Below are 460,440 nucleotides of genomic sequence, written 5' to 3'. Positions count from 1 at the left end.
ACGGCAAGGACGTCAGGAACGTCGTCATCAGCGACTGGACCGGTGTCCTCGACGTCTCGCAGGTCGCGGTCAAGTGACGGACACCCTCGCCACCCCGCAGCCGGAGGCGGCCGCCCCCGTCTCCGGCGCCCGGCAGGTGTGGCGGCGGCTGCGTACGCGCAAGAGCGCGCTCGCGGCCGCCGCCGTGCTGGGCCTGCTCGTCCTCCTCGCTCTCGGCGCACCGCTGCTGGCCGCGCTGGAGGGCCAGGACCCCGTCACCTACCACGACGCCCTCGTCGACTCCGCCCGCGGCGGCGTGCCGCTCGGCTCCTTCGGCGGCGCCGGTGCCGAGCACTGGCTGGGCGTCGAACCGGGCACCGGACGCGACCTGTTCGCCCGGATCCTCTACGGCGCCCGCGTCTCGCTGTTCGTCGCCCTCGGCGCCACCGTCGTCCAGGTGCTGATCGGCGTCGCCGTCGGCCTGGCCGCCGCCCTCGGCAACCGGCTGCTCGACAGCGTGCTCAGCCACCTCACCGACGTGATGGTCGCCATGCCCTCCCTGGTGTTCACCATCGCCCTGTTCGCCGTCGTGCCGTCCGACTTCCCGCGGCCGGTCCTGCTGATCGTCGTCATCGGACTGCTCAACTGGGGCTCCACCGCACGGCTGGTGCGCGCCCAGACGCTCGGACTGAAAAAACTTGACTACGTCACCGCGGCGCGGCTGACCGGCGGTTCGCCCTGGCGTGTCGCCCGGCGCGAACTGCTGCCCGCTCTCGCCGCACCCGTCATCACCTACGCGGCCATCCTGCTGCCGGCCAACGTCGTCATCGAAGCGGGCCTGTCCTTCCTGGGCGTCGGCATCAAGCCCCCCACACCATCCTGGGGACAGATGCTGTCCAGCGCCACCATGTGGTTCCGCGCCGACCCGATGTACGTCCTGCTGCCCTCGCTGCTGCTGTTCGTCACCGTGCTCGCCTTCACCGTGCTCGGCGACGGCGTACGGGCCGCACTGGACCCGCGCGAGGCCTCGCGGCTGCGCGTCGGGCGTGCCGGCCGGCGGAAGTCCGCGGACACGTCCCCCGAAGGAGGCGCCGCGTGAACGGCCTCGCCGGCTACTTCCTGCGCCGCGCGCTCGGCGCGCTCGCCGTCGTCCTCGTGCTCTCCCTCGTCGTCTACGCGACGTTCTACATCGCCCCCGGCGACCCCGCGCGCCTGGCCTGCGGCCCCCGCTGCAACCCCGAGCAACTCCGCCAGGTCCGTGAACAGCTGAGCCTCGACGACCCCTTCTACCTCCAGTACTGGCACTTCCTGCAGGGGCTCGTCGCCGGGCACGACTACTCCACCGGCACCGGCGTGCTGCACTGCACGGCGCCCTGCTTCGGGCAGTCGTACCAGAGCAACCAGCTGGTGACCGACCTGCTCGCCGAACGGCTGCCCGTCACCGCCTCCCTCGCCCTCGGCGCGATGGTGCTGTGGCTGCTGCTCGGCATCGGCACCGGCCTGCTCTCCGCGCTGCGCCGCGGCGGGGCGACCGAACGCGTGCTGACCTGGCTGACGCTCGCGGGCACGGCAACACCCGTGTTCATCACGGGACTCGGACTGCTGATGTTGTTCTGCGTCTACCTCGAGTGGCTGCCGTTCCCCACCTACGTGCCGCTCGGCGACGACCCGGAGCAGTGGGCCTGGAACCTGGTGCTGCCCTGGGCCGCGCTCGCCCTGCTGGAGTCCGCCAAATACGCCCGGCTCACGCGCAGTTCGATGCTGGAGACCCTCGCCGAGGACCACGTCCGCACCTTCCGCGCCTACGGACTGACCGAGCGGGCCGTCGTCGGACGGCACGCCCTGCGCGGCGCCCTGCCGCCCGTCATCGCGCTGACCGCCGTCGACCTCGGCTCGATGTTCGGCAACGCGGTGCTCACCGAGTCGCTCTTCGGCCTCCCCGGGCTCGGACAGCTCCTCGTCCACGCCACGCAGACCATCGACATTCCCGTCGTCGTCGCCGTGGTGATGGTCACCGGCACCGCCGTGGTGCTCGCCAACATCGTGGCCGACGTGCTCTACGCCGTCGCCGACCGAAGGGTGGCCCTGCGATGACGCCACTGGTCTCCGTGACGGACCTCTCCGTCACCTTCCCCACCGGGGGCGCCGCCGTCCGGGCCGTGGACGGGCTCTCCTTCGCGCTCGCGCCCGGCGGCGCGCTCGGCATCGTCGGCGAGTCCGGCTCCGGCAAGAGCACCGCCGCCTACGCCCTGCTGGGCCTGCACCGCGGCACCGGGGCGCAGGTCACCGGGTCCGTGCAGGTCGCCGGCCACGACGTGCAGGCCGCGGACGAGGCCGGACTGCGCCGCATCCGCGGCGGCGCCGCCGCCATGGTCTTCCAGGACCCGCTGTCCTCGCTCGACCCCTACCAGGCCGTCGGCGACCAGATCGCCGAGGTGTACCGGGCCCACCGGCCCGGGGCCTCGCGCCGCGCCGCCCGCGAGCGCGCCGCCGAGGTGCTCGACCGGGTCGGCATCCCGGACGCGGCCCGCCGCGCCCGCTCCCGACCGCACGAGTTCAGCGGCGGCATGCGCCAGCGCGCCCTCATCGCCATGGCCCTCGCCTGCGAGCCCCGGCTGCTCGTCGCCGACGAGCCCACCACCGCCCTGGACGTCACCGTCCAGGCCCAGGTCCTCGGCCTGCTGGGCGAGTTGCGGGCCGAGACCGGCATGGGCCTGATCCTGGTCACCCACGACCTGGGCGTGGCCGCAGGCAGCGTCGACGACCTGCTCGTGATGAAGGACGGGCGGGCCGTCGAGCACGGACCGGTGCGCGACGTGCTGGAGACACCGCGCGAACCGTATACGCGCGCCCTGTTGGCGGCCGTCCCGCGGGTGCAGCATTCTCGCGGGGGACAACCCCCGGACCCCCGGCCGGAAACGCGGGCCGACGCGGTTGCCCCGACTGGCGCTGCGCGGGCAACATCGGTAAACGTCCGCCGATCGGTGGAACCGGTTCCGGCCACCGACGACTCCGTCCTCCTCGAAGCCACCGGCCTGCGCCGGGAGTTCGGGCGCGGTCGGCACGCCGTGACCGCCGTCGACGACGCCACGCTGACCGTGCGGGCCGGCGAGACGGTCGGCGTCGTCGGCGAGTCCGGCAGCGGCAAGACCACGCTCGGGCGGATGCTGGTGCGCCTGCTGGAGCCCACCGGCGGCGAACTGCGCTACCGGGGCCGCGCCATCGGCGGCCTCAAGGAGCGCGAACTGCGCCCCTTCCGCAGCGAACTGCAGATGGTCTTCCAGGACCCGGTCTCCTCGCTCAACCCCCGCCGCAGCATCGGCGAGTCCATCGCCGACCCGCTCCGCGCCGCCGGGAAGCTCGACGACACCTCCATCGTGGCGCGCGTCCGCGAACTCCTCGAGCGCGTCGGGCTCGACCCGGACGCCTACCACCGCTATCCGCACGAGTTCAGCGGCGGACAGCGGCAGCGCGTGGGCATCGCCCGGGCCCTCGCCCCCGAGCCGAAGCTGATCGTCTGCGACGAACCCGTCTCCGCGCTCGACGTGACGACACAGGCTCAGGTCGTGCGCCTGCTGGGCGAGTTGCAGCGCGACCTCGGTCTGGCACTGGTCTTCATCGCGCACGACCTCGCCGTGGTCCGTCAGGTCAGCGACCGGCTGGTCGTGATGCAGGGCGGCCGGATCGTCGAGGAGGGCCCGGCCGACGCCGTCTACGAGCACCCCCGGCACGCCTACACCCGAGGTCTGCTGGCCGCCGTGCCCCGGCTCGGCACCGAGGACGGGACGGCTCTGCAGGGCGCACCCGCATAGCGCGCCATAACGTCCCGTCTGCCCGAAAGTCACTCCCGTTCACCCCTTCCGGTGGCGCGACGGACAACCGTCCATCGCGCCACCGTGCAGCCCGCATAGCGTGCTCCCGCTGCCGTTCGGCGGTGGCTTCCGACAGGGCCACGAAGGAGAGGCGGGGGTGCGCACGTGCGTGTGGGACTGCTTTCCGAGGGCGGGTATCCGTATGCCGCGGGCGACGGCGGGGAGTGGTGCGACCGGCTGGTCCGGGGACTCGGCCAGCACGACTTCGAGCTCTACGCACTGAGCCGCAGCGCCCGTCAGGAGGACAGCGGTTGGCACGCGCTGCCGGGCAACGTCCGGCGGGTCAGAGCGGCACCCCTGTGGGGCGGCCCCGCGCCGGGGTGCGCCGGGCGCGCCTACGGCGCGTACGGCCGCGAGCAGCGGCGGCGCTTCGGCGCCCACTTCGGCGACCTGGCGGCGGCGATCACCCTGCCGGGCGACCAGGCGTACCGTTTCGCCGATGGCCTGGGCGGCCTCGCCGACCTCGCCCGCGACGAGGGCGGGCTCGCCGCCGCCCTCCGCTCCGAACAGGCCCTGCGAGCCCTGGAGAACGCCTGCCGCGCGCCCGGCGCACAACCCGCCGCCTACGGGGCCCGCGTCACCGACCTGCTCGCCGTCTCCGGCCTCCTGGAGCGCGCCCTCAGACCGCTCTCCCTCGACTGGTACGGCACCGCCGACGGCGACCGCGGCCTGTCCGGCGTCGACCTCTGCCACGCCACCTCCGCCGGGCCCGCCGCCCTCCCGGGCCTGCTGGCCAAACGCTTCTTCGGCACCCCCCTGCTCGTCACCGAGTACGAGGTCGGCCTCCGCGAGTACTACCTCGACGGCCCCGCCGGCCCCTCCCCGTCCGTCCGCACCCTGCTGGCCTCCTTCCACCGGCTGCTCGCCGCCCACGTCTACGACCGGGCCGCGCTCGTCACCTCCGGCGACGGACAGGCCCGCCGCTGGCAGGAGCGCTGCGGCGCCGACCGGACCCGGCTGCGCACGGTCTACCCCGGCATGGACGCGAGCCTCTACGAGGAGGTCGGCGAGGGCGCACCCGACCCCGGCGGCGACACCCCCGCCCTGGTCTGGGTCGGCGGCCCGCCCGAACCCCGCCTGTGGGAGGCTCTCGCCGCCCTGCGCGAGGCCGAACCGGGCGTCCGGCTGCACGTCGTCGGCGACCCGGCGGAGGACGCACCGGCCGCCGAGGGCGTCACCCACGGCAGGAACGGCGGCCCCGACGTCTTCGCGACGGCCGCCGTGGTGCTCCTGGCCGGCACGGCCGACGGCTTCCCCGCCGCCCTCGCGGAGGCCATGTTCTGCGGCCGCGCCACCGTCTCCCCGGACACCGGCGCCGTCCGCGAAGTCATCGGCGGCACCGGCCTGGTCGTCCCCCCGCGCGACCCCGGCGCCCTCGCCGAGGCCTGCCTCGCCCTGCTGCACGACCCCGCGCGCCGGGCCCGGCTGGGCGCCGCCGCCCGCGCCCGGGCGCTGGAACTCTTCACCGACGAACAGAACGTCGCCGCCTTCGGCGCCCTCTACCTCGAAGTCCTCTCCCGCACCCCGGTCCAGCACCCCGCCGCGGACCCGTCGGTCCCCTTCGCCCACGCCGCCGGCGATCAGCCGCCGCTCACCCGCTCCCCCCGCTCCGCCTCGCCCACCTGGGCGGGCCGCTCATGACCACCTCGCTCCGCGACGGGAGCGCTCCCACCCCCGTCGGCATAGCCGACGCACCGGCCGACCCGGTGAAGACGCTCCTCCAGCGGCACCGCGCCCTGTGCGCCGGTGCCGTCGACCCCTGGGAGATCGCCGCGGGCCTGGAGGTGCGCGGCATCGGCGACCGCGAGGCAGCCGAGTACCGGCACCGCGACGTCTTCTCCCTGGCGGAGGAGCTCCACGCGCGCGTGGAGCACGGCGAACAGCCGGGCCCGGACGCCCCGGACGCGGAACCACCGGCCGCACGGGAACACCCGCGCGGCCGGTGCGCGGCCCTGCGCCGCGGCCGGGGCGCAGGCGTCACCCCGGCCTCGCTGTGGCTGCTCGCCTCCGGGCTCGCCGGCGACCGCGCGCTCACCGTGCTGCTGCACGGCGGACGCGGCACCGCCGTGCACGCCCTGCTCGCCGCTGCCGCACCCGCCGGGCTCGCCCTCGCGTGCGCCGTCGTGCCCGCGGCCTGCTGCGCCCACTGGTTCGCCGGCCGGGCCCGCCGGGCCGTGCGGACCAGCCGCAGCCTGAAGGAGTTCGGCGCCCGCGTACGGCCCGCACTGCTGACGGCCGTCGTGCTCCACCTCGGCACGCTGCTGCTCTTCCTGTGGTCGGCCCGCTCGGCCCTGCCCGACGGGACCGCGGGGCCGGCCGTCCCCGCACCCGTCCCCGCCTACACCCTCGTCGCCGCCCTCGGCGGGCTGCTCTTCCTCGCCCGCCTGCTCGCCTCGTACGGGCAGACCCGGGCGGCCCTCCACGCCACCCTCGCAGCCGGTGCGGCCCAGGCCGTACCGCTGTGCGCACTCCTCGCCGCGCGCCTGCCGGGCTGTGACGCCCTCGGATGGCCGGTGCGCTGGGCGGCCGGCGCTTGCACGCCCGTCGCCATACCGCTCGTCGCGTGCGTCCTGCCGGCCCTCGCCCTGCTGGTCCACGCCGTCCCCGCCCTGTCCCGGGCCTCCGTCCACTCAGAGGAGCAAGGAACATGACCGTCCACCCCCACCGCAGCGCGCGAGAGCGAGGGCAACACCGATGAGGGTCCTGTTGCTCGGTGCCAACGGCTACCTCGGCCGTTTCGTGGCCGACCGGCTGCTCGCCGACCCCGCCGTCCAGCTCACCGCACTCGGCCGCGGCGACGACGCGGACGTCCGCTTCGACCTGGCCAGCGGCAGCCCCGGAGCGCTCACCCGCTTCCTCAACGCCGTGCATCCCGGCGTCGTCATCAACTGCGCCGGCGCCACCCGCGGCGGGGCCCGCGAACTGGCCCGCCACAACACCGTCGCCGTCGCCACCGTCTGCGAGTCGCTGCGCCGCAGCGGGTGCGGCGCCCGCCTGGTCCAGCTGGGCTGCTCCTCCGAGTACGGGCCCTCCCAGCCCGGCTCCTCCACCGCGGAGGACGCCGTCCCGCGCCCGGGCGGCCCGTACGGCGTCAGCAAGCTCGCCGCCACCGAACTGGTGCTGGGCTCCGGCCTGGACGCCATCGTGCTCCGGGTCTTCTCGCCGGTCGGCCCCGGCACCCCGGCCGGCTCCCCGCTGGGCCGGCTCGCCGAGGCCATGCGGCGCGCCATGCAGAACGGGGACAACGAGCTCAAGCTCACCGGCCTGGGCGTGCAGCGGGACTTCGTCGATGTGCGCGACATCGCCCGCGCCGTGCACGCCGCCTCCCTGTCCGCCGCCCAGGGCGCCGTCAACATCGGTACCGGCCGCGCGGTGCGGCTGCGGGACGCGGCCACCCTGCTGGCCCGGGTGGCGGGCTTCGGCGGCGCCCTGCACGAACTGGACGACCCGCACCTGGGCAGCCCGCCCGCCTACCCCTACCCGGACGGCTGCGGCGCCTGGCAGCAGGCCGACGTGCGCACCGCCCGCGACCGGCTGGGCTGGCGCCCCCGGATCGGCCTGGAGGAGTCGCTGGCCGACATCTGGATGGAGGCCGCGTGTCGCATCTGACCTCCGGGCACCGCCGTTTCCTGGCCACCGGCAAGGCCCCGCTGCGGCTGGGCGTCCCCGGCTTCGCGCACCCGCTGGTCGCGCCCGCCGAGTGGGGCGGCCTGCAGCGCGCCGGCCTGCCGCTGGACTGGGTGGTGCTCGGGGGCGCGGGCGGCGGCCCCGGCAGCCGACCGGACCCGTGCTGGCGCGCGGCGGCGGCCCCGCTGCGGGAGGCGGGCGTGCGGCTCCTCGGCCACCTGGATCTGGCCTCCGGCACGCGTCCCCTCGGTGAACTCCTGTCGGACGCACAGCGCTTCCTCAACTGGTACAAGGTCGACGGATTCGCGCTGGGCCGCTGCCCGGCCGACGCGGCGGGCCTGAAGGAGACCCGCCGCGCCGCCGGCGCCCTGCGCACGCTGCGCGACGGCACCCACCTCGTCCTGCTCCAGGGCACCCACCCCTGTCCCGGATACGTCTCCCTCGCCGACCAGTTGGTGACCTTCGCGGGCTCCTGGTCCGGCTACCGCTGGTCGCAGGTCGCCGAGTGGACCGCCGACCATCCGCCCGAGCGCTTCTGCCACCTCGTGTACGGGGTGCCCCGGTCGCACCTGGACGAGGCGATGCGGATAGCCCGTTGGCAGGGCGCGGGCACGGTCTTCTTCACGGACCGCACGAACCACGCGAGCCGGACGGGCCGGGCCCACCGGGCGGGCCGCTCGGGGCGGGCGGCCCCGCTGACCTTCGTGCGCGTGGACCCCTGGGAGTCCCTGCCCGGCTACTGGGACGAGTTCGTCTCGCGCATCGGACCTGGTGTCTCGGAATGAGACCGGGCGTGGCAGTGTTACGGGAACGTACGCCCCGCGTCCGCGGGGACGTAGCCGCATGTCCGACCGACCTACGGAGTTCCCGTGTCGCTGCCACCTTTGGTTGAGCCGGCTGCCGAGCTCAGCGTTGACGAGGTTCGCAGGTATTCGCGTCACCTGATCATCCCGGATGTGGGGATGGCGGGGCAGAAGCGCTTGAAGAATGCCAAGGTGCTGTGCGTGGGGGCGGGCGGTCTCGGCTCGCCCGCGCTGATGTACCTGGCGGCGGCGGGCGTGGGCACGCTGGGCATCGTGGAGTTCGACGAGGTCGACGAGTCGAACCTGCAGCGCCAGATCATCCACTCCCAGTCCGACATCGGCCGCCCCAAGGCCGTCTCCGCACGCGAGAGCGTGCTGGGCATCAACCCGTATGTGAACGTGGTGCTCCATGAAGGCCGCCTGGAGGCGGACAACGTCATGGACATCTTCTCCCAGTACGACCTGATCGTGGACGGCACGGACAACTTCGCCACCCGCTACCTGGTCAACGACGCGTGCGTGCTGCTGGGCAAGCCGTACGTGTGGGGTTCGATCTACCGCTTCGACGGCCAGGCCTCGGTGTTCTGGTCCGAGCACGGCCCCTGCTACCGCTGCCTCTACCCCGAGCCCCCGCCGCCCGGCATGGTCCCCTCCTGCGCCGAGGGCGGCGTGCTCGGCGTGCTGTGCGCCTCGATCGGCTCGATCCAGGTCAACGAGGCCATCAAGCTGCTCGCCGGGATCGGCGATCCGCTGGTCGGCCGCCTGATGATCTACGACGCACTGGAGATGACCTACCGGCAGGTCAAGGTCCGCAAGGACCCCGACTGCGCGGTCTGCGGCCCCAACGCGACCGTCAGGGAACTGATCGACTACGAGGCGTTCTGCGGCGTCGTCTCCGAGGAGGCCCAGGAGGCCGCTGCGGGTTCGACGATCACGCCGAAGCAGCTCAAGGAGTGGATCGACGACGGCGAGAACATCGACATCATCGACGTCCGCGAGCCGAACGAGTACGAGATCGTCTCCATCCCCGGTGCGCGCCTCGTCCCGAAGAACGAGTTCCTGATGGGCACCGCCCTCCAGGACCTGCCGCAGGACAAGCGGATCGTCCTGCACTGCAAGACGGGTGTCCGCTCCGCGGAAGTCCTGGCGGTCCTGAAGTCCGCCGGGTTCGCCGACGCGGTCCACGTGGGCGGCGGCGTCATCGGCTGGGTCAACCAGATCGAACCGGAGAAGCCGGTGTATTAGGCCGCGGTGTGTCAACTGCGGGCTCGTCGTGGTTGCTCGCGCAGTTCCCCGCGCCCCTTCGGGGCGCGATCACCCAGGTGCCCCGTAAGGGGCACGGGGAACTGCGCGACAAGCCACCGACTACCCGCACGTCACCCCCTGCCCCGGCACCGTCCCCTCCAGCAGATACGCGTCAACCAGCCGCGTCATGCACGGGTCCCCCGTGTTGTACGCCCCGTGACCCTCGCCCCGGTACGTCACCTCGACGCCCACCCCGGAGCCGAGCGCCGAGGCCATCCGTCCCGCACCGGCGTACGGGGTCGCCGGGTCCCCGGTGTTGCCGATCACCACGATCGGCGCCGCGCCCTTCGCGCCGACCTCCGGCGCCTTCGTCTTCCCCTTCACCGGCCACCCGGTGCACGAGATCAGCGACCATGCCGCCGACTCCCCGAACACCGGTGAGGCAGCCCGGAATTCGGCCAGGTGCGCCTTCACGTCGTCGACCGTGTAGCGCTGCTCCTCGTCCGCGCAGGACACGGCCCGGTTGGCCGGCTGGAGGTTGGAGTAGTGGCCGTCGGGCGAGCGGCCGTTGATCGAGTCGAAGAGCAGCAGCAGGGTGTTGCCGGTGCCCTTCTGCAGGGCCTCCTCCAGACCGGCCGTGAGGTATTTCCACGTGTCCTTGGTGTAGAGCGCGGCGGCGATGCCGTTGACCGCCTCGTCCTGGGTGAGCCTGCGCCCCTGCGCCGTCGGCAGCGGCTGCGTGTCGAGCCGCTTGAGCAGCGCGGTGATGTCGTCCATGCCGGGGCAGGGCGACGACCGGGAGGAGCAGTCCTTCTCGTAGTCGTCTAGGGCGAGTTGGAACCCCTTGGACTGGGCGAGGTTGCCCTGCAGGGGGTCCTGCGTGGGGTCGACGACCGCGTCCAGCACCGCGCGTCCGACGTTCTGCGGATACAAGTGGGCGTAGACCCCGCCGAGTTCGGTGCCGTAGGAGATGCCGAAGTAGTGCAGCTTGTCGTCGCCCACGGAGGCCCGGATCCGGTCCATGTCCCGGGCGGCGCTGACGGTGTCCACGTACGGCAGGACCTTGCCGGAGTTCTTGGCGCACGCGTCGATGTAGGCCTTGTTCGCCGCCAGGTACGTGCGGACCGCGGCATCGTCCCCCGGCGTCGCGTCGATCTCGTTGGCCGCGTCCGTCTCCTTGTCGCTCTGGCACCGCACGCCCGCGCTCTCGCCGACGCCGCGCGGGTCGAAGCTCACCAGGTCGTAGCGCTGCCGGAGTTTGGCGTAGCTGTCGGCGAGGCTCGGCAGCGTCGCGACCCCCGAGCCGCCCGGGCCGCCGAAGTTGAACACCAGAGAGCCGATGCGGTGCTTGGCGTCCAGTGCCCTGGCCCGGATCAGGGCGAGGTCGATCCGCTCCCCGTCCGGCTTCGCATAGTCCAGCGGTACGGGCAGCTTTGCGCACTCCCACCCCTTGCCGGGCGCCCTGCCGCCGCCCTGGGCAGCCGTGGGGGCGTCGCAGGCCGTCCAGCGCAGGGCGGCGCCGCCCGCGGACGACTGCTTGGCGTCGGCGCCGGACCCGGCATCGCCGCTGCTCCCGCCGCACGCGGTGGCGGTGGCGGTCAGGACGAGCGCGAGGGCGGCGGAGGCGAGGGCGGTGGCCCTGGGCCGTGCGGTACTCATTTCACCGACTCTACGGAGGAATCGCCCGCCCCGGACTCGGGGTACAGGCGCGCGCGGGGGAGCGCGGCGGGGCACAGGGCGTGTCCGATGGGTCAGCGCGGGCCCCGCGACGCTCCCCCAGCTACCTCCCCCAGCACCGGACGCCGCGGGGCCCGCACTGACCCATCGGACACGCCCTGGTCCGCTCCCGCCGTCACTCCACGTGCCCGGTACGGCCCGTGTGCAGCGACGCGCACCCGATGCGCCGGCCCACCGCATCGACGAAGTCCGGGAACACCGCGCGCGCGTCGTCGAGGCGGGTGCGCGAACGGCCGGGACCGGTCCGCATGGTGAAGACCGTCGGACGGCCCGCGCAGTCCGCCTGTACCAGCGCGCCGGACGCCTCGATCCGGCCGTGCGCACGCCACCCCGGCGCGGGCGGGCCGTCCCCGGCGAGGCCGTCGAAGAGGGCGACGACCCGCGGCCGGGCGATCATGGCGAAGCGTGCCGCCCACCGGTCGTCGGCGGCGACCGCACACGTCTGGAAGTCGTCCCCGACGCTGCCCACCGTGTCCGTCAGCCGGACGGAGTCCGCAGCCGCCACCGTCAGCCCCGGTATCGCGCACTGCTCCGCCGGGCCGCCGGCCGACACCCGCACCCAGCTGGGCGGCGCGTGCTGCGGCTGCACGACCGGCATCGGGGCGCAACGCGACGCCCTCACCGCCCTGTTGGCCGCGTCCACCAGCAGGCTGCCCGTGCGGGCGGGGGAGGAGTCGTCCGGGAAGCCGGGACGGTCGGCGCCGCCCGGCCCGGCCGCGTCCGCCCCGTCTGTTCCGTCCGTCCTGCCCGACCCGTCCGCCCCGTTCGCGTCGCGGAACGAGCTCGTCACCGTCACGACCGACGGGCGGCCGTCCACGTCGCACGACGGGGGCAGCACCAGCGTGCCGGAGCCGGCGGCCACGAAGCCGGGCAGGCCGTCCGGAAGCGCACTGTCCCCTCCCACCAGCAGCCCCGAGAGCCAGGCGCGGCGGGCCTCCGCCTCCCGCGGGCCCGTCCCGTACCGCACGTCGAGCCGCTGCCGGTACGCCCCGGCGCCCCGGCCGCCGCGCCAGCTCAGCGTGCACGTGCCGTACGGGCGCCCGGGGGCGGGGGCGCTCTCCTGCGCCGAGCGGTCGTGGTCGCCGCTGCGGAACGGGCCGCCGTCCTCCGGCCAGGTGCCCCAGCAGTACGAGGACCTCGCCGGCGGTCCGAACTCCGCCTGCCAGAACGCCATCAGGGCGGCCAGCAGGGCCGCGATGGCCAGGGCGCCGGTGAACACCCGGGCCCTGCGGCCGGGGCCGCCGGTGCGCCCGGCGGTGGTCCGTAACGTACTGCTGTCGTTCGACACTTCGATCCCCCCGCCCCGTGCTCGGTCCGCAACGCGCCGTCCGCGTACGGAACTTCTGTGCGGGCGATCGTAGTGCGGGCCACTGACATTCGAGCCGGTGCAGTTCGTATTACCGGTGTGATCTGCTATGGGTGCTATGAACACACCTTGTTGGGCTCCGGGACCTTACCGTCCAGGAGATACGCGTCTGCCGCACCTTTGACGCAGGGGTTGCCGCTGTCGTACGCGCCGTGCCCCTGCCCCCGGTATGTCATCTCGATTCCGACGCCCTCGCCCAGCTCCCGCGCCATCGTGCGCGCTCCCTCATAAGGGGTCGCCGGGTCACCGGTGTTGCCGACCACGAGCATGGGTGCGGCACCCTTGGCGCTCACGTCCGGCGTCTGCCACTCGCCCTTGACGGGCCAGCCGGTGCACTGCAGGAGGCTCCACGCCATGAAGTCCCCGAAGACCGACGACGCCCTGCGGAACTCCGCCACCCTCGGCTCGATGTCCTCCGCCGTGTAGCGCTGGGCGAAGTCCGCGCAGGTGACCGCGTTGAGGGAGGCCTGGAGCGAGCTGTAATGGCCGTCCTGGCCACGGCCGTTCATGGAGTCCGCGAGGGAGAGCAGGATCCTTCCGTCGCCGTTCTCGGCGTCCTCGACGCCCTCGGTGAGGTACTCCCAGAAGTCCTTGGAGTACAGGGCCTGGGCGATGCCGCTCGTCGCCAGCGACCGCGTCAGCTCGCGGCCGCCGGCTCCGCCGGTGCCGCCCGTGGGGGAGCCGGTGCCGGTGCCGCCCGCTGCCGGGATCGGCTGCTTGCCGAGCCGGTCGAGGAGGTCGGTGATCGAGCGTTCCGTCGGGCAGTTGTCGGAGGTCTGCGGGCACGCCGTCATGTAGTTGCCGAGGGCCAGCTGGAAGCCGCGGGCCTGGGCGAGGGCGCTCTGTACCGGGTCGCTCGACGGGTCGACCACCGCGTCGAGGAGCGCCCGTCCGACGTTCTTGGGGTACAAGTGGGCGTAGACGCCGCCCAGTTCGGTCCCGTAGGAGACGCCGAAGTAGTGCAGTTTGTCGTCGCCGAGCGCCTGCCGCATCAGGTCCATGTCGCGGGCGGCGTTCGTCGTCCCGACGTACGGGAGGACCTTTCCGGAGTGCTGACGGCAGGCGGCCGCGTAGGCCTCGACGCGGCCGACGAGGGCCGTCTGTTCGGCCTTGGTCGCCGGTGCGGAGTCCGCCGCGTAGTACGCGTCCAGCTCCTTGTCGTCCAGGCAGCGGACGCCGGTGCTGCGGCCTACCCCGCGGGGGTCGAAGCTCACCAGGTCGTAACGGGTGCGCAGATTCCGGTAGTCCTCCGCGAACGCGGGGAGGGTGGTGACGCCCGAGCCGCCCGGGCCGCCGAAGTTGAAGACGAGCGAACCGATGCGGTGCGCGGGGTCGGTGGCCTTCGCCCGGATCATGGCGATGCCGATCTTCTCGCCGTCGGGGTGCGCGTAGTCCAGGGGCGCGCGCAGGGTTGCGCACTCCCAGTCGCGGCCCGGGGTCCTGGCCGCCCCGCCGTTGTCCTCGGCGGCGCTCGGGGGCGGGCACGTCTTCCAGTCCAACTTGGGGTCCTGGGCGCTGCGGGTGCCGCCCGCGGGGCCGGGGGCCGAGGCGGCCGCCTGGGGGCGGCCTGTGTGGGTGCAGCCTGTTGCGGCTGCCGTCGTGATCGTCAGCAGGGCGGCCGAGAGCAGGGCGCCGGTTCGTATGGATTGTGCGGGTCCTGTGGCCTTCGCGGCTCTCGTGGCTCTCGGCACGGCGGTGCCTCCCGGGGCTGACGTCGACGGACTGCCATCGTCTGCGGGGTGCCGCCGGGGCGCGCGTGGTGCGGGGCGTACGGGTTACAGGGGGACTGCGGTTACAGGGGGACGAACGTGGCTTCTGTGGCCTTGATGCTCGTCCAGACCGGGGTGCCCTCGGCCAGGGCGAGGTCCGCCGCGGCCGACGGGGTGATCTCGGCGACGGTCTCCGGGGCTCCGTCCGTGCCCTCGACCAGGACGCGGAGGCGGCCGCCCTGGGCCGTGATCTCGCGGACCTTGCCCTGCCAGATGTTGCGGGGGCTGCCGGTGGGGCGGGTGGTGTGCAGGGACACCGCTTCGGGGGGGACGACCGCGAGGCCGGGGGTCGCGGGCGGTGCGGCTTCGGCCGTCGTGAGGCGTGCGCCGTCCTCCAGGAGCACGGTGCCCTCCGGAGTGGTGCTGCCGGGCCAGGCGTTGCGGCCCAGCATGCGGGCCACCCAGGGGGAGCGGGGGCGGCGGGTGAGGTCGGTGGGAGTGGCGTACTGGACGGTGAGGCCGTTCTCCAGGACGAGGACGTGGCTCGCGAGCGACACGGCTTCCACCGGGTCGTGGGTGACGAGGAGGCACACGCCCGGGAAGTCCGCGAGGTGGGTGCGCAGGGTGTGGCGCACGTGGGTGCGGGTCGACTGGTCGAGGGCGGCGAGGGGTTCGTCCAGGAGGAGCAGGTGGGGGCGCGCGGCCAGGGCGCGGGCCAGGGCCACGCGCTGGGCCTGGCCGCCGCTGAGCCGGCCGGGGCGGTGGTGGGCCAGGGCGCCGACGCCGAGGCGGTCCAGCCATTGCCGGGCCTCGCGGTGGGCCTCGGCACGGGGGGTGCCCTGGGCGCGGAGGCCGTATGCGGTGTTGGCGAGGGCGTTCAGGTGGGGGAAGAGGGCGCCGTCCTGGGGGACCCAGGCGATGCGGCGGTGGTGCGGGGGCACCGCGGACACGTCCACGGTGCCCAGGGTCAGGGTGGGGGCCGTTGCCCGGGTCGTCAGGCCGAGGAGGGCGCGGAGCAGCGTTGTCTTGCCTGCGCCGTTCGGGCCTACTACCGCGATCGTTGTGCCCGCGGGGGCGTTGAGCGTTGCTTCTACCGCGCCGGTCACCGTGGTGCGCAGCGGGTGCGGGGTGGGGGCGGGGCCGGGGGGCCGGGGAGGGCCCTCCGGGGCTGCTGTATTTGCGGCCGTTGCCGTTCCGCGTGTTGTGTACCCCGTACTTGGCCGCAAATACGGCTTTACGCCCCTTGCCGGGCCCTCCCCGGCCCCCCGGCCCCGCCCGGCCTTCGTCGGCGTCTGCGGGTTCAGCCAGCTGCCGCGGAGGCTGATGAGGATTGCCGTTGCTATCGCAAGCAGGAGGAGAGATACGGCTGTTGCGCCCTCCGGGTCGTCCTGGAGGAGTAGGTAGACCTGGAGGGGGAGGGTTTGCGTTGTTCCGGGGAGGTTGCCCGCGAAGGTGATCGTGGCGCCGAACTCGCCCAGGGCTCGGGCCCAGGAGAGGGCCGCTCCTGCGATCAGGCCCGGGAGGACCATGGGGAGCGTGATCGTGCGGAAGACGCGAAGTGGCGCTGCTCCCAGGGACGTTGCCGTTTCCTCGTAGCGGGGGTGCAGGCCGGCGAGGGCTCCTTCGAGGCTGATGACGAGGAAGGGCATGGCCACGAAGGCCGAGGCCAGGACTGCGCCTGCGGTGGAGAAGGGGAGAGTGATGCCGTAATGCGCCAGTGCCGGGCCCAGGATGCCGTGGCGGCCGTAGGCCTGGAGGAGCGTTACGCCTGCCACGGTCGGGGGCAGCACCATCGGGAGCATGACCAGGCAGCGCACCAGTGACTTGCCCGGGAACTCCGTGCGGGCCAGCAGCCAGGCCAGCGGGACGCCCAGGAGCAGGGCGATCAGCAGGGCCCAGCCCGAGACGAGGAGGGAGAGGGTGAGGGCCTGGGTCACTTCGTGAGAGGCGAGGCGGGAGGGGAGCGTGTTCCAGGGGGCGTGGGCGATGACGCCCGCCAGGGGGAGGAGGAGAAACGTCACCGCGAGTGCGGCCGGTATGCCCAGGGGGAGGGGGATTCTCTTCTTCACGGCTTCTGGAAGCCCGCGGATGCGAGCAGTTTCTGAGCCTCGGCAGAGCTCAGCCACTTGACGAAGTCTGCTGCGGCTTCGGTGTGCTTGGAGCTCTTGAGCGTTGCCGCCGGGTAACTGGCCACCGCGTTCTGGGCGTCGGGGATCGCGACGGTGCCCACCTTGCCCTTGGCCGCGGTCGCGTCGGTCACGTACACGATGCCGGCGTCCGCCTCGCCGAGGGAGACCTTGCTGAGCACGGCCCGGACGCTGGGCTCCTGGGAGACCGGCTTCACGGAGAGGTGCTGCTGGTCCAGGATCTTCTTGCTGTAGCGGCCCGCGGGGACCTCGGGTGCTGCCAGGACGACCTTGAGGCCGGTTTGCGAGAGGTCCGTGAGGCCTTGGACGTGCCGGGGGTTGTGCGGGGCCGTGGCGATGGTGAGGCGGTTCTTCGCGATGACCGCGGGGGTTCCGGCCTGCGCCTTGAGGTCGTCCATCGTCTTGGTGTCGGCGGTCACCAGGGCGTCGGCCGGTGCGCCCTGGCGGACCTGGGCGGCCAGTTCCTGGGAGCCGGCGAAGGAGAACTTCACCTCGGTGTCCGGGTGCTCCTTCTCGTACGCGGCCCCTGCCTGCTTGAAGACGTCGGTGAGGGAGGCTGCCGCGAGGACGGTGATGGTGCTCGTGCTTTTGCCGCCGGTGCTGCTGCAGGCTGCCAGGGGGAGGGCGAGGGCTGCTGCGAGGGCGGTGCGGGTGAGCGTGCGGTTCATGGTGTCCCCCCGGTCAGGCGCGGTCGATGTGCACGTTGGTGGCTTTGACGCGGGCGACGGCCTCCATGCCGACGGCCAGGCCCAGTTCCTCCACGGCCTCGCGGGTGAGGAGGGAGACCAGGCGGTGCGGGCCGGCCTGGATCTCCACCTGGGCGGCGACGTCGCCGAGCTTGACGGCGGTGATGATGCCGGGGAAGGCGTTGCGCGCGGTGGTGTACGGCGCCTCGTCCTCGCTGTTCGCCTCGGAGGCGAGGGAGACCGAGTAGGCCGCCAACTGCTCACCCTCGATGAGTCTTTTGCCCGACTCATCACGCTGTGTCGGTATGCGTCCCGCGTCGGCCCAGCGCCGCACCGTGTCCGGGCTGACGCCGAGCAGCCGAGCCGCCTGGCCGATGGTGTACGTGCGCATATGCGGCACGGTATGGCGATGAGGCTCGCATATGCAAGGTGGATCCCCGCCCCGAAGGGGCGCGGGGAACTGCGCGACCAGCCACAGCCGACCCGCACCCGACCCGTACCCGAACCGAGCCGGAGGCTAAATGGCACCCTTCCGCGTCAGCTGGTTGAAGCACAGCCACCCCGGCAGCACCGGCAGCCAGAACGTCATCAGGCGGAACAGCAGGACGGCCGGCGCGGCCGTCTCCGCGGGCAGCCCGGCCAGGGTCAGCGCACCGATGAGGACACCTTCCACCGCGCCCACGCCGCCCGGCGTCGGCGCCGCCGACCCCAGCGCGTTGCCCGCGAGGAAGACCACGGCCACGCTCGCGTAGCTCATGTCCCCGCCGAACGCCCGGATCGAGGTGTCCAGGCACAGCACGAACGTGGCCGTCAGCAGCAGCATGCCGCCGATGCCGTTGAGCAGCTTCCGCGGCCGCTGCAGCAGGTCGAGCATGCGCGGCACCACGCCCGCGAAGAGCGAGCGCACGCGCGTGGAGACGAACTTCCGCAGGAACGGGATGGCCGTCACGACCAGGACCAGTACCGCTGCCGTGAGCAGGCCGCCGATGACTGTGCGGGACGGGGGGAGCGGCGACGAGGTGTTCTCGGTGCCGGTGATGTAGCCGAACGTCAGCAGCAGGATGATGTGGCTCGCCAGACCGAACAGCTGCGACGCTCCCACGCTCGCCACGGCGAGCCCCGGCCGCAGCCCCGCGCGCTGCAGGAAGCGCGTGTTCAGGGCGACACCGCCCACTGCGGCGGGGGCGACCAGTTTGACGAACGAGCCGGCGACCTGGGCGACGACCGTGCGGCCGAAGGGCACCTTCTCCGGAACGAAGCCCAGCAGGCTCATCGCGGCCGCGAAGTAGCTCAGGGCGGAGAAGGCCGCGGCGGCCAGCACCCAGTACCAGTTGGCGTGTGCGACCAGGTCGCCAAGTTTGACGTGTGCGAGCTGCGAGAGCAGGAAGTACGCGGCGAAGGCACCCGCGATGGAGCTGATGAGGGTGCGCGGCTTGATGCGCTCCAGGCGCACCGGCTCTATCGGCGCCTGCGGGCGGATCAGCAGGACCTGCCGGCGGATCTGCGCGAGCAGGTCCTCCTCGCGGGCCTCCTCGGCCGCCACGTCGAGCGCCTGCTTCTCCGCCTTCTTCTCCGCCTTGAGCGCCTTGCGCTCGTTGACGTCCGTGCCCTTCTCCGCGCGTTCGCGTGCTCGGTGCTCCTTCTCGATGCGCGAGGCCTCCAGCACCGCGTCCCGCTCGCGCTGTGCGCGCTCGCGGGCGAGCTGGCGGAGGGTGGCCCGGCTGGAGCGGGTGAGGGCGATCGGCTGGAGCAGAGGGAGGCTGTCGGCGACCGCGTCGGGGCCCAGCACGGCCACGGCCGAGGCCACGGCCCGTTCGGCACCGACCCGCAGGCCGAGCGTGGTGAGCAGCTGGGCGATGTCCATCCGCAGGACCAAGTCGCCCGCGGCGATCTCGCCGCCGCGCAGATCGGTCAGGACGACATTGCCGGAACGATCCACCAGCAGGGCGTCGCCGTCGAGGCGCCGGTGGGCGATGCGCCGCGACTGCAGGGCCTGCACCTGCTGCCACGCGCCTGCCGTCAGCTCGTCGGTGATCTCCTCGTCCGGGATGGCGTCCAGGGTGCGGCCGCCGATGTGCTCGTAGACGAGCATCACGGCGTCCGGGCCGAGCTCGGAGGTGGCGATCAGCCGGGGCGCGTTGGCGCCCGCGGCGATGGCCGCGTAGGCCAGCAGGGCCTCCTGCTCCAGGGCCTGGCGCAGCGACTGCAGGCTGCGACGCTGCGTGATGCCGCGCAGGGCGAGGCGCTGCCAGACGCGGTAGAAGAAGCCCTGCGCCTGCTGTTCGCGGTCGACGACGGTGACGTCGAGCGGTGGGCCGTCCTCCAGGGTGACGATGTAGCGGCGGCCCCGGTCGTGGTGCTCGGTGTCCTCCGGGTCCTCGGTGCGCAGGGCGGTGACGGGGTTGAAGCCCACGCGCCGCAGCCCGGCGAGCAGATGCTGACCGGTCGGTCTCACGTTCGGCGAGCCGACCGCGTAGAGCGTGCCGTAGGCCACGGTCCAGCCGATCAGCACCGTGGTGACGATGGAGAACGGTGTGGTGTAGCCGTTCACCAGCACGGCGAAGGCGTCCAGCAGCAGCACCGCCCACATGGCCACCCGCCAGCGCGGGCGGCGGGACATGCCGACGGCCGTCATGTAGGCGATGACGGGCGCCAGGTAGCCGTGCACCGGGTCGGTGGCGCCGCCGGTCGGCGAGGTCTGGGTGAGCGCCCCGCGGATCGAGGCGGGCGCGCCCTGGGCGACCCACAGGTCGGTGGCCAGCGAGACGCCGTGCGCGAGGACGGCGGCCAGCACGCCGTCGGCGATGCGCAGCCCGTCCCGTTTGATCAGCCGCTCGATGGCGAACGCGACGGGCACGATGAAGATGGCGATGTTGGCCGCGAGCCCCGCGAAGTTCGCCAGCAGCTGGGGGGCCCGGCCGGTGCTCTCGCCGATGTCCCGCTCCAGCCCGGCGGTGGTGAAGTGGGCGAAGACGGCCAGGGCGAGCACGAGCGCGATGCCGAGGATGCCCAGGAAGAGCCGGACCAGGTCGGCGGGGCGGTGGACGCGGGCGGGGAGCAGGGGCTCGTCGCCGGAGACCTTGTCGATGTGGACCTCGCCGCCTTCGTACGTGTACGAGCCGCCGTCCCCGGAAGGGGGCAGCGCGCCGGGGGCGCGGGCCTCGTCGCGAGGCTGCGCGCCCTGTTGCTCGTCCTTGTCTTCTTCTTGGTCTCGTATCACCAGTCACCGCCCGGAAGATGGTGGCACGGCCCGGCCGGGCAACAGGGCATCAGGGTGCATTTCGCGGGCGCGGACTCCGGATCGTACGCCCTGCGCTGCGGTACTGCACTCTGAGTGATCGTCCGCCCGGGGCGTTGTCGGCGGGGTGCGGCAGGATGGGCCGCGTGAGCGAGCTTCCGGAGACCCTGCCCGAGTATGCCGAGCGGGTGCTGGCCGTGGCCGAGCTGATTCCGCCCGGCCGGGTGATGACGTACGGGGACGTCGCCGAGTGGCTCGGCGAGGGCGGGCCGCGCCAGGTCGGGCGGGTCATGGCGCTCTACGGGGGCGCGGTGCCGTGGTGGCGGGTCGTCCGCGCCGACGGGGTGCTGCTGCCCGGCCACGAGCTGCGCGCCCTCGCCCACTACCGCGCCGAGGGCACCCCGCTGCGCGAGGCGGGCCGGCAGGCCGAGGGACACGTGCCGCGCCTGGCGATGGCCCGGGCGCGCTGGGACGGCGATGTGACTCCGCACACGTGAGCCGGGCCGCGCGGCGGGGCCGCGCGCACCGTCCGCGGGCCCGTGGTCCCGGGGCAGCACCCGAACGGATGAGGCCGCGACGGGCGTGCGGAGGCTCCCCGGACGCCCTGCGCCCCGGCGGCCTCCTGGCGTAGCGTCGAGGACCGCGTCGCACCCACCCCCGCAACACCACCAGGACCGGCACCCCACGTGAGTCTCTCCCCGCCTTCCCGCTCACCGCATGCCCACCAGGCACGGCAGCCCGCCCAGGGCGCCTACCGTCTGGTGCGCACCCGGCCGGGACCCGTGGTTCCTCCTGAGCTGGACGCACGGCAGCGCGCCGTGGTTGACCACCGGGACGGCCCGCTGCTGGTGCTCGCCGGGCCGGGCACGGGGAAGACCACCACGCTCGTCGAGGCCGTGGCCGAGCGCGTGCGGCGCGGCACCGACCCGGAGCGGGTGCTCGTCCTGACCTTCGGCCGCAAGGCGGCCGTCGAACTGCGCGACCGGATGGCGGCCCGCATGGGCGCCGCCGCGGCCCCGCAGGCGACCACCTTCCACTCGTACTGCTACGCCCTCGTCCGCGCCCACCAGGACGCGGACCTCTTCGCCGACCCGCTGCGGCTGCTGTCCGGCCCCGAGCAGGACGTCGTCGTGCGCGAACTGCTCGCCGGCCAGGCCGAACTGGAGCGCGCGGGCCGCGCCGCCGTGCGCTGGCCCGACGAACTGCGCGCCTGCCTGACCACCCGCGGCTTCGCCGACGAGGTGCGCGCCGTCCTCGCCCGCAGCCGCGAACTCGGCCTGGGACCCGGCACGCTCGGCGCCTTCGCCGCCCGCACCGGGCGCCCCGACTGGCGGGCCGCCGCCTCCTTCATGGCCGAGTACCTGGACGTCCTCGACGCCTACGGGGTGCTCGACTACGCCGAACTCGTCCACCGCGCCGTGCTGCTCGCCGAGCGCCCGGAGACGGCCGCGGAGCTCGCCGGCCGCTACGACGCGGTCTTCGTCGACGAGTACCAGGACACGGACGCCTCCCAGGTGCGCCTGCTGCGCGCCCTCGCCGGCGGCGGACGGACACTCATGGCCTTCGGCGACCCCGACCAGTCGATCTACGCCTTCCGCGGCGCCGACGTCGGCGGCATCCTCGACTTCCCCCGCACCTTCGCCCGCCCCGACGGCACCCGCGCCCCCGTCGAGGTCCTGACCGTCTCCCGCCGCTCCGGCGCGAACCTGCTCGCGGCCACCCGGCAGCTCACCCGCCGCATGCCGCTCACCCGCCTGCCCGCCGACGCCGTCCGCGCCCACCGCGAGCTCACCGCCGTCCGCCCCGGCGGCCGGGTGGAGGCATACACCTACCCGACCCAGGGCGCCGAGACCGACAACATCGCCGACATCCTGCGCCGCGCCCACCTCGAGGACGACGTTCCCTGGCAGGACATGGCCGTCCTGGTCCGGGCCGGCTCCCGCTCCCTGCCGTCCCTGCGCCGCGCCCTCACCTCCGCGGGCGTACCGGTCGAGGTCGACGGCGACGACCTGCCCCTGCGGCACGAACCGGCCGTCGCCCCCCTGCTGACCGCCCTGCGCACCGTCGCTGAATCCGTCCTCCCCACGGAGGAGGACACCCCCTGGCTCGACGCCGAGACCGCCCTCGCCCTCCTCGCCTCCCCCCTCGGCGGCATGGACGCCGCCGACCTGCGCCGGCTCGGCCGCGCCCTGCGCGACGAGGAACGGGCCGCCGGCCGGACCGTCCCCCGCCCCTCCGACGAACTCGTCGCCGAGGCCCTCGCCGCACCGGAACGCCTCGCCGCCCACGACCCCTCCTACGCCCGCGGCGCCCAGCGCCTGGCCGCCCTCCTGCAGAGCGCCCGCGCCCTGCTCGCCGACGGCGCCACCGCCGAGGACGCCCTGTGGGCCCTGTGGAACGGCACCCCCTGGCCCCAGCGCCTCGAACGCGCCGCCCACCGCGGCGGCGCCGCCGGCCGCAACGCCGACCGCGATCTCGACGCGGTCTGCGCCCTGTTCGAGACCGCCGCCCGCGCCGAGGCCCGCACCGGCGGCCGCGGCGCCCTCAACCTCCTCGACGAGCTCGACGCCCAGGACATCGCCGCCGACACCCTCACCCGCCGCCCCGCCCGCCCCGACGCCGTGCGCCTGATGACCGCGCACCGCTCCAAGGGCCTGGAGTGGCGCCTCGTCGTCGTCGCCGGAGTCCAGGAAGGCCTCTGGCCCGACCTGCGCCGCCGCGGCTCGCTCCTGGAGGCCGACCGCATCGGCCGCGACGGCCTCGCCGAACCGCTCACCCCCGGCGCCCTGCTGGCCGAGGAGCGCCGCCTGTTCTACGTGGCCGCCACCCGCGCCCGCGACCGCCTGGTCGTCACCGCCGTCAAGGCCGCCGCCGAGGACGGCGACCAGCCCTCCCGCTTCCTCACCGAACTCGGCACCACCCCCGTCGACGTCACCCAGCGGCCCCGCCGCCCCCTCGCCGTCGCCGCCCTCGTCGCCGAACTGCGCGCCACCACCGTCGACCCCGCCGCATCCGCCGCCCTGCGCGCCGCCGCCGCCGAACGGCTCGCACGGCTCGCCGCCCTGCGCGACGAGGAGGGCAAGCCGCTGGTCCCCGCAGCCCACCCCTACCGCTGGTGGGGCCTGGCCGAGGCCACCCACAGCGAGGTGCCGCTGCGCGACCCGGAGCGCCCCGTCGCCCTCTCCGGCTCCGCACTCGGACAACTGGAGGGCACCTGCTCGCTCCAGTGGTTCCTGGGCCGCGAGGTCAAGGCGGACGCCCCCGCCACCGCCGCCCAGGGCTTCGGCAACGTCGTGCACGTCCTCGCCGACGAGGTCGCCTCCGGCCGCACCCCCGCCGACCTCGCCGTCCTGATGGAACGCCTGGAGTCCGTCTGGGACGCGCTCGCCTTCGACGCCCCCTGGAAGTCGCTGCAGGAGAAGGAGAACGCCCGCGCCGCCCTCGAACGCTTCCTGCGCTGGCACGTCCTGGAACGCGGCGGCCGCGGCGCCGTCGCCACCGAGCACCCCTTCGACGTCATACTCAAGGCCGACGACCACCTCGTGCGCATCCGCGGCTCCATGGACCGCGTCGAGCGCGACGGCCAGGGCCGCGCGTACGTCGTCGACTTCAAGACCGGCAAGGGCACGGTCTCCGCGGGCGACGTCGAGCGCCACCCGCAGCTCGCCGTCTACCAGCTGGCCGTCGAACAGGGCGCCGTGGACGAGCTGTTCGACGGCGCGCGGCCGGAGCCGGGCGGCGCCGAGCTCGTCCAGCTGCGCCAGGGCGCGGCGAAGAAGGACGGCGGCGACGCCCTGCCCAAGGTGCAGGCCCAGGAGCCGCTGGGGGAGGGGCAGTGGATCGGAGACCTGCTGGCCGCGGCCGCCCGCCGCGTCCTCGAGGAACGGTTCTCCCCGCGCCCCGGCCAGCACTGCACCCACTGCACCTTCCGCGCCTCGTGCACGGCACGCCCGGAGGGCCGCCATGTCGTGGAGTGAGCAGGAAACGCCTGGTCAGCGCCCGTTGTCAGTGGCCGCCCTTAGCGTTTCCGGTGTGACCCCGCGCCTGACCGACCCCGAGCAGCTCAAGGAGCTCCTCGGCATCCCCTTCACCCCGGAGCAGACGGCCTGCATCACCGCGCCGCCCGCCCCGCAGGTCATCGTGGCCGGAGCCGGATCCGGCAAGACCACGGTGATGGCCGCGCGCGTGGTCTGGCTCGTCGGCACGGGCCAGGTCGCCCCCGAGCGGGTCCTCGGCCTGACCTTCACCAACAAGGCGGCCGGGGAGCTCGCCGAGCGCGTCCGCAAGGCCCTCGCGCAGGCCGGTATCACCGATGCGTACGACGACGACCCCGACCGGGCCGCGGGCGAGCCGCAGATCTCCACCTACCACGCCTTCGCCGGCCGGCTGCTGAAGGAACACGGCCTGCGCATCGGCCTGGAGCCCTCCGCCCGCCTCCTCGCCGACGCCACGCGGTACCAGCTCGCCGCCCGCGTCCTGCACTCCTCCCCGGGCCCCCACCCCGCGCTCACCCGCTCCTTCGGCGACCTCGTCTCCGACCTGCTGGCCCTCGACGCCGAGCTCAGCGAGCACCTCGTGCCTCCCGCCCGCCTGCACGCCCACGACACCGAGCTGCTCGCCGCCCTGGAAGGCGCCCGGCTCACCAACGCCGACCTGCGCAAGGTCCCCGAGGCCGCCCGCGCCCGCCGCGAACTCCTCGGCCTCGTCCGGACGTACAGAGAGGAGAAGCGCCGCCGCGACCTGCTCGACTTCGGCGACCAGATCGCCCTCTCCGCCGAACTCGCCCTCGGCAGGCCCGAAGTGGGCCGCATCCTGCGCGAGGAGTTCGCCGTCGTCCTCCTCGACGAGTACCAGGACACCTCCGTCGCCCAACGGAAGCTGCTCGCCGGGCTGTTCGGCGGCGGCACCGGACACCCCGTCACCGCCGTCGGCGACCCCTGCCAGGCCATCTACGGCTGGCGCGGCGCCTCCGTCGCCAACCTCGACGACTTCCCGCGCCACTTCCCGCACGCCGACGGCAGCCCCGCCCGGCGCCACGCGCTCGGCGAGAACCGCCGCAGCGGCGGCCGCCTGCTCCGCCTCGCCAACCACCTCGCCGCCGAACTCCGCACCCGGCACGAGGGCGTCGAGGCCCTGCGCCCCGCCCCCGGCGCCGAGCACGACGGCGTCGTCCGCTGCGCCCTGCTGCCCACCCACGCCGAGGAGCTGGACTGGCTCGCCGACTCCCTCGCCCACCTCGTGCGCACCGGCACCCCGCCCGGCGAGATCGCCGTGCTCTGCCGCACCGCCTCGGACTTCGCCCGCATCCAGGGCGCGCTCGTCGCGCGGGACGTGCCCGTCGAGGTCGTCGGCCTGTCCGGCCTGCTGCACCTGCCGGAGATCGCCGACCTCGTCGCCGTCTGCGAGGTCCTCCAGGACCCCACGGCCAACGCCTCCCTCGTCCGCCTGCTCACCGGCCCGCGCTGGCGCATCGGCCCCCGCGACCTGGCCCTCCTCGGCCGCCGCGCCCGCACCCTGGTGCCCTACGGGGCCGCGGGGGCCGACCCCGGGCGGCGCCTCGCCGAGGCCGTCGAAGGAGTGGACCCGGCCGAGACGATCTCGCTGGCCGACGCCCTCGACACCTTCCTCACCACCGACGCCACCGACGACGGCCTCCCCTTCTCGCCCGAGGCCCGCATCCGCTTCGCCCGCCTCGCCGCCGAACTTCGCGACCTGCGGCGCTCGTTGGCCGACCCGCTGATGGACGTCCTCCACCGCATCCTGGCCACCACGGGCCTGGAGGTCGAGCTCTCCGCCTCCCCCCACGCGCTGGCCGCCCGCCGCCGCGAGACGCTCACCCAGTTCCTCGACATCGCCGCGAACTTCGCCGCCCTGGACGGCGGGACGACCCTGCTCGCCTTCCTCGGCTTCCTGCGCACCGCCATGCAGTACGAGAAGGGCCTGGACAGCTCGCTCCCCGGCGGCGAGAACACCGTCAAGATCCTCACCGCGCACAAGTCCAAGGGCCTGGAGTGGGACGTCGTGGCCGTCCCCGGCCTCGTCGCCAAGCAGTTCCCCAGCGAACAGGCCCGCGAGTCCTGGACCGCCCAGCCCCGGGTGCTGCCGCACGCCCTGCGCGGCGACGCGGACACCCTGCCCGGCGTGGACTCCTGGGACAGCAAGGGCCTGGCCTCCTTCAAGGCCGCCATGAAGGAGCACCAGCGCATCGAGGAACTCCGCCTGGGCTACGTCACCTTCACCCGCCCCCGCTCCCTCCTGCTCGCCTCGGGCCACTGGTGGGGCCCGGACCAGAAGCGCCCGCGGGGCCCGTCCGCGTTCCTGGAGGCCCTGCGCGCCCACTGCGAGGAGGGCCACGGCGAGATCGAGGCCTGGGCGGACGCCCCCGAGGAGGGCGCGGAGAACCCGGCCCTGCAGGCGGCCGCGGCCGACCAGCTCTGGCCGCTCCCGCTGGACCCCGCCTCCCTGGCCCGCCGCCGGGCCGCGGCGGACGCGGTCACGGCCCACTTGGCGCGCCTGGAGGCCGAGCCGCAGCATCCCGAAGCCCTGCCCGCAGCCCTGCCCGCTTACGACCCGGACTGGCCCCCTCCGCCCGAGGACGACGAGGAACCGGCGGACGACGCCCCCCTCGGCGAGGACGAGGACTGGGACTGGGACTCCCTGCCCACCACCCGCCCCCGGGTACCGGCCCCCCGCCCCGCCCCCGCGGCAGAGCAGCTCCTCCCCGAGGAGGCGCGCACCGTCACCTCCTGGGACCGCGACCTCGACGCGCTCGCCGGCGAGCTCCGCCGCGCCCGCGCCACGGTCCGTGACGTCGCCCTGCCCGCGAGCCTCACCGCCACCCAGCTGATGCAGCTCGCCGCGGACCCGGACGCCTTCGCCCGCGACCTGGCGCGCCCCATGCCGCGCGCCCCGCAGCCCGCCGCCCGCCGCGGCACCCGCTTCCACGCCTGGGTGGAGTCCCGCTTCGACGCCGTCCCCCTGCCCCTCCCCCTCCACGACCCGGACGACCTGCCGGGCGAGGAGGACGGCACGGAGATCGCCGACGAGCGCGACCTGGCCGCGCTCAAGGAGGCCTTCGAGCGCACCCCCTACGCCCGCCGCGTCCCGCACCGCGTCGAGGTGCCCTTCCAGCTCACCCTCGCCGGCCGGCCGGTCCGCGGCAGGATCGACGCCGTCTACCGCGCCCCGGACGGCGAGGGCTACGAGATCGTCGACTGGAAGACCGCCCGCGACCGAACCCTCGCCGATCCCCTCCAGCTCGCGATCTACCGCCTGGCCTGGGCGGAACGCTGCGGCCTGCCCCTGTCCGCCGTCACCGCGGCCTTCGTCCACGTCCGCGACGGCGAGACCGTGCACCCCACGGACCTGCCGGACCGGGCGGCGCTGGAGCGCATCCTCCTCGGCGGGGAACCGGAGGCGGAACCGGGGGAGGGATCATGACGGAACCCGGTCCCGGTCACACCCCGTATCCGGCTAGGCTCGAGGCCATGAGCAACACCCCGGACAGCGCCGTCCGCACCTGGATCGAAGGCCACCGCGCCGCGTTCCTCGGCGACCTCGTCGAGTGGCTGCGCATCCCCTCCGTGTCGGCGGACCCCGGCCGCGCGTCCGACGTGCGCCGCAGCGCCGAATGGCTGCAGGCGAAGCTCAAGGAGACCGGCTTCCCGACCGCCGAGGTCTGGGAGACGGACGGCGCCCCGGCGGTCTTCGCCGAGTGGCCCTCCGGGGAGGCGGACGCACCGACCGTCCTGGTCTACGGCCACCACGACGTCCAGCCCGCCGCCCGCGAGGACGGCTGGCACACCGAGCCGTTCGAGCCGGTCGTGAAGGACGGCCGGCTGTACGCGCGCGGCGCGGCCGACGACAAGGGCCAGGTCTTCTTCCACACCCTGGGCGTCCGGGCCCACCTCGCGGCCACCGGCCGCACCGCCCCGGCGGTCAACCTCAAGCTGCTGATCGAAGGCGAGGAGGAGTCCGGTTCGCCGCACTTCCCCGGCCTCGTGCGCGCCCACGCCGACCGCCTCGCCTGCGACGCCGTGATCGTCTCCGACACCGGCATGTGGTCCGAGGACACCCCGACCGTGTGCACGGGCATGCGCGGGCTCACCGACTGCCAGATCGACCTGTACGGCCCCGACCAGGACATCCACTCCGGCTCGTTCGGCGGCGCCGTCCCCAACCCGGCCATGGAGGCCGCCCGCCTGGCCGCCGCGCTGCACGACGAGCAGCACCGCGTGACGATCCCCGGCTTCTACGACGGCATCGCCGAACTCACCGACGCCGAGCGCGAACTCTTCGCGGAACTGCCCTTCGACGAGCAGCAGTGGCTGCGCACGGCCCACTCGCACGGCACCCTCGGCGAGGCGGGCTACAGCACCCTCGAGCGCATCTGGGCCCGGCCCACCGCCGAGGTCAACGGCATCGGCGGCGGCTACCAGGGCCCCGGCGGCAAGACGATCGTCCCCTCCTCCGCCCAGCTGAAGCTCTCCTTCCGGCTCGTCGCCGGGCAGGACGTGGAGCTCATCGAGCGGTCCCTGGGCGCCTGGGTGGCGGACCGGCTGCCCGAGGGCGTCCGGCACGAGGTGACCTTCTGGGGCGCGACCCGCCCCTGCCTGACGCCCCTGGACCACCCGGCGCTGCAGGCCGTCGTCCGGGCCATGGGCAAGGCCTTCGGGCAGAAGATCCGTTACACGCGGGAGGGCGGCTCGGGCCCCGCCGCCGATCTGCAGGACGTGCTCGGCGCGCCCGTGCTGTTCCTCGGCATCTCCGTGCCGTCGGACGGCTGGCACGCGCCGAACGAGAAGGTCGAGCTGGATCTCCTCATGAAGGGCGTCGAGACCGCCGCCCACCTGTGGGGCGAGCTCGCCGCGACCGGGCGCACCGGCCGGGCCTGACCGGCGGATCCGGAACCGCGCCCATGACGCACCATCATCACCATTCGCAGGGGGAGTTGGAAGCAGCCGTGACCACCTGGACCGACCTCGCAGCAACCCGGCCCATCACGCTCAGCGACACGAGCGGCATCGACCGCGCCGCGCACCACCGCCTGGACGAGGCGTGGCTGTCCGCGGCGTGGAGCCACCCGTCGACGCGGGTCTTCGTGGTCTCCGGCGGGCAGGCACTGATCGACGACACCCCCGACGGCCGCACCGAGCTGGTGATGACGCCCGCCTTCGAGGCGCCCGTCACCGAGACGCACCGCTACTTCCTGGGAGAGGACGCCGACGGCGTCGCCTACTTCGCCCTGCAGAAGGACGCGCTGCCGGGCCGGATGGACCAGTCGGCTCGGCCCGCCGGGCTGCGCGAGGCGGGACTGCTGCTCTCGCCGCGCGACGCGGGCCTGATGGTGCACGCGGTGGCCCTGGAGAACTGGCAGCGGCTGCACCGCTTCTGCTCCCGCTGCGGCGAGCGCACGGTGATCGCGGCCGCCGGCCACATCCGCCGCTGCCCGGCCTGCGGCGCCGAGCACTACCCGCGGACCGACCCGGCCGTGATCATGCTGGTGACGGACGAGAAGGACCGGGCCCTGCTGGGCCGGCAGATGCACTGGCCGGAGGGCCGCTTCTCGACGCTCGCGGGCTTCGTCGAGCCGGGCGAGTCCATCGAGCAGGCCGTGCGCCGCGAGGTCGCCGAGGAGGCCGGCGTCGTGGTCGGCGACGTGGAGTACGTCGCCAGCCAGCCCTGGCCGTTCCCGTCCAGCCTGATGCTGGGCTTCATGGCCCGCGCCACGTCGTCGGACATCCAGGTGGACGGCGAGGAGATCCACGAGGCGCGCTGGTTCTCGCGGGACGAACTGCGGGCCGCGTTCGCCTCGGGCGAGGTCCTGCCGCCCACCGGCATCTCCATCGCGGCCCGGCTCATCGAACTCTGGTTCGGCGAGCCGCTGCCGGCGAGCTGAATACCGGGGCGAAGCCCTGACCACCGTGCCCGTGCCGGGCCCCCGCCCACGGCGGGACGGCCCGGCACCCGGCCGACCGCTTCGACCTTCTCCGGCCCGATTGCCCGGATCAGGCGCCCAGGGTCTGCTTGACCTGGGCCAGAGAGGGGTTGGTGAGCGTCGTGCCGTTCGGGAAGAGCACGGTCGGGACGGTCTGGTTGCCCCCGTTGGCCTTCTCCACGAAGGCGGCCGCCTCGGGGTCGAGCTCGATGTTCACCTCGGTGTACGCGATTCCCTCGCGGTCCATCTGGCTCTTCAGACGGCGGCAGTAACCGCACCAGGTGGTGCTGTACATCGTCACGGCGGACATCGGGGCTCCTTAGGGGTGGGTGATGCTCCGCGGGTAGAACGTGCGTCCGCCGCGTGACATTCCCGCCGGGGCCACTCCCGTGAACTCCCGCATTAATACGACCGCACGGCCCCGGCTGTGGACAACGTTCCCGGTCGCCTCCGGGGACCTGGCAGCATGGCGGGGTGACAGCAGCAACGCACTCCTCCCTCTTCCCCCAGGTGCCGGCCTCCGCCGACGCAGTGCTCGACGGGCTCGACCCGGAGCAGCGCGAGGTGGCCATGGCCCTGAACGGGCCGGTGTGCGTCCTGGCCGGAGCCGGCACGGGCAAGACCCGGGCGATCACCCACCGCATCGCCTACGGCGTCCGCTCCGGAGTCCTCCAGCCCGCCAGTGTGCTCGCCGTCACCTTCACCAACCGCGCCGCGGGGGAGATGCGCGGCCGGCTGCGCCAGCTCGGCGCGGGCGGCGTCCAGGCCCGCACCTTCCACTCGGCGGCCCTGCGCCAGCTGCAGTACTTCTGGCCGAAGGCCGTCGGCGGCGAACTGCCGCGCCTCGTCGAGCGCAAGATCCAGGTCGTCGCCGAAGCAGCCGCCCGCTGCCGCATCCGCCTCGACCGCAACGAGCTGCGCGACGTGACGGCGGAGATCGAATGGGCGAAGGTCACCCAGACCGTCCCCGAGGACTACCCGGCCGCCGCCGCCAAGGCCGGCCGCGAGGTCCCGCGCGACCCGGCCGAGACCGCCCGCGTCTACGGGATGTACGAACAGCTCAAGCGCGACCGCGGAGTGATCGACTTCGAGGACGTCCTGCTCCTCACCGTCGGCGTCCTCCAGGACCGCCACGACATCGCCGAAACTGTCCGCCGCCAGTACCAGCACTTCGTCGTCGACGAGTACCAGGACGTCAGCCCCCTCCAGCAGCGGCTCCTGGAGCTGTGGCTGGGCGACCGCGACAACCTCTGCGTCGTCGGCGACGCCAGCCAGACCATCTACTCCTTCACCGGCGCCACCCCCGACCACCTGCTCGACTTCCGCACCCGCCACCCGCAGGCGACCGTCATCAGACTCGTCCGGGACTACCGCTCCACCCCTCAGGTGGTCCACCTGGCCAACGGCCTGCTCTCCCAGGCCCGCGGCAGGGCCGCCGAGCACCGGCTGGAGCTGATCTCCCAGCGCCCGCCCGGTCCCGAGCCGCGCTACGCCGAGTTCGCCGACGAGCCCGCCGAGGCCGAGGGCACCGCCCGGCGCATCCGCGAGCTCCTCGACTCCGGCGTGTCCGCGAGCGAGATCGCCGTCCTCTACCGGATCAACGCCCAGTCCGAGGTCTACGAGCAGGCCCTCGCCGACGCCGGGGTGCCCTACCAGCTGCGCGGCGCCGAGCGGTTCTTCGAGCGCCCCGAGGTCCGCGAGGCCGGGCTGCTGCTGCGCGGCGCCGCCCGTGCCGGCAGCCACGCCGACCCCCAGCTCGCCGACGCCGACGACCTCCCCTCCCAGGTGCGCGCCGTGCTGGGCACCCGCGGCTGGTCGCCCGAACCGCCCGCCGGATCCGGCGCCGTGCGCGACCGCTGGGAGTCCCTGGCCGCCCTGGTACGGCTCGCCGAGGACTTCGCCCGGGCCCGGCCGCAGGCCACCCTCGCCGATCTCGTCGCCGAACTGGACGAGCGGGCGAGTGCCCAGCACGCACCCACCGTCGAGGGTGTGACGCTCGCCTCACTCCACGCCGCCAAGGGCCTCGAATGGGACGCCGTCTTCCTGGCCGGCCTCACCGAGGGCATGCTGCCCATCACCTACGCCAAGACCGACGAGCAGATCGAGGAGGAGCGCCGCCTGCTCTACGTCGGCGTCACCCGGGCCCGGCTGCACCTCACCCTGTCGTGGGCGCTCTCCCGGACCCCCGGCGGCCGCCCCTCGCGCCGCCCCAGCCGCTTCCTCAACGGGCTGCGGCCGGGCTCCGCCGCGCCCCGCCCGGGCTCGGCGGCCGCGGCCGTCCAGGGTGGCATCGAGCGCGGCGACCGGCGCAGACGCCGTGGGCCCGCGCGCTGCAGGGTCTGCGGCCGCACGCTGACGGATGCGGGCGAGATCAAGCTGATGCGCTGCGAGGACTGCCCCTCGGAGCTGGACGAGGCGCTCTACGAGCGGCTGCGCGACTGGCGGGCCGAGCAGGCCCGGCAGCTGGGCCAGCCCGCCTTCTGCGTCTTCACCGACAAGACCCTGCTCGCGATCGCCGAGGCCGTTCCGGGAACCGAAGCGGAGCTCGCGGGCATCTCAGGTGTCGGAGGGCGCAAGCTGGACAGGTTCGGCGCCGAGGTACTGGCCCTGTGCGCGGGGGCGGAACCGACGTCGCAGAACTCCCCGGAAAAATAGTTTGCGCGCGCGGAGGGCATACCCATAGCCTTCCGAGCAGGGAAACAGCGGTTCTTCCGAGAGCTGCTGTGTCCGTGCTGTACTTGCAGGACCGAAACCGAAGAGCAGGACCGGTAACCACCGGTCCCCCGAGACGCCGAGAGGAGGCGGAGACAATGATCAGCTTTATCGCAGGCAACAAAATGACCGATCGCCAGATCGGCTCCGCCAGCATGCTCGGCTCCGCCGCCGGTTGCTTCCGGGGCACCGGTGTGTCCGCCGACGTCCCGGTGTTCTTCGAAGAGCGACCGACCCAGGCGTCTGCGGTAGCGGCAGCAGCGGTGGCACAGGCGAAGCCCTATGCCCTCGCGGCGGCGGCCAATGGCGCCGGATCCCTGCACCTGCAGCACCAGAACGACTCGATGTGGGCCTTCCGTGGGCTCGAACCCTGGAGAGATCCAGCCTGATCGGCGAGATCAGGTCGGCACCTTCCAGGGCCGCGGAACCCACACCGGGATCCGCGGCCCTTTTGTTTGCCCCCCGAACCTGGGGAACCAGCCCGGCCACCAGCCGGAACAACAGACGAGGACACACGACACCGTGCACATCTCCACGCACACCCCGTCAGCCACCGACTTGATCCCCCCGCCTGTGCCCACGGAGGACACCTTGACCCCCCTCACCACCCTGACCGAGCTCGACGACGCGATCGAGAACCTCGGCGGCTCGGTTCCCTGCCGCAGCTATGACCCCGAGGTCTTCTTCGCCGAGTCCCCGGCCGACGTGGAGTACGCCAAGTCGCTCTGCCAGACCTGCCCGCTCCGCGAGGCCTGCCTGGCCGGCGCCCAGGACCGCCGTGAGCCCTGGGGCGTCTGGGGCGGCGAGCTCTTCGTCCAGGGCGTGGTCGTCGCCCGCAAGCGGCCCCGTGGCCGTCCGCGCAAGAACCCGGTCGCCGCATGAACGCCGCCGGCACCATCGACCGCCCCACGACGCACGACCCCAAGAAGCAGGATCCGACGATGCAGCGCCCGTCCCCCGAGCCATTCGGCTCCGAAGCCCCCGTCCGTGACACCTCCGGTGTGCTGAAGTCGCGCCAGAACAGGAACCTCGAAATGCAACTCATCCCAGAAGCCCTGGCCCGGGCCCATATGCAGGACCGCCTGCAAGAGGCCGAGTCCGAACGCAGGGCCATCCGGCTGGTCGCCGCCCGGCGGATGCAGCGCCGCGCCGAGCGCGCCTCGCTGCGCGCCCGCCGAGCTCTGGCCATGGCCGTGATGCACTGAGACGACTCACGGGGCCGGTCCATCGGGACGCTGCTGGCTAATTCGGCCCCTGCTTTGCCCCGTCGAGCATCAGCTCGACGGGGCAAAGTCGCGCGAAGTGGCTGGTGCGGGTGCGGGCTCGTGGTGTGCCGGTGAGATGGGCGTCGATGCGGGTGAGGTTGAGGGCTGCTGCGGTGAACTGGTGCTGGAGACTGGTCTTCGCCAAACCCCGGTAACGGGATCTGCGCAGGCCGCAGCGCCCGACGGCCTGCGAGATGGTGCCCTCGACACCGGCGCGGATCTTGTAGCGCTCTTTCCAGGCGTCGGTCTGCTGCTCGGCGCGGATGCTGCGGATGGCGTCGTGTTCGGCCCGGTGCTGCCGCAGCATGATCTCCCGACCGCGGCTGGAGGCCGACTTGATGCATGAACGCCGGTCGGGGCAGGGGCCGCAGCGGCTGTCGGGAAACCGCACACGGATCACCGGCAGGCCCTTTGAATCGGTGCGGGGATACCACTGCGTGGCGGTGGCCCCGCTGGGGCAGGTGGCCTGCCTGCGTTCCCAGTCGATGGTGAACGCGTCCAGCCCGAAGGCGCCGTTGGCCTGGGCCGAGGTGTTGCCGGTCAGCGGCCCGTGCAGTTCGACGCCGTGATCGTTGCGGGCGGCGAGGACGCGGGCGGCGGTGGGATAGCCGGCGTCCACCCAGTGCTCGCTGGGCAGGCAATTTCTGGCCGCGAGGGACGTGTGGATCTCGTCGTTCATCATGCTGTCCGCGACCGTGGCCACGGTGGTCGCCACGTTGGTGACCAGGTTCGGCACGTCCTCACCACAGGTCTCGGTGAGATGGACTTTGTACCCGTCCCACTTGGTGTCCCGCTTGACACCGACCCGAGCGTCCAGGTCATAGGGGGTGACCAGGCGCATCGCGCCCGGCGGCCGGTCTTTTGGGTCCCTGCACCTCACCTCCCCCTCCACCACCGAGAACTCCTGCACCCACACTCGGCGCAGGGCCTCTACTTCCTGAAGCTCGTGCAGTCCCGCCGGGGCATCGGCGGCGCGGACCGCCTGGAGCAGGTGCATGCCGTCCCGGCCGATTCGGGCTCCCACTTCGTCTCGCTTCGCGCTGGCTTTGGGAAACCGGGAGTCCTCGGCCCGCGTGGCGTAGTGGCGGAACCAGTCCGGCCCCGCGACCTGCACCAGCCAGTCGCCAGCGGTCTGCGCAAGAGCGTTCAGCGCCGCCCGCAACGTCTCCGCCACCAGTTCCAGCCGACGCAGGTCACGTGCCGACGACAGCACGTGCGAGGAGTCCGTCCGGGCCCGGCCCGCGCTCTTGAGCAGCCCCTTCTCCCGGGCCGCGGCCAGCACACCATCCAGCACCCGACGCCCGCCGTCCGAGGCGGCCAGCCGGTCCCGGAACTCCGACAGCACCGAGAAATCGAAGCCTGGATCGTCGAGTTGAAGCCCGAGCGCGTACTTGTAGTCGATCCGCGCCCGAACCGCCTCCGCGGCCTGGCGGTCGGTCAGCCCCTCAACGAACTGCAGCACCGACACCAGAGCCAGCCTGGCGGGAGACCAGGCAGGCCGGCCACGCACAGCAAACAGATCCGCGAAGTCCTCGTCACGGAACAGCACCCCGAGCTCGTCCCGCACCCGGATTGCCAGGCTCCCCTTCGGGAACGCGGCGCGAGCCACCCGCACCGTCTCTGCCGGAATCTCCCCCGGACCCTTCGGCTGCATCGACATCGACACCCACCCCCCCGTGCGCAAAAACGTCGGTCCCCACGACCACAACCGGGTTATGAGGACCGACGTCACGCGAGAGACCGAATAGACCAACAGCGTCCATCGGGACCGGCCCCGTTGTGCGCTTCCGGACCGGGCGCGGGGATATCGTCTGGGAGGTGGACCAGAAGACGCATGAACCAGTGCAGTTGGATCCTGAGGCCACCGAGACCGCCGCGCCCCTCACGTGCGCTCGCTGTGGCACCGCCGCCGACGGTACGCCGCCGACCTGGACCTGCTCCGTCGAGAACGGCACCCGCCGCTACTTCTGCGACGCCTGTGCCCGCGCCAACATCAGATCCATCGAAGGGCGCTTGGACTCGTCCTGGTGGTGAGGGGAGCGGGGGTTGGTGTTGACGTCCCTCCCGGGGGGCCTCCCCCCCCCGCCCCACCCCTCCCCCCCCTGAAACCGTCAGGCCGGTGTTTCCTCGCTGCGGGTGTCCATGGCGAAGCCGGGGACCCACGCCTCCATTTCGTCGCGCAGGCGTACCGTGGCGCCCAGTTGGCACAGCACCCCGATGGTGCTCATCGTCACCCGGTGTATCAGCAGGTAGGCCGGAGGCAGGTTGAGCTGCCGGGCCAGCTGGTACGCGGGGGAGCGCGGGTCGGCTATGCGGGTTGCCTGGGAGCGCAGCCAGTCGCGGGTGAAGGTGAACGCATCCACCTGCGCGGGCTCGATGATCGGGACCAGGTAGTCGAGGATCGCGGCCGGATCCAGCTCGATCTCAGGCTTGACGAAACCCTCGTCCTGCAGCAGTTCGTGGACCGCTTCCGCATCGCCGTCCAGGGCCAGCCGCAGGGCCGTGCCTATCTCGACCGGGAGCCCCTGCGGAAGCCGGTCGACGGTGCCGAAGTCCAGCACGCCCAGCCGCCACTTCTCCGGCGGACCGTCCGGCGCGTCCCCCGTCAGCAGCCGGAAATTCCCCGGGTGCGGATCGGCGTGCAGCAGGCCCGTGCGGGCTGCACCGGAGAAGAGGAACCGGGCCAGCAACTGCCCTGCACGGTCCCGCTGCTCCTGGGTGCCGTTCGCTATCACCTCCGACAGTGGCACCCCCTCCAGCCATTCCGTCACCAGCACTTGGTCGGAGTGATGGACCACATCGGGCACCACCACATCGCCGTCGCCGGAGAACTCCCGGGCATGGGCTCTCTGCGCCCGTGCCTCCAACTCGTAGTCCAGCTCCTCCGCGACCCGGTCGCGCAGCTCCGTGATCAGAGGCTTGATGTCCATGCCGGGAATCAGCGGCCCCAGCAGCCGGGCAAAACGGCCCAGTTGCGTCAAGTCCGACAGGAGTGCATCACCCGCACCGGGATATTGCACCTTGACCGCGACCTCGCGGCCGTCGTGCCAGACCGCGCGGTGCACCTGTCCGATCGACGCCGCTGCCGCCGGCCGGTCCTCGAACTCCTCGAAGAGATCCCGCCAGTCCTCCCCGAGCCGCTCCGCCAGGGCCGCGTGCACCGATGCCGTCGGCATGGGCGGGGCGGCCTCCTGGAGCTTGGTCAACGCGGCCCGGTAGGGGCCGGCTATCTGCTCCGGAAGCGCCGACTCGAACACGGACAGCGCCTGACCGAGCTTCATGGCCCCGCCCTTGAGCTGCCCCAAGGTGGCGAAGAGCTGCTCGGCCGTCCGCTGCTGGAGCTCCGCGGCGATCATCTCCGCAGGCCGCCCTCCGATGCGTTTGCCAAGCCCGAGCGCAGTGCGCCCCGCGAACCCCAAGGGCAGCGCGGCCAACTTGGCGGTCCGAGTGACCGCCTTGCGGGGTAGATCAGACATGCGCCCCTCCAACTCGCTGAACAGCCACGCCGCGGACGGCGGTTACCGGGTCATTGTCCCGTGCGGCATCCCCGCGGCCGGAGCGTCCCCCGGACCGGGGGAACCCGCTGCGCCGCACGGACACCGCGGATGCGGCTCCACAGGCCGCGGTGACCAGGCGGGACCCGGCAGTGCCAGATCCAGCCGGACCCCCGCGCCCGCGGCGGACCCACCGTCGAGAAAGGCCAGCGCCCGCACCACGGTCAGCCCCGCCACGACCGTGGCCAGTGCCATGTCGCAAGACGGTACCCCCGGCCCCCGGCCCGACCTCCACTGGGCGAGCATCCGCGGCCATGCAGGGTCCCGCTCGGCCCGGCCGAGCTCGATGCAGGCGGCGCAGGCCGTCGCGCCCGGCAGCACCAGCGGGCCCACCACTCCCGTGGCCTCCAGAACTCCCGCGTACATATGGGGAGTACCGGACGAGAGGAACTCCTCGGCCGCTGCCGGATCCGGTGCGTAGGCCGCGAGGCCGTCGCGCGGGGCGAACACCACCAGTGCCAGAGGCGGCTCGGCGGCCCGGTCCCCGTCGCCCCCGGCGCGGGACCGGGGGCGGGGCAGGGGCGCGGCCCGGCGGACCGCCCGGCGGGCGGCGGAGTCCCGCCGCTCGCCCGTCCGCTCCGGGTCCACCCCGCCGGGCGCCACGTCCCAGGGCTCGACGCAGCCGCCGTCCATCACGTCCACCTGCCCGACCCCCGAGGCCGAGAGCAGGGCCGCGACGGCTGCGCCCACCCGGCCGGCCCCGCGCACCTGCACCCGCATCGTCTGCCGGGCGGCCATCAGCCGCATCGCCGCGCCGGGTTCGTGGTGGAGGACGGAGAGCGAGGCCAGGTCGGGGCGGAGCCGCTGCAGGGCGTCGACGTCGCTCCGCTCGCGCAGGGCGGCCGCGCCGGCCCCGCCGCCGCGCGGATCGTCGAGCAGGCCGGCTGTGCCGAGCCGCTCCACCAGGCCGTCGGCCTTGCCCTCCGGCAGTCCCATGCCCCGGGCCTCCTCGCGGAGCAGGGGCAGGCCGCGGGTCCCGTCGAGCAGGCCGAGGAAGCAGCTTGTCGCGGTGTCGACCGGGCCGACGAGGACGGCGTGTGCCGGGCCCACGCCGAACTGCACGTGGGCCCGGTCGCGCCAGGCCCGCCGCAGTGCAGGCTTGATCATCGGGTGCGCGGAGCCGGGACGGGCCCGGACGGTGGGCGTCGGGTGTGCGGACATGGTTCCCCCTCGGTTTCGCCGGGCCGGGCCGATCCGGTCGGCGACGGGATCAGCATGCCCGTCCTGGCGAGGGGGTGCGCGGAGTTGTCCACAGGGCAGGGATGATTGTCATACAAGCCGTGCGCTACGGGTGTGTTTCGCCGACAACCGGGCCGCGGGCAGGACTTCGTGCGCCGGCAACGGGTAACGTCGGGGCGTGCCCGTCGACCCCCTGCACAGTGCCGCAAGACCACCGCGCAGCGCCCCGAGCCCGCACTCCAGAGGGCCCGAGAACCACGCGGTCGAGGTCCGGCGGAGCGCTCGTCGCCGCAGAACGGTCTCCGCGTACCGCGAGGGCGACCGGACGGTGGTGCTGATCCCGGCGCGGATGTCGGACGCGGAGGAGCAGCGCTGGGTCACCGTCATGCTCGACAAGCTCGCGGCGCAGGAGAGCAGGAGGATGCTCGGCGACGCCGAGCTCGCCGAGCGCGCCGGGCGGCTGTCCGAGCAGTACCTGGACGGCCGGGCGCGCCCCGACTCGGTCCGCTGGGTCACCAACCAGAACACCCGCTGGGGATCCTGCACCCCGGCCGAGGGCAGCATCCGGCTCTCGCACCGGCTCCAGGGGATGCCCGAGTACGTGGTGGACTACGTGCTCCTGCACGAGCTGGCGCATCTGCTCGTCCCCGGGCACGGGCCGGCCTTCTGGCGGCTCCTGGAGGCGTATCCGCGCACCGAGCGGGCCCGCGGATACCTCGAAGGCGTGGTCGCCGCCGAGCGGTTGCCGCATCTCCCGGCGGCCCGCAGCGAGTGAGGCTGCGGGTAGCCTGGCGCACATGTCCCGGGAATTCCAGCGCGGCCACAGGGCCAGGATCAGTGACCTGACGGCGGGGACCGAACTGTACGTGGGGGTGCAGGCGGGCGGTCCCGGAGTGGCCTTCGACATCAGCTGCTTCGGTCTGGACGCCGGCGAACGGCTCTCCGACGACCGGTACTTCGTCTTCTACAACCAGCCCGCCTCGCCCGAGGGGGCCATCCGCCAACTCGGGCCGCAGGCCGGTGACACGGAGTCGTTCCACGTCTCCCTCGACCGCATCCCGGCACACATCCACAAGCTCGCCTTCACCGCGACCGTGGACGGCGAGGGACTGATGTCGCAGACCGGGCCCGGCTGCATCCGTCTCGCCGCGGGAGGGGTGGAGATCGCCCGGTACTCCTTCACCGGCGCAGAGTTCAGCACCGAGCGGGCCGTGATGCTCGCCGACGTCTACCGCAAGGACGGGTGGCGGTTCGCCGCCGTCGGCCAGGGCTTCGACGGCGGGCTGGAAGCGCTGCTGACGAACTTCGGTGGCGAGGTCATCGAGGAGCAGGAACAGGAGCAGGAGCCGCAGCCCGCGCCGGAGGCGGCGCCTCCGGCGCAGGCGGTTCCGGAGCCGGTCCCGGACCAGGGCTCCGGGCTGCACTACGCGCCCACCCTCGCCGCGCCCATCGCCCCGCCCGGCTACTTCTCCGGCGAGACCACCGGCACCGCGCCGTCCGGCCCGTACGGCGGTGGGTCCCACGGCGGAGGGTCGTACGGGGGCATCGTGCCGCCGCCCGGTCCGCCCCCGCCGCCCGGAGTGCCGGGCCGGCGCGGCCCGTTCGGCCGCTGACCATGCTGTAAGGGGCGCCCACCCTCGGTGGACGCCCCTTACGCATCGGCTGTTCCCTACAGGCGCGCGAGCGTCCGCTCCAGCAGCCGGACCACGGATGCGTCCGCGACCCCGCCCACCTCGTCGTAGGCGAACCAGCGCAGGTCCAACGACTCGTCGCTGATCGTCGCCGCCGCGTCCTGAGGCGCCAGGGCCGCGTACTGCACGTCCAGGTGCCAGTTGCACGGCGCCGGGATGGGGTGGCGGTCCAGGCGCACCGGGCCGCCCGGCAGCAGCGTCAGGCCCGCGATGCCGGACTCCTCGGTGGCCTCCCGCAGGGCGGCCGCCTCCAGCGTCGTGTCACCGGGCTCGCAGTGACCGCCCATCTGCAGCCACATCTGCAGCTTGCGGTGCAGAGTGAGCAGCACCCGGCTGCGCTCCGGATCGATCACCAGCGCGCTGGCCGTGACGTGGCCCGCCTGGCAGGGCTTCCACATGCCGTCCGCATGGGCCGCCAGGTGGTCCAGGTAGAGGCCGCGCAGATCCGGCTGGTCCGCGTACTCCTTCAGCACGCGGACCGCGTTCTCGTGCAGGCTCACTTGTCGCTGCCGCCCTTGCCGTCCTCGCCGTTCTCCTTGTCCTTGCCGGAGGCGTCACCGGCATCGCCCGTGCCGCCGGCCTTGCCGCCGCCCGCGGCCTCGCCGAGCATCTTGTCGAGCTCGGAGAAGTCCAGGTGCTCGCGGTGGACGAAGCCGTCCGGGTCGTCCAGGTCGGCCGCCGTCGGCAGCATGTCCGGGTGCTCCCAGAGGGCGTCGCGGCCGTCCGCGCCGCGGGCGTCCGTCAGGGAGGCCCACAGCCGGGAGGCGTCCCGCAGCCTGCGGGGGCGCAGCTCCAGGCCGATCAGCGTGGCGAAGGTCTGCTCGGCGGGGCCGCCGGTGGCACGGCGCCTGCGCAGCGTCTCGCGCAGCGCGTCGGCGGACGGCAGGTGCGGTGCGGCCGCGGCGTGGACGACGGCGTCGACCCAGCCCTCGACGAGCGCCAGAGCGGTCTCCAGACGGGCCAGGGCCGCCTTCTGCTCCGGGCTGTCCTCCGGCTGGAACATGCCCTGCTGCAGCGCGTCCTGGAGCTGCTCGGGGTGCGTGGGGTCGAGCTGGCCGACCACGTCCTCCAGCTTCGCGGTGTCGACCTTGATGCCCCGCGCATAGCCCTCGACGGCGCCGAACAGGTGCGAGCGCAGCCACGGCACGTGGGCGAAGAGCCGCTGGTGGGCGGCCTCGCGCAGGGCCAGGTACAGGCGCACCTGGTCCTGCGGGACGCCGAGTCCGGAGCCGAACGCGGCGATGTTCACCGGCAGCAGCGCGGCCTTGCCCGCCGGGCCGAGCGGCAGGCCGATGTCGGTGGAGCCGACCACCTCGCCCGCCAGGACGCCCACGGCCTGGCCGATCTGAGTGCCGAACATGGCCCCGCCCATGCTGCGCATCATGCCGAGCAGCGGGCCCGCCATGGCCTGCATCTCCTCGGGCAGCACGTCGCCCATGGCCGCGCCGACCCGCTCGGCGACCGGGTCGACCAGGTCCTTCCACACCGGGAGGGTCGCCTCGACCCACTCGGCGCGGCTCCACGCCACGGCGGTGCCGGAGCCCGAGGGCAGCGACGTCACGCCGTCGAGCCACAGGTCGGCCAGCCGCACGGCCTCCTCGACCTCGGCCCGCTCGCCGGCCGAGACGCTGGCGTCCTTGGTGCCGTCGGCGGTGCCCTGGGCGACGGTGCGGCGGGCGATGTCCTTGGCCATGTCCCAGTTCACCGGGCCGCCCTCGTAGGAGAGCATCTGGCCGAGCTGCTGGAAGGCGGCGCCCAGGTCGTTCGGGTTCATCGAACCGAACATCGCGGCGAACGGGTTGTCCCCGCCGCCCGCGGGCCCGCCGAAGCCGAAGGGATTCGCGGGTCCCTGTCCGCCACCCTGGCCACCGCCCTTCTTCTTGCCGTTGTCGCCGTCCTCCGGCTCCTCCGGCGGAAGACCGAATCCGAATGGGGTGTCACTCACGGGTTTCCTCGGCTCGTAGGGCCACCGGCTCCGTACCGGCGGCGAATGCCCTTCAACACCACCCAGCGTAGACACCCTGCCGGTATCGGGGCTTGGTGCTCCGCCGACCCGGGGCCTGCGGCAGGATGGACGTCACCTGGTCCGTACGCGTCATGACACTCGTGATGGCGCTTACGTACCGAAGACAACCGCTGGAGACGCCCGGTGAGTTCCCCCGACCGAGAAGTTCGCGCAGCGCGAAACGGTTCCGCGCGCGACAGTACGACCCCGCACGGCCGCCGACCCGTGGTCGCGGTCACCGGTGCCGCGCGCGGTGTCGGTGCGCTGCTGACGCGGCGGCTGGCCGCGTCCGAGCACATCAAGCACGTGGTGGCCATCGACGAGCGGCGCGGTGACGTCACCGAGGCGCAGTGGCACGTGCTCGACGTCCGCGACCCGGCCATCGCCGAGAAGCTGCGCGGCGCCGACGTCGTGGTCCACCTCGCGCTCGACCTGGACCTGGAGACCGACGCCGCGGCCCGGACCGCCTACAACGTGCGCGGTACCCAGACGGTGCTCACCGCGGCGGCCGCCGCAGGTGTGCACCGTGTGGTGCTGTGCACGTCGGCCATGGTCTACGGGGCGCACCCGGACAACGACGTTCCGCTCGCCGAGGACGCGGAGCTGCGGGCCACCGCCGAGGCCACCGGGGTGGGCGACCTGCTGGAGATAGAGCGGCTCGCGAAACGGGCCCCCCGGGCGCACCCGGGCCTGAACGTCACCGTGCTGCGGCCGGCCGTCCTGGTCGGCGGCGGCACCGACACCGCCCTGACCCGCTACTTCGAGTCGCCCCGGCTCCTGGTGGTCGCCGGATCCCGGCCGACCTGGCAGTTCTGCCACGTGGAGGACCTGGTGAGCGCGCTGGAGTTCGCGGCCCTGGAGAAGGCCGAGGGGGAGCTGGCGGTCGGCTGCGACGGCTGGCTGGAGCAGGAGGAGGTCGAGGAGCTCACCGGCATCCGGCGCATGGAGCTGCCCTCGGCCGTCGCCCTGGGCGCCGCCTCCCGGCTGCACCGCCTGGGCCTGACCCCGTCCCCGGCCGGTGACCTCGAGTACACGATGCACCCGTGGGTGGTCAGCGGGCACCGGCTGCACGATGCGGGCTGGCGGCCGCGCTGGACCAACGAGGAGGTCCTGGCGGAGCTGTTGGAGGAGGCCGCGGGAAGGCACACGGTCGTCGGCCGCCGGCTGGGACGCAAGGACGCCACGGCCGCGGGCGCCGCGGGCGCCACGGTCGCCCTGCTGGGCACCGCGGCCCTGGTCCGGCGGGCCCGCAAGGCGCGCCGCCGGATGTAGCCGCGCACGCCGGGCCGGCGGCCGGACCCGGTGGATCGTACGGATGAGCGGTTGAACGCCCGGTCGAACGGTCATTGGTGGCCGGCCGCCCGTGTGCGGCACGATGGAGCGTATGGCTCCGACCCACGATCACCCCGGCGAGCTCGCCGCCGACGGTCCCGTGCGCCTGCTGGCGGTGCGGGACACCCCGTTGTCCCTGGACGAGGTCTTCGCAGCGGTCGGTGACGACGCCGCGGGCGGCACCGCGCTGTTCGTGGGCACCGTGCGCGACCACGACGGCGGCGCGGACGTCACCGGGCTCGGCTACTCCGCGCACCCCTCGGCCGGGGACGAGCTGCGCCGGGTCGCGGAGAAGGTCGCGGCGGACTTCCCGGTCCGGGCCCTGGCGGCCGTGCACCGCGTGGGGGACCTGTCCGTGGGCGACCTGGCCGTGGTGGTGGCGGTCTCCTGCCCGCACCGGGCGGAGGCCTTCGCGGCGTGCCGGCGGCTCATCGACGACCTCAAGCGCGAGGTGCCGATCTGGAAGCACCAGACGTTCGCGGACGGAACCGAGGAGTGGGTCGGCGCGTCGTAGAGATGCGGTGGTCGGCCGCGTCCTGCGCGGTGTCCGAATCGGGTCACATACGGGCCGCTCCCGGTTGCGTAACCGGCCCCCTGACGTAAGCGTTGAGACCGAAGACGACTAATCTGCTCATCGGTTCAGCTCGTCCTTGCTCGACGGTGTTCGTCATCGAGTCATGCGATTGTGTAAGGAGTCGGAGGCCGGAATGGCGGCGCTCGCGTGGTTGCTGATTCCCGTTGCCGCGGCTGTCGTCGCCGCCCTGTGGGGAAGCTGGGCGGCCCGGAACCGCAAGACCGGCGATGTCTCGGAACTGGCGGGTTATGCGCGATTCCGTGAGGCGATGGAGCGGTCGGAGTCCGGCTCCGGACCGTCGGCCTGAGGAGCAGGGGAGCGGGCTCACGCGCTGCTCACCCCCGGACGGACCGCCCCGGGAGTGGACTGTCGGACCCGTCCCGTACTGTCGTTCCATGCCCCGCCGCACTGCGACGATGCTCGCCTCCCTCCTGTCGCTGATCGCATTGCTCTGCGTCGGCGTCCTGATCCCCGTGCCCTACGCGGAGATGTCCCCGGGGCCCACGGTGAACACGCTGGGCGAGCATGGCGGCGAGCCGGTGCTGCAGATCTCCGGGCACAAGACGTACCCGACCACCGGCCACCTCAACATGACCACGGTCCGGGTGACGGGCTCGCAGTACCGGATGAATCTGGTCGAAGCCCTCTACGGCTGGCTCACCCACGACAACCTCGTCGTCCCGCACAGCACGCTCTACCCGGACGACAAATCCCCGGACGAGCTCAACCAGGAGACGGCGGAGGAGTTCAGCCAGTCCCAGGAGAGCGCCAAGGTGGCCGCGCTCAAGCAGCTGGGCATCCCGGTCGGCACCCGCGTGATCGTCTCGTCCGTGGTCAAGGGCAGCCCCGCCGAAGGGCAGTTGCACGCGGGGGACGTGATCAAGGCGGTCGACGGCCAGGAGGTCAAGGAGCCGGGCGACGTCGCCGCGCTGGTCACCAAGCACCAGCCCGGTCAGAAGGTGAGCTTCCTGGTCGTCCCCGCCAAGGAGGCGGCCGCGGCGGAGAAGGAGAAGCGCCAGCCGAAGGTGGAGGACACCGTCTCCCTCGTCACCACCAAGGCGCCCGACGACGCCAAGCGCGCCATCGTGGGCATCCAGGCCGGGACGGACCACACCTTCCCGTTCAGCATCAACATCAAGCTGGCGGACGTCGGCGGGCCGAGCGCCGGCCTGATGTTCGCGCTCGGCATAGTCGACAAGCTCACCCCCGACGACCTGACCGGCGGGAAGTTCGTCGCGGGGACGGGCACGATCGACGACAACGGCAAGGTCGGGCCGATCGGCGGCATCGAGATGAAGACGGTCGGCGCGCGCTCCAAGGGCGCCCGGTACTTCCTGACGCCCAGCGACAACTGTGCGGCTGCCGCCAAGGACACCCCGTCGGGTCTCACGCTGGTCAAGGTCGACACCATAGGCGACGCCCTCAAGTCCTTGGAGAAGATCCGTAAGGGGGACTCGGCCGGCCTCCCGAGCTGCACGGCCGGGTAGTCGGTTCGCCGGCGAGCCGTCCGTGGTTGCTCGCGCAGTTCCCCGCGCCCCTTACGGGGGGGCGGGGCGCGGTACTGCTCCGTAAGGCCTTATTCCGCGAACGTCGCCGCCAGGGCCTCCGCCAGGCCCGGGACCAGGTCGGCGCCGGTGAGGACCTCCTTGGGGGAGTCCTTCTCGCGCAGCCGCAGGGCCGTCTCCCGGGCGCCGTCGCGCAGCACGGCCACGGTCATCCGGACCTCCTGGCGGTCGGGGTGCCTGGCCACCCAGGCGGCGAGCTGCTTCTCGCTCATCCCGTGCGGCACGGAGCCCTCGGCGGACGGCGGGAGCATCTGCCGCTCCACGGTCAGGGCACAGCCCGCCACCGCGTCCGGCCAGGCGATCGTGCCGAGGAACTTGTCGAGCGGGGTGCCCGGGGGCACCTCGTCCTGCTCGATGGGGGTGTAGGAGGTGTTGTCGCCGGTGGGCTCGTCGAGGCCGAGCTGGGCGGCCAGGGCGGGCTCCTGGGAGCGCAGCTTCGCGTTGTCGACGAGGGCGAAGAGCCGGGCGGGCTGGTCCCAGCCGAGCGTGGCGGCGTATTCGTCGATCTCGAGGACGGCGCGGGTCAGCGGGCTCGCGGCCATGGGAGCACTGGGGTCGGGGAGGCTCGAGGAGCCGGTGTTGCTGGACATGCTCAATATCGTGCACCGAGAAGGGCCGAAATCGGGAACCGAGTAAAGCCTCGGTAAGTTGCCACACTGGGTCCTACTATCGCCTGGGCCTGATCGACAGCTCCATCGACAGCGAACTTCGAGGTGCGCACCTTGGCTTTCCAGATGCCGGACCGCGGCGGAGGCCCCACGGGGCCACGGATCAGAGTCGGACGGCCGTCGCGACGGCTGCGGACCCTGCTGACGACCCTGGGTGTGCTGGCGGTGCTGGCCATGCTCTTCGTCATGTTCGCAGGGTTCTGGACCGACTGGCTCTGGTACCGCTCCGTGGACTATTCCTCGGTCTTCACCACCACCCTCGGCACCAAGATCGGCCTGTTCGCCGTCTTCGGCGTGCTGATGGCCCTCGCGGTGGGGGTCAACATCTGGCTGGCGCACCGGCTGCGGCCGCCGCTGAGTGCGATGTCGATGGAGCAGCAGAGCCTCGACCGCTACCGGATGAGCATCGCCCCGTACAAGCGGTGGGCCCTGCTGGCGGTCTCCGCGCTCGTCGGCCTGGTGGCCGGGGCGTCCGCCGCCGGGCAGTGGCGCACGTGGCTGCAGTGGGTGAACGCGGTGCCGTTCGGGCAGAAGGACCCGCAGTTCCACAAGGACATCGCGTTCTACACCTTCGACCTGCCCTGGTACCGCTTCCTGCTGAGCTTCGGCTTTGCCGCGACGGTGCTCTCGCTGATCGCCGCCGCGCTGGTGCACTACCTCTACGGCGGGCTGCGGCTGACCAGCCCCGGCGGGCGGGCCACGGCCGCCGCCACGGGCCATCTGTCCGTGCTGCTCGGCTTCTTCGTGATGCTCAAGGCCGTCGCCTACTGGCTGGACCGGTACGGGCTGGCGGTGAAGTCCAGCGGGCTGAAGTCGACCGAGGGCTGGACGGGTCTGCGGTATGTGGACGCCAACGCCTATCTGCCGGCCAAGACGATCCTGTTCATCATCGCGCTGATCTGTGCGGTGCTGTTCTTCGCGACGCTCTGGCGGCGCACCTGGCAGCTGCCGGTGATCGGCTTCGGCCTGATGGTGCTCTCGGCGGTGCTGATCGGCGGGCTCTACCCGGCGATCGTGCAGAAGTTCCAGGTCCAGCCGAACGAGCAGGCCAAGGAAGCCCCGTACATCAAGAAGAACATCACCGCGACGCGTGAGGCCTACGGCATCGACGACGCGCAGGTGAAGGACTATCCGGGCAGCAGCGATCTGAACGGCAAGGACAAGCAGAAGCTGCGCGCGGACGCGGATTCCACGGCCAGCCTCCGGCTGCTCGACCCGAACATCGTCTCGCCCACCTTCCAGCAGCTCCAGCAGGTGCGCGGGTACTACCAGTTCCCGTCCACCCTGGACGTCGACCGCTACAAGGTCGACGGCAAGGAGCAGGACACGGTCATCGGTCTGCGCGAGCTGAACATCAACGGGATTCCCGAGCGCAACTGGATCAACGACCACTTCAAGTACACCCACGGATACGGCGCCATCACGGCCAAGGGCACCAATACCGTCGACGGCGGAGCCCCGGACTTCACCGAGAAGAACCTGCCGACGGACGGCAAGCTCGGCCCGTACGAGCAGCGCGTGTACTACGGCGAGAAGACGACGCAGTACTCGATCGTCGGCGGCCCGCAGAAGGAGCTGGACTACTCCGGCGACCAGGGCGAGAAGAGCTACAGCTACGAGGGCAAGAGCGGTGTGAGCCTCTCGAACCCGGTCAACCGCGCCGCCTATGCGGTGGCGTTCGGCGAGCCGCAGATCCTCTACTCCGGTGCCATCGGCGACGGCTCGCGCATTCTCTACAACCGCACGCCCAAGGAGCGCGTGGAGGCCGTCGCCCCCTGGCTGACCATCGACGGCGACGCCTATCCGGCCGTGGTCGACGGCCGCATCCAGTGGATCGTCGACGCCTACACCACGACCAACGGCTATCCCTACGCGTCCCGTACGACCCTCGGTGACACGACCGCGGACTCGCTGACCAACGGGCAGCGCGCGGTGGTCGCCCAGCAGAACCAGGTCAACTACATCCGCAATTCCGTCAAGGCCACGGTCGACGCCTACGACGGCACGGTGAAGCTGTACCAGTGGGACACCGAGGACCCGGTGCTCAAGACCTGGATGAAGGCGTTCCCGGGCACGGTGAAGGCGAAGAGCCAGATCTCCTCCGGGCTGCTGGACCATCTCCGTTACCCGCAGGACCTGTTCAAGGTGCAGCGTGAACTGCTCACCCGCTACCACGTCACCAACCCGGGCACGTTCTACACCGGCAGTGAGCGCTGGCAGGTGCCGGACGACCCGACGAACAAGTCGGGCAACGCGGTTCCGCCGTATTACCTGAGCATGAAGATGCCGGACCAGAAGGCGCAGACCTTCTCGCTCACCACGACGTTCACGCCCAAGAGCCGGGAGAACCTCGGTGCGTTCATGGCGGTGGACGCGAACGCCACGAGCCCGGACTACGGGAAGATCCGGCTCCTCAAGCTGCCGTCGGAGACCACGGTCTCCGGTCCGCAGCAGGTGCAGAGCAAGTTCAACGGCGACCCGGAGATCGCGAACAAGATCAATATCCTGAAGCGGGGCGACTCCGAGATCGAGTACGGCAATCTGCTGACCGTCCCGCTCGACGACGGGCTGCTCTACGTCGAGCCGGTGTACGTCCGCGGTGCCGGCACCAACTACCCGCTGCTGAAGAAGGTTCTGGTCACCTACGGCGACAAGACCGCCTTCGAGGACAACCTCACGCAGGCGCTCGACGTGGTGTTCGGGGTGAAGAGTCCCGAGCCCGGCACCAAGCCGCCGGCCGAGGGCACCACCAAGCCGCCCGCCTCCCAGAACGCCGACGTCCAGCAGGCCCTGAAGGACGCTCAGGACGCCTTCGAGGCGGGCCAGAAGGCGCTCGACGCCAAGGACTGGGCGGCGTACGGCAAGGCCCAGCAGTCCCTGAAGGACGCCCTCGACCGCGCCGCCAAGGCCGAAGCCGCGGTGGCCGGGAACGGGGGCAAGCCGGGCAGCCAGTAAGGGACCGCCCCGCGTCGTGGTAAGGTTCACCTACAACGACGCGGGGTGGAGCAGCTCGGTAGCTCGCTGGGCTCATAACCCAGAGGTCGCAGGTTCAAATCCTGTCCCCGCTACTCACAGGACAAGGCCCGGAGTTCTCGGACTCCGGGCCTTGTCGCGTCTGCGGGCCGTCTGTACGACCGTTGGACTGCCGTGCGCTCGTGCGGGGGTCGGACCGGACAGCAGTCCAGACCCGGCGCGGGCCGGTCTGTGCGGGTTGTGTGCGGGGGTTTTGATTAGAGTTTGGAGCACCGCCGTGTCGGGAAGTCGGGAAGTCGACAAAACGCTGAAGTGACCTCACTGGCTGCGGTATTCCAGGTGTACGCAGGTTGCGGGAGTGCGACGATGGGACTTATGGGGGACAGGGCGAGGCTGTTGGAGACCCGTCGGCTTGTGGCAGCTCCCGGCGACGGGAGCGATCAGGACGGCCGTGACACGTCCGCGTACGGCCCGGGGGCGGACGGCCCCGCAGGCGGCACCCGGGCCTCGGCCTTCGCCCCGTCGTCCGCAGGGGACGGGGGCGACCTCGAGCTGGAGACCGCCCGCCGCCGCGCCGCCGAGTCCGGCGACCCCGCGTCCCTGAGCATGCTCGGCGCCCTGCTGCTGCGCCGCGGAGACCTCGACGGGGCCGAGCGCCACCTGCGCGCCGCCACCGCCGAGGGCGACCGCTCCGCCGCCAACAACCTGGGCGTCCTGCTGCACCAGCGCGGCTACGCCGACGAGGCCGCCGGCTGGTGGCGCGTCGCCGCCGTCGCCGGCTCCTCCGCCGCCGCGCACGCCCTCGGCCGCTACCACCGCGAGCGCGGCGACGAGCCGGCCGCCGAGTACTGGCTGCGCCAGTCCGCCGAGTCCGGCCACGCCCTGGGCGCGTACGCCCTGGCCGACCTCCTGGAGCACCGCAGCGACGTGGGCGCCGAGCGCTGGTTCCGCTCCGCCGCCGAGCGCGGGCACCGCGAGGCCGCGTACCGCCTGGCGCGGATACTCGACGGCCGGGCGCCGGGCGCCGGGGCACAGGCCCCCGGCGGGCTCGGCGCGCTCGCCGGCGGGCTCGGCCCCGCCATCCCCCGGCAGGTGAGCGCGGGCGGCGGGGACACCTCCGTGCGCGACCTGCGCGCCCACGCGGCCAAGGGCCCGCGCACCGACGGCCCGGCCGGCGAGGCCGAGCAGTGGTACCGGCAGGCCGCCGCCCGTGGCCACCGTCGCGCCGCCCTGCACCTCGGCACCCTGCTGGAGGCGCGCGGCGAGACCCAGGAGGCCGCCCGCTGGTACCTGACCTCCGCCAAGGACGGGGAGCCGCGCGCCGCCTGCGCCCTGGGCTTCCTGCTGCGCGACGCCGGGGACCTGGACAGCGCGGCCGTCTGGTGGCGCCGCGCCGCCCAGGAGGGCGACGGCAACGCGGCCAACGCGCTGGGCGCCCTGCACGCCGACCGCGGCGAGGCCCAGCAGGCCGAGCGCTGGTACCGCGCCGCACTGGACGCGGGCGACGTCAACGGCGCGTACAACCTCGGCCTGCTCTGCGCCGAGCAGGGCCGCACCGCGCAGGCCGAGCAGTGGTACCGCCGCGCCGCCTACGCCGGGCACCGCGAGGCCGCCAACGCCCTGGCCGTGCTGCTGCTCCAGGGCGGCGACCCGGCCGGCGCCGAGCCGTGGTTCTCCAAGGCCGCCGAGGCCGGCAGCGTGGACGCCGCGTTCAACCTGGGCATCCTCTACGCCGGGCGCGACGAGGAGCAGCTGGCCCGCCAGTGGTACGAGCGCGCCGCCGCCGCCGGGCACACCGAGGCGGCCCTCCAGGTCGCCATGGCCCTGCTGCGGGACGGCGGCGCCGAGGACGGGGAGGCCGAGCGGCACCTGCGCATCGCCGTGCGCGGCGGCAGCGCGGAGGCGGCCTTCCGGCTGGGGGCCCTGCTCGACCGCGACGACGACACCCGTGCGCAGAGCGAGGAGTGGTACGAGGTGGCCGCCCGGCAGGGGCACCGCCGTGCCCAGGTGCGGCTCGGCATGCTCGTCGCCGAGCGCGGGGACGTGGTCGAGGCGGCGCACTGGTACCGCGAGGCGGCCGAGGCGGGCAGCCGCAACGGCGCCTTCAACCTCGGGCTGCTGCTGGCCCGCGAGGGCAGCGAGCCGGAGGCCGCCATGTGGTGGGCCCGGGCCGCCGAGGCCGGGCACGGGCGCGCCGCGCTGCGGCTCGCCCTGCTGGCGGCCCGCCGGGGCGACCTGGCCGAGGGGCAGATGTGGTGCGCCCACGCGGTCGAGCTGGGCCCGGCGGAGGTCTCCGAGCGGGCGGCGCGGCTGCGGGACGCGTTGCAGCAGGAGCTCACGGCGTGAGGGAAGCCGTTTGCTTCTTCTGTCACGCGCGGGTTAAGGTTGGTTCACCGACGCGGGGTGGAGCAGCTCGGTAGCTCGCTGGGCTCATAACCCAGAGGTCGCAGGTTCAAATCCTGTCCCCGCTACTGCTCACGAAAGGCCCGGATCCACTGGATCCGGGCCTTTCGTCATGCCGTGCCGGTGCAGCCGGGGCAGATGCCGCGGTACGTCACCTCGACCGCCGAGACCGTGAAGCCGAAGCGCTCGTCGGCCGGCAGGCCCGCCAGCAGGTCGCCGGCCGGGTGGACGTCGCGGATCGTGCCGCAGCGGGAGCACACCAGGTGCTGGTGCGCGTGGTGGGCGTTGGGGTCGTAGCGCTTGGCGCGGCCGTCCGTGCTCACCTCGAGGACCTCGCCGAGGGAGACCAGCTCCCCGAGCGTGTTGTACACCGTCGCGCGCGAGATCTCCGGCAGCAGTTCGGCGGCCTTGGCGTGGACCTCGTCCGCCGTGTAGTGGACGTGGTCCCCGTCGAGTACTTCCGCGACGACGCGTCGCTGCGCGGTCAGCCGCCAGCCGCGTCCCCGGAGCCGTTCCAGCAGGTCACTCATGCCATTCACCTATCAGTCAGATAGGACCAGCGTAGCAGTGGCCCTTGTCCACCCATGGATCCGGTCTTCAGATCGTTCTCATCTTGACTTGGACTAAGTCCAATGTAGGATCGTTTTCGAGACGAGGCCAGACGGCCGCGAGGCAGTCGAGACGACGGAGGCATACGTGACGCTGAACGGCGAGGCGGCAACGACCACGGGCCCGCTGACCACGGAGTCCGGAGCTCCGGTCGCGGACAACCAGAACAGCGAGACCGCGGGCGTCGGCGGCCCCGTCCTGGTGCAGGACCAGCTGCTGCTGGAGAAGCTCGCGCACTTCAACCGAGAGCGCATCCCGGAGCGTGTCGTGCACGCCCGCGGCGCCGGCGCGTACGGCACGTTCACGGTGACCGCGGACGTCACCCGGTACACCAGGGCGAAGTTCCTGTCCGAGGTCGGCAAGCAGACGGAGACGTTCCTGCGCTTCTCCACCGTCGCGGGCAACCTCGGCGCGGCGGACGCGGTGCGCGACCCCCGCGGCTTCGCGCTCAAGTTCTACACCGAGGAGGGCAATTACGACCTCGTCGGCAACAACACCCCGGTGTTCTTCATCAAGGACGCCATCAAGTTCCCGGACTTCATCCACACCCAGAAGCGCGACCCCTACACCGGCTCCCAGGAGGCGGACAACGTCTGGGACTTCTGGGGCCTGTCGCCCGAGTCCACCCACCAGGTGACCTGGCTCTTCGGCGACCGCGGCATCCCGGCCTCGTACCGCCACATGAACGGCTACGGCTCGCACACGTACCAGTGGAACAACGAGGCGGGCGAGGTCTTCTGGGTCAAGTACCACTTCAAGACCGACCAGGGCGTCAAGAGCCTCGCCCAGGACGAGGCCAACAGGCTCGCCGGCGAGGACCCCGACAGCCACCAGCGCGACCTGCGCGAGGCCATCGAGCGCGGCGACTTCCCGAGCTGGACCGTGCAGGTGCAGATCATGCCCGCGGAGGAGGCGGCGAGCTACCGCTTCAACCCGTTCGACCTCACCAAGGTGTGGCCGCACGAGGACTACCCGCCGATCGAGATCGGCAGGCTGGAGCTCAACCGCAACCCCGACAACATCTTCGCCGAGGTCGAGCAGTCGATCTTCTCCCCGGCGCACTTCGTCCCGGGCATCGGCCCGTCGCCGGACAAGATGCTCCAGGGCCGGCTCTTCGCCTACGGCGACGCCCACCGCTACCGCGTCGGCATCAACGCCGACCACCTGCCGGTCAACCGCCCGCACGCCACCGTCGCGCGGACCAACAGCCGTGACGGCCACGCCTACGACGGCCGTCACGGCCGGGCGAAGAACTACGAGCCGAACAGCTTCGGCGGCCCCGTCCAGACGGACCGGCCGCTGTGGCAGCCGGCCGCCGTCACCGGGCCGACCGGCACCCACCCCGCCGCCGTGCACGCCGAGGACAACGACTTCGTCCAGGCGGGCAACCTCTACCGGCTGATGTCCGAGCCGGAGAAGGAGCGGCTGATCGCCAACCTCGCCGGCTTCATCGCCAAGGTGTCGCGCGACGAGATCGCCGAGCGGGCGATCGGCAACTTCCGCCAGGCGGACCCCGACTACGGCAAGCGACTGGAAGCCGCTGTCCAGGCCCTGAGGGGCTGACGGACGCTTGCCGTACCCACCGAAGAGGCCGGACGCCACGGGGCTCCGGCCTCTTCGGCCATTTCTCAGCGCGCCGCCAGCGCGCCCGCGGGCGTCCGCTGCGGCACCCAGCAGCGCAGGATGTCGCGCACCGACACCACCCCCGCGGCCTCGTGGCGGTCGAGGACGATCAGGTGCCGGAAGCCGCCGTGCGCCATGGCGGCGGCGGCCTCCTCCAGGGTCCACCCGGGGGCCGCGAAGACGACGTCGGTCGTCGTGTGGCCCTGGACCGTCTCGCGGTCCGGGTCCAGCCCGGCGCCCACCGCGTTGAGGACGTCGCGTTCGGTGAGGATGCCGAGGCCGCCGGCATCGGGGTCGAGCACGACGGCTGCACCGACCTTGCGCGCGGACATCAGCCGCGCTGCCTGCCGGAGGGTATGTGCGGGACCGATGGTGAGGATCACCGTGCTCATGGCGTCGCGGACGAGCATGGCCTTCAGCCACCTCCTTGGCGGACCGTGAAACCCGGACGGGGATTCACAAGTTCACAAGCGTCGGAGTGTCATCTTCACACGCCGTCAGGAGGTGGACAAGAGGTGTCCCGTGGAGGAAACAGGGGGTTTACGACCCGAGGTAGCGCAGCAGTTCGTCGTGCAGCAGGCCGTTCGATGCGGCGGCGTTGCCGCTGTGCGGCCCCGGCACCCCGTCCAGACCGGTGAACCGGCCGCCCGCCTCCTCGACGATGACGACGTTCGCCGCCATGTCCCACAGCGACAGCTCCGGCTCCGCACAGATGTCCACCGAGCCCTCGGCGACCATCATGTACGGCCAGAAGTCGCCGTAGCCGCGCGTGCGCCAGCAGTTCCGGGTGAGGTCCAGGAAGTCCGGCAGCTTGCCGCGCTCCTCCCAGCCCGACAGCGACGAGTACGCGAACGACGCGTCCTGGATCCGCCCCACCCGCGAGACCTGCAGCCGCGTCGCCGAGGACAGGCTGCGTCCGGTGTACGCGCCGGAGCCCTGCACCGCCCACCAGCGGCGGCCCAGCGCCGGGGCCGAGACGACGCCCACCACCGGGTGGTAGCCGCCCGGGCCGTGCACCATGAGCGAGATGAGCGTGGCCCACACCGGCACCCCGCGCACGTAGTTCTTGGTGCCGTCGATCGGGTCGATCACCCAGCGGCGCGGACCGGCGCCCTCGCTGCCGTACTCCTCGCCCAGCACCGCATCGCGCGGCCGGGCCCGCTGCAACTGGCCGCGGATCAGTTCCTCGGCGGCCTTGTCCGCCTCGCTCACCGGAGTCATGTCCGGTTTGGTCTCGACCTTGAGGTCCAGGGCCTTGAACCGGTCCATGGTCGCCGCATCGGCGGCGTCCGCCAGTACATGGGCCAGACGCAGATCATCGTGGTAGTCGGACATGGCAGCACACTACCTGCGGCCCCGCCCCGGGCACGTGCGGCCCGCCCGTGGTCTTGACACCGTCTGGCTGCACGTCAATTCTGTGGCCACGACCGTCGTGCGGCCGAAAGGCCCAGGAGGCGACGATGCCCGCGGCACGAGAACTCTTGCTGGATGCGGCCTTCACGGCGCTCGGAGCCCGGCCCTGGCACGGGGTCCGGATGGTCGACGTCGCGGCCGCGGCCGGGGTCTCCCGGCAGACCCTGTACAACGAATTCGGCAGCAAGGACGGCCTGGCGCGCGCCCTGGTGCGCCGCGAGGCCGACTCCTTCCTCGCCGGGGTGGAACGTTCCCTCGCCGACACCGCCCGCGGCGGCGCCGACGCGGGCGACTGCTGCGCCGCCCTCGCCCTGTGGACGCTGCGGGCCGCGCGGGCCAACCCCCTGGTGCGGGCCGCGCTCACCGGCTGCCGCGGCGAGCGGCTGCCGGCCGCCGCCGCGCCGGCCGTCCCCGCCCCGCGCCCGGCGCCCGGGCAGGGCGGCACACCGGCGCGCGGGGCGCCCACCCCGGGCGCACTGGCCGAGCGGATGCGCGACAGCGCGGTCGGGGCGGTCAGCACGGGACGCGACGCGGACCGCGAAGGCACCCGGCGGGCCTGCGAGGCGGCGGTCCGGCTCACCCTGTCCTACGTGATCGCCCCGGCGGCCTCGGACGAGGAGGCGGCCGCAAACGTCGCCTGCCTGGTCCGCACCCTGCGGGGCGACGCCGTGCTCTGATGCGGAGTCAGGGGTACGGAGTCAGTGCGCCGAACCGGACAGCTGCAGCCCGATCACCCCGAGAATCACCAGGGAGATCGAGACGAGCTTGAGCGTGGAGACCAGGTCGCCCAGGAAGACCATGCCGTAAATGGCCGTGCCGGCCGCGCCGATGCCCGTCCACACGGCGTACGCCGGACCGACGTCGAGCTTCTTCAGCGCAAGGGTCAGCAGGCCGAAGCTGCCGAGCGCGAAGCACGCGAAGGCGATCGTGGGCCACAGGCGGGTGAAGCCGTGCGAGAGCTTCAGACAGACGGCGAAACCGGTCTCCAGCAGACCTGCGACGACCACCAGCAGCCACGCCATCGGATTGCCTCCCGTGTCCGTGACCGCCGTGCGCATCACGAGCCTCAGTGCCCCTGATGCCCTTGCCGCGGGCGGTCACTCGCAAACGTAGGCGATCAGTCGCCTTCGCGCCGCTCCCGGGTCGCGAGCAGCCGGCGCAGGGAGTAGAGCCGCTGCGGATCGGCGTGACCGTCCGTCACCCACTGGTCCAGCGCGCAGTCCTGCTCGTCGTGGCTGCACGCGCGCGGGCACTCCTCGGTGCCCGGCTCCAGGTCGGCGAAGGCGTGGATGACCCGCGACGGGTCGATGTGGGCCAGCCCGAAGGACCGCACGCCCGGGGTGTCGATCACCCAGCCCGGCATGTCCGGCAACGGCAGGGCCAGCGCCGACGTGGTGGTGTGCCGGCCGCGGCCGGTGACCGCGTTGACGTGCCCGGTGGCCCGCTGGCGGTCCGGGACGAGGTGGTTGACCAGGGTCGTCTTGCCCACGCCGGAGTGCCCCACGAACGCGGTGATCCGGCCCTCCAGGCGCTCCCGCACCCGGGCGGCCGCCTCCCCGTCGGCCAGCTCCTCGCGGTTGGTGACCACGTACGGCACGCCCAGCGCCCCGTACGACTCCAGCAGCTTCTCGGCCGGGGCCAGGTCCGACTTCGTCAGCACGAGCAGCGGCTCCAGCCCCGCGTCGTACGCGGCGACCAGACAGCGGTCGATCAGCCGAGGGCGCGGCTCGGGGTCGGCGAGGGCGGTGACGATCGCCAGCTGGTCGGCGTTGGCGACGACCACGCGCTCGTACGGATCGTCGTCGTCGGCCGTGCGGCGCAGCACGGAGCTGCGCTCCTCGACCCGGACGATGCGCGCCAGGGTGTCCTTGGCGCCGCTGAGGTCGCCCACGACGGCGACGCGGTCGCCCACGACCACGCCCTTGCGGCCCAGCTCGCGCGCCTTCATCGCCACGATGGTGCGGTCCTCGACGAGGACGGTCAGCCGGCCGCGGTCGACGGTCAGGACGAAACCCTCGGCCGCGTCCTCGTGTTTGGGGCGGATACTGGTGCGAGGGCGGTTGCCCTTGCGGTTGGGGCGGACGCGGACGTCGTCCTCGTCGGTGTGCTTGCCGTAGCGGCGCATGGGACGTACCGGCTTTCTCAGGCTCTCGACACCGTCGTCGCCCCCGCGGCGGACCCGAGCATGCCGGCCCAGAGCGCCGGGAAGTCGGGGAGGGTCTTGGCGGTGGTCGCGACGTTCTCCACCTGGACCCCGGACACGGCCAGGCCGATGACGGCGCCCGCGGTGGCCAGCCGGTGGTCCTCGTAGGTGTGGAAGACGCCGCCGTGCAGCGGACGCGGCCGGATGACCAGCCCGTCCTCGGTCTCGGCGACGTCGCCGCCGAGCTCGTTGATCTCCTTGGCGAGCGCCGCGAGCCGGTCGGTCTCGTGCAGCCGCAGGTGTGCGATGCCGCGCAGCACCGACTCGGAGTCGGCCAGCGCCGCCACCGCGGCGATCACCGGGGTGAGCTCGCCGACCTCGTGCAGGTCGGCGTCGATGCCCGTGATCCGGCCCGTGCCGGTGAACGTCAGGCCCGCCTCGGTCAGTTCGCAGGAACCGCCCATGGCGGTGAAGATCTCGCGCAGCGCGTCGCCCGGCTGGGTGGTGCGCTCCGGCCAGTCGGGGATCGTGACCCGGCCGCCGGTGACGAGGGCCGCGGCCAGGAACGGCGCCGCGTTGGACAGGTCGGGCTCGACGACCAGGTCGCGGCCGAGCAGGGCGCTGGGGGAGACCCGCCAGACGTCCGGCTCGCCGCCCGACTCGGGGGTGTCGACCTGGGCGCCGGCTGCGCGCAGCATGTCCACGGTCATCCGGATGTGCGGCAGCGAGGGCAGCGCGGAGCCGACGTGGCGGACCTCGACGCCCTGGTTGAAGCGCGGTCCGGACAGCAGCAGGGCGCTGACGAACTGCGAGGACGAGGACGCGTCGATCTGCACCGGGCCGCCGTCGAGGGCGCCCGCGCCGTGGACGGTCAGGGGGAGCGCGCCGCGGTCGTTGTCGTCGATGCGCGCGCCGAGGGCGCGCAGGGCGTCGATCACGCCGTGCAGGGGGCGCTCGTAGCTGCGCGGGTCGCCGTCGAAGCGCACCGGGCCGTCGGCCAGCGCGGCCACCGGCGGCAGGAAGCGCATGACCGTGCCGGCGTTGCCGACGTCGACCGTCGCCGGGCCGTGCAGCCGGGCGGGGATGACGCGCCAGGCCTCGCCGGTGCCGTCGGGGCCCACGCCCTCCTCGATGCCGACGCCCATGGCGCGCAGCGCCTCGGCCATCAGCAGGGTGTCCCGGGAGCGCAGCGGTCGGCGCAGCCAGCCCGGCTCGGCGGCCAGGGCGGCCAGGACGAGGCCACGGTTGGTGACCGACTTCGATCCTGGCACGGTGACCGTCGCGTCGACGGCTCGCGTGGCGAGCGGTGCGGGCCAGAGGTCGGTGTGCGCGGGGCTCTCGGTCATGCCCCTTACCTTAGTGGCTTGCTCACAGTCACACTCCGGGCAGTCAAACGGTCACGCTCCGAACGGTCAGACGGTCACACCCCCAGCAGCCAGCGCGCGCCCGCCGCGAGCGAACACAGGGTGACGACGTGGAAGAGCAGCAGCCAGGCTGCCGCCGGGATGTTCGTCAGCCGCGCCAGCTGGTCCGCGTCGGAGTCCGCCGCGCCTCCGCGGCGCCGCTTGCGCTGCAGCTCGAACGGCGGGCGGACGCCGCCCAGCAGCAGGAACCACACCACCCCGTATGCGAACGCGGCCTGCACCTGCGTCCCGGCCAGCCAGGACACCAGGACGAAGGCGGCGCCCGCGAGGACCACCGTCAGCATTCCGTAGGCGTTGCGGATCATCACCAGCATCGCGGCGAGCAGCACGGCCGCGCCCCACAGCAGGGCGGTGATGTGTCCGGCGGCCAGCAGCCCGGCACCGGCCAGGCCGAGCAGGGAGGGCGCGGTGTAGCCGGCGGCGGCGGTCAGGATCATGCCGAGGCCGGTCGGCCGGCCGCGCGAGACGGTCAGCCCGGAGGTGTCGGAGTGCAGCCGGATGCCGTCCAGCCGGCGCCCGCTGAGCAGGGCGACGAGCGCGTGGCCGCCCTCGTGCGCAATGGTCACGGCGTTGCGGGTGATGCGCCAGACGTTCCAGGGGACGACCGCGCCGAGGGCCACCGCGGCGGTGACGATCACCAGCCACAGCTCGGGGGCGGGCTGGCTGCCGACGACGCGGTCCCAGAGCTCGGTGGCGGTGGTGCTGTCCATCGGTGATCCGCTCCTTGCGTCTACGTGGCACTGTGGCACTCATGTGCGGTCGATATGCGGCGAGCCGGAGGCCGGAGGACCTGGTCGGGCTCTTCGGGGTGGAGAAGTGGGAACCGGAGGAGACGCTGGCTCCGGACTGGAACGTGGCGCCGACGAAGAGCGTCCATGCGGTGCTCGAGCGTCCTCTTAAAGACGCAGCGGACCGGCGTCCGGTTCGTCAGCTGCGCGTTCTGCGCTGGGGGCTGGTCCCGTCGTGGGCCAAGTCGCCGGAGGGCGCGGCGCGGATGATCAACGCCCGGGCGGAGACGGTGCACGAGAAGCCGTCCTTCCGGAGGGCGTTCGAGTCCCGGCGCTGCCTGCTCCCGGCGGACGGCTACTACGAGTGGGTCACGGGCGCGCAGGAGCGCGAACTGGAGGAACAGGGCCGCAGAAAGCGGACCCGGAAACAGCCGTACTTCGTCACTCCCGCCGACGGTTCGGTGATGGCGATGGCCGGGGTGTACGAATTCTGGCGCGACCCGACGCTGCCGCCTGACCACCCGCAGGCGTGGTGGGCCACCTGCTCGGTGATCACCACCGAGGCGGAGCCGGAGCCGTTCGCCCACGCCGTGCCGTCCGCGGAGGCCGGCGAGCCCGGACCCCGCTCGCTCGCCGAGATCCACCCGCGGATGCCGCTGGTGCTGCCCCCGGACCGGTGGGCGGCCTGGCTGGACCCCACGTGCACCGATCCCGCGGAGCTGCGGCACCTGCTGGCCCCGCCCCCGTCCGGGTCGGTCCGGGCGTATCCGGTGGCCACGGCGGTCAGCGACGTCCGCAACAACGGCCCCGAACTGCTGAAGGAGCTGCCGGCGCCGGAGGAGACGACGCTTTTCTAGTTTCTAGCGTGCCGAAGTCCGCTGTCAGTGGGTGGCGGCAGGATGGGGACGTGACCAACGCATCACAGACCCACGTCGAGTCCGTGCAGACCCCCGGCGGCGAGGCCCGGATCCACTGGCACCCCGCGGCGGGGAGGCCCCGCCTGGTGCTGGCCCTCGGGCACGGCGCGGGCGGCGGCGTCGAGGCGCGCGACCTGACGGCCCTGGCCGCCGCCCTGCCCCGCAGCGGTGTCACCGTGGCCCTCGTCGAGCAGCCCTGGCGCGTGGCCGGCCGGAAGGTCGCGCCCGCGCCCAAGGCGCTCGACGAGGCGTGGCGCGCCCTGTGGCCCGCGCTCGCCGCCCCCGGTGTGCCGGTGGTGGCCGGCGGCCGCAGCGCGGGTGCGCGCGTCGCCTGCCGCACGGCGCAGGAGCTCGGCGCCGCGGCCGTCCTCGCGCTGAGCTTCCCGCTGCACCCGCCGGGAAAGCCGGAGAAGTCCCGCGCGGACGAACTGACGGGGGCGGGCCTGCCCGTGCTCGTCGTGCAGGGCGCGCGTGACCCGTTCGGCCGTCCCGAGGAGTTCCCGTCCGGCAGCGCACCGGTCGCGGTGCCCTTCGGGGACCACGGCTTCGCGGTGCCGAAGAAGGCGGACGTCACCCAGGAGGACGCGCTCGCGGTGATCACCGGTGCGGTGGCGGACTGGCTCACGGGACTTCGGCCCCGGTGATGTCCCGGTGAATCTCCCGGTGAACGCCCCGGCGGCGCGGGAATGCGCCGCGCGGCGCGGCTGTTAACCGGACGTAGCAAAGCAACGCACCGGCACGACGTATGGAATGGGAGCTCCCCGCATGGGTTCGATCGCTTGCCCGTCCCGCCCGCAGACGGCCGACCTCGGATGGGCGGTCATGAGCGCGGGCCTGCCGGCCGCGGCCGGAGCGGCGGGTGGACCGGATCGTCGTCTATTCTCCGAAACGAGCGGGTCCCTCTCCGGTCCCGCAGCGCTGCTGGAGGAGGTGGGTCCGGTCGCCGGTACCGACGCGGGGGAGCCCGTGGAGCGCACCGCGGGTGCGGGCACGGAGAGCGCCGCCGAGCGCAGTGCCCGGTTCGAGCGGGATGCGCTCACATTCCTGGACCAGATGTATTCGGCCGCACTGCGCATGACGCGCAATCCCGCGGACGCCGAGGACCTGGTGCAGGAGACGTACGCCAAGGCCTACGCGTCCTTCCACCAGTTCCGTGACGGGACGAACCTCAAGGCGTGGCTCTACCGCATTCTGACCAACACCTTCATCAACTCGTACCGCAAGAAGCAGCGCGAGCCGCTGCGCAGCGCGTCCGAGGAGATCGAGGACTGGCAGCTGGCACGCGCCGAGTCGCACATGTCGACCGGGCTGCGCTCCGCCGAGTCCCAGGCGCTCGACCATCTTCCCGACTCCGATGTCAAGGAGGCCCTCCAGGCCATTCCCGAGGAATTCCGCATAGCGGTCTACCTCGCGGACGTCGAGGGCTTTGCCTACAAGGAGATCGCGGACATCATGGGTACCCCCATCGGCACGGTGATGTCCCGGCTGCACCGCGGCCGCCGTCAGCTGCGCGGGCTGCTGGAGGACTACGCCCGTGAGCGCGGTCTGGTCCCCGCGGGGGCCGGCAACGTGCCGAACGGTTCCGACGAGTCGCACAATCGGAAAGGCTCGGACTCATGAGCTGCGGAGACCCGCACGAGACGGACTGCTCTGAAGTCCTCGACCATCTCTACGAGTTCCTCGACCACGAGATGCCCGAGGGCAAGTGCGCCGAGTTCGAGGTGCATATCGACGAATGCTCGCCCTGCCTGGAGAAGTACGGCCTGGAGCAGGCGGTGAAGAAGCTCGTCAAGCGCTGCTGCGGCCATGACGACGTGCCCGCCGACCTGCGGTCGAAGGTGATGGGCCGGATCGACATGATCCGGGCCGGCCAGGCCGTGCCCGAGCAGGACGTGGTGGCCGAGGCCAAGGCGGCCGAGGCCCAGGCGCGCAGCGTCGCCCAGGACCGGTAGCCGGCCGCCCCCTGGCCGGACGCCGCAGGGCGGGCTCCGAGGACGGGTGCGCCCGGAGTGGCTCCGGACCGGTTCCGGGGTGATCCAAACCGTCGGACCGGGGAACGTCACCCGAACGGACGGTCCAATACCCGGATCCCGTTTGCCCGGCCCGCCGGACGCCTATTCTCCCCAACCTGACGTCATGTCCGGGACGGTACGGGGAGGGGTGCGCCATGGGGGCACTTCCAGCGGCCGCGCGCGGCTACATCGCCTGCGTGGTGCTGGCCGCCGCGGTGTGCGCCCTGCCCGCCGTGCACCCCGGATCGGGCATCCCCTGGGGTGCGGTGCTGCTCCTCGCGGCCGTGTGCGCGGTGTGCGAGCGGGTGCCGCGCTGTGCGCCCGTCCTTCCCGTGCTGCTCGCCGGGGCCTTCCTGCTGCCGCCCGCCGCCGCGGGGCTGGTCGCGGTGCCCGGTGCGCTTGCCGGGCGGGGGGAGCCACGGCCGGTGTGGGTGCGGCGGCTGTGGCATGCGGGGCAGTACGTGCTGGCGGGGGGCCTGGCCGCGGAGGTCTTCGCGCATGTGCCCGGCGGTTCCGCTTTTCCTTATGCACTGGTGCCCGCCTTGACGGCGGGTGTCGTCTTCGCCCTGGTCATGGCCGCCCTCGACGGCGGCGCCCTGGTCACCGCCGAGGGGCGCTCGCCGCGCTCGGCCTGGCGGGGCCGGCTGCCCGGGGTACTGGTGCCCCCGCTGGTCCACGGCCCGGCCGGCCTGATGATGGCCGTCCTGTGGCAGAGCGTCTACGGCCCCGTCGCGGCGCTGCTGGTGCTGCTGCCGCTGTCCATCTCCTCCTGGGTCCTGGACCGCTGCCGCCGTGAACGGGCCGCCCACCAGGCCACGGTGCGGGCCCTGGTGCAGGCCGTCGACCTCAAGGACCGCTACACGCGCGGCCACAGCGAGCGCGTGGGCCGCGCGTCGGTGCTGATCGCCCGCGAGCTGGGCATGAGCGGGGAGCGCCTGGAGGCGCTGCGCTTCGCCGGCATCCTGCACGACGTGGGCAAACTCGGCGTGCCCACCCGGGTGTTGCGCAAGGACGGGCCGCTCACGCCCGAGGAGCGGCGGGTGATCGAGCTGCACCCCGAGTACGGGCACGAGATGGTCCGCGGCATCGGCTTCCTCGACGAGGCGCGGGCGGCGATCCTCCACCACCACGAGCGCCTCGACGGAAGCGGCTACCCCTATGGCCTGACGGGTCGTCAAATTCCGGAGTTCGCACGGGTGGTGGCGGTCGCCGACGCCTTCGACGCGATGACCTCCACCCGCAGCTACCGGCGCGCCCGCCCGGTCCCCGCGGCCCTGGAGGAGCTGGACCGCTGCGCCGGAACCCAGTTCGACCCGCGCATGGTCGAGGCGCTCTCCACGGCTCTGACCCACCACCGCTGGCACCCGGCGCCGCCCCCGCCGGAACTCGCCGCCCAGGCCAGCCGAAACGTCCCTTCTGATCACCCTGGTCACCCTTCCGCCGCCGGGCCGGCCCACCACCCGGGGGGCCCCGGATGACGGGCCGGACACCGGGAGCGGCTCCGCCGCCGGGCGAGGCGGGCGGAACGGCGTGCGGGGCTCGCCCGCGCCCCGGAGCGGCCGCCACGGCGGCCGACGGGCCCGCCCCGGACGAGGCCGCGCTCCCCGCGGGCGCCCAGGTGCGCGAGCGGGTGCCCGCGCCGGGTGCCCGCGCCCGTTCCGGTTCCGCCGCCGCGGTGGCCGGCCGCGGCCGGCCACCGGCCTCCGAGGACCTTGCCGGAGGCGCCGGGGGAGGACTCGGTCAGGCCGGTCCGGGCGCCGACGAAGCGCCCGCCCCGGCAGCGGCCTCCGGGGCCGGCCGGGCCGCCGCCGCCCGGGTACTGCCGACGGGCGGCCACGCCCCCCGCCCCGCTTCCGGTTACGGCGATGCACCGGCCCCCGCACAGGCCCCGCCGGGGCCGGGGAACCGCGGAGTGCTCGCCCCGCTCCCGGCGGTCGGACGCCCGCGCCGGGCCCCCGAGGACACCCCGGTCCCGTCCGGGGAGCCGGGGCGCGGGGCCTGCGAGGCGCCGGATCCCGCAGCGCGCATTCCGGGCGGCCCGGTTCCGTCCGGGGAGGCGGGCTCCGCCCCCCGTATCCAGGACGCTCCGGCCCCGCCCCGGGAGCCGACCCCCGCCCCCCGCATCCCGCACGGCCCCGTCCCGTCCGACGAGCCGGAGCGCGCCCTCGGCGACGCGCCCGCCCCCCGCATCCCGCACGCCCCGGCCCCGTCCCCCCTGGGGTCCGGGGTCCGGCCCCGGCGGCGTTGGGTCGTGCGCGGGGTGCACGCCGCCGCCGGGACCGCGGCGCTGGCCGCGCTGCTGTGGACCGCCTGGCGCGGCGTCGCGCAGCCCGGCGTCGCCCTGGCCTACGGGGTCCTCATCGCGCTCGGCGAGGCCGCCCGGCGGCGGCCGCGCAGCGGCGGGGTGCGGGAGACGGCGCCCGTGGGCGCCGCCGCGACCCTCGCCTACGCGCTGCTCGGCGAGGTCGGCGGGCGGCCGGCCTCGCACGGGGTGCCGCAGGTCGTGGCCGTGGTGCTCGGCGCCACCCTCGCCGGGGCCGTCGGCCGCCCGCCCGCCGTCGACCGGCTCGCCCGCCGCGTCCTGAACGCCGGGTTCGCCGCCACCTGCTTCCAGCCCCTGCAGCACGCGGGCACGCCCGCCCCCGGCCCGTACTACGCGCTGTTCCTGCTGCTCCTGCTCGTCCTCACCGCCCTGTGCGACGCCGTGCTCGCCGCCGCCCTCACCCGGGCCCGCACCGGGAGCCCGTACGGGCCGCTGCTGCGCGAGGAACTGCGCACCCTGCCCGGCATCGGCTCGGCGATCTGCGCGACCGGCGTCGTGATGGCCCTCGCGGTGGCCGTCGCCGGACTGTGGGCGCTGCCGGTCTTCTGCCTCCCGCTGCTGGTCACCCAGCTGTCGATCCACCGCTACGAGGCCGTGCGCGCCACCCGGCGGCAGACCATCGCCTCGCTGGCCCGGGCGACCGAGATCGCCGGCTACACCCCGGCCGGCCACGCCCGCCGCGTCGCCGCGCTCGGCCTGGCCGTGGGCCGGGAGCTCGGCCTGTCCGACGCGGACCTCACGGTCGTGGAGTACGCGGCGCTGATGCACGACATCGGCCAGCTGTCGCTCGTCGACCCGGTGCCCGCGGGCGCGACCGAGCCGCTGCCCCCGGAGGAGCGCCGCCGTATCGCGCTGCTGGGCGCGGCCGTGGTCCGCAAGACCGGCGTCCCGGCCGATGTCGCCCTGGCGGTGGAACAGCAGGCCGATCCGTACCGCGAGCAGCCGCTCACCGCCCGCGTCGTGCGGACCGTCAACGCCTACGACGACCTCGTCGCCGACCCGGCGTGCGGCCCGCTGCGCGCCCTGGAGCGGCTGCGGCTGGCCACGGCGCACGACCACGAGCCCCGGGTGGTGGAGGCGCTCGCGAGGGTGCTCGCGCGCGGCGGCCCCGCACCACCGGGGCCGTGAAAGTGCGGGCAAACCCGGAGTAGTCCGCTGAACCCACGGGTAATGAGCGGGCGTCCGGAAGGACATGGTTGGATGCGAAGAAGACGAAGAGAATGGCGAGACAGCGGAATCGGGGGGTGTCGTGCGCGCCGTCGTCGGCAAGAAGGAGGCCTGGAGGGCGGCAGCGCTCCCCGCAGCGAACACGGTGCGGCAGGCGTCCGTCGGTGAGGACGGCGGCCGGCACCGGGACCATCCGGCGTGGTTGCACGCAGAAACCGGCAGGCGGGAATCGTGAGGATCTTCGGCAGGGTGCGGCACCGGCCTTCCGCCTCGTGGCGGCAGGCGACGGACCGTGCCTTCACACTCATCGGCGACGGCCGGTACGAGGACGCGGGCGCCCTGCTGACGCGCGCGGCCGACATGGAGCCCTGGCTGTCCGAGTCGTGGTTCAACCTCGCGCTGCTGCACAAGTTCCGTCACGACTGGGAGCAGGCGCGCGCGGCGGGCCTGCGCGCCGTGGCCCTGCTGGACCGCGAGGCGGGCGCTCCCGACTGGTGGAACGTGGGCATCGCGGCCACCGCCCTGCAGGACTGGCCGCTGGCCCGCCGCGCCTGGCAGGCCTACGGGCTGAGAGTGCCCTCCGAGGGCGGCCCGGCCGGTGAGCCGGTCGGCATGGAGCTGGGCAGCGCGGCCGTGCGGCTCTCCCCGGAGGGCGAGGCGGAGGTCGTGTGGGGCCGTCGGCTCGACCCGGCGCGCATGGAGGTGCTCTCCATCCCGCTGCCTTCCTCGGGCCGCCGCTGGGGCGAGGTCGTGCTGCACGACGGCGTCCCGCACGGGGAGCGGGTCACCGCCGCCGGGCCCTCGTACCCGGTCTTCGACGAGATCGAGCTGTGGGCCCCGTCCCCGGTGCCGACCTGGGTGGTGCTCCTGGAGGCCGCCACCGAGGCCGACCGGGACGCCCTGGAGCGGCTCGCCGCCGACGCCGGCTTCGCCGCCGAGGACTGGTCCTCGTCCGTGCGCCTGCTGTGCCGTACGTGCTCGGAGAGCCGGATGCCCAGCGACGAGGGCGACGGCGAGCACCTGGACCCGCACGACCACAGCGAGCCCGGCCACCCCGGCCCGCTCGGCCACCGCACGGCCGGCTCCGGCTCGCTGTGGGTGCCGGAGCGCGAGTGCGGCATCGCGGCGCCCGCGGGCCTGGTGCGGGGCCTGCTGGACGGCTGGGTCGCCGACAGCCCGGACACCCGGGAATGGCGGGATCTCGAAGAGGTCTGCTGAGCGGTGGCCGAGGCTCCCCGTACCCTGTATGAGCCCTGTGGATTCCGGGCACGATATTGCTTTCGGGTTGTGAGAGAGGCATACGGCGGACATGGCGCAGCAAGATACTGAGCAGTCGGTGAACGGCGAGTTCATCGTGGACACCGAGGACTGCGAGGAGCGCGAGCTCGCCCATCGCGAGCGCGGCACCTCCCGCCCGATCACCGTCGTCGGCAACCCGGTCCTGCACCGCGAGTTGCAGAACGTGACCGAGTTCGACGACAAGCTCGCCGAACTCATCGACGACATGTTCGCGAGCCAGCGCACCGCCGAGGGCGTCGGCCTCGCCGCCAACCAGATCGGCGTCGACCTCAAGGTCTTCGTCTACGACTGCATGGACGACGAGGGCGTCCGGCACGTCGGCCACGTCTGCAACCCCGTCCTCGAGGACCTGCCGGCCGAGCGCCGCGTCCTCGACGACTCCAACGAGGGCTGCCTGTCCGTCCCGACGGCCTACGCCGCCCTGGCCCGCCCCGACTACGCGGTCGTCAGCGGCCAGGACATGAAGGGCAACCCGATCCGCGTCGAGGGCACCGGCTACTTCGCCCGCTGCCTCCAGCACGAGACGGACCACCTGTACGGGCGCCTGTACATCGACCGCCTGTCGAAGCGGGAGCGGCGCGACGCGCTGCGGCAGATGGAGGAGGGCACGCCGCGGTACCCGGTCGTCGCGAACGACTAGTCGTCGTAACAGAAGGCCCGTACGGAGGGATTCCGTACGGGCCTTCGTTCGTCTGCAGGGTGCTTTAGAACTCGTCGTCGAAGGAGACCGTGCCCTCGACCGCCACCTGGTACGCGGAGGCGCGGCGCTCGAAGAAGTTGGTCAGCTCCTGGACGTTCTGCAGCTCCATGAAGGAGAACGGGTTCTGCGAGCCGTAGACCGCCGGGAAGCCGAGGCGCTGCAGGCGCTGGTCGGCGACGCACTGGAGGTACTCGCGCATCGACTCGGTGTTCATGCCCGGCAGGCCCTCGCCGCACAGGTCCCGGCCGAACTGCAGCTCGGCCTCGACGGCCTCCTTGAGCATGTCGGTGACCTGCTGCTGGAGTTCGTCGTCGAAGAGGTCGGGCTCCTCCTGGCGCACGGTGTCGACGACCTCGAACGCGAAGTTCATGTGCATCGTCTCGTCGCGGAACACCCAGTTGGTGCCGGTCGCCAGGCCGTGCAGCAGGCCGCGGCTGCGGAACCAGTAGACGTACGCGAACGCGCCGTAGAAGAACAGGCCCTCGATGCACGCGGCGAAGCAGATCAGGTTGAGCAGGAAGCGGCGGCGGTCGGCCTTCGTCTCCAGCTTCTCGATCTTCTCGACCGAGTCCATCCACTTGAAGCAGAACTGTGCCTTCTCGCGGATGGACGGGATGTTCTCCACCGCGGCGAACGCGGCAGTGCGGTCCTCCGGGTCGGGCAGGTAGGTGTCGAGCAGCGTCAAGTAGAACTGGACGTGCACGGCTTCCTCGAAGAGCTGCCGCGACAGGTAGAGCCGCGCCTCCGGGGAGTTGATGTGCTTGTACAGCGTCAGCACGAGGTTGTTCGCGACGATCGAGTCACCGGTCGCGAAAAATGCGACCAGGCGGCCGATCATGTGCTGCTCGCCCGGCGAGAGCTTGGCGAGGTCGGCGACGTCGGAGTGGAGATCGACCTCCTCGACGGTCCAGGTGTTCTTGATCGCGTCGCGGTAGCGGTCGTAGAAGTCCGGGTACCGCATGGGACGCAGGGTCAGCTCGAAGCCCGGGTCGAGCAGGTTCTTGGAACGTTCGGCGGACATTACTGGCAGGCCTCGCAGGACTCGGGGTTTTCGAGGGAGCAGGCGATGGCGTCCGCGTCGGGCGCGGCCTGCTGCACCGGAATGGTGGCGGCGGCGGCCGAATTGCCGGACGCCGCGCGGGCGATGCGGGTCGCGGGGCGCGAACGCAGGTAGTACGTCGTCTTGATGCCCTGCTTCCAGGCGTACGCGTACATCGAGCTGAGCTTGCCGATGGTGGGCGAGGCCATGAAGAGGTTCAGCGACTGGCTCTGGTCCAGGTACGGCGTGCGGGCCGCGGCCATGTCGATCAGGGAGCGCTGCGGGATCTCCCAGGCGGTGCGGTACAGGTCGCGCACCTCCTGCGGGATCCACTTCAGGTCCTGGATCGAGCCGTTGGCGTCGGTCATCGCGTCGCGCGTGGTGGCGTCCCACACGCCGAGCTGCTTCAGGTCCTCCACCAGGTAGGTGTTGACCTGGAGGAACTCACCGCTGAGGGTCTCGCGCTTGAAGAGGTTGGAGACCTGCGGCTCGATGCACTCGTACACGCCGGCGATCGAGGCGATCGTGGCGGTCGGGGCGATGGCGAGCAGCAGCGAGTTGCGCATGCCGGTCTTCGCGATCCGGGCGCGCAGGGCGTCCCAGCGCTCCGGCCAGGTGGCCGTGGCGTCCGCGTAGTGGTCGGGGTGCAGCACGCCGCGGGCGGTGCGGGTGGCCTCCCAGGCCGGGTGCGGGCCGTGCCGCTCGGCGAGGTCGGCCGAGGACTCGTACGCCGCCAGCATGATCCGCTCGGAGATCCGGGTGGACAGCGCCTTCGCCTCGGGCGAGTCGAAGGCCAGCCGCAGCCGGAAGAAGACGTCCTGCAGGCCCATCAGGCCCAGACCGACCGGCCGCCAGCGGGAGTTGGAGGAGCCCGCCTGTTCGGTCGGGTAGAAGTTGATGTCCACGACGCGGTCGAGGAAGGTGACGGCCGTGCGGACCGTGCGGTCCAGCTTCTCCCAGTCCATCTCGCCGTCGGCACCCAGGTGCGCGGCGAGGTTGACCGAACCGAGGTTGCAGACGGCCGTCTCGCCGTCGTTGGTGACCTCGAGGATCTCGGTGCAGAGGTTGGAGGAGTGGACGACCGCGCCCGGCTCGGCGGTCTGGTTGGCGGTGCGGTTGGAGGCGTCCTTGAACGTCATCCAGCCGTTGCCGGTCTGCGCGAGGGTGCGCATCATGCGGGCGTAGAGGACGCGGGCCGGGATCTGCTTGACGGCCTTGCCCTGGGCCTCGTACGCACGGTACGCGGCGTCGAACTCGTCGCCCCACAGGTCGACCAGGTCGGGGGTGTCCGCCGGGGAGAACAGCGACCAGTCGGCGTCCGCCTCGACGCGGCGCATGAACTCGTCCGGAATCCAGTGCGCGATGTTGAGGTTGTGGGTGCGGCGGGCCTCTTCGCCCGTGTTGTCGCGGAGCTCCAGGAACTCCTCGATGTCCGCGTGCCAGGTCTCCAGGTAGACGCAGGCCGCGCCCTTGCGCCGGCCGCCCTGGTTGACCGCGGCGACGGAGGCGTCGAGGGTGCGCAGGAACGGCACGATGCCGTTGGAGTGCCCGTTGGTGCCGCGGATCAGAGAACCGCGGGAGCGGATGCGGGAGTAGGAGAGCCCGATGCCGCCCGCGTGCTTCGACAGCCGCGCGACCTGGTGGTAGCGGTCGTAGATCGAGTCCAGCTCGTCCAGCGGCGAGTCCAGCAGGTAGCAGGACGACATCTGCGGGTGGCGCGTGCCGGAGTTGAAGAGCGTGGGGGAGGACGGCAGGTACGAGAGCGTGCTGGTGAGCCGGTAGAGCTCGGCGACGTCCTCCAGGGCCCGGACGGAGTGGTCCTCGGCCAGGCCGCAGGCGACGCGCAGCAGGAAGTGCTGCGGGGTCTCGATCACGTTGCGGGTGATCGGGTGCCGGAGCAGGTAGCGGCTGTGGAGCGTCCGCAGGCCGAAGTACCCGAACCGGTCGTCGGCGCCGTCGGCGAGGGCGCCGTCCACGAGCGCGTCGAGCCGCGCGGCGTGCTCGGCGACGAACGCGGCGGTGCCGTCGGCGATCAGGCCCTCACGGTGCCCGACGGCGACGGAGGCGGAGAAGGAGACCGCGCCCTGCCCGGCCGCCTCCTCCCGGATGGCGAGCGTGAGCAGCCGCGCCGCGAGCCGCGAGTACTCCGGCTCCTCGGCGATCAGCCCGGCGGCGGCCTCGGTGGCCAGGGACCGCAGCTCGGCCTCGTCCGACCCGGGGTGCCGGCCGCGCAGCGCGGCGGCGGCGACCTTGCCGGGGTCGGTGGCGGGCAGATCGGCGGTGAGATCGGTCAGGGTGCGCAGCAGCGCGGTCCCGGGGCCGCCGGTCTCCTCCGCAGTGGCTGCTGAGACCGGATCGGCGGGCGCGATGGTCACGTGTGGCTCTCCCTCGCTCGGCTGGTCGGCTGGGGCCGCTCGGGAGGCACTCGACGGAACGCGTACCGGCACACTTCTTCGGGGCATGCCGGACAGCGCCCATCGGCCCAACCCGCGGGGCCCGGACGTGTTCGTCACCCATGCCAAGCCCTGGGGCGGCTCGGACGTGGGCGCGCTGGCGGCAGGTCCTCGGACTTGTGGAGCGCATATGCGCATACATTCACCGTTGCGGGACAGTTCCGGATTTCCACCGGATTCCCCTGCGGCGACAGCGAGGACGAGCATACATCTAGTGCCGGGGGTCGGGAGCGCCCCCACATGTTGTGTCGGGGCGTCGTCGGATGGTTGCGGAATGTGCTAACGGGTGGGGGTGTGCGGGGGGTTGGGGGGTGGGCCGCGGGGGCGCGGTGAGGGGGCTTCAGGGGCTCTTCACGGGCCTGGAAACCGCCCCGGGCGGGGGTTGGCTGCCCTAGGATCGAACGGCTCGGACAGCCACGTCGGGCCCGGCGGACGGCCGGGCCGACCGCCCGTCAGGAGAAGCGGCATGAGCGCACAGCAGACCCCCGTGATCACCACGACCTTCCGCGGCGAGACGGTCACGGTCCGGGCCACCATCCGTGACGTACGCGACTTCCTGCCCGAGCATCGGAGAGAGGCCTTCACCGAGGCCGTGGAGACGACGCCCGTCGCCGACCTCATGACTCTCTTCATGGACTGGGTGTGGGAGGCGACCGGCGACGATCCGCGCGTCGCCGAGGCCTGTGCCCGGGCCCGTGCGGGTGACCGCTCCGCCGCGATCGACCACGAGGCCTACCTCGACAGCCGCAGCGACAGCCACGGTGTCCAGGGGGCAGCGTGAGCAGGCGTTTCGCTCTGCTCTACAGCGACGATGTCTCCCGCACCCTCGACAACCCTCCTGAAGAACAATGCGGACGCCTTCCAGCGGATCGCGGCCGCACTGCGGACGTTCGCCGACAATCCGTATGTACCGGGAGCGCCTCGCGTCAACGAGGACGGGTTGGCTGAACTCCGGCAACCAGGGCTGTTCAGGGCGGCCTGCCATGTGGCTGGAACACCGGAGCGAGGCGGCGTGGTGACCACGGTGCGGCTCTTGGCCCTGGCCTGACCTCTGCACCGCTGCGGGCGGACGGGAGAGGTCCGGACAGTCAGCCGTCGTGGCCGAGGTCGCGATCGTCCTGCTTCCGCTTCGCGGCCTGCGCGTAGAGCAGGGCATCGATCACTTTGCGGGCCGTGGCCAGGGGAACGGTCCCCAGGTACACGTGCGGCTCGCCGGACAGGGAGGCGCGCCCGGCCAGTTGGGGCCAGGAATCCGGGTCGCCGATCCTGATGCCCATGTGCGCCAGCACGCGCCCGAGCATGAAGGCGACGTCGTCGGCACGGCGTTTGCCCGCCATGAAGGCGTCGGCTTGGCGTGCGGCTGATTCGGTTTCCGGGGTCATGGGCACATCGTGAATGCCGCGACCGAAGTGGTTCTAGACGGTTTCCTGCTCGCGCAAAAAGTTGTCCCGGATACGTGCGATGAGGGTCCGTGCATCGTCGCCCGAAACGGCGACCTCTCCGAAGCCGGTGAACTTCCTTACATAGAGCTCGATGTCTCTGGGGTCGGTGACGACCAGTTCTGCGTGAACAGTCTCGACGGTCACCAGTCGCTCGTCCTTGATGGAGAAGGAGTGTGCCGGGAAGTCGTTCTGCTCTGCCGAAAGCGGCACGACGCGAATGTCGGAATTCGGCAGACGGGATACCGAAATAAGTCGGTCCAGCTGGCCCACCATGACCAATGGTGCAACGATTCGCCAGCGCAGCACGGGCTCGGTGATGATGAACCGGAACGACTTGGACGTGTCATAAAGGACGCTCTGGCGTGCCAGACGTGCTCCGACAACCTGAGCCAACTGCTCCTCAGTCAACTCCTTCCGGGCCCAGACGGCCCGCACATATTCAGGTGTCTGGAGCAGGCCCGGGACCAACGAAGGCTGAAACAGCCGCAAGAGCGTCGTCTTCGACTCGAGTGCCTGGACCTGTTGCTGTTTGCGGTGGTACCCCAGCCGGCGATAGAGCCGCCAGGCCGTCGCTTCGGTGGCGGCGGCCCGTGCCGCCGCCATGTACTCGGCCTTGACTTCTTCGGAAACACCTATGGCGGTGAGGATCTGCGCCACATCGACCACACTGGGCGCAACATTGCCTGTCTCGATCTTGCTCAGCTTGGACCTGGACATGACTGCGCCGCGGGCGACGGTCTTGGCCTCCAGACCGGAGGCCTGCCGGAGCGCCCGCAGCGCGGCTCCCAGGTCGGCTCGGTTCACTCGCCGTGCTTCGCCCACCATTCAGGGAACGGCTCGGCGTGGGCGAGTGCTGTATCCCGGTACGTCGTGAACTCGGACAGCCGGTCGGATCCGACGAACTCGGATCCGAGGAACTTTCCCGCCCCGTCGTAGCTCATGGCACTCACGACGCGGTTGTCGAACATCCAGAAGTCAGGGGCCTGCGGGAGCGGATTCTCCTGCTCGGTGGTGTCGAGGATGTAAAATTCTTCACCGGCCGTCATGTTGCGCTGATATCCCCAGCCGAGCTCGAAGCGCAGGTAGTCGGTGAGGGGCCGGGAAACGATGTGCACCCGGTACATGCGCTTGCCGGCCCGGGTCGCGTTTCCGATCGTCGTCACCCAGTCCGCCGACTTGAACCACTGCGGCTGTTCCTCTCCCGCCAGGAAGGCCTGGTACGCCTCCACGCTTCCCGACTTGCTGTAGTCGTCCAGTGTCTCCAGCCGGAATGCTTCCTGTTCGAACTCCGAGAACCACTCGCCCAGAGTCCTGGATGAGGTTGTCACGAACGGCCTTTCGGATCAGTTCGACGGGGATCTCGACCATGGCCTCGTGTTCGGGGATCTGCAGTCCGTGGTCGGTGATCAGCCCGCCCTGGAAGGCCAGCGTCCCCTGCTCGGTACGGTAGATGGCCGGACACTCGCCCTCATCGCAATCGCCTACAAGCCGCGTCAGTACCACGCTGCCCCCTCGTCGGGTCGATGTCGTCTCCGATCGTCCCGAGCGTGGTGGGCGTGGGGCAAGGGGTCCTTGTTTCCGTTACTGGAAACTGCGGAGATTGCTCCCGAGAGCCGATGACTCGGCTGTGGTAGCTGATCGCCGTCGCCGTCGGCTGGACGTTGCGGACGTCGGGACTCAACTGCGGCTCATCCACCAGCGGATCATGTCGGTGTCTGCTTGATCGCGTTGTCCCGGCGTTGTCAGACCCTCCCCATACGCTCGACCACAGTCGGTGACGGAGCCGGTGACGGAGGAGGGCGAGGCCGCCATGACGCACGAGGACGCGACGATGACCCGCATCGAGGCCGCGGTGACGCTGCACCGCGAGGGCGACGCGGAAGGCGCCCGGATGCGCCTCGGCGAGATCTGGCAGGACATCGGCCCGGACGGGGACGCCTTCCACCGGTGCGTCCTCGCCCACTACATGGCCGACGTCCAGCCGGACCCCGAGGACGAACTGGCCTGGGACCTGCGCGCCCTGGAGGCCGCAGAGTCGCTGACCGACGACCGCGTCCAGGAGCACCACGCCTCGCTCGCGGTCCGCGGCTTCTACCCCTCCCTGCACCTCAACCTGGCGGAGAGCTACCGCAGGACGGGGAACGCACCGCTGGCCCGGGAGCACCTGTCCCGGGCCAGGGAGCACGCGGACGCCCTCGGCGACGACGCCTACGGCGACGGCATACGTGCGGCCCTCGACCGGCTGGAGCTCCGGCTGGCGGGGACGGGCGGAACCCCGCCCGTGGGCCCCGCGACCGCAGGCGCACAATGACGCCATGTTGATCAAGGCCCGTAGGGCCGATGTGTCCCGCGAGGACCGCCGGTCGGCGATCGCCATCGCACTGGGCGGCCTCGTTCTCGCCGTCGCCGCAGGCATCCTGCTCCTCGTCACCGTCCCCGGCCTCCACGCCGAGGAACGCGACTTCAAGGAGGCCTCCCCTTGCCCGGCCACCGCCCCGTCACCGGACTGCGAACGGCCCGTCGGGGCCACGGTGACGGGCAGCGAGACGGACGACCACCGCAAGACACCGCGGTACTGGCTCGACCTCGCCGAGCGCGACGGGACGCCCCACCACGTCAGGATGAACGAGAAGGGCTACCCGGTTTTCGCCTCGGTCGGGAAGGGCGATCCGGTGACCCTGTGGTACTGGCGCGGTCACATCCGCTTCATCGACTTCCACGGCCTGCGGCAGTCCACCCACGAGGACCCGACGGGGGACTTCCGGCTCCCGACTGCCATCGGCATGGGCCTTTCGGCCTTGGCCCTGAACTTCTTCTGGTGCGCCTACTGGCTGGCCCGCCGTTCGGGCTCCTCGCGGTTGAGGGCACCGTGGCAGCTCATGGTCCCGACCATGGCGACCGTCTGCCTCGCGACCGTAGGGGGCATCTGCGGTTACTTGGGAGACGGGATGGGAGAGGCCCTGCGGTACGGCGCTGCCGGAGCTGCGCCCGTCCCGGCCGTGACGGTCGCCGTGGCCGTCTGGAACGTCCGCCAGGACCGGCGGCGGGAGACCGACACGATCGAGGTCACTCCGGTCGTTCCCGACAAGGAGGAGATCTGCCAGGGCCTGATAATCGGCGATGTCCCCTACAGCGTGGACGGATTCGGCATCCTCGTGGCCGGCCCCGGCCTGCTCGCGGCAACCCCCGACCCCACCGGCCACTTCGCCCGCAAGGTCGTACCGCGCACGCTCGTCGTGGAGCGCGTCCGCCCGCCGTACTGGACGGACCCCGGCCCGGATCTCACCAACTTCCTGATAGCGGAGTGCCGGGACGGTGGGACGCCCGTGCTCATCGCATCTCCGGAGGTGCACATGCCGTGGGTGCTGGGCGCGTTGGGGGCCGCGGAGCCGGAGCCTGTCACGGCCGAGAGCGCGCGGCCCGCAGACGGACGAACGTGACGGCGGCGTGCACGGCGAGGGCGGCCGGCACGGCGAGGAGGAGGCTCCATGGCGTGATGCCCAGCGCGGCGAGGAGGCAGAGGTACGGAACGGTCAGCAGGGTGGGGACCGTGGAGAGCAGGGCGATGCGGGTGCGGGTGGGGCGGTTCATGACCGGGCCCCCTTCTCGGTCTTCTCGGTGCTGCCTCGGGCGAGGTCCAAGTAGTCGGCGAGCGCGCGCCATTCGTCCGCGGAGGCGGCGGCAGCCGGATCACCCGACATGGCCGCCGGGTCCTCGTACCAGGCCGCCCGCACCCCGGTGCCGATCCCCGCGTCACCGCCGCTGAACAGGGTGCTCAACTCGTCCATGCGGGCCACCAGTTGCCGGACCCTACGGTCGGTGGGCGGTGTCCCGTCGACGCGGAGCCGCTCCGCCCGCCGGTACAGCTCGGGCCATTCGATCTCCAGGAGGTAGTGCATCGCGGGCCCGAGGGCCGCGGCCCGTGACTCCAGCACCTGCATCTGCTCGTCGTCCAGGTGCCGGCGCAGCGTGCGCTCGCCCTCGGGCCCCGTGCCGCCGATCGCCCGCAGCGCGTCCCACAGCATGCCGGTGCTCGGTGCCTGCCCGGTGTCGAGCGCGTCGCCGAGCTGCGCGAGCCGCTGCTGCAGCGAACCGAGCGCGGCAAGCGATGCCTCGACCGCCGCCAGGTGATCCCGTACGAGCCGCGCGGGGTCGACCCCGGTGTCGAGGCAGACGGCAATGCTCTCCAGGCTCAGCCCCAGCCTGCGCAGGGCCAGCACCTGGTACAGCCGGACGAGATCGTCCTCGGTGTACTCCCGGTGCCCGCCGGCGGTGCGCCGCGAGGGGCTGAGCAGTCCGATGCCGTCCCAGTGGTGCAACGTACGCACGGTGAGCCCGCTGGCCTCGGCGAGCGGGCCCACTTTCCAAGTCGTGGTCATGGGGCAACCATGTAGCCTCACACGACGTGAGGTTCAAGTCGCGGACCGGGTTGCTGGCGCGCATCTTCACGCCACACGGAATGGCGTGAAGATGCGCGCCGGCGGAGCGGTCTCAATGCCCGCCCGGGGCCGCTCCCGCCGTGGCCGGCGGCAGGTCCGGGCTGACGCCCGGGTCACCGGCATCGGCGGTGTAGTCCGACGCCGACGTCTGGTCGACACCGTCCGGTGCCCCGACCGCCTTGAGGACGAAGGTCAGGACGACGACCACGAGCACGTTCAGGACGAACGCCGTCAGGCCGATGTAGCCCTTCTCCCCGATGAACGGAATCAGGTTCGTATTGCCGAAGTGGTCCTGCGTGGCGCTCGGCGTCTCGTACGCCCGCCACGTCCCGTACCCCATCCCGACGGCCCATCCCGCGAGCAGCGCCCAGCGGTGCGGCCACCGGGTGAAAAGTCCGCCGACGAGAGCCGGCACCGTCTGGAGAATCCAGATCCCGCCCAGCAATTGGAAGTTGATGGCGACCGTCTTGTCCATGGTGAGGACGAAGACCAGGGCCCCCACCTTCACCAGCAGCGAGGCGAGCTTGGAGACCTTGGCCTCGTGCGCGGGCGAGGAGTCCGGCCGGATGAAGTCCTTGTAGATGTTGCGCGTGAAGAGATTCGCGGCTGCGATCGACATGATGGCGGCGGGGACCAGGGCCCCGATCCCGATGGCCGCGAAGGCGACCCCCGTGAACCAGTCCGGGAACATGTCCGCGAAGAGCTGCGGAATCGCCAACTGCCCGTTCTTCACCTTGATTCCGGCGGCGACGGCCATGAACCCCAGCATGGCCAGCAGCCCGAGCATCAGTGAATACAGCGGCAGAATGGTGGTGTTGCGCCGGATGACGTTGCGGTTCTTGCTGGAGAGCACGGCCGTCACCGAATGCGGGTACAGGAACAGCGCCATCGCCGAACCGAGCGCGAGCGTCGCGTACGCCCACTGCGCCTGCGGCCCCGTGACGAGCGATCCCCGCGGCTGGCCGGTGGCGGGGTTCGTGACGGCAAAGGCGTGGCCGGACTTGCTGAAGATCTCGCCGAAGCCGCCGAGCTTGATGGGGATGTAGATGATGGCGACGGCGATGACGATGTAGATCAGGGTGTCCTTGACGAACGCGATGAGGGCGGGTGCCCGCAGCCCGGAGGAGTACGTGTACGCCGCCAGGACGCCGAAGGCGATGAGCAGCGGAAGATCCTTGACGAACCAGTTCGCGTTCGCCCCGCCGCCCACGCCCATGACGTCCAGGACGGCCTGAATACCGACCAGTTGGAGCGCGATGTACGGCATGGTCGCGAGAATTCCGGTCAGCGCAAGGGCGAGCGAGAGCCCCTTGGAGCCGAACCGCCCGCGGACGAAGTCCGAGGACGTCACGTACCCGTGCTTGTGCGCGACGGACCAGAGGCGGGGGAGGAAGGTGAAGACGAGCGGATAGCAGAGGATCGTGTACGGCACGGCGAAGAATCCGGCCGCCCCGCCCGCGTAGATCGCCGCCGGGACGGCGACGAAGGTGTACGCGGTGTAGAGATCGCCGCCGAGCAGGAACCAGGTGATCCAGGTGCCGAACGACCGCCCGCCGAGCCCCCATTCGTCGAGGTTGTTCGCGTTCTCGGCCTGCCGCCATTTCGCGGCCAGGAATCCCATGACCGTGACGGCGAGGAAGAAGATGATGAAGACGGTGAGGGCGACGCCGTTCACGCCGTGGGCGCCGTCCGCGAGGATGGTGCGCGTCACTTCCGCTCACCCCCTCGGCGCGCCCGCTCGTGGCGCCGGACGAGGACGTAGGCGACGACCGTGAGCACGGTCGAGAGGACCACCCACAGCATCTGGTACCAGTAGAAGAACGGTATGCCGATGAGGGTCGGAGTCAGCCGGGAGTACGAGTCGACCCAGAGCATCGCCCCGAAGGGGATGGCCAGACATACGCCGGCCACGACGAGCGGCACGGTGACGACGGGGCGGCTGTGCCCCCTGTTGTTCTCGGGTGGTTCTGGTGGTGCCGACATGCGGTGACTCCGTCCGTCCCCTGTGCGAGTGATCACTTACGTGATGCGCACGAAATCTAGGCGAGGGGCGGGGCGACGTCACCCCCTGTCCGGATTTCGGTATGGCAACGTCACCCTGGGCTGAGCGCCAGCGCCTCGCGGACGGCAGCCATGCCGCGGTGGGTTGCGGCGATGGAGGCGGAGGTGTCGTACGGGGCCGCAGCACGGCGGCAGTCCCGGCACCGCTCCTCGTCGACGACGGGCCGGAACACCCGCCCGCAGGGCCCGCTGCAGGAGCGCAGCGGCTTCGGGGCCGCCTTGGGTTCCGGCGCGGGCTCCGGCATCTTCCGCACGAGTCGGTCGCGCGTGATCCCGGCGGGGGAGCGAACAGGTTCGGGGAGCCCGGAGGTCAGCGCGTCGCGGAGGTCGGCGAGGGTGGCGCCGCGGAGCAGCCATTCGCCTGCCAGCGGGGCGAGTTGGCGCAACTCGCGCCCGCTGAGGCGGAGCCGCCGTTCACCGCGGGCGACGGCGGCGAGGGCCTGGGCACCGCGGTCGGCGAGCGGGTGGTGGGGAGGGTGGGAGGTGTTCTCCTCGGTGTTTTCAGGGGAACGACCGACGGCCCGAGGGGTCGGCTCACCGACGGCCGGTTCCGGGGCGGTCGGTTGGGGCGACGGATCCGGAACGCGGCCGTCCCGTACGGCGATTGCGTCGGCGGCCGTCAACGGCACGTTGGAGATCACCTGCGGCCGCGACCACCGCCCGGATCTGTCCTGGCACCGCCACTCGTGCAAGTACCCCTCGGCGAGCAACTCGCCCTTCGCGCGGTTGAACGCGGCCTTCTTGATCCCGGCGCGTTGCGCGGACTCGTAGAGCGGCTCGCTCGCGGTGGCGGGCAGCGACAGCTGCCAGAGCAACAGCCGGACGGCGTCGGAGGAGAGGCGGGGATGGCGGATGATCTCGTTGGGAACCTGTGAGAAGAAGCGCGCTGGGGGGATAGCATGCCGGTGCATCTGCGGGGAGTCCTTCTCTCCTCGTGAGTGAAGACCCCCTGTGCCGGTTGCCGCCAGCGCGGGGGGTCGCTTGTTGCGGCCACCGTAGAGGAGTGCGGTGCAACCAGACGGACTTCACGGCAAGTTGCATGATCTGTAGCTGCTATCGCCTGTGTAACGGCCTCTCTGTCCATGAAGTTGCGCGAGGTTGCACAGTTTTGTTGTCGGCAGTGCCGGGATCTGATGCTGAATGCGACTCCCTGCACATCTGCTTGACAGTCACCTCAGCTCCGCGTGATGGTCATGCGACGGCGTGCAAACCACAAGGTGAAGGTGATCGCGATGGGCCTGAAGTTCCTCGGCATCTACCCCAACACGCCAGACGACGGTTCGCCGACCATCTGGCAGGACGAGGAAACCGGGGACCTGGTGATCCAGTCCTGGAAGGCCGACGAAGAAACTGTCCGTCAGGCGCAGGAAGTAGGTTCGATCCCTGGCCACTCGACAGATGTACCCGACCACGAGACAGTGATCCGTCTCCCTGCGAACATGCTCCAGTTCATCCCTCACCTGAACAGCGAGGTGCACGGTGGCAACGGCGGTACGTGAGTCCCTGGCCAAGGCCCGGCGCTCGGCGGTGCATCTGGAAATGCGTGACAGCTACATGCGTGACGACCCTGAGTTCATCCGCTGGCAGCAGGGCCACCGCGAAGATCCCGCCGACCGGGCGTCGTGGTGGCGGTCCTGGCTGGACGTGGTCGCCGAGACGACTGCCCGAGGGGTTTCCATGCGGCGCGCGAGGGTGGTCTCGGAACCGCTCAGTGACTATGTGCGGTACGAGCACGACGGGACGTTCACGAACATCGCGGCCGGCGAGGAGGTGCGCTGGCTGCCGCGACCCAAGGCCCGTGACCTGTTGCTGCCCGCGCTGGACTTCTGGTGCATCGACAACCAGACCTTGATCCTTCACCACTTCAGCGGTGACGGGCAGTGGACCGGCCCTGGGATGGAGGTATGCACTGATGTGGCCCTGGTCAAGTTGTATAGCGGGGCATTCGAATCGGTATGGGAACGAGCGATCCCACACACGGAGTACAGGCCTGCCTGAAGCCGCGCACCATGGCTGCATCATCAGCATCTTCGAGCGTCCAGCAAGCCCGACAGAGCCTCGCCAATCGCCTTGGCGAGATCCGCCGCGATGCCGGGCTGACCGGCCGCGACCTGGCCGCTGCGTGTGGCTGGCACCCATCGAAGTCGTCCCGCATCGAAAACGCCCGAACGTCGCCGTCCGCCGATGACATCCGGGCATGGTGCCGCATCTGCGGCGCGGAGGCCCAGGTCGATGACCTGCTCGCATCCCTCCGCGCCGTGGAGGGCATGTTCGTGGAATGGCGGCGCATGGAGCGCTCCGGGCTTCGGCAGGCGCAGGAGGCCCGGTGGCCTCTCTACGAACGCACGCACCGCTTCCGTTCGTATTCGTCCTGGCTCGTGCCCGGTCTGATTCAGACCCGTGCCTACACGTCTGCCGTACTGCACTCGATCCGAGAGCGCCGAGGCTTGATGGACGATGTCCAGGGGGCAGTGGAAGAGCGCATGGAGCGCCAGAGGGTGCTGTACGACGGGCATCGCCGGTTCGCTTTCCTCGTTGAGGAATCCGTCTTGCGCACTGGACTCGGCGGCACAGAGGTTATGGCTGGCCAGCTGGGCCATCTGCTCACGGTGGGCTCACTTCCCAACGTGAGCATGGGTGTTGTGCCGATGAGCCCCGACCGTGCTCGCTGGCCGGCGGAGGGCTTCTGGATCTACGACGCAGCACAGGTCAACGTCGAGCTGATATCCGGCTATTTGACGATCACGCAACCCAGCGAAGTGTCCATGTACGCCGAGACTTTCGCTGAGCTCGCTGCGTTGGCTGTGTACGGGGCGAGGGCACGGTCGCTGATTACGGCGGCCGTTGACGCTCTGGCGTGGGGACGTCGGTGACGCTGAACCGGTCATGACATTGGGCTCATCCACTCTGGCGAGCCAGCCCCGCAGAACTCATTCCATGTGAGGCAGTAAGCCCGGGACTCCGGTCTGGCATGGGCCCACACCAGCTGCAGATCGAAGCCTTGTCCCAGGAGTCCAACACGGCTCATCGGACTCACCCGATGGCTCCGCTTCAGGTTGGTCCTCCGGGGCGCAAGCCCAGAACTCGAACAAGGCTCGATCTGCAGTGGCGAAGGCGCTGCAGATACCGATCAGCTGGCCCCATCACCAGTGATGGCCGGCGCGCGCATGCCGGAAGCTGGGCTGTGGGCGCGGGGATACCCCTGGTCCACAGCCCAGCAGCCTGGCCCTTGAGTGAACATCCAGGGCTCATTGTTTCAGTCCTGGACAGTCCCGGTCGCGACGTCAGTGCTCAGGATTGTTTCGCTCGTTCTGCTGGCGCTTCATGTATTTCAGTGTCACCCATGCGAGCACGAGGGATGCGCTGCCGATACCCAAACCAACCATCCGGATGGTCAGGCCATTGTTGGTGATGGCGCCGACAAAACCCGCAACTGTTCCAAGGCATCCAAGAAAAAGGGAGCGCCAGCCAAGGAGCATTTCGCCAAGCATTTCGCCGAGCCCGAAAATTGACCCCTTTGCGAAGCCCCCGCCTTTCAGCGAGTTCAGCCAGTTCTCCTTGTTCGCCATTTATTTCAACCTCATGTGATGGGAGCGACGGGACGTTGCCCGAGAGGGCCAGGTGTTATATATCGTACCGGACCGCCTTCGGGCAGGAGATAGTCGATCACCGTCGCGCCGAGCGCTACCGGCCACCCGAACAGCCTGGTACCGCCTCTGCCGATGACGCCTACTGCCCCACCCATCGCTACGGCAGAGCCGCTCCAATAACCTCCGAGCTGCCCTGCGAAGAACGGGCCGATGAATCCCTTGAAAGCCTCTTTGGACTCGTCGGTACGGCCCAGCACAAAGAGTGCAGAACCATCGAAGGCCCCTCGCAGGCTGAAGAATCCGACTACGTTACGCACTCCGTCGGGGACTCCGGCGTTGCTGTGCTTCTCGAAGACGACGTCATCGTTCTTGGGGTCGTCCTGCGGGCGGTAGTTGATGTTCAGGTTCGCCTGTGCTGTGTCCTTGGCTTTTTTCGCTTCCGCCTGCTGCTCCTGGCGGCGCTTTTCGACAACGCTGGCGTATGCGTCACGCGCGGCCTGGCCGGCCTCGGCGGCTTCCTTGCCCGCGTCCAGGGCGGCCTGCCGAGCCACGCGGGCGGATGAGGCCGCATTGCTGGCCGAAATGCTGGCCTGGGCAGCGGAAGCCGTGGCCTGACTGGCTGAATAGTTCGCGGCCCGGCTGGCCTTGCGGGCGGTAGCAGCGGCGGACTTGGCCTGCTCGGCCGAGGTTGCCGCAGCTGCCGCGGATTTGTCGGCGGCCTGCGAACTCTCGCGTGCCCGTGCCGCGTGGTCACTCGCTTCCTGTGCGGCTTGCTTTGCTTGCTTGGCGTAGCCGTTTGCCTCGTCAGCCTTTCCCCTGGCGTGGGCTGCCGCCTCGGCTGCGGTGTTGGCGTCCTCGTAGGCGGTCGCTGTGGCCTTGGCGGCAATGCTGATCTGTGCACGTACAGCTGCGACGTGGGCGTCGGTGTCCTGATCGGCCTGTGCGGCCTTGAACTGGATACGCGTCACGAAGACGCCCACCATCCAGCGGGGGCCGGCCAGGGCTATGCGGGCTGCCGACTTCACGTTCGGGCCGCCCTTCTCCATGATTCGCAGAGCCTCGACCCGGTCGTCGTCGGCCTGCGCCTTCGGGTAGCTGCTGAGGAGGAAGGCGCTGAGAGCCTTGGCCGAGCCGTCGTTCATAGCTGCGTTGCCCGCTGCAGTCACGGCCTTGCCCGCGTCTTCCATCGCCCGCAGAGTCTGGATGCGGAACTCGTCACGCTGGCTCTCCACCACTCCGTCCGTCAGGAACGCCTCGACCGCCGCAGGGCCTTGAGCGAGTGCAGCTTCGGCGCCGGAAGCCGTCTTCGACGTACCGATGCGGGCCAGGTGAAGAGTGGTCTCGCGATCGTCTTCCTGCTGTGCGGTCACGCGATCCGTCGTGAGCCAAGCGAGCATGTCGGCGTCGGTGCCGGAAAGGGCCTGGCCGGCAGCCCCGCTGGTCCAGCCGCCGTCGCTGCTGAGGAGGTTGACCGCAGCCTTGCGGGCAAGGGCGGCCGCTGCCGCGGGGGCCTGCTTGACCTTGTCCGCTCCCTCGGCGAGAAGTCTCTTGGTCTCCTCGTCCATGCGGGCAGCCTGCGTCCGCGCGTACGTATTGGTGGCCTTTGCCTCGTTTTCGAGAGACTTCAGGAATTCGGCGTCCGCGATCGCCTTCGCCTCCCCCTGCTCGAGCAGGGACTTCTCAGCCTCGCGGGCCGTCTTCTCGGCCTGTTGGGCCTGAGCAGTTGCGGACGCGGCCTGTTCTGCTGCTTGGAGTGCGGCGTTGGCGTGTGCGGTGGCCTTCTTCGCCTCGGCATCGGCCTCACCGGCATGCCGAGCGGCGTCCTCCGCCGCGTCCGCAGCGGCGTCGGCGTGGCGGGCCGAAGATTCGGCGGCCTGGCGTGCTTCCCGGGCCGCCGCAGCAGCCTGGTTGGCCAGGCTCTGGGAGCGACGAGATGCATTGGTGGCCTGCGTTGCCGCTGAGCGGGCCTGGGCTGCGGCCCGTCGCGCACGTGCGGCCTCGCTGGCGGCGACCCCGGACTGCTCGCCTGCGACGGCTGCGGCCTCGGCCGCGGCAGCCGCATTCTGCCCGGCGCGGGCAGCGGCGGAGGCGGAGCTCCCGGCAGCGGCACTGGCGTCAGCGGCATGGGAGGCGGCCTGAGCTGCGGTACGGGCGCCGGCAGCGGCATCGCGGGCTGCCTGAGCCGCCTTTCGCGCATTCGCGGCCTGATTACGGTCACTGATGGCGGCATTCGCCGAGTGGTACGCCCTGGCGGCCGCCTGCCCCGCCACAGTGGCGGCGTGCGCAGCGTTGGCGGCAGCCTGTGCTGCGGTGCGCGATGCGGCCACCGCAGCGTTCGACGCTTCGATCGCGGTACGAGCAGCCGCGGCCGCGCCTTCGGCGGCCTGGGCAGCACGGGTGGCGGCACGCCCGGCCTTGTCCGCATCCCCCTTCGCAGCCCGGCTCTCTTCCGCAGCCTTCTCGGCAGCTTCCTTGGCCAAGGCTGCGGCCTCGTCGGCACGGGCAGCTGCCGCCTTGGCCTCCTCGGTCTCGGCCTTGGCACGCTTGCCTGCCGCTGTGGCCGCATCCGCGAGTTGGGTAACTGTCATCAGTTCCTGGTCACGGGCACGAGCCAGGTGCTGCCCGGTCTCCAGGAACTGGACTCTGTCCTGCGGGGTTCCGCTCATCGCCCGTGCGCCGGCCTGCTCCATGGCCTGACCGCCGGAGTTCATCAGGGCCAGCACCCGGACCCGGTTGTCCTCGTCCTCGGCCTTGGACCAGCCCTTGTCGAGAAACTCATCCAGTGCCTTGGCCGACCCGTTGTTGAGGGCCTTTTGGCCCTCTCGGTTCACGGCCTTGCCGCCATCGTTCATTGCCCTCAGCACGGCGACGCGTCGGTCATCCTGCAAGGGCTTCTCGAACCCGGACTTCAGGAAGTCGAGAACATCTTGGTCGCTTCCGGACAGTGCCTTCTGGCCTGCTTCACTCACCCCCTTACCTGCGGTAGGGAGCATCTTGAGGATCGCGATGCGCGCATCGTCGACGGTGGCGCGATGAAGTCCCCGTGCCAGAAAGTCCTGCAGATCCGCATCGGTTCCGGTCAGGGCTTTGGCGGCGGCACGCCTCACTCCCGCGTCGCCACTCATCCAGGCGTCAACAGCTTGGGCCCGGGCGTTGGCTGGCAGCGTGCCATGCTCCGGAGGGGCTGCCTCCGCGACAGCAGTGCCAAAAAGAACTATGGAGACCGTCAGTGCGCCAAGGGCGGTGAACCTCTGCCCTCGCCAACGGGACCGACCGCCTGTCAATTCTGTCCGTTCCATGTCAAGTATTCACACTGGCTTCTCGGTATCAATGATCGTTTTCCTGGGCGCACTTGACGCCGGATTTGAGGATCACACATAGCCTCGATGGATTAAAGTCAAGGTAAAGGGTGAGTAATGTCACGGTGCGTCTGGGTGGTCCCTCTGGTCGACTCCGAACTGCCCTCGTAGAGGGTGAAGTTGAACCTGGAGCTTCATCTCTGAGTGCAGCGCGATGTAGGTGCAGGGGTTCGTGTGTGGCTTCGGTCACGCCTTGCAGATTGTCGATCCGGCATGCCTGGTGATAGCTGTTTAACCCTGTCGGTTCGGGGGTGTGCCCCCAACGCGTCACTCTGGCGGACTGGTTCCGCATCTCTACTTGTCTGCCTCTGTCGATGAACTGTGGTAGACGAGCCGTATCTCAGTGAAAGATCTACAGATGAAGACCCCTTCACGCTCGCTGGCCCTGGTTCTGGCGGGCGGCACCCTGCTGTTGGCCGGAGTAGCCCACGCTGCCGGTACTGGCGCGTCGGCAGCGCCAGTGGCGACGGCAGTGCCGACGTCCAGCAAGTCCGGCCAAATGCCTTCGGCTGTCGAAGATTTCTCCTATCCCAACGCGGCAAAGATCCTCGCGGAGAAGGGCCTGAAACTTAAGCGTGGAGACGGCAACATCACGCTGGCTGAGTGCGACAGCTCCCCCGATCTGTTGAAATTCATCGCTCGTGATCGGGATGATTTCTGCTTCCGTGTCAAGGGCAACAAGGGTTACCTCAGCCTCGAAGTTCCGGCTGTCACAGGAGTGCAGACCAAGGAGCGCACTGCACGCGTCGAGATGACTGTCGAGGACAAGACCAAGTCCTATGACATCGGCAAGAACAAGTGGCAGGGCGTCGGTGAGACCACGGACCCGGCAGGGCGTGAGCACGTACTCGTGGAGATCGTCACAGGGAAGTAGATCGCGCCCCATTTCGACAGTCGCCGCCCCGCCCGGCGTCGAGAGACTGCTTGCGGAACGCTCGGGAAACTCGGATGAACACCAATCAAGGAATACATATGCCTGTAAAGCGTCCACGCGCCGTGTGGATCGCAGGGCTCCTCGCAGTGGCTGTCGGAGCCGGTCTGCTCACCGCCGCGCCAGCGAGTGCCGTCGTGGGTGACATAGCCAAGGACGGCGCGTACGCCTTCACCGCGAAGCTCGACATAGGCAACGGCGAGCGCAGCTGCGCCGCAGCCCTTGTCGAGAAGCAGTGGCTCGTCACCGCAGCCAGTTGCTTCGCCGACGGCTCCGCTCAGGGCGGCCAGATCGCCGCTGGTGCACCCAAGCTCAAGACGACGGCGACCATTGGCCGCACGGATATGTCCGGGCAAACCGGTCAGGTCCAGAGCGTCGTCGAGCTAGTCCCCCGCGAGGACCGTGACCTGGTGATGGCCAAGCTGGCCAAGCCCGTCACCGGCATCGCCCCCGTCGAGGTCGGCGCCAAGGCACCGGCCCAGGGCGAGGAGCTGCGGGTTGCCGGTTACGGCCGGACCAAGGACGAGTGGGTTCCCGACCGGCTCCACACCTCGCAGTTCACCGTCGGTTCGGTCAAGAACACCGCCGTCGAGCTCGCGGGCAAGACGGCCGACGCCGCCGTCTGCAAGGGCGACACCGGTGGCCCCGCCATCCGTGAGACGAACGGCAAGGCCGAGCTCGCCGCCGTCAACAGCATCTCCTGGCAAGGCGGTTGCTTCGGCAACGAGGACGAGACCCGCAAGGGCGCCGTCGATACCCGTGTCGACGACATCGCCGGGTGGATCCAGTCCGTCTCCTCCCGCACCCTCCTCCCGCGCTCGCAGTGGAAGTACGCCACGTACACCGCCTCCGGCTACTTCACCGGCGGCTCCAATGACGGCAAGCGCCGCATGGACCTCTTCGTCGTCTGGAAGGACGGCGAGGCCAGCCTCTTCCAGGGTGCCGACCACGACGATCCGAAGCAGCCCTTCTCGGCCGAGTACCAGATCGAGAAGCCCGGCAGCTACTGGACGCGCGCACGCGCCGTCACCGGTGGCAAGTTCACCGAGGACGGTTCCGACGGCATCACCGTCCGTTGGGAGAACGGCAAGGTGTCGACGTTCATGCACGTCGACCGGAACGGTGTCCACGACGAGAAGACGCTCCGCCCCGGCGGTGGCGACAACCCGTTCTGGAAGAACGCCCGGCTCATCACGGCCGGCCGCTACACCGAGAACTCCCTGCGCGACGACCTGCTCGTCCTCTGGGAGGACGGGTCGACCTCGATGTACTCCGACATCGGGACCAAGGGACTCAGCGGCTGGACGCAGCTGACCAAGGCCGACAACGGCTGGAAGAACGCCGCGCAGATCAGTGCCGGTGAGTTCACCGGCAAGAAGACCGCCGACCTCCTCATCCGGTGGAACGACGGTCAGGCGCAGGTCTTCCCCGGCGTCGACACCGCCGGTTACCACGGCAGCCGGGTCACCATCCGGCCCGTCGGGTCCGCGTGGAAGAACTCGCAGACGTTGACGGTGGGTTCGTTCACCGCTGCCGCCAACCGGCCGAACGACATCCTCATGGGATGGAACGACGGCAACCTCAGCTACTACCCGGGCGTCGACACCGCCGGCACCCACGGTGAGGTTCAGCTCGTCGGCTGAGCCCCCCAGCACATCACGTGGGCCGCTCGCTCCGGCGGCGGCCCACCCCCCCACCCCCCAAGGAAACGCACATGTTCGGCCGCGCCTCGCGCTCCCGCTCCCTCCTGGCCGCAGGGTTTCTCTCCACCGTCGTCGGTGCCACCGCACTGACCGTCGCCCCCGCGCACGCCGTCGTCGGTGACGCCGCCAAGGACGGGGAGTTCGCCGCCACCGTCAAGCTCGACATCGGCGAGGGCAAGCGCGGCTGCTCCGGCACGCTCGTCGACGAGCAGTGGGTGCTCACCGCCGGCAGTTGCTTCGCCGACGACCCCCAGGCCGTCACGGCCGGTGCGCCGCAGCTCAAGACCACCGCCACCGTCGGGCGTGCCGACCTTGCCACCGAGGCCGGGCAGGTTCGTGACGTGGTCGAGCTGATCCCGCGCGCCGACCGTGACCTCGTCATGGCCAAGCTCGCCGCCCCCGTCACCGGCGTTGCGCCCGCCAAGCTCGCCACCAGCGCCCCCGGCAAGGGGGACGCGCTGAGCATCGCCGGGTACGGGCGCACCAAGGACGAGTGGGTGCCCGACCGCGTGCACTCCGGTGCCTTCGGCGTCGACGCCGTGAAGGGTGCCACCCTCGATGTGACCGGCAAGCAGGGTGCCGTCTGCAAGGGCGACACCGGTGGTCCCGCGCTCCGTACCAAGGACGGCCGGCAGGAGCTCGCCGGCGTCAGCAGCACCTCCTGGCAGGGCGGGTGCTTCGGCAGCGACGACTCCGAGACCCGCAAGGGCGCCGTCGAGAGCCGCGTCGACGACGTCAACCACTGGATCCAGCAGGTTCGTTCGCTGCCCAAGCGCTCCATGACCGCCACCGGTGACTTCGACGGCGACGGCAAGACCGACCTCGCGAGGCTCGTCGACTACGGGCCGTCCAAGGACGGGCGCAACCAGGCCGCGCTCTGGGTCTACACCGCCGACGGCAAGGGCGGCTTCAACGAGCCGCGCACCGTGTGGGAGTCCGGCGCCAAGGACAGCTGGAACTGGGAGGCGAGCAAGCTCGTCGCCGGTGATTTCAACGGTGACGGCAAGGCGGACCTCGGCGTCCTCTACCGCTACGGCAAGACGTCCGACGGCCGGAACGAAACCGGTCTGTGGACCTTCACGAGCGAGGGTGCCGACGGCTTCGAGGCCCCGCGGAAGGTCTGGGAGAGCGGCAAGGACAGCTGGAACTGGGACGCCAGCAAGATTGTCGCCGGTGACTTCAACGGCGACGGCAAGTCCGATCTCGCCGTGCTCTACAACTACGGCAAGACCTCCGACGGGCGCAACGAGTCCGCCCTCATGACCTTCACCAGCAACGGCGACGGCTTCGACGCTCCCCGCAAGGTGTGGGAGAGCGGCAAGGGCAGCTGGAACTGGAACACCAGCAAGCTCGCCGCCGGTGACTTCAACGGTGACGGGAAGACCGACTTGGCCGTTCTTTACGGCTACGGCAAGACTGCCGACGGGCGTAACGAGTCCGCCCTGTGGTTCACCGCGAACAACTCCAACGGCTTCAACGAGCCGCGCAAGGTGTGGGAGAGCGGGAAGGACAGCTGGAACTGGGACGCGAGCAAGATTGTCGCCGGTGACTTCAACGGCGACGGGAAGACCGACCTGGCCGTCCTGTACGGCTACGACAAGACCTCCGACGGTCGTAACCGCACTGCCCTTTGGGTCTTCGACGGCAGCAAGAACGGCTTCGACGCACCCCGCAAGGTGTGGGAGTCCGGTGCCAAGGACAGCTGGAACTGGAACGTCAGCGAGCCGGCCGCCGGTGACTTCGACGGTGACGGCAAGACCGACATCAGCGTGACGTACGACTACGGGCAGGGTGCCGACGGCCGCGTCGGGACCGGTCTGTGGACCGTCACCAGCAAGGGCGCCGACGGTTTCGAGGCCCCCCGCAAGGTCTGGAACAACAGCCTGTAGCCGTGCCCGCGCCCCTCACGGGGCGCGGTTCCCCTTCGTCGAGGAACCCCATGAAGTTCGTCACCCCCCGCACCCGCCGCGGCCTTTGTGGGGTCGCCCTCGCCGCCTCGCTCTCCACGGCCGCGGCCGCCGGGCCGCTCACCGCGAGCGCCGACCCCGCTGCCCCCGGGCAGGACAGCCCGCAGGCCGCGCCGTCGCGCGGTGTGCCCAACCTCGCCCTCCCCGACCTCCGGAAGCCCGGTGTGCAGCCGGGGCCCTCCGCCGCCGGGGACGCCGGGATTCCCGCGACCGCCCTGGACGCGTACAAGAAGGCCGCGGAGGCGCTCGCGGGCAGTCAGCCCGGGTGCCGCATTCCCTGGGAACTGGTCGCCGGGATCGGGCGGGTCGAGTCCGTGCACGCCTCGGGGTACGGGCTGCGCGAGGACGGGTCCACCGAGACGCCCATCCGCGGGCCCCGGCTCGACGGGAAGCAGTTCGCGCTCATCCGGGACACCGACGGCGGGCGCTGGGACGGGGACACCGAGTACGACCGGGCCGTCGGGCCCACCCAGTTCATCCCCTCCACATGGGCCGCCTGGGGTGCCGACGGCAACGGCGACGGGGTCAAGGACCCCAACAACATCTACGACGCCGCCCTCGGCACCGCCCGTTACCTCTGCGCCGGCGACCGGGATCTCGACAATCCCGCCGACCTCGACCGGGCCATCCTCAGCTACAACAACTCGCGGGAATACGTCAACGCTGTGATGGAATGGATGCGGACGTACCAGGGCGGCAACGCCACCGCCATTCCCAACGACACTCCGGCCACCCCGCATCGGCCCGACCCGGCGGTTCCGAGGGTCACGGCCGTCTCCGTCAAGTCCGGGGCCGGAAGCACCGTTTCGCGGCCTGTCACTCCCGTTCCCACTCCCCAGCCCAAGCCCGACCCCAAGCCGGACCCCACACCCGTCCCCAAGCCCACCCCCGACCTCACCCCCACCCGGCTCGACGTCCTCGGGTCCGACCGGATCGGTGCCGAGACCGGGCAGGTGCTCCGGGACCGGTTCCGCGTCCGGTCCGGCAACCGCAGCGGCCAGGCCGTTCCCCGGCAGGACGTCACCTTCGAGATCGTGGGGGACGACACCGACGCCCGGTTCCCCGGCGGTGGCAAGAGCGTCACCGTCGCCACCGACGGTCAGGGCATCGCCGTCGCCCCGCCCCTCCACACCGGGGACCGGCCCGGCACCTTCACCGTCCGGGCCCGGGCCGCAGGGCGGGACGCCGGGTTCCAGGTGATGCTCCGGCTCCCGGCCACCGCCACGGCCGACCTTCTCCGGGTGGCCGGCGAGCGGCCCCTGAGCACCGTCGCCGGTACCGAATTCCCCGGTCCCGTACGCATCGAGGCCACCCGCCACGGGCAGCCCGCCCTCGGGACGCGGATCACCGCGACCCTGGACGGCAGCAGTGATGAGGCGCCGTACTTCACGGACGCGGACGGTGCCCCCGTCCGCACCCTCGTCCTCCCCGCCCCCGGCTCCGACGGCCTCGTCACGCTGCCCGTCCTCCACGCCGGCCGGAACCCCGGCACCTACGTCCTGCGCCTCACCACGCCCGAAGGCGTCACGCTGGACGTGCCGTTGACGGTCATGACCCCTGAGTCATGACCGTCACAGCTTCGAGCCGCCCGTGGCGTCGATCCGCTGCCCGGTGATCCAGCGGCCCGCGTCCGACGCGAGGAACGCGATCACGTCGGCGATGTCCTGCGGCACGCCCATCCGCCGGAACACCGAGAAGGCCGCCAACTGCTCCCGCGCCTCGGGGGACTGGCGCATCGCCGCGTTCATGTCCGTCTCGACGAAGCCGGGCGCCACGCAGTTGACCGTGATGCCCCGGCTGCCGAGCTGCTGGGCCAGGGCCAGGGTCATGACGTCGACGGCGCCCTTGGTCATTCCGTAGACGATGGCGTCGGGGAAGGCGTGGCGCGTCACCGCCGAGGTGAGGTTGATGATGCGGCCGTTGTCGCGCATGCGCTCCAGGCCCTGCCGGATGACGAACAGCGGGGCCTTGGCGTTGACGGCGAAGAGGTCGTCGAAGTGCTCCGGCGTGACGTCGGTGATCCCCCGCATCGTGCCGTCGGCCGCGTTGTTGACGAGGATGTCGAGGCCGGGTTCGGCGCCGAGCTCCTTCAGGCCCGCGTCGAAGGCGACGTACAGCTCCGTCACCGCGTCGGGTTCGCCGAGGTGCGCACGGACCGGGAACGCCCGGCCGCCCTCCGCCTCGATCGCGGCGACGGTCTCTCTCGCTGCCGCCTCGTTGCTGCCGTAGTGGACGGCCACGAGCGCGCCCTGGCGGGCGAGTTCCTCGGCCGTGCCGCGGCCGATGCCGCGGCTGGATCCGGTGACGAGCGCGGTCTTGCCTTGCAGTGCACCCATGAGTGATGCATTCCCCCGTGATTGATGTGTGTGCGTGCGTGCTGATGCGGCCGGTTCGGTCCGTCAGACGGTCTCGGCGGCCCCGTCGATCTCGTCGATCTCGGCGATCCCGGCGGTCTCTTCCGCCTCGCGTCCGCTCTCCTCGACCAGCCGCGCACCCCGCTCCGGCGAGGTGTCCAGCCGGCCCAGGACACCCGGCGCCGCGATGCCCGGCAGGATGAGCTCGTAGAGCAGGGCCGTCCGCCGCTCCAGGTCCGCCATGCCGTCCGCCGCCTCCGAGAAGAGCTGCGTGCCGGTGAACGCGCCCACCATCGTCTGGGCGGTCAGGACCGGGTCGACGTGCGGCAGGACTTCGCCCTGTTCCTTGGCCGCGGCCAGCACGGCCGCGGTGTGCTCGACCCATACGGGCCACGGCAGGCCGAAGAACCGCTGCGCGCTCTGGTCCGCGGCGATGCGGGCCGCGCCGCGCAGGAGCGGTTCGCGGGGCAGTCGGTGGGCGAGGATCAGGCCCGTGTCCACGAAGGACTGGAGCTTGATCAGCTGCTCCGGCGGCGGTTCGGTCACCGCGTGCTCGAGGACGTCGCGGGCCAGGTCCTCCTTGGACGGGAAGTGGAAGTAGAGCGCGCCCTTGGTGACCCCGGCCCGGTCGAGGATCTCGGTGATGGTCGCGGCCTCGTAGCCGCGGTCGGCGAAGACCTCCGCCGCCGCTTCGAGCACCGCCTGCCGGGTACGGAGCGCACGTTCCTGCCGTGCCATGCGGGCCTCCTGGTGTGACGGTGGCCCACGGTGGCCCTCGGTGCGACCGTGCGAAAAAACCGGTCGGTCCGTATCTTACGAGCCCCGCCCCGGTCTTCGTCTCCGGGCTCTCCGCGGAGCGGCTCCGGGGGCGGTTCGCCGGGTACCGTTCCGCGCACCAGGCGGAACACCGACGGTTGTGGAGAATCAGGCATGGCTGCTGCGCGAGGGCGCCGGGACAACGAGGTCGAACTCTGGCGGCAGTTGGTGGTGCTCACCAACCGCATCGGCAACACCCTGGACAGGCGGCTGCAGCGCGGCCACGGCGTCGGCGTCGCCGAGTACACCGCCTTGACGGTGATGCGGGACGCGGAGAAGACCGGCGGCGTGCGGATGCAGGACCTCGCCGATGCGGTGGGGCTGAGCCAGCCGACCGTGAGCAGGCTCGTCACGCGGCTGGAGAACGGCGGGCTGGCCACGCGGTCCATCAGCGACGAGGGCCGGCGGGTCATGTACGCGCGGATTACCCCGCAGGGCAAGGCCGTTGTGGCCGAGGCGGCCGGGACCTTCCAGAAGGAGATCACCACGGCGCTGGACGTGGCGGCCTTCGACGAGCGGACGGCCGCGCTGGTGGCGCGGCTGCGGCACGACCCGGGGGCGGCCGCGGGGGAGTGAGGCCGGGGGCGCGGGGAGGTGTGTTGGCGGAGGTGTGAACCCCGCCCGATACGGGCGGGGTTCACACCCGGGCGACGTCAGCCGCGCGAGGCGGAGCGGCGGCGCGCGGCGACCACCATGCCGGTGCCCGCCACGAGGGCGGCGGCGCTGCCGCCGATCAGCCACGGCGTCTCGTTGCCGGCACCGGTGGCGGCCAGCTGGGTGGTGTCACCGCTGCCGGAGGCGGTGTTGTCGCCGCCGGTCGCGGGGGCGGGGCTGGGGCTCGCGGAGGCGCTGGCGCTTGCGCTCGGGCTTGCGCTGGGCGCGGGGCTGTCGGAGGGGCTCGGCTTGGCCGAGGAGGGCGACACCGTGGGCTCGTTGGACTTGTCGCCGCCGTGGGTGTTCGGCTCGGGCGAGGGGGATGCGGGCTGGGCCTCCACGGCGATGTGGGGGAGCTTCGTATTCGTCACGCCGGAGGCCTCCACCATCACGTTGGCCTCGGGGTGCGCCGGGAAGGCGGCGTCCAGACGGATACGCAGCTTGATGGTGCGCTTCTCACCCTTCTCGAGCTTCCCGTCCTTCACCTCGCCGAACACGGAGCCGTAGGCGGAGGGCTTGTAGACCGAGCGCCACTTCGTGTCCGCGCCCTGGTATTCGAGTTCTGACTTGTCCGCCTTTGAGTGGTCCTTGTTGTCGAAAACATCGTTGAGGACGAACGAGAGCGAGAACTCCTCGACGGCCTTGCCCTTGGTGTTGTCGATGATGAAGGAGAACTCCGTCCAGTCCTTGGCCCCGGCGACAAGCTTCTTGGGGAGGTCCGGGAAGGTCAGGACGGCCTTGGCCTCCTGCTCCGTCTGTGCGGCCGGGCCACCCGCCTGCTGCCCGGTGGCCGTCTGGGCCGACGGCTGCACGGTGTTGCCGTCGTCGGCGAGGGCCGGCGTGGCGAGGAAGACGGCAGGGGCGAGGGAGACGGCGGCCGCGACCGTCGCTATTCGGGACAGCTTCATGCGAGCAACCTCTGTGTGTGACGAGACGGGACACTTGGTACGGGGGTGATGGTAATGGCCGTATAAACGCCCCGTTGCGCAGATCGCACTTACCGGCCGCCGCCGCCCGTCCCGCGGACCGTGCGGGCGTACCACCCCGGCCCGACGCCCACGATCCGCTTGAAGTTCCTTGCCAGGTGCGACTGGTCGCAGAAGCCCGTGCTCGCGGCCACCGCGGGCGCGGGCCGGCCCTCCAGCAGGAGGCGCCGGGCTCGGTCCACGCGACAGGCGGTCAGGTACTGGTGGGGGGCGATGCCGAACTCGCGGCTGAACGCCCGGACGAGATGGGTGGGATGGGCGTGCAGCAGGCCCGCCGCCTCCTGGAGGGGCAGACCCTCGGGGACGCGCTCGTCCAGGAGGTCGCGCAGCCGGTGGGCGAGGCCGCTCTGGTCCGGGCGGGGCGGGGCCGGGGGGACGCGGCGGCCCAGGTGCCGCAGGAGGCGCTCGCAGATGAGGGCGAGGCGGGACTCCGCCTCCAGGTCCTCGCCGGGTTCGGCGAGCACGGTGTGCAGTTGGTGGATGCGCCGCCGTAACAGCGGGTCGTCCAGGGCGGGTCCGTCCACGGCCCGGCCGATGTGCTCCACGCCCAGCACGTCCGCGTCCAGGTACAGCACCCGCTTGCGGAACCCGTGCGGGGTCGCCGGGCAGCCGTTGTGCGGCACGTGCGGGGGGAGCAGGGTGACCAAGTCGCTCAGGGCGCCGTGCTCGTGGCGGTCCAGGTCGTAACGGACCATGCCGTCGTCGACGATCAGCAGCGTCCACGTGTCGTGCGCGTGCATGGGGTAGACGTGGTCGGTGAAGTGGGCGTGGAGGACTTCGGCGACCCCGGCCACGGCCGGCCGCCACGCCGTGAGGTCGGGGCGGGCAACCATGCAAAGATCGTACAAGACCGGGGTCGTTGTACCAGGTCACAATCCGGTGCATGGAAACCGAGAACGCGCCCGTCCGCTTCGACACCAAGATCGCCGTCCTGCTGCGCGACGACCTGCACACCTGGCAGCGCCTGAACGTCACGGCCTTCCTGGTCAGCGGTATCGGCACCGCGCTCCCCGAAGTGATCGGCGAGCCCTACGGGGACGCCGACGGTACGGAGTACCTGTCGATGTTCCGGCAGCCCGTGCTCGTCTTCGAAGGCTCGAAGGAGCTCCTGACGACGGCGCACGGCCGGGCCCTGGGCCGCGGGATCCCGCTCTCCGTCTTCACCTCGGACCTGTTCACGACCAACAACGACCGCGACAACCGCGCCGCGGTGCGCGCCGTGGGCAAGGACCAGCTCGACCTGGTCGGCATCGCCCTCTACGGGCCGCGCAACGGCGTGGACAAGGTGCTCAAGGGCGCCACGATGCACCCCTGATCCGAGCCCCTGAACCGCCCCGACGGACCGTCAGACTGGAGCGAGCAGCGTGTCCGAGACGACCGCGCAACGACGCGACCCTGTCGATGCCCACCTCTACCTGCTGGCCACGATGGCGTTCTTCGGCAGCGCCTTCACCAGTTCCAAGGTGGTCGTGGGGCAGGTCCCGCACCAGGTGGCGGCGGCGCTGCGGTTCGGCGGCGGGGCCGTGATCCTGCTGCTGATCCTGGCCGTGGCCGGACGCAGATCCGGTGCCTTCGTGTGGCGGGAGGCCGTACGGGCCGGACTCGTCGGGCTGTTGGGTGTCTTCGCCTACAACCTCTTCTTCTTCTGGGGCCTGTCGCTCGCGCCGTCCGTCGACGGCAGCATCATCGTCCCGGTGCTCAGCCCGGTCCTCACCACGACCGCGCTGCTCGTGATGGGCAAGGAGACCGCGTCCGTCCCGCGCATCGCCGGGCTCGTGCTCGGCGTGGCCGGAGCCGTCGTCTTCTTCCTCGGCATCGGCGACGCGGCCGGGGGCGTGAGCGGGGAGCGGCTGACGGGAGACCTCGTCTACCTGCTGGGCGCGGCCGCCTGGGCGGCCTACAGCATCACCTCGAAGCGGGTGCTGGCCGGTATCGAGCCGCTGCGGGCCACCACCTACGGCACGGTCGCCGGCGCGTTCGGACTGGTGCTGCTGGCCCTGCCCAGCGTGCCCGACACCCACTGGAGCAGCCTCCCGGCGAGCACCTGGGCCAACGTCGCCTACCTGGCCGTCGGCCCGACCGCCATCGCCTACCTCTGCTTCTACCGGGGCCTGCGCAGCGTCAGCCCCTCGACGGCCACGGTGATGATGTTCGCGGTCCCGGTCTTCGGGGTGACCAGCTCGGTGCTCTTCCTGGGCGAGTCGTTCACGGCGACCCAGGTGGCGGGCGGTGTCGTGATGCTGGCAGGCGCCCTGCTGGCCGTGACCCAGGGACGGTTCGCGCGTGCCGGACGGAAGGCGGCGCCCGCGCCGCAGGCCTCCCCGTCGGCCGTGGCTCCGGAAGGCGCACGGGCGAACTGAACGGTCCGGACGTCCCCGGTGCGCCCTCAGCGGCCGCTCACGGCACCGGGGTCGTCCGGATCCGGGCCACGGGCGACCCGCGCGTGCCGGACCAGCACCTCGACGAACCCGGCGACCACCGGACCGGGAGCGGCGGAGGTGTACGCGAACAGGGGCTGCCGGACCGGTGGGTCCGGCAGCACGGTGTGTCCCGTGAAGTGCGGTGGGAGGAGATAGGCCGGGACGAGCGCGGGGCCCAGCCCCGATGCGGCCAGCCAGGGCGTGGCCGCGCTCTGTTCGGTCTGCACGGCGCTCTTCGGAGTGAAACCGGCCGCCGCACAGGCGTCGTCGAGGACGGCGCTCAGGGTGCTGCCCGGCGCCAGGCGCACCCAGGCCCGGTCGGCGAGTTCGGCGAGGGGCAGGACCCCGGCAGGGTGTGCCGCGGCCGTGTCGCCGGGCGGCAGCACCACCACGAACTCCGCCACGCCGATCAGGCGCCGGGCCCCGTGCCAGCCGTCCAGCACGGGGCCGATCGCGATGTCGGCGCGGCCCTCGCCGAGTGCGGCCGCGAGGTCCTCGGCACGGCGGTGTTCCGTCAGCCGCACTTCCATCGCCGGATGGCTCTCGTGCCAGGCGCGCAGCACGGGCGGCAGCAGCCCGAGGCTGACCGAGTCCAGTGCGGCCAGCTGCAGTTCGCTCCCGAGCCCGCTCACGGCCCTGGCGGCCGCCGGACGGATCCGGTCCGCTTCGGCCACCGCGGCGCGCACGTGGGGCTGTATCGCCTGCCCCAGGGCCGTCAGCCGCAACGGCCGGGCCTCCCGCTCCACCAGCGACCCCCCGCAGAACCGCTCCAGGGCCTGTAACTGGCGTGACAGGGCCGGTTGCGAGATGTGCAGGCGCTGTGCGGCCCGCGTGAAGGAGCCTTCCTCCACGATGGCGAGCATGTACTGGAGCTGGCGCAGGGTCACCATGATCAGAAGTTATACGACCATGCCGACTAGGACTTGGACTGGAAGCCGCGGGTCCGGCAGGGTCGTGCTGTCGGCGACGAGGGCCGTCCTCACCAGGGCGGCGGAATCGGCGCGGAGGCCCACCGGCTGCCTCGCGGGCTGACGTTCAGCACTGCACGTCTTCAGCACTGCACGTCCTCAGCACTGCAGGTCTTGAGCACTGCACGTCTTCGCGCCCTGCAGCATCTGCACCTCTGCATCTGCACCTCTGCATCTGCACCTCTGCAACCGCACTGCCGTTCCGCGTACTCGTACCGCCGCCTTTCCGGTTCCGTTTCCCCTGCCCGGACCGTGCTCCGCGCACCGGCACCGGCGGCGACGGCGAGCGCTTCGCCCCCTCATCGGCTCGAATCCCCGCTGTCCGGCCGCCCGTTGTGGTCCGGTGTCCGGACCGTCCCTCGCACAGCATTCGAAGGTTGGCGTGCCTATGTCTGTTGCCGAATTCCGGGTCCTCGGACCGCTCTCCTTGTCGATAGCCGGGCAGTCGGTCCCGCTGCACGGCGCCAAACAACAAGTCATCCTCGGCACACTGCTGTTGTGCCACGGCCGGCGGGTCTCCCTGGCCCGGCTCGCGGACACCGTCTGGGAGCACCATCCGCCGGTCACCGCCCGCAAACAGATCCGCAATGCCGTCTCCGGACTCCGGGGCGTGCTGCAGGCGGCCGGAGCCGCCGTCAGCCACGAGGCCGACGGCTACCGGCTCGACATCGGCGACGCCGCCCTCGACGCCCGGACGTTCCAGGAGCACTGCGCCCGGGCACGCTTCTGCCTGGAGCAGGGCCAGGACGACGACGCCGGGACGGAGTTGCGCGCGGCGCTGTCCCTGTGGCGGGGGCCCGTGCTGTCCGGGCTCGACCGGTCCGGGCTGCGGGCGCAGACCGCCGTCCTGGAGGAGCAGCGGCTGGCCGTCCTGGAGGAGTGGGCGGAGCTGGAGCTGGCCCGGGGCCGGCACGCCGCCCTGATCGGCGAGCTGTCCGCCGTGGTGGCCGAACACCCGCTCCGGGAACGGCTGGTGGCGCAGTTCGTCCTGGCCCTCTTCCACTCCGGGGACCGGGCCCGCGCCTTCGCCGTCCACGAGCGCACCCGCCGGAAGCTCGCGGACACCCTCGGCCTCGACCCCGGCCCCGAGCTCCAGGACGCCCACCAGCGCATGCTGGCCGACGACGCGGGCGCCCCCGGCCCGGCCCCCGCGCCGGTCCCGGAGCGCACCGCCGTCCCGCGGGCGCAGCTGCCCGGCAACCTGCCCGCCGACCTGCGGCACTTCACCGGCCGGGCCGCCGTCCGCCGCCGGCTGCTCGATCTCGCCTGCCGGGACGACGGCCCGGGGGCGGTGCGCACCGCCCTGATCGAGGGCATGGCCGGGGTGGGCAAGACCGCCCTCGCCGTGCACGTCGCCCACCGGCTCACGCCCCGCTACCCCGACGGCGCCCTCTTCCTCGACCTGTGCGGGCACAGCACCGCGGCGGCACCCCTGTCCCCGGCCGCGGCGCTGGTGCAACTGCTGCGCGCGGCAGGCGTGGAGACGGGCGGGCCCGGCGCGGTGGAGGGCCTCTCGGTCGCGGAGCTGTCGGGCCTGTGGCGTTCCTGGCTCGCCGGGCGCAGCGTGCTGCTGGTCCTGGACGACGCGGCCGGCACCGACCAGATCCGCCCGCTGCTGGCGGACGGCGCCGGCTGTCTGACCCTCGTCACCAGCCGCCGCAGCCTGACCGGGCTGTCCGCGGCCCGCCCGCACTTCCTGGATCCCTTCTCGCGCGAGGAGGCCCGCGAGCTCTTCCGGCGCCTGGCCGACGACGGCTCCGGGCGGCCCACCGGACGGCAGGAGGCGCGGCCGGACGAGGTGGACGGCCTGCTCGGGCACTGTGACGACCACCCGCTCGCCATCGCGGCCGCGGCGGCCAAGCTGCGCCACCGGCCCGCCTGGAGCGTGGGTTACCTCGCCGCCCGTCTCGCCGACCCGGACCGGCGTCTGGCCGAACTCCGCACCGAGGACGGCGGCCTGCTGAACCGCATCGACCTCTCCTGCTCCGGCCTCCATCCCGACCAGCAACGGCTGTTGAGACTGCTCGGCCTGATGGTCACCCCGGTGGTGAACGCCCACAGTGCCGCGGCGCTGTGCGGCCTTCCGGTGCAGCGCACCGAGGAACTGCTGGAAGGGCTGGTGGACGAGCACCTGCTGCAGCAGCCCGAGGCCGGCCACTACCGGGTGCCCGGCCTCGTGCAGGCCTATTGCCGTCAGCTGTCGCGCCGGCTGGACACCCCAGAGGACCGCGAGTCCGCATTCAAGGGGCTGCACGACTTTTACCTGGAACGCCAGTTGATCCTCTCCTACGCGGGCGACCCCTGCCCTCTTCAGCCTTCTTGGGACTCCATATGACCGGGCACCTCCAGACGGACTTCTTCCTCGCCCTGGCCCTCGCCCTCACCGCCGCCCGGCTCTGCGGCGCGGCGGCCCGGCGGATCGGACAGCCTCCCGTGGTCGGCGAGATATTCGCCGGCATCCTCCTCAGCCCCACCGTGCTGACCGCGCCGGTGAGCCACACCCTCATCCCGGGCGGCGTGCGGCCGCTCCTCGAAGGGCTGGCCAGCATCGGCCTCGCCATTTTCATGTTCACGGTCGGGTACGAACTCGACCTCGCCCTGTTGCGGGGCCGCAGGCGGGCCGCGCTGACCCTGGCGGCGGGGTCGTTCGTCGTCCCGCTGGCGGCCGGAGTGCTGCTGGCCGTGCCGCTGGCCCGTACGTACGCGCCGGGGAACCGCACGGGCTTCGTGCTGTTCCTCGGGGTGGCCATGTCGGTCACGGCGTTCCCCGTGCTGGCCCGCATCCTGACCGACCGCGGCCTCAACACCAGGCCGCTCGGCGGGATCACGCTCGCCGCGGCAGCGGTGGGCGACGTGGCGGCGTGGCTGTGCCTGGCGGCCGTCGTGGCGTTCTGCGGTGCGGCGGGGCAGTGGCACGTGATGTTCCTGCCCCTCTACGCGGCGGTCCTGTGGTGCGCCGTGCGCCCGCTGTTCCGGCGGCTGTCGGCGCGCACGGCGCTCGGCGGCGAACTGCCCGCCGGGCTCCTCCCGGCGCTCACCGTGGCGCTGGCGGCGTCGTGCGCGGCCACCGAGTGGATGGGCGTGCACTTCATCTTCGGCGCCTTCGCCCTCGGCGCGGTCCTGCCGAAGACGGGCCCGCAGCAGCTGCGCACCCGGCTCGTCGAGCAACTGGAGCACGCCGGCTCGCACTTCCTCCTGCCGCTGTACTTCATCGTGGCCGGGACCAAGGTGGACCTTTCGGGGACCGGCCCCGGGCTGCTCGGCACGCTGCTGGCGGTGGTGGCGGTCGCGGTGGCCTCCAAGGCGGCGGGCGCCTACGCCGGGGCACGGGTGTCGGGCACGGGACACCGGACGGCGCTGCCCATCGCCGTGCTGATGAACACCCGTGGGCTGACGGAGATCGTCATCGTCACCGTCGGACTCCAGATGCACCTCATCGACGAGCGGTTCTACTCGATCATGATGATCACGGCCGTGGTCACCACGGCCATGACCGGCCCGCTGCTCAACCTGGTGCGCGACGGCGCCGGGGGCGGCCCGGGAACCGCCGCGACCGGGGCACCGGCCGCTCCCCGGCCGGCCGAGGCCGTTTCGAGGACGCGCCGGGGCTGAGCCGGGGACGGGCCGGGGACGGCCGGGACGGGCCGGGGAGACGGCGGGGACGGATCGGGGACGGCCCTTCCTACGGTCGTCGTGTCACTCACCGACCACCTGACACACCCGCCGACGGGCATCCCGCCCGACGCTCAGGGAGGCAGGAATGCCCCAGATCCCTCCGTCCCCGCCCGCCCCCCGGCTCCGCCGCCCGGCCGGCCCGTCCCGGGCCGACCAGCCGTGGTGGAACACCCAGCGGGCGTCCGCGATGCCCGTCCACCGCTACGTCCGCACCGGATCCCGGCTGCCGGAGCCGCCGGCCGAACGCGCCTGGCCCGGCCGGCGGCTCGACCGCGCGCCCCTGTGGGCCTCGGTCGACCTGCGGGACGGCAACCAGGCGCTGGCCAGCCCCATGGACATCGCGCGCAAGAGCCGGATGTTCGACCTCCTGGTGGGGATGGGCTTCAAGGAGATCGAGGTCGGCTACCCCTCGGCCAGCGACGCCGACTTCGCCTTCGTCCGCCGGCTGATCACCCGGGACCTGGTCCCCGACGACGTCACCATCTCCGTCTTCACGCCCGCCCGGCCCGAGTTGATCGACCGGACCTTCGAGGCGGTCGCCGGGTCCGACCGGGCCATGGTGCACCTGTGCCACGCCACGGCCTGCCTGTGGCGCGAGGTCGTCTTCGCCATGACCCCGGCCGAGGTGCGGCGGATGGCGGTCTCCTCCGCCCGGCACGTGGCCCGGCGCGCCGACGCGGCCAAGGGCTCGCGGCTGCGCTTCGAGTACTCGCCGGAGACGTTCAACGTCACGGAACCGGAGTTCGCCCTCGAACTCTCCCAGGCCGTGGCGTCCGTCTGGGACGCGTCCCCCGACCGGCCCGTCACCCTCAACCTGCCGACCACCGTCGAGACGGACACCCCGGACGTCTTCGCCGACCAGGTCGAGTGGATGCACCGCAACCTGGACGACCGGGAGTCCTTCATCCTCTCGGTGCACCCGCACAACGACCGCGGCACCGCCGTCGCCTCCGGCGAACTGGCCCTGATGGCCGGTGCCGACCGGGTCGAGGGCACGCTGTTCGGCAACGGCGAACGGACCGGCAACGTCTGCCTGGCGACCATGGCGCTGAACCTCTTCAGCCAGGGCGTCGACCCCCAGCTCGACTTCTCCGACATCGACGGCATCCGTGCCACCGTCGAGCACTGCAACCAGATCCCCGTGCACACGCGCCACCCCTACGCCGGCGACCTGGTCTACACCGCCTTCTCCGGAACCCACCAGGACGCCATCGCCAAGGGCCTGGCCGCCGTCGGGGCCCGGGCCGCGGCCGCCGGCGTCCCCGCGCGGGACACCCACTGGGAGGTCCCCTACCTGCCCATCGACCCCCAGGACGTGGGGCGCAGCTACGAGTCCGTGGTGCGGGTCAACAGCCAGTCCGGCAAGGGCGGCATCGCCCACATCCTCAAGCACGGGTACGGCCTGGACATCCCGCGCGGGCTGCGCGTGGAGCTGGCGCGCACCGTGCAGAAGGTCGCCGACGCCGAGGGGATCGAGCTGACCTCGCGCGACCTGTGGGCCGTCCTCAAGCGCGAGTACCTCGAACCGCGGTCGCTGGGACTGCTGTTGAAGGAGTTCCGCACGAAGGTGCGCGGCGGGACGACGCTGGTGCGGGCCTCCGTCGTGGAGGCCGACGGCCGCGAGACGTCCGTCGAGGGCACCGGCGCGCACGCGGCGGAGGCCTTCGCCACCGCCGTGGCCCGGCTCGGCCTCGACGTCGCCCTCGTCACCGTGACGCACCACCCCCTCGCCGACAGCCACGGCGAACGCACCGTCGCCTACGCGGAGATGAACGTCGGAGGGGTGACCGTCCACGGCGTCGGGCTCGACCCGGACCCCGATGCGGCCCTGGTGAACTCCGTGCTCTCGGCCGTCAACCGGGTGCTGGACCCGTCGTAGCGGACGGCGGGGAACGGCGAGGGGAACACGGACATGGACAGCACGTTCATCGAGACGCCCAAGAGCGTGGAACGCGACTGCTTCGTCTACACGGCGCGCAGCGCGCTCGACCTCGACGGCGTCGCACGGATCCGGGCGGCCGAGCCGTACGACCTGTTCGGGATGGCCACGGCCGGCCCCGGCGACGACCGCGACGACGTCTTCGCGCCGCACACCGTGCACATGCTGACGATGGTCGACGGCCACGTGGTCGCCGCCGCCGAGCTGGTGGTCGGCTCCCCGCTCGGGCTGCCCGCCGACGCGGGCAGCGCGCTGGGCGGCGCCCTGCACAGGAACCGGCGCACCGCCCAGTTCCGGCGCCCCGTCGTGCCGGCCGCCGTCCGCCGGCGCACCTGGCCCGAGCTGCCGTTCGGCGTCGTCGGCGGCATGGTGAAGGCCTGCCTGCAGTGGAGCGTCGTCAACGACATCGGCCACGTCGTGGCGGACGTCGCCGACCGCAGGGCCGCCGCCGCGCTCGGGAGCCTCGGCTTCGAGGAGCCCGCCGGGGCCGGGCCGCTGCTGCTGCGGGTGAGCGGGCTGGTCTCGCGCTCCTTCCGGTCCGTCCGGCCCTTCTACCGCTACCTGCTGGCGTTCGACGAAAGCGTTCTTGTCGAGACCTTCCGCCCGACCCTGGCCCCGCCCCTGCCACCGCCGGTGCGGGTGCCGGAGAGGACCCCCTGAATGACTCTGAAGGGCCTGCGCGCGCCGCTGCCCGACGACACCGCCGTCCACCGCGTCGTCGAGGCCCACGCCCGCAGAAATCCGCTCGGCACCGCCCTCACCTGCGGCGACGAGCAGCTCACCTACGCCGAACTCAATGCGCGGGCCAACCGGTTCGCCCACCACCTGCTCGGTCTCGGTGTCGGCCGCGGCACGGTCGTCGGCGTCTGCCTGGACCGCACGCCGGAGCTGATGGTCGCCATCCTGGGCATCCTCAAGTCCGGTGCCGCCTACTCCCCGCTGGACCCCACCTACCCCCGCGAGCGGCTGGAGCTGATGCTCGCGAACCTGGGCCGGCTCGAACTCACCGTGGTCTCACCGGCCACCCGTGACCTCATCGGGCACGACCACACCAAGGTGCTCGACATCGAGGAGCTCGCACCCCGCCTCGACGCCCGGCCCGCCGGGAACCCGGACACCGACGTGACGGGCGACGACCTCTGCTACGTGGTCTTCACCTCGGGATCCACCGGCACCCCCAAGGCCGTCGCGGTCCGCCACGAGGGCTGGTACAACCTGCTCAACTGGCTGGCCCTGGAGTACGGGCTGGACGAGCGGTCGAGCGGCCTGAGCGTCAGCTCGTTCGGCTTCGACATCAGCCAACGCGGCCTGATGGCCCCGCTGTTCACGGGCGCCCCGCTGCACCTGCTGCCCAGCCGCAGCTTCGACGTGGGCATGGCCCACCGGATCATCGGCAGACGCGGAGTGCGCACGCTCCACTGCGCCCCCAGCACGCTCTACCTGCTGATCGAACGGGACCTGGCCGAGTCTCCCCGCGGCGGCCCGCTGACCGGCGTCGACCACGTCTTCATCGGCGGCGAGCCGCTGTCGGTGCCCCGCGTCGAGGAGTGGGCGACCCTGGAGGGCAACACCTGCACCCTCCTGCACCAGTACGGCGTGGCCGAGTGCACCGACGTGGCCTCCTCGTACGCCCTCCACGACTACCCCCGCCACCGCACGGGCTCCGCCCCGGTCGGCCGCCCGGTGTACAACACCGAGATCCGCCTCATGGACGAGACCGACGACGGCCTCGTCGAGGTGCCGGACGGAGAGACCGGCGAGATCTGCATCTCCGGAACCAGCGTCGGCGAGGGCTACCTCAACGCCTCGCCCGCCGACGCGGAACGCTTCACGACGTTCGGCACGGGCGGCGCGCAGGTGCGGCTCTACCGGACCGGCGACCGCGGATACGCCGACCCCGACGGCAACCTCGTCGTCGTCGGGCGGGTCGACGCCCAGGTGAAGATCCGCGGCATGCGCATGGACCTGGGAGACGTCGAACACGGCGTGCGCGCGAACGCCGCGGTGGAGGACGCCGTCGTCCTCGCCCTGCCCGGGAACGACGGCGAGGCCCGGCTGGTGGCCTTCGTCGTCCCGGCCGCCGCGCCGCTCGACACCAGGGCCCTGCGCGCCGGACTGCTGGCGGCACTGCCGCGGAACATGGTCCCGGAGCGGTTCGTCGAGCTGTCCGCCCTCCCCCTGAACCCCAACGGAAAGACCGACCGCAAGGCACTCGCCGCCTCGGTCCGGTGACCCGACCGCCCCTTCCCGCAGAGGAGTTGACCCCGCGTGACCACAGCCCAGCGCCCCGAGCCGGCCGCACAGATCTCCGGCAACGCCGTGGTGCCCGACGACATCAAGGCCGACATCGAGCAGTTCGGCCGGGACGGCTTCATCGGCCCGATCAAGCTCTACGAGCCCGAGGAGGCGGCCGAGCTGATCCGCGAGATACGGATCAACAACCACGTCACCGACCGTGCGCTGTACAAGAACAGCGTCAACTACGACCGCCACTACGACATCCCGCAGCTGACCCGGCACGTCACCCACCCGACCATCGTCAAGTACCTCAACGCGATCCTCGGCCCGGACGTCCTGCTGTGGCGCACCGAGTGGTTCCCGAAGTTCCCCGGGGCCAAGGCCACCGAGTGGCACCAGGTCCGCGACTACAGCTACGCGAACGGCAAACCGCAGCTGCTGCCCACGGAGTCGGACTGGAACGCCTACATCGACATCACCGTGTGGACCACCTTCACACCGGCCACCAGGGACCGGGCCTGCATGAAGTTCGTGCGCGGCTCGCAGCGCGAGTGGATCTTCGACGAGCACAAGGCGACGCAGAGCGGCCGCAGCGACGACTACGACGTCGCCCACGCCGACACCGGCTTCTTCGGCTACAACTTCTCGGACTTCGCGGTCGACCCCGACTGGGAGCCGCGGCCCGAGGACGTCGTGGAGCTGGAGATGAAGCCGGGCGAGGCGGTCATCTTCACGGCCTCGTGCGTGCACGGCTCCACGCCCAACCTCACCGAGCGCGAGACGCGGTTCGCCATCGCCGGGCGCTATGTGCCGACGCACGTCCGCGTCTACCCCGGCCAGGACTCCTTCACCGCGCACGGCGCCACCTTCGACCTGTCGGAGTACGGCAGCGTGCTCGTCTCCGGCGAGAACACCTTCGACCACAACCGGATCCGTACGGAGAACAACCACGGCGAGAAGTTCGCCGTCCGCACGGCCCGCTGACCCCCGACCCCGCACTGCGCAGAGAGGACCGCAAGGTGATCGCCGAGACGATCCACGGCATCTGGAGCCGTGAGCTGAAGCTGGAGAGCTTCTCGAACGACGACGACTTCTTCGAACTGGGCGGCCATTCGCTGATCATGACCAGGATCCAGCAGGCCATCGCCGCCGAGCTGGGCACCGAGGTCCCGATGGACGAGCTGTTCCGCAGGTCGACGGTCGCGGGCATCGCGGCCCACATCGAGGCGCTCCAGCAGGTCGCCTGAACCTCCGCGGGCCCTGTCACGGGGCAGGGCCCGCCCTCACCGGGGAACGGAAACGCAACCGATGCAGCTCTCCAGTTGGGGCACCACCATGTCCCGCCTGTCCGGCATCCGCAGCATCATGGACGACATCGCCGCCACGGCCGGCCGGCAGTCGGACGGCGCGTGGTGCAACCTCAGCCCGGGCAACCCGGCGCACATCCCGGAGGTCGTCGACACCTGGCGCCGCCTGGCCGGCGAGGCCCTGCGCGAGGACTTCTTCGCGGCCGGCGGCCAGTACGGCCCGTCGCGCGGCACGAACGCGCTCGTCGACGCCGTCGTCCGGTACTTCGACGCCGCCTACGGCTGGGGGATCGGCCCCGAGAACGTCGTCGTCGGCCCCGGCAGCCAACTGCTCGCCTACATGGCCGTCAACGCCTTCACCGGACCCACGGCCGGGGGCGAGCGCGAGCTGGTCCTGCCCTGCGTGCCGGACTACACCGGTTACCAGGGCCTGAGCATGGCCGAGGGCGGCACCGCCGGCGTCGAACCCGTGGTGGTGCACGAGGACGAACGGCGCTTCCGGTACGCCGTCGACCTGGACGCCGTGCGCCGCCGGACGTCCATGGGCGCGATGCTCGTCTCCAGTCCGGGCAACCCGACGGGCCGCTGCCTCGACGCGGCGGAACTGGACGGGCTGATCGCCATTGCCGAGGAGCGCGGCGTCCCGCTGATCGTCGACCACGCCTACGGACAGCCCTTCCCCCGCGTCGTCGACGCGCCGCTGGCACCGGTGTTCCACCCCCACGTCGTCAACTGCTTCACCTTCTCCAAGGCCGGACTGCCCGGCGAGCGCCTCGGCTTCGCCATCGGTCCGGCCGAAGTGATCGACGTCCTGGTGTCGTTCACGGCCAACGCGGCGCTGCACGCGCCGCAGCTCGTCCAGACGGCCGCCGCACGGGCCCTCGACAGCGGCGACATCGACGTCCTGGCGGCGAAGACCATCAACCCCTACTACCGGGCCAAGCGCCTTACGGCGGAAGAGCTGTTGCACGACCGCCTGCCGGAGTCGGTGGACTGGCGGCTGCACTCCAGCGACGGCGGCATGTTCTGCTGGCTGTGGATCGACCACCCCTGGTTCGACGACCTCGACGCCTACCGCGAACTCAAGAACCGGCAGGTCTTCGTCGTGCCCGGGCGGCACTTCTTCGTGCCGCCGCTCGACACGCCCTTCCTCGCCGGGCACGGCAGGCGCTGCATCCGGCTGAGCCTGAGCGGCGAGGAGGACGTCATCGCCCGCGGGATCACGTGCCTGGGCGATGTGCTGACGGAACAACAGCGGAACGCGGCCTGAGGACGTGAGGATCCGAGGAGAGGAGCATCCCATGCGATCGGGAACGTGGCTGCGGCGTCATGCCGCCGAGGGCGGGCAGACCGTCGCCCGGCTCGTGTGCTTCCCGCACGCCGGCGGCACGGCCGCCGCCTTCCAGGGCTGGCCCGCCCGGCTGCCCGCGGGCGTCGAGACCCTCGTGGTGCAGTACCCCGGCCGGCAGGACCGGATCAGCGAGCCCTGCATCGAGGACATGACGGAGATGGCCGACCGCGTCACCGCGGTGCTCCGCGACTGCTGCGACGTGCCGTTGGCCTTCTTCGGCCACAGCATGGGCTCGGGCCTCGCCTACGAGGTGGCCAGACGGCTGGAACGGGACCACGGGACCGTCGTCTCACGCCTCTTCGTCTCGTCCCGGACCGCCCCCCACCACGTGCACGGGGAGAAACGGCACCTGCTCTCCGACGAGGACCTCGTCGCCTCGATGCGCGCCCTGGGCGGCCCGGACGCCGAGGTCTACGACCACCCGCAGCTGCTGCCGCTCATCCTCCCGCCGCTCCGCGCGGACCTGCGCCTGCTGGACGCCTACCGGCCCGAACGGGCCGCGCTGCCCCGGATCCAGGCCCCCGTCACCGCCTGCGGGGGCGACAGCGACCACACCTGCCCCACGGCCGACCTGGCCCTGTGGGAGGAACTGACCACGGCGGGGGCCGAGGTTCGCATCCATCCCGGCGGGCATCACTTCCTGCGTACGCACGAGGCGGATGTGACGGACATGGTGTCCAAGCATCTGCTGACCCTGGTACAGACCCGAGGAGACACCACCGATGGCCCGTCCTGACACCCCGGTCAACCTGGCGGAGAAGCTCGAAAAGCTGGAGAAGCTCGACGCCTACTGGACTCCGAAGACCGTCATGGAGGTGAACGGGCTCGAGCTGAAAGTCTCCAGGTTCAAGGGCGAGTTCGTCTGGCACAGCCACGCGGAGGGCGACGAGCTCTTCCTGGTGCTCCGCGGCACGCTCACGATAGAACTGCGCGACCGGGACGCCGTGCGGCTGGGCCCGGGCGAGATGTTCGTGGTGCCCAAGGGCGTCGAGCACCGGCCGGTGACCCCCGAGGGCTGCGACGTCGTCCTCCTGGACCCGGAGGGGGCGCTGAACACGGGCGATGCGGGGGGTGCGCTGACGCGCGACGCGGAGTGGCTCTGACAGGTGTTTCGGGGCGCCCCGTCAGGGGCGCGGGGCTTGTCACATCATGCGGCTCCGCCGCGTGGGCGCGACCAGCCACCGTCGGCCCGCAGCCGACGCACCACCGGGGGACCCCCTTCGTCTGCGGGAGCATCGTGGCTGGTCGCGCAGTTCCCCGCGCCCCTTCGGGGCGCTACCCCGCAGGCCGCTGCAGCCGTGCCACGCTGTGTTGTCCCGGGGGCAACCCCCGGACCCCCGGCCCGTCCTGGTGCGGCCCGCGCTACCCCGTAGGCCGCTGCAGCCGTGCCACGCTGTGTTGTCCCGGGGGCAACCCCCGGACCCCCGGCCCGTCCTGGTGCGGCCCGTCCTACCCCGTAGGCCGCTGCAACCGTGCCACGCTGTGTTGTCCCGGGGGCAACCCCCGGACCCCCGGCCCGTCCTGGTGCGGCCCGTCCTACCCCGTAGGCCGCTGCAGCCGTGCCACGCTGTGTTGTCCCGGGGGCAACCCCCGGACCCCCGGCCCGTCCTGGTGCGGCCCGTCCTACCCCGTAGGCCGCTGCAACCGTGCCACGAACTTGTAGCGGTCCCCCCGGTACACCGACCGCACCCACTCCACCGGCCGGCCCTCCGCGTCGAGGGAGTGCCGGGAGAGCATCAGCATCGGCAGGCCCACGTCCGTGCCCAGCAGGCCCGCCTCGCGGGGGGTTGCCAGGGACGTCTCGATGGTCTCCTCCGCCTCCGCCAGGTGCACGTCGTAGACCTCCGCCAGGGCGGTGTAGAGCGACGTGTACTTCACCAGGCTCCGGCGCAGCGCCGGGAACCGCTTCGCCGAGAGGTGGGTCGTCTCGATGGCCATCGGCTCGCCGCTCGCCAGCCGCAGGCGTTCGATGCGCAGGACGCGGCCGCCCGGCACGATGTCCAGCAGCCCCGCCAGCCGGTCGTCGGCGGTGACGTAGCCGATGTCGAGGAGCTGCGAGGTGGGCTCCAGGCCCTGGGCCCGCATGTCCTCCGTGTAGGAGGTCAGTTGCAGCGCCTGCGAGACCTTGGGCTTCGCGACGAATGTCCCCTTGCCCTGGATGCGCTCCAGTCGTCCCTCGACGACCAGTTCCTGCAGGGCCTGCCGCACGGTGGTGCGGGAGGTGTCGAACTCGGCGGCGAGGGTGCGCTCCGGGGGCACGGGAGTGCCCGGGGGCAGGGTTTCGGTCATCTCCAGCAAGTGACGTTTGAGGCGGTAGTACTTGGGAACGCGGGCCGTCCGCGCACTGCTCGCGGCACTGCCGCTCTCCGCCGTACCACCCTCGGTTGCCATGGCGTGCCTTCCCGAGTCCGTTCCTGCTGCCGTCACCGGCTCCTCCGTTTATCGCGGTCACATGGTGGCACGGGCTGAGCCCGAGGGGCCCGTTGACGGCCGGGCCGGCCTCAGGTGTCGGTCCGGTAACGGAGCCGACAGCGACTCTTATACACCCTTGACACCCCAAAAGGTCTAGGCCAAGCTGCGGGCACTGGTCTAAACCATTAAAGACCACATTCGGTCCCTGAGGAGAGTGCCGTGAGGCGAGGGCTCATAGCGGCGACGGGTGTCGCGGCAATGTTGGTGAGTGTTGCTGCCTGTGGGTCCAGCGACAGTGACAAGGATTCGGGTGGAAACGGTTCCCAGGCCAAGAGCCTGACCGTGTGGTTCATGGATGGCTCGAATCCGCCGGGCTGGACCAAGTCCGTACAGGCCGAATTCGAACAGAAGACGGGCGCCAAGCTGGACATACAGGTCCAGAAGTGGAACGGCATCCAGCAGAAGCTCACCACCGCCCTGTCCGAGTCCGCCCCGCCGGACGTCGTCGAAGTGGGCAACACCCAGACCTCCTTCTACGCCCAGACGGGCGGCATCGCGGACCTCGGCGACCTGAAGAAGGAGATCGGCGCCGACTGGACGGACTCCCTCAACAAACCGTCCGTCTTCGAGGGCAAGCAGTACGCCGCGCCCTGGTACGCCGCCAGCCGCGTCGTCATCTACAACAAGAAGATCTGGGCCGACGCCGGCATCACGGACACGCCGAAGACCCGCGCCGAATTCTTCAAGGACCTCGACGCCATTCAGAAGAAGGGCGACGCCGAGCCGCTCTATCTGCCCGGCCAGAACTGGTACTTCTTCGACGGCCTGACCATCGGCACCGGCGCGGACCTGGTGAAGAAGGACGGCAGCAAGTACGTCTCCAACCTCGGCGACCCCAAGGTCGCCAAGGCCATGGACATCTACAAGCAGTACCAGGCCTTCAGCAAGGCGCCCAAGGACAAGGACGAGGCCAACCCGCAGCAGGCCGACGTCTTCGCCAAGGGGAAGACCGGCGCCTTCATCGGCATGGGCTGGGAGGCGGCCACCGCCATCAAGGCCAACCCGGAGATCGAGAAGGAGATCGGCTACTTCACCATTCCCGGTGAGACGGCCGACAAGCCCGAGGGCGTCTTCCTCGGCGGCTCCAACCTCGCCGTCGCCGAGGGCAGCAAGAAGAAGGAACTCGCCAAGGAATTCCTGAAGATCGCGCTGTCCGACAAGAACGAGGCCGCGCTGTCCAAGGAGGTCGGCTCGATCCCCAACAAGGACTCCCTGCTCTCCAGCGTGAAGGGCAACCTGGCCGCCGAGGCCGCGGCGCCCGCCGCCAAGGGCGGCGGCACCACTCCGCTGATTCCCGAATGGGCCGCGGTGGAGAACGCGCCGAACCCGGTCAAGGCCTATATGACGGCCGTCCTCGAAGGAAAGTCCGCGGACGAGGCCGCCAAGCAGGTCGAGGGCGACATGAACAAGCGCCTCAGCCAGAAGCAGTGATCCGGCAGAAGCAGTGATCCGGCGGGGTTGCGCGGCACCGTCCGCCGCGCAACCCCCGCACCACGCACCACAGTTCTACAGGGGAGAAGGCGGACGACGATGTCAGCTCAGACCGACGAGGCGGCGGCCGGGACCGCCCCCCGGAACAGCAAAGGCGGCGCCCCGCCGCCCGGCACATCGCCCCGGAGAACCGCAACGGCCGTTCCCTACCTGCTGATTCTCCCCGCAGCCGCCGTCATCGTCCTGCTGCTCGGCTGGACCCTGGTGAAGAACGGCATCCTGTCGTTCCAGAACCTCAACCCGCGCCAGCTGATCCGGCACGTCACGGAGTGGAACGGCGGCGAGAACTACACCAAGACGCTGGGCAGTTCCGAGTTCTGGCACGTCACCGGCCGGTCCGTCGCCTTCACCGCGGCCAACGTCGCCCTCATCATGCTGCTCGGCTGCCTCGTCGGGCTGCTGCTCGCCCGCCTCGGCAAGAGGATGCGGCTGCTGCTCTCGCTCGGCCTCGTCCTCGCCTGGGCCATGCCGGTCGTCGCCGCCACCACCGTCTTCCAGTGGCTCTTCGACCAGCGCTTCGGCGTCGTCAACTACGTGCTGGACCAGCTCGGCTGGCACTCCATGCACGGCTACAACTGGACGAGCGGGCAGCTCTCCACCTTCTTCGTGATCACCGTCCTGATCGTCTGGCAGTCCATCCCCTTCGTGGCGATCAACCTCTACGCGGCGACGACCACGATCCCCAAGGAGCTCTACGAGGCCGCCTCGCTGGACGGCGCGGGCACCTGGACGACGTTCACCTCGGTGACCTTCCCCTTCCTCAAGCCCTTCTTCCTCGCGACGACCTTCCTCGAAGTCATCTGGGTCTTCAAGGCGTTCACCCAGGTCTTCGCGATCAACGAGGGCGGCCCCGACCGGCTCACCGAGACCCTGCCGGTCTACGCCTTCGTCGAGGGCATGGGCAACCAGCACTTCGGCATGGGCGCCGCGATCTCCATCCTCACCATCGTCATCCTGCTCGCCCTGACCGCGTACTACCTGCGCATCGTGCTCAAGCAAGAGGAGGACGAACTGTGAGGCGCTCACTGCTCGGCCGCGTGTGGCCCGGGGCGACGGCGGCCGTCCTCTTCGTCGTCTTCGCGTTCCCCGTCTACTGGATGTTCGCCACGGCCTTCAAGGCCAACCAGGACATCGTCAGCGACACCCCCGTCTGGTTCCCGAAGGCCCCCACGCTCGACCACTTCACCAAGGCCGTGCACGCCGACGGCTTCTGGACGTTCGTCGGCAACTCCTTCACCGTCACCCTGATCGCCGTCGGGCTCTCGCTCGTCATCGCGCTGCTGGCGTCCTTCGCCGTCGCGCGCATGCGCTTCAAGGGGCGCAAGAGCTTCATCCTGGTGATGATGATGGCCCAGATGGCCCCCTGGGAGGTCATGGTCATCGCCTACTACATGATCGTGCGCGACGCGGAGATGCTGAACAGCCTGGTGCCGCTCACCGCCATCTACACGGTCATGGTGCTGCCCTTCACCGTCCTGACGCTGCGCGGCTATGTCGCCGCCGTGCCCAAGGAGCTGGAGGAGTCCGCCATGGTGGACGGCTGCACGCGCACGCAGGCGTTCGTGCGGGTGATCTTCCCGCTGCTGGCCCCCGGCCTGATGGCCACCTCGCTCTTCGGCTTCATCACCGTCTGGAACGAGTTCCCCATGGTCCTGATCCTCAACAAGGACCCCGGCTCCCAGACCCTGCCGCTCTGGCTCACCGGCTTCCGCAGCACCTTCGGCGACGACTGGGGCGCCACCATGGCCGCCTCCTCGCTCTTCGCCGTCCCCATCCTCGTCCTGTTCGTCATCCTCCAGCGCAAGGCGGTCGGAGGCCTCACCTCCGGCGCAGTGAAGGGTTAGCACTGCATCCATGGACACGCTCACGCGCGACGCCCTCACCGTCCTCCAGCCCGGCTTCACGGGCACCACCGCCCCCGGCTGGCTGCTGCGCCGGCTCGGCGAAGGCCTCGCCTCCGTCGGACTGTTCGGGCGCAACATCACCTCACCGGAACAACTCGCGAAGCTCACCGCACAGTTGCGGGCCGAGTGCGAGGACGTCCTCGTCGCCATCGACGAGGAGGGCGGCGACGTCACCCGCCTGGAGGTCCGCACCGGCTCCTCCTTCCCCGGCAACCTCGCCCTCGGCGCCGTCGACGACACCGGGCTCACCCGGGCCGTCGCCCGCGAACTCGGCCGCCGGCTCGCCGCCTGCGGCGTCAACCTCAACTGGGCGCCCTCCGCGGACGTCAACTCCGACCCCGACAACCCGGTCATCGGCGTACGGTCCTTCGGCGCCGACCCGCAGCTGGTCGCCCGGCACACCGCGGCCTACGTCGAGGGCCTGCAGTCCGCCGGGGTCGCCGCGTGCACCAAGCACTTCCCCGGACACGGCGACACCGCCGTCGACTCCCACCACGACATGCCCCGCATCGACGCGGACCTCGGCACGCTCCACGCCCGCGAACTCGTCCCGTTCCGGGCCGCCGTGGCCGCCGGCACCAAGGCGGTCATGAGCGCGCACATCCTGCTGCCCGCCCTCGACCCGCGCCTGCCGGCCACGCTCAGCCCGGCCGCACTGCACGGCCTGCTGCGGGCGCCCGTCGCCGACGGGGGGCTCGGCTTCGACGGCCTTGTCGTCACCGACGGCATGGAGATGCGGGCCGTTGCCGGCACGTACGGCATCGAGCGGGGCAGCGTGATGGCCATCGCCGCCGGCGCCGACGCGATCTGCGTCGGGGGCGGGCTGGCCGACGAGGACACCGTGCTGCGGCTGCGCGACGCGCTCGTCGACGCGGTGCGGGGCGGGGAGCTGGCGGAGGAACGGCTCGCCGATGCGGCGGCACGGGTGCGGGCGCTGGCAGCACCGGCACCGCTCGGGGAGGCCGTCGCCCCCGCACCGGAAGTGGGCCTCGAAGCCGCCCGCCGGGCGCTGCGGATCACGGCTGCGCCGGGGTGGAAGCCGCTCGACAGTGCCGCGTACGTCGCGGCGTTCGCGCCGGTGGCGAACATCGCGGTGGGCGACGAGACGCCGTGGGGCGTGGGTGCCGAACTGGCCCGGCTGCTGCCGGGTACGACGACGGACACGTACGGCCCCGGGGCGGCCGCGGCCGCGGTTCTGGCGGCTGCCGGGAACCGCCGCGTGGTGGCCGTCGTCCGGGACGCGCACCGCCACCCGTGGATGGCGGCTGCGCTGCGCGCCCTGCTGACGGCCCGCCCGGACACGGCGGTGGTCGAAATGGGCCTCAACCAGGCGCCTCCGGCGGGGGCTGTGCATGTGGCCACCCATGGCGCGGCCCGCGTGTGCGGGACGGCTGCCGCGGAGGCGTTGGTGCGGGGCGCGGCCTGACGGCCCCGTAAGGGGCGCGGGGCTCCGTTTGATATGCGGCTCCGCCGCGTGGGCGCGACCAGGCGCCCCGAAGGGGCGCGGGGAACTGCGCGACCAGCCCCCACCGGCCCGCAGTCGGCGCACCACCCCAGGGGTCCGGGGCGAAGCCCCGGGGGCATCGACTGCGGGCGCGTCGTGGCTGAGCGCGCAGTTCCCCGCGCCCCTTACGGGGCGCCGTGGCTGATCGCGAGTAACAGCCCCGCACCCCTGGCAGGGGCGCTAAAGCCCCTGCCAGGTCGGCTTGTTGGTGTACGTGTGGCGGAAGTAGTCCGCCAGCTTCAGCTTGGACGCCGCGGCCTCGTCCACGACGACCGTCGCGTGCGGGTGCAGCTGCAGCGCCGACGCCGGGACCACGGCCGCGACCGGGCCCTCGACGGTCTGGGCGACGGCGTCCGCCTTGCCCTCGCCCGTGGCGAGCAGGACCAGGTGGCGGGCCTCCAGGATGGTGCCGATGCCCTGGGTGATGACGTGGTGCGGCACCTGGTCGATGTCGCCGTCGAAGAAGCGCGCGTTGTCGATGCGCGTCTGCTCCGTCAGCGTCTTGATGCGGGTGCGCGAAGCGAGCGAGGAGCACGGCTCGTTGAAGCCGATGTGGCCGTCGGTGCCGATGCCGAGCAGCTGCAGGTCCACGCCGCCCGCCCCGGACAGCGCGCGGTCGTACGCCTCGCAGGCGGCCTGGACGTCCTCGGCGGTGCCGTCGGGGCCCATGAACGAGGCCTCGGTCAGGCCGAGCGGCTCGACGACCTGGCGCAGCACGGTGGAGCGGTAGGACTCGGGGTGGTCGGCCGGCAGCCCGACGTATTCGTCGAGCTGGCAGATGCGGGCGCGCGAGGCGTCCACGGCACCGGCACGGACCTTGGCCGCCAGCGCCTCGTAGATCGGCAGCGGCGTCGAGCCGGTGGCCACGCCGAGCAGGGCGTCGGGCTTGCGGCGCAGCAGGGCGGCCATGGCCTCGGCGATGATCTCGCCGCCTGCCTGGGCGTCCGGGACGATGACAACTTCCACGCTGGGCCTGCCGATCTGAAGAGGGTGGTATAGACCAATTCTCAATGTAGCAGAACGGACATGAGCCGCCTGGTGGCCGCGGCGCCCGGCCGGGACCCTCGACCCGGCCGGCGCCGCAGCCTGTCGCTCCGCCCCCTGTGCGGGAGGGGCGGGCTTTACCTTTTCATTGTGGACTAGACCATTCGACGGTGTCCATGACCGGCGGACGACTTCTCCGCGAACTTCCGGCGGTCTGCGCCCGGCCTGCGCACGGCGGACGCCCGGGTAGGCTCGAGCCGTGCCGTCCATGAACGATCTCGTACGCCAGCACACCGCGCTCGACGACTCGGACCTCGAGTGGCTCCACCTGCTGGTCTCGGAGTGGCAGCTGCTCTCCGACCTGTCCTTCGCGGATCTCGTCCTGTGGATTCCCACCCTGGACGGCACCCGCTACGTGTCCGTGGCCCAGATGCGGCCCAACACCGGACCGACCTCCTACCAGAACGACATGGTCGGCCACCTGGTGCCGCGCGGCCGCCGGCCGATGCTGGACGCCGCCCTCGACGAGGGCCGCATCGTCCGCGAGGGCGACCCGGAGTGGCGCGAGGAGGTGCCGGTCCGGGTGGAGTCCATCCCGGTCCGCCGCGAGGGGCGGGTCCTCGGCGTGATCGCCCGGAACACCAACCTGCTGACCGTGCGCACCCCCAGTCGGCTGGAGCTCACCTACCTCCAGAGCGCCTCCGACCTCGCCCAGATGATCGCGAACGGCACCTTCCCCTTCCCGGGGCAGCAGGTCGACATGGATGCCTCGCCGCGCGCCGGCGACGGGCTGATCAGGCTCGACGCCGAGGGCATCGTCCAGTACGCCAGCCCCAACGCGCTGTCCGCCTATCATCACCTCGGCCTGGCCGCCGACCTCGTCGGGCATCATCTGGGCGAGACCACCGCTCAGTTGGCACCCTCGCGCACCCCGGTCGACGAGGGCCTGGCCAAGCTCGCCAGCGGCTGGGCGCCGCGCGAGTTCGAGGTCGAGGCCAACGACGGGGTGATCCACCTGCGGGCCATCCCCCTCAAGCCCAAGGGCACGCACATCGGTTCGCTCGTGCTGCTGCGCGACATCACCGAACTGCGTCGGCGCGAGCGCGAGTTGATCACCAAGGACGCCACCATCCGGGAGATCCACCACCGGGTGAAGAACAACCTCCAGACCGTGGCGGCGCTGTTGCGGCTGCAGGCCCGCCGGATCTCCTCGGCGGAGGGCCGCGAGGCGCTGGAGGAGGCCGTCCGCCGTGTCGGTTCGATTGCGATCGTGCACGAGACGCTGTCGCAGAACCTTGACGAGCGCGTGGAGTTCGACGAGATCGCGGACCGGGTCCTGGCCATGGTCGCGGAGATCTCCCCGGGCCGCGTCCGCACCCGGCGCACCGGCCGTTTCGGTGTGCTCGACGCCGAGGTCGCCACTCCGCTGTCGATGGTGCTGACCGAACTGCTGCAGAACGCCCTGGAACACGGCTTCGGTCCGGGCGAGTCGGGAACCGTCGAGGTCACCGCGGTGCGCGGCGGCACCCGCAGCGACTCCCGGCTGCTGATCTCGGTGCAGGACGACGGGCGCGGGCTGCCCGAGGGCTTCGACCCGCAGCAGGCCGGCAACCTGGGCCTGCAGATCGTACGCACCCTGGTCGAGGGGGAGTTGGGCGGAACGTTCGACATGCTGCCCGCTTCCGGGCAGGGAACGCGCGTCACCCTCGACATCCCGGTGCGGGCCGAGAAGCCCTGATCCTGCGATCCTGCGCACAGCACTGAGCCCCGGACCTGAAGTTCAGGTCCGGGGCTCAAAGCTTCACTGTGCTGGTGCACTCCCGGATGCCAGGGGAGCTCCGGGGGTACTGCGCGCTGCGGCTCGGGGGCCGAGGGCCGTCGTGAGACGGCAGGGGGTCAGGCGGTCGCGTTGCGCGCCCGGTTGCGGGCAGCGCGGCGCTTCATCGCGCGACGCTCGTCCTCGCTGAGGCCACCCCAGACGCCGGAGTCCTGGCCGGACTCGAGCGCCCACTGCAGGCACTGCTCCATGACGGGGCAGCGGCGGCAGACGGCCTTGGCTTCCTCGATCTGCAGCAGCGCAGGACCGGTGTTGCCGATGGGGAAGAACAGCTCGGGGTCTTCCTCGCGGCAAACGGCGTTGTGACGCCAGTCCATGGCTGCTCCATCTCCTCGTGTTACGGCTACGTGGCTTGTGAATGTGAACGCTTTCACGAATCCCCCCGCAAGGGAAGGGCCGACTGCCAGTCACAAGACTGGTGTGGTCCAGGAGGTAAAGGAGGGGGTTCGGGCTCTCAGAGGAAGCCTTGATGGAGGGCTGTCCCGATCGCCATGAAGAGACTCGCAAACCTCGGCGACGGATACAACCCCTTCCGGAAAGTTTTTTTTGATTCCTCGGTGTCGGCTAGGTCACAGCCGTACTTCCAGGGGGTGCAGCCCAGTCTAAACGTTCGAGTGGAAGGACTTTAGGTCCTGGCACTCACACAATCACACGCAGTGCACGGCGAACGCCTGTGAACGTCACGCTGGTGCGCAGTCCGAGGTGGTCGCCGTCCATCTGGAACGGGAGGGGAACCTGCGAATGCAAGGTGAACGAGTCCTGGTCATGCAGTGACACAGCGTGTTTGCCGCGCGGCCCGCGCTCGGGGGTGGACGTGAGCAGCTGGGTGCCGTGGCGGCCGGCCGTCAGCGTGCTCAGCTTGGTGAATCCGAGCACGTCAAGGGCGGTGTCGAAGGACGCGTCCGGCAGCGCGTAGACCGGGCGGTTGCCCAGATAGGTCCACGGGGCCGTGTTGCAGATTATCGACATGACGAGATTGCGGAGTGGCTCCTCGCCCGGCCGTTCGAGGGTGATCGTGCCGTGCCGCCGGTGGTGTTCGCCGAAGAACTGACGGGCCACCTGTCGCACGTACAGGGAGTGGGTCGAACGCTTGCCGCGCTCGCGCTGCTGCTCCACCCGGCCCACGACCCCCGCGTCGAAGCCGAAGCCCGCGCAGAAGGTGAACCAGCGCTCCGGGACCCCCTCGTCCTCGGTGCCCGGAGTGCCCGCCGCCAGGCCGAGGCCGACCGTGCGCTCACGGCCCTCGCGCAGTGCGTCCAGCAGGGCGCCCGTCGCCTCCACGACGTCGTTGGGCAGGCCCAGGGCGCGGGCGAAGACATTGGTGGACCCGCCGGGCACCACCGCCAGCCGGGGCAGCTGCTCGGGGGCGGGGCCCGCGTGCAGCAGGCCGTTGACCACCTCGTTGACCGTGCCGTCGCCGCCGAGCGCGACCACCAGCTCCGTGTTCCCGCTCTCGACCGCGGCCCGCGCGAGGTCGCGGGCGTGCCCGCGGTACTCGGTGGTGGCGACCTCCAGCTTGAGATCGCTGGCCAGGGCGTGCGCCAGGACATCACGGGTACGGGCACTGGTGGTGGTGGCCGAAGGGTTGACCACGAGAAGCGCACGCATGCGCGCCAGCCTACCTACCTGCCGGTACATGAACGGTCCCAGGTCGGCCTTTTACGAGCAGGCCTACAGCTACCCTGCTGGGGTGAGCAGCAAGCAGTCCGCCCCGAAATCCGCCCGTACGACCCAGGCGGGGAACACGCCTGCGGCCCCCGCCGGGCCCCGGCCGCGCCGGCTGACGGCGGCCGCCGTACTGTCCGGCGCCGAGGGTGCCGTGCTCGTCGCCGGCGGGGTCTACCTGCTGGTCATGGGCCTGCTGGGACGGCCGGACAGCCCCCGCCAGGCGGAGATGGGCGGGCTGACCGTGCTCGCCCTCGCCGCGCTGCCGCTGATCGCGGCGCGCGGGCTGTGGCTGCGGCGGCGCTGGAGCCGGGGGCCGTCGCTGGCGACGCAGATCATGGCGCTGCCGGTCGCCTGGACGCTTGCCAGCGCGGGCGGGGCGTTGATCGCGGCCGGGGTCGCGGTTGCGGTTGTCGCCGTGACGACGTTGGTGTTGCTGGTCAACCCGACCGCCACCGAAGCATTGGGCATCGGGCCTCGGGACGCTTAGGGCGTGTCCGGCGCGCCCCGTAAGGGGCGCGGGGAACTGCGCGACCAGCCACGATGCACCCGCAGATGACCTGCTGCCCGGGGCGGTGCGTCGGCTGCGGGCCGGTGGGGGTTGCTCGCGCAGTTCCCCGCGCCCCTTACGGGGCGCGGCCGACGGGGGCGCGACGGGCGCTGGTCATTCCTCGATCAGCAAGCGATCCCTCAGCTGGGCCAGGGTGCGGGCCAGCAGGCGGGAGACGTGCATCTGGGAGATGCCGACCTCCTGGGCGATCTGGGACTGGGTCATGTTGCCGAAGAAGCGCAGCAGCAGGATCTTCTTCTCCCGCGGCGGCAGGTCCTCCAGCAGCGGCTTGAGGGACTCCCGGTACTCGACGCCCTCCAGCGCCTCGTCCTCCGCGCCGAGGGTGTCCGCCACGGCCGGGGACTCGTCGTCCGTGTCCGGCACGTCCAGCGAGAGCGTGCTGTAGGCGTTGGCGGACTCCAGGCCCTCCAGCACCTCCTCCTCGGAGATGCTCAGGTGCTGGGCCAGCTCGTGCACCGTGGGCGCGCGGCCGTGCCGCTGGGAGAGCTCGGCGGTGGCCGTGGTCAGGGCCAGCCGCAGCTCCTGGAGCCGGCGCGGTACGCGTACCGCCCAGCCCTTGTCGCGGAAGTGCCGCTTGATCTCGCCGACGACCGTGGGCGTCGCGTACGTGGAGAACTCCACCCCGCGCTCCGGGTCGAACCGGTCCACGGACTTGATCAGACCGATCGTGGCGACCTGGGTGAGGTCGTCCAGCGGCTCGCCGCGATTGCGGAACCGCCGGGCCAGGTGCTCCACCAGGGGCAGGTGCATCCGCACCAGGTGATTGCGCAGCTCGGCCCGCTCCGGCGAGCCCTCGGGCAGCGCGCGCAGCTCGACGAACAGGGCCCGGGCACCGCTGCGATCGTGTGGATCGCCGTGCTGCTGCTGGTGCTGGACATGATCCATGTGGTCCGCCCGCTCTGACGGGTCGCCCGCCTGGACCGGCAGCGGCCGGGCAGGCTGCTGCGGGATGGCCGGGGTACGCACTCCCCGCGGTGACGCAGTACTCACGGAGCCCCCTCTTCCGTCACGGCTGCCCGGGGCCGGCGCCGCGCTTCTTGTGCAGGCTGATGCTGACCGTGCGGTCCTCCGCGACGGTGGAGTCGACCTCGCCGGCCAGGGCGGAGAGCACCGTCCAGGCGAAGGTGTCGCGCTCGGGCGCGCGGCCGTCGGTGGTGGGTGCCGAGACGGTCACCCGGAGCGCGTCCCCGACGAGGCGGAAGACGCAGCTGAGGACGGAGCCCGGAACGGCCTGCTGGAGCAGGATCGCGCAGGCCTCGTCGACGGCGATGCGCAAGTCCTCGATCTCGTCGAGGGTGAAGTCCAGACGGGCCGCGAGGCCGGCTGTCGCCGTCCGCAGCACCGACAGGTAGGCACCCGCAGCGGGCAGCCGGACTTCCACGAAGTCCTGGGTCGTCCCAGGCTCGCCTGCGATGGGGGACACCCTCACCTCCAAGGTGGCACAAGCTTCTTGAGCTGTAACGGGGCCCGGTCCCGAGCGGCCCCCGGCCGGTGGAGGACGGGGGAGAAACGGGCCGGTGCGGCACATGGTCCGGCTGAGACGCTATCGCGATCTGCGGTTCCGCGCCGCAGCCCCGCGACTGTCACTCATGGTAAGCCCACGAGTACGCACAGTGGCTAGGGCCGTGCGGTCTCAAATCGAAAGAGAAATCGCCCTGTTGGGATTTTCGTCACTCTGCGCGAGTGCCGCAAGAGTCCGGAGCGGCTCTCCCGACATCCGGTGCACCGTCCACTCGCTCATGGGCTCGGCGCCGAGGGACTTGTAGAAGGCGATCGAGGGCTCGTTCCAGTCCAGCACTGACCATTCGAAACGCTCGTAGCCGCGGTCCGTGCAGATCTTCGCGAGAGCCGCGAGGAGCGCCCTGCCGTGGCCCGCGCGGCGCGCGTGCGGCCGGACGTAGAGATCCTCGAGGTAGACACCGTGTGTGCCCGTCCAGGTGGAGAAGTTGCGGAACCAGAGGGCGAAGCCGACCGTTTCGCGCTCCGCGCGGCCGTCCTCGGGCGTCGATTCGTCACTCTCCGCTATCAGGGCGAAGGCCGCCGGATGGTCCCCGAAGAGCGCCTCGTGCAGCTGCTCCTCGGTCGCCTTCGCGGCCTCCAGCGCCCGTTCGTACGCGGCGAGTTCGCGGATCATCGCGTGGACGGCGGGCACGTCGCCGGGCGTCGCGGGTCGGATCATGTGTGCATGCTAGCGGGCCACGCCGACAGGGCCCCGGAAACCGGCGCCCCCGCCGGGGGCACGCGCGGGGGCGTGCGTGCGGCGCCCGATCCGGTGCGGGCGCTCAGACGAGGTGCCGGTCCACGAAGCACCAGCGCCAGCTCTGTCCCGGTTCGTGACTGCGCATCACCGCGTGGCCGGTCTCCTCGAAGTGCCCGGTGGCGTGCCGGTACGGCGAGGAGTCGCAGCAGCCGACATGGCCGCACACCAGGCACATTCGCAGCTGTACGGGGTGGCTGCCGACTCTCTCGCACTCCGGGCAGGTGGCACTCGCCGGCTCCGGCTCGGGGCGCGGCAGCGCATTGACATGCGTGCACTCGATCATGATTGCCAGGGTAGTTCGCACGCTCGCAGACTCCGAGGGATGACCGGACACATGAATGTCATGCCGCTGCTGTTGCTGGTCGCCGGCAGCACCGCCGTCGCGGGCGCCGCCCGCCGCACCCCCGTGCCCGCGCCCCTGCTGCTCGTCGCCGCCGGGCTGGTGGCCTCGTACGTGCCCGGCGTGCCGGACTACACGCTCGACCCGGACATCGTGCTGCCCCTGGTGCTGCCGCCGCTGCTGCACACCGCCGCGCTCGACAGCTCGTACCTCGACCTGCGGGCCAACTGGCGGCCGGTCGCCCTGCTCTCGGTCGGGTACGTGCTCTTCGCGACGCTCGTCGTCGGGTACGTGGCGTTCCTCGTCGTGCCCGGGCTGCCCGCCGCGGCGGCGCTCGTGCTGGCCGCCGTCGTCGCCCCGCCGGACGCGGTGGCCGCAACGGCCATCGCACGCCGCCTGGGGCTGCCGTCGCGGCTCACGACGATCCTGCAGGGCGAGTCGCTGGTCAACGACGCGACGGCCATCACCGCCTACCGCGTGGCCCTCGCCGCCGCGGTCGGCGCGGGCGCCACCTGGGCCGAGGGCGCCCGGGAGTTCGCGGTCGCCTCGGTCGGAGGCATCGGCGTCGGCCTCGTCCTCATGGTGCCGCTGCACTGGCTGCGCAAGCGGCTGCGCGAGCCGCTGCTGCAGAACACCCTCTCGCTCCTCATCCCGTTCGTCGCCTACGGCGCCGCCGAGGAGGTCGGGGCGTCCGGCGTGCTCGCCGTGGTCGTCGTCGGCCTGTACCTCGGACACCGGTCCTGGCAGGTCGACTTCGCGACCCGGCTGCAGGAGGAGGCCGTGTGGCGGATGGTCGCCTTCGTCCTGGAGTCGGCCGTCTTCGCCCTCATCGGGCTCCAACTCCCCGTCGTGCTGCGGGGGCTGGGGACGTACGGGCCGGGGCCTGCGGCCTGGTACGCGGTGGTGGTGTTCGCGGTCGTGCTCGCGACGCGCTTCGTGTGGGTCTACCCCGCGGCCTTCATCCCGCGCGCGCTGTTCCCGCGGATCCGCGAGCGCGAGCCCGACACCGACGTCCGCGGGGTGTTCGTCATCGGCTGGGCCGGCATGCGCGGCGTCGTGTCCCTGGCCATCGCCTTCTCGATCCCCGTCGCCACGCACGGCGGGGCGCCGTTCCCGGCGCGGAATCTGATCCAGTTCCTGGCGTTCACGACGGTGATCGGCACCCTGGTGGTGCAGGGCCTGTCCCTGCCGCCGCTGATCCGCCGGCTGCGGCTGCGGCGCCCCGAGGCGGAGGCGCTGACGCTGGTCGAGGCCCAGGCGCAGAGCGAGGCGTCCGCGGCGGCGGAGCGGCGGCTGGCGGAACTCCTCGCGGACGACCGCAACGCCCTGCCGTCACCGCTGGCGGACCGCCTGCGCGCGGTCCTGGAACGCCGTCGCAACGCGGTGTGGGAGCGGTTGGGCGTCGTCGACGAACGGACGGGCGAGACGGCGGACGACGCGTACCGCCGCCTGACCCGCGAGGTCATCGGCGCGGAACGGGAGGTGTTCGTGCGGTTGCGGGACGAGCGGCGGATCGACGACGAGATGCTGCGGGTGCTGCTGCGCAGGCTGGATCTGGAGGAGGCGGCTGCCTACCGGGAGGACTGAGTGCGGTAGCGCCCCGTAAGGGGCGCGGGGAACTGCGCGACCAGCCACGATGCACCCGCAGATGACCTGCCGCCCGAGGCGGTGCGTCAACTGCAGGCCGTCTTCGGCTGGTCGCGCAGTTCCCCGCGCCCCTGACGGGGCGCCCGTTACGGGGCCCCCGTGATGACAGCAGCCACCGTGCTTCCGGGCGTGAACGCCCCCTCCTCCGCCAAGGCCGTCAGGCCGAACAGCATCTTCGCCACGTACACCCGCTCCACCGGCACCCCGTGCCGCCCCGCGAAGTCCTCCGCGAACTCCTCCAGCTCGGCAGAGCTCTTCGCGTAGCCGCCGAAGTGGAAGCGCTCGTCCAACTGCCAGTCACCGCGCCGCCCCCCGAACGCCTCCCGCTGGAGGCGTTCCACCTCCGGGCCGAGGAAACCGCCCTTCAGCACCGGGAACCCGACGGCCCGCTGACCGCCGGCCAGACCGGCCGCCAGTCCGGCGAGCGTGCCGCCGGTCCCGCACGCCACTCCCACCACATCCGCCACCCCGTGCAACTCCCGCCCCAGTGCGGTGCAGCCCTGAGCGGCGGCCGCGTTGCTGCCGCCCTCCGGGACGACGAACGCCCCTTCGGGGACCAGCCGTGCCAGCACCTCCGGCTCGGCCTTGCGTCGGTACGTTCCCCGGTCGACGAACCGCAACTCCATCCCGTCCGCCGCGCACTGCGCGAGCGACGGGTTGAGCGGCCGGTCCGCCAGTTCCTCGCCCCGTACGACGCCCACCGTGGCGAAGCCGAGCAGCCGCCCGGCGGCGGCCGTCGCCCGCAGGTGGTTGGAGTAGGCGCCGCCGAAGGTGAGCAGGGTGCGCCGCCCGGCCGCCGCGGCGGCGTCGAGATTCGGCTCCAGCTTGCGCCACTTGTTGCCCGGAAGGTCCGGGTGTATCAGATCGTCCCGTTTGAGCAGCAGACGCAGCCCGCGCCGGGCGAACCGCTCGTCGGTCACCTCGGCGAGCGGCGACGGCAGCAGGGGCCGGAGGGCGGCGAGCCCGGCCGCGCCGGGGGGATTGTCGCTGGTCACGTCACCCATTTTGTACGCTGGCCCGGCCAGCAAGGAGAGACAGGAAGCGCACCACGTGGACTACCAGGCCGTACTCGAAGAGGTGGCCGCCTTCGCACGGCCGCTGGTCGGCCGGGGGCAGGTCGCCGACTACATCCCGGCGCTCGCCGAGGTGGACATCAACCACTTCGGCATGGCCGTCGCCGACGTCGACGGCGGCGTGTACGGCGTGGGGGACTGGGAACGGCCGTTCTCCGTCCAGTCCATCTCCAAGGCGTTCGGCCTCGCGCTGGTGCTCGCCGAGGGCGGCGAGAAGATCTGGGAGCGCGTCGGCACCGAGCCGTCCGGCAACCCGTTCAACTCCCTGGTGCAGCTGGAGTACGAGAACGGGATCCCGCGCAACCCGTTCATCAACGCCGGCGCGCTCGTCGTCACCGACCGGCTGCAGACGCTGACCGGCGACGCGAGCACCACGATGCTGGAGTTCCTGCGCGCCGAGAGCGGCAACCCGGACGTCTCCTTCGACCCGACGGTGGCCAAGTCCGAGACCGAGCACGGCGACCGCAACGCGGCGCTGGCCCACTTCATGGCCAGCTACGGCAACCTCGACAACCCCGTGCCGACGGTCCTGGAGCACTACTTCTGGCAGTGCTCGATCCGGATGAGCTGCGGCGACCTGGCCCGCGCGGGCAGCTTCCTGGCCCGGCACGGCCTGCGCGCCGACGGCTCGCGGCTGCTGCCGCGCCGCGAGGCGAAGCAGATCAACGCCGTGATGCTGACGTGCGGCACGTACGACGCCGCAGGCGACTTCGCCTACCGGGTGGGCCTGCCCGGCAAGAGCGGCGTGGGCGGGGGCATCGTGGCGGTGATACCGGGCCGCTGCACGCTGTGCGTGTGGAGCCCGGGCCTGGACGCCCGGGGCAACTCGGTGGCGGGCGTGGCGGCCTTGGACCACTTCACGACACTGACCGGATGGTCGGTGTTCTAGGTTCCAGGTGATACCGCGCCCCGTTAAGGGGCGCGGGGAACTATGCGACCAGCCACAGACGGTCCGCAGCCATGGGTGGCGCCCCCGCCGGGGTTCCCGCATGGTGGGTTCATGGAGCACGAACTCCGAGCCGAGTACGTGGACGGCCGCGCCGCAGCGGACCCGCTGGCCGAGGTCAAGGTCTGGCACGTGGTGCGGCAGGAGGAGTCGACCGCGATGTGCGGCCGCGAGCTGGAGGCGGCCGCCGAAGTCCGCTCCGCCGACGACTGGGGGTCGCCGAACGTCCCCATCTGTCACTCGTGCGGCGCGCTCTACCTGCGGGAACAGCCGTAGGCGGCTACGGCTACGGGCACCGCACGACCATCCCCGCGTACGACAGGTTCCCGCCGAACCCGAACAGCAGGACCGGGGCACCGGGCTCCACCCGGCCGGAGGCCACCAGTTTCGACAGGGCGAGCGGGATGCTCGCCGCCGACGTGTTGCCGGACTCCGTCACGTCCGTGGCGACGACGGCGTTCACCGCGCCGATCCGGCGGGCCACCGGCTCGATGATGCGCAGGTTCGCCTGGTGCAGGACCACCGCCGCCAGGTCCTCCGGCCGCACCCCGGCCCGTTCGCACGCGCTGCGGGCGATCGGCGGGAGCGTCGTGGTGGCCCAGCGGTAGACGGACTGGCCCTCCTGGGCGAAGCGGGACGGGGCGCCCTCGATGCGCACCGCGTGGCCCATCTCGGGGACCGAGCCCCACACCACCGGCCCGATGCCGGGTTCGGGGGAGGCGGTGACCACGGCGGCCCCGGCGCCGTCGCCGACCAGGACGCACGTGGTGCGGTCCGTCCAGTCGGTCACGTCGCTGAACTTCTCCACGCCCACGACCAGCGCGTTCGTCGCCGCTCCGGCGCGGATCGCGTGGTCGGCCTGGGCGAGGGCGTGCGTGAAGCCGGCGCAGACGACGTTGACGTCCAGCACCGCGGGGGCGGTGAGGCCCAGTGCGGCGGCGACCCGCGCCGCCGTGTTGGGGCTGCGGTCGACGGCGGTGCACGTGGCGACGAGGACGAGGTCGACGTCCTCCGCCGCGAGCCCGCTGTTGGCGAGGGCCTTGGCGGCGGCCTGCGCGGCCATCGAGGCGACCGACTCGTCGGGCGCGGCGATGCGGCGCGTCTGGATGCCCACCCGGGAACTGATCCACTCGTCGCTGGTGTCGACCATGGCGGCCAGCTCGTCGTTGGTGAGCACCCGGGACGGCTGGTAGTGGCCCATGGCCAGTACACGAGACCCGGACATGGCGGTTCCTCCTGCGCGCGCGAGTGATGCGGGTGACCAGTCTCGACGCTTTCCGTCCGGTTCCCGGTGCGTGATCCGCCAATGTTGCGCGGGAACTACTGTCGTGATCCGATCATCGGCCGGTCATCGGCGCTGCTGCCCCGGCTGTGTCCGGGCATGCGAAAAAGCCCGTGGTGCGCAGCCTCCCGGCGCGGGCCGGGTGGTGCACCCGGCCTCCAGGAGGCTCACCACGGGCCGATGTCCCCGAGGGGTCGGCTCACCGAGCGCTGTCGGCGGTGCTTCCGTTGGGGGAGGAGGGGGTGGAGGGGTGCACGATGCCGGTCACCGGGGCTGCGGCGGTGTCGCTCGCGGCGCCCGTGTTCGCGGGTGCGGTGCCGCCCTCGTCCTTCATCGCCTTGGCCTCGCTCTTGAGGATGCGCATGGACTTGCCCAGCGCACGGGCGGTGTCGGGCAGCTTCTTCGACCCGAACAGGACGACAACCACGAGCACGACCACCAGGAGGTGCCAGGGTTCAAGGGCGTTGCGCAGCATGGCCGCCCACCTCTCTTTCCGCTTGCTCCGGCTCGGATGCCATAACAGCTTTCCCCACCATACTTGCTAGATTGCGCAAATGGACAACCAAAGCCCATGGCCAATCGTCTAACCGGGCGTGAACAAACGGGCGGCGCTGGAGCGGAACGAGGCGCGCATATGAGTGGCAAGCGGGGCAAGCGCCCCGAGGGGACGTCCCCGGGGAAGCCCGCGAAGCGCGGAAAAAAGATGCGGGGGGTCACCGTTGTCGCCGTGGCCTTCCTGGTGCTGCTGACCGCCGGTGCGGGCTGGCTGTACCTGAAGTTCAACGGCAACATCAACACCTTCGGCGCCGACGGCCTCTCCAAGAACCGCCCCCCGGCCAATGCCGCCGGGCAGAACGTCCTGGTGATCGGTTCGGACTCGCGCGCGGGCGGCAACGCCAAGCTGGGCGGCGGCACGGGCGACGTGGGCCGCTCGGACACCGCGTTCATCCTGCACGTCTACGGTGACGGGAAGCACGCGATCGGCATCTCCATACCCAGGGACACCCTCGTCGACGTCCCGCCGTGCAAGCTCCCGAGCGGCAGCTGGACGTCCGGGGAGCACCACGTGATGTTCAACTCGGCCTTCTCCGTGGGCGACACCGCCAAGGGCAACCCCGCCTGCACCCAGAACACCGTCGAGCAGCTGACCGGGCTGCGCGTGGACCACACCGTCGTGGTCGACTTCTCGGGCTTCTCCTCGATGACCTCCGCCGTGGGCGGCGTCGAGGTCTGCGTCCCCAAGGACCTCTACGAGGGCGACCTCAACCCCAACCTCGGCTCGCGCGGCGACCTGATCTTCCCCAAGGGGCCGCAGAAGGTCTCCGGGCAGAAGGCGCTGGACTACGTCCGCGTGCGCCACGGCATAGGCGACGGCTCCGACATCGGGCGCATCCAGCGCCAGCAGGCCTTCGTCTCCTCCATGATCAAGAAGGTCAAGTCGCAGGGCCTGAACCCCACCACCCTGCTGCCCCTGGCCGACGCCGCCACCAAGTCGATGACCGTCGACCCCGGGCTCGGCAGCGCCGACAAGATGATCTCCTTCGCGATGGCGATGAAGAACATCGACCTGCACAACATCAAGTTCGTCACCATGCCCTGGCAGTACGACGGCGCCCGCGTCGACGTGAAGCAGCCCGACGCGAACGCCCTGTGGGCCTCCCTCAGGGCCGACCGGACCATCGACGGCAAGAACGCCGCCGGCAAGGACGGCCACGGGTCCGAGCCCTCGCCCTCGGCATCCTCCTCGGAGGCCGTCAACGGGGCCGGCGTCAAGGTCTCCATAGCCAACGGCACCACGGTCGCCGGCCTCGGCGCCCGCGCCACCGGACTGCTCCAGGAGCACGGTTACACCGTCACCGGCACCGCGAACTCCCGGCTGCGCGGCGAGGCCACCACCGTGATCGAGTTCGGACCCGGCGAGGCGGACCACGCCAGGACCCTCGCGAAGCTCTTCCCCGGCTCGTACGTCCGGGGCGCCTCCGCGAGCGGGATCTCGGTCACCCTCGGCAAGGACTACGCGGACGCCCCCGCGGACGGCTCGGGCCCGAGCCCGTCGGCCTCGGCCTCCACTCCGGACGCGGTGTCCTCGGAGGTCGCGGACAAGGCCCGCTCCGCCGACGACGACCCCTGCGCCAACCTCTCCTACGGGGGGTGAGGAACCTCGTGACCGTTCGGCCCGTTTTGTAGGTGAGCGAAGAGTAAAGCCATGACCCTCATGAGCCCTTCCTGGAGGAGCAACGCCATGTCCGCCACTCCCCGGGTGCTGGCAAGGCCGCTGGCGGCCCTGGCCATCGCCCTGCTCGCGTTGGCAGGCGCGGCGTCGTACGCTCCTGCCGCCCACGCCGACACCGGCACGGACACCGGCCTGAAGGCCGTGGCCGAAGGGCTGAAGAAGAGCCCGGTCTACGTCGACCCGAGGGCGAGCTCGCAGCTCTCCGACGCCGATGCCAAGGACCTCGCGAAGAAGATCGAGGACGCGGGCAAGCCGGTGTTCGTCGCGGTGCTGCCCAACGCGCCCGAGTTCCCCGAGCAGACGATCCGCGCCAACCTGCGCAGCCTCGTCGGCATCAGCGGCGTCTACGCCGTCCACCTCGGCGGCAAGTTCAACGCCGCCGCGGACCGCAAGGTGATGTCGCCCGACTCCGTCCGCAACCTGGTCAGCGCCGTCAAGGCCGAGGGCGGCGACGCCAGGACCGTGGTCAACAACTTCGTCGACCAGGCCGACAAGCAGGCCAAGGGCCACGCCCCCGACTCCTGGGGCGGTGGCAGCGGCGACGCCGCCACCACCGGGCTGCTGGTGATCGGCGGCGTCGTGGTGGCCGGCGGCGCCGGCGGCTACGCGCTCTACCGGCGCAACAAGAAGCGGCGCGAGGAGCGCGAGCGCGCCGAGCTGCAGGCGCTGCGCGTCGTCGTCGACGAGGACATCACCGCCTTCGGCGAGGAGCTCGACCGGCTGGACTTCAAGCCGTCCGAGCCCGGCGCCACCGACGAGATGCGCCACGACTACGAGCAGGCCCTCGACGCCTACGAGGAGGCCAAGACCCGGATCGCCGCGGCCACCAGGCCGCAGGAGGTCACCGGCGTCACGGACTCCCTCGACAAGGGCCGCTTCGCCCTGGCCACCCTCGCCGCCCGCCGCACCGGGGCCCCGCTGCCCGAGCGCCGGATGCCCTGCTTCTTCGACCCGCGGCACGGGCCGTCCGTCCAGGACGTGGCCTGGGCCCCGCCGGGCGGCGCGATGCGCACCGTGCCCGCCTGCGCGGCGGACGCGGCCCGGCTGGCCGACGGACAGGAGCCGATGTCCCGCACCGTCCAGACCGAGCACGGCCCCCAGCCGTACTGGAACGCCGGACCGGCGTACGGGCCCTGGGCCGGCGGCTACTTCGGCGGCGGCATGCTGCCGGGGCTGCTCGCGGGCACGCTGCTGGGCAGCATGCTGAGCGGCCCGTCCGCCTGGGCGGCGGAGCCGTCCTTCGACCCCGGCGTCGACGGCGGGGACTTCTCCGGCTCGGACTTCAACTCCAGCGACTTCGGCGGAGGCGGCTGGGGCGACGGCGGCGGCGACTTCGGAGGCGGGGGCGACTTCGGGGGCGGCGACTGGTAGTCCCTTCGAACGCCGGACGGGCCGACGCTCTTGCGTCGGCCCGTCCGGCGTTCTCGGTGACGGCCGGTCGGCTGCGCTCCGAAGGGGCGCGGGGAACTGCGCGATCAGCCACGACGCACCCGCAGTCGAGGTTCTCGGGGCTTTGCCCCGGACCCCTGGGGTGGTGCGTCGGCTGCGAGCCGTCGGTGGCTTGTCGCGCAGTTCCCCGCGCCCCTTACGGGGCGCTCGGCTGGTCGCGCCCACGCGGCGGAGCCGCATATCAAAAGGAGCCCCGCGCCCCTTCGGAGCGCACCCCTCAGCGATCGAACCGCGCCCGCGCCGCCGCGAGGCCAACCGCGTAGAGCGCCAGCACCACCGCCAGCAGCGCGTAGTACATCGCGGGCAGCACCGCCATCCCCAGCAGCGGCCCCACCGGGGACAGCGGCAGCAGCAGGCCCACCACCGCCAGGCCGGCCGTTGCCCACCGGATCGGGCCGGGCGTGCCGCCCTCCGCCAGCTGCCGCCCGGACCGCAGGAGCAGCATCACCATCGCCTGCGTCAGCAGGTTCTCCGTGAACCACCCGGCGTGGAACGCCTCCTGGCCGTCCTCGCCCAGCGAGTGCACGGCCAGCAGCAGCACCCCGAAGGTGGCCAGGTCGGCGGCCGCGTTCAGCAGGCCGAAGCCCGTGACGAAGCGCAGCAGCGCGCGCGGGCGCAGCACCACGGGACGGTTGTGGGCGCCGGGGTCGGGGCGGTCGAAGGCGAGGGCCAGCTGGGCCGCGTCGAAGCACAGGTTCTGCACGAGCACCTGCGCCGGGAGCATCGGCAGGAACGGCAGCATCAGCCCGGCCACCAGCATCGCGATGACGTTGCCGACGTTCGACGACAGGGTGATCCGCAGATAGGCGGCGATGTTGGAGGTGCTGCGCCGCCCGGCGACGATGGCCCGGTCCAGGGCGGTGAGGTCCTTCGAGGCGAGCACGACGTCGGCCGCCTCGCGCGCCACGTCGACCCCGTCGCGCGGGCAGATCCCCACGTCGGCGGCGTGCAGCGCGGCCAGGTCGTTGACTCCGTCGCCCAGGAACCCGACGGTGTGCCCGCCTGCGCGCAGCGCCTGGACGACCCGGGCCTTGTGCTCGGGGGTGCAGCGTGCGAAGACGGTCGTCCCGGCGGCGAGTTCCGTCAGCTCCGCCTCGTCGGCGAGGGCGTCGATGCGGTCGGCGGTGACGGGCACGCCGGGGTCGCCGCCCAGTTCTCGGCAGACCCGGGCGGCGGTGCCCGGGTGGTCGCCAGTGAGGAGCTTGACGGCGACGCCGCCGCGCGCGAGCTCGGCGATGGCCTCGGCGGCGGTGGGGGCGAGGGCGTCGCGCAGCCCGACGAAGCCCGTGAACGTCAGGCCGTGCTCGTCGGCGTGGGTGTACGGGCCGGGGCGGGCGGGGCGTTCGGCGACGGCGACGGCCAGCACCCGCAGCCCGTCGGCGGCCAGGGCGGCGGCGCGGGCGGCCAGCCGTTCCCGCTCCGCGTCGTCGAGGGTGCAGCGGTCCAGGACGTCCTCGGGGGCGCCCTTGACCACCAGGGTGTGGGCGCTCGCGAGGGCGAACCGGGAGTCGCCGGGCAGCCCGACGACGGCGGTGGAGACGCGGCGGCCCGGCCCGCAGGGCAGCGAGGCGACGCCGTCGTAGTCGTCGAACGCCCCCGCGCACGCCGCGCCCGCCTCCTCGTCGGCGTCCAGGAGCGCCTCGTCCAGGGCGTCGGGGACGGGCACCTCGGCCAGGTGCAGGGTCCACAGGGCGTTGACCGCGGCCCAGCGCAGCACGGCCGGGTCGGGCTCGCCGTCGGCGTCCACGGAGCACTCGACGACCGGGCGGTCCTGGGTGAGGGTGCCGGTCTTGTCCACGCACAGCACGTCGACCGCGCCGAGGTCGTGCAGGGCCGGCAGCCGCCTGACGATCACCTCGCTGTCCCGCGCGAGCAGCGCCGCGCCGCGCGCCAGCGCGGACGTGACGATGACGGGCAGCATCTCGGGCGTGAGCCCGACCGCCACCGCGACGGCGAACGGCAGCGTCTCCAGCCCGCGCCCGCGCAGCAGCGCGCTCGCGATCAGCACGAGCGGGGCGGTGAGCAGCATGAACCGGATGAGGGTCCAGGCGATCCCGTTCACGGACCGGTCGAAGGGCCCGCGGGGGGTGTGCGTCCGCCACGACGGGCCGGCCAGGGCGCCGGAGAGCAGGGTGTCGCGGCCGGTGGCGACGACGACGCCGCTGGCGCTGCCGGAGACGACGCTGCTGCCCTGGAAGCACAGGTGCCGGCGGTCGTCCGGGGCGCCCGCGTTCCCCGGGGCGCTCTTGTCGACCGGCGTCGACTCGCCGGTCAGGGCGGCCTCGTGGACGGTCAGGCCCGTCGTGCGCAGCAGCCGCAGGTCGGCCGGGACCAGGTCGCCGGGGGAGAGGAGCACCAGGTCGCCCGGGACCAGCTGGTCGACCGGGACCTCGCGGGCCGCCGGGGGCGAGGTCTCCGTCGTCCGGCGGCGGACGGTGGCCGTGGTGGCGACGAGCTCGCGCAGGCCGGCCGCCGAGCGGTCGGCGCGGTGCTCGCCCATCGTGCGCAGCACGCAGCTGACCGCCACCAGCACGACGATGACGCAGGCCGTGGCCCAGCTCGACAGGACGGCCGAGACCAGGCCGAGGCAGACGAGGACGGCGGTGAAGGGATCGCGCAGGCTGTGCGCGAAGCGCAGCGGCAGGGGCTCCGGGCGGCGGCCGGGGAAGACGTTCTCCCCGTGCTGAAGGAGCCGTTCCTCCGCCTCCGCCTCGACCAGCCCGCGCGGCCCGCTCTCCAGCGCGCGCAGGACCTCCAGGTTCGTACCACCGCCCCCCGCGGCCGTACGCGGAGCCTCAGGCGCCCAGGCCACGAAGGCGTCCGGACAGAGAGGTGGCGCCGGTCTCCGGCTCGCGGGAGGCCAGTTGCTTCAGCATGAGCCGGACCATGGCCACGACATGGGGGTCGTCCACCAGGTAGACCACCCGGCGTCCCTCGCGCCGGGACCGCACCAGGCCGCCCAGCTTGAGCTTGGCCAGGTGCTGGCTGATCGCGGGCAGTGCGCCGCCGACCCGCTCGGCCAGTCCGCTGACGTCGCTCTCGCCCTGGGCCAGGGCCCAGACCAGGTGCAGCCGGGCGGAGGAGGCGAGCAGCCCGAAGGCGGCGGCGGCCTCGGCCAGCAGGTCCGCCGGGGGATCGGCCGGCGGATCGGCGGGGTCGGCGGGGTCGAACGGACCGTAGGGGTCGCCGAAGGACCCTTCGATGCTTTCGAAGTTCCCGACGCCTGCCGTCACAGTCCCTCTCCCGTCCCCGCGCTCGGGCGCCGGTCGTGCGCCCGGGAAGTCACCAGTCTAGGCAACCGGGAGAAGTCGGGCGGGCTGCGGCACCGGGGCGGGTCACGGGCGGGGCGCGGGGAAGTCGGTGGGGAAGCCGGGCGGGGGCCCGGTCGGGAAGTCGGTGGGGAAGTCGGTGGGGAAGCCGGGCGGCGGGCCGGAGGGGAGCGGGGCGGGCTGCGGCGCCCGGCCCTTGTCGTCGGACTCGGCCATCTCGTGGCCGATGGTGAAGAAGAGCGTCGCGATCGTGACGGACAGCAGGGCGAAGAAGCAGAGGAACCCGATCCGCACGCGGGCCCGGGCCCTGGTCCCGGGGTCACCGGGCGGGAGGGCCGTGGCCTGGTCGGGCCGCCCGGGCGGATGCCGGACGACGACCGTGTCGCCCTCGAAGACCGTTGCCGGCCCCGCCTCCTCGAAGCGCCGTCGCTGCCCGTCCCCGTCGGTGAACTCGTAGACGTGCTTGTGGTGGCTGCTCGACGAGACGGGCCGGTTGCCGCGCATCGTCGTGGTGTTGACGATGTACGACCGCACGCAGCGGGCCTCGATCCCGATGCCGCTGTTCCAGGCGGCGCGGAGGCGGCGTTGCTTCCGGATCACCCCGGCGATGCCGGCGACCGAGCCGGCCGCCATGAGGCCGGGTATGGCGGGGAAAAGGAACTCGAACGCGGCGAACATGTATCCCTCGGGAGCTGCCGGACAAGTAATGATCTTGGTGTGGTTCACTATCCGGCGCTGTGGGACGCTTTGTCCAGACCAATTCTGCGCGGCCGTTTCCGCGAGCCCGTCAGGCCGCTGCCTCGGCCTCTTCCTTCACCATCTTCTCCATCGGGTCGGCGGCCGCCCCGCCCCCGACGACCATCGCCGCGACGAAGGCGACCCCGAAGATCACGTTGCCCAGCCAGGCCATCACGTCGGGGGACAGGGTGTACGCGCCGACGATCCGCGCGACGGCCTCGATCAGCAGCGCACCGCCCCAGATCGCCGAGAACCTCCGCTCCAGGCGGCGGAACCGGGCGGACTGCTCCGACAGCCGCTCCCAGGCGGCCTCCTTGGCCGCCGACCCCTTCGTGGCGAACGGCTTGAGCCCCGCACTCATCAACGGCCGCCCGGCGCAGGCGGCCGCGAACACCACGAGCCCGAACACCCCCGTTCCGGCACTGTCCTTGGCGAGCATCAGCCGGACGTCACCGGCGACCGTGCTGAGCAGCACCCCGGCCACGTTGAGGACGAGCATCACCGCGGCGAGCGCGTTCAGCTTCCGCTCCTTGGCGATGCCCCAGACCGTACGGGCGAGCGGAACGACACCGCTCCAGGCGAGCGCGGCCATCGTGCTCATGCCGCAGCCCCGGGTGAGCACGTAGTACGCGGCCATGGGGATGCCGGCGTCCACGAACAGCGGCTTGAGGCTCTGCAGCAATGCCCGGCGCTGCGCGGCGGCCTCGGTGGTGGCTTCGGTAGCGGTCTCGGTGGCGGCTTCGGTGGTGGTCGTGGTCTGGAGCATGGTCGGAGTCCCCCGTCTCGTGGTGCTGCGCATCCCGTCCCGCGGGATGCGTCCAGCTTCGCGGCCGGGGCGAGGACGGGGGCAGTGTGGGCCGTCCATGGTTGGGAGTGACTTTTGTCAGGCACGGTCGTGGGCCCGGACGCCTAGACTCGGCGGCATGAGCGAGAGGGTGAGCTTTCAGATCGTCTACACGCCCGACGAAGGCGGATACAACGCCCTGGAACCCGTAACGGGTACGACGAGCTGGGGCGAGACCATCGACGAGGCCCGGGCAATGATCACCGAGGCCCTGGAGCTGTACTTCGCGGAGATCGCCGACGACGTCGAGGCCCGGCGTTACATCGAAGCTGCGGCCCGTGCCGTGACCGGCTCGGTCAGCCTCCAGGTCGCGTGATGCCGCCGCTGCCCCAGATCAGCAGCGAAAGCCTCATCAAGGCCTTGTGCCGACTCGGCTTCACCGAGCGCCGGGGCAAGGGGTCCCATACGGTGCTGCGGCACGGACCGGTCGTCGTGGTGGTCCCTCACCGGAATCCCGTACCCAGGGGAACGCTCGCCAATGTGCTGCGACAGGCCCAAGTGACACCGGAGCAGCTTCGGGACAATCTGTGACCCAGGAGCCGGAAGTGACCGAACCCCCCGCCCGCATCGACGTCCACGAGCACGCGATCCCGCCCGCCTACCGGCAGTTCCTGGCCGACCGCGGCCTCGACTCCGGCGGCTGGCCGGTCCCCGCCTGGGACCGGGACAGCGCCGTCGCGATGATGGACGCCCAGGGCATCGCCACCGGCGTCCTCTCCGTGAGCGCCCCCGGCGTGCACTTCGGCGACGACGCCGAGGCCCGTGCCCTGGCCCGGGAGGTCAACGAGTACGTCGCCGAAGCGGTCAAGGACCGCCCCGACCGCTTCGGGCTGTTCGCGAGCATCCCGCTGCCGGACGTGGACGGCGCCGTGGCCGAGGCCGCGTACGCCCTGGACGAGCTGCACGCCGACGGCGTCGTGCTGATGGCCAACGCCCACGGCCGCTACCTCGGCGACCCGGCCTTCGAGCCGCTGTGGGCCGAACTCGACGCCCGCGGCGCCGTGGTCTTCGTCCACCCCGCCGAGCTGCAGATGCCGATGATCCCGGGCATCCCCGCCCCGGTCGTCGACTTCACCTTCGACACCACCCGCACCGCGGTCCACATGGCCCTCAACGGAGTCATGTCCCGCCACACCCGGATGAAGGTGATCCTCTCCCACGCCGGCGGCTTCCTGCCGTACGTCGCCCACCGGGTGGCGGTCGCGGCGAGCCTGGCGCAGCCGGAACGGCACACCGTCGACGGCGTCCTGACGGATCTCAAGCGCTTCTCCTTCGACACCGCCCTGTCCGGCAGCCCTACCGCGCTGCCGTCCCTGCTGGCCTTCGCCGAGCCCGGCCACGTCCTCTACGGCAGCGACTGGCCGTTCGCCCCGGCCGAGGCGGGCGCGTACTTCAACGGCCACCTGGACGGCTACGAGGGCTGGCGGCCCGGCGAGCTCGACGCCGTGGGGCGGGGGAATGCCGAGGTTCTTTTTCCGCGCCTCGCGCGGGCGTGAAACAGCCCCCGATGCGTTGCACCGGGGGCTGGATCGCGAAGGCGTCAGGCCTTCTTCGTCTCCTAGTAATGGGCGGAGGCGGCGACTTGCGGCGATGGGTGCTGCGGGTCGCTGACCTGGTCCAGAGCGGAAGTCTCCGTTTCAGCTCAGCGATCATCATGACCGGCCAGACTGGCGCTTGGCTGCCGAGGAAGCTGCTCATGCGCGGTCGTACACCCACGTCCGGCCAGTCTGCCGGTACCTCCTCCATACGCCAATCGATCGCTGTGTCCGGTGAGTTGCCCGTAGGTGAGCCAGACGGGCTTGTGGCGGCGGACAATGCGGGTCGCGCCTCCTCATCTGCGGTGAGGAGGCGCGACCCGCGGTCTTCATATCTGGCCGCCGAGGGTGTCCTGGGCTGTCGGCTGCTATCGGCTGAGGCGGAGGTCCCAGCCGGGGACGTCGGCGTTCATGTCGGGCACGAGGGTGGGGGTGTAGGCGTCGAGGCCGGGGCGTCCTGCGTCGTCCCAGGCGGCAAGCCAGCCTCGCAGGACGGTGAGGGAGCCGGAGCCGGAGGAGTCGGCGAGGATCGTGCCGTCCTCCTGGATCACGGCGACCGAGTGGCGGGTGGAGTGCCCGAGGCCGGGGATGTCTTCGGCCAGTTCGGTCATGGTCAGCCGTGTCCCGGTGGCGGCCAGCCACAGCCGCAGGCTGGACCAGTCGATGGTCTCGCCCTGGTACTGCTCGGTGTGGCCGGGGTCGAGGAGCCGGTCGAGGGTGGCGTGGGCGCCTGTGTTCTTCCAGTCGTCCTGGTCGCGCCAGGCGACCGAGATCCACGAGGTGGCTGGGACGCGGTTCTCCCAGTCCACCCACCGGGGCGGGACGGCGAAGGTGCTGCGGGGTGAGCCGACGGTCTCGATGTAGGCGCCGGGGAAGACCTGCTCGACATAGGGGCGGCCGTCGGTGATGCGGATCGTGGCGCCGACCACGAGGTTCGGCACGGGGGCGATCGGCAGGGTGGCGACGATCAGGCCGCCGTCGTTGACCTGTTCCACCCATGTCTTCGGTAGCCGGGGCGGGGTGCACCAGGCGCCCAGGCGGTGGAACGGCGCCTTCTCGGGGAATCCGTCGGTGCCGTTGACCGCGTGGCAGCGGATGTTGCCGATCCCGCGGGCGTCGTGGATGTGGTTCGCCCAGCGGGTCAGGAACGGGTCGATGTCGAGGGAGACGACCGAGCCGGTTCGGCCGACCAGTTCGGCGAGCAGGCCGCCGGTCAGCCCGGAGCCGGTGCCGATCTCCAGGACGCGCATGCCCGCTTCGACGTCGAGGAAGGACAAATCCCGGCGGACGAACGTCGGGTTGGTGCGGTGGATGGTCTCGCCCCGGGCCTCGTTGTGGGTGTAGTGCCGCTCGGGGACTCTGGCGGCAGCTTGCGCGACTGCGGGGGCGATGGCGGTGGTCATGGGGGTTGGCTCCTCGGGAGTGGGGTCAGGACGCGTTCCTCAACGGGCGTGTGCGTTTGGGGGACACGCGAATCGCCAGGTTGACGAGGAGGGTTGACGGGTTCAGATCGTCAGGGCCACGTAGTGGTGCCATCCGGCCTCGGTGTACTCGCCGATCGGGCGACAAGAGGGGAGGGATGCCCATGCGGGGTACTCGGTGGGCGGCGGGGAGAACCCGCACTCCCAGACACCAGTCGAGGCGGCGGCCGAGGAGGGCAGCGGCGAGCATGGCGCCGAGGCGGGTCTCCATGCAGGCGGCCGGTGTGCCGCACGGCGGCGACCAGGTCCTCGGCCCGTTCCGGGTCGAGGGGGTGTCGGCCGATGCGTCGGGCACACTGGGCGGCCCGGACGGTGTGCAGGAACGGCAGGGCCGGCAGGACCAGGGCCAGGGCGAGTCCGATGGCGGCGGTGAGGCGGTCAGGGAACGGTCCGGTGCGGGCGGTTGAGAACGACTCCCGCGCTCGTCTATTTCCATCCGTCCAGCGATACTTGGGGTCCGCTAGTCAGATAGCAGTGGAGGGCGCTGGCCGTGGTGTCCACGAAGTTCTCGGGGAGGGCGTTGGCGTCGAACCAGCGGACCTGGGCGTGTTTGCGTGGTTCGCGGTTCTCGGGGGCACCGGCCCACTCGTGGGCGACGAAGACGACTGTGAGGAAGCCGTTGGGGGCTTCGACGCCCCAGGCGCCGTGGATGATGTGGGCGACCTTGAGGGACTCGGGCTTTACCGTGAGGCCGGTCTCCTCGTAGAGCTCGCGGACGGCGGTCTCGGTGATGGGTTCGCCGGGTTCGCTCTTGCCGACGGGGAGGTCCCACAGGCCCTGGGCGAACTTGGCATTCTCGCTGCGCTGGAGGAGGACGACGCGGTTGGCGGCCTTGTCGTGGACGATGACGGCGGCGACCAACAGGGTCATGGATTCCAGGGCAGGCTTGAGGGCCTTCGGCTGAACCACGGTCTTCCCTTCGTCGGGCGGGTTGTTGGGCATGTTAGGCCAGGGCCTCGCGGGCGCGACGGGCGAGATCGGCGGCGCCAGGCACTTTGCGCCGTTGGTAGACCGCGAGGGTGGAACGGATCGAGGCGATCGCCTTGCGGGTGCGGTCGGAGGTCATGCCTTCCATGAGGACTAGGGCTTGGGTCCAGGCGGCGACGGCTTCGTCGGCGCGCGCTTGGGCGGCGAGGCTGTCGCCGAGGTCGGCGTAGGTGAGGGCGTGGACGCGCTTGTACTTCTCGGGGTCCCAGCGGACGAGTGCGTCGCGGTGCTGCTGCTCGGTGCCGACATGATCGGCGAGGTCGGTCAGCGTACGGGCAGTGTGGCTGGCGACGGTGCCGGCAGCTGGCCCGCTGACGAGGGAGAAGCTGGGCTGGGGCCCGTCATCGCGGAGTAGGGCGCCTTCTGCGGAGAGTAGGGCGCGGGCTGCTGCAGGCTTCTCGCCGACGGCGGCGAAGGCGCGGGCGTGGGTGATGTGGAGGAGCGCCTCGGTCTGGCCGTCGACGTGGCCGAGGCCGCAGCTGAGGGCCCCCTCGACGAGGTCGACGCAGTGGTGGGGCTGCTTGAGGCTGAGGGCCTGGTGGGCGAGGGTGCGCATCATCCAGGCGGCGTGGCCGTGCGGGTCGGCTTCGCAGGCGAGTTGGTAGCCGACCTGGTAGTAGCGCTGGGCGGCGCCTTCCTGACCGAGGTCGTGGTGTTTCCAGCCTGCGAGGTAGGCCAGCTCGGCGACGGCGCCGAAGGCGGCACGGCGTAAGGCGTCGGAGGGGAAGCGGGCGCGGAGCATGGGGGCAGCAGTGTCGGCGAGGTAGGCAGTGACGGTGGTCAGCCCGTGGCCACCGCCCAGGCGTTCATCGGCCACGCTGAACGCAGCGGTGATCTGGCGGACCACCTCGACGTCTTCCACTCCAACCAGGGCTCTGCCGGTGCGTGCGCGGAGCATGCGAGATGCGGCCTCATGGTCGTAGGCCAGCGGCATGGCCACGCCTGCGGTGGTGAAGGCGGCCACGGCAAGGAAGCGGCGCCGTTCGACGTCCGCGCGGCCCAGGTCGGTAGCCGTGACGACGGGATCGGGATCGTCGGGGATGGCTACCTCGGGATCGCGCAGGCCGATCTCGGTGAGGGTGACGGTGCGGTTGGCCCGGCGGGAGAGGGCCTCCGCGAGGTAGTGGCCGGTCTGACTGGTGGGCTGCCGACTGCCGTTGACCCAGTGGGAGATCGCCGACTTGTTGGTGTGGATGATCTCGCCGTTCTCCGCGGCGATCCGGCGCACGTCCCTGGCCAGCGCGTCGTAGGTGCAGCCGATCGCGTCGATGACCTCGCGCAAAAGGACGTTGGGTCTGTTGGGTGCCGCCATGACCTCCTCCGTCCTGGGGCTGTAAACCGCGTATACCGCTTCGCCTCGCCCTCACCGTACCCACTGTGCGTGACGGCCGGTTCACTTAATCGCAGCCGCTCGGAACTGCCCGACCGTAATCCCGGCTCTCCTCTCTGATCCGGGTGGCTCCCTGAAGTTCCGTGCTTCTGCATGTACAAGTTCACCGCCCGATCTGACGGGCGGCCTCTGAAGCAGCAGCGGGCCCTCGGCGCCCACCAGTTGTCTCCTCGCCGCGTCGGCGGCCCGCTGCACCCATCCCCGAAGGAGACGACGGTGACGTACACGTCCCGTACGACCAGCGGCAGCAAGCCCTGCGGCGACTGGCTAGGGGTGACGCTGGGCTGGATCTGGGCTCTCGGCACGCTCGCGGCGGCTGGTGGCCTGGCCGTCAGCGTCGGCCACGACCTCACCCACCGCGTGAACGGTGCTGTTGCGATGTCGTGGCCGGAGGGCGAGGCGCCCTCGGCATCGGAGGGCCACTGAGATGGCGGGAACATCGAGCGCCGCCCCGGCGGTCGCAGAGGTTTTCGCCTACGCGGACCGGCAGATCGAGCAGGCTGCGGCCATGCTGTGGCCGGAGGCTGCGGTGCGGCTCGGGACACACACGCCGAGCGTGACGGCCTACGTTCGCCGGGTTCAGGTGGACGGGCGGGCCCTGTTCGCCAAGGTCTCGCTGCTGGGCCTGTCGCTGGTGTCGGTGCTGCGGGGCACGGCCGGGGACTGGGCCCAGGTCCGGGCCGCCCAGGCGGCCTACCAGGGCTCGCCGGGCACTCTGCTGGAGCGGGAGGCCCGGGGTCTGGACATCCTGCGAGAAGAGGCCGGAGCGCTGGCCTGTCGCGTCGCTGGGCACCAGTGCGGGGTGCTGTTCACTGAGCAGGTCACGGGCCCGACGCTGGCCGACCTGCTGGCCAAGGAACCCCACCGCAGCGGTGAGTTGATGACCCGTGTTCTGGTGGAGCTGACAGGCCTCCAACGGCCTGTGGTCGCCCGGTCCGTGGATGAGGTGGCGATCGTCGAACGGGGCATCGGAGCGACTTTCCACCGCAAGTTCAACGGCATCAGTGGCCCGACCTACCTGCGTAAAGCGGGGGAGACAGGCGAGGTGCTTGCGGGCGTGGTGGGAAGGCTGCGGCGGCTGCGGCCGGTTCCGGCAGCCGGGCTACGGCCGGTGGTCTACGGCGACCTCAAGCCGGACCACGCGGTCTTCCCCGACGGCCCCGAGGGCCGCCCGGTCTTCCTCGACCCCGGACTTGCCCGTGGCCGGCCCCAGACGGATGCGGCGAAGCTCATCTCGCGGACCGTGCTGAATCTGGCTGCTTCCTCTCCCGACCGGGCGGCGGCCAAGGCAGTCGTTGGCGGCATCGAGGTGTTTGCCGATGCGATGACGGCCGACCTCGGGCCCGATGAGCGAGCCGTATGGATCAAGCACTTGGTGGTGCTGTGGCTGATGGACACCACCAACATCCTCAGCACCTACCTGACTTGCCCGGCTGATCTGCCCCTTCCCGAGCACGCTTGCCAGATCACCCGTCAGGCCGTGGCGGTGTGCACCCTGCTCGACCGCACCACCGCAAACCTGCTCGCCGGGACGGACCCGCGGGCGGTGTGGCGGCTCGCCCTGGCCGACGCGGCGAAGGCGGCCGACCGGTGACGGCGCCGTCGGTCGGCGCGGTCGGAGTGATCGGCGCCGGGGCCGTTGGCCAGAGCGTGGCCATGCTGCTGGCGGCCGGAGGCTGGTGCGAGTCCGTCCGCGTCGTTTCCCGCACCGGGCTCTCGGCCCAGGCCCTGGTGACCGATCTGGAGGACATGTGCCAGGTCACCGCCTCCTCCGTCCGAGCTGTTCACGTCACCAACGCCGGACAGCTCGTCTCCTGCGAAGCAGTGGTCGTCTGCCCACGGGCCGACTTCACCAACACCGCCCGCACGGACGTCCGGATGGCTGGCCTGAACGCCAACGCCCCTGTCATCGTCGACCTAGCCAGGCAACTGGCCCACTACCAGGGGCTCGTGGTCATGGTGACCAACCCCGTCGATGTCCTCACCCGCCTGTTCGCCGAGGTCTCCGGCTGCCCCCGCGTCTACGGGGTCGGCTCGAACACCGACACTGCCCGCTACCGCCTCGCCCTCGCTCGCCTCCTGGATGTGCTCCCACATGCCGTGGATGGCCACGTGATCGGCGAGCACGGAGACCAGGCCGTGGTGTGCGCGTCGGCTACCCACGTCGGCGGCCTGCCCGTGCCGGTACCCCTGCGGCAGGTCCGCGACGAGATGACCGACCGTCCCCGGCGGATCAACGCGGGACTGGGCCGCACCCGCTGCGGGCCCGCCGGGGCGGTGATCGCTGCCCTCCGCGCGGGCCTGGGCCTGGACGACACGGTGACGGAGCTATGCGTCAACCACGAGGGGCGGTGGAGGGGAATTCCGTTGCGCTTCACCGCCGGAGCCCCGACCGTGTGCCTCCCTCGGCTGGACGCCGCCGAGGCCCGCCAGCTGATTGTCGCCGACGCCAAGCTCCGTGATGCCTACGAGCCTCTGGCCCGCCTGTACGTCCCTGCACATTCCGAGACGAAGGAGAAGACCGCAGTGCCTCAGACCGCTGTCCGTATCGCCACGGCCGCCCAGGCCGCGACCGTCACCAGCAACCGCCCGATGGTCACCGACTGGGCTCTTCGCTACTTCGGCCCCTGGTGGAATGCCACCAGCACCGCCCCGGACGCCGACGCAGCGGTGATCGCCGATGTCAACGCCGACCGGGTCGCCGAGATCGCTCAGCGCGTGGCTGACCACTCCCATGAGGAGACCGTCTACGCGAACTCGCGCATGCTCGTTGACCGGGACGACGACGGCACCGTGGTCGCCGCTCAGCCCGATGACAAACTTGTCTACCGGGCCGAGCCCGGCGGGCCTCTGCACATCTACGGCTGCGAGGACGTCCCCGTTGCCCTGGCCACTGCTCGCCTCGCCCGCGAGGTCGTCCGCGGACAGCTGCTGGCGGACGGCTGGTCGATCCTGCACGCCTCCGCCGTCGTCCGCGATGGGCAGACCGTGCTGACCCTGGGGGACAAGGGTGCGGGCAAGACCACCACCGCCCTTCTCCTGGCCCGCGCCGGCTGGCAGCTGCTGGCCAACGACCGCGTCTTCATCCGCCGCGAGGACGATCGGCTGCGGGTCCTGCCCTGGCCGTCGGCCGCTGCCATCGGCCTGGGGCTCCTGGACGCCCTCGACTGGTACGAAACCGTCCGCGAACGCCTCCAGAGCGGCGAACAGCTCCACCCCACCCAGCACCAGAAGGTCACTGACGCCCTCAACTCCGGCAGCCGTACACCCCTGTGGAAGGAGTCCGGCAAGGAGCTCAAGCCCCAGTTCTTTCCCGATCAGCTCCACACCTGGCTCGGCCTGACTCTGGCCACCGAAGGACGCGCCACCCACCTCCTCTTCCCCCGCATCACTCCCGGCACCGAGTCCGCCCTTCTCGACGAGGACCGAAGCGTGGAGGCCGGTGACTTCTTCACCGCAGGCACCGAGGACCGCTACCCGGACGTTTTCGGGCTCCTCCCCGCCGACATTCCCAGCACCGGGCCCTTGCTCGACCTCCTCGGCGAGCTTCCCCGGCACGCTCCGGCCCTCGGACATGACGTGAAGGCGAACACCGACTTCCTCATGCAGGTCACAGGCCCGACTGCCTGAACGAACGATGGCGGAGATGCCGTTCGGCATCTCCGCCATCGTTGGGCAGGCATGCACCGCTATCGATGTCGTCCGTGTTCCTCGGCCTTCGTGTTCACCACCATGTCAGGACTCTGTGAAGCGCTGGGGCGCCGAATGTGCCGTTGACGGTGCTTCGCCTGCGTGCCGCTTGTGCGCGCCTGCTCGGCTGAGTGGCGATGCGCCAGTTGAGGACCTCGGCAGGGTGCTCAGCACTGTCGAGTTCTCGTTGGGTGCCGACCTCCGCCAAGAGGCGCCGGGGGCTGTGGCCGGCGGTCTCGGCACGGGCGAGGGTTGTGGTCAGGGCAGTCCAGGCGGGGTCGGCGAGGACGCGATTGCAGGAGGGCGAGCCACTCAATTACCGCCGCTGGAAGACCGAGTGGAACTGCGCCCGCCGGGCCCTGCAGAAGGCGGAGAACGAGGCGGCCGGACGCGAGGGGCGCAAGCCCGTCGAGTTGCCGCACATGGTGACCCACGACCTGCGGCACTTCTTCGCCTCCGCGCTCATCGCGGGTGGAGCGAGCGTCAAGCAGGTGCAGTTGGTCCTCGGCCACGCATCCGCCGTCATCACGCTGCGGATCTACGCGCATCTGTGGCCGGGTGAAGAAGACCGCACCCGGTCCGTCATGGACGCCGTGCTCGGCGGTTTGCGGACCGGGTGCGGACAGGTAGACCGGGCGATCGAAGAAATCGCAGGTCAACCGGTATAAGCCAAGATCAGGCCTTCTTGGTCTCCCAGAAGATCTTGTCGATCTCGGCGATGAGCTCCAGCGCCTTCTCGCCCGTCTTCGGGTCCGTCGACGCCTTGGCCGCGCTCAGGGCCTTGAGCGTGTCGTTGACCAGCTGGTGCAGCTGGGGGTACTTCTCGAAGTGCGGGGCCTTGAAGTAGTCGCTCCAGAGCACCGAGACGTGGTGCTTGGCCAGCTCCGCGCGCTGCTCCTTGATGACGACGGCGCGGGCGCGGAAGTGGGGGTCCTCGTTGGCCTGGTACTTCTCCTGGACTGCCTTGACCGACTCGGCCTCGATGCGGGCCTGGGCCGGGTCGTACACGCCGCAGGGGAGGTCGCAGTGGGCGCTGACCTTCACCTTGGGGGCGAACAGGCGGGAAAGCATGTGCTGTCCTTCCTCGTGATCGTCTTCTCGGGTGCGAGATTACTCGGTGCGGGAAGGCTTTTCCCGGGCGGCCCGGGGGGATTGGGTCAAAAGGCCGGTGTCAGTCTGGGACCGTGGACGGAGAGGACGACGGAGGTGCCGTGGTGCAGGTGGGACTGGACGAACGCGGGCAGGAGCTGGACCGCGAGCGTCGCGGGCTGCTGCGGATCGGGCTGGCCGAGGTCTACAACCCGTCGATGGTGCCGACGCTGAACCCCGGGGACCAGCTGCTCGTGCAGTACGGGGCGGCCGTGCGGCCGGGGGACGTGGTGGTGCTGCGGCACCCGTTCCGGCAGGACCTGCTGATCGTCAAGCGCGCCGTCGAGCGGCGCGCGGGCGGCTGGTGGGTGACCGGGGACAACCCGCTGGTGGAGAACGACAGCCGGGAGTTCGGGGCGGTGCCGGAGGAGCTCGTGGTGGCCCGGGCCCGGCTGCGGCTGCGCCGGCCGCCGGAGCGGGGTCAGCGGTCGGTGGCGGCCTGGGTCCGCTGGGCGGCCTCGGCGGTGCGGCCGCTGCGGGGGACGGTCTCCGAGCGGGCGTTCTCCAGGCGCTTGCGGGCCCGGTAGGCGGCCACGTTCGCGCGGGTGGCGCAGCGGTCCGAGCAGTAGCGGCGGGAGCGGTTGGTGGAGGTGTCGAGGTAGGCGTTGCGGCAGGGCGCGGCGTGGCAGATGCCGAGCCGGTCGACGCCCAGCTCGGTGAGGTGGACGGCCAGGCCCATGCAGGCGGTGGCGGTGTAGGAGGCGCCGGCGTTGGCCGCGTGGTCGGCGATGTGCATGTGCCACTTGGGGCGGCCGTCCTCGTCGCGGTGCTCGTGCCCGGAGATCTGCGGGCTGACGGGGAACTCCATCATCAGCGCGTTGAGCAGGTCCACCGCGCGGACCTCGTCGCCCTCGTCCGCCGCCTCGAAGACGGCGCGCAGCCGGACCCGTACCGCGCGCAGCCGGGTCAGGTCGCCGTCGGTGAGCCGCCGGGCCATCTGGGTGCTGGATCCGCAGAGCTCGCGGACGGCGTCGAGTGAGGTGAGGGTGTCGGTGCCGCGTGCGGGTTCTTCGGTGTTGACCAGGCGCACGGCGTAGTCCGAGTAATAAGCCAGTTCCACTTGTGGTCCTTACGCGGCGAGGTCTATGGTGCGGGGCATCGATCAGTAATGGCCGGTCCTGCTTCGAGGGTATTACACACGTTCGCTTTGCAGGGGCCCGGCCCGTAGGCATGTGCGACCGCGTCGCCGCGGCGCATCCGACGAGCGGAGCTGAAAGATGTCCGAGACGTCCGAGACCATGGCGTCCGAGACCATGGCAACTGCCCCGGACTGGAACGCCTGGCAGACCAGCTGGGACCGGCAGCAGGAGTGGTACCTGCCCGACCGCGAGGAGCGGTTCCGGGTCATGCTCGACATGGTCGAGGCCTGCGTCGGAGCCGAGGCCCGGGTCCTGGACCTCGCCTGCGGCACGGGGTCGATCGCCCAGCGGCTGCTGGAGCGCTTCCCCAAGGCCACGGTCACCGGGATCGACCTCGACCCCGCGCTGCTGACCATCGCCCGCGGCACCTTCGAGGGCGACGACCGCGTGGAGTTCGTGACGGCGGACCTCAAGGACCCGCACTGGACGGACCGGTTGCCGCACGGCGAGTACGACGCCGTCCTCACGGCCACCGCCCTGCACTGGCTGCACTCCACCGACCTGCGCGTCCTCTACGGGCAGATCGCGGGCGTGGTCCGCACGGGCGGCGTCTTCATGAACGCCGACCACATGCCGGACCCGGCCACCCCGCGCATCAACCAGGCCGAGCGCGCCCTGCGTCACGCCCGCCAGGAGCGGGCGCGGGCCGCGGGCGCCCTCGACTGGCGCGACTGGTGGCAGCTCGCGGCCGCCGACCCGGTCCTTGCCGAGCCGACCGCCGAGCGCTTCCGGATCTACGGCGAGCACGCCGACGGCGACACCCCCGCCGCGGGCTGGCATGCGGCGACGCTGCGCGAGGCGGGCTTCGGCGAGGCGCGGACGGTGTGGGGTTCGCCGTCCGATGCGATGGTGCTGGCGCTGAAGTGACGCTATGCGCCCCGTCAGGGGCGCGAGGAACTGCGCCATCAGCCACGACGCGCCCGCAGTCGATGCCCCCGGGGCTTCGCCCCGGACCCCTGGGGTGGTGCGTCGGCTGCGGGCCGGTGGGGGCTTGTCGCGCAGTTCCCCGCGCCCCTTCGGGGCGCACCCCCTTCGGGGCGCACCCCCTTCGGGGCGCTACAGCACCTTCGACAGGAACGACTTCGTCCGCTCGTGCTGCGGGTTCGTCAGCACCTCGCGCGGCGCGCCCGACTCGACGACCACGCCGTCGTCCATGAAGACGACCGAGTCCCCGACCTCACGGGCGAAGCCCATCTCGTGGGTGACCACGATCATCGTCATGCCGTCCTCGGCGAGGCCCCGCATGACGTCCAGGACGTCGCCCACCAGCTCCGGGTCCAGGGCCGAGGTCGGCTCGTCGAAGAGCATCAGCTTCGGCTCCATCGCCAGCGCCCGTGCGATGGCGACGCGTTGCTGCTGGCCGCCGGAGAGCTGCGAGGGGTAGTTGCCGGCCTTGTCGGCGAGGCCGACCCGGTCCAGCAGCTTCATCGCCCGTTCCCGCGCGACCGACTTGGTCTCGCCCTTGACCTGGACGGGGGCCTCCATGACGTTGGCCAGTGCGGTCATGTGCGGGAAGAGGTTGAAGCGCTGGAACACCATGCCGATGTCCCGGCGGTTCTGGGCGACTTCGCTGTCCTTGAGCTCGTAGAGCTTGTCGCCCTTCTGCCGGTAGCCGACGAGCTCGCCGTCGACGTACAGCCGGCCGGCGTTGATCTTCTCCAGGTGGTTGATGCACCGCAGGAAGGTCGACTTGCCGGAACCCGAGGGGCCGATGAGGCAGAACACCTCGCGCGGTGCGACCTCCAGGTCGATGCCCTTGAGGACCTGTGTGGCGCCGTAGGACTTGTGGACGCCCTCGGCCTTGACCATGGCGCTCATGCGCTGACGCCTCCCTTGGTGCGGCTGCCCAGACTGGCCAGGTTCGCCCTGATCTTCTGCCAGGGCGTGAGCGGCAGGCTGCGCAGCGAGCCGCGTGCGTAGTACCGCTCCAGGTAGAACTGCCCGACGCTGAAGACGCTGGTGAGGATCAGGTACCAGGTGGCGGCGAGGAACAGCATCTCCACCGTGGCACCGGTGGTCTGCCCGATGTCGGAGGTGGAGCGCAGCAGTTCCAGGTACTGTGCGGCGCTCGCGGCCAGCGACGAGGTCTTGAGCATGTTGATGAACTCGTTGCCCGTCGGCGGCACGATCACGCGCATGGCCTGCGGCAGCACGATCCGGCGGAGCGTTTTGCCCTGGCTCATGCCGAGCGCGTGCGCGGCCTCGGTCTGGCCCTCGTCGACCGACTGGATGCCGGCCCGGACGATCTCGGACATGTACGCGGCCTCGTTGAGCCCGAGACCCAGCAGCGCGGCCATGAACGGCGTCATGAACGAGCTCATGTAGTCACGGTAGATCGGGCCGAGGTTGATCTCCGGGAAGATCAGCGCGAGGTTGAACCACAGCAGCAGCTGGACGTAGACCGGGGTGCCCCGGAAGAACCAGATGTAGAGCCAGGAGACGGAGGACGTCACCGGGTTCTTGGACAGCCGCATCACGGCCAGCACGATGCCGAGGACGAGGCCCAGCAGCATGGCGAGGAGCGAGATGAGGACGGTCTTGCCGAGGCCGGAGACGACGGAGGAGTCGAAGAGGTAGTCGGGAATGGCGCCGTAGTGGACGTTCGCGGAGGCGAAGGCGTTGACCAGCAGCCCCAGCAGAACGATCACGACGGCGGCGGCTATCCAACGCCCGTAGTGCCGCACGGGGATGGCCCGGATGGCCTCGGGCTCGAAGGCCGTGGCCGTCACAGCCCCGGGCGCGGCGTCCGGCTTCTCCTTCTCCGGCTTTCCCGGCTCCGGCTTCTCTGGAGAGTCAGTCATGGATGTGACCTTTCAGCGGTCAGTACGAGGGAAAGGAAGGTCAGGAACCGCCGTTGATCTTGGGTTCCTTGATCGTTCCGGCCTCGACACCCCAGGTCTTCATGACCTTTGCGTAGTCGCCGTTCTTGATGATCGCGTCCATCGCCTCCTTCAGGGCGTCGCGCAGCTGCGTGTTGCCCTTGGCGACGGCGATGCCGTACGGAGCGGCCTCCACCTGGTCGCCGACGATCTCGAAGTCGTTGCCGCCGCCGGAGGTCTTGACCGCGTAGGCCGCGACCGGGAAGTCGCTGGAGACGGCGTCCACGCCGCCGGCCTTCAGCCGCGTCTGGGCCTCCAGGTCGGTGTCGAAGGCCTCGATGCCGATCTTGCCCTTGTCGGCCTTCTCGCACTTGTCCGACTCGGACTTGGCCATGTCGTCCGAGACCGTGCCGCGCTGCACGGCGATCTTCTTGCCGCAGAGGTCGTCCCAGGACTTGATGTCCTTGGTGTCGCCCTTCTTCGTGTAGATCGACACGCCCGCGGTGAAGTAGTCGACGAAGTCGACGCCTTCGCCCACCTTCTTCTGGGTCTTGGAGTCGACGCCCTCCTGCCGGTCCTTGGTGTCGGTCATGGCGGACATCGCCATGTCGTAGCGCTTGGAGCGCAGGCCGGTCAGCAGCGTGTCGAACGTGCCGTTGTTGAACTCGAAGGTCACGCCGAGCTGCTTGCCGAGCGCGGCGGCGATGTCCGGGTCGATGCCGACGGTCTTGCCGTCCTTCTTGAACTCGACCGGCGGGTAGGCGATGTCGGAGCCGACCTTGATCACACCGGCGTCCTGGACGGACTTGGGGAGCTTGGCGAAGAGCGGCGCCGAGGAGGAGGCCTTGCCGGTGGCCTCGCCGCCACCGCTGCCGGACTTGCCTCGCTGGTCGCCGCAGCCGGTCAGCAGCAGGGCGCCGGCGACCGCGATCGCGCCGGCCGCGGCCAAACGACTCCTGGCGGCAGCCGGGCGGGGGGTGGAGCTTGCGGTCATTGCTGGTTCCTCCTGCGGGTGAGGGGATCGCCGACTGGTCAACACTGCATGTGGTTCACAAGCGGTAACGCGTTACCCGGGGTGCACAGGGGTACCGAAGAGGCCCGGCGCACCTGCTGTGCGGTCGCAACCTCGTGCGGTCTGCGCATCTTGCCATCCGGAGTGCCCCATTCGGGGGCCCAGCTATATCAAAATCGGATAACGGGCCGTCCGCATGCGCTACTGGTCAGTAAGGAACCGGTCGCACTTGGCATGGTTTTGTCATGAGGATTCGCCCATACCCGCAGAACGCCCGGGAACTCGCTCGTCCGCCGCCGTACTCATCCGGTAGAAAGGCCGGGGACCCCTCACCCGGGGCTCAGGGCGCGCCGTCGCAGCGCGCGCCCGGCGTCCGTACCACCCCTGTCACGGACGCGGCGTCCCACCCGCCCCGTATCCCGGGGCGGCTACCCTCGACAGCAGTTACGACAAAGGGGTCAACAACAGTGTCAGCGGAGATTGTGAATCCTCGGAGCGACAGCGGCCGGCAGGACGGAGACGCTCACGACGAGCTCTTCGACCCGGCCTTCGCACTGCACCGTGGCGGCAAGATGGAGATCCGGGCGACGGTCCCGGTCCGGGACCGGGACGACCTGTCCCTCGCCTACACGCCCGGCGTGGCCAAGGTGTGCAGCGCGATCGCCGAGCAGCCCGAGCTCGTCCACGACTACACCTGGAAGTCCCAGGTCGTCGCCGTGGTGACGGACGGCAGCGCGGTGCTGGGCCTGGGGGACATCGGGCCCGAGGCGTCGCTGCCCGTCATGGAGGGCAAGGCCATCCTCTTCAAGCAGTTCGGCGGCGTCGACGCGGTGCCGCTCGCGCTCGACTGCCGCGAGGTCGACGAACTCGTCGACACCGTCGCCCGGCTCGCGCCCTCCTTCGGCGGCATCAACCTGGAGGACATCTCGGCGCCGCGCTGCTTCGAGGTCGAGCGCCGGCTCCAGGAGCGCCTGAACATCCCCGTGTTCCACGACGACCAGCACGGCACCGCCGTCGTCACCCTCGCCGCCCTGCGCAACGCGGCCCGCCTCACCGGCCGCGAGCTCGGCGACCTGCGCACCGTCATCTCCGGCGCGGGCGCGGCCGGCGTGGCCATCGCCCGCATCCTGGTCGAGGCCGGCATCGGCGACGTCGCCGTGTGCGACCGCAAGGGCATCGTCTCCCGGGACCGCGAGGACCTCACCGACGTCAAGCGCGAGCTGGCCGGCTTCACCAACAGGTCCGGTATCTCCGGCACGTTGGAGACGGCCCTCGACGGCGCGGACGTCTTCATCGGCGTCTCCGGCGGCACGGTCCCGGAGAGCGCCGTGGCCACGATGGCCGACGACGCGCTCATCTTCGCGATGGCCAACCCCAATCCGGAGATCCACCCGGACGTCGCCCACAAGTACGCGGCCGTGGTCGCGACGGGCCGCAGCGACTACCCGAACCAGATCAACAACGTCCTCGCCTTCCCCGGCATCTTCGCCGGTGCGCTGCAGGTGCGGGCCACGCGCATCACCGAGGGCATGAAGCTGGCGGCGGCCGAGGCGCTGGCCGCCGTGGTGGCCGACGAGCTCAGTGCGGAGTGCGTGATTCCGTCGCCGTTCGACCCGCGGGTCGCGCCGGCCGTCACGGCAGCCGTGGCGCTTGCCGCGCGGAAGGACGGGGTTGCCGGGCGGTAACGCCGTTGGTCGGCTGCGGGTTCGCCGTGCTTGCTCGCGCAGTTCCCCGCGCCCCTTTCGGGGCGCGGGGGACGCGTGTCACACCCGCGTACGGTTCCGCCGCGGACGCGCACCCCGCTAGGTTCGGATCATGTTCGCCGCCTATGCCGCACGCATCGACCGTGACCAGCCGCTGAACGGCCTTGAGTTGGGGGAGCGCCCCGAGCCCGAGGTGCGGCCCGGCTGGACGACCGTCACCGTCAAGGCCGCCTCCCTCAACCACCACGACCTGTGGTCGCTGCGTGGTGTGGGCCTGTCCGAGAAGGCCCTGCCCATGATCCTCGGCTGTGACGCGGCCGGGATCGACGAGGACGGCAACGAGGTCGTCCTGCACTCCGTCATCGGCCAGACCGGTCACGGCGTGGGCCCGGACGAGCCCCGCTCGATCCTCACCGAGCGCTATCAGGGCACGTTCGCCGAACGGGTCTCCGTGCCGGCCTGGAACGTGCTGCTGAAGCCGAAGGAGCTGTCCTTCGAGGAGGCGGCCTGCCTGCCGACCGCGTGGCTGACCGCCTACCGGATGCTGTTCACCAACGCGGGCGTGCGGCCGGGCCAGAGCGTCCTGGTGCAGGGCGCCGGGGGCGGCGTGGCCACGGCGGCCATCGCGCTGGGCGCGGCGGCCGGGCTGCGGGTCTTTGCGACGAGCCGCGACGCGGCCAAGCGGGCGCGCGCCCTGGAGCTGGGCGCCGTCGGGGCCTTCGAGGCGGGCGCGCGGCTGCCGCAGCGCGTGGACGCGGTCATCGAGACGGTGGGCGCGGCGACGTGGTCGCACTCGGTCAAGTCCCTCAAGCCCGGCGGCACGTTGGTGATCTCGGGCGCGACCAGCGGGCCCAACCCGCCCGCGGCCGAGCTGACCCGGATCTTCTTCCTGGAGCTCAAGGTCGTCGGCTCGACGATGGGCACGAAGGAGGAACTGGCGGACCTGCTGGCCTTCTGCGCGGCGACCGGCGTCCGGCCGGTGATCGACTCGGTCCTGCCGCTTGACCGGGCGCGGGAGGGCTTCGCGAAGATGGAGGGCGGAGACCTGTTCGGGAAGGTGGTCCTGACCACCTGAGCCCCGTAAAGGGCGCGGGGCAGCCCTGCATCATGCGGCTCCGCCGCGTGGGCGCGACCAGCCACGGACGGCCCGCAGTCGGAGGACCGCGGGTTCAGCGGAACGCTGAGGAGGCGCCGGTGCGCGGTATGCGGTCGGTCGTGGCGGCGACGGCCCTGACGGCGGTGCTGGCCCTGACGGCCGCCCGGCCCCCGGCAGGGGACCCCGTTCCGCGGCTCACCGACGCGCGCCACCGCCCCCTCGTCCTGCGCGGCTGGAACGTCGAGGACAAGACCCACCGCGGCCCCGACGCCCTCCGGGACATCACGGAACGTCATTTCCGCGACCTTTCCGCGCACGGATTCAACCTCGTCCGCCTGCTGGTCTTCTGGGACGACCTGGAACCCGCCCCGGGGCAATACAGCGAGCGATATCTCGCCCGTATCGAGCGCATTCTGGACTGGTCCGCCCGATATCGCCTCCATGTGGTGCTGGATGCCCATCAGGACGTCTACGGACCGGCTTTCGGCGGTCACCGCGGCATTCCCGAATGGGCCACGCGCACGGACGGCCTGCCGTATACGCCACATCCCGGCGACTGGTTCTCCGAGTACTACGAGCCCGCGGTGCAGGCCGCGTTCGAGCACCTTTACCAGGATGCGGATCTGCGGAATGCGCAGGCGCGCATGTGGCAGGTGCTGGCGGGGCGATTCGCACGGCACCCGGCGGTTCTCGGCTACGACCTGATGAACGAGCCGATGGGAAAACTGCGCCCGGGCGAGGACCTCCCCGCGGCGGCGCGCCGGATCGAGGCCACGCAACTGACGCCGATGTACGGGCGTATCGCCGCGGCGGTCCGCCGGGTGGACCGAGGGCACTGGCTGTTCGTGGAGCCGACCCCCGCCGCCGGCGAGGGCCTGCCCACCGGGCTCGGCCGGATCGCCGACCCGAAGGTGGTGTACGCGCCGCACCTGTACGACGCGGCGATGGAGGCGGGGCGGGACTACGACCCCGCCTCCGGCTGGCTCGCGCGGTACGAGACCGCGGTGGTGCGGTACGGGCGGGAGCACCGGGTCCCCGTCGTGGTGGGCGAATGGGGCTCGCCCCGCAGCGAGTTGCCGCACATGCGGCGGTTCTACCGCGACGCGCTGGCGTCGATGCAGCGGTACGCCTCCGGCTGGGCGAGCTACACGTGGTGCTACGGGGGCGGGTACTGCGCGGTCGACGCCGCGGGCCGGTTCCTGCCGAACAAGGAGCTCACCGCCCGCCGGTTCACTCCTTCCCGCCCCGCCCCTGGCTGAGCACGGCGCCGATCCCGGCCGCCGCCTCCGCCAAGTGGGCGCGCACCTCGGCGAGTTGATCGGACGTCACCCCGTGGTCCCGGGCGGTGTCCCGCACCTCGTCGCGGAACCGGTCCAGCAGGCGCTCAAGTTCGCGGCCGGCGTCCTTCCACGCCTGCCGGGCGCGCCGGCTCTCCTCCTTGGCCCGCCGGGCCTGCTCCTTCCACTCCTCCTTCGCGCGCCGCAACTCCTCCTTGGCGCCGGCGAAGTAGTCGGAGATCATCGCCTCCCCGTTGCCCGCGCGGGACCGCAGTGCGGCCTCGCGCATCTCGCGCCGCAGGTCCCCGGCCGCGCCGCGGACGTCCTCGCGGATGTCCGCGGCCAGTGCGGCGACGGATTCGCGGATCTCCAGCTCCAGCTCGGCCAGTTCGCCCTGCCGGTCGGCGAGTTCGGCGCGCCCGGCGTCCGTGATGGAGTAGACCTTGCGGCCGCCCTCCGTCGCGTGCGTGACGAGCCCCTCGGTCTCCAGCTTGGCCAGCCGCGGGTACACCGTGCCGGCCGACGGCGCGTAGAGCCCCTGGAAGCGCTCCTCCAACTGCCGGATGATCTCGTACCCGTGGCGCGGCGCCTCGTCGAGGAGCCCCAGCAGATAGAGCCGCAGCCGGCCGTGGGCGAAGACGGGGGCCATCAGAGCACCTTCCCTTCCGCCGGGCCCGGGCCCGGTTCCGTGGACTCCGCCGGCCGTCGCAGCAGGGCCACGCCGCCGGACACCGTGGTGATCTTCAGGCGGCCGTTCCCCGTCCCCAGCCGGCCGGTGATGCGCCGGGCGCCCCACTGCCCGCCGACCCGCAGGTCCTCGAAGGCGCAGGAGACCGGGCCGCTGGCCGTGTTGGCCTCGACCTCGGCGTCGACGGGGTGCGGCAGCCGGATCGCGATCTCGCCGGAGACGCTGGTGAGCGTGAGCGAGGGGCTCGTCCCGGCGGTGCCGGAGAGGTCGACGAGCATGTCGCCGCTGACGGAGTCGGCCTTGACGGTGCCGCCCTCGGTCTCGATCAGCGTGAGGTCGCCGGAGACGGAGTTGAAGCGGAGCTCGCCGCCGAGCGACTGGGCCTCCAGGCGGCCGGACACCGTGTCGGCCCGGACCGTGCCCGTCAGGCCGACGAGGGTGGCTTCGCCGGAGACGGTGGCGATCTTGGCGTCGCCGGCGGTGCGGGAGACGACGGCGCCCGCGGAGACGGTGCCGACGTCGACGGGCGTGGCCGTCGGGACGGTGAGCGTGACGACGACCCTGCGGTGCCGCTCCTTGGGGTCGAACCACTTGAGGAAGCCCGTCCAGGGCACGTCGTCATAGGTGACGGTGAGCGTGCCGCTCGTGTGGGTGACGACGAGCGGGGGACCCTCGATCTCCGTCAGCTCCAGTCGGGCGGGCCCGGAGTCCGTGCCGACGATATTGACCGTGCCGCCCACGACGCGCGCCTTCAGGGCCGTGACCGGCTCGTCGAAGGTGAGCTTCTGTGGCGTGGCCAGTGACCACTTCGACTGGGTGGGCATTCCGGGCCTCCTCTGACCGACGACGCAACATATCGCGTCTCACAAGACACGATATATCGCGGTCACTGGAAGTCAAGTGCCGCCCCCGTGGCTTAGCGTTGACGCATGTCCGCAACTGATCACAGCCGGGCGGCGGGGGTTCTGCTGCTCTGCCGGGCCGAGCCCGACCGCGTCCGTCCTTCCGCGCAGCTGCTGCGCGAACCGCTCCTCCTGGCCCCCGCGGGCGAGGGGTGGAGCGTACTGGTGCCGGGGGAGGAGGCCTGGCGCGAGGAGGGCTCGCAGATCGCCGCCATGACGGCGGACTGGGCGCACGCGCTGACCGTCGCCGAGACCTGGCCGGCGGTCGGGCTGTGGTGGGACGAGCAGGGCGCGGGCTTCGTGGTGGCGTCCGGCTTCCGCCGCACCGTCGGCTACACCTGGCTCGCGGACGGCACCCCGCTGGGCGGCGAGGACGCGATGACCGCGCTGCGCGCGCGGCTCGGACTCGATCCGGTGCTGGACGCCGAGGCGTTCGACCGGCTGACGGAGGCGGACTCCGACGCGGATGCCGCTGCGCGGGTGCTCGGGCTGATCGCGGTGCTGTCGCGGGCGGGCCTGCACCTGGGCACCGGGCTCGCGCCCGGCGCCGGGGCCGAGCGGCTGCGGGCCGCGGCGGGGTCCCTGCCGGAGGCGGAGCCGGTGGAGTGGCCGGGGTGGCGGGCCGCCGTGCGCGGGCCGCGGGCCCGCGCGCTGGGGGTGGCCGAAGTCGCCGTCGGCGCCGGGCTGCTGCTGTGGGGGCGACGGCGCCCCCGGGTCCGGCTGGCGGGGGCGTTGCTCTGCGCCGACGGGGCGCTCACGATCGCGTACGACACGTGGCGCGCCCGGCGGGACCGGGACTGAGCGGGGCTGCGCCCCGCGCCCCGCTTCGTCGTCGGCTGCGGGTCCGCCGTGCTTGCTCGCGCAGTTCCCCGCGCCCCTGACGGGGCGCGGGCGAAGCCGACTACTCGTCGTCGTCCTCGTCGTCCAGTCGCGCCAACCACGTCGCGAGACGTTCGACCGGCACCTCGAAGTCCGGGTTGAGGTCCACGAACGTGCGGAGCTGCTCGGCGACCCAGCCGAGGGTGACCTCGTCCTCGCCCCGCCGGTTCTCCAGCTCCTCGATGCCGCGGTCGGTGAAGTACAACGCACTCTCCGTCATTGATAGTCGGCGCTCGTCACGCATTACGGGTAGAGAGCCAGGATAGGTCCCGACTAGCCTGCTGCATCATCGCGGCTAGCGGGGGGTGGGACGCGTGGCTCAGGGGATCACTCAGGTCCGGCTGGACGACGGCACCGTCGTCTGGGCACGGATCACGGACGCGCACGAACTCGACGAGGACGCGGCGGAGGACGGCGGCTACGCCGACTCCAGCGCCGTGAGCAGGGTCGCCGAGATGACCGACGGCCTGTCCGACGTCGTCCGCGGCGTCGTCGGCTCGCTCCGCATGGGCCTCGCGGCAGCGGCCCCGCAGGAGGTCGAGGTCGAGTTCGGGATCGAGCTGTCGGCCAAGGCCGGCAAGGTCATCAGCCTGCTCGCGGACGGCGAGGGCCGGGCGTCGATCACGGTGCGGCTCACCTGGAACCAGGCGGAACGAGCGGAGCTCGCCGCCGCGACCCCGGCTGCTCCTTGAGCGCCTGGGACGGCCCCGCGCGCCGGTCGGTCGTACGCATTTCCACGCCGGGCGGCGGGTATGAGCGAAGCGGCACCGGGTTCTGGGGCAGTGGCTTCTTCATCGCGCCCGGGTGGGTGCTGACCTGTGCCCATGTGGTGGGAAACGGGGGTGGCGGCGTGCTCGGCGGCGGTACGGCCATCGACATCACCGACGCGGACGAGCACACCGTGCAGGGCCGCGTCGCGCTGGTGCTGCCCGTGCCGGCCGACCCCGCGTCCCCGCCCCGCCGCTGGCCCCTGCCGGACCTCGCCCTGGTGGAGGTGGCTGAGGCGGACGGCGCCGAGTGCCTCTGGCTGAGCGACCGTTCGACGATCGTCCCGGCCCCGGTCAGCCTGCACGGCTGGTCGCTGGAGACGGGCGAGCTGGCCCTGCGCTTCGGCGTGGGCACCGCGACCGGCGGCGACGGCAGCGAGGGCAACGCGATGCTGCTGCGCGGCGAGATCCCCGTGGCCGGCTGCTCGGGCGGGCCCGTGGTGGACACCGCCCGCGGCGCGGTGATCGGGGTGAGCAAGGGCCGCGGCAAGGACACCGCGGGCCTGGCCGTGCCCATCACGGCGCTGCGCCGCATCGCCGACGACGCCCCGGGCCGCAGTCTGCTGCACTCCGTCGTGCGGGCCCACGACCGCCACCACTTACGGCGCTACCGCACCCTGGGCATGCGCAGCTGGACGGGCCTGCAGCAGGACCGGCGCCTGCACGCGGCCGACAGCTTCACCCCGGTGCTGCGCGCCCATCTCTTCGCCCGGCTCGCCGAGTTGCCGCCGCCCGGCACGCCCGCCGAGGTCATGGCGCTGGTGGACCGGGCCAAGCGCCGGGTGATCCAGGGGCCGTACCAGCCGGGGGTCGAGCACGACCCGCGCAGCTGGCGCGAGGGCGTGGGCCTGCTCTACGACCTGCGCGGCGACGACGGCGACGGCGGCGGCGAGGCGGGCCGCGGTCCCGGGCGGGACCTGGAGCTGGAGGCCGTGCTGCTGTACGCGGCCCTGGTGGTGGCGGAGCTCGGCCGGCCGGGGCGGCCGGGTCCGCCGGTGGACGTGCAGCTGCTGCGCGACGTCAGCGCCTGGCTGGAGAACCACGCCGAGCCGCTCACCGACGTCATACGGTGGGAGATCGACGACATCCTGCACGGCGGCGCGCCCGACGGCCAGGACGGGCCGGTGCCGCTCCGCCCGCTCCGGTCCGACGCCGTCGACCTGGGCAAGCGCCCGGCGCGGCCCGTCGAGCCGGCCGCGTCCCCGGCGCGCGCCCGCGCCGACGTGATCGTCGAGGTCGACCCCGTGCTCTACGGCAGCCGCTACCCCTGGCGCGTCAAACTCCTGCTGGAGGACGACCTGGTGACCCCGCTGACATCCGACGAGGAGGGCGTGCCCCGGGCCGGGCTGCGCGAGGCGCTGCGCGAGCCGATCGCCCAGGCGCTGAGCCTGGGCGACGTGGGGGACCATCTGGCCGCCCTGCACGTGGTGTTGCCGCGCGAGCTGTTCGACGAGCCGCTCGACTCCTGGCAGTTGACCCCGCCGGGCCGCGCCGCCTCGGGCATCGACCCGCACACCATGCCGCTGGGGCAGCGCCGCGTGGTCGTCGTGCGCGACCGGCGCCGCCGCGACTTCCCCGCGATACCGGAGTGGCGCCGGCGCTGGAAGGCCGCGGCCTCCGGCCCGATGACGGCCGTCTCGCTGCGCAACGAGGTGCCGGAGCCGGGCCACGACAGCCCGCGCCGGGAGACCGGGCACGCGACGTACCGGAGGCTGTCGTTCGCGGCCGACACGGCGGTGCCGGTCTACTGCGGCGAGGTGGCCGGGGGCGCGGGGGCCACCGCGATGGAGGCGGCGCTGGCCGCCGGGCACGCGGTGGCGATCTGGCGGCGCTGCGCCCCGGACCACCACGACTGCGCCGACTTCCACGACCGGGTGTCCCGGCTGGTGAGCGAGGCCGGCTCGGCCGAGGGGCTGCACCACCGGATACGCGAACTCCGCATCGCCTGCGGGGATCCCGACGAGCCCGACCCCGGGGCGCAGTGGGCGCAGTCGATCGCCCTGCTCTTCGACTCGCCGGACCATCCGCCGCTGCCCGACACGCCGTTGTACGCCCCCGGCACGTGGCCCGGGGCGTCGTGATGGCGGTGCGCGCGGCTGCGGCGGCCGGTACCTTCGGTCGGGGAACGGCGCCGGCCCATCGGACACCCCTGAGGTCACCATCAGCCGTGAGGAGCCACGCGTGAACGATTGGCGCATCTACCGAGGGGCGGGCCTGCCGCACGACGGGATCCGGCGGCTGCCGCCGCCCCCGCCCTGGCGGGACTTCGCCGCGACGGCGCCCGACGCGGGGGCCGGCACCGATCCCAGCGCCGCACGCCGGCTCGGGGTGCTGCGCCGGCTCGTGGAGAACCACCACCCGCGCCCCGAAGAGGTCGAGGCCGTCAACGCCGCGCTCTATCTGCGCCGTCCGCTGCTGGTGACGGGCAACCCGGGCACCGGCAAGTCGACGCTGGCGCACGCCGTGGCCTACGAGCTGGGACTGGGGCGGGTGCTGCGCTGGCCGATCGTCAGCCGCTCCACGCTGCGCGACGGGCTCTACCACTACGACGCCATCGCCCGCCTCCAGGACGTCCAGCTGGAACGGGCCGGGGGCGACGGCGGGGAGCGGCGCTCCATCGGCTCGTACGTCCGCCTGGGCCCGCTCGGCACGGCCCTGCTGCCGGCCGGGCAGCCGCGCGTCCTGCTCGTCGACGAGCTCGACAAGAGCGACCTGGACCTGCCCAACGACCTGCTCAACGCCCTGGAGGAAGGGGAGTTCCACCTTCCGGAGCTGGAGCGGATCGCCGACCGCGAGCCCGAGGTCGAGGTGCTGACCGACGACGGCGGGCGGGCCGCGATCCAGGGCGGGCGGGTGCGCTGCACCACCTTCCCGCTGATCGTCCTCACCTCCAACGGCGAACGCGACTTCCCCGCCGCCCTGTTGCGGCGCTGCATCCAGCTCGACCTCAAACCGCCCGGCGAGGAGCAGCTGACCGCGATGGTGCGGGCGCACCTGGGGGACGACGCCGTGACCGACGGCGACGCCCTCATCCAGCGCTTCCTGGACCGCGAGCCGGGCGAGGTCATCGCCGCCGACCAGCTGCTGAACGCCCTCTTCCTCACCCAGCACGCGCCGCGCACCGAACGGGTCACGCGGGACCGGCTCGCCGAAATGCTGATGCAGCCACTCGACCGTCCGAGGTGAATGAGATGACGGCGCCGCCCCCCGAGCAGCCGCTGGGGCAGCTGGTCGCCCGGCTGCGGGCCGCATCCTGGGAGCTCACGGCGGAGGAGCTCGCGGACGCGGTGTGGCTGGCCCAGTGGACGGGCCCGGCCCCCGCGGAGCCGGGGGACCGGGCGGAGACGGAGCCGCCGCGCTCCGCGTTCGTCGACGGCAGTGACGGCAGTGTGCACAGGGCCGTCGACGGCCCGCCGTCCCGCCCGCCCGGGCCGGGCAACGGTGAACCGCCGGCGGACGGCTCCGGCGCGTCGCGGCTCGCCGAACGCACCGGTCCCGTCCAGCTGTACGCCGCCCGCGGCGGCCGCACCGGCGGAGGCGTCGACGCCTTTCCGATACGGGTCCCGATGGCCGCCTCGCTGCCCGGGCTGCTCGGCCTGCAGCGCGCGCTGCGGCCGCTGCGCGGCTACCGGCCGGCGGCGGCGCGCGCCCGGGGACCGCTGGACGAGGACGCCACCGCCGAGCGCGGCGCCTGCACCGGCGTCCTGCACCCCGTCTTCCGGCGGGGCGGGCGGCGGGCGGCGTCCATGCAGCTGCTGATGGACGCCTCGCCGTCCATGGCGGTCTGGGAGCGGACGCTGGAGGAACTGCGCCAGACCTGCGCCCAGTTGGGCGTCTTCCGGGACGTCCAGGTGCGCTATCTGCACCGCGCCGACGACGGCACGCCGCTCGTCGGCACCTCGGCCTCGCCCGCCGCGGCGCGCCGCCAGCGGCCGCGGCCCGCGGACCAGTTCCGCGACCCCACCGGGCAGCGGCTCACGCTCGTCGTCAGCGACTGCGTGGGGCCGCTGTGGCAGGAGGGGCGGGCGCAACGGCTGCTGCACCACTGGTCGCTGAGCTCGCCGCTGGCCGTCGTACAGCCCCTGCCGCCACGGCTGTGGCCGCGGACGGCGCTGCCCGCGGGCGGCGGGACGCTGGTGCGCGACCCCGGGCCCGGCGGCCGGCTGGGCTTCGCGTCCGAGGGCTACGGCCCGCTGCCCGGCCCCGGCGCGCTGCCGGTGCCCGTGCTGCTGCCCACGCGCGAGGCGCTGGGCAGCTGGGCACGGCTGCTGTCCGGCCCCGGCCGGACGGCCGTGCACGGTGCCGCGGGCTGGCTGCTGCCCGACCACCCGGCCCGGCCGGTGCCGCCGGGGTCCGCCGGCCGCGATGCCGACCAGCTGCTCCGGACGTTCCGGGCGGGCGCCTCGCCCGGGGCGCTGCGCCTGGCCGTGCACCTGGCCGCCGTTCCGCTGACGCTGCCCGTGATGCAGGTGGTGCAGCGCGCGATGCTGCCCGACACCGGCCCCATGGAACTGGCCGAAGTTTTGCTCAGCGGGCTGCTGCAGCGCCTGCCCGACCCGCGGGACGACGCCTTCCCCGGCCTGGACGCGGCCTCGTACTGGTACGAATTCGCCGACGGCGTCCGGGAGATGCTGCTGCGCACCCTGGACCGCAGCGCGGCGGCGCTGGTGCTCAAGCACTGCTCGGAGTACGTGGAACGGCACTTCGGCAAGGGCGCGCGCAACTTCGCCGCCCTCGCGGCCGCCCAGCTCGCAGGCGCGCAGTTCGCGGCGCCGGACCCCGGGCGGCAGGTGCCCGGGGCCGCGGAGCCCGAGCTGTTCGCGGAGGTCCCCGCCCGCGTGGTGCGCTGGTACCGGCCCGTGCCGGTGGGCGGCGGCCCCGTGGGCGAGGCGGAACGGCTGCTGCGCCTGTGGCGGGTCCAGGCCGACCCGACCCTGCTGCACCGTGCCCGCACCCTGGCGGGCCCGGCGGCCGGCGCCCCGCTCGGCGGCGAGGGGGACGCCGACGGCATACGGGCCAGGATCGTGCTCGGCGAGGTGCTGCTGGCCCTCGCGGGCACCGAGTCGGTGCGGGGCGACGCGCAGGCGTGCCGCAGCGTGCTGGAGGAGGCCGTCGACCTGCTGGACGAGGTCCACGGCCACACCCCGACGGGCAGCCCCCGGCACACGGAGGCGGCCCTGGAGCTGGCCGCTGCGCACCACGCCTGCTGGAAGCAGCACGGCGGCGACCACCACCTGCTGACCGCCGCCCGCATCCTGCGCGACCTGCCCGGCGGCCGCCCGGTCCGGCACCTGCGCCTGGGCCGCGTCCTGCTGGACCTGGGCGCCGCGCACGCGGACGAGGCCGCCGCCGAACTCCGCATCGCCTGCGACCTCCTGGACACCACGGAGGCCCCGGGCGGCCGGCGCTGCGCGGCCCTGCTGGACCTGGCCCGGGCGCTGCGCCTGGCGCAGGCCCCCGCGCCCGGGACCCTCGCCGTCCTGGCCCGCGCCGCGGACCTGGCCGCGGACGACCTCCAGCGGCTGACCTGCCTGACGGAACAGGCCCGCGCGCACGACTCCGCCGGGGCACCGGCGGAGTCGGACGAGGCCTATGCGGCGGCGGTCGCCCTGACGGACCGGCACAGCGTGCAGCGCTGCGAACTCCTCACGGAATGGGGGGAGTCCCTGCTGCGCCGGGCCGCGGCCGAGGCGCCTCCTCCTCCGCCGCCCCGCGGCCCGGACCTGTCGACTCCTCCGCACGGCACGCCGGTGGCGCCGCTGCCGGCCACCGCCCAGGAGCCTGCCGACCCCGGGGAAGGGGAGACGGCCGCCCGCGCCGAGGCCGTGCTGCGGGAGGCGTTCGCCATGAGCCCGGGGCGGTCGCCCCTGCTGTCGCGGACGCAACTGCTGCTCGGGCGGGCGCTGGTGCTGCGGTTCGGGCGGCAGGGGTTCCTGCCCGACCTGTACGAGAGCTGCCACCTGCTGGAACAGGCCGCCCGGCGCGCGCCGGACGGGCTCACCCGGGCCGAGGCGTGGCTCGAACTCGGCGAGGCGCGGCTGGCGTTGTCCGCCCGCGGAGCGGTGCCGCAGGCCGACGCGGCCGCGGCGTTCGCGTCCGCCGCGGGGGAGGCCCGCACCGAGGAGGCGTACCTGGTCGCGGCCCGGGCCGCCCACCGGTACGGCACCGTCCTGGAGGGCATGGGGCTGCACCGCTCCGCCCTCACCGCCTACCGCGACGCGCAGCGCGCCTGGCACGAACTCACCGACCGGCTGGCCGAGGTGCCGTGGGACGAGGTCGAGGCCAACCGGAACAGCATCCGGCGGCTCGAACGCGTTTCCGGATGACGGGGCCTGGGAAGAACCGTGCAGCCGCGGGGCCGTTCCGCGGCGGGCGGCAGGGAGGAGAAGAGGGTGCCGAAGCACGAGAGCGGAACGCCGCCACTGCCCGACCTCACCGGGATGAGCCTGCGCTCGCTGCGTGCGGCGCGCACCGACCGGGACCCGGCGCTGGCGGCCGCCGTCGACCGTGCCCTGCAGCACCCGGCGGACCTGGGGGAGACCTGGTACTCGTGCGGTACCGAGGGCGGCCGGGCGCGCGGATGATGCCCGGCCCCCGGCCTGCCGGCCCGGCCCTGGCGCGCCTGGCCCGCACCCGCTCCGCCCACGGCGATGTCGCCCTGCTGCTCGGCGGGGTGCACAGCCGCCGCCTCGTGCTGCTCAAGTCCCTGCTCACCCGCCTGGAGCGGCACCCCGGCGCCGCGCCCGCCCCGGCCCGCCGACGCTTCGAGGAGCACTGGCGGTTGCTGGAGCAGGCCGAATCGCTGCACCCCCACTCGGTGCGCCGCACCCTCGACTACCCGGCCGTGGGCCACTGGCTGGCCCGCACCCTCGCCGCCGCCGACGGCGAACAACTGGGCGGCCTCCTGGAGCGGTTCGGGGCCGTCGCCGCCTCCGCCGCCCTGCGCGCGGGCACCGACTTCACCCTCGAACTGCCCGCCCCCGACGGCCTGCTGGCCCTGCCCGGCATCGGCCTGCTGGGCTGCGACACCCCCACGGTCCGCCTCACCGCCCGCGGCCCCGCGGCGCACCTGGCCCCCGGCCCCGTCCTGCACCGCGCGGCCGGCCGCGTGCACGGCAGCGGCACCGGCTGGCGCGGCCTGCGCCCGCTCCCCGGCAGCGCCGGGTACCTGGACGACCTGGACCCGCACCGCGCCCCGCCCGGCGGCGTCGGCCACGCCGCCCTGCCCGCCTCCCCCCGCTCGGCCACCGCCGTCCAGCCCTGGCTGTCCCGCTGGCGCGCGGCCCTGGCCCTGCTGCGCTTCGCCGACCCGCTGCGCGCCGCGGAGACCACGGCCCTGCTGCGCTGCCTGGTGCCGCTCGCCGGCGGGGACGCCGGCCAGGTCAGCGCCACCCTCCGGGCGGCCCCCGGCGCGGTGCTCTGCACCCTGCCGGACACCGCGGAGGACCTGGCCGAGGTCCTCGTCCACGAGACCCAGCACGGCAAACTGGCCGTGCTCCACGACCTCGTACCGCTGCACCACGCCGGCCCGCACGCCGTCCACCGGGTCCCCTGGCGCCCCGACCCGCGGCCCTTCGAGGGCGTGCTCCAGGGCACGTACGCACACCTCGCGCTGGCCGACTTCTGGACCCGGGCGGCCCGCCGCGACGGCCTCGCGCCCACGGTCCGGAGCGTCGCCGTGGCACGGGGTGACGCCTGCCGCAGGCAGGTCGCGCAGGCCCTGCCGCTCCTGCTTGAATCCAGGGAACTGACGCCCGCAGGACGGGAGTTCGCGGCCTGTATGCAGCAGCACCTGGTGTGCCTGGGGCGGTCCGTGGGCCCGTTCCCGACGGTCTGCGGAACGTCACCTTCCAGTGACGTACGGTAATCTTGGGGCAAAGCCGGCCGGTGGCCGGAGCACCGCGACGGAACGAGGGAGACGGGCGATGAGCACGCAGCGGCAGGGTTCCGGCAGCGGTTCGGTGCGGGCCGGCGAGAGCTTCGTCGTCGTCTTCGCCGGCTTCCACCGGCCCTGGGGCACCTGGATCGCCCACCGCCTGGAGAGCCACGGCCACTCCGTCACCCTGCACCGCTGGGACCCGCGCCGCGAGGTCCCGCTGGAGGACTACCTCGGCGACCTGCTGCTGGCCCCCGGCCGGATCCTGCTGGTGCTGGACGACTGGTTCTTCGCCCTCGGCCCGCGCCGCGAGGGCGAGTGGAGCGAGGCCCTGCGCGGCGTCGTCGCCCTCAACGCCGACCGCTTCGCCGCCGTCAACCTCACCAACCGCCCCCTGCTGCCCGCCACCGTCGTCCTCAAGCCCGTCGAACTGTGGGGCGTGGGCGCCCAGGAGGCCGAGCGCAGGCTGCTCGGCCGCCTCGACCTCCCCGCCGGCCCCGCCCGCCGCACCCTGCCCCCCGGCCCCGGCACCCGCTACCCCAACGACCCGCCGGCCGTCTGGGGCGAGATCCCCCGCCGCAACGCCCGCTTCACCGGCCGCGACGACCTGCTCAACTCCCTCCAGGAACACCTGATGGACGCCGACCAGGGCACCGCCGTGTGCGCCCTGGTCGGCATGCCCGGCATCGGCAAGACCCAGATCGCCGCCGAGTACGCCCACCGCTTCAGCTCCGACTACGACGTCGTCTGGTGGGTCAACTCCGACACCCGCGGCACCCAGCGCGAGCGCCTCGGCGAACTCGCCCCCGAACTCGGCCTGATCGCCGGCTCCGAGCCCGGCGAGCGGATCCGCGCCGTCCACGAGGCGCTGCGCCGCGGCGACCCCTACCCCCGCTGGCTGCTGATCTTCGACGGCTGGGACGACCCGGAGGGCGCCGAGGACCTGCTGCCCGACGGCGCCGGCCATGTGCTGATCACCTCCCGCAACCGCCGCTGGGCCGAGGCCGGCGCCACCCCCGTGGAGATCCCCGGCTTCCAGCGCCACGAGTCCACCGGCTACCTGATGCGCCGCGCCCCGCGGATCACCGCGGAGGAGGCCGACGCCGTCTCCGTCGAGCTGGAGGACATCCCCCTCGCACTCGTCCAGGCGGCCGCCTGGCTGGGCGAGTCCGACATGGACGTCACCGACTACCTGCGCATGGTGCGGGCCGGCGAACTCGCCGGATTCGCCGACCAGCCGGGCTTCGACAGCGTCCCGCGCTCGTCCCTCACCTCCTGGTCGATACTGATCAACCGGCTCCGCGAGGCCCAGCCCCACGCCGTCGAACTCCTGTCGCTGTGCACGTCGTTCGCCCCCGGCCGGATCCCCATCGGCCTCGTGCGGCACCTCCCGCAATCCCAGCTGCCCGAGGGCCTCGCCTGGCTCGCCGGCGACCTGCCCAGCTGGACCCGCGCCCTCGACACCCTCCTCAGCTACTCCGTCATCAGCGCCCGCGACACCCGCACCGCCCTGGCCGGCGAACCCGGCCCCGAACAGGAGTCGGTGCACATGCACCGGCTCGTCCACGACATCGTCTCCCGCCTCACCGCCCCCGACGAGCAGCGCGAACACCGCCGCGTCGTCCGCCGGATGCTCGCCGCCGCCGACCCCGGCAACCCCCAGGACAGCCGCCTGTGGCCGCGCTACGCCGAACTGCTGCCCCACCTGGAGCCCTCCGGCGCGCTCGCCAGCCACGACGCGGGCGTCCAGGAGACCGTCCTCAACCTGCTGCGCTACTGCTACCGCAGCGGCGAGTTCCGCCTCGGCGCCGAACTCGCCGACAAGATCCGCACCCAGTGGTCCGAGATCTTCCCGCCCGAGCACCCACGGATGCTCGACCTCACCACCCAGCAGACCAACATCCTGCGCGCCCACGGGGACTTCAGGACCGCCGGCGAACTCGACCGCGCCGTCCTCGAACGGCTGCGCTGCACCACCGGCGTCGAGCCCACCGCCCTGATGACCGCCACCAGCAGCCTCGCCGCCGACCAGCGGTACCTCGGCCAGTACGCCGAGGCGCTGCAGATGCAGCGCGAAGTCCTGGACACGGCCCTGCGGCTGCTGGGCCCCGACGACTACCTGACCCTCCTCGCCCAGCACAACCTGGGCCTGGGCCTGCGGCTGCTGGGCCGCTACGCCGAGGCGTACGACATCGACCTGGAGACCCTGCGCAAACGCGAGGCCCTGCTGCGCACCCGGCACGCCGCCACCCTCGTCTCCGGCCTCTCCTGCGCCCGCGACCTGCGCCTGATGGGCCGCTACGCGGACGCCCTGGCCCGCCAGGAACTGGTGGTCCGCATGCACATCCAGGTCCTCGGCCCCCAGCACCCGCAGACCCTGCGCGCCCGCCACAACCTGGTGCTCTGCGAACGGCGCGCCGGAACGCTCCAGGACATCGGCGGCGCCATGGCCGGCCTGCTGGAGCAGCTGGAACAGGTCCACGGGCGCCGCCACTACGCCACCACGGCCTTCGTCGTGGACTACGGCAACTACCTGCGCGAGCACGGCGACCTGAGCCACGCGCGCGAGCTCGTCCTGGAGGGCGACCACGCCTTCCGCGAACTGCTCGGGCCCGCGCACCCCATCAGCACCGGGATGCAGTCCAACGTGGGCCTCATCCTGCAGGCCGCGGGCGAACGGGCCGACGCCCTCACCCTGTTCGAGCAGGCGTACGCGGGCCTGGCGGCCACGCTGGGCCCGGACCACCCCGCGGTCCTGGGCTGCGCCCTGAACGCGGCCGCCGGCCGCAACTTCAACGGCCGCCTGGACACCGCCGAACAACTCAGCCGGGACACGTTGCGCCGGGCGCGGCATGCGCTGGGGCAGGACCATCCGTTCACGCTGTCGTGCGAGGTCGCCCTCGCAATGGATTTGCGGGGGCTCCGGCAGCATGAGGAGGCGGGGAAGGTGGAGGAGGACGCTTTGCAGCGTCTTACGCGCACCTTGGGTGCGCAGCACCCGCATACGCTGTCGGCGCGCCAACGGGTGCGTCCGTACTGGGACTTCGAGCCGTATCTGGGGTAAGTGCAGGCTGTCCTGGGCTGGTCGCGCAGTTCCCCGCGCCCCTGACGGGGCGCCCGTGTGCGGTTCCGCGCCCCGTCAGGGGCGCGGGGAACTGCGCGAGCAACCACAAAGGGCCCGCACCGAAAAACGATGCGGGCCCCCGGTGACGCGGTTACGCGTCAAAAACCTCCGCCACAAGCTGAGCCTGCTCGGCCTGGTGCCGCTTGGCGGAGCCGACCGCCGGCGACGACGAGTGCGGACGCGAGATCCGCCGCAGCCGCTCCGACGCCGGAACGTCCGCGCCGACCGCCAGGTCGAGGTGGTCGATCAGGTTGAGCGCGATGAACGGCCACGCACCCTGGTTCGCCGGCTCCTCCTGCGCCCACAGGTACTTGGCGGCGTTCGGGAACTTGGCGATCTCCGCCTGGACCTCCGCACCCGGCAGCGGGTACAGCCGCTCGAGGCGGATGAGGGCGGTGTCCGTCGCGCCGCGCTTGTCCCGCTCGGCGGCGAGGTCGTAGTAGACCTTGCCGGAGCAGAAGACGACCTTGCGCACGTCGGCCGGGTTGACGGTGTCGTCACCGATGACCGGACGGAACTGGCCGCTCGTGAACTCCTCCGCCTTCGACGCCGCGGCCTTCAGACGCAGCATCGACTTCGGGGTGAAGACGATGAGCGGCTTGTGGTGCGGGTTGTGGACCTGCCAGCGCAGCAGGTGGAAGTAGTTCGACGGCAGCGTCGGCATGGCGACCGTCATGTTGTTCTGCGCACAGAGCTGCATGAACCGCTCGATGCGGGCCGACGAGTGGTCCGGGCCCTGGCCCTCGTAGCCGTGCGGCAGCAGCAGGGTGACGCCGGAGGTCTGGCCCCACTTCTGCTCGGAGGAGGAGATGAACTCGTCCGTGATGCTCTGGGCACCGTTGACGAAGTCACCGAACTGCGCCTCCCACAGCACCAGCGCGTCCGGGCGGGCCAGCGAGTAGCCGTACTCGAAGCCCATCGCCGCGTATTCGCTGAGCAGCGAGTCGTAGACGTTGAAGCGCGCCTGGTCGTCCGAGAGGTAGAGCAGCGGGGTGTAGTCCTCGCCGGTCTCGCGGTCGACCAGCACCGCGTGGCGCTGGCCGAAGGTGCCGCGGCGGGAGTCCTGGCCGGCGAGCCGGACCGGGGTGCCCTCCATCAGCAGGGAGCCGAAGGCGATGGTCTCGCCCATGCCCCAGTCGATGGTGCCGTCCTCGATGCTGGCGGCGCGGCGCTGCAGCTGCGGCACCAGGCGCGGGTGCACCGTGACGTTCTCCGGCGTGGTGACCTGCGACTCGGCGATCCGCTTGAGGACCTCCTGGGAGATCGCGGTGTTCACCGCGGCCGGGAACTCCGGCAGCTCGGCCGGGGGCTCGTAGGCCGCGGGGGCCGTGTCGGCGTCCCGGACCTCGACGAAGACCTTCTCCAGCTGGCCCTGGTAGTCCTGCAGGGCCTGCTCGGCCTCTTCCAGGGTGATGTCGCCACGGCCGATCAGCGACTCGGTGTAGAGCTTGCGCACCGAGCGCTTCTTGTCGATCAGGTCGTACATCAGCGGCTGGGTGAACGAGGGGTTGTCCGACTCGTTGTGACCCCGGCGCCGGTAGCAGATCAGGTCGATGACGACGTCCTTGTTGAACGCCTGGCGGAACTCGAAGGCGAGCCGCGCGACGCGGACCACGGCCTCCGGGTCGTCACCGTTCACGTGGAAGATCGGCGCCTCGATCATGCGCGCGACGTCGGTGCAGTACATCGACGAGCGCGAGGACTCCGGCGGCGCGGTGAAGCCGACCTGGTTGTTGATGACGATGTGCACGGTGCCGCCGGTGCGGTAGCCGCGCAGCTGCGACATGTTGAGGGTCTCGGCCACGACGCCCTGGCCCGCGAAGGCCGCGTCGCCGTGCAGCTGGATCGGCAGGACGGTGAAGTCCGTGCCGGCCTTGCCGATGATGTCCTGCTTGGCGCGGGCGATGCCCTCGACGACCGGGTCGACCGTCTCCAGGTGGGACGGGTTGGCGGCCAGCGAGACCTGGATCTGCTCGCCGTCCAGGCCGGTGAAGGTGCCGACGGCGCCCAGGTGGTACTTCACGTCGCCGGAGCCGTGCATCGACTTCGGGTCGAGGTTGCCCTCGAACTCGCGGAAGATCTGCGCGTAGGACTTGCCGACGATGTTGGCCAGCACGTTCAGCCGGCCACGGTGGGCCATGCCGATGACGGCCTCGTCCAGGCGGGACTCGGCGGCCGCGTCCAGCACCGCGTCCAGCAGCGGGATGACGGACTCGCCGCCCTCCAGCGAGAAGCGCTTCTGGCCGACGTACTTGGTCTGCAGGAACGTCTCGAACGCCTCGGCCGCGTTCAGGCGGCGCAGGATGCGCAGCTGCTCCTCGCGCTCCGGCTTGGCGTGCGGGCGCTCGACGCGGTCCTGGATCCACTTGCGCTGCTTCGGGTCCTGGATGTGCATGAACTCGATGCCGGTGGTGCGGCAGTACGAGTCGCGCAGCACGCCGAGGATGTCGCGCAGCTTCATCATCGACTTGCCGGCGAAACCGCCGACCGCGAAGTCGCGCTCCAGGTCCCACAGGGTGAGGCCGTGCTCGGTGATGTCCAGGTCGGGGTGCTTGCGCTGGCGGTACTCCAGCGGGTCGGTGTCGGCCATGACGTGGCCGCGGACCCGGTAGGAGTGGATCAGCTCGAAGACCCGGGCGGCCTTGGTGACGTCGTCGTCGTGCGAGGCGTCGATGTCCTTGAGCCAGCGGACCGGCTCGTAGGGGATGCGCAGCGCCTCGAAGATGTCGTCGTAGAAGCCGTTCTCGCCGAGCAGCAGCTGGTGCATGATCCGCAGGAACTCGCCGGAGGCGGCACCCTGGATGACCCGGTGGTCGTACGTCGAGGTCAGGGTCATGACCTTCGAGATGCCCATCTTGTTCAGGGCGTCCTGCGAGGTGCCCTGGAACTCGGCGGGGTAGTCCATGGCACCCACGCCGATGATGAGGCCCTGGCCGGGCATCAGGCGCGGCACGGAGTGCACGGTGCCGATGCCGCCGGGGTTGGTCAGCGAGGCGGTGACCCCGGTGAAGTCGTCCATCGTCAGCTTGCCGACGCGGGCGCGGCGGACGATGTCCTCGTAGGCCTGCCAGAACTCGAAGAAGTTCAGGGTCTCGGCCTTCTTGATGGCCGCGACCACGAGCTGCCGGTCGCCGTTCGGCTTGACCAGGTCGATCGCCAGGCCGAGGTTGACGTGCTCGGGCTTGACGAGGGTCGGCTTGCCGTCCTTCTCCGTGAAGGAGTGGTTCATCGACGGCATCAGCTTCAGCGCCTGCACCATGGCGTAGCCGATGAGGTGCGTGAAGGAGACCTTGCCGCCGCGGGCGCGCTTGAGGTGGTTGTTGATGACGATGCGCTGGTCGAACAGCAGCTTCACCGGGACGGCGCGGACGGACGTGGCCGTCGGCAGCTCCAGGGAGGCGTTCATGTTCTTGGCGACCGCGGCGGACGGGCCGCGCAGCGTCACGAACTCCGGACCGGCGCTCGGCTCGGCCGGCTTGGCCGGGGCCTTCGGCCGGGCGGCCGGGGTCTTGGCGACCGGGGCCGGGGCGGCGGCGGGCTGCGCGGGGGCGGCCGGGGCCTGCACGGCGGGCGCAGCCGGGGCGGCAGCCGCCGGGGCAGCGGGCGCGGGGGCTGCCGGAGCGGCGGGAGCCGCCGGCGCCTGGGCGGCGGCAGGGACCTCAGTGCCCGGCGCGGCAGCGACCGGGGCCGTACCCGCCGGGGCAGCGGTGCCGGGGGCCGCGCCCCCGGTCACTGCCTGCGGCGGCTTCGCCGCCGCAGTGCCCGGCTTGTAGTCGGCGAAGAAGTCCCACCAGGCTCGGTCGACCGAGTTCGGGTCCTGGAGGTACTGCTGGTAGATCTCGTCGACGAGCCACTCATTGGGACCGAACACATCGGCAGGACTCTTGCCCTGCCCTGCTTGATCGGCCGAGATGCTCGAGTTACTGGGGGACTGTGGCGACACGGCGGCAACCGCCCTCTTCCGCTTACCTAAGACTGGTGGACAGCGGGAATAAAGGCTACGCCTCTCGGCACCTTTGATGCAGGCCACCCGGGCCAGCAGTCGCCTAAGTCACACTCTGGACGTGGTTTGAGGGCATGGCTTGGCGGGAAACACACCGGGTTTTAGCGGCCGGGTGACGGTGCCGCGGGTTTCCGGTACCCCGGAACCCCGCCCCACATCCACCGAATGTGTGCTTCCACCACCGACCCTACGTCAACTCCGCTCTCAGGGAACGCCTGGAAGACTGACCTTGATGCGACAGCCACGCGGGGATTCGGCCACCCCTATGCTCCCGCCGTGCAGGTCCACCGCCCAGCGGGCGATCGCCAGCCCCAGGCCCGTACCGCCGTCCGTGCCCGGCCCCTGCTGGCAGGCCGCGTCGCCCCGGTTGAAGCGCTCGAAGACGCGGTGCCGCTCGTCCTCCGGGATCCCCGGGCCCTCGTCCAGCACCTCCAGGGCCAGCGACTGCGCACCGTCGCCGCGCCGGGCACGCACGGTGACGCGCCCGTGCGGGGGGCTGTGCTTGACGGCGTTGTCCACCAGATTCGCCACCACCTGGTGCAGCCGCTCGGCGTCCGCGTGTGCCGTCAGTTCGGGAGGTGAGACGTCCAGGTGCAGGTGGACGTCCTTGCGGGCGCGCGGCGAGGCGCCGCTGCCGCAGGCCATCGACGCCTCCTTGAGCACCCCGGCCAGGTACGGCCACACCTCGAAGCGGCGCGAGTGCAGCGGCACCACCCCGTTGTCCAGCCGCGAGAGGTCCAGCAGCTGCTCGACCAGCCGGCCCAGCCGCTCGGTCTGCCGCAGGGCGATGCGCATGGTCTCCGGATCGGGGGCCGAGACCCCGTCCACCACGTTCTCCAGCACGGCCCGCAGCCCCGCGATCGGGGTGCGCAGCTCGTGCGACACGTTGGCCACCAGCTCCTTGCGGTGGGTGTCCACCGCCTCCAGGTCCGCGGCCATCCGGTTGAACGCCCGGGCCAGGTCCCCGAACTCGTCCCGCCGCCCGGTCCGCACCCGCCGGGAGTAGTCCCCCTGCGCCATGGACCGGGTCACCGCGGTCATCTCGTCCAGCGGCGCCGTCAGGCCGTGCGCCACGAACTGGGTGATCAGCAGCGAGGCGATGATCGAGAAGATGGTGATCACCCTGAGCTCCGTCGCCGAATGGATCGCGACGAACACCAGCAAGGTGGTGATCACCACCGAGACGGTGACCAGCGCCCCCAGCGCGGCCTTGACCGAACGGTAGGGGTCCAGCGGCCGCAGCGCCTCCCACGCACGGCTCCACAGGCCCCGCACCGGCCACCGCCCGGTCATGCCGCCGGGGTCTCCAGTGCGTACCCCACGCCGTGCACCGTGCGGATTCTCTCGGCCCCGATCTTGCGGCGCAGCGCCTTGATGTGGCTGTCCACCGTCCGCGTGCCGGAGGCGTCCGCCCAGTCCCACACCTCCGCCAGCAGCTGCTCCCGGGAGAGCACCGCGCGCGGGGTGTTGGCCAGACAGACCAGCAGGTCGAACTCGGTCGGCGTCAGGTGCACGTCCGCACCCCGCACCCGCACCCTGCGCTGCGCGTGGTCGATCTCCAGCTCGCCGAGCCGCAGGATGCCGCTGCGCGGCGTGTGCGCGGCCAGCGTCGCCCGCTCCACGCGACGCAGCAGCACGTGCACCCGTGCCGCCAGCTCGCGCATCGAGAACGGTTTGGTCATGTAGTCGTCCGCCCCCACGCCCAGCCCGACCAACATGTCGGTCTCGTCGTCCCGTGCGGTGAGCATCAGGACGGGCACCGGACGCTGCGCCTGCACCCGGCGGCAGACCTCCAGCCCGTCGAAGCCGGGCAGCATGACGTCCAGGACCAGCAGGTCCGGCTGCCACGCCTCGGCCGTGTCCACGGCCGCGGGCCCGTCGCCCGCGGTCCGCACCTGAAATCCCTCGGCCCGCAGCCGTGCGGCGATGGCGTCGACGATCGTCCGGTCGTCCTCGACGATCAGTACCCGACGCTGTGCCCCCGCGGCTGCCGCGGTCCCGCCCGGGCCGATGTGTGTCTGCTCCATGCGCCCCGCCCCTAAGCGTCTACCCGTGCCGATTTCGCTGGCCACTCGGCCGTTGTGGCAAGCAGCGTACGGGCACCCGGGTGGGGTCGGCTACGCGGCGCGGAGACCGAGATGGACCACGTCGGGGACGCCCCGGGCAACGCTGATCTCTTCGGTTTTTACCCCGGCGAACCCGGCATTCCGGAGCGCTTCCTCGAACTCCGGAGAGGGCTGCGCCGACCACACGGCGAGCACTCCGCCGGGCGTCAGCAGCTCCCGGCAGGCGGCCAGACCGGCCGGGGAGTAGAGGCCGGCGTTGTCCTCGGTGACGGTCCAGCCGGGCCCGTTGTCGATGTCCAGGCAGAGCGCGTCGTGGCACGCGGCCGGTGCGGAGCGGACGTACGCGACGAGGTCCGCGTGCACGATCTCCGTGCGCGGATCGGCGAGCGCCGGGCCGGAGACCGCCGACAGCGGCCCGGTGCGGTGCCAGTCGACGACGGCCTGCTCCCGCTCCACGACCGTGATCCGCCCCCAGCGCGGCTCGCCGGCCGCCCGCGCCAGCGAGAAGCCGACGCCCAGGCCGCCGATCAGCACCGCCGGGTCCGGGCGCTCCGGCGGCAGGGCCGCGAGCGCGGCGTCGACCAGGAGCCGCTCCGAGCGGCCGTCGGAAGTGTCCATGAGGAAGCACCCGTTGGCGATGATCTCGTAGTGTGGGCCCCGCTGCCGCAGCACGACTTCGCCGTGCGGGCCGTCGCGGCGGTCGAGGGTGACGGGCGGGGCGGGCGAGATGGGCATACGGCCTCCGTAAGGGGCTGCGGCCAGAGCTTGCTGCACAGAACTCCCGTGCACCTTAATGTTTCCGGTGCGAAGGCGGGACAGGCCGGAAGGGGCGGCCCACGTGATCGAGCACGCACGGCGCGGGCTGCGCGGACTGTGGCGGATGCTGCCGAAGCCGACGAATACGCCCTTCACTTTCTGTTACGCACTGATCCTGCTCGGTACCGCCCTGTACGCCGACTTCGGCGACCAGGAGACGGTGAGCCTGCTCCTGCGCGAGTCCAGCACGGACGGCGCGCACCTCGCGGAGCGCCCGCTCGTCGTGCTGATCGCAAGCGCGCTGTGGGTCGCGGGCGGCCTCTTCTCGGCGTACGGCCTGGCCTTCGCCCTGGTCCTGGCGGCCCTCGAACGCCGGGTGGGCGGCGCCCGCACGGCCGGCGTCTTCCTCCTCGGCCACGTCCTGGCCACGCTGGCCACGGAACTCCCGGTGGCGGGCGCGGTGGCGGCGGGCTCCCTGCCGGAGGCGTCGATGCACCGCCTCGACTACGGCATCAGCTTCGGCCTGATGGCGTGCGTGGGCGCCCTGTCGGGCCTGCTGCCACGCCGCGGCGAGGTGGCCCTGCTGGGCGTGGCGGTCCTGGTGTGCGCGCAGGACCTGATCGAACTGATCGACCCCCTGTCGAGCTGGGGGCACCCGATCGCGCTGCTGACGGGGGTGGCGTGCCGGTCGCTGATCCGCGAGGACGGATCAGCGGGGGGTGCCGGGCCGGCGGTGCCGGGCCCCCGGGCGGCGGAGCCGACGGACGAGGACCAACTCCAGCCACGCTGACTGCGGGCCGCCTGTGGTTGCTCGCGCAGTGCCCCGCGCCCCTTTCGGGGCGCGGCACCCCGGGGTTGTGGGCAATCGTTCGCAGGGCTGATCGCTCAGAGCGAACAACGGCGGGAACATCCCGCACCCCCGGCGCAGTTGAGTCCGAGTAGCTCAACTTGCCTGCCGAAGGGAAGATCATGGCTTCGACGTCCACACCGCTCACCCTCCCGGTCCTGCCCCTGGACGACGAAGTCGTCCTCCCCGGCATGGTCGTGCCCTTGGACCTCTCCGCCGCCGAGGTCCGCGCCGCGGTGGAGGCGGCCCAGGCCGCGGCCACGGGCGGCGCCAAGCCCCGCGTCCTCCTCGTCCCGCGCATCGACGGCACCTACGCCGCCGTCGGCACCCTCGGCACCGTCGAGCAGGTCGGCCGCCTCTCCGACGGCGACCCCGGCGCCCTCATCCGCGGCGTCGGCCGCGTCCGCATCGGCGCCGGCACCACCGGCCCGGGCGCCGCGCTCTGGGTCGAGGGCGCCCGCATCGACGAGGCGTCCCCCGCCCCCCTCCCCGGCGCCGTCACCGAGCTGATGAAGGAGTACAAGGCCCTGGCCACCACCTGGCTCCGCAAGCGTGGCGCCTGGCAGGTCGTGGACCGGGTGCAGCAGATCGAGGACCCCGGCCAGCTCGCCGACAACTCCGGCTACTCGCCGTTCCTCACCCTCGTCCAGCGCGTCGAACTGCTGGAGACGGCCGACCCGGTCGCCCGCCTGCGGCTCGCCGTGAAGTGGCTGAGCGACCACATCGCCGAGCAGGACGTGGCCGAGTCGATCGCCAAGGACGTCCAGGAGGGCGTGGACAAGCAGCAGCGGGAGTTCCTGCTGCGCCGCCAGCTGGAGGCCGTCCGCAAGGAGCTGGCCGAGCTCAACGGCGACCCGGAGAACGAGTCCGAGGACTACCGCACCCGCGTCGAGGCCGCCGACCTCCCGGAGAAGGTCCGCGAGGCCGCCCTCAAGGAGGTCGACAAGCTGGAGCGCGCCTCCGACCAGAGCCCCGAGGGCGGCTGGATCCGCACCTGGCTGGACACCGTCCTGGAACTCCCGTGGAACAAGCGCACGGAGGATGCTTACGACATCCCCGGTGCCAAGGCCGTCCTCGACGCGGACCACGCCGGCCTGGAGGACGTCAAGGAACGGATCACCGAGTACCTGGCGGTGCGCAAGCGGCGCGCCGACCGGGGGCTGGGCGTGGTCGGAGGGCGGCGCGGGGGCGCGGTGCTCGCGCTCGTCGGCCCGCCCGGCGTCGGCAAGACCAGCCTCGGCGAGAGCGTGGCCCGGGCGATGGGCCGCGATTTCGTGCGGGTCGCCCTCGGCGGCGTCCGCGACGAGGCCGAGATCCGCGGCCACCGGCGCACGTACGTCGGCGCCCTGCCCGGCCGGATCGTCCGCGCCCTCAAGGAGGCCGGGTCCATGAACCCGGTCGTCCTGCTCGACGAGATCGACAAGGTCGGCTCGGACTTCCGCGGCGACCCGGCCGCGGCCCTGCTGGAGGTCCTGGACCCGGCCCAGAACCACACCTTCCGGGATCACTACCTGGAGGTCGAACTCGACCTCTCCGACGTGGTGTTCCTGGCCACGGCCAACGTCCTGGAGGCCATCCCGGAGGCCCTGCTGGACCGCATGGAGCTCGTCCGCCTCGACGGCTACACCGAGGACGAGAAGGTCGTCATCGCCCGTGACCACCTGCTGCCGAGGCAGCTGGAGCGCGCGGGCCTGGAGCCGGGCGAGGTCGTCCTGGAGGACGGGGCGCTGCGCAGGCTGGCCGGCGAGTACACGCGCGAGGCGGGCGTGCGCAACCTGGAGCGCGCCGTGGCGCGCCTGCTCCGCAAGGTGGCGGCCCGGCACGAACTGGGCGAGCAGGACCTGCCGTTCACGATCGGCCCCGAGCAGCTCCGCCCGCTGATCGGCCGCCCGCACCACACCCCCGAGTCCGCGCAGGACCCGGCGGAGCGGCGTACGTCCGTACCGGGCGTGGCGACGGGCCTGGCGGTGACGGGCGCGGGCGGCGACGTCCTGTACGTGGAGGCGTCGCTGGCCGACCCGGAGACGGGCGGGGCCGGCCTGACCCTGACGGGCCAGCTCGGCGACGTGATGAAGGAGTCGGCGCAGATCGCGCTGTCCTTCCTGCGCTCCCACGGCGCGGAACTGGAGCTTCCGGTCGGCGACTTCAAGGAGCGCGGCGTCCACCTGCACGTCCCCGCGGGCGCGGTGCCGAAGGACGGGCCGAGCGCGGGCGTCACGATGACGACGGCGCTGGCGTCGCTGCTGTCGGGCCGTCAGGTGCGCCCGGACGTGGCCATGACGGGCGAAGTCTCGTTGACGGGCCGGGTCCTGCCGATCGGCGGCGTGAAGCAGAAGCTGCTGGCGGCGCACCGGGCCGGAGTGACGACGGTCATTATCCCCAAGCGGAATGAGCCGGACCTGGACGACGTTCCGGCAGAGGTGCTGGCCAAGCTGGACGTGCACCCGGTGTCGGACGTCCGCCAGGTCCTGGAGCTGGCACTGACACCGGCGACGGCCGCCGCGGTGCCTGCTGCGGCGGCGTGACGACGAAGGGGTGGGACATGAGTGAACGGCTGAGCCGCCCGGCGGGGATCCGCTCCCTGCAACTGGGCGAAACGAAGGTCACGTACGTACCGGACGGCGTGGCGCAGCTGTCGCCGCGCCACTGGTTCCCGGACACGACGGACACCATTGCACCCTCGTACCTGGACGAGTCCGGCTACCTCGTGGCGAGCGTCGGCGGCCTCCTGGTCGAGCGCGCCGACCGCGCCCTCCTGATCGACTCGGGCATCGGTCCGGTGTCCGCCCCGGCCGAGCCCGGCAACCCCGTCGGCGCCATGTCGGGCGGCACCCTGCTCGACAACCTCACCCGCCTCGGCCGCCCGGCCGACCGGATCGAGGCGGTGGCCTTCACCCACCTCCACGGCGACCACGTGGGCTGGGTCGGCCACGAGGCCCTGAGCGGCGCGGAGTTCCTGTTCTCGGAGGCGGAGTGGCAGCACCGCGACGTGGTGCACCACGCCCCGCCGGCGGAGGTCCTCAAGGAGATGGAGCCGAGGGTCCGCACGGTGACGGACGGGGAGGAGATCTTCCCGGGGGTGCGGGTGCTGCTCACTCCCGGCCACACGCCGGGCCACGCGGCGTACGTGATCAGCGGGGACGACGGCCGTCGCGTGATCGCCTTCGGCGACGCGTTCCACACGCCGCTGCAGATGGCCCACCCGGAGTGGCGGGTGTCGGTCGACCACGACGCGGAAGGCGCCATCGCCTTCCGGCGCCGCCTGGTGGAGCAACTCACCGAGCCCGGGACGGTCGGTTTCGGCATCCACTTCGCGGACGTGCAGTTCGGACGGGTGGCGGTGGACGGCGGGGCGCCGGGGTGGGAGCCGGTGGACGAGTGAGCCACGTCTCACCGGCTGCGGCGTGTCCGGGCAGCCGCGCGTATCGTTGAACCGCGCGGCTGCCTGCGGTATGCGGCAGCGGGGAGGAGCGCAGAGTGACCATCGTGCTGACCGACAGGACCGAGATGGCCGACAGCGACGAGCTCAGCCTGGACATGCTGTTCGACTGGCTTGAGCGGATGCCCGTCCCCGAGGGCTACAAGGTGGAGATCGTCGAGGGGGCCATCTACATGTCGCCGCAGCGGGACAATCACTGGGACATTATCGCCAACATCTACGACCAGCTGCGGACCAAGTATCCGCGGAGGCGCGTGAAGAACGAAGTCCGTATTGACTTTCCCGGCCATCTGAATGGCTTTTGTGCCGACGTCCTGCTGGTGAAGGACGGCGTGTCCAAGGACTCCAAGGGGCACTGGCGTTACCAGGACGTCGAGTTCGTCGCCGAGGTGATCTCCAAGGACACGGCGAAGAACGACTACGGGCCCAAGCGGGATGCCTATGCACTGGCGGGTGTTCCCGTCTATCTCATCGTGGACCCGTACATCGGCCAGTGCCACGTCTTCACCGAGCCCAAGGACGGCACGTACCGCACCGGTCCGGCCGTCAAGTTCGGGGACCCGATCGACCTCACCGACACCGTCGTTGGACTGACGCTGGCCACCGACGACATGGACTGGGAGTAGGCCGCATTCCAGCGCGTGGCTGCAAGACGCCGGCGGCCGGCTTCACCCCTCGTCCACCGCCGGCCTCCGGTCGGTCAAACGGTCCTGGTCCGCCGCGTTGCCGGTGCGGGCCTCCGTGCGGCGGCCCCTGGCCAGGTAGTCCCGCACGATCAACTCCACCGCGTCCTGCGGGTTCCTGGTGCCGGACAGCAGCATGACCTCGATCGCCAGATCGCTGTCCAGGCTGATGGTGACCTTGGCCATGACACTCCTCGACACTCCTCGTGAAGACGACGGCTCAGTCTGCATCGCCTTGCCGGAACCGGCAATTGGGTTCCCACGCGTCGGATCGGCCGCTTTCGGCCGGAAGTTGACCCTCTGGGTCCACGCACCATTGATCCGGCCCCGTCCCGCCGGTTGCATATGCGCGACCGTATGCGACGGAGGGGGAACTCCTTGCGCAAGCCCAGAGCACGTTCAGGCAGACCGGCCGGCAGAGGCCGGAAGAACGGCATAGCAGGGGCGGCAGCGCTACTCGGCGCTGCCGCCCTCGTCGTTTCCGCGGTGCCCGCTCAGGCGGTTGCCGCGTCCGCTGCGGCGGGTCCCGAAGTCGTCCCGGGGAAGGGCACTTCCACCCCCTCCCTTGTCGACGGCATCCGTGACCGCACCAAGGCCACCGGCAACGCCGCCGATGCCGCCCGCGAGCACCTTGCCGACAAGCAGAGCCGGTACCACATCGGCAACCCGCAGCGTGATCTCGCGCCGCTCGGGACGCAGAGCTCCGGCGCCACCGAGACCGTCCGGCTGCAGCAGAAGCACCACGGGATCGACGTCCTCGGCGGGCAGTACGTCGTCCGGATGGAGAAGAAGGACGGCAAGCGCCTCGTCACCGGTACCTCCGGCCGGTACTTCACCAGGCTGACGGCCGACACCAAGGCGGCCGTGACCCAGGACGTCGCCGTCGAGCGTGCCGTCGCCGCTGTCCGGGCGCAGCTCGGCGGGCGGACGCTCGACAAGTCCGACATCGCCCAGCCGGGGCGCCAGGGGCTGACCAGGTCCGCCGAGTCCTTCAGCGGCACCGCCCGCGGGCTCGTCGTGCTGCCCAAGGGCGACGGCGTGCTCACCCAGCACGTCACCGTCCGTGGCACCCACCCCGCCACCGGCGAACCGGTCCTCCGCGAGGTCTACATCGACGCCAAGGCCGGCTACCCCGTGCTGCAGTACAGCGGGATCAAGACCTTCGGGGTGGACAAGAACAAGACCGCGGCGCCTGCCAAAGGCGGGATCAAAGCCGACGCCCCCGCCCCCACCCCCGGCTCCGGCGTCAAGTACGACGGCACCACCGTCGACCTGAACCTCACCAAGGACCCCGGCCGCAATGAATACCTCATGCGGGACACCGTTCGCATGAGCAGCACCAGCCACAACGTCCTCGCCACCTGGGACGCCCGCGGCAAGGACGTCGGCGAGGTCTCGGGCCGCTGGCCCGACGGGATCAAGGAGTTCGGGTCGGCCACCCCCGCCTTCGGCCCGGACGCCACCGAGGCCGGTGCCGTCGACGCCCACTGGGCGGCCGGCAAGGTCTACGACTACTACAAGAACGTCCACGGCCGCGACAGCCTCGACGGCCGCGGCATGACCGTCAACTCCCTCGTCGGCGTCACCGAGTTCGGTTCGGCGTACGTCAACGCCTTCTGGGACGGCACCAAGATGGTCTACGGCGGCGGCAACGACGAGTACAAGACGCTCTCCGCCGACCTGGACGTCGTCGGCCACGAGATGACCCACGGCGTCGTGGAGCACACCGCGAACCTCGTCTACGCCGGCCAGTCCGGCGCCCTCAACGAGGCCCTCGCCGACTACTTCGGGCAGTCCATCTCCGTGGACGCCGCCGGAGTGTCCATGGACGACCCGGACTCCGGGCTCCTCGGCGGGCACCTGTGCCGCAGCAAGTCGCCGCGCGAGTGCGCCTTCCGCGACCTCAACGACGGCGCGACGACCTCGAAGAACTTCCTCGGCGTCGGCTTCGCCACCGACAACGGCGGCGTGCACCTCAACTCCACCATCTTCTCCGGCTCCTTGTGGGACATCCGCAAGGACCTCGGCGGCAAGGTCGCCGACCGCATCGTCTACAAGGCGCTGTCGGAGTACATGACGCCCCTGGACGGCTACACCGAGGGCCGCAACGCGGTCATCGCGGCGGCCAAGGACCTCGGCCTCTCCTCCGACGACGTCAACACCGTCACCCGCTCCTTCAACGCCCACGGCATCGTCCCCAACTGGGAACTGGCCCTCGGCGTCGACACCGACGTCCTGCTCGGCAAGGTCAACACCGCCGGGTCGTCCGTCGGCGCGGGCGGCGGCTGGTGGACCGCGTCCCAGTCCGACGACTCCGGTACCGAGGCGTACTCGGTCTGGGCGGGACGCGCCGACGGCAAGGGCGCCCCGAAGCTCATCAGCCCCAACGACGGCCGCTACCACGTCAACCCGGTGACCGACGGCAAGACCGTCGTCTGGCTCGCGTACGGACCGAAGAGCGTCGACATCCTGGCGCGGCCGCTGGCGGGCGGGCCGATCAGGACGCTGCGGTCCGGCAAGGTGGCGCTCTCCGGGGTGCAGGTCGACGGTGACGTCGTGGTCTTCGAGGCGCCGTCGCGCCTCGGCACCCGGCACGTCGGCTATCTGCGGCTGCGGGACACGGACCCCGTCTGGGTCGAGGACCGGGCCGACGAGCAGTCCGCCACCGCCCTGCCCTCGATCGGCAACGGCCGCATCGCCTACGCCAAGCTCTACGCCGAGAACGGCACCTCCAAATTCGGTACCGAGGTGCTCGACCTCAAGACCGGCAAGAAGACCCTGACCCAGCAGCTCGGCACGCCCGAGGGCATCGGCCAGACCGGCATCAACGGCAAGAACGTCTTCTGGCTGGCCGACGAGTCCAAGAGCACCGGGCAGATGGGCGTGCGCCGCGCGGAGTTCGACGGCACGGGCACCCTGGACCTCGGCAAGGGCAAGACCGCCGCCGCGGGGCTCTTCCCCTACGACCTGACCGTCTCGCAGGACGCCGTGACCGTCACCTCGCAGGCGCCGGGCCTGTCGGCCGGCAACCAGTCGACGGCCAAGCTGTGGCAGTTCTCCGTGGACGGCCGGACGCTCGGCCGGGTCTCCTGCAACCGCGGCGAGCAGCTCTCCGCCGCCGCGGCCGGCGGCCGGCAGGTGGTGTGGCTCGACGGCACCACCGGCTTCACCGACCTGGTGACGCGGACCCGCCCCGCGGGCACCTGCGGCTGATCCGCTGATCCACTGATCCACGACACGCCAAGGGCCCCCGGCGCCGATGTGCCGGGGGCCCGCTGGGTGCTGAGGGCTCAACCGTCGGCCAGCGCCTGGAGGCGGCTGAACGCACCGTTGAAGCGGTTGTGGTCACCGACCGTGGGGCCCGAGTCGGTGTACTGCCAGATGGTGTGGAAGGACCAGCCCTTGGGGAGCTCCCCGACCGACGAGCCGTATTGCGGTATCCACAACGGATTCACCGAGCCGAACCTGCTGTAGTTCCCCATGCACTCCTTCCACCACTTGGTGGCGGTGTAGAGCACGGCCTCCCGCCCGGTGCGGCGGTAGTAGCGGTCGAAGAAGTCGCCCACCCAGTCGATCAGCTCGTCCGAGCTCATCCCGTAGCAGCTGTCCCCGTAGGGGTTCCACTCCAGGTCGAGGACGCCCGGCAGCGTCTTGTGGTCACGCGACCAGCCGCCGCCGTGCCGGGCGAAGTAGTCCGCCTGCGAGGTGCCGCTGGAGTTGTCGGGCAGGGCGAAGTGGTACGCGCCGCGGATCATCCCGGCGTCGTACGAGCCGTCGTACTGCTGGGTGAAGTAGGGGCTGGTGTAGCTGGTGCCCTCGGTCGCCTTGACGTAGGCGAAGCGCACCCCGCTCTTCTTCAGCTTGGACCAGGAAACGTTGCCGTTGTGGCTGCTGACGTCGACGCCTTCGACGGAGGCGGACCGCGGGCCCTGGCCCTCGTCCTGGCCGCCGTGTTCGTGGTCCGGGACGGTCACGCCCATCCAGTCCTGCGCGGGGTGGGTGGGGTGCCTGGCGGCGGGCGCGTACGACGCGTCGGCCGCGCCGGGCAGGGCGATCAGCAGGGCCAGGGCGGCCAGGACGGACAGCAGGGGGGCGAACAGCCGGGGCGCCGCAGGGGGTCTGCGGCGCTCCCGGCTCGAGCAGTGCACGGGCATTGGCGTGCCTCCGGTGCCGAATGGCCTTCGTTCGGCGGTCTAGGTTGGTATGACCATGCCATTACCGAAGCCATGGGCGCAGATACACGCCGCGACAGGGCCCCGGGGTGCTGCCGTTGGTCTAATCCTGCGAAATACTGACAGAGCTGCGGCGACGGTCCGCGGACACAAGAACTTTTCATCGGCTGAAAGCAAGCTGAAAAGGCGGAGAGGGCCTGACGTGCACCAGACCGGTACCCCGGAGCCCGGCGACGGCGTGGACCACGAGGAATTTCTCGCCCTGGAGCGCGAGCTGGCCGTGTTCCTGCGCCGGGCCCGCGCCTCGTCCGGGGAAATGGCCCGGGAGGTCCACCCCGACCTGGAGCCGGCGGCCTACGGGCTGCTGATCCGCCTCGTGGAGGCCGGGCAGCAGCGGGCCACGGACCTCGCTGCGTATTTCGGGGTCGGCAAGGCCACGATGAGCCGTCAGCTGCGGGCGCTGTGCGAGCTGGGGCTCGTCGAGCGGGAGCCGGATCCGGCCGACGGCCGGGCGTCCCTGATCCGCGTCACGGAGGAGGGCGGGGCCCGCTTCCAGCGGGTGCGGGATGCACGGCGCGCGCAGTACATGAGCAAACTGGCGGACTGGGACCGCACCGAGATCGCGGAGCTGGCGCGGCTGCTGCATCAGCTGAACGCGAGCGCGGAGGCGTAGCCCCGCGGGGGCGGTGCGGGGCGGGTGCGGGTCCGTTGTGGCTGATCGCGCAGTTCCCCGCGCCCCTTACGGGGCGCACCCCGTGGTTTGTCGGCTGCGGGTTGCCGGTGGCGGAGCCGCTGGGGGCACCTCCCAGCGGTAGCTGGGGGAGAAACAGCCCCGCGCCCCTTCGGAGCGCTACGGCACCACGTACAGTGCCGTCGCGTCGTCGTGCCGCTTGCCGAGCCGTCGCGTCGTACCCCGTTCAATCGCCCGCACCCGGTCGATCAGTGCCTGCGGCCCCTCCTTCGCCAAAAGGGCGTGGCAATCCGCCCAGTCCCCCTCCCCGAACACCTCCACCCATCGGCTCGCCCCGTCCGTCATCGCCGCCATCGACCGGACCTCCGCCCGCGGCAGCGCACCCGTGACGGCCCGGCCGGCCACGGCCGGGTCCGCGGCTGCGGTGAAGAAGCCGCCCTCCGCGTTGCGCTGGGCGTCCGTCACGGGGCCGAGCGCGGCCAGCCGGTCGATCCGGTCGTCCAGGACGGCGCGCACCGCGCGCCCGTCCGCCAGCAGCAACACCGAGTCGGACAACACCAGATACTCCACCCGCTCCGCGTCCCACCGCACGACGACCACCGTCGCCTGCGGCGTCCGCCGGTGCGTCAGGTCACACGTGTCCCGATGAGCCGCAGCAGTACGGTCGATGGCGGCCGACAGACATGACGCAAGGGGCAACTCCCGCTTGCCGCACGCGAGGTGCAGCAGCGCTCCGCCCAACCGCTCGACGAACCACGGCACACCGTGCCGGCACCCCGTACCGCCGTCCTCCGGCGGTGTCACCCCGTCGAGAAGGACGAACGCTCCGTCCGCCTCTCCGCTCACCGACGCGAAATCCTCGTTCCGGCGCCCCGGAACACCCGGCTGAGTGGCGAGTTCGATACGCATGCGGCCAGTGTGCAGGATGCCGGAATTTCCCTGGCTGTTGGCGCGCATCCTTCCGGCGTGCCGGGCGGTTTACCGGGTGGGCATGCGCCGGGGGGAAGTGCGGCGCGCGCCGTCAGCAGGAACCAGGGGATCAAAAGTGAAGTTCCGGGTGGGCTTCACTCCTTCGAATGAGCGGGGGAGTGAAGCAGGCCTGCCTCAGACGGGTGCTGAAAGGGTCAAATCAGTACCGCAGGACCAGGGGCGGGCGGGACGGACGCGAGCAGATTGTGAGCACCGGTGCGGAAGAAGCGGCTTCGGGGCGGCCAGCGCGAGCAGCAGACCACGGCGGTGCCGGAGCGCACCGCCCGCGTCCGCAACCGGCTCGTCGCCTCCGTGACGGTCGTGTCGCTCACGGTCGCCGGTGCAGGCGCCTTCGGTATCGCCGACGTCCTGCGGGACCGCGCCGAGTCCCAGCGGCTGGCCGCGTTCGCCAAGACCGACAGCGCCGCCGTCGCGCTCGCGCACTCCCTGGCCGACGAGCGTGACGCCATGACCGTTTACGCGGCCGCGGGGCGCGGCAGCGCGCCCGCCGTGCCGGATGCCCAACGGGCCCGTGTGGACCGGCAGATCGAGGAGTTCGGGCGCTCCGCACCGGCGTCCGTGCGGGAGCTCCTCGACGGGCTCCCCGAAGTGCGCCGCAAGGCCCTTGCCGGGCCCGGTGACGCCCTGACGGTCTTCACCGCCTACACCGCCGTCGTACAGGCCCTGCACGGGGTCAGCGGCGCGCTCGTCCACCGGCTGCCCGCCCGGGCCGCCGCGGGGGACGCGGCCGCGCTGCCCCCGCTGGGCCGCGCCGTCGAGGAGGCCTCGGCCACGCGCGGGCTGCTGCTGGCCGCCCTCGCCTCCCGCGGGCACCCCGAACTCGGCGCCGCCGCCCAGCAGTCCGCGCTGCGCGAGCGGTCCGCCCTCGCTGACTTCCGGCAGCTGGCCGGGGCCGACACCCGGGACGCGTACGCCCGCGCCGTCGGCGGCCCGGGCGTCGCCGACGCCGCCGCCCTGCTCGACCACCTCGTCACCGCACCGCCCGCGACGGCGGCGGCTGACGCGGAGGGCGCCAGGGCGCCGGAGGAGATCCGTGCGGCCCTGACCACCCGGATCGAGGCCATGCGCGGGGTCGAGTCGGGCCTCGCCACGGACGCCATGGCCCGCCTCGCCCGGCTGCGCACCCACGACCTCGAAGCCCTCGAAGTCCGCAGCGCGCTGGCCGCGTTGTGCTTCCTCCTCACTCTCGGCACCGGCATCGCCGCCGCCCGCTCCGTCACCCGGCCGCTGTCCGCGCTGCGGCGCGGCGCGCGGCGCGTGTGCGCCGAGCCGCTGACGCGCGACCCGGTCGCCGTCAAGGGCCGGGACGACGAGTTCGCCGAGATCGCCCGGTCGGTCAACGTGCTGCACGGCACGGTCGTCCGGCAGCGGGAGCGCATGAACTTCCTGGAGGGCGAGCGCACCCGGCTCGACGGCGCCCGGCGCGACATGGCCGAGGAGCGCGACACGCTCCGCACCCGGCACCAGGAGCTCGCCGACCGGCTGTCCTGCCTCACCGGGCGGATCCACGCCACCGTCGTCAACCTCTCGCTGCGCACCCTCGGTCTGGTCGAGCGGCAGCTGTCGGTCATCGAGTCCCTGGAGGCCCACGAGGCCGATCCCGACCGGCTCGCCGTGCTGTTCAAACTTGACCACCTTGCCACGCGCATGCGCCGCCACAACGAGAACCTGCTGGTCCTCGCCGGTGCCGAACACGGCGGAGGGCACACCGGGTCCGTCCCCCTGCTGGACGTCCTGCGGGCGGCCGTCAGCGAGATCGAGCGCTACGAGCGCGTCCGCATCCATTCCCTCCCCGCCCGGTCCCAGCTCGTCGGGTTCGCCGCGGACGACGTCAGCCACCTGGTGGCCGAACTGCTGGAGAATGCCACCGCGTTCTCACCACCTGACGTCCAAGTGCAGGTCTCCGGATGGCTGTTGGAGAACGGCGAGGTCATGCTCTCCGTGCAGGACGAGGGCATCGGCATGTCCCCCGAGCGCCTGGAGGAGCTCAACTCCCTCCTCGCGCAGCCCGACCCTGACCCCGGCCGGATCCCCATGGGGGTGCGCAAGCAGGGCCAGGGGCCGGGGCAGGGCGACGAGACCTCCCGCCCGGTGATGGGCCTCGGCCTGTACGTCGTCGCCCGGCTCGCCGCCCGGCACGGGGTGCGCGTCAAACTGCGCGAGCAGCGGCCCGGCGGCATCACCGCCGTCGTGGTGCTGCCCGCCCACCTGCTGCCCGCCGACGCGCCCGCTCCCGACCCCGCCGCGGCACCGCCCGTGCCCGGCGCCGGGACGGCACCGCCCCGCGTCAACCTCCCGGGCGCCGTCGCCGAGGCCAACTCCCATACGCTGCCCGGCCGCTCCCTCCGTACGGCTGAAACCGCACACCGCTCCCCGGTCCACGCCACGGCGCCCGACGACTCCGAGCAGACGATGGAGATCCGCGCCGTACGGGACGGCCACCGCCCCCCGCCGGGCCGCCACGCCCGCCCCGGGGCACCCGCCCCCCGCCGCCCCGCGGAGCCCGTCGGACCCGCCCCCGCCCCGGAACCACCGGCCCCCCGGCCCGTACCGCCGCCCCGCGAGGCCACCGGGAACGGCCTGCCCAAGCGCACGCCGAAGGCCGTGGCCCAGAAGCCGGTGCCGCTCAGCGTGCGGCACGGCGTGGACGCCGAGGCCCTGCGCCGCAAGCTCGCCGGATTCCAGCAGGGCGCCCGGGACGGACGGCGCGACGTCGAGGCGGAGTTGACGGAACGTGATATTGGTCGGCGTCGCACGGGGGCATCGGACGACGGCGGCACTGTCGAGGAGGCACGCGGTTGACTGCATTTTCCCAGGGGGCGACGCCCGTCACCCCCGTCGGCACCATGGACACCACGCTCGGGGGACTGAGCAGCGAAGCCCGCAATCTGCACTGGCTGCTGACCGATCTGGTCGAGGAGGTCGCGGGCGTGCTGTCCGTCGCCGTCGTCTCCTCGGACGGGCTGCTGTTGCTCTCCTCCCACCAGGAACGGCAGCCGGCCGCGGGGCCGGACCGGGAGGAGGGCCCGCGCGGCTCCACCGCCGACCTGGCCACCATCGTCGCCGGGCTGGGCAGCCTGACCACGGGGGCGGCGACGCTGATGGACGGCGGCCTGGTCAAGCAGACCATGGTCGCCATGGACCACGGCAGCCTGTTCGTGATGACCATCAGCGACGGCTCGCTGCTGGGCGTCCACACCGCCCCCGACTGCGACATGAGCGTCGTCGCCTACCACATGGCGCTCTTCGTGGGCCGGGCCGGCCACGTGCTCACCCCCGAACTCCGGCGGGAGCTGCGCCGGTCGGCGGAGGCGGTCAGGTGACTGCCGCACCGGTCATCTCCGCCGTCGGCCCGGTCGCCCGCGCGGCCGCGCCGGACCGGGGAACGGCGCGCGTCCGCCCGTACTCGCTCACCGGCGGACGCACCCGCTTCGGCCACGTGCTGCTCGTGGAGACCTTCGTGGCAGCCTCGGCCGACCCCGACGAGGAGCCCGCACCGGCCCCCGGCGGGCTGGCCGCCCGGGTGATGCCCGAGGTCCGCGCCATCGTCGGGCTGTGCCGGAGACTGCGCTCGGTCGCCGAGGTCTCCGCACTGCTGAAGATGCCGCTGGGCGTGGTGCGGGTGCTCCTCGGCGACCTCGCAGACCAGGGAAGGATCCGCGTCTACGGCACCGGTGACGCCACCGGACGGCCCGACCGCGCGTTGCTCGAAAGGGTGCAGAGTGGACTACGCAGGCTCTGACACGACAACGGGACCCGAAGCGGACCACCAGGGCCCGCGGAGCTGGCAGACCGACCGCTCCCGGGCCCCCGCCGTCACCAAGATCGTCATCGCGGGCGGCTTCGGCGTCGGCAAGACCACCTTCGTCGGCTCCGTCTCGGAGATCACCCCGCTGCGCACCGAGGCCGTCATGACGGAGGCGGGCGAGGCCGTGGACGACTTCGAGGCCGTCCCCGACAAGGGCACCACCACCGTCGCCATGGACTTCGGGCGCATCACGCTCGAATCCGACCTGGTGCTCTACCTGTTCGGCACCCCCGGCCAGAAACGGTTCTGGTTCATGTGGGACGACCTGGTGCGCGGGGCCATCGGGGCGGTGGTGATGGTCGACACCCGGCGCCTGGAGGACTGCTTCCCCGCCCTCGACTACTTCGAGAGCGGCGGGCTGCCCTACATCGTCGCCGTCAACCACTTCGAGGGCACGGCCCGTTACGAGCCCGAAGTGGTGCGCGAGGCGCTGTCCCTGCCCGCACAGGTGCCGGTGCTGGTGATGGACGCCCGCAAGCGGATCACCGTCGTCGACACCCTGCTCACCCTCGTGGGCAGGGCCCTGGAAATCACCCCCGGACGTCACTGACATGCGCCGGATCCTCATAGTCGGAGCCGGCCAGGCCGGCCTCCAACTCGCCCTGGGACTCCAGGGACGGGGCTACGACGTGACGCTGATGTCGCACCGCTCGCCCGACGAGATCCGCTCCGGCCGCGTCATGTCCACCCAGGTGATGTTCCACACGGCCCTGCAGCACGAGCGCGGCCTCGGCCTCCACTTCTGGGAGGACCGGGCCCCGCGCATCGAGGGCCTCGGCGTCTCCATGGCCGGCACGGTGGCCGGCCGGCCCGGGGTCCGGCGCGTGGTCGACTGGGCCGGCCGGCTGGACCGCTGCGCCCAGTCCGTCGACCAGCGGCTGAAGATGGCGGGCTGGCTGGAGACCTTCGCCGAGCGCGGCGGCCGGGTCGTCGTGCACGGCGTCGCCGTCTCCGACCTCGACTTCCTGGCCCACCGCTACGACCTGGTGCTGATCGCGGCCGGCAAGGGCGAACTCGCCTCGCTCTTCGCCCGCGACCCCGCCCGCTCCCCGTACACCGCACCGCAGCGCTGCCTCGCGCTCGCCTACGTCCACGGCCTGGGCCCGCGCCCGGAACACCCCGAGTACGACGCCGTCCGCTGCAACCTCGTGCCCGGCGTCGGCGAGCTGTGGGTGATCCCCGCGCTCACCGCCTCCGGCCGCGCCGACATCCTCTTCTGGGAGGGCGTCCCCGGCGGCCCGCTGGACGTCTTCCGCCGGGCCGAGGGCCCGGGCGAGCACCTGGCCCGGACACTGGAGCTGATGGAGCGGTTCACGCCGTGGGAGTACGGGCGCGCCACGGCCGTCGAACTCACCGACGCGCAGGCCACGTTGGCCGGCCGCTACACCCCCGCCGTGCGCGAGCCGGTGGGCCTGCTGCCCTCGGGGGTGCCGGTGCTCGGCGCGGGGGACGCCGTCGTGATCAACGATCCGGTCGCGGCGCAGGGCGCCAACTCGGCGGCCAAGTGCGCCGCCGTCTACCTCGCCGCGATCACGGAGCGCGGCGACGCACCGTTCGACGCGGCGTGGATGCGGGCGACGTTCGCCCGCTGGTGGGCGGGGGCGCGGTATGCCACGAAGTGGACGAACGCGATGCTGGCGCCGCTTCCGGTCCATGTCCGGGACCTTTTCGGCGCAGCCGCCGGCCTCCAGCCGGTCGCTGACCGCTTCGCGAACGGGTTCGACGATCCGGCGGATTTCGACGAGTGGTTCTATGACGCGGCCAGGGCCGGGGAGTTTGTCGCTCGGGTGCGGGCCGGTTGTGGCTTGTCGCGCCCACGCGGCGGAGCCGTTGGGGGTACCTCCCAGCGGTAGCTGGGGGAGTTGCAGCCCCGCGCCCCTGACGGGGCACGGGGCGGTGAGTCAGCTACCGGTCGGCGGTTCGTACGACGCCAGCGAGGCCTGCCCCGAATCCGGACGTACCGCCCCCAGCAACGGATTCCCCGCCACCGGCGAGATCTTCACCCGGTCGCCGGTCCGGGGTGCCTGTATCACCATGCCGTTGCCGATGTAGAGCGCGACGTGCGTGGCGCCCTCGAAGTACAACACCAGGTCGCCCGGCCGCAGTTCGTTCAGCGGCACCCTGGGCAGGGACGCCCACTGCTCCTGGCTGGTGCGCGGTATCGCATCGCCCGCGTGGGCCCAGGCCTGGGAGGTGAGACCGGAGCAGTCGAAGGACTCGGGGCCCTCGGCGCCCCACAGGTACGGCTTGCCCAGCTGCCGGTACGCGAAGTCGATCGCCTTGGCGCCCGCCGCGGACGGGGCGCGGGAGCCGATCAGGGGAGCGGAGGCGAGGAACCGGCGCTGGGCGTCGTCCGCCTGGCCGGCCTCCAGGCGCTGGAGCTCGGCGAGCTGTGCGCCGTTGAGGGAGGAGAGCAGCCGCTCGACGTCGGAGAGGTGCTTCTGCACGGTGTCGCGCTGCTGCTTCTGCGTGGCGGCCAGGGTCTGCTGCACGTTGAGGGCGTCGCGGGCCTCCGAGGCGAGCGTGGCGGAGCGCTTCTCGCCGGCCGTCAGCCGGTCGACGGTGACGGCCCGGCGGTCGGCGGCCCGGTGCCACTGGTGGCTCTGGTCGAGGGCCTGCTGCGGGTCGCCGCTGAGGAGGAACGTCACGTACGGGGAGAGCGGGCTCGCGGTGCCGCGGTACTGCTCGCGGGCGAGCCGGCCCGCGGCGTCCCGGCTCGCGGTGAGCGCGATCCGGGTCTCGGCGAGGTCCTCGTTGAGCTTGTCGACCTTGGCTCTCTGCTTCTTCAGCTTCTCCTCGGTGGCGTTGTACGCCTCGGAGGCCTCCTCGGTCTTCTGGTACAGCGACCGGAGCTGGGCGAGGAGAGCGCTGACCGGCTGCGTGGGCGGCGGCGCCGGGGCTGCGGAGGCGGGCGGTGCGAGGGCGGTGGCGGTCGCGCCGGCGGCCAGCGCGATGATGCAGATGGAACGCACGAACCGTCCTGACACGGGCTCACCTCCGGTATCGGGCAGCATGATCGTGCCCCCGGGAGGATCGTGCCATGCGCGGTGCGATTAATCGCAATCGTGTGGGTGAGTGCCTCGCGGGCCCGGTCCGTCGGCTGCGGGCGCGTCGTGGCTGGTCGCGCAGTTCCCCGCGCCCCTTACGGGGCGCGCCCCCACTACCCCTCGTACACGTACTTCCAGCCCTTGGGCAGCCCCAGCCGCCGCGTAGTGGCAGCCGGTACCCGCCGGTACACGAGCACCGTCGGCGCCCCGCCGTCCTCGCCGGCCGGCACGGGGATCCGGTACACCTTGGGCGGCAACCCGTTGAGCCCGACCAGCACCGGCAGCACCCGCCCGTCCATGGGCCCGCCCTCGAAGGGCGTCTTCTCGCTTCTCACGCCCCCAGTCTCACAGCAAGTGCCCCGCACCCTCGAACAGCGGCACCGCGCGCCTGGCCAGCCGCCCGGCCGCGCCCTCGGCCGGCTCCCCGGCGAAGGCGGCGCGAGCGACCTCCGCCGCCTGGGCGTCGCTCGCCGCGGTCGCCGTCAGCAGGGCCACGAAATGGTCCACGAGCCAGTCGCGGAGCTCGTCCCGCGGCGGTTGTTTCTCCTCGTCCAGCCAGATCAGCGACGCCGCCTCGACGGCCGTGATCCAGGTCCGCACCATCATGCGCAGCCGCGGCCCGGGTTCCGGTACGGACAGGTGCTTGAGGATCTGGGCGGCGGCCGCCCTGCGGACCCCGTCCACGATGGCGCCGGTGCGGGAGGTCCCGACGACGCTGCCGCCCTGCAGCAGGGCGCTGAAGCCCGCGTCGTGCTCGTCGACGAACCCCAGGTAGCGGTCGAGCGCGGCTCCGAGGCGGTGCGTGAGGGGGCCCGACTGGGGCTCGGCGAAGCACAGTTCGAGGTCGTCGGCGGCGCTGCGCAGGGCGGCCTCGTACAACTGCTGCTTGCCGCCCGGGAAGTAGCGGTACACCAGCGGCCGGGAGACCTCGGCGGCGGCCGCGACGTCGTCCAGCGAGACCTCCTCCGGGGCGCGGTGGGCGAAGAGCCCGAGCGCGGCGGCGATCAGCTGTGCCCGGCGCTCGGCGACGCCCAGCCTGCGGTAGGTGGTGCGGACGGCCCCGGTCATGCCCCGCAGGGTACCCGTCAGGCCAGCAGGCCCGAGCTCTTCCACAGCCTCCGGCCGGTGCCGCGCAGCACGCCGATCTCGTCGAGGAAGTCGGTCAGCCGTTTCGCGCCCGCCTGCATCACCTCGCGCCGGTGGCCGCTGGCCCGCACCTGGGCGACGGCCTCGCGGCGGTCGAGGCCCACGTTGGTGTAGACGGCGGGGTTCACGAAGGCGAACGCGAAGATGCGCGCGGCCTCGCCCGAGCTGACGCGGGTCAGCGCGGCTTCCCAGCGCGGCGCGCTGACCATCTGGCGCCGCAACTCCTCGCGGGCGTACCGCACATGGCGGGCCTCCTCGATGACGTGGATGCGGGTGACGCCGCGCACCAGGGTCTGCACCCGCTCGTCGGGGAAGGTCAGCCGCTGCATGTGGTCGAGGATCTCCTCGCCCAGCAGGGTCATGGCGAACGCACCCGGTGTGGTGGTGATCGTCTTGGCCACGCGGCCGAGTGCGTGGTGCAGTCCGGAGACCGGGTAGGCGGGGGCGCCGCCCTTCTGGATCATGCGGGCGAACATCTTGGAGTGCCGGCACTCGTCGGCGATCTCGGTGAGCGCGTAGCGCACGTGGGCGCTGGTGAGCGGCTTGTCGTAGATGTGCCGGACCAGCAGCTGCATCAGGATGATCTCGAACCAGATGCCCAGCGAGGCGAGTGCCGCGGCCTCGTGCCGGGCGAGTTCCCTGCGCTGTTCCTCCGGCATCCGCCGCCACAGCGGGGTGCCGTAGAGCGAGAGCAGCTCGGGGGGCCAGTACCACTTGCCGTCCTCGGGCGGTGCGTCCCAGTCGAGTTCGGCGTCGGGGTCGAAGGAGTGCCGTGCGGAGGACTCCAGCAGGCGCTGCGCGACCCGTTCGCGGTCCCTGAGCGGGCCGAGGGCGTCGTGGGGGAGCCGGTCGGGCCGGGGGCGGCCGGGCGCGGTGGTCATGGCCGATGCCTCCTCATCTGCGGGCCGTCCGGGGTACGTTGGGAGTTACCGACGGTCACAGGCTTATGAGACTGCTTGTCAGCAAGGGGAGTCAATCCCCGCGACGGCACAGGAGGCCGCGACGATGACGACGCCCGCCCGCCCCGACGGCACCGCCTGGGAGGTCCCGGCGACCGGGGCCGCCCGCTTCAGCTGGGACTACGACGACGGGCGCGAACGCCTGCTGGCCCTCTACCAGAAGGGCAAGGACAAGCAGTGGGACGCCGTCACGCGCATCGACTGGGAGCAGGAGGTCGACCCGTACGACCCGCTGGGCGTCCCCGACGCCAACCTGCCGGTGTACGGCAGCCGTTACTGGGACCGCATGAGCGCGGCCGACCGCCGTGCCCTCCGCCACCACTACGCCTCCTGGCAGTTCAGCCAGTTCCTGCACGGCGAGCAGGGGGCGCTGGTGTGCGCCGCCCGCATCGTGGAGTCCGTGCCCGACCTGGACGCGAAGTTCTACTCCGCCACCCAGGCCATGGACGAGGCCCGGCACGTGGAGATCTACAGCCGGTTCCTGCGCGAGAAGATCGGGATGATCTACCCCGTCAACCCCAGTCTGCAGGCCCTGCTGGACGACACCCTGCGCGACTCCCGCTGGGACATGCCCTACCTGGGCATGCAGGTCCTCATCGAGGGCCTGGCCCTCGCCGCCTTCGGCCTGCTGCGGGACGTGACGGACAAGCCGCTGCCCAGGCAGATCCTCGCCTATGTGATGCAGGACGAGGCCCGGCACGTCGCCTTCGGCCGCATGGCGCTGCGCGACCACTACCGGCAGCTGACGGACGCGGAGCGGCGCGAGCGCGAGGAGTTCGTGATCGAGGGCTGCCTGCTGATGCGCGACCGGCTGCGCGGCGACGAGGTGCTGACGGACTTCGGGGTGCCCGCGGCCGACGCGGTGGAACTGAGCGAGCGGTCGGAGTACCTGCAGATGTTCCGCAGACTGCTGTTCAGCCGCATCGTGCCCTGTGTGAAGGACATCGGCCTGTGGGGCGAACGGCTGCAGCAGGCCTACGTCGACATGGGCGTCTTCGAGATGGGCGACGGGAACCTCGACCTCCTCATGGCCCAGGACGAGGAGATCGCCGAACAGATCGACGCACAACGGTTCGCCCGGGAGGAGGCGGCCCGTACGGCGGAGGTCGCCGAGACGATCGCGAACGGATAACAAAGTCGGGGTAATTGGGGATGATTCATGGGCGGGGTGCCGGTTCTGCCGCCATCCTGTGAGCGAGGGCGTGCGGGGGAACGTCCTGCGGTAAGCCGCCGTCTACGAGCAGGAGAAAGCAGACGGGCGCTCCAGGGGGAGGCTGCTCATGGCTCGAACGACCGGCAGGAATCGGTACATCGCCATAGTGGCGGTGTCCGTCGTGGCGCTCAGCGGAGTGATAACGGGATCCTTGGCCAAGGCCACCGAGTACGCACGAGCCGCTCCCGCCGCCGCCCCGGAGGGGGCGGCCCCGGTCCCCCGGGACCCGGACCCCGCGGCTCCGCGGGAGCTGACTCCCGAGCCCGTGGCGACGCCCACCGGCTCGGCCTCCGCCGCGCCCGGCGACGGCCCGGTGGCCTCGTCGATCACGCACGACACCGAGGCCGGCGGCAGGTCCGTGAGCATCACGGTCGACGACGGGCCCGACCCCGTCTGGACCCCCAAGGTGCTGGCCCTGCTGAAGAAGTACGACGTCAAAGCCGTCTTCTGCATGATCGGCCCGGAGGCGAGGGCCCACCCGGACCTGGTCCGCAAGGTGCTCGCCGACGGCCACCGCCTCTGCGACCACTCCGTCGACCACAACACGGCCATGGACCAGCGCTCCGAGTCCTACCAGGAGCAACAGGTCCTCGACGCCCAGCAGATGATCGAGAAGGCGGCGGGCGACGGCGTGCCGATCCACTACTACCGGGCCCCCGGCGGCGCCTTCACCCCCTACAGCCGCGGCCTGGCGGCCCAGCACGGCATGCGCCCGCTCGGCTGGAGCGTCGACACCCGCGACTGGGAACGCCCCGGCGTCGACCACATCGTCAAGGCGATCGAGCAGGGCCTGACCGACGGCCCGATCGTCCTCGTCCACGACGGCGGCGGCGACCGCGGGCAGACGGTCGCCGCACTGGAACAGACGATTCCGTGGCTGAAGGAGCACGGGTACGTGTTCAGCTTCCCGAAGATCTGACCCCCGGCACCGAGGTGAAGAACGCCGAAGGCCCGCTCCGAGTGATCGGAACGGGCCTTGGCCTCATGTGCGCTCGGCAGGATTCGAACCTGCAACCTCTTGATCCGTAGTCAAGTGCTCTATCCGTTAAGCTACGAGCGCTTATGTACCGCAGGAGACCGTGAGGTCTGATGCGGATTCTTTTCGCACCTCATGCGAGGTGCCCCCGGCAGGATTCGAACCTGCGCACACGGCTCCGGAGGCCGTTGCTCTATCCCCTGAGCTACGGGGGCTTGTCTTGCTTGTCGTCCGCTCGCTCGCGGCGACAGGTAGAACATTAGCAGCTCCGGAGGGGTGCCCCGCAACGAGTGATCGTCCGCGGCCGGCGGGCTCGCCCGCAGGGGGGTGGAAGTGGGGAAAACCCGGACGCAGCGTGGGGGGCGCGCCTACTCTCGGGGTGTGCCTGGCTTGTCCGGCCGGGTCCTTGTTGTGGACGACAACAGGGTCATCCGGCAGTTGATCAGGGTCAACCTGGAGCTGGAGGGCTTCGAGGTGGTGACCGCGGCCGACGGTGCCGAGTGCCTGGAGATCGTGCACCGGGTGCGGCCCGACGTGGTGACCCTGGACGTCGTGATGCCCCGGCTCGACGGACTGCTCACCGCCGCCCGGCTGCGGGCCGACCCGCGCACCCGGGACATACCCGTGGCCATCATCAGCGCCTGCACCCGCTGGGAGCAGGAGAGCGGGCGGTCCGCGGGGGTGGATGCGTTCCTGGCCAAACCCTTCGAGCCCGCGGAGATGGTCCGCCTCGTCCGAGGCCTGGCAGGGCACCGCGCAGCGGCGGCCGAGGCGGTGGCCCCGCCGGACGCGGGCACGACGAGGTGCGGTGCGTGATCGCGCCCCGAAGGGGCGCGGGGCGGTTACATGTGCGGCTCCGCCGCGTGGGCGCGACCAGCCACAAGCAACCCGCAGTTGCAGAACCGCGCCCCCAGCGGAGCGCATAGGCTTGCCCTGTGACCCCCGCCGATGTCTCCCGCACCGTGCTGCACACCGTGCGCTGCGCCGTCGAGGTCGACGAGCTGCGCGCCGCCGTGCCGTCGCGGGTCACCGTGCGCGTTCCGCCCCGCCCGGACTGCGGCGACTACGCCACCAACATCGCGCTGCGGCTCGCGAAGGACAGCGGCCGACCCGCCCGCGAAGTGGCCGAGATCCTGCGCCGCCGGCTCGCCGCGGAGCCCGGCATCGCCCGGGTGGACATCGCCGAACCGGGCTTCCTCAACATCACGCTGGCGAGCGCCCCCCAGGCGCGCATCGTCCGCAGCCTGCTCCGGGCCGAAGCCCCCGGCGAGCCGCCGGCCCTGCCGCCGCTCCCGCCGGACCTCCTCGCCCGTCTCGGCCCCGACGCCGCCCGCTGGAGCCTGCTCTCCCCGCCTGGCCTCGACCGCGACCTGCTCCTCGTGCAGCGCGAGAGCAATCCCCTCTTCCGTGTCCGGTACGCCCACGCCCGTACCGCCGCCCTGCTGCGCAACGCCCGTGACCTCGGCTTCGGGCCGGAGCTCGCGGACGATGCCGCGGAGCTCGCCGACGGCGCCGGGCCGCTGTTCGCCGCCCTCGCCGACCACCCCCGCATCGCCGCCGCCCGCGACGCAGCCCGGCTCGCCCGGCACCTCGAGCGGCTCGCCGAAGCCTTCCTGCGGTGGCAGGCCGACTGCCCGGTGCTGCCGCTCGGGGAGGAGAAACCCTCGGCCGTCCACCGAGCCCGCCTGGCCGTCGCCGAGGCCACGGGCAAGGTGCTGGCCGACGGCCTCCACCAGCTCGGCGTCACCGCACCTGCACACCTCTGAGGAGATTCAGAGTCATGAGCCGTTCCGCCCACCCCGCCGGTCCCCGCTACGCCGACGTCCTTCCGGAGGGCCACTACACGGCGCCCCCGGCCGACCTCAACGTGCTCGACGCGCACGTGTGGTCCCGGACGGTCACCCGCGACGCGGACGGCGTCGTCACCGTCGCCGGTCTCAAGGCCACGGCGCTCGCCGAGGAGTTCGGCACCCCGGCCTACTTCCTCGACGAGGAGGACTTCCGCGCCCGCTGCCGCGCCTGGCGCGACGCCTTCGGCACGGAGGCCGACGTCTTCTACGCCGGCAAGGCCTTCCTCTCCCGCGCCATCGTGCGCTGGATCCACGAGGAGAACCTCAACCTCGACGTCTGCTCCAGCGGCGAGCTGCTCACCGCCCTCGACGCCGGAATGCCCGCCGAGCGCATCGCGCTGCACGGCAACAACAAGTCCACCGAGGAGATCACCCGCGCCGTGGAGGCCGGCGTCGGGCGGATCGTGCTCGACTCCTTCCAGGAGATCGCGCGCGTCGCGCACATCGCCGAGCGGCTCGGCAAGCGGCAGCGCGTGCTGATCCGGGTGACGGTCGGCGTCGAGGCGCACACGCACGAGTTCATCGCCACCGCCCACGAGGACCAGAAGTTCGGGCTCGCACTGGGCGGCGGGCAGGCCGCCGAGGCCGTGCGCCGGGCGCTCAAGCTCGACGGGCTGGAACTGCTCGGCATCCACTCGCACATCGGCTCGCAGATCTTCGACACCTCCGGCTTCGAGGTCGCCGCCCACCGCGTCGTCGGCCTGCTGCGGCAGATCCGCGACGAACACGGCGTCGAACTGCCCGAGATCGACCTCGGCGGCGGCCTCGGCATCGCCTACACCGCCGAGGACGACCCGCGCGAGCCGCACGAGATCGCCACCGCGCTGCGCGAGATCGTCACCCGCGAGTGCCGGGCCGCCGGGCTCACCGTGCCGCGGCTGTCCGTCGAGCCGGGCCGCGCGATCGTCGGCCCGACGGCCTTCACGCTGTACGAGGTGGGCACGGTCAAGGAACTGCCGGGCCTGCGCACCTACGTCAGCGTGGACGGCGGCATGTCCGACAACATCCGCACCGCGCTCTACGACGCCGAGTACAGCGTGGCGCTGGCGTCCCGCGCCTCCACCGCCGAGCCGATGCTCGCGCGCGTGGTCGGCAAGCACTGCGAGTCCGGTGACATCGTCGTGCGCGACGCCTTCCTGCCCGCCGACACGGCCCCCGGCGACCTGCTCGCCGTCCCGGCCACCGGCGCGTACTGCCGCTCGATGGCGAGCAACTACAACCATGCGCTGCGTCCGCCGGTCGTCGCGGTGAAGGACGGTGCGGCGCGGGTGATCGTCCGGCGCGAGACGGAAGAAGACCTTCTGCGTCTCGATGTCGGCTGAGGTCGAAAGAGATCTCGAATAGTGGACGGGGTCCGAAAAGCCCCGTCCAGTGAGTGAGACTGGTGCTACCGAAGATGAGCGAGAAACGAGGTCGGATGATGCGTACGCGTCCGCTGAAAGTGGCGCTGCTGGGCTGTGGAGTGGTCGGCTCCGAGGTGGCGCGCATCATGACGACGCACGCGGACGACCTCGCCGCCCGTATCGGTGCGCCGGTCGAGCTGGCCGGCATCGCCGTGCGCCGCCCGGACCGGGTCCGGGCGGGGGTCCCCGCGGAGCTCGTCACCACCGACGCCACCGCGCTGGTCAAACGCGGCGACATCGACGTGGTCGTCGAGGTCATCGGCGGCATCGAGCCCGCCCGCACGCTGATCACCACGGCCTTCGAGCACGGCGCGAGCGTCGTCTCCGCCAACAAGGCGCTGCTCGCCCAGGGCGGCGCGGAACTGCACGCGGCCGCCGAGACGCACGGCACCGACCTCTACTACGAGGCCGCCGTGGCCGGCGCCATCCCGCTGATCCGCCCGCTGCGCGAGTCCCTCGCGGGCGACAAGGTCAACCGCGTGCTGGGCATCGTGAACGGCACGACCAACTTCATCCTCGACAAGATGGACACGAGCGGCGCCGGTTATTCCGAGGCGCTCGACGAGGCCACCGCCCTCGGTTACGCCGAGGCGGACCCGACCGCCGACGTCGAGGGCTTCGACGCGGCCGCCAAGGCCGCGATCCTGGCCGGCATCGCCTTCCACACCCGCGTCCGCCTCGACGACGTGCACCGCGAGGGCATGACGGAGGTCACGTCCGCGGACTTCGCCTCCGCGAAGCGGATGGGCTGCACCATCAAGCTGCTGGCCATCTGCGAGCGCGCCGAGGACGGGAAGTCGGTCACCGCCCGCGTGCACCCGGCCATGATTCCGCTCAGCCACCCGCTCGCCTCCGTCCGCGAGGCGTACAACGCGGTGTTCGTCGAGGCCGAGGCGGCCGGCCAGCTGATGTTCTACGGGCCCGGCGCGGGCGGTTCGCCGACCGCCTCCGCGGTCCTCGGCGACCTCGTCGCCGTCTGCCGCAACAAGGTCGCCGAGACCACCGGCCCCGGCGAGTCCGCCTACACCCGGCTGCCCGTGAGCCCCATGGGCGAGGTCGTCACGCGCTACCACATCAGCCTCGACGTGGCCGACAAGCCCGGCGTCCTGGCCCAGGTCGCCACCGTCTTCGCCGAGCACGGCGTGTCCATCGACACGGTCCGTCAGCAGGGCAAGGACGGCGAGGCGTCCCTCGTCGTGGTCACCCACCGCGCCGCCGACGCCGCCCTGCAGGCGACCGTCGAGGCGCTGCGCAAGCTGGACACGGTCCGCGATGTCGCGAGCATCATGCGGGTTGAAGGGGAGTAACGAGAACAATGTCCGGTAACAGCAACTCCCGCGGTTCCGCGGGCACTCACCAGTGGCGCGGCATCATCGAGGAGTACCGCGACCGCCTTCCGGTCACGGACAGCACCCCGGTGGTGACCCTGCGCGAGGGTGGCACGCCGCTCGTCCCGGCGCAGGTCCTCTCCGAGCGCACCGGCTGTGAGGTGCACCTCAAGGTCGAGGGCGCCAACCCCACCGGTTCCTTCAAGGACCGCGGGATGACGATGGCCATCACGCGTGCCAAGGAGGAGGGCGCGCAGGCCGTCATCTGCGCCTCCACCGGCAACACCTCGGCGTCCGCGGCCGCTTACGCGGTGCGCGCCGGCATGGTGTGCGCCGTGCTGGTCCCGCAGGGCAAGATCGCGCTCGGCAAGATGGGCCAGGCGCTGGTGCACGGCGCCCGCATCCTCCAGGTCGACGGCAACTTCGACGACTGCCTGACGCTGGCCCGTTCGCTCTCCGACAACTACCCGGTGGCGCTGGTCAACTCGGTCAACCCGGTGCGCATCGAGGGCCAGAAGACCGCGGCCTTCGAAATCGTCGACGCCCTCGGCGACGCCCCCGACATCCACGTCCTCCCGGTGGGCAACGCGGGCAACATCACCGCCTATTGGAAGGGCTACCGCGAGTACGCCGCCGACGCGGTGTCCACGCACAACCCCCGGATGTGGGGATTCCAGGCCTCCGGTTCGGCGCCGATCGTGCGCGGCGAGCCGGTGAAGGACCCGCACACCATCGCCACCGCCATCCGCATCGGCAACCCCGCCTCCTGGCAGTTCGCCGAGCAGGCGCGGGACGAGTCCGGCGGCCTCATCGACGAGGTGACCGACCGCCAGATCCTGGCCGCCTACCGCCTGTTGGCCTCCCAGGAGGGCGTCTTCGTCGAGCCCGCCTCGGCGGCGAGCGTGGCCGGCCTCCTCAAGGCGGCCGAACAGGGCCTCGTCGACCCGGGCCAGCGCATCGTCTGCACGGTCACGGGCAACGGCCTGAAGGACCCGGACTGGGCCGTTGCGGGTGCCCCGCAGCCGGTCACCGTTCCGGTGGACGCCAACGCGGCTGCGCAGCAGCTCGGGTTGGGGTAAGAGGTGTTCCCGGGGGCTCCGCCCCCGGGTCCCCGGGTCCGACGGCTGCGGGCCGTCGGCGGCCGGCCGCGCAGTTCCCCGCGCCCCTTACGGGGCGCACCACCCCGCCAAACCGGGGCAAACCCCCATAAACCAGGCACGCCGCAGGCGAAACGCATCGTGCGCCTCCCGTGCGCCCTATGTCGCCACAGAACCTTCCTTCGATAGGCTGTGCTCACTCCGCCCCGTCGCAGACCGCTGCCGCCCCCACGCGGCATCGCCGTCACGGCCCTTGCGGTAGTCGCACGCCCTGCCAAGGCCACACCAAGGAGAGTCATCGAGCGATGGCCGGTCCCGCCTTCCGCGCCGCCGCCGTCCGAGTGCGCACCCCCGCCACCAGCGCAAACCTCGGTCCCGGCTTCGACGCCCTCGGCCTGTCCCTGGGCCTCTACGACGATGTCGTGGTCCGGGTGGCGGAATCAGGGCTGCACATCGACATCGCCGGAGAGGGCGCCGAGACCCTCCCGCGCGACGAGAGTCATCTGCTCGTACGGTCCCTGCGCACCACTTTCGACCTGCTGGGCGGCCAGCCCCGCGGCCTGGAGGTCGTCTGCGCCAACCGGATTCCGCACGGGCGGGGCCTGGGCTCCTCCTCGGCGGCGATCTGCGCGGGCATCGTGGCCGCCCGCGCGGTGACCATAGGCGGCGACGCCCGGCTCGACGACGCGGCGATGCTGGAGCTGGCCACCGAGATCGAGGGTCATCCGGACAATGTCGCGGCCTGTCTGCTCGGCGGATTCACCCTGGCCTGGATGGAGTCGGGAGTGGCCCGTGCCGTGCGGATGGACCCTGCGGATTCCATCGTTCCGGTGGTCTTCGTGCCGGCGAACCCGGTGCTGACCGAAACCGCACGGGGGCTGCTGCCGCGCACCGTCCCCCATGTGGACGCCGCGGCCAACGCGGGCCGTGCCGCACTGCTCGTCGAGGCCCTGACCAAGCGTCCCGAGCTGCTGCTGCCGGCCACCGAGGACCGGCTTCACCAGGAATACCGCACTCCGGCCATGCCGGAGAGCATCGCCCTGGTCAACCGACTGCGTGCGGACGGGGTCGCCGCAGTCATCTCCGGTGCGGGCCCGACGGTGCTCGCGCTGGTCGAGAACGGTGCGGCCGACAAGGTCGCACGGCTGGCGGGCGAGGGATGGGCGGCCAATCGGCTGTCCCTCGACGCCGGGGGGACGAGCGTGCTGCCGCTCGCTTGACCTGTGCGTTCCGGGGAGGGGCCCCGGGGCCACGAAAAACGCGGTTGCCGGTCTTGGAGAGGGGGAATGTTTGTGGGATCCGGTAGTGTTAACCTCAAGTCTGCACCCGAAGTCACATCGGCTCGGTGCTCTGTGTCCCGATCAGGGACCGCTTTTCTTCCGGGAGCCTCCCAAACTGCCTGAGCAGCCTGCCTGAGCAGATTCGAGCACGCTCCGGAATCGGCGTGGGCGACATGAGTGAAGTTGGTCGTCTTGTCTTCACTGATTTCTTCACGCCGGAACCAATGAACTGATTCTTCCGCCGTACCGGCGGACCACCGCCCCGGCACGGTCCGCACATCAGGACCGCAGCCGGACAGCACAACCGGTCGCCGAGCCAAGACAGGCCGACGCCCGCTCCAGGGAAGGACCCCTTCGTGAGCGACACCACCGATCTGATGGGCGTGAATGCCTCCGCGCCCGCCACGGACGCTCCCGCCGCGTCTGCCACCGGTGCCACCACCGCCCCCAGGCGGCGCCGCTCGGGCACGGGCCTCGACGCCATGGTCCTGGCCGAGCTCCAGCAGCTCGCCTCCAGCCTCGGCATCAAGGGCACCGCGCGGATGCGCAAAGGCCAGCTGATCGAGGTCATCAAGGAGAAGCAGGCCGGCGGCAGTGCCGCGGCGCCCGCCAAGACCGCCAAGACCGAGGCCGACGCAGCAGCCGAGAAGCCGAAGCGCCGTACGACCTCCCGTGCCCGTACCGGTGACGCGGAGAAGCCCGCCGAGAAGGCCGCTGCCCAGCAGCAGATCGAGATTCCGGGTCAGCCCGGCGGCGACGAGGCCCCGGCCGGCGAGCGCCGCCGTCGGCGCGCCACCGCGCCCGCCGGCAGCCCGGAGCAGGCCGAGCAGGCCGCCGGCGGCGAGGACCGCGCCGAGGCCAAGGAGGCCAAGGCCGAGGCGGCGCTGGACAGCGCCGAGGGCAAGGCCGCCAAGGGCGGCGAGCGCCAGGAGCGCGGCGAGCGCGCCGAGCGCGGCCAGAAGGGCGAGCGCCGGGAGCGCGGTCAGCGCGACCGCGACCGCCGCGGCAACCGCGACGGCGAGGCCGGCCAGCAGGGCGGCCAGGGGCGTCAGCAGCGGGACAACCGTCCGCAGCAGCAGGAGGACGACGACTTCGACGGTGGCCGTCGTGGCCGTCGCGGCCGCTACCGCGACCGTCGTGGCCGTCGCGGCCGCGAGGACTTCGGCAACGAGCCGCAGGTCGCCGAGGACGACGTCCTGATCCCCGTCGCGGGCATCCTGGACATCCTTGACAACTACGCCTTCATTCGTACGTCCGGCTACCTGCCGGGCCCGAACGACGTCTACGTCTCCCTCGCCCAGGTCCGCAAGAACGGCCTGCGCAAGGGTGACCACGTCACGGGTGCGGTCCGCCAGCCCAAGGACGGCGAGCGGCGCGAGAAGTTCAACGCCCTCGTCCGCCTCGACTCGGTGAACGGCATGGCGCCCGAAACCGGCCGCGGCCGCCCCGAGTTCGGCAAGCTCACCCCGCTCTACCCGCAGGACCGGATGCGGCTGGAGACGGACCCGGGCGTGCTGACGACCCGCATCATCGACCTGGTCGCGCCCATCGGCAAGGGCCAGCGCGGTCTGATCGTGGCCCCGCCGAAGACCGGCAAGACCATGATCATGCAGGCGATCGCCAACGCGATCACCACCAACAACCCCGAGTGCCACCTGATGGTCGTCCTGGTCGACGAGCGTCCGGAAGAGGTCACCGACATGCAGCGGTCGGTCAAGGGCGAGGTCATCTCCTCGACCTTCGACCGCCCGGCCGAGGACCACACCACCGTCGCCGAGCTGGCCATCGAGCGCGCCAAGCGCCTCGTGGAGCTGGGTCACGACGTGGTCGTCCTGCTGGACTCGATCACCCGTCTGGGCCGTGCCTACAACCTGGCCGCCCCGGCCTCGGGCCGCATCCTGTCCGGTGGTGTCGACTCGACCGCGCTCTACCCGCCGAAGAAGTTCTTCGGTGCCGCGCGCAACATCGAGGACGGCGGCTCGCTGACCATCCTGGCCACCGCGCTGGTCGAGACCGGCTCGCGGATGGACGAGGTGATCTTCGAGGAGTTCAAGGGCACCGGCAACATGGAGCTCAAGCTCGACCGGAAGCTCTCGGACAAGCGCATCTTCCCCGCGGTGGACGTGGACGCCTCCAGCACCCGCAAGGAGGAGATCCTGCTGGGCGGCGAGGAGCTGTCGATCGTCTGGAAGCTCCGCCGGGTGCTGCACGCGCTCGACTCGCAGCAGGCCATCGAGCTGCTCCTCGACAAGATGAAGCAGACGAAGTCCAACGCCGAGTTCCTGATGCAGATCGCCAAGACCACGCCCGCCCCGGGCAACGGCAACGACTGATCTGCCGCGCAGCACCGCAGCGCATTCCGGGCCCCCGCCACACGCCGTGGCGGGGGCCCGGCCCTTTTGTGATCTCTCCGTGACCTTTTGAGACATCCGCCACAGGAGCACCAGCGGCAAACGGGCGGCAGCAATCCCGCCAATCTGGCCGAAACCGCAGGTGACAGGGGGTGGTGGCGGCCCTCTGGGCGGGGGAGTGGCCTCCGGTTTTCTTAGAAACCCCTCAGAACCCGTTGTGCAACCCTGGCGCATGCTTCCCCGTCTGAATGGGGCAGCCGGACCAGCACGAAGGACTGAGGAGCGCATGGCCGACGAGAGCAGGAGCACGAGGGCGGGATCGGGCCGCCGCCGTGCCGGCGGGAAGCGCGGCCGGCGACGCAAGCCCCCGGAGCGCAAGAAGGGCTGGCGAATAGCCGGCTGGACCACCGCCGCCGTGCTGCTGGTGGGTGGTTCCGGGCTCGGCTTCGCCTACTTCAAGCTCAACGGCAACATCAACGGCGTCGACATCAACGCCGCGCTCGGCAAGAACCGCCCGGCCAACATCGACAACGGCTCGCAGGACATCCTGGTCCTCGGCTCCGACTCCCGGGCCGGCGCCAACAGCGAGTACGGCCGGGACGAGGGCAGCGCCCGCTCCGACACGGCGATGATCGTCCACATCTACGCGGGCCACAAGAAGGCCAGCGTGGTCAGCATCCCGCGGGACCTGATGGTTCCCCGGCCCGCGTGCAAGACGCCCGGCGGCAAGACCGCCCCCGCCACCCAGCGGGCGCAGTTCAACGAGGCCTACTCGGTGGGCGGCGCGCCCTGTGCCGTCGCGACCGTCGAGGCCATGACGAACATCCGCATGGACCACTACATGGAGGTCGACTTCGCCGGCTTCCAGAAGCTGATCGACCAGCTCGGCGGCGTCGAGGTCACCACCACCAAGCCCATCCACGACAAGTACAGCCACCTCGACCTGGACGCGGGCACCCACAAGCTGGGCGGCGAGCAGGCGCTCGGCCTCGTCCGCACCCGGCACGGCGTCGGCGACGGCAGCGACCTGGGCCGGATCAAGGTCCAGCAGGCCTTCGTCAAGGCGCTGATCAAGCAGGTGAAGTCCATCGGCCTGTTCACCAGCCCCACCAAGCTCTACGGGATCGCCGACACCGCCACCAAGGCGCTGACCACCGACTCCGAGCTTGCCTCCGTGGACAAGCTGCTGGGCTTCGCCGAGGGCCTCAAGGGCATCGGCGCCGACGACATGCACATGGTGACGCTGCCGGTGGGCACCGACCCCCTCGACAGCAACCGGGTGGCCCCCATGAAGGCCGCCTCCCAGCAGGTCTGGGACGCGCTCCGGGAGGACAAGGAGATCCCCGAGGCCGCCCTCAAGGACGGCGCGGGCACCAAGACGGAAGCCGACGACGCGGTGAAGTAGCGGCCGGGGGCCCCGGGAATACCGGGGCCCCACCCCCCGTTTTGGGGGATGCGGCCAGTACTGGCAAACTGGTACGTCGGCCCCGGTTCACGTAAGGCAATCCCGCCTCTACGACCCGGTGCCCTCCCGAACCTAGGAGAACCCTTGAAGCGCGACATCCACCCGGAGTACGTGGAGACCCAGGTCAGCTGCACCTGCGGCGCCTCCTTCACCACCCGTAGCACGATCGCGGCCGGCGCCATCCGTGCCGAGGTCTGCTCCGAGTGCCACCCGTTCTACACGGGCAAGCAGAAGATCCTCGACACCGGTGGCCGTGTGGCGCGGTTCGAGGCCCGCTTCGGCAAGAACGCCGGGTCGGCCAAGAAGTAGCGACCCGCAGGCGCCGGTTCACGGTCGCCCTTCGCGTGCGAGGGGTGACCGGACCGGCGCTTTCGCGTCCAGCAGGCCCCTCCCCCATCGCTGAGGAATCTTGATGTTCGAGGCAGTCGAGGAACTGATCGGTGAGCACGCCGACCTCGAGAAGCGGCTCGCCGATCCCGCCGTGCACGCGGACCAGGCGAACGCCCGCAAGCTCAACAAGCGCTACGCCGAGCTGACCCCGATCGTCGGCACGTACCGCGCCTGGAAGCAGACCGCGGACGACATCGACACCGCGCGCGAGTTCGCCGCCGACGATCCCGACTTCGCCGCCGAGGTCAAGGTCCTGGAGGCGCAGCGCGAGGTGCTGACGGAGAAGCTGCGCCTGCTGCTGATCCCGCGCGACCCCAGCGACGACAAGGACGTCATCCTGGAGATCAAGGCGGGCGCGGGCGGCGACGAGTCCGCCCTGTTCGCCGGCGACCTGCTGCGCATGTACCTGCGCTACGCCGAGCGCGTCGGGTGGAAGACCGAGATCATCGACTCCACCGAGTCCGAGCTCGGCGGCTACAAGGACGTCCAGGTCGCGGTGAAGACCAAGGGCAACGTCACCCCGGAGCCCGGCCAGGGCGTCTGGGCCCGGCTGAAGTACGAGGGCGGGGTGCACCGCGTCCAGCGCGTGCCCGCGACCGAGTCCCAGGGCCGTATCCACACCTCCGCGGCCGGTGTGCTCGTCACGCCCGAGGCCGAGGAGATCGACGTCGAGATCAACCCCAACGACCTGCGGATCGACGTCTACCGCTCGTCCGGCCCGGGCGGCCAGTCCGTCAACACCACCGACTCGGCCGTGCGCATCACGCACCTGCCGACCGGTGTCGTCGCCTCGTGCCAGAACGAGAAGAGCCAGCTCCAGAACAAGGAGCAGGCCCTGCGCATCCTGCGCTCCCGGCTGCTGGCCGCCGCGCAGGAGAAGGCCGAGGCCGAGGCCGCGGACGCGCGCCGCAGCCAGGTCCGCACCGTCGACCGCTCCGAGAAGATCCGGACGTACAACTTCCCGGAAAACCGGATCTCCGACCACCGCGTGGGGTTCAAGGCGTACAACTTGGACCAGGTGCTCGACGGCGAACTGGACGCGGTCATCCAGGCCTGCGTCGACGCCGACTCGGCCGCGAAGCTCGCGGCCACCAGCTGACCATCCACCGGGCCTTGTCGAAGGCCCGGCCCGGAAGACCCCGGGACGACCGTGACGATGCGAGAGGGAACACCGTGAACCTGCTGCTCGCCGAGGTGGCGCAGGCCACCCAGCGGCTGGCCGACGCCGGCGTGCCCTCCCCGCGCTTCGACGCGGAGGAGCTGGCCGCCTTCGTGCACGGCGTCAAGCGGGGTGAGCTGCACAACGTCGCCGACGCGGACTTCGACGCCCGCTACTGGGAGGCCGTGGCCCGCCGCGAGGCCCGCGAGCCGCTGCAGCACATCACCGGCCGCGCGTTCTTCCGCTACCTCGAACTCCAGGTGGGCCCGGGCGTGTTCGTGCCCCGCCCGGAGACCGAGTCCGTGGTCGGCTGGGCCATAGACGCCGTCCGGGCGATGGACGTGGTCGAGCCCCTCATCGTCGACCTGTGCACCGGCTCCGGGGCCATCGCCCTCGCCCTCGCGCAGGAGGTGCCCCGCTCCCGGGTGCACGCCGTCGAGCTGGACGAGACCGCGCACGGCTGGGCCGGCAAGAACGTCGAGGGCTCCAGGGTCACCCTGCACCACGGGAACGCCCTCACCGCCCTCCCCGAGCTCGACGGCCAGGTCGACCTCGTCATCAGCAACCCGCCGTACATCCCGCTGACCGAGTGGGAGTACGTCGCACCCGAGGCCCGCGACCACGACCCGGAGCTCGCCCTGTTCTCCGGCGAGGACGGCCTCGACACCATCCGTGGCCTGGAGCGCACGGCCCACCGCCTGCTGCGCCCCGGCGGCGTCGTCGTCATCGAGCACGCCGACACCCAGGGCGGCCAGGTGCCGTGGATCTTCTCCGAGGAGTCGGGCTGGGCGGACGCGGCCGACCACCCCGACCTCAACAACCGCCCGCGGTTCGCGACGGCCCGGAAGGCCATGCCGTGACCGGGGCGCAGGGAACCGACCGTTTCGCGAAGGAGATGTGATGGCACGGCGATACGACTGCAGCGACGCGACCGACCGCAAGACCGGTCTGCGCGAAGCGGCCGCCGCGGTCCGCCGCGGCGAGCTGGTCGTGCTGCCCACCGACACCGTCTACGGCATCGGTGCGGACGCCTTCAGCCGCGAGGCCGTCGGCGGCCTCCTCCAGGCCAAGGGCCGTGGCCGCGGCATGCCCTCGCCCGTCCTCGTGGGCTCCCCCAACACCCTGCACGGGCTGGTCACCGACTTCTCCGAGCAGGCCTGGGAGCTCGTCGACGCCTTCTGGCCCGGCGCGCTGACCCTGGTGGCCAGGCACCAGCCCTCGCTCACCTGGGACCTGGGCGAGACCCGCGGCACCGTCGCCGTGCGGATGCCGCTGCACCCGGTGGCCATCGAGCTGCTCACCGAGTTCGGCCCCATGGCCGTCTCCAGCGCCAACCTCACCGGCCACCCCGCGCCGCAGACCTGCGACGCCGCCCAGGAGATGCTCGGCGACTCCGTCTCCGTCTACCTCGACGGCGGCCACACCCCGGCCGACGTGCCGTCCTCCATCGTGGACGTCACCGGTCCGGTGCCCGTGCTGCTGCGCGCCGGTGCGGTCGGCGCCGAGCAGCTCCGCGAGGTGGTACCCGACCTCGAGGTGGCGAATTGATCGCCCCACAGGGGCGTGGCATAGCGGGACCGGTCACTTTCGCCGACACCTTCCGCATCCTCCACGTCAGCACCGGCAACGTCTGCCGCTCGCCCATCACCGAGCGGCTGACCCGGCATGCCCTCGCGCACCGGCTCGGCGACCCCTCCACGGGCGGCCTGGTGGTCGAGAGCGCCGGCACCTGGGGACACGAGGGGGCGCCCATGGAGGCGCACGCCGCCACCGTCCTGGCCGACCTCGGCGCGGACCCGCACGGGTTCATCGGCCGTGAGCTCCTCGACGAGCACGTCATCCGTGCCGACCTGGTGCTCACCGCCACCCGCGACCACCGCGCCCAGGTCATCTCCATGGGCCACTCCGCGGGCCTGCGCACCTTCACACTGAAGGAGTTCACCCGGCTGGTGCGGGCCATAGACCCCGCGACCCTGCCGGACCCCGAGCAGGCCGGCGGCGTCGTCGACCGCGCCCGCGCCCTGGTGCAGGCCGCCGCCGCCCTGCGCGGCTGGCTGCTCGCGCCCAGCGCGGAGGCCGACGAGGTGCACGACCCCTACGGCGCCCCGATCACCTTCTTCCGCTCCATCGGCGACGAGATCAACCAGGCCCTGGACCCGGTCGTCACGGCTCTTACGGGAGTCCCCCGGCCCCGATAGGGGCGCGGGGCTGTTGCACTGTGCGGCTCCGCCGCGTGGGCGCGAGCAACCACAGACGACCCGCACCGGGCATACAAGGCAATACCGGCATACATTGGTGGCAGGCCCCCCGCAGGGGCCCCGCATCCGCCGCCCACCGCTAGGAGCCGGCGATGTCCGTCACCCCCGCACCGGCCCGGAGCAGCGCCCCGGTATCCCGGCTCCCCGCCTGGGGCACCGGCTTCGAGGCGCTGGTGCGCCAGGACCCCGAACTGGCCGGACTCCTCCTCGGCGAGGCCGACCGGCAGGCGACCGGGCTGCAGCTGATCGCCGCCGAGAACTTCACCTCGCCCGCGGTCCTGGCCGTCCTCGGCTCGCCGTTGGCCAACAAGTACGCCGAGGGCTATCCCGGCGCCCGCCACCACGGCGGCTGCGAACTGGTCGACCTCGCCGAGCGCATCGCCGTCGAGCGCGCCAGGGGCCTCTTCGGCGCCGAGCACGCCAACGTCCAGCCGCACACGGGCTCCTCCGCCGTGCTGGCCGCCTACGCCGCGCTGCTGCGTCCCGGCGACACGGTGCTGGCCATGTCCCTCCAGCAGGGCGGACACCTCACCCACGGGTCCCCGGCCAACTTCTCGGGCCGCTGGTTCGACTTCGTCGGCTACGGGGTCCGCCGGGACACCGGCCTCATCGACTACGACCAGGTGCGCGACCTGGCCCGCGACCGCCGGCCCGCCGCGATCGTGTGCGGCTCGATGTCCTACCCGCGGCACCCCGACTACGCCGCCTTCCGGGAGATCGCCGACGAGGTGGGCGCCGCCCTCATCGCCGACGCGGCGCATCCCCTCGGACTGGTCGCCGGGGGAGCGGCGCCGAACCCGGTCCCGTACGCCGACATCGTCTGCGCCACCACGCACAAGGTGCTGCGCGGGCCTCGCGGCGGGCTGATCCTGTGCGGCGCCCGGCTGGCGGAGCGGGCGGACCGGGCGGTGTTCCCGTTCACCCAGGGCGGCGCCCAGATGCACGCCGTCGCCGCGAAGGCGGTCGCCTTCGGGGAGGCCGCGACCCCGGCCTTCACCGCCTACGCCCACCAAGTCGTGGCCAACGCCCGTGCCCTTGCCGCCGCCCTGGCCTCCGAAGGCCTCGTCATCGCCACGGGAGGCACCGACACGCACCTGGTGACCGCCGACGTCTCCCCGCTCGCCCTGGAGGCCGTCACGGCCCGCCGGCGCCTCGCCGCCGCCGGCATCGTGCTGGACACCTGCGGCCTGCCGCACGGCCGGGCCCGCGGCCTGCGGCTGGGCACCGCCGCCCTCACCAGCCAGGGCATGCGGGAGCCCGAGATGCTCCGGGTCGCCGCCCTGCTGGGCGCCGCACTGCGCGGGGAGGGGAAGGAGTCCGAGGTCAGGGCGGCCGTCGCCGAGCTGGCCGGAAACTTCCCCCCGTATCCGCCGCACATGTGATCATTTGGCGTCCCCGGCAACCACCCGCAGGGCCCCCGCGTCTTCCCCGGCATTCACGGATCGGGGGCGGACGCGAATATGGTGTGGGGCTGTGATGTCCGGCGAGATTCCTGGGGCAGCCCGTGCGTGAATACCTGCTGACGTTGTGCGTCACCGCAGCAGTCACCTATCTGCTGACGGGTCCGGTGCGGAAGTTCGCGATCGCGGCCGGCGCAATGCCGGAGATCCGCGCCCGTGACGTGCACCGGGAACCGACGCCACGGCTCGGCGGTATCGCCATGTTCGGCGGGCTCTGCGCGGGCCTGCTGGTCGCCGCGCACCTGGCCAATCTCAAGCCCGTCTTCGAGCTGTCCAACGAGCCGCGCGCGCTGCTCTCGGGCGCCGGGCTGATCTGGCTGCTCGGCGTGCTCGACGACAAGTGGGGCGTGGACGCCCTGGTCAAGCTGGGCGGCCAGATGATCGCCGCCGGCGTGATGGTCCTGCAGGGTCTGACGATCCTGTGGATCCCCGTCCCCGGCGTCGGCAATGTCTCGCTGACGCCCATGCAGGGCACGCTGCTCACGGTGGCGCTGGTCGTCATCACCATCAACGCCGTGAACTTCGTCGACGGCCTCGACGGCCTGGCCTCCGGCATGGTCTGCATCGCCGCCGCCGCGTTCTTCGTCTACGCCTACCGGCTCTGGTACGGGCACAACCTGGAGGCTGCCGCTCCGGCCGCGCTGTTCGCGGCCGTGCTCATGGGCATGTGCCTGGGCTTCCTCCCGCACAACATGCACCCCGCCCGGATCTTCATGGGCGACTCCGGCTCCATGCTCATCGGCCTGGTGCTGGCGGCCGGTGCGATCTCCCTGACCGGGCAGCTCGACCCGGACGCCCTCAAGCTCTTCGAGGGTTCCGAACGGGCCGCCGTGCAGGCCACGGTGCCGGTCTACATCCCGCTGCTGCTGCCGCTGACGGTCATCGCGGTGCCGGTCGCGGACCTGCTGCTGGCCATCGTCCGGCGCACCTGGAAGGGCCAGTCGCCGTTCGCCGCCGACCGGGGGCACCTGCACCACCGGCTGCTGGAGATCGGCCACTCGCACAGCCGCGCGGTGCTCATCATGTACTTCTGGTCGGCGCTCATCGCCTTCGGCACGGTGGCCTATTCGGTGCAGTCGGCCAGTGTCTGGATCCTGCTGGTGATCACCGCGCTGAGCGCGGTCGGCCTGGGCCTGCTGCTGATGCCGCGGTTCACCCCGCGGGCACCCCGTTGGGCGGAGCGGTTCGTCCCGCCGCGCTACCGCCGGCGGGCCGTCTCCGCGGCGGCTCCGGAGGGCACCGTTCCGGAGGAGGAGCGCGAGCCCGTACCGGCCGGCCTGCACGGCGCAACAGCCGTCGGGGACCGCTCCCGTTTCACGCGCACCAGCACGCACCACGGGTAAAGTTCGCCTCTAGCAGACGAATTGGCGGTCCGTCAGCCCGTCGACCAGGGGGTTGACCCTTGGGTGTGACGCGTGGCACACGAACCAGGTAAAGACCTCATCAAATAGTTTGTGATACCGTTCACTAAACCCGGTGGTAGAGCCGAAGGGCCCGACTGAAACGCTGTGCGGCGGACCTTCGTCGCAGAGTCGCCTCTGATTCCCGGGGATACGCTCGCCCACGACGAATCGTTGCTTCCGACCCTTCGCCGGAGAACCCTTCATGCAGTCCAACGACGCCCGAACCCTTCTTCAGTGCGCCGTCCCGACCGCCGTGAGCGGGATCGTCGCCGTCGCCGTGGCCCTGGTGTTCGCCGGTGGCAAGGGCGGCATCGGTGCCGCCGTCGGCACGCTCCTCGCAGGAGGTGTCATGGCCATGGGCCTGATCGTCCTGCAGCGGACCGCGAAGCACCTTCCGCATCTCTTCCAGTCGATGGGCCTCGTGCTCTTCATGGCGCAGTTCCTGCTCGTCGCCGTCTTCCTCGGCGTCTTCAAGCACACCACGCTGTTCGACACCAAGGCTTTCGCCTTTGCCCTGCTCGCCGCGGTCCTCGTGTGGATCGGGGCGCAGACGCGTGCCTACATGAAGGCCAAGGTCCTGTACGTGGATCCGGAGTCCGGCGATGCGCAGAAGCCTGCGCCCGCCGGTTCTCCCTCATGAGAGGTAGGGCCGCGATAAAGGCTCCCGTGCTCACCTGCTATCGTCCGGTGCCATCTGAGGTGCAGCGGACGAAGGCAGCCGGACCCCCGAGTCCCGGGGAGAGGACCGGCCGCCCGTGCAGCTGACGCCTGCGATGTCTTCCGGCCTCCGGCCGACCTGCCGCACCCCTATCCGTAAGACCAGTCCAGTGCCGTTCCGTGGCTGCACGCCGCGCCGACACAACGAGGTTGCCGTACCTATGCGCCACGCTGAAGGAGCTCGCGGTGAGTGCTGACCAGATGCTCGCCTTCGAGACCGATTGCCACATCTTCGATGGGTGCGGCTTCCCGGCCCCAGGGCTCCACTCGTTCGTCTTCGAGCCGCTCTTCTCGATCGGCGGATACGACTTCAACAAGCCGATGCTGCTCGCCCTGCTGGGCTCGATCGCCATCGTCGGTTTCTTCTGGGTGGCCTTCGGCAAGGCGAAGGTGGTGCCGGGCAAGCTGCAGATGGTCGGCGAGGCCGGTTACGACTTCGTCCGCCGCGGCATCGTCTACGAGGCGCTCGGGAAGAAGGAGGGCGACAAGTACGTCCCCTTCATGGTCTCCCTGTTCTTCTTCGTGTGGATCATGAACCTGTGGTCGGTCATTCCGGTCGCCCAGTTCCCGGTCACGTCGATCATCGCCTTCCCGGCGGGCCTCGCCCTGATCGTCTACGTCCTGTGGATGTACCTGACCTTCAAGAAGCACGGCTTCGTCGGCGGCCTGAAGAACATCACCGGCTACGACAAGTCGCTCGGCGGCATCCTGCCGATGGTCGTCGTCCTCGAGTTCTTCTCGAACGTCCTGGTCCGGCCGTTCACCCACGCGGTCCGGCTCTTCGCCAACATGTTCGCCGGCCACCTGCTGATCCTGATGTTCACCATCGCCAGCTGGTACCTGCTGAACGGCATCGGCATCGCCTACGCCGGTGTCTCGTTCGTGATGACCATCCTGATGACCGCCTTCGAGCTCTTCATCCAGGCCGTCCAGGCGTACGTGTTCGTGCTGCTGGCCTGCAACTACGTGCAGGGCGCGCTCGCCGAGCACCACTGAGCCCCCAGCCCCACCCAGACCCACTGACCGTCCGGTGGCCAACCCCCACCGGTCCGTGAAAGAGAAGGAAGAACCGGCATGTCCGCTCTCCAGACCCTTGCCGCCGACGGTGTCACCGGCTCCCTCGGCTCCATCGGCTACGGCCTCGCCGCGATCGGCCCCGGCGTCGGCGTCGGCATCATCTTCGGCAACGGCACCCAGGCGCTGGCCCGTCAGCCCGAGGCGGCCGGCCTGATCCGCGCCAACCAGATCATGGGCTTCGCCTTCTGTGAGGCGCTCGCCCTGATCGGCATCGTCATGCCGTTCGTGTTCGGTAAGTAATCACTGCTTGCTGACACACCTTTTCGACGAAAGGCACTGATGTGAACGCCCTGGCACAGCTGGCGGCCGAGGAGATGGAGAACCCTCTCCTCCCGCCGATCCCAGAGCTTGTCATCGGCCTTGTCGCCTTCCTCATCGTCTTCCTGTTCCTCGGCAAGAAGCTCCTCCCGAACATCAACAAGGTTCTGGACGAGCGCCGGGCGGCCATCGAGGGCGGCATGGAGAAGGCCGAGGCCGCCCAGGCCGAGGCTCAGCAGGTACTCGAGGACTACCGGGCTCAGCTCGCCGACGCCCGCCACGAGTCCGCGCGTCTGCGCCAGGAGGCGCAGGAGCAGGGCGTCGCGCTGATCGCCGAGATGCGGCTCGAGGGCCAGCGGCAGCGTGAGGAGATCATCGCTGCCGGTCACGCCCAGATCGAGGCCGACCGCAAGGCCGCTTCGGCCTCGCTCCGTCAGGACGTCGGCCAGCTGGCCATCGACCTGGCGGGCCGGATCGTGGGCGAGTCCCTGCAGGACTCCGCCCGTCAGAGCCGGACCATCGACCGCTTCCTCGACGCCGTCGAGGAGAAGTCGGTGGACGTGACGAAGGCCGAGGCCAAGCGATGAGCCTTGCGAGCCGTGAGGCCCTGGCCTCTGCACGGGAGAGCCTCGACGCGCTGGCGGACAACACGTCCGTGGACGCGGCGAAGCTGGCGGACGAGCTTGCCGCCGTCACCGCACTGCTGGACCGCGAGGTGTCGCTGCGCCGGGTCCTGACCGACCCGGCGCAGCCCGGCGAGGCCAAGGCCGAGCTGGCGAAGCGTCTGCTGGGCGGTCAGGTCGGCGGCGAGTGCGCCGACCTGCTGGCCGGCATGGTGCGCCTGCGCTGGTCGCGCTCGCGCGACCTGGTGGACGCGACCGAGGAGCTGGCGAGCAGCGCCGACCTGGTCGCCGCCGAGCGCCAGGGCGTCCTGGACGACGTCGAGGACGAGCTGTTCCGCTTCGGCCGGATCGTCGCCTCGGACTCCGCACTGCGCTCCGCGCTGACCGACAAGGTCGCCGACCGGGCCGCGAAGGCGGGCCTGGTGCGCCGGCTGCTGGACGGCCGGGCCAACCCGGTCACCGAGCGGCTCGTCGCCCGCCTGGTGACGGCGCCGCGTGGCCGTAGCCTGGAGGCGGGGCTCAACGCCCTCTCCAAGCTCGCCGCGGAGCGCCGGGACCGCACGGTCGCGGTGGTCACCTCGGCGGTGCCGCTGGACGACCGGCAGAAGCAGCGCCTCGGCGATGCGCTGGCCAAGCTGTACGGGCGGCGCGTCCACCTCAACATGGACGTCGACCCCGAGGTCATCGGCGGCATCGAGGTGCGCATCGGTGACGAGGTCATCAACGGCACCATCGCGGACCGCCTCTCCGAGGCGGAACGGCGGATGGCCGGCTGACCGGCGACCAACTCAAGAGCATGACTGACGGCCCGGGTTGGGCCGACGGTGTCCTCCGGGGGAACTCCCCCGGGGAAGAAATACTTCGGGCCCAACAAGGAGAGCAGGGAACCCAGATGGCGGAGCTCACGATCCGGCCGGAGGAGATCCGGGACGCGCTGGAGAACTTTGTCCAGGCGTACAAGCCGGACGCGGCCTCGCGCGAGGAGGTCGGTACGGTCAGCGTTGCCGGCGACGGCATCGCGAAGGTCGAGGGCCTTCCCTCGGCCATGGCGAACGAGCTGCTGCGGTTCGAGGACGGAACCCTCGGTCTCGCCCTCAACCTCGAGGAGCGCGAGATCGGTGCGGTCGTCCTCGGCGAGTTCAGCGGCATCGAGGAGGGCCAGCCGGTGCAGCGCACCGGTGAGGTGCTCTCCGTCGCGGTGGGCGAGGGCTACCTCGGCCGCGTCGTCGACCCGCTGGGCAACCCGATCGACGGCCTCGGCGAGATCACCGGCATCGAGGGCCGCCGCGCCCTCGAACTGCAGGCCCCCACGGTCATGCAGCGCAAGTCGGTCCACGAGCCGATGGAGACGGGCTACAAGGCCGTCGACGCCATGACCCCGGTCGGCCGTGGCCAGCGTCAGCTGATCATCGGTGACCGGCAGACCGGCAAGACCGCGCTGGCCGTCGACACGATCATCAACCAGCGCGACAACTGGCGCACGGGCGACCCGAAGAAGCAGGTCCGCTGCATCTACGTCGCCATCGGCCAGAAGGGCTCCACCATCGCGTCCGTGCGCGGTGCACTGGAGGAGGCCGGCGCCCTGGAGTACACGACGATCGTCGCGGCTCCGGCGTCCGACCCGGCGGGCTTCAAGTACCTCGCCCCGTACACCGGTTCCGCCATCGGCCAGCACTGGATGTACCAGGGCAAGCACGTCCTGATCGTCTTCGACGACCTGTCCAAGCAGGCCGACGCCTACCGTGCCGTCTCCCTGCTGCTGCGCCGCCCGCCGGGCCGTGAGGCCTACCCGGGTGACGTCTTCTACCTGCACTCCCGTCTGCTGGAGCGCTGCGCCAAGCTCTCCGACGAGATGGGTGCCGGCTCGATGACCGGTCTGCCGATCGTCGAGACCAAGGCGAACGACGTCTCGGCGTTCATCCCGACCAACGTCATCTCCATCACCGACGGCCAGTGCTTCCTGGAGTCGGACCTGTTCAACGCCGGTCAGCGCCCCGCGCTGAACGTCGGTATCTCGGTCTCCCGTGTCGGTGGCTCCGCCCAGCACAAGGCCATGAAGCAGGTCTCCGGCCGACTCCGCGTGGACCTCGCCCAGTTCCGTGAGCTGGAGGCGTTCGCCGCCTTCGGTTCCGACCTGGACGCGGCCTCCAAGGCCTCCCTGGAGCGCGGCAAGCGCATGGTCGAGCTGCTGAAGCAGACGCAGTACGCCCCGTACTCCACCGAGGACCAGGTCGTCTCCATCTGGGCCGGTACCACCGGCAAGATGGACGACGTTCCGGTCGAGGACATCCGCCGCTTCGAGCGCGAGCTGCTGGACCACCTGCACCGCGAGCACAAGGGCCTGATGACCAGCATTCGTGAGGGCGGCAAGATGTCCGACGACACGCTGCAGGCCGTGGGCGACGCGATCGCGTCCTTCAAGCAGCAGTTCGAGACGGCGGACGGCAAGCTGCTGGGCGAGGGCTGAGCATGGGTGCCCAGATCCGGGTCTACAAGAGGCGGATCAAGTCCGTCACTGCGACCAAGAAGATCACCAAGGCGATGGAGATGATCGCCGCCTCGCGCATCGTCAAGGCGCAGCGCCAGGTGGCCGCATCCACTCCGTACGCCAGTGAGCTCACCCGGGCAGTCACCGCGGTTGCCACCGGCTCCAACGCCAAGCACGCCCTGACCACCGAGGTGGAGAACCCGGTCCGGGCCGCGGTGCTGCTCGTCACGAGCGACCGTGGTCTGGCCGGCGGTTACTCCTCCAACGCCATCAAGGCGGCGGAGCAGCTCACCGAGCGGCTCCGCGCCGAGGGCAAGGACGTCGTCACGTACATCGTCGGCCGCAAGGGCGTCGCGTACTACGGCTTCCGTGAGCGCCCGGTGGTCGAGTCCTGGACCGGCTTCACCGACAGCCCGGCCTACGCCGATGCCAAGCGCATCGCGGGTCCGCTGATCGAGGCCGTCCAGCGGGACACGGCCGAGGGCGGCGTGGACGAGCTGCACATCGTCTTCACCGAGTTCGTCTCGATGATGACGCAGACGCCGGTGGACAACCGTCTGCTGCCGCTGAGCCTCACGGCGACGCCGGAGGAGACCGAAGCTGCTCAGGGGCGGATCCTTCCGCTCTACGAGTTCGAGCCGTCGGTGGAGGGCGTGCTCGACGCGCTGCTGCCGCGGTACGTCGAGTCCCGGATCTACAACGCGCTGCTGCAGGCTGCTGCTTCCGAGCACGCCGCCCGCCGCCGCGCGATGAAGTCCGCGACCGACAACGCCGAAGAGCTCATCAAGTCGCTCAAGCGGCTTGCCAATGCGGCCCGACAGGCCGACATCACCCAGGAAATCAGCGAGATCGTCGGTGGCGCGAGCGCCCTGGCCGACGCGACCGCGGGGAGTGACAAGTAATGACGACCACTGTTGAGACGGCCGCCGCCACGGGCCGCGTCGCCCGGGTGATCGGCCCGGTCGTCGACGTGGAGTTCCCCGTCGACGCGATGCCGGAGATCTACAACGCCCTGCACGTCGAGGTCGACGACCCGGCCGTCGAGGGCGGGAAGAAGACCCTGACGCTCGAGGTCGCCCAGCACCTCGGCGAGGGCCTCGTGCGCTCCATCTCCATGCAGCCCACCGACGGCCTGGTCCGCCAGGCCCCGGTGTCCGACACCGGCGCGGCCATCTCCGTCCCCGTCGGCGACGTGACCAAGGGCAAGGTGTTCAACACCCTGGGCCAGGTCCTCAACGAGGACCCGTCCACGGTCGCCGACGCCGAGCGCTGGTCGATCCACCGCAAGGCCCCGGCCTTCGACCAGCTCGAGTCCAAGACCGAGATGTTCGAGACCGGCCTGAAGGTCGTCGACCTGCTGACCCCGTACGTCAAGGGCGGCAAGATCGGTCTGTTCGGTGGTGCCGGTGTCGGCAAGACCGTTCTGATCCAGGAAATGATCATGCGTGTGGCGAAGCTGCACGAGGGCGTTTCCGTCTTCGCCGGTGTCGGTGAGCGCACCCGTGAGGGCAACGACCTCATGGTCGAGATGGAGGAGGCCGGCGTTCTCGACAAGACCGCGCTGGTCTTCGGTCAGATGGACGAGCCCCCGGGCACCCGTCTGCGCGTCGCCCTGGCCGGTCTGACCATGGCGGAGTACTTCCGCGATGTGCAGAAGCAGGACGTGCTGTTCTTCATCGACAACATCTTCCGCTTCACCCAGGCGGGTTCCGAGGTGTCGACCCTGCTCGGCCGTATGCCCTCCGCGGTGGGCTACCAGCCGAACCTGGCCGACGAGATGGGCATCCTGCAGGAGCGCATCACCTCGACCCGTGGTCACTCGATCACCTCGATGCAGGCGATCTACGTCCCCGCGGACGACCTGACCGACCCGGCCCCGGCGACCACCTTCGCGCACCTGGACGCCACCACGGTTCTGTCGCGTCCGATCTCGGAGAAGGGCATCTACCCGGCGGTCGACCCGCTGGACTCGACGTCCCGCATCCTGGACCCGCGTTACGTCGCGCAGGACCACTACGACACCGCCATGCGGGTCCGCGGCATCCTGCAGAAGTACAAGGACCTCCAGGACATCATCGCGATCCTCGGTATCGACGAGCTGGGCGAAGAGGACAAGCTGGTCGTCCACCGCGCCCGTCGCGTCGAGCGCTTCCTGTCGCAGAACACCCACGCGGCGAAGCAGTTCACCGGTGTCGACGGTTCGGACGTTCCGCTGGACGAGTCCATCGCCGCGTTCAACTCGATCTGCGACGGTGAGTTCGACCACTTCCCGGAGCAGGCCTTCTTCATGTGCGGTGGCCTTGAGGACCTGAAGAAGAACGCCAAGGAGCTGGGCGTCTCCTGAGCCCCGTGCTCTGACGTCCGGGGGTGGGGCAGTCCCGCCCCCGGACGTCACGTCCCCTATTCTTTGACCCAACACCTGCCGTACCCGGCAGGTGGAGACCCGAGGAGCCACGTTGGCTGCTGAGCTGCACGTCGAGCTGGTCGCGGCGGACCGAAGCGTCTGGTCCGGCGAGGCCACTCTGGTCATCGCGCGTACCACGTCGGGCGACATCGGCGTCATGCCCGGCCACCAGCCGCTGCTCGGTGTGCTGGAGTCCGGCCCGGTGACCATCAAGACCGCCGAGGGCACCGTGGTCGCCGCGGTGCACGGTGGTTTCGTCTCGTTCGCCGACGACAAGCTCTCGCTGCTCGCCGAGATCGCGGAGCTGGCCGACGAGATCGACGTCCAGCGCGCCGAGCGTGCGCTGGAGCGGGCCCAGTCGGAGGCGGACGCCGCCGCCGAGCGGCGCGCGGATGTCCGGCTGCGTGCGGTCGCGGGGCACTAGGACCGCGACCGGCCATCGATACGTCCCTCAGCCGCGGGCCGCACTGGATCTTCCAGGGCGGGCCGCGGCTGAGGCAATACAGGTGCGGTTGCTCTAGATGATGCGAGGAGGTCGGTGGAGATGGTCCTCGCTCTGCTCGTGAGCGGCATCGTCGTACTGCTGGTGGTACTGGGGCTCTTCGTCTTCGGGCTGCGCAGGCGGCTCATCCAGCGGTCCGGCGGGACCTTCGACTGCAGTCTGCGGTGGAACATCCCCGAGGATGACCCCGAACCCCTCGGCAAGGGCTGGGTGTACGGCGTCGCCCGCTACAGCGGTGACCGGATCGAGTGGTTCCGGGTCTTCTCGTACGCGCCGCGCCCCCGGCGGATCCTGGAGCGCGCCTCGATCGAGGTCCTGGAGCGCCGGACGCCGCAGGGCGAGGAGGAACTGGCGCTGCTGTCCGACGCCGTCGTCCTGGTCTGCCTGCACCGGGGCACGCGCCTGGAACTCGCGATGAGCGAGGACGCCCTGACGGGCTTCCTGGCCTGGCTGGAGGCGGCCCCTCCGGGGCAGCGGGTGAATGTGGCGTAGCCCTGTAAGGGGCGCGAGGAACTGCGCGATCAGCCACGAACAACCCGCAGTTCAGGACAGACCGTCAGTGACGGCAGTCATCAGCGTGCCACTGTCACCGGACATCTCCCAGATCATCACGCCCATCAGATTCTTCTGGCGAAGCCAGGCGGTCTTCTTGCCGATCGACCAGGCGTCGTCGAACGTCCACCACTGCCCGTTGTCCCCGGTGTAGCCATAGGTGGCCACCACCTGATCGTCGTGGTAGACGGTCATGTTGGGAACCGAGGCAACCAGGTTGTCGTAGCCCCGCGTACCCGCCTCCTCAGGGAACTGCCCGGGCGCAGCCCCATTGGCCGTCTGCCAGACGCCGTGCGCGCCGCCGTCGGCGACCTGCTGCCAGCCGCGCCCGTAGAAGGCCAGGCCCAGGGCCAGTTTGCGCGGGTCGACGCCCGCGTCGAGATAGGTCTGGACGGTCTTGTCCACGCTGAACTTCGTGGTGTACGGGTCCTTGGGGTCGGCGTAGAGGTTGCCCTGGTGGCCGGTGCGGTTGGGCTCCCAGCTGTTGTCGCTGCCGGAGCCGTGGAAGTCGTAGCCCTGGACGTTGGCGTAGTCCATGGAGTCGAAGACGTTCGGCCTGCCGCCGATCTGCCAGCCTGCCGCGATCTTGGCCGGGTCGGCCGGGGTGAAGGCGGTGAGCAGGTAGTGCTTGCCGGTCGTGGCGCCCAGTGCGTCGAGCTGCTTGCGGAACTCGGCCATCAGCAGGGTGAGGTTGGCCTTGTCGTCCGCGGAGACGTGGTTGCCGGGGTGGCCGTCGGAGCCGGGCCATTCCCAGTCGATGTCGAAGCCGTCGAAGATGCCGGCCGCCGTGCCGGGGCCGCCGCGGCCGTTGCTGACCGGCAGGTTGCCCTTGATGTACATGTCGATGCAGGACTGGACGAACTTCTGCCGGGAGGCGTCGGTCTTCGCGACGTCCGAGAAGTACTTGCTGTAGGTCCAGCCGCCCACCGAGATCAGGGTCCTGAGGCCGGGGTACTTGGCCCTGAGCTTCTTGAGCTGGTTGAAGTTGCCCGCGAGGGGCTGGTCCCAGGTGTCGCCCACGCCGTCGACGGACTCGCCGGCCGCGAAGCCCTTCTCGTAGTCGGCCCACGAGTCGCCCGCGCCGTCGCCCTGGCTGGGGTCCTCGGGGTTGGACGTGGTGGCCTTGGTGACGCCGTTGAGACAGGTGAGGTTGACCGGATCGATGTTGGAGAACGCGTAGTTGAGGTGGGTGAGCTTGGCGGCGGCGCCCGTGGCGTCCAGGGACTTCACGGTGTACGCGCGGCCGTAGATGCCCCACTGCACGAAGTAGCCCACCTTGGCGTAGCCGGTGCCGGGCTGCGGGGTGCCGCCCCCGCCGGTGGTCTTCACTGTCAGCGCCGGGCTGGCGGGCCCGGTCCGGTCGGCGGTGTCGCGGCCGACGACGGTGTAGGTGTAGCCGGTGCCGGGGGTCAACCCGGTGTCCGTGTAGGCGAGTTTGGCGACGGTCGCGACCTTGCTGCCGCCGCGGTAGACGTCGTAGTTCTTCATGCCCGTGCCGGACGCGGACGCCGTCCACTTCAGGGAGACGGCCGTGTCGGTGACGGCCGTGGCCTGCGGGGTGCCGGGGGCGCCCGGCGGGTTGCCCTGGGAACCGCCGTCGCAGGAGCCGCCGTTGAGCCTGCACCCGGCGGGCGCGTTGTCGCCCGCGGCGACGAAGCCGAAGGTGACGGAGGCGCCGGGGGCGATGCTCCCGTTGTAGTCGCGGTTCTTGGCGGTGTAGTGGGTGCCGCTGTTGCTGATCAGGGCGTCCCAGTACGAGCCGACGGTGGTGGTGGAGGGGAAGTCCCACTCGACGGTCCAGCCGTCGACGGTCGTCGAGCCCGTGTTCCTGATCGTCCATTCGCCCTGGTAACCGGTGCCCCAGTCGGAGGTCTTGGCGAAGGTCGCCGTCGCCGAGGCCGCGGCATGGGCCGGGGCCGCGAGGCCGACGAGTGCGGCGAGGGGGAGGAGGAGCGCGGCGAGTGCCGCGGTGAGGGTGAAGCGTCTGCTGTGTCCCGCTGTTCCTGTGCTCAAGGGTGCTCCTCGAGTGGAGTCTGGACAGGGTGGGGGGTGCGCAGTTGTGGGGAGCGTAAGAAGGTCCGTACCAACGGTCAAGAGGTCTGGACCAGACCCAACTCCTGGGCCAGGACGGCCGCTTGCAGCCTGCTGCGCAGCTCCAGCTTTCCCAGCAGCCGGCTCACATGGGTCTTCACCGTCGCCTCCGCCATGTGCAGCCGCTCGGCGATCTCGGCGTTCGCCAGGCCCTCGCCGAGGCAGACCAGCACCTCGCGCTCGCGGCGCGTGAGCACGTCCAGGACCGCGAGGTCGGCGGACGGGCGGGCCGCTGCCGCCGCCGGCCGGGCGAACTCGGCGATCAGGCGGCGTGTGACGGCCGGGGAGATCAGGCCCTCGCCGCGGGCCACGGTCCTGACGGCCGCCACGAGTTCGGCGGCCTCGCTGTCCTTGAGCAGGAAGCCCGCCGCGCCCGCGCGCAGCGCCCCGAACACGTACTCGTCGAGGTCGAAGGTGGTCAGCACGAGCACGTCGGCGAGCTGCTCCGAGGTGATCTGCCGGGTGGCCGAGACTCCGTCCAGGCGGGGCATCTGCACGTCCATGACGACCAGATGGGGCCGCAGCACCCGGGCCAGCCGCACCGCCTCCTCGCCGTCGGCGGCCTCCCCGACCACCTCGACGCCGGGCGCGGAGCGCAGGATGAGCACCAGGCCGGACCGGACGGCAGCCTGGTCCTCGGCGACCAGGACCCGGATGTTCATGGCTTCTCCTCGCTCTCCACGGGCAGTTCGGCCCGTATCTCCCAGTACGCCGCTCCGTCGCTCTGCGGCCCCGTCTCCAGCCGGCCGCCCAGGAGGGCGACGCGCTCCCGCATGCCGACGAGTCCCGCTCCCGAGCCCGGGGCGCGCGGCGCCGGGCGGTCGTCGCCCAGCGGGCTGGTGACGCTGACGGTCAGCGGCCCGTCGGCCGTGCGCGACAGGCGCACCGTCACCTCGCCGGGCGCCGCGTGCTTGACCGCGTTGGTCAGAGACTCCTGCACGATGCGGTAGGCCGCCAACTCGACGGGTGCGGGCAGCGGTCCGGGGCCGCGCCCGTCGTGCAGCACGAAGCGGAACCTGCCTTCGTCGGGCACGGCGCCGCGCGCCTGCGCCAGCAGCGCGTCGAGGCCGGCCAGCGTGGGCGTGGCCGCCGGTACGTCCTCGCCGGTGCGCAGGAGGGTGATGAGACGGCGCATCTCGGCGAGCCCCTGGACGCTGTTCTCCCGGATCACCGCCAGCGCCTCCCGGGACGTCTCGGCCTCGCCGATCGACAGCGCCGCCGTGGAGTGGATCGCGATGGCCGACAGGTGCCCCGCCACCATGTCGTGCAGCTCCCGCGCCATCCGGGCGCGCTCCGCACCGACCGCCTCGCGCCGGTCCAACTCGGCCAGCAGCGCGGTGCGCTCGGCCGCCAGCCGCGCGGACCGGGCGGCGTCGCGGTGCACGCGGACGCCCACGCCGGTCCAGGCCGGTGCGATGGTGATCAGGCCCAGCGCGATGCCGACCAGCAACGCATCCGGCTTGCGGATCAGGGCGACGGCCAGCAACGTGCCGAGCACGGTGAGGACTTCGGTGGCGCGTGGGATGAACCGGTACGCGGCCTGCGGCCCGTACAGCACTGCCGCGTAGACGAGATCGGTGAACATGCCGACATTCGCGATGAGGCTGCCCGAGCACACGTCGAGCACGAGGGCGCACGTGCCGACGGCGAGCGCCGCCAGCGGGGCGCTGCGGCGCAGCAGCTCGGCACCGGCCATCACGGCCAGGGCGGCCAGCGCGAGCCACGGCGGCAGCGGCAGCGCGGGCGTGCTGCGCAGGCCCAGCGCGTACAGCAGGACCCCGCCGAGCAGCCCGGCCGCCGCGACGAGGACGGCATCGCGGTCGGGGCGGCGGGGGAGGGGCAGCTGGACGGGTCCATCACAACACGGCGTCGCCGCAGGTCAGTACATCGAACGATGCAGTCCGGGATCGTCTTCTGCGACGAGGCGGGGGCGTCCGTCGGCGGTGACGCTGGAGGGGAGGGAGAGGAGCGGAGCCGTGATCGTCACGCTGATCGTCGTCTGCGAGGTGGGCTTCTGGGTGCTGCTGGCCGGCGGACTGAGCCTGCGCTATCTGGCCCGCATGCCGCGCGCGGGAGTCGCGGTACTGCTGCTGGAACCCGTACTGGAGCTCGTCCTGCTGATCGCGACCGCGGCCGACCTGAAGAACGGGGCCGCCGCCGACTGGAAGCACGGCCTCGCCGCCGTCTACATCGGCTTCTCGGTCGGCCTCGGCCACTCCACGCTCCGCTGGGCCGACGCCCGCTTCGCCCACCGCTTCGCGGGCGGCCCGCCGCCGGTCGCGCCGCCCCGGTATGGGACGGCGCGCACGGTCCACGAGTGGAAGACGGCGGGTCGCTGGATCCTGGCGGCGGCCGTTGCCGCTGCGCTGTTGCAGGCGGCGGCTTGGTACGTGGGCGACGGGGGTGATGTGAGCTCGCTGCGGGCGTGGCAGTCGAAGATGCTGTGGGTGGCGGGCATCAACGTGGTTGTTGCCCTGAGCTACACGGTGTGGCCGAAGAGCGCCCCGAAGGGGCGCGGGGAACTGCGCGATCAGCCGTAGACGACCCGCAGTCGGCAAACAACGCAGAGCGCGGGGGCGGTGCCGGTCGTCCGGCGGCTGCGGGTCCGTTGTGGCTGGTCGCGCAGTTCCCCGCGCCCCTACGGGGCGCGGCCACCGCAGAGGTCAGCGGTTCTCGCCCGGTACCCACAGGACGTCCCCGACGTCCCGGTTCGCGGTCCGCGCCAGGATGAACAGCAGGTCCGACAGCCGGTTCAGGTACGTGGCCGTCAGGTGGTTCATGATGTCGCCGTGCATCTCCAGCGCCGCCCACGTGGAGCGCTCCGCGCGCCGCACCACCGTGCACGCCTGGTGCAGCAGCGCCGCCCCCGGCGTGCCCCCCGGCAGGATGAAGCTGCGCAGCTTCTCCAGTGGCTCCAGGAAACGGTCGCAGTCCGCTTCCAGGCGGTCGATGTAGGACTGCTCGACGCGCAGCGGCGGGTACTTGGGGTTCTCCACGACGGGAGTCGCCAGGTCGGCGCCCACGTCGAAGAGGTCGTTCTGGACCCGGACGAGCACCGCGACGACGTCCTCCGGCAGCTGACCGAGCGCGATGGCCACCCCGATCGCGGCGTTGGCCTCGTTCGCGTCGGCGTACGCCGCGATGCGGGTGTCGGTCTTCACGGTCCGGCTCATGTCGCCGAGGGCGGTGGTGCCGTCGTCGCCGGTGCGGGTGTAGATACGCGTCAGGTTGACCATGCCCCGAGCGTAGTCAGGCGCCGGCCTTACGGAAGTACCGCGTCCCGGCCGTCACCGAGACGGCCAGCAGCGCCAGGGCCGCCAACGTGCCGCGCAGCAGCGCCGGGTCGGAGTAGTGCCCGACGAACGCGGCGCGGACGGCGTCCACCAGATAGCGCAGCGGCATCTCCCGGATTTCAGGTGCGTGGACGCAGGCGGCTCTCGGTCGACATGCCGCAAGCTCAAGCACTCAAGGTCGCGCGCCTGAGCCGGAAATGGGGAGAAGCCAACCTGACGCTCGTGGGGCGCGTCCGGTTTCGGTACTCGAGCGAGCTGCCAGGCATCGGAAAGGACGCACCGGAGGGCAGGGTCACGGGCGCCCGGCTGGTGAGGGACTCCAACGGCTGGCACATCGCCTTCCGCTGCGCCTTCAAGTGCGAGGTACCGGCAAAGGGGACGCACCAGGGTCCCACTGTCGGACTGGACCGAGGCGTGACAGTGTCACTGGCGACCTCCGACCCGGATGAGGCGTACCTCACTCATGTCCCCCGCCGTGGCCGTGCTGCGCACCCTGCGCGCGGAGGTCGTGACCGTCTCGCCGCGGATGGGGCTCGTCGACGGGTTCGAGCGGTTCATGCGCGTCATCGAGGAGTCGCCGGCCCTGCGCTCCCGGGTCTTCGGCATGCGGCGCCGCGCCGTCGACCGGCTCGCCGCCGTGCTCGCCGAGGAGGCGGGGGAGGATGCCGGGCCGCTGCCCGCACTGGTGGCCGGTCAGCTGGGCTGGGTCCAGGCGCAGGTGACCGAGTACATCCAGGCCGAGCTGGTGGCGGGCCGCACCGCCGCGGAGACCTCGCGTGCCGCGCTCGGCCTGCTGGACGAGATCGAGGGGCTGCTGAGCGACCGTCTGCTGGAGTACGGCATCCGCCCGGCGGTGTGATTCGGGGTGATCCCGCTGTGATCCCTGGGGTCCGTGTGGCTCAACTGCAGCGTGTGGTCCGGCCGGTGGCCGTCTCGGTGTGATGTCCGTCATTCGGGACGTGACGCGCATCTCTTCCCTCCCAACGGCGCGCTCCCGGGCGCTAAGGTCCGGCCAAGAGCCGTAAGAACACGCAGGTGTACAGGGAGTAAGGGGACAGTCGTGGCCAAGAAGCTCGCCGTCATCGGTGCCGGACTGATGGGGTCCGGCATTGCGCAGGTCTCCGCGCAGGCCGGCTGGGACGTCGTGCTGCGGGATGTGACCGATGCGGCGCTGCAGCGCGGCACGGACGGCATCCGGGCCTCGCTGGACCGGTTCGTGGCGAAGGGGAAGCTGGAGGCGGCCGCGGCCGAGCAGGCGCTCGCCCGCATCACCCCGACCACCGACCTGGACGCGGCCGCCGACGCCGATATCGTCGTGGAGGCCGTCTTCGAGGACGTCGACACCAAGCGGGACATCTTCCGCACCCTGGACGGGCTGGTGAAGGAGGACACCGTCCTCGCCTCCAACACCTCCGCCATTCCGATCACCAAGATCGCGGCCGCCACCGCCCGCCCGGAGCGCGTGGTCGGCGCCCACTTCTTCTCGCCGGTGCCGATGATGCAGCTGTGCGAGCTGGTGCGCGGGCACAAGACCAGCGACGAAACCCTCGCCGCCGCGCGGGAGTTCGCCGAGGGCATCGGCAAGACCTGCATCGTCGTCAACCGCGACGTCGCCGGCTTCGTCACCACCCGCCTGATCTCGGCGCTGGTCGTCGAGGCGGCCAAGCTGTACGAGTCCGGGGTGGCCAGCGCCGAGGACATCGACATCGCCTGCAAGCTGGGCTTCGGCCACGCCATGGGCCCGCTGGCGACCGCCGACCTGACGGGCGTCGACATCCTGCTGCACGCGACCGAGAACATCTACACCGAGTGCCAGGACGAGAAGTTCGCCCCGCCGGAGCTCATGCGCCGCATGGTCGACGCGGGCGACCTGGGCCGCAAGAGCGGCCAGGGCTTTTACCAGCACTGAGGCTCCGTCGGCTACCGGGTTCACCCTGTGGGGTGAATTCGGTAGCAATTCGCTTACAGGCGGCAACTTTGCCGCGCGAAAGGCAGTCAGTTCTTTAGAACCTCGGAAGACTCGGAAGACAACCTCGTTCCGCCGGTCATCTCACGCACCACTCCCGGGAGCGCATATGCACATCAGGGGCGACCACGCCGAACTGGTCGTCGGGGGGCGCCTCGACGTCCGCAGCGCGGCGAACGCCCGTACGGTCCTGCACTCCGCCCTCGACGGCGGCCGGGGCGACCTCGTCCTCGACCTGACCGAGCTCGACTCCTGGGACGCCACCGGACTCGGCGTCATCATGGGCGCCCACCGCCGCGCCGGGCGCACCGGGCGCCGGCTGGTGCTGCGGGGCGTGCCGGACCGGATGCAGCGGCTGCTGGTCGCCACCCGGCTGCACCGCATCCTCGCGATCGAGGGTGAGAACCTCGCGGACGGCAGCCGGCCCCGCGTGTGAAACGGGGCGCCGAGCGGGCCGGATGAGCCCCCTGCGGCGCCGAGCACCCCCAATGCTCATAAGACTGTGACGTCCTGGGCGACGCGGCACCCTCTTGTTCGTAGATACTGTGCCAAGGTCTGTTCGGTTTCCCGCCGCCACGAAAGCCCACGGCGGGCACCGGACCGGTATCGACGGCCGGGTGCCACCATGCCCGCCGCAGGTCGAAGGAGTGCGGACAGGCCGGAGGGCACGACGGCACGCCACGCATCTGGGGGCTCTGAACCATGGACCCGACGAACCGGGCATCCGAGGAATTCCGCGACGACGCAGTCCACGACGACGAACGCGCTCCCGGCACCGGGAGCGGCCCGCGCCGGCCGCCGCGCTCCGAACTCGTCGGGGCGCAGGAGTCCGGCGCCCCGGGCCCCGTCCGCGTCGTCCAGCTCGTCGCCGGTGACTACCTGCTCACCGTCAACCCCCTGGACGGCAGCGAGATAGAGCCCTGCCCGCCCGGCCGGCTCCCCGCCGCCCGGCCCGAGCGCCACGGGCCCGAGGAACGCGAGGCGCTGCGCCGGGCCGCCGCACCGACACCGCCCGCCCGGCCCGTCGGCCCCGAACTGCCCCTGCTGCACCGGGGCGAGGAGCGCGAGCGGCTCTCCCGGCTGCTCTCGCGCGGCCGTTCCGTCCGGCTGACCGGCCCGTCCGGCTCCGGGCGCACCACCCTGCTGGACGCCGTCGCCGAGGACTGTGCGGGCCTCGCGCCCGACGGGGTCGTCCGGCTGAACGGATATCACCGCACTGCGACCGATCTGCTCCACGAGCTCTACGCCGCCGTGCACGACGCACCGCGGTACCGGCCCGACCGGGCCGCGCTGCTGGCGGCCGTCGCGGAGGTCGGGGCCGTGGTCGTCCTGGACGACCTGGAGTTCGGCGGCACCGCGCTCGACGAACTGCTCGACGCGACCCCCGAGTGCGCCTTCCTGCTCGCCGCGACGCCCGACGTGGCGGCCCCCTCGGCCGACTCGCACGTGGAGGAGGTCTTCCTCGGCGGCCTCGACCGCACCGGCTGCCTGGAGCTGCTGGAGCCGGCCGTGGACCGGCCGCTCACGGACGAGGAGGCGAGCTGGGCCGCGGACCTGTGGTTCGAGTCCGAGGGCCTGCCGCTGCGGTTCGTCCAGGCCGGTGCGCTGCTGCGGCACCGGGACGGACAGAACGTGCCGGATGGGGCCGAAGAGCCCGGCGCCGTCGACGAGTTCGGCGTCACCGCCGAACGGCCCTACGTCGCCTCGACGGAGAGCGACCCGGACGGGGTGCGCCGCCCCGCGCTGCCGAGCCTCGCCCAGGCCGCCGCGCCCGCCGCGCTGCTCGCCTCCCGGCTCGGCGAGGCCGCACGGGACACCCTGCGCTTCGCCGTCGCCCTCGGCGGCGAACTCCCGCACCAGGCCCACCTGCCCGCCCTCGTCGGGGACACGCACGCCGACGCGGCCGTCGGCGAACTGCTCGCCTGCGGCCTGGTCACCGCCGCCGGGGCGCACTACCGGCTGGCCGCCGGCGTCGCCGACCAGCTGTCGGCCGAGGGCTACGGCGACGACGCCGCCGCCCGGGCGCACACCGCCGCCCAGCACTACGCCTGGTGGGCGGGGCACCCCTCGGTCGCCCCGGAGCGCATCGCCCAGGAGGCCGACGCGATCCTCGCCGCGCTGTCCGCGCTCGTCGCGGACGGGGAGGCCGGACATCCGGCCGCGGCCGTCCTGCTGGCCCGCACGGCGGCCCCGGCCTTCGCGGCCGCGCAGCACTGGGGCGCCTGGGAGCGCAGCCTCCGGCACGGGCAGGAGGCGGCCAGACTCGCCGGGGAAGTCGGCGAAGAAGCGTATTTCCACCACGAGTTGGGCGTCCTGGCGCTCTGCACCGGCAACCTCGACCGGGCACGTGCCGCGCTGGAGGCCTCGATCGGGCTGCGCGGGGTGCTGGCCGACAAGCGCGGAGCGGTCGCCGGGCGACGGGCGCTGGCCCTGGTCGCCGACCGCACCGGGCTGGCCATGGGCGCGCGCGGCGTGCCCGCGGTCGCCCCGCGCACCGACTTCGCGAAGGCGGCGCCGCTGCTCTCCGGGTTCGAGCCGGCCACCCAGGCGGGGGAGGAGGTGCCGGACGCGCGCAGCGAGGAGTCGGCTGCGCCGCCCGCCGTGGCGAAGGGTCCGGTGTCGGCGCCGCTGTCGGTGACCGTGCCGCCGGTGCGGCCGGCCGGCCGGAACCCGGACGACGTGACCACCGCGGTCATCAGCCGGGTGCCGGCGCCGCGGCCCGCCGCCAAGCAGCCGTGGACCAGGCGGCTGGTGGCCGCCGGCACCCACCGCAACATGGCGGCCGCCGGTGCGGGGGCGCTGCTGGCGGCGGTGCTGGGCACCGTCGTCACGCTCGGTGCGGCCTCCGGCGGCAGCGGGCAGCACTCCGGCACCGTCAAGCCGGGGCGCAGCGCGTCCCAGCAGGACGGGGGCGACGGGCTGAACGCGGACCAGCCTGCGGCGGTGCAGAACGGAGGGCCCGGGGTGCCGGGCGGTTCGGGCGCCGGCGTGCCCGAGCGCAGCGGGGCGCCCGGGGGTCCGGGTGCGCCGGGGGCGTCGCGGAGCGCGGGGCCTTCGTCGGGGACGGGTACGGGGCGGGGCAGTGCGTCGCCGTCCTCGCCGGACGTGCCGACGGATCCGACGCCGTCGAAGTCGCCCTCGCAGTCGCCGTCGCAGTCGCCGGGCGGGGATACTCCCACGCCGCCGTCGAAGTCGCCCTCGCCGTCCAAGTCGGCGGATCAGCCGCCGACGCAGCCGTCGACCACCGGGGGTGGGACCGGTGGCGGGACCGGTGCCGGGGGTACCACCGGGGGCGGTTCGACGCCGGTCAAGCCGGGGGCCTCGGCCTCGTAGCCCCGTAAGGGGCGCGGGGAACTGCGCGACAGGCCACCGCCGGCCCGCAGTCGACGCACCACCCCCAGGGGTCCGGGGCGCAGCCCCGGGGACCTCGGCTGCGGGTGCGTCGTGGCTGATCGCGCCCACGCGGCGGAGCCGCACGGTGTCACAGCCCCGCGCCCCTGACGGGGCGCGGGTACCGGGGCGTGGGCCCCTGTGCCTCAGAACAGGCGGAGCTTGTCGTCCTCGATGCCGCGGAGGCCGTTGTAGTCCAGGACGGCGCAGTCGATGCCCCGGTCCGTGGCCAGGACGCGGGCCTGGGGCTTGATCTCCTGGGCCGCGAAGATGCCGCGCACCGGCGCGAGGTGCGGATCGCGGTTGAGCAGCTCCAGGTAGCGCGTGAGCTGCTCGACGCCGTCGATCTCGCCGCGGCGCTTGATCTCGACGGCCACCGTCGCCCCGTCCGCGTCCCGGCAGAGGATGTCCACCGGGCCGATGGCCGTGGGGTACTCGCGGCGGATCAGGGTGTAGCCCTCGCCGAGGGTCTCGATGCGGTCCGCGAGCAGTTCCTGAAGGTGTGCTTCCACGCCGTCCTTGATGAGGCCGGGGTCGACCCCGAGCTCGTGCGAGGAGTCGTGCAGCACCTCTTCCATGGTGATGATGAGCTTCTCGCCCGCCTTGTTGATCACCGTCCACACGCTGCCGTCCCCCTCCTTCAGGGTGCACGGCGGGGACATCCAGTTGAGGGGCTTGTAGGCCCGGTCGTCCGCGTGGATCGAGACACTGCCGTCGGCCTTGACCAGGATGAGCCGGGGGGCGGAGGGCAGGTGGGCGGTGAGCCGGCCCGCGTAGTCCACGGAGCAACGGGCGATGACGAGACGCATGGTGAGCCACGCTACTCGACTCCTGCCACCTGACGCGATTCGCCCTGGATCGGCCCGTTCGGCATTGGCCAGTTGTATGTGCGTTCTCCTGGTGGGGCCGCAGTGGCCGGATTACCGTTGAACCCGGGCGGTCGTCGTGCGAGCACAGGGCGTCGTCGTCCGCTCGCCCAACCGTGAGACCCCGCTCGCGGGGTCGCGAGAGGAGAACCCATGTCGCTCGACGTCTCACCGGCCCTCCTCCTACAGGCCGAGCGAGGCGAGGTCGACGAAGCCGATTTCGTCGACTGCGTCCGGACCTCCCTGCCCTACGCATGGGAGATGATCAGTTCTCTGGTGGCCCGGCTCGAGTGCGAAGGCGGCGAGTTCGCCGACAACCGGACACCGCCGCCGGACGAGCAGGCGCGCGGCCAGCTCCTGCGTGCCCTGGCGAGTGACGCGATCCGTGGTGCACTGCAGCGACACTTCGGGGTACGCCTGGCGTTCCAGAACTGCCACCGGGTCGCGGTCTTCCCGCCGGACCCTTCCGTGGACGAGCGCCTCGCCCGTTTCACATCGGTCCGGGGCCAGTTGCTGAACCAGTCCCCGGAGCTGCGGGACTGCTGAGGCCTTCCTGCTGCCGCTCCGCAGGCTTTCCGGCGTGTGCACCGACAGGAGCGGCAGCTCCCCGGGCGGGGGAGATCAGACGAGTTGCGGCAGCACGTCCGCCCCGAGGCGGCGGAGGTTCTCCTCGGTGGCGGCGAGGTCCCCGGAGCCCTCGGCGAGCAGGGCGAAGCGGGTGATGCCGGTACGTTCCGCCGTGGCCGAAAGCCGCTCGGCGCACAGCCGGGGCGGGCCGACCGGATGGAGCGCGCAGAGCAGCTCCGTGTAGGCGTGGGGATCGCGCATCCGGCGCAGCCGCCCGTCGACCGTCACATGGGCCGAGAGCCCCTCGTACAGCCATCCCGGCATCGCCTTGAGCAGCGTCTCGGCGGCCTCCTCGCGCCGGTCCGCGATCTGCACCACACCGGCCGACACATGACCGGCCGCGGCGACCGCCTCCGGTGAACTCCCCGCCTCCAGCGCGCACTTGCGCCACAGCGTCACCATCTCCGCCTTCTCCTCGTCCGTGCTGTGCATCCCCAGCAGCATCGGCAGCCCGTGCCGGGCAGCCAGCCGGACGCTGGTGGGCGAGGTGCAGGCGACGACGACCCCCGGGGCGGAACGGTCCAGCAGCTCGTCCGGCCTTGGTACGACGGGGACTTCACGGAACGCGAACCGCTCCCCGGCCGCTCCCACGCGGGGTTCGCGCAGCCAGCGCATCAGCAGTTCGAGGGATTCCGGGAATCCCTCTTCGTACGCTCCCAGGCCCGAGTTGAAGACTTCCAGATCGACCCAGGGGCCGCCCCGGCCGACGCCCAGCACGAACCGGCCGCCGGACGTCAGATGCAGCAGTGCGGCCTGCTCGCCGAGGGCCACCGGGTGCGTCGTCGGCAGGACGCTCACCGCCGTGCCCACCTCGATGCGCCGGGTGCGGCCCAGCAGCAGCGCGGCCAGCGTCACCGCCGAGGGGCAGACCCCGTAGGGCACGAAGTGGTGTTCCGCGAGCCAGACGGCGTCCAGCCCGGCCTCCTCGGCGACCTCGGCCGAGCGCACGGCCCGGTACAGCGCCTCCCCGTGGCCCTGGCCCGGAAACTGGGCGGACAGGACAAATGCTCCAATGCGCATCGCTCTTGTTCCTCCTAGCGACCGACGCGGCATCCCCCTGGAGGCAATAACGGCCGACACGTGCCAAAGGTACGGCCGGGCGTGAAGTTTTCATGATGATCGGAGAGCAAGCGCGATGCCGCCTCAGGGATGCCCGCCCGGCCGGGCGGCCGTGCCGCGTACGCTGGGTCACGGTCCGTCGCTCTTCCGACTCCCCGAGGTGCCCCGTGTCCCCGCGCCGAAACCGCCCGCGAGGCGGTGTCGAGAAACCAGCTGCAGCGCCGTACGACATGAACAGCGAACGCTACGGTCTGGAGCGCACCGAGAGCTGGCAGGGCGAGGAGTGGTCGGTCCGCATGATCGGCGGCGGCGCGGCCGCCAAGCGGTACCGGTGCCCCGGCTGCGACCAGGAGATCCCGCCCGGGGTCCCGCACCTGGTGGCGTGGCCGCAGTACGGCGCCGGCGTGGAGGACCGGCGGCACTGGCACAAGGCCTGCTGGAACGCGCGGGACCGCCGGAGCGCCAAGCTCCAGCGGTCCAGGAATGCGCCGAGGTACTGAGGCAGTGCGCCGACTGCGGGCGCGTCGTGGCTGATCGCGCAGTTCCCCGCGCCCCTGACGGGGCACGATCACACACAAGCTGTGCCCCGTCAGGGGCGCGGGGAACTGCGCGACCAGCCCGAGCCGGCCCGCAGCCGAAAGCCAGCCGTAGCCCGCGCAGCGCTCAGGCGTCGCGCCGAGCGATGGCGGCATAGGCGCCGCCCAGGCCAACGGCCGCCAGCCCGGCCATGATCAGGACCGGCTCCCAGCCGGTCGGCCCCGTCCCGCCGCCGGACGTCGTCCCGTACATCGCGGCCAGCTCCGCCGGGATCGAATACTGGAGCAGGGCGTCGCGAACGTCCCGCAGGGAATCCAGCATCAGGAACAGTGCCAGCACCATCGGCAGCATCACCACGCCCAGCATGATCGTGATCGCCCCGGCGGAGTGCCGCACCAGCGCGCCCACGGCCAGCGACAGCAGGCCCAGCAGGGCCATGAACAGGCTCACGCCCACCGTCGCCCGCAGCCAGTCCCCGCCCGTCGGTTCGTAGGTGCTCCGGCTGCCGAGCACCGAGGAGTGCACCGCGGCGACGACGAACGTCGAGACGGTCGTGATCACCAGGGTCAGCAGGGAGAAGACGATCGCCTTGGCCGTCAGCACGCGGGACCGGCTGGGGCAGGCGGTCAGCGTGGTGCGGATGAGCCCGGTGCCGTACTCGGAGGAGATCGTCAGCACGCCGAGCGTGATCACACAGATGGTGGCGAGGAGCACGCCGATGAAGCCGAGCGCCAGCGGGGAGGCCTCGTTCATCTCGGTGGGGCCGCTGGTGTCGACGGCCGCGGCGATGAGCATGCCGATGCCGACGATGAGCGCCACCATGACGCCGAGCGTCCACATCGTGGACCGGACGGAGCGGATCTTGGTCCACTCGGCGAGGACCGCGTCGGCGAGCGTGGCCCTGCGCACGGGGACCGGCGAGACGAAGCCGCCCGCCGCGGGTGCGGTGCCCGGCCAGTAACCCGGTGCCTGCGAGGGCAGTTGGGGCGTCGGGGAGTGCTGCTGCTGGGGCGTGCTCATCGGGCGTCCTCGTCGTCACGCTGGGGGGCGGTTGCGGGCTGCGCGTGCGGGTTGGGCTGTTCGCCCGGCAACACCGGATACGCCTCGCCCCAGTTGGGCGGGACCGCGCCCGGCAGCGGCTGCGCGCCGTACGGGGCGGGCGGGGCCTGGAAGCCGTGGCGCTGGTCCGCCGTGGAGCGGTAGTCCACCGCCGACTGCGTCATCCGCATGTAGGCCTCCTCCAACGAGGCCTGGTGCGGGGAGAGTTCCCAGAGGCGGATGTCCGCGCCGTGGGCGATGTCGCTGATGCGGGGGAGTGTCAGGCCCGTCACCCGCAGCGCCCCGTCCGGCTCCGGCAGCACCTGGGCGCCCGCCTCGACCAGCGCGGCGGTGAGCTTGTCGCGGCTCTCCGGCTCGGGGGCTCGGACGCGCGCGAAGTCCGCGGAGTTCGCGGAGATGAAGTCCTTGACGCTCATGTCGGCGAGCAGCTGCCCGCGCCCGATGACGATGAGGTGGTCGGCGGTCAGCGCCATCTCGCTCATCAGGTGCGAGGAGACGAAGACGGTCCGGCCCTCGGCCGCGAGCCGCTTCATGAGGTTGCGGACCCAGAGGATGCCTTCGGGGTCGAGCCCGTTGACCGGCTCGTCGAAGAGCAGCACCGCGGGGTCGCCGAGGAGCGCCGCCGCGATGCCGAGGCGCTGGCCCATGCCCAGCGAGAAGCCCTTGGAGCGTTTGCGGGCCACGTCCTGGAGGCCGACGACGCCGAGCACCTCGTCCACCCGGCGGGCCGGGATGCCGGCGAGCTGGGCGAGCGAGAGCAGGTGCAGTCGGGCGCTGCGCCCGCCGTGCACGGCCTTGGCGTCCAGCAGGGCGCCCACCTGGCGGGGAGCGTTGGGCAGCTGGTGGTACGGGTGGCCGCCGATCGTCACCCGGCCCGAAGTGGGCATGTCCAGGCCGAGGATCATGCGCATCGTGGTCGACTTGCCGGACCCGTTGGGGCCCAGGAAGCCGGTGACGGCTCCTGGCCGCACCTGGAACGACAGATTGTGCACGGCCGTCTTGGCGCCGTAGCGCTTGGTGAGGCCGACTGCCTCGATCATTCTCCGCCCCTCGCGAGCTCGTCGGGCAAATGCCTCCGTAAGGGTTAGGAGGATAGACGAGGGGTTGACGGTTCCCCAGTGATGACCAGTCCGGCGGGCCGGACCCAGCCCTCCTCGACGAAGATCCGCTTCCCGGCCTCCCGCACCTCCGGCTCCGCACGGGCCCGGGCGACCCAGTGCTCCGGTCCGGGGCCGAGCAGCGCACGGAGGCGCGGAGAGGCGGCCAGGAGCGCGGTGAGGAGCGCGCGCTGGTCGTGCGCGCCGGGGCGGGGGCGGCCGGTGTCCGGGTCGGCGAGGACGCCGTGGCGGCTGACGTAGAGGAATCCGGTGCCGGGCACCAGGACCCGTTGGTAGTTGAACTCCGTACGGTCCACGGAGGCCAGTTGCTCCGCATCGAGCCAGGTGATCACCAGCGTCCGGACGGTGCCGGGGGCCGCGTACGGCGCGGCCGCCACGTAGCCGTGGACGCCGATGTGGGCGGAGCAGCCGACCGCGATGCCGTGGACCTCGGCGGGGGCCATGGGGACGAGGCACGGGAGGCCGTCCTGGCGCAGCTTGTGGCGCAGCTGGGCCGGGCAGGCGTTGGAGCCCACGGCGATGACGGGAGTGCGGTCCGTGAGGGCCGCGGGGTCCCAGGGGAGAAGTTCGTCCCCCGCCAGCAGGCACGGCTCGGTGACGGGGCGTCCCGGGTACGTGAGCGGCTGCTCGGCCGGTACCGGGCCGAGGTCGGTCGGTGTCATGCCCCGGTCCCTCCCCCAGCTACCGCTGGGTGGTGCCCCCACTTTCGCCGTTTCTCAGGGGGCTTCGCCCCCCGAACCCCCCTTGTCGCGGCTCCGCCGCTCGTCCTCAAATGCCGGACGGGCTGAGATTGCGCCCCGTCAGGGGCGCGGGGAACTGCGCGATCAACCCAAGCCGGCCCGCAGCTGCCGGATCGCTCACGCGTCGCGCCGCGCCAACAGGATGTATGCCCCCGCCAGGGACCCCGCCACCCACAGGACCATGATCGAGAAGCCGCCCCATGGGCCGTACGGCGCCTCGTCGCCCAGGGGGGTCACCACCTGCATGACCTTCTGGCCCGCCTGGTCCGGCAGGTAGCGGCCGACCTTCTGCGTCGCCGGCACGTTGCCCAGAATGCTGGAGATCAGGAAGAAGAACGGCATGAGAATGCCGAGCGACAGCAGCGGACTGCGCAGCATCGTCGCGACGCCCATCGAGAAGACGGTGATGAGCGTCATGTAGAGACCGCCGCCGATCACCGCCCGCAGCACGCCCGGGTCGCCGAGGTGGGCCCCGTGCTCGCCCAGCATGGCCTGGCCGAGGAAGAACGCCGCAAAACTCGTGATCATGCCGACGGCGAATGCGAGCGCCGCGGCCACGGCGATCTTGCTGAAGAGGAAGGTGCCGCGCTGCGGAACGGCGGCGAGCGAGGTGCGGATCATTCCCGTGCTGTATTCATTCGAGACCACCAGCACACCGAAAACGATCAATGCCAGCTGACCCAGTCCCATCCCCGCGAAACTCGTGAACGTAGGATCGAATTCGATCTTGCTTTGCCGGGACAGCCGGTCGAAGTCCCGTTTGGACAATGCGCTGATCAGGGCACCGAGACCGACCGTCACCACGACCGCGATGCCCAGGGTCCACACCGTCGAGCTGACGGATTTGATCTTCGTCCATTCCGATTGCAGGACCTGCGCCGCCACCGCCATCGTCACGATCCCTTCTTCTGCCAGCCGGCCCCCCAGCCCGCCCCCGGCGCAGCGGGCGGCGGCGTCTGGTGGTTCGCGTGGGCGTGGTACTCGACCGCGCCGGCCGTCAGCCGCATGAAGGCCTCCTCCAGCGAGGCCCGCTGCGGGCTCAGCTCGTGCAGCACGATCCGGTGCCGCGCCGCCAGCTCGCCCAGGTGCGCCGCGTCCTCGCCGTGCACCTCCAGCGCGCCCTCCGGGCCGGCCACCGCCGTGATCCCAGCGCCGGACAGCACGTCCTTGAGCCGTTCCTGGTCGGGGGAGCGCATCCGGACGTAGCCGCGGGAGTTCTCGGCGATGAAGCCGGACATGGACGTGTCGGCCAGCAGCCGGCCCTGGCCGATGACGACCAGGTGGTCGGCGGTCAGCGCCATCTCGCTCATCAGGTGGGACGAGACGAAGACCGTCCGGCCCTGCGCCGCCAGGCTTTTCATCAGGTTGCGGATCCAGTGGATGCCCTCGGGGTCGAGCCCGTTGACCGGCTCGTCGAACATCAGGATCTGCGGATCGCCCAGCAGCGCCGCCGCGATGCCCAGGCGCTGGCCCATGCCCAGCGAGAAGCCCTTGGTGCGCTTCCCGGCCACCGCCGTCAGGCCGACCGTGTCCAGCACCTCCCGCACCCGGGCCCGGGGGATGCCGTTGCTCTGCGCCAGGCACAGCAGATGGTGGTAGGCGCTGCGGCCGCCGTGCATCGCCTTGGCGTCCAGCAGGGCGCCGACGACCCGCAGCGGGTTGTGCAGCTGTCGGTAGTGCCGGCCGTCGATGAGCACCGTGCCGCTGGTCGGGTTGTCCAGATCGAGGACCATGCGCATCGTGGTCGACTTGCCCGCGCCGTTGGGGCCCAGGAAGCCGGTGATGACGCCGGGCCGCACGGAGAAGGTGAGGTGGTCCACGGCGAGCTTGTCGCCGTAGCGCTTCGTCAGCCCGTCGAGCTCGATCATTCACTCACGGTAAGAGCCCCCACAGGGCCCCGCCACCCGTGCGGAAACGACTCAGCGCGCCGCACGCCGCCGTGAAGGCGGCATACGACGCGCTGAGCGACAGGTTCCCCCGAACGTATGACGTGCTGTCGATGTGCCTCCGGGTCAGCGGCTCTGCTGGGCCGGAACGCCCCGCGAGATCGGCTCGTCGTCACTCGGCACACCGGCCGCGGCCACCGCCGCACCCGTCAGCGTGGCCAGCATCTCGCGGACGTTGGTCAGCTGGGCGTTGATGCTGTCGCGACGGTTGGTCAGCGCCGCCAGCTCGCGCTCGGACTCGCTGCGGATACGGTCCGCCTTGGCGTTGGCGTCGGCCACGATGTCCTCGGCCTGGCGCTGCGCCGTCTCCACCGTCTGCCGCGCCCGGCGCTCGGCGTCCGTGCGCAGCTTCTCCGCCTCCAGGCGCAGCTGCTCCGCCCGGTGCTCGATCTCCGCCAGCCGCTTCTCCGCCTTCGCCTGACGGGAGGCCAGGTCACGCTCGGACTGCTCGCGGCGCTTGGCCAGGTTCGTCTCGAAGTCGGCTGCCGCCTGGGCGGCCTTGGCGCGGGTCTCCTCGAAGAGGGCGTCCGCCTCCTCGCGCTTGGACTGCGCGTCCTTCTGCGCCTCGGCCCGCAGCGCCGCTGCGTCGCCCTTCGCCTTCTCGACGATGCGTGCGCCCTCGTCCTCCGCCTTCGCCTTGCGGTCGGCGGCGAACGACTCGGCGTCGTTGCGCACCTGCTGAGCGGCCGACTCGGCCAGCTCCCGGTGCTGTTCGGCGGCCCGGCGGGCCTCCTCACGCAGGTCCTTGGCCTCCTCCTCGGCCAGCCGGAGGATCTTCTCGACCCGCGCACCGAGACCTGCGTAGGACGGCTCCGCGTCGTTGATCTGGGCCTGAGCGTTCTGCGTTTCGAGGTGCAGCTCCTCGATGCGCTTTTCCAGCGAGGTGATCCGTGCCAGTGCGCTGTCACGGTCCGCTACGAGCTTGGTAATGCGGTCGTCCACCTGGCCGCGGTCGTATCCACGCCGCACCAACTCGAAGCCGAAGGGGGAGGAAGTGTCGCTCATGGGGTTCCTGTCATAAGAGACCGGTGAGGTGTTAGAGGGAATCCTAGGGGTGTGAGCGGCGTGTCATCGAGTAGACGATGGTAGACGGTTGGGAAATCCGGAAAATGCCCCCTCGATTGAGTGGCTACTTCTCGGACTGCTTGCCACCCGATCGAGTAGCGCCGACACCCGCCGCCGCCTTCACCCCGCCGTCCTTGGAGCCGCCTGCCCCAGGGGACTCAAATGATTCCAACGCCTCCAACACGTCCTGGACACGGGAAATCTCCGCATTGATGTCCTCGCGCCGGCGGACCAGCACCTCCAACTCCCGCTTCGCGTCGTCGAGAAGGCGCGTGGCCTCGTCCGTGGCCTCGGTGCGCAGGCGCTCCGCCTCGCGTACGGCGGCGGCCTTCTTCTGCTCGGCCTCCTTCAGGAGCCCCTCGGCCTTCTTCACCGCGGCGATGCGGACCTTGCTCGCCTCGCTGCTGGCGTCGGAGAGCAGCTTCTTCGCCTTCTCCTCCGCCTCGGCCAGCTGGGACGTCGCCGCGGCCACGAGCTTGTCGCAGCGCTCGCCCGCCGACTGCATGGCCTCGGAGGCCTCCCGGCGCGCCCGGTCGTGCAGCTCCTCGACCTCGCCCTCGATGCGCGAACGCAGCTCCTCGGCCCGGTCCCTTATGGCCGTCGCGTCCCCGCGCGCCTCGGCGAGCAGGGTGTTGGCGTCCGTACGGGCCTGCTCCACCAGGGCGTTGCCCTCGCCGGCGGCCTCCTTGACGATCCGTTCGGCCTCCTTGCGGGCCGCGGCGACCATCGTGTCGGCCTGCTCCTCGGCCACGGTGGCCGTGAGGACGGCCTCCTCCTGGGCCTTGGCGATGAGCGCGTCCGCCTGCTCGGCGGCCTCGGTGCGCCGCTGGGCGGCGGCGTCCCGCGCCTCGTCGACCGTCCGCTCGCCCTCGGCCCGCGCCTCGGCGCGCAGCCGCTCCGCCTCCTGGACGGCGTCGGCCTTGATGCGCGCGGAGTCCGCACGGGTGCTGTTGGCGTTCTCCTGCGCCGCCGCCAGCGCCTCCGCGGCCTCCGTGGCCATCCGCTCGGCCTCGGCCGTGGCCTCCCGCACGAGCGCATCCGCCTGCTCGGCGGCCTCCGCACGGCGGGTGCCCGCGGCCTCGCGGGCCTCGTCCAGGGCGCGCTCCGCCTCGCGGCGGGCGGCCTCCAGGGCCTCGGCGCCCTCGGCCCGCAGGCCGTCGGCCGCCTCACGGGCCTCGTCCAGCGCCCGCGCGCCGTCGGCCCGCAGCCGCTCCGCCTCCGCGTTCGCCGCGGCCACGGTGCGCTCCGCCTGGCCCTCGGCCTCCGCGCGGCGCGCGTCGGCCTGCCGGCCCGCCTCGGTGAGCAGCTCCTCGGCCTGCTGCGCGGCCTCGGCGCGGTGGCCCTCGGCCTCCTCCTTGGCCGTGGCGACGATGAGGTCGGCGTCGTCCTGCGCCGAAGAGGTCAGCTCCGCCGCCTCGTTGACGATGCGTTCGGCCTCGGCGTGCCCGTCGGCCCGCATCCTGTTGGCGTCCTCGCGGGCCTCGGCCCGGGTGCGGGACGCGTCCTGCTCGGCGGCCGCCAGCGCGTCGGAGGCGTCCGTACGCATCTGCTGGGCCCGCGCGGACGCGTCCGACACCAGCCGCTCGGCCTCGGCGCGCAGCCGGTCCGCCTCCGCGGCGGCCTCCTCCAGCGCCTGCTCGGCCTGCTCCTCGGCCTCGGCCCGGTGCCCGTCGGCGTCCTTGCGCGCCTGGTCCACGGTCCGCGCCGCCTCGGCCCGGAGGGCCTCCGCGTCCTCGCGGGCCTGCTCCAGCGCGGCCTCGGCCTCGGTGACGAGGCGCTGGGCCTCGGCCTTGCCTTCGGCGATGAGTTCGTCCGCCTGGCCTGCGGCTTCGGTGCGCAGGACGCCTGCGGCCTCGCGGGCGTCGTCGACCGTCTTCGCGGCCTCGGCGCGCAGCCGGTCCGCGTCGTCGCGGGCCTGCTCCAGCGCGGCCTCGGCCTCGGTGACGAGGCGCTGGGCCTCGGCCTTGCCTTCGGCGATGAGTTCGTCCGCCTGGCCTGCGGCTTCGGTGCGCAGGACGCCTGCGGCCTCGCGGGCGTCGTCGACCGTCTTCGCGGCTTCCGCGCGCAGCCGGTCCGCGTCGTCCCGGGCCTGCTCCAGCGCGCCTTCGGCCTCGGTGATCAGGCGCTGGGCCTCCGCCGCACCCTCGGCGATGAGCTCGTCCGCCTGCGCGGCCGCCTCCGTGCGGTGGGCGTTCGCGGCCTCGCGCGCCTGGTCGAGGGTCTGCTCGGCCTCGGCCGTCAGGCGCTGGGCCTCGGCCCTGCCCTCGGCGACGAGCTCGTCGGCCTGGCTCGCGGCGTCTGCGCGCAGCGCACCCGCCGCCTCGCGGGCCTGGTCGACCGTGGCGGCCGCCTCGGCGCGCAGCCGCTCGGCCTCGGCCTCGGCCTCGGCACGCAGCGCCGCGGCCTCGGTGCGGGTGCGGGACGCGTCCTCGTCGGCGCGCTCGCGTTCGGCGTAGGCCTCGGCACGGACCCGGTCGGCCTCGATCTGGGCCTCGGTGACGGTCCGTTCGGCATTGTGCTCGGCGGCCGAGCGCAGGCCCGCGATCTCCTCCTCGGCCTGCTCGTGCAGCCCGGCGACGGAATCCCGCACCTGCTGGGCGGTCTGCTCGGCGGCGGCCAGCAGCTCCGCAGCGCGCTGCTCGGCCTCCTCGACCAGCTCCCGCGCCTCCTCCTGCGCCTCCGCGACCCGCTTGCGCGCCGACGCCAGCAGCTCCTCGCTCTGCTCGCGCGCCGCCTCGCGCTCGGCCTGCGCCTCCGTACGGGCGTCCCCGAGCGTCTCCTCGGCCTCCCGGCGGCGCCGCGCGGCCTCCTCCTGGGCGGCCGCCAGCGCCTCCGCGGCCTCGGCCGCGGTGCGCTCGGCCGCCGCGTTCGCCTCGGCCCGCATCCGGTCCGCGGTCTCCTGCGCCTCGGCGCGCAGCCGCTCCGCCTCCGCACCGGCCTCGCTGCGCAGCCGCGCACCGGCCTCCTCGCCCTCGGCACGGGAGGCGGACGCCTCCTCCGCCGCCTCGGCACGCAGCCGCTCGGACTCCTCCTCGGCCTGCGCCTGCAGCGCACGGGCCCGCTCGGCGGCCTCCGTCCGCTGCCGCTCCGCCTCCTCGGCCGCCTCCCGGCGCAGCCGCTCGGCCTCCGCACGGGCGTCGCGCAGCGCCGACTCGGCGGCCTCCACGCGCTGTTCGGCCTCGGTGTGCAGGCGCGTCAGCTCGGCGTCGGCCTCCGCACGGCGCGCCTCCGCGGCCCGCTCGGCGTCCTCGCGCAGCTGCCGCGCGGCCTCGGCGGCCTCGGCGCGGGTGCGCTCGGAGTGGTCCTCGGCCTCCTCGGCCATCTCCTCGGCCTCGGCGCGGGCCTGCTCCAGGGCCTCCTCGGCCTGCTTGCGCAGGGCCGCGGCCCGCTCGGCCGCCTCGGCGCGCAGCCGCTCGCCGTCCGCGGTCGCGGCGCCGCGCGTCTCCTCGGCATCCGCCTTGGCCTTGGCCAGCAGCTCCTCGGCGGTGCTGGCCGCCTCCTCGATCTGCTGCAGCGCCTCGCGGCGGGCCTCGCCCCGGATGCGCTCGCCCTCGGCCACGGCCTCGGACCGCAGCTGCTCGGCCTCGCCGCGCAGCCGCCGCGCCTCCTCCTGGAGCTCGACCGTCCTGGCCCGGTACTCCTTGGTGTCGTCCTGCGCGGCGCCCTTGAGCTGCTCGGCGGTGTCCGCGGCCTCCTCGCGCAGCCGCGCGGCCTCGGCCTCCGCCTCCTTGCGGATCCGCTCGGCCTCCGCGGCGGCCGCCTTGGTGGTCGCCTGCGCGTCCTCGGTCGCCTTGGACAGCACTTCCTCGGCCGTGCGCGCGGCCTTGGCCAGCTGGGCCGCCGAGTCCTCGGCGACGGCGCTGCGGGCCTTCTCGGTGGCCTCGGCCAGGGCCCGCTCGGCCGCGGCGGCCGCGTCGTCGCGCAGCTGCTGCGCCTCGGCCCGCAGGGCCTCGGACTCCTTGGTGGCCTCGCTCACCAGCCGGGCGATCTCCGCCCGGGCGGTACGGGTGCGCTGCTCGTTGTCCGACTCGGCCTCGGACAGCCGCTTGGCCGCGGCCTCCTTCGCCTCGGCGAGCACCTTCTCGGCCTCGGCCCGCGCCTCGCGCAGCGCCGTGTCGGCCTCCTGCATCCGCGCCTCGGCGGTGCGCGTCAGCTCCGCCGAGGCCGTACGGGCCTGGTCGCTCTCGGTGCCGGCGGCGGTGCGCAGCCGCTCGGCGTGGTCGGTGGCCTCCTGCGCCTGCGCGGAGGCGGCGGCCAGCAGCCGCTCGGCGTCGGTACGGGCCCGGCGCAGGATCGCTTCGGCTTCGGCGCGGGCCTCCTCGGCGGCCGCCCCGAGCCGGCCGCGGGCCTGCTCGGTCAGCACCTGGGCCTCGGTACGGGCGGCCGCCAGCGACTGCTCGGCCTCCGCCCGGGACTCGTCCAGCAGCCGACGGGCCTGCGCCTCGGTGCGCGAGCGCAGCTGCTCGGCCCAGGCCACGTTCTCGTTGACGTGCGACTCGACGGTCTGGCGGCGCTCGTTGAGCTCCTCGTCCAGCCGCTGCCTGCGGGCCACCGCCTCGGCGTGCAGCTCGCCCTCCATGCGCGCCTGCCGCTCGGCGTGCTCCTGCAGCAGCCGCTGCGTCTGGGCGCGGGCCTCGCGCACCTCGCGCTCGGCGTCGCTGCGCAGCTGCTCGGCCTGGATCTGCGCGTTGCGCAGCAGCTGTTCGGCCTGGTAGCCGATGTCGCCCGTGTCGTAGGCAGGACGGTGGGCGAGGTTGCGGCGCGCCTCGTGGAGCTTGGCGCGCAGCACCTCGACCTGGTAGCCGAGGTCGTCGGCGTGCTGGACCGCCTTCTCCCGCTCGGTCTTCAGCCGCTCCATCTCGGCCTCGAACTTCGAGAGGTGGTCGGCCTCGGCCCGTTGACTCTCCTGGCGCTCGTAGCCCCGCACAGCGCGGTCCATCCGTCCCCTGGTCGCGTCGGCGGCCGGCCCCGTCATGTGTCGTGGTGGAACCCGGAGCCCGCCCTTCCGAAGAAATGGTGTCAGATCATCGGTACAGCCCGGCCCGGGGCCCACCCGTACCCGGCCGGACCTGCACTCTACCGGCCGGGGAAGGGGAGGGTCAGTGCTCCGCCGCGGGGCGGGGCGCGGAGGTGACCAGTTCCGTCAGCACGCCGTGACAGTCCTTGGGGTGCAGGAAGGTGATGCGGGAGTCCATGGATCCGCGGCGCGGCTCGTCGTAGAGCACCCGGACCCCCTTGCCGCGGATCGCCTCCGCATCGCCGTCCACGTCGGCGGTGCCGAAGGCGATGTGGTGGACGCCCTCGCCGTTCTTCGCCAGCCACTTGCCGACCGCGGAGTCCTCCCGGGTCGGCTCCAGCAGCTGCAGGTAGGAGGCCCCGCCGTCGGAGGTCCCATTGATTTTCAGCATGGCCTCGCGGACGCCCTGCTCCTCGTTGACCTCGGTGTGGAACACCTCGAAGCCGTACGTGGCACGGTAGAACTCGACAGTCCTGTCGAGGTCGAAGCAGGCGATCCCGATGTGGTCGATACGCGTCAGCATGGGTCCAGTGCACCGCTCGCACGCACCGTCACGCAACGTGCGCGCGATCACATCTTCCGCCCGGTGACCCGGAGGCAACCCGTCAGTACATTGACGGAAACCATCGTTAACCTCCTCCGCTCGAAGGGGTCGCGCCCATGTCCGGTACGAACGGAAAAACCGCAGCCAGCTCAGTGATCGTCGCGGGCGCCCGGACGCCCATGGGGAGGCTGCTGGGCTCGCTGCGCTCGTTCTCCGCGGCCGACCTCGGCGGCGTGGCCATCAAGGCCGCGCTCGACCGCGCCGGCATCGGCGGCGACCAGGTGCAGTACGTGATCATGGGGCAGGTGCTCCAGGCCGGCGCCGGGCAGATTCCCGCGCGCCAGGCGGCAGTCAAGGCCGGCATCCCGATGAACGTGCCGGCGCTGACGATCAACAAGGTATGTCTGTCGGGGCTGGACGCCATCGCGCTGGCCGACCAGCTCATCCGCGCAGGGGAGTTCGACATCGTCGTGGCCGGTGGCCAGGAGTCGATGACCAACGCCCCGCACCTGCTCCCCAAGTCCCGCGAGGGCTACAAGTACGGCGCCGTCGAGATGCTCGACGCCATGGCCCACGACGGCCTGACCGACGCCTTCGAGAACATCGCCATGGGCGAGTCCACCGAGAAGCACAACACCCGCCTGGGCCTCCGCCGCCCCGAGCAGGACGAGTTCGCCGCCCTCTCCCACCAGCGCGCGGCCGCCGCCCAGAAGAACGGCCTCTTCGAGGCGGAGATCACCCCTGTGGAGATCCCGCAGCGCAAGGGCGAGCCCGTGCTCTTCAGCAAGGACGAGGGCATCCGCCCGGAGACCACGGCCGAGTCGCTCGGCAAGCTCCGCCCCGCCTTCGCCAAGGACGGCACCATCACCGCCGGCACGTCCTCGCAGATCTCCGACGGCGCCGCCGCCGTGGTCGTGATGAGCCGCGCCAAGGCCGAGGAGCTGGGCCTGGAGTGGATCGCCGAGATCGGCGCCCACGGCAACGTGGCCGGCCCCGACAACTCCCTGCAGTCCCAGCCCTCCAACGCCATAAACCACGCGCTGGGCAAGGAGGGCCTCGGCGTCGCGGACCTCGATCTCATCGAGATCAACGAGGCGTTCGCGGCCGTCGCCGTGCAGTCAATGAAGGATCTCGGGGTCTCCCCGGAAAAGGTGAACGTCAACGGCGGGGCCATCGCACTCGGCCACCCCATCGGCATGTCCGGCGCCCGTATCGTGCTGCACCTCGCGCTGGAACTGAAGCGGCGCGGCGGCGGCGTGGGCGCGGCGGCGCTGTGCGGTGGCGGCGGCCAGGGCGATGCGCTGATCATCCGGGTACCGGGCAACTGACCTTCCGAACCCACGGATCCGACGGAACGGAGCAGCCATGGCGGACGTCCCCGCACTGGTCGAGCAGGCACGGGAGGGCCGGCCGCGTGCCGTGGCCCGGCTGATCTCACTGGTGGAGGGGGCGTCGCCGCAACTGCGCGAAGTGATGGCGGCGCTCGCCCCGTTGACGGGCGGTGCGTACGTCGTCGGGCTCACCGGCTCGCCGGGCGTCGGAAAGTCCACCTCGACCTCGGCCCTGGTGACCGCCTACCGCCGGATGGGCAAGCGGGTCGGGGTGCTGGCCGTGGACCCGTCCTCGCCCTTCTCGGGCGGTGCGCTGCTGGGCGACCGGGTCCGGATGTCCGAGCACGCCTCGGACCCGGGCGTCTACATCCGCTCCATGGCCACCCGCGGCCACCTCGGCGGCCTTGCGTGGGCCGCCCCGCAGGCGATCCGCGTCCTGGACGCGGCCGGGTGCGAGGTGGTGCTCGTCGAGACGGTCGGCGTCGGGCAGTCGGAGGTGGAGATCGCCTCGCAGGCGGACACGTCCGTGGTGCTGCTGGCGCCCGGGATGGGCGACGGCATCCAGGCCGCGAAGGCGGGCATCCTGGAGATCGGTGACGTGTACGTCGTCAACAAGGCCGACCGGGACGGCGCGGACGCGACGGCGCGCGAGCTCAACCACATGCTGGGCCTGGGCGAGGCCAGGGCGGCGGGCGACTGGCGCCCGCCGATCGTCAAGACGGTCGCCGCGCGCGGCGAGGGCATCGACGAGGTCGTCGAGGCGCTCGAGAAGCACCGGGCGTGGATGGAGGAACGGGACGTCCTCGCGGACCGGCGCCGACGGCGGGCCGCGCACGAGGTCGAGACCATTGCCGTCACGGCGCTGCGGGAGCGGATCGGGGATCTGCGGGGGGACCGGCATCTTCCCGCTCTGGCCGAGCGGGTGGTGAATGGTGAGTTGGACCCGTACACGGCTGCGGACGAGCTGGTGGCTGGGCTGACGGGGGAGTAGGCCCCGGTCCCACCCTTCCTTTCGCCAGTGGCGCCCCGTAAGGGGCGCGGGGAACTGCGCGACCAGCCACAGCCGGCCCGCAGCCACAAGGGGGCTTGGGGGCGTGCCCCCAGGAAACGGCGAAAGGGCGGGACCGGGGCCTCAACCCCCTACACACGCCCCCGCGTCGACCGCAGATGCTGCGCCACCGGAGTCAGCGAAGCGTGAAGGGCCTTGAGCTCCTCCGCCGACAGCAGATCGATGAAGTGCTGCCGCACCGAGGCGACATGGTGCGGCGCCACCTTCCGCATGGTCTCCCACCCGTGGTCCGTGAGGACCGCGAACAGCCCGCGGCGGTCCGACTCGCAGTTCTCCCGCCGCACCAGCCCCGCGTTCTCCATGCGCGTGATCTGGTGGGAGAGCCGGCTCTTGGACTGCAGGGTGGCGGTCGCGAGATCGCTCATCCGCATGCGGTGGTCCTTCGACTCCGAGAGGTTGACCAGGATCTCGTAGTCGTTGTTGGTGAGGCCGAACGGCTGCAGGTCCCGTTCGAGCTGGTGCATCAGGAGCCGGCTCACGTCCAGGTGAGTGCGCCAGGCGCGCTGCTCCTCGTCGGTGAGCCAGCGGGTGCCGTTGTCCTGGGTGTCCTCGGTGTCCATGAATGGATTCTACCTAAGAAGTTGAATGTTTAATTAATAACGAGAGGGAGAGGTCAAGCGTTCGACCGTCACACTCCGCAGAGTACCGCTCACAGCCCGAAGCGGCGCTGGAGGTCCCCCAGCTGGCCCGGCAGCCGCGGGTTCATTGGCTGGTTTCCGTGGTTACCCGGATGTGCGTGCGGTACGCCCTCCTGCTCCGGCGCCTCCTCGCCGACGGCCCGCTCCTCCATCAGCTGCTCGGTCGACTGCAGCAGCACCGTACCCGCGCCGGTGAACTCGAACTGGTGCTCCTCGCCCGAGGTGCCCCCGAGCCCGGTCAGCCGCCGCACCCCGCCCATGACCCCGCGCAGGTAGTGGTGGTCGTAGTGGTGGCACGGCGACGGGCAGTCCGCCCAGCCCACCAGCGCCTGCGGATCCACCCGGATTGGCGGCTCGGCGAAGACGACCGGGCCGTTGGAGGCGGCGACGAACTTGCCAGTGCCGATGAGCGTCAGGAAGCCGGGGACGATCGACTGCTTCAGCGCCAGCGTCGGCTGGAAGGCCAGCAGGTTCCCCGAGCGCACCGTGAGGTTGCCGTCTTCCAGGTCGTAGGAGTTGACGTCGAACGAGCGGTCCGCGAGCAGCATCTTGCCGCGGCCCTCGGCCACCACCCAGTCCGCGGCGTGCAGCGGGGAGTGGAAGCAGGCCGCGATCAGCCGGTCCAGCGGGCCGTGGCCGATGCCGTGGAAGTCGATGTGCCCGTAGTAGGCGATCATCTTCCCCTTCTGCAGGAACCACTGCCCGTCGAGGTCCACGGAGAAGGCGTACGGATTGACGTTGTCGTTCGCGGGCAGGGAGTGCGCGTCGTGTACGACGGGCCCGTGACCGGGGTTGCTCATGGGACCGTTCACAGCTTTTCCTCCGACGCCTGGACGTACACCGTGCCGCTGCCCGACAGCTCCAGCTGGAACGCCTCGCCCGAGCCGCGGCCCACGAACTCGCGCCAACCGAGCGCCGTGGACAGCTTGTTGCGCACGTCGCCGCGGTGCGCCACGTAGGCCTGCGGGTCCACGTGCACCGGGCGGCCCGGCACGATCGGCAGCTCGATGAAGCCGCCGTGCGCCATCACCGCGACGGCGCCGTGCCCTCGGAGGGTGGTGGTGAACAGGCCCTGCCCGGTCACCTGGCCGCGCACCATGCCCATCACGCCGCCCTGCGACCCCATGAACATCGTGCCCTGCTGCAGCGTGCCGTCGAAGGCGAGCAGCCGGTCGGCCTCCACGTACAGCGTCTCGCCGGACAGTTCGATCACATGGCAGTGGTGGCCGCCGTGGCCGAACATCACCGTGCCGTGACCCTCGACGGTCATCAGCGGCGTGGCCTCGTTCGCCACCCGGCGGCCGATCATCCCCATCACGCCGCCCTGGCCGCCGGCGATGCTCGGGGTGAAGGAGACGTCGCCGCGGTAGGCGAGCATCGCCCCGCGCTGGCTGAACAGCCGCTGCCCGGGCAGCACCTGGGCCTCGACCATGCGCGAGTTCAGAAGCCGGAACGGCATCAGAGGTCACCGCCGATCGTGTTCCGCTCGCTGGGCTGGACGTAGACGAGCCCGTCGCCCTCGAAACGTATCTGGAACGCCTCGCCCGAGCCCTCGCCGATGAACGTGCGGAAGTTCACGCCGGACTGGAAGTGCTGGCGGAGGCTGCCGGTGTGCGCGATGTACGCGCCCGGGTCGACCTGCAGGGGCGTCTGCGGCGTCACCCGCAGGGCGATCGCCGTGCCGTCGGAGAGGATCGCCGCCAGGCCCGTGCCCTCGACGGTCGTCGTGAAGAAGCCGTTGCCCTGCGAGGCGCCGCGCAGGCCGGTGAACGTGGTGCCGGTGCGCAGGGCGGCGTCGGTGCAGAGCAGATTGCTCGACTCGACGTACAGCGTCTCGCCGTGCAGTGCCACGAGGTTGATCTCGCTCGCCCGGTCGGCGAAGTAGCAGGTGCCGTGGCCCTTCACCTCCATCACTTCCATCTGCTCGCCGGTGAGCCGGCGCGTCACCATGCCGCGCAGGCCATCGCCTCCGCCGGTCATCTTCTTGAACGTCATCTCGCCCTCGTACGCGACCATCGAGCCGTTCTTGGCCTTGACCGCATCACCTGCCATGTCGACAGCGAGAACCTTGCTCCCCTGGAGCCGAAACTGAGCCACGCGGCAGACGCTATCGGCAGGACATACCGCTCGAACAGGCCCGTGGGCCCCAGCGGCTCCCGGTGCATCCCGTACCGGATCCCGTACCGGATCCCGTACCGGACCCGGATCGTGTGATCGATTTCCGGGCTGCGACAATGGGGAACCGCTTGTGAATGCCGTCACAAGCGGTGACCGATCCGACACTGCGACCGAAGGTGCGCCCCCGTGGACATCAAGACCGCCGAATCTCTGCGCCGGCTCCGACTGGTCTCCGCCCCGGAGGCCGTCTCCTTCCTGCTCCTGCTCGTCTGCTCGATCCTCAAGCGGACCACCGACTTCAATGCGGTGCCGGTGATGGGCGCGGTGCACGGCATCCTCTTCATCCTCTACGTGATCTTCTGGATCGACGCCTGGAACAAGGCGAAGTGGCCGCTGAAGCGCGCCGCCCTCTACTTCGTCCTCTCCGTGCTGCCCACCGGCGGCTTCTTCGGCGACCGCATGCTGCGCCGCGAGGGCGAGGCGAGCGTCATCGCCGCCCGCGCCCGCAAGGAAGGTGTGGTCAACGCATGATCGTCGCCTTCTCCGTGAGCCCGCTGGGCGTGGGCGAGGACGTCGGCGAGTACGTGGCCGACGCGGTGCGCGTCGTGCGCGAATCGGGCCTGCCGAACCGTACGGACGCGATGTTCACGTCCGTCGAGGGCGAGTGGGACGAGGTCATGGACGTCGTCAAGCGCGCCGTCGCCGCCGTCGAGGCGCGCTGCGGCCGGGTCTCGCTCGTCCTCAAGGCGGACATCCGCCCGGGCGTGACGGACGGGCTGACGTCGAAGGTCGAGACGGTCGAGCGGTACCTGGCCGCCCCGTAGGGGCGCGGGGAACTGCGCGACCGGCCCCCGCCGGCCCGCAGCCGACGCACCACCCAGGAAGTCCGGGGCGCAGCCCCGAGAACCTCGACTGCGGGCACGTCGTGGTTGCTCGCGCCCACGCGGCGGAGCCGCACATGTCAACAGCCCCGCGCCCCTAAACGGGGCGCAGCCCCGCTAGGCTCGGGCCCGTGGCCAAACCGCTCAGTCTCCCCTTCGACCCCATCGCCCGTGCCGACGAGCTGTGGAAGCAGCGCTGGGGGGCCGTGCCCTCCATGGCCGCGATCACCTCGATCATGCGCGCCCACCAGATCCTGCTGGGTCAGGTCGACGCGGTCGTCAAGCCGTACGGCCTGACCTTCGCCCGCTACGAGGCGCTGGTGCTGCTGACGTTCAGCAAGGCCGGCGAGCTGCCGATGTCGAAGATCGGCGAGCGGCTGATGGTGCACCCCACGTCCGTCACCAACACCGTCGACCGCCTGGTCACGGCCGGTCTGGTGGACAAGCGCCCGAACCCCAACGACGGCCGCGGCACGCTCGCTTCGATCACCGACAAGGGGCGGGAGGTCGTGGAGTCCGCGACGCGCGACCTGATGGCGATGGACTTCGGCCTGGGCGTCTACGACGCGGAGGAGTGCGGGCAGATCTTCGACGTCCTGCGGCCGCTGCGCGTGGCGGTGAAGGACTTCGCGGATCCCGACGAGGACGGGTCCGCCGAGGCCTGAGCGACACGGCGGGGGCGGCGAAGATCGCCCCGGAACATACGGATACGCTCGACGGACGGCAGTCCGAGATCCCGATGCGAGGAACCCTCCAGTGAAGAAGAACGTGCTGACCCGCTACCGCGTGATGGCGTACGTCACCGGCGTGCTGCTGGTCCTCCTGACGCTCGGCGTCATCGCCAAGTACCTGCTGACCGTGGACGGTGCGAGCGGCTTCGTCAGCATCGTCGGCATCGCGCACGGCTGGCTCTACGTCCTGTACCTGGTCCTCGCCTTCGACATGGGCTCCAAGGCGAAGTGGCCGTTCGGCAAGCTGGTGTGGGTGCTGATCGCGGGCACCATCCCGACCGCCGCGTTCTTCGTGGAGCGCAAGGTCAGCCGTGAGCTGGAGCCGCTGGTGGCCGCGGAGGCGGTCCAGGCCGCGGCCTGATCCCCCGCACCCCGCACGACACACCTGCCCCGAACACGACACCTCTTGTGTTCGGGGCACTCTTGCGCGACGATTTAGTAGGACGTCCTAGTAAATCTGGCCGACTGCTCACGAGGCGGCGGCCCGAGCGGACGCGCGACGGGGCGCGGAGAGGTTGGGCGACACCCATGGACGCAGCAGGCATCGAGGCGGGGCGCAACCGCTGGCAGGCGCGGTACGACGCCTCCCGCAAGCGGGATGCCGACTTCACCACGCTCTCCGGGGACGAGGTCGACCCGGTCTACGGCCCCCGCCCGGGGGACGCGTACGAGGGCTTCGAACGCATCGGCTGGCCCGGCGAGTACCCCTTCACCCGAGGCCTGTACGCCACGGGCTACCGCGGCCGCACGTGGACCATCCGCCAGTTCGCGGGCTTCGGCAACGCCGAACAGACCAACGAGCGCTACAAGATGATCCTCGCCAACGGCGGCGGCGGACTGTCGGTGGCCTTCGACATGCCCACCCTCATGGGCCGCGACTCCGACGACCCGCGCTCGCTCGGCGAGGTCGGCCACTGCGGCGTCGCCATCGACACGGCGGCGGACATGGAGGTCCTCTTCAAGGACATCCCCCTGGGCGACGTCACCACCTCCATGACGATCAGCGGCCCGGCCGTCCCCGCCTTCTGTATGTACCTGGTCGCGGCGGAGCGCCAGGGCGTGGCCCCGTCCGTCCTCAACGGCACGCTCCAGACGGACATCTTCAAGGAGTACATCGCGCAGAAGGAGTGGCTCTTCCCGCCCGAGCCCCACCTGCGCCTGATCGGCGACCTGATGGAGCACTGCGCCACGTCCATCCCCGCCTACAAGCCGCTCTCCGTCTCCGGTTACCACATCCGCGAGGCGGGTGCGACGGCCGCGCAGGAGCTCGCCTACACGCTGGCCGACGGCTTCGGCTACGTCGAACTGGGCCTGAGCCGCGGCCTGGACGTGGACGTCTTCGCCCCGGGCCTCTCCTTCTTCTTCGACGCCCACGTCGACTTCTTCGAGGAGATCGCCAAGTTCCGCGCGGCGCGCAGGATCTGGGCGCGCTGGATGAAGGAGGCCTACGGCGCGCAGACGGAGAAGGCGCAGTGGCTGCGCTTCCACACCCAGACCGCGGGCGTCTCGCTCACGGCACAGCAGCCGTACAACAACGTGGTGCGCACGGCCGTCGAGGCCCTGGCGGCGGTGCTCGGCGGCACCAACTCCCTCCACACCAACGCCCTGGACGAGACCCTCGCCCTGCCGAGCGAGCAGGCCGCGGAGATCGCGCTGCGCACGCAGCAGGTCCTGATGGAGGAGACCGGCGTCGCCAACGTCGCGGACCCGCTGGGCGGTTCGTGGTACGTGGAGCAGCTGACGGACCGCATCGAGGCGGATGCCGAGAAGATCTTCGACCAGATCAAGGAGCGTGGCCTGCGGGCGCACCCCGACGGCAAGCACCCCATCGGCCCGGTGACCTCCGGCATCCTGCGCGGCATCGAGGACGGCTGGTTCACGGGCGAGATCGCCGAGAGCGCCTTCCGCTACCAGCAGTCCCTGGAGAAGGGCGCCAAGCGCGTGGTGGGCGTCAACTGCCACGAGGGCTCGGTGACGGGCGACCTGGAGATCCTCCGGGTCAGCCACGAGGTGGAGCGCGAGCAGGTGCGCGCGCTGGGCGCCCGGAAGGCGGAGCGGGACGACGTGAAGGTCCGCGCCTCCCTGGACGCGATGCTGGCCGCCGCGCGGGACGGCTCCAACATGATCGCCCCGATGCTGGACGCGGTGCGGGCCGAGGCCACGCTGGGGGAGATCTGCGACGTGCTGCGGGAGGAGTGGGGGGTGTACGTGGAGCCGGCGGGGTTCTGACGCCTCAGATGGCACCGACAGCGGAAACCCTCACTTTCGGGGCTTGAAAGTGAGGGTTTTTGCTGTCGGAAGCTTTACCCCGCCGTCAGCCCGCCCACCACCAGCGCCGCGAACCCCCGTGCCCACTCCTCGTCCACCGGTTCCGCGCTGACCAGCGTGCGGTGCACCACCGCGCCCGCGATCACGTCGAAGATGAGGTCCGCGTTGCGGGCCGCCTGGGTCTCGTCCGGTTCGTGGGGGAGTTCGCCGCGGGTCTGGGCGCGGGCCCGGCCGATCAGGACCAGGGACTTCTGGCGGTCGACGATCGCCGAGCGGATGCGGTCGCGGAGGGCCGCATCCCTCGTCGACTCCGCCACCACCGCCATCAACGCCGTCTTCGTCTCCGGGCGTTCCAGCAGGGACGCGAACTGCAGCACCACGCCCTCCACGTCCGCCTGGAGGCTGCCCCGGTCCGGGAGTTCCAGGTGCTCGTCGAAGAGCGCCGCCACCGCGTCCACGACCAGTTCGTTCTTGCCGGCCCAGCGGCGGTAGAGGGTCGTCTTCGCGACTCCGGCGCGGGCCGCCACGTCGCCCATCGTGAGCTTGCCCCAGCCCAGTTCCACCAGGGCCGCCCGTGTCGCGTCCAGGATCGCGCGGTCCGCCTCCGCGCTGCGCGGGCGACCGGTGCGACGGGTGGGGATGGAGGGCATGACGGTGACCTTACCGCCCAGTAGGGCTCTGCGTATGACCCAGATCACGATTCGTCGAAACGCTTGCCGTGGCTCCGGGGGAGGGAGTTACGCTACGGCTCGTAGCGTAAGAGCGACAACCAACGACGCCAGGTGGGGACCCGGCGTCAGCGTACTTTTCCGATTCGCCGCGTGGAGGGGGGAGGATAGGGCCATGCAGCCACGGAACATGTCCATGAGTGGAGTGGTCGACCTCGCCGCGGTGAAGGCGGCCGGGGAAGCCAAGCAGAAGGCGGAGCAGGCGCGTGCCGACGCCGCCCGCCACGGCGGTGTGCCCGCCTCCGCGGGGCCCCTGGTGTTCGATGCCACCGAGGCCGGCTTTGAGGCCGACGTCCTCCAGCGCTCCGCCGAAGTGCCCGTCGTCATCGACTTCTGGGCCGACTGGTGCGAGCCGTGCAAGCAGCTCGGCCCCATGCTGGAGCGCCTCGCCGCGGAGTACCGCGGGCGGTTCGTCCTGGCCAAGGTGGACGTCGAGGCCAACCAGCTGCTCTTCCAGCAGTTCGGCGTGCAGTCCATCCCGGCCGTCTTCGCGGTCGTGGCCGGCCAGGCCCTGCCCCTCTTCCAGGGCGCGGCCCCCGAGGCCCAGGTCCGTGAGGTGCTGGAGCAGCTGATCGCCGTTGCCGAGCAGCGTTTCGGCATCGTCGGCGCGCCCGTCGAGCCGGGTGCCGAGGGTGAGGCCGCCCCCGCTCCTCAGGCCCCTGCGAGCCCGTACGACGCCGCACTGGGTGCCGCGCACGACGCCCTGGATGCCGGTGACCTCGGCGGCGCCGTCCGCGCGTACCGGAACGTGCTGGCCGACGACCCCGCCAACCCCGAGGCCAAGCTGGGCCTCGCCCAGGCCGAACTCCTGCAGCGCGTCCAGGGGATGAACGCCCAGGAGGTGCGCAAGGCGGCCGCCGATGCGCCGGGCGACGTGTCGGCGCAGATCGCCGCTGCGGACCTCGACCTCGTGGGCGGGCACGTCGAGGACGCCTTCGGGCGGCTCATCGACACCGTCAGGCGGACCTTCGGCGAGGACCGCGACGCCGCCCGTGTGCGGCTGCTGGAACTGTTCGAGGTGATCGGCCCGGACGACCCGCGGGTGTCGGCCGCGCGCACCGCGCTGTCGCGCGCACTGTTCTGACACCTGTGTCACACACGGCACAGACGCCGCGCTTTGCCAAAACTTGGCAATCGGGGGCGTAGTTACTGCCAGTAAGAAGAGCCCGGGCATTCGCCCGGGTTTTTCTTTTTCCTCCGCTTGTTCGTGAACACGGAGCGGCGCGCTCTGGTGGGTGCTTGATGCGCTCCGGGCATCCCGTGGTTATCGGCCCGTTACTCGCTAGTAATGAACCTCTTGTGCCCCGGCCCGTAATGCACCACGATCGGCCGCACGCTCGGTCCATTCGTACAGCCCGGCATCCGGTCGGTGCATGCGGGTGGGTCCCCACCGAGCAGGGACAGGGGGGTCTCCGCCTCAACGGCGGTGCCTGTCCCATGGGTTGCGCGAAGGCGTGGCCGTTGGTTGTCGCTCGGGGGTGATCGCCGGTGTGTCGGGCGCGTTGCGCCTCCGTCATGCGACGGCGCTCTCCTTCCCGAGGACGTAACAGCTCTCCCCTCCGGGGTACGAGGCCGGACCGAGTGGTCCTTCCGCCCGTGCCGGAGATGTACGTCCGAGAAGGAGGAATGTGTCATGAAATCCCAGGCTCGTGGAGGGACGAGATGGCGACGGTTCGCCGTCGTCATGGTCCCCAGCGTGGCGGCCTCCGCCGCGGTCGGGGTGGCGATAGCGCAGGGCGCGCTGGCGGCGTCGTTCAGCGTTTCGGGGCAGCAGTTCCAGGTGACTGCGAAGAGCCTGCATGGCGAGGGATTCGTGCAGTACGGGGCGATGGACCAGACCAAGAAGGGCGCGCAGCCCGTCGCGGTGGTCGGTCTGGAGTCCGCGACGATCACCGCTCTGTGTCAGGCGGTCACCATCCCGCTCCCCTTCAATGCGGGCAAGGTCTCGATGACGCTGAAGGCCGGAGACGGCGGCAACAGCGACAAGGACAAGGTCCAGGCGTCCAAGCTCTACATCGACGCGAGCGACATGAAGGCCAACGCCACGTTCCATCAGGTCGACATCGGCGTTGCTGTGGACGGTACGACCAAGGGCCCCGGCCCGGCGCAGCCGGGTGAGAACGGCCGCGGATCGTACGTGCCGGGCTCCTTCGCCCAGCAGGCGCAGAGCGTCGACTTCACCGAGGTCGACCAGAAGGCCTGGGCAACCTCGGCCGGAACGTTCACCCTGCCTGGTCTGCACATGGGCGTAAGCATGGGCGACGCCGAGTGCAAGAACTGAGGCGCTGAACACGCGGGTACGGGGCGACCGTTGACCGCCCCGTACCCCTACCGTTCTGTGCCCACGTACCACCGATTCGCCAGTCCCGAGGAGCTGTACACCATGAGCGCCGAAACGCGACCACGGCTGATGGACACTCTCGGCCGCACCCGCCGTTCGTTCTGGGACTGGCGGGGCCGACGCCCCTTCTGGGGCGGGCTGTTGACGCTGCTCGCCGGGTTTCCGATCATGTACATCCCGTACCAGACCGTGACGTTGGGCGACCTCAGCATCCGGCTGGCCACGACCGCCGGCGCGGGCTCGCTGATCATAGGGGTGCTGCTGGTCGTGCTCGGCCTGACCATGTGGTTCCAGCCGCAGTCACGGGTGTTCGCCGGCGTCGCGGCGATCCTGCTCGGGCTGGTCTCCCTGGTCGTCTCCAACTTCGGGGCCTTCATCGTGGGCTTTCTGCTCGCCCTGATCGGCGGCGGCCTCGGTGTCTCCTGGATGCCCGGCACGCCGGAGGCGGTCGTGGACGAAGGTGAAGGGACGTCCCGTGCCGACTGACGAGACCGGCGAATCGAGAACCGGCCCGCGCCACGCGGCGCCCCGTAAGCCCCTGCTCTCCCGCCTGCACATGCCCGCCGGCAAGGCCGTCGCCCTCGTCGCCATGCCGAGTGCCGTGCTGATGGGCATGGGCCTCACGCCCACCCTGGCCCAGGCGAAGCCGTCGGCGCCGCGGCCCTTCGGGGACGCGCAGTGCGCCACTGCGCCCGACGCCGATGCGAGTCCGAGTGCTCCGAGTGCGGAGACCTCGCCGTCGCCCTCCGCGTCGCCGTCCCCGTCTTCCTCCGCGTCCGCCTCCGCCAAGGCCGGTCCGGACAAGGGAAGTTCGGACCATGCGGCCAAGCCCGTCGCGCCTCCGGCGAAGCCGGCCCCGGGCGCGGATGCTTCGCCGTCCCCCTCGGCCTCTCCGTCCCCGTCCGCCTCCCCCTCCACCAAGGCGTTCAACCCGCTCGACCCGCTCGGCCTCGGTGCCAAGCTCGGCGAGATCCTCTCGGGAGGCGGTAAGAAGGCGGCGCCGACTGCGCCGAGCCCGTCCGCCTCACCTTCGGCCTCACCTTCGGCTTCGTCGAGTCCGTCGGCCTCCGCATCCCCGTCTCCGTCCCCGTCCGGGCATCAGGCCGACAAACCCGCCGCCGCGGCGTCCCCGTCCCCGAGCGCGAGCCCGTCCGCCTCCGCCTCGGCGAGCCCCACCCCAGACTCTTCGGATTCCCTGCCCCCCTGCCCCAAAGGCACCGTCGTCGACGAGAACGAGCACCACGCCTTCCCGAACCAGCCCTGGTACCTGGAAGCGAGCAGGCTCACCCTCAACGGGCTGACCTACGAGGGCGTCAAGAAGATCACCACGGTGAACGGGCAGCAGAAGTCCATCCTCAAGTTCACCGCGGACTCGATCGCGATCAAGGACCTGCACCAGATCGTCAACAGCCAGGGCAAGGAGTACCACGTCGCCGGTATCGGGACGACCTCCACGGTCACGGGCGGCAAGGTCACCCTGTACACCGAGGAGTTGAAGGGCAACCTGCTCGGGCTGATCCCCTCGACCCAGTCGCCGAGCAGCCTGCCCCCGATGATCCCGGGGCTGAAGCTGCCGATCCCCGTCTTCTTCACGAACGTGAAGCTCCGCCAGGCCGGCCAGTTCGGCGGGACGCTGCACATCCCCAACCTGCATCAGTACCTGACGGACGGCACGTACTCCTGACAGCGGAAACGACCGGGGCCGCCACTCCGAAGAGTGGCGGCCCCGGTCGCGTCTGTCCGTACGACCTGCGAGAGGCAGAACCTACCGGTTCTCGCCGCCCAGGTGGTGCACCCGCACCATGTTGGTCGTGCCGGGGACGCCGGGCGGGGAGCCCGCCGTGATGATCATGGTGTCGCCCTCGTTGTAGCGCTTGAGCTTCAGCAGCTCCGCGTCGACGAGGTCGACCATGGCGTCCGTGTTGTCCACGTGCGGCACGACGTAGGTCTCGACGCCCCAGCTCAGGGTCAGCTGGTTGCGGGTCGCGGCGTCCGTGGTGAAGGCCAGGATCGGCTGGACCGTGCGGTAGCGGGACAGGCGGCGGGCCGTGTCACCGGACTGGGTGAAGGCGACGAGCGCCTTGCCGCCCAGGAAGTCCGCGATCTCGCAGGCCGCGCGGGCGACCGAACCGCCCTGGGTGCGCGGCTTCTTGCCGGGGACCAGCGGCTGCAGGCCCTTCGACAGCAGCTCCTGCTCCGCGGCCTCGACGATGCGGGACATCGTCTTGACGGTCTCGATCGGGTAGGCGCCGACCGAGGACTCGGCGGACAGCATGACCGCGTCCGCGCCGTCCAGGATCGCGTTGGCGACGTCGGACGCCTCGGCGCGCGTGGGGCGCGAGTTGGTGATCATCGACTCCATCATCTGGGTCGCCACGATCACCGGCTTGGCGTTGCGGCGGCACATCTCGATGAGCCGCTTCTGCACCATCGGGACCTTCTCCAGCGGGTACTCCACCGCCAGGTCGCCGCGCGCCACCATCACACCGTCGAAGGCCATGACGACCTCGTGCATGTTCTCGACGGCCTGCGGCTTCTCGACCTTGGCGATGACCGGGACCCGGCGGCCGACCGCGTCCATGACGCGGTGGACGTCACGGACGTCCGCGGCGTCGCGGACGAAGGACAGCGCGACCATGTCGCAGCCCATCGCGAGCGCGAACTTCAGGTCCTCGACGTCCTTCTCGGACAGCGCCGGGACGTTCACCGCCGCGCCGGGCAGGTTGATGCCCTTGTGGTCGGAGATGACGCCGCCCTCGATGACGATCGTCTTCACGCGCGGGCCGTCGACCTCGGTGACCCGCAGCTCGACGTTGCCGTCGTTGATCAGGACCTGGTCGCCCTTGACGACGTCACCGGGCAGGCCCTTGTAGGTCGTGCCGCAGATGGTCTTGTCGCCGGGGACGTCCTCGGTGGTGATGGTGAACTCGTCACCGCGCACCAGCTCGACGGGGCCGTCCGCGAAGGTCTCCAGGCGGATCTTCGGGCCCTGGAGGTCGGCCAGCACGCCGACGGGGCGGCCGGTCTCCTCGGAGGCCTTGCGGAGGCGGTGGTACCGCTCCTCGTGCTCCGCGTGGGACCCGTGGCTCATGTTGAAACGGGCCACGTTCATACCGGCCTCGATCAGCGTCTTCAGCTGGTCGAAGGAGTCGACGGCGGGGCCCAGGGTGCAGACGATTTTGGAACGGCGCATGGGGCAGATCCTATCGGTTTGTTTCGGAGCGGAATATTCGAGCTGTGGGAACGACCGAGGAACGTGCGGTGATCAAGAGCTGACCAGCGCGTACGCCTGGGTGGCGATCTCCAGCTCCTCGTCGGTGGGGACCACGGCGACCGCGACCCGGGCCGAGTCCGGGGAGATCAGCCGGGCGTCGCCGGACCGCTCGGCGTTGCGGGCCGGGTCCACGGCCAGGCCCAGCTCCTCCAGGCCCGCCACGGCGGCCTCGCGCACGGGGGCCGCGTTCTCGCCCACGCCCGCCGTGAAGGCGACGGCGTCGACCTTGCCGAGCACCGCGTAGTAGGCGCCGATGTATTTCTTCAGCCGGTGCACGTAGATGTCGAAGGCGAGCTGCGCCTGCTCGTCGCCCTCGTCGATGCGCCGGCGGATCTCGCGCATGTCGTTGTCGCCGCACAGTCCGATCAGACCGCTCTTCTTGTTCAGGAGCGAGTCGATCTCGTCGACGGACATCCCGGCGTTCCGCGCCAGGTGGAAGATCACGGCCGGGTCGAGGTCACCGGAGCGGGTGCCCATGACCAGGCCCTCCAGCGGGGTCAGACCCATGGAGGTGTCCACGCAGCGGCCGCCGCGCACGGCCGAGGCCGAGGCGCCGTTGCCCAGGTGCAGCACGATGACGTTGGCCTCGGACGGGTCCTTGCCGAGCAGCTTCGCCGTCTCGCGGGAGACGTAGGCGTGCGAGGTGCCGTGGAAGCCGTAGCGGCGGATCATGTGCGCGTCGGCGGTGGCGGTGTCGATCGCGTAGCGGGCCGCGGACTCCGGCATGGTCGTGTGGAACGCGGTGTCGAAGACGGCCACCTGCGGCAGGTCCGGGCGCAGCGCCTGCGCGGTGCGGATGCCGGTGACGTTGGCCGGGTTGTGCAGCGGGGCGACCGGGATCAGGGCCTCGATGTGGGCCAGCACCTCGTCGGTGATCAGGGTCGGCTCGGTGAACTCGCTGCCGCCGTGCACGACGCGGTGGCCGATCGCGGCCAGCTCGGGGGAGTCCAGGCCGAGCCCGTCGGCGGCCAGCTCGGCGGCCACGGCCTCCAGGGCGGCCTTGTGGTCGGCGATCGGGCCGGTGGTCTCGCGCTTGGCGCCGCCGGTCGCCAGCGGGGTGTGCGCGAGGCGGGAGGTCTGCTCGCCGATGCGCTCGACGAGGCCGACGGCCAGCCGGGAGCCGTCGGCCATGTCGAGCAGCTGGTACTTGACGGACGAGGAGCCGGAGTTGAGGACGAGGACCCGGGTGGCGTTGGCAGTCATGAAGGGCTGAGGGGCTTTCCGTGTGGGGACTGGGGGCTGGGGGCCGGCGGATGCCTGACGGGCCCGGGGCCGGGGCGTCTGTGCCCCGGCCCCGGCGGCCGCATCAGGGCTCGGTGCGCTCGCTGGGCTGCTCGCCCTGCGCCTGGATGGCCGTGATGGCGACGGTGTTCACGATGTCCTGCACCAGCGCGCCGCGGGAGAGGTCGTTGACGGGCTTGCGCAGACCCTGCAGCACCGGGCCGACCGCGACCGCACCGGCCGACCGCTGCACGGCCTTGTAGGTGTTGTTGCCGGTGTTGAGGTCGGGGAAGACCAGCACCGTGGCCTTGCCGGCGACCTCGGAGCCGGGGAGCTTGGTCTTGGCGACCGCGGCGTCCACGGCGGCGTCGTACTGGATCGGGCCCTCGACGAGCAGGTCGGGGCGGCGCTCGCGGACGAGCTCGGTGGCCCGGCGGACCTTGTCGACGTCCGCGCCGGAGCCGGAGGTGCCGGTGGAGTACGAGAGCATCGCGATCCGCGGCTCCACGCCGAACTGGGTGGCGGTGGCGGCGGACTGGATGGCGATGTCCGCCAGCTGCTCGGCGTTGGGGTCGGGGTTGACGGCGCAGTCGCCGTAGACCAGGACCCGGTCGGCCAGGCACATGAAGAAGACCGAGGAGACGATCTGGGCGCCCGGCGCGGTCTTGATGATCTCGAAGGCGGGGCGGATGGTGGCGGCGGTGGAGTGCACCGCGCCGGAGACCATGCCGTCGGCCAGGCCCTCCTGGACCATCAGCGTGCCGAAGTAGGAGACGTCGGCGACGATGTCGTGCGCCAGCTCCACGGTCATGCCCTTGTGGGCGCGGACCTTGGCGTAGATCTCGGCGAAGCGCTCGCGCAGCGGGGAGGTCTGCGGGTCGATGACCTGCGCCCCGCCCAGGTCGATGCCGAGCTCGGCGGCGCGCTTGCGGACGGCGTCCTCCTCGCCCAGCAGGGTGAGGTCGCAGACGTCGCGGCGCAGCAGCACGTCGGCCGCGCGCAGCACGCGCTCCTCGGTGCCCTCGGGCAGCACCACGCGGCGGCGGGCGGAGCGGGAGCGCTCGATGAGGTTGTGTTCGAACATCATCGGCGTGACGCGGCCGGAGCCGGCGACGGCGATGCGGTTCGCCAGCGCGGCGGTGTCCACGTGCCGTTCGAAGAGGCCGAGCGCGGTCTCGGCCTTGCGCGGCGACTCGGCGCCCAGCTTGCCCTCGATGGAGAACAGCTCGGCCGCGGTCGGGAAGGAGCCGCCCGGCACGGAGATCACCGGGGTGCCCGGGGCCAGCCGGCCGGCCAGGGCGAGGATGTCCGGGCCCGGGCGCTCGTCCAGCGTCAGCAGCACGCCCGCGATGGTGGGGGCGCCGGCGCTGTGCGCGGCGAGGGCGCCGACGATCAGGTCCACGCGGTCGCCGGGGGTGACGACCAGGCAGCCTTCGGTCAGGGCCGGCAGGAAGACCGGCAGCATCGCGCCGCCGAAGACGAAGTCGCGGGCGTCGCGGTCCAGTCCGGCCGCGTCGCCCAGCAGCACCTCGGCGCCCAGCGTCCGCACGATCTGCGCCACGGTCGGGGCGGAGAGCGAGGGCTCCTCGGGGAGCGCGAAGCACGGCACCGGCAGGCTCGCGGCGAGCAGCTCGGCGACGGCCTCGCGGTCGGCCGGGGCGACCCGGTTGACGACGAGGGAGACGACGTCGCAGCCCAGGGTCTCGTAGGCGCGGTAGGCGTTGCGCGCCTCGGCGCGCACCGACTCGGCCGACTGCTGCTGGCCGCCGACGACCGTGATCACGGAGGCGCCGAACTCGTTGGCCAGGCGGGCGTTGAGGGCCAGCTCGTCGGGGAGCTGGGAGCCCGCGTAGTCGGTGCCGAGCACGAGCACGAAGTCGTACTGGCGGGCCACGGCGTGGAAGCGCTCGACGAGGGAGGAGACCAGTTCGTCCGTGCCGCGCTCGGCCTGCAGGGCGGAGGCCTCGGCGTAGCTCAGGCCGTAGACGGTCTCCGGCGACTGGTCCAGGCGGTAGCGGGTCCGCAGCAGCTCGAAGAGCCGGTCCGGCCCGTCGCCGTGCACCAGCGGGCGGAAGACGCCCACCCGGTCCACCTGGCGGGTGAGGAGCTCCATGACTCCCAGCTCGATGACCTGGCGCCCGTCGCCCCGGTCGGTCCCGGTCACGTACACGCTGCGCGTCACGCGTGCTCTCCTTGATGCGTCTCGATGCTTCGCCGTGTTACTGATCATGAAAATAAACCCGTTAGGGTGGGCTTGCCCTCTTGACAATACCTGCGCCCGTGGATAAGGCGCGCGTCAGGCCAGGGGTGACGGAATGCGGCAGCAGCGGCCGGGCCGTGAAACAATCGGCGCGGCTCACAGGTACCAGTAGCGAGCAGGAGACACAGCACGATGCGCATCGGAGTCCTCACCGCGGGCGGCGACTGCCCCGGCCTGAACGCTGTCATCCGCTCGGTCGTGCACCGCGCGGTCGTCGGCCACGGTGACGAGGTCATCGGCTTCGAGGACGGCTTCAAGGGCCTGCTCGACGGGCGCCACCGCAAGCTCGACCTCGACGCGGTCAGCGGCATCCTGGCCCGCGGCGGCACCATCCTCGGCTCCTCCCGCCTGGAGCGCGCCCGGCTGCGCGAGGCGTGCGAGAGCTCCAAGGAACTCGCCCGCGAGTACGGCATCGACGTCCTCATCCCCATCGGCGGCGAGGGCACCCTGACCGCCGCCCGGATGCTCTCGGACGCGGGCCTGCCCGTCGTCGGCGTTCCCAAGACCATCGACAACGACATCTCCTCCACCGACCGCACCTTCGGCTTCGACACCGCCGTCGGCGTCGCGACGGAGGCCATCGACCGTCTCAAGACCACCGCCGAGTCGCACCAGCGCGTGATGGTCGTCGAGGTCATGGGCCGGCACGCCGGCTGGATCGCCCTGGAGTCCGGCATGGCCGGCGGCGCCCACGGCATCTGCCTGCCGGAGCGGCCCTTCGACCCGGCCGACCTCGTCTCGATGGTGGAGGAGCGCTTCGCCCGCGGCAAGAAGTTCGCCGTCATCTGCGTCGCCGAGGGCGCGCACCCGGCCGAGGGCTCGATGGACTACGCGAAGGGCGCCATAGACCAGTTCGGCCACGAGCGCTTCGCGGGCATCGGCACCAAGCTGGCCGCCGAGCTGGAGAAGCGGCTCGGCAAGGAGGCCCGGCCGGTCATCCTGGGCCACGTCCAGCGCGGTGGCACGCCGACCGCGTACGACCGCGTGCTCGCGACCCGGTTCGGCTGGCACGCCGTGGAGGCTGCGCACCGTGGGGAGTTCGGCAAGATGACGGCCCTCAAGGGGACCGACATCCGCATGGTGCCGATCGCTGACGCGGTGACCGAGCTGAAGCGGGTGCCGGAGTCCCGGATGGACGAGGCGGAGTCCGTTTTCTAGGGCTGAGCCCGGCTGCCGGCTGCGGGTCGTTCGTGGCTGGTCGCGCAGTTCCCCGCGCCCCTTTGGGGCGCGGGGAACTTTTGCTTACTGTGCCCCGATCGACTCCAGCATGTTCAGCTTCGCCGCTCGTCTTGCCGGCCATACCGCCGCCAGGACGCCCACCACCAGGGCCAGGAGCAGGAAGAGTCCGAGGCGGGCCCACGGGACGGTCATCTCGTACTGGGGGAAGGACGAGCGCAGCAGGTGGCCGCCCGACCAGGCGAGGAAGATGCCCACGCCGACGCCCAGGACCGCGCCGAACATCGCGATCATCACGGACTCCAGGCGCACCGTCTGCTTCACCTCGCGGCGGGCCATCCCGATGGCGCGCAGCATGCCGATCTCGCGGGTGCGCTCGAAGACCGACATGGCAAGGGTGTTGACCACGCCGATGACCGCGATGAGGACGGCCATGCCCAGCATCCCGTAGGACAGGTTGAGGATGGGGTCGATGTTCCCGGACGCCTGGCGCCGCAGGTCCTCGGGGGTCTCGACCTTGATGAGCGGGTTGCCGCCCAGCGATTCCTTGATCTTGCCCGGCAGACCTGCCGCCCGGCCCGGGGCCGCCTTCACCAGGATCTCGTCGTCGCGGACGCGCTGCAGGTGCGGATCGAGCAGGGCGGGGGCCGCGAGGACCTCGCCCAGGACGTCGTTGTCCGCGTAGACCGCGGCGACCTTCGGGGCGGCCTTCTTGCCGTCGTAGAACGCCATCGGCACCGTCGAACCGACCGTCAGCGCATGCTCCTTGGCGAACGTCGCCGAGACGGCCACCGCGGCCGTGCCGCGCACGCCGGACAGCGAGCCGCCCGTGACGCGCACGTCCGCCACCTTGCCGATCTGTGCCACGTCCGCCGCCTTCGCCAGCGCGGGCTTCTCCTCCGACTGGAAGCCCGCCGAGCGCAGCGGGACCGCCGCGGCCACGCCGGACTGCTTCGCCAGCTCCTTGCCGACCTCGGGCGAAAGCCCCATGTAGCTGGAGGACTTGACCTTGAAGTCCGCGGTCAGCTGCTGCGGGCCTCTCTTGTCCATGCCCTGGTTCGCGGAGACCGCACCCACGGTCAGGCCGGTGATCAGGGTGAGGCCGATCATCAGCGCCGAGGCCGTGGCGGCCGTGCGGCGCGGGTTGCGCAGCGCGTTCTCCTTGGCGAGCTTGCCGCTCACGCCCGAGAACCGCATGGCCGCCTTGCCGAAGAGGTGCACGAACGGGCGGGACAGCAGCGGCGCCAGGACGATGACGCCCGCGAGGGTCAGCGCCGAGCCCGCCATGGCGACCGTCAGGCCGCCGCTGTCGCGCAGCGTGGTGACGTACAGCATCAGGGCCACGCCCAGCGAAGTCAGCACCGCACCGAGGGAGTTGCGGACGACCAGGCTGCGCGTCGCGGGGGCCTGGTCCACGCTGGCCAGCGCCTCGACGGGGGCGATCTTGGCGGCCTTGCGCGACGGCAGCCAGGCGGCCAGGACCGTCACCACGACGCCCACCCCGAGCGCGGTCAGCACGACGGAGGGCTCGATCACCAGCGGCCCGTCCGGCAGTTCCGCACCGGTCGCCGTCAGCAGCTGCGGCAGGCCGACGGCTATGCCGAGGCCCAGGGCGAAGCCCGCGGCCGAGGCGACCAGGCCCAGGACCGCGGCCTCGGCCAGCACCGAGCGCACCACCTGGCGGCGCGAGGCGCCGACGGCCCGCAGCAGGGCGATCTCCCGGCTGCGCTGGGCGATGAGCATGGTGAAGGTGTTGGCGATGATGAACACGCCGACGAACAGGGAGATCCCGGCGAACACCAGGAAGGTGTTGCGGATCGAGCTGGTCTCGTGGTCGATCATCTTCGACTGCTCGGCCGCCAGTTGGGTGCCGCTCTGCGCCTCGAAGGTCTTCGGCAGCACCTCGCGCACCTTGGCGGTCAGCTGCTGCTGGTCCGTGCCGGGCTTCGCGCTCACGACGAGCTCGCTGAACTCGCCCTTCGTGCCGAGGAGTTTCTGCGCGGTCGCGGTGTCGAACAGTGCGAGGCTGCCGCCCGCGGTGACCCGCGGGTCTTCGGTCTCGACGATGCCGACCAGCTTCTTCGTCAGCACCGGCCCGTCGACGGCCAGCCGCACGGTGCCGCCGACCTTGGCGCCGGCCTTCTCGGCGGTCCTGCCGTCCAGGGCGATCTCGCCCTCGGCGGCCGGTCCGCGGCCCGTCACGAGCGGGTAGCGGCTGTCCTTGCCGTCCTTGCCGGGCACGTAGTTGGCACCGGCGCTGCCCCACTCGCTGCCGGCCGGGTCGTTGTGCCTGTCGGCGACCACGACGACGCCGGAGACGGACGGGCGCACGGAGGCCACGCCCGGCAGCGCGGCGACGGTGTCCACCGTGCGGGAGTCGAGCGCGCGGCCGTCCTGCGTATCGGGGTCGGGGCGCCCCGCGGTCACCTGGACGGCGACGTCGTCGAGGCTCTTGGCCATCTTGTTGCGGAAGGCGCCCTCGACGGTGTCGCTGAAGATCAGCGTGCCGGAGACGAAGGCGGTGCCGAGGAGGACCGCGAGGGCGGTCATCATCAGCCGGGTCTTGTGCGCAAGGACGTTGCGCAGGGCGGTACGAAGCATCAGTGGGTGTCGTCCTGGGGTGTGGGCGGCAGAAGGAATCGCGCCCCGTCAGGGGCGCGGGGAACTGCGCGACCAGCCACGGATAACCCGCAGCCGGAGAACAGCAGTTCAGCGGGAGCCTCAGTTCGTCCGGCCCGTGGCCTCAAACGCCTTCATCCGGTCCAGCACCGCGCCAGCGTCCGGTTCGTGCATCTCGTCCACGATGCGGCCGTCGGCGAGGAAGACGACGCGGTCGGCGTAGGAGGCGGCGACGGGGTCGTGCGTGACCATGACGACCGTCTGCTCCAGCGCCCGCACCGATTCGTGCAGGAAGCCCAGCAGTTCGGCGCCGGAGCGGGAGTCGAGGTTGCCGGTGGGCTCGTCCGCGAAGATGATCTCGGGCTTGGCGGCGAGCGCGCGGGCCACGGCCACGCGCTGCTGCTGCCCGCCGGAGAGCTGCGACGGGCGGTGCGCGAGCCGCCCGGACAGGCCCAGCGTGGCGACGATCCGCTCCACCCACTCGGCGTCGGGCCGGCGGCCCGCGATGGCCAGGGGGAGCGTGATGTTCTCCAGCGCCGTCAGCGTCGGCAGCAGGTTGAACGCCTGGAAGACGAAGCCGATCCTGTCCCGGCGCAGCCGGGTCAGCCGGCGGTCGTCGAGCGTGGCCAGCTCGACCTCGCCGATCCGGGCGGAGCCGGAGGAGATCGAGTCGAGCCCGGCCATGCAGTGCATCAGCGTCGACTTGCCGGAGCCCGACGGGCCCATGATCGCGGTGAACTCCGCACGGCGGAACTCCACGTCGACCGCGTCCAGGGCGGCCACCCGGGTCTCGCCGTGGCCGTAGACCTTGCTCAGGGCGGTGGCACGGGCGGCGACGGTGCCGACGGCTCCGCCGGGGGCGGGAGGGGCAGGGAAGGCCGTCGCACGGGACATGGGGGCTCCTCGGGAGGGGTGGAATCGGTGATTCCATCCTCTGCGCCGCATCCCGTCCTTACCTCAGCCGTACGACCGGAATCCCGCGTCGGACTTTCGGCCGGAAGGGCCGTCCGCCCGTAGTCCCTGAGACGGACACCGTCATCCTGCGGATGCACACGTGCCCCTGAGACCGCGCCCCGTAAGGGGCGCGGGGAACTGCGCGAGCAACCACGACGCGCCCGCAGTCGAGGTACCCGGGACCTCTGGGTTGTGTGTCGGCCGCGGGTCGGCGGTGGCTGATCGCGCCCACGCGGCGGAGCCGCATAATGTCACCGCCCCGCGCCCCTGACGGGGCGCTACGCGCGCAGCGTCGCCGACGGTGTGTGCCCGTAGCGCTGCTGGTACACCGCCGCGAAGCGGCCCAGGTTGGAGAACCCCCAGCGGTAGGCCACCTCGGAGACCGTGACGTCGCCGTCGCCGCGTGCGGCGGCCAGTTCCTCGTGTGCCCGGGCCAGCCGGACCTCGCGCAGATAGCCGAGCGGCGTGGTGTCCAGGTAGCGGCGGAACGCCTCCTGCAGGGCGCGTGGGCTGACCCGGGCCGTCGCGGCCAGGTCCGCGAGCGTCAGCGGCTCCGCGGCCCGCTCCTGGGCCAGGGCCATCACCCGGCGCACCGCGGGGTGACCGACGGCGCCCGTGCGGCGGACGTCCACGCCGGGGGTGATCAGCTCGTGCGTCTCCATGAGGATGGCGGCCGCCGCCTGCGTCAGCTGCGACGCCACGATCGGGCTGTGCTGCGCGACGCCCTCGCCGAGCACCTCGCGGTGCAGCGCGGCGGAGATGCCCTCCCAACTGCGCACCGCGGCCGGCGAGACGGCCCCGTTGAGGGAGAACCGGGCCCGGACCGGCCCGTCGCCGCCGAGCGCCTGGCCGGCCGCCGCCTCGACCGTCTCGCGCGAGAGCCGCACGGTCGTCATCCGCGCCCCGCTCTCCCAGTACACCTGGAACTTGCGGTACGGGTCGAGCACATAGGTCTCCCCGGCCGAGACGACCCGCTCCTCGCGCCCCGGCGAGACCACGCGCACCGTGCCGTGGCTGAGCCGGCAGACCAGCAGGTACGAGGTGAGGGGCTGCGGGTCCACCAGGGTCACGGCACCGCCGTACTGCAGCCCGGAGACGGTCACGCCGGGGAAGCCTCCCTCGGCGTACCACGCGGAGAAGGCGTCGGCGCTGCCCAGCACGCTGAGCCGGTACGGGCTGTAGGCGCCACTGATGATCGCCTGGGTCTCCTCCAGGCTCTGGCCGCGCACCAGCGTGCGCATGCTGCCGCCGAGATCGTCGGCGGGGGTGTCTGCGTCGGGTTCACTCATCGGGGCTCCCCACGGAAGACCGCGTTCTCCGGCCGAGATCCGCGTTTTCCGCATAGCTGACGGACGGCCCAGTGAGTACCTTCATGGTTGTCCGCAGTCAAGGCGGGGCCTCGTCCCATCAGTGGTTTCGGGACAGGTCCGGGGATGCGGGCGGCCCTGGGCAGCACGGGGGAGAACGGGGGAAACCCAGGGCCGGTCATCCGAAGTGGTGGCGCCCCGCCGTTCTGGTCCGGACGGCGGGGCTCGCCGTGTGCCCGCACCCGGGCGGCGGGTCAGCCCTTCACCGCTCCACCCAGCGCGAATCCGCCGCCGAGGCGGCGGGCGACGATCCCGTACAGCAGCACCACGGGCGTGGAGTAGAGGATCGAGAAGGCCGCGAGCTGGCCGTAGGCGACCTGCCCGTAGTTGCCGAAGAACGTGAAGATGCTGACGGAAGCGGGCAGTTTGCCGGGGGACAGCAGCAGCATGAAGGGCACGAAGAAATTGCCCCACATCATGATGAAGCTGTAGATAGTCACGACCGTGAGGCCCGGCCCCATGAGCGGCAGAATGACCCGTACGAGTGCCTGGAGCCGGCCCGCCCCGTCCGTCCACGCGGCCTCCTCCAGAACCGTCGGGACGCCGTCCATGAAGTTCTTCATCAGCCAGATCGAGAAGGGCAGTTGGGCGGCGGCGAGGAAGAGTGCCGTGCCGTAGACGGTGTCGATGAGGTTGGTGCGGACGAACAGCCCGTAGACCGGCACCATGATCGCCGTCATCGGCAGGCACGTCGCGAACAGCACCCCCATCAGGTACGGGCGCGTGAGCCGCGAGCGGTAGCGCGAGAGCGGATACGCGGCGAGCGCCGCGCAGGCCACCGTCAGCAGGGTCGCCCCGCCGCACAGCAGCAGGCTGTTGAGCATGGGCGTGAAGGTGATCTCGTCCGTCAGCACCGCCGAGAAGTTGTCCCCCGTCGGGGACGCCGGCAGATGCACGCGCAGGTCCGCCGCGCCGTCCACGGAGGCGCTCAGCAGCCACACCAGCGGGATGGCGAAGGCTGTGGCCACCACGAGCAACGCGGCGTCGGCGGCGAGCTGTTGGCGGGTGCGACGGGCGGAGAGCGAGGGCATGACGGCCACCTCCGTGCGCGTGCGGCGCTCGGAGGATAGCGCGGCGTCCCCGCCCGCGGCAGCCTCGCCGAGGCCGGTCGGCGGCGGCCTCAACCCTCGTGCCCCGAAGCGGCGCGGGGAACTGCGCGGCCGGCCGGGCTCACCGCTGAGCCGGTGCGGGGGAGTAGATGTGACCGGCGAACTCGGCGAGCTGGTTGTCCGGCAGGTGCCGGGCCAGATCGGCCTCGCTGATCATGCCGACCATGCGCTTGTTGTCGATGACCGGCAGCCGGCGGATGCGGTGGCTCTCCATCTCGTGGAGGACGTCCTCGATGTCGGCGTCCGCCGCGATCCAGCGCGGCGTGCCCTCGATGACATCGGCCGCCTTGCAGCTCGCCGCGTCGCGGCCCTCCGCCACGCACTTCACGACGATGTCGCGGTCGGTGATGATCCCGCACAACCGCTCGTTGTGGGTCTCGTCGCCGACGGGCAGGGCGCCCACGTTGAGCTCGCGCATCAGCTGGGCCGCGTGCTGGAGGGTGTCACTCTTGGTAATCCAGTGAGCACCGGGGTGCATGATGTCCCTGGCCGTGGTCATGGTGTGCCTCCTGGTTCCGGCGTCATGAACGGCTCTGCGCCTCCATCGTCTCCCCGTACGCCGTCCACGGCGATCCGGCGGCGACAGGCGACGTAGTCCGACCGGGTGAACCCGCTGTGCGCCGCGCGACTGTCAGTGGCCGGTGCCAGACTGAATCGCGCCGGGGCAGCCCGGCGCGAATCCGTCGAAGGGGCACCCCACCATGCTCACCACAGACTTCGTCACCGGCTCACCGAACTGGCTCGACCTGGGCAGTCCGGACATCGATGCGGCGGCCGCCTTCTACACCGCGGTCTTCGGATGGGACTTCCAGTCCGCGGGTCCCGACTCCGGCGGCTACGGGTTCTTCCAGAAGGACGGCAGGACCGTCTCGGCGATCGGCCCCCTCACGGAGGAGGGCGCGAGCTCGGCATGGACGGTGTACTTCCAGACACCGGACGCGGACGCCACGGCCAAGGCCGTGGAGCAGAACGGCGGGCGGGTCCGCAGCGCGCCGTTCGACGTCTTCGAGGCCGGGCGGATGGCCCAGTTCACCGACCCCGGCGGCGCGGACTTCGCCGTCTGGCAGCCGGCCGCGGTCAAGGGCCTGGAGAAGGCCTCGGAGTCCGACTCCCTGTGCTGGGCGGAGCTCCACACCGGGGACCCGGCGGGCGCCTTCGGCTTCTACCAGGCGGTGTTCGGCTGGCGCTCGCAGACGATGGACATGCCGGGCATGGCGTACACGGTGCTCTCCACGGGCGAGGGCGACCAGCAGGATGCGTCCTTCGGCGGCGTCGCCGGGCTGCAGGGTGATGCGGAGGAGACGCGCTGGATCCCGTACTTCTCGGTGGACGACGTGGACGAGACCGTCGCCAGGACGCAGGGGAGCGGCGGTTCGGTCCTGATGCCGGCGTCCGACGTCCCGGAAGTCGGCCGGATGTGCTGGCTGACCGATCCGTTCGGCGCCCCGTTCGCCATCATCAAGCCGGAGCCGCCGCAGTAGGTACTGGGGCGCCCCGTCAGGGGCGCGGGGAACTGCGCGATCAGCCACGGCGTGCCGGCAGCCGAAGTACCCGGGTGGTGTGTCGGCTGCGGGTCGACGGTGGTTGCTCGCGCAGTTCCCCGCGCCCCTGACGGGGCGCAGCCCCTCGAAGCGGGGGCTTGGGGGCCTGCCCCCAAGAAACGGTGAAAGGGCGGGACCGGGGCACCACCCCCCTCACACCTCATCCCGCATCAGCCGCAGATACATCACTGAGAACCCCGCTCCCACCAACAGCAGCAGAAGGGCAACGGCCGTCCCGTACCCGATCAAGGCCTTCAAGAAGGCCTGGTCGTACATGAACACCGGCAGCGTCTCGCTCCGATTGCCCGGCCCCCCGCGCGTCATCGCCCAGATCAGCCCGAACACCGACAGCGTCTGCAGGGTGTTGAGCATCAGGTTCGTCCCGACCGACCGCCGGATCATCGGCAGCGTGACGTGCCAGAAGCGCCGCAGCCCCCGCGCGCCGTCGACCTCCGCCGCCTCCGTGACGTCCTGCGGGATGCCGTCCAGCGCGGCCGCGTACACCAGCATGGAGAAGGCCGTGCCGCGCCATACATTCGCGAACGAGACCGCCAGGATCGGCAGGGTGAACAGCCAGTTCTGCATGGGGAGATGGAGCCATTCCAGCAGGGCGTTGAGCGTGCCGCGCCGGTTGAAGAACGTGTACAGCAGGAACGCCGCCACGATCTCCGGCAGCACCCACGCCGCGACCACCACCGTGCCCACGGCCGTCCGCACCGGCTTCGAGGCGCGCCGCATCAGGGACGCCAGCGCGAAGCCCAGGCTGTTCTGGCCCACGAGCGACGACACCACGGTGAAGATCAGCGTCATCGCCACCGCATTGCGGAAGTCCGGATCCCCGAAGGCCCGGCGGAAGTTGGCGAAGCCGACGAAGGAGGCGGAGGCCTGGCCGGTGAGCTGCATGTCCGTGAAGGCGAGGTACACGCAGTAGGCGATGGGCCCGGCGAGGAAGAGCAGCAGCAGTGCGGTCGCCGGCGCGAGCGGCAGCCAGCGGGAACTCCGGGTGCCCTGCAAGGACTTCACGGATCTCACCGGTCTCACCGGTCTCACCGCCCGGCGATCGACTTCAGCGCGCCGTCGTAGCGCCGCGCCGCCACCGCCGCCGTCGCGTCCCCCGTCGTCACGGACTCCATCGCCTCGCGGATCGCGCTGGAGACCTGCGGATAGACCGGCAGGGCCGGGCGGTAGTGGGTGTACGCGACCAGCCCCGTGAAGAAGCCGATGCCCGGCAGCGAATCGCGGTACTTCGGGTCCGCGGCGACGTCCGTGCGCACCGCGATCTGGCCGTCCCGCACCGTCCACTCGGTCGCGTTGGCCAGGCTCTGCAGTTCCTCGACCGCCTGCCACGCCAGGTCCGCCTTGCGGGACTTGGCGCTGATCGCCCACGTCCAGCCGCCGGAGAGGCTGACCCTGCCCGGGGCCCGGCCGTCCTGCGTGGGGAAGGCCGCCCGGCCCATCACCTTCGGCCACTGCGGCCACGGATGCCCGCTGCCCGGCTGCCAGTTCTTGCCGAGCCAGGAGCCGTCCAGGTCGATCGCGAGTTTGCCCGAGGGCAGGAAGTCGGAGGCCACCCGGGAGTCGATGTTGGGGTCGAGCGCGTCCGAGGGGTCGGGCCCGAGCTTCTCCGCGTAGACCGTGCGCACGAACTCCAGCGCGTCCCGGAAGCCCTTGCCACCGGTCACCCAGGTCCGTTCCGCCGGCTTGTAGAGGGGATCCGCGCCCGTCCCGTACAGCAGCATCTCGAAGCCCTGCATGGTGGCGTACTCGCCGGCGGCCTTGCCCGTGTAGACGTTGAGCGGGATGACGCCGGGCACCTTGCGCTTGACCGTGCGGGCCGCGTCGAGGACGTCCTGCCAGGTGCGCGGCTGCCAGTCCGCCGGGAGCCCGGCCCTGGCGAAGATCTCCTTGTTGAACCACAGGCCCCGGGTGTCCGTCCCGTCCGGGACGCCGTAGGTCTTCCCGTCCTCGGCCCGGGCGGCCGCCTTCGCCGTCGGGACGAAGCGGCCCCAGTCCTTCCAGCCCGCCAGCTTGTCGTCCAGCGGTCTCAGGTAGCCCGCCTTGATGTCGGAGTTGATGAGGAAGGTGTCCTCGTGGACCAGGTCCGGCGCGGTCTTCGCGGACCGCATCATCTGCTGGACCTTGGCGTAGTAGTCCTCCTGGGCCGCCTGGATCGGCACCGGTTCGAGGTGCTTGCCCGGGTGGTCCCGCTCGAACTGCTTCTTCACCGCGGCCAGGAAGTCGTCCATCGTCCGCACCTTGCTGTCCGTGGTGCGCTGATAGGCGATCTTCACGGTGTCCGGGCTGCCGTTGGCATCACCCCCGCAGGCGGGCAGCGTGCCGAGGACGACAGTGACGACGACGAGTACGGGGGCGGTGGGGCGCACGGCAGGACCTCCTGATGCCCGGCTGACGTCCGACTCTGGGACGTACGTTCCCTTCCGCGCCCCCGCGCACGCGTCGGTCAGCCCCGGCTCAGCCACCGGTACAGCAGCTCCGGGCGCCCGACCTGCCCGTATTGCGGTGCGCGGGCCGCCCGCCCGGATTCCACCAGGTACTCCAGATAGCGGCGCGCCGTGATCCGCGAGGCGCCCACCGCCTCGGCGACCGCCCCCGCGGAGACGCCCTCGGCGTCGGCCTTCCGCAGCGCCTCGGTGACCGTGTTCAGGGTGTCCACGGAGAGGCCCTTGGGGAGCGCGGCGGGCTGCGGGGCGCGCAGCACGGCCAGCGCGCGGTCCACCTCCTCCTGCCCGCTCGCCTCGCCCACGGCCGTGCGGAACTCCGCGTACCGGCCGAGCCGGTCCCGCAGCGTGGCGAAGGTGAACGGCTTGAGCACGTACTGCACGACCCCCAGGGACACGCCCTCCCGCACCACGGCCAGGTCGCGGGCGGACGTCACGGCTATGACGTCCGCGCCGTGGCCCGCGCTGCGCAGCGAGCGGACGAGCTGGAGGCCGTGCCCGTCGGGCAGGTAGAGGTCGAGGAGCAGCAGGTCGACCGCCGTCCGTTTGAGGAACTGCGAGGCGTCGTTCCGCGAGTGCACCACGCCGGCCACGCTGAAGCCGGGCACCCGGCTCACGTACAGCGCGTGCGCGTCCGCGGCGAGGGGGTCGTCCTCGACGACGAGGACCTTGATGGCGGCGCCGGGCGGGACGGGCGCGGGGCTCGGGGTCGGCTGGGCTGTGCTCATGCGCGTGCTCCTGTGGGGTCGTCTGCGGCGGTGTCGTTCCGGGGGCGGTCGGCCCGGCGCAGCGGCAGCCGGACGGTGAACTCGGCGCCGCCGGACGGGGACCGGCCGAGCCCGACCGTGCCGCCGTTGCGGCGGGCGGCCTGCTGGACGAGGGCGAGCCCGAGCCCGCGGCCGTGGGCGCCGCCGCGGTCCGGGCCGGCCGGCGTCTTGGTGGACCAGCCGCGCCGGAACACCTCGGCCACGGCGTCGGGGGCCACGCCCGGCCCCGAGTCGCCGACGCGCAGCAGCAGTTCGCCGGCCTGTGCGTCGGCCCGGACGGTGACGGTGACCTGGCCGGTCCCGCGGACGTCGCGGGCGGCGTCGACAGCGTTGTCGATCAGGTTGCCGAGAACGGTGACGAGGTCACGGGCGGGCAGCTCGGCCGGCAACAGCCCGTCGTCGATCCTGGTGTCCGGCGTCATCACCAGCTCCACGCCCTGCTCGTTGGCCTGGGCGGCCTTGCCGAGCAGCAGCGCGGCGAGCACGGGCTCGGCCACGGCCTCCACGACGCGGTCGGTCAGGGCCTGGGCGAGCTCGAGTTCGGCGGTGGCGAACTCCACGGCCTCGTCGGCGCGGCCGAGTTCGATGAGCGAGACCACGGCGTGCAGCCGGTTCGCGGCCTCGTGCGCCTGCGAGCGCAGCGCCTCGGCGAAGCCGCGCACGGAGTCCAATTCGCCCGAAAGTGCCTGAAGTTCGGTGTGGTCGCGCAGGGTGACGACGGTGCCGCGGCGCTCGCCGCTGGACACCGGCGACGTGTTGAGGACGATCGTCCGGTCCGCGGTCAGGTGCACTTCGTCGACGCGCGGGCCGGGGGCGAGCAGCGCCTCGGTGAGGGACGCGGGCAGCCCCAGCTCGCCGACGTGGCGGTGGATGCAGTCGCCCGGCAGGCCGAGCAGTTCGCGCCCGCCGTCGTTGACGAGCGCGATGCGCTGTTGCCCGTCCAGCATCAGCAGGCCCTCGCGCACCGCGTGCAGCGCGGCCTGGTGGTAGTCGTGCATATGGCTGAGCTCGGTGGCGTTCATGCCGTGCGTGTGGCGCCGCAGCCGCCCGTTGAGCAGGTACGTCCCGACGCCGCCGAGGAGGAGCACGAGCAGGGCCACCGCCGTGAGGGCCATGACCTGGTGGCGCACCTGTGCGCTGATCGCGTCGACCGTGATGCCCGCGGCGACGAGCGCGGTGACCGTGCCGTCGGCGTCCCGCACGGGCGTGACGACGCGCACGGACGGGCCCAGGGTCCCGGTGTACGTCTCGGAGAACGTCCGCCCCTGCAGCGCGGGGCCGGTATGGCCGAGGAAGCGTTCGCCGATGCGGGTCGGATCGGGGTGCGTCCAGCGGATGCCGCCCGGGCTCATGATCGTCACGAAGTCGACGTCCGTCTCGTGCCGGACCTGCTCCGCGTACGGCTGGAGGACGGCCGCCGGATCCGGCGACCGTACGGCCGAGCGTACGGCGGGCGAGGCGGCGACGGCCGTGGCCGCGGCCGTCGCCTCGCGGCGGGCGGCCTCCTGGGCCTCGTTGTGGTCGGAGACGTAGGCGAACGCGGCGCACCCGGCCACCACCAGGACGACCAGCACGATCTGCATCGCGAACAGCTGACCCGCCAGACTGCGGGGGCGTCGTATGCGGGGTTTGCGCATGGCCGGAATTCTGCCCGCTGGTGCGTTCATGAACGTAATGCACGGAAGCGTGACCACGGTCACATCGCGATGCATAGTTCGCGGTGCCCCACTCGTGCGGGAGCGGGGCGCGTACCGAGCACGACCTCGATGGCGAGGAGACCCCCCATGGCCATGGCAGCGCAGACACCGGCGCCGGACACCCCCGGGCGCCGCCGGGACCGGACCCACTACCTCTACCTCGCGGTGATCGCGGCGGTGCTCGCGGGCATCGTCCTCGGCTTCGCCGCACCCGGCGTGGCCGTCCAGCTCAAACCGCTGGGCACGGGCTTCGTGAACCTGATCAAGATGATGATCTCGCCCGTCATCTTCTGCACGATCGTGCTGGGCATCGGCTCGGTACGGAAGGCGGCGAAGGTGGGCGCGGTGGGCGGCCTGGCCCTGGGCTACTTCGTGCTCATGTCCACCATCGCCCTGGCGATCGGCCTCCTGGTAGGCAACCTCCTGGAGCCGGGCAGCGGCCTGCACCTGACCGAGAGCCTGCGGCACGCGGGGGCGGCGCAGGCGAAGGGGGCGAGCGAGTCGACGGCGGACTTCGTGCTGGGCATCATCCCCACCACGCTGGTCTCCGCCTTCACCGGCGGCCAGGTGCTCCAGACGCTGCTGGTGGCGCTGCTGACGGGCTTCGCCCTGCAGGCGATGGGCACGAGCGGCGAGCCGCTGCTGAGGGGCATCGGACACGTCCAGAAGCTGGTGTTCCGGGTGCTGGCGATGATCATGTGGGCCGCTCCCGTGGGCGCGTTCGGGGCGATCGCGGCGGTGGTCGGGGCGACGGGTGTGGATGCGCTGAAGTCCCTGGCCGTCATCATGATCGGCTTCTATGTGACGTGCGTGCTGTTCGTGGTGGTGGTCCTGGGGACACTGCTGCGCGTGGTGGCCGGGGTGAACGTCTTCGCCCTGCTGAAGTACCTGGGCAGGGAGTTCCTCCTGATCCTGTCGACGTCGTCGTCGGAGTCGGCGCTGCCGCGCCTGATCGCCAAGATGGAACACCTGGGCGTGAGCCGCCCGGTCGTCGGCATCACGGTCCCGACGGGCTACTCGTTCAACCTGGACGGCACGGCCATCTACCTGACGATGTCGTCGCTGTTCGTGGCGGAGGCGATGGGCAAGCCGCTGTCGCTGGGCCAGCAGGCGTCGCTGCTGCTGTTCATGATGATCGCCTCGAAGGGCGCGGCGGGCGTGACGGGCGCGGGGCTGGCGACACTGGCGGGCGGCCTGCAGTCGCACCGCCCGGACCTGGTGGACGGCGTCGGCCTGATCGTCGGCATCGACCGCTTCATGAGCGAGGCACGGGCGATGACGAACTTCGCGGGGAATGCGGTGGCGACGGTCCTCATCGGTACGTGGATGAAGGAGATCGACGGGGACCGGTGCCGCGAAGTACTGGCGGGGCGGCTGCCGTTCGACGAGGGGGTGCTGGCGGATCAGGCTGCGCCTGCGCCTGCGGCGGCGGACGGGGCCGGGGCTGCGGTGCCGGCGCCGTCGGCCGCGGCGCGGGTGGCGGCCTGAGTGATCCGGAGTTCGGCACTCCGGTGTCAGAAATCCTCGTTTTTGCCGGCGAGGAGGGAGGGTTTCTGACACCGGAAGGCCGGGCCTGTCCGGCGGATCTTCACCCGTGGGTGCGGCAGCGCCCCGTAAAGGGCGCGGGGCAGTGACAATATGCGGCTCCGCCGCGTGGGTGCGACCAGCCACGATGCGCCCGCAGATGACCTGCGGCGCCGATCCCGGGGCTTCGCCCCGGACCACGGGGTGGTGCGTCGACTGCGGGCCTTCGACGGCTGGTCGCGCAGTTCCCCGCGCCCCTTCGGGCCGCGGTACATCCGAGGCGAAGAGGATCGCCGAGATCCTCCGCAGACACAGGCATTGAGGAGACAGGGATGAACGCCTGGGAGTTCACACTCGTCCTGAACCGACACATCACTGAGGCCGAGACCGAGCAACTCGACACCTCGGATGATCTGTTCTACGCCCGGGGCGACATGTCCTACACCGTCGGCGGCCCGGGCCCCTCCACCGTTCTGTGCAACATTGAGGCGTCCACACTCCTCGAAGCTGTCACCGAGGCCGCCCAGGAGATCCGTAAGCTCCCTGGCCTCCGCGCCGTGCAGGTCGAACACAACGACCTGGTCACTCTCGGAGAGGCCGCGCAGCGGTGCTCGCGAAGTCGCCGGTCCCTGGTGCAGCTTGCCCATGGCCAGCGCGGCCCCGGCGGCTTTCCGAAACCGGAAGGAGAAACCGGCGGGACGGTGTTCTACTCCTGGGCGAAGATCGCCGATTTCCTGCGTGGCCTGGGCGATGACGTTCCTCCCGCGCCGCGCGATCTCATCCTTGCCGACCATGCCCTGCGACTGGCCGACGAACTGGAGCAGGTTGATGTGCCGCCCGGGGTGTTGCGGTCCCTTGGGGTGCATGCGGCTTGATTCGGGCTTGACGGTCCCGCTGCCCGGGAGTCGGTACCGGGCAGCGGACGGTTGCCGATCAGGCGGGGTGGGTGGTCAGACGTCGCCCGCAAGGTCGGACAGGAGGCCTGCGAGAACAGCGAAGAGGACGTCGGTGACCCCGTGGGCGTCACCGTGGTCGTCAGCTGGGCTGGCAATGGTCGGCGCTGCCGGAGCGGCGGCTTGTGCGGGGGCGGCCAGTGCGATGCCGCCGAGGGCAAGGACGGCGCTCGCGGTGGCTGTGGCGACGGTGCGGTGGAAGGTCTTCAAGGCGGCGCTCCTGAAGAGGAGTTGGGGACGGGTCGGCCCGGAGTCTGCCCCGCGCGCGGCAAGGCGCAACGCAGCTCCACTCCTGTGGGTGAGGGTGTGCTGCCTCGCTAGGGGCGCAGTTCGAACCAGACCTGCTTGCCCACGAGTTCGAGTCCGTCCCAGATCCAGCTGACGCCGAAGGCGTGGGAGAGGCAGCGCACGAGCATCAGCCCGCGCCCGCTCTCGTCACCGGGGCCGGGAAGGCGTGACCAGGGCATGCGGCGCGGGTCGTTGTCGCGGACGGCGATGACGATGCGGTGGCCATGGGCGGTCACCTCGACGGTGAGGGTGGGGACGCGGGCGTGGGTGACGACGTTCGTGACGGTGTCGGATACGCAGATGCGGGCGTTCTCGGCCAGGGGCTCGTGGCCCGTCGCGGCCAGGGTGGCGGTGACGAACTCCCTCGCCACGCGGACGGTGGTGGGTGCTGCCGGTGCGGTCAACTCGAAGGCGTGCGCGGCCTCGTACGGTTCTGCGGTGGGGGGAGTGCTGAGTGTTGCCGTACTCATGGTCGGTCTCCCGGTGGAGGGGGGTGTGTTCATCCCGCGCGTGGTTGCCGTCCGTGGCATTGGCCAACCATTTGGGTTCCTCAACTGGGCAATGGCAGGCTGCACTTCGGGTCTCGCCGGGCCCGCAGCGCGGTGTGCGACGACCATAGGGCAACTCGTCGCACTCGTTCTACCGATTCGTCAAACCTGTTGGTGCGTGGCAACATCAGGTGCATCCAGGGAGGGGAGGTCGGACATGCCACCGAGGTCGGCGCCAACTGCCCGGCAACAGAGGCTCGGTGCGGAGCTGCGCAAGCTGCGCGAGCGCGCCGGGATGAGCGCACCGCAGGCGGCTGCGCAGCTGGGTACGAACCGCACGGGTATCAGCAACATCGAGGCGGGCCGCTTCGGGGTGAGCGCGGAACGCGTCAGGTCGCTGGCGCGCATCTATGCCTGCGCCGATCAGCGCTACGTCGACGCCTTGGCCGCGATGGCGGAAGAGCGGGGCAAGGGGTGGTGGGAGGAGTACCGAGGGAAGGTCTCCGTCTGGTCCCTCGATCTGGCGGAACTCGAACACCACGCCACAGGGCTGCGTTCGGTCCAAATCATGCATGTCCCGGGGCTTCTGCAGACCGAGGACTACGCCAAGGCCGTGTTCTCGACGGCCGTTCCATCCCCCGATCCGGTGGAACTCCGGCGCAGGCTGTCGTACCGGATGAGGCGTCGCGACGTCCTGGACCGGGACAACCCGCCGGCCTGCACGTTCTTGATTCATGAGTGCGCCATGCGGATGGAGTTCGGCGGCTCGAAGGTGGCGCGTGGCCAGCTCGAGTACCTCCTGGAGGTGTCGGAGCGGGAGAACGTCACCATCAGGGCAATCCCGTTTTCGGTCGGGGGATTCCCCAATGCCGGTATGTCGACCAAGTACGCCTTCGGTCCGGTTCCACAGCTTGACACCGTGCATCTCGATGTAGCCGGTGGCAATGCGTTGTTGGATGCGGAGACCCATCTGGCGAACTACCGGGCTATCCTCGAACGAACGGAAGAGATCTCCCTCGCCCCCGAGGGGACGCGAGACCTTGTGCGCAGCATCGCTCGACAATTGTGAAGGCGCAGCATGTCGGATATCCGGTGGCAAAAATCATCCTTCTCGACGGAAACGGCTGATTGCATAGAAATCGCCCGGGTGGCCGGGGTGGCCCACTTGCGTGAAAGCGACACCCCGCACGTCATCGCGACCGCCGGGCGGGTCGGGCTGCGCGCGCTCGTGCGCGGAGTCAAGAGAGGCGCCCTTGACCTCAACCTCGGTTGAGTTTCTAACGTCGGGGCCATGACGACCCGAACCACCGAAGACCTCGACGTTCCCGCCCTGGCCGCGCAGCCGGCCGCCTACTGGACCTGGACCACCACCCAGGCGCTGCTCCGGCACGCCCGCAATGCGCTGGCCCGGGTGGACGTCACCCAGCCGCAGTGGTGGACGCTCGTCCACATCGGCGGCGCCGAACACGGCCTCACCCGCGAGGAGCTCTGTGTCCGGTCGGAGGACTTCCCGTACGGCGTGGGCCCCGACGACATGGGCCACGCCGTCGACAGCCTCCTGCACCGCGGCTGGCTCGTCGCCGACGGCGCCGGCCGCCTCACGCTCACGGCGGCCGGCACCGAGGCCAGGGCCCGGGTCAAGGAGCTGATGTCCCAGGCGCGTTCGGAGGTTCACGACGGCATCACGGACGAGGAGTACGCTGCCGTGCTCACCGTCCTGCAGCGCATGATCCGCAACGTCGGGGGGTGATCGGTTACGATCACCGCACGGCATCGCGTGTCGGTCACCGACCGGGTGAGGCATGGAGGTGCCCGTGAGATTGCCTTGCGGAGGCATTCCACACGTGTCAGTCGAGTTGAATCACACCATCGTTCACGCCCGGGACAACCGGGAGTCCGCCGAATTCCTGGCGCACATTCTGGGCCTTGAAGTGGGCATTCCCTGGGGCCCGTTCGTTCCCGTCGACACCGCCAACGGGGTCACCCTGGACTTCGCCTCCATTCCTGCGGAGTCGATCGTCATGCAGCACTACGCGTTCCTCGTCTCCGACGACGAGTTCGACGCGGCCTTTGCGCGGATCGAGGACGCCGGGATCACGTACTACGCGGATCCGCGGGCCCAGCAGCCCGGCGAGATCAACCACAACTACGGTGGCCGCGGCCTGTACTTCATGGATCCGGCCGGGCACGCCCTGGAGATCATCACCCGTCCGTACGGCGGGTGAGCGCGGGGCGGTTGCTGCCGGGCCGAAGTTCCGGCCCGGCAGCGGCCGTTCAGCCTGCGAGGGCGCTCGCGATGGCGGCGTCGGGATCGATGAGGTACTGACTCAGGAACTGGTCCAGGGCGCTGTCGTCGTCGAGACCTGTTGTCGACGAGTCGTCGTCGCCTGTACCCGGAGGCCAGGGGTCGTTCGCCACGGCGGTGGGCACCGCCTGTGCCGCGGTGGCGGCAACGGCCGGGCCTGCGCCGAGCGCGAGCGTGCCGCACACGGCGGCCGCGGTGACGGCAAGTGGTCGGGTGAATCGCATCGCTCTGCTCCCTTCGGGTCGAGCGGCCAGGGACGGCAAGTGTGGTCCCGCGGCTGGCCGCGCGCGATTCGGGAGGGGCGGGGGCGGGCCGGCACGGCGTTGACGTACACCCGAAAGGGTGAACGGGGCCGGGCGGAGGGGCTCGCGTGCGGGGCGGTGGCTGGGATAGCGTGGAGCAGCGGTACCGCAACAAAGACGCCCCCGCCCACGGCGGCCACCGCAGGCGAGGGCGAACCGTAGCTAGACGGTTTCTTGACTGTCAGTCCTCAGTGGTTCGGAGGACTGACAGTCACCGTCCAGTGCACCACCTCCAGAGTTCCCGGATCACTGCTGCAATCCGCTCGTGACGTGGCTTCCTACGGTGACGCCCCACTGGCGCCCCCCTTCATCGGGTTGCGGCCGTGGCCGGTGGCCGCGCCGGAGGGAGCCCAGAAGCGGGGCACCCTGGGCCAGGTGCCCCGATGACGGGACCTCGTGAAGGGGGGCGCTCTCGAAGCGCTGACGGCGACTTTACACCCAGCAGACCATGTCAATCTGCCTATGGCCAAAGGAAGTTCAGGGTCACCCCGGCCGCAACCACACCGTCCCCAACGGCGGCAACACCAACACCACGCTCACCGACCGCCCATGGCTCTGCACCCCCTCCGTCTTGACCGGGTCCGGGGTGACGACCCCGCTCCCCCCGTACCGGACCGCGTCCGTGTTGAGGATCTCCTCCCACGCCGTGTGCCCGTCCGGCACCCCCAGCCGGTAGCCGTGCCGGACGACCGGGGAGAAGTTGCAGACCGCCAGCAGTGGTGAGCGCTCGGCGTCGTAGCGCAGGAAGGCGAGGACGTTGTCCTCGGCCGCATCGCCGTCGACCCACTCGAAGCCGTCCGGCACGGTGTCCCGTTGCCACAGCGCGGGTGTGGCGGCGTACCGCCCGTTGAGGTCGCGCACCAGGTCCCGTACGCCTCGGTGGTCCGCCTCGGCCGCGTACGAGGGGTCCAGCAGCCACCAGTCCGGGCCGTGGCTCTCCGACCACTCCGCACCCTGGGCGAACTCCTGGCCCATGAAGAGCAGTTGTTTGCCGGGGTGAGCCCACATGAAGGCCAGGAACGCGCGGTGGTCGGCGCGCTGCTGCCACCAGTCGCCCGGCATCTTGGACACCAGCGAGCGCTTGCCGTGCACCACCTCGTCGTGCGAGATGGGCAGCACGTAGTTCTCGCTGTACGCGTACACCATCGCGAAGGTCATCTCGCCGTGGTGGTACTTGCGGTGCACCGGCTCCTTGGCCATGTACTGCAGGGAGTCGTGCATCCAGCCCATGTTCCACTTCAGGCCGAAGCCCAGCCCGCCGAAGCCGCCGGGGCCCGTGTGGTGGGTGGCGCGGGTGACGCCGTCCCAGGCGGTGGACTCCTCGGCGACGGTGACGACGCCGGGGCAGCGGCGGTAGACCGTCGCGTTCATCTCCTGGAGAAAGGCGACCGCGTCGAGGTTCTCCCGGCCGCCGTGGACGTTCGGGGTCCACTGGCCCGGCCCGCGGGAGTAGTCGAGGTAGAGCATCGAGGCGACGGCGTCCACGCGCAGGCCGTCGACGTGGAACTCCTCGCACCAGTAGACCGCGTTCGCCACCAGGAAGTTGCGGACCTCCTTGCGCCCGTAGTCGAACTCCAGCGTCCCCCAGTCGGGATGGGCCGCCCGCACCGGATCCTGGGGCTCGTACAGCGGGCGGCCGTCGAAGGCGGCCAGTGCCCAGTCGTCCTTGGGGAAGTGCGCGGGCACCCAGTCGACGAGCACCCCGATGCCCGCCCGGTGCAGGGCGTCCACCAGGTACTTGAAGTCGTCGGGCGTGCCCAGCCGGGCGGTCGGGGCGTAGAAGCCGGTGACCTGGTAGCCCCACGAGCCGCCGAAGGGGTGCTCGGCCACCGGCAGCAGCTCCACGTGCGTGAAACCGAGGTCCTTGACGTACGCGGGGAGCTGTTCGGCCAGCTGCCGGTAGCCGAGGCCGGGGCGCCAGGACGGCAGGTGCACCTCGTAGACGGAGAACGGGGCCTCGTGGACGGGCCGTTCGCCGCGGCGCTCCATCCAGGCGCCGTCCTGCCAGCGGTGGTGGGAGACGTGCACGACGGACGCGGTGGCGGGCGGGGCCTCGGTGCGCCGGGCCATGGGGTCGGCGCGCAGTGTGTGCGAGCCGTCGGGGCGGACGATCTGGAACTTGTAGAGTGCGCCCTCCCCGACGCCGGGCAGGAACAGTTCCCACACGCCGGTCGCGCCGAGCGAGCGCATGGGATGCCCGGTGGCGTCCCAGAAGTTGAAGTCGCCCGCCACGCGCACGCCCTGTGCATTGGGCGCCCACACCGTGAACCGCGTGCCGCTCACGCCCTCGTGCACCATCGGGAGCGCGCCGAGCGCCCGCCACAGCTCCTCGTGCCGGCCCTCGCCGATCAGGTGCAGGTCGAGCTCGCCGAGGGCGGGCAGGAAGCGGTACGGGTCGTGGAGTTCGGTGTCGTCGGCCTCGTCGTAGACGACCAGGAGCCGGTAGTCGGGGACCTCGCTGAGCGGCAGGACGCCGGAGAACAGCCCGTCCCCGTCGTCGAACAGCTCCGCCCGGAGTCCTTTGGCGGTGACCGCCACCGCGTGCGCGCAGGGGCGCAGGGCGCGGAAGAGGACGCCGCCGGGCACGTGGTGGGCGCCCAGCAGGGCGTGCGGGTCGTGATGCGCGCCGTGCAGCAGGCGGGCGCGGTCGGCGTCGGGCAGGGGGTCGGCGGGCCGGGTGCCGCCGGGGGTCGCCCCCGGGCGGGGGGCAACCGGGCGGCGGACGACGGGAGTTGTGGGGGCCCGGCGCGGGGGAGGGGGCGGGGCCGGTACCGGAGCCGGTGCCGCCGGCTCCGGGTGCGCCGGGGGTCCGTCGGGACCCGGGTCCGGACCGGGAACGGGAGCCGGACCCGGATCCGGCTCCGCCGCCCGCGAGGGCCTCGGTACGGCGCCGGACCGGGCCGGCAGGAACGTCGCCGGGACGGGGACCCCGGCGGAGTCGCAGGGGACGGGGCCGGACGGGGGTCGTGCGGTCACGGGGTGGTCCTCCCAGGGGGTGCGCGGTCAGACGGGGTTCGGGCCCGGGGCGCGGCGGCCGGACGGCGCCCCGGCGAGGCGGTGGATCGCGGACATCGGGACGGACAGCCAGTCCGGGCGGTGCCGGGCCTCGTACAGCACCTCGTAGACGGCCTTGTCGGTCTCGTGGGCCCGCAGCAGCCGGGGGTCCTCGCGGGGGTCGTGGTGGACGGCGGCGTAGCCCTCGCAGAAGGCGTCGCGGGCGCGCTGCGCCCAGTCGGTGCCGGTCGCGTGGCCGACGGCCGCCGCGTAGTCGAAGGAGCGCAGCATGCCCGCGACGTCCCGGGCGACCGGCTGCGGCCGGCGCCGCTCGGCCAGCGGTCGGGCGGGTTCGCCCTCGAAGTCGATGAGCGACCAGCGGCCGTCCGCCGCGGTGCGCAGCGCCTGGCCGAGGTGCAGGTCGCCGTGGATGCGCTGGGCGTGCCAGGTGCGTCCGGCCCGGCCGAGCGCGGCGAGTTCCTCGTAGGCGGCGCGCAGGGCGTTCCGGTACGGGCGCAGCGCGGGCACGGCGTCGGCGGCGGCGTCCAGGCGCCGGGTCATGGCGGAGGCGAGGCGTTCGAGCTGCGGGCGGCGCAGCACGACGGTGGGCAGGGCCTCGGCCAGGGCCAGGTGCACCTCGGCCGTGGCGTGGCCGAGGGCGCGCGCGGAGGCGGTGAAGTCGGCGCGCACGGCCAGGGCGCCGAGGGCCAGTTGCCAGCCGTCGGCGGAGCCGGGGAGGTAGGGCTGGAGCACGCCCAGGGTCATCGGCTCGGCGCCGGACCGGCCGGGCGGTTCGGCCTCGAACCAGGCGACGGGCGCGGGGACGCGCGAGCAGCCGGTGTTCGCGAGTGCACGGGGGAGTTCGAGGTCGGGGTTGGTGCCGGGGCCGACCCGGCGGAAGAGCTTGAGGATATACGTTTCGCCGTACACGGCCGAGGAGTTGGACTGTTCGGCGCCCAGCAGGCGGGGGGTGAGACCGGACGGGATGTCCGCGTCCGCTTCGCGGCTGAAACGGAGCGGGCCGAGCCGGCCGGGCATCCGGAGCCGTTCCAGCAGGAGCGCGGCGAGCCGGGGGTCGGCGAGCCCCTCGTAGAGGGTGCAGCCGTGCAGGGGCCCGTCGGCCGGACGCCCGATGAGGGCGGGGGCCAGCTGCGGGGGCAGCACGTCCTGGACGCCGAGCAGCAGTTGGTAGCAGTCCTCGGTGCCGCGGCCCTGGCCGGGGGCCGCGGGCTGCCGGGCCCGGACGAGCAGGTGCAGCAGCCCCGGGGCCGTCCCGCCGCGGGTCCGGGGCAGCAGTTCGGTGGCGGACACCAGGGCGAACCCGGTGATGGGCCGCCCCTTCCCCGCGAACCACCGCTGCCGCGGCAGCCATTCCCGCAGGAGCGGGGCCAGCGAGACGACCAGCCCGGGCCCCGCGGCGCCGGGCTGCCCGGCCGTCTCGCGGGAGCCGTCCGCCGGAGCGGCAGCCCGCGGCGACCACGGTGCCGGCTGCGGGGCTTCTTCTGCCGCCGCGGTGGATGCGGTGGTCCCGGCGTCCGTATGGGGCTGCCCCTCGGGGCAGTTGCCATCCTCCCGGGTGGGCCCGGCGGGCTGTGCCGCACCGGGAACCGGTGGCGGCACCGCCGGGCCACCGGGGTCCGCCCCCGGCCGACTGCACTCCGCGGATCCGGTCTGCTGGGGTGCAGCGGGCGTCGGCGGATGCCCGCCCGGTGCTGCCGTGTCTCCCCGGGGCACGCCTGCCGCGGCGCCCGGTTGCGGGTTCTCGGGGGGTGCCGCGCCTTCCCGAGGCGCGCGTGACGGGCTGCGCGGTCCCGCGGGGACCTCGGCAGGGGCTGCCACTCCCCGAGGGCCCCCCGCCAGGGGCCTGGGTGCGTCCGACATGACGTCGCGTCCTTTCCCCGGGCACACGACAGATTGGGCAAAGTGTCCCGGATTGCGGCTTTGTCCAGTGCGCGGTGCGGGACGTGTCGGGCGAGGATCGTCCGTACGGTCAGCGACTACGGCCCGTGTGTGCGGATGCGATCTCTTCGGCCCGGCCCGTGCGTAGTAGTAGGGGTTCCCAGGGTCGGAGCGGGAAAACGCCTGTGCGCGGTCGGGCCGCGCACAGGGGTGGTTCAGTGGCCGACGACCGCGGCCGGGGTGTTGCGGCGCAGACGGAACCAGTAGAAGCCGTGGCCTGCGAGGGTCAGCAGGTACGGCAGTTCGCCGATGGCGGGGAAGCGGACGCCGCCGATCAGCTCGACCGGGTGCCGGGTGTTGAACGCCCGCAGGTCCAGCTCGGTCGGCTGTGCGAAGCGGGAGAAATTGTTCACGCACAGGACCAGGTCGTCACCGTGCTCGCGCAGGAAGGCCAGCACCGCCGGGTTGCTCGACTGCAGCTCCGTGTAGGAGCCGAGGCCGAACGCCGGGTTCTGCTTGCGGATCTCGATCATCCGGCGCGTCCAGTGCAGCAGCGAGGACGGGGAGGACATGGCCGCCTCCACGTTCGTCACCTGGTAGCCGTAGACCGGGTCCATGATCGTCGGCAGGTAGAGCCGGCCCGGGTCGCACGAGGAGAAGCCCGCGTTGCGGTCCGGCGTCCACTGCATCGGCGTGCGCACCGCGTCCCGGTCGCCGAGCCAGATGTTGTCGCCCATGCCGATCTCGTCGCCGTAGTACAGGATCGGCGACCCCGGCAGGGACAGCAGCAGTGCGGTGAACAGCTCGATCTGGTTGCGGTCGTTGTCGAGCAGCGGGGCCAGTCGGCGGCGGATGCCGATATTGGCCCGCATCCGCGGATCCTTGGCGTACTCCGCCCACATGTAGTCGCGCTCTTCGTCCGTGACCATTTCGAGCGTGAGCTCGTCGTGGTTGCGCAGGAAGATGCCCCACTGGCAGCCGGACGGGATCGCCGGGGTCTTGGCCAGGATTTCGGAGACGGGGTAGCGCGACTCCCGCCGCACCGCCATGAAGATGCGCGGCATCACGGGGAAGTGGAACGCCATGTGGCATTCGTCGCCGCCGTTCTCGAAGGAGCCGAAGTAGTCGACGACGTCCTCGGGCCACTGGTTGGCCTCCGCCAGCAGCACCGTGTCCGGGTAGTGCGCGTCGATCTCCGCCCGTACGCGCTTGAGGAATTGGTGCGACTGCGGAAGGTTCTCGCAGTTGGTGCCTTCCTGGGCGAACAGATACGGCACGGCGTCCAGCCGGAAGCCGTCGATGCCGAGGTCCAGCCAGAACCGCAGGGCGGCCAGGATCTCCTCCTGCACGGCCGGGTTCTCGTAGTTGAGGTCCGGCTGGTGGGAGAAGAAGCGGTGCCAGTAGTACTGCTTGCGCACCGGGTCGAAGGTCCAGTTCGACGTCTCGGTGTCGACGAAGATGATGCGCGCGTCCGGGTACTGCTTGTCGTCGTCGGCCCACATGTAGTAGTCGCCGTAGGGGCCCTCGGGATCGGAGCGCGACTGCTGGAACCAGTCGTGCTGATCGCTCGTATGGTTCATGACAAAGTCGATGATGACGCGCATCCCGCGCTGGTGCGCCGCGTCCACGAACTCCACGAAATCGGCCAGGTCGCCGAACTCCGGGAGCACCGACGTGTAGTCGGAGACGTCGTAGCCGCCGTCCCGCAGCGGCGACTGGAAGAACGGCGGCAGCCAGAGGCAGTCGACGCCCAGCCACTGCAGGTAGTCCAGTTTGGCGGTGATTCCCTTGAGGTCGCCGATGCCGTCACCGTCGCTGTCCTGGAACGAGCGTACGAGCACCTCGTAGAAGACGGCGCGCTTGAACCAGTCGGGATCCCGGTCCTTCGCGGGGGTGTCCTCGAACGTGTCCTGGACGGGCTCATTGACGATCATGGTGTGGGTGACCCTCCGATCGGTGAGGACGGTCGCAGCGAGAACACGTGCGCAGGCGCCATTGCACGGCCCGGCTCGAGGCGCACATAGTTGTCCCTGCCCCAGTGATAGGTCTCTCCGGTGAGCTCGTCGCGCACCGGCGCGGACTCGCCCCATTCGAGGCCGAGTTCCGGCATGTTCAACGAGACCGTCGCCTCCTGGGTGTGGTGGGGGTCGAGGTTGACGACCGCCAGGACGCACGAGCTGCCGGAGCGCTTGGAATAGGCGATCACGGCATCGTTGTCGGTGCCGTGGAAGCGTAGATTGCGTAGCCCGCGCAGGGCCGGGTGACGGCGCCTCAGCCGGTTGAGGGCGGTGAGCAGCGGGGCGAGGCTGCGCCCTTCGCGCTCGGCCTTCTCCCAGTCGCGCGGCCGCAGTTGGTACTTCTCGGAGTCGAGGTACTCCTCGCTGCCCTCGCGCACCGGCGTGTTCTCGCACAGCTCGAATCCCGCGTAGACGCCCCAGGACGGGCTCAGCGTCGCCGCCAGCACCGCGCGTGCCGCGAAAGCGGGCCGGCCGCCGCCCTGGAGATGGGCGTGCAGGATGTCGGGGGTGTTCACGAACAGGTTCGGGCGCATGAATGCGGCCGATTCACCGGAGAGTTCGGTCAGGTACTCCGTGATCTCGTGCTTGGTGTTGCGCCAGGTGAAGTAGGTGTACGACTGCTGGAAGCCGATCGCGCCCAGGGTGCGCATCATCGCGGGCCGGGTGAACGCCTCGGCGAGAAAGACGACATCGGGATCCGTGCGCCCGATCTCCGCGATCACGCGCTCCCAGAACGCCACGGGTTTCGTGTGCGGATTGTCGACGCGGAAGATGCGGATCCCGCGCTCCATCCAGAAGCGCAGGACGCGCAGGGTCTCCCGGGTCAGCCCCTCCGGGTCCGCGTCGAAGGCCAGGGGGTAGATGTCCTGGTATTTCTTCGGCGGATTCTCGGCATAGGCGATGGAGCCGTCGGCCCGGTGGTGGAACCATTCCGGGTGCTTGCCCACCCAGGGGTGGTCGGGCGAGCACTGCAGCGCGAAGTCGAGCGCCACCTCCATGCGCAGCTCGCGCGCCCGGGACACGAAATGCGCGAAGTCCTCGAAGGTGCCCAGGTCCGGGTGCAGCGCGTCGTGCCCGCCCTCCGGGGAGCCGATGGCCCAGGGGCTTCCGACGTCCCAAGGGCCCGCGGTGAGCGCATTGTTGGGGCCCTTGCGGAACGAGGTGCCGATGGGGTGGACCGGGGGGAGGTAGACGACGTCGAAGCCCATCGCGGCGATTGCCGGCAGCCGTTCGGCGGCCGTGCGGAACGTGCCGCTGCGGGGCCGGCTGCCCTCCGCCACCACTGCGCCCTCCGAGCGCGGGAACATCTCGTACCACGCGCCGAACAGCGCCCGCTCGCGCTCCACCAGCACCGGAACGGGCCTGCTGACGGTGACCAGTTCGCGCAGCGGCCACGCGGCCAGCGCGGCCGTGACCCCGGGGGCCAGGGCGGCGGTGAGCCGGTCGGCGGGGCGCCGGCCGCGGTCGCGCAGGGCGTCCACCGCGCTCAGCACCGCCTCGCGGCCGCTCTTCTTCGGCACTCCGGCGGCGGCCCGTTCGTGCAGCCGGGCGCCCTCCTCCAGCACCAGGTCCGTGTCGATCCCGGCCGGGATCTTGATCTGCGCGTGGTGCCGCCAGGTCGCCACCGGGTCGCTCCAGGCCTCCACCGCGTACGTCCAGCGGCCCTCGCCGTCGGGGGTGACCTCCGCGCCCCACCGGTCGCTGCCCGGGCCCAGCTCCCGCATCGGCGTCCACGGCCCGCTGCGGCCCTGGGCGTCCCGCAGCACCACGTTCGCCCCCACCGCGTCGTGCCCCTCGCGGAACACCGTGGCGGTCACCTCGAAGGTCTCTCCCACCACGGCCTTGACCGGTCGCCGGCCGCAGTCGACGAGCGGCGCGAGGTCGAGGACGGGAATACGGCCGATCATGGGATCACCTGGGAATTCGACGCCGGTGGAAGGGGAATGGGCGGATCCGGACGCTGTTCTTTCTAGCCGTTTCGCCGGCCGTCGGCGGAGTGCGGGCATGAGTGCTCCTGTCCGCGTTCACTCGGGTGGGCGGAGACAACGCGCTGACGTAGCTGGAGTAAAGGCGACGGACGGCCGCCCGTGGATACGGATGAGCTTTCCCACCGGCCCCCGCCCTGCATGCCGGGTCCGTATGAACTACTCGTGCGTAGTTCGCGTGGCACCGTGTGGGGAGGGTGGCCGGACCCCCGTCACCCGTACGGAGTCTGCTCGCTGGGCCGACCGTGTGCAATGTGACGAAAGGAGGCTTCCGGCAGCCAAATGAGGGAACGCTCCCCGGCTTCACCTTCGAAGGCCGTAGCGCCCGTTGGCCTTAGACCCTGGTGATGTACGCGCGGCGTATTTTTGCCTAGTACTTTCTTACTGGACGCAAACCCCCCGCACGGACTCGGGTGCGGTCAGGCGGACGAGGGTACTTGGCGGCTTGGGCCCTGCCGCCGGGCGGTGCGGCGCTACCGTCGGGGGAGTGAAGGCCATTCGTCGATTCAGCGTGCGCCCCGTCCTTCCGGAGCCCCTACGACCGCTCAGCGAACTGGCGCGCAATCTGCGCTGGTCCTGGCATGCCGAGACGCGCGAACTCTTCCAGTCCGCCGACCCCGAGGGCTGGCGTGCGGCGGGCGGAGATCCGCTGCGCCTGCTCGGCGCCCTCTCCGCCGACCGCCTCGCGGCCCTCTCCGGGGACCGCCGCTTCCGGCGGCGCCTCGCGGCCGCCGCCGACGACCTGCAGGACTACGTCACCGGCCGCCGCTGGTACCAGGAACAGCCGGCGGGACTGCCCGCCGCCGTCGCCTACTTCTCTCCCGAGTTCGGCATCACCGCCGCCCTCCCGCAGTACAGCGGCGGGCTCGGCATCCTGGCCGGCGACCACCTGAAGGCCGCCAGCGACCTGGGAGTTCCCCTCATCGGCGTCGGACTGCTCTACCGGCACGGCTACTTCCGGCAGTCCCTCTCCCGCGAGGGCTGGCAGCAGGAGCACTACCCCCTGCTCGATCCCAACGAGCTCCCGCTGGCCGTGCTCCGCGAGCCCGACGGCACCCCCAGCAGGGTCACCCTCACCCTGCCCGGCGGCCGGCGCCTGCTCGCCCACATCTGGCAGGCGCAGGTCGGCCGGGTGCCGCTGCTGCTGCTCGACTCGGACGTCGAGGAGAACGCCCCCGGCGAGCGCGACGTCACCGACCGGCTCTACGGCGGCGGCAGCGAGCACCGGCTGCTGCAGGAGATGCTGCTGGGCATCGGCGGCGTGCGGGCGGTCCGGGCGTACTGTCGGCTCACCGGCCACCCGGCCCCCGAGGTCTTCCACACCAACGAGGGCCACGCCGGCTTCCTCGGCCTGGAGCGCATCCGCGAACTCACCAGTCAGGGCGTGGAGTTCGACGCCGCGCTCGAAAGCGTGCGGGCCGGTGCCGTCTTCACCACGCACACCCCCGTGCCCGCCGGCATCGACCGCTTCGACCGCGAACTGGTCGGCCGCCACTTCGGCGACGACGGCGAACTGCCCGGCATCGACGCCGGACGCATCCTCGCCCTCGGCCTGGAGACCTACCCCGGCGGCGAGTCCAACCTCTTCAACATGGCCGTCATGGGCCTACGCCTGGCGCAGCGCGCCAACGGCGTCTCCACCCTGCACGGCCAGGTGAGCCGCGAGATGTTCGCCGGGCTCTGGCCGGGCTTCGACGCCGAGGAGGTGCCGATCACCTCCGTCACCAACGGCGTCCACGCGCCCACCTGGGTCGCCCCCGAGGTCTTCCGGCTGGGCGCCCGCCGCGTCGGCATCGGCCGCGCCGAGGAGGCGTTGAGCGTCGGCGGCGTCGAACGCTGGGACTCCGTCGCCGAGATCTCCGACGACGACATCTGGCAGCTGCGGCGCACCCTGCGCGAGCAGCTGGTGGAGGAGGTGCGCGAGCGGCTGCGCGCCTCCTGGCGCGAGCGCGGCGCGGGCACCGCCGAACTCGGCTGGATCGACGGCGTGCTGGACCCCGACGTCCTCACCATCGGCTTCGCCCGGCGGGTGCCGTCCTACAAGCGCCTCACCCTCATGCTCCGCGACCGCGACCGGCTGATGGAGCTGCTGCTGCACCCCGAGCGCCCCGTGCAGATCGTCGTCGCGGGCAAGGCCCACCCCGCCGACGACAGCGGCAAGCGGCTGGTCCAGGAGCTCGTCCGGTTCGCCGACGACCCGCGGGTGCGCCACCGCATCGTCTTCCTCCCGGACTACGGCATGGCCATGGCGCAGAAGCTCTACCCCGGCTGCGACGTGTGGCTCAACAACCCGCTGCGCCCGCTGGAGGCCTGCGGCACCTCCGGGATGAAGGCCGCGCTCAACGGCTGTCTCAACCTGTCCGTCCTGGACGGCTGGTGGGACGAGTGGTTCGACCCGGACTTCGGCTGGGCCATCCCCACCGCGGACGGCTCCGGCACGGACGAGGACCGCCGCGACGACCTGGAGGCGGCCGCGCTGTACGAGCTGCTGGCGCAGCAGGTGACGCCGTGCTTCTACGACCGGGGTCCGGGCGGGCTGCCGGTCCGCTGGATCGAGATGGTCCGCCGGACCCTGGCGACCCTCGGCCCGAAGGTGCTGGCCGGGCGCATGGTGCGCGAGTACGTGGAGGAGCTCTACGGTCCGGCCGCCGAGGCCCAGCGGGCGCTGAACCCGTCCGCCGCCGCCGAGTTGTCCGCCTGGAAGGCGCGGGTCCGCGCCGGGTGGTCCGGGGTGGCCGTCGACCACGTGGAGGCGGTGACGGACTCCCCGCTGAACGGCACGGCCGAGCTGGGGGCGACGGTGTCCCTGCGGGTGAGCGTCCGGCTGGGGGAGCTGGAGCCGTCCGACGTGGAGGTGCAGGCCGTTGCGGGCCGGGTGGACCCGGCGGACCGGCTGACCGCTCCGGCCACGTTCCCGCTGAAGCCGACGGGGGCGGCGGGCCTGGACGGGCGCCGTCTCTACGAAGGCCCGCTGACCTTCGACCGCACCGGCCCGTTCGGCTACACGGTGCGCATCCTGCCGGCGCACCGGCTGCTCGCCGGCGGGGCGGAGATGGGCTTGGTGGCGGTCCCGGCCGAGGCCTCCGGCGAGGACGGCGGGGTGCTCATGAGGTGACCTTCGGCGGTGCCGCCTGAGCGGGTTGCCCTCGCCCAGGCGGCGCTGCCGGCTCACCCGAAGGTCAGCCGCCAGCTGTTGACGGTGCCGGTGTCGGCTGCGTACATGTCCTGCACCTGCAGCTTCCAGGTGCCCTTCGCCGGTACAGCGGAAGCGTCCACCGTGTACGTCTGCTTGACGTCCGCCGCGGAGTCCCACGGGTCCGAGTTCTTCAGCCGCCACGTCTTGCCGTTCGGTGCGACGAGGTCGATCTGCAGGTCGCCCCGGTACGTGTGCGTGATGTTGACGGTCGCCTTGAGCGCCTTCGGGCCGTTGCCGGTGCGCGTCACCGTGATCGGCGAGGTGACGGCCGGGCCCGCGTCCGGGATGGCGACCGGTGTGGTGTTCTCGAAGACCGTGCCGCCGCCGTCCGCGGTGTTCACCGTCCAGGTGAAGGAGACCGTGCCGGTCTTGCCGGACGCGTCCTTCACGGTCACGGTCACCGCGCTGTTGCCGACGGTGGTCGGCGTCCCCGTGATCAGACCGGTCGACGCGTTGATCGACAGGCCGGCCGGCAGCCCGGTCGCCGTGTAGGACAGCGAACCGGCCGTGGAACTGCTCGCCTTGATCTGCAGCGAGACCGCCGTGTTCACGACGCTGGTCTGGTCGCCGGGGCTGGTGACCGAGACGCCGTTGGAGAGCCGGCCGCCGACGTTGATGCCGGCCCACGCGTTGCCCACGTTGTTGTACGTGTCGCTGCCGACGCCGAAGAGCTGGCCCGCCGCCCACAGCGTGGCGTCGCGTGCGGCCGCGTAGTCGGTGGTGGACGTCATGCGCTCGGTGAGCGCCTTGTACCAGACCTTGGCGACGTTCTCCCGGCCGATCGGGGTGACCGGCAGGCCGTCGGAGGTCGGGCTGTCGTAGTGGGTGCCGTTGATGTCCTTCGGGCCGCTGCCCTCGGAGGCCAGGTAGAACCAGTGGTTGGCCGGGCCGGAGGAATAGTGCACGTCGATGTTGCCGAGGCCGGAGTACCAGCTGTCCTTGGAACTGCCGTCCTTGCTCGGCTGGTCCATGTAGCGCAGCGGGGTGCCGTTGCCGTTGATGTCGATCTTCTTGCCGATCATGTAGTCGCCCGGATCGGCGGGGTTGGCGGCCCACCACTTGACGGCGATGGCCATCATGTCCGAGGTGGCCTCGTTGAGGCCGCCGGACTCTCCGCTGTAGGTGAGGTTGGCGGTGGCGGCGGTGACGCCGTGCGTCATCTCGTGCGCGGCCACGTCGATGGCGGTGAGCGGGTGCGTGTCGCCGGAGCCGTCGCCGTAGGTCATGCAGAAGCAGCCGTCGTCCCAGAAGGCGTTGACGTAGCTGTTGCCGTAGTGGACCCGGCTGTAGGCGCCCACGCCGTCGCCGCGGATGCCGCTGCGGCCGTGCACGTTCTTGTAGTAGTCCCAGGTCAGTTGGGCGCCGTAGTGCGCGTCGGCACCGGCCGTGGCGGGGTCGTTGACGGTGCCGTCGCCCCAGACGTCGCTGGAGCTTGTGAACAGCGTGCCGGTGCCGCTCGACCCGTGGCCCAGGTTGTAGGTCTTGTGGCCGCCGCGCGAGGCGTCGTTGAGCTGGTACTGGCCGCCCGACTGCGAGGTGCCCAGGGTGACCTGGCCGCTGTACTGGGTGTTGCCGGTGCCGGTCTTGACGCCCTGGTACTCGAAGAGCTTCTTGCCGGTGCGCGCGTCCGTGATGACGTGCAGCTGGTTGGGGGTGCCGTCCTCCTGGAGGCCGCCGACGACGGTCTCGTAGGCGAGGACCGGGGTGCCGTGCCCCGCCCAGATCACCTTGCGCGGGGCCCGGTCGGCCCGGGTGGCCTTCGAGCCCTGCGCCGCCGCGGACCTGACCGCGTCCTGCTCGGCGGCGGAGGCGGCGAAGGAGGGTGTGGTCGTCGCCACGGCCATGCGGGCCTTGTTGGCCTTGGCGACGGTGGTGACCTTCCCGCCGGACGTCGCGTCCACGACGAGGTCGCCGCCGAGGACGGGCAGGCCGTCGTAGGTGCGCTCGTAGCGGGTGTGCAGCGTGCCGTCGGTGTCCCGGGCGACGTCCTTGACGACCAGCTGTTCCCCGGCGCCGAGGCCGAGGGTACGGGCGGTCCGCGCCCGGGTCGCGGTGGCGTTGCGTATCAGCTCCGCGCGCTGGGAGGGCGACAGCCGGGCCGGGACGGCGCCGGCGTCGGCCTTGGCGGCCTTCTGGCCGCCGGGCTCCGGGCGGGCGGTGGCGGAACCGGTCTGTACTCCGACGGCGAGCATCGCCGTCACGGCTACCAGGGCGCCGGTGGCGACGGCGCGCCGATGGGGGGTGGATCTCACTCTGATCTCCTTCAGCCGATGGGCATGGAGAGAGGTTCGATCGGCCGCGGGCCGGAGTGGGGATGTGGGGGTGGCCCGCGCCAGTTGAGGTGAGAGTGCCACCGCAACCAAGGAAGTGTCAGGGGCGGGTCAAGAAGTTGGCCGGAAAATGTTCGTTGGCCGAGGGGCGCCGTCCGCATAACGGGAAGCGCCCCGAAGGGGCGCGGGGCTGTGCCGATATGCGGCTCCGCCGCGTGGGCGCGACCATGGTGCCCCGTAAGGGGCGCGGGGAACTGCGCGACAAGCCCCCACCGGCCTGCAGTCGACGCACGACGCCCGAGGGTTCGGGGCGCAGCCCCGGGTCCTTCGACTGCGGGAGCGCCGTGGCTGAGCGCGCAGTTCCCCGCGGCCCTTCGGGGTGCCATGGTGCGGGGCACCATTCCGTTGCCCTACACCAGGCTCTCGCGCCACGCCTTGTGGAGGTCCGCGAACCGCCCCGCCCCCGCCACCAGTTCGGCCGGTGCGCCGTCCTCCACCACCCGTCCGCCGTCCATCACCAGCACCCGGTCCGCGATCTCCACCGTCGACAGCCGGTGCGCGATCACCACCGCCGTGCGGCCGCACAGCACCGTGGCCATCGCCTGCTGCACCGCCCGCTCGCCCGGGATGTCCAGGGAGGACGTCGCCTCGTCGAGGATCAGCACCGCCGGGTCGGCGAGCAGGGCGCGGGCGAAGCCCACCAGCTGGCGCTGGCCCGCCGAGATGCGGCCGCCGCGCTTGCGGACGTCCGTGGCGTAGCCGTCGGGCAGGGCGGCGATGAAGTCGTGCGCGCCGATGGCCCGTGCCGCCTGCTCGATCTCCGCGTCCGTGGCGCCGGGCCGGCCGATGGCGATGTTGTCGGCGACCGTGCCGGAGAACAGGAAGGCCTCCTGCGTCACCATCACCACACCGCGCCGCAGTTCCTGCCCGGACAGTGCGCTGAGCGGCACCCCGTCGAGCAGCACCCGGCCCTCGGTGGGGTCGTAGAAGCGGGCCAGCAGCTTGGCGAGGGTGGACTTCCCGGCGCCCGTCGACCCGACGACCGCGACCGTCTCCCCGGCGCTCAGCGTCAGGTCGAGGCGCGGCAGCACCTCCACCCCGGCGCGGTACGCGAAGCGCACCCCCTCGAAGACCACCTCGCGGCCGGGGCTGCCGGCCGGCCGCCCGGGCAGCGGTACGGGCTCGGCCGGCTCGGGGACGGAGGGGCGCCGGGCCAGCAGCCCGGCGATCTTCTCCAGCGAAGCGGCCGCGGACTGCCAGGAGTTGAGGAACGACCCCAGCCGGTCGATGGGGTCGTACAGCCGCCGCAGGTACAGCACCGCCGCCGCCAGCGCCCCCAGCCCCAGGCTGCCCTCGGCCACCCGGTAGGCGCCCCACACCACGATCGCGGCCAGCACCGCATTGGCCACCAGCCGGGACGAGACCACATAGCGGGCCATCTCCAGCAGCGACTGGGCGTTGCCCTCCATGTGCCGCTCGTTGAGCACGGCGAAGTGCGCCTCGTTGGCGGCCTCGCGGCGGAACGCCTGGACCGGGCGGATGCCGTTCATGGTCTCGGTGAACTTCACGATGACCGCCGCCATGGCCGAGGAGCGCCTGCGGTAGACGACCGCGGAGCGTCGCCGGTAGGAGCGCACGAGCACGGACAGCGGCCCGAAGGAGAGCAGCGCGGCGGCGCCGATGCCCGGGTCCAGGTACAGCAGCATCGCCGAGACGTACAGCACCGCCAGCGCGACGCCCATCAGCTCCTGCAGGCCGTCGTTGAGCAGTTCGCGGATCGACTCGACGTCGGTGGTGGCGCGGGCGATCAGCCGGCCGGAGGTGTAGCGCTCGTGGAAGTCGAGGCTGAGGGACTGCGCATGGCGGTAGAGGCGGCCGCGCAGCTCCAGCAGGGCGTCCTGGCCGATCCGGGCGCCCAGCCGCACGAAGGCGAGCTGCAGCAGGCCGGAGGCCACGGCGCACAGCGCGTACCCGGCGGCGACCGCGGTGAGCGGCCCGTAGTCGTGCCGGCGGACGGCCGGCACGGCCCGGTCGATGGCGTACGCGACGAGCAGCGGTCCCGCCTGCACCGCGGCCTGCTGGAGCAGCAGCAGGACGGCCGCGGTGCGCACCCGGGCGCGGACCGGGGCCAGCAGGGAGCGCAGCAGCGCTCTGGAGGCGTCCTGGGGGGTGTCGCCGACGGGGGAGTTCATCGTGGGGTGCCCTTCGGTCCGGACATCAGCGAGGCGTACTCCCGGTTGCCGTGGAGGAGTTCGTAGTGGGTGCCCACGGCGGTGATGCGCCCCTCCGACAGCAGCGCCACGCGGTCCGCCAGCAGGACCGTGGAGGGGCGGTGGGCGACGACCAGGGCCGTCGTGTCGGCGAGGACCTCGCGCAGCGCGTTCTCCACGAGGGCCTCGGTGTGCACGTCGAGCGCGGAGAGCGGGTCGTCGAGGACGAGGAAGCGGGGGCTGCCGACGACCGCGCGGGCGAGGGCGAGCCGCTGGCGCTGGCCGCCGGACAGGCTCAGGCCCTGCTCGCCGACCTGGGTGCGGTGCCCTTCGGGCAGTTCGTGGACGAAGCCGGCCTGGGCGACGGCCAGGGCCCGGTCGAGGTCCTCCTCGTCGGCGTCGTCGGCGCCCATGAGGACGTTCTCCCCGGCGCTGGCGGAGAACAGCGTCGGCTCCTCGAAGGCGACGGCCACCCACTGGCGCAGCCGGCTGCGCGGCACCGCGGTGACATCGGTGCCGTCGAGGGTGATGCGGCCCGCGGTCGCCTCGTGGAGCCGCGGGATGAGGGAGACCAGGGTGGTCTTTCCGCTGCCGGTGGTGCCGACGAGGGCCATGGTCTCGCCGTGGCGGATGTGCAGGTCGACCCCGCGCAGCACGGGCGGGGCGCCGGGCGGCGCGTCGGGATAGCGGAACTCGACGCCCTCCAGCCGCAGTCCGCCGTCACGCCGGCGCGGCGCGCAGCGCTGCCGCCGGATCCGCGGCTCCCGGGCGGCGGGCGGCGCGACGTCCATCACCTCGAAGAAGCGGTCCGCGGCCGTCGCCGTCTCGTTGGTCAGGGCGAGCAGGAAGCCGATCGACTCGACCGGCCAGCGCAGCGCCAGCGCCGTCGACAGGAACGCCACCAGGGTGCCCGTGGAGAGCTGCCCGTCGGCGACCTGCAGCGTGCCGAGCACCAGGGCCGTGCCGACGGCCAGTTCGGGCAGGATCACGATGAGCGCCCAGAGCGTGCCCAGCAGGGCGGCCTTGTGCAGCTCGATGGCGCGCAGCCGCTCCGCCAGCGTGCCGAAGGCCCGTTGCAGGGCGGGGTGGCCGCCGAAGCCCTTGACGATGCGGATGCCGAGGACGCTCTCCTCGATGACGGTCGTCAGATCGCCGATCCGGTCCTGCGCGGTGCGCGCCGCCCGGGAGTAGCGCTCCTCGAAGAACCAGCACAGGGCGACCAGCGGGACGACCGGGGCGAGCAGAACGAGCCCGAGCCGCCACTCCTGCATCAGCAGGATGGTGAAACCCACCACGACCGTCGCCCCGTTGACCAACAGGAAGGTCAGCGGGAACGCCAGGAAGATGCGCACCAGCATCAGATCGGTCGTCCCGCGCGAGAGCAACTGCCCGGAGGGCCAGCGGTCGTGGAAGGAGACCGGCAGGCGCTGCAGATGTGCGTACAGCGCTGCCCGCATGTCCGCCTCGACCCGTGCCAGCGGCCGCGCCACGAGCAGCCGGCGCACCCCGAACAGCCCCGCCTCGGTGGAGCCGACCAGCAGCAGCGTCAGCCCGCCCAGCCACACCCCGGACGGCTCGCGGCGCGCTATCGGGCCGTCCACGGTCCACTTCAGGGCGAGCGGGATCACCAGGCTCAGGCAGGAGGCCGCCACGGTCACCAGCGCGGCCGCGGCCAGCCGCCGGTGCACGGGCCGCACATGGGGCCACAGACGCAGCAACGACCTTACTGCCGACCGCTGTTCGGCCGGGCGGGTCGTCTCACGGGTTCCGGTCATCAGGTGCGAGACTACGGTTCACCACTGACACCGCCCACCGGGATGTCCGCCCCGGGTCCGCGGGCGGTGGCGAGCGCCGGTCCGTGCGCGGGACGCGTGCCCGCACGCTCCCGGTGCCCGCTACGCACGCACCCCCCGGCCCGTCGGCACCGCGCGCAGGAGCAGTACCGAACGCGCGGGCACCACCGTCCGCGCGCCCGCTCTGCGCCGGGTGCCCGGAGCGGTCTGCTGGTCCTCCCGCGAGGTGTCCGCCACCAGTTCGTACGACTCCGCCCACGGCGGGCCCGGCAGCAGGAAGCGGACCGGGCGGGGGCCCGCGTGCAGGATCACCAGGAAGCTGTCGTCCGTGACGGGTCCGCCCGTCGGGCCGCGCTGCGGGATGTCGCGGCCCGAGAGGTACATGCCGAGGGTGGCCGTCGGGGCGTACCAGTCGGCCTCGGTCATCTCCGTGCCGCCCGGCGTGAACCAGGCCAGGTCCCGCAGGCCGTGCGCGCTCTGCCGGCGGCCGGAGAAGAACGCGCTGCTGCGCAGCACCGGATGGGTGCGGCGCAGGGCCAGCAGCCGGGAGCAGAGGCGGACGACGGCCCGCCAGCCGGGGTCCTCCAGTGCGGACCAGTCGACCCAGCCGGTCTCGTTGTCCTGGCAGTAGGCGTTGTTGTTGCCGCCCTGCGTGCGGCCCATCTCGTCGCCGGCCACCAGCATCGGCACGCCCGTGGACAGCAGGAGGGTGGTGAGCAGGTTGCGGATCTGGCGGCGGCGCAGGGCGCGGACGTCCGGGTCGTCGGTCTCCCCTTCGGCGCCGCAGTTCCACGAGCGGTTGGCGTCCGTGCCGTCGCGGTTGCCCTCGCCGTTGGCCTCGTTGTGCTTGCGGTCGTAGCTGACGAGGTCGCGCAGCGTGAAACCGTCGTGCGCCGTCACGAAGTTGACGGAGGCGTGGGGGCGGCGGCCGCCCCAGGCGTAGAGGTCGCTGGAGCCCGCGAGCCGGTAGCCCAGGTCGCGCACGTCGGGCAGGGCGCCGCGCCAGAAGTCGCGCACGGCGTCCCGGTAGCGGTCGTTCCACTCGGCCCACGGCGGCGGGAAGGCGCCCACCCGGTAGCCTCCGGGCCCCACGTCCCACGGCTCGGCGATGAGCTTGGCGCGGCGCAGCACCGGGTCCTGGGCGACGACGGCGAGAAAGGGTGCGCGCATGTCGGGCTCGTCGGTGCCGCGCATGTCCCGGGCCAGCGTCGCGGCGAGGTCGAAGCGGAAGCCGTCGACGCCCATCTCGGTCACCCAGTAGCGCAGCGAGTCGGCTATCAGGCGCAGCACGTTGGGCTGGGCGACGTGCAGGGTGTTGCCGCAGCCGGTGTAGTCGGCGTAGCGGCGGGCGTCGCCCTGGAGGCGGTAGTAGCGGCGGTTGTCGATGCCGCGCAGCGAGAGGGTGGGGCCGAGCTCGCCGCTCTCGGCGGTGTGGTTGTAGACCACGTCGAGGATGACCTCGATGCCCGCCGCGTGCAGGGTCCGCACCATCCGCCGGAACTCCGCGACCTGCTGGCCGCGCGTGCCGGAGGCCGCGTAGGCGGCGTGCGGGGCGAAGTAGCCGATGGAGTTGTAGCCCCAGTAGTTGCCCAGGCCGCGCCGCAGCAGGTGGTCCTCGTGCGCGAACTGGTGGACGGGCAGCAGCTCCACGGCCGTCACGCCCAGCCGCACCAGGTGCTCCACGGCCGCCGGGTGGGCCAGGCCCGCGTAGGTGCCGCGCAGCCGTTCGGGCACGCCGGGGTGGCGCATGGTGAAGCCGCGCACGTGCAGTTCGTAGACGACGGTGTCGGCCCACGGGGTGCCGGGGCGGCGGTCGTCCGCCGGGTCGTCGCGGTCCGCGACCACCACGCCCTTGGGGACGTGGGGCGCGGAGTCCCGCTCGTCGCGCACGGTGTCGGCCACGTGCTGCTGCGGCCAGTCGCGCACGTGCCCGTAGACCTCGGCGGGGAGCGCGGTGCGGGGGCGCCCCGGCGGGCCGCCGAAGTCGCCGTCGACGGCACGGGCGTAGGGGTCCAGGAGCAGCTTCGCCGGGTTCCACCGGGCGCCGGTCCAGGGGTCCCAGCGGCCGTGCACGCGGTAGCCGTAGCGGCGGCCGGGGAGGACGCCGGGCACGAAGCCGTGCCATATCTCGTCCGTCAACTCCGTCAATGGATGACGGGTTTCACCCTCCGCCGGGCCGTCGGTCCCGTTCTCGCCGAACAGGCACAGTTCGACGGCTTCCGCGCCTCCGGCCCACAGCGCGAAGTTCGTTCCCGCCACGCCGTGCGCGTCCACCGTGAAGTGCGCCCCGAGCGGTTCGGGGCTGCCCGGCCACACCGGCGCCCCCGGCTCCGGGGCCGGGACGGCCGGGCGGGGACGGCCGTTGACGCCCGCCGCGCGGGCGTGCCGTCCCCCGTCCGCGGGGAGCCGCGCGGGGCTCCGGCCGAACTCGGCGCCCTGCCGCGCCTCTTGCTCGGACGCGCTCTGCTCGGATGCGCTCGACACGTGTTCGCCTCCGGCGGCTCTGGGACGGCGCTCCGGGCACCCGGCGTCCCTTCCGGGGGCCCGGCGATTGCGCTCTTTCCCGGTCTTCCCCGGTTTCTTCCCGGATCCACGCATGCGCTCACACGTGTGATCGGCCGCAGCAAGCGAGTGCAGTGACGTTTCTCGGGAGGAAGAGCGTCGTTGGGCCCGGTGTGACACATGGACTCTCGCGCGCGGCACGGGGACTGACCGTGCTGGCGGCGGCCCTCGCCTCCCTGGCCGTGCTCGGCGGGTGCACCTCGGTCTCCCCGGTGACCCCGGCCGCCCCGCGGACCGCGTTCACCGACGACGCGCGCCCCACCGCCGGGCTGATCCGTGTCGTCCCCGGCGACCGCGCGGAGGACGTCCCCGCGGACGCCCGGTTCGAGGTGCGGGTCCCGCACGGCACCCTGGAACGGGTGGACGTCACCGAGACCCAGGACGGCGGGGAGCGCCCCCTGGCGGGCCGGATCACCCCGGACGGCCACACCTGGCGGCCCACCGCGCCCGGCCCGCTCGGGCTGGCCGCCCGCTATGCCGTGGACGTCGTGGCCCGTGACGTCTCCGGTCACCGCGCCGCCCGGCACACCACGTTCACCACCTATGTGCCCGAGCACCGCTTCATCGGGTACTTCACGCCGGAGCCGCACAGCACCGTGGGCACCGGCATGATCGTTTCGCTCGGCTTCAACCGGCCCATCACCGACCGGGCCGCCGTCGAACGCGCCGTCCGCGTCACCTCCGACCCGCCGGCCGAGATCGCCGCGCACTGGTTCGGCCCCACCCGCCTCGACTTCCGGCCGCGCACGTACTGGAAGCCCGGCACCGAGGTCAGCCTCGCCCTGCGGCTGCGCGACGTGCGCGGCGGCGAGGGCGTCTACGGCTCGCAGGACAAGACCGTCACCTTCACCGTCGGCCGCAGCCAGGTCAGTACGGTCGACGCCGCCCGGCACAGCATGGAAGTCGTCCGCGACGGCCGGTCGATGGCGACGCTGCCCATCACGGCCGGCGGCCCGGGCAACGCGACCTACAACGGACGGATGGTCATCAGCGAGAAGTTCGACGTGACGCGCATGAACGGCGGAACGGTGGGTTTCGGGGGCGAGTACGACATCTCGGATGTTCCGCACGCGATGCGCCTGACCGCGTCCGGGACGTTCCTGCACGGCAACTACTGGGCCCGGCCGGGGGCCTTCGGCACCCTGAACACCAGCCACGGCTGCATCGGACTGCGCGACACCCAGGGCGGCAGCGCGTCGAGCCCCGCGGGCTGGTTCTACGACGCCTCGCTCATCGGCGACGTCGTCGAGGTCGTCCACTCCGGGGAGCGGACCGTGGCCCCGGACAACGGGCTGGGTGGCTGGAACATGTCCTGGGAGGAGTGGCGTGCGGGGTCGGCGCTCGGGGACTGACCCCGCCCCGTCGGGTGCCACGCCCGTTCGCTCGCCCCCGAGTTCGACCCGCCGGACGTCTCGACATATGCTGCGCGCCTGGTGACCGTGTCCGGAAACATCCGCTTCACTTCAGTCACCTCCCTCACCCCAGGCGCACGGTTCGTATCACCCCTCTCATTTGGGACCGAACGGTGACATTCGCTAGGTCAGCGTCGCCAAAGGCGTGTGGTTATCTATCGACATGCGCGTGAGCCGCGCACAGGGGGCGCCGCGTGGCCGTGCGCCATGCGAAGGGAGACAACCGTTGTGAACGTGCAGCCGATACCGGTGCGCCGGGGCCGTCGGGCAGGCCTGTCCGCACTGTTCATCGGAGCGGTGCTGACGCTGGTCAGCGCCTGCGGTGGGGACGGCGACGGCGGGGGGAAGTCGAGCGGCAAGGCCGCCGACGGTGCCTCGGTGGCTGTGGTGGACATCGCGCCCAAGGACGGCGCGAACGACGTCGCCACGAGCGGCGCGCTCAAGGTCACCGCGGAGAAGGGCAGTCTCACCTCGGTGAAGGTCGCCGACGCGAAGGGCAACGCGGTCGACGGCAAGATATCCGGCGGCGGTTCGGCGTGGGAGCCCTCCGGGCACCTCGCCGCCTCCACGAAGTACACGGTCGACGCGGTGGCGAAGGACGACAAGGGCCGCGAGTCGGCCAAGCACGCCGTCTTCACCACCCTCACGCCCCAGAACACCTTCGTCGGCTACTTCCAGCCGGAGGACGGGACCACCGTCGGCGTGGGCATGCCCGTATCGATCAATTTCAGCCGCGGCATCACCGACCCCAAGGCCGTCCAGCAGGCCGTCAAGGTGACCGCCGAGCCGGCCGTGGACATCAAGCCCCACTGGTTCGGCAACGACCGCCTCGACTTCCGTCCGGAGAAATACTGGGCGGCCGGCACCAAGGTGACGGTCAGCATGGACCTCGACGGCGTGCAGGGCCGTGAGGGCGTCTACGGCACCCAGAAGAAGACGGTGAAGTTCACCGTCGGCCGCAGCCAGGTCAGCACGGTCGACGCGAGCAGCCACCAGATGACCGTGGTGCGCGACGGCAAGACCCTCAAGACCATCCCGATCTCGGCCGGCGGCCCGGGCCACTCGACGTACAACGGCCAGATGGTCATCAGCGAGAAGGACGAAGTCACCCGCATGGACGGCCGCACGGTCGGCTTCGGCGGCGAGTACGACATCTCCGACGTGCCGCACGCCATGCGCCTGTCGAACTCGGGCACCTTCATCCACGGCAACTACTGGTCCGGCGAGGGCACCTTCGGCTCGGAGAACGCCAGCCACGGCTGCGTCGGCCTGTCCGACGAGCGCGGCGGCGGCGACCCCTCCACGCCGGCCTCCTGGTTCTTCAACAACTCGCTCATCGGCGACGTGGTGGTCGTGAAGAACTCCGAAGACAAAACGATCCAGCCGGACAACGGGCTCAACGGCTGGAACATGCCGTGGTCCCAGTGGACGGCCCCGAGCGGCGGCTCCGACAGCTGACGTTCCTTCCGGCGGCTGTTCGTAGGGCCCGGTGCACTGTGACCAAGTGCACCGGGCCCACCGTCGTTAACGGGGGCTAACCTGCTGCCATGACTGTGCATCTTGAGGTCTCCGAGGGCGTCGGCACCATCCGCCTGGACCGCCCGCCGATGAACGCACTGGACGTCGCCACCCAGGACCGGCTCCGCGAGCTGGCCGAGGAGGTCACCCACCGGGACGACGTGCGCGCCGTCGTGGTGTGGGGCGGGGAGAAGGTGTTCGCGGCCGGCGCGGACATCAAGGAGATGCAGAACATGGACCACGCCGCGATGGTGGTCCGGTCCCGCGGCCTCCAGGACGCCTTCACCGCCGTCGCCCGGATCCCCAAGCCCGTCGTCGCCGCCGTCACCGGCTATGCGCTCGGCGGCGGCTGCGAGCTCGCGCTCTGCGCCGACTACCGGATCGCCGGGGAGAACGCCAAGCTCGGCCAGCCCGAGATCCTGCTGGGCCTCATCCCCGGCGCGGGCGGCACCCAGCGGCTGTCCCGGCTCATCGGCCCGTCGCGGGCCAAGGACCTCATCTTCACGGGCCGTCAGGTGAAGGCGGACGAGGCGCTCGCGCTCGGCCTCGTCGACCGCGTGGTGCCGGCCGGTGAGGTGTACGAGCAGGCGCACGCCTGGGCGACCCGGCTCGCGACCGGTCCGGCCCTCGCCCTGCGCGCCGCCAAGGAGGCGGTGGACGGGGGCCTGGAGACCGACATCGACACCGGGCTCACCATCGAACGCACCTGGTTCGCCGGGCTCTTCGCCACCGAGGACCGCGAGATCGGTATGCGCAGCTTCGTCGAGGAAGGTCCCGGCAAGGCCAAGTTCGTCTGAACCGCGGGCCGTTGAGGGGATGCGCCCGGAGTCCCGTACTCCGGGCGTTGCCTCTTGTGGGGGAATTCCGGTACGGGTCCGCATGCTCCCGGCGGCCTTTCGCCAAGGCTTCGGCGCCCTGTGCCGTATCACGGTCCGCCGCAGGTCAGTTGGGTTCTCCCTGGGGTGCCGGAGCCAGTGGCATATGTCGCAGAGGCGGCCCGGAGGGCTCTCCTCCGTCGAATCGGATCCGGCCGTTCCTCATCCCTTGCGGCGAAACGGCGGCCATGATGGGGGACATGGCGGGCCTGGAGGGAATGGAGCAGCCGCGGCAGCGGGCCGTTGCGACCCCGGTGCGGTGGACGCCGAACGTCGAGGACGAACTGGCGCTCAAGGCGCTGGAGCTGTTCGGCAATCCGATGACCGGTGAGATCCGGCTGCCCTCCCAGCCCCGGTCCGCCGTCGCCGCCCGCCGGCTGACCCAGACCGTCTGCCTGCGGCACTGGGGGCTCACCGCCCAGATCACCGAACACGCGGTGCTGCTCGTCTCGGAGCTCGTCGGCAACGCCGTCCGGCACACCGGCGCCCGCTACTTCGGGCTGCGGATGCGGCGCCGGCGCGGCTGGATGCGCATCGAGGTGCGCGACCCCTCGCGCGGGCTGCCGTGTCTGATCCCGGTGCGCGAGATGGACACCAGCGGGCGCGGGCTGTTCCTGGTGGACAAGCTGTCGGACCGCTGGGGCGTGGACCTGCTCGCGTGCGGCAAGACGACCTGGTTCGAGATGCGGGTGGCCGACCGCTGAACCGGCGGGCGCCGGGCCGGAAGACGGGCCGGAAACACGAAGAGGCCCCCATCCGTCGTCGTGCGACGGGCCGGGGGCCTCTTCGTGGTGGCCGCGGAAAGGGGTGGGGTGTATTCCGCGGCGCGATGACGACCTGGCCCGGGTCAATGGGGGTCGTGGCTTCGACTATGGCAGACGCGGGTAGTCAATACCAAAACGAGCCCTGCTCATTCCAAGGTGAGCTCCGACACTTGCCTTGCAATTCATGAATGATTCAGCGGAACGGCCTATTTTTATGCAAGGAGGTCTGGTGGCTTCGCTTCTGTCCTACCCGCCGACCCATTGGATTCCGGCCGCCCGGGCCGACTTCACGGTCTCCCGCCGGCCCGCTGCCCATCCGGTGGAGATCGTCGTGATCCATGTGACCCAGGAGACCTTCCAGGACGCCCGGAGAATCTTCCAGGACCCCAACTCCCGTGTCTCGGCGCACTACATGGTGGCCTCCGCCGACGGCTACGTCGGCCAGTTCGTCCGCGAGAAGGACATCGCCTGGCACGCGGGCAACTGGGACTACAACACCCGCAGCATCGGCATCGAGCACGAGGGCTGGATCGACCGCCCCGAGTACTTCACCGACGCCCTCTACGCCGCCTCGGCCCGGCTGACCGCCGCCGTCTGCGACCGCTACGGCATCCCGAAGAACCGGGACCACATCATCGGCCACGTCGACGTGCCGGGCTCCACACACACGGACCCGGGGCCGCACTGGGACTGGGACCGGTACTTGGGAGACGTCCGGCGGATGTTCGCCCCGTAAGGGGCGCGGGGAACTGCGCGATCAGCCACGACGCGCCCGCAGTCGAGGTGCTCGGGGCTTCGCCCCGGACCCCTGGGGTGGTGCGTCGACTGCGGGCCGTCGGTGGCTGGTCGCGCCCACGCGGCGGAGCCGCACATGTCAACAGCCCCGCGCCCCTGACGGGGCGCACCGCTCAGCGCCAGCCCCGCCGCTGCGCGGCGTTCGCCCGGCGCCGCCGGTCGTTGCACAGCAGACAGCGGCCCCAGCCCGGCGGCAGCGGATCGTCCTTGTCCCCGTACAGCGGATCCACCGCACCCTTGGGGTGCTCGGTGCAGCCCGTGGCCCCCGCGCCCGCCCCCAGCGCCGCCGCCGCGGCCGACGCCCTGCGCAGGGCGTCGAGCAGCTGCTCGGCCTCGTGCGGGGCCGGCGCGGCGGCGTCGAGGGAGAAGGCGATGTCGGAAGCGGTGTTGAGCGCGTTCTGCAGCTCGCGCAGGTCTGCGTAACCCATGGCTTCGAGCGTACGGGGCACCACTGACAACGCCGTCGGGCGCCGTCAGGGTGCGACGGACGTCAGCACTCGATGACGTTGACCGCGAGGCCGCCGCGGGCGGTCTCCTTGTACTTGACCTTCATGTCCGCGCCCGTCTCCTTCATGGTCTTGATGACCTTGTCGAGGGAGACGTGGTGGCGGCCGTCGCCGCGCAGGGCCATACGGGCCGCCGTGACGGCCTTCGCCGCGGCCATGCCGTTGCGCTCGATGCACGGGATCTGCACCAGGCCGCCCACGGGGTCGCAGGTGAGGCCGAGGTTGTGCTCCATGCCGATCTCGGCCGCGTTCTCGACCTGCTCGGGGGAGCCGCCGAGGACCTCGGCGAGGCCGCCGGAGGCCATCGAGCAGGCGGAGCCGACCTCGCCCTGGCAGCCGACCTCGGCGCCGGAGATCGAGGCGTTCTCCTTGAAGAGCATGCCGATCGCGCCCGCGGCGAGGAGGAAGCGGACGATCCCGTCCTCGTCCGCACCCGGCACGAAGTTCATGTAGTAGTGCAGGACGGCCGGGATGATGCCGGCGGCGCCGTTGGTGGGAGCGGTGACGACGCGGCCGCCCGCGGCGTTCTCCTCGTTGACCGCCATCGCGTAGACGGTGATCCACTCCATCGCGCGGGCCTGCGGGTCGCCCTCGGCGCGCAGCTGCCGCGCCGAACTGGCCGCCCGGCGGCGGACCTTCAGGCCGCCCGGCAGGATGCCCTCGCGGGACATGCCGCGCGCGACGCAGGCCTGCATCACGCGCCAGATCTCCAGCAGGCCCTCGCGGATCTCGTCCTCGGTGCGCCAGGCCTTCTCGTTCTCCAGCATCAGGGCGGAGATCGACAGACCCGTCTCGCGGGAGAGCCGCAGCAGCTCGTCGCCGGTGCGGAAGGGGTACTTCAGGACGGTGTCGTCCAGGACGATGCGGTCCTGGCCCACCGCGTCCTCGTCGACGACGAAGCCGCCGCCGACCGAGTAGTAGGTCTTCTCCAGCAGCGGCGCCCCGGCCTCGTCGTAGGCGAAGAGCGTCATGCCGTTGGCGTGGTACGGCAGGGCGCGGCGGCGGTGCAGGATCAGCTGGGTGGACTCGTCGAAGTCGATCTCGTGGGCCGAGCCGATCTCGGTGCCGAGGAGCTTGAGGCGCTTGGTGGTGCGGATGCGCTCCACCTCGTCGTCGGCGATCTCCACGTCGACGGTGCGCGGGGAGTGGCCCTCCAGGCCCAGCAGGACGGCCTTGGGGGTGCCGTGGCCGTGGCCGGTGGCGCCGAGGGAGCCGAAGAGCTCGGCCCGCACGGAGACGGTGTGGGCGAGCAGGCCCTCGTTCTTCAGGCGGCCGACGAACATCCGTGCCGCACGCATCGGGCCGACCGTGTGGGAGCTGGACGGGCCTATGCCGATCGAGAAGAGATCGAATACGGAGATGGCCACGTGGCTGCTCCTCTGGTCGGTGGTACTCGGTGGTACGCGTCTTGCGGGGGGTGTGTCACACGGTGCGGGGCACCAGGTCCACCTTTCAGTGTGCCCTGATGCCCCTTACCGGCGGGTAAAGCGGGAGCTGACGGGTTACTTCAGTCCGGGGTACAGCGGGTGCTTCGCCGCGAGGGCGGTGACGCGGGCCCGCAGGGCCTGCGCATCGTAGCCCGGCTTCAGCGCCTCGGCGATGACGTCCGCCACCTCGCGGAAGTCCTCCGCCTGGAAGCCGCGCGTGGCCAGCGCCGGGGTGCCGATCCGCAGGCCCGAGGTGACCATCGGGGGACGCGGGTCGTTCGGGATGGCGTTGCGGTTGACCGTGATGCCGACCTCGTGGAGGCGGTCCTCGGCCTGCTGGCCGTCCAGCTCGGAGTGGCGCAGGTCCACCAGGACCAGGTGCACGTCCGTGCCGCCGGAGAGGACGGAGACGCCCTCCGCCGTCACGTCGTCCTGGACGAGGCGCTCGGCCAGGATCTTCGCGCCCTCCAGGGTACGGCGCTGGCGGTCCTTGAACTCCTCGGTCGCCGCGACCTTGAAGGACACCGCCTTGGCCGCGATCACGTGCTCCAGCGGACCGCCCTGCTGACCGGGGAACACCGCCGAGTTGATCTTCTTGGCCAGCTCGGCCGTGGAGAGGATCACACCACCGCGCGGACCGCCCAGGGTCTTGTGCGTGGTCGTGGTGACGACGTGCGCGTGCGGCACCGGGTTCGGGTGCAGACCGGCGGCGACGAGGCCCGCGAAGTGGGCCATGTCGACCATCAGGTACGCGCCGACCTCGTCGGCGATCCGGCGGAAGGCCGCGAAGTCCAGCTGGCGCGGGTAGGCGGACCAGCCGGCCACGATCAGCTTCGGGCGGTGCTCCTTGGCGAGGCGCTCGACCTCCTCCATGTCCACCAGGTTGGTCTGCTCGTCGACGTGGTAGGCGACCACGTTGTAGAGCTTGCCGGAGAAGTTGATCTTCATGCCGTGGGTCAGGTGCCCGCCGTGGGCGAGGTTCAGACCCAGGATGGTGTCGCCGGGGGAGAGCAGGGCGAACATCGCGGCGGCGTTGGCCTGCGCGCCGGAGTGCGGCTGCACGTTCGCGTGCTCGGCCCCGAAGAGCGCCTTGATCCGGTCGATGGCGATCTGCTCGACGACGTCGACGTGCTCGCAGCCGCCGTAGTAGCGGCGGCCCGGGTAGCCCTCGGCGTACTTGTTGGTGAGGACCGAGCCCTGGGCCTCCATGACCGCGACCGGAGCGAAGTTCTCCGAGGCGATCATCTCGAGGGTGGACTGCTGGCGGTGGAGTTCGGCGTCGACGGCGGCGGCGACGTCGGGGTCGAGCTCATGGAGGGAGCTGTTCAGAAGCGACATGAGTTCTTCCTGGACTTCCTGGGCGGGGAGGGGGCGAGGTCAGCCGGCGAAGTCGGTGTACTCGTCGGCGGTCAGCAGGTCCGCCGGCTCGTCCGTGAGCTTCACCTTGAACAGCCAGCCGCCCTCGAACGGGGCGGAGTTCACCAGCGCCGGGTCGTCCACGACGTCCTGATTGGTCGCGACGACCTCGCCCGTCACCGGGGCGTACAGGTCGCTGACCGACTTGGTCGACTCCAGCTCGCCGCAGGTCTCGCCCGCGGTGACGGTGCTGCCCACCTCGGGGAGCTGGGCGAAGACGACGTCACCGAGCGCGTTGGCCGCGAACTCGGTGATGCCGACCGTCGCCACGCCGTCCTCGGCGGCCGACAGCCACTCGTGCTCCTTGGTGTAGCGCAGCTGCTGGGGGTTGCTCATGACTAGATTCTCCTGGATGCGCGTGAGTGGTTGTGCAACGGGTCTTGACAGGTGAGACGGGATGGGCTGGGGATCAGCCCTTCCTGCTCGGTTTTCTCATCGTTCCCGCTTGTAGAACGGAAGCGCGACGACCTCGTACGTCTCATGGGTGCCACGGATGTCCACGGCCACGCCCTCGGTGCCGGGCGCCGCGTGCGCCGCGTCCACGTAGGCGATGGCGATCGGCTTGCCGAGGGTGGGGGAGGGGGCGCCCGAGGTGACCTCGCCGACGACCTCGCCGCCCGCGACGACCGGGTACCCGGCGCGCGGCACGCGGCGGCCGGCGGCCACCAGGCCGACCAGCTTGCGCGGCGGGGCGGTCTCGGCGCGTTCGGCGGCGGCCTGCAGCGCCTCGCGGCCGACGAAGTCGCCCTGCTTGTCAAACTTGACCACTCGGCCGAGTCCGGCGTCGAACGGCGTGGTGGAGGTGGTCAGCTCGTGCCCGTACAGCGGCATGCCGGCCTCCAGTCGGAGCGTGTCGCGGCACGAGAGGCCGCACGGCACCAGGCCGGCCGCGGCGCCCGCCTCGGTCAGGGCCTGCCACAGCTTCTCCGCGTCGGCGGGCGCGACGAACAGCTCGAAGCCGTCCTCGCCGGTGTAGCCGGTGCGCGCGATGAGCGCGGGCACGCCCGCGACCGTGCCCGGCAGACCGGCGTAGTACTTCAGGCCGTCGAGGTCGGCGTCGGTGACGGACTTCAGGATCCCGGGGGAGGCCGGGCCCTGGACGGCGATCAGCGCGTAGTGGTCGCGGTCGTCGCGGACCTCGGTGTCGAATCCGGCGGCGCGCTCGGTGAGCGCGTCCAGCACGGTCTGCGCGTTCGAGGCGTTGGCGACGACCATGAATTCCTGCTCGCCCAGGCGGTAGACGATCAGGTCGTCGAGGATGCCGCCCTCCGCGTTGCAGATCATGGTGTACCGGGCCCGGCCGACCGCCAGCGCGGAGATGTTGCCGACCAGCGCGTGGTCCAGGGCGGCGCCGGCCTGCGGGCCGGTGAGGGTGATCTCGCCCATGTGGGAGAGGTCGAACAGACCGGCACGGGTGCGCACGGCGAGGTGCTCGTCGCGCTCGCTGCCGTAGCGCAGGGGCATGTCCCAGCCCGCGAAGTCGGTCATGGTGGCGCCGAGCGCGCGGTGCGTCGCGTCGAGGGCCGTTCGGCGAGGGGCAACGGTCATGTGGGGCTCCCAGGCATGGCAGTGAGGACGTCCTCCCCATCTGTCATCGGAACCTGAGAGGTTCACCGGGAGACTCCCCCGGCTTGCACCTTGGGTGGGGCCGCCGCACGGGCGGCCCGCTTTTCAGATCTGCCTCGCCCGTGCGGTATCGGGGCCTGAGAGATTCAAGGGAGGAACTTGCTCCTTCGGCGCCCGGGTCGGTGCCCAGGACTCTCCCGCACGGATTCGAGCGGCCGGTATGCAGTTGGACGTGCCGGTCGTGCGTTGGCGCGCACATCATTGCACGTACGAGCGTGCGATGGACCAGGTGCAGCCCCGTGAATTGGATTACCTTTCCTTTACGTTCGACGGGTATCGGCCGGTGGGAGGTGCCATGGCGGAGGTGGTCGACCTGCGGTACCCGGCCGGCGACCTGCTGGTCGTCTCCGGGCTGCCCGGCAGCGGGAAGACGACGCTGATCCGGCGGGCGGTGGCCCCGCTGGACGCCGCGGGCGCGCCGGTGCAGTGCGTGGACTCGCAGGACACCCGGCTCCGGCTGGAGCGGCGGCTGCCGGGCGGGCTGCCGTACGGGCTCTACCGGCCCGTGGCCCGGGTGCTGCACTTCGCGGCGCTGCGGGGTGCCCTGCGGGCGGGCGGGAGCGTGGTGGTGCACGACAGCGGGCGGGTGGGCCTGGTGCGGCGCTGGCTGGCACGGGGCGTGCGGCGGCGCGGGGGTGCGCTGCACCTGTTGCTGTTGGTCGTCGAGCCGGCGGTGGCGCTGGAGGGGCAGATGCGGCGGGGGCGTTGCGTGTCACGGCGGGTGTTCGCGCGGCACCGGCGAGCGATGGGGCGCCTGGTGGCGGGGGCCGCGGCCGGGCGCCTCCCGCGCGGGGTGGTCTCGGTGGCGGTCCTGGACCGTGCGGCCGCGGACACGGTCCGCGTGATCACTTTCGGCTGAGCGCTCCGCCGGAAGTGCAGTGCGTCGACTGCGGGCCGTCGGTGGTTGCTCGCGCAGTTCCCCGCGCCCCTGACGGGGCGGGGCTTGTGCGTGATCGCGCCCCAAAGGGGCGCGGGGAACTGCGCGACCAGCCACGACGAGCCCGCAGTCGACGACGGCCCCGTACCGCCCAAGCCCAGGCGCAGCCGTTAAGGTTCCCCCTGCGCGCCTTTGACGACACGGTGGTTGGACGACATGAGCATCCCTGAGCAGCACCCCTACGACTGGCCCGCCAACGAGCTCGAGGCGGTGCTCGCCGTTTCGGCGGGGGTGGCCGGGGCCGGGCCCCGGATCGTCGAGGTGCTCGTGCGCAGCAGCGTGTGGATCCCGCTGCCCAACGGCGGCGGCCCCGGCAGCCCGGATCTCGACGTCCCGGCGATGGATCTCGACGGTGCCGCGTTCGTCCCGGTGTTCAGCTCCGAGCAGGAGTTCCGCCGCGTCGTCGGTGACCGCACCGACTTCGCCGTGGCGCCCGCCGTCGAGTTCGCCCGCGGTCTGCCGCCGCAGGTCGGGATCGTCGTCAACCCGGAGGGCACCGTCGCCGTGCCGCTGCCGCCGCCCGCCGTGGCCGAGCTGTGCCGGGCCGGGCGCACGGCGCTGGACGGCGACGCCACCGGCGGCCGCGTCCGGCTCTTCGAGCCGGACTGGCAGCAGGAGCCCACCGCCTTCCTCGCCGCCGCCGGGCTGGAGTTCGCCGCGACCGGCCCGGTCCGGACCGCCCGGCGCGCCCTGGCCAGCATCGAGGGTGCGGATCCGGCCCTCTTCGTGGGGATCGAACTGGACCTTCCGGATCCGGGCAGCCGGGAGGCCGCCATGGCGGCCGTCGGCCGCGCACTGGGTTCGGCGCCCGTGCCCTGGCCCGTCCAGCTGGTCTTCCTCGACGTCGCCCAGGACCCGGTCGGCGACTGGATGCGCGGTCGGGTGCGTCCGTTCTACGACCGTGACCTGTGACAGCACCCGTGTCCGCCGCCGCGGGCTCGTAAGCTGGTTGGACGACCAACACGGGGAGCGCGGCCGCGCTCCCCGTGCCGAGAGAAGAGGCGGACCAGGTGAGCGCGGGCGCGGAGAGCGGCGTGGAGCAGGTGCTGCGCCAGGTGGCGCCCGGACGGTACGACACCTATGAGGCGCTGCTGCGGTCCGTGGCCGAGGGCCGGGTGTGGATGCTGCTGTGGCACGGTCAGGCCGGCTCGCCCGACGCCCAGTACGGGAACATGGAGGTCGACGGCCTCGGCTACGCGCCCTGTGTGACCTCCGCCCAGGAGCTCGCCGCCAGTGGCTGGAACCGGGCCCACGAGGTCGTCTCCGGCCGGTCCGTCGCCGCCGCGCTCTATCCCGACCGCTGGGGCCTGTGGCTCAACCCCCATGCGCCCGGCGGCGGTGTCGGCATCCCCTGGCTGGACCTGCGCCGGATCACCGGCGGCCTGGACCGGCTGCCGGCCGGCCCGCTGCGGCTGAGCGAACCCGCCGCCGACATCCCGCAGTTCTACGCGCTGCTGGCGCAGAACGCCCGCAGCACCCCCGTCGTCCGGGCGCTGCGCCGCGCCTGGGTGCAGCCCGCGCTGGGCGCCGCGTACCTGGCGATCGGTCTCGACCTGTACGACACCTCCCGGGCCGCCGTGGAGTCGGTGCGTCTGATGATGCAGCAGTCGATCGGCGTGGTGCCGGACGGGCTGCCGGTGTCGACGGTCTCCCTCGCGGACGAGTACGACCCCGTCGCGATGTGGATGCGCGCCAACGCCCATCCCTTCTACGACCGCGACGCCTACGGCGGCGGCACCCCGGCCCCCGCCGCGCCCTCCCCGGTGTCCGGATACGGCTACCCGCCGCAGCACGGCTGGCAGGCCGGGGCGTACTGAACTCCGAACTCGCCACGCCTCGTGGCCGGTTGCCGTTCCGCTGTCGGGACCGGTCTGTCCGTATAACGGAACCTCCCTACGCACATCACGGTTGCGCATCCATTGAGGGCCAGGTCTGGCGAGTGATCGCGGCCACATTGAAGACTCCCGCTTCACAGGGATGTTCGGTCCTGTGTACGACCTGCTCCGCGTGATGTTTCCGCACCACCCCGCACCATCGCTCCACACTGCGCACCTCCTGCACCAGTGATGTGAACCAGCCACTTCGGTGGCGGGCGTCGGGCCGGACGGAACCGGCCGAGAGGGGTCCCTGCAACGATGACAGCACCGATCGAGACCACCGGGTCCGCTGCCGGCGCGCAGCCCGAGGCTGTCCTCGCCGGGGCGAAGCGGAGCCAGATCGAAGGGCGTTCGCTCTACCAGATCGCCTGGCTCCGCTTCAGGCGCGACCGGGTCGCCGTGGCCGGCGGGATCGTGGTGATCCTGCTGGTCCTGCTGGCGGCGCTCGCCAAGCCGATCGAGTCCGTCTTCGGCCTCGATCCCAACGCCTTCCACCAGGACCTCATCGACCCGGACCTGCTCGCCCCCAAGGGCTCCTGGGGCGGCATGAGCTGGGAGCACCCGCTGGGCGTGGACCCGCAGTACGGGCGCGACATCCTGGCCCGGATCATCGAGGGGTCCTGGGTCTCGCTGCTGGTCGCCACGGGGGCCACGGTGCTCTCGGTGGTCATCGGCACCGTGCTCGGCGTCGTCGCCGGGTTCTACGGCGGCTGGGTGGACAGCGTGATCAGCAGGATGATGGACACCTTCCTGGCCTTCCCGCTGCTGCTGTTCGCCATCTCCATCTCGGCCGCCCTGCAGGACGGCGCCTTCGGGCTCTCGGGGCTGCCGCTGCGCATCAGCGTGCTGATCTTCGTGATCGGCTTCTTCAACTGGCCCTACATGGGCCGCATCGTGCGGGCGCAGACGCTCAGCCTGCGGGAGCGGGAGTTCGTGGAGGCGGCCAGGAGCCTGGGCGCACGCGGTCCGTTCATCCTCTTCCGGGAGCTGCTGCCCAACCTGGTCGCGCCGATCCTCGTCTACTCGACGCTGCTGATCCCGACCAACATCCTCTTCGAGGCCGCCCTGAGCTTCCTCGGCGTCGGCATCGCCCCGCCGCAGGCCTCGTGGGGCGGCATGCTCACCGGGGCGACGGAGCTCTACCAGGCCGACCCCGAATACATGATCGTGCCGGGCCTGGCCATCTTCGTCACGGTCCTGGCCTTCAACCTGCTGGGCGACGGGCTGCGCGACGCGCTCGACCCCCGCAGCAAGTGATCAGCGCGACACATCTCTTGAGCGGCGCCGCCTGCCGGTCCGCCGTACCGCCATCGATCGAGGAGGCGTTCCTCAGGTGAAGAGAAGCAAAGCGACGGCCGCGATAGCCGCCGCCGTGGCCCTGACCCTCGGGGCGACGGCCTGCGGCGGCGGGTCCAAGAGCAGCGGCGGGAAGGACGGCGGCAACTCCGCAGCCGACGCGGCCCTCACCTCCGTCGTCAACACGTCCGACAAGAAGGGCGGGACGCTGAAGTTCGCCCTGTCCGACGTTCCCGACTCCCTCGACCCGGGCAACACCTACTACGGCTGGGTGCAGAACTTCGCCCGGCTGTACGCCCGTTCGCTCACCACCTTCAAGCCCGCGGCCGGAAAGGCCGGGCTGGAGATCGTGCCGGACCTCGCCGAGTCGCTGGGCAAGCCGAGCGACGACGCCAAGACGTGGACGTACACGCTGCGCCAGGGCGTCAAGTACGAGGACGGCACCCCGATCACGTCCAAGGACGTCAAGTACGCCATCGAGCGCAGCAACTTCGCGCCCGAGGCGCTGTCCAACGGGCCGACCTACTTCAAGGCCCACCTGGTCGACGGCGACAAGTACCAGGGGCCGTACAAGGACAAGAGCCCCGACGGCATCAAGGCCATCGAGACCCCGGACGACCGGACGATCGTCTTCCATCTCAAGGACGCCTTCGCGGACTTCGACTACCTCGCGGGTCTCCCGGGGTCGGCTCCCGTGCCGCAGAAGGCCGACAAGGGCGCCGACTACGTCAAGCACATCATCTCCTCGGGCCCGTACAAGTTCTCCTCGTACGAGGACGGCAAGGGCGCGACGCTGGTACGCAACCCGCAGTGGGACCCGAAGACCGACCCGGTGCGCAAGCCGCTGCCGGACAAGGTCGACATCAAGTTCAAGGTCAACCAGGTCACCATCGACAACAACCTGCTCAACAACAGCCTCCAGGTCGACGCGGCGGGCACCGGCGTCGCCCCGCAGACCCAGCCGAAGGTGCTGCAGGATCCCAAGTACAAGAAGCTGACGGACTCCTCGTACGCGGGCGCGACCTCGTACATCGGCCTGAACGTGCACGTGAAGCCGTTCGACAACATCGACTGCCGCAAGGCCGTCCAGTGGGGCATCGACCGGGCCTCCGTGCAGGAGGCGGCCGGCGGCGCGCCCAAGGGTGACGTGGCCACCACGCTGCTGCCGCCGACGGTCAACGGCTACACCAAGTTCGACCAGTACCCCACGCCGGGCGGCAAGGGCGACATCGCCAAGGCCAAGGAGGCGCTGGCCAAGTGCGGTCAGCCCAACGGCTTCACCACCAACCTGACCGCGCGCTCCGACCGGCCCGCCGAGATGGCCATGGCCACCGCGGTGCAGGCCTCGCTGAAGAAGATCGGCGTCACGGCCGAGATCAAGTCCTTCCCGACCGGCAAGTACTTCACCAACTTCGCCGGGGTGCCGGACTACGTGCACAGCCACGACCTCGGCATGATCATGACCGCGTGGGGCGCCGACTGGCCCACCGGCTTCGGCTTCCTGGACCAGATCGCCAACGGCGCGGCCATCAAGCCCTCCGGCGGCAACAACGTCCAGGAGCTCGACGACCCCAAGATCAACCAGATGCTCAACGACACCATCAAGAACACCGATGCCGCCGCGCGGAACAAGGGCTGGGGCGAGATCGACAAGATGATCGCCGACAACGCCTCGGCGGTGCCCCTGATCTACCGCAAGAACCTGCTCTTCCGCCCCACCAGCGCCACCAACGTCACGGTCACCCAGGCATACCTCGGCATGTACGACTACCTGCTGATGGGCGCCTCCAAGTAAGCGCTTCCAGGTAAGCGCCTCCGCATCAGCGCCTCCAAGTAATTAGCGGAATCGTTCCGCCGCCCGCACCCGAAAGGCAGGTGAAGGCACCCCGGCGGCCGCCGGACGGATCCCCGTCCGGCGGGCCCGGCGCCGCACAGCTGTGGCTGCGTACATCATCCGACGCGTGTTCGCCGCGGTGCTGTTGCTGCTGGTGGTCAGCGCAGTCACCTTCGCGATCTTCTTCCTCGTCCCCCGGATCGCCGGGCAGACGGTGGACCAGCTGGCCGCGCAGTACGTGGGGAAGGACGCCAACCCCACCTCGATCGCCGCGGTCAAGCACAACCTCGGCCTCGACCAGCCGATCTACGAGCAGTACTGGCACTTCGTCAAGGCCATCTTCGCCGGCGCCGACTACACCTTCGGCCCGGACGCGGCCCACTGCTCGGCGCCCTGCTTCGGCTACTCCTTCAAGAACCACATCGAGGTCTGGCCGCAGCTGACCTCGCGCATCCCCGTCACCCTCTCGCTCGCCGTCGGCGCGGCCGTGATCTGGCTGGTGTCCGGCGTGGCGGTGGGCGTGCTGTCCGCGCTCCGGCGCGGGTCGTTCTTCGACCGGCTGTCCATGGGCATCGCCCTGGCCGGTGTCTCGCTGCCGATCTTCTTCACCGGCATGCTGGGCCTGGCGATCTTCACCGTCCAGTGGCCGCTGTGGAGTTCGGGCGTGAACTACGTCAGCTTCACCGACAACCCCGCCCAGTGGGCCTGGAACCTGCTGCTCCCCTGGTGCAGCCTCGCCTTCCTCTACTCCGCGCTCTACGCCCGGCTCACCCGGGCCGGAATGCTGGAGACGATGAGCGAGGACTACATCCGCACCGCCCGCGCCAAGGGCCTCAAGGAGAACGTCGTCGTCGCCAAGCACGGGCTGCGTGCCGCGCTGACCCCGATCGTCACCATCTTCGGCATGGACTTCGGCCTGCTCGTCGGCGGCGCGGTCATCACCGAACAGGTCTTCTCCTTCAAGGGACTCGGCGAGTACGCCGTCTCCGGCATCCGCGACAACGACCTGCCCATCGTCATGGGCGTCACCCTGGTCGCCGCCTTCTTCATCGTCGTCTGCAATCTGCTGGTGGACCTGGTCTACGCGGCCATCGACCCCAGGGTGAGGTACTCGTGAGCGAGCAAGAAGCCCCGGCCGCCGAGGACGCGTTCCTCTCCGTGCGGGACCTGCGCATCCACTTCGACACCGACGACGGCCTGGTGAAGTCCGTGGACGGCGTCAGCTTCGACGTGCGCCGCGGCAGCACGCTCGGCGTCGTCGGCGAGTCCGGCTCCGGCAAGTCGGTCACCTCGCTCGGCGTCATGGGCCTGCACCGCACGGCGCGGGCCCGGATCTCCGGTGAGGTGTGGCTGGACGGCGAGGAGCTGATCGGCGCCGACCCCGACCGGGTGCGCCGGCTGCGCGGCAGCAAGATGGCCATGATCTTCCAGGACCCGCTGTCGGCCATGCACCCGTACTTCACGGTCGGCGCGCAGATCGTCGAGGCCTACCGCGTCCACCACGACGTGAACCGAAAGACCGCCCGCAAGCGGGCCGTCGAGCTCCTGGACCGCGTCGGCATCCCGCAGCCCGACCGCCGCGTGGACGACTACCCGCACCAGTTCTCGGGCGGCATGCGGCAGCGCGCCATGATCGCCATGGCGCTGGTCAACAACCCCGAACTGCTCATCGCCGACGAGCCGACCACGGCCCTGGACGTGACCGTGCAGGCGCAGATCCTCGACCTGATCCGCGACCTGCAGAAGGAGTTCGGCTCGGCCGTCGTCATCATCACCCACGACCTGGGCGTCGTCGCCGAACTGGCCGACGACATCCTGGTGATGTACGCGGGCCGCTGCGTCGAGCGCGGCCCGGCCGAGGCGCTCTTCACCCGCCCCCGGCACCCCTACACCTGGGGCCTGCTGGGCTCCATGCCGCGCATCGACCGCGAGCAGACCGACCGGCTGATCCCCGTCAAGGGCGCCCCGCCCAGCCTCATCAACGTGCCCGAGGGCTGCGCCTTCAACCCGCGCTGCCCGTACGCGGACGTCCCCGAGGGCGGCATCACGCGGACGGAACGCCCCGAACTCGGGGTCGTACCGGACGAGGACGCGCACTACTCCGCCTGCCACATGTCGCACGAGGAGCGGACGCGCATCTGGACCGAAGAGATTGCGCCGAAGCTGTGAAGGAAGCCGTGAAGGGCGGAACGATGACGGACCCCGGCACCCCCGAAGCTCTTCTCACCGTCGAGGGGCTGGTCAAGCACTTCCCCATCACCAAGGGGGTGCTGCGGCGCCAGGTGGGCGCGGTGCAGGCGGTGGACGGCCTCACCTTCGACGTGCGCACGGGGGAGACCCTGGGCGTGGTGGGCGAGTCCGGCTGCGGCAAGTCGACCATGGGCCGGCTGATCACCCGGCTGCTCGAACCCACCGCGGGGCGGATCGAGTTCGAGGGCCGGGACATCACCCACCTCGGCGTCTCCGGGATGCGCCCGATGCGGCGCGACGTGCAGATGATCTTCCAGGACCCGTACTCCTCGCTGAACCCCCGGCACACCGTGGGCACGATCGTCGGTGCCCCCTTCAAGCTCCAGGGACTCGCCCCCGAGGGCGGGGTGAAGAAGGAGGTCCAGCGGCTGCTGGAGCTCGTCGGCCTCAACCCCGAGCACTACAACCGCTATCCGCACGAATTCTCCGGCGGCCAGCGGCAGCGCATCGGCATCGCGCGGGCGCTCGCCCTCAAGCCGAAGCTGGTCGTCGCCGACGAGCCGGTGTCGGCGCTGGACGTGTCGATCCAGGCGCAGGTGGTCAACCTGCTGGACGACCTCCAGGACGAACTGGGCCTGACGTACGTCATCATCGCGCACGACCTGTCGGTCATCCGCCATGTCTCCGACCGGATCGCGGTGATGTACCTGGGCAAGCTGGTGGAGCTGACGGACCGGACGTCGCTGTACACGGCGCCCGCGCATCCGTACACCAAGGCGCTGCTGTCCGCGGTGCCGGTGCCGGATCCGCGGCGGCGGAAGGAGAGGGATCGGATTCTGCTCAAGGGTGATGTGCCGTCGCCGATTTCGCCGCCCTCGGGGTGCCGGTTCCGGACGCGGTGCTGGAAGTCCGCCGAGGTGTGCGCGGAACAGGAGCCGCCGCTCCTGGAGTTGCGGACGGGGCACCAGGTGGCCTGCCACTTCCCCGAGTAGGCCGGGTACGGGGCGCGTTACAGGTGCGGGGCATGTGCATGACGAGGCTCCTGCGTGGGAAGGGTCGCCGCATAGCGCTGAACTCGCCCCGAAGGGACGGAACATGCCCCGCACCCCCACCAGACTGCTCGCCCTCGCCACCGCCGCCGCATCCGCCTGTCTGATATCCGCGGCCCCCGCCGACCACCCCTCGCCCGGCGCGCCCGGCATCGGTGACTCCTACTTCCCGCACGAGGGCAACGGAGGTTTCACCGTCCGGCACTACAACCTCGACGTCTCCTACGCCCCGGGCACCGGCAGACTCGACGGCCGCGCCACCGTCTCCGCGCGGGCCACCCAGAGCCTGTCCTCCTTCGACCTCGACCTCCAGCAGCTGGGCGTCTCCAAGGTCGAGGTGAACGGCCGGCCCGCCGCCTTCCGCCACGACGGCGACGAGCTCGTCATCACCCCGCGGCACGCCCTCGCCAAGGGCCGCGCCTTCACGGTGACCGTCACCTACGGCGGCATCCCGCAGGCGCTCGGCGGCCCGATCATCTTCGGGTCCAAGTACGGCTGGATGAAGACCAAGGACGGCGTCTTCGTGGCCTGCGAACCCAACGCGGCCTCCACCTGGTTCCCGTCCAGCGACCACCCGTCGGAGAAGGCGACCTTCGACATCACGGTCCGGGCCCCCAAGGGACTCACCGCCGTCTCCAACGGCAGGCTGATCTCCACCCGCGACCGTGGCGAGACCACCGTCACCCACTGGCGTGAGAGCCGCCCCATGGCCACCTACCTGGCCACCGCCACCATCGGCAACTTCGACGTGCGGACGGGGGAGACCCCCGGCGGCATCCCGGAGTACGTCGCCGTGAACAAGGGTCTGCAGACCGGCAAGACCGACTTCTGGGGCATCACGGCGGCGGCCACCGACTACTGGTCCAAGATCTTCGGTCCGTACCCCTTCGAGGAGACCGGGGCGATCGTCGACGACATGCCGGACGCCCACTTCTCCCTGGAGGTCCAGTCGAAGCCGGTCTACTCGGCGGTGCGCAGCGAGACCACCATCGTCCACGAGCTCGCCCACCAGTGGTTCGGCGACTCGGTCTCCGTCGAGCGCTGGAAGGACATCTGGCTCAACGAGGGCTTCGCCAGCTACGCCCAGTGGCTGTGGGACGAGCACAAGGGCACCCGCAGCGCGCACGACGCCTTCCTGAAGGCGTACGACAGCTACAAGCCGGACGACGCCTTCTGGAAGATCAACGTGGCCGACCCGCAGCGCGACACCATGTTCTCCGACCCGGTCTACGAGCGCGGGGCGATGACGCTGCAGATGCTCCGAGAGCGGATCGGCGACAAGGCGTTCTTCAAGCTGCTGCCCACCTGGACCGCGCAGCACCGGTACGGCAACGCGAACACCGCCCAGTTCATCGCGCTCGCCGAGAAGATCTCCGGCAAGCACCTCGGCGACCTGTTCACCACCTGGCTGTCGACCTCCGGAAAGCCTGCCCTGCAGTAGCCGTGGCCGAAATCATGTACGCGACGAGTAAGAATGTCGCGTGCTCACCGATCTGTTCAGTCCCACCGTCCAGCACTCGCTGGACCTGGCCGGGATCTTCGTCTTCGCGATCTCCGGCGCGCTGCTCGCCGTCCGCAAGAACTTCGACGTCTTCGGCATGGCGGTACTGGCGGAGGTCACGGCGCTGGGCGGCGGACTGTTCCGGGATCTGATCATCGGCGCCGTGCCGCCCGCGGCCTTCACCGACCTCGGCTACTTCCTCACGCCGCTGGTCGCCACGCTGATCGTCTTCTTCCTGCACCCGGAGGTCGAGCGGATCACCAAGGCGGTGGGCGTCTTCGACGCGGCCGGCCTGGGGCTGTTCTGCGTCGCCGGCACGGTCAAGGCGTACGACCGGGGGCTCGGCCTGACCTTCGCCGCCACCCTCGGCCTGGCCACGGCCGTGGGCGGCGGCGTGCTGCGCGACATACTCGCCCATGAGGTGCCGTCGCTGCTGCGCTGGGACCGTGACCTGTACGCCGTGCCGGCGATGGTCGGTTCGACCATCGCCGCCCTGATGATCCGCTACGACGCACTCAACGGCCCCACGGCCGTGGTGCCGGTCGTCACGGCCTTCGTCCTGCGACTGCTGGCCATGCACTACCACTGGCGGGCACCGCGCGCCTGGCACCGCAGGAGCGCGGCCGCCGAGGAGGCCTGAGCGCCCCGTAAGGGGCGCGAAGATCCGCCGGACGCGCCCTAGAGCGCCCGGCCCAGCCACGCCGCCAGCCGCCCGTACGCGTCCGCGTCCTGCGGAGCCGTCCGCACCGGGCCGAACGGCACGCCCTCGCCGCGCCGGTCGGCCGTCAGCGCCTGCTGGGCCCACTGCAGCGCGTACTCGCCGAGCTCCTGGTCCAGCGGAAGCGGGTGGCCGAGGGCCTGCGAGAGGTCCCAGGTGTGGGCGACGGTCTCCATCACGCACCCCGAGGCGAGGTACGCACGGCCCGGCATCTCGCCCCACGGCACGGAGATGGGCATGTCCAGCTTGGCGTCGTCCGCCCAGGCCGCCGCGAGGCGGGCCCGGCCCGCCTCGTAGGCGGCGGCCCAGCCGTCGTCGGCCACGTCCGCGACGGCCGTCAGATGCTCGGGCTTCCCCGTCTCGCCGATCGCGGCACCGGCGTTCAGGCCGCCGACGAGGTGCGCGAGCAGACCGCGTATGTCGAACTCCTCGCACGGCGTCGGGTCGCCGAGCCGCTCGGCGGGGACGGCCGCGATGAGCGCGGCCAACTGGCCGGTGGCGCGGGCGGAGAGGACGCGGGGATCGCTTGTTGTGTTCATGTGGACCACGTTAGCGATCATGTAGGCCGGGTCGCGTCCTACTTCGTCACCGGACCGACCGGCAGCAGCCCGCGCTCGGCGAAGACCTTCTTGGCCACGAACGTCGCGTTGAGGGCCTTCGGGATGCCGCAGTACACCGCCGAGTGCAGCAGCGCCTCGACGACCTCCGTCGGCGTCAGCCCCACGTTCAGCGCGCCGTTGACGTGCACCTCCAGCTGGGGCTCGCAGCCGCCGAGGGCCGTCAGCATGCCGAGCGTGACCAGCTGGCGCTCGCGCGGGGCCAGTTCCGGGCGGGCGTAGATCTCGCCGAAGGCCCAGGAGATGACCTGGTTGCCCAGCTCCGGGGAGATGTCGGCGAGGGACTCGACGACGCGGTGGCCGGCCTCGCCGTCGACCGTGTCCAGCATGGCCAGGCCGCGCTCGTGGCGCTCGCCGAGGGTCATGTCCTGCGGGTTGTTCATGTGGTCCCCGTTCTTCATGGACATGACGGTAGAACTTCGAGTGAGCTCCAACGCAAACCCCGTTCCCTGCACGGCCGGGACGCCCCGTACCACCCGGCGGGCCGCCTCGTAGAATCGTGCCCACCATGGCCTACCTCGACCACGCCGCCACCACCCCGATGCTCCCGGAGGCGGTGCAGGCGATGACCGCCCAGCTCGCCCTCACGGGCAACGCCTCCTCGCTGCACGCCGCCGGGCGGCGGGCGCGCCGCACCGTCGAGGAGGCGCGCGAGTCGCTCGCCGCCTCGCTCGGCGCGCGCCCCAGCGAAGTCGTGTTCACCGCGGGCGGCACCGAAGCGGACAACCTCGCCGTGAAGGGCCTGTACTGGGCCCGCCGCGCCGCCGACCCGGCCCGTACGCGCGTCCTGGCCAGCCCCGTGGAACACCACGCCGTGCTCGACGCCGTCGACTGGCTCGCCGCGCACGAGGGCGCGACCGTCGAGTACCTGCCGGTCGACGCCTACGGGCGCGTGCACCCGGACGCGCTGCGCGAGGCGATCGCCCGCAACCCGGACGATGTGGCCCTGGTCACCGTCATGTGGGCCAACAACGAGATCGGTACGGTCATGCCGGTCCGCGAACTGGCCGATGTCACCGCGGAATTCGGTATTCCGCTGCATGCCGACGCGGTGCAGGCCTTCGGCCAGCTGGACGTGAGCTTCGCCGACTCCGGGCTCGCCGCGATGACGGTCAGCGGCCACAAGATCGGCGGTCCGTACGGGATCGGCGCGCTGCTGCTGGGGCGCCAGTACGCGCCCGTGCCGCTGCTGCACGGCGGCGGCCAGGAGCGGCACGTGCGCTCCGGCACGCTCGACGTGCCGGCCGTCGCCGCGTTCGCCGTCGCGGGCGCGCTGGCCGCGGAGCGGCGCGAGGAGTTCGCCCGCGAGGTGGGCGCCCTGCGGGACGAGCTGATCGCGGGCGTGCGGGGGTCCGTCCCGGACGCGGTCCTGGGCGGCGACCCGGACCCGGCGGGCCGGCTCCCGGCCAACGCCCACTTCTCCTTCCCGGGGTGCGAGGGCGATTCCCTGCTGCTCCTGCTGGACGCCCAGGGCATCGAGTGCTCGACGGGCTCGGCCTGCACGGCCGGGGTGGCCCAGCCGAGCCACGTCGTCCTCGCGACGGGCACGGACCCGGAACTGGCACGGGGGACGCTCCGCTTCTCTCTGGGCCACACGTCGACGCGTGAGGACGTGGCGGCGGTGATCGAGGCGATCGGCCCCGTGGTGGAACGGGCGAGGAGCGCGGGGCTGAGCTAGGGGGAGGGGCGCGGGGAACTGCGCGACCAGCCACAGACGACCCGCAGCCGCAGAACCTCACCTCCTCCCGCCCCCGTACCCTGGAGGGGTTATGACTGACTTCCCCGGTGCCCCCGACTCCAAGGCCCCCCGCAGGGGGCTCCGCGTACTGGCCGCCATGTCCGGCGGAGTGGACTCCGCCGTCGCCGCCGCCCGCGCCGCCGAGGCCGGCCACGACGTGACCGGCGTGCACCTCGCCCTCTCGGCGAACCCGCAATCCTTCCGCACCGGCGCCCGCGGCTGCTGCACCATCGAGGACTCCCGCGACGCCCGCCGCGCCGCGGACGTCATCGGCATCCCCTTCTACTGCTGGGACCTCGCCGAACGCTTCCGCGAGGACGTCGTCGAGGACTTCGTCGCGGAGTACGAGGCCGGCCGGACCCCGAACCCCTGCCTGCGCTGCAACGAGAAGATCAAGTTCGCGGCCCTGCTGGACAAGGCCCTCGCGCTCGGCTTCGACGCGGTGTGCACGGGCCACTACGCGACGGTCGTGGTGAACGAGGACGGCACGCGCGAGCTGCACCGCGCGAGCGACATGGCGAAGGACCAGTCGTACGTCCTCGGCGTCCTGGACGAGAAGCAGCTCGCCCACGCGATGTTCCCGCTGGGCGACACGATCACCACCAAGGACGAGATCCGCGCGGAGGCGGAGCGCCGTGGCCTGGCGGTGGCGAAGAAGCCCGACAGCCACGACATCTGCTTCATCGCGGACGGCGACACCCAGGGCTTCCTGGCGAAGCGGCTGGGCAAGGCCGAGGGCGACATCGTCGACGAGTCCGGCACCAAGGTCGGCACCCACGAGGGCGCCTACGGCTTCACCATCGGCCAGCGCAAGGGCCTCCGCATCGGCCACCCGGCCCCGGACGGCAAGCCGCGCTACGTCCTGGACATCTCGCCGGTGAACAACACGGTGACGGTGGGCCCGGTGGAGGCGCTCGACGTGATCGCCCTGACGGCGATCAAGCCGCGCTGGTGCGGGGTCGCTCCCGCGGGGGAGGGCACGTACACGGCCCAGCTGCGCGCCCACGGCGGCGAGACGGCGGTCACGGCGGAGCCGGTGGGCGATGCGGAGCTTCGCGTCCGCTTCACGGAGCCGGTACGGGGCGTGGCCCCGGGGCAGGCGATCGTGCTGTACGACGGGACGCGGGTGGTGGGGTCGGCGACGATCGCGGCAACCGAGCGGGCGCGCGAGGGCAACCCGTCGATGATCAGTACACGATCACGCTGACGATCACCACGCATTCCCCTCGGACGTGCGTTGCGTAGTTGATCGTGAACTCCCGGCCGGTTGCGGTCTTCCCGCTCTCGAACCGCAGCCCGGGTGACAGGCCCTGGTAGGCGGCTCCGTCGAGATAGACCATCGAGTTGAGCTCTGCCAGGTCTGCACCCAGGCGCTCGACCGCGGCCTGCACGTCGGGAGGGAGGCTGTCTCCGTAGCCGTCCGGATCGTATGCCCAGGTCCACGTGCTCATCGGGGGTTCAGAGCCTCGACTTCCTGCTGAGCTGCCCGCATGATCGTTCCGATCTCGTGGATGGCGGCCCGGACTTCGGCGTTGTCATGGCTCGTCTGCATGCGCTCTTCCGCGGCGTGGAAGCGGGCGGACCGTTCGGGATCCCGCTCGATGGCGACGATCGTGCCCCACCGAATGTAGAACAGATGGATGGGGCCGATGCTGTGGTTCTTGCCGGCCTCGTCGAATGCGGTCTGCATTTCGGTGAACAGTTCCGGCAACCGTTCCGGAGCGACCGTGGCGATCGCCGCACGCAGCGAGGGCAGGTTCAGTTCGGGCATGGGGATCAGGGGCCCGTCGTGGTGGTGCACAGGCTGGCTGCTCATCCGGAGTCGCCTCCTCGCTCGGTCGGGGTGCCCAGCCTATCCACGGACCGTCTGGGACCGACGTGATTCGTGTAGCCGGGTGAAGAGTGTGGGCACCAGGCAGACGGTTGTGCTAAGGGGCGTGGAGGAGCTCCGGGGCCGCTTCGTGGAGCCGGTACGGAGCGGGGTGCCCTGCGGGCGGCTCAGTAGGTGAGGAGGCCTGTCGTATCGAGCTCCGTGTTGATGGGGGCTCCGATGGACACCGGGTCGCCGAACGGGGTTTCCGTGGGGGAGTCGTAGTGGCCGTCTTCAGGGTGTGAGTAGAGCAGACACTTGCCCTCAATGGCGTTCACGATGAGGTAGTAGGGCACCCCGGCCTGGGCGTACTTCCTGACCTTCTTGACGGTGTCGTTCTCCGGGTTCGACTTGGAGGTGACCTCGGCCACGAGGACGAGTTCGTCCGCCGGGAACTCTTCGAGATCGACTCGCCGGTAGGACGGGTCCGAGACGGACACGTCCGGGCGCAGGTACGTCGTCCCGTGCCAGCCCTCGTAGACGGTGTTGACTGCGGTCGTAACGCACCACTTCGCCAAGAGCTGAGCTGCAATGGCCATCACCATCGCGCCGTGAGCAGGCGTAACCACGGTGTCGAAGTCGACTTCTCCGTCGATCATTTCGGCGTTGTAGTCCGGGAATGCCTCGTCGAATTCCTTGAACCGCTGCATTTCCGCAGTCGTCACCGGGCGCTCCAACTGTGTGGTCCGACGTGGCCACGACCCTGCCCTGGTGTCGGGGCCCCGTGCAGGCGTTCTCACTCAGAACGCCCGATGGAGTGAACGGCAGTTGGTGTCCCGGCATACGTGCTCCAGGCCGGCGAGGAGCACCTCGCCGGCCTGGCGTCGGTCGTCCGGAGCGGTGCTACTCGCTCGGCTCGTCACCGGCGATTGGCCCGAGGAAGTGGAGGCTCCACGCCTCGTTGGGGGAGTCGTCCTCTCTCCCACCCGTCATCGGCGTGTGTAGGGGCAAATATCGCCAGGGCGATCGTGTCCGTATCGGCCCTCTTGATTCGCGAGGGCGTTGCGAGGAATCAGCCGGTCGCGAGAGTCCGGGCGAAGAACGGCAGCAACCGGTCCCAGTGCAGCTGCAGGCCGGACGGGCTGAAGGCTGCCGTGTCGGACATGGTGAAGCCGTGGATGGTGCCCGGGTAGACCTCGGAGGTGTAGCGGACCCCGGCGGCGTCCAGGGCCTTGTCCAGCTCGGGCATGGGCTCGTCCTGCTCGGCCAGACCGAAGAGGAGTTCGCCCCGCAGCTGCGGGGCGAGCCGGTGCGGGCTGTCGGGCTCCTCGGTGACCATGCGGCCGGGGTGGAAACCGGCCGCGGCGGCCACCTGGTCGGGATGGGCCGCCGCCGTCCGTACCGCCAGGGCCGCGCCCATGCAGTAGCCGACGGACCCGACCGGGCCGGGGCCGACCTCGGGCTGTGCGGCGAGGAAGTCCAGGTAGGCGCCGGCGTCGCTCAGCACCCGCTCGGCGGTGAGCGACTGGAGCAGCGGGCCGAGGGTCTCGAAGAACGCCCCGCGGGCCTCGGGGGTGCTCAGGTCGGGCACCTCGAACAGGGGCGCGCGGCCTTGGCGGTAGTAGACGTTCGGGGCCAGGACGTAGTAGCCCTCGGCGGCCAGCCGCTCGGCCAGCGCGTGGATCACCGGGCGAAGCCCGAGGGCGTCCATGTACAGCAGGACGGCGGGGTGCTGCTCGCCGTCGTCGGGGAAGGCGACGAAGGCGTCGGCGGTGCCGTCGGGGGTGGTGATGTCAACTGTCTTGGTGGGCATGCGTTGTCAGTCCCTATCGGTTGCGAAGTCGTGCGGTCCGACTCTGCCCGCCTTTATACCGGCGAGTAGTGCCCCGAGGGCGCCCCGGCCCGCCCTTATGACCCCTGCCGGGACTTCGCTCTCGCGGAGGGCCACCGTCGCGGTGCCGGTTGCTGTGCACTCGACGCAGTTGTTGCCGCCGCCCCCGCTGAAACTTGAGCGCTGCCAGTTGCGGTCTATCACGGTCTGGGCCTCTCACATTTCGCGTGCGATGGACCAGATGAGGCTTTGTGACTCGTCAGGCGGGAGTGCCGAGCTTTCCATCAGGTCCAGCAGAGCACGGTAGTTGGCCAGTGGCGTGGGTGCGTCGATGAAGTGGGCCCCGAGTTCGGTGTCCAGGTGGACCGTGTCGAGTTGAGGCACGGGACCTTCCGCGTAGAGGATCGAGTGGCCCGCGCCGTGGAAGCCGCCTGCGCTGAATGGGATGACCCGAAGGGTTACGTTCTCCCGGTCTGCGGCTTCCGCCAGGTGCTCCAACTGCTTGCGAGCAACGTCGCGCCCTCCGAACTCCAGGCGGAGGGCGGCCTCGTGGATGATGCCGACGTACGGAGTTGCACGGTCCCCGTTGACGACGGATTGGCGACCGAGGCGATGAGCGACCCCCAGTTCTACCTCCAGACGTGGCAACTTGGGAACGACGAGCTCGAAGAGGGCTCGCGCGTGGTCCTCGGTCTGGAAGAGGCCGGGCAGATGCACGGTCTGTGCAGTGCGGATTCGGGTTGCGTAGTGCTCGATCTCGGAGACGCCCAGATGTCCGTCCGGGAGCTTTCCTCGGTACTCGTCCCACCATGGGCGTGGCCGGCGATTGCCTGCCATGGCGGCCAGTGCATCGGTCAGTTCCGGGTCCGGGCATCGGTACCGACAGGCCAGATGCCGGACGCGCTCCTCGCTGAGTCCGGTGCGGCCTGCCTCGATATTGGAGATCATCGTGCGGTCCGCGCCGAGCATGGCAGCCGCCTGCTGGACCGAGATTCCTGCCTGTTCGCGTAGCCGGCGCATCTCCGTGGCCAGGCGTTTCTGGCGGCCTGTGGGGCCGTTTCGTGGAGCCATGGATCCTCTCTCATACGCGCCAAGCAGTTTGGCAGCGTGCTGCGTTCCGGTCTAGTGAGTTCGCCGCCAGCTCACTCATTCGTGAAATGTGGCTCACGCGTGAGTCGCGAGGCTCTACGGTGTGAGCCACGCCACTCAACCGCGCCGCGCCCCGCGGAAGCGCACCGCGTTCAACGCGGCAAGGACACCGCACGGCACGGCCCCATCGGAGGTGCTCCCCATGGACAACCCGCACCTGCACCCACGCCCCCCACGCCCCGCCCCCATCCCGTTCACCGAACCCTGGGAGTACGAACTCGCCTTCCCCCGCGACCCCCGCGGCCCCGGCATCGCCCGGATCACCCTCCGCGCCGTGCTCTCCGCCCACGGGCTCCACGAACTAGCCGACCGCGCCGAGCTGTTGACGTCCGAGCTCGCCACCAACTCCGTCCGGTACTCGCGCGGCCCCGCCGCCGTCCGGCTCACCTGGGCGCACCCCGTGCTGCGGGTGAGCGTCACCGACACCGGGCCCCATCTCCCCGTTCCCGTGCCGAACCCCGCGAGCGACGCGCACTGCGGCCGTGGCCTGCTCATCCTCGACCTCGTCGCCCACCGCTGGGGCGGCTTCCCCCTCGGCCGGTCCCCGCTCGGGGTGCTCGGCAAAATCATCTGGTTCGAGCTGGTGCTGGACCCCGGGTCCCCGCCCCCGGGAGCGGTGCCCGCGCTGGCCGCGTAGGCCCGCGCGTACCGTTGACCCCATGAACATCACCGTCTTCTGCTCCGCCGCCGACCTCGACGACCGATACACCACCCCCGCCCGCGAGTTCGCCGAACTCATCGGCAAGGGCGGCCACACCATGGTGTGGGGCGGCTCGGAGTCCGGGCTGATGAAGGTGATGGCGGACGGCGTGCAACAGCACGGCGGCCGACTGGTCGGCGTCTCCGTCGAGTTCCTCGCCGCCAAGGCCCGGCAGAACGCGGACGAGATGGTCGTCGCCAAGGACCTCGCCGAGCGCAAGGCGGGGCTGCTCGCCCGCGGTGACGCCGTCGTCGTCATGGTCGGCGGCACCGGCACGCTCGACGAGGCGACCGAGATCCTGGAGCTCAAGAAGCACGGGCTGCACACCAAGCCCGTCGTGCTGCTGAACACCGCAGGCTTCTACGACGGGCTCAAGCAGCAGTTCCAGCGCATGGAGAACGAGGGGTTCCTGCCGCTGCCCCTCGCCGAGCTGGTGTTCTTCGCGGAGGACGGGGCGAGCGCGCTCGCGTATCTGGAAAGCGTCGGCGCGAGCCGGTAAGGCAAGCTGTCACCCATGGCAACACATGTGATCACAGGCGCCGGCTCCGGCATCGGCGAAGCCGTCGCACAGCAGCTGCTGGAGCGCGGGGACGAGCTGTGGCTGTTCGCGCGGGACGCGGGACGGGCCAAGGAACTGGCCGCCCGCTTCCCCGGCGCGCGCACGCTCGTCGCCGACCTGGCCAACCCCGACCGGCTCTCCTGGGCCCTCGGCCACCAGACCCTGCCGGACCGGATCGACTCGCTGCTGCACATCGCCGGGGTCGCCGACCTCGGCGGGGTCGGCGAGCTCACCACGAAGACCTGGAACAACACCCTCGCGGTCAACCTCGTCACCCCCGCCGAGCTGACCCGCCTGCTGCTGCCCCAGCTGCGGGTCACCAAGGGGCACGTGGTCTTCATCAACTCCGGTGCGGGGCTGCGGGCGAACGCCGAGTGGGGCGCGTACGCGGCCAGCAAGCACGGGCTCAAGGCGCTCGCCGACGCCCTGCGCGAGGAGGAGCACACCAACGGCGTGCGGGTCACCAGCGTCTACCCGGGGCGCACGGCCACGCCCATGCAGCAGAAGGTGCGGCAGCAGGAGGGCCAGGAGTACGACGCAGAGCGCTGGATCGACCCGCGCTCGGTGGCCGCGACCGTGCTGCTCGCGCTCGACCTGCCGCGGGACGCCGAGATCAACGACCTGTCCGTGCGGCCCGGGCACTAGGGCTTCGCCCCGTCAGGGGCGCGGGGCTGTTTACATATGCGGCTCCGCCGCGTGGGCGCGATCAGCCACCGGGGCGAAGCCCCGAGAACCTCGACTGCGGGCGCGTCGTGGCTGATCGCGCAGTTCCCCGCGCCCCTGACGGGGCGCCTGAGCCGGCAGGCTGAGTACGCTTCCGGGGTGAGCGAGAAGAACAGTTTCACTGCCGCCCCCGGAACCGCGACCGGGGTCGGGTCGATGCCCGGCGGCGATGCGCGCGAGGCCGCCAAGACCGTCACCGGGTCGCTGGAGACCCTGCCGTACCTGCCGGAACTCCCCGGCCGCGGGCCGGGAGCCGACATGATCGGCCGGACCGCCGGGATGCTGGTGGAGGTCTTCGCCCACGTCGAGCCCAGCGGCTGGCGGATCAGTGACCGGCCCGGGCGGGACACCCGCCGGGCCCGCTCCTGGCTGGGCGAGGACCTCGACGCCCTGGAGGAGTTCACCCAGGGCTACGAGGGCACCCTCAAGGTCTCGGCCGTCGGGCCGTGGACCCTCGCCGCCGCGCTCGAACTGCGCGGCGGCGAGGCCGCGCTGAACGACGCCGGCGCCTGCCGGGACCTGACCGGCTCGCTGGCCGAGGGCCTGCGCAACCACCTCGCCGAGGTCCGCCGCCGGGTGCCCGGCGCCCGGGTGGTGCTCCAGCTCGACGAGCCCTCGCTCACCGCCGTGCTGCGCGGACAGATCCGTACCGCCAGCGGCTACCGCACCTACCGGGCCGTCGACCGGGCCGTCGTCGAGGGGGCGCTGCGGGACCTCGTCGCGGTCGCGGACGGCCCGGTCGTCGTGCACTCGTGCGCCCCCGGCGTGCCCTTCGCGCTGCTGCGCCGTGCGGGCGTCACCGGCGTCTCGTTCGATTTCTCCCTCCTCACCGAGCGTGAGGACGATGCGATCGGTGAGGCGGTCGAGGCGGGGACGACGCTCTTCGCGGGCGTGGTGCCCGGCACGGACGGTCCATTGTCGGACCCTGCCGGTAGCGTCATGGGTGTCAGGACGCTGTGGCGCAGGCTGGGGCTGGCACCGGGGACTCTCGCGGAGTCCGTGGTGGTCACTCCCTCGTGCGGGCTCGCGGGCGCTTCGCCCGCATATGCCCGCCGGGTTCTGGAGCACTGCGTCCGGGCTGCCCGATCGCTCGCGGACAACCCGGAGTGACGGCACGCATGGAGCAACGGGAGGACGGAACGGTGGCTGTCGAACAGCGAGGCGGGCAGCGGGGCGAGGAGCTCGACGAGCTCGCGGCGCAGGCCACGGTGCCCGCGGAGGCGCGGGAGAAGCACGCTCGGCTCGCCGAGCAGATCGAGGAGCACCGCTTCCGGTATTACGTGAAGGACGCCCCGGTCATCAGCGACGCCGCCTTCGACAAGCTGCTGCGCTCGCTGGAGGCCCTGGAGGAGGAGCACCCGGAGCTGCGCACCCCGGACTCCCCGACCCAGAAGGTCGCGGGCGCGTACGAAACGGAGTTCACGGCCGTCGAGCACCGCGAGCGCATGCTGTCGCTCGACAACGCCTTCGACGACGAGGAGCTCGCCGCCTGGGCCGAGCGCATCGCCAAGGAGATCGGCGACGGCGAGGGCACCGCGTACCACTTCCTGTGCGAGCTCAAGGTCGACGGCCTCGCCGTCAACCTCACCTACGAGCACGGCCGGCTCACCCGCGCCGCCACCCGCGGCGACGGCCGCACCGGCGAGGACATCACGCCCAACGTCCGCACGATCTCCGAGATCCCCGACCGTCTGAAGGGCGATCGCATCCCGGCGCTCGTCGAGGTGCGCGGCGAGGTCTACTTCCCGATGGAGAAGTTCGAGGAGCTCAACGCCCGCCTGGTGGAGGCCGGCAAGCCCCCCTTCGCCAACCCGCGGAACGCGGCGGCCGGTTCGCTGCGCCAGAAGGACCCGCGCATCACGGCCACCCGCCCGCTGCACATGGTGGTGCACGGCGTCGGCGCCCGCCAGGGCTTCGACATCGACTGCCAGTCGCACGCCTACGAGCTGCTGCGCGAGTGGGGCCTGCCGACCGCCGCGCACGCCAAGGTCGTCGACTCGCTGGACGGCGTGCGGAAGTTCATCGCGCACTACGGCGACCCGGACGTCCGCCACTCCATGGAGCACGAGATCGACGGCGTGGTCGTCAAGCTCGACGAGATCCCCCTGCAGGGGCGCCTCGGCTCCACCTCGCGCGCTCCGCGCTGGGCCATCGCCTGGAAGTACCCCCCGGAGGAGGTCAACACCAAGCTGTTGGACATCCGTGTGGGCGTCGGCCGCACGGGCCGGGTCACGCCGTACGCGGTCGTCGAGCCCGTCACGGTGGCCGGCTCCGAGGTCGAGTTCGCCACCCTGCACAACCAGGAGGTCGTCAAGTCCAAGGGCGTCCTCATCGGCGACACGGTCGTGCTGCGCAAGGCGGGCGACGTGATCCCCGAGATCCTGGGCCCCGTGGCCGACCTGCGGGACGGCACGGAGCGGGAGTTCGTGATGCCCGCCGAGTGCCCGGAGTGCGGGGCCGGGCTGCGGCCCATGAAGGAGGGCGACATCGACCTCCGCTGCCCCAACGCCCGCTCCTGCCCGGCCCAGTTGCGCGAGCGCATCTTCTACCTCGCCGGCCGCAAGTCGCTGGACATCGAGGCGCTGGGCGAGGAGACGGTCCGCGCGCTGACCGCGCCCGACGAGGGCCCCCGCGTGCTCTCCAGCGAGGCCGACCTGTTCGACATCAAGGTCGAGGACCTCCGCGACGTCAAGATGTGGCGCCGGGACACCCGTAAGGGTGCGAAGGAGGACGACCGCATCCTCGCCTCGTACTTCTACGGCCAGGAGAAGACCGTGGGCCGCGGCGAGGAGAAGCGCACGCTGCCCGCCGAGCCCAAGGAGAACACCAAGCGGCTCATGAGCGAGCTGGAGAAGGCCAAGCAGAGCCCGCTCTCCCGCGTGCTCACCGGCCTGTCCATCCGGCACGTGGGCCCCGTGGCCGCGGTCGCACTGGCCCGCGAGTTCAGGTCGCTGGAGCGGATCGCGGAGGCGGGCGAGGAGGAGCTGGCGGCGGTCGAGGGCGTCGGCGGCACCATCGCCGCCTCGGTGCGCGAGTGGTTCGCCGAGGACTGGCACCGCGAGATCGTCGAGAAGTGGAAGGCCGCCGGGGTCCGTATGGAGGAGGAGGCCGGAGCCGACGAAGGCCCGCGTCCGCTCGCCGGACTGACGGTCGTCGTCACCGGTACGCTCTCCACCCACACCCGGGACGCGGCCAAGGACGCACTCCAGAGCCGGGGGGCGAAGGTGACGGGTTCGGTGTCGAAGAAGACGGACTTCGTGGTCGTCGGGGACAACCCGGGCTCGAAGTTCGACAAGGCGATGCAGCTGAAGGTTCCCGTGCTGGAGGAGGACGGTTTCGCCGTCCTGCTCGAGGAAGGACCCGAGGCGGCGCGCGCGGCTGCCGTGCCCCAGGAGGCCACCCCGGCGGAGTAATGCCCGCATAGTCAGTGGGCATTACCCCTACAGCGCCTGCTGGACGGCTGCAGAAGGCCGGATCGCATTCGGGCAACCGCTGCCGATCGCTGCCCGCCGTAGCCTTCTGCGGCCTACTGTTGAGATGTGCGCCTGCCGTGGCGCGGGCACCGCCGGCTGTGAGAGGGACGGGCATGAAACCCACCGACAGCGCCGAACCGGCATCCCGGCTGCGCAGGCTCCGCCCACCCGCGCTGCCGACGGTCTGCACGGCCGCGGCCGCGCTCGCGTTCGCGGCCGGAACGGCCCGTGCGGCCGTCACGGGCCGGGCCCTGTTCCCCGGTGGCACGACCGGCTGGTCGCTGGCCACCCTCACCGCGCTCATCGTCGCCCATCTCGTCGCCCTCGGCCGGGACCGCTGGTGGGGCGGCACCGGCTCCGGTGCCGCCCTCACGCTGGCCGTGCTGCTGCTCTACGGCTGGCTCCCGTCCGCGCTGGTGAGCATCGCGGTCGTCACGCTCGTCGCGGCCGCCCGCCGGCACCGCTGGCGGCAGGCCTTACTCCACGGCGCGGTCGACATCCTCGGCATCGCCGCGGCCGGGCTGGCGCTCGCCGAAAGCGGCGTCAGCGCGAGCGTGGAGTACCCCTGGCCACCGGACAGCTGGCAGCTGTCCGCCGCCCCCCGGATCGCCCTGGCGGCCTTCGTCTACCTCGCCGTCACCCGCTCCCTGCTGTGGTACTCCATGGCCCCGCGGGTGGCGCTCACCAGCGTCGCCCGGGCCGCCCTGGTGCGGCAGGCCCTCGTCGGCGGCGCGCTGCTCGGCATCGCCCCGCTCATCGCCGTCGTCGCCGACCACTCGCCGCTGCTGCTCCCGCTGTTCGCGGTGCCGCTCGTCGCGCTGGACTCCACGCTGTGGATAGCCAGGGCCCGCGCCGAGGAACAGCTGCGCGACCCGCTCACCGGGCTGCCGAACCGGCAGTGGCTGCTGGAGCGCACCTGGACGGCCCTGGACGAGGCCGAACAGGCGGGCACCCGGGCCGCGTTGGTCCTCATCGACCTGGACCGCTTCCGGTCCGTCAACGACACCCTCGGCCATCTCGCCGGCGACCGGCTGCTGCTGCAGATCGCGGACCGGCTGCGGCTGGCCCTGCCGCGCGACGCGGAGGCCGCCCGGCTCGGCGGCGACGAGTTCGCGGTGCTGCTGCCCACCGCCGACTCCCTCACCAGCGCCCAGCGGGTGGCCCGTTCGCTGGTCGGCACCCTCGGCTCCCCGCTCGACCTCGACGGGCTCACCCTCGTCCTGGAGGCGAGCGCCGGCGTCGCCGTCTACCCCGACCACGCGCTCGACGCCGAAGGCCTGCTGCGCCGGGCCGACGTGGCGATGTACCAGGCGAAGCGGGACCGCAGCGGCGTCGAGGTCTACGAGGCCCGCCGCGACGGCAACACACCCGACCGGCTGGGGCTGTTGGGGGATCTGCGGCGCGCGCTGGACGCCGGTGACGTCGAGCTGCACTACCAGCCGAAGGTCGGCTTCGACGGGCACGTCGAGGGCCTGGAGGCGCTGGTGCGCTGGGTGCACCCGGAGCGGGGCCGGGTCTCCCCGGACGAGTTCATCGCGATAGCCGAGTCGTCCGGGCTGATGCCGCGGCTGACCGAGTACGTGCTGGAGACCGCGCTCGGCCAGGTCGCGAAGTGGCGGGCGATGGGCCTGGAGGTGCCCGTTGCCGTCAACGTCTCGCCGCGCGACGTCCACACGCCCGGCTTCGCGGGCTCGGTGGCGGCCCGCCTCGCCCGGCACGGGGTCCCCGCCGGGGCGCTGCAGCTGGAGATAACCGAGCACGTCCTGCTGGAGGACCCGCAGCGCGCCGCCGACACCCTCGCCGGCCTCACCGGCCACGGCGTCAAGATGTCCCTGGACGACTTCGGCACGGGCTACTCCTCTCTCGTCCACCTGCGCCGTCTCCCGGTGAGCGAGCTCAAGATCGACCGTTCCTTCGTGGCCCGCCTCGCCATCGACAACGAGGACGCCGAGATCGTCCGCTGCACGCTGGACCTGGCCCATTCGCTGGGCCTGCTGGTGGTCGCGGAGGGCGTGGAGGACGACGAGACCTGGGAGCGGCTGCGGGATCTGGGCTGCGACGCGGTCCAGGGCTGGCTGGTGGCCGCCGCGATGCCGCCGGACGAGACCACGGCCTGGCTCCGGCTCCGCCAGGAGGGCGGCTGGCGCCGGGAGGCCGCGCCCCTGCGCGCGGGCGCGGCCTCGGTCTCGCCGGCCGAGGAGGACGCGGTCACCTGACCGAGCCGGTGCGGCTGCGCCGCGGGCCAGGGCGTGACCGGTCACCGGCGGCCCGCAGCCGACGCAGCACCTCGGGGGTCCGGGGCGCAGCCCCGGGACTTCATCCGCGGGAGCGTCGTGGCTGGTCGCGCAGTTCCCCGCGCCCCTGACGGGGCGCTGTGATGCCGTGTGACAGGCGAGTTGCGGCGGAGGGAGCGGGGCGGCGGCCCGGCCCCGGATCAATGGTCAGGCAGGCCGTCGCCCGGAGGCCATAGGATTGGCCCCGAAACCTACACACTCACCCTGAGGATCGCTGCATGCCTGGCATCACGCGCGAGGAGGTCGCCCACCTCGCCCGGCTGGCACGTCTGGAGCTGCAGGACGAAGAGCTCGACCACTTCGCCACTCAGCTCGACGACATCATCGGCGCGGTCGCCCGCGTCTCCGAGGTCGCCGAACAGGACGTCCCGCCGACCTCCCACCCGCTGCCGCTGACCAACGTCATGCGCCTGGACGAGGTCCGTCCGTCGCTGACCCCGCAGGAGGCGCTGTCCGGTGCCCCCGCCCAGGAGCAGCAGCGTTTCAAGGTGCCGCAGATCCTGGGGGAGGACTAATACCGTCATGACGGACATCATCATCAAGCTCACGGCCGCCGAGATCGCGGAGAAGATCGCCTCCGGCGAGCTCACGGCCGTCCAGGTCACCGAGGCCCACCTGGCCCGGATCGACGCCGTCGACGAGAAGGTGCACGCCTTCCTGCACGTGGACCGCGAGGGCGCCCTCGCCCAGGCCCGTGCCGTCGACGAGAAGCGCGCCCGCGGCGAGAAGCTCGGCCCGCTGGCCGGCGTCCCGCTCGCGCTGAAGGACATCTTCACCACCAAGGGGATCCCGACCACCGTCGGTTCCAAGATCCTCGAGGGCTGGATCCCGCCGTACGACGCGACGCTGACCAAGCGGCTGAAGGACGCGGACGTCGTCATCCTCGGCAAGACCAACATGGACGAGTTCGCCATGGGGTCCTCCACCGAGAACAGCGCCTACGGCCCGACCGGCAACCCCTGGGACCTGACCAAGATCCCCGGTGGTTCCGGCGGCGGCTCCAGCGCCGCCCTGGCCTCCTACGAGGCCCCGCTGGCGATCGGCACGGACACCGGCGGCTCCATCCGCCAGCCCGCCTCCGTCACCGGCACCGTCGGCGTCAAGCCGACCTACGGCGCGGTCTCCCGCTACGGCATGGTCGCCTTCTCCTCCTCCCTCGACCAGGGCGGCCCCTGTGCCCGCACGGTCCTGGACGCGGCCCTGCTGCACGAGGTGATCGCCGGCCACGACCCGCTGGACTCCACCTCCATCGACGCCCCGGTCCCGCCGGTCGTCGAGGCGGCGCGGAACGGCACGGTCCGGGGCATGCGCGTCGGCGTCGTCAAGCAGTTCCGCGGCGAGGGCTACCAGGCCGGTGTCGTGCAGCGCTTCGACGAGTCCGTCGAGCTGCTCAAGGAGCTGGGCGCCGAGATCGTCGAGGTCGACTGCCCGTCCTTCGACCTGGCGCTCGCCGCGTACTACCTGATCGCGCCGTCCGAGTGCTCCTCGAACCTGGCCCGCTTCGACGGCCTGCGCTACGGGAAGCGGACCGGCGACGACGGCACCCGCTCCGCCGAGGACGTCACCGCCCTCACCCGCGAGGCCGGCTTCGGCCCCGAGGTCAAGCGCCGCGTCATGCTCGGCACCTACGCGCTGAGCTCGGGCTACTACGACGCCTACTACGGCTCGGCGCAGAAGGTCCGCACGCTCATCACGCGGGACTTCGAGAAGGCCTTCGAGCAGGTCGACGTGATCGTCTCGCCGACCACCCCGACCACCGCCTTCGCGATCGGCGAGCGCGCCGACGACCCGATGGCGATGTACCTCGCGGACCTGTGCACCATCCCGACCAACCTGGCGGGCAACGCGGCCATGTCGCTGCCGTGCGGCCTCGCCCCGGAGGACGGGCTGCCGGTGGGTCTGCAGATCATCGCTCCCGCCATGAAGGACGACCGGCTCTACAAGGTCGGCGCCGCGGTCGAGGCCGCGTACACCGAGCGTTGGGGCCACCCGCTGCTGGAGGAGGCACCGTCGCTGTGAGTGCAGAGAAGTCGAGCGCGCTGAAGAAGGCCAAGGGCTTCAAGAAGTCCAAGGCCGGTACGTACCTGTCCATCGGCACCACCCTGTTCGGTGCGGTGAGCGTGGCGAAGCAGGCGAAGAAGGCGCGGAGCGAGCAGGACACCCTCCAGCTCGTCGACGCGGTCGTCTCCGCCGCCGCCATCGTCACCGGCGTCGCCCTGCTCGTGCGCGAGCTGCGCCGCATGAACAGCGACGACGTCCTCGCCGGCTGAGCCAGGGACTTGAGAGGTTAGTTTTCCGTGACCGTCACTGAACTGGTGCCGTACGAGGACGCGCTGGCGTCCTACGACCCCGTCATGGGCCTGGAGGTCCACGTCGAGCTGGGCACCAAGACCAAGATGTTCTGCGGGTGCTCCACGGAGCTGGGCGCCGACGCCAACTCGCAGACCTGCCCCACCTGCCTCGGCCTGCCCGGCGCGCTGCCGGTCGTCAACGCGACCGGCGTCGAGTCCGCGATCCGCATCGGCCTCGCGCTCAACTGCGAGATCGCCGAGTGGTGCCGCTTCGCCCGGAAGAACTACTTCTATCCGGACATGCCGAAGAACTTCCAGACCTCCCAGTACGACGAGCCCATCGCCTTCAACGGCTACCTCGACGTGCAGCTGGAGGACGGCGAGATCTTCCGTGTGGAGATCGAGCGCGCCCACATGGAGGAGGACACCGGCAAGTCCACGCACGTGGGCGGTGCCACCGGCCGCATCCACGGCGCCCAGCACTCGCTGCTGGACTACAACCGCGCCGGCATCCCGCTCATCGAGATCGTCACCAAGCCGATCGAGGGTGCGGGCGAGCGGGCCCCCGAGGTCGCCAAGGCGTACGTGGCCGAGCTGCGCGAGCTCATCAAGGCGCTCGGCGTCTCCGAGGCCCGCATGGAGATGGGCCAGATGCGCTGCGACGTCAACCTGTCGCTGCGCCCCAACGGCACCGAAAAGTTCGGCACGCGCTCCGAGACGAAGAACGTCAACTCGCTGCGTTCCGTGGAGCGTGCCGTCCGGTACGAGATCAGCCGTCACGCCGGCGTGCTGAACGCCGGTGAGAAGATCGTCCAGGAGACCCGCCACTTCCACGAGGAGGACGGCTCCACCACCTCCGGCCGCATCAAGGAAGAGGCCGAGGACTACCGCTACTTCCCCGAGCCGGACCTGGTGCCGGTGGCCCCCGCCCGTGAGTGGGTCGAGGAACTGCGGGGCACCCTCCCCGAGCTGCCGCGCGTGCGCCGCAACCGGCTGCGCGAGGAGTGGGGCGTCTCCGAGCACGACATGCAGTCGATCCTCAACGCGGGCGCGGTGGACCTGATCGAGGCCACCATCGCGGCCGGCGCCGACTCCGCCGCCGCCCGCAAGTGGTGGATGGGCGAGCTGGCCCGCCGGGCCAACGAGGAGGGCACCGCCCTCGCGGAGCTCCCGATCAGCACGGCCCAGGTCGCGCGGATCGCGGCGCTGGTCGCCGACGGCTCGCTCAACGACAAGCTGGCCCGCCAGGTCATCGAGGGCGTGCTGGCCGGCGAGGGCGAGCCGGACGCGGTCGTCGAGCAGCGCGGCCTGAAGCTCGTCTCCGACGACAGCGCCCTGGGTGCGGCCGTCGACGAGGCGATCGCGGCCAACGCGGGCATCGCAGACAAGATCCGCAGCGGCAAGGTCGCGGCGGCGGGTGCGCTCGTCGGCGCGGTCATGAAGGCCACCCGGGGCCAGGCGGACGCGGCGCGCGTCCGTGAGCTGATCCTGGAGAAGCTGGGCGTCGAGGGCTGACGGTCCGCAGACGCACGCCACGGCCGCTTCTCCGCACGGAGGAGCGGCCGTTGGCGTATGTACCGAGTTGGCTGGATTTTGCCCGTACGCACCCCACATGCCGGAACGGTCCGGCATGATCGCCTGGAACGGGCCGGTCCGCGTGCCCGGACGAGGGCTGACGAGGGCTGGGGAGTGGCAATGCGACGGGTGAGCACAGCGCTGGCGGCGCTCCTGCTGACGGGCGCGGGGCTGGCGGCGACGACCGGGACGGCGGTCGCGGTGGACGGGGCCACCACGGTGGCCGGCATCGAGGCGGCGTGTGCGGGCGACTGGGGCAGCCTTCCCAAGGTCGCGACCGAGACGGCCGGTTATTCACCGCTGGTGAACATCAGAACCGGGCAGCACGCCTGCTTCGACCGCATGGTCTTCGACATCCGCGGCGCCGAGGGCAGCGCGGAGCACGGCCCGGTCCGCTATCACGTGCGCTACGTGGACGAGTTGCACCAGGACGGCTCCGGTGACCTGATCCCGGTCGGCGGCGGCGCGATCCTCGAAGTCCGCGTCGGCGCGCCGAGTTACGACCCGGAGACGATGCAGCCCAGCTACCGGGCGCACGTCGGCAAGCCGTTGCCGGGCGTGGGCATCGAGGGGTACCGCACCTTCAAGGACATCCGCTACGGCGGCAGTTTCGAGGGCGACACCCAGGTCGGGGTGGGAGTGCGGGCCCGGCTGCCGTTCCGGGTCTTCCAGTCGGGCAACCACGTGGTGGTGGACGTGGCGCACAGCTGGAACGGGACGGCTCGCTGAGGGGCGTTCACCTGCGGGATGGCCGGGGGCCTTCCCTTGGACATCATGCGTCACTACCGTGCCCTGTAAGGGGCGCGGGGCTGTCCACATATGCGGCTCCGCCGCGTGGGCGCGACCAGGTGCCCCGTCAGGGGCGCGGGGAACTGCGCGACCAGCCCCCACCGGCCTGCAGCCGACGCACAACCCCAGGGGTCCGGGGCGAAGCCCCGGGACGTCGGCTGCGGGCGCGTCGTGGTTGCTCGCGCAGTTCCTCCCCCAGCTACCGCTGGGAGGTGCCCCCAGCGCCCCTGACGGGGCGCCGTGGTGCCGGACACGCCCCAGCACCCCGACCGGGAGGGATCCCCCTTTGTCACCCGACATCTCGCGCAGGCGCGCACTCTCGCTCGGCGCCGGCGCCGCGACCATCGCGGCGGCAGGCTCGCTGCTGCCGCCGTCGTTGCAACAGGCGATCGCGGACGGGGCCGGGCACTCCGGAGGAGCGGACGGCGGCGGTCTCGCAGACATCCGGCACGTGGTCGTCCTCATGCAGGAGAACCGTTCCTTCGATCACTACTTCGGCACCCTGCGCGGCGTGCGCGGCTACGCGGACCGCAACGCCGTCCGCCTCCCCGGCGGCGGCAGCATCTTCGAACAGCCCGGCCCCAAGGGCCCCGTGCTGCCCTTCGCCGTCCGCGACGCCGCCGCGGCCCAGCACAAGGACCTCCAGTACATCGGCGCCCTCGACCACAGCTGGGCCGGCGGCCACAAGGCCTGGCGCGACGGCTGGATGGACAACTGGATCGCCGCCAAGACCCCGGCCACCATGGCCCACTACGACCGCGCCGACGTGCCGCTGCACTACGAGCTCGCCGACACCTTCACCGTCTGCGACGCCTACCACGCCGCGATCCACTCCTCCACCAGCCCCAACCGCAACCACCTGGTCAGCGGCTGGACCGGCTTCGAGCCGGGCGGCGCCCGGGCCGTCGGCAACGACGCCTACGACGAGGACAAGCACACCGGCTACACCTGGACCACCTACGCCGAGCGGCTGCAGAAGGCCGGCATCGGCTGGCAGGTCTACCAGGAATGGGACAACTTCACCGACAACAACCTGGAGTTCTTCGCGAGCTTCAAGGCGGTGGCCCGCAAGGCCCTGGCCAAGGTCGACGGCGTCCGCACCATGACCGCCTTCTACGAGAAGCTGGCCGCCGCCGACGCGGCGGGCCGCACGCGGCTGCAAGGCCTGCTCGACGAAGGCGTCGCCGCGCTCACCCGCACCGAGCACACCCTCTTCCGGCGCGCCCTGCACCGGGGCGAACCCGGCTCCACGGCCACGGCGTTCGCGGCCGACGTGGCCTCGGGCAAGCTGCCGAAGGTCTCGTACATCGTCCCCTCCGGCGCCGACTCCGAGCACCCGGGCGCCTCCTCGCCCGTCGCCAGCGCCTCGATCGTCTACAAGATCCTCGACGCGCTGGGCCGCAACCCCGAAGTGTGGCGGCACACGGCCCTGTTCATCACCTACGACGAGAACGACGGCTTCTTCGACCACGTCCCGCCGCCGGTGCCGCCGGCCGGGACGAAGGACGAGTTCTGGCAGGGGCAGCCGGTCGGGCTGGGGATCCGGGTCCCCATGCTCGTCGTCTCGCCCTGGTCGCTGGGCGGCTACGCCTGCTCCGAGGTCTTCGACCACACCTCGATCACCCGCTTCCTGGAGCGCTGGCTGGGCGTGCACGAGCCCAACATCAGCGCCTGGCGGCGCACCGTCTGCGGCGACCTGACCGGCGCCTTCGACTTCACCCGCGGCCGCCGGCTGCCCGCGGTGCACGCCCCCGGGGCCGTCCCGCCCTTCACCGGCCGGTGGAGTCCCGAGCCCCCGGCCCGGCAGCGGATGCCGCGCCAGGAGCCGGGCAGCCGCCCGGCCCGCCCGCTGCCCTACCGGCCCGACGCCGACGGGGCGTTCGACGCCGCCGCGGGGGTCGTCCGGCTGAAGCTGCGCAACACCGGCCGCTGCAGCGCCCACTTCGCGCTCTACCCGTACGCGGGGGAGTACGCGGTGCCGCAGCACCGGGACGTCCTCGGCGCGGCCGACTGGGACGTACCGGTGGCCAAGGGCGCGTACGCCTTCACCCTCACCGGCCCGAACGGCTTCCGCCGCGAGTTCGAGGGGACGGCGCAGGGCGCGGCGGCCGCCCTGCACGTCACCAGCGAGGCCGACGCCCGGCGGCGTGAGCTGCACGTCACCCTGAGCAACCGGGGCCGTGCGACGCTCACCGTCACCCTGGCCGTCGACGGCTACGGCGACGAGCGGCCGCGCACCGTGCGCCTCGCGCCCGGGTCGACGCGGACCCTGCCGTACGCGGCGCACCGGGAGCACGGCTGGTACGACCTCGTGGTCAGCGCCGCGGAGGATCGTTCCTTCAAGCGCCGGCTGATGGGCCACATCGAGAACGGAAAGGAATCGGTCACCGGCTGATCCGGGATTTCGTCCCCTTTGTGGTGTGAGCCACAAAGGGGACAAAGGATCTTTTCCGGCTGTCAGAGTGTGGGGGATTTTCCCGTGACAGCCCGGAAGCCCGTCCATGACCTCACTCGCCCGCTGGTGCCTGCGCCGCCGCACCGCCGTCGTCGTGCTGTGGCTCCTGGCCCTCCTGGGCACCGCGGCGGCCGCCACGGCCGCCGGGTCCGGCTACTCCGACGACTACCGCGTGCCCGGCACCGAGTCCGCGCGGGCGACGGAACTCATGCAGCAGGCCTTCCCCGACGCGGGCGGCGACGACGTCATCGTCTGGCACACCGGCGAGGGCACCGTGAAGGCCGCGGACGTCGAGCAGCGCATGAAGTCCGTCCTGCACGAGGTCGAGCGCCTGCCCGGCGTCGCCGACGTCGGCCCCCGGCACACCAGCCGGGACGGGCACACCGCCTACGCCTCCCTCACCTTCGCCTCGGGCGGCCCCTCCAAGGCGCAGGTGCAGAAGGTCGTCGACACCGTGCGGAAGGCCGGTACCGGCAACCTCAGCACCGCCCTGGGCGGCAGCGAGATCGCCACCACCGAGAGCGCGAGCGGCCACCTGAGCGAGATCGTCGGCGTGGCCGTCGCAGCGGTCGTGCTGTTCGTCGTCTTCGGGTCGCTCGCGGCGAGCCTGCTGCCCATCGCCACCGCCCTGGTCGGCGTCGGCACCGCCGCCATGGGCACCGTCCTGCTCGGCCACGTGATCACGGTCGCCGACTTCGCGCCCATGCTGGGCACGCTCATCGGCCTCGGCGTGGGCATCGACTACGCCCTGTTCATCGTCACCCGGCACCGCAAGGGGCTGCGGCAGGGCCTGCCGGTCGAGGTCGCCGCGGAGCGTGCCGTCGCGACCACCGGGCGTGCCGTGGTCTTCGCCGGCGGCACCGTGTGCGTGGCGCTGCTCGGCATGCTGATCCTGCAGCTCGGCTTCCTCAACGGCGTGGCCGTGGCCGCCTCGCTCACGGTCGTCCTCACCGTCGCCGCCTCCGTCACCCTCCTCCCGGCCCTGCTCGGCATGATCGGCCCGCGGGCGCTGAGCCGCCGCGAGCGCCGTCTGCTCGCCGCCGAGGGACGCTGCCCCGAGGCCCCCACCGGACTCGCGGCGCGCTGGTCGTCCTTCGTGGAACGGCACCCCAAACTGCTCGGCGCGGTGGCCGCCGCGGTGATGCTGGTCCTCGCCCTGCCCACGCTCTCCCTCCACCTGGGCACCTCCGACCAGGGCAACAACCCGGCCTCCAGCACCACGCGCCAGGCCTACGACCTGCTCGCCGACGGCTTCGGCCCCGGCGTCAACGGCCCGCTCACCCTCGTCGCCCCGCTCGACAGCGCCGCGGACCGCCTCGCCTTCGACAGGCTCCCCGACACCCTCCGCCGCACGGAGGGCATCGCCTCCGCCACCCCCGCGGCCCTGAGCGGCAACGGCAGCACGGGCCTGATCACGATCGTCCCCACCACCGCGCCCCAGGCCCGCGCCACCAGCGACCTCGTCGACCGGCTGCGCACCGAGGTCCTCCCGAAGGCGGCGGACGGCACGGGCCTGAAGGTCCGGGTGGGCGGCGTGACCGCGAGCTACGACGACTTCGCCGGCGTCATCCGCGGCAAACTCCCGCTGTTCGTGGGCACGGTGGTGGGCCTGGGCTGCCTGCTGCTCCTCCTGGCCTTCCGCAGCATCGGCATACCGGTGAAGGCGGCGCTGATGAACATCGCCGCGGTGGCCTCGTCGTTCGGCGTCGTCGTGGCGGTCTTCCAGTGGGGCTGGGGCAGCGAACTCCTGGGCCTGGGCCACCAGGGCCCGGTGGAACCGTTCCTTCCGGTGGTCATGGTCTCGGTCCTGTTCGGCCTCTCCATGGACTACCAGGTCTTCCTCGTCAGCCGCATGTACGAGGAGTGGCTGGCGACCCGCGACAACTGCCGCGCGGTACGGGTCGGCCTGGCCGAGACCAGCCGCGTCATCAACTCGGCGGCCGTCATCATGATCTCGGTCTTCCTGGCGTTCGTCCTGAGCGGCGACCGCGTGATCGCCATGTTCGGCATCGGCCTGGCCTCGGCGGTGGCCCTGGACGCGTTCGTGCTGCGCACGCTGCTGGTGCCGGCGCTGATGCACATGCTGGGCGGGGCCAACTGGTGGTTGCCGGGTGCGCTGGAGCGCTGGCTTCCGAGGGTGAGCATCGAGGCGCCGGAGGCGTCCGATCCGGTGCGGAGTGCCGAACTCACCCGGGGCACGGCCCCGGTGGCCTAGCCCCGTCAGGGGCGCGGGGAACTGCGCGAGCAACCACGACGCGCCTGCAGCCGACGTCCCGGGGCTTCGCCCCGGACCCCTGGGGTTGTGCGTCGGCTGCGGGCCGGTGGGGGCTGGTCGCGCCCACGCGGCGGAGCCGCACATCGATACAGCCCCGCGCCCCTGACGGGGCGCCCGGTCGCGCCCACGCGGCGGAGCCGCATATGTCAACAGCCCCGCGCCCCTGACAGGGCGCCCCTTACGGGCGCTAAGGCCCCCGCCACCCGCAGATAAGGCACCTGCCCAATGCCCCCGCCCCCTCCTTAGGGACGAGGCTTCTCCACGAAGCCGAATCCCGAAGGGGGAAACCCGTGTACATCCACTACGAACTCCACCAGATCCGCAGCGCCGAGCTGATCCGCAAGGCTGCTGAGGCCCGTCTCGCCCGCGCCGCCCGCAGGGCACCCCGGCGGCTCCGCCGGTTCGTCCTCGCCGCCTGACCCCGATGTCAGCCCCGTGTGCCATGCTCGGCGACGTGCAGAAGACCTCCGTCAGCCCCGTGTTCGTCGGCCGTTCCGACGAACTCGACACGCTCGCCGACGCGCTGGAGCGCGCAGCCGCCGGCGAGCCCCAGACCGTGCTCGTCGGCGGCGAGGCGGGCGTCGGCAAGACGCGCCTCGTCGAGGAGTTCCTGGCCGGTGCCGCGGCCGCCGGTGCCGTCACCGCGACCGGCGGATGCGTCGAGATCGGCGAGGACGGCCTGCCGTTCGCACCCCTGGCCACCGCCCTGCGCGCCCTGCACCGCCAGGTCGGCGACGCCCTGGCCCGGGCCGCCGCGGGGCACGAGGGCGAGCTCGCCCGCCTCCTGCCCGAACTGGGCGAGACCGCCCGCGAGTCGCACGACGAGGACGGCCGCGCCCGGCTCTTCGAGCTCACCGCCCGCCTGCTGGAGCGCCTCACTGCCGACCGCACGCTCGTCCTCGCCGTCGAGGACCTGCACTGGGCCGACCGCTCCACGCGTGAACTCCTCGGCTATCTCTTCCGCTCGCTGCACAGCGCACGCCTGCTCATCGTCGCCACCTACCGCTCCGACGACATCCACCGGCGCCACCCGCTGCGCCCCTTCCTCGCCGAGCTCGACCGGATGCGCTCCCTGCACCGCATCGAGCTCTCCCGCTTCACCCGGGCCGAGGTGCGGGCCCAGCTGGCGGGCATCGCCGGCGGCAGCCAGCCCGAACGGGACGTGCTGGACCGGATCTTCGACCGTTCCGACGGCAACGCCTTCTTCGTCGAGGAGATCGCGGCCTCGCTGGCCGACGGCTGTCCGGGCGGGCTCAGCACCTCGCTGCGCGACCTGCTGCTGGTCCGCGTCGAGGCGCTCCCCGAGGACGCCCAGCGCGTGGCCCGCATCGCCGCCGCGGGCGGCTCCGCCGTCGAGTTCGAGCTGCTGCACGCGGTCGCGGGCCTCGGTGAGGACGAGCTGATCGAGGCGCTGCGCGCGGCCGTGGGCACCGGCATCCTGCGGCCCACCCCGGACGGCGACGGCTACCGCTTCCGGCACGCCCTGGTGCGCGAGGCCGTGGTCGACGACCTGCTGCCCGGTGAGCGCTCCCGCCTCAACAGGCGCTATGCGCACGCCCTGGAGGCGGACCCGGGCCTCGTCCGGGCCGACGAGCTCCCGGCCCGGCTCGCCAGCCACTGGTACCACGCGCACGATCCGGCCAAGGCGCTGCCCGCCGTGCTCGCCGCCGCCGTGCACGCCCGCAGGCGCTACGCCTACACCGAGCAACTGCGCCTGCTGGAGCGCGCGCTGGAGCTGTGGGAGGACGTCCCGAAGGAGGTCCGCGAGGCGCAGCGGCCGTTCGACCACGCGGACGTCTATCCCGCATGCGGCTGTGACGACGAGGCGCTGCGCCGGCTCGACCTGCTGGCGGAGATCGTGGTCGCCGCGCACATGTCGGGGGAGCGCGAGCGCTCGCTGGCCGTGGCCAGGAAGGCGCTGCGCATGCTGGACGAGACCAAGGACCCGCTGCGCGCGGCCTGGTTCTGGACCCACCAGGGCAAGGCGGCGGAGGGCCTGGCGCGCGGCGACGGCAGGGCGGAGCTCGTCCGGGCGCAGGAGCTGGTACGGGGGCTGCCGCCGTCCCCGGTGCACGCCGAAGTGGTGGCGCAGGCCGCCGCCTGGAGCGCGATCCACACCCCGGGCCCGGAGAGTTACGCCACCGCCGAGCAGGCGGTCGAGCTGGCGCGGCTCGTCGGGGCCGAGGGCACGGGCCTCAACGCCCGGCTCACCCTGGGCGGGCACCGGATCGACTCGGGGGACGTCGAGGGCGGCCTGGCCGAGATGCGGGCCGTCTGCGCCCGGGCCGTCGAGCTCGGTGAGGTCCAGGTCCTGGGGCGCTGCTTCACCAACCTCTCCTCGGCCCTGGAGGGCGTGGGCCGTTCCGCGGAGGCCGTCGCCGTCGCGGACGAGGGCATCGAGGTGCTGCACCGGTTCGGCCTGCGCGACTCGACGGCCTGGGTCCACGGCAACAGGGCCTGTGCCCTGCATTCGCTGGGCCGTTGGCCGGAGGCGGAGGAGGCGGCCTGCGAGGCGCTGCGCCTGGCACAGACCCGCATGCCCCGGGGCGCGGCGGCCAAGCGCTTCACGATGCTGGCCCTGGCGCGCGGCGAGTGGGACACGGCCGAGCGTGAACTGGCCGCGGCCCGCGCGCACTACGGCACGCACGACCCGCAGCCGCAGTACGAGATCCCCTTCGGCTACTGCACCCTGGAACTGGCCGCCGCCCGTGGCCGGTTGGCCGATGCCCGCGCCACGCTCGACGAGACCCTGCGCCCGGGCCTGCCGGCCGCCGCCCAGCGCTACGCCTGGCCCCTGCTGATCGCAGCGGCCACGGCCGAGGCGGACGCGCACGGACTGCCGGGGGCCGAGCAGGGCCGGGCCGCGGTCCTCGACGGCATCCGGGACGCCGCCAAGCGCCTGCCGCGGTTCGTCCCCGTGTGGCAGGCCCACGGGCTCTTCCTGGAGGCCGAACTCCTGCGCGCGGAGGGCCATGAGGACGCGCACCGCTGGGCGGAGGCCGTGGCCGCCTTCGAGCAGCTCGACCGGCCCTACGAACTCGCCCGCGCCCGGTACCGCTGGGCCGCCTCCTTGCTGGGCGCAGGCGGGGAGGGAGCCGCCGAACCGCTGGCCGCGGCCCACGCCACCGCCGTGCAGCTGGGCGCCCGGCCGCTGCGCGAGGCCGTCGAACTGCTGGCGCGGCGGGCCCGGCTGCCCCTGGGCGGGAAGCAGCAGGTAGGCGACGGCCTCGGCCTCACCCCGCGCGAGCGCGACGTCCTGCGCCTGGTGGCGCTGGGGCACAGCAACGGGCGGATAGCCGAGGAGCTGTTCATCTCGCCGAAGACGGTCAGCGTGCACGTCTCCAACATCCTTGCCAAGCTCGGCGTGTCGGGCCGCGGCGAGGCCGCTGCGACGGCGCACCGGATGGGCCTGTTCAGCTCGCCGGCCCCGCCTGCCGAGGCCGTATGACCACGTGCCCCGAGTCCAGGTCGACCGGCCCCCGGGCCGGATCCCCGTCGCCCACGTCCTCACGCGTCAGTTCGAGCCGGTTGCGCTCCTCTTCGGTGTGCTTGCGCCCTGGCGCGAAGATCTCCTCGAACACGTTGAACACGGGAGCCCCCATTCATTGTGGCTCCCTCCAGTGAAACACCCGCTCGGTAAACACCCGTTCAGTCCCACGACCCCATGGCCTTCGGCAGCGCGGCTATCTCCGCGAAGTCCTCGGCCGTCAGGCGCAGTTCGGCGGCGCCCGCGTTCTGCACCGCCCACGCGGCCTTCTTGGTGCCCGGCACCGGTATGACGTGCCGGCCCTGGGCCAGCACCCAGGCCAGGGCGACCTGTGCCGCGGAGGCGTCGTGGCGCCGCGCCACGCGCCGCAGCCCGGCCACGATCGGCTGGTTGGCGGCCATCATCTCCGCGGTGAAGCGCGGGTGCCGCGCCCGGACGTCCTCCGGCTCGAAGCCCTGGCCGGGGGTGAGGGTGCCGCTGAGGAAGCCGTTGCCCAGCGGCATCGCGGCCAGCAGCCCCACGCCGCGCGAGGAGCACCACGGCATCAGCCGGTCCAGCGCCTCCCGCGACCACACCGACAGCTCGGCCTGAACGCTGCTGACGGGGAAGACCTGTTGGATGCGGTCGAGCTGGCGGATCGTCGCGTCGTACATCCCCGCCGGGGGCGTGCCGGACCGCAGTCCCTTGCGGCGCTGGGCGCGTGCCCCGACCGCGGACCAGCCCAGTGCGCGCACCTTGCCCGCGGAGACCAGGTCGGCCATCGCCCCCCAGGTCTCCTCGACCGGTACTTCGGGGTCGGGCCGGTGCAGCTGGTAGAGATCGATCACATCGGTCTGCAGCCGGCGCAGCGAGGCGTCGCACGCGCGCTTCACATAGCCGGGCCGACCGTTGGCGACGATGTGCTGATCACCCACCAGCAGCCCGCACTTGGTCGCCACGAAGGCCTCGGAGCGTCGCTCCCGCAACACCCGCCCCAGCAGCAGCTCGTTGGTGAACGGCCCGTACATGTCGGCCGTGTCCAGCAGGGACGTTCCGGCATCGAGTGCCGCATGGATCGTCCGCAGCGATCCCTCGCCGCTCCGTTGGGAGGCGGTGTACGCCCAGTGCATGGGCATGCACCCGAGTCCGACGGCGCCCGCTTCGAGTGCCGTCGCACCGATTCTCCTGCGCTCCACCGCCCGTATCCCCTCCCGTTCCTCGCCCCCAAACTAACCTCTGCCGGTACCGCTCCTTCGCATAGCCTCCAGGCATGAGCGCAGATCACAGCGGTACCACGACGCGCGCGGCCCGCCCCCTGGCCTGGCTGCCCATCCGGCCCGAGGAGATCGCGGACCTCCCGGGCGGCCTGGAGTACGCCTACTGGAACGGCGAGCCCGACTTCCCCACCGACCCGGCCCGCGTCGTCTTCTACGCCGCCCCCTACATGAAGGGCGACGAGGCCTGCACCCGGCCGCTGCCGCTGATGCCGCACCTCAAGGTGCTGCAGGCGCTCACCGCCGGCGTCGAGAACCTGCTGCCCGCCGTGCCCTCGCTGCCCTCCGGGGCGAAGCTGTGCAACGCCCGCGGGCTGCACGACGCGAGCACCGCGGAGCTGGCCCTGACCCTCACGCTCGCCGCCCTGCGCGACATCCCGGGGTTCGTCCGGGCCCAGGACGCGGGGGAGTGGCGGCACGGGTTCCGTCCGGCGCTCGCCGACAGGTCCGTCCTCATCGTGGGGTACGGCTCGATCGGCAGTGCCATCGAGGACCGGCTCGCGCCCTTCGAGTGCGCGCGGGTGGCACGTGTCGCGCGCTCTGCGCGGACCACCGCGCGCGGGCGGGTGCATCCGGTCTCCGCCTTGCCCGGTCTGCTTCCCGAGGCGGATGTGGTGATCCTCGCGACACCGCTCACCGAGGAGACCCGGGGTCTCGTCGACGCCGGGTTCCTCGCGCGGATGAAGGACGGCGCCCTCCTGGTGAACGTCGCCCGCGGCGCCGTCGTGCGCACCGAGGCGCTGCTCGCCGAGCTGGAGAGCGGCCGGCTGCGGGCCGCGCTCGACGTCACCGACCCCGAGCCGCTGCCTCCGGGGCACCCGCTGTGGAGTGCACCCGGCGTTCTCGTCACCCCCCATGTGGGTGGCCCGAGTTCGGCCTATTTCTCACGCGCCAAGGCCCTCTTGCGCGATCAACTGGCCAGATTTGTACTGGACGAGCCTCTGCGGAATGTCGTAGTCGCTGCGGACTGATGCCACGTAGAGGCACGATTTGACTGCACTGTGTATCCGTAATCCCGTAGCCAGTTACGCTATGTATATGAGCTATGTCCCTGAGTGACGAGTCTGGTGTATCGTCCGGTCCGGGGGCTGCGCCGCGCAGCGTACGGCGCAGCGATGTACCGGAACTCGAGGGGGGCGACGGGCGATGCACGGCCAATGGACGATCAACCCGACGCGGCAAGGGTACGGACCGCGCATCCACTGTCCGGTGACCTCGGACCACCTCCTCCCGTCCCCGGTCCCCGCCGGGACCCCGGCCGGGGAGGCGGCGCGGTGAGCGCCCCCGGAGCGGCCCTGCCGCGGCGGACGATGCCCGCCTCCGGCTCGGGGGTGGTCCCCCAGCTCCTCCTCGCCCTCGTCTGCGGCGGCTACGCCACGGGCGCGGCCTTCGGCTGGGGATCGGCCGAGCTGGCCCTGACCATGGGCGACTTCGGGCTCAGCGGCGCGGCGGGCCTCGCCGCCGCCTCCTGCTTCTGGTACGGGCGCACCCACAGCAGCCGGTTCCGGCCCGCCTGGCTGCTGTTCGCCGCCTCCTCCGCGATGGCCGGCTTCGGCAACTTCTTCTGGGGCTGGTACGAGGTCGTCCTCGGGCGGCACGTGCCGAGCCCGTCCCCGGCCGACTTCTGCTTCCTGCTCTTCGCGCCGCCCGCCATCATCGGCCTGCTGGTGCTCGCCCGCCGCCCGGTCACCCGGGCCGGCTGGGTCTGCCTCGGCCTCGACTCCTGGCTCATCGGCGGCTCGCTGCTGACCCTGTCCTGGAGCCTGGCCCTCGCGCACACCGCGCACTTCGCCGGCGAGACGGTCGCGCAGGCCGCGCTCTCGCTGGCGTACCCGCTGCTGGACATCGTGCTGGTGTCGATGGTGCTGGCGCTGCACTTCAAGCGCTCGTCCGCCAACCGCTCCGCGATCAACACCGCGATCGCGGCCCTCGCGCTGACGGTCCTGTGCGACGCCCTGTTCACCTCGCCGCTGCTGCGCGAGCACTACCGCTCGGGCCAGATCCTGGATGCGGGCTGGTTCGCGGGCTACATGCTCATGGCCTACGCGCCCTGGGTGGCCCGCGAGGAGGGCGAGGACGGCAGCCGTTCCGTGCCGCACTCCGGCCGGCCCATCGCCGGCTCGCTGGCCGCCCTCACCCCGTACCTCGCGGCCGCCGTCTGCACCCTGGGCATCCTCTACAACGTGCTCGACGGCCATCACGTCGACCGCGTCGTGCTGTTCACCGGCTGCACGGTCGTCCTGGCGCTCGTCGTGCGCCAGGGCATCATGCTGCTCGACAACATCTCGCTCACCCAGGAACTGGCCCAGAAGGAGAACCACTTCCGCTCCCTGGTGCAGGGCTCCAGCGACGTCATCATGATCGCCGCGCCCACCGGGATACTGCGCTACGTCAGCCCCGCCGCCGCCGGGGTCTACGGGCGCGAGGCCGAGGAGCTCATCGGCTCCGAACTGGCCTCCCTGATCCACCCGGAGGACCTGGGCCGCGTCGTCCACGAGGTGCGCCGCTTCCTCGCCGCACCCCCCGCCGACGAGCCCACCACCCGCATCGAGTGCCGCTTCCGCTCCGGCAACGGCGACTGGCTCAACGTGGAGTCCACCGTCAACCGCCACCACGGCGGCCTCATCTTCAACAGTCGCGACGTCACCGAACGCGTCCGGCTCCAGGCCCAGTTGCAGCACACCGCCGAGCACGACCCGCTCACCGACCTGCCCAACCGCGCCCTGTTCACCCGCCGCGTGCAGCAGGCACTGGCCGGCCGGAGAGTGACCGACGCGGGCACCGCCGTGCTCTTCATCGACCTGGACGGCTTCAAGGCCGTCAACGACACCGTCGGCCACCAGGCCGGCGACGAACTGCTCGTCCAGGCCGCCCGCCGGCTGCAGGACTCGGTGCGGGCCGGCGACAGCACCGCCCGCTTCGGGGGCGACGAGTTCGCCGCGCTCATCATCGGCGACGGCACCCGCGACCCCGCCGCCCGCGAGTACCGCATCCTGGAGATCGCCGACCGCCTGCGGGCCACGCTCTCCCAGCCGTACCTGGTCGAGGGCGGCACCGAGGTCCGCGTCAACGCCAGCATCGGCGTGGCCTTCGCCGAACCGGGCATCACCCCCGGCACCCTCATGCGCAACGCCGACCTCGCCATGTACCGCGCCAAGCAGGCGGGCAAGGGGCGCGTCGAGCTCTACGCCCCGCAGATGCAGGCCGAGGTGGTGCGCCGCGCCGAGCAGGCCACCCGGCTGCGCACCGCCCTGCACGACGGCCAGTTCGCCCTGTTGCACCAGCCCGTCGTCGAGCTGGACACCGGCCGCCTCACCGCCGTCTCCGCCCAGCCCCGCTGGCGCTCGGCCCAGGGCATCCTCTTCACCCCCGACGAATTCCTGCGGGCCGGCGAGGCGGGACGCGGCGACGCCCGGCCCGGTGACGGCGGAGCCCTGGCCGAACTCGGCCGCTGGACGCTGGAGAAGGCCGTCGAGCAGGCCGCCCACCGCCGCCGCGCGGGCCACGCCGTGCCCGTCCACGTGCGCGTGTCCGCCGCCCGGCTGCTCGACCGGGCGCTGCCGCAGAAGCACGTCGAGGAGCTCATCCTGCGCCACGACCTGCCCTCCGGCGCCCTAGTCCTGGAGCTGACCTGCAGCGACCCGCGGGTGCCGCTGGAGGAGCTGGAGCGGCGGCTGGAGGGGCTGCGGCGCTTCGGCGTCCGCATCGCGCTCGACGGCTTCGGCAGCGGCTACGCCGCCATGAGCGCCCTGCGGCGGCTGCCCGTCGACGTGCTCCGGCTGGACCGCGAGCTCGTCGACGGCGTGGCCGACTCCGCCCGGCTGCACAAGATCACGGCAGGGCTGCTGCGGATCGCCGGCGACCTCGGCCTGCAGTCCGTGGCCGACGGCGTGGACGACGCCGAGCAGGCCCGCGCCCTGCGCGCCATGGGCTGCACCCACGGCCAGGGTCAGGCCTTCGCCGGCGCCCTGGACGAGCACCGGCTGCGACAGGCCCTGGACCGCGGCGGGTACCCCCTTCCGGGTGATTCTGCCGACGGCCCGGACGAGCTGCTGGTGGGCGGCGCACTGCCCGTTCGTTCCGGTGCGGTGGGCAGTGCGGGCGCTCTGGCCCATGCGCCGCTCCGTTCACATAATGAGACGCCTGTCCCACCCACTTGACACCCCGCGGGGAGCGGAGGGAGGGTCAGTGACATGCGCACCCGAATTCTCGTACTTGGAAAGCGCGTCGGCTGAAGCAGGACCCCGTTCAGGTCCTGCTGACCGCACCGACGCGCTCCCCTCGCTTGCCCTACGGCACGAGGGGTTTTTTGTTGCACCGGGAGCGTTCGGGCGAAGGCCCGGCCACCTCCACCGACCCAGCCGATCCCATCCGTCTCCACCGTCGAACCGTCGAATCCTTCGAGAAGAGAATGTCGATGACCGAGCAGGCCACCGGGGCCCATCATCCGCAGCCGCGGGCCCGTAACGGCGGAGCGCAGCAGCCCGCCACCGTCGAGCACGTCACGGGCGCGCAGTCCCTCATCCGAGCGCTGGAGGAGGTCGGGTGCGACACCGTGTTCGGCATCCCGGGCGGTGCCATCCTCCCCGCCTACGACCCGATGATGGACTCCTCGAAGGTCCGCCACATCCTCGTCCGCCACGAGCAGGGCGCCGGCCACGCCGCCACCGGGTACGCGCAGGCCACGGGCCGGGTCGGGGTGTGCATGGCCACCTCCGGCCCGGGCGCCACCAACCTGGTCACGCCGATCGCGGACGCCCACATGGACTCCGTCCCGCTGGTCGCCATCACCGGCCAGGTCGCCTCCAAGGCGATCGGCACGGACGCCTTCCAGGAAGCCGACATCTGCGGCATCACCATGCCGATCACCAAGCACAACTGGCTGGTGACGGACCCGGCGGAGATCCCCCGGACGATTGCCGAGGCCTTCCACGTCGCCTCCACCGGCCGCCCCGGACCGGTGCTCGTCGACATCGCCAAGGACGCCCTCCAGGCCCGGACCACCTTCGTCTGGCCGCCCCACACCGACCTGCCCGGCTACCGCCCGGTCACCAAGCCGCACTCCAAGCAGATCCGCGAGGCGGCCAAGCTGATCACCCAGGCCCGGCGTCCCGTGCTCTACGTCGGCGGCGGCGTCCTCAAGGCCCGGGCCACCGCCGAGCTCAAGGTCTTCGCCGAGCTGACCGGCGCGCCCGTCACCACCACGCTGATGGCGCTGGGCGCCTTCCCCGACAGCCACCCCCAGCACCTGGGCATGCCCGGCATGCACGGCTCCGTCGCCGCCGTCACCGCCCTGCAGAAGTCCGACCTGATCATCGCCCTCGGCGCCCGCTTCGACGACCGCGTCACCGGCAAGCTGGACTCCTTCGCCCCGAACGCCAAGATCGTCCACGCGGACATCGACCCCGCCGAGATCGGCAAGAACCGCGCCGCCGACGTCCCCATCGTGGGCGACGCCCGCGAGGTCCTGGCCGACCTGATCGTCGCCGTCCAGCACGAGCACGCCGAAGGCCACCGCGGCGACTACGCCGGCTGGTGGGAGGACCTGAACCGCTGGCGCGAGACGTACCCGCTCGGCTACGACCAGCCCGACGACGGCACCCTCGCCCCGCAGCAGGTCATCCAGCGCATCGGTGAACTCGCCCCGAAGGACACCATCTACGCCGCGGGCGTCGGCCAGCACCAGATGTGGGCCGCCCACTTCATCCACTACGAGCAGCCCGCGACCTGGCTCAACTCCGGCGGCGCCGGAACCATGGGCTACGCGGTGCCCGCCGCGATGGGCGCCAAGGCCGGCATGCCGGACCGCACGGTCTGGGCCATCGACGGCGACGGCTGCTTCCAGATGACCAATCAGGAACTGGTCACCTGCGCGCTCAACAACATCCCCGTCAAGGTCGCCATCATCAACAACGGCGCCCTGGGCATGGTCCGGCAGTGGCAGACGCTGTTCTACAACCAGCGCTACTCCAACACCGTGCTGGGCACGGAGGCCGCGCCGGGCACCCGCGTCCCCGACTTCGTCAAGCTCGCCGAGGCGATGGGCTGCGTGGGGCTGCGCTGCGAGGACCCGTCCGAACTGGACAAGGTCATCCAGGAGGCCAACGCCATCAACGACCGCCCGGTCGTGGTGGACTTCATCGTCCACCAGGACGCCATGGTCTGGCCGATGGTCGCCGCCGGCACCTCCAACGACGAGATCCTCGCCGCCCGGGGCGTCCGCCCGGACTTCGGCGACACCGAGGACGACTGAGAACAGGCGAGGAGACCGACCCCATGACCAAGCACACGCTCTCCGTCCTCGTGGAGAACACCCCCGGCATCCTGGCCCGGATCGCCGCCCTGTTCTCCCGGCGCGGTTTCAACATCGACTCGCTGGCCGTCGGCGTCACCGAGCACCCCGACATCTCCCGCATCACGATCGTCGTCAACGTCGAGTCGCTGCCGCTGGAACAGGTCACCAAGCAGCTCAACAAGCTCGTCAACGTGCTCAAGATCGTCGAGCTGGAGGACACTCAGGCCGTCCAGCGCGAACTCGTCCTGGTGAAGGTCCGCGCCGACAACGAGACCCGCTCCCAGATCACCGAGATCGTCCAGCTCTTCCGCGCCAAGACCGTCGACGTCTCCCCGGAGGCCGTCACCATCGAGGCCACCGGAGGCGGCGAGAAGCTCGGCGCGATGCTCAAGATGCTGGAGCCGTACGGCATCAAGGAGCTGGTGCAGTCCGGCACCATCGCCATCGGCCGCGGTGCGCGGTCCATCACCGACCGCAGCCTGCGGGCCCTCGACCGCAGCGCCTGACGTTCCACTGGGGTTCGGTGCTTCGGCTGCGGGTTGTCCGTGGCTGATCGCGCAGTTCCTCCCCCAGCTACCGCTGGGAGGTGCCCCCAGCGCCCCTGACGGGGCGCGTACCCCCTGCCCCTCAACACTCGTCCCGTCGCCCGTCATACGGTGGGACGTAACACCCGCGAACAAGGAGAAACCTCACGTGGCTGCCGAGCTCTTCTACGACAACGACGCCGATCTGTCCATCATCCAGGGCCGCAAGGTCGCGGTCCTCGGCTACGGCAGTCAGGGGCACGCCCACGCGCTGTCCCTGCGCGACTCGGGCGTCGACGTCCGCGTGGGCCTGCACGAGGGCTCGAAGTCCAAGGTGAAGGCCGAGGAGCAGGGCCTGCGCGTGGTCACCCCCGCCGAGGCCGCCGCCGAGGCCGACGTCATCATGATCCTGGTCCCGGACCCGATCCAGGCCAAGGTCTACGAGGAGTCCGTCAAGGACCACCTCAACGACGGCGACGCCCTGTTCTTCGGCCACGGCTTCAACATCCGCTTCGGCTTCATCAAGCCCCCGGCCGGCGTCGACGTCTGCATGGTCGCCCCCAAGGGCCCGGGCCACCTGGTGCGCCGTCAGTACGAGGAGGGCCGCGGCGTGCCGTGCATCGCGGCCGTCGAGCAGGACGCCTCGGGCAACGCCTTCCAGCTCGCCCTCTCCTACGCCAAGGCCATCGGCGGCACCCGGGCCGGCGTCATCAAGACCACCTTCACCGAGGAGACCGAGACCGACCTCTTCGGCGAGCAGGCCGTGCTGTGCGGCGGCGCCTCGGCGCTCGTCAAGGCCGGGTTCGAGACCCTCGTCGAGGCCGGCTACCAGCCGGAGATCGCCTACTTCGAGTGCCTGCACGAGCTCAAGCTCATCGTGGACCTGATGTACGAGGGCGGCCTGGAGAAGATGCGCTGGTCCGTCTCCGAGACGGCCGAGTGGGGCGACTACGTCACCGGCCCGCGCATCGTCACCGACGCCACCAAGGCCGAGATGAAGAAGGTCCTGGGCGAGATCCAGGACGGCACCTTCGCCAACAACTGGATGAAGGAGTACCAGGAGGGTCTGCCGAAGTACAACGAGTACAAGAAGGCCGACGAGAACCACCTCCTGGAGACCACCGGCAAGAAGCTGCGCAAGCTGATGAGCTGGGTCGACGACCAGGAGTGAGCCTTGGCGCCCCGTAAGGGGCGCTGGGAGGTGCCCCCAGCGCCCCTACGGGGCACGGGCCTACGGGGCGCGGGTGACGTTTCCGCAACGGCGACAGGTCCCGGGGGCAACCCCGATACACTGCGGAGCACAACGCGTCAGGCTCACAGCGTCGTGCGTCTTCCACGCGGCTGCCCCCTTCTTCACCGCCGTCTGCGGGACCGTCGGGACACGGCCCGCCGACGAAGGACCAGTGAGGACTGAGACCCGTGAGCACTGCTTCGCCACGCAAGCCCGTCGTGCTGATCGCCGAAGAGCTGTCGCCCGCCACCGTCGAGGCCCTGGGCCCCGACTTCGACATCCGGCACTGCAACGGTGCCGACCGCGCCGAACTCCTGCCCGCCATCGCCGATGTGGACGCCGTCCTGGTGCGCTCCGCGACGCGGATCGACGCGGAGGCCGTCGCGGCCGCGAGGAAGCTGCGCGTCGTCGCCCGCGCCGGCGTCGGCCTCGACAACGTGGACGTCTCCGCCGCCACCAAGGCCGGCGTGATGGTCGTCAACGCCCCGACCTCCAACATCGTGACCGCCGCCGAGCTGGCCTGCGGTCTGCTGATCGCCACCGCCCGCAACATCCCGCAGGCCAACTCCGCGCTGAAGAACGGGGAGTGGAAGCGGTCGAAGTACACGGGCGTCGAGCTCTCCGAGAAGGTCCTGGGCGTCGTGGGCCTGGGCCGCATCGGCGTGCTGGTGGCCCAGCGCATGTCCGCCTTCGGCATGAAGATCGTCGCGTACGACCCCTACGTCCAGCCCGCGCGCGCCGCGCAGATGGGCGTCAAGCTCGTCTCGCTGGACGAGCTGCTGGAGGCCGCCGACTTCATCACCGTGCACCTGCCCAAGACGCCCGAGACGATCGGGCTCATCGGCGACGAGGCGCTGCGCAAGGTCAAGCCCTCGGTGCGGATCGTCAACGCGGCGCGCGGCGGCATCGTCGACGAGACCGCGCTGGCGGCGGCGCTGAAGGAGGGCCGCGTCGCGGGCGCGGGCCTGGACGTGTACGCCGTCGAGCCGTGCACGGACTCCCCGCTCTTCGAGTTCGACAGCGTGGTCGCCACCCCGCACCTCGGCGCCTCCACGGGCGAGGCCCAGGAGAAGGCCGGCATCGCCGTCGCCAAGTCCGTACGGCTGGCCCTGGCGGGCGAGTTGGTGCCGGACGCGGTCAACGTCCAGGGCGGCGTCATCGCCGAGGACGTCAAGCCCGGGCTGCCGCTCGCGGAGAAGCTGGGCCGCATCTTCACGGCGCTGGCCGGCGAGGTCGCGGTCCGGCTCGACGTCGAGGTGTACGGCGAGATCACGCAGCACGACGTGAAGGTGCTCGAACTCTCCGCGCTCAAGGGCGTGTTCGAGGACATCGTCGACGAGACCGTGTCGTACGTCAACGCACCGCTGTTCGCGCAGGAGCGCGGTGTCGAGGTGCGGCTGACGACGGCCTCGGAGTCGGCGGACCACCGCAACGTGGTGACCGTGCGCGGCACGCTGTCGGGCGGCGGCGAGGTCTCCATCTCCGGCACGCTCTCCGGCCCCAAGCACCTGCAGAAGATCGTCGCCGTCGGCGAGCACGACGTCGATCTGGCGATGACCGACCACATGGCGTTCCTGCGCTACGCGGACCGTCCCGGTGTCATCGGCACCGTGGGGCGGGTGCTGGGCGAGGCGGGCATCAACATCGCCGGTATGCAGGTCTCTCGGGCCGCGGAGGGGGGCGAGGCGCTGGTCGCTCTGACGGTGGACGAGTCGATTCCGGCTGCGGTGCTCGCCGACATTGCCGAGGAGATCGGCGCGGTTTCGGCTCGCGCCGTCGACCTGACCGACTAGGGCGTGTCCGGCGGCTCTTCGCGCCCCGTAAGGGGCGCGGGGCTCCTCTCGATATGCGGCTCCGCCGCGTGGGCGCGACCAGCCCCCACCGGTCCGCAGCCGACGCACCACCCCGGGGGTCCGGGGCGCAGCCCCGAGAACCTCGACTGCGGGCGCATCGTGGTTGCTCGCGCAGTTCCCCGCGCCCCTTACGGGGCGCGTACCCTGCTCCGCATGGGTGCACCAGGACAGCCCGCCGATCCGCCCTATCTCCGGATCGCCGCCGAGATCCGCGCGCGGATCTCCTCCGGCGAGCTCCGCGCAGGGGACAAGGTGCCGTCCACGCGGCAGATCACCCAGGAGTGGGGGGTGGCGATGGCCACCGCCACCAAGGTTCTCGTCGTGCTGCGGCAGGAGGGGCTCGTCCGGGCCGTGCCCGGTGTGGGCACGGTCGTCGAGGCCCCGGACCCGCGGTCCGGGGCCGCCGGCCGGAGCGTCCGGCGGGCCAGGTCCCGGGCGGCGGGCGGCGGGGTGCTCACCCGGGAGCGCATCGTGCGGACCGCGGTCTCCATCGCCGACGCCGACGGCTCCGCGGCCGTCTCCATGCGCACCATCGCCGCCGAACTCGGCGTCTCCACCATGGCGTTGTACCGTCACGTGCCCGGCAAGGACGAGCTCGTCGAGCTGATGGCCGACGCGGTCTTCGGCGACGTGCGGCTCCCGGCGTGCGCCGCGACGGACTGGCGGGGCCGGCTGGAGGCGTCCGCGCGCACGCAGTGGGCGCTCTACCGGCGGCACCCGTGGCTGGCGAAGGCCATGTCCTTCACCCGCCCGCTGATGTCGCCGCACGCGATGGCGCAGATGGACTGGGCGATGCGCCCCCTCCATGAACTCGGCCTCCGCCCGGGCGCGTTGCTGCACATCACCGTCGCCGTGGCCGGCTACGTGCGGGGCGTCGCGGTCAACCTGGAGGACGAGGCGGACGCCGAGCAGGACACCGGGATGACGCAGGACGGGTGGATCGAGACCCGCGCCGCGGACATGGAACGGATTCTCGCCGCCGGCCACTTCCCCGTCTACGAGCGGATGTTCAGGGAGGCCGACGAGGAGTTCTCGCTGGACTCGATGTTCGAGTTCGGGCTGGCCCGGCTGCTCGACGGCCTGGAGCCGTTCATCGCTGCGTCGCAACGGCGTCCCGGTCCGGGAGGACGGGGACCGTTGCGCGGCGGTGCAGTGCGACGAGTGTGACGACCGCGCCGAGGAGCAGTACCGCGATGCCGCCGACGGCGGCGACGTGCATGCCGTGGACGAAGGCGTCGCGCGCCGTGGCGAGGACCGCTTCGCCCGCCCGGCCGGGGAGCCGGTGCGCCACGGCCACCGCGCCGCCGAGGGTTTCGTGGGCGCTGTGGGGGAGCCCGCCCGGCAGTCCGGCGTCGGCGTCGCGGCGGTAGACGGCCAGGCCGATGCTGCCGAAGACCGCCATGCCCAGTGCGCCGCCGAACTCCTGTCCCGTCTCCAGGAGGGCCGCGGCCGAACCCGCCTTCTCCACCGGCGCGGAGGCGAGGGCCATGTCGGAGACCACCGCCATGACGGCGACGATCCCGCAGGCGATGACGGCCGCGGCGACCAGGGTCAGCGCGAGGGAGTGCGGGCCGCACAGGGCGAGCAGGGCGTAGCCGAGGGCGGCGATGCCGAACCCGGTGGCGATGACGCGGGACTTGGCCGTCCGCTGCCCCGCCCCGGCTGCCACGGATGCGGCGATGCCGACCGCCACCGAGGGGATCACTCCCCACAGTGCGGCCTCCAGCGGGGTCTTGCCCAGCACGGCCTGCAGGTACTGGGTGGTGAAGTAGGACGAGCCCATCATGCCGACGGCGGCGAGGGTGTTGATGCCGATGCCCGCGCCGAAGACCCGGTGCCGGAAGAGCTCCCGGCTGATCATGGCGTCCGGGTTGCTGCGCTGCCGGTGCACGAAGACGGCGCCGACGGTGAGCCCGGCCCCGATGCACAGGCCCATGGCGGGCGTGGGCCCGTCGGCCGCGATCCGCTTGGTGCCGTAGATCACGGGCAGCACCGCGCCCATCGAGAGCACCGCGCTCAGCGGGTCGAACCGGCTCGGCCGCGGGTCGCGGGACTCCGGCACCAGGAACGGTGCGAGCACCAGGAGCAGCAGCATTGCGGGCACGTTGATCAGGAACGCCGACCCCCACCAGAAGTACTTCAGCAGCACGCCGCCCAGCACCGAGCCGAGCGCGATGCCGCCGGCCATGGCGCCGGACCAGATGCCGATCGCCTTGGTGCGCTCCGCCTCGTCCCGGAACAGGTTGCGCACCAGCCCCATGGTGCTGGGCATCAGCGTGGCCCCGCCGATGCCGAGCACGGCCCGGGCCGCGATGAGCATCTCGGGGGTCCGGGCGTACGCGGCGGCGACCGACGCGGCGCCGAAGGCCGCGGCCCCGAACAGCAGCAGCTTGCGGCGGCCGATCCGGTCGCCCAGCGAGCCCATGGTGATCAGGAGGCCGGCGAGGGCGAAGGCGTAGCTGTCGAAGATCCAGAGCTGCTGGGTGCTGGTGGGGGCCAGCTGCCCGGTGATGGCGGGCATCGCGAAGAAGAGGACGGAGACGTCCATCGAGACCAGGAGGAGGGGCAGCAGGAGCACGGCGAACGCCGTCCACTCCCGGCGCCCGGCGCGTGCGCTGGGGTTCGTCATGCCGAGGAATATACGGATGTCTTAAACGCTTGTCTATGACGCACGTATGGGACGTGCGTATAGGACGGGTGTATGGGACGGGCGTATGGCGCCGGGCTAGGGTGTCCGCATGGGACATCGTGAAGATCTGCTGGAAGGTGCCAAGCGCTGCCTGCTCGACAAGGGCTGGGTGCGCACGACCGCGCGCGACATCGTGGCGGCCTCCGGGGCCAACCTCGCCTCCATCGGCTACCACTACGGGTCCAAGGACGCGCTGATGCTGGCGGCCTTCATGAAGATGACCGAGGAGTGGGGCGAGAGCGTCGGGCGCAGCTTGCAGGGCGTCGTCCGCTCCGGCGTCTCGGCGGACGAGCGCAACGCCGCGACCTGGGACGCGGTGATCGAGGGGTTCGCGGCCAACCGCCAGTTCTGGCAGGTGCAGATGGAGGTCGTGGGGCAGCTGGACCAGCACCCCGAGCTCAAGAAGACCTTCGCCGAGGTCCTGCCCAGCGGCCGGGAGGGGATGGTCGCCATCTTCGAGGGCGTCGACGACACCGAGGTCGGCGCCGAGGCGACGCGCACGGTGGGCTCGCTCTACCACGCCCTGTTCATCGGCCTGTGGGTGCAGTGGCTCATCGACCCGGCCGCCGTGCCCAAGGGACGGGACATCGTCGAGGGCATGCGCCGGGTCCTCGAAGGGCGGGTGCTCGATCCGGCGGACTCCCCGGCAGGAGCAGTTTCGGACAAATAGAGTTGCGCCGCGGTGCGCTTACCGGGCGTACTGGACACCTGGCGGGTGACCCGGTTCTCATGGTTGCCTGAGGACATCAGTCCCGACCCGGGAGCTGCTCATGAACGAGACCGGCACCACCATCCCCGTCGCCGCACCCTCCGCAACTTCTGCACCCGCCGCACCCGTGTTCCCGCAGGGCCGCGGCTGTCCCTACCAGCCGCCCGCCGCCTACCCGAAGCTGGCGGAGCACGGCCCGGTGACCCGTGTGCGGCTCTACGACGGCCGCGAGATCTGGGCCGTGACCGGACACGCCGAGGCCCGCGCGGTGCTCACCGACCCCCGCTTCTCCTCCGACCGGACGCATCCCGCCTTCCCGGCGATTCTGCCGCGCTTCGAGGAGCAGCGGGAGCTGCCCGCGGTGCCGATGCTCGGCGTCGACGATCCGCTGCACGCCCGTCAGCGGCGCATGTTCATCTCCGCGTTCGGCCTCAAGCGGATCAACGCGCTGCGGCCGCAGATCCAGCAGATCGTCGACGGCCTCGTCGACGCCATGCTCGCCGCCGGCCCGGGCGCCGAGCTCGTCTCCGCGTACGCCCTGCCCCTGCCGTCCATGGTCATCTGCTCGCTGCTCGGAGTGCCGTACGCCGACCACGAGTTCTTCGAGAGCAGGTCGCGGCGGCTGCTCCTCGCGCAGACCGCGCAGGAGGCGCGGGCACCGCGGATCGATCTCCAGGAGTACCTGGGCGACCTGATCGACGCCAAGCAGTCCGCGCCCGGCGACGGGCTGCTCGACGGGCTCGTCGCCGAGCAGTACGCCGACGGGCGGATCGACCGCGACGAACTGGTCATGATGTCCCTGCTGTTGCTCGTCGCGGGCCACGAGACCACCGCCAACATGATCGCCCTCGGGGCCTACACGCTCCTCGAACACCCCGACCAGCTGGCGGCGTTGCGGGCCGAGCCCGGGCTGATGCCCGGTGCGGTCGAGGAGTTGCTGCGGTACCTCTCCATAGCCGACGGCCTGGTCCGGGTCGCCGTCGAGGACGCCGAGATCGGCGGGCACACCATACGGGCCGGGGACGGCGTCGTCCTCCCCGCCTCGGTGGTCAACCGCGACTCCGCGGCCTACGACCGGCCGGACGCCCTCGACGTGCGGCGCTCGGCGCGCCACCACATCGCCTTCGGCTTCGGGGTGCACCAGTGCCTCGGCCAGAACCTGGCGCGGGCGGAACTGGAGATCGCCCTCACCACGTTGTTCGCCCGCATACCCTCGCTGCGAACGGCCGTCCCGGCCGACGAGTTGGTTCTCAAACCGGCCGGTTCGCTGCAAGGACTCGTCGCCTTGCCGGTCACGTGGTGACCGGAGAACGGAGCTTCACCATCATGAGCGTACGCATCACGATCGACTCCGGTGTGTGCATCGGGTCGGGGCAGTGCGCCCTGACCGCGCCGGCGGTCTTCGACCAGGACGATGACGGATACGGCATGGTCCGCCCGGGCAAGGAGGACGGGTCCGGGGACCCGCTGGCACGGGAGGCGGTGCGGGCCTGCCCGGTGCAGGCCATTTCCCTCCGGGAGGAGTGAGGTTCGGGGCGCGCCCCGTAGGGGCGCGGGGAACTGCGCGATCAGCCACGACGCTCCCGCAGTCGAGGTACCCGGGGCTTCGCCCCGGACCCCTGGGGTGGTGCGTCGGCTGCGGGCCGGTGGGGGCTGGTCGCGCAGTTCCCCGCGCCCCTGACGGGGCGCGCCTAACCCAGCCGTAGGCGGGACGCCTTCAGGCTGAGGTGCAGCAACAGCCGATCCTCGCCGTCGTCCAGGTCCAGGTCCGTCAGCTGTTCCACCCGGTTCAGCCGGTAGTAGAGGGTCTGGCGGTGGATGCCCAGCGCCGCCGCCGCACGGCCCGCCTGGCCCGCGCAGTCGAGGAAGACCTCGGCCGTGCGGGCCAGTTCCGTGTGGGTGCGGGCCAGCAGGGGGCGGACCGCCGGGTCCGCCGTGCGGTCGGGCGGAAGGGCGGTCAGCACCCGGTACGCGCCGATCCGTTCCCACTCCGCCACCGGCCCCAGGCGGCGCTCCGCGGCCGCTGCCCGGGCCGCCGCCAGCGCCTCCGTCCAGGCCTCCGGCAGCTCGGCGAGTCCGCGCCGCGGCTCGGCGAGGCCGGCCGCCGCCAGGCCGGGGCGGCCGGCGCGCGGCGAGTGCAGCAGCCGGTCCGCGGCCGCCATCGCAGGTGCGGGCGAGCCCAGCGCCCGCAGCCGGATCAGCGCGGCGAGCGCCGCCGAACCGTCCGGCAGCGCCTCCGGCACCGCGCACATCGCGGCGACCCCGGACTGCGCGGCCAGCGCCTCGCCGTCCGCGGCGTCGCCCGTCAGCTGCCAGGGCGCGACGGCCAGCAGCGCCAGCGGCCCGTCCGAGGCGGAGCCCAGCGCCTCCCGCAGCGCGTCGCGGGCCGCCTCACGGGCCGGGCGGCGGGCCGTCAGCAGGTCCCGCAGCAGCTCGCCCAGCTCGGCACCGGCCCGGGCCTCGGCCGCCAGCAGGGCGCCGATGCGGGCCGCCGTGTCCATGGCCTGGGCGAGCCGGGGGTCGGCGAAGGGCACCGACAGGTCCAGCCCGGCCAGGTGCTCGTCGTCCAGCAGCCAGACGTAGCCGAGGACGACGCCCCGGTGCCGCACGGGCAGACAGATCCGGCCGGTGAAGACCCCGGCCGCCGGGTCCGGCGGGATCCGCAGCGGAGCCTGGGCCCGCGCGATGCCGAACGCCTCGAACCAGGCCCGCACCGCCGCCGTCGAGCGCCGCTGGAGGATCGAGCGCGTGCGCACCGGGTCCATCAGGAGGTCCGTGTCGTCGTCACCCCCGTGGGCGCCGAAGGCGATGAGCCCGAAATCCCTGTCCTCCAGGGTCGCAGGAGCCCCGAGCGCCGCCGATATCTCGTCGACCAGCTGCTGATACTCACCCCGCATGCTGCTCAGTGCTCCCTTCCTGTCTGACCGGCCACCATTGTCATACATCTGTCTGAGATGCCGACCACGGATGCGTGACAGCTGTCGATGGTGACGCCGTGGCTGGAAACCTAGGTTTCACGATGAGTTACTTATGCCGTCCCCCGTCGTGGCGACGGCCGTCATCGTGGAGGTGCCCAGTGCTGGGTCCTGTGCTGCTCGCCGCTTCCCGCAGCGACGCGATCCGCCGTATCGTCTCGGCCGCGCCGGTGACCCGTCCCGTGGTCGACCGGTTCGTCGCCGGCGAGGTTCTGGACGAGTCCATGGCCGCCGTGCGGTCGCTGAACCAGCGCGGCATGGAGGTCACCCTCGACCACTTGGGCGAGGACATCACCGACCCCGCCGAGGCGCTGCGCACCCGTGACGCCTACCTGGCGCTGGCCGAGGCGCTGCGGACCGAGGGCCTGGGCGTGCGCGCCGAGATGTCCGTCAAGCTGTCCGCCTTCGGGCAGGCGCTGCCGGGCGGTCACGACCTGGCGCTGGCCAACGTCACCCCGGTCGTGGAGGCCGCCGCCGAGGCCGGCACCACCGTGACGCTGGACATGGAGGACCACACCACGGTCGACTCCACGCTGGCGATCCTGGCCGAGCTGCGCAAGCGCTTCCCGCAGACCGGTGCCGTCCTGCAGTCCTACCTCTTCCGCACCGAGGACGACTGCCACGCGCTGGCCGGCGAGGGCTCGCGCGTGCGCCTGGTGAAGGGCGCCTACAAGGAGCCCGCGTCCGTCGCCTTCCAGGACAAGCGCGAGGTCGACCTGGCCTACGTGCGCTGCCTGAAGATCCTGATGGCCGGCAAGGGCTACCCCATGATCGGCTCGCACGACCCCCGCATGGTGGCGATCGCGCAGGAGCTCGGCCGCCGCTACGGGCGCACACTGGACGCATACGAGTTCCAGATGCTGTACGGCATCCGTGAGGCCGAGCAGCAGCGCCTCGTCGCGGACGGCCACCGCATGCGCGTGTACATCCCGTACGGCACCGACTGGTACGGATACTTCATGCGGCGGCTCGCCGAGCGCCCGGCGAACCTCGCGTTCTTCCTGCGCTCGCTCGCGACGCGCGGCTGACCATCCGCTTCGCGCGGCTGACCCCGACCCCCGACCCCCGAAGGAGACATGGCAGCCATGGATGCTGTGACCCAGGTCCCCGCGCCGGTCAACGAGCCGGTGCACTCCTACGCCCCCGGTTCCCCCGAGCGCGCCCGCCTCGAGGCCAAGCTCAAGGAGCTGGCGAGCAACCCCATAGACCTGCCGATGACCATCGGCGGCGAGAAGCGGATGGGCGGCGGCGAGCCGTTCAAGGTCGTCCAGCCGCATCACCACGCCGCCGTCCTCGGCACCTTCAACAACGCCACGCAGAAGGACGCGCAGGACGCGGTCGACGCCGCGCTCGCCGCGGCCCCGGCCTGGCGCGCGATGTCCTTCGACGACCGCGCCGCGATCATCCTGCGCGCCGCCGAGCTGCTGGCCGGCCCCTGGCGTGAGACGCTGGCCGCCTCCACCATGCTGGGCCAGTCCAAGACCGCCCAGCAGGCCGAGATCGACACCCCCTGCGAGCTCGTCGACTTCTGGCGCTTCAACGTGCACTTCGCGCGCCAGATCCTGGCCGAGCAGCCGGTCGCCAACTCCGCCGGCGTGTGGAACCGCAGCGACCACCGCCCGCTGGAGGGCTTCGTCTACGCGATCACGCCGTTCAACTTCACGGCCATCGCGGGCAACCTGCCGACCGCCCCGGCCCTGATGGGCAACGTCGTGGTCTGGAAGCCGTCCCCGACCCAGACCCACTCCGCGGTGCTGCTGATGCAGCTGCTGGAGGAGGCGGGCCTGCCCAAGGGCGTCATCAACCTGGTGACCGGCGACGGCATCGCCGTCTCCGAGGTGGCCCTGAACCACCCCGAGCTGGCGGGCATCCACTTCACCGGCTCGACCAAGACCTTCCAGTACCTGTGGAAGACGGTCGGCAACAACATCGAGACGTACAAGTCCTACCCGCGCCTGGTCGGCGAGACCGGCGGCAAGGACTTCGTCGTCGCCCACCCGAGCGCCGACCCGGCGATCCTGAAGACCGCGCTGACCCGCGGCTCCTTCGAGTTCCAGGGCCAGAAGTGCTCGGCCTCGTCCCGTGCCTACGTCCCGCGCTCGATCTGGGAGAACGGCTTCAAGGACGAGTTCGCGGCCGAGGTCGACGGCATCACCATGGGTGACGTCACCGACCTGGACAACTTCATCGGCGCCGTCATCGACGACCGCGCCTTCGCCAAGAACAAGGCCGCGATCGACCGCGCCAAGGCCGACCCGACCTGCACGATCGTCGCGGGCGGCACGTACGACGACTCGGTGGGCTACTTCGTCCGCCCGACCGTCATCGAGTGCACCGATCCGGCCAACGAGGTCTTCACCACGGAGTACTTCGGCCCGATCCTCGCCGTCCACGTCTACGAGGACGCCGAGTACGAGGCGATGCTGGCCCAGATGGAGTCCGTCTCGGCGTACGCCCTGACCGGCTCGATCATCGCCGCCGACCGCGCCGCGGCCGCCGACGCGATGGAGAAGCTCCGCTTCGCCGCGGGCAACTTCTACATCAACGACAAGTCGACCGGCGCCGTCGTCGGCCAGCAGCCCTTCGGCGGCGGCCGCGCCTCCGGCACCAACGACAAGGCCGGTGCCGCGAGCAACCTGATGCGCTGGACCTCGACGCGCTCCATCAAGGAGACCCTGGTCCCGCCGACCGACTACCGCTACCCGCACATGGGCTGACCGCGTCCTGCCGCAGATTCCGCCCCCCGACCGGCCCCCACGCCGGCCGGGGGGCGGTGTCGTGTGGCCGAACGGGCCGTCTCAGATAGTAGGAAGTCCGAGTAGTCGTGCAGACAGCGGAGCGCCGCTGGCTTAGCGTGGAAGAAGCCGATCGTTCCGCTCCATCGAGCGATGGCGGCTGTGGCCTCGTGCGCTCGGGCAGGCGATCCCTGCCGCACCCGGCCCCCGCCCTTTGTTTCCGGCTTTCTTCCGAACTTTCTCGGGGCTCAGCAGAGGAGACACGACCCATGGCCGACACCGCTGTCCGCAGGACCCGCCGCACCGCCCGCACCGCCGAGCGCGACACCGACCGGGCGAATGCCGCCGCCGCCCTCCAGCGTGCGCTGGACCGCCGTGACAACGGCGGCTCGACAGGCCACTGAGGCCTTGCGCCCGAAGGGGCGCGGGGAACTGCGCGACCAGCCACGACGCACCCGCAGCCGAATCCCCCAGGTGGTGCGTCGGCTGCGGGCCGGCGGTGGTTGATCGCGCAGTTCCCCGCGCCCCTTACGGGGCGCCCCGCGTCACCTCGAAGTGGTCGATCCGCGCCCCCGTCTCCGCCAGTGCCGTCACCCGCAGCCGCGGGTGGCGGCCCGGTTCCGACTCCACCGCGAGGAAGGAGTAGTCGGTGTAGCGCACCCGCGACCACTCCACCTCCTCCTTGTGCTTGCCGCCGCCCTTCACCCAGTGGAAGGTGGGGACGCTGTCGAGGTCCTTGACGTGGCCCTCGTAGCTGTCCGGCACGGGGAAGTCGTAGAGCGACTTGCCGGCCGCGCCCGCCGTCACGTAGACGATGCCCTCGCGCGAGGAGTCCACGGTGCCGCCGATCGGCACCTTCTTGGAGACCCGCTGCCCCTTGATGGCGTCGGTGCGCTCGTAGACGTGGTTGTGGCCGTTGATGACCAGGTCCACCTGGTGCTTCTCGAAGAGCGGCAGCCACGTGTCGCGCACGCCGCCGTCGGAGGCGTGGGAGTTGGTGGTCGAGAAGGTGCAGTGGTGGAAGAACACCACGATGAAGTCGACGTCCTGGCGGCCGCGCAGCTCCCGCAGGCGCCGGTCCAGCCAGGCGGTCTGCTTCCCGCCGCTGTAGCCGGTGTTGGCGGTGATCTCGTACGAGACGTCGTTGGCGTCCAGCGCGACGATGCCCACGTTGCCGTAGACGAACGAGTAGACACCCGGCGAGTGCTTCGGGTCGAAGCCGTTCTCGGGCAGGGCCCAGCGGGCGCTCTGGCCGCCGTAGCCGTTGGGCGAGTACCAGGCCTCCATGTCGTGGTTGCCGGTGGTGACCATCCACGGCACGGTCTTGGCCACGGTCTCGGTCTGGGCGAGGAACTGGTCCCAGGTGCGGGCGTCGTAGACGTCGTCCGGCTTGCCCGCGCCGCTGTTGTCGGCGTAGCAGATGTCGCCCGCGTGCAGGTGGAAGGCCGGGTTCTGACCCAGGATCACCTGGTCGTTGCCGAGGGCGTGGTAGCTGACGCCCTGGTCGCCGAAGGCCGTGAAGGTGAACTTCCCGGCCCGCGCAGGCGCGGTGCGGAAGGTTCCTATGGTGCCGAAGTGCTGGGTGTCGGCCGGGTCCCAGCCGTCGTGGCCGACGCCGTAGTAATAGGTCTGCCCGGGGCGGAGGTTGTCCAGGGCGGCGTGCAGATAGACCTGGTCGACGGCGGGGAGCTTCTTGGACAGCGCGGGCGTGTGCAGGGTCCGCACCTCGGCCGGGATGCGCTGGCTGAGGTCCCACGGCTTCAGACCGACCCGGACGAACGGGCGCTTGACGGCGAACGGGACCGCCCAGGAGATCCGCATCTGGGTCTTCGGGTCGGCGCCGAAGGCGAGGTGCCGGCCGAAGGGGGCCACGAGGTGGCCGTCGACTCTCGTGGTGGCGGGGGAGGTCAGCAGCGTCGGGGAGAGGGGCTTCGCGTAGGCGCTGGTGCCCGCGCCGAGGAGGCCCGTGCCGGCGACGGCGCCCGCGCCTGCGGCGCCGGCCCGCAGCATGCCGCGGCGGGTGAACCTGCTGCGCAGGTACTCGTGCTGCTCGGCCATGCTCATCCGGCCGGCGAGGTGCTCGGGAATGCCTACCCGTGGTGTGTCCATGCCCGGCAACGTGCCAGGAAATGACGACCGGGTCACGTACTTGGGGTGAACGAGACCTTTACGGATCGCAACGTGTCCGGATCGTGGACATCGTGTGTCATAGGGCGGGACGGAGGAGTACGGTCCAGTCATGTCTCGCAGCATTCGTCTCGCAGTCATCCCCGGTGACGGCATCGGCCCGGAAGTCGTGGCCCAGGGCCTGAAGGTCCTCTCCGCCGTCCTCCCCTCCGACACCAAGCTGGAGACCCAGGAGTACGACCTGGGCGCCCGGCGCTGGCACGCCACCGGCGAGACCCTGCCGGACGCGGAGCTGGAATCGCTGAAGCAGCACGACGCGATCCTGCTCGGGGCGATCGGCGACCCCGGCGTGCCGTCCGGGGTGCTGGAGCGCGGGCTGCTGCTCAAGCTGCGCTTCGCCTTCGACCACTACGTCAACCTGCGTCCCTCCCGGCTCCACCCGACGGCCGAGACCCCGCTCGCCGGGCGCCCGGACATCGACTTCGTCGTGGTCCGCGAGGGCACCGAGGGCCCGTACACGGGCAACGGCGGTTCGCTGCGCACCGGGACGCCCGCCGAGGTGGCCACCGAGGTCAGCGTCAACACCGCCTACGGCGTGGAGCGCGTCGTGCGGGACGCGTACGAGCGGGCCCAGGCGCGGCCGCGCAAGAAGCTGACCCTCGTGCACAAGAACAACGTGCTCGTGTACGCCGGTCACCTCTGGAAGAACATCTTCGACCGGGTGGGCCGCGAGTACCCCGAGGTCACCACCGACTACCTGCACGTCGACGCCGCGACGATCTTCTTCGTCACCCAGCCCGAGCGCTTCGACGTGATCGTCACCGACAACCTCTTCGGCGACATCCTGACCGACCTGGCCGCCGCCATCACGGGCGGCATCGGCCTCGCCGCCTCCGGGAACGTCAATCCGAGTGGCGCATTTCCGTCCATGTTCGAGCCCGTGCACGGCTCCGCGCCGGACATCGCGGGCACCGGCAAGGCGGACCCGACGGCCACGGTGCTCTCCGTCGCCCTCCTGCTGCGCCACCTGGGCCTGGACGCCGAGGCGGACCGGGTGGAGGCGGCCGTTGCCGAGGATCTCGCGGGGCGCGGAAGCGCGCCGCGCACGACCGACGAGATCGGCGACGCCCTCGCCGTACTCGTAGGCCGACGAGCCGCTGACTAGCCCGGACCCTGTGCTACCGCGCGGTTCGGTGCGACTATCGACCCGGACCGCGCGAACGTTTTTCGTCAAAGCCCCACGAGAGCGATAATCGAACGTGGGGCCGCAGCGCGGTCCGACACGCATCAAAGGTGAAGGACACGCACTCATGACGACGACGCCCCCGATCGAGCTCAAGCCCTCCGCGCACCCGCTGTCCGCCCCGGAGCGCGAGCAGATCCTGGCCAACCCCGGCTTCGGCCGCCACTTCACCGACCACATGGTCACCATCAAGTGGACCGAGGGCCGTGGCTGGCACGACGGACAGCTCGTCCCGTACGCGCCGCTCTCGGTCGACCCGGCGAACATGACCCTGCACTACGCACAGACGATCTTCGAGGGCCTCAAGGCCTACCGCCAGCCGGACGGTACGGTCGCCACGTTCCGCCCGGACGAGAACGCCAAGCGCTTCCAGGCCTCCGCGCGCCGGATGGCCATGCCCGAGCTGCCGGTCGAGACCTTCGTCGCGGCCTGCGACGCCCTGGTCAAGCAGGACAAGGCATGGGTGCCGAGCTCCGGCGAGGCCTCGCTGTACCTGCGCCCCTTCATGATCGCCACGGAGGTCGGGCTGGGCGTCCGCCCGGCCAACGAGTACCTCTTCGTCGTCATCGCCTCGCCGGCCGGCGCCTACTTCGCGGGCGGCGTGAAGCCGGTCTCGGTCTGGCTCTCGGAGGAATACGTGCGCGCCTGCCCCGGCGGCACGGGCGCGGCCAAGGCCGGTGGCAACTACGCCGCTTCGCTGGTCGCCCAGGCCCAGGCGGCGCAGAACGGCTGCGACCAGGTGGTCTGGCTGGACGCGCTGGAGCGCCGCTGGATCGAGGAAATGGGCGGCATGAACCTGTACTTCGTGTACGGCCAGAAAGATGGAACACAGCGGATCGTCACCCCCGAGCTGACGGGCTCCCTGCTCCCGGGCATCACCCGCAAGTCCCTGCTGCGCATCGCCGAGGACCTGGGCTACGAGGTGTCCGAGGGCCGCATCTCCGTGGACGACTGGAAGAACGGCAACGCGGACGGCTCGCTGACCGAGGTGTTCGCCTGCGGCACGGCCGCCGTCATCACGCCGGTCGGCTCGGTGAAGTCGACGCGGGCCGACTGGACCGTCGGGGACGGGCAGCCGGGCGAGGTGACGATGAAGCTCCGCAAGGCGCTGCTGGACATCCAGACCGGTGCCGTCGAGGACGTCCACGGCTGGATGCACCCGCTGGGCTGAGGCAGTTGAAGGGCCGGACAGGAGTCCGTGACCACAACGCACGCAAGTACGCGTGATCGTTGTGATCGGACCCTTGTCCGAAACCCGTCGCTCCGCCACCGTTTCCCCTCATGGAAACGTCAACGGGGCACTGGAAGAAGATCTGGATCGGCTCGGCCGGGAACATGGTCGAGTGGTTCGACTGGTTCGTGTACGCCAGTTTCGCCACCTACTTCGCCGGCGCCTTCTTCCCCCAGGGCAACGACACCGCCAAGCTCATGAACACCGCCGGCATCTTCGCCGTCGGCTTTTTCATGCGCCCCGTCGGCGGCTGGCTGCTCGGCCGCGTCGGTGACCGGCGCGGCCGCAAGGCCGCGTTGACGCTCACCGTCACGCTCATGTCGGCCTCCGCCGTGCTCATCGCCCTGGCCCCCACCTACGACGTCGCCGGCTACGGCGGCGTCGCCGTGCTGCTCATGGCCCGGCTCCTGCAGGGGCTGTCCGTCGGCGGCGAGTACGCCGCCAGCGCCACCTACCTCACCGAGGCCTCCGCCCCGGGGCGCCGCGGGTTCGCCTCCAGCTTCCAGTACGTCTCCATGACCGCCGGCCAGATCGCCGGGCTCGGGCTGCTGATCCTGCTGCAGCACACCCTCACCGGTGCCCAACTGCACAGCTGGGGCTGGCGGATCCCGTTCGTCGTCGGTGCGCTCGGCGCGGCCGTCATCTTCTACCTGCGCCGCAGCATGCTGGAGACGGAGGCGTACGAGGAGAGCACCGCCGCGGACGACGACCGGGGGACGATCAAGGCGCTGCTGCGCCACAAGCGCGAGGCGCTACTGGTCGTCGCCCTCACCATGGGTGGCACGGTGGCGTACTACACGTACACCACCTACCTCACCAAGTACCTCTCCAACACCGCCGGTCTGTCGAAGCAGACGGCGACCCTGGTGAGCTTCTGCGCCCTGATCGTCTTCGCCTGCATCCAGCCGCTCGCGGGCGCGCTCTCGGACCGGATCGGCCGCCGTCCGCTGCTGATCACCTTTGCCGTGGGCTCGACGTTCCTCACCGTGCCGATCATGTCGATGCTCAGGGACGCGGGTTCCTTCTGGCCCGCCCTGGGCCTGTCCCTGCTCGCGCTCGTCATCGTCACCGGCTACACCTCGATCAACGCCTGTGTGAAGGCGGAGCTGTTCCCCACCGGCGTCCGGTCGCTGGGCGTGGCCCTGCCCTATGCCATCGCCAACGCCCTGTTCGGCGGGACGGCGGAGTACGTGGCGCTGTGGTTCAAGAACGCGGGCATCGAGTCCGGCTTCTCCTGGTACGTGGCCGGCTGTGCGGCCGTCTCGCTCGTCGTCTACCTCACCATGCGCGAGACGCGCGACGTCGACATCAAGACCACCGGGGTGCCCACATCGTGAGACCGGTCGCCACGGCGGCGGCGAACCGTGCAAGGATGCCCCTCGTGTTCTCGTTTGCCACGATTACGGGCAGCAGGCGCGCCGGTCCGCAGTGACCGCCTCGTACGAACCAGTACGACGCGGACACCGTCGTCCCAGACCCGCGCGCAGACCTCTCGCACCCGCGAGAGGTCTTTTCGTTTCCCGGACCACCTGCACCGGGAGCGGAGCGAGCGGGATCATAGGGGAACGGTGGAACGGGTCATTCCGGTCAGACCGAGATCCCGACAGGAGTCAGAGCAGCAATGACGGACGCAACCGACGGTCCCGACGAAAGCCTTCGGCCCGACGACGGCTTCCACGTCTTCGACACCACGCTGCGCGACGGAGCCCAGCGCGAGGGCATCAACCTCACCGTCGCCGACAAGCTGACCATCGCCCGGCACCTGGACGACTTCGGCGTCGGCTTCATCGAGGGCGGCTGGCCCGGGGCCAACCCCCGGGACACCGAGTTCTTCCAGCGCGCGCAGCAGGAGATCGACTTCCGGCACGCCCAGCTGGTCGCCTTCGGCGCCACCCGCAAGGCGGGCGTGCGCGCCGAGGACGACCCGCAGGTCGCCGCCCTGCTCGACTCCGGCGCCCCGGTCGTCACCCTCGTCGCCAAGTCCCACGACCGGCACGTCGAACTGGCCCTGCGCACCACGCTGGAGGAGAACCTGGCGATGGTCCGCGACACGGTCGCGTACCTGCGCTCGCGCGGCCGCCGGGTGTTCGTCGACTGCGAGCACTTCTTCGACGGGTACCGCGCCAACCCGGACCACGCCACCGACGTCGTGCGCACCGCGTACGAGGCGGGCGCGGACGTGGTCGTCCTCTGCGACACCAACGGCGGCTGCCTGCCCGCCCGCATCGGCGAGGTCGTCCGCGCCGTGCGCGAGGCCACCGGCGCCCGGCTGGGCATCCACGCCCAGGACGACACCGGCTGCGCCGTCGCCAACACCCTTGCCGCCGTGGACGCCGGCGCCACGCACGTGCAGTGCACCGCCAACGGCTACGGCGAGCGCGTCGGCAACGCCAACCTCTTCCCCGTCGTCGCGGCCCTGGAGCTCAAGCACGACCGCCGCGTCCTGCCCCCGGGCAAGCTCGCCGAGATGACGCGCATCTCGCACGCCATCGCCGAGGTCGTCAATCTCACGCCCTCCACGCATCAGCCGTACGTGGGCCTTTCCGCGTTCGCGCACAAGGCCGGGCTGCACGCGTCCGCGATCAAGGTCGACCCGGACCTGTACCAGCACATCGATCCCGAACGGGTCGGCAACACCATGCGGATGCTCGTCTCCGACATGGCCGGCCGCGCCTCCATCGAGCTCAAGGGCAAGGAGCTCGGCATCGACCTGGGCGGCGACCGCGAGCTGATCGGCCGCGTCGTGCAGCGCGTCAAGGAACGGGAGTCGGCGGGCTACACGTACGAGGCCGCAGACGCCTCCTTCGAACTCCTGCTGCGGGGGGAGCTGCAGCGGGAGGAAGCGGGGCGTGCCCGGCGCTACTACCGCGTGGAGTCCTGGCGGGCCATCGTCGAGGACCGCCCCGACGGCACGCACGCCAACGAGGCGACCGTGAAGCTGTGGGCCAAGGGCGAGCGCATCGTCGCCACCGCGGAGGGGAACGGCCCGGTCAACGCCCTCGACCGGGCGCTGCGGAGTGCGCTGGAGCGCATCTATCCGCAGCTCGCCTCGCTGAAGCTGACCGACTACAAGGTCCGCATCCTGGAGGGTTCGCGGGGCACCGGCTCGATCACGCGCGTGCTCGTCTCGACGAGTGACGAGCAGGGGGAGTGGTCGACGGTCGGCGTCGCGGAGAACGTCATCGCGGCGTCGTGGCAGGCACTGGACGACGCGTACGCGTACGGATTGCTCAGGGCGGGGGTCGAACCGCAGGAGTGATGCGGTAAGTACCGCGCCCCGTAAGGGGCGCGGGGCTCTGCTGAATATGCGGCTCCGCCGCGTGGGCGCGACCAGGCGCCCCGTCAGGGGCGCGGGGAACTGCGCGACAAGCCCCCACCGGGCCCGCAGTCGACGTACCGCCCCAGGGGTTCCGGGGCGCAGCCCCGGGCTCCTCGGCTGCGGGCGCGTCATGGTTGCTCGCGCGGTTCCCCGCGCCCCTGACGGGGCGCGAGCGCTACCCGTAGTGGCTCCCCAACCCGGCGCCGAGCAGGTCGAACGCCCGCTCCGCATCGGCATGGGCACGCTCCAGCGCCTCGGCAGGGGTGCACCCCGAGGTCAGGGTGCGCCAGTTGGCCAGGGCGAGGCGGTGATGGAGGGTGACGATCTGCGCGGCGGCCAGCCGCGCCACCAGCTCGTCGCCGGCGCCGTCGCCGGCCTCCCGCAAGGCGTCGGCCAGTTCCTTCTCGTCCCGCACGGTGAAGCTGAGCGCGCGGGCCAGCAGGCTGGGCGTGCCGTAGAGCAGATCGTGGAGCGCCCGTACCGCCGGGTGGTCGCTGAACCCCGTCACCGGGTCGTGCGCGTCCAGCCGTGCGTGGAAGTGCGCGCGCAGGGCCGCGAGGGGAGACTGGCCCGCCTCCCGGCCGCGCACCACGCGCGCCGCCTCGCCCTGGTGGTCGGCGATGCGGTGCAGGACCAGGTCCTCCTTGGCGGGGAAGTAGCGGAACAGCGTGGGCTTGGACACCTCTGCCGCCGCCGCGATGTCCGCGACCGACACCTTGTCGAAGCCGTGCTCCAGGAAGAGCGCGATGGCCACGTCGGACAGGGCCTGCCGCGTGCGCTGCTTCTTGCGTTCCCGCAGTCCGGTCTGCTCCTGCTGCTCGCTCACGCGTCCAGCCTAGCAGAAAAATCATTACCCGGAAACTTTTGTTACTCGGTTGCGTTTTCTCTCCCGACGGGCTTGTAATGGGCGTACCGAAACCCAGGGAGGGAACCTTCATGACCGCCACCGACGTGCTGATCGTGGGCGCCGGCCCCACCGGACTGACGCTCGCCTGCACGCTCGCCCGCGCCGGGGTGTCCGTACGCATCCTCGACAAGTCGCCCGGACATCACCCCGGTTCGCGCGGCAAGGGCCTCAACCACCGCAGCCGCGAGATCTTCGACGACCTCGGCATCGGGGAGCGGGTGACCGCCGCGGGCACCGAACACACGGTGCTCCGCAAGTACCGCGCCGGCGTCCCGGTCGCCGACCACGTCGCCTTCGGGGACCGGACCCCCACCCCCGACGTCCCCTACACCAGTTCGCTGCTGATCCCGCAGTGGCGGATCGAGGGCATCCTGCGCGACCGCCTCGCCGAGCTCGGCGTCCAGGTCGAACTCGGCTGCGAGGTCACGGAGTTCACGCAGGATGCCGCCGGGGTCACGGCCACGCTCGCCGACGGGCGGTGCATCGAGGCCGGCCGGCTCGTCGGCTGCGACGGAGGCCGCAGCTTCGTGCGCAAGGCGCTCGGGGTGGGCTTCGAGGGGGAGACCGAGGCCGAGGAATGCATGATCATCGGTGACGTGCGGGCCGACGGCCTCGACCGGGGCTACTGGCATCAGTGGTTCGACGAGGACGGCGGCCTGATGCTCTGCCCGTTCCCCGGCAGCGACCACTGGCAGCTCCAGGGCGTGCCCGAACGCGACGCGCAGGGCAAGCTCATGGCGCCGACGCTGGAGGTGTTCCAGCGGCTCTTCGACCGCCACGCCCGGATCCCCGGGGTGCAGCTCGCCGACCCCACCTGGGTGTCGACCTACCGCATCAACGTCCGCATGGCCGACCGCTTCCGCGTCGGCCGGGTCTTCCTCGCCGGTGACGCCGCGCACGTCCACTCCATCGCCGGGGGACTGGGCATGAACACCGGCATCCAGGACGCGTTCAACCTGGGGTGGAAGCTCGCCCTGACCGTCAACGGGCAGGCCGGCGAAGGGCTGTTGGACACCTACGAGGAGGAGCGGCTGCCCGTCGCCGCGTGGACGCTGAACGTCACGACCGAGGGCATGCGCCGGGTGCGCGAGGAAATCAGGGAAGCGGGCGTGGGCACCGAGGCGGGGGTCACCGCCGACGTCACCACGCTGAGCGTGGGCTACCCCTGGAGCTCGCTCGCCTGGGGCGGCCCGCAGGCGGGGGAGCGGGCGCCGGACGCGCCCTGCCGGGACGCGGCGAGCGGCAAGACCGTCCGCCTCTTCGAGGTCTTCGCGGGGCCGCACTTCACGCTGCTCGGCTTCGGCGCGGGCAGCGAGGCGGCGCTGGCCGAGGCGGGGGAGCGGTTCCCGGGGCTGGTGCGCACGTGCCGCATCGACGGCGAGCTGACGGACGAGGACGGGCACGCCCGCAGGGCCTACGGCATCGAGGGCGACGGGCTGGTGCTCGTACGGCCGGACAACCACGTCGCGCTGAGCACGGCGGCGGACCGGGGCGCCGAGGTCATGGACCGTCTGGAGCGCCTCGGTCACTGAGCCGCACGTGGGGTCAGGCCTGGGGAGCGGACTTGACGGCGGAGATGTCGAAGGTGAGCTTCACCTTGTCGCTCACCATCACGCCGCCGGTCTCCAGCGCCGCGTTCCAGGTCAGGCCCCAGTCGGAGCGCAGGATCTCGGTGCTGCCCTCGAAGCCGACGCGCTCCATGCCGTAGACGTCGGTGGCGGAGCCGTTGAACTCCAGGTCGATGGCGAGCGGGCGGGTGACGTCCTTGATGGTGAGGTCGCCCGTGATGCGGTAGCGGTCGCCGCCGAGCTGCTCGGCCTTGGTGGAGCGGAACGTCATCTTCGGGAAGCGGTCGGCATCGAAGAAGTCGGCGCCGCGCAGGTGGGCGTCGCGGTCCTTGATGCCGGTGTCCACGCTGGCGATGGTCACGTCGAGCGAGGCGGTGGACCGGGACGGGTCGGAGCCGTCGAGGCGCAGGGAGCCCTCGTGCTCGGTGAAGGAGCCGCGGACGTTGGTGACCATGGCGTGGCGCACGGTGAAGCCGATGCTGCTGTGGGCGGCGTCGATGGTGTAGTCGCCGGTCAGCGCGGCGAGGGCCGGGTCGACGTCGAGGACGGCGGTGGCGGCGGGGGCGGTGCTGTTCCTGCGGGAGAAGATGCCCATGACTGGCTCCTTGGCGAGATCGAGTTCGTTGAAGCTTCAACGACACTCACGAAGGTAGCGCGATCTGGTTCAACTTTCAACAGTTCTGTGCGGAGGCTTTCCGGCAGGGCCATTGCGGCCTCGCCACCGCCGTGCCACCGTGTCCCTCCGGCTCCGCCGTCACCGGGAGGGATCCCTGTGCCCGCAGCTCCCTGGACCCGCCGAGGCTTCCTCCTCGCCGCCTCCGCCGTCGGCGCCCTCGGGCTCGCCCCCGCCGCCGACGACCCGTTCGCCCGGCTGCGGCGCCGCTGGCGGGACCTGACGCTCGGTACCGGCTTCGACCCGGCCGCCGAGCCCTACGCGTCCGTCCTGCGCCGCACCGGCGACCTCGCCCGCACCTACCGGGCCGGCATGCGCCCCGCCCCCGGCTCGCTCTGGCCCGACGCGCCCTTCGACCCGCCCGCCGGCATCACGCTCAGCCACGCCCGGCTGTTCACCATGGCCCGTGCCTGGGCCCAGCCCGGCACCGGGCTCACCGGCGACCCCGGTCTGGCCGCCGCCGTCCTCGCCGGGCTCGACCACGTCCACGACCGCGTCTACCGCCCCGGCACCACCCCCTACGGCAACTGGTGGGAATGGCAGATCGGCACCCCCCGGCTGCTGCTGGACACCCTGACCCTGCTGTACGACGAGGCCGGCGCCGCCCGGCGGGCCGGACTCCTCGACGCCGTCGGCCACTTCGTGCCCGACGCGGTCCTCGGCTCGTACACCGGCACCAGCACCGGCGCCAACCGCGTCGACCTCTGCCGCGTCGTCGCCCTGCGCGGCATCCTCGGCGCCTCCCCGGCCCGGACCGCCCTCGCGCGGGACGCCCTCTCGCCCGTCTTCCCCCACGTCACGCAGGGCGACGGGTTCTACGCCGACGGCTCGTTCGTCCAGCACACCCGGGTCGCCTACACCGGCACCTACGGCTGCGTGCTGCTCGACGGGCTCGCCCGGCTCTTCGCCCTGCTGCACGGATCGGACTGGGAGGTCACCGACCCCGCCCGGCAGAACGTCCTCGACAGCGTCGAGCACGCCTTCGCGCCCCTGATCCACGACGGCCTCGTCACCGACAGCGTCTCCGGCCGGGCCGTCAGCCGGGGACTGCAGAGCGCCGACCCCGACGGGCTGCTGCAGAGCGACCACCAGCGGGGCCACGCGGTCATCGCCGCCGTCGCGCTGCTCTGCGAGGCCGCCTCACCGGAGGAGCGGGCCCGCTGGCAGGGGATGGTCAAGGGGTGGATCGCGCGCGACACCACCCTTCCGGTGCGCACGGACCCGCAGTTCGGCGTCGCCGACCTGGCCCGGCTCGCCGCCGTCGACGCCGCCCCCGTCCCGCCCGCGCCCGAACCCGTGGGCCACCGGCTCTTCGCCGCCATGGACCGTGCCGTGCACCGCCGCCCGGACTGGGCCGCCGTGATCGCCATGTGCTCGGACCGCATCACCTACTACGAGAACGGCAACGGCGAGAACCCCCGCGGCTGGCACACCGGCGCCGGGATGCTCACCTGGTGGGGACCCGGCAACGGCGCCCAGTACACCGACCACTTCTGGCCCACCGCCGACCCCTACCGGCTCCCCGGCACCACGGTCTCCGCCCTGCACCTCGCCGACGGCCAGGGCGGCGGCTGGGGCGCGCCGAAGCCGGACGTGCGCTGGGTGGGCGGGGCCACGGACGGGGAGTACGCGGCCGTCGGGCAGCACCTCAAGGGGCTCGGCTCCTCGCTGGAGGCGCACAAGTCCTGGTTCTGCACGGAGGACGCCGTCGTCTGCCTCGGCGCGGGCATCACCGCCGAGGACGGCACGGCCGTCGAGACGGTCGTCGACCACCGCAACCTCGGTGCGCACGGCACCGCCGCCCTCACCGTCGACGGCGAACGGCAGCCCTGCGCCGACGGCTGGTCCGCCTCCTTCGACTGCGCCCGCTGGGCCCACCTCGCGGGGCACGGCGGCTGGCTCTTCCCCGGCGGCGCCCGGCTGGAGGCCCTGCACGAGGCGCGCACCGGGCGCTGGTCGGACATCAACACGGGCGGCTCCACCGCCCCCGTGACCCGCAGCTACCTGACCCTGTGGCACCCCCACGGCACGGACCCCGAGGACGCCGCCTACGCCTACGCCCTGCTGCCCGGCGCCACGCCCGCCGCCCTCGCCGCCCGTGCCGCGGACCCCGGCTGGCTCGTCGTCCTCGCCAACACCCCCGCCGTCCAGGCCGTCCGCCTCCCCCGGCAAGGACTGACCGCGGCCACCTTCCGCGCCCCGGGCCGCATCGGCCCCGTCGAGGTCTCGGCCCCCGCCTCCGTGCTCGTCCGGGTCCGCCGGCAGGAGGGGACGGTCTCCCTCCACCTCGCCGACCCGCTGCGGGCCGGCGCCCCCGTCGACCTCACCTGGCACCACCCTGTGACGAACGTCACCCGATGCGATCCGTCGGTTCGGGTGATCGTCGCGGATTCCGTGTTGCGCCTGCGCATCACGCCGGGTGGCGAATGCGTCACCCACAGTTGTCATGCAAAAGTCGGGGGAATTCCCTAAACGCCTGAATGCTCACCCTGGTCAGACGGTGCATGTCACCTTCGACTCCAGTGATACTTGTGGGGTATCCACAGCGTGGATCGAGTGGAGTTCCACCGGGAACTGATAAGGGCGCAGTGCAGTTCTGTTCTGCCTGCCCACCAAATCGCGCACTACGTTGTGAGGAATCGACATGATGTTTCGGGGGCCTCGCCACGTACCGTCTATCCATGAGCAATCTCGAAGGTGCGCCCGAAGAGGCGAGTGACGTCCGTGGGCGCGTCGCCGAGCTGCACGCCATCCGCGAGCAGGTTCGGCGAGGTCCGAGCGAGCGGGCTACCCAGGCACAGAAGGCCAAGGGGAAGCTGACCGCTCGCGAGCGCATTGATCTTCTGCTGGACGAGGGCTCGTTCTCCGAGGTGGAGCCGCTGCGGCGGCACCGGGCAACCGGCTTCGGGCTGGAGGCCAAGCGCCCCTACACGGATGGCGTGATCACCGGCTGGGGCACGGTCCACGGCCGCACGGTCTTCGTCTACGCACACGACTTCCGGATCTTCGGCGGCGCGCTGGGCGAGGCCCACGCGACCAAGATCCACAAGATCATGGACATGGCCATCGCGGCCGGTGCCCCCCTGGTCTCGCTGAACGACGGCGCCGGGGCCCGCATCCAGGAGGGCGTCTCCGCCCTCGCCGGCTACGGCGGGATCTTCCAGCGCAACACCAAGGCCTCCGGCGTCATCCCGCAGATAAGCGTGATGCTCGGCCCCTGCGCGGGCGGCGCCGCCTACTCCCCGGCGCTCACGGACTTCGTGTTCATGGTCCGCGAGACCTCCCAGATGTTCATCACCGGCCCCGACGTGGTCCGCGCGGTGACGGGCGAGGAGATCACCCAGAACGGCCTGGGCGGTGCCGACGTGCACGCCGAGACCTCCGGCGTGGCCCACTTCGCCTACGACGACGAGGAGACCTGCCTGGAGGAGGTGCGCTACCTCCTCTCGCTGCTCCCCCAGAACAACCGTGAGAACCCGCCGCGCGTGGACTCCACGGACCCCGCCGACCGCACCGGCGAGGCCCTGCTGGACCTGGTGCCCGCCGACGGCAACCGTCCGTACGACATGCGCAAGGTCATCGAGGAGATCGTCGACGACGGCGAGTACCTCGAGGTCCACGAGCGCTGGGCGACCAACATCATCTGCGCGCTGACCCGGCTCGACGGCCAGGTCGTGGGCATCATCGCCAACCAGCCCCAGTCGCTGGCCGGCGTGCTGGACATCGAGGCCTCGGAGAAGGCCGCTCGGTTCGTCCAGATGTGTGACGCCTTCAACATCCCCATCGTCACCCTTTTGGACGTACCCGGCTTCCTGCCCGGCGTCGACCAGGAGCACGGTGGGATCATCAGGCACGGAGCAAAGCTGCTGTACGCGTACTGCAACGCGACCGTGCCCCGGATCTCGGTGATCCTCCGGAAGGCCTACGGGGGTGCGTACATCGTCATGGACTCCCAGTCGATCGGCGCCGACCTGACCTACGCCTGGCCGACGAACGAGATCGCCGTCATGGGCGCGGAGGGCGCGGCCAACGTGGTCTTCCGCAAGCAGATCGCCGAGGCCGACGACCCGGAGGCCATGCGCGCCCGCATGGTCAAGGAGTACAAGGCCGAGCTGATGCACCCGTACTACGCCGCCGAGCGCGGCCTGGTCGACGACGTCATCGACCCGGTCGAGACCCGGCAGGTGCTCATCCGTTCCCTGGCCATGCTCGCCACCAAGCACGCGGACCTGCCCTCGCGCAAGCACGGCAACCCGCCCCAGTAGACGAAAGCCGGCACCCACCATGAGTGACACGCTCGTACGCGTCGAGAAGGGCACCGCGGACGCCGAGGAACTGGCGGCCGTCACCGCCGTCCTGCTCGCCCGCGCCGCCGCCACCCAGGACAGCACCCCCGCCCGCCCGCGCCGCTCCACCGCGGCCTGGCGCCGCCTGGAGCGCAGCTCGGGCTTCCGCGCCCCGCACAGCTGGCAGGGCTGAGACGGGAACGACAAGGGCCCGGCACTCCGCAAGGAGTGCCGGGCCCTTGTCGCGCGCCCGTAAGGGGCGCGGGGCTGTTACATTGTGCGGCTCCGCCGCGTGGGCGCGACCAGCCAAGAACCGACCCACGCTGGACGAACTACCGCAAACGCGCCATGAGCGCATGCTCGACAAGCGTAATAAGGGCACTCTTGGCCTCGTTCCGATGCCGCGCATCGGTAGTGATGATCGGCGCGTCGGGGCCGATCTGGAGCGCTTCGCGGACCTCGTCCGGGGTGTAGGGCTGGTGTCCGTCGAAGCCGTTGAGGGCGATGACGAAGGGGAGCCCGCTGTTCTCGAAGTAGTCGACGGCCGGGAAGCAGTCGGCGAGACGGCGGGTGTCCACCAGCACCACGGCACCGATCGCGCCGCGCACCAGGTCGTCCCACATGAACCAGAAGCGGTCCTGGCCCGGGGTGCCGAACAGGTAAAGGATCAGGTCCTGGTCGAGCGTGATGCGGCCGAAGTCCATGGCCACGGTCGTCGTGGTCTTGTCCGGCGCGTGGGTGAGGTCGTCGATGCCCGCCGAGGCGGAGGTCATCACGGCCTCGGTGCGCAGCGGGTTGATCTCCGAGACCGCGCCGACGAATGTGGTCTTGCCCACACCGAAGCCACCCGCGACCACGATCTTTGCGGAGGTGGTGGAGCGGGCTGCCTCGCCGCTAGAGGTTCCGAAGTCCACTGAGCACCCTTTCGAGCAGTGTCACGTCAGGCTGTCCGCCGGCGGACGCGTCGCCGCCGGGCTGATGAATGGCGACGAGTCCGGCCTCCGCCAGGTCGGCTACGAGGATCCGGGCGACGCCGAGCGGGATGGAGAGAAGTGCGGAGATCTCGGCAACCGACTTGATCTCGTGGCACAGGTGGCAGATGCGCTGGTGTTCCGGCAACTGCCCGTGGAGCTGGGACGGCTGGGCCGTGGTGTGCACCAGCGCCTCGATGGCGAGCTGGTACCGCGGCCTGGTCCGGCCGCCGGTCATCGCATAGGGACGGACCAGCGGATTGTGCTTGCCGCCGGAGGCCGACGGCCCGTTCGGCGCGGCGGCGCGCCGGTGGTTCTGGGGCTGGACCGGCACGCGCGGAGGGCGTTGCTGCTCCCCCTGTGCGCGGTGGCTCGGCGCGGAGGGGAAGTTGTAGTGGTTCAGCGGGGGTTGGGCCTGCTGGTCATGTCCATACGGGTAACCGCCTGGGGGCGTTGCCACGTCTCCTCCTCCAACTCGCCTGTCTGCTGCTGGTCGCGCCACCGCACCCTATGGCGCGGTGGCGCGAAACGCACTGCCTCTTTGCTAGTTGAGAAGGCTCCCCTGCAGTTCGGAGCGGAGCTCCGGCGTCAGGACGTTGCCCGCGCGGTCGACGAGGAGGGCCATCTCGTAGCCCACGAGGCCGATGTCGCACTCCGGGTGCGCCAGGACGGCCAGCGAGGAGCCGTCCGAGATCGACATGATGAAGAGGAAGCCGCGCTCCATCTCCACCACGGTCTGGTTGACCGAGCCTCCCTCGAAGATCCGGGAGGCACCCGCGGTCAGCGAGGTGAGGCCGGAGGCGACAGCCGCCAGCTGGTCGGCGCGGTCCCGCGGAAAGCCTTCGGACATCGCCAGAAGGAGTCCGTCGGCGGAGACCACGACGGTGTGGGACACCCCTGGGGTGTTGTCCACGAAACTGGTGATCAACCAGTTCAGGTTCTGCGCCGCCTGGCTCATCGGGCTCACACTAACGCTCCTGATCGTAGGTGCCGCCGGGGCCGAAGCCCTGGTCGTGTTGCTCATGCTGCTGGTGCGAGGGCGACGGGAACTCCGCGGAGTCCGTGCCCGCACTGCGTCCCTGCTGGATGCCGCGGCGCAGGTTGGCGAGCCTGCCCCGGACGTCCTCGGGTGCGCGGGAGATCTGGGGGCCGTCCTGGGCGGTCTGGGCCGCCTTGCCCTCGACCAGGTTGGCCTTGGGCACCCGGCGGGGGAGACCGGAGGAGGTCACTCCGCCGGCCTTCGGCTGCCGGAGCTGCTCGGCGCGCTGCCAGCGCTCGTCGTTCGCCGACTGCCAGCCGCCGTCCTCCTCCTGAGGCTGCGGTGCGGCCTCAGGCCGGGACTGCTCCGGCTGTGCGCGGTTACCCGTGGCCTCCTCACCCGTCGCGGGCTGCTGCCACTGCCGGTCGCGGCGCGGCAGACCGGACCCGGTCAGCGAGTGGGAGCCGCTCGAGGCGGGGCCCGGACGGTCGAACTCTACGCGCTCCGGCTGTGCCGTGTCAGCGGTCGGCCGGGATTCCGATTCCGCCCCGTAACCCTGGCCGTAGCCGTGCTGGTACGGACCTGCTTCGCTCCACTCCCCTTGGTACCCGGGGGTGTTGAGGGCGTCGTAGGCCTGCGGGACCTCGGCGGCCGGCTCCGCGTAGGCGCCTTCCGGATACGTCTGCGGGAACTGCTGCTCCACCGGTGCCTGCGGCTGCGGCGGGAACTGCTGGTCCTGCGGCGGTACGGGCTCCTGCTGCACCGCGGGTATCTCGTCGCGGAACAGCGGGCGGTCGCCGGCCAGCGCGGCACGCCGCTCCCCGCGCCGCAGCGAGCGGCCCACGGAGTCCAGCGGGGCGCCGTCGGCGTCCGGCCGGGGCTCGTACTGCGAGTCGTCGAAGCCGAGTTCGGCGGCCGTGAGCATGCCGCCCATGGGCTGGGCCTGTTGCTCGGGCACGATCCGGGAGACCTGGAAGTCGTCGTCGGCCTGGGCCTCGCCACCGCCACCGTGCGTGATCGCGTCCGGCAGCATGACCAGCGACGTGGTGCCCGCCTGCTCGCCCGAGGGGCGCAGCTGGACGCGGATGCCGTGCCGGGTGGCCAGCCGGCCGACCACGAACAGGCCCATGCGCTGGGCGATGGCGACGTCGACGGTCGGCGGGTTGGCCAGCTTGTGGTTGATGTCCGCGAAGTCCTCGGGGGTGAGCCCGATGCCCTTGTCGTGGATCTCGACCATGATGCGGCCGTCCGGCAGCCGGGTCGCGGTGACGCGGACCTTGGTGTGCGGCGAGGAGAACGTGGTGGCGTTCTCCAGCAGCTCGGCCAGCAGGTGCACGAGGTCGGTGACGGCCAGGCCGTGGATCTCGGCCTCGGGCACGCCGGACAGCTCGATGCGCTCGTAGGCCTCCACCTCGGAGGTGGCCGCGCGCAGCACGTCCACCAGCGGGATGGGCTGGTCCCAGTGCCGGCCGGGCTCCTCGCCCGCGAGGATGAGGAGGTTCTCGCCGTTGCGCCGCATACGGGTGGCCAGGTGGTCGAGCCGGAAGAGGTTCTCCAGCTGGTCCGGGTCGGCCTCGTTGTTCTCCAGGTCGGTGATCAGGGTCAGCTGGCCCTCGATCAGACTCTGGTTGCGGCGCGAGAGGTTGGTGAAGATCGCGTTGACGTTGCCCCGCAGCAGGGCCTGTTCGGCGGCGAGCCGGACGGCCTCGCGGTGCACCTGGTCGAAGGCGCGGGCGACCTCGCCGATCTCGTCCTTGGTGGTGATCGGGATCGGCTGGACGCGGGTGTCCACCTTGCCCGGGTCGGTCCGCGAGAGCTGGTCGACGAGCGCGGGCAGCCGCTGCTCGGCGACCTCGAAGGCCGCGCCGCGTAGCCGGCGCATGCTGCGGCTCATCGAGCGGGCCATGCGGCCGGCGATCACGAAGGCGCCGAGGAGCACGAGCACCAGGATCGAGGAGGTGACGATGGCGTAGGTCTGGGCGTCCGAGGAGATCGTCTCGGCCTCGTCCACGGCCTTGTTGGCCATGTCCGCCTCGACCGAGCGGTAGGCGCTGAACTTCGCGGTGGCCGCGGGCAGCCAGGTGTCGGCCGTGATGCCCTTGGCCTTCAGCTGGGAGGCGGTGGCGCCGGAGCTGATGACGGTGGCCATCTTGGTGGCGTCGCCGACCGCCGCGTCGGCGGCGAAGGTGTCCTGGAGCTTCTTGATGTCCGACGGGGTGCCGCCGGCCTCGTACTCGCCGTAGGCGATGTACTCCAGGAAGTTGTAGGAGGAGAAGGACGTCAGCAGCACCTGGCGGTTGGCCGCGCTGCCCGGGTCGAGCAGCAGGTGGGTGCCGATGGAACGCTGCAGCGAAACGGCGGCCTTCGCCAGGGAGATGGCGTAGACGGTACGGCCGTAGGAGGACACGTTGCCGGTGCCCAGGCCGACGCCCAGCTCGTTGGTGAAGGCCATGAGCGGACGCTGGATGGCGCCGTAGCCGTCCTCGGTCTGCGCCCCGGGCAGGGCGGAGGTGTAGGCGGCCTTGCGCAGCTTGGGCAGCGTCGCCTCGGTGTCGCGGACGAGCTTGAGGCGGCGCTTGAGGCTCTCGGTGGCCGGCATCTTCTCGACGGCCTTGTCGAAGTCCGCACGGGCGGAGTCCGTGGCGTCCCGGGCCTTCTTGATGACCGGGTCCTCGCTGCGGCCCTCCAGCAGCGGCTTGGCGGTCAGGTCGCGCTCGTCGATGAGGAAGTGCGCGTACGTGTCCGCGGCCCGCACGACACGGGCGGTGTTGGCGGCGTCCTTGGCGTCGAACCAGGTGTTGACCGAGTTCGCCACGTCGAGGCCGCCGAAGATCAGGGCGACGATCACCGGGATCAGCAGGATCGCGTTCAGCCGTACCGGCACCCGCCAGTTGCGCGGGGAGAACCTGCCGCCGCGGCCCGTGTCGGGCACGGGGGCTTCGGGAACGTCGGAAGGCGGCGCCGCATCGCGCGACGGCGGGGTGAAGTTGCCCCGCTCGGCTCGCGTCTCCTGCGCGGCGCCCGACTTTCTACGCCTCACTCGACCAACAACCTCTCGGCGTCTGCACCTGTGCTGTGCCGTCTGTTCCTGTACCGGTCCCCGACGGATCGGTCCGGGAATTCCAGCACGCCGGGCAGGTGCATTCCAAACAACGGACAGAGCCCGTAAAGGCCGCGATGTGCCGGACATAAAACGGGCATTAAGAGCGAGCGGCGCCAAATGACCGGGGAAACATGTGCAGAAAGCGATCGACCGGACGCGGCGAGTGGCCGCGTCCGGTCAATTCACTGTCGAAACCGTTATGAAGCCCAAGGCAACCACTCGCCGACCGTGGTGTATCCCACAGCGCTCGCGGGTCTATTTCAGCCGGGCCATCAGGGCGTGCTCGACCAGAGTGATCAGAGCGCTCTTGGTCTCGTTCCGGTGCCGGGCGTCCGTCGTGATGATCGGGGTGTCCGGACCGATCTGGAGCGCCTCGCGGACTTCCTCCGGTGCGTAGGGCTGGTGTCCGTCGAAGCCGTTGAGGGCGATGACGAAGGGGAGCCCGCTGTTCTCGAAGTAGTCGACGGCCGGGAAGCAGTCGGCCAGGCGGCGGGTGTCCACCAGGACCACGGCGCCGATCGCGCCGCGCACCAGGTCGTCCCACATGAACCAGAAGCGGTCCTGGCCCGGCGTGCCGAACAGGTACAGGATGAGATCGTCGTCCAGCGTGATGCGGCCGAAATCCATCGCCACGGTGGTCGTGGTCTTGTCCTGGACGTGGCTCAGATCGTCGATGCCCGCCGAGGCGGAGGTCATCACGGCCTCGGTGCGCAGCGGACTGATCTCCGAGACGGCGCCGACGAACGTGGTCTTGCCGACGCCGAAGCCGCCCGCCACCACGATCTTCGCCGACGTGGTGGAGCGGCCGACGCCTCCGCTAGAGCTTCCGAAGTCCACTGAGAACCCTTTCGAGCAGTGTCACATCCGGCGTCCCGCCGGACTCCCCGCTGCCGCCCGGCTGGTGGATCGTCACCATGCCGGCCTCCGCCAGGTCCGCGACCAGAATCCGCGCCACGCCCAGGGGCATGTTCAGCAGCGCGGAGACCTCCGCGACCGACTTGACCTCGCGGCACAGGTGGCAGATCCGCTGGTGCTCGGGAAGCAGCCCTCCCAGGTGGGCCGGGTCGGCCGTCGAGCTCACCAGCGCCTCGATGGCGAGCTGGTAGCGCGGCCGGGTGCGACCCCCCGTCATGGCATAGGGGCGGACCAGCGGCTGGTCACCTTCACTCCCGTACGACGCGTAATCATTGGCGCCGTACGGGCCGGGCGAGGCGGGCGGGGTCATGAATCCTCCGGACGGGACAGCAGGAAGGCAATAATGCCGCCGAGCAGGGGGCCGGTGGGGGGTTTTCGGCCGTACGGTCGGACGGTTTATGCGGCGTGTGCGGTCAGTTGAGCAGGCTGCCCTGGAGTTCGGAGCGGAGCTCCGGCGTCAGGACGTTGCCTGCGCGGTCGACCAGGAGGGCCATCTCGTAGCCCACGAGGCCGATGTCGCACTCCGGGTGCGCCAGGACGGCCAGGGACGAACCGTCCGAGACCGACATGATGAAGAGGAAGCCGCGCTCCATCTCCACCACGGTCTGGTTGACCGCGCCCCCTTCGAAGATCCGGGACGCTCCGGCCGTGAGGGAGGTCAGTCCCGAGGCGACCGCGGCCAGTTGGTCGGCGCGGTCCCGCGGGAAGCCCTCGGACATCGCCAGCAGAAGGCCGTCGGCGGAGACGACCACCGTGTGGGACACCCCCGGGGTGTTGTCCACGAAGTTGGTGATCAACCAGTTCAGATTCTGTGCCGCCTGGCTCATCGGACTCAACTAACGCTCCTGCTGGTAAGTGGGGCCAACATTGTGACTGCCGGTGGTCGAGCCGTTTCCGGCCTGACGTCCCTGCTGGATGCCCCGGCGGAGATTGGTCAGCCGGCCGCGCACGTCGTCGGGCGCACGCGAGACCGCCGGACCGGTCGGGAGGGACTGTGCCTGCTCGGCCGTCCCGTCGACGAGATTTGCTCGCGGCACGCGGCGCGGCAGACCCGAGGAGGTGATGCCTCCGGCCGCGGGCTCGCGGACCTGCTCGGCGCGGCGCCAGCGCTCGTCGTTCGCGGACGGCGCGGGGGCCGGCGCGGCCGCTCGGCGCGGCTGCGCGTCGTCACCGGACTCCACGCCGCCCGCAGCGCCGCGGAACCAGTGCGACTCCAGCTCGTCGAAGAGCGGAGACGGTTCGCTTCCGGCGGGCGGTGCGAACCGGTCGGCACCGCCGAGGGCGTCGCCTGCCGGGTCGCCTGCGGCGGGCAGACGGTTCTGCCCGGTGTCACCGGACCCGGCCGGCGCCGCGAACTGACCGGTGTTGCTTCCCAGCGGGTCACCGGCGGTGCCGGGCTGGGTGAACTGGCCGGTCGTGCTGTTCGGGCGCTCGCCGGAGTGCGGCAGGGCGAACTGTCCGGTGTCGCCGGGTAGGTGGTTCTGTCCGGTGTCGGACGGGTCGCCGGGGAGGGCGAACTGTCCGGTGCTGCCGGGGAGGCGGTTCTGGCCGGTGTCCGAGGGGTTGCCGGGCACGGGGAACTGGCCCGTACCGCCGGGGAGGTGGTTCTGTCCGGTGTCCGAGGGGTTGCCGGGGAGGGCGAACTGTCCGGTGCCGCCGGGCAGCTGGTTCTGTCCGGTGTCCGACGCGTCGCCGGGCATCGCGAACTGTCCGGTGCCACCCGGGAGGTGGTTCTGTCCGGTGTCCGAGGGGTTGCCGGGGAGGGCGAACTGTCCGGTGCCGCCGGGCAGCTGGTTCTGTCCGGTGTCCGAGGGGTTGCCGGGCACGGTGAACTGTCCGGTGCCGCCGGGGAGGCGGTTCTGGCCGGTGTCGGACGGGTTGCCGGGCACGGGGAACTGGCCCGTACCGCCCGGCAGGTGGTTCTGGCCGGTGTCGGACGGGTCGCCGGGGAGGGCGAACTGTCCGGTGCCGCCGGGCAGCTGGTTCTGGCCCGTGTCCGAGGGGCCGCCCGGCACCGCGAACTGGCCGGTGCCGCCGGACGTGCCCGCCGGGGCGGGGGTGTCGTCGGTGATGGGCGCGAACTGGGCCGTGTCGCCCGGACCGCCGGACAGCTTCGCGCCGCCCGGAGCCGGCTGGGCGAACTGCCCCGTGCCCTCGACGTCCTCGTGGCCGCGCGGGGTCTCCTGCGCACCGCGCGGGGCGCTGTCCGAGGACATCGGCCAGTCGTCCACGGGAGCCTTGCGGCCGCCGGACGGCTGCCCGGCACCGGGACCGGTGCCGTTGCCCCAGCTCGGGGCCTGGCCCCGGGCCGGAAGCTGCGGAGCCTTGCCGGCCGCCCCCGCCGGAGGCGGCACGGCGCCGCCCTTGCGGCCCGCACCGCCACGCGGTGAGGTGTCGAAGAGGCTGCCCGCCGCGGCACCGCCGCTCGGGCCGAGGCCGGCACCACCGCGGGTCGGCAGGCCGCCCGGCGTCGCGCCACGGCCGCCGCCCAGCGCCGGGCGCGGACCGCTGCCCGGCACCTCGCGCCGCTGGCCGGGACCGCCGGCCGGACCGGCCGGGAGGCCGCCCTTGCCGCCGGGACCGCCCTGCGCACCCGGTGCCGGCTTCTTGTGGCCCTGGGCCACGTCGACCGGCAGCATGACGAGCGCGGTGGTGCCGCCCGAGTCGGACGGGCGCAGCTGGATGCGGATGCCGTGTCGCAGGGACAGGCGGCCGACCACGAACAGACCCATGCGCCGCGAGACGGAGACGTCCACGGTCGGCGGGCTGGCGAGCCGCTCGTTGATGGACGCGAGGTCCTCGGGCGACAGGCCGATGCCGGTGTCGTGGATCTCGACGAGCACGCGCCCGTCGGGCAGCGCGTGACCGGTGACCTTGACCTTGGTCTGCGGGGACGAGAACGAGGTCGCGTTCTCGAGCAGCTCGGCGAGCAGGTGCACGAGGTCGTTGACGACGCGGCCGGCGACCTCGGTCGGCGGCACGCCGCTGAGTTCGATGCGCTCGTACTGCTCCACCTCGGACGCGGCGGCGCGGAGCACGTCGACGAGCGGCACGGGCCGGGTCCACCGGCGGCCGGGCTCCTCGCCCGCGAGGACGAGGAGGTTTTCGCCGTTACGGCGCATACGGGTCGCGAGGTGGTCGAGCTTGAAGAGCGAGGACAGCTGGTCCGGGTCCGCCTCGCGGCTCTCGAGCTCGGAGATGAGCGAGAGCTGACGCTGGATGAGGCCCTGGCTGCGGCGCGAGAGGTTGGTGAACATCGCGTTGACGTTGCCCCGGAGGAGGGCCTGCTCGGCGGCGAGCCGGACCGCTTCCTGGTGCACGTGGTCGAACGCCGCGGCCACCTTGCCGATCTCGTCGCGGCTGTGCACGCCGACGGACTCCACGGACGTGTCGACGTCCTGCGGGTCGGTCTCGGACAGCTGCTTGACGAGCTCCGGCAGACGGTCCTGGGCGACCCGGGTCGCGGTGTCCTGCAGCCGGCGCAGCGAGCGCACCATGGAGCGGGCCACGACGAAGGCGCCGACGAGGGAGATGCCGAGGACGAGGACGATCAGCGCACCGTTGAGGATGGCCTCCTGGTTGGCCTCGTCCTTCAGGTCGGCGGCCTTCTGGTCCATCTCCGTGAGGAGCGTGGTCTCGATCTTGGCCATTTCCTCGAGCTTCACGCTGTCCTGGTCGTACCAGTCCAGGTAGCTCTTGGGCTCGCTCTTCAGGCCGTCGGCCTTGCCCAGGACGCGCTCGGCGAAGGTGTTCGCCGAGGTGATGTCGGGGATGCCGCCGTTGAGCGCCTTGAGCAGGGAGGCCGAGTTGTTGGCGTCGATGGCCGTGAAGCGGCGCATCGCCTCGTCCTCGGCGTCCAGCGCGGACTTGCCGTACTGCCGGTCGTTGGCCGAGAGGGCGGCGCCGCCGGGGCGGGCCAGGGCGGCACTGATCACGGCCCGCTGGATGGACGCGTACTCCTTGGCGGCGGAGAACGTGGCCAGCGCGCGGGTCGCGGTGATCATGTCGCTGTCGCTGGTGGCCTGGGCCATGTCCTGGGACAGGGTCAGCAGCGAGTTGATCAGGCCGTCGTAGTTGTTGACGGACTGGGAGAGGAAGTCCTTGTCCGTGTAGGCGCTCTGCCGGATTTCCTTGATCTTGTCCAGCTGCTTGGAGATGTCGACCAGGGTGGTCGTCACGCCGACCATCGTGGGGTCGTTCGGCTTGACCTTCGCCGTGGTCTGGCGGAACGCGTCGATGGCCCGGTCGGCCTTCTGCCGGGAGGCGAGGACCTTGTCGTCCTTGGGGTTGCCCGAGATGATCGGGCCCGCCGACTGGTCGCGCTCCTGCTGGAGCGCGTCGGCGAGCTGGGTCGCCTTGCCGGTCATCTCCGTCAGGAGCTTCATGTGGTCGAGCTGGTCGACCTTCTGCAGCGAGGTGTCGATGCGCAGGGCGCCCAGGGTCGTCGCGGCGACGACCGGGAGGGCGAGCAGGGACACCAGACGGGTACTGATGCGCCAGTTGCGCAGGGCTATTCGTGAGCCCGTTCCGCTCGGCTCCTTGGCCTGCGGCTGCTCGGCGGCCTCGGCGCCGTCCGGCGTCGCGTTCGGCGCGTCGGGCGGAGTGCCGCGGTCGGTCGCACCGCGCGGCTCCGGCTCCGCCGCAGCGCTGCCATCCCTCTTGAAACGTCCCTGCACTAGCGTCGCAACCTCTGGACCAGGCGCCCCGCCGCAAGCGGAGGGACGGTGTCGAGTCGTGGGGGGACCGCGGTGCCCCCCTGGCGGTCCCCGGAATTCCAGCACAGTGCCCGATCTCCCAACAAGGCCGGTGGTCCGGGTCGCACATGCCACTACGCGGCGTATCCGGCATCGTCACTCACTGTCGAATATCGGTTTGCTCAATTCGGACTTTTGGCGATGAGTCGTCAGTCCGGTGCTGGTCGCAGGGTCCTGTCCCAGTCGCCATGATCAGGAGCGGAACGTCTGATTCAGCCCCCCAATGTCCGTTTCGCGGCCGTGGGGTGAGCGTCCGTTATGCGGCATTTCCGGGCTTCCTCGTGAGCAAACTCACAGGAAACCCATGACTTGCCGGGCGACTCCGTGGGGAGGGACGCGCCTAGCCTGGTCCTTTACACAACCGCGAGAAGGACAACGCGAGGCCCTCAGTGAAGTCAGTGAAGACCGCCAACCCGCGCCGCACCACGCTGGCCCACCTCGAGGACGCCGCCGGGCTGGGCGTCGCCGAGGCCGACCGCCCGCAGCACGCCCTGCAGCTGCCCCAGGTGACCGCCAATCCGCGGCGCACGGTCCTGATGACGGCTCCCGTCGTCCAGGTGCCGCAGGACTGACCCCCGGCCGCGCACGGGCCGCCTGCGCACCCCCGCGATAGCCTGGGGTTCCAGATTCCGGCCGGACAAGACAAAAAGGGGCACAGGCTTCCCGTGCGCATCGCCAGGTTCTCCATCGACGGCAACGTCGCTTTCGGCGTCGTGGAGGGGGACGCCTCCACCGAAGGCGGCCCCGTCCTCGACATCATCAAGGGACATCCCTTCGCCGAGTTCGAGCGCTCAGGGAAGAAGATCCCGCTGAGCAAGGTGCGGCTGCTGCCGCCGGTGCTGCCCAACAAGGTCGTCGCCATCGGCCGCAACTACGCCGAGCACGCCGCAGAACTGGGGAACGACGTCCCCGAGGTGCCCGTCACCTTCTTCAAGCCGTCCACCGCGGTGATCGGCCCGGGCGACCCCATCGCCTACCCCTCCTTCTCCAGCGAGCTGCACCACGAGGCCGAGCTCGCCGTCGTCATCGGCCGCATGTGCCGCGAGGTCCCGCGCGAGCGCGTCAAGGACGTCGTCCTCGGCTACACCTGCGCCAACGACCTCACCGCGCGCGACGTCCAGCGGCGCGAGCAGCAGTGGGCCCGGGCCAAGGGCTTCGACACCTCCTGCCCGCTCGGCCCGTGGATCGAGACCGAGATCGAGGACCCGGCGAACCTCGGCATCATGTGCACCGTCAACGGCGAACAGCGCCAGCTGGGCCGGACGAGCGACATGGTGCGCTCCGTCGAGGACCTGATCGTCCACATCACCGAGGCGATGACGCTGCTCCCCGGCGACGTCGTCCTCACCGGCACCCCGGCCGGGGTCGGACCCCTCAACGTCGGCGACGAGGTCGCCGTCACCATCGAAGGCATCGGCACTCTCACCAACAAGGTGATCAAGCGTGGCTAACGGATCCGTCCGCGTACGTTTCTGTCCCTCCCCGACCGGCAACCCCCACGTGGGCCTGGTCCGGACCGCCCTGTTCAACTGGGCGTTCGCCCGGCACCACGGTGGCACCCTGGTCTTCCGCATCGAGGACACCGACGCGGCGCGCGACTCCGAGGAGTCGTACGAGCAGCTCCTGGACGCCATGCGCTGGCTGGGCCTGGACTGGGACGAGGGCCCCGAGGTGGGCGGCCCCTACGCGCCGTACCGCCAGTCGCAGCGGATGGACACCTACCGGGACGTCGCGGACAGGCTGCTGGAGCGCGGCTTCGCGTACAAGTGCTACTGCACCACCGAGGAGCTCGACGCCCGCCGCGAGGCCGCCCGCGCCGCAGGCAAGCCGTCCGGCTACGACGGCCAGTGCCGCGAGCTGACCGCCGAGCAGGTCGCCGCGTACGAGGGCGAGGGCCGCGAGCCCATCGTCCGCTTCCGGATGCCCGACGCGCCGATCACCTTCACCGACCTGGTGCGCGGCGAGCTCACCTTCACCCCGGAGAACGTGCCGGACTTCGGCATCGTCCGGGCCAACGGCGCGCCGCTCTACACGCTCGTCAACCCCGTCGACGACGCCCTGATGGAGATCACCCACGTCCTGCGCGGCGAGGACCTGCTCTCCTCCACCCCGCGGCAGATCGCCCTCTACCGCGCCCTGGCCGAGATCGGCGTGGGCAACGGCAGCGTCCCGCAGTTCGGGCACCTGCCGTACGTGATGGGCGAGGGCAACAAGAAGCTCTCCAAGCGCGACCCGCAGTCCTCCCTGAACCTCTACCGGGAGCGCGGCTTCCTGCGCGAGGGCCTGCTCAACTACCTCTCGCTGCTGGGCTGGTCGCTCTCCGCCGACCAGGACATCTTCACGATGGACGAGATGGTCGCGGCGTTCGACATCAAGGACGTCAACGCCAACCCGGCCCGCTTCGACCTCAAGAAGTGCGAGGCCGTCAACGCGGACCACATCCGCCGCCTGGAGCCGAAGGCGTTCGCCGACGCCTGCGGCCCGTGGCTGCGCGCCCCGCACGCCCCCTGGGCACCGGAGCAGTTCGACCGGGCCGCCTGGGAGGCCATCGCGCCGCACGCCCAGACCCGCCTCACGGTGCTCTCCGACATCACCGCCAACGTCGACTTCCTCTTCCTGGACGAGCCCGTCGAGGACGAGGCGTCCTGGCAGAAGGCGATGAAGGAGGGCTCGGACGCGTTGCTGCGCACGGCCCGCGAGAAGCTGGCCGCCTGCGACTGGACCGCGGACGCGCTCAAGGCCGCAGTCGTCGCCGCCGGCGAGGAGCACGGCCTGAAGCTCGGCAAGGCCCAGGCCCCGGTCCGCGTCGCCGTCACCGGCCGCACGGTCGGCCTCCCGCTGTTCGAGTCCCTGGAGGTCCTGGGACGCGAGCGCACGCTGGCGCGCGTGGACGCCGCGCTGGCGAAGCTGGAGCGCTGACGCGCGGTCCACTCCGTGCACGCCGTGCCCGAGGGGCCCGGCCGCCGATCCTGGCGGCCGGGCCCCTCGGGCTTCTACCGTCGGAAGCATGGCCGTACGCGCAGTGCTGTGGGACGTCGACGACACCCTCTTCGACTACACGGGGTCCGACCGCCGTGGGGTGCTGCGGCATCTGGAGGCCGAGGGCGTCGCCCTCGGCGACGGCGGGGCCGAGTCGGCCTGGCGGCTGTGGCGCGACGTGATGGAAGTCCAGTTCGCCCGCTTCCTCGCCGGCGAGCTCGGCTTCCGGGAACACCGCCGCGAGCGCGCACGCGCCTTCCTGGGCGCCCCGCTGGGCGACGCGGAGGCCGACGCCTGGTTCGCCCGCTACATCGCGCACTACGAGGCCGCCTGGACCCTCTTCCCGGACGCCCGCCCCGCCCTGGACGCCCTCGCCCCGCTCTACCGGCAGGCGGTGCTCTCCAACTCCGCCACCAGGCACCAGAAGCGCAAGCTGCGCACCCTGGGAGTCCGCCGCCGCTTCGAACGCGTGCTGTGCGCCGACCGGATCGGACGGGCCAAGCCCGACCCGCGCGCCTTCCGCGCCGCCTGCGCGGCCCTGTGCCTGGCCCCCGGCCAGGTCGTCTACGTGGGCGACCAGCTGTGGACGGACGCCGTCGCGGCCCGGGACGCCGGGCTGCACGGCGTGTGGCTGGACCGTACGGGCGAGGCCGCGGAGGCGGTCGTTCCGGAGGGGGTGCGGCGGATCGGAGGGCTCGGTGAGCTGCCCCTGCTGCTGCGCGGAGTTATCGATTTTGGAGCCCCGTCCACCTTCGGGTAATGTTCTTCCTGCGCCGCCCGAGAGGGCCGAGAGGCCGGAGCGGAGGGCGCAAGCCGGACAAGACCCCTTCCGGGGGGTGGAGTTACGGTGGGGTATGGTGTAATTGGCAGCACGAGGGTTTCTGGTTCCCTTAGTCTAGGTTCGAGTCCTGGTACCCCAGCAAGAGAAAATCGCTTCGAATTCTCTTGATAAGCTTCGGAACGAAGCAAGAAGCAAAAGCGCAGTGCAAGCCCCCGTTGTGTAGCGGCCTAGCACGCCGCCCTCTCAAGGCGGTAGCGCCGGTTCGAATCCGGTCGGGGGTACTGATTCCTGGAGGGGGAAACCTCAAAAGGGATCGCTAGGGCCCCCGTTGTGTAGCGGCCTAGCACGCCGCCCTCTCAAGGCGGTAGCGCCGGTTCGAATCCGGTCGGGGGTACTGGTTGAAACCACCATGGGCTATGGTGTAATTGGCAGCACGAGTGATTCTGGTTCATTTAGTCTAGGTTCGAGTCCTGGTAGCCCAGCGCGTTTTGTTCCGAAATCTTCGGGACGAAAAGCAGGCCCCCGTTGTGTAGCGGCCTAGCACGCCGCCCTCTCAAGGCGGTAGCGCCGGTTCGAATCCGGTCGGGGGTACAAGAGGAAAGAATGCCTTTCGCTTCGGCGGAGGGCATTTTTTCGTGCGCCCTTCCGCGGTATCGGGGGCGGCGCGATAATCCCCGCATGGTCCATGCCCATGGCGTGCGCCGCCGCGTCCACGTCGGTGACCTCCGGCCCGGCGACCACGCATGTCTGCTGTTCACGTCGGACGAGGAGCGGGCCTCGGTCCTGCGGGACTTCGTCCTGGGGGGCCTGGACGCGGACGACAAGATCCTCTACCTCACCGCGGAGCCGGCCCCGCCCGGACCCGACGCCCTGCTCCGGCGGTGCCGCCCCGCGGGCGTGCCCGCCGTGCCGGCCGGGCGGCTCGAAGTGGTCGCGCTCGCCGAATTCCTCACCGCCGAGGGGCGGTTCGAGCCCGCGGCCGTGCTCGCGCGGCTGCGCACGGCGGCCGACCGGTCGCAGGCCGAGGGGCGCCGCGCGCTGCGCGTCGCGGGGGACCTCTGCGCGGACGGGGTGCCGGACCTCCAGCGGCTGCTGGAGTACGAGGCGCTGCTGGACGGGGAGTTCGGCTCCGGCCGGGCACTGGCCGTCTGCCAGTACGACCTGCGCCGCTGCGGGCCGGGCGCACCGGACGCCCTCGAATCGGCGCACGCCGGCAGCGTCGAGGCGGACCCGCTGGTCCGCACGGCCGACCTCGTCGTGGTCCGCACCTACCGGCCGCAGGGCCTGCGCATCGAGGGCGTGGTCGACGCCGGGGCCCACCCCCGCCTGCGGGACGCGCTGCGCTCGGTGGCGGCCGTCCGCGAGGACGTGCGGCTGGAGATGTCCCGGGTGGAGTTCCTGGACCTGGCGGGCCTGCGGCTGCTGATGACCTTCGCCCGGGCCCGTGCCGCCCGGCACTGCACGGTCGAGCTCACCGGGCTGCTGCCGCACCTGCTGCACGTCATCACGATGATCGGCTGGGACCGCACCCCGGGCCTCCGGCTGGGGGCGGCGGCCCATGCCTGCTGACGGATTCGTGCACCATGCATGTCTGTACGGCACCGACGCGGAGTTCCTGGCGACGGCGGTGCCGTTCGTCCGGGACGGGCTGGCGGCGGGGGAGCCCGTGCTGGCCGCCACGACGCCCGCCAACATCGACCTGCTCCGGCGGGCCCTGGGGGAGCGGGCGCACGCGCTGGACACCGCCGAGACCGCGTACTTCGGGCGCCGGCCCGTGGAGCGCGTCTCGGCCTTCCTGCGCTACCACGACCGCCGCGCCCGCCCCGGGCGCCGCACGCGGGTGCTCGCGGAGCCGGTGTGGTGCGGGAGGTCCGCGCGCCAGGTCGCGGAGTGGAAGCGCATGGAGTCCGGGCTCAACGTGCTGCTGGCCGGGCTGCCGGTGTGGATGATCTGCCCGTACGACACCAGGAACGTCCCGGCGGACGTGGCCCGGGCCGCCTGTGCCACGCACCCGGCCCGGCTGGACGGCCGGCGCCTGATCCCGTGCACCGGCTACGCCGAGCCGGCGGCCTACGCGGCCGGGGTGGCCCCGCCGCGGGCCCCTGCGCCCGCAGGGGCGGCGCGGACGGGCCCGACGGCCACGGCGGCCACGGTGCGGCTGTTCGCCCGCGAGAGAGCCGTTGCGGCGGGTCTGCGCGGGGAACGGCTGGGGCTGGCCGTCCTGGCCGTCTGCGAGGCCGCGGGGTACCTGCTGGCGCCGGCGGGCACCCGGGTGGCCCTCCGGGCCTGGGAGGAGCCGGGACAGCTCGTCTACGAGCTCCTGTGCACGGGGCTTGCCCCGGTTCCGGCACCGATGTTCGCGGGCTACCGCCCGCCGGGGGAGCGGCCGGGGACGGAGGACGGGCTGTGGCTGGCGCGGTCCTTGGCGGAATCCCTGGACATCAGGGCCCAAGGGGCCCTGACCCGGCTGACCCTACGGGTGAAGGGACCGCGCACGTTCGGCTGAGGCGGGGTGGTTGCTGCCCGGTGGGCACAACCGAAGTGGGCCGCGCCCCGTCAGGGGCGCGGGGAACTGCGCGAGCAACCCCCACCGGCCCGCAGCCGACAGAAGACCAGGGTGACCGCCCACCCCCAGGGGACCCTCACCCGTTACGGCGCAGGGACTCCGTCAGCCGCGCCGCCGCGTCCAGCACCGCCTGGGCGTGCATCCGCCCGGGGTGGCGGGTCAGCCGCTCGATCGGCCCGGAGACCGACACGGCCGCGACCACCCGGTTCGACGGCCCCCGCACCGGCGCCGACACCGAGGCGACGCCCGGCTCGCGCTCGCCGATGGACTGGGCCCAGCCGCGCCGCCGCACGCCGGACAGCGCCGTCGCCGTGAACCGCGCCCCCTGGAGCCCGCGGTGCAGCCGCTCCGGCTCCTCCCAGGCCATCAGCACCTGCGCAGCAGACCCCGCCTTCATCGGCAGCGTCGAGCCCACGGGCACCGTGTCCCGCAATCCGGACAGCCGTTCCGCCGCGGCGACGCAGATGCGCATGTCGCCCTGGCGCCGGTAGAGCTGCGCGCTCTCGCCCGTCACGTCGCGCAGGTGCGTGAGCACGGGCCCGGCCATGGCCAGCAGCCGGTCCTCGCCCGCGGCGGCGGCCAGCTCGCTCAGCCGGGGGCCGAGGACGAACCGGCCCTGCATGTCGCGCGCCACCATCCGGTGGTGCTCCAGGGCGACCGCCAGCCGGTGCGCGGTCGGGCGCGCGAGACCGGTCGCGGTGACCAGCCCGGCGAGGGTCGCAGGACCGGCCTCCAGAGCGCTCAGCACGAGGGCTGCCTTGTCGAGTACGCCCACACCGCTCGAGGGGCCATTGGTGTTGTCCATGAAACGATACTCACGTCTCACACTGTGAAACGCAAGTTCACATTTCCGCGAGACGCGCCACTCTGGACGGACACCACCCACGAACCGACGAATGGGACAGCGATGGGACGGACACTCGCGGAGAAGGTCTGGGACGACCACGTCGTCACGCGCGCCGAGGGCGAACCCGATCTGCTCTTCATCGACCTGCACCTGCTCCACGAGGTGACCAGCCCGCAGGCCTTCGACGGCCTGCGCAAGTCCGGCAGGAAGGTCCGCCGGCTCGACCTCACCATCGCCACCGAGGACCACAACACCCCGACCCTCGACATCGACAAGCCCATCGCGGACCCCGTCTCCCGCACCCAGCTGGAGACCCTGCGCGCCAACTGCGCCGAGTTCGGCGTGCGGCTGCACCCGCTGGGCGACGTCGAGCAGGGCGTCGTCCACGTGGTGGGACCCCAGCTGGGGCTGACCCAGCCCGGCACGACGGTCGTCTGCGGCGACAGCCACACCTCCACCCACGGCGCCTTCGGCGCCCTCGCGTTCGGCATCGGCACCAGCCAGGTCGAGCACGTCCTGGCCACCCAGACGCTCCCGCTGGCCCCGTTCAGGACGATGGCGGTGACGGTCGAGGGCGAACTGCCCGACGGCGTCACGGCGAAGGACCTGATCCTGGCCGTCATCGCCCGTATCGGCACCGGCGGCGGCCAGGGCTACGTCATCGAATACCGCGGCCCCGCCATCGAGAAGCTGTCGATGGAGGCCCGGATGACGGTGTGCAACATGTCCATCGAGGCGGGCGCCCGGGCCGGCATGATCGCCCCCGACGACACCACCTTCGCGTACCTCAAGGACCGCCCGCACGCCCCCCGGGGCGCGGACTGGGACGACGCCGTCGCCTACTGGCGCACCCTGCGCACCGACGACGACGCGGTGTTCGACCACGAGGTCGTCATCGACGCCTCCACGCTGACCCCGTTCGTCACCTGGGGCACCAACCCGGGCCAGGGCGCACCCCTGTCGGCGTCGGTTCCCGACCCGGCCTCGTACACCGACCCGTCCGAGCGCAGCGCGGCCGAACGGGCCCTGGAATACATGGGATTGACGGCGGGTCAGGCGCTGCGCGACATTCGCGTGGACACCGTCTTCGTGGGCTCGTGCACCAACGGCCGCATCGAGGACCTGCGCGCCGCGGCGGACGTGCTGCGCGGCCGCGCGGTGGCCGACGGGGTGCGGATGCTGGTCGTCCCCGGCTCGGTACGGGTGGGCCTGCAGGCGGTCGACGAGGGCCTGGACAAGGTGTTCACCGCGGCGGGCGCCGAGTGGCGGCACGCGGGCTGCTCGATGTGCCTGGGCATGAACCCCGACCAACTCGCGCCCGGCGAGCGGTCGGCGTCGACCTCCAACCGCAACTTCGAGGGCAGGCAGGGCAAGGGCGGCCGCACCCACCTCGTCTCGCCCCAGGTGGCCGCCGCCACCGCCGTGCTGGGCCGGCTCGCCTCGCCGGCCGACCTGTCCGACGTCACTGCCACCACGGGGGTCTGAGCCACCATGGAAGCCTTCACCACGCACACCGGCCGGGCCGTTCCGCTGCGCCGCAGCAACGTCGACACCGACCAGATCATCCCTGCGCACTGGCTGAAAAAAGTCACCCGGGACGGTTTTGAGGACGGGCTCTTCGAGGCCTGGCGCAAGGACCCGCAGTTCGTGCTCAACCGGCCCGAGCGCGCAGGCGCCTCGGTGCTGGTCGCCGGACCGGACTTCGGCACCGGCTCCTCGCGCGAACACGCCGTGTGGGCCCTGCAGAACTACGGCTTCCGCGTCGTGGTCTCCTCCCGGTTCGCCGACATCTTCCGCGGCAACTCGCTCAAGAACGGCCTGCTGACCGTGATCCTGCCGCAGGACACCGTGGAACGGCTGTGGGAGCTCACCGAGGCCGACCCCACCGCCGAGGTGACGGTCGATCTCGTCGCGCGCGAGGTACGGGCCGAGGGCATCACGGCCGGTTTCGACCTTGACGACAACGCCCGGTGGCGACTCCTGGAGGGTCTGGACGACATCGGACTGACCCTCCGGCACGAGGCGGACATCGCCGGGTACGAGGCCGCCAGGCCCGCGTTCAAGCCCTCGACGACCGTCGTCTGAGGCCCATTCGAGCTCATTCGGCCCAGTCCGTACCCCCGCTTCGGGACCCCGGATTTTCGCTGCTCACCCGGGGTTTGGCATGATGCGCCCCCTGTCTTCGGACAGGGGGCGCACCGCTTTGTTGAGGCCCCGTGAAGCGACAACTCGCCTCAGATGGCACAATCGGTGCATGGAACGCGACAGCCAACTCGAGCTCTACCGGCTTGTCGCCGACCGAATGAAGGAAGCGCACTCGAGGGTGCGCGCACTGCAAGTCCCCGAGGACGTACGGGTGGCACTGTCCAGGCAGCTGCTGGCCATCACGGCTTCGGCGAAGCACGATCTCTCAGGCGCGGCAAGGCGTCTGGACCGGCTGATGAACGACCTCGACGAGGGCCGTTTCCCTTCAGAGCGCGGCACCGACGGAACTCCGTGACGGGTCGGGTTCGTTGCGGCACAAGGGTGATTAGACCGTTTCGTGTTTGATTTGCGGTATATATCTGCCTAACGTGCGAAAAAAGCTGGAACACTTTCCGGCGAAGTCTCCGAAGGGGAAGACGTGAACAAGGCGCAGCTCGTTGAAGCGATTGCCGACAAGGTCGGTGGCCGGCAGCAGGCCGCGGACGCGGTCGACGCGGTGCTGGACGCGATTGTCCGCGCGGTGTGCGCCGGCGACCGTGTTTCGGTCACCGGTTTCGGCTCGTTCGAGAAGGTCGACCGCCCGGCCCGTTACGCCCGCAACCCGCAGACGGGCGAGCGCGTGCGGGTCAAGAAGACCTCGGTGCCCCGCTTCCGTGCGGGCCAGGGCTTCAAGGACCTGGTGGCCGGTACCAAGAAGCTCCCGAAGGGCGGCGAGGTCGCCGTCAAGAAGGCGCCCAAGGGCAGCCTTTCGGGCGGCACGGCCGTGAAGAAGGCCGCTGCGAAGAAGGCCACGGCCAAGAAGGCGGCCGCGAAGAAGACCACCGCCAAGAAGGCAGTGACCGCGAAGAAGACCACCGCGGCGAAGAAGGTCACGGCGAAGAAGACCACGGCCAAGAAGGCGGCGACCACCGCCAAGAAGACCGTGGCGAAGAAGACCACCGCCAAGAAGACCGTGGCGAAGAAGACCGCTCCGGCGAAGAAGGCCGCCGCGGTCAAGGCTCCGGCCAAGAAGACGACGGCGCGCAAGACCACCGCCAAGAAGACCACTGCCAAGAAGAAGTAGGCAGCGGACGCAACGGCGTCACCGCCGGGCCGGTCTCCCTGAAGGGGAGGCCGGCCCGCGGTGCGTTGTGCCCCGAAGGGGCGCGAGGAACTGCGCGATCAGCCCGAGCCGACCCGCAGTCGACGCACAAACGTCAAAACGTCTGCAACGTCACCAAAGTCACACGGCGCTCCCCGGAGCCGCCTTCGGGCGCGGCGAACTCGATCCGCACCCGCTGCCCCGCCCGAAGCAGCCGCAGGCCCCCCGCGTCGAACGCGGCCGCGCCGAACGGCACCGGCGTGCCGTCATCCAGGAGAACGCTCCCGGACCGGGTCTGGGGATCGAAGGTGAACGCGGTGGCCTGCATGCCGTCCAGCCTATGCCCTGGCGCGCCCCGCGCCGGACCGCAGCGGTCCGGCCACCGCCGCCGTGCGCGGCCCCGTGCCCAGCGCGAGAACGGCCCGCAAATCGACTTCCGTGTCCACGTCGCGGCGCACGGAATCCACGCCGTCGAGCAGGATCTCCCGTGCCCCGGAAGCCCGGTGCCGGGCGCGCGAACGGCCCTCGAACGCCGGAGCCAATTCCATTCCGGGGGCCGCGGCCAGCAGGGTCGTACCGATTCCCGCGGCATCCGCGAGAAATGCGCGCGGGAATTCCGCGGCACGCTCGAGTACCCGCTCGAGTTCTGCGGGCCGGAGTGCCGGAAGGTCCGCATTGAGTGTGGCCACCGCGCCGTCCGGGAGCCGTTCCCGTACGCTCCGCGCGCCGTGTGCCAGCGCCGCGTTCAGCCCGCCGCCCCCCGGCGGCTCGGGCAGCACCCGGGCGCCCAGGGCGGCCAGTCCGGCGCCTGCCAGCGGGTCGTCCGTGACGACCGCCACACCCCGCACCACCGGGCACGCCAGTGCGGCCTCCACGGTGTCCAGGGCGAACGCCAGGGCCAGCGCGGGCCGCGGCGGGCGCCCCGGGCCCGCAACCCCGAGGCGGCTCTTGGCCAGGGCCAGCGACTTCACCGGCACCACCAGAGTCCAGCGCACCCGTCCCCCTCTCTTCGCTCCGGTCCCATTCTCGCCGCTGCCGCGGCCGCCCGCGGAGCGCGGGGTTACGGTGTTCTCGACAGACCGGGCACCTGGGGCGACACTTGTCCGGCCCCGGGTGCGTTACCGGCCCGTGCCGGATCCATGTCCCAAGAGAAGGGTGACCGAGTGTCCCGCCGCAGAATCGGCTTCTGGTACCGCCTTGCCGCGGTGTTGGCAAAACCGCCGCTCGTGGTTCTGTTCAAGCGGGACTGGCGTGGAATGGAGCACATTCCGGCGGACGGCGGATTCATCACGGCCGTCAACCACAACTCGTATCTCGACCCGCTGTCCTACGCGCACTACCAGTACAACACCGGGCGCGTGCCCCGCTTCCTGGCCAAGGCCGCACTGTTCAGGGGCAGCTTCGTCGGCGCGATACTGCGCGGCACCGGGCAGATCCCCGTCTACCGCGAGAGCGCCGACGCCGCGACCGCGTTCCGGAACGCGGTCGACGCCATCAACAAGGGCGAGTGCGTGGCCTTCTACCCCGAGGGCACCCTCACCCGCGACCCCGACATGTGGCCCATGGAGGGCAAGACGGGTGCCGCCCGCGTCGCCCTGCTCACCCGTGCCCCGGTCATCCCGGTCGCCCAGTGGGGCGCCAACGAGGCGATGCCGCCGTACGCGAAGGAGAAGAAGCTGCGGCTCTTCCCCCGCAAGACCCTCAAGGTGCTGGCCGGTCCGCCCGTCGACCTCTCCGCCTTCTACGGGCAGGAGCCCACGGCCGAGGTGCTGCGCGCGGCCACCGAGAAGATCATGGCGGCCATCACCGAACTCCTCGCCGAACTCCGCGACGAGCCCGTCCCTGCAGAACCGTACAACCACAAGAAGGCGCGCGCCGCTGCCCGCCGGAAGGACCAGGAGGACAGCAAGTGACGCGCTGCGCCGTCTTCGGCACCGGCTCCTGGGGCACCGCCTTCGCGATGGTCCTCGCCGACGCGGGCTGCGAGGTGACGATGTGGGGCCGCCGCGCCTCGCTCGTCGAAGCCCTCAACACCGGCCGCACCAACCCCGACTACCTTCCCGGCGTCGAACTCCCCACGGGCATCCGGGCCACCACCGATCCCGCGGAGGCCGCCCGCGACGCGGACTTCACCGTCCTCGCCGTGCCGTCGCAGACGCTGCGCGCCAACCTCACCGAGTGGGAGCCCCTGCTGGCCCCCGGCACCGTGCTCGTCTCCCTGATGAAGGGCGTCGAACTCGGCACCGCCAAGCGGATGAGCGAGGTCGTCGAGGAGGTCGCCAAGGTCGGCCCCGAGCGGGTCGCCGTCCTCACCGGCCCCAACCTCGCCAAGGAGATCGCCGCCCGGCAGCCCGCCGCCGCCGTGGTCGCCTGCCGCGACGAGTCCGTGGCCCGGCGCCTCCAGGCGGCCTGCCACACCGCGTACTTCCGCCCGTACACCAACACCGACGTGGTCGGCTGCGAACTCGGCGGCGCCGTCAAGAACGTCATCGCGCTCGCGGTGGGCATCGCCGACGGCATGGGGCTCGGCGACAACGCCAAGGCCTCGCTCATCACCCGCGGTCTGGCCGAGACGACCCGGCTGGGCCTGGCCATGGGTGCCGACGCGCACACCTTCGCCGGTCTCGCGGGCATGGGCGACCTCGTGGCCACCTGTGCCTCGCCGCTGTCGCGCAACCGCACCTTCGGCGCCGGCCTCGGCCGCGGGATGACCCTCGCCGAGACGATCGCGGTCACCAAGCAGACCGCCGAGGGCGTCAAGTCCTGTGAATCCGTGCTCGATCTGGCCCGGCGTCATCATGTCGACATGCCGATCACGGAGACCGTCGTGGGCATCGTGCACGAGGGAAAGCCGCCCATGGTGGCCCTCAAGGAACTGATGTCGCGCAGCGCCAAGCCCGAGCGGCACTGACGCATCCCCGCCCAGCAGGTACTCTCGACGCGATATGAGCAGCGAGACCTCCCCCCAGAGCACCGGCCGCAAGCCGCGCGTCGCGGTCGTCTTCGGCGGCCGCAGTTCCGAGCACGCCATCTCCGTGGTCACCGCGGGCGCCGTGCTGCGAGCCATCGACCGGACCAAGTACGACGTGCTGCCGATCGGCATTACCACCGACGGCCGTTGGGCGCTGACCGCCGACGACCCCGAGCGGATGGCGATCGCCGACCGCACGCTGCCGAGCGTCGAGCAGCTCGCCGACTCGGCCGACGGATCGGTGCTGCTGCCCGTCACCCCGCACAGCCGTGAGGTCGTCTACACCGAACCCGGCGCCGTTCCCAAGGCGCTGGGCGAGGTCGACGTCGTCTTCCCCGTGCTGCACGGCCCCTACGGCGAGGACGGCACCCTGCAGGGCATGCTCGACCTGGCCGGCATCCCGTACGTGGGCGCGGGCGTGCTCGCCTCGGCCGTCGGCCAGGACAAGGAGTACATGAAGCGGGTCTTCACCTCCTTCGGACTGCCCGTCGGCCCGTACACGGTGATCCGCCCCCGCGAGTGGCAGACCGGCCCCGAAGGGGAAAAGGGCGCAGCCGCCCGCAAGAAGATCGTGGACTTCGCCGGCGAGCACGGCTGGCCGCTCTTCGTGAAGCCCGCCCGGGCCGGCTCGTCCATGGGCATCACCAAGGTCGACGACCTCGCCGGCCTGGACGAGGCCATCGCCGAGGCGCAGCGCCACGACCCCAAGATCATCGTCGAGTCGCTGCTGCGCGGCCGCGAGATCGAGTGCGGGGTGCTCGAGTTCGAGGACGGCCCGCGCGCCAGCCTGCCCGCCGAGATCCCCCCGGTCACGGCCCACGACTTCTACGACTTCGAGGCCAAGTACATCGACTCGGCCGCCGGGATCGTGCCCGCGCCGCTCACCGAGGACGAGACCCGGCGCGTCCAGGAGCTCGCGGTACGGGCCTTCGACGCGGCCTCCTGCGAGGGCCTCGTCCGGGCGGACTTCTTCCTCACCGAGGACGGCGAGTTCGTCATCAACGAGATCAACACCATGCCCGGCTTCACCCCGATCTCCATGTACCCGCGCATGTGGCAGGAGAGCGGCGTGGGTTACGCGGAGCTGGTCGACCGCCTCGTCCAGGCGGCGCTGCGCCGCCCGACGGGCCTGCGCTAGGCAGCGGCTAGGAGATGATCCCCTCGGGGATCGTCTTCTTGACGGCGTCGGCGAGATCGGTCAGCGCACCGATGTCGCCGGCGTCGCCGGTGACCTGCTTCGGCAGCGTCACCTCGACCCAGGCCTCGCGCAGGGTGGTGGTGCAGCGCACGCTGCCGTCGGACTGCTTCTCGGGCAGCCAGTCGACACCGTTGATCTCCGCCGCGTCCGCGCCCGGATTGCGCTGCAACAGCTCCGGCTTCGGAACCCCGCAGCGCAGGACGATCGCCGGACGGCTGCCCCAGGCGGCGGTAAAGTCCGAAGCGGGAACCGGATCGTGCCGCTCGCGGCCGTCCACGGTCCCCGGCAGTTCCTTGTGCAGCGCCCGGCAGAGCGCGGCCTCGGCGGCCGGCGGCGTGGGTGCCGCCGGCGCCGCGGGCCCGCCCGGGGCCGAGCAGGCCACGGCCGTCAGCAGCAGGGCAACAGCGGACAGGCCGGGGGGCCGGCGGAGCGAAGACTTCACCGGCCGAGCATACGGGGGACCTAGATATGGACGACCGGGCAGGTCAGCGTGCGGGTGATGCCCTCCACCTGCTGGACTTTGGCCACCACCATGCGGCCGAGGTCGTCCACCGTGTCGGCCTGGGCGCGCACGATCACGTCATAGGGACCCGTGACGTCCTCGGCCTGGATCACCCCCGGGATCTTGGAGATGACATCGGCCACGGTCGACGCCTTGCCGACCTCGGTCTGGATCAGGATGTACGCCTGTACCACGGAACCTCCAGGGCGGCTACGAGGATCATGTGGGGAGAAGAGACGCCACGGTACCGCGTCACTGCAGGCTGAGGGGAGACCCGCGCGGCCTGCGCGGCGCGGCAGCACCCGGTGAGGACACCGGAACGGAACACTCCGAGGAGGAGCTCAGTGAAAGGCACCGTGGGCGAGCTGGGGGAGTTCGGGCTCATCAGAGAGCTCACCTCCCGGCTCACCACCACCCCGGCGGTACGGCTCGGGCCGGGTGACGACGCCGCGGTGGTCGCCGCCCCCGACCGCAGGGTCGTGGCCAGTACGGACGTCCTCCTGGAGGGGCGGCACTTCCGCCGCGACTGGTCCACGGCCTACGACGTGGGCCGCAAGGCGGCCGCGCAGAACCTGGCCGACATCGCCGCCATGGGCGCGGTGCCCACCGCGGTGCTGCTCGCCCTCGTGGTGCCCGCCGAACTGCCCGCCACCTGGCCCGTGGAGCTGATGGACGGCATCCGCGACGAGTGCCAGGTCGCCGGGGCCGCCGTGGTCGGCGGGGACGTCGTGCGCGGGGAGACCATCACGGTGGCCATCACGGCCCTGGGCGACCTGCGCAACCACGAGCCGGTCACCCGCTCCGGCGCCCAGCCCGGCGACGTGGTCGCCGTGACCGGCTGGCTGGGCTGGTCCGCGGCCGGGCTCGCGGTGCTCGTCCGGGGCTTCCGCTCGCCCCGCGCCTTCGTCGAGGCCCACCGGCGCCCCGAGCCGCCGTACCACGCCGGTCCCGCCGCGGCGGCGCTCGGCGCCACCGCCATGACCGACATCAGCGACGGCCTGATCGCCGACCTCGGGCACATCGCCGACGCCAGCAAGGTCCGCATCGACCTGCACACGGCCGCGATCGACGTGCCCACGCAGATGTCCGACATCGGGCAGGCGGTCGGCGTCGACCCGCTGCAGTGGGTGCTGACCGGGGGAGAGGACCACGCCATCGTGGCCACTTTCCCGCCGGACGTGAAGCTGCCCGCCCGCTGGAAGGTCATCGGCGAGGTGGTCAGCCCCTCCGCCCTGCCGCAGGTCACCGTCGACGGCGCCCCCTGGGACCGGGCGGGCGGCTGGGACCACTTCGGGGACCTGGACGCCGAGGACCAGCGGGGCGACTTGTAGATTCGGCCGTATGCCGATACCTCCACGCGTGCTCACCGTCGCCGGGTCCGACTCCGGCGGCGGCGCCGGCATCCAGGCCGACCTGAAGACGATGCTCGCCCTCGGCGTGCACGGCATGAGCGTCGTCACCGCCGTCACCGCCCAGAACTCCCGCGGCGTCCAGGGCTCCTGGCCGCTGCCGGCCGAGACGGTGCGGGCCCAGTTCCGCAGCGTCGTCGACGACATCGGCGTCCAGGCGGTCAAGACCGGCATGCTCGCCTCGGCCGAGCTCGTGGAGACCGTGGCCGGTCTGCTGGCCGGGGTGCACGCGCCCGTGGTCGTCGACCCCGTGGGCGTCTCCAAGCACGGCGCCCCGCTGCTGGCCGCGTCGGCGCTCGACGCGGTCCGCGGCAGGCTGCTGCCGCTGGCGACGGTCGCCACGCCCAACCTGGACGAGGTCGCCTGGCTGACCGGGGTCCGCGTGGTGGTCGAGGCGGACCTGCGCAAAGCGGCGGACGCCGTGCTGGCCTTCGGCCCGGAGTGGGCCCTCATCAAGGGCGGCCACCTGGACGGCCCGGACGCGGTGGACCTCCTGACGGACGGCGAGGAGGAGTACTGGCTGCGGGCGGTACGCCACCCGAACCGCCACACGCACGGGACGGGCTGCACGCTGGCCAGCGCGATCGCCTCGGGGCTCGCGAAGGGGTATCCGGTGCCCGAGTCGGTGACCCGGGCCAAGGACTACGTGACGGGCGCGATTGCGGCCGGCTTCCCGCTGGGCGGGGGGATCGGGCCGGTGGATCACGGGTGGACGTTCCGCGCCCCGTAGGGGCGCGGGGAACTGCGCGCCCAGCCACGGACAGCCCGCAGACAAAGCAAAAACCGGCCCACCGCGAGGTGGACCGGCTTCGGCAACCGGCGGGGCTGCGCTAGCGATTAGCGCGAGACCTTGCCGGCCTTGATGCACGAGGTGCAGACGTTGAGGCGCTTCGGCGTCCGACCGACCACGGCACGCACACGCTGGATGTTCGGGTTCCAGCGACGGGACGTACGGCGGTGCGAGTGCGAAATGTTGTTGCCGAAGCCCGGCCCCTTGCCGCAGACGTCGCAGTTGGCAGCCACGGGTCACTCCAAAGACTTCAGATGCACTTACGGGAAATCCCAGCGTGCCGGGTCGATGGTGACTTGGCTTGCCAGGGAAAGCCTGACTCTCGTCAGGCAACCGGAGCAGCATACAACGACCGCTCCTGGACAACGAAACTACCATGACCGGCCCGGACCCCGCCCGGCCTGCCCTTCCCCGCCCGGGACGGGAACCACGCCGGACTAGGCTGCCCACTGCCCCAGCCCCGAGCCGTCCGAGGAGGACCCAGGTGCCGCACACGCTCGACGCCGACGCGGTACGCACCTGGTGCGCCCTGGCGCTGGACGCGCTGGGCCGGGCCCGCGAGGAGATCGACGCGATCAACGTGTACCCCGTCGCCGACGGGGACACCGGCACCAACCTCTACCTGACCGTGGAGTCCGCGGCCCGCGCCGTGGACGCCGCCTTCGACGGCCACGCCACCACCGGCCCCGGCTCCCGGCCCGGGCTCCCCGAGGCCGTCCGGGCCATGGCCCACGGCGCGCTCATAGGGGCCCGCGGCAACTCCGGCACGATCCTGGCCCAGCTGCTCCGCGGCATGGCCGAGGTGCTGACCTCCGCCGGTGACGAGGATCACCACGGCGGCACGGGCGGCGCCCTGCTGCGCCGGGCCCTGGAGCGCGCGGTGGAGTCCGCGTACGAGGGCGTGGCCCGCCCGGTGGAGGGCACCGTGCTCACCGTGGCCGCGGCCGCCGCCGAGGCCGCCGCGGCCGTCCCGGGCGCCGCCGCGGCGGAGACCGCCCGCGCCGCGTACGAGGGCGCCCGCACCGCCCTGGAGGCCACCCCCCGCCAGCTCGACGTCCTCGGCAAGGCCGGCGTGGTCGACGCGGGCGGCAGGGGCCTGGTGGAGGTGCTGGGCGCGCTGTCCAGCGCCCTGGCGGGCGGCACGCCCGGCCCGGAGACCGCCGGGCCCGCACCGCTGGCCACGCGCGCGTGGACGGAGGGCGCGCACCACCCCGAGGGCTGCCGGGCCGACTTCGGCGGCGCCGGCACCGGCGCCGAGCCCGCCTTCGAGGTGATCTACCTGCTGGAGGCCGCCGACGAGGCCGTCGCCCGGCTGCGCACCTGCCTGGACGCGCTCGGCGAATCGCTGGTCGTCGTGGGCGGCGACGGGCTGTGGAACGTCCACGTGCACGTCGACGACGCCGGAGCGGCCGTCGAGGCGGGCATCGACGCCGGGCGCCCCCACCGGATCCGCATCACCCACTTCGGCGGCGCCGCCCAGGAGCGCACCCGCACCCGCGAGCGGGTCCAGCGCGCCGTGGTCGCCGTCGTCCGCGGCGAGGGCCTGGCCACGCTGTGCACGGAGGCCGGGGCGACCGTGGTGGCCGTGCGCCCCGGGGAGCCGCCCGCCAGCGGCGAGCTGGTCCAGGCCGTGCGCCGGGCCCACGCGCGCGAGGTGGTGCTGCTGCCCAACGACGACGACCTGCGCCACACCGCCGCGGCCGCCGCCGAGCAGGCCCGCGCCGAGGGCGTGCGCGTCGCCGTCATCCCCACCCGCTCCCCGGTCCAGGGCATCGCCGCCCTCGCCGTCCACGAGCCCGGCCGGCGCTTCGACGAGGACGTCGTCGCCATGACCTCCGCCGCGGGCGCCACCCGGTACGCGGAACTCGCCGTCGCCGAGCGGCAGTCCTGGACCATGGCCGGCGTCTGCCAGGCCGGGGACGTCCTCGGCCTGATCGACGGCGACGTCGCCGTCATCGGACAGGACCTGGCCGCCACCGCCGGGACCGTCCTGGACCGGATGCTCGCGGCGGGCGGCGAGATGGTCACCCTCGTCCTCGGCGACGAGGTCCCCGACGCCGTGGCGGACCGCCTGGAACGGCACGTGCGGGACGCCCACCTGGCCGTGGACACCGTCGTCTACCGCGGCGGCCGGCAGTGCGCGCCGCTGCTCATCGGGATCGAATGATGCGCACCTGACCGGCACTGTCACACCCATGGTGTGCAATGGGGCATGTGCCCGCCCTAGACGAACCCCTCAAGAAGACCCTCGGCGGCAACACCGCGCTGCGGTTCTCTGGGGGATAACCCCCAGACCCCCAGCCGAAAACCCGTGGCGGAGCCCCTGGAGACAACGTGCTGCTCTCTGAGCCCCTCAACAAGAGCCTCGGCGGCAACACCGCCAAAGTGATGGCCGAGCACCTCGGCCTGCACACGGTCGGCGACCTGCTGCACCACTACCCGCGCCGCTACGCCGAGCGCGGTGAGCTCACGCGGCTGAACGACCTGCCGCTGGACGAGCACGTCACGGTCGTCGCCCAGGTCTCCGACGCCCGCGTGCACAAGTTCAACGCCGGCCGGGGCCAGCGCCTGGAGGTCACGCTCACCGACGGCAGCGGGCGGCTGCAGCTGGTCTTCTTCGGGCGGTCGATCTACCACCACCAGAAGGAGCTCCTGCCCGGGCGCCGCGGCATGTTCGCGGGCAAGGTCGGCACCTTCCGCAACGTCCGCCAGCTGTCGCACCCCGCCTACGAGATGCTCGGCAAGGACAGCGGCGCGGACGCCGTCGAGGCCTGGGCCCAGCAGCTCATCCCGCTCTACCCGGCCTGCGCCCAGATGGAGTCCTGGAAGATCTCCAACGCGGTGGACGTGGTGCTCGCCTCCCTGGAGGCCACCGGCTGGGAGGCCGTCACCGACCCGCTGCCGCCCGCCCTCCAGGAGGGCCGCGGACTGCTGCCGCTGCCCGAGGCGCTGCGCAAGGTCCACCGGCCGCGCACCAAGGCCGACATCGAGGACGCCCGCGCCCGGCTGAAGTGGGACGAGGCCTTCGTCCTCCAGGTCGCCCTGGCCCGCCGCCGGCACGCCGACGCCCAGCTCCCGGCCGTGGCCCGCAAGCCCGTCGCCGGAGGCCTGCTCGACGCCTTCGACGCCCGGCTGCCGTTCACCCTGACCGAGGGCCAGCGCCAGGTCTCCGCCGAGATCTTCGACGACCTGGCCACCGAGCACCCCATGCACCGGCTGCTGCAGGGCGAGGTCGGCTCGGGCAAGACGTTGGTCGCCCTGCGCGCCATGCTCGCCGTCGTCGACGCGGGCGGCCAGGCCGCGATGCTCGCCCCCACCGAGGTCCTCGCCCAGCAGCACCACCGGTCGGTCACCGAGATGATGGGCGACCTCGCCGAAGGCGGCATGCTCGGCGGCTCGGACCAGGGCACCAAGGTCGTCCTGCTCACCGGCTCGATGGGCACGGCGGCCCGGCGGCAGGCCCTGCTCGACCTGGTCACCGGCGAGGCCGGCATCGTCATCGGCACGCACGCCCTCATCGAGGACAAGGTCCAGTTCCACGACCTCGGCCTGGTCGTGGTCGACGAGCAGCACCGCTTCGGCGTCGAGCAGCGCGACGCCCTGCGCTCCAAGGGCAAACAACCGCCGCACCTGCTCGTCATGACCGCGACCCCGATCCCGCGCACCGTGGCCATGACGGTCTTCGGCGACCTGGAGACCTCCGTCCTGGCCCAGCTCCCGGCCGGCCGCTCGCCGATCGCCAGCCACGTCGTGCCCGCCAAGGACAAGCCGCACTTCCTCGCCCGCGCCTGGGAGCGCGTGCGCGAGGAGGTCGAGGCCGGGCACCAGGCGTACGTCGTCTGCCCGCGCATCGGCGACGAGGAGGAGCGCGCGAACGGCAGGAAGAAGTCCCCGGAGTCTCCGGAGTCCCCGGAGGACGAGGCAGAGAAGCGCCCGCCGCTCGCCGTCCTGGAGGTCGCCGAGCAGCTCGCCAAGGGCCCGCTGGCCGGGCTGCGCGTCGAGGTGCTGCACGGCCGTATGCAGCCCGACGCCAAGGACGACGTGATGCGCCGCTTCGCCGCGGGCGAGGTGGACGTCCTCGTCGCGACGACGGTCATCGAGGTCGGCGTGAACGTCCCCAACGCCACCGCGATGGTGATCATGGACGCGGACCGGTTCGGCGTCTCCCAGCTGCACCAGCTGCGCGGCCGCGTCGGCCGCGGCTCGGCGGCCGGCCTGTGCCTGCTGGTCAGCGAGATGCCCGAGGCCAGCCCGGCCCGCGCCCGGCTGGGCGCGGTCGCCTCGACGCTGGACGGCTTCGAGCTGTCCCGGATCGACCTCGAACAGCGCCGCGAGGGCGACGTGCTCGGCCAGGCGCAGTCCGGCGTCCGCTCGTCGCTGCGGATGCTGGCCGTCATCGACGACGAGGAGATCATCGCGGCAGCCCGCGAGGAGGCGGCGGCGGTGGTGGCGGCCGACCCCGAGCTGGACCACCTTCCCGCCTTGCGCACGGCTCTGGACGCCTTGCTGGACGAGGAACGGGAGGAATTCCTCGACAAGGGCTAGCGTCCCGAAGGGGCGCGGGGAACTGGGCGACCAGCCCCCACCGGCCCGCAGCCAACGAACCGCCTACGCTGATGACGCGGCGCCAGCCGCACAGCGCACTCACACCGCGAAGGACCCCGACACCATGACCCGCGTGATCGCCGGCACCGCCGGCGGACGCCGCCTGGCCGTGCCGCCCGGCACCGGCACCCGCCCGACCTCCGACCGGGCGCGCGAGGGCCTGTTCTCCACCTGGCAGTCCCTCCTGGGCACCCTGGACGGCATCCGGGTGCTGGACCTCTACGGCGGTTCGGGCGCAGTGGGCCTGGAGGCCCTCTCGCGCGGCGCCGGGCACGTGCTGCTGGTGGAGGCCGACGCCCGCGCGGTGCGCGTGATCCGGGAGAACGTCCGGGTCATCGGGCTGCCGGGAGCCGAGGTGCGCACGGGCAAGGCCGAGCAGATCGCCTCCGGAGCCGCGCCCTCCGCCCCGTACGACGTGGTCTTCCTCGACCCGCCCTACGCCGTCACGGACGAGGAGGTGCGGGAGATCCTCCTCACACTCCGCACCGGGGGCTGGCTGGCCGAGGATGCGCTCGCCACCGTGGAGCGCAGCACCAGGGGCGGGGAATTCCGCTGGCCGGACGGCTTCGACGGACTGAGGGCCCGTCGCTACGGCGAGGGGACGCTTTGGTACGGTCGCGCCGCCTCGGCGTGCACTGCTGAGACATCATCAGGCACGTCATGAATGGACCGGAGAGCGAGGAACCACCGTTGCGCCGCGCCGTCTGTCCGGGGTCGTTCGACCCCGTCACCAATGGACACCTCGACATCATCGCCCGGGCCTCCCGGCTGTACGACGTCGTGCACGTCGCCGTGATGATCAACAAGTCCAAGCAGGGCCTGTTCACGGTCGACGAGCGGATAGACCTGCTCCGCCAGGTCACCGCCGAGTACGGCAACGTCCGGGTGGAGGCCTTCCACGGGCTGCTCGTCGACTTCTGCAAGGAGCGGGACATCCCCGCCATCGTCAAGGGGCTGCGGGCCGTCAGCGACTTCGACTACGAGCTGCAGATGGCCCAGATGAACAACGGCCTCTCGGGCGTCGAGACCCTGTTCGTCCCCACCAACCCCACCTACAGCTTCCTCTCCTCCAGCCTGGTCAAGGAGGTCGCGGCCTGGGGCGGCGACGTCTCCCACCTGGTGCCGCCGCTGGTCCTGGAGGCCCTCACCGAGCGGCTCGCGCAGAGCTGACGCCCCGGCGCGACGCCGGTGAGTGCCCGGCGGGGTCCGCTGGCCTTACAGTCGTCCCCGTCCGTTCCCATCGGTCGGAAGAGAGTGGCGAGCGCCAGGTGGACGTACAGAAGAAGCTCGACGAGATCGTCACGGCCGTCGCCGGTGCCCGCTCGCTGCCCATGTCGGCCTCCTGCGTCGTCAACCGGGCCGAGCTGCTCGCGCTGCTGGAGGAGATGCGCACGGCGCTGCCCGGCTCGCTCGCCCAGGCGCGCGAGGTCATCGGCGACCGCGAGCAGCTCGTCGCGGACGCCCGCGAGGAGGCCGAGCGGATCCTGGACGCCGCCCGCGCCGAGCGCGGGACGCTGATCTCGGACACCGAGGTCGCCCGCCGCTCCCAGGACGAGGCCGACCGCATCCTCGCGGAGGCCCGTCTGGAGGCGGAGCAGGTCCGCGCCGAGGCCGACGACTACGTCGACAGCAAGCTCGCCAACTTCGAGGTCGTCCTCACCAAGACCATCGGCTCCGTCGACCGCGGCCGGGAGAAGCTGCTCGGCCTGCAGGACGGCGGCGGCCCCGGCGAGGACGACGCCCCGGAGCGCAGCGCCGACCCCGGCGTGCAGCGGCAGCGGGCCGACGCCTACGTGGACGCCAAGCTCGGCGCGGTCTCGGCCGTCCTGGCCAGGACCCTGGAGGCCGTCGGCCGCGGCCGCGAGAAGCTGACGGGGGCCCGCCCCGCGGACGAGCTCGGCGCCCTGGCCGACCAGGGCGGCCCGCTGGCGGGCACTCCCACCAGCGACGCGGACTTCCTCGCCGAGCTCGCCGCCTCCCAGCAGCAGCCGGTGAGCCCGCCGCAGCAGGTCCCGCAGCAGCCCGTCTACGCGGACTACCAGGAGCCCGCAGCGGCCTACCAGGACCCGTACGGCTATCCGCAGGCCTACCCGGCGCAGCCGGACCCGTACGCCGTCCAGAGCGGCTACCAGGACCCGTACGGCTACCACCAGCAGCACTACGCGGCACAGCCGCAGCAGGTGCAACAGCAGCAGGTACCGCAGCAGGTCCAGCAGACGCAGGTGCAACAGCCGCACCAACAGGGCGCCGGGCTCGACGAGAAGAGCTTCTTCGACACCGGGATGATCGACCTCGACCAGCTCCGCCGGTACGAGCAGGGCCGCTGACCGGCCGCGTCCGCAGCGGGACAACCGGAGCGGATTGGGCCCAGAGCGGGGCGTCCAGTATCCTGGCTCTTCGGTCGCGCATGCATCCGCGATCCAGGCTGCCCTCGGCGTTCCGCGCGGGGTGCGGCCTCACCCGCGTAGAAAGCAGGAAGCCCTGAACGCCCGCCTTGATCACCGTGACCCTCTCGTGTTCGACACACGCGAGCTGGGCCGGCGTCCCGGTGCGCTGAAGCGGCTCTCCCGCTCCGTCCCCGCTCCCAAGGATCTCGGTATCGAGGTCATCGGGGTGGCCGAGGGTGCGACCGTTGAGCTTGACCTCCGGCTGGAATCGGTCATGGAAGGGGTGCTTGTCACAGGCACCGCCCGTGCACCGCTGACCGGGGAGTGCGTAAGGTGTCTGGAGCCGCTCGAGCAGGAGCTCGAAGTGGATTTCCAGGAGCTGTACTCCTACCCCGACCTCGACGAGCGTGGCCGCCTCGCGGCCGCCGACGACGAGGACGAGGACGACGAAGAGGACACGCTCTTCCTCGAGGACGACTTGCTCGGCCTCGAACCCGTGCTGCGGGATGCGGTGGTGCTCGCACTGCCGCTGCAGCCGGTGTGCCAGGACGACTGCCCCGGCCTGTGCTCCGAGTGCGGAGCGCGGCTGGCGGACGACCCGGACCACCACCACGAGACCGTCGACATCCGTTGGGCGGCACTGCAGGGACTCGCCGGTTCCGACCAGGACGGCGAGAAGGACAACGCACCCCGTGCCAACGGGGATGACTCACAGGAGAAGTAGCCGTGGCTGTTCCGAAGCGGAAGATGTCGCGCAGCAACACGCGCCACCGCCGGTCGCAGTGGAAGGCTGCGGTCACCCCCCTGGTGGCGTGCGAGCGCTGCCACGAGCCGAAGCAGCAGCACATCGCGTGCCCGAGCTGCGGCACCTACAACAAGCGCCAGGTCCTCGAGGTCTGATCGGCGGGTGACAGGCTCCATGTCAGACGCCACTACGCCATCCCGCAGTCGCGGGAATGGGGCGCCTCAGGCGGACGCGGCCTCGTCTCACACGCTTCTGGAAGGGCGGCTCGGGTACACACTCGAGACCGCCCTTCTGGTGCGTGCGCTGACGCACCGGTCCTACGCCTACGAGAACGGCGGCCTGCCCACCAACGAGCGGCTGGAGTTCCTCGGGGACTCCGTTCTCGGCCTGGTGGTCACGGACACCCTGTACCGGATCCACCCCGACCTGCCCGAGGGCCAACTGGCCAAGCTGCGGGCCGCGGTGGTCAACTCCCGGGCGCTGGCCGAGGTCGGCCGGGGTCTGGAGCTGGGCTCCTTCATCCGGCTCGGCCGCGGTGAAGAGGGTACGGGCGGCCGGGACAAGGCCTCGATCCTCGCGGACACGCTGGAAGCGGTCATCGGCGCGGTCTATCTGGACCAGGGTCTGGACGCCGCTTCGGAGCTGGTGCACCGGCTCTTCGACCCGCTGATCGAGAAGTCCTCGAACCTCGGCGCCGGCCTGGACTGGAAGACCAGTCTCCAGGAGCTCACGGCCACCGAGGGTCTCGGTGTCCCGGAGTACCTGGTCACGGAGACCGGTCCGGACCACGAGAAGACCTTCACGGCTGCTGCCCGCGTCGGTGGTGTCGCGTACGGCACCGGCACCGGCCGCAGCAAGAAGGAAGCGGAGCAGCAGGCGGCGGAGTCCGCCTGGCGCGCCATCCACAAGGCGGCGGAAGAGCGTATCGCCGCCGCCAAGGAGGGCGGCTCCCCGTCGGCGGACTCCGCCGGCGGCGCGCAGCAGAGCGCGTAGTACGAACCGTCGGCCGGTTCGCGGCACCGACTCCGGTGCTGCGAACCGGTCTTCGTCTTTCCGCCGCCGGGGGGCGGCAGCCTGGAGGAGCGCACCCATGCCCGAGCTGCCCGAGGTCGAGGTCGTCCGCCGTGGCCTGGAGCGCTGGGTCGGCGGCCGCACCGTCGCCGCCGTCGAGGTGCTGCACCCGCGGGCCATCCGCCGCCATCTGGCCGGACCGGCCGATTTCGGCACGCAGTTGACGGGGCAGCGGCTCGGTGCGGCCCGGCGGCGCGGCAAGTACTTGTGGCTTCCGGTGGGGGACGGGAGCCGGGCGGTCCTCGCACATCTCGGCATGAGCGGCCAGTTGCTGGTGCAGCCGCCGGACGCCCCCGACGAGAAGCACCTGCGCGTCCGCATCCGCTTCGCCGACACCGAGGGCACCGAACTGCGCTTCGTCGACCAGCGCACCTTCGGCGGGCTCTCCCTGCACGACACCGTCCTCGGCGACCCCGACGGCCTCCCGGACGTCATCGCGCACATCGCCCGGGACCCCCTGGACCCGGCCTTCGACGACGCCGCGTTCCACACGGCGCTGCGCGGGCGCCGCACGACCGTCAAGCGGGCTCTGCTCGACCAGTCGCTGATCAGCGGCGTCGGCAACATCTACGCGGACGAGGCGCTCTGGCGCACGCGGCTGCACTACGAGCGCCCGACCGCGGGCCTGACCCGCCCGCGGACCGCCGAACTGCTCACCCACATCCGCGAGGTCATGAACGAGGCCCTCGCGGCCGGCGGCACCAGCTTCGACAGCCTCTACGTCAATGTGAACGGCCAATCCGGCTATTTCGACCGGTCGTTGGACGCCTACGGGCGCGAGGACGAACCGTGCCGCCGCTGCGGTACGGCCATCCGCCGCCGCCCGTGGATGAACCGCTCCAGCTACTTCTGCCCCCGCTGCCAGCGGCCGCCGCGCGCCGCGTAGGGGCGCGGGGCTGTCACATCATGCGGCTCCGCCGCGTGGGCGCGACCAGCCACAACGGACCCGCAGATATCTACGGTTGCCGCTCCACGTCATAGGCATCGCGTGCGGCAAGCACATCCGGCATGCGGTTCTCCAGCAGCGAGATCAACCCCAGCAGCCGCTCGGCGACTTCACGTCCGAGCGGCGTCAACCCATAGTCCACGCGCGGCGGATTCACCGGCTGTGCCTCCCGATGCACGAGCCCGTCCCGCTCCAGGGCCTGCAGGGTCTGGGACAGCATCTTCTCGCTGACGCCCTCGACGCGTCGGCGCAGTTCGTTGAAGCGCAGCGTGTCCTCGCGCAGTGCGCCGAGGGTGAGGGCGCCCCACCGCCCGGTGACATGGCCCAGGGTGTCGCGGGAGGGGCAGTTCCGCGCGAAGACGTCGAACGGCAGCTGGTCCTGATCCTGATCCATGGGCACACCCTACTCCGACACAGCGCTCACCAACAGATTGCGCTTTCTGAAAGTTAGTGCTTTCCTTTCTGCATCGCACCGCCCTGCGGTGCGTGCCCCCCCACTCGCGTCTCCGAGAGGCATCTGCCGTGTCTGCCGTGACCACCCCCGTCGTCTCCATCGCCTACCACTCCGGCTTCGGCCACACCGCGGTCCTCGCCGAGGCCGTCCGCTCCGGCGCCTCCGCGTCCGGTGCGACCGTTCACCTGATCAAGGTCGACGAGATCACCGAGGCGCAGTGGGAACTGCTCGACGCCTCCGATGCGATCGTCTTCGGCTCGCCCACCTACATGGGCACCGCCTCCGGCGCGTTCCACGTCTTCGCCGAGGCGAGCTCCAAGCGCTGGGCGACCCGGGCCTGGCAGGACAAGCTGGCCGCCGGTTTCACCAACTCCGCCTCCAAGAGCGGCGACAAGCTGCACACCCTGCAGTTCTTCTCGCTGCTCGCGGCCCAGCACGGCATGAGCTGGGTGAGCCTCAACCTGTTCCCGGGCTGGAACGCCTCCACGGCCTCCGAGAACGACCTCAACCGCCTGGGCTTCTTCCTCGGCGCCGCGGCCCAGTCCAACAACGACCAGGGCGCGGAGGCCGTTCACCAGGCGGACATCGAGACCGCGCAGCACCTGGGCCGGCGCATAACGGAGCAGGCGCGCATCTTCGCGGCGGGCCGCGTGGCGGTGGCCTGACGCAGGATCTGCGCCCCGTCAGGGGCGCAGCCCTAGTACCCGAAGTCCTGCGTCCACCAAGGGCCGCCGTCCCCCATGTGCACCCCCACACCCAGCCGTTTGTACTCGCAGTTGAGGATGTTCTGCCGGTGCCCGGCGCTCTGCATCCACGCGTTCATCACCGCATGGGCGTCCGGATGCCCGCGGGCGATGTTCTCGCCGCCGAGGTTCTTGACGCCGCGCCGTGCGGCGCGGTCCCACGGCGTCCTGCCGTCGGGGTCGGTGTGGTCGAAGAAGCTCCGCCGGGCCATGTCGTCGCTGAACGACTGGGCCAGGCCGTTGAGTTTGCCGTCCGCCCGCAGTGGCTTGCAACCCGCCTTCGCCCGTTCCTCGTTGACCAGGGACAGCACCAGGTGCGCTGCCGCGCTGTGCGGGTCGGCCAGTTTCCCGTGCAGATGCGCGGAGTCCTCCACGGCCGCGCCGGTACCCGCCGAGGCGATGCCCGCGTCGGTGGCCGTGTGCGCCGACGCGGAGGTGTGGACGGAGCCGCCGAGCGGATCCGGCTGCTCCGGCGCGGCGGCCGCCATGGGGGAGTCGGGTCCGTGTGCCCGCTCGGCCCCGCGTCCGGCGCGGGCGTCCTCGGCGGTCCTGCGGTCCGCGGCCGGCTGCTGTTCCTGCTCCGCCACCGGCCGGGCCCGCGCCCGGTGTTCCTCGCGCCCGCCGCCCGGTGCGGCCGGCCGGGAACGCTGGCTGGGCGTGCCGGGCTGCGGCTGGTCCGCCCGTACCTGCCCGGTGGTGCCGGCGGCGCTGGTGCCCCCGGTGTCCTGGGTGGAGAGGCCCCCGGTCGGGAGCAGCCCGGAGATCATGGCCGCGGCGCCCATGGCCACGGCCGCGGACGCGCCGAGCAGACCGGCCCGCCGGGCGGCGGGGGCGCCGACCCGCGCCTTGATGCCCTTGGCCCGCCCGGGGCGCCGGGCGCTGCGGTGACGGCCGACGTCGTCGGCGGGGACGACGGGGATGGGTTGAGTGCTCGCTTCCGAAGGGTCCTCGCCGGGGCCGAGCGGCTGGGGCCGCTCTCTCGTCTGGGGAGCCCTCGCTTTCCGGGCAATCGCTGCCGCTTCGTCAGCGGTGAGGGGGGCAGAGCGTCGATGGCGACCCATCCGCTGCCTTCCTTGTGTGCTCGGCGTGAAAGTGCGTCACTCGTACGGGGGAGCCTTATAGAGCCGCGACTGTACGGCACGTGATGCGGGGTCGAAGTGCTTCGTATGCAATTGGCCAGTTAGCGTGCAGACATGAACAAGAATGTCCGTCTCACGGCGTGGGTCCGTGGTCATGTGCAGGGTGTTGGCTTCCGTTGGTTCACTCGGGCCAATGCCTTGGCAATCGGTGACCTGATCGGCTTCGCCTCGAACCTCGCCGACGGACGGGTGCAGGTGGTCGCCGAGGGGCCCCGCACCCATTGCGAACAATTGCTCGACTGGCTGCGCGACGGCGACACGCCCGGCCGGGTCGACGGTGTCACGGAGATCTGGGGCGTCCCGCGCGGCGGTTATGACGGATTCGAGATGCGCTGACCCCTCGCCGACGCCCCGGATGCCGACCGCTCCGGGGCGTCGGACATTCCCTTAATATGTCTTTGGCATATTCGTTCCACGGGAATTGCCTGATGGTTGCCAACTCGGCGGCGGCGTGCAAGGCTGCCTTCCAACGGATGATCTCCACACCCCTCGGGCCCCGGGTGCGGACAGCGGCGCGGATCACCCCCCGCCACCCCTGGGACGCCTGCGGATACGGGGTGTGATCGTGTTGACCGTCAAACCTTTTGGTGAGACTCTGGAAGCCCCGCGCACCTTAGCTGTTTGGCATTGAAACACCGCAGTAGCGATGGCAGACACCGCGGGTGCGAATCCCTCACGACCCACACCGCTTAGGTCGGTCACTCAGTGTGGAGGACCATCCATCATGGCAAAGGCGCTTCTCGGTTACGTCGGCGGCTCCGACCCCCGAGTCCTCGCCGAGATGCGACGGCTTCAGCAGCGAGTCCAGGACCTGGAATCCGAGCTCATCCGGATGCAGGCCGAGAACGACGCGCTGACTGCCGCCGCTCACCACGGTGACTCGCTGCTCGACAGCATCGACGTATCCAAGGCGGAGCCTGCGCTCGCCTGACCCTACGCCCTGCCCCGGGGGCCTGGTCGGGCTGCACTGTTCAGTCAGCTCAGTCAGCCGCTTCAGATTCTGCAAGGGACGCTCCGGCGTCCCTTCGTCGTATCCGTCGTATCTTCGGCCCCCTGCCGTTTTCCTCCGCAGCCCCCTTACGTTCAGGATGTGCCCGGCACCTTCCGGGGTGAAACCGAGATGAACGGTAGAGTCCTGCTGCGTGCACCTCAAGAGCCTGACCCTGCGCGGGTTCAAATCCTTCGCCTCCGCGACGACCCTGCGCTTCGAACCCGGCATCACCTGTGTCGTGGGCCCCAATGGTTCGGGTAAGTCCAATGTCGTCGATGCACTCTCCTGGGTCATGGGCGAGCAGGGTGCCAAGTCGCTGCGCGGCGGCAAGATGGAGGACGTCATCTTCGCCGGGACCACCGGCCGCCCGCCGCTGGGCCGCGCCGAGGTCTCCCTGACCATCGACAACTCCGACGGCGCCCTGCCCATCGAGTACGCCGAGGTCACCATCACGCGGACGATGTTCCGCAACGGCGGCAGCGAGTACCAGATCAACGGCGACACCTGCCGGCTGCTCGACATCCAGGAGCTGCTCTCCGACTCCGGCATCGGCCGCGAGATGCACGTCATCGTCGGCCAGGGCCAGCTCGACTCCGTCCTGCACGCCGACCCGCTCGGCCGCCGCGCCTTCATCGAGGAGGCGGCCGGCGTCCTCAAGCACCGCAAGCGCAAGGAGAAGGCGCTGCGCAAGCTCGACGCGATGCGGGCCAACCTCGCGCGCGTCCAGGACCTGACCGACGAGCTGCGCAGACAGCTCAAGCCGCTCGGCCGGCAGGCCGCCGTGGCCCGCCGGGCCGCCGTGATCCAGGCCGACCTGCGCGACGCCCGGCTGCGGCTGCTCGCCGACGACCTGGTCGCCCTGCGCGAGGCGCTGAGCTCCGAGATCGCCGACGAGGCGGCCCTCAAGACCCGCAAGGACGCCGCCGAGCAGCAACTGCAGGAGGCGGCCCGGCGCGAGGCCGAGCTGGAGGAGCAGGTCCGCGAACTGACGCCGCGCCTCGCACGCGCCCAGCAGACCTGGTACGAGCTCTCCCGGCTCGCCGAGCGCGTCCGCGGGACCATCGGGCTCGCCGACGCCCGCGTCACCAGCGCCACCGCAGTCCCCGCGGAGGAGCGGCGCGGCCGCGACCCGGAGGACCTGGAGCGCGAGGCGGCCCGCATCCGCGAGCAGGAGGCAGAGCTGGAGGCCGCGCTGGAGGCGGCCGGGCGGGCCCTGGAGGACACCGCGCGGCACCGCGCCGAGCTGGAGCAGCGCCTGGCGGAGGAGGAGCGCCGGCTGCGCGACGCGGCCCGCGCCGTCGCCGACCGCCGCGAGCAGCTCGCCCGGCTGCACGGCCGGGTCACCGCCGCCCGCGACCGGGCGGCGTCCGCAGAGGCCGAGTCCGTCCGCCTGACCGCCGCCCGCGACGAGGCGTACGAGCGGGCCGCGGCCGCGCGCGAGGAGTACGAGCAGCAGCAGGCCGAGGCCGACGGGGCCGACGCCGGCGACGCGGACCTGGCCGCCCGCCACGACCGGGCCAGGGCGGAGCTGGCCGCGGCGGAGTCCGCCCTGGACGCGGCCCGCGAGGCGGCGGGGGAGGCCGGGCGGCGCCGCGCGGCGATCACGGCCCGCCGCGACGCACTGGCCCTGGGCCTGCGCCGCAAGGACGGCACGGGCGCACTTCTGACGGCGAAGGAACGTTTGTCCGGGCTCCTCGGTCCGGCGGCGGAGCTCCTCACCGTCGCCCCCGGCAGTGAACTCCCCGTCGCCGCGGCGCTCGGCGCGGCCGCGGACGCCGTCGCTGTCACCGGCCCGGCGGCCGCGGCGGAGGCGCTGCGCCTGCTGAAGAAGGAGGACGCGGGACGCGCGGCACTGCTCCTCGCGGGAGCACCGGACGAGCCCCCCGCAGCCCCCGCCGCCGGCTTCCGGACGGCGTCCGAACTCGTCCGCGCCCCCGAGGAGTTGCGGCCCGCGGTCCGGCGTCTGCTGGGCCGCATGGTGGTCGTCGACACCCTGGAGGACGCCGAGCACCTGGTCGCCGCACGCCCCGACCTGACCGCCGTCACCGCCGAAGGCGACGTGCTGGGCGCGCACTTCGCGCAGGGCGGCTCCGGCGGAGCGCCGAGCCTGCTGGAGGTACAGGCGGCCGTCGACGAGGCGACGGCGGAACTTGCCGAACTCGAAAAGGAATGCGCGGAGTTGAGCACGGCTCAGCGCGCAGCGGAAGAGAACAGAACACGGACCGCCGCCCTCGTCGAGGAGCTGGCGGCCTCCCGCAGCACGGCCGACCGCGCGAAGTCGAAGGTCGCCCAGGACCTGGGCCGCCTCGCCGGGCAGGCCCGCGCCGCGGAGGGCGAGGCCGAACGCAGCGCCGCGGCCGTCGGGCGCGCACAGGAAGCACTGGCGCGCGCCGCCGAGGAGGCCGCGGAACTGGCGGAGCGGCTGGCGGCCGCCGAGGAGCTCGCGGACGACGACGGCACGGACGACCCCGACACCGCCGCCCGCGACCGGCTCGCGGCCGACGGCGCCAACGCCCGGCAGACGGAGATGGAGGCGCGGCTGCAGGTCCGTACCCACGAGGAGCGCGTCAAGGCGCTCGCGGGCCGGGCGGACGGGCTCGACCGCGCGGCGCGTGCCGAACGGGAGGCGCGGGCGCGGGCGGAACAGCGCCGCGCCCGGCTGCGCCACGAGGCCGAGGTGGCCGGGGCGGTGGCGGCCGGGGCCCGGCAGCTGCTGGCCCATGTGGAGGCCTCGCTGGTGCGCGCCGACGAGGAGCGGCAGTCGGCCGAGGCCGCCAAGGGGGAGCGCGAGCGCGAACTGGTCGCGGGGCGCAATGCCGCGCGCGAGCTCAAGAGCGAGCTGGACAAGCTGACGGACTCGGTCCACAAGGGCGAGGTGCTGGGCGCGGAGAAGCGGATGCGGATCGAGCAGCTGGAGGCCAAGGCTCTGGAGGAGCTCGGCGTCGAGCCCGCGGGCCTGGTCGCCGAGTACGGTCCCGACCAGCCCGTGTCACCCTCGCCGCCGGCCGAGGGCGAGACGCTGCCCGAGGACCCGGAGCACCCCCGCAACCAGCCGGTGCCCTTCGTGCGGGCGGAACAGGAGAAGCGCCTCAAGGCGGCGGAACGGGCGTACCAGCAGCTCGGCAAGGTCAATCCGCTCGCGCTGGAGGAGTTCGCGGCCCTGGAGGAGCGGCACAACTTCCTCTCGGAGCAACTGGAGGACCTCAAGAAGACCCGCGCCGACCTCCTCCAGGTGGTGAAGGACGTCGACAAACGCGTCGAGGAGGTCTTCACGGCGGCCTACCGTGACACGGCCCGCGAGTTCGAGGGCGTCTTCTCCCGGCTCTTCCCCGGCGGCGAGGGGCGCCTGATCCTCACCGACCCGGACGACATGCTGGCGACCGGCGTCGACGTGGAGGCCCGCCCGCCGGGCAAGAAGGTCAAGCGCCTGTCCCTCCTCTCGGGCGGAGAGCGCTCCCTCACGGCGGTGGCACTGCTCGTGGCGATCTTCAAGGCCCGCCCGAGCCCGTTCTACGTGATGGACGAGGTCGAGGCGGCGCTGGACGACACCAATCTCCAGCGGCTGATCGGGATCATGAAGGAACTCCAGGAGAGCTCGCAGCTGATCGTGATCACCCACCAGAAGCGGACGATGGAGGTCGCGGACGCGCTCTACGGGGTGTCGATGCAGGGCGACGGCGTTTCGAAGGTCATCAGCCAGCGCCTTCGTTGATCAACTTCACTACTTGAACTCAACTGCCCGGCAAACGGGGGGAAACAAGTTCATCACATTCTCTTGACTTAGAAAATTGAAGGCATAGGGTCTCCCACGTTGCTTACGCCTTCACGTGGTGGTCATTCGATCTTCCACCGGAAAGGCCGCCCCCCCACCCCCGGCAGTGTGGCCGGGGTGCCCCAGGAGTACACGTTGACCAGCACAGCGACGGCAGCGAAGGGATCCGAGGGCCGCAAGGCCCAGCCGGACCACCTCGGCCACGTCATCTTCATCACCGCGGCCGCGGCCATGGGCGGCTTCCTCTTCGGTTACGACAGCTCCGTGATCAACGGCGCCGTCGAGGGCATCCGCCACAAGTACGACATCGGCTCCGCCGCGCTCGCCCAGGTCATCGCGATCGCGCTGATCGGCTGCGCGATCGGCGCCGCCACGGCCGGCCGCGTCGCGGACCGCATCGGCCGCATCCGTGTGATGCAGATCTCCGCGGCCCTGTTCACCGTCAGCGCCGTCGGCTCGGCCGTGCCGTTCGCCCTGTGGGACCTCGCCCTGTGGCGCGTCCTCGGCGGCATAGCCATCGGCATGGCCTCGGTCATCGGCCCGGCCTACATCGCCGAGGTCTCCCCGCCGGCCTACCGCGGCCGTCTCGGCTCGTTCCAGCAGGCCGCGATCGTCGTCGGCATCGCCGTCTCGCAGCTCGTCAACTGGGGCATCCTCAACGCCGCGGGCGGCGACCAGCGCGGCCACCTCCTCGGCATCGAGGCCTGGCAGCTCATGCTCGGCGTCATGGTGGTCCCGGCCGTCCTCTACGGCCTGCTCTCCTTCGCCATCCCCGAGTCCCCCCGCTTCCTGATCTCGGTCGGCAAGCTCGACAAGGCCAAGACCGTCCTGGCCGAGGTCGAGGGCAAGGGCACCGACCTCGACGCGCGCGTCGCCGAGATCGAGCACGCGATGCACAACGAGCAGAAGTCCACCTTCAAGGACCTGCTCGGCGGCCGCTTCGGCCTGCTCCCGATCGTCTGGATCGGCATCGGCCTCTCGGTCTTCCAGCAGTTCGTCGGCATCAACGTCGCGTTCTACTACTCCTCGACGCTGTGGCAGTCGGTGGGCGTCAACCCCGAGAGCTCGTTCTTCTACAGCTTCACCACGTCGATCATCAACATCGTCGGCACCGTGATCGCGATGGTCCTCGTCGACCGCATCGGCCGCAAGCCGCTCGCCCTCGTCGGCTCCGTCGGCATGGCCGTCTCCCTCGCCCTCGAGGCCTGGGCCTTCGCCTCCAAGTCCGCGGACGGCACCCTGCCGACCGGCCAGGGCACGGTGGCCCTCGTCGCGGCCCACGCGTTCGTGCTCTTCTTCGCGCTCTCCTGGGGCGTCGTGGTCTGGGTCTTCCTCGGCGAGATGTTCCCCAACCGCATCCGCGCCGCGGCCCTGGGCGTCGCCGCCTCGGCCCAGTGGGTCGCCAACTGGGCCATCACGGCCAGCTTCCCGAGCCTCGCGGACTGGAACCTCTCGGGTGCGTACATCATCTACGCGGTCTTCGCCGTGCTCTCCATTCCCTTCGTGATGAAGTTCGTGAAGGAGACGAAGGGCAAGGCGTTGGAGGAGATGGGCTGACCTACCCCGCCGCCCACTCCTCTGCGAGGCGCTGACCCGACTTCGGGTCAGCGCCTTTGCGTTTGCCGTGGCCGTGGCCGTGGCCGGGGCCCGTGTCCGACTGTCCCGCCGCCGTGGCGTGCGTGGGCCACCCTCCCGCTCCACCCGTTGCTCCGCACCGCAGGCTCGGGCTTCCTGCAAGGGCTGATCGCCGTCGGCGTCGAACGGACGCGAGGGGGTGGGGCGGGGACGGGCCCTGGAGGGGGACGTAAAAACTTTTTGGGACGAAAGGGCGGGGCGCCCCCACGTGGAACGGACCGTCACAAAAAGTTCAGTCCCCGGAAGGGCCCGTCCCCGCCCCACCCCCGACCCACGCACGCAAAACGGCCCCCTGCGAAACGCAGGGGGCCGTCCGACGTGGAGAGCGAGGGCTTACTTCTCCTGCTCCCGCGGAGTGGGAAGCACAGCCATCAGCACAGCCGAGATCGCGATCGTCGCGGCCCAGCCCAGCCCGTACTTGCCCACGAACGTCCCGGACAGCGGCCCGCTGAACCACGCGCACTGGGTGAAGCAGAGACCGGCGATCAGCGCCACCGCCCACGCCGTCATGGCCTGCCAGCAGAAGCCGCCCGCGTACCAGTACCGACTCGACGGGCTGGTGTCCATCAGCCCCTCCGCGTCGTACCGCACGGCCCGCACCCGCCGCCGCGCCATGTCGACCGCGTAGACACCGATCCACGCCGAGAACGAGACGGCCAGCAGGATCAGGAAGGTGATGAACGAGCTCAGGAAGCTCTTCGCGACCAGCATCAGCATCAGACCGCCCACCAGCGAGATGGCGGCGTTGATGCTCACGGCCATCGCACGCGGCAGCTTGACGCCCATCGTCTGGGCGGTGAACCCGGCCGAGTACATCGACAGCGAGTTGATCAGCAGCATGCCCACGATCGCGGTGATCAGGTACGGCACGGCCAGCCACGTCGGCAGGATGTCACCGAGGAAGGACACCGGGTCCGGCGCCTCGGCGAGCCCCGGCGCGGCCACGGCCATCACGGCACCCATGAGCACCATCGGCACCATCACCACGCCGGCACCGGAGACCGTCGCACCGACGATCTTCTTGCCGGACGCGGAGTGCGGAAGGTAGCGCGCGAAGTCGGGACCGGTGGGCACCCAGCTGATGCCGCCCGCCGCGATCGTGCCGATGCCGGCGATCATCATCGCGGTCGAACCGGCCGGCTTCGAGAAGACGTCGTGCCACTTGATGTGCACGACGAGGTACCCGAGCACCAGCACGCTGAAGACGCCGAAGAGGTAAGTCGACCACTTGTTGCAGACGTTGAGGGCCTTCCGGCCCATGCCGCTCACGAGGAACGTGCACGCGACGAAGACGAACAGCGTGATGACGATGAGCACGCTGTTGCTCTTGATCCCGAACAGCAGGTCGAGCACGGTCAGTACGGCGTACGCACCCGTGACCGCGTTGATCGTCTCCCAGCCGAACCGGGCGACCCAGAGGATCGCACCCGGGAAGAGGTTGCCGCGCACGCCGAACGTCGCGCGGGAGAGCATCGCGCCCGGCGCGCCGCCCCACTTCCCGGAGACCGACAGCACGCCGACCATGCCGAAGGACGCCAGGGCGGCGCATCCGGCGACGATCAGGACCTGCCAGAAGTTGAGCTTGTTGAAGACCACCAGGGCGGCGCCCATGGTGAGCAGCAGCACGCTGATGTTGGCGGCGACCCAGGTCGGGAAGAGCTCCCGGACCCGGCCGTGCCGCTCGTGGTCCGGTACGGGCTCGATGCCGCGGGTTTCTATCGCGCCTTCGGAGTCGGCGGCTGCAGTGGTGGACACATCGTCCAGCAGAGCGCCGTCCTTGCGGACGGCGCTGTCCGTGGTGGGGGCCATGGGGATGGGGGCTCCGTGCAGGTGATGCGGGGGGCGGGAGGCCTCAAGGGGTGTCGGCGAGCCGTTCCGGCCCGCCAAGGCCTCTGACCAGAAAAGGTCTTTGCGGACTCTACGCGCGTCACGTAGGTGCACGCCATCGTACTTTGCTCCAACTTTGGCCGGATAGTGCCATTGGTCCTCGTGGTAAACCACAAAAACCCGGCAACCGCACCGCGAAAATCCGGGGCCGACGAGGCGGCACCGGCATGCCGCCCCGGTGTCCGATACTGGGGGCGTTATGGAATTCGTCATCCTTGCCGTAGTCATCGCTGTGGTCGCGCTCGGCGCGATCAGCGGGCTCGTGGTGAGCAGCCGCAAGAAGAAGCAGCTGCCCCCGGCGCCGCCGAGCAGCCCGTCCGTCACCGCGCCGCCCGCCGAGCCCCACGTCGGCGAGGAGGCCGAAGCCCCGCGCGAGGAACCGCGCCGCACCATCGAAGAGGTGGAACTGCCGGAGGCCGCCGAGGCCCCGGCGGAGGAGGCGCCGGTCGTCGAGCCGGAGACCGCGGCCGAGGCCGCCGCTCCGGCCGAGCCCGCCGTGGAGGTCCCCGAGCCCACCGCCGGCCGCCTCGTCCGGCTGCGCGCGCGGCTCTCGCGCTCGCAGAACTCCCTGGGCAAGGGTCTGCTGACCCTGCTCTCCCGGGAGCACCTCGACGAGGACACCTGGGAGGAGATCGAGGACACCCTGCTCACCGCCGACGTGGGCGTCGCGCCCACGCAGGAGCTGGTCGAGCGGCTGCGCGAGCGCGTCAAGGTGCTCGGCACCCGCACCCCCGAGGAACTGCGCACCCTGCTCCGGGAGGAGCTGCTCACGCTCGTCGGCACCGACTTCGACCGCAGCGTCCACACCGAGCCCGGTGTCGGCGTGAACGGCGAGGAGAAGCCCGGCGTCGTCATGGTCGTCGGCGTCAACGGCACCGGCAAGACCACCACCACGGGCAAGCTCGCCCGGGTGCTGGTGGCCGACGGAAAGTCCGTCGTGCTGGGTGCCGCCGACACCTTCCGCGCCGCCGCGGCCGACCAGCTGCAGACCTGGGGCGAGCGCGTCGGCGCCCGCACCGTCCGCGGTCCCGAGGGCGGCGACCCGGCGTCGATCGCCTTCGACGCGGTCAAGGAGGGCATCGCCGAGAACGCGGACGTCGTCCTGATCGACACCGCGGGCCGGCTGCACACCAAGACCGGCCTCATGGACGAGCTGGGCAAGGTCAAGCGGGTCGTCGAGAAGCACGGCTCGGTGGACGAGGTCCTGCTGGTCCTGGACGCCACCACCGGCCAGAACGGCCTGGTGCAGGCCCGGGTGTTCGCCGAGGTCGTGAACATCACGGGCATCGTCCTCACCAAGCTGGACGGCACGGCCAAGGGCGGCATCGTCGTTGCCGTCCAGCGCGAGCTGGGCGTGCCGGTGAAGCTGGTGGGTCTGGGCGAGGGCGCGGACGATCTGGCGCCGTTCGAGCCGGAGGCGTTCGTCGATGCGCTGATCGGCGACTGAACGTCGCGATCTCCTCGGGCGTGAGGAAAGGGCCTCTCCGCAAGGGCGGAGGGGCCCTTTGCCGTGGTCCCGTAAGCGCCCCGTAAGGGGCGCGGGGAACTGCGCGACCAGCCCCCACCGGCCCGCAGGTAACGCACCACTCCAGGGGTCCGGGGCGCAGCCCCGAGCACCTCGACCGCGGGTGGGCCGTGGTTGCTCGCGCAGTTCCCCGCGCCCCTTACGGGGCGCCGCCTCCCGACCGGTGGGACACGTACGCCAGCGTGCCCAGCAGCAGCCTCGCCTCCGGGGGGCGGTCCGCCGTGTCGAGGGCGGGCGGGCGGAGCCAGCGCATCGGGCCGAGGCCGGCGAAGTCCGAGGGCGGGGCGGTGATGTGGTCGCCGGGGCCCAGGCCGCGCAGGTCGAGGCGGGTGTCGTCCCAGCCCATCCGGTAGAGCAGCTGGGGGAGTTGCGCGGCGGCGCCCGGCGCGACGAAGAACAGGGCGCGGCCGTGCGGGGTGAGGGCGACGGGCCCGAGCGGGAGCCCCATCCGTTCGAGACGGGCCAGCGCGTGCCGCCCGGCCGCCTCGCTGACCTCCAGGACGTCGAACGAGCGCCCCACCGGTAGCAGCACGGCCGCTCCCGGCACCTCGGCCCAGGCCGCCGCCGCCTCGTCCAGCGTGGAGCCGGCCGGGACGGGCGGGGCGAAGGAGAGCGGGTGGGCCCCGGGGGCGGGGCAGCCGACGGCGCCGCAGGAGCAGCTCACGCGGCCGCCGCGCGCGGCGCGGGCGCCCGGCGCCACGTCCCACCCCCACAGGCCGGTGTACTCCGCGACCGTGGTCGCGGTGTCGGACGCGCGGCCTCGGCGCCGAGAGCCCGAGCGCAGATCCCGGATGCCGCCGATTGTGAAGCCCATGCCCCCTCCAACGGGTCTCTTCCGCGGTTGGTTACGTGTCGGAGTGTCTCGGACACGTACGGTCGCGGACCTCGTCTCCGGGGCGGCGCGACGGTGCGCGGGAGGTGGTGCGGAGCGCGGTGCGCGCCGCCCCGTGCACCGGTCCACCCGTCGTCCGGCCGCCGCCGCCCGGCGCCGCGGCCGACGGCTCGCCGACTCCCTTGATCCTTTCCGGGGTTGCCGGATGTCAAGTCAATCGCGGCCGGTGGCACAGCAGTTCATTCGTTGGGGTGGCGAATGGTGGCGTTTGCTGGACTGCTCTCGCCTGATCGGTGATCGTAGGATTACTTTCGGTGCAAGAACCCCGGGAGATGCGCCCAGCAGTGGGTATGCCGGAGGCATGTGACGCTTCCCGTCGTTCCCGGCGGCGCCCGCGCATCGCCGGACAGGCCGCCGCAACAGGCGGCATGCTGTTGGCGGTTCGCGCGGCAGCGCGCACAGAGCAGAGTTCGGGATGGGGGCATTCCAGTGGGCGGCAACGTCAGCGGTGCCGATGGAGCCGGCAGGGCCGATCGGCAAGAGCGGTCCGAGAGGTCCGAGAAGCGTCCGAACGAGCAGCTGAACTCCTGGTTCCTGCGGAGCGGCTGGTCGAAGGGCGAGCTGGCCCGGCAAGTGAACCGCCGGGCCCGCCAGTTGGGTGCCCATCACATCAGCACGGACACCTCCCGTGTGCGCCGCTGGCTGGACGGTGAGCAGCCGCGCGAGCCGATCCCGAAGATCCTCTCCGAGCTCTTCTCCGAGCGCTTCGGCTGCGTGGTCGGCATCGAGGACATCGGGCTGCGCTCCGCGCACCAGTCGCCCTCCGTCGGCGGGGTGGACATGCCCTGGGCCGGCCGGCAGACGGTCGAGCTGCTCAGCGAGTTCTCCCGCAGTGATCTGATGCTGGCCCGGCGGGGCTTCCTCGGCACCTCGCTCGCCCTCTCCGCGGGTCCCGCCCTCATCGAGCCGATGCAGCGCTGGCTGGTCCCCGGCCCGTCGAGCCGGGAGGAGCGGTCCGAGGGGGCGGCCGCGCAGGAGCGCTCCCGGCGCGGCACCCGGCTTTCCAAACCGGAGCTGGAGCTGCTGGAGTCCACGACGAAGATGTTCCGTCAGTGGGACGCCCAGTGCGGCGGCGGCCTGCGCCGCAAGGCCGTGGTCGGCCAGCTCCACGAGGTGACGGACCTGCTCCAGGAGCCCCAGGCGGAGGCCACCGCCAGACGCCTGTTCAAGGTCGCCGCCGAACTGGCCGAGCTGGCGGGCTGGATGAGCTACGACGTCGGCCTGCACCCGACGGCGCAGAAGTACTTCGTCCTGGCGCTGCACGCCGCGAAGGAGGCCGGGGACCGCCCGCTCGGTTCGTACGTCCTCTCCAACATGAGCCGCCAGATGATCCATCTCGGCCGCCCCGACGATGCGTTGGAGCTGATCCACCTCGGCCAGTACGGCTCGCGGGAGACGGCCACCCCGCGCACCCAGGCCATGCTCTACGCCATGGAGGCGCGGGCTTACGCCAGCATGGGGCAGCCGGCCAAGTGCAAGCGCGCGGTCACCATGGCGGAGGACTGTTTCGCCGACTGCCTGCCCGCCGACGGGGATCCCGACTGGATCCGCTTCTTCTCCGAGGCCGAGCTCAACGCGGAGAACGCCCACTCCTTCCGCGATCTCGCCTATGTGGCGGGCCGCAGCCCGACGTACGCCTCGCTGGCCCGGCCCAAGATGGAGCGGGCCGTCGAGCTGTTCTCCCAGGACCCCGAGCACCAGCGGTCGTATGCGCTCAATCTGATCGGCATGGCCACCGTGCACCTGATGGAGCGCGAGCCGGAGGAGTCCACGCTCCTGGCCGGCCAGGCCCTCAGGATCGCCAAGCAGGTCCGCTCGGAGCGGGTGAACAACCGCCTGCGCAAGACCGTGGATTCCGCCGTGCGTGATTTCGGCGGGGTGTCCGAAGTCCGTGAGCTCACCGACCAACTCGCCCTTCACCTGCCGGACTCGGTGGAAGCCGCCCAGGCGGTCTGACGCCCTCCGGCCCCTCGGACCCGGCCGCGACGACCCTCCCGTACAGCCCGACTCGGCTCCCCCACGCCAGGTCACACCGGGTGGTCGTCGCGGTCGGTTTGCATGGTCGCCGGGCGGTCCGGCGGAGGGTAGCGGCAATTCCGGCCGGGCTCCGGGCAGTTCACCCGGGCGTAACACGGGCGATGTGTTCGTCACTGGCGCGAAACAACCTGCGGCATCGGCTGAAACGGTGCTGCGCGAGCCTGACGCGACACCGGCCCGGGGAACGACGGCCCGCACGGGGGTCAGGGCCGTGGCTATCGAGGAGACACCGACTTGAATGGCGCAGATACCGCATTCGTACTGATCAGTGCCGCGCTCGTGATGCTGATGACGCCGGGCCTGGCCTTTTTCTACGGCGGCATGGTGCGGGTGAAGAGCGCCCTCAACATGCTCATGATGTCCTTCATCTCGCTCGGCATCGTCAGCGTGCTGTGGGTCCTCTACGGCTATTCGCTCGCCTTCGGTGACGACATCGGCGCAGGACTGCTGGGCAACTTCGACCACATCGGGCTGAAGGGCATCAGCCCCGAGACGCTGACCAACGGCAAGGACGGCATCCCGGTCCTCGCCTTCGCGTTCTTCCAGCTGATGTTCGCCGTCATCACCCCCGCCCTGATGAGCGGCGCCCTCGCGGACCGCGTGAAGTTCAGCGCCTGGGCCCTGTTCATCACCCTGTGGGTGACGGTCGTCTACTTCCCGATCGCGCACTGGGTCTGGCAGCCCGACGGCTGGCTGGCCCAGCTCAAGGTCATCGACTTCGCGGGCGGCACCGCCGTCCACATCAACGCGGGCATCGGCGGCCTGGCCGCCGTCCTCGTCGTCGGCAAGCGCATCGGCTTCACCAAGGACCCCATGCGTCCCCACAGCCTCCCCCTGGTGATGCTGGGCGCGGGACTGCTGTGGTTCGGCTGGTTCGGCTTCAACGCCGGCTCCGCCCTCGCCGCCAACGGCACCGCTGCCAATATGGCCTTCAACACCCAGGTCGCCACGGGCGCGGCCATGCTCGGCTGGCTGGTCTACGAGCGGATCAAGCACGGCGCCTTCACCACCCTGGGCGCGGCCTCCGGGGCCGTCGCCGGACTCGTCGCCATCACGCCCTCCGGCGCCGCCGTCAACGCCTTCGGCGCCCTGCTCATCGGCGTCGTCGCCGGGGCCGTCTGCTCCTGGGCCGTCGGCCTCAAGTTCAAGCTCGGCTTCGACGACTCGCTCGACGTCGTCGGCGTCCACCTGGTCGGCGGCGTCATCGGCACCCTGCTCGTCGGCGTCCTCGCCGTGAACGGCGTGGGCGGTGCCGTCCAGCTCGGCCGCCAGGCGGTCGGGGCGTTCTCGGTGCTCGCCTACTCCTTCGTCGTCTCCTGGCTGCTGGCCAAGCTCGTCGACAAGCTCGTCGGCTTCCGGGCGAGCGAGGACGACGAGATCAGCGGCCTCGACCAGGCCCTGCACGCCGAGACCGCCTACGACTTCAGCGCGGTCGGCGGCGCCCCGGCGCACCGCACCGCCGCCCCGTCCGCCGCCACGGAGCAGCAGCCCCCGGCCCCGAACAGCAAGAAGGTCGATGTATGAAGCTCATCACCGCAGTCGTCAAGCCCTTCCAGGTGGAGGCGGTCAAGGAGGCCCTGGGCGAGTTCGGGGTCCACGGCCTGACCGTCACCGACGCCCAGGGCTACGGCCGGCAGCGTGGCCACACCGAGGTCTACCGCGGCGCGGAGTACCGGATGGACCTGCTGCCCAAGACGCGCATAGAGGTACTCGTCGACGATGTCGATGCGGAGGAGGTCGTCGACGTCATCGTCAAGGCCGCCCGCACCGGCAAGATCGGCGACGGCAAGGTGTGGGTCGTCCCCGTCGAGACGGTCGTCCGCGTCCGCACCGACGAGCGAGGCCCGGACGCGCTCTGAGATGCCCCAGGGAGACCGGGTGACGGACATCGAAGGCGGCTACGCGGCCGCCCGGCTGCGCCTCCTGCACGAGGAGGCGCAGGCCGGGCCCCGGCTGCGGGCCGAGCTCGCCCGGCTCACCGACGGCTGGCTCGGCGGGCTGCTGGGCCGCACCCGGGGCGTCGCCCTCGTCGCCGTCGGGGGCTACGGGCGCGGGGAGCTCTCCCCGCGCAGCGACCTGGACGTGCTGCTCCTCCACGACGGCACGGCCGACGCCAGCGCGACGGCGGCCCTGGCCGACCGCGTCTGGTACCCCGTCTGGGACATGGGCCTCGACCTCGACCACTCCGTCCGCACCCCCGCCGAGGCCCGCAAGACCGCCGCCTCCGACCTCAAGGTCCACCTCGGCCTGCTCGACGCCCGGCACCTCGCCGGGGACCCAGCCCTCACCGCCGCCCTGCGCACCACGGCCTACGAGGACTGGCGCGCCCAGGCCCCCGGCCGGCTGCCGGAGCTGCGCGAGATGTGCGAGGACCGCGCCCGGCGCCAGGGCGAGCTGCGCTTCCTGCTGGAGCCCGACCTCAAGGAGGCCCGCGGCGGGCTGCGCGACGCCACCGCCCTGCGCGCGGTCGCCGCCTCCTGGCTCGCCGACGCCCCGCGCGAGGGCCTGGAGGAGGCCCGCAACCTGCTCCTCGACGCCCGCGACGCCCTCCACCTGGCCACCGGCCGCGCCTCCGACCGGCTCACCCTCCAGGAACAGCACCAGGTCGCCACGGCCCTCGGCCTGCCCGACGCGGACGCCCTGCTGCGCCGGGTCTACGAAGCGGCCCGCACGGTCTCGTACGCGGCCGACGTCACCTGGCGCGAGGTCGGCCGGGTGCTGCGCGCCCGCTCCGGACGGGCCCGGCTGCGCCGCATCCTCGGCGGCCGCGGGGGCCGGGGCGGCTTCGTGGAGCCCGAGCGGATCCCGCTCGCCGAGGGCGTCGTCGAACAGGAGGGCGAGGCGGTGCTCGCCCGTACCGCGCGCCCCGAGCGCGACCCCGTGCTCCCGCTGCGCGCGGCCGCCGCGGCCGCGCAGGCGGGGCTGCCGCTGTCGCCGCACGCGGCGCGGCGGCTGGCGGCCGCCGGACCGCTGCCGGTGCCCTGGCCCGCCGAGGCCCGGCAGCAGCTGGTCACGCTGCTGGGCGCGGGGGAGCCGGCGGTGGCCGTCTGGGAGGCGCTGGAGGCGGAGGGCGTCGTCGCGCGGCTGCTGCCCGAGTGGGAGCACGTCCGCTGCCGCCCGCAGCGCAACCCCGTCCACCGCTGGACCGTCGACCGGCACCTCGTCGAGACGGCGGTGCAGGCCTCCGCCCTCGCCCGCCGCGTGGACCGGCCCGACCTGCTGCTCGTCGCCGCCCTGCTGCACGACATCGGCAAGGGCAGGCCCGGCGACCACTCCGAGGCGGGCGAGGCCCTCGCCCGCGCTGTCGCCGCCCGGCTCGGCTTCGGCGCCGCCGACACGGACGTCCTCGGCACGCTCGTCCGCCACCACCTGCTGCTCGCCGAGACGGCCACCCGCCGCGACCTCGACGACCCGGCCACCGTCCGCACGGTCACCGACGCGGTCTCCACCGCCGGGACGCTGGAGCTGCTGCACGCCCTCACCGAGGCCGACGCCCGGGCCACGGGACCGGCGGCCTGGAATCCCTGGCGGGCCTCGCTCGTGGACGGCCTCGTCCGCCGCGCCGCCGCCGCGCTCGCGGGCGCCCCGCTCGCGGACCGCCGGGAGCGGGGCGCCCCGACGGCGGAGCAGGAGCGTCGCGCCGCCGAGGCGCTCGGCGCGGGCGGGCCCGTCGTCACCCTGGCCGAAGAGCCCGTCGGCGTCGAGGTGTTGATGGCCGTCCCCGACCGGCCGGGCGTCCTGCCCGCGGCGGCCGGCGTGCTGGCCCTGCACCGGCTGACGGTGCGGGCCGCGGAGCTGCGGACGGTCCGGGGCGTGCTGCTCCTCGACTGGCGGGTGGCCGCCGAGTACGGCTCCCCGCCGGAGGCGGCCCGGCTGCGCAACGACCTCGTGCGGTCCCTGGACGGCTCGCTCGACGTCGCCGCACGCCTCGCCGAGCGCGAGGCGGCGTACGCGAACCGTCGCAGGCTCGCCCCCGCGCCCCCGCGCGTGACGGTCGCGCCCGGGGGCTCGCACGCGGCGACGGTCCTGGAGGTGCGGGCCCAGGACGCCCCGGGCCTGCTGCACCGGATGGGCCGCGCACTGGACGCGGCGGGGGTGCGGGTGCGCAGCGCGTATGTCAGCACGCTGGGTGCCAGCGTGGTGGATGCGTTCTATGTGACGGGGGCGGAGGGGCGGGCGCTGCCGGCAGAGGAAGCCGCCGCACTGGCCGCCGGAATGCAAGAGACGCTGGGGGGTGCCCGATGGGGCGGTACGGGCCCTGCGACTCCCCCAGCTACCGCTGGGAGGTGCCCCCAGCACCAGACACCGCAGGACCCGCACCGACCCGGACCCATCGGGCACCCCCCAGGCGGCTGACCGCACCGGGGGCGTACGGATACCCTTGGGGGTCAGCCGCCGACTCGAGCCTCGACCAGAAGGATCCGCGACCACCGTGTTCGATACCCTCTCCGACCGCCTCGCAGCGACGTTCAAGAACCTCCGGGGCAAGGGGCGCCTCTCCGAGGCGGACATCGATGCCACCGCGCGCGAGATCCGCATCGCCCTGCTGGAGGCCGATGTCGCGCTGCCCGCCGTCCGCGCCTTCATCAAGCAGGTCAAGGAGCGTGCCCTCGGCGCCGAGGTCTCCCAGGCCCTGAACCCGGCCCAGCAGGTCATCAAGATCGTCAACGAGGAGCTCATCGGCATCCTCGGCGGCGAGACCCGCCGGCTGCGCCTTTCCAAGACGCCCCCGACCGTCATCATGCTCGCCGGTCTGCAGGGTGCCGGTAAGACGACGCTCGCCGGAAAGCTCGGCCTCTGGCTGAAGAACCAGGGCCACGCCCCGCTGCTCGTCGCCTGTGACCTCCAGCGCCCCAACGCCGTCAACCAGCTCTCGGTCGTCGCCGAGCGCGCCGGCGTCGCGGTCTTCGCGCCGGAGCCGGGCAACGGCGTGGGCGACCCGGTGCAGGTCGCCAAGAACTCCGTCGAGTTCGCCCGCTCTAAGCAGCACGACATCGTGATCGTCGACACCGCCGGCCGCCTCGGCATCGACGCCGAGATGATGCAGCAGGCCGCGGACATCCGCGACGAGGTGCAGCCGGACGAGATCCTCTTCGTCGTCGACGCGATGATCGGCCAGGACGCGGTCAACACCGCGGAGGCCTTCCGTGACGGCGTCGGCTTCGACGGCGTCGTGCTCTCCAAGCTCGACGGCGACGCCCGCGGCGGTGCCGCGCTGTCGGTCGCGCACGTGACCGGCAAGCAGGTCATGTTCGCCTCCAACGGCGAGAAGCTGGACGACTTCGACGCGTTCCACCCGGACCGCATGGCGTCCCGCATCCTCGGCATGGGCGACATGCTCAGCCTCATCGAGAAGGCCGAGCAGACCTTCAGCCAGGACGAGGCCGAGAAGATGGCGGCCAAGCTGGCGAAGGGGCCGAAGGAGTTCACGCTCGATGACTTCCTGTCGCAGATGGAGCAGGTCCGCAAGATGGGCTCCATCAGCAAGCTGCTCGGCATGCTCCCGGGCATGGGCCAGATGCGGGACCAGATCAACAACCTCGACGAGCGCGACGTCGACCGCACCGCCGCGATCATCAAGTCGATGACCCCGGCCGAGCGCCAGGACCCGACGATCATCAACGGCTCCCGCCGCGCCCGTATCGCCAAGGGTTCCGGCGTGGACGTCAGCGCCGTCAAGAACCTGGTCGAGCGGTTCTTCGACGCCCGCAAGATGATGTCCCGCATGGCCCAGGGCGGCGGCATGCCCGGGATGCCCGGCCTGCCGGGCATGGGCGGCGGTGCGGCCCGCAAGAAGAAGCAGACCAAGCAGGCCAAGGGCAAGCGGCAGTCGGGCAACCCGATGAAGCGCAAGGCCGAGGAGCAGGCCGCCGCCGAGCGCCGCGCGCAGCAGCCGGCGAGCCCGTTCGGCCTGCCGGCCGGTGGCCAGGACGGTCAGGACTTCGAACTCCCCGAGGAATTCAAGAAGTTCATGAAGTGAGGCTGCGGGCGCCCGCGATGGCGGGCGCCCCTGCCCCGCTAGTGGTGCGCCACCAGATACCGGAACACATTCGGCATCCACACCGTGCCGTCGTGCCGCAGATACGGGTGCAGCGCCTCGGCCAGTTCCTTGGCCACCTGCTCCTCGTCCGTGGCCCGCTCGGCCGCGTCGAAGGCGCCGGTGGAGAGCAGTCCGCGGATGGCGCTGTCCATGCCGGCATATCCGTACGGGCAGGCCACCCGCCCCGAACCGGCGGGCCGCAGACCCGCCGCCCGGGCCAGCTCCTCCAGGTCGTCGCGGCCGCTGGGCCGCCACCGGGCGGGCGCGCACATGGGGTCCGCGAGCCGGGCCGCGACCCGGAACGCCCCCGATGCGGCACAGCGCTCCGGCGGCCCCCACCCGGCCAGCACGACGGGTGCCCCGCGCTCGGCGAGGCCCGCCGCGCGGACGAGCTCCGGCACCCCGACGCCGGGACCGCCGCCCGTCGGGCAGAGCGGGCCGAAGGCGGTGACGAGGGTGAACGGCCCGTCGCCGGGCCGCCGTACGGCCTCCGGGCCGCCCGGCCGCAGCCGGGCACCGGACGCACGGGCGCCGGGCGCGCCCTCCGGCAGCAGCCGGTCGCGGGCCAGTTCCAGCCGGGACGGGTCGTGTTCGGTGCCCCACACCTCGGCGCCGCGGGCGGCGGCCATCAGCAGGGCGAGGCCCGAGCCGCAGCCGAGGGCGAGCAGCCGGGTGCCGGGTCCGGTCTCCAGCCGTTCGTAGACCGCCTCGTAGAGCGGCACCAGCATCCTTTCCTGGATTTCCGCCCAGTCGCGGGCCCGGGTGTCGGGCGAGGTCGAGGACGGCCGGTGCCGCCGAGCGAGCGTTGGTGTCATCGAATGCGCCCCAATCCGCCGAGAGCCGTGTCCACGTCCGAAAAGCCGCCCCCATGTGTGGTGCCGTGCGCGCTGCTGCAAAAGCCCCCCGATGCCAGAGAACTCCGCTTCCGTCCCCGAGTCCAGGGGCTGTGGGGAGAACGTTCGGGGGGCCGGACGGGCGGGGTTGCGGAGAGATGGATTCACACTCGGCGTGACGCGCCCCGTACCATTCCCACCATGGCAAAGGCTCCCATTCTCACTCCCCGTGCGGAAGACTTCCCGCGCTGGTACCAGGACTTGATCAACAAGGCCGAGCTGGCCGACAACGGCCCGGTGCGCGGCACCATGGTCATCCGACCGTACGGCTATGGGCTCTGGGAGCGCATGCAGCAGGAGATGGACGCGCGGATCAAGGACGCGGGCGCCTCCAACGCGTACTTCCCGCTCTTCATCCCGCAGTCCTACCTGACCAAGGAGGCGGAGCACGTCGAGGGCTTCGCCCCCGAGCTCGCGGTCGTCACGCACGGCGGCGGCAAGGAGCTCGAGGAGCCGGTCGTCGTCCGGCCCACCTCCGAGACGATCATCAACGAGTACTTCTCCAAGTGGGTGCAGAGCTACCGCGACCTGCCCCTGCTGATCAACCAGTGGGCGAACGTGGTGCGTTGGGAGATGCGCCCGCGCGTCTTCCTGCGCACCAGCGAATTCCTCTGGCAGGAGGGCCACACGGCCCACGCCACCTACGAGGACGCCCGCGACTACGCCGCCCGCATCCACCGTGACGTCTACTACGACTTCATGGTCAACGTCCTGGGCATCGACGTGGTGCTCGGCCGCAAGACGCCCAAGGAGCGCTTCGCGGGCGCGATCAACACCCTCACCCTCGAGGGCATGATGGGCGACGGCAAGGCGCTGCAGATGGGCACCAGCCACGAGCTCGGCCAGAACTTCGCCAAGGCGTTCAACACCTCGTACCTGTCGAAGGACGGGCAGCAGGAGCTCGTCTGGCAGACCTCCTGGGGCGTCTCGACCCGCATGGTCGGCGGTCTGATCATGTCGCACGGCGACGACAGCGGCCTGCGCGTCCCGCCGCGGCTGGCGCCGGTCCAGGCCGTCGTTCTGGCGATCAAGGGTGACGAGGCCGTGCTCGCCAAGGTCCGCGAGATCGGCGACGTGCTCAAGGCCGCGGGCGTCCGCGTGCAGGTCGACGACCGCACCGACACCCCCTTCGGCCGCCGCGCCGTGGACTGGGAGCTCAAGGGCGTGCCGGTCCGCATCGAGATCGGCCCGCGCGACCTGGAGAACGGCACCGCGATGCTGGCCCGCCGCATCCCGGGCGGCAAGGAGACGGTACGCGTCGACAATGCGGACGAGCTGGCCGCGCTGCTGCCGAAGGTCCTGGAGGAGGACCAGGAGCTGCTGCTGCGCCAGTCGCGCGAGCGCCGCGTGTCCCGTACGACGGACGTGAAGACGATCGACGAGGCGGCCGAGGCCGCGATCGCCGGCGGCTGGGCGCGTATCCCGTGGTCGGTGCTGGGCACGGACGGCGAGGCCGAGCTGGCCGAGCAGGCCGTGACGGTGCGCTGCCTGGTCAACGAGGACGGCTCCGTGCCGGAGTCGGACGACGCGGCGGGTGCCCTGGCGATCGTCGCGCGCGCCTACTGAGGCGTCGTGCGGTGAGCGCGTGAGCGCTTACTGATGCGTCAGTACGTCCCACCTTGCGAACAGGTGCGCGGGTTCTCCGCAGTTCTGCGCACCCGCCCTCGTCAGGGCGTATGAGGCGGGAAACTGACTGGTACGTGCAAAATATTTGGGATGGCCCGGTATCGGAACACCGGGCCGTCCCTGCTCGTTGTCACGACGTGAGCACGACACCACCTGTACTCGCCGCAGAGCTGGCGCAGGCGTGGGCCGACATTCAGCGGTACCACCCCGAGCTGCCGGATCTAGCCGCGCCCGAATCGTTGATCGGGGAGTCGTCGTCCGCCTGTGGCGCCGAGCTCTCCTTCGAAAGGCTGCTGCACGAGGCAGTGCACGGCATCGCGGCCGCCCGCGGTGTCCGGGACACCTCACGCGCCGGCCGCTACCACAACCGCCGGTTCCTGGCGATCGCGGAGGAGCTCGGGCTCGACCACAGCGAGGAGCCGCATCCCAGCAGCGGCTTCTCCCTGGTCGCGCTCAACCCGGAGGCGCGCAAGCGCTACCGCCCCACCATCGACAGACTCCAGCGGGCGCTCAAGGCGCACACGGTCGCCACGGCGGCCGACACCACCCGTACCTTCCGGGGTCCGGCGGCCCGGCACGGGTCGTCCGGCGGCGGGGTGCGGGTGAAGGCGGTCTGCGACTGCGGGCGCAACGTCCGGGTCGTGCCCTCCGTGCTCGCGCAGGCGCCGATCATGTGCGGCGGCTGCGGCCAGCCGTTCCGCATTCCCGAGGCCGTTTCCGTCGGCTGAGGCGGATCCGGGCCGGTCACGGGGCGCGGCCGGCCGATCCGGGTCGGCCGCCCCCGGCCGGTATGGCACAATGGGGGGCTGTACTCGACAGTCGCACAGGACCCCTCTCTCCTCCGGCTGACGCGTCCATCGGGCACCCGAGTACCGCAACCCCACGTGGCATCCCGTTGTGCCCAACCACGTCAAGACCAGGAGACACCACTCCAGTGGCAGTCAAGATCAAGCTGAAGCGTCTGGGCAAGATCCGTTCGCCTCACTACCGCATCGTCATCGCCGACTCCCGCACCCGCCGTGACGGCCGTGCGATCGAGGAGATCGGCCTGTACCACCCGGTGCAGAACCCCTCGCGCATCGAGGTCGACAGCGAGCGTGCCCAGTACTGGCTGAGCGTCGGCGCCCAGCCGACCGAGCCCGTCCTGGCCATCCTCAAGGTCACCGGCGACTGGCAGAAGTTCAAGGGTCTGCCGGCCCCGGCCCCGATGCTCGTGGCCGAGCCGAAGGACAAGCGCGCCGCGTTCGAGGCCTTCACCAAGGCTCTCGAGGCGAACGACGCGAAGGGTGAGGCCATCACCCCGAAGGCCAAGAAGTCGGAGAAGAAGGACGAGGCCGCCGAGGCCGAGTCCGCGTCGACCGAGGCCTGAGGATGCTCGAGGAGGCCCTTGAGCACCTCGTGAAGGGCATCGTCGACAACCCCGACGACGTGCAGGTCGCCTCGCGCAACCTGCGCCGCGGGCGCGTGCTGGAGGTCCGGGTCCACCCCGACGACCTCGGCAAGGTGATCGGCCGCAACGGCCGCACCGCGCGTGCACTGCGGACCGTCGTGGGCGCCATCGGCGGCCGGGGCATCCGCGTCGACCTCGTCGACGTGGACCACGTTCGCTGAGCAAGCGATTGAGCACCGGCACGGGCCGGGAAGGGTTCTCCTTCCCGGCCCGTTGTCGCGTTCGTACGGAATTTCTGAGTACGGGACTTTTTGAGTGAGGACAGGATCGTGCAGCTCGTAGTCGGCAGGATCGGCCGCGCCCACGGGATCAAGGGCGAGGTCACCGTTGAGGTGCGTACGGACGAGCCCGAGCTGCGGCTCGGACCCGGGGCCGTGCTGGCCACCGACCCGGCCGGTACGGGGCCGCTCACCATCGAGTCCGGCCGGGTGCACAGCGGCCGGCTGCTGCTCCGCTTCGCCGGCGTGGGCGACCGCACCGCCGCCGAGGCGCTGCGCAACACCCTCCTGATCGCCGAGGTCGACCCGGACGAGACGCCCGAGGACCCCGAGGAGTTCTACGACCACCAGCT

General features: G+C 71.7%; 403 protein-coding genes, 9 tRNA genes, 6 pseudogenes and 2 riboswitches (2 of these 420 running past the window's edge). Of the genes and pseudogenes, 257 read left to right on the top strand and 161 right to left on the bottom strand.

Annotated features, from left to right (window positions below; all coding sequences use genetic code 11):
• The 9 genes from ACMATS_RS13575 to moeZ all read left to right on the top strand — a co-directional run.
• A protein-coding gene (locus tag ACMATS_RS13575; protein ID WP_414168022.1) for an ABC transporter substrate-binding protein crosses the window boundary here: on the top strand, positions 1-77 show its end. Its footprint begins 1,642 nt before the window's first position; 77 of the gene's 1,719 nt are visible here — the last part of the coding sequence; its start codon lies off the left edge, out of view; it ends in the stop codon at positions 75-77.
• Positions 74-1,078 carry an ABC transporter permease gene (locus tag ACMATS_RS13570; RefSeq protein ID WP_390776395.1) on the top strand — a complete coding sequence of 335 codons (1,005 nt, stop codon included), beginning with the start codon at positions 74-76 and terminating at the stop codon, positions 1,076-1,078. Before ACMATS_RS13575 ends, ACMATS_RS13570 begins: the two co-directional genes overlap by 4 nt.
• Entirely contained in the window at positions 1,075-2,073 is a 999-nt protein-coding gene (locus ACMATS_RS13565) for an ABC transporter permease (protein ID WP_390776396.1), read from the top strand. The genes ACMATS_RS13570 and ACMATS_RS13565 overlap by 4 nt, the downstream gene beginning before the upstream one ends.
• Positions 2,070-3,791, top strand: coding sequence for a dipeptide ABC transporter ATP-binding protein (locus ACMATS_RS13560; RefSeq protein ID WP_414168021.1), 1,722 nt, complete (start codon positions 2,070-2,072; stop codon positions 3,789-3,791). The genes ACMATS_RS13565 and ACMATS_RS13560 overlap by 4 nt, the downstream gene beginning before the upstream one ends.
• Positions 3,792-3,956: 165 nt before the next feature.
• Positions 3,957-5,492: a DUF3492 domain-containing protein gene (locus tag ACMATS_RS13555; protein ID WP_390776398.1), complete on the top strand. Its 1,536-nt coding sequence runs from the start codon at positions 3,957-3,959 to the stop codon at positions 5,490-5,492.
• Complete coding sequence (locus ACMATS_RS13550; protein ID WP_414168020.1) at positions 5,489-6,502, top strand: hypothetical protein; 1,014 nt, start codon at positions 5,489-5,491, stop codon at positions 6,500-6,502. Before ACMATS_RS13555 ends, ACMATS_RS13550 begins: the two co-directional genes overlap by 4 nt.
• 43 nt (positions 6,503-6,545) lie before the next feature.
• Positions 6,546-7,460, top strand: coding sequence for an NAD-dependent epimerase/dehydratase family protein (locus ACMATS_RS13545; protein ID WP_336414173.1), 915 nt, complete (start codon positions 6,546-6,548; stop codon positions 7,458-7,460).
• Positions 7,448-8,263 (top strand): spherulation-specific family 4 protein, encoded by an 816-nt coding sequence (locus ACMATS_RS13540; protein ID WP_390776400.1) that lies wholly within the window; start codon positions 7,448-7,450, stop codon positions 8,261-8,263. Before ACMATS_RS13545 ends, ACMATS_RS13540 begins: the two co-directional genes overlap by 13 nt.
• 84 nt (positions 8,264-8,347) lie before the next feature.
• Positions 8,348-9,526 carry an adenylyltransferase/sulfurtransferase MoeZ gene (gene moeZ / locus ACMATS_RS13535; RefSeq protein ID WP_390776401.1) on the top strand — a complete coding sequence of 393 codons (1,179 nt, stop codon included), beginning with the start codon at positions 8,348-8,350 and terminating at the stop codon, positions 9,524-9,526.
• 120 nt (positions 9,527-9,646) lie between these two features.
• On the opposite strand, the gene ACMATS_RS13530 is transcribed toward moeZ, so the two are convergent.
• From ACMATS_RS13530 to ACMATS_RS13500, 7 genes are all read right to left on the bottom strand, one after another.
• Positions 9,647-11,185, bottom strand: coding sequence for an alpha/beta hydrolase (locus tag ACMATS_RS13530; RefSeq protein WP_414168019.1), 1,539 nt, complete (start codon positions 11,183-11,185; stop codon positions 9,647-9,649).
• 193 nt (positions 11,186-11,378) lie between these two features.
• Positions 11,379-12,551 carry a hypothetical protein gene (locus ACMATS_RS13525; RefSeq protein ID WP_414168018.1) on the bottom strand — a complete coding sequence of 391 codons (1,173 nt, stop codon included), beginning with the start codon at positions 12,549-12,551 and terminating at the stop codon, positions 11,379-11,381.
• A 134-nt stretch (positions 12,552-12,685) separates the two neighbouring features.
• Positions 12,686-14,257, bottom strand: coding sequence for an alpha/beta hydrolase (locus tag ACMATS_RS13520; RefSeq protein ID WP_414170719.1), 1,572 nt, complete (start codon positions 14,255-14,257; stop codon positions 12,686-12,688).
• 164 nt (positions 14,258-14,421) lie between these two features.
• The gene (locus tag ACMATS_RS13515) at positions 14,422-16,407 is read right to left on the bottom strand and encodes an ABC transporter permease (protein ID WP_414168017.1); all 1,986 of its coding nucleotides are present in this window, start codon (positions 16,405-16,407) and stop codon (positions 14,422-14,424) included.
• Positions 16,404-17,153 carry a molybdate ABC transporter substrate-binding protein gene (modA, locus tag ACMATS_RS13510; RefSeq protein WP_414168016.1) on the bottom strand — a complete coding sequence of 250 codons (750 nt, stop codon included), beginning with the start codon at positions 17,151-17,153 and terminating at the stop codon, positions 16,404-16,406. The genes ACMATS_RS13515 and modA overlap by 4 nt, the downstream gene beginning before the upstream one ends.
• Before the next feature lie 13 nt (positions 17,154-17,166).
• Positions 17,167-17,562: a TOBE domain-containing protein gene (locus ACMATS_RS13505; RefSeq protein WP_390776406.1), complete on the bottom strand. Its 396-nt coding sequence runs from the start codon at positions 17,560-17,562 to the stop codon at positions 17,167-17,169.
• 126 nt (positions 17,563-17,688) lie between these two features.
• The gene (locus ACMATS_RS13500) at positions 17,689-20,391 is read right to left on the bottom strand and encodes a flippase-like domain-containing protein (RefSeq protein ID WP_391152543.1); all 2,703 of its coding nucleotides are present in this window, start codon (positions 20,389-20,391) and stop codon (positions 17,689-17,691) included.
• A 164-nt stretch (positions 20,392-20,555) separates the two neighbouring features.
• Between ACMATS_RS13500 and ACMATS_RS13495 the strand changes: the two genes are divergently transcribed.
• The 5 genes from ACMATS_RS13495 (at position 20,556) to nudC (ending at position 30,307) form a co-directional block, all read left to right on the top strand.
• Positions 20,556-20,906, top strand: a complete 351-nt coding sequence (locus tag ACMATS_RS13495) for an MGMT family protein (RefSeq protein WP_358345371.1) — start codon at positions 20,556-20,558, stop codon at positions 20,904-20,906.
• A 189-nt stretch (positions 20,907-21,095) separates the two neighbouring features.
• Positions 21,096-24,386 (top strand): ATP-dependent helicase, encoded by a 3,291-nt coding sequence (locus ACMATS_RS13490; protein WP_414168015.1) that lies wholly within the window; start codon positions 21,096-21,098, stop codon positions 24,384-24,386.
• Positions 24,387-24,441: 55 nt separating this feature from the next.
• Positions 24,442-27,849: a UvrD-helicase domain-containing protein gene (locus ACMATS_RS13485; protein ID WP_414168014.1), complete on the top strand. Its 3,408-nt coding sequence runs from the start codon at positions 24,442-24,444 to the stop codon at positions 27,847-27,849.
• A 47-nt stretch (positions 27,850-27,896) separates the two neighbouring features.
• Positions 27,897-29,303: a dipeptidase gene (locus ACMATS_RS13480; protein WP_414168013.1), complete on the top strand. Its 1,407-nt coding sequence runs from the start codon at positions 27,897-27,899 to the stop codon at positions 29,301-29,303.
• A 68-nt stretch (positions 29,304-29,371) separates the two neighbouring features.
• On the top strand, positions 29,372-30,307 hold the full coding sequence (gene nudC, locus ACMATS_RS13475; RefSeq protein WP_390776411.1) for an NAD(+) diphosphatase: 936 nt from the start codon (positions 29,372-29,374) through the stop codon (positions 30,305-30,307).
• A 109-nt stretch (positions 30,308-30,416) separates the two neighbouring features.
• Here nudC and ACMATS_RS13470 read toward each other — a convergent pair whose 3' ends face one another.
• Positions 30,417-30,656 (bottom strand): mycoredoxin, encoded by a 240-nt coding sequence (locus ACMATS_RS13470; RefSeq protein WP_390776412.1) that lies wholly within the window; start codon positions 30,654-30,656, stop codon positions 30,417-30,419.
• A 164-nt stretch (positions 30,657-30,820) separates the two neighbouring features.
• On the opposite strand from ACMATS_RS13470, the gene ACMATS_RS13465 reads away from it, so the two are divergent.
• The 4 genes from ACMATS_RS13465 (at position 30,821) to ACMATS_RS13450 (ending at position 34,263) form a co-directional block, all read left to right on the top strand.
• Positions 30,821-33,001 carry an ATP-dependent DNA helicase UvrD2 gene (locus ACMATS_RS13465; RefSeq protein WP_390776413.1) on the top strand — a complete coding sequence of 727 codons (2,181 nt, stop codon included), beginning with the start codon at positions 30,821-30,823 and terminating at the stop codon, positions 32,999-33,001.
• Positions 33,002-33,156: 155 nt separating this feature from the next.
• Positions 33,157-33,447 carry a hypothetical protein gene (locus tag ACMATS_RS13460; protein ID WP_390776414.1) on the top strand — a complete coding sequence of 97 codons (291 nt, stop codon included), beginning with the start codon at positions 33,157-33,159 and terminating at the stop codon, positions 33,445-33,447.
• Between the two features lie 133 nt (positions 33,448-33,580).
• Entirely contained in the window at positions 33,581-33,940 is a 360-nt protein-coding gene (locus ACMATS_RS13455) for a WhiB family transcriptional regulator (protein ID WP_336414149.1), read from the top strand.
• Positions 33,937-34,263, top strand: coding sequence for a hypothetical protein (locus tag ACMATS_RS13450; RefSeq protein WP_390776415.1), 327 nt, complete (start codon positions 33,937-33,939; stop codon positions 34,261-34,263). Before ACMATS_RS13455 ends, ACMATS_RS13450 begins: the two co-directional genes overlap by 4 nt.
• Before the next feature lie 37 nt (positions 34,264-34,300).
• Here the strand turns inward: ACMATS_RS13450 and ACMATS_RS13445 are convergent, their stop codons facing one another.
• On the bottom strand, positions 34,301-35,983 hold the full coding sequence (locus ACMATS_RS13445) for an IS1182 family transposase (RefSeq protein ID WP_414168012.1): 1,683 nt from the start codon (positions 35,981-35,983) through the stop codon (positions 34,301-34,303).
• Between the two features lie 158 nt (positions 35,984-36,141).
• Between ACMATS_RS13445 and ACMATS_RS13440 the strand changes: the two genes are divergently transcribed.
• Entirely contained in the window at positions 36,142-36,357 is a 216-nt protein-coding gene (locus ACMATS_RS13440) for a hypothetical protein (protein WP_414168011.1), read from the top strand.
• 77 nt (positions 36,358-36,434) lie between these two features.
• On the opposite strand, the gene ACMATS_RS13435 is transcribed toward ACMATS_RS13440, so the two are convergent.
• Both ACMATS_RS13435 and ACMATS_RS13430 read right to left on the bottom strand, forming a co-directional pair.
• On the bottom strand, positions 36,435-37,799 hold the full coding sequence (locus tag ACMATS_RS13435; protein ID WP_390776417.1) for an ABC1 kinase family protein: 1,365 nt from the start codon (positions 37,797-37,799) through the stop codon (positions 36,435-36,437).
• A gap of 42 nt (positions 37,800-37,841) precedes the next feature.
• Complete coding sequence (locus ACMATS_RS13430; RefSeq protein WP_391152565.1) at positions 37,842-39,038, bottom strand: ThiF family adenylyltransferase; 1,197 nt, start codon at positions 39,036-39,038, stop codon at positions 37,842-37,844.
• 196 nt (positions 39,039-39,234) lie between these two features.
• Here ACMATS_RS13430 and ACMATS_RS13425 point away from each other — a divergent pair, with 196 nt between their 5' ends.
• Positions 39,235-39,831, top strand: a complete 597-nt coding sequence (locus tag ACMATS_RS13425) for a M48 family metallopeptidase (RefSeq protein WP_390776419.1) — start codon at positions 39,235-39,237, stop codon at positions 39,829-39,831.
• Between the two features lie 22 nt (positions 39,832-39,853).
• Positions 39,854-40,669 carry a TerD family protein gene (locus ACMATS_RS13420; protein ID WP_390776420.1) on the top strand — a complete coding sequence of 272 codons (816 nt, stop codon included), beginning with the start codon at positions 39,854-39,856 and terminating at the stop codon, positions 40,667-40,669.
• 56 nt (positions 40,670-40,725) lie between these two features.
• Here the strand turns inward: ACMATS_RS13420 and ACMATS_RS13415 are convergent, their stop codons facing one another.
• Both ACMATS_RS13415 and ACMATS_RS13410 read right to left on the bottom strand, forming a co-directional pair.
• Positions 40,726-41,247 carry an NUDIX hydrolase gene (locus tag ACMATS_RS13415; protein ID WP_390776421.1) on the bottom strand — a complete coding sequence of 174 codons (522 nt, stop codon included), beginning with the start codon at positions 41,245-41,247 and terminating at the stop codon, positions 40,726-40,728.
• On the bottom strand, positions 41,244-42,692 hold the full coding sequence (locus ACMATS_RS13410; protein WP_391152568.1) for a zinc-dependent metalloprotease: 1,449 nt from the start codon (positions 42,690-42,692) through the stop codon (positions 41,244-41,246). Before ACMATS_RS13410 ends, ACMATS_RS13415 begins: the two co-directional genes overlap by 4 nt.
• A gap of 204 nt (positions 42,693-42,896) precedes the next feature.
• Between ACMATS_RS13410 and ACMATS_RS13405 the strand changes: the two genes are divergently transcribed.
• The 4 genes from ACMATS_RS13405 (at position 42,897) to ACMATS_RS13390 (ending at position 46,145) form a co-directional block, all read left to right on the top strand.
• The gene (locus ACMATS_RS13405; protein ID WP_390776423.1) at positions 42,897-44,024 is read left to right on the top strand and encodes an SDR family oxidoreductase; all 1,128 of its coding nucleotides are present in this window, start codon (positions 42,897-42,899) and stop codon (positions 44,022-44,024) included.
• 112 nt (positions 44,025-44,136) lie between these two features.
• Positions 44,137-44,598 carry a molybdenum cofactor biosynthesis protein MoaE gene (locus ACMATS_RS13400; protein WP_390776424.1) on the top strand — a complete coding sequence of 154 codons (462 nt, stop codon included), beginning with the start codon at positions 44,137-44,139 and terminating at the stop codon, positions 44,596-44,598.
• Between the two features lie 193 nt (positions 44,599-44,791).
• Positions 44,792-44,965, top strand: coding sequence for a hypothetical protein (locus ACMATS_RS13395; protein WP_171085486.1), 174 nt, complete (start codon positions 44,792-44,794; stop codon positions 44,963-44,965).
• A gap of 88 nt (positions 44,966-45,053) precedes the next feature.
• Positions 45,054-46,145 (top strand): PDZ domain-containing protein, encoded by a 1,092-nt coding sequence (locus tag ACMATS_RS13390; RefSeq protein ID WP_390776425.1) that lies wholly within the window; start codon positions 45,054-45,056, stop codon positions 46,143-46,145.
• A gap of 89 nt (positions 46,146-46,234) precedes the next feature.
• Here ACMATS_RS13390 and ACMATS_RS13385 read toward each other — a convergent pair whose 3' ends face one another.
• Positions 46,235-46,813 carry a PPA1309 family protein gene (locus ACMATS_RS13385; protein ID WP_390776426.1) on the bottom strand — a complete coding sequence of 193 codons (579 nt, stop codon included), beginning with the start codon at positions 46,811-46,813 and terminating at the stop codon, positions 46,235-46,237.
• Positions 46,814-46,957: 144 nt separating this feature from the next.
• Between ACMATS_RS13385 and ACMATS_RS13380 the strand changes: the two genes are divergently transcribed.
• The 4 genes from ACMATS_RS13380 to ACMATS_RS13365 all read left to right on the top strand — a co-directional run bounded on the left by ACMATS_RS13380 (position 46,958) and on the right by ACMATS_RS13365 (position 52,335).
• Positions 46,958-49,846 carry a UPF0182 family protein gene (locus tag ACMATS_RS13380; RefSeq protein ID WP_414170718.1) on the top strand — a complete coding sequence of 963 codons (2,889 nt, stop codon included), beginning with the start codon at positions 46,958-46,960 and terminating at the stop codon, positions 49,844-49,846.
• A gap of 39 nt (positions 49,847-49,885) precedes the next feature.
• Positions 49,886-49,959, top strand: a tRNA-Met gene (locus tag ACMATS_RS13375).
• A 271-nt stretch (positions 49,960-50,230) separates the two neighbouring features.
• Positions 50,231-52,210 (top strand): tetratricopeptide repeat protein, encoded by a 1,980-nt coding sequence (locus ACMATS_RS13370; protein WP_390776427.1) that lies wholly within the window; start codon positions 50,231-50,233, stop codon positions 52,208-52,210.
• A 51-nt stretch (positions 52,211-52,261) separates the two neighbouring features.
• Positions 52,262-52,335, top strand: a tRNA-Met gene (locus ACMATS_RS13365).
• Between the two features lie 42 nt (positions 52,336-52,377).
• Here ACMATS_RS13365 and ACMATS_RS13360 read toward each other — a convergent pair.
• Positions 52,378-52,797 (bottom strand): Fur family transcriptional regulator, encoded by a 420-nt coding sequence (locus ACMATS_RS13360; protein ID WP_390776428.1) that lies wholly within the window; start codon positions 52,795-52,797, stop codon positions 52,378-52,380.
• Positions 52,798-52,963: 166 nt separating this feature from the next.
• On the opposite strand from ACMATS_RS13360, the gene ACMATS_RS13355 reads away from it, so the two are divergent.
• The gene (locus ACMATS_RS13355; protein ID WP_414168010.1) at positions 52,964-54,439 is read left to right on the top strand and encodes a catalase; all 1,476 of its coding nucleotides are present in this window, start codon (positions 52,964-52,966) and stop codon (positions 54,437-54,439) included.
• 65 nt (positions 54,440-54,504) lie between these two features.
• On the opposite strand, the gene ACMATS_RS13350 is transcribed toward ACMATS_RS13355, so the two are convergent.
• Entirely contained in the window at positions 54,505-54,909 is a 405-nt protein-coding gene (locus ACMATS_RS13350) for a cyclic nucleotide-binding/CBS domain-containing protein (protein WP_390776430.1), read from the bottom strand.
• Positions 54,910-55,039: 130 nt separating this feature from the next.
• A complete protein-coding gene (gene hisN / locus ACMATS_RS13345) occupies positions 55,040-55,834 on the bottom strand; it encodes a histidinol-phosphatase (RefSeq protein WP_390776431.1) in 795 nt (264 codons plus the stop codon).
• Between the two features lie 125 nt (positions 55,835-55,959).
• Here hisN and ACMATS_RS13340 point away from each other — a divergent pair, with 125 nt between their 5' ends.
• The gene (locus ACMATS_RS13340; RefSeq protein ID WP_414168009.1) at positions 55,960-56,589 is read left to right on the top strand and encodes a TetR/AcrR family transcriptional regulator; all 630 of its coding nucleotides are present in this window, start codon (positions 55,960-55,962) and stop codon (positions 56,587-56,589) included.
• Positions 56,590-56,610: 21 nt separating this feature from the next.
• Here the strand turns inward: ACMATS_RS13340 and ACMATS_RS13335 are convergent, their stop codons facing one another.
• The 4 genes from ACMATS_RS13335 to ACMATS_RS13320 form a co-directional block, all read right to left on the bottom strand.
• Positions 56,611-56,934 carry a DMT family transporter gene (locus tag ACMATS_RS13335; RefSeq protein WP_329099136.1) on the bottom strand — a complete coding sequence of 108 codons (324 nt, stop codon included), beginning with the start codon at positions 56,932-56,934 and terminating at the stop codon, positions 56,611-56,613.
• A 95-nt stretch (positions 56,935-57,029) separates the two neighbouring features.
• Positions 57,030-58,037 (bottom strand): ribosome small subunit-dependent GTPase A, encoded by a 1,008-nt coding sequence (gene rsgA, locus ACMATS_RS13330; RefSeq protein WP_390776433.1) that lies wholly within the window; start codon positions 58,035-58,037, stop codon positions 57,030-57,032.
• Positions 58,038-58,054: 17 nt separating this feature from the next.
• A complete protein-coding gene (aroA, locus tag ACMATS_RS13325) occupies positions 58,055-59,401 on the bottom strand; it encodes a 3-phosphoshikimate 1-carboxyvinyltransferase (protein WP_390776434.1) in 1,347 nt (448 codons plus the stop codon).
• Positions 59,402-59,475: 74 nt separating this feature from the next.
• Positions 59,476-60,189 carry a M50 family metallopeptidase gene (locus ACMATS_RS13320; RefSeq protein WP_391152573.1) on the bottom strand — a complete coding sequence of 238 codons (714 nt, stop codon included), beginning with the start codon at positions 60,187-60,189 and terminating at the stop codon, positions 59,476-59,478.
• Positions 60,190-60,230: 41 nt separating this feature from the next.
• Between ACMATS_RS13320 and ACMATS_RS13315 the strand changes: the two genes are divergently transcribed.
• The 8 genes from ACMATS_RS13315 (at position 60,231) to def (ending at position 68,565) form a co-directional block, all read left to right on the top strand.
• The gene (locus ACMATS_RS13315; protein WP_390776436.1) at positions 60,231-61,064 is read left to right on the top strand and encodes an SOS response-associated peptidase; all 834 of its coding nucleotides are present in this window, start codon (positions 60,231-60,233) and stop codon (positions 61,062-61,064) included.
• Between the two features lie 50 nt (positions 61,065-61,114).
• A complete protein-coding gene (locus ACMATS_RS13310) occupies positions 61,115-61,768 on the top strand; it encodes an alpha/beta family hydrolase (protein WP_390776437.1) in 654 nt (217 codons plus the stop codon).
• 286 nt (positions 61,769-62,054) lie between these two features.
• Complete coding sequence (locus ACMATS_RS13305) at positions 62,055-62,744, top strand: sigma-70 family RNA polymerase sigma factor (protein ID WP_414170717.1); 690 nt, start codon at positions 62,055-62,057, stop codon at positions 62,742-62,744.
• The gene (gene rsrA / locus ACMATS_RS13300; RefSeq protein WP_171088276.1) at positions 62,741-63,076 is read left to right on the top strand and encodes a mycothiol system anti-sigma-R factor; all 336 of its coding nucleotides are present in this window, start codon (positions 62,741-62,743) and stop codon (positions 63,074-63,076) included. Before ACMATS_RS13305 ends, rsrA begins: the two co-directional genes overlap by 4 nt.
• A gap of 215 nt (positions 63,077-63,291) precedes the next feature.
• A complete protein-coding gene (locus ACMATS_RS13295) occupies positions 63,292-64,614 on the top strand; it encodes an HD-GYP domain-containing protein (protein WP_414168008.1) in 1,323 nt (440 codons plus the stop codon).
• 782 nt (positions 64,615-65,396) lie between these two features.
• On the top strand, positions 65,397-66,587 hold the full coding sequence (locus ACMATS_RS13290) for an HD-GYP domain-containing protein (RefSeq protein WP_414170716.1): 1,191 nt from the start codon (positions 65,397-65,399) through the stop codon (positions 66,585-66,587).
• A gap of 270 nt (positions 66,588-66,857) precedes the next feature.
• Positions 66,858-67,844, top strand: coding sequence for a tetratricopeptide repeat protein (locus ACMATS_RS13285; protein WP_336414126.1), 987 nt, complete (start codon positions 66,858-66,860; stop codon positions 67,842-67,844).
• Between the two features lie 91 nt (positions 67,845-67,935).
• On the top strand, positions 67,936-68,565 hold the full coding sequence (gene def / locus ACMATS_RS13280) for a peptide deformylase (RefSeq protein ID WP_414168007.1): 630 nt from the start codon (positions 67,936-67,938) through the stop codon (positions 68,563-68,565).
• Between the two features lie 64 nt (positions 68,566-68,629).
• On the opposite strand, the gene ACMATS_RS13275 is transcribed toward def, so the two are convergent.
• Together ACMATS_RS13275 and ACMATS_RS13270 are read right to left on the bottom strand one after the other, a co-directional pair.
• On the bottom strand, positions 68,630-69,646 hold the full coding sequence (locus ACMATS_RS13275; RefSeq protein ID WP_390776440.1) for a ribonucleotide-diphosphate reductase subunit beta: 1,017 nt from the start codon (positions 69,644-69,646) through the stop codon (positions 68,630-68,632).
• Positions 69,646-72,039 (bottom strand): ribonucleoside-diphosphate reductase subunit alpha, encoded by a 2,394-nt coding sequence (locus ACMATS_RS13270; protein ID WP_414168005.1) that lies wholly within the window; start codon positions 72,037-72,039, stop codon positions 69,646-69,648. The genes ACMATS_RS13275 and ACMATS_RS13270 overlap by 1 nt, the downstream gene beginning before the upstream one ends.
• Positions 72,040-72,201: 162 nt before the next feature.
• Positions 72,202-72,337, bottom strand: a riboswitch (cobalamin riboswitch).
• A 246-nt stretch (positions 72,338-72,583) separates the two neighbouring features.
• On the opposite strand from ACMATS_RS13270, the gene ACMATS_RS13265 reads away from it, so the two are divergent.
• A complete protein-coding gene (locus ACMATS_RS13265; RefSeq protein ID WP_414168004.1) occupies positions 72,584-72,898 on the top strand; it encodes a hypothetical protein in 315 nt (104 codons plus the stop codon).
• A 307-nt stretch (positions 72,899-73,205) separates the two neighbouring features.
• Here ACMATS_RS13265 and ACMATS_RS13260 read toward each other — a convergent pair whose 3' ends face one another.
• From ACMATS_RS13260 to ACMATS_RS13245, 4 genes and pseudogenes are all read right to left on the bottom strand, one after another.
• Positions 73,206-73,499, bottom strand: coding sequence for a hypothetical protein (locus ACMATS_RS13260; RefSeq protein WP_414168003.1), 294 nt, complete (start codon positions 73,497-73,499; stop codon positions 73,206-73,208).
• 33 nt (positions 73,500-73,532) lie between these two features.
• Entirely contained in the window at positions 73,533-74,363 is an 831-nt protein-coding gene (locus ACMATS_RS13255) for a helix-turn-helix domain-containing protein (RefSeq protein ID WP_414168002.1), read from the bottom strand.
• Positions 74,360-74,887, bottom strand: a complete 528-nt coding sequence (locus ACMATS_RS13250; RefSeq protein ID WP_414168001.1) for a DUF6879 family protein — start codon at positions 74,885-74,887, stop codon at positions 74,360-74,362. Before ACMATS_RS13250 ends, ACMATS_RS13255 begins: the two co-directional genes overlap by 4 nt.
• Positions 74,874-75,062, bottom strand: a pseudogene (locus tag ACMATS_RS13245) (hypothetical protein); the annotation flags it as partial. The pseudogene ACMATS_RS13245 and the gene ACMATS_RS13250, both read right to left, overlap by 14 nt.
• 307 nt (positions 75,063-75,369) lie before the next feature.
• Here ACMATS_RS13245 and ACMATS_RS13240 point away from each other — a divergent pair.
• Both ACMATS_RS13240 and ACMATS_RS13235 read left to right on the top strand, forming a co-directional pair.
• Positions 75,370-75,870, top strand: coding sequence for a hypothetical protein (locus ACMATS_RS13240; protein ID WP_414170715.1), 501 nt, complete (start codon positions 75,370-75,372; stop codon positions 75,868-75,870).
• A 4-nt stretch (positions 75,871-75,874) separates the two neighbouring features.
• The gene (locus ACMATS_RS13235; RefSeq protein ID WP_414168000.1) at positions 75,875-76,999 is read left to right on the top strand and encodes a hypothetical protein; all 1,125 of its coding nucleotides are present in this window, start codon (positions 75,875-75,877) and stop codon (positions 76,997-76,999) included.
• On the opposite strand, the gene ACMATS_RS13230 is transcribed toward ACMATS_RS13235, so the two are convergent.
• The 5 genes from ACMATS_RS13230 to ACMATS_RS13210 form a co-directional block, all read right to left on the bottom strand.
• Positions 76,959-77,150 carry a hypothetical protein gene (locus tag ACMATS_RS13230; protein WP_390776451.1) on the bottom strand — a complete coding sequence of 64 codons (192 nt, stop codon included), beginning with the start codon at positions 77,148-77,150 and terminating at the stop codon, positions 76,959-76,961. The two genes, ACMATS_RS13235 and ACMATS_RS13230, sit on opposite strands and share 41 nt — an antisense overlap.
• On the bottom strand, positions 77,147-77,938 hold the full coding sequence (locus tag ACMATS_RS13225) for a MerR family transcriptional regulator (RefSeq protein ID WP_390776452.1): 792 nt from the start codon (positions 77,936-77,938) through the stop codon (positions 77,147-77,149). The genes ACMATS_RS13230 and ACMATS_RS13225 overlap by 4 nt, the downstream gene beginning before the upstream one ends.
• Before the next feature lie 112 nt (positions 77,939-78,050).
• Complete coding sequence (mctP, locus tag ACMATS_RS13220) at positions 78,051-79,673, bottom strand: monocarboxylate uptake permease MctP (protein ID WP_414170714.1); 1,623 nt, start codon at positions 79,671-79,673, stop codon at positions 78,051-78,053.
• Positions 79,674-79,705: 32 nt separating this feature from the next.
• Entirely contained in the window at positions 79,706-79,981 is a 276-nt protein-coding gene (locus ACMATS_RS13215) for a DUF3311 domain-containing protein (protein ID WP_390776453.1), read from the bottom strand.
• A gap of 110 nt (positions 79,982-80,091) precedes the next feature.
• A complete protein-coding gene (locus ACMATS_RS13210; RefSeq protein WP_414167999.1) occupies positions 80,092-80,970 on the bottom strand; it encodes a hypothetical protein in 879 nt (292 codons plus the stop codon).
• 321 nt (positions 80,971-81,291) lie between these two features.
• Between ACMATS_RS13210 and ACMATS_RS13205 the strand changes: the two genes are divergently transcribed.
• From ACMATS_RS13205 to ACMATS_RS13195, 3 genes are read left to right on the top strand one after another with little or no spacing between them, the layout of a single operon-like run.
• Positions 81,292-81,558 carry a hypothetical protein gene (locus ACMATS_RS13205; RefSeq protein WP_414170713.1) on the top strand — a complete coding sequence of 89 codons (267 nt, stop codon included), beginning with the start codon at positions 81,292-81,294 and terminating at the stop codon, positions 81,556-81,558.
• The gene (locus ACMATS_RS13200) at positions 81,539-82,057 is read left to right on the top strand and encodes a DUF6879 family protein (protein WP_414167998.1); all 519 of its coding nucleotides are present in this window, start codon (positions 81,539-81,541) and stop codon (positions 82,055-82,057) included. Before ACMATS_RS13205 ends, ACMATS_RS13200 begins: the two co-directional genes overlap by 20 nt.
• An 11-nt stretch (positions 82,058-82,068) precedes the next feature.
• The gene (locus tag ACMATS_RS13195; protein WP_414167997.1) at positions 82,069-82,932 is read left to right on the top strand and encodes a helix-turn-helix domain-containing protein; all 864 of its coding nucleotides are present in this window, start codon (positions 82,069-82,071) and stop codon (positions 82,930-82,932) included.
• A gap of 411 nt (positions 82,933-83,343) precedes the next feature.
• Here the strand turns inward: ACMATS_RS13195 and ACMATS_RS13190 are convergent, their stop codons facing one another.
• The gene (locus ACMATS_RS13190) at positions 83,344-83,628 is read right to left on the bottom strand and encodes a hypothetical protein (RefSeq protein WP_390776457.1); all 285 of its coding nucleotides are present in this window, start codon (positions 83,626-83,628) and stop codon (positions 83,344-83,346) included.
• An 11-nt stretch (positions 83,629-83,639) separates the two neighbouring features.
• Positions 83,640-86,948 (bottom strand): hypothetical protein, encoded by a 3,309-nt coding sequence (locus ACMATS_RS13185; protein ID WP_390776458.1) that lies wholly within the window; start codon positions 86,946-86,948, stop codon positions 83,640-83,642.
• Positions 86,949-87,366: 418 nt separating this feature from the next.
• Here ACMATS_RS13185 and ACMATS_RS13180 point away from each other — a divergent pair, with 418 nt between their 5' ends.
• The 4 genes from ACMATS_RS13180 (at position 87,367) to ACMATS_RS13165 (ending at position 93,177) form a co-directional block, all read left to right on the top strand.
• Complete coding sequence (locus ACMATS_RS13180) at positions 87,367-87,882, top strand: hypothetical protein (protein WP_390776459.1); 516 nt, start codon at positions 87,367-87,369, stop codon at positions 87,880-87,882.
• A 98-nt stretch (positions 87,883-87,980) separates the two neighbouring features.
• Entirely contained in the window at positions 87,981-89,582 is a 1,602-nt protein-coding gene (locus tag ACMATS_RS13175) for a S1 family peptidase (protein ID WP_414167996.1), read from the top strand.
• Between the two features lie 71 nt (positions 89,583-89,653).
• Entirely contained in the window at positions 89,654-91,531 is a 1,878-nt protein-coding gene (locus tag ACMATS_RS13170; RefSeq protein ID WP_414167995.1) for an FG-GAP-like repeat-containing protein, read from the top strand.
• A 50-nt stretch (positions 91,532-91,581) separates the two neighbouring features.
• Positions 91,582-93,177 (top strand): lytic transglycosylase domain-containing protein, encoded by a 1,596-nt coding sequence (locus tag ACMATS_RS13165; protein WP_414167994.1) that lies wholly within the window; start codon positions 91,582-91,584, stop codon positions 93,175-93,177.
• Between the two features lie 3 nt (positions 93,178-93,180).
• Here ACMATS_RS13165 and ACMATS_RS13160 read toward each other — a convergent pair whose 3' ends face one another.
• Together ACMATS_RS13160 and ACMATS_RS13155 are read right to left on the bottom strand one after the other, a co-directional pair.
• Positions 93,181-93,945 carry an SDR family oxidoreductase gene (locus tag ACMATS_RS13160; RefSeq protein ID WP_390776463.1) on the bottom strand — a complete coding sequence of 255 codons (765 nt, stop codon included), beginning with the start codon at positions 93,943-93,945 and terminating at the stop codon, positions 93,181-93,183.
• Between the two features lie 63 nt (positions 93,946-94,008).
• On the bottom strand, positions 94,009-94,701 hold the full coding sequence (locus tag ACMATS_RS13155) for a ScbR family autoregulator-binding transcription factor (protein WP_414167993.1): 693 nt from the start codon (positions 94,699-94,701) through the stop codon (positions 94,009-94,011).
• A 192-nt stretch (positions 94,702-94,893) separates the two neighbouring features.
• Between ACMATS_RS13155 and ACMATS_RS13150 the strand changes: the two genes are divergently transcribed.
• Positions 94,894-95,355 (top strand): MarR family winged helix-turn-helix transcriptional regulator, encoded by a 462-nt coding sequence (locus ACMATS_RS13150; RefSeq protein ID WP_414167992.1) that lies wholly within the window; start codon positions 94,894-94,896, stop codon positions 95,353-95,355.
• Positions 95,356-95,432: 77 nt separating this feature from the next.
• Here ACMATS_RS13150 and ACMATS_RS13145 read toward each other — a convergent pair whose 3' ends face one another.
• Positions 95,433-96,341, bottom strand: coding sequence for an LAETG motif-containing sortase-dependent surface protein (locus ACMATS_RS13145; RefSeq protein WP_414167991.1), 909 nt, complete (start codon positions 96,339-96,341; stop codon positions 95,433-95,435).
• A gap of 89 nt (positions 96,342-96,430) precedes the next feature.
• A complete protein-coding gene (locus tag ACMATS_RS13140) occupies positions 96,431-97,252 on the bottom strand; it encodes an AraC family transcriptional regulator (protein WP_414167990.1) in 822 nt (273 codons plus the stop codon).
• A 50-nt stretch (positions 97,253-97,302) separates the two neighbouring features.
• Between ACMATS_RS13140 and ACMATS_RS13135 the strand changes: the two genes are divergently transcribed.
• Positions 97,303-97,734, top strand: coding sequence for a DUF2000 domain-containing protein (locus ACMATS_RS13135; RefSeq protein WP_171084284.1), 432 nt, complete (start codon positions 97,303-97,305; stop codon positions 97,732-97,734).
• Between the two features lie 49 nt (positions 97,735-97,783).
• Positions 97,784-98,779, top strand: coding sequence for a DMT family transporter (locus tag ACMATS_RS13130; RefSeq protein ID WP_390776469.1), 996 nt, complete (start codon positions 97,784-97,786; stop codon positions 98,777-98,779).
• 26 nt (positions 98,780-98,805) lie between these two features.
• Here ACMATS_RS13130 and ACMATS_RS13125 read toward each other — a convergent pair whose 3' ends face one another.
• On the bottom strand, positions 98,806-99,729 hold the full coding sequence (locus ACMATS_RS13125) for a LysR family transcriptional regulator (protein WP_414167989.1): 924 nt from the start codon (positions 99,727-99,729) through the stop codon (positions 98,806-98,808).
• Positions 99,730-100,195: 466 nt separating this feature from the next.
• On the opposite strand from ACMATS_RS13125, the gene ACMATS_RS13120 reads away from it, so the two are divergent.
• From ACMATS_RS13120 to ACMATS_RS13075, 10 genes are all read left to right on the top strand, one after another.
• A complete protein-coding gene (locus ACMATS_RS13120; RefSeq protein ID WP_414167988.1) occupies positions 100,196-102,142 on the top strand; it encodes a BTAD domain-containing putative transcriptional regulator in 1,947 nt (648 codons plus the stop codon).
• On the top strand, positions 102,139-103,419 hold the full coding sequence (locus ACMATS_RS13115; RefSeq protein WP_414167987.1) for a cation:proton antiporter: 1,281 nt from the start codon (positions 102,139-102,141) through the stop codon (positions 103,417-103,419). The genes ACMATS_RS13120 and ACMATS_RS13115 overlap by 4 nt, the downstream gene beginning before the upstream one ends.
• A 148-nt stretch (positions 103,420-103,567) precedes the next feature.
• Positions 103,568-105,361, top strand: coding sequence for a 2-isopropylmalate synthase (locus ACMATS_RS13110; RefSeq protein WP_390776473.1), 1,794 nt, complete (start codon positions 103,568-103,570; stop codon positions 105,359-105,361).
• A 33-nt stretch (positions 105,362-105,394) separates the two neighbouring features.
• Entirely contained in the window at positions 105,395-106,081 is a 687-nt protein-coding gene (locus ACMATS_RS13105; protein WP_414167986.1) for a hypothetical protein, read from the top strand.
• A complete protein-coding gene (locus ACMATS_RS13100) occupies positions 106,082-107,653 on the top strand; it encodes an amino acid adenylation domain-containing protein (protein ID WP_391152594.1) in 1,572 nt (523 codons plus the stop codon).
• Positions 107,654-107,689: 36 nt separating this feature from the next.
• Positions 107,690-108,643: a chlorinating enzyme gene (locus ACMATS_RS13095; RefSeq protein ID WP_414167985.1), complete on the top strand. Its 954-nt coding sequence runs from the start codon at positions 107,690-107,692 to the stop codon at positions 108,641-108,643.
• Between the two features lie 35 nt (positions 108,644-108,678).
• Positions 108,679-108,906 carry a phosphopantetheine-binding protein gene (locus tag ACMATS_RS13090; RefSeq protein ID WP_390776477.1) on the top strand — a complete coding sequence of 76 codons (228 nt, stop codon included), beginning with the start codon at positions 108,679-108,681 and terminating at the stop codon, positions 108,904-108,906.
• 61 nt (positions 108,907-108,967) lie between these two features.
• On the top strand, positions 108,968-110,236 hold the full coding sequence (locus tag ACMATS_RS13085) for an aminotransferase class I/II-fold pyridoxal phosphate-dependent enzyme (RefSeq protein ID WP_414167984.1): 1,269 nt from the start codon (positions 108,968-108,970) through the stop codon (positions 110,234-110,236).
• Positions 110,237-110,267: 31 nt separating this feature from the next.
• Complete coding sequence (locus tag ACMATS_RS13080) at positions 110,268-111,053, top strand: thioesterase II family protein (RefSeq protein WP_414167983.1); 786 nt, start codon at positions 110,268-110,270, stop codon at positions 111,051-111,053.
• Positions 111,040-111,420: a cupin domain-containing protein gene (locus ACMATS_RS13075; protein WP_414167982.1), complete on the top strand. Its 381-nt coding sequence runs from the start codon at positions 111,040-111,042 to the stop codon at positions 111,418-111,420. Before ACMATS_RS13080 ends, ACMATS_RS13075 begins: the two co-directional genes overlap by 14 nt.
• 520 nt (positions 111,421-111,940) lie before the next feature.
• On the opposite strand, the gene ACMATS_RS13070 is transcribed toward ACMATS_RS13075, so the two are convergent.
• Entirely contained in the window at positions 111,941-112,708 is a 768-nt protein-coding gene (locus tag ACMATS_RS13070; protein WP_414167981.1) for a GntR family transcriptional regulator, read from the bottom strand.
• Positions 112,709-112,948: 240 nt separating this feature from the next.
• On the opposite strand from ACMATS_RS13070, the gene ACMATS_RS13065 reads away from it, so the two are divergent.
• The 4 genes from ACMATS_RS13065 to ACMATS_RS13050 all read left to right on the top strand — a co-directional run bounded on the left by ACMATS_RS13065 (position 112,949) and on the right by ACMATS_RS13050 (position 117,610).
• Positions 112,949-114,220 carry an extracellular solute-binding protein gene (locus ACMATS_RS13065; protein ID WP_391152601.1) on the top strand — a complete coding sequence of 424 codons (1,272 nt, stop codon included), beginning with the start codon at positions 112,949-112,951 and terminating at the stop codon, positions 114,218-114,220.
• A 99-nt stretch (positions 114,221-114,319) separates the two neighbouring features.
• Positions 114,320-115,297 (top strand): carbohydrate ABC transporter permease, encoded by a 978-nt coding sequence (locus ACMATS_RS13060; RefSeq protein WP_390776482.1) that lies wholly within the window; start codon positions 114,320-114,322, stop codon positions 115,295-115,297.
• Positions 115,294-116,124 carry a carbohydrate ABC transporter permease gene (locus ACMATS_RS13055; RefSeq protein WP_390776483.1) on the top strand — a complete coding sequence of 277 codons (831 nt, stop codon included), beginning with the start codon at positions 115,294-115,296 and terminating at the stop codon, positions 116,122-116,124. Before ACMATS_RS13060 ends, ACMATS_RS13055 begins: the two co-directional genes overlap by 4 nt.
• Before the next feature lie 10 nt (positions 116,125-116,134).
• Complete coding sequence (locus tag ACMATS_RS13050) at positions 116,135-117,610, top strand: glycoside hydrolase family 3 protein (protein WP_390776484.1); 1,476 nt, start codon at positions 116,135-116,137, stop codon at positions 117,608-117,610.
• A gap of 258 nt (positions 117,611-117,868) precedes the next feature.
• Here the strand turns inward: ACMATS_RS13050 and nagB are convergent, their stop codons facing one another.
• Positions 117,869-118,654 (bottom strand): glucosamine-6-phosphate deaminase, encoded by a 786-nt coding sequence (nagB, locus tag ACMATS_RS13045; protein WP_414167980.1) that lies wholly within the window; start codon positions 118,652-118,654, stop codon positions 117,869-117,871.
• A 286-nt stretch (positions 118,655-118,940) separates the two neighbouring features.
• On the opposite strand from nagB, the gene ACMATS_RS13040 reads away from it, so the two are divergent.
• Positions 118,941-120,410, top strand: coding sequence for a sensor histidine kinase (locus ACMATS_RS13040; protein ID WP_336414229.1), 1,470 nt, complete (start codon positions 118,941-118,943; stop codon positions 120,408-120,410).
• Between the two features lie 158 nt (positions 120,411-120,568).
• On the opposite strand, the gene ACMATS_RS13035 is transcribed toward ACMATS_RS13040, so the two are convergent.
• Both ACMATS_RS13035 and ACMATS_RS13030 read right to left on the bottom strand, forming a co-directional pair.
• The gene (locus ACMATS_RS13035) at positions 120,569-120,826 is read right to left on the bottom strand and encodes a WhiB family transcriptional regulator (protein WP_004937597.1); all 258 of its coding nucleotides are present in this window, start codon (positions 120,824-120,826) and stop codon (positions 120,569-120,571) included.
• A gap of 322 nt (positions 120,827-121,148) precedes the next feature.
• Entirely contained in the window at positions 121,149-122,117 is a 969-nt protein-coding gene (locus ACMATS_RS13030) for a diacylglycerol/lipid kinase family protein (RefSeq protein WP_336414086.1), read from the bottom strand.
• Positions 122,118-122,199: 82 nt separating this feature from the next.
• Between ACMATS_RS13030 and ACMATS_RS13025 the strand changes: the two genes are divergently transcribed.
• On the top strand, positions 122,200-122,664 hold the full coding sequence (locus ACMATS_RS13025) for a hypothetical protein (protein ID WP_414167979.1): 465 nt from the start codon (positions 122,200-122,202) through the stop codon (positions 122,662-122,664).
• Positions 122,665-122,838: 174 nt separating this feature from the next.
• Here ACMATS_RS13025 and ACMATS_RS13020 read toward each other — a convergent pair whose 3' ends face one another.
• The 4 genes from ACMATS_RS13020 to ACMATS_RS13005 form a co-directional block, all read right to left on the bottom strand.
• Positions 122,839-123,711 carry an RNA polymerase sigma factor SigF gene (locus ACMATS_RS13020; RefSeq protein ID WP_390776798.1) on the bottom strand — a complete coding sequence of 291 codons (873 nt, stop codon included), beginning with the start codon at positions 123,709-123,711 and terminating at the stop codon, positions 122,839-122,841.
• A gap of 40 nt (positions 123,712-123,751) precedes the next feature.
• Positions 123,752-124,168: an anti-sigma regulatory factor gene (locus ACMATS_RS13015; protein WP_126915983.1), complete on the bottom strand. Its 417-nt coding sequence runs from the start codon at positions 124,166-124,168 to the stop codon at positions 123,752-123,754.
• A 210-nt stretch (positions 124,169-124,378) separates the two neighbouring features.
• A complete protein-coding gene (locus ACMATS_RS13010; RefSeq protein WP_391151519.1) occupies positions 124,379-124,924 on the bottom strand; it encodes a GNAT family N-acetyltransferase in 546 nt (181 codons plus the stop codon).
• Positions 124,925-125,027: 103 nt separating this feature from the next.
• On the bottom strand, positions 125,028-125,288 hold the full coding sequence (locus tag ACMATS_RS13005) for a UBP-type zinc finger domain-containing protein (RefSeq protein WP_414167978.1): 261 nt from the start codon (positions 125,286-125,288) through the stop codon (positions 125,028-125,030).
• Positions 125,289-125,339: 51 nt separating this feature from the next.
• Here ACMATS_RS13005 and ACMATS_RS13000 point away from each other — a divergent pair, with 51 nt between their 5' ends.
• Positions 125,340-126,932: a Na+/H+ antiporter gene (locus ACMATS_RS13000; RefSeq protein WP_414170712.1), complete on the top strand. Its 1,593-nt coding sequence runs from the start codon at positions 125,340-125,342 to the stop codon at positions 126,930-126,932.
• 146 nt (positions 126,933-127,078) lie between these two features.
• Here the strand turns inward: ACMATS_RS13000 and ACMATS_RS12995 are convergent, their stop codons facing one another.
• Positions 127,079-127,996, bottom strand: coding sequence for a 1-aminocyclopropane-1-carboxylate deaminase/D-cysteine desulfhydrase (locus ACMATS_RS12995; RefSeq protein WP_414167977.1), 918 nt, complete (start codon positions 127,994-127,996; stop codon positions 127,079-127,081).
• Between the two features lie 46 nt (positions 127,997-128,042).
• Here ACMATS_RS12995 and ACMATS_RS12990 point away from each other — a divergent pair, with 46 nt between their 5' ends.
• Together ACMATS_RS12990 and ACMATS_RS12985 are read left to right on the top strand one after the other, a co-directional pair.
• The gene (locus ACMATS_RS12990) at positions 128,043-128,954 is read left to right on the top strand and encodes a glutaminase (protein ID WP_390776490.1); all 912 of its coding nucleotides are present in this window, start codon (positions 128,043-128,045) and stop codon (positions 128,952-128,954) included.
• Positions 128,955-129,065: 111 nt separating this feature from the next.
• On the top strand, positions 129,066-129,287 hold the full coding sequence (locus ACMATS_RS12985) for a hypothetical protein (RefSeq protein WP_390776491.1): 222 nt from the start codon (positions 129,066-129,068) through the stop codon (positions 129,285-129,287).
• A gap of 10 nt (positions 129,288-129,297) precedes the next feature.
• On the opposite strand, the gene ACMATS_RS12980 is transcribed toward ACMATS_RS12985, so the two are convergent.
• Entirely contained in the window at positions 129,298-130,236 is a 939-nt protein-coding gene (locus tag ACMATS_RS12980) for a beta-ketoacyl-ACP synthase III (protein ID WP_390776492.1), read from the bottom strand.
• A 256-nt stretch (positions 130,237-130,492) separates the two neighbouring features.
• Positions 130,493-130,768, bottom strand: a complete 276-nt coding sequence (gene tatA, locus ACMATS_RS12975; RefSeq protein ID WP_390776493.1) for a Sec-independent protein translocase subunit TatA — start codon at positions 130,766-130,768, stop codon at positions 130,493-130,495.
• 159 nt (positions 130,769-130,927) lie between these two features.
• On the opposite strand from tatA, the gene ACMATS_RS12970 reads away from it, so the two are divergent.
• Positions 130,928-132,448 carry an LCP family protein gene (locus ACMATS_RS12970; RefSeq protein ID WP_414167976.1) on the top strand — a complete coding sequence of 507 codons (1,521 nt, stop codon included), beginning with the start codon at positions 130,928-130,930 and terminating at the stop codon, positions 132,446-132,448.
• Positions 132,449-132,535: 87 nt separating this feature from the next.
• Positions 132,536-133,897, top strand: coding sequence for a hypothetical protein (locus ACMATS_RS12965; RefSeq protein ID WP_390776495.1), 1,362 nt, complete (start codon positions 132,536-132,538; stop codon positions 133,895-133,897).
• 295 nt (positions 133,898-134,192) lie between these two features.
• Here ACMATS_RS12965 and mgtA read toward each other — a convergent pair whose 3' ends face one another.
• The 4 genes from mgtA to ACMATS_RS12945 all read right to left on the bottom strand — a co-directional run bounded on the left by mgtA (position 134,193) and on the right by ACMATS_RS12945 (position 138,748).
• On the bottom strand, positions 134,193-136,787 hold the full coding sequence (gene mgtA, locus ACMATS_RS12960) for a magnesium-translocating P-type ATPase (protein WP_414167975.1): 2,595 nt from the start codon (positions 136,785-136,787) through the stop codon (positions 134,193-134,195).
• A complete protein-coding gene (locus ACMATS_RS12955; protein WP_414170710.1) occupies positions 136,771-137,097 on the bottom strand; it encodes an ArsR/SmtB family transcription factor in 327 nt (108 codons plus the stop codon). Before ACMATS_RS12955 ends, mgtA begins: the two co-directional genes overlap by 17 nt.
• A gap of 213 nt (positions 137,098-137,310) precedes the next feature.
• Complete coding sequence (locus tag ACMATS_RS12950) at positions 137,311-137,922, bottom strand: DUF3592 domain-containing protein (RefSeq protein WP_414167974.1); 612 nt, start codon at positions 137,920-137,922, stop codon at positions 137,311-137,313.
• A 109-nt stretch (positions 137,923-138,031) separates the two neighbouring features.
• A complete protein-coding gene (locus ACMATS_RS12945) occupies positions 138,032-138,748 on the bottom strand; it encodes a VC0807 family protein (RefSeq protein ID WP_414167973.1) in 717 nt (238 codons plus the stop codon).
• A 157-nt stretch (positions 138,749-138,905) separates the two neighbouring features.
• Here ACMATS_RS12945 and ACMATS_RS12940 point away from each other — a divergent pair, with 157 nt between their 5' ends.
• Genes ACMATS_RS12940 through ACMATS_RS12930 form a run of 3 tightly spaced genes read left to right on the top strand, consistent with a single transcriptional unit; the run spans position 138,906 to position 140,322 of the window.
• Positions 138,906-139,142, top strand: coding sequence for a type II toxin-antitoxin system HicB family antitoxin (locus ACMATS_RS12940; protein ID WP_390776499.1), 237 nt, complete (start codon positions 138,906-138,908; stop codon positions 139,140-139,142).
• Complete coding sequence (locus ACMATS_RS12935; RefSeq protein WP_390776500.1) at positions 139,142-139,357, top strand: type II toxin-antitoxin system HicA family toxin; 216 nt, start codon at positions 139,142-139,144, stop codon at positions 139,355-139,357. The genes ACMATS_RS12940 and ACMATS_RS12935 overlap by 1 nt, the downstream gene beginning before the upstream one ends.
• Positions 139,358-139,371: 14 nt before the next feature.
• Positions 139,372-140,322: an amidohydrolase family protein gene (locus ACMATS_RS12930; protein WP_390776501.1), complete on the top strand. Its 951-nt coding sequence runs from the start codon at positions 139,372-139,374 to the stop codon at positions 140,320-140,322.
• Between the two features lie 407 nt (positions 140,323-140,729).
• Here the strand turns inward: ACMATS_RS12930 and ACMATS_RS12925 are convergent, their stop codons facing one another.
• Positions 140,730-141,764, bottom strand: a complete 1,035-nt coding sequence (locus ACMATS_RS12925; protein ID WP_414167972.1) for a protein-L-isoaspartate(D-aspartate) O-methyltransferase — start codon at positions 141,762-141,764, stop codon at positions 140,730-140,732.
• Between the two features lie 266 nt (positions 141,765-142,030).
• Between ACMATS_RS12925 and ACMATS_RS12920 the strand changes: the two genes are divergently transcribed.
• Positions 142,031-142,249 carry a hypothetical protein gene (locus ACMATS_RS12920; protein ID WP_414167971.1) on the top strand — a complete coding sequence of 73 codons (219 nt, stop codon included), beginning with the start codon at positions 142,031-142,033 and terminating at the stop codon, positions 142,247-142,249.
• A 19-nt stretch (positions 142,250-142,268) separates the two neighbouring features.
• Here the strand turns inward: ACMATS_RS12920 and ACMATS_RS12915 are convergent, their stop codons facing one another.
• Both ACMATS_RS12915 and ACMATS_RS12910 read right to left on the bottom strand, forming a co-directional pair.
• A complete protein-coding gene (locus ACMATS_RS12915; RefSeq protein ID WP_414167970.1) occupies positions 142,269-142,784 on the bottom strand; it encodes an NUDIX domain-containing protein in 516 nt (171 codons plus the stop codon).
• Position 142,785: 1 nt separating this feature from the next.
• A complete protein-coding gene (locus tag ACMATS_RS12910) occupies positions 142,786-144,141 on the bottom strand; it encodes a tetratricopeptide repeat protein (protein WP_414167969.1) in 1,356 nt (451 codons plus the stop codon).
• 294 nt (positions 144,142-144,435) lie between these two features.
• Between ACMATS_RS12910 and ACMATS_RS12905 the strand changes: the two genes are divergently transcribed.
• From ACMATS_RS12905 to ACMATS_RS12895, 3 genes are read left to right on the top strand one after another with little or no spacing between them, the layout of a single operon-like run.
• A complete protein-coding gene (locus tag ACMATS_RS12905) occupies positions 144,436-144,645 on the top strand; it encodes a hypothetical protein (protein WP_391151544.1) in 210 nt (69 codons plus the stop codon).
• A gap of 1 nt (position 144,646) precedes the next feature.
• Complete coding sequence (locus ACMATS_RS12900) at positions 144,647-145,813, top strand: hypothetical protein (RefSeq protein ID WP_414167968.1); 1,167 nt, start codon at positions 144,647-144,649, stop codon at positions 145,811-145,813.
• Positions 145,810-147,849 carry a lactate/malate family dehydrogenase gene (locus ACMATS_RS12895; protein ID WP_414167967.1) on the top strand — a complete coding sequence of 680 codons (2,040 nt, stop codon included), beginning with the start codon at positions 145,810-145,812 and terminating at the stop codon, positions 147,847-147,849. The genes ACMATS_RS12900 and ACMATS_RS12895 overlap by 4 nt, the downstream gene beginning before the upstream one ends.
• Before the next feature lie 59 nt (positions 147,850-147,908).
• Here the strand turns inward: ACMATS_RS12895 and ACMATS_RS12890 are convergent.
• A pseudogene (locus tag ACMATS_RS12890) lies at positions 147,909-148,204 on the bottom strand (mobilization protein); the annotation flags it as partial.
• Between the two features lies 1 nt (position 148,205).
• On the opposite strand from ACMATS_RS12890, the pseudogene ACMATS_RS12885 reads away from it, so the two are divergent.
• Positions 148,206-148,577 (top strand): annotated as a pseudogene (locus tag ACMATS_RS12885) (tyrosine-type recombinase/integrase); the annotation flags it as partial.
• 7 nt (positions 148,578-148,584) lie between these two features.
• Here ACMATS_RS12885 and sodN read toward each other — a convergent pair.
• Positions 148,585-148,980: a superoxide dismutase, Ni gene (gene sodN / locus ACMATS_RS12880; RefSeq protein ID WP_414167966.1), complete on the bottom strand. Its 396-nt coding sequence runs from the start codon at positions 148,978-148,980 to the stop codon at positions 148,585-148,587.
• A gap of 143 nt (positions 148,981-149,123) precedes the next feature.
• On the opposite strand from sodN, the gene sodX reads away from it, so the two are divergent.
• Entirely contained in the window at positions 149,124-149,585 is a 462-nt protein-coding gene (gene sodX / locus ACMATS_RS12875) for a nickel-type superoxide dismutase maturation protease (RefSeq protein WP_414170709.1), read from the top strand.
• On the opposite strand, the gene ACMATS_RS12870 is transcribed toward sodX, so the two are convergent.
• On the bottom strand, positions 149,480-150,118 hold the full coding sequence (locus tag ACMATS_RS12870; RefSeq protein ID WP_414167965.1) for a CGNR zinc finger domain-containing protein: 639 nt from the start codon (positions 150,116-150,118) through the stop codon (positions 149,480-149,482). The two genes, sodX and ACMATS_RS12870, sit on opposite strands and share 106 nt — an antisense overlap.
• A 157-nt stretch (positions 150,119-150,275) precedes the next feature.
• Between ACMATS_RS12870 and ACMATS_RS12865 the strand changes: the two genes are divergently transcribed.
• A complete protein-coding gene (locus ACMATS_RS12865) occupies positions 150,276-151,064 on the top strand; it encodes a class I SAM-dependent methyltransferase (protein ID WP_414167964.1) in 789 nt (262 codons plus the stop codon).
• A 189-nt stretch (positions 151,065-151,253) separates the two neighbouring features.
• Here ACMATS_RS12865 and ACMATS_RS12860 read toward each other — a convergent pair whose 3' ends face one another.
• Genes ACMATS_RS12860 through ACMATS_RS12850 form a run of 3 tightly spaced genes read right to left on the bottom strand, consistent with a single transcriptional unit; the run spans position 151,254 to position 154,010 of the window.
• Complete coding sequence (locus ACMATS_RS12860; protein WP_390776510.1) at positions 151,254-152,015, bottom strand: amino acid ABC transporter ATP-binding protein; 762 nt, start codon at positions 152,013-152,015, stop codon at positions 151,254-151,256.
• Complete coding sequence (locus ACMATS_RS12855) at positions 152,012-152,998, bottom strand: amino acid ABC transporter permease (RefSeq protein WP_390776511.1); 987 nt, start codon at positions 152,996-152,998, stop codon at positions 152,012-152,014. The genes ACMATS_RS12860 and ACMATS_RS12855 overlap by 4 nt, the downstream gene beginning before the upstream one ends.
• Before the next feature lie 40 nt (positions 152,999-153,038).
• Positions 153,039-154,010 carry an ABC transporter substrate-binding protein gene (locus ACMATS_RS12850; RefSeq protein WP_390776512.1) on the bottom strand — a complete coding sequence of 324 codons (972 nt, stop codon included), beginning with the start codon at positions 154,008-154,010 and terminating at the stop codon, positions 153,039-153,041.
• A 485-nt stretch (positions 154,011-154,495) separates the two neighbouring features.
• Between ACMATS_RS12850 and ACMATS_RS12845 the strand changes: the two genes are divergently transcribed.
• From ACMATS_RS12845 to ACMATS_RS12835, 3 genes and pseudogenes are all read left to right on the top strand, one after another.
• On the top strand, positions 154,496-155,713 hold the full coding sequence (locus tag ACMATS_RS12845; RefSeq protein WP_390776513.1) for an NADP-dependent malic enzyme: 1,218 nt from the start codon (positions 154,496-154,498) through the stop codon (positions 155,711-155,713).
• A gap of 130 nt (positions 155,714-155,843) precedes the next feature.
• Positions 155,844-156,806: a zinc-binding dehydrogenase gene (locus ACMATS_RS12840; RefSeq protein WP_414167963.1), complete on the top strand. Its 963-nt coding sequence runs from the start codon at positions 155,844-155,846 to the stop codon at positions 156,804-156,806.
• 128 nt (positions 156,807-156,934) lie between these two features.
• Positions 156,935-158,059 (top strand): annotated as a pseudogene (locus tag ACMATS_RS12835) (glycoside hydrolase family 5 protein); the annotation flags it as partial.
• On the opposite strand, the gene ACMATS_RS12830 reads toward ACMATS_RS12835, so the two are convergent.
• Both ACMATS_RS12830 and ACMATS_RS12825 read right to left on the bottom strand, forming a co-directional pair.
• Entirely contained in the window at positions 158,058-158,753 is a 696-nt protein-coding gene (locus ACMATS_RS12830) for a PadR family transcriptional regulator (RefSeq protein ID WP_390776515.1), read from the bottom strand. The pseudogene ACMATS_RS12835 and the gene ACMATS_RS12830 overlap by 2 nt on opposite strands.
• Positions 158,753-159,616 (bottom strand): DUF4097 family beta strand repeat-containing protein, encoded by an 864-nt coding sequence (locus tag ACMATS_RS12825; protein ID WP_390776516.1) that lies wholly within the window; start codon positions 159,614-159,616, stop codon positions 158,753-158,755. Before ACMATS_RS12825 ends, ACMATS_RS12830 begins: the two co-directional genes overlap by 1 nt.
• A gap of 105 nt (positions 159,617-159,721) precedes the next feature.
• Here ACMATS_RS12825 and ACMATS_RS12820 point away from each other — a divergent pair, with 105 nt between their 5' ends.
• Complete coding sequence (locus ACMATS_RS12820; protein WP_390776517.1) at positions 159,722-160,495, top strand: hypothetical protein; 774 nt, start codon at positions 159,722-159,724, stop codon at positions 160,493-160,495.
• Positions 160,496-160,595: 100 nt separating this feature from the next.
• On the opposite strand, the gene ACMATS_RS12815 is transcribed toward ACMATS_RS12820, so the two are convergent.
• Positions 160,596-160,778: a DUF6104 family protein gene (locus ACMATS_RS12815; protein ID WP_358349821.1), complete on the bottom strand. Its 183-nt coding sequence runs from the start codon at positions 160,776-160,778 to the stop codon at positions 160,596-160,598.
• Between the two features lie 109 nt (positions 160,779-160,887).
• Between ACMATS_RS12815 and ACMATS_RS12810 the strand changes: the two genes are divergently transcribed.
• The 7 genes from ACMATS_RS12810 to fxsT all read left to right on the top strand — a co-directional run bounded on the left by ACMATS_RS12810 (position 160,888) and on the right by fxsT (position 172,280).
• Positions 160,888-161,265: a CU044_2847 family protein gene (locus tag ACMATS_RS12810; protein WP_390776518.1), complete on the top strand. Its 378-nt coding sequence runs from the start codon at positions 160,888-160,890 to the stop codon at positions 161,263-161,265.
• Entirely contained in the window at positions 161,211-163,421 is a 2,211-nt protein-coding gene (locus ACMATS_RS12805; protein WP_414170708.1) for a trypsin-like peptidase domain-containing protein, read from the top strand. The genes ACMATS_RS12810 and ACMATS_RS12805 overlap by 55 nt, the downstream gene beginning before the upstream one ends.
• 100 nt (positions 163,422-163,521) lie before the next feature.
• The gene (locus ACMATS_RS12800; RefSeq protein WP_390776520.1) at positions 163,522-164,526 is read left to right on the top strand and encodes an AAA family ATPase; all 1,005 of its coding nucleotides are present in this window, start codon (positions 163,522-163,524) and stop codon (positions 164,524-164,526) included.
• Positions 164,527-164,531: 5 nt separating this feature from the next.
• Positions 164,532-167,666, top strand: a complete 3,135-nt coding sequence (locus ACMATS_RS12795; protein ID WP_414167962.1) for an SAV_2336 N-terminal domain-related protein — start codon at positions 164,532-164,534, stop codon at positions 167,664-167,666.
• Between the two features lie 66 nt (positions 167,667-167,732).
• Positions 167,733-167,924 (top strand): hypothetical protein, encoded by a 192-nt coding sequence (locus tag ACMATS_RS12790; RefSeq protein ID WP_390776522.1) that lies wholly within the window; start codon positions 167,733-167,735, stop codon positions 167,922-167,924.
• Positions 167,891-169,207, top strand: coding sequence for an aKG-HExxH-type peptide beta-hydroxylase (locus ACMATS_RS12785; protein WP_414167961.1), 1,317 nt, complete (start codon positions 167,891-167,893; stop codon positions 169,205-169,207). The genes ACMATS_RS12790 and ACMATS_RS12785 overlap by 34 nt, the downstream gene beginning before the upstream one ends.
• A 58-nt stretch (positions 169,208-169,265) precedes the next feature.
• The gene (gene fxsT, locus ACMATS_RS12780) at positions 169,266-172,280 is read left to right on the top strand and encodes an FxSxx-COOH system tetratricopeptide repeat protein (protein WP_414167960.1); all 3,015 of its coding nucleotides are present in this window, start codon (positions 169,266-169,268) and stop codon (positions 172,278-172,280) included.
• A gap of 151 nt (positions 172,281-172,431) precedes the next feature.
• Here fxsT and ACMATS_RS12775 read toward each other — a convergent pair whose 3' ends face one another.
• From ACMATS_RS12775 to ACMATS_RS12760, 4 genes are all read right to left on the bottom strand, one after another.
• Positions 172,432-176,283, bottom strand: coding sequence for a multifunctional oxoglutarate decarboxylase/oxoglutarate dehydrogenase thiamine pyrophosphate-binding subunit/dihydrolipoyllysine-residue succinyltransferase subunit (locus tag ACMATS_RS12775; RefSeq protein WP_414167959.1), 3,852 nt, complete (start codon positions 176,281-176,283; stop codon positions 172,432-172,434).
• A gap of 264 nt (positions 176,284-176,547) precedes the next feature.
• Positions 176,548-177,636 (bottom strand): sensor histidine kinase, encoded by a 1,089-nt coding sequence (locus tag ACMATS_RS12770; protein ID WP_336413579.1) that lies wholly within the window; start codon positions 177,634-177,636, stop codon positions 176,548-176,550.
• Positions 177,633-178,370, bottom strand: a complete 738-nt coding sequence (locus tag ACMATS_RS12765) for a response regulator transcription factor (protein ID WP_390776526.1) — start codon at positions 178,368-178,370, stop codon at positions 177,633-177,635. Before ACMATS_RS12765 ends, ACMATS_RS12770 begins: the two co-directional genes overlap by 4 nt.
• Before the next feature lie 90 nt (positions 178,371-178,460).
• A complete protein-coding gene (locus ACMATS_RS12760) occupies positions 178,461-179,144 on the bottom strand; it encodes a spermidine synthase (RefSeq protein WP_390776527.1) in 684 nt (227 codons plus the stop codon).
• A 103-nt stretch (positions 179,145-179,247) separates the two neighbouring features.
• Here ACMATS_RS12760 and ACMATS_RS12755 point away from each other — a divergent pair, with 103 nt between their 5' ends.
• The 4 genes from ACMATS_RS12755 to ACMATS_RS12740 all read left to right on the top strand — a co-directional run bounded on the left by ACMATS_RS12755 (position 179,248) and on the right by ACMATS_RS12740 (position 184,077).
• The gene (locus ACMATS_RS12755) at positions 179,248-179,955 is read left to right on the top strand and encodes a rhomboid-like protein (protein WP_414167958.1); all 708 of its coding nucleotides are present in this window, start codon (positions 179,248-179,250) and stop codon (positions 179,953-179,955) included.
• 179 nt (positions 179,956-180,134) lie between these two features.
• Positions 180,135-182,537 (top strand): endopeptidase La, encoded by a 2,403-nt coding sequence (gene lon / locus ACMATS_RS12750; protein WP_390776529.1) that lies wholly within the window; start codon positions 180,135-180,137, stop codon positions 182,535-182,537.
• Between the two features lie 17 nt (positions 182,538-182,554).
• Positions 182,555-183,394 (top strand): MBL fold metallo-hydrolase, encoded by an 840-nt coding sequence (locus tag ACMATS_RS12745; protein ID WP_414167957.1) that lies wholly within the window; start codon positions 182,555-182,557, stop codon positions 183,392-183,394.
• Positions 183,395-183,519: 125 nt separating this feature from the next.
• Positions 183,520-184,077: a Uma2 family endonuclease gene (locus ACMATS_RS12740; RefSeq protein ID WP_414170707.1), complete on the top strand. Its 558-nt coding sequence runs from the start codon at positions 183,520-183,522 to the stop codon at positions 184,075-184,077.
• Positions 184,078-184,119: 42 nt separating this feature from the next.
• Here the strand turns inward: ACMATS_RS12740 and ACMATS_RS12735 are convergent, their stop codons facing one another.
• Positions 184,120-184,320 carry a hypothetical protein gene (locus tag ACMATS_RS12735; RefSeq protein ID WP_390776536.1) on the bottom strand — a complete coding sequence of 67 codons (201 nt, stop codon included), beginning with the start codon at positions 184,318-184,320 and terminating at the stop codon, positions 184,120-184,122.
• Between the two features lie 171 nt (positions 184,321-184,491).
• Between ACMATS_RS12735 and ACMATS_RS12730 the strand changes: the two genes are divergently transcribed.
• A complete protein-coding gene (locus ACMATS_RS12730; protein ID WP_414167956.1) occupies positions 184,492-187,347 on the top strand; it encodes a M4 family metallopeptidase in 2,856 nt (951 codons plus the stop codon).
• Between the two features lie 77 nt (positions 187,348-187,424).
• Here the strand turns inward: ACMATS_RS12730 and ACMATS_RS12725 are convergent, their stop codons facing one another.
• Positions 187,425-188,288: a lysozyme gene (locus ACMATS_RS12725; protein WP_390776538.1), complete on the bottom strand. Its 864-nt coding sequence runs from the start codon at positions 188,286-188,288 to the stop codon at positions 187,425-187,427.
• A 220-nt stretch (positions 188,289-188,508) separates the two neighbouring features.
• Here ACMATS_RS12725 and ACMATS_RS12720 point away from each other — a divergent pair, with 220 nt between their 5' ends.
• Positions 188,509-188,979, top strand: coding sequence for a MarR family winged helix-turn-helix transcriptional regulator (locus tag ACMATS_RS12720; protein WP_390776539.1), 471 nt, complete (start codon positions 188,509-188,511; stop codon positions 188,977-188,979).
• Between the two features lie 177 nt (positions 188,980-189,156).
• Here the strand turns inward: ACMATS_RS12720 and ACMATS_RS12715 are convergent, their stop codons facing one another.
• On the bottom strand, positions 189,157-189,906 hold the full coding sequence (locus ACMATS_RS12715; protein WP_414167955.1) for a hypothetical protein: 750 nt from the start codon (positions 189,904-189,906) through the stop codon (positions 189,157-189,159).
• Between the two features lie 276 nt (positions 189,907-190,182).
• Between ACMATS_RS12715 and ACMATS_RS12710 the strand changes: the two genes are divergently transcribed.
• The 5 genes from ACMATS_RS12710 to ACMATS_RS12690 are packed head-to-tail and all read left to right on the top strand — an operon-like array spanning position 190,183 to position 195,648.
• Positions 190,183-192,789 carry a nitrate- and nitrite sensing domain-containing protein gene (locus ACMATS_RS12710; protein WP_414167954.1) on the top strand — a complete coding sequence of 869 codons (2,607 nt, stop codon included), beginning with the start codon at positions 190,183-190,185 and terminating at the stop codon, positions 192,787-192,789.
• Between the two features lie 44 nt (positions 192,790-192,833).
• Complete coding sequence (locus tag ACMATS_RS12705; RefSeq protein ID WP_414170706.1) at positions 192,834-193,310, top strand: roadblock/LC7 domain-containing protein; 477 nt, start codon at positions 192,834-192,836, stop codon at positions 193,308-193,310.
• A 14-nt stretch (positions 193,311-193,324) separates the two neighbouring features.
• The gene (locus ACMATS_RS12700) at positions 193,325-193,729 is read left to right on the top strand and encodes a DUF742 domain-containing protein (protein ID WP_390776804.1); all 405 of its coding nucleotides are present in this window, start codon (positions 193,325-193,327) and stop codon (positions 193,727-193,729) included.
• The gene (locus ACMATS_RS12695) at positions 193,710-194,345 is read left to right on the top strand and encodes a GTP-binding protein (RefSeq protein ID WP_390776542.1); all 636 of its coding nucleotides are present in this window, start codon (positions 193,710-193,712) and stop codon (positions 194,343-194,345) included. Before ACMATS_RS12700 ends, ACMATS_RS12695 begins: the two co-directional genes overlap by 20 nt.
• 1 nt (position 194,346) lies before the next feature.
• Complete coding sequence (locus tag ACMATS_RS12690) at positions 194,347-195,648, top strand: styrene monooxygenase/indole monooxygenase family protein (RefSeq protein ID WP_390776543.1); 1,302 nt, start codon at positions 194,347-194,349, stop codon at positions 195,646-195,648.
• A 48-nt stretch (positions 195,649-195,696) separates the two neighbouring features.
• Here the strand turns inward: ACMATS_RS12690 and ACMATS_RS12685 are convergent, their stop codons facing one another.
• The 4 genes from ACMATS_RS12685 to ACMATS_RS12670 form a co-directional block, all read right to left on the bottom strand.
• Positions 195,697-196,767, bottom strand: coding sequence for a C40 family peptidase (locus tag ACMATS_RS12685; RefSeq protein ID WP_391151576.1), 1,071 nt, complete (start codon positions 196,765-196,767; stop codon positions 195,697-195,699).
• Between the two features lie 188 nt (positions 196,768-196,955).
• A complete protein-coding gene (locus ACMATS_RS12680) occupies positions 196,956-197,177 on the bottom strand; it encodes a hypothetical protein (RefSeq protein WP_414167953.1) in 222 nt (73 codons plus the stop codon).
• 10 nt (positions 197,178-197,187) lie between these two features.
• The gene (locus ACMATS_RS12675) at positions 197,188-197,910 is read right to left on the bottom strand and encodes a TetR/AcrR family transcriptional regulator (RefSeq protein WP_414167952.1); all 723 of its coding nucleotides are present in this window, start codon (positions 197,908-197,910) and stop codon (positions 197,188-197,190) included.
• A gap of 17 nt (positions 197,911-197,927) precedes the next feature.
• Positions 197,928-198,869 carry an AurF N-oxygenase family protein gene (locus tag ACMATS_RS12670; protein WP_390776547.1) on the bottom strand — a complete coding sequence of 314 codons (942 nt, stop codon included), beginning with the start codon at positions 198,867-198,869 and terminating at the stop codon, positions 197,928-197,930.
• A 124-nt stretch (positions 198,870-198,993) separates the two neighbouring features.
• Between ACMATS_RS12670 and ACMATS_RS12665 the strand changes: the two genes are divergently transcribed.
• Both ACMATS_RS12665 and ACMATS_RS12660 read left to right on the top strand, forming a co-directional pair.
• Complete coding sequence (locus ACMATS_RS12665) at positions 198,994-200,079, top strand: ferritin-like domain-containing protein (RefSeq protein ID WP_414167951.1); 1,086 nt, start codon at positions 198,994-198,996, stop codon at positions 200,077-200,079.
• Between the two features lie 148 nt (positions 200,080-200,227).
• Positions 200,228-201,079: a polysaccharide deacetylase family protein gene (locus ACMATS_RS12660; protein WP_414167950.1), complete on the top strand. Its 852-nt coding sequence runs from the start codon at positions 200,228-200,230 to the stop codon at positions 201,077-201,079.
• A gap of 68 nt (positions 201,080-201,147) precedes the next feature.
• On the opposite strand, the gene ACMATS_RS12655 is transcribed toward ACMATS_RS12660, so the two are convergent.
• Positions 201,148-201,220: transfer RNA gene (locus ACMATS_RS12655), tRNA-Arg, on the bottom strand.
• A gap of 59 nt (positions 201,221-201,279) precedes the next feature.
• Positions 201,280-201,351: transfer RNA gene (locus ACMATS_RS12650), tRNA-Arg, on the bottom strand.
• A 166-nt stretch (positions 201,352-201,517) separates the two neighbouring features.
• On the opposite strand from ACMATS_RS12650, the gene ACMATS_RS12645 reads away from it, so the two are divergent.
• The 25 genes from ACMATS_RS12645 (at position 201,518) to ACMATS_RS12525 (ending at position 227,141) form a co-directional block, all read left to right on the top strand.
• Positions 201,518-201,952, top strand: a complete 435-nt coding sequence (locus tag ACMATS_RS12645; protein WP_414167949.1) for a response regulator — start codon at positions 201,518-201,520, stop codon at positions 201,950-201,952.
• 119 nt (positions 201,953-202,071) lie between these two features.
• On the top strand, positions 202,072-202,902 hold the full coding sequence (nrtL, locus tag ACMATS_RS12640) for an ArgS-related anticodon-binding protein NrtL (RefSeq protein WP_414167948.1): 831 nt from the start codon (positions 202,072-202,074) through the stop codon (positions 202,900-202,902).
• A gap of 14 nt (positions 202,903-202,916) precedes the next feature.
• On the top strand, positions 202,917-204,308 hold the full coding sequence (lysA, locus tag ACMATS_RS12635) for a diaminopimelate decarboxylase (RefSeq protein ID WP_414167947.1): 1,392 nt from the start codon (positions 202,917-202,919) through the stop codon (positions 204,306-204,308).
• Positions 204,309-204,403: 95 nt separating this feature from the next.
• Entirely contained in the window at positions 204,404-205,696 is a 1,293-nt protein-coding gene (locus ACMATS_RS12630; RefSeq protein ID WP_390776553.1) for a homoserine dehydrogenase, read from the top strand.
• Positions 205,697-205,704: 8 nt separating this feature from the next.
• A complete protein-coding gene (gene thrC / locus ACMATS_RS12625) occupies positions 205,705-206,796 on the top strand; it encodes a threonine synthase (protein ID WP_336413558.1) in 1,092 nt (363 codons plus the stop codon).
• A 323-nt stretch (positions 206,797-207,119) separates the two neighbouring features.
• Positions 207,120-208,034 (top strand): homoserine kinase, encoded by a 915-nt coding sequence (thrB, locus tag ACMATS_RS12620; RefSeq protein ID WP_414167946.1) that lies wholly within the window; start codon positions 207,120-207,122, stop codon positions 208,032-208,034.
• Between the two features lie 416 nt (positions 208,035-208,450).
• On the top strand, positions 208,451-210,427 hold the full coding sequence (gene rho / locus ACMATS_RS12615) for a transcription termination factor Rho (protein ID WP_414167945.1): 1,977 nt from the start codon (positions 208,451-208,453) through the stop codon (positions 210,425-210,427).
• A gap of 304 nt (positions 210,428-210,731) precedes the next feature.
• Entirely contained in the window at positions 210,732-211,850 is a 1,119-nt protein-coding gene (locus tag ACMATS_RS12610) for an LCP family protein (protein ID WP_414167944.1), read from the top strand.
• A 144-nt stretch (positions 211,851-211,994) separates the two neighbouring features.
• Positions 211,995-212,219, top strand: a complete 225-nt coding sequence (gene rpmE / locus ACMATS_RS12605) for a 50S ribosomal protein L31 (RefSeq protein ID WP_414167943.1) — start codon at positions 211,995-211,997, stop codon at positions 212,217-212,219.
• A 103-nt stretch (positions 212,220-212,322) separates the two neighbouring features.
• The gene (prfA, locus tag ACMATS_RS12600) at positions 212,323-213,399 is read left to right on the top strand and encodes a peptide chain release factor 1 (RefSeq protein WP_390776557.1); all 1,077 of its coding nucleotides are present in this window, start codon (positions 212,323-212,325) and stop codon (positions 213,397-213,399) included.
• A 74-nt stretch (positions 213,400-213,473) separates the two neighbouring features.
• On the top strand, positions 213,474-214,319 hold the full coding sequence (gene prmC, locus ACMATS_RS12595; protein ID WP_390776558.1) for a peptide chain release factor N(5)-glutamine methyltransferase: 846 nt from the start codon (positions 213,474-213,476) through the stop codon (positions 214,317-214,319).
• Positions 214,320-214,359: 40 nt separating this feature from the next.
• Entirely contained in the window at positions 214,360-215,007 is a 648-nt protein-coding gene (locus ACMATS_RS12590; RefSeq protein ID WP_390776559.1) for an L-threonylcarbamoyladenylate synthase, read from the top strand.
• A complete protein-coding gene (locus ACMATS_RS12585; RefSeq protein WP_390776560.1) occupies positions 215,004-215,657 on the top strand; it encodes a protein-tyrosine-phosphatase in 654 nt (217 codons plus the stop codon). The genes ACMATS_RS12590 and ACMATS_RS12585 overlap by 4 nt, the downstream gene beginning before the upstream one ends.
• A gap of 152 nt (positions 215,658-215,809) precedes the next feature.
• A complete protein-coding gene (glyA, locus tag ACMATS_RS12580; RefSeq protein WP_414167942.1) occupies positions 215,810-217,099 on the top strand; it encodes a serine hydroxymethyltransferase in 1,290 nt (429 codons plus the stop codon).
• A gap of 122 nt (positions 217,100-217,221) precedes the next feature.
• Positions 217,222-218,520, top strand: coding sequence for an MraY family glycosyltransferase (locus tag ACMATS_RS12575; protein ID WP_390776562.1), 1,299 nt, complete (start codon positions 217,222-217,224; stop codon positions 218,518-218,520).
• Positions 218,521-218,782: 262 nt separating this feature from the next.
• A complete protein-coding gene (locus tag ACMATS_RS12570; protein ID WP_390776563.1) occupies positions 218,783-219,220 on the top strand; it encodes a hypothetical protein in 438 nt (145 codons plus the stop codon).
• A gap of 278 nt (positions 219,221-219,498) precedes the next feature.
• Positions 219,499-220,293 carry a F0F1 ATP synthase subunit A gene (atpB, locus tag ACMATS_RS12565; RefSeq protein WP_390776805.1) on the top strand — a complete coding sequence of 265 codons (795 nt, stop codon included), beginning with the start codon at positions 219,499-219,501 and terminating at the stop codon, positions 220,291-220,293.
• Between the two features lie 78 nt (positions 220,294-220,371).
• Positions 220,372-220,614: a F0F1 ATP synthase subunit C gene (locus ACMATS_RS12560; RefSeq protein ID WP_171085095.1), complete on the top strand. Its 243-nt coding sequence runs from the start codon at positions 220,372-220,374 to the stop codon at positions 220,612-220,614.
• A 41-nt stretch (positions 220,615-220,655) separates the two neighbouring features.
• Positions 220,656-221,219 carry a F0F1 ATP synthase subunit B gene (locus ACMATS_RS12555; protein ID WP_390776564.1) on the top strand — a complete coding sequence of 188 codons (564 nt, stop codon included), beginning with the start codon at positions 220,656-220,658 and terminating at the stop codon, positions 221,217-221,219.
• Entirely contained in the window at positions 221,216-222,031 is an 816-nt protein-coding gene (locus ACMATS_RS12550) for a F0F1 ATP synthase subunit delta (RefSeq protein ID WP_391151587.1), read from the top strand. The genes ACMATS_RS12555 and ACMATS_RS12550 overlap by 4 nt, the downstream gene beginning before the upstream one ends.
• A 116-nt stretch (positions 222,032-222,147) precedes the next feature.
• Positions 222,148-223,722: a F0F1 ATP synthase subunit alpha gene (atpA, locus tag ACMATS_RS12545; RefSeq protein WP_390776566.1), complete on the top strand. Its 1,575-nt coding sequence runs from the start codon at positions 222,148-222,150 to the stop codon at positions 223,720-223,722.
• A 2-nt stretch (positions 223,723-223,724) separates the two neighbouring features.
• Positions 223,725-224,645, top strand: a complete 921-nt coding sequence (locus ACMATS_RS12540; RefSeq protein ID WP_390776567.1) for a F0F1 ATP synthase subunit gamma — start codon at positions 223,725-223,727, stop codon at positions 224,643-224,645.
• On the top strand, positions 224,645-226,087 hold the full coding sequence (atpD, locus tag ACMATS_RS12535; RefSeq protein WP_390776568.1) for a F0F1 ATP synthase subunit beta: 1,443 nt from the start codon (positions 224,645-224,647) through the stop codon (positions 226,085-226,087). The genes ACMATS_RS12540 and atpD overlap by 1 nt, the downstream gene beginning before the upstream one ends.
• 112 nt (positions 226,088-226,199) lie before the next feature.
• The gene (locus tag ACMATS_RS12530; RefSeq protein ID WP_390776569.1) at positions 226,200-226,571 is read left to right on the top strand and encodes a F0F1 ATP synthase subunit epsilon; all 372 of its coding nucleotides are present in this window, start codon (positions 226,200-226,202) and stop codon (positions 226,569-226,571) included.
• Between the two features lie 120 nt (positions 226,572-226,691).
• Positions 226,692-227,141, top strand: a complete 450-nt coding sequence (locus tag ACMATS_RS12525) for a DUF2550 domain-containing protein (RefSeq protein ID WP_336413615.1) — start codon at positions 226,692-226,694, stop codon at positions 227,139-227,141.
• A gap of 51 nt (positions 227,142-227,192) precedes the next feature.
• Here the strand turns inward: ACMATS_RS12525 and ACMATS_RS12520 are convergent, their stop codons facing one another.
• The 3 genes from ACMATS_RS12520 to ACMATS_RS12510 form a co-directional block, all read right to left on the bottom strand.
• Positions 227,193-229,214 (bottom strand): glycosyl hydrolase family 18 protein, encoded by a 2,022-nt coding sequence (locus tag ACMATS_RS12520; protein ID WP_414167941.1) that lies wholly within the window; start codon positions 229,212-229,214, stop codon positions 227,193-227,195.
• A 77-nt stretch (positions 229,215-229,291) separates the two neighbouring features.
• Positions 229,292-229,954, bottom strand: a complete 663-nt coding sequence (locus tag ACMATS_RS12515) for a response regulator (protein WP_391151593.1) — start codon at positions 229,952-229,954, stop codon at positions 229,292-229,294.
• On the bottom strand, positions 229,951-230,988 hold the full coding sequence (locus tag ACMATS_RS12510; protein ID WP_414167940.1) for a sensor histidine kinase: 1,038 nt from the start codon (positions 230,986-230,988) through the stop codon (positions 229,951-229,953). Before ACMATS_RS12510 ends, ACMATS_RS12515 begins: the two co-directional genes overlap by 4 nt.
• 280 nt (positions 230,989-231,268) lie before the next feature.
• Between ACMATS_RS12510 and ACMATS_RS12505 the strand changes: the two genes are divergently transcribed.
• Positions 231,269-231,832: a hypothetical protein gene (locus ACMATS_RS12505; protein ID WP_414167939.1), complete on the top strand. Its 564-nt coding sequence runs from the start codon at positions 231,269-231,271 to the stop codon at positions 231,830-231,832.
• A 123-nt stretch (positions 231,833-231,955) separates the two neighbouring features.
• On the opposite strand, the gene ACMATS_RS12500 is transcribed toward ACMATS_RS12505, so the two are convergent.
• Together ACMATS_RS12500 and ACMATS_RS12495 are read right to left on the bottom strand one after the other, a co-directional pair.
• On the bottom strand, positions 231,956-232,528 hold the full coding sequence (locus ACMATS_RS12500) for a cob(I)yrinic acid a,c-diamide adenosyltransferase (protein ID WP_414167938.1): 573 nt from the start codon (positions 232,526-232,528) through the stop codon (positions 231,956-231,958).
• A 13-nt stretch (positions 232,529-232,541) separates the two neighbouring features.
• Positions 232,542-232,694: a hypothetical protein gene (locus ACMATS_RS12495; protein ID WP_414167937.1), complete on the bottom strand. Its 153-nt coding sequence runs from the start codon at positions 232,692-232,694 to the stop codon at positions 232,542-232,544.
• A gap of 354 nt (positions 232,695-233,048) precedes the next feature.
• Between ACMATS_RS12495 and ACMATS_RS12490 the strand changes: the two genes are divergently transcribed.
• The 4 genes from ACMATS_RS12490 (at position 233,049) to ACMATS_RS12475 (ending at position 237,884) form a co-directional block, all read left to right on the top strand.
• On the top strand, positions 233,049-233,444 hold the full coding sequence (locus ACMATS_RS12490) for a hypothetical protein (protein WP_414167936.1): 396 nt from the start codon (positions 233,049-233,051) through the stop codon (positions 233,442-233,444).
• A 201-nt stretch (positions 233,445-233,645) separates the two neighbouring features.
• On the top strand, positions 233,646-234,494 hold the full coding sequence (locus ACMATS_RS12485) for a 3-hydroxyacyl-CoA dehydrogenase family protein (RefSeq protein WP_336413535.1): 849 nt from the start codon (positions 233,646-233,648) through the stop codon (positions 234,492-234,494).
• A 166-nt stretch (positions 234,495-234,660) separates the two neighbouring features.
• The gene (locus ACMATS_RS12480) at positions 234,661-234,987 is read left to right on the top strand and encodes an STAS domain-containing protein (protein WP_336413534.1); all 327 of its coding nucleotides are present in this window, start codon (positions 234,661-234,663) and stop codon (positions 234,985-234,987) included.
• Between the two features lie 266 nt (positions 234,988-235,253).
• Entirely contained in the window at positions 235,254-237,884 is a 2,631-nt protein-coding gene (locus tag ACMATS_RS12475) for an ATP-binding protein (RefSeq protein WP_414167935.1), read from the top strand.
• A 203-nt stretch (positions 237,885-238,087) separates the two neighbouring features.
• Here ACMATS_RS12475 and nucS read toward each other — a convergent pair whose 3' ends face one another.
• Entirely contained in the window at positions 238,088-238,750 is a 663-nt protein-coding gene (gene nucS / locus ACMATS_RS12470; protein ID WP_390776579.1) for an endonuclease NucS, read from the bottom strand.
• A 210-nt stretch (positions 238,751-238,960) separates the two neighbouring features.
• Here nucS and ACMATS_RS12465 point away from each other — a divergent pair, with 210 nt between their 5' ends.
• A complete protein-coding gene (locus ACMATS_RS12465) occupies positions 238,961-239,353 on the top strand; it encodes an SCO5389 family protein (protein WP_390776580.1) in 393 nt (130 codons plus the stop codon).
• A 75-nt stretch (positions 239,354-239,428) separates the two neighbouring features.
• Here the strand turns inward: ACMATS_RS12465 and ACMATS_RS12460 are convergent, their stop codons facing one another.
• Positions 239,429-240,454, bottom strand: coding sequence for an LLM class flavin-dependent oxidoreductase (locus tag ACMATS_RS12460; RefSeq protein WP_414167934.1), 1,026 nt, complete (start codon positions 240,452-240,454; stop codon positions 239,429-239,431).
• 206 nt (positions 240,455-240,660) lie between these two features.
• On the opposite strand from ACMATS_RS12460, the gene ACMATS_RS12455 reads away from it, so the two are divergent.
• Positions 240,661-240,993, top strand: coding sequence for an ATP/GTP-binding protein (locus ACMATS_RS12455; protein WP_390776582.1), 333 nt, complete (start codon positions 240,661-240,663; stop codon positions 240,991-240,993).
• A 163-nt stretch (positions 240,994-241,156) separates the two neighbouring features.
• On the opposite strand, the gene ACMATS_RS12450 is transcribed toward ACMATS_RS12455, so the two are convergent.
• The 8 genes from ACMATS_RS12450 to mce form a co-directional block, all read right to left on the bottom strand.
• The gene (locus tag ACMATS_RS12450) at positions 241,157-242,050 is read right to left on the bottom strand and encodes an ABC transporter permease subunit (RefSeq protein ID WP_390776583.1); all 894 of its coding nucleotides are present in this window, start codon (positions 242,048-242,050) and stop codon (positions 241,157-241,159) included.
• Positions 242,047-243,129: an ABC transporter ATP-binding protein gene (locus tag ACMATS_RS12445; RefSeq protein WP_414167933.1), complete on the bottom strand. Its 1,083-nt coding sequence runs from the start codon at positions 243,127-243,129 to the stop codon at positions 242,047-242,049. Before ACMATS_RS12445 ends, ACMATS_RS12450 begins: the two co-directional genes overlap by 4 nt.
• Before the next feature lie 44 nt (positions 243,130-243,173).
• Entirely contained in the window at positions 243,174-243,869 is a 696-nt protein-coding gene (locus ACMATS_RS12440) for a hypothetical protein (RefSeq protein WP_414167932.1), read from the bottom strand.
• Positions 243,870-244,064: 195 nt separating this feature from the next.
• Positions 244,065-244,838, bottom strand: coding sequence for an ABC transporter permease (locus ACMATS_RS12435; protein ID WP_414170705.1), 774 nt, complete (start codon positions 244,836-244,838; stop codon positions 244,065-244,067).
• A gap of 2 nt (positions 244,839-244,840) precedes the next feature.
• Entirely contained in the window at positions 244,841-245,815 is a 975-nt protein-coding gene (locus ACMATS_RS12430; RefSeq protein WP_390776586.1) for an ATP-binding cassette domain-containing protein, read from the bottom strand.
• 144 nt (positions 245,816-245,959) lie between these two features.
• The gene (locus tag ACMATS_RS12425; protein ID WP_336413524.1) at positions 245,960-246,898 is read right to left on the bottom strand and encodes a cellulose-binding protein; all 939 of its coding nucleotides are present in this window, start codon (positions 246,896-246,898) and stop codon (positions 245,960-245,962) included.
• Between the two features lie 124 nt (positions 246,899-247,022).
• Entirely contained in the window at positions 247,023-251,897 is a 4,875-nt protein-coding gene (scy, locus tag ACMATS_RS12420) for a polarized growth protein Scy (protein WP_414167931.1), read from the bottom strand.
• A 160-nt stretch (positions 251,898-252,057) separates the two neighbouring features.
• Complete coding sequence (mce, locus tag ACMATS_RS12415) at positions 252,058-252,498, bottom strand: methylmalonyl-CoA epimerase (RefSeq protein ID WP_390776587.1); 441 nt, start codon at positions 252,496-252,498, stop codon at positions 252,058-252,060.
• Between the two features lie 173 nt (positions 252,499-252,671).
• Between mce and ACMATS_RS12410 the strand changes: the two genes are divergently transcribed.
• The gene (locus ACMATS_RS12410; protein ID WP_391151840.1) at positions 252,672-253,847 is read left to right on the top strand and encodes an acetyl-CoA C-acetyltransferase; all 1,176 of its coding nucleotides are present in this window, start codon (positions 252,672-252,674) and stop codon (positions 253,845-253,847) included.
• A gap of 37 nt (positions 253,848-253,884) precedes the next feature.
• Positions 253,885-254,841: a methylmalonyl Co-A mutase-associated GTPase MeaB gene (gene meaB, locus ACMATS_RS12405; protein ID WP_414167930.1), complete on the top strand. Its 957-nt coding sequence runs from the start codon at positions 253,885-253,887 to the stop codon at positions 254,839-254,841.
• Between the two features lie 149 nt (positions 254,842-254,990).
• Here meaB and ACMATS_RS12400 read toward each other — a convergent pair whose 3' ends face one another.
• The 4 genes from ACMATS_RS12400 to ACMATS_RS12385 form a co-directional block, all read right to left on the bottom strand.
• Entirely contained in the window at positions 254,991-255,479 is a 489-nt protein-coding gene (locus tag ACMATS_RS12400) for a MarR family winged helix-turn-helix transcriptional regulator (protein ID WP_390776589.1), read from the bottom strand.
• A gap of 89 nt (positions 255,480-255,568) precedes the next feature.
• Positions 255,569-256,357, bottom strand: a complete 789-nt coding sequence (locus ACMATS_RS12395) for an AIM24 family protein (RefSeq protein WP_390776590.1) — start codon at positions 256,355-256,357, stop codon at positions 255,569-255,571.
• 8 nt (positions 256,358-256,365) lie between these two features.
• Positions 256,366-257,016: an AIM24 family protein gene (locus ACMATS_RS12390; protein WP_414167929.1), complete on the bottom strand. Its 651-nt coding sequence runs from the start codon at positions 257,014-257,016 to the stop codon at positions 256,366-256,368.
• Complete coding sequence (locus ACMATS_RS12385) at positions 257,016-257,609, bottom strand: AIM24 family protein (protein ID WP_390776592.1); 594 nt, start codon at positions 257,607-257,609, stop codon at positions 257,016-257,018. Before ACMATS_RS12385 ends, ACMATS_RS12390 begins: the two co-directional genes overlap by 1 nt.
• 252 nt (positions 257,610-257,861) lie before the next feature.
• Between ACMATS_RS12385 and ACMATS_RS12380 the strand changes: the two genes are divergently transcribed.
• The 5 genes from ACMATS_RS12380 (at position 257,862) to ACMATS_RS12360 (ending at position 261,516) form a co-directional block, all read left to right on the top strand.
• The gene (locus ACMATS_RS12380) at positions 257,862-258,206 is read left to right on the top strand and encodes a DUF3817 domain-containing protein (RefSeq protein ID WP_336413518.1); all 345 of its coding nucleotides are present in this window, start codon (positions 257,862-257,864) and stop codon (positions 258,204-258,206) included.
• Complete coding sequence (locus ACMATS_RS12375; protein ID WP_414167928.1) at positions 258,203-258,499, top strand: MTH1187 family thiamine-binding protein; 297 nt, start codon at positions 258,203-258,205, stop codon at positions 258,497-258,499. The genes ACMATS_RS12380 and ACMATS_RS12375 overlap by 4 nt, the downstream gene beginning before the upstream one ends.
• Before the next feature lie 188 nt (positions 258,500-258,687).
• The gene (locus ACMATS_RS12370; RefSeq protein ID WP_390776594.1) at positions 258,688-259,221 is read left to right on the top strand and encodes a MarR family winged helix-turn-helix transcriptional regulator; all 534 of its coding nucleotides are present in this window, start codon (positions 258,688-258,690) and stop codon (positions 259,219-259,221) included.
• 91 nt (positions 259,222-259,312) lie between these two features.
• Positions 259,313-259,648, top strand: a complete 336-nt coding sequence (locus tag ACMATS_RS12365) for a DUF3817 domain-containing protein (RefSeq protein WP_390776595.1) — start codon at positions 259,313-259,315, stop codon at positions 259,646-259,648.
• 167 nt (positions 259,649-259,815) lie between these two features.
• Positions 259,816-261,516 carry a methylmalonyl-CoA mutase gene (locus ACMATS_RS12360; protein ID WP_414167927.1) on the top strand — a complete coding sequence of 567 codons (1,701 nt, stop codon included), beginning with the start codon at positions 259,816-259,818 and terminating at the stop codon, positions 261,514-261,516.
• Positions 261,517-261,590: 74 nt separating this feature from the next.
• Here the strand turns inward: ACMATS_RS12360 and ACMATS_RS12355 are convergent, their stop codons facing one another.
• Positions 261,591-262,205, bottom strand: coding sequence for a TetR/AcrR family transcriptional regulator (locus tag ACMATS_RS12355; protein WP_414167926.1), 615 nt, complete (start codon positions 262,203-262,205; stop codon positions 261,591-261,593).
• Positions 262,206-262,398: 193 nt separating this feature from the next.
• On the opposite strand from ACMATS_RS12355, the gene ACMATS_RS12350 reads away from it, so the two are divergent.
• From ACMATS_RS12350 to ACMATS_RS12335, 4 genes and pseudogenes are all read left to right on the top strand, one after another.
• Entirely contained in the window at positions 262,399-263,367 is a 969-nt protein-coding gene (locus ACMATS_RS12350) for a tetratricopeptide repeat protein (protein WP_414167925.1), read from the top strand.
• 549 nt (positions 263,368-263,916) lie between these two features.
• A complete protein-coding gene (locus tag ACMATS_RS12345; protein ID WP_414167924.1) occupies positions 263,917-264,564 on the top strand; it encodes a DUF6230 family protein in 648 nt (215 codons plus the stop codon).
• Positions 264,565-264,666: 102 nt separating this feature from the next.
• A pseudogene (locus ACMATS_RS12340) lies at positions 264,667-265,104 on the top strand (DUF6114 domain-containing protein); the annotation flags it as partial.
• Positions 265,100-266,308, top strand: a complete 1,209-nt coding sequence (locus ACMATS_RS12335; protein ID WP_414167923.1) for a hypothetical protein — start codon at positions 265,100-265,102, stop codon at positions 266,306-266,308. The pseudogene ACMATS_RS12340 and the gene ACMATS_RS12335, both read left to right, overlap by 5 nt.
• Positions 266,309-266,389: 81 nt before the next feature.
• On the opposite strand, the gene pyk is transcribed toward ACMATS_RS12335, so the two are convergent.
• From pyk to pta, 3 genes are all read right to left on the bottom strand, one after another.
• Positions 266,390-267,817 (bottom strand): pyruvate kinase, encoded by a 1,428-nt coding sequence (gene pyk, locus ACMATS_RS12330; RefSeq protein ID WP_336413509.1) that lies wholly within the window; start codon positions 267,815-267,817, stop codon positions 266,390-266,392.
• 72 nt (positions 267,818-267,889) lie between these two features.
• A complete protein-coding gene (locus tag ACMATS_RS12325; RefSeq protein WP_390776601.1) occupies positions 267,890-269,101 on the bottom strand; it encodes an acetate kinase in 1,212 nt (403 codons plus the stop codon).
• Between the two features lie 103 nt (positions 269,102-269,204).
• Entirely contained in the window at positions 269,205-271,301 is a 2,097-nt protein-coding gene (gene pta / locus ACMATS_RS12320) for a phosphate acetyltransferase (protein WP_414167922.1), read from the bottom strand.
• Between the two features lie 210 nt (positions 271,302-271,511).
• Between pta and ACMATS_RS12315 the strand changes: the two genes are divergently transcribed.
• Complete coding sequence (locus ACMATS_RS12315) at positions 271,512-272,537, top strand: ATP-dependent 6-phosphofructokinase (protein ID WP_336413506.1); 1,026 nt, start codon at positions 271,512-271,514, stop codon at positions 272,535-272,537.
• An 84-nt stretch (positions 272,538-272,621) separates the two neighbouring features.
• Here ACMATS_RS12315 and ACMATS_RS12310 read toward each other — a convergent pair whose 3' ends face one another.
• The 5 genes from ACMATS_RS12310 to ACMATS_RS12290 all read right to left on the bottom strand — a co-directional run bounded on the left by ACMATS_RS12310 (position 272,622) and on the right by ACMATS_RS12290 (position 279,103).
• The gene (locus tag ACMATS_RS12310; RefSeq protein ID WP_414167921.1) at positions 272,622-275,156 is read right to left on the bottom strand and encodes an ABC transporter permease; all 2,535 of its coding nucleotides are present in this window, start codon (positions 275,154-275,156) and stop codon (positions 272,622-272,624) included.
• Between the two features lie 120 nt (positions 275,157-275,276).
• Positions 275,277-276,068, bottom strand: a complete 792-nt coding sequence (locus tag ACMATS_RS12305) for an ABC transporter ATP-binding protein (RefSeq protein WP_414167920.1) — start codon at positions 276,066-276,068, stop codon at positions 275,277-275,279.
• Positions 276,069-276,406: 338 nt separating this feature from the next.
• Positions 276,407-277,417, bottom strand: a complete 1,011-nt coding sequence (locus ACMATS_RS12300) for an AraC family transcriptional regulator (protein WP_414167919.1) — start codon at positions 277,415-277,417, stop codon at positions 276,407-276,409.
• Positions 277,418-277,689: 272 nt separating this feature from the next.
• Entirely contained in the window at positions 277,690-278,526 is an 837-nt protein-coding gene (locus ACMATS_RS12295; RefSeq protein WP_414167918.1) for a carbohydrate ABC transporter permease, read from the bottom strand.
• 139 nt (positions 278,527-278,665) lie between these two features.
• Positions 278,666-279,103 (bottom strand): CBS domain-containing protein, encoded by a 438-nt coding sequence (locus ACMATS_RS12290; protein ID WP_390776607.1) that lies wholly within the window; start codon positions 279,101-279,103, stop codon positions 278,666-278,668.
• A 202-nt stretch (positions 279,104-279,305) separates the two neighbouring features.
• On the opposite strand from ACMATS_RS12290, the gene ACMATS_RS12285 reads away from it, so the two are divergent.
• Complete coding sequence (locus ACMATS_RS12285; RefSeq protein ID WP_414167917.1) at positions 279,306-280,085, top strand: VOC family protein; 780 nt, start codon at positions 279,306-279,308, stop codon at positions 280,083-280,085.
• Positions 280,086-280,298: 213 nt separating this feature from the next.
• Here the strand turns inward: ACMATS_RS12285 and ACMATS_RS12280 are convergent, their stop codons facing one another.
• The 4 genes from ACMATS_RS12280 to ACMATS_RS12265 form a co-directional block, all read right to left on the bottom strand.
• Positions 280,299-281,168, bottom strand: a complete 870-nt coding sequence (locus ACMATS_RS12280) for a carbohydrate ABC transporter permease (RefSeq protein WP_414167916.1) — start codon at positions 281,166-281,168, stop codon at positions 280,299-280,301.
• Positions 281,169-281,191: 23 nt separating this feature from the next.
• Positions 281,192-282,529, bottom strand: a complete 1,338-nt coding sequence (locus ACMATS_RS12275; RefSeq protein WP_390776610.1) for an extracellular solute-binding protein — start codon at positions 282,527-282,529, stop codon at positions 281,192-281,194.
• Positions 282,530-282,606: 77 nt separating this feature from the next.
• Positions 282,607-283,332, bottom strand: coding sequence for a response regulator (locus tag ACMATS_RS12270; protein WP_414167915.1), 726 nt, complete (start codon positions 283,330-283,332; stop codon positions 282,607-282,609).
• A complete protein-coding gene (locus ACMATS_RS12265) occupies positions 283,329-285,008 on the bottom strand; it encodes an ATP-binding protein (protein WP_414167914.1) in 1,680 nt (559 codons plus the stop codon). Before ACMATS_RS12265 ends, ACMATS_RS12270 begins: the two co-directional genes overlap by 4 nt.
• A 153-nt stretch (positions 285,009-285,161) precedes the next feature.
• Here ACMATS_RS12265 and ACMATS_RS12260 point away from each other — a divergent pair, with 153 nt between their 5' ends.
• Positions 285,162-286,556, top strand: coding sequence for a cation:dicarboxylate symporter family transporter (locus ACMATS_RS12260; protein ID WP_414170704.1), 1,395 nt, complete (start codon positions 285,162-285,164; stop codon positions 286,554-286,556).
• A gap of 368 nt (positions 286,557-286,924) precedes the next feature.
• On the top strand, positions 286,925-287,467 hold the full coding sequence (locus ACMATS_RS12255) for a hypothetical protein (protein WP_414167913.1): 543 nt from the start codon (positions 286,925-286,927) through the stop codon (positions 287,465-287,467).
• 75 nt (positions 287,468-287,542) lie between these two features.
• Here ACMATS_RS12255 and ACMATS_RS12250 read toward each other — a convergent pair whose 3' ends face one another.
• The gene (locus ACMATS_RS12250) at positions 287,543-287,755 is read right to left on the bottom strand and encodes a hypothetical protein (protein ID WP_414167912.1); all 213 of its coding nucleotides are present in this window, start codon (positions 287,753-287,755) and stop codon (positions 287,543-287,545) included.
• 107 nt (positions 287,756-287,862) lie between these two features.
• On the bottom strand, positions 287,863-288,303 hold the full coding sequence (locus ACMATS_RS12245) for an ATP-binding protein (protein WP_414167911.1): 441 nt from the start codon (positions 288,301-288,303) through the stop codon (positions 287,863-287,865).
• Between the two features lie 235 nt (positions 288,304-288,538).
• Here ACMATS_RS12245 and ACMATS_RS12240 point away from each other — a divergent pair, with 235 nt between their 5' ends.
• The 4 genes from ACMATS_RS12240 (at position 288,539) to ACMATS_RS12225 (ending at position 290,546) form a co-directional block, all read left to right on the top strand.
• Entirely contained in the window at positions 288,539-289,390 is an 852-nt protein-coding gene (locus ACMATS_RS12240; RefSeq protein WP_414167910.1) for a helix-turn-helix domain-containing protein, read from the top strand.
• A gap of 9 nt (positions 289,391-289,399) precedes the next feature.
• Positions 289,400-289,594, top strand: coding sequence for a DUF397 domain-containing protein (locus ACMATS_RS12235; RefSeq protein WP_414167909.1), 195 nt, complete (start codon positions 289,400-289,402; stop codon positions 289,592-289,594).
• An 18-nt stretch (positions 289,595-289,612) separates the two neighbouring features.
• Positions 289,613-290,071 carry a MarR family winged helix-turn-helix transcriptional regulator gene (locus ACMATS_RS12230; protein WP_414167908.1) on the top strand — a complete coding sequence of 153 codons (459 nt, stop codon included), beginning with the start codon at positions 289,613-289,615 and terminating at the stop codon, positions 290,069-290,071.
• 94 nt (positions 290,072-290,165) lie between these two features.
• Positions 290,166-290,546 (top strand): VOC family protein, encoded by a 381-nt coding sequence (locus ACMATS_RS12225; RefSeq protein WP_414167907.1) that lies wholly within the window; start codon positions 290,166-290,168, stop codon positions 290,544-290,546.
• 49 nt (positions 290,547-290,595) lie between these two features.
• Here ACMATS_RS12225 and ACMATS_RS12220 read toward each other — a convergent pair whose 3' ends face one another.
• The 5 genes from ACMATS_RS12220 to ACMATS_RS12200 all read right to left on the bottom strand — a co-directional run bounded on the left by ACMATS_RS12220 (position 290,596) and on the right by ACMATS_RS12200 (position 299,746).
• Positions 290,596-290,850, bottom strand: coding sequence for a hypothetical protein (locus ACMATS_RS12220; RefSeq protein WP_414167906.1), 255 nt, complete (start codon positions 290,848-290,850; stop codon positions 290,596-290,598).
• Positions 290,851-291,411: 561 nt separating this feature from the next.
• Entirely contained in the window at positions 291,412-293,904 is a 2,493-nt protein-coding gene (glgB, locus tag ACMATS_RS12215; RefSeq protein WP_414167905.1) for a 1,4-alpha-glucan branching enzyme, read from the bottom strand.
• A 27-nt stretch (positions 293,905-293,931) separates the two neighbouring features.
• Positions 293,932-295,326: a maltokinase N-terminal cap-like domain-containing protein gene (locus ACMATS_RS12210; RefSeq protein WP_414170703.1), complete on the bottom strand. Its 1,395-nt coding sequence runs from the start codon at positions 295,324-295,326 to the stop codon at positions 293,932-293,934.
• A 710-nt stretch (positions 295,327-296,036) separates the two neighbouring features.
• Positions 296,037-297,755, bottom strand: a complete 1,719-nt coding sequence (gene treS, locus ACMATS_RS12205) for a maltose alpha-D-glucosyltransferase (protein ID WP_390776623.1) — start codon at positions 297,753-297,755, stop codon at positions 296,037-296,039.
• Positions 297,752-299,746, bottom strand: coding sequence for an alpha-1,4-glucan--maltose-1-phosphate maltosyltransferase (locus tag ACMATS_RS12200; protein WP_414167904.1), 1,995 nt, complete (start codon positions 299,744-299,746; stop codon positions 297,752-297,754). The genes treS and ACMATS_RS12200 overlap by 4 nt, the downstream gene beginning before the upstream one ends.
• Before the next feature lie 565 nt (positions 299,747-300,311).
• Here ACMATS_RS12200 and glgP point away from each other — a divergent pair.
• Positions 300,312-302,939 (top strand): alpha-glucan family phosphorylase, encoded by a 2,628-nt coding sequence (gene glgP, locus ACMATS_RS12195; protein ID WP_414167903.1) that lies wholly within the window; start codon positions 300,312-300,314, stop codon positions 302,937-302,939.
• A 53-nt stretch (positions 302,940-302,992) separates the two neighbouring features.
• Here the strand turns inward: glgP and ACMATS_RS12190 are convergent, their stop codons facing one another.
• The 4 genes and pseudogenes from ACMATS_RS12190 to glgX form a co-directional block, all read right to left on the bottom strand.
• Positions 302,993-305,272: a M4 family metallopeptidase gene (locus ACMATS_RS12190; protein WP_414167902.1), complete on the bottom strand. Its 2,280-nt coding sequence runs from the start codon at positions 305,270-305,272 to the stop codon at positions 302,993-302,995.
• 428 nt (positions 305,273-305,700) lie between these two features.
• A pseudogene (locus ACMATS_RS12185) lies at positions 305,701-307,458 on the bottom strand (ABC transporter ATP-binding protein); the annotation flags it as partial.
• A 20-nt stretch (positions 307,459-307,478) separates the two neighbouring features.
• On the bottom strand, positions 307,479-309,275 hold the full coding sequence (locus tag ACMATS_RS12180) for an ABC transporter ATP-binding protein (protein WP_390776628.1): 1,797 nt from the start codon (positions 309,273-309,275) through the stop codon (positions 307,479-307,481).
• A 120-nt stretch (positions 309,276-309,395) separates the two neighbouring features.
• Positions 309,396-311,777: a glycogen debranching protein GlgX gene (gene glgX, locus ACMATS_RS12175; RefSeq protein ID WP_414167901.1), complete on the bottom strand. Its 2,382-nt coding sequence runs from the start codon at positions 311,775-311,777 to the stop codon at positions 309,396-309,398.
• Positions 311,778-311,968: 191 nt separating this feature from the next.
• Here glgX and ACMATS_RS12170 point away from each other — a divergent pair, with 191 nt between their 5' ends.
• From ACMATS_RS12170 to ACMATS_RS12150, 5 genes are all read left to right on the top strand, one after another.
• The gene (locus tag ACMATS_RS12170) at positions 311,969-313,207 is read left to right on the top strand and encodes a L,D-transpeptidase (protein WP_390776630.1); all 1,239 of its coding nucleotides are present in this window, start codon (positions 311,969-311,971) and stop codon (positions 313,205-313,207) included.
• A gap of 267 nt (positions 313,208-313,474) precedes the next feature.
• Positions 313,475-314,725: a L,D-transpeptidase gene (locus tag ACMATS_RS12165; protein ID WP_414167900.1), complete on the top strand. Its 1,251-nt coding sequence runs from the start codon at positions 313,475-313,477 to the stop codon at positions 314,723-314,725.
• 89 nt (positions 314,726-314,814) lie between these two features.
• The gene (locus ACMATS_RS12160) at positions 314,815-315,582 is read left to right on the top strand and encodes an enoyl-CoA hydratase/isomerase family protein (RefSeq protein ID WP_390776632.1); all 768 of its coding nucleotides are present in this window, start codon (positions 314,815-314,817) and stop codon (positions 315,580-315,582) included.
• A gap of 278 nt (positions 315,583-315,860) precedes the next feature.
• Complete coding sequence (locus ACMATS_RS12155; RefSeq protein WP_390776633.1) at positions 315,861-316,364, top strand: ATP-binding protein; 504 nt, start codon at positions 315,861-315,863, stop codon at positions 316,362-316,364.
• Between the two features lie 274 nt (positions 316,365-316,638).
• On the top strand, positions 316,639-317,160 hold the full coding sequence (locus tag ACMATS_RS12150; RefSeq protein WP_414167899.1) for an N-acetylmuramoyl-L-alanine amidase: 522 nt from the start codon (positions 316,639-316,641) through the stop codon (positions 317,158-317,160).
• 172 nt (positions 317,161-317,332) lie between these two features.
• Here ACMATS_RS12150 and ACMATS_RS12145 read toward each other — a convergent pair whose 3' ends face one another.
• The 5 genes from ACMATS_RS12145 to gcvT all read right to left on the bottom strand — a co-directional run bounded on the left by ACMATS_RS12145 (position 317,333) and on the right by gcvT (position 322,116).
• Positions 317,333-317,647 (bottom strand): hypothetical protein, encoded by a 315-nt coding sequence (locus tag ACMATS_RS12145; RefSeq protein WP_336413484.1) that lies wholly within the window; start codon positions 317,645-317,647, stop codon positions 317,333-317,335.
• A gap of 62 nt (positions 317,648-317,709) precedes the next feature.
• Positions 317,710-319,092 (bottom strand): L-serine ammonia-lyase, encoded by a 1,383-nt coding sequence (locus ACMATS_RS12140; RefSeq protein ID WP_336413483.1) that lies wholly within the window; start codon positions 319,090-319,092, stop codon positions 317,710-317,712.
• A gap of 135 nt (positions 319,093-319,227) precedes the next feature.
• Complete coding sequence (gene glyA / locus ACMATS_RS12135; protein WP_336413482.1) at positions 319,228-320,490, bottom strand: serine hydroxymethyltransferase; 1,263 nt, start codon at positions 320,488-320,490, stop codon at positions 319,228-319,230.
• 39 nt (positions 320,491-320,529) lie between these two features.
• A complete protein-coding gene (gene gcvH, locus ACMATS_RS12130) occupies positions 320,530-320,904 on the bottom strand; it encodes a glycine cleavage system protein GcvH (RefSeq protein WP_390776635.1) in 375 nt (124 codons plus the stop codon).
• A gap of 96 nt (positions 320,905-321,000) precedes the next feature.
• A complete protein-coding gene (gene gcvT / locus ACMATS_RS12125; RefSeq protein WP_414167898.1) occupies positions 321,001-322,116 on the bottom strand; it encodes a glycine cleavage system aminomethyltransferase GcvT in 1,116 nt (371 codons plus the stop codon).
• Positions 322,117-322,249: 133 nt separating this feature from the next.
• A riboswitch (glycine riboswitch) is annotated at positions 322,250-322,344 on the bottom strand.
• A 145-nt stretch (positions 322,345-322,489) separates the two neighbouring features.
• Here gcvT and ACMATS_RS12120 point away from each other — a divergent pair.
• From ACMATS_RS12120 to ACMATS_RS12075, 10 genes are all read left to right on the top strand, one after another.
• Positions 322,490-323,053: an AAA family ATPase gene (locus ACMATS_RS12120; protein ID WP_414167897.1), complete on the top strand. Its 564-nt coding sequence runs from the start codon at positions 322,490-322,492 to the stop codon at positions 323,051-323,053.
• A gap of 234 nt (positions 323,054-323,287) precedes the next feature.
• On the top strand, positions 323,288-324,043 hold the full coding sequence (locus ACMATS_RS12115; RefSeq protein ID WP_414167896.1) for an enhanced serine sensitivity protein SseB: 756 nt from the start codon (positions 323,288-323,290) through the stop codon (positions 324,041-324,043).
• 98 nt (positions 324,044-324,141) lie between these two features.
• Positions 324,142-324,948: an enhanced serine sensitivity protein SseB C-terminal domain-containing protein gene (locus tag ACMATS_RS12110; RefSeq protein ID WP_390776639.1), complete on the top strand. Its 807-nt coding sequence runs from the start codon at positions 324,142-324,144 to the stop codon at positions 324,946-324,948.
• Positions 324,949-325,266: 318 nt separating this feature from the next.
• The gene (locus ACMATS_RS12105) at positions 325,267-326,265 is read left to right on the top strand and encodes an ABC transporter permease (RefSeq protein WP_336413476.1); all 999 of its coding nucleotides are present in this window, start codon (positions 325,267-325,269) and stop codon (positions 326,263-326,265) included.
• A 76-nt stretch (positions 326,266-326,341) separates the two neighbouring features.
• Positions 326,342-328,099 carry an ABC transporter substrate-binding protein gene (locus tag ACMATS_RS12100; protein ID WP_414167895.1) on the top strand — a complete coding sequence of 586 codons (1,758 nt, stop codon included), beginning with the start codon at positions 326,342-326,344 and terminating at the stop codon, positions 328,097-328,099.
• Positions 328,100-328,241: 142 nt separating this feature from the next.
• On the top strand, positions 328,242-329,255 hold the full coding sequence (locus ACMATS_RS12095) for an ABC transporter permease (protein ID WP_336413474.1): 1,014 nt from the start codon (positions 328,242-328,244) through the stop codon (positions 329,253-329,255).
• Positions 329,252-330,307 carry an ABC transporter ATP-binding protein gene (locus tag ACMATS_RS12090; protein ID WP_336413473.1) on the top strand — a complete coding sequence of 352 codons (1,056 nt, stop codon included), beginning with the start codon at positions 329,252-329,254 and terminating at the stop codon, positions 330,305-330,307. Before ACMATS_RS12095 ends, ACMATS_RS12090 begins: the two co-directional genes overlap by 4 nt.
• Before the next feature lie 23 nt (positions 330,308-330,330).
• Positions 330,331-331,320, top strand: a complete 990-nt coding sequence (locus tag ACMATS_RS12085) for an ABC transporter ATP-binding protein (protein WP_414170702.1) — start codon at positions 330,331-330,333, stop codon at positions 331,318-331,320.
• Between the two features lie 103 nt (positions 331,321-331,423).
• Positions 331,424-332,818, top strand: coding sequence for a M1 family metallopeptidase (locus tag ACMATS_RS12080; protein WP_414167894.1), 1,395 nt, complete (start codon positions 331,424-331,426; stop codon positions 332,816-332,818).
• Between the two features lie 40 nt (positions 332,819-332,858).
• Positions 332,859-333,518 (top strand): trimeric intracellular cation channel family protein, encoded by a 660-nt coding sequence (locus ACMATS_RS12075; protein WP_414167893.1) that lies wholly within the window; start codon positions 332,859-332,861, stop codon positions 333,516-333,518.
• A gap of 38 nt (positions 333,519-333,556) precedes the next feature.
• Here the strand turns inward: ACMATS_RS12075 and ACMATS_RS12070 are convergent, their stop codons facing one another.
• Positions 333,557-334,135, bottom strand: a complete 579-nt coding sequence (locus tag ACMATS_RS12070) for a TIGR03086 family metal-binding protein (protein WP_414167892.1) — start codon at positions 334,133-334,135, stop codon at positions 333,557-333,559.
• Between the two features lie 38 nt (positions 334,136-334,173).
• Positions 334,174-334,578, bottom strand: coding sequence for a carboxymuconolactone decarboxylase family protein (locus tag ACMATS_RS12065; protein WP_390776811.1), 405 nt, complete (start codon positions 334,576-334,578; stop codon positions 334,174-334,176).
• Positions 334,579-334,721: 143 nt separating this feature from the next.
• Here ACMATS_RS12065 and ACMATS_RS12060 point away from each other — a divergent pair, with 143 nt between their 5' ends.
• Positions 334,722-335,891, top strand: a complete 1,170-nt coding sequence (locus tag ACMATS_RS12060) for a cysteine desulfurase family protein (RefSeq protein WP_414167891.1) — start codon at positions 334,722-334,724, stop codon at positions 335,889-335,891.
• A gap of 91 nt (positions 335,892-335,982) precedes the next feature.
• A complete protein-coding gene (gene mnmA, locus ACMATS_RS12055; protein WP_414167890.1) occupies positions 335,983-337,158 on the top strand; it encodes a tRNA 2-thiouridine(34) synthase MnmA in 1,176 nt (391 codons plus the stop codon).
• Here mnmA and ACMATS_RS12050 read toward each other — a convergent pair.
• From ACMATS_RS12050 to ACMATS_RS12025, 6 genes are all read right to left on the bottom strand, one after another.
• Positions 337,139-337,402 carry a hypothetical protein gene (locus ACMATS_RS12050; RefSeq protein ID WP_391151681.1) on the bottom strand — a complete coding sequence of 88 codons (264 nt, stop codon included), beginning with the start codon at positions 337,400-337,402 and terminating at the stop codon, positions 337,139-337,141. The genes mnmA and ACMATS_RS12050 overlap by 20 nt on opposite strands.
• The gene (locus ACMATS_RS12045; RefSeq protein WP_391151683.1) at positions 337,399-337,767 is read right to left on the bottom strand and encodes a hypothetical protein; all 369 of its coding nucleotides are present in this window, start codon (positions 337,765-337,767) and stop codon (positions 337,399-337,401) included. Before ACMATS_RS12045 ends, ACMATS_RS12050 begins: the two co-directional genes overlap by 4 nt.
• Before the next feature lie 182 nt (positions 337,768-337,949).
• Complete coding sequence (locus ACMATS_RS12040; protein WP_414167889.1) at positions 337,950-338,486, bottom strand: Uma2 family endonuclease; 537 nt, start codon at positions 338,484-338,486, stop codon at positions 337,950-337,952.
• Between the two features lie 347 nt (positions 338,487-338,833).
• Positions 338,834-339,574, bottom strand: a complete 741-nt coding sequence (locus ACMATS_RS12035; RefSeq protein WP_414167888.1) for a dienelactone hydrolase family protein — start codon at positions 339,572-339,574, stop codon at positions 338,834-338,836.
• Between the two features lie 6 nt (positions 339,575-339,580).
• Entirely contained in the window at positions 339,581-339,796 is a 216-nt protein-coding gene (locus ACMATS_RS12030; protein ID WP_414167887.1) for a DUF397 domain-containing protein, read from the bottom strand.
• Between the two features lie 12 nt (positions 339,797-339,808).
• Positions 339,809-340,663 (bottom strand): helix-turn-helix domain-containing protein, encoded by an 855-nt coding sequence (locus ACMATS_RS12025; protein WP_390776653.1) that lies wholly within the window; start codon positions 340,661-340,663, stop codon positions 339,809-339,811.
• A 220-nt stretch (positions 340,664-340,883) separates the two neighbouring features.
• Here ACMATS_RS12025 and ACMATS_RS12020 point away from each other — a divergent pair, with 220 nt between their 5' ends.
• The 15 genes from ACMATS_RS12020 to ACMATS_RS11950 all read left to right on the top strand — a co-directional run bounded on the left by ACMATS_RS12020 (position 340,884) and on the right by ACMATS_RS11950 (position 361,323).
• Positions 340,884-341,378 carry an ATP-binding protein gene (locus tag ACMATS_RS12020; protein ID WP_390776654.1) on the top strand — a complete coding sequence of 165 codons (495 nt, stop codon included), beginning with the start codon at positions 340,884-340,886 and terminating at the stop codon, positions 341,376-341,378.
• 22 nt (positions 341,379-341,400) lie between these two features.
• Entirely contained in the window at positions 341,401-341,940 is a 540-nt protein-coding gene (locus tag ACMATS_RS12015; RefSeq protein ID WP_414167886.1) for a TIGR00730 family Rossman fold protein, read from the top strand.
• Between the two features lie 15 nt (positions 341,941-341,955).
• A complete protein-coding gene (locus ACMATS_RS12010; RefSeq protein ID WP_414167885.1) occupies positions 341,956-342,645 on the top strand; it encodes an SDR family oxidoreductase in 690 nt (229 codons plus the stop codon).
• Between the two features lie 177 nt (positions 342,646-342,822).
• The gene (locus ACMATS_RS12005) at positions 342,823-343,833 is read left to right on the top strand and encodes a methionine synthase (RefSeq protein ID WP_414167884.1); all 1,011 of its coding nucleotides are present in this window, start codon (positions 342,823-342,825) and stop codon (positions 343,831-343,833) included.
• A gap of 8 nt (positions 343,834-343,841) precedes the next feature.
• On the top strand, positions 343,842-346,136 hold the full coding sequence (gene ligA / locus ACMATS_RS12000) for an NAD-dependent DNA ligase LigA (protein ID WP_414167883.1): 2,295 nt from the start codon (positions 343,842-343,844) through the stop codon (positions 346,134-346,136).
• A gap of 173 nt (positions 346,137-346,309) precedes the next feature.
• The gene (locus tag ACMATS_RS11995; RefSeq protein WP_391151689.1) at positions 346,310-348,412 is read left to right on the top strand and encodes a putative bifunctional diguanylate cyclase/phosphodiesterase; all 2,103 of its coding nucleotides are present in this window, start codon (positions 346,310-346,312) and stop codon (positions 348,410-348,412) included.
• Between the two features lie 296 nt (positions 348,413-348,708).
• On the top strand, positions 348,709-349,005 hold the full coding sequence (gatC, locus tag ACMATS_RS11990; protein ID WP_336413454.1) for an Asp-tRNA(Asn)/Glu-tRNA(Gln) amidotransferase subunit GatC: 297 nt from the start codon (positions 348,709-348,711) through the stop codon (positions 349,003-349,005).
• Positions 349,006-349,012: 7 nt separating this feature from the next.
• The gene (gene gatA / locus ACMATS_RS11985) at positions 349,013-350,509 is read left to right on the top strand and encodes an Asp-tRNA(Asn)/Glu-tRNA(Gln) amidotransferase subunit GatA (protein ID WP_390776660.1); all 1,497 of its coding nucleotides are present in this window, start codon (positions 349,013-349,015) and stop codon (positions 350,507-350,509) included.
• Positions 350,506-350,760, top strand: coding sequence for a hypothetical protein (locus ACMATS_RS11980; protein ID WP_336413452.1), 255 nt, complete (start codon positions 350,506-350,508; stop codon positions 350,758-350,760). The genes gatA and ACMATS_RS11980 overlap by 4 nt, the downstream gene beginning before the upstream one ends.
• Positions 350,761-350,787: 27 nt before the next feature.
• Positions 350,788-352,296, top strand: a complete 1,509-nt coding sequence (gene gatB, locus ACMATS_RS11975) for an Asp-tRNA(Asn)/Glu-tRNA(Gln) amidotransferase subunit GatB (protein WP_390776661.1) — start codon at positions 350,788-350,790, stop codon at positions 352,294-352,296.
• Positions 352,297-352,476: 180 nt separating this feature from the next.
• Positions 352,477-353,085, top strand: coding sequence for a hypothetical protein (locus tag ACMATS_RS11970; protein WP_414167882.1), 609 nt, complete (start codon positions 352,477-352,479; stop codon positions 353,083-353,085).
• Between the two features lie 346 nt (positions 353,086-353,431).
• Complete coding sequence (locus tag ACMATS_RS11965; RefSeq protein ID WP_414167881.1) at positions 353,432-355,540, top strand: phosphocholine-specific phospholipase C; 2,109 nt, start codon at positions 353,432-353,434, stop codon at positions 355,538-355,540.
• Between the two features lie 106 nt (positions 355,541-355,646).
• Complete coding sequence (locus ACMATS_RS11960) at positions 355,647-357,815, top strand: MMPL family transporter (protein WP_414167880.1); 2,169 nt, start codon at positions 355,647-355,649, stop codon at positions 357,813-357,815.
• 350 nt (positions 357,816-358,165) lie between these two features.
• Positions 358,166-358,294, top strand: coding sequence for a hypothetical protein (locus ACMATS_RS11955; RefSeq protein ID WP_390776665.1), 129 nt, complete (start codon positions 358,166-358,168; stop codon positions 358,292-358,294).
• Positions 358,295-358,317: 23 nt separating this feature from the next.
• A complete protein-coding gene (locus tag ACMATS_RS11950; protein ID WP_414170701.1) occupies positions 358,318-361,323 on the top strand; it encodes a helix-turn-helix transcriptional regulator in 3,006 nt (1,001 codons plus the stop codon).
• Here the strand turns inward: ACMATS_RS11950 and ACMATS_RS11945 are convergent.
• Together ACMATS_RS11945 and ACMATS_RS11940 are read right to left on the bottom strand one after the other, a co-directional pair.
• Positions 361,289-361,477, bottom strand: a complete 189-nt coding sequence (locus tag ACMATS_RS11945; RefSeq protein ID WP_414167879.1) for a DUF6191 domain-containing protein — start codon at positions 361,475-361,477, stop codon at positions 361,289-361,291. The genes ACMATS_RS11950 and ACMATS_RS11945 overlap by 35 nt on opposite strands.
• A gap of 46 nt (positions 361,478-361,523) precedes the next feature.
• Positions 361,524-362,537, bottom strand: coding sequence for an aldo/keto reductase (locus ACMATS_RS11940; RefSeq protein ID WP_390776667.1), 1,014 nt, complete (start codon positions 362,535-362,537; stop codon positions 361,524-361,526).
• 74 nt (positions 362,538-362,611) lie between these two features.
• On the opposite strand from ACMATS_RS11940, the gene ACMATS_RS11935 reads away from it, so the two are divergent.
• From ACMATS_RS11935 to ACMATS_RS11905, 7 genes are all read left to right on the top strand, one after another.
• Positions 362,612-363,586: a 2-hydroxyacid dehydrogenase gene (locus tag ACMATS_RS11935; protein WP_414167878.1), complete on the top strand. Its 975-nt coding sequence runs from the start codon at positions 362,612-362,614 to the stop codon at positions 363,584-363,586.
• Positions 363,587-363,889: 303 nt separating this feature from the next.
• On the top strand, positions 363,890-366,775 hold the full coding sequence (locus ACMATS_RS11930; RefSeq protein WP_390776669.1) for a putative bifunctional diguanylate cyclase/phosphodiesterase: 2,886 nt from the start codon (positions 363,890-363,892) through the stop codon (positions 366,773-366,775).
• A 257-nt stretch (positions 366,776-367,032) separates the two neighbouring features.
• On the top strand, positions 367,033-368,868 hold the full coding sequence (locus tag ACMATS_RS11925; RefSeq protein ID WP_390776670.1) for an acetolactate synthase large subunit: 1,836 nt from the start codon (positions 367,033-367,035) through the stop codon (positions 368,866-368,868).
• 23 nt (positions 368,869-368,891) lie between these two features.
• Positions 368,892-369,416, top strand: a complete 525-nt coding sequence (gene ilvN / locus ACMATS_RS11920; RefSeq protein ID WP_390776671.1) for an acetolactate synthase small subunit — start codon at positions 368,892-368,894, stop codon at positions 369,414-369,416.
• Positions 369,417-369,603: 187 nt separating this feature from the next.
• Complete coding sequence (ilvC, locus tag ACMATS_RS11915) at positions 369,604-370,605, top strand: ketol-acid reductoisomerase (protein WP_390776672.1); 1,002 nt, start codon at positions 369,604-369,606, stop codon at positions 370,603-370,605.
• Between the two features lie 248 nt (positions 370,606-370,853).
• Positions 370,854-372,458: a phosphoglycerate dehydrogenase gene (gene serA, locus ACMATS_RS11910; RefSeq protein ID WP_390776673.1), complete on the top strand. Its 1,605-nt coding sequence runs from the start codon at positions 370,854-370,856 to the stop codon at positions 372,456-372,458.
• Positions 372,459-372,671: 213 nt separating this feature from the next.
• Positions 372,672-373,685, top strand: coding sequence for a TetR/AcrR family transcriptional regulator C-terminal domain-containing protein (locus ACMATS_RS11905; protein ID WP_414167877.1), 1,014 nt, complete (start codon positions 372,672-372,674; stop codon positions 373,683-373,685).
• Here the strand turns inward: ACMATS_RS11905 and ACMATS_RS11900 are convergent.
• The gene (locus ACMATS_RS11900; protein WP_414167876.1) at positions 373,609-375,147 is read right to left on the bottom strand and encodes an MFS transporter; all 1,539 of its coding nucleotides are present in this window, start codon (positions 375,145-375,147) and stop codon (positions 373,609-373,611) included. The two genes, ACMATS_RS11905 and ACMATS_RS11900, sit on opposite strands and share 77 nt — an antisense overlap.
• A 109-nt stretch (positions 375,148-375,256) precedes the next feature.
• Here ACMATS_RS11900 and ACMATS_RS11895 point away from each other — a divergent pair, with 109 nt between their 5' ends.
• From ACMATS_RS11895 to ACMATS_RS11885, 3 genes are all read left to right on the top strand, one after another.
• The gene (locus tag ACMATS_RS11895; protein ID WP_390776676.1) at positions 375,257-375,877 is read left to right on the top strand and encodes a TetR/AcrR family transcriptional regulator; all 621 of its coding nucleotides are present in this window, start codon (positions 375,257-375,259) and stop codon (positions 375,875-375,877) included.
• 100 nt (positions 375,878-375,977) lie between these two features.
• Positions 375,978-377,219: a cytochrome P450 gene (locus ACMATS_RS11890; RefSeq protein ID WP_414167875.1), complete on the top strand. Its 1,242-nt coding sequence runs from the start codon at positions 375,978-375,980 to the stop codon at positions 377,217-377,219.
• A 23-nt stretch (positions 377,220-377,242) separates the two neighbouring features.
• The gene (locus tag ACMATS_RS11885) at positions 377,243-377,443 is read left to right on the top strand and encodes a ferredoxin (RefSeq protein WP_414167874.1); all 201 of its coding nucleotides are present in this window, start codon (positions 377,243-377,245) and stop codon (positions 377,441-377,443) included.
• A gap of 164 nt (positions 377,444-377,607) precedes the next feature.
• Here ACMATS_RS11885 and ACMATS_RS11880 read toward each other — a convergent pair whose 3' ends face one another.
• The gene (locus tag ACMATS_RS11880; RefSeq protein WP_414167873.1) at positions 377,608-378,813 is read right to left on the bottom strand and encodes a PucR family transcriptional regulator; all 1,206 of its coding nucleotides are present in this window, start codon (positions 378,811-378,813) and stop codon (positions 377,608-377,610) included.
• 179 nt (positions 378,814-378,992) lie between these two features.
• Here ACMATS_RS11880 and ACMATS_RS11875 point away from each other — a divergent pair, with 179 nt between their 5' ends.
• The 3 genes from ACMATS_RS11875 to ACMATS_RS11865 all read left to right on the top strand — a co-directional run bounded on the left by ACMATS_RS11875 (position 378,993) and on the right by ACMATS_RS11865 (position 382,030).
• Positions 378,993-379,919, top strand: a complete 927-nt coding sequence (locus ACMATS_RS11875) for a proline dehydrogenase family protein (protein ID WP_390776679.1) — start codon at positions 378,993-378,995, stop codon at positions 379,917-379,919.
• A gap of 57 nt (positions 379,920-379,976) precedes the next feature.
• Positions 379,977-381,608 (top strand): L-glutamate gamma-semialdehyde dehydrogenase, encoded by a 1,632-nt coding sequence (gene pruA / locus ACMATS_RS11870; RefSeq protein WP_390776680.1) that lies wholly within the window; start codon positions 379,977-379,979, stop codon positions 381,606-381,608.
• 287 nt (positions 381,609-381,895) lie between these two features.
• Complete coding sequence (locus tag ACMATS_RS11865; protein WP_336416318.1) at positions 381,896-382,030, top strand: hypothetical protein; 135 nt, start codon at positions 381,896-381,898, stop codon at positions 382,028-382,030.
• A gap of 124 nt (positions 382,031-382,154) precedes the next feature.
• On the opposite strand, the gene ACMATS_RS11860 is transcribed toward ACMATS_RS11865, so the two are convergent.
• Entirely contained in the window at positions 382,155-383,735 is a 1,581-nt protein-coding gene (locus tag ACMATS_RS11860) for a purple acid phosphatase family protein (RefSeq protein WP_414167872.1), read from the bottom strand.
• A 130-nt stretch (positions 383,736-383,865) separates the two neighbouring features.
• On the opposite strand from ACMATS_RS11860, the gene ACMATS_RS11855 reads away from it, so the two are divergent.
• The 4 genes from ACMATS_RS11855 (at position 383,866) to cimA (ending at position 389,486) form a co-directional block, all read left to right on the top strand.
• Complete coding sequence (locus ACMATS_RS11855; protein ID WP_390776682.1) at positions 383,866-384,918, top strand: 3-isopropylmalate dehydrogenase; 1,053 nt, start codon at positions 383,866-383,868, stop codon at positions 384,916-384,918.
• A gap of 145 nt (positions 384,919-385,063) precedes the next feature.
• Positions 385,064-386,167 carry a branched-chain amino acid aminotransferase gene (locus tag ACMATS_RS11850; RefSeq protein WP_414167871.1) on the top strand — a complete coding sequence of 368 codons (1,104 nt, stop codon included), beginning with the start codon at positions 385,064-385,066 and terminating at the stop codon, positions 386,165-386,167.
• 110 nt (positions 386,168-386,277) lie between these two features.
• On the top strand, positions 386,278-387,564 hold the full coding sequence (locus tag ACMATS_RS11845; protein WP_414167870.1) for an MFS transporter: 1,287 nt from the start codon (positions 386,278-386,280) through the stop codon (positions 387,562-387,564).
• Between the two features lie 284 nt (positions 387,565-387,848).
• Positions 387,849-389,486, top strand: a complete 1,638-nt coding sequence (gene cimA, locus ACMATS_RS11840; RefSeq protein WP_391151704.1) for a citramalate synthase — start codon at positions 387,849-387,851, stop codon at positions 389,484-389,486.
• Between the two features lie 235 nt (positions 389,487-389,721).
• Here the strand turns inward: cimA and ACMATS_RS11835 are convergent, their stop codons facing one another.
• Positions 389,722-390,372: a TetR/AcrR family transcriptional regulator gene (locus tag ACMATS_RS11835; RefSeq protein ID WP_414167869.1), complete on the bottom strand. Its 651-nt coding sequence runs from the start codon at positions 390,370-390,372 to the stop codon at positions 389,722-389,724.
• Positions 390,373-390,482: 110 nt separating this feature from the next.
• Here ACMATS_RS11835 and ACMATS_RS11830 point away from each other — a divergent pair, with 110 nt between their 5' ends.
• Entirely contained in the window at positions 390,483-391,985 is a 1,503-nt protein-coding gene (locus tag ACMATS_RS11830; RefSeq protein ID WP_414167868.1) for an FAD-dependent monooxygenase, read from the top strand.
• A gap of 13 nt (positions 391,986-391,998) precedes the next feature.
• Here the strand turns inward: ACMATS_RS11830 and ACMATS_RS11825 are convergent, their stop codons facing one another.
• On the bottom strand, positions 391,999-392,616 hold the full coding sequence (locus tag ACMATS_RS11825) for a YceI family protein (RefSeq protein WP_414167867.1): 618 nt from the start codon (positions 392,614-392,616) through the stop codon (positions 391,999-392,001).
• A 177-nt stretch (positions 392,617-392,793) separates the two neighbouring features.
• Between ACMATS_RS11825 and ACMATS_RS11820 the strand changes: the two genes are divergently transcribed.
• The 3 genes from ACMATS_RS11820 to ACMATS_RS11810 all read left to right on the top strand — a co-directional run bounded on the left by ACMATS_RS11820 (position 392,794) and on the right by ACMATS_RS11810 (position 397,173).
• Positions 392,794-395,166 (top strand): polysaccharide lyase 8 family protein, encoded by a 2,373-nt coding sequence (locus ACMATS_RS11820; protein ID WP_414167866.1) that lies wholly within the window; start codon positions 392,794-392,796, stop codon positions 395,164-395,166.
• A 209-nt stretch (positions 395,167-395,375) separates the two neighbouring features.
• A complete protein-coding gene (locus ACMATS_RS11815) occupies positions 395,376-396,959 on the top strand; it encodes an acyl-CoA carboxylase subunit beta (RefSeq protein ID WP_390776690.1) in 1,584 nt (527 codons plus the stop codon).
• Positions 396,960-396,978: 19 nt separating this feature from the next.
• Positions 396,979-397,173 carry an acyl-CoA carboxylase subunit epsilon gene (locus ACMATS_RS11810; protein WP_171087810.1) on the top strand — a complete coding sequence of 65 codons (195 nt, stop codon included), beginning with the start codon at positions 396,979-396,981 and terminating at the stop codon, positions 397,171-397,173.
• Positions 397,174-397,312: 139 nt separating this feature from the next.
• Here ACMATS_RS11810 and ACMATS_RS11805 read toward each other — a convergent pair whose 3' ends face one another.
• The 8 genes from ACMATS_RS11805 to ACMATS_RS11770 form a co-directional block, all read right to left on the bottom strand.
• Positions 397,313-397,894 carry a GTP-binding protein gene (locus tag ACMATS_RS11805; RefSeq protein WP_049717346.1) on the bottom strand — a complete coding sequence of 194 codons (582 nt, stop codon included), beginning with the start codon at positions 397,892-397,894 and terminating at the stop codon, positions 397,313-397,315.
• Entirely contained in the window at positions 397,875-398,411 is a 537-nt protein-coding gene (locus tag ACMATS_RS11800) for a DUF742 domain-containing protein (RefSeq protein ID WP_390776692.1), read from the bottom strand. Before ACMATS_RS11800 ends, ACMATS_RS11805 begins: the two co-directional genes overlap by 20 nt.
• A gap of 84 nt (positions 398,412-398,495) precedes the next feature.
• Positions 398,496-398,909: a roadblock/LC7 domain-containing protein gene (locus ACMATS_RS11795; protein WP_336416328.1), complete on the bottom strand. Its 414-nt coding sequence runs from the start codon at positions 398,907-398,909 to the stop codon at positions 398,496-398,498.
• A 10-nt stretch (positions 398,910-398,919) separates the two neighbouring features.
• Complete coding sequence (locus ACMATS_RS11790) at positions 398,920-401,970, bottom strand: nitrate- and nitrite sensing domain-containing protein (protein ID WP_391151709.1); 3,051 nt, start codon at positions 401,968-401,970, stop codon at positions 398,920-398,922.
• A gap of 318 nt (positions 401,971-402,288) precedes the next feature.
• A complete protein-coding gene (locus ACMATS_RS11785) occupies positions 402,289-402,870 on the bottom strand; it encodes a GTP-binding protein (RefSeq protein ID WP_336416305.1) in 582 nt (193 codons plus the stop codon).
• Positions 402,851-403,258 (bottom strand): DUF742 domain-containing protein, encoded by a 408-nt coding sequence (locus ACMATS_RS11780; protein ID WP_336416304.1) that lies wholly within the window; start codon positions 403,256-403,258, stop codon positions 402,851-402,853. The genes ACMATS_RS11785 and ACMATS_RS11780 overlap by 20 nt, the downstream gene beginning before the upstream one ends.
• 103 nt (positions 403,259-403,361) lie before the next feature.
• Positions 403,362-403,775, bottom strand: coding sequence for a roadblock/LC7 domain-containing protein (locus ACMATS_RS11775; protein WP_336416327.1), 414 nt, complete (start codon positions 403,773-403,775; stop codon positions 403,362-403,364).
• Positions 403,776-403,784: 9 nt separating this feature from the next.
• Positions 403,785-407,624: a nitrate- and nitrite sensing domain-containing protein gene (locus ACMATS_RS11770; RefSeq protein WP_414167865.1), complete on the bottom strand. Its 3,840-nt coding sequence runs from the start codon at positions 407,622-407,624 to the stop codon at positions 403,785-403,787.
• 467 nt (positions 407,625-408,091) lie between these two features.
• Between ACMATS_RS11770 and ACMATS_RS11765 the strand changes: the two genes are divergently transcribed.
• The 11 genes from ACMATS_RS11765 to ACMATS_RS11715 all read left to right on the top strand — a co-directional run bounded on the left by ACMATS_RS11765 (position 408,092) and on the right by ACMATS_RS11715 (position 413,968).
• Entirely contained in the window at positions 408,092-408,274 is a 183-nt protein-coding gene (locus ACMATS_RS11765; protein WP_336416302.1) for a hypothetical protein, read from the top strand.
• Positions 408,275-408,367: 93 nt separating this feature from the next.
• Positions 408,368-409,153, top strand: a complete 786-nt coding sequence (locus ACMATS_RS11760; protein ID WP_390776696.1) for a fumarylacetoacetate hydrolase family protein — start codon at positions 408,368-408,370, stop codon at positions 409,151-409,153.
• Entirely contained in the window at positions 409,146-410,621 is a 1,476-nt protein-coding gene (gene gltX, locus ACMATS_RS11755; protein ID WP_414167864.1) for a glutamate--tRNA ligase, read from the top strand. The genes ACMATS_RS11760 and gltX overlap by 8 nt, the downstream gene beginning before the upstream one ends.
• An 88-nt stretch (positions 410,622-410,709) precedes the next feature.
• On the top strand, positions 410,710-411,441 hold the full coding sequence (locus ACMATS_RS11750; RefSeq protein ID WP_414167863.1) for an HAD family hydrolase: 732 nt from the start codon (positions 410,710-410,712) through the stop codon (positions 411,439-411,441).
• An 88-nt stretch (positions 411,442-411,529) separates the two neighbouring features.
• Positions 411,530-411,601, top strand: a tRNA-Gln gene (locus ACMATS_RS11745).
• Positions 411,602-411,670: 69 nt separating this feature from the next.
• Positions 411,671-411,743: transfer RNA gene (locus ACMATS_RS11740), tRNA-Glu, on the top strand.
• A 40-nt stretch (positions 411,744-411,783) separates the two neighbouring features.
• Positions 411,784-411,856: transfer RNA gene (locus tag ACMATS_RS11735), tRNA-Glu, on the top strand.
• A 16-nt stretch (positions 411,857-411,872) separates the two neighbouring features.
• Positions 411,873-411,944, top strand: a tRNA-Gln gene (locus ACMATS_RS11730).
• Between the two features lie 36 nt (positions 411,945-411,980).
• Positions 411,981-412,053 (top strand) — tRNA-Glu (locus ACMATS_RS11725).
• A gap of 87 nt (positions 412,054-412,140) precedes the next feature.
• Complete coding sequence (locus ACMATS_RS11720; RefSeq protein ID WP_390776699.1) at positions 412,141-413,031, top strand: MEDS domain-containing protein; 891 nt, start codon at positions 412,141-412,143, stop codon at positions 413,029-413,031.
• On the top strand, positions 413,021-413,968 hold the full coding sequence (locus ACMATS_RS11715) for an anti-sigma factor RsbA family regulatory protein (RefSeq protein ID WP_414167862.1): 948 nt from the start codon (positions 413,021-413,023) through the stop codon (positions 413,966-413,968). Before ACMATS_RS11720 ends, ACMATS_RS11715 begins: the two co-directional genes overlap by 11 nt.
• Positions 413,969-414,104: 136 nt before the next feature.
• Here the strand turns inward: ACMATS_RS11715 and ACMATS_RS11710 are convergent, their stop codons facing one another.
• The gene (locus ACMATS_RS11710) at positions 414,105-414,833 is read right to left on the bottom strand and encodes an IclR family transcriptional regulator (RefSeq protein ID WP_390776701.1); all 729 of its coding nucleotides are present in this window, start codon (positions 414,831-414,833) and stop codon (positions 414,105-414,107) included.
• Positions 414,834-414,935: 102 nt separating this feature from the next.
• Here ACMATS_RS11710 and leuC point away from each other — a divergent pair, with 102 nt between their 5' ends.
• From leuC to ACMATS_RS11690, 4 genes are all read left to right on the top strand, one after another.
• Positions 414,936-416,360, top strand: a complete 1,425-nt coding sequence (gene leuC / locus ACMATS_RS11705; protein ID WP_390776702.1) for a 3-isopropylmalate dehydratase large subunit — start codon at positions 414,936-414,938, stop codon at positions 416,358-416,360.
• 6 nt (positions 416,361-416,366) lie between these two features.
• A complete protein-coding gene (gene leuD / locus ACMATS_RS11700) occupies positions 416,367-416,960 on the top strand; it encodes a 3-isopropylmalate dehydratase small subunit (RefSeq protein ID WP_390776703.1) in 594 nt (197 codons plus the stop codon).
• 169 nt (positions 416,961-417,129) lie between these two features.
• On the top strand, positions 417,130-417,375 hold the full coding sequence (locus ACMATS_RS11695; RefSeq protein ID WP_390776704.1) for a hypothetical protein: 246 nt from the start codon (positions 417,130-417,132) through the stop codon (positions 417,373-417,375).
• A gap of 123 nt (positions 417,376-417,498) precedes the next feature.
• A complete protein-coding gene (locus ACMATS_RS11690) occupies positions 417,499-418,143 on the top strand; it encodes an HU family DNA-binding protein (RefSeq protein WP_391151726.1) in 645 nt (214 codons plus the stop codon).
• Between the two features lie 133 nt (positions 418,144-418,276).
• Here the strand turns inward: ACMATS_RS11690 and ACMATS_RS11685 are convergent, their stop codons facing one another.
• Positions 418,277-418,489, bottom strand: a complete 213-nt coding sequence (locus ACMATS_RS11685) for a hypothetical protein (RefSeq protein WP_390776706.1) — start codon at positions 418,487-418,489, stop codon at positions 418,277-418,279.
• 10 nt (positions 418,490-418,499) lie between these two features.
• On the bottom strand, positions 418,500-419,156 hold the full coding sequence (gene cofC, locus ACMATS_RS11680) for a 2-phospho-L-lactate guanylyltransferase (RefSeq protein WP_414167861.1): 657 nt from the start codon (positions 419,154-419,156) through the stop codon (positions 418,500-418,502).
• A gap of 168 nt (positions 419,157-419,324) precedes the next feature.
• Between cofC and ACMATS_RS11675 the strand changes: the two genes are divergently transcribed.
• From ACMATS_RS11675 to ACMATS_RS11665, 3 genes are read left to right on the top strand one after another with little or no spacing between them, the layout of a single operon-like run.
• On the top strand, positions 419,325-420,074 hold the full coding sequence (locus tag ACMATS_RS11675) for a lysophospholipid acyltransferase family protein (protein ID WP_336416289.1): 750 nt from the start codon (positions 419,325-419,327) through the stop codon (positions 420,072-420,074).
• A complete protein-coding gene (locus ACMATS_RS11670; RefSeq protein WP_390776708.1) occupies positions 420,071-421,072 on the top strand; it encodes an NAD(P)H-dependent glycerol-3-phosphate dehydrogenase in 1,002 nt (333 codons plus the stop codon). Before ACMATS_RS11675 ends, ACMATS_RS11670 begins: the two co-directional genes overlap by 4 nt.
• Before the next feature lie 34 nt (positions 421,073-421,106).
• Positions 421,107-422,270, top strand: a complete 1,164-nt coding sequence (locus ACMATS_RS11665; protein WP_390776709.1) for a D-alanine--D-alanine ligase family protein — start codon at positions 421,107-421,109, stop codon at positions 422,268-422,270.
• Positions 422,271-422,277: 7 nt separating this feature from the next.
• Here the strand turns inward: ACMATS_RS11665 and ACMATS_RS11660 are convergent, their stop codons facing one another.
• Positions 422,278-422,772 carry a DUF3515 domain-containing protein gene (locus ACMATS_RS11660; RefSeq protein WP_391151731.1) on the bottom strand — a complete coding sequence of 165 codons (495 nt, stop codon included), beginning with the start codon at positions 422,770-422,772 and terminating at the stop codon, positions 422,278-422,280.
• Positions 422,773-422,792: 20 nt separating this feature from the next.
• A complete protein-coding gene (locus ACMATS_RS11655) occupies positions 422,793-423,026 on the bottom strand; it encodes an Lrp/AsnC family transcriptional regulator (RefSeq protein WP_336416285.1) in 234 nt (77 codons plus the stop codon).
• Between the two features lie 150 nt (positions 423,027-423,176).
• Between ACMATS_RS11655 and ACMATS_RS11650 the strand changes: the two genes are divergently transcribed.
• Both ACMATS_RS11650 and thiD read left to right on the top strand, forming a co-directional pair.
• Positions 423,177-424,163, top strand: a complete 987-nt coding sequence (locus ACMATS_RS11650) for a thiamine-phosphate kinase (RefSeq protein WP_336416284.1) — start codon at positions 423,177-423,179, stop codon at positions 424,161-424,163.
• 10 nt (positions 424,164-424,173) lie between these two features.
• On the top strand, positions 424,174-424,971 hold the full coding sequence (thiD, locus tag ACMATS_RS11645) for a bifunctional hydroxymethylpyrimidine kinase/phosphomethylpyrimidine kinase (RefSeq protein ID WP_414167860.1): 798 nt from the start codon (positions 424,174-424,176) through the stop codon (positions 424,969-424,971).
• Positions 424,972-425,078: 107 nt separating this feature from the next.
• On the opposite strand, the gene rpmB is transcribed toward thiD, so the two are convergent.
• Positions 425,079-425,264 carry a 50S ribosomal protein L28 gene (rpmB, locus tag ACMATS_RS11640; protein WP_003957616.1) on the bottom strand — a complete coding sequence of 62 codons (186 nt, stop codon included), beginning with the start codon at positions 425,262-425,264 and terminating at the stop codon, positions 425,079-425,081.
• 251 nt (positions 425,265-425,515) lie between these two features.
• On the opposite strand from rpmB, the gene ACMATS_RS11635 reads away from it, so the two are divergent.
• From ACMATS_RS11635 to mutM, 9 genes are all read left to right on the top strand, one after another.
• Positions 425,516-427,198: a DAK2 domain-containing protein gene (locus ACMATS_RS11635; RefSeq protein WP_414167859.1), complete on the top strand. Its 1,683-nt coding sequence runs from the start codon at positions 425,516-425,518 to the stop codon at positions 427,196-427,198.
• 167 nt (positions 427,199-427,365) lie between these two features.
• Positions 427,366-429,576: an ATP-dependent DNA helicase RecG gene (recG, locus tag ACMATS_RS11630; protein WP_414167858.1), complete on the top strand. Its 2,211-nt coding sequence runs from the start codon at positions 427,366-427,368 to the stop codon at positions 429,574-429,576.
• 124 nt (positions 429,577-429,700) lie between these two features.
• A complete protein-coding gene (gene rsmD, locus ACMATS_RS11625) occupies positions 429,701-430,300 on the top strand; it encodes a 16S rRNA (guanine(966)-N(2))-methyltransferase RsmD (RefSeq protein ID WP_390776714.1) in 600 nt (199 codons plus the stop codon).
• The gene (gene coaD / locus ACMATS_RS11620; RefSeq protein WP_390776715.1) at positions 430,297-430,806 is read left to right on the top strand and encodes a pantetheine-phosphate adenylyltransferase; all 510 of its coding nucleotides are present in this window, start codon (positions 430,297-430,299) and stop codon (positions 430,804-430,806) included. Before rsmD ends, coaD begins: the two co-directional genes overlap by 4 nt.
• Positions 430,807-430,904: 98 nt before the next feature.
• Positions 430,905-431,963 carry an ATP synthase F0 subunit B gene (locus ACMATS_RS11615; protein WP_390776716.1) on the top strand — a complete coding sequence of 353 codons (1,059 nt, stop codon included), beginning with the start codon at positions 430,905-430,907 and terminating at the stop codon, positions 431,961-431,963.
• Between the two features lie 187 nt (positions 431,964-432,150).
• Positions 432,151-432,747, top strand: coding sequence for a YceD family protein (locus tag ACMATS_RS11610; protein ID WP_390776717.1), 597 nt, complete (start codon positions 432,151-432,153; stop codon positions 432,745-432,747).
• 2 nt (positions 432,748-432,749) lie between these two features.
• Positions 432,750-432,923, top strand: coding sequence for a 50S ribosomal protein L32 (rpmF, locus tag ACMATS_RS11605; RefSeq protein ID WP_015657589.1), 174 nt, complete (start codon positions 432,750-432,752; stop codon positions 432,921-432,923).
• A 19-nt stretch (positions 432,924-432,942) separates the two neighbouring features.
• On the top strand, positions 432,943-433,761 hold the full coding sequence (rnc, locus tag ACMATS_RS11600; protein WP_390776718.1) for a ribonuclease III: 819 nt from the start codon (positions 432,943-432,945) through the stop codon (positions 433,759-433,761).
• Between the two features lie 97 nt (positions 433,762-433,858).
• Positions 433,859-434,725 (top strand): bifunctional DNA-formamidopyrimidine glycosylase/DNA-(apurinic or apyrimidinic site) lyase, encoded by an 867-nt coding sequence (mutM, locus tag ACMATS_RS11595; protein WP_414167857.1) that lies wholly within the window; start codon positions 433,859-433,861, stop codon positions 434,723-434,725.
• Positions 434,726-434,795: 70 nt separating this feature from the next.
• Here the strand turns inward: mutM and ACMATS_RS11590 are convergent, their stop codons facing one another.
• Positions 434,796-435,179 (bottom strand): winged helix-turn-helix transcriptional regulator, encoded by a 384-nt coding sequence (locus tag ACMATS_RS11590; RefSeq protein WP_390776720.1) that lies wholly within the window; start codon positions 435,177-435,179, stop codon positions 434,796-434,798.
• Between the two features lie 137 nt (positions 435,180-435,316).
• Between ACMATS_RS11590 and ACMATS_RS11585 the strand changes: the two genes are divergently transcribed.
• Positions 435,317-435,904 (top strand): flavodoxin family protein, encoded by a 588-nt coding sequence (locus tag ACMATS_RS11585; protein WP_391151738.1) that lies wholly within the window; start codon positions 435,317-435,319, stop codon positions 435,902-435,904.
• A gap of 32 nt (positions 435,905-435,936) precedes the next feature.
• Here the strand turns inward: ACMATS_RS11585 and ACMATS_RS11580 are convergent, their stop codons facing one another.
• Positions 435,937-437,043 (bottom strand): CAP domain-containing protein, encoded by a 1,107-nt coding sequence (locus ACMATS_RS11580; protein WP_414167856.1) that lies wholly within the window; start codon positions 437,041-437,043, stop codon positions 435,937-435,939.
• Positions 437,044-437,175: 132 nt separating this feature from the next.
• Here ACMATS_RS11580 and ACMATS_RS11575 point away from each other — a divergent pair, with 132 nt between their 5' ends.
• The 4 genes from ACMATS_RS11575 (at position 437,176) to ACMATS_RS11560 (ending at position 443,441) form a co-directional block, all read left to right on the top strand.
• Positions 437,176-437,457: an acylphosphatase gene (locus tag ACMATS_RS11575; RefSeq protein WP_414167855.1), complete on the top strand. Its 282-nt coding sequence runs from the start codon at positions 437,176-437,178 to the stop codon at positions 437,455-437,457.
• Positions 437,458-437,845: 388 nt separating this feature from the next.
• Positions 437,846-438,052, top strand: coding sequence for a hypothetical protein (locus ACMATS_RS11570; protein ID WP_171087512.1), 207 nt, complete (start codon positions 437,846-437,848; stop codon positions 438,050-438,052).
• Positions 438,053-438,263: 211 nt separating this feature from the next.
• Positions 438,264-441,824: a chromosome segregation protein SMC gene (gene smc / locus ACMATS_RS11565; RefSeq protein WP_414167854.1), complete on the top strand. Its 3,561-nt coding sequence runs from the start codon at positions 438,264-438,266 to the stop codon at positions 441,822-441,824.
• Between the two features lie 195 nt (positions 441,825-442,019).
• Entirely contained in the window at positions 442,020-443,441 is a 1,422-nt protein-coding gene (locus ACMATS_RS11560) for a sugar porter family MFS transporter (RefSeq protein WP_391151743.1), read from the top strand.
• A gap of 411 nt (positions 443,442-443,852) precedes the next feature.
• Here the strand turns inward: ACMATS_RS11560 and ACMATS_RS11555 are convergent, their stop codons facing one another.
• Positions 443,853-445,328: a purine-cytosine permease family protein gene (locus ACMATS_RS11555; protein ID WP_390776725.1), complete on the bottom strand. Its 1,476-nt coding sequence runs from the start codon at positions 445,326-445,328 to the stop codon at positions 443,853-443,855.
• Between the two features lie 277 nt (positions 445,329-445,605).
• Here ACMATS_RS11555 and ftsY point away from each other — a divergent pair, with 277 nt between their 5' ends.
• Positions 445,606-446,853: a signal recognition particle-docking protein FtsY gene (ftsY, locus tag ACMATS_RS11550; protein WP_390776726.1), complete on the top strand. Its 1,248-nt coding sequence runs from the start codon at positions 445,606-445,608 to the stop codon at positions 446,851-446,853.
• A gap of 217 nt (positions 446,854-447,070) precedes the next feature.
• Here the strand turns inward: ftsY and ACMATS_RS11545 are convergent, their stop codons facing one another.
• The gene (locus ACMATS_RS11545; RefSeq protein WP_414167853.1) at positions 447,071-447,745 is read right to left on the bottom strand and encodes a bifunctional DNA primase/polymerase; all 675 of its coding nucleotides are present in this window, start codon (positions 447,743-447,745) and stop codon (positions 447,071-447,073) included.
• 507 nt (positions 447,746-448,252) lie between these two features.
• Between ACMATS_RS11545 and ACMATS_RS11540 the strand changes: the two genes are divergently transcribed.
• The 5 genes from ACMATS_RS11540 (at position 448,253) to ffh (ending at position 455,840) form a co-directional block, all read left to right on the top strand.
• Positions 448,253-449,779, top strand: coding sequence for a hypothetical protein (locus ACMATS_RS11540; protein ID WP_414167852.1), 1,527 nt, complete (start codon positions 448,253-448,255; stop codon positions 449,777-449,779).
• A gap of 315 nt (positions 449,780-450,094) precedes the next feature.
• Entirely contained in the window at positions 450,095-451,384 is a 1,290-nt protein-coding gene (locus ACMATS_RS11535) for an ammonium transporter (RefSeq protein WP_390776729.1), read from the top strand.
• Positions 451,381-451,719, top strand: coding sequence for a P-II family nitrogen regulator (locus tag ACMATS_RS11530; protein ID WP_390776730.1), 339 nt, complete (start codon positions 451,381-451,383; stop codon positions 451,717-451,719). Before ACMATS_RS11535 ends, ACMATS_RS11530 begins: the two co-directional genes overlap by 4 nt.
• 1 nt (position 451,720) lies before the next feature.
• Positions 451,721-454,216, top strand: coding sequence for a [protein-PII] uridylyltransferase (locus tag ACMATS_RS11525; protein ID WP_414167851.1), 2,496 nt, complete (start codon positions 451,721-451,723; stop codon positions 454,214-454,216).
• A gap of 76 nt (positions 454,217-454,292) precedes the next feature.
• Positions 454,293-455,840, top strand: coding sequence for a signal recognition particle protein (gene ffh / locus ACMATS_RS11520; protein WP_414167850.1), 1,548 nt, complete (start codon positions 454,293-454,295; stop codon positions 455,838-455,840).
• A 38-nt stretch (positions 455,841-455,878) separates the two neighbouring features.
• Here ffh and ACMATS_RS11515 read toward each other — a convergent pair whose 3' ends face one another.
• Positions 455,879-456,715 (bottom strand): SAM-dependent methyltransferase, encoded by an 837-nt coding sequence (locus ACMATS_RS11515; protein WP_414167849.1) that lies wholly within the window; start codon positions 456,713-456,715, stop codon positions 455,879-455,881.
• 219 nt (positions 456,716-456,934) lie between these two features.
• On the opposite strand from ACMATS_RS11515, the gene proS reads away from it, so the two are divergent.
• The 5 genes from proS to rimM form a co-directional block, all read left to right on the top strand.
• Positions 456,935-458,359 (top strand): proline--tRNA ligase, encoded by a 1,425-nt coding sequence (gene proS / locus ACMATS_RS11510; RefSeq protein WP_390776733.1) that lies wholly within the window; start codon positions 456,935-456,937, stop codon positions 458,357-458,359.
• A 197-nt stretch (positions 458,360-458,556) separates the two neighbouring features.
• Positions 458,557-459,147 carry a hypothetical protein gene (locus ACMATS_RS11505; protein ID WP_336415613.1) on the top strand — a complete coding sequence of 197 codons (591 nt, stop codon included), beginning with the start codon at positions 458,557-458,559 and terminating at the stop codon, positions 459,145-459,147.
• 206 nt (positions 459,148-459,353) lie between these two features.
• The gene (gene rpsP, locus ACMATS_RS11500; protein WP_336415614.1) at positions 459,354-459,788 is read left to right on the top strand and encodes a 30S ribosomal protein S16; all 435 of its coding nucleotides are present in this window, start codon (positions 459,354-459,356) and stop codon (positions 459,786-459,788) included.
• 2 nt (positions 459,789-459,790) lie between these two features.
• A complete protein-coding gene (locus ACMATS_RS11495; RefSeq protein WP_004924853.1) occupies positions 459,791-460,030 on the top strand; it encodes an RNA-binding protein in 240 nt (79 codons plus the stop codon).
• 108 nt (positions 460,031-460,138) lie between these two features.
• Positions 460,139-460,440, top strand: the 5' portion of a protein-coding gene (gene rimM / locus ACMATS_RS11490; RefSeq protein WP_414167848.1) for a ribosome maturation factor RimM. 295 nt of this gene lie beyond the right edge of the window; the window shows 302 of its 597 coding nt (coding positions 1-302); it begins with the start codon at positions 460,139-460,141; its stop codon lies off the right edge, out of view.

The sequence above is a fragment of the Streptoverticillium reticulum genome, assembly GCF_047456005.1.
In the GTDB taxonomy this organism is placed as follows: Bacteria; Actinomycetota; Actinomycetes; order Streptomycetales; family Streptomycetaceae; genus Streptomyces; species Streptomyces reticulum.
The sequence above is the reverse complement of the archived record's forward strand: the minus strand, read 5'-3'. Positions and strand labels throughout refer to the sequence as shown.

Coding starts and splice junctions, on each gene's coding strand:
- ACMATS_RS13165 (WP_414167994.1), top strand. CDS start 91,582: ATGAAGTTCGTCACCCCCCGCACCCGCCGCGGCCTTTGTGGGGTCGCC.
- ACMATS_RS12050 (WP_391151681.1), bottom strand. CDS start 337,402: ATGAGCACGTGGACCTGGGCATACGATCCGGACGGCTACGGAGACAGC.
- ACMATS_RS12495 (WP_414167937.1), bottom strand. CDS start 232,694: ATGCCGCTGCGCTATCTGGTGGACGCCGTCCGCGCCGCGTTCGTCGGG.
- ACMATS_RS11530 (WP_390776730.1), top strand. CDS start 451,381: ATGAAGCTCATCACCGCAGTCGTCAAGCCCTTCCAGGTGGAGGCGGTC.
- ACMATS_RS12070 (WP_414167892.1), bottom strand. CDS start 334,135: ATGAACACAACAAGCGATCCCCGCGTCCTCTCCGCCCGCGCCACCGGC.
- ACMATS_RS13195 (WP_414167997.1), top strand. CDS start 82,069: ATGGCTGCATCATCAGCATCTTCGAGCGTCCAGCAAGCCCGACAGAGC.
- ACMATS_RS12725 (WP_390776538.1), bottom strand. CDS start 188,288: ATGCCCGTGCACTGCTCGAGCCGGGAGCGCCGCAGACCCCCTGCGGCG.
- ACMATS_RS13120 (WP_414167988.1), top strand. CDS start 100,196: ATGTCTGTTGCCGAATTCCGGGTCCTCGGACCGCTCTCCTTGTCGATA.
- ACMATS_RS11860 (WP_414167872.1), bottom strand. CDS start 383,735: ATGGACACACCACGGGTAGGCATTCCCGAGCACCTCGCCGGCCGGATG.
- ACMATS_RS13350 (WP_390776430.1), bottom strand. CDS start 54,909: ATGCTCGTCCGCGACGCCATGAGCACGGTGATCCTCACCATCGGTCCC.
- glyA (WP_414167942.1), top strand. CDS start 215,810: ATGTCCGTCACCCCCGCACCGGCCCGGAGCAGCGCCCCGGTATCCCGG.
- ACMATS_RS11935 (WP_414167878.1), top strand. CDS start 362,612: ATGAGCGCAGATCACAGCGGTACCACGACGCGCGCGGCCCGCCCCCTG.
- atpD (WP_390776568.1), top strand. CDS start 224,645: ATGACGACCACTGTTGAGACGGCCGCCGCCACGGGCCGCGTCGCCCGG.
- proS (WP_390776733.1), top strand. CDS start 456,935: ATGGCAAAGGCTCCCATTCTCACTCCCCGTGCGGAAGACTTCCCGCGC.
- ACMATS_RS12450 (WP_390776583.1), bottom strand. CDS start 242,050: ATGAGCACGCCCCAGCAGCAGCACTCCCCGACGCCCCAACTGCCCTCG.
- ACMATS_RS12865 (WP_414167964.1), top strand. CDS start 150,276: ATGTCCGAGACGTCCGAGACCATGGCGTCCGAGACCATGGCAACTGCC.
- ACMATS_RS11710 (WP_390776701.1), bottom strand. CDS start 414,833: ATGGACAACACCAATGGCCCCTCGAGCGGTGTGGGCGTACTCGACAAG.
- ACMATS_RS12900 (WP_414167968.1), top strand. CDS start 144,647: ATGGCGGGAACATCGAGCGCCGCCCCGGCGGTCGCAGAGGTTTTCGCC.
- ACMATS_RS13070 (WP_414167981.1), bottom strand. CDS start 112,708: ATGGCAACCGAGGGTGGTACGGCGGAGAGCGGCAGTGCCGCGAGCAGT.
- ACMATS_RS12150 (WP_414167899.1), top strand. CDS start 316,639: ATGCAAGGAGGTCTGGTGGCTTCGCTTCTGTCCTACCCGCCGACCCAT.
- ACMATS_RS12660 (WP_414167950.1), top strand. CDS start 200,228: ATGGCTCGAACGACCGGCAGGAATCGGTACATCGCCATAGTGGCGGTG.
- atpB (WP_390776805.1), top strand. CDS start 219,499: ATGCTCGCCTTCGAGACCGATTGCCACATCTTCGATGGGTGCGGCTTC.
- ftsY (WP_390776726.1), top strand. CDS start 445,606: ATGGAATTCGTCATCCTTGCCGTAGTCATCGCTGTGGTCGCGCTCGGC.
- ACMATS_RS13275 (WP_390776440.1), bottom strand. CDS start 69,646: ATGTCCGCCGAACGTTCCAAGAACCTGCTCGACCCGGGCTTCGAGCTG.
- ACMATS_RS11545 (WP_414167853.1), bottom strand. CDS start 447,745: ATGGGCTTCACAATCGGCGGCATCCGGGATCTGCGCTCGGGCTCTCGG.
- ACMATS_RS11570 (WP_171087512.1), top strand. CDS start 437,846: ATGGCAAAGGCGCTTCTCGGTTACGTCGGCGGCTCCGACCCCCGAGTC.
- ACMATS_RS12080 (WP_414167894.1), top strand. CDS start 331,424: ATGCCCCGCACCCCCACCAGACTGCTCGCCCTCGCCACCGCCGCCGCA.
- ACMATS_RS12740 (WP_414170707.1), top strand. CDS start 183,520: ATGGCCGACAGCGACGAGCTCAGCCTGGACATGCTGTTCGACTGGCTT.
- ACMATS_RS11495 (WP_004924853.1), top strand. CDS start 459,791: ATGCTCGAGGAGGCCCTTGAGCACCTCGTGAAGGGCATCGTCGACAAC.
- ACMATS_RS13170 (WP_414167995.1), top strand. CDS start 89,654: ATGTTCGGCCGCGCCTCGCGCTCCCGCTCCCTCCTGGCCGCAGGGTTT.
- prfA (WP_390776557.1), top strand. CDS start 212,323: ATGTTCGAGGCAGTCGAGGAACTGATCGGTGAGCACGCCGACCTCGAG.
- lysA (WP_414167947.1), top strand. CDS start 202,917: ATGAGCCGTTCCGCCCACCCCGCCGGTCCCCGCTACGCCGACGTCCTT.
- ACMATS_RS12735 (WP_390776536.1), bottom strand. CDS start 184,320: ATGGCCAAGGTCACCATCAGCCTGGACAGCGATCTGGCGATCGAGGTC.
- ACMATS_RS13460 (WP_390776414.1), top strand. CDS start 33,157: ATGATCAGCTTTATCGCAGGCAACAAAATGACCGATCGCCAGATCGGC.
- ACMATS_RS11580 (WP_414167856.1), bottom strand. CDS start 437,043: ATGGGTCGCCATCGACGCTCTGCCCCCCTCACCGCTGACGAAGCGGCA.
- ACMATS_RS11995 (WP_391151689.1), top strand. CDS start 346,310: ATGAAACCCACCGACAGCGCCGAACCGGCATCCCGGCTGCGCAGGCTC.
- ACMATS_RS12730 (WP_414167956.1), top strand. CDS start 184,492: ATGCGACGGAGGGGGAACTCCTTGCGCAAGCCCAGAGCACGTTCAGGC.
- ACMATS_RS12525 (WP_336413615.1), top strand. CDS start 226,692: ATGGTCCTCGCTCTGCTCGTGAGCGGCATCGTCGTACTGCTGGTGGTA.
- ACMATS_RS12965 (WP_390776495.1), top strand. CDS start 132,536: ATGTCCGCCACTCCCCGGGTGCTGGCAAGGCCGCTGGCGGCCCTGGCC.
- mnmA (WP_414167890.1), top strand. CDS start 335,983: ATGACTGACTTCCCCGGTGCCCCCGACTCCAAGGCCCCCCGCAGGGGG.
- ACMATS_RS13010 (WP_391151519.1), bottom strand. CDS start 124,924: ATGATCCGACCCGCGACGCCCGGCGACGTGCCCGCCGTCCACGCGATG.
- ACMATS_RS11925 (WP_390776670.1), top strand. CDS start 367,033: ATGACCGAGCAGGCCACCGGGGCCCATCATCCGCAGCCGCGGGCCCGT.
- ACMATS_RS13145 (WP_414167991.1), bottom strand. CDS start 96,341: ATGAAGCTGTCCCGAATAGCGACGGTCGCGGCCGCCGTCTCCCTCGCC.
- ACMATS_RS11830 (WP_414167868.1), top strand. CDS start 390,483: ATGACCGCCACCGACGTGCTGATCGTGGGCGCCGGCCCCACCGGACTG.
- ACMATS_RS11960 (WP_414167880.1), top strand. CDS start 355,647: ATGACCTCACTCGCCCGCTGGTGCCTGCGCCGCCGCACCGCCGTCGTC.
- ACMATS_RS12970 (WP_414167976.1), top strand. CDS start 130,928: ATGAGTGGCAAGCGGGGCAAGCGCCCCGAGGGGACGTCCCCGGGGAAG.
- ACMATS_RS11810 (WP_171087810.1), top strand. CDS start 396,979: ATGAGTGACACGCTCGTACGCGTCGAGAAGGGCACCGCGGACGCCGAG.
- ACMATS_RS13080 (WP_414167983.1), top strand. CDS start 110,268: ATGCGATCGGGAACGTGGCTGCGGCGTCATGCCGCCGAGGGCGGGCAG.
- ACMATS_RS12795 (WP_414167962.1), top strand. CDS start 164,532: ATGACGGCGCCGCCCCCCGAGCAGCCGCTGGGGCAGCTGGTCGCCCGG.
- ACMATS_RS12945 (WP_414167973.1), bottom strand. CDS start 138,748: ATGCTCCAGACCACGACCACCACCGAAGCCGCCACCGAGACCGCTACC.
- ACMATS_RS12015 (WP_414167886.1), top strand. CDS start 341,401: ATGAACATCACCGTCTTCTGCTCCGCCGCCGACCTCGACGACCGATAC.
- ACMATS_RS13550 (WP_414168020.1), top strand. CDS start 5,489: ATGACCACCTCGCTCCGCGACGGGAGCGCTCCCACCCCCGTCGGCATA.
- ACMATS_RS13385 (WP_390776426.1), bottom strand. CDS start 46,813: ATGTCCAGCAACACCGGCTCCTCGAGCCTCCCCGACCCCAGTGCTCCC.
- ACMATS_RS12440 (WP_414167932.1), bottom strand. CDS start 243,869: ATGACACCGACCGACCTCGGCCCGGTACCGGCCGAGCAGCCGCTCACG.
- ACMATS_RS12705 (WP_414170706.1), top strand. CDS start 192,834: ATGGACACCACGCTCGGGGGACTGAGCAGCGAAGCCCGCAATCTGCAC.
- pruA (WP_390776680.1), top strand. CDS start 379,977: ATGGATGCTGTGACCCAGGTCCCCGCGCCGGTCAACGAGCCGGTGCAC.
- ACMATS_RS12985 (WP_390776491.1), top strand. CDS start 129,066: ATGGAGCACGAACTCCGAGCCGAGTACGTGGACGGCCGCGCCGCAGCG.
- ACMATS_RS13470 (WP_390776412.1), bottom strand. CDS start 30,656: ATGTCCGCCGTGACGATGTACAGCACCACCTGGTGCGGTTACTGCCGC.
- ACMATS_RS12510 (WP_414167940.1), bottom strand. CDS start 230,988: ATGGCCGGTGCCGAGCTGCTGCGCCGCAGCGCCCCGCTGGCGGCGCTC.
- ACMATS_RS11905 (WP_414167877.1), top strand. CDS start 372,672: ATGGGTGCACCAGGACAGCCCGCCGATCCGCCCTATCTCCGGATCGCC.
- ACMATS_RS12270 (WP_414167915.1), bottom strand. CDS start 283,332: ATGAGCACAGCCCAGCCGACCCCGAGCCCCGCGCCCGTCCCGCCCGGC.
- ACMATS_RS12220 (WP_414167906.1), bottom strand. CDS start 290,850: ATGCGATTCACCCGACCACTTGCCGTCACCGCGGCCGCCGTGTGCGGC.
- ACMATS_RS12290 (WP_390776607.1), bottom strand. CDS start 279,103: ATGACCACGGCCAGGGACATCATGCACCCCGGTGCTCACTGGATTACC.
- ACMATS_RS12355 (WP_414167926.1), bottom strand. CDS start 262,205: ATGCCCTCCATCCCCACCCGTCGCACCGGTCGCCCGCGCAGCGCGGAG.
- ACMATS_RS11780 (WP_336416304.1), bottom strand. CDS start 403,258: ATGACCCCGCCCGCCTCGCCCGGCCCGTACGGCGCCAATGATTACGCG.
- ACMATS_RS11795 (WP_336416328.1), bottom strand. CDS start 398,909: ATGAGCCAGGCGGCGCAGAACCTGAACTGGTTGATCACCAGTTTCGTG.
- modA (WP_414168016.1), bottom strand. CDS start 17,153: ATGAACCGCACGCTCACCCGCACCGCCCTCGCAGCAGCCCTCGCCCTC.
- gcvH (WP_390776635.1), bottom strand. CDS start 320,904: ATGAGCAACCCCCAGCAGCTGCGCTACACCAAGGAGCACGAGTGGCTG.
- tatA (WP_390776493.1), bottom strand. CDS start 130,768: ATGCTGCGCAACGCCCTTGAACCCTGGCACCTCCTGGTGGTCGTGCTC.
- ACMATS_RS12490 (WP_414167936.1), top strand. CDS start 233,049: ATGTCCCCCGCCGTGGCCGTGCTGCGCACCCTGCGCGCGGAGGTCGTG.
- ACMATS_RS11855 (WP_390776682.1), top strand. CDS start 383,866: ATGTCTCGCAGCATTCGTCTCGCAGTCATCCCCGGTGACGGCATCGGC.
- ACMATS_RS11880 (WP_414167873.1), bottom strand. CDS start 378,813: ATGCGGGGTGAGTATCAGCAGCTGGTCGACGAGATATCGGCGGCGCTC.
- ACMATS_RS11715 (WP_414167862.1), top strand. CDS start 413,021: ATGCCTGCTGACGGATTCGTGCACCATGCATGTCTGTACGGCACCGAC.
- meaB (WP_414167930.1), top strand. CDS start 253,885: ATGGCGGACGTCCCCGCACTGGTCGAGCAGGCACGGGAGGGCCGGCCG.
- ACMATS_RS11555 (WP_390776725.1), bottom strand. CDS start 445,328: ATGGCCCCCACCACGGACAGCGCCGTCCGCAAGGACGGCGCTCTGCTG.
- aroA (WP_390776434.1), bottom strand. CDS start 59,401: ATGACCGAGAGCCCCGCGCACACCGACCTCTGGCCCGCACCGCTCGCC.
- ACMATS_RS12665 (WP_414167951.1), top strand. CDS start 198,994: ATGACGACGCCCGCCCGCCCCGACGGCACCGCCTGGGAGGTCCCGGCG.
- ACMATS_RS12500 (WP_414167938.1), bottom strand. CDS start 232,528: ATGGTCAACCTGACGCGTATCTACACCCGCACCGGCGACGACGGCACC.
- ACMATS_RS13560 (WP_414168021.1), top strand. CDS start 2,070: ATGACGCCACTGGTCTCCGTGACGGACCTCTCCGTCACCTTCCCCACC.
- ACMATS_RS13265 (WP_414168004.1), top strand. CDS start 72,584: ATGAGCGCACAGCAGACCCCCGTGATCACCACGACCTTCCGCGGCGAG.
- ACMATS_RS12550 (WP_391151587.1), top strand. CDS start 221,216: ATGAGCCTTGCGAGCCGTGAGGCCCTGGCCTCTGCACGGGAGAGCCTC.
- leuD (WP_390776703.1), top strand. CDS start 416,367: ATGGAAGCCTTCACCACGCACACCGGCCGGGCCGTTCCGCTGCGCCGC.
- ACMATS_RS12560 (WP_171085095.1), top strand. CDS start 220,372: ATGTCCGCTCTCCAGACCCTTGCCGCCGACGGTGTCACCGGCTCCCTC.
- ACMATS_RS12285 (WP_414167917.1), top strand. CDS start 279,306: ATGCTCACCACAGACTTCGTCACCGGCTCACCGAACTGGCTCGACCTG.
- ACMATS_RS13030 (WP_336414086.1), bottom strand. CDS start 122,117: ATGCGTGCGCTTCTCGTGGTCAACCCTTCGGCCACCACCACCAGTGCC.
- ACMATS_RS13335 (WP_329099136.1), bottom strand. CDS start 56,934: ATGGCGTGGCTGCTGGTGGTCGTCGCAGGTCTGCTGGAGACCGGTTTC.
- ACMATS_RS12830 (WP_390776515.1), bottom strand. CDS start 158,753: ATGGCCCCCGTCTTCGCCCACGGCCGGCTGCGGCTCTATCTGCTGGGG.
- ACMATS_RS12915 (WP_414167970.1), bottom strand. CDS start 142,784: ATGCCCAACAACCCGCCCGACGAAGGGAAGACCGTGGTTCAGCCGAAG.
- ACMATS_RS11750 (WP_414167863.1), top strand. CDS start 410,710: ATGGCCGTACGCGCAGTGCTGTGGGACGTCGACGACACCCTCTTCGAC.
- ACMATS_RS12825 (WP_390776516.1), bottom strand. CDS start 159,616: ATGCCCACCCAGTCGAAGTGGTCACTGGCCACGCCACAGAAGCTCACC.
- ACMATS_RS13215 (WP_390776453.1), bottom strand. CDS start 79,981: ATGTCGGCACCACCAGAACCACCCGAGAACAACAGGGGGCACAGCCGC.
- ACMATS_RS13380 (WP_414170718.1), top strand. CDS start 46,958: ATGCCGGACCGCGGCGGAGGCCCCACGGGGCCACGGATCAGAGTCGGA.
- ACMATS_RS12165 (WP_414167900.1), top strand. CDS start 313,475: ATGCGAAGGGAGACAACCGTTGTGAACGTGCAGCCGATACCGGTGCGC.
- ACMATS_RS13185 (WP_390776458.1), bottom strand. CDS start 86,948: ATGGAACGGACAGAATTGACAGGCGGTCGGTCCCGTTGGCGAGGGCAG.
- ACMATS_RS12765 (WP_390776526.1), bottom strand. CDS start 178,370: ATGGAGCAGACACACATCGGCCCGGGCGGGACCGCGGCAGCCGCGGGG.
- cimA (WP_391151704.1), top strand. CDS start 387,849: ATGACGGACGCAACCGACGGTCCCGACGAAAGCCTTCGGCCCGACGAC.
- coaD (WP_390776715.1), top strand. CDS start 430,297: ATGAATGGACCGGAGAGCGAGGAACCACCGTTGCGCCGCGCCGTCTGT.
- ACMATS_RS13260 (WP_414168003.1), bottom strand. CDS start 73,499: ATGACCCCGGAAACCGAATCAGCCGCACGCCAAGCCGACGCCTTCATG.
- ACMATS_RS12860 (WP_390776510.1), bottom strand. CDS start 152,015: ATGAGCGCCATGGTCAAGGCCGAGGGCGTCCACAAGTCCTACGGCGCC.
- ACMATS_RS11575 (WP_414167855.1), top strand. CDS start 437,176: ATGAACAAGAATGTCCGTCTCACGGCGTGGGTCCGTGGTCATGTGCAG.
- atpA (WP_390776566.1), top strand. CDS start 222,148: ATGGCGGAGCTCACGATCCGGCCGGAGGAGATCCGGGACGCGCTGGAG.
- ACMATS_RS13395 (WP_171085486.1), top strand. CDS start 44,792: ATGGCGGCGCTCGCGTGGTTGCTGATTCCCGTTGCCGCGGCTGTCGTC.
- ACMATS_RS12265 (WP_414167914.1), bottom strand. CDS start 285,008: ATGCGCAAACCCCGCATACGACGCCCCCGCAGTCTGGCGGGTCAGCTG.
- ACMATS_RS13445 (WP_414168012.1), bottom strand. CDS start 35,983: ATGTCGATGCAGCCGAAGGGTCCGGGGGAGATTCCGGCAGAGACGGTG.
- ACMATS_RS11900 (WP_414167876.1), bottom strand. CDS start 375,147: ATGACGAACCCCAGCGCACGCGCCGGGCGCCGGGAGTGGACGGCGTTC.
- ACMATS_RS12540 (WP_390776567.1), top strand. CDS start 223,725: ATGGGTGCCCAGATCCGGGTCTACAAGAGGCGGATCAAGTCCGTCACT.
- hisN (WP_390776431.1), bottom strand. CDS start 55,834: ATGTCCGACTACCACGATGATCTGCGTCTGGCCCATGTACTGGCGGAC.
- lon (WP_390776529.1), top strand. CDS start 180,135: ATGGCTTCGACGTCCACACCGCTCACCCTCCCGGTCCTGCCCCTGGAC.
- ACMATS_RS11775 (WP_336416327.1), bottom strand. CDS start 403,775: ATGAGCCAGGCGGCACAGAATCTGAACTGGTTGATCACCAACTTCGTG.
- ACMATS_RS13505 (WP_390776406.1), bottom strand. CDS start 17,562: ATGCGCACGTACACCATCGGCCAGGCGGCTCGGCTGCTCGGCGTCAGC.
- ACMATS_RS12065 (WP_390776811.1), bottom strand. CDS start 334,578: ATGACCCTCGGCGAGCGCCACGAGCGCGGCCTGGCCATGCTGGACACG.
- ACMATS_RS13530 (WP_414168019.1), bottom strand. CDS start 11,185: ATGAGTACCGCACGGCCCAGGGCCACCGCCCTCGCCTCCGCCGCCCTC.
- ACMATS_RS12475 (WP_414167935.1), top strand. CDS start 235,254: ATGGACCCGACGAACCGGGCATCCGAGGAATTCCGCGACGACGCAGTC.
- ACMATS_RS12255 (WP_414167913.1), top strand. CDS start 286,925: ATGAACGCCTGGGAGTTCACACTCGTCCTGAACCGACACATCACTGAG.
- ACMATS_RS11945 (WP_414167879.1), bottom strand. CDS start 361,477: ATGGGGGCTCCCGTGTTCAACGTGTTCGAGGAGATCTTCGCGCCAGGG.
- scy (WP_414167931.1), bottom strand. CDS start 251,897: ATGGACCGCGCTGTGCGGGGCTACGAGCGCCAGGAGAGTCAACGGGCC.
- ACMATS_RS12160 (WP_390776632.1), top strand. CDS start 314,815: ATGACTGTGCATCTTGAGGTCTCCGAGGGCGTCGGCACCATCCGCCTG.
- ACMATS_RS11825 (WP_414167867.1), bottom strand. CDS start 392,616: ATGGGCATCTTCTCCCGCAGGAACAGCACCGCCCCCGCCGCCACCGCC.
- ACMATS_RS13430 (WP_391152565.1), bottom strand. CDS start 39,038: ATGTCCGCACACCCGACGCCCACCGTCCGGGCCCGTCCCGGCTCCGCG.
- ligA (WP_414167883.1), top strand. CDS start 343,842: ATGGAGCAACGGGAGGACGGAACGGTGGCTGTCGAACAGCGAGGCGGG.
- ACMATS_RS12910 (WP_414167969.1), bottom strand. CDS start 144,141: ATGGCGGCACCCAACAGACCCAACGTCCTTTTGCGCGAGGTCATCGAC.
- rsrA (WP_171088276.1), top strand. CDS start 62,741: ATGAGCTGCGGAGACCCGCACGAGACGGACTGCTCTGAAGTCCTCGAC.
- ACMATS_RS12445 (WP_414167933.1), bottom strand. CDS start 243,129: ATGATCGAGGCAGTCGGCCTCACCAAGCGCTACGGCGCCAAGACGGCC.
- ACMATS_RS12820 (WP_390776517.1), top strand. CDS start 159,722: ATGTCCGCAACTGATCACAGCCGGGCGGCGGGGGTTCTGCTGCTCTGC.
- ACMATS_RS12950 (WP_414167974.1), bottom strand. CDS start 137,922: ATGTTCGCCGCGTTCGAGTTCCTTTTCCCCGCCATACCCGGCCTCATG.
- ACMATS_RS13115 (WP_414167987.1), top strand. CDS start 102,139: ATGACCGGGCACCTCCAGACGGACTTCTTCCTCGCCCTGGCCCTCGCC.
- ACMATS_RS12200 (WP_414167904.1), bottom strand. CDS start 299,746: ATGATCGGCCGTATTCCCGTCCTCGACCTCGCGCCGCTCGTCGACTGC.
- ACMATS_RS13400 (WP_390776424.1), top strand. CDS start 44,137: ATGGCTCCGACCCACGATCACCCCGGCGAGCTCGCCGCCGACGGTCCC.
- ACMATS_RS12385 (WP_390776592.1), bottom strand. CDS start 257,609: ATGGCAGGTGATGCGGTCAAGGCCAAGAACGGCTCGATGGTCGCGTAC.
- ACMATS_RS12630 (WP_390776553.1), top strand. CDS start 204,404: ATGATGCGTACGCGTCCGCTGAAAGTGGCGCTGCTGGGCTGTGGAGTG.
- ACMATS_RS12010 (WP_414167885.1), top strand. CDS start 341,956: ATGGCAACACATGTGATCACAGGCGCCGGCTCCGGCATCGGCGAAGCC.
- ACMATS_RS13435 (WP_390776417.1), bottom strand. CDS start 37,799: ATGTCTGATCTACCCCGCAAGGCGGTCACTCGGACCGCCAAGTTGGCC.
- ACMATS_RS12995 (WP_414167977.1), bottom strand. CDS start 127,996: ATGGGTGACGTGACCAGCGACAATCCCCCCGGCGCGGCCGGGCTCGCC.
- rsmD (WP_390776714.1), top strand. CDS start 429,701: ATGACCCGCGTGATCGCCGGCACCGCCGGCGGACGCCGCCTGGCCGTG.
- ACMATS_RS12180 (WP_390776628.1), bottom strand. CDS start 309,275: ATGACCGGAACCCGTGAGACGACCCGCCCGGCCGAACAGCGGTCGGCA.
- leuC (WP_390776702.1), top strand. CDS start 414,936: ATGGGACGGACACTCGCGGAGAAGGTCTGGGACGACCACGTCGTCACG.
- rsgA (WP_390776433.1), bottom strand. CDS start 58,037: ATGCGCCGCTACGGCAAGCACACCGACGAGGACGACGTCCGCGTCCGC.
- ACMATS_RS12460 (WP_414167934.1), bottom strand. CDS start 240,454: ATGCGCATTGGAGCATTTGTCCTGTCCGCCCAGTTTCCGGGCCAGGGC.
- ACMATS_RS13315 (WP_390776436.1), top strand. CDS start 60,231: ATGTGCGGTCGATATGCGGCGAGCCGGAGGCCGGAGGACCTGGTCGGG.
- ACMATS_RS13060 (WP_390776482.1), top strand. CDS start 114,320: ATGTCAGCTCAGACCGACGAGGCGGCGGCCGGGACCGCCCCCCGGAAC.
- ACMATS_RS13105 (WP_414167986.1), top strand. CDS start 105,395: ATGGACAGCACGTTCATCGAGACGCCCAAGAGCGTGGAACGCGACTGC.
- ACMATS_RS11865 (WP_336416318.1), top strand. CDS start 381,896: ATGGCCGACACCGCTGTCCGCAGGACCCGCCGCACCGCCCGCACCGCC.
- ACMATS_RS11950 (WP_414170701.1), top strand. CDS start 358,318: ATGCTCGGCGACGTGCAGAAGACCTCCGTCAGCCCCGTGTTCGTCGGC.
- ACMATS_RS12025 (WP_390776653.1), bottom strand. CDS start 340,663: ATGGCTCCACGAAACGGCCCCACAGGCCGCCAGAAACGCCTGGCCACG.
- ACMATS_RS11970 (WP_414167882.1), top strand. CDS start 352,477: ATGCGACGGGTGAGCACAGCGCTGGCGGCGCTCCTGCTGACGGGCGCG.
- ACMATS_RS12400 (WP_390776589.1), bottom strand. CDS start 255,479: ATGGACACCGAGGACACCCAGGACAACGGCACCCGCTGGCTCACCGAC.
- ACMATS_RS13125 (WP_414167989.1), bottom strand. CDS start 99,729: ATGGTGACCCTGCGCCAGCTCCAGTACATGCTCGCCATCGTGGAGGAA.
- ACMATS_RS12935 (WP_390776500.1), top strand. CDS start 139,142: ATGCCGCCGCTGCCCCAGATCAGCAGCGAAAGCCTCATCAAGGCCTTG.
- ACMATS_RS12590 (WP_390776559.1), top strand. CDS start 214,360: ATGGCACGGCGATACGACTGCAGCGACGCGACCGACCGCAAGACCGGT.
- ACMATS_RS13205 (WP_414170713.1), top strand. CDS start 81,292: ATGGGCCTGAAGTTCCTCGGCATCTACCCCAACACGCCAGACGACGGT.
- ACMATS_RS12045 (WP_391151683.1), bottom strand. CDS start 337,767: ATGAGCAGCCAGCCTGTGCACCACCACGACGGGCCCCTGATCCCCATG.
- thrC (WP_336413558.1), top strand. CDS start 205,705: ATGTCCGGTAACAGCAACTCCCGCGGTTCCGCGGGCACTCACCAGTGG.
- ACMATS_RS11720 (WP_390776699.1), top strand. CDS start 412,141: ATGGTCCATGCCCATGGCGTGCGCCGCCGCGTCCACGTCGGTGACCTC.
- ACMATS_RS12035 (WP_414167888.1), bottom strand. CDS start 339,574: ATGCCCACCAAGACAGTTGACATCACCACCCCCGACGGCACCGCCGAC.
- ACMATS_RS12395 (WP_390776590.1), bottom strand. CDS start 256,357: ATGAGCAACCCCGGTCACGGGCCCGTCGTACACGACGCGCACTCCCTG.
- ACMATS_RS11590 (WP_390776720.1), bottom strand. CDS start 435,179: ATGGATCAGGATCAGGACCAGCTGCCGTTCGACGTCTTCGCGCGGAAC.
- ACMATS_RS11665 (WP_390776709.1), top strand. CDS start 421,107: ATGAGCAGCGAGACCTCCCCCCAGAGCACCGGCCGCAAGCCGCGCGTC.
- ACMATS_RS12390 (WP_414167929.1), bottom strand. CDS start 257,016: ATGCCGTTCCGGCTTCTGAACTCGCGCATGGTCGAGGCCCAGGTGCTG.
- ACMATS_RS12675 (WP_414167952.1), bottom strand. CDS start 197,910: ATGACCGGGGCCGTCCGCACCACCTACCGCAGGCTGGGCGTCGCCGAG.
- gcvT (WP_414167898.1), bottom strand. CDS start 322,116: ATGACCGTTGCCCCTCGCCGAACGGCCCTCGACGCGACGCACCGCGCG.
- ACMATS_RS12345 (WP_414167924.1), top strand. CDS start 263,917: ATGAAATCCCAGGCTCGTGGAGGGACGAGATGGCGACGGTTCGCCGTC.
- ACMATS_RS12235 (WP_414167909.1), top strand. CDS start 289,400: ATGTCGGATATCCGGTGGCAAAAATCATCCTTCTCGACGGAAACGGCT.
- ACMATS_RS13225 (WP_390776452.1), bottom strand. CDS start 77,938: ATGACCACGACTTGGAAAGTGGGCCCGCTCGCCGAGGCCAGCGGGCTC.
- ACMATS_RS12770 (WP_336413579.1), bottom strand. CDS start 177,636: ATGACCGGGCGGTGGCCGGTGCGGGGCCTGTGGAGCCGTGCGTGGGAG.
- ACMATS_RS13210 (WP_414167999.1), bottom strand. CDS start 80,970: ATGCACCGGCATGCTATCCCCCCAGCGCGCTTCTTCTCACAGGTTCCC.
- ACMATS_RS13295 (WP_414168008.1), top strand. CDS start 63,292: ATGGGGGCACTTCCAGCGGCCGCGCGCGGCTACATCGCCTGCGTGGTG.
- ACMATS_RS12465 (WP_390776580.1), top strand. CDS start 238,961: ATGTCGCTCGACGTCTCACCGGCCCTCCTCCTACAGGCCGAGCGAGGC.
- ACMATS_RS13100 (WP_391152594.1), top strand. CDS start 106,082: ATGACTCTGAAGGGCCTGCGCGCGCCGCTGCCCGACGACACCGCCGTC.
- ACMATS_RS11885 (WP_414167874.1), top strand. CDS start 377,243: ATGAGCGTACGCATCACGATCGACTCCGGTGTGTGCATCGGGTCGGGG.
- ACMATS_RS12850 (WP_390776512.1), bottom strand. CDS start 154,010: ATGACCGCAAGCTCCACCCCCCGCCCGGCTGCCGCCAGGAGTCGTTTG.
- ACMATS_RS13140 (WP_414167990.1), bottom strand. CDS start 97,252: ATGGTTGCCCGCCCCGACCTCACGGCGTGGCGGCCGGCCGTGGCCGGG.
- ACMATS_RS13150 (WP_414167992.1), top strand. CDS start 94,894: ATGGCTGCTGCGCGAGGGCGCCGGGACAACGAGGTCGAACTCTGGCGG.
- rnc (WP_390776718.1), top strand. CDS start 432,943: ATGTCAGACGCCACTACGCCATCCCGCAGTCGCGGGAATGGGGCGCCT.
- ACMATS_RS13000 (WP_414170712.1), top strand. CDS start 125,340: ATGAATGTCATGCCGCTGCTGTTGCTGGTCGCCGGCAGCACCGCCGTC.
- ACMATS_RS12245 (WP_414167911.1), bottom strand. CDS start 288,303: ATGAGTACGGCAACACTCAGCACTCCCCCCACCGCAGAACCGTACGAG.
- ACMATS_RS13175 (WP_414167996.1), top strand. CDS start 87,981: ATGCCTGTAAAGCGTCCACGCGCCGTGTGGATCGCAGGGCTCCTCGCA.
- ACMATS_RS13190 (WP_390776457.1), bottom strand. CDS start 83,628: ATGGCGAACAAGGAGAACTGGCTGAACTCGCTGAAAGGCGGGGGCTTC.
- ACMATS_RS12760 (WP_390776527.1), bottom strand. CDS start 179,144: ATGCCCATCTCGCCCGCCCCGCCCGTCACCCTCGACCGCCGCGACGGC.
- ACMATS_RS12480 (WP_336413534.1), top strand. CDS start 234,661: ATGCACATCAGGGGCGACCACGCCGAACTGGTCGTCGGGGGGCGCCTC.
- ACMATS_RS12300 (WP_414167919.1), bottom strand. CDS start 277,417: ATGAGTGAACCCGACGCAGACACCCCCGCCGACGATCTCGGCGGCAGC.
- ACMATS_RS13110 (WP_390776473.1), top strand. CDS start 103,568: ATGCCCCAGATCCCTCCGTCCCCGCCCGCCCCCCGGCTCCGCCGCCCG.
- ACMATS_RS12120 (WP_414167897.1), top strand. CDS start 322,490: ATGGCGGAGGTGGTCGACCTGCGGTACCCGGCCGGCGACCTGCTGGTC.
- ACMATS_RS13155 (WP_414167993.1), bottom strand. CDS start 94,701: ATGGCACGGCAGGAACGTGCGCTCCGTACCCGGCAGGCGGTGCTCGAA.
- ACMATS_RS13370 (WP_390776427.1), top strand. CDS start 50,231: ATGGGACTTATGGGGGACAGGGCGAGGCTGTTGGAGACCCGTCGGCTT.
- ACMATS_RS12145 (WP_336413484.1), bottom strand. CDS start 317,647: ATGGGTTACGCAGACCTGCGCGAGCTGCAGAACGCGCTCAACACCGCT.
- ACMATS_RS11685 (WP_390776706.1), bottom strand. CDS start 418,489: ATGCAGGCCACCGCGTTCACCTTCGATCCCCAGACCCGGTCCGGGAGC.
- ACMATS_RS13360 (WP_390776428.1), bottom strand. CDS start 52,797: ATGAGTGACCTGCTGGAACGGCTCCGGGGACGCGGCTGGCGGCTGACC.
- ACMATS_RS12855 (WP_390776511.1), bottom strand. CDS start 152,998: ATGACTGACTCTCCAGAGAAGCCGGAGCCGGGAAAGCCGGAGAAGGAG.
- ACMATS_RS13240 (WP_414170715.1), top strand. CDS start 75,370: ATGACGCACGAGGACGCGACGATGACCCGCATCGAGGCCGCGGTGACG.
- ACMATS_RS11850 (WP_414167871.1), top strand. CDS start 385,064: ATGACGACGACGCCCCCGATCGAGCTCAAGCCCTCCGCGCACCCGCTG.
- ACMATS_RS11845 (WP_414167870.1), top strand. CDS start 386,278: ATGGAAACGTCAACGGGGCACTGGAAGAAGATCTGGATCGGCTCGGCC.
- ACMATS_RS12425 (WP_336413524.1), bottom strand. CDS start 246,898: ATGAGCGACACTTCCTCCCCCTTCGGCTTCGAGTTGGTGCGGCGTGGA.
- ACMATS_RS12430 (WP_390776586.1), bottom strand. CDS start 245,815: ATGATCGAGCTCGACGGGCTGACGAAGCGCTACGGCGACAAGCTCGCC.
- ACMATS_RS12105 (WP_336413476.1), top strand. CDS start 325,267: ATGACAGCACCGATCGAGACCACCGGGTCCGCTGCCGGCGCGCAGCCC.
- ACMATS_RS12840 (WP_414167963.1), top strand. CDS start 155,844: ATGTTCGCCGCCTATGCCGCACGCATCGACCGTGACCAGCCGCTGAAC.
- treS (WP_390776623.1), bottom strand. CDS start 297,755: ATGATCGTCAATGAGCCCGTCCAGGACACGTTCGAGGACACCCCCGCG.
- ACMATS_RS11890 (WP_414167875.1), top strand. CDS start 375,978: ATGAACGAGACCGGCACCACCATCCCCGTCGCCGCACCCTCCGCAACT.
- ACMATS_RS13040 (WP_336414229.1), top strand. CDS start 118,941: ATGAACGATCTCGTACGCCAGCACACCGCGCTCGACGACTCGGACCTC.
- ACMATS_RS12315 (WP_336413506.1), top strand. CDS start 271,512: ATGCGCATCGGAGTCCTCACCGCGGGCGGCGACTGCCCCGGCCTGAAC.
- ACMATS_RS13035 (WP_004937597.1), bottom strand. CDS start 120,826: ATGGACTGGCGTCACAACGCCGTTTGCCGCGAGGAAGACCCCGAGCTG.
- ilvN (WP_390776671.1), top strand. CDS start 368,892: ATGACCAAGCACACGCTCTCCGTCCTCGTGGAGAACACCCCCGGCATC.
- thiD (WP_414167860.1), top strand. CDS start 424,174: ATGCCGATACCTCCACGCGTGCTCACCGTCGCCGGGTCCGACTCCGGC.
- ACMATS_RS13420 (WP_390776420.1), top strand. CDS start 39,854: ATGTCCCGGGAATTCCAGCGCGGCCACAGGGCCAGGATCAGTGACCTG.
- ACMATS_RS12115 (WP_414167896.1), top strand. CDS start 323,288: ATGAGCATCCCTGAGCAGCACCCCTACGACTGGCCCGCCAACGAGCTC.
- ACMATS_RS11515 (WP_414167849.1), bottom strand. CDS start 456,715: ATGACACCAACGCTCGCTCGGCGGCACCGGCCGTCCTCGACCTCGCCC.
- ACMATS_RS13320 (WP_391152573.1), bottom strand. CDS start 60,189: ATGGACAGCACCACCGCCACCGAGCTCTGGGACCGCGTCGTCGGCAGC.
- ACMATS_RS12360 (WP_414167927.1), top strand. CDS start 259,816: ATGGACGCAGCAGGCATCGAGGCGGGGCGCAACCGCTGGCAGGCGCGG.
- mce (WP_390776587.1), bottom strand. CDS start 252,498: ATGCTGACGCGTATCGACCACATCGGGATCGCCTGCTTCGACCTCGAC.
- ACMATS_RS12940 (WP_390776499.1), top strand. CDS start 138,906: ATGAGCGAGAGGGTGAGCTTTCAGATCGTCTACACGCCCGACGAAGGC.
- ACMATS_RS12325 (WP_390776601.1), bottom strand. CDS start 269,101: ATGACTGCCAACGCCACCCGGGTCCTCGTCCTCAACTCCGGCTCCTCG.
- mutM (WP_414167857.1), top strand. CDS start 433,859: ATGCCCGAGCTGCCCGAGGTCGAGGTCGTCCGCCGTGGCCTGGAGCGC.
- ACMATS_RS12020 (WP_390776654.1), top strand. CDS start 340,884: ATGGACAACCCGCACCTGCACCCACGCCCCCCACGCCCCGCCCCCATC.
- ACMATS_RS12060 (WP_414167891.1), top strand. CDS start 334,722: ATGGCCTACCTCGACCACGCCGCCACCACCCCGATGCTCCCGGAGGCG.
- ACMATS_RS11695 (WP_390776704.1), top strand. CDS start 417,130: ATGGAACGCGACAGCCAACTCGAGCTCTACCGGCTTGTCGCCGACCGA.
- fxsT (WP_414167960.1), top strand. CDS start 169,266: ATGAGCACGCAGCGGCAGGGTTCCGGCAGCGGTTCGGTGCGGGCCGGC.
- ACMATS_RS13085 (WP_414167984.1), top strand. CDS start 108,968: ATGCAGCTCTCCAGTTGGGGCACCACCATGTCCCGCCTGTCCGGCATC.
- ACMATS_RS11895 (WP_390776676.1), top strand. CDS start 375,257: ATGGGACATCGTGAAGATCTGCTGGAAGGTGCCAAGCGCTGCCTGCTC.
- thrB (WP_414167946.1), top strand. CDS start 207,120: ATGGCCGGTCCCGCCTTCCGCGCCGCCGCCGTCCGAGTGCGCACCCCC.
- ACMATS_RS12570 (WP_390776563.1), top strand. CDS start 218,783: ATGCAGTCCAACGACGCCCGAACCCTTCTTCAGTGCGCCGTCCCGACC.
- ACMATS_RS13390 (WP_390776425.1), top strand. CDS start 45,054: ATGCCCCGCCGCACTGCGACGATGCTCGCCTCCCTCCTGTCGCTGATC.
- gatC (WP_336413454.1), top strand. CDS start 348,709: ATGCCTGGCATCACGCGCGAGGAGGTCGCCCACCTCGCCCGGCTGGCA.
- ACMATS_RS12925 (WP_414167972.1), bottom strand. CDS start 141,764: ATGACCACCGCCATCGCCCCCGCAGTCGCGCAAGCTGCCGCCAGAGTC.
- def (WP_414168007.1), top strand. CDS start 67,936: ATGGCGCAGCAAGATACTGAGCAGTCGGTGAACGGCGAGTTCATCGTG.
- pyk (WP_336413509.1), bottom strand. CDS start 267,817: ATGCGCCGTTCCAAAATCGTCTGCACCCTGGGCCCCGCCGTCGACTCC.
- ACMATS_RS11815 (WP_390776690.1), top strand. CDS start 395,376: ATGAGCAATCTCGAAGGTGCGCCCGAAGAGGCGAGTGACGTCCGTGGG.
- gatA (WP_390776660.1), top strand. CDS start 349,013: ATGACGGACATCATCATCAAGCTCACGGCCGCCGAGATCGCGGAGAAG.
- ACMATS_RS12690 (WP_390776543.1), top strand. CDS start 194,347: ATGCGCCGGATCCTCATAGTCGGAGCCGGCCAGGCCGGCCTCCAACTC.
- ACMATS_RS12295 (WP_414167918.1), bottom strand. CDS start 278,526: ATGCCCTCGCTCTCCGCCCGTCGCACCCGCCAACAGCTCGCCGCCGAC.
- ACMATS_RS12155 (WP_390776633.1), top strand. CDS start 315,861: ATGGCGGGCCTGGAGGGAATGGAGCAGCCGCGGCAGCGGGCCGTTGCG.
- ACMATS_RS13005 (WP_414167978.1), bottom strand. CDS start 125,288: ATGATCGAGTGCACGCATGTCAATGCGCTGCCGCGCCCCGAGCCGGAG.
- ACMATS_RS12715 (WP_414167955.1), bottom strand. CDS start 189,906: ATGCGTATCGAACTCGCCACTCAGCCGGGTGTTCCGGGGCGCCGGAAC.
- ACMATS_RS12375 (WP_414167928.1), top strand. CDS start 258,203: ATGATCGTCGCCTTCTCCGTGAGCCCGCTGGGCGTGGGCGAGGACGTC.
- ACMATS_RS12745 (WP_414167957.1), top strand. CDS start 182,555: ATGAGTGAACGGCTGAGCCGCCCGGCGGGGATCCGCTCCCTGCAACTG.
- ACMATS_RS12240 (WP_414167910.1), top strand. CDS start 288,539: ATGCCACCGAGGTCGGCGCCAACTGCCCGGCAACAGAGGCTCGGTGCG.
- ACMATS_RS13075 (WP_414167982.1), top strand. CDS start 111,040: ATGGCCCGTCCTGACACCCCGGTCAACCTGGCGGAGAAGCTCGAAAAG.
- ACMATS_RS12350 (WP_414167925.1), top strand. CDS start 262,399: ATGCAGCCACGGAACATGTCCATGAGTGGAGTGGTCGACCTCGCCGCG.
- ACMATS_RS13235 (WP_414168000.1), top strand. CDS start 75,875: ATGTTGATCAAGGCCCGTAGGGCCGATGTGTCCCGCGAGGACCGCCGG.
- ACMATS_RS13450 (WP_390776415.1), top strand. CDS start 33,937: ATGAACGCCGCCGGCACCATCGACCGCCCCACGACGCACGACCCCAAG.
- ACMATS_RS12515 (WP_391151593.1), bottom strand. CDS start 229,954: ATGAACATCCGGGTCCTGGTCGCCGAGGACCAGGCTGCCGTCCGGTCC.
- ACMATS_RS13545 (WP_336414173.1), top strand. CDS start 6,546: ATGAGGGTCCTGTTGCTCGGTGCCAACGGCTACCTCGGCCGTTTCGTG.
- ACMATS_RS13135 (WP_171084284.1), top strand. CDS start 97,303: ATGGAAACCGAGAACGCGCCCGTCCGCTTCGACACCAAGATCGCCGTC.
- ACMATS_RS13340 (WP_414168009.1), top strand. CDS start 55,960: ATGCCCGCGGCACGAGAACTCTTGCTGGATGCGGCCTTCACGGCGCTC.
- ACMATS_RS13480 (WP_414168013.1), top strand. CDS start 27,897: ATGAGCAACACCCCGGACAGCGCCGTCCGCACCTGGATCGAAGGCCAC.
- ACMATS_RS13230 (WP_390776451.1), bottom strand. CDS start 77,150: ATGAACCGCCCCACCCGCACCCGCATCGCCCTGCTCTCCACGGTCCCC.
- ACMATS_RS12260 (WP_414170704.1), top strand. CDS start 285,162: ATGGCAGCGCAGACACCGGCGCCGGACACCCCCGGGCGCCGCCGGGAC.
- ACMATS_RS12305 (WP_414167920.1), bottom strand. CDS start 276,068: ATGTCCCGTGCGACGGCCTTCCCTGCCCCTCCCGCCCCCGGCGGAGCC.
- ACMATS_RS12980 (WP_390776492.1), bottom strand. CDS start 130,236: ATGTCCGGGTCTCGTGTACTGGCCATGGGCCACTACCAGCCGTCCCGG.
- ACMATS_RS13180 (WP_390776459.1), top strand. CDS start 87,367: ATGAAGACCCCTTCACGCTCGCTGGCCCTGGTTCTGGCGGGCGGCACC.
- ACMATS_RS12310 (WP_414167921.1), bottom strand. CDS start 275,156: ATGCTTCGTACCGCCCTGCGCAACGTCCTTGCGCACAAGACCCGGCTG.
- ACMATS_RS12435 (WP_414170705.1), bottom strand. CDS start 244,838: ATGGCGGTGGCGGCGCAGGTCCTGCAATCGGAATGGACGAAGATCAAA.
- nucS (WP_390776579.1), bottom strand. CDS start 238,750: ATGCGTCTCGTCATCGCCCGTTGCTCCGTGGACTACGCGGGCCGGCTC.
- ACMATS_RS12230 (WP_414167908.1), top strand. CDS start 289,613: ATGACGACCCGAACCACCGAAGACCTCGACGTTCCCGCCCTGGCCGCG.
- ACMATS_RS13050 (WP_390776484.1), top strand. CDS start 116,135: ATGGACACGCTCACGCGCGACGCCCTCACCGTCCTCCAGCCCGGCTTC.
- ACMATS_RS12920 (WP_414167971.1), top strand. CDS start 142,031: ATGGCGCCGAGGCGGGTCTCCATGCAGGCGGCCGGTGTGCCGCACGGC.
- glyA (WP_336413482.1), bottom strand. CDS start 320,490: ATGTCGCTTCTGAACAGCTCCCTCCATGAGCTCGACCCCGACGTCGCC.
- ACMATS_RS12085 (WP_414170702.1), top strand. CDS start 330,331: ATGACGGACCCCGGCACCCCCGAAGCTCTTCTCACCGTCGAGGGGCTG.
- ACMATS_RS13160 (WP_390776463.1), bottom strand. CDS start 93,945: ATGGGTGCACTGCAAGGCAAGACCGCGCTCGTCACCGGATCCAGCCGC.
- ACMATS_RS11525 (WP_414167851.1), top strand. CDS start 451,721: ATGCCCCAGGGAGACCGGGTGACGGACATCGAAGGCGGCTACGCGGCC.
- ACMATS_RS12610 (WP_414167944.1), top strand. CDS start 210,732: ATGGCCGACGAGAGCAGGAGCACGAGGGCGGGATCGGGCCGCCGCCGT.
- ACMATS_RS12670 (WP_390776547.1), bottom strand. CDS start 198,869: ATGACCACCGCGCCCGGCCGCCCCCGGCCCGACCGGCTCCCCCACGAC.
- sodN (WP_414167966.1), bottom strand. CDS start 148,980: ATGCTTTCCCGCCTGTTCGCCCCCAAGGTGAAGGTCAGCGCCCACTGC.